The sequence below is a fragment of the Rhizobium sp. YTUHZ045 genome, from assembly GCF_051124255.1.
Lineage (GTDB): Bacteria > Pseudomonadota > Alphaproteobacteria > Rhizobiales > Rhizobiaceae > Rhizobium.
Genome location: NZ_CP101433.1, coordinates 56,315 through 507,266 on the forward strand (window position 1 = coordinate 56,315; position 450,952 = coordinate 507,266).

General features: G+C 60.6%; 440 protein-coding genes, 23 pseudogenes and 1 riboswitch (2 of these 464 cut by a window edge). Of the genes and pseudogenes, 221 read left to right on the forward strand and 242 right to left on the reverse strand.

Going from position 1 to position 450,952, the window contains the following annotated elements:
- On the forward strand, nt 1–63 hold the end of the coding sequence (scpA, locus tag NMA58_RS22320; RefSeq protein ID WP_434713962.1) for a methylmalonyl-CoA mutase. 2,076 nt of this gene lie to the left of the window's left edge; 63 of the gene's 2,139 nt are visible here — the last part of the coding sequence; the start codon falls outside the window, past its left edge; it ends in the stop codon at nt 61–63.
- A gap of 45 nt (nt 64–108) precedes the next feature.
- Here scpA and NMA58_RS22325 read toward each other — a convergent pair whose 3' ends face one another.
- The gene (locus NMA58_RS22325; RefSeq protein WP_434713963.1) at nt 109–1,269 is read right to left on the reverse strand and encodes a fumarylacetoacetate hydrolase family protein; all 1,161 of its coding nucleotides are present in this window, start codon (nt 1,267–1,269) and stop codon (nt 109–111) included.
- Nucleotides 1,270–1,637: 368 nt separating this feature from the next.
- Here NMA58_RS22325 and NMA58_RS22330 point away from each other — a divergent pair, with 368 nt between their 5' ends.
- Both NMA58_RS22330 and NMA58_RS22335 read left to right on the forward strand, forming a co-directional pair.
- Nucleotides 1,638–2,648: a Gfo/Idh/MocA family protein gene (locus NMA58_RS22330; protein WP_434713964.1), complete on the forward strand. Its 1,011-nt coding sequence runs from the start codon at nt 1,638–1,640 to the stop codon at nt 2,646–2,648.
- Nucleotides 2,649–2,658: 10 nt separating this feature from the next.
- Nucleotides 2,659–3,753 carry a Gfo/Idh/MocA family protein gene (locus NMA58_RS22335; protein ID WP_434713965.1) on the forward strand — a complete coding sequence of 365 codons (1,095 nt, stop codon included), beginning with the start codon at nt 2,659–2,661 and terminating at the stop codon, nt 3,751–3,753.
- Between the two features lie 4 nt (nt 3,754–3,757).
- Here the strand turns inward: NMA58_RS22335 and NMA58_RS22340 are convergent, their stop codons facing one another.
- A complete protein-coding gene (locus NMA58_RS22340; protein ID WP_434713966.1) occupies nt 3,758–4,267 on the reverse strand; it encodes a GNAT family N-acetyltransferase in 510 nt (169 codons plus the stop codon).
- A 142-nt stretch (nt 4,268–4,409) separates the two neighbouring features.
- Between NMA58_RS22340 and NMA58_RS22345 the strand changes: the two genes are divergently transcribed.
- Nucleotides 4,410–4,802 (forward strand): VOC family protein, encoded by a 393-nt coding sequence (locus NMA58_RS22345; RefSeq protein ID WP_434713967.1) that lies wholly within the window; start codon nt 4,410–4,412, stop codon nt 4,800–4,802.
- A 47-nt stretch (nt 4,803–4,849) separates the two neighbouring features.
- On the opposite strand, the gene NMA58_RS22350 is transcribed toward NMA58_RS22345, so the two are convergent.
- Nucleotides 4,850–5,770, reverse strand: a complete 921-nt coding sequence (locus tag NMA58_RS22350) for a helix-turn-helix domain-containing protein (protein ID WP_434713968.1) — start codon at nt 5,768–5,770, stop codon at nt 4,850–4,852.
- An 86-nt stretch (nt 5,771–5,856) separates the two neighbouring features.
- Here NMA58_RS22350 and NMA58_RS22355 point away from each other — a divergent pair, with 86 nt between their 5' ends.
- The 5 genes from NMA58_RS22355 to NMA58_RS22375 all read left to right on the forward strand — a co-directional run bounded on the left by NMA58_RS22355 (nt 5,857) and on the right by NMA58_RS22375 (nt 12,059).
- Nucleotides 5,857–7,131 (forward strand): extracellular solute-binding protein, encoded by a 1,275-nt coding sequence (locus NMA58_RS22355; protein WP_097599593.1) that lies wholly within the window; start codon nt 5,857–5,859, stop codon nt 7,129–7,131.
- An 86-nt stretch (nt 7,132–7,217) separates the two neighbouring features.
- Nucleotides 7,218–8,078, forward strand: a complete 861-nt coding sequence (locus NMA58_RS22360) for a carbohydrate ABC transporter permease (RefSeq protein ID WP_434713969.1) — start codon at nt 7,218–7,220, stop codon at nt 8,076–8,078.
- The gene (locus NMA58_RS22365) at nt 8,075–8,911 is read left to right on the forward strand and encodes a carbohydrate ABC transporter permease (protein ID WP_085781576.1); all 837 of its coding nucleotides are present in this window, start codon (nt 8,075–8,077) and stop codon (nt 8,909–8,911) included. The genes NMA58_RS22360 and NMA58_RS22365 overlap by 4 nt, the downstream gene beginning before the upstream one ends.
- Nucleotides 8,912–8,936: 25 nt before the next feature.
- Nucleotides 8,937–10,019: an ABC transporter ATP-binding protein gene (locus NMA58_RS22370; protein ID WP_434713970.1), complete on the forward strand. Its 1,083-nt coding sequence runs from the start codon at nt 8,937–8,939 to the stop codon at nt 10,017–10,019.
- A 36-nt stretch (nt 10,020–10,055) separates the two neighbouring features.
- Complete coding sequence (locus NMA58_RS22375; RefSeq protein WP_434713972.1) at nt 10,056–12,059, forward strand: aldo/keto reductase; 2,004 nt, start codon at nt 10,056–10,058, stop codon at nt 12,057–12,059.
- A gap of 45 nt (nt 12,060–12,104) precedes the next feature.
- On the opposite strand, the gene cydX is transcribed toward NMA58_RS22375, so the two are convergent.
- The 7 genes from cydX to NMA58_RS22410 form a co-directional block, all read right to left on the reverse strand.
- On the reverse strand, nt 12,105–12,227 hold the full coding sequence (cydX, locus tag NMA58_RS22380; RefSeq protein ID WP_085781573.1) for a cytochrome bd-I oxidase subunit CydX: 123 nt from the start codon (nt 12,225–12,227) through the stop codon (nt 12,105–12,107).
- 13 nt (nt 12,228–12,240) lie between these two features.
- Nucleotides 12,241–13,395 (reverse strand): cytochrome d ubiquinol oxidase subunit II, encoded by a 1,155-nt coding sequence (gene cydB, locus NMA58_RS22385; protein ID WP_434713974.1) that lies wholly within the window; start codon nt 13,393–13,395, stop codon nt 12,241–12,243.
- A gap of 6 nt (nt 13,396–13,401) precedes the next feature.
- Nucleotides 13,402–14,982 (reverse strand): cytochrome ubiquinol oxidase subunit I, encoded by a 1,581-nt coding sequence (locus tag NMA58_RS22390; RefSeq protein WP_221156734.1) that lies wholly within the window; start codon nt 14,980–14,982, stop codon nt 13,402–13,404.
- A gap of 77 nt (nt 14,983–15,059) precedes the next feature.
- Entirely contained in the window at nt 15,060–16,751 is a 1,692-nt protein-coding gene (locus NMA58_RS22395; protein ID WP_434713975.1) for an amino acid ABC transporter ATP-binding/permease protein, read from the reverse strand.
- Nucleotides 16,748–18,478 carry a thiol reductant ABC exporter subunit CydD gene (gene cydD / locus NMA58_RS22400; protein WP_434713976.1) on the reverse strand — a complete coding sequence of 577 codons (1,731 nt, stop codon included), beginning with the start codon at nt 18,476–18,478 and terminating at the stop codon, nt 16,748–16,750. Before cydD ends, NMA58_RS22395 begins: the two co-directional genes overlap by 4 nt.
- 4 nt (nt 18,479–18,482) lie before the next feature.
- A complete protein-coding gene (locus tag NMA58_RS22405; protein ID WP_434713977.1) occupies nt 18,483–19,061 on the reverse strand; it encodes a GbsR/MarR family transcriptional regulator in 579 nt (192 codons plus the stop codon).
- 274 nt (nt 19,062–19,335) lie between these two features.
- Nucleotides 19,336–19,935: a HupE/UreJ family protein gene (locus NMA58_RS22410; RefSeq protein WP_434713978.1), complete on the reverse strand. Its 600-nt coding sequence runs from the start codon at nt 19,933–19,935 to the stop codon at nt 19,336–19,338.
- 293 nt (nt 19,936–20,228) lie between these two features.
- On the opposite strand from NMA58_RS22410, the gene NMA58_RS22415 reads away from it, so the two are divergent.
- Nucleotides 20,229–21,260: a hydroxyacid dehydrogenase gene (locus NMA58_RS22415; protein WP_434713979.1), complete on the forward strand. Its 1,032-nt coding sequence runs from the start codon at nt 20,229–20,231 to the stop codon at nt 21,258–21,260.
- A gap of 56 nt (nt 21,261–21,316) precedes the next feature.
- On the opposite strand, the gene NMA58_RS22420 is transcribed toward NMA58_RS22415, so the two are convergent.
- Together NMA58_RS22420 and NMA58_RS22425 are read right to left on the reverse strand one after the other, a co-directional pair.
- Nucleotides 21,317–22,330: a Tim44 domain-containing protein gene (locus NMA58_RS22420; RefSeq protein ID WP_434713980.1), complete on the reverse strand. Its 1,014-nt coding sequence runs from the start codon at nt 22,328–22,330 to the stop codon at nt 21,317–21,319.
- A gap of 84 nt (nt 22,331–22,414) precedes the next feature.
- Complete coding sequence (locus tag NMA58_RS22425; protein ID WP_085781564.1) at nt 22,415–22,873, reverse strand: YbaK/EbsC family protein; 459 nt, start codon at nt 22,871–22,873, stop codon at nt 22,415–22,417.
- A gap of 250 nt (nt 22,874–23,123) precedes the next feature.
- On the opposite strand from NMA58_RS22425, the gene NMA58_RS22430 reads away from it, so the two are divergent.
- The 7 genes and pseudogenes from NMA58_RS22430 to NMA58_RS22460 all read left to right on the forward strand — a co-directional run bounded on the left by NMA58_RS22430 (nt 23,124) and on the right by NMA58_RS22460 (nt 30,308).
- Nucleotides 23,124–24,470, forward strand: a complete 1,347-nt coding sequence (locus NMA58_RS22430; RefSeq protein ID WP_434713981.1) for an extracellular solute-binding protein — start codon at nt 23,124–23,126, stop codon at nt 24,468–24,470.
- A gap of 64 nt (nt 24,471–24,534) precedes the next feature.
- Nucleotides 24,535–25,820: pseudogene (locus NMA58_RS22435) on the forward strand (carbohydrate ABC transporter permease).
- Nucleotides 25,821–25,822: 2 nt separating this feature from the next.
- Nucleotides 25,823–26,665 carry a carbohydrate ABC transporter permease gene (locus tag NMA58_RS22440; protein WP_430957473.1) on the forward strand — a complete coding sequence of 281 codons (843 nt, stop codon included), beginning with the start codon at nt 25,823–25,825 and terminating at the stop codon, nt 26,663–26,665.
- Nucleotides 26,665–27,720 carry an ABC transporter ATP-binding protein gene (locus tag NMA58_RS22445; RefSeq protein WP_183698284.1) on the forward strand — a complete coding sequence of 352 codons (1,056 nt, stop codon included), beginning with the start codon at nt 26,665–26,667 and terminating at the stop codon, nt 27,718–27,720. Before NMA58_RS22440 ends, NMA58_RS22445 begins: the two co-directional genes overlap by 1 nt.
- Nucleotides 27,720–28,490 carry a glycerophosphodiester phosphodiesterase gene (locus NMA58_RS22450; RefSeq protein WP_434713982.1) on the forward strand — a complete coding sequence of 257 codons (771 nt, stop codon included), beginning with the start codon at nt 27,720–27,722 and terminating at the stop codon, nt 28,488–28,490. Before NMA58_RS22445 ends, NMA58_RS22450 begins: the two co-directional genes overlap by 1 nt.
- Nucleotides 28,483–29,487 (forward strand): LacI family DNA-binding transcriptional regulator, encoded by a 1,005-nt coding sequence (locus NMA58_RS22455; RefSeq protein ID WP_430957476.1) that lies wholly within the window; start codon nt 28,483–28,485, stop codon nt 29,485–29,487. Before NMA58_RS22450 ends, NMA58_RS22455 begins: the two co-directional genes overlap by 8 nt.
- Nucleotides 29,487–30,308, forward strand: coding sequence for an inositol monophosphatase family protein (locus tag NMA58_RS22460; protein ID WP_434713983.1), 822 nt, complete (start codon nt 29,487–29,489; stop codon nt 30,306–30,308). Before NMA58_RS22455 ends, NMA58_RS22460 begins: the two co-directional genes overlap by 1 nt.
- Here NMA58_RS22460 and NMA58_RS22465 read toward each other — a convergent pair.
- Nucleotides 30,305–31,174 (reverse strand): glycerophosphodiester phosphodiesterase, encoded by an 870-nt coding sequence (locus tag NMA58_RS22465; RefSeq protein ID WP_434713984.1) that lies wholly within the window; start codon nt 31,172–31,174, stop codon nt 30,305–30,307. The genes NMA58_RS22460 and NMA58_RS22465 overlap by 4 nt on opposite strands.
- 181 nt (nt 31,175–31,355) lie before the next feature.
- A complete protein-coding gene (locus NMA58_RS22470; protein ID WP_434713985.1) occupies nt 31,356–32,399 on the reverse strand; it encodes a substrate-binding domain-containing protein in 1,044 nt (347 codons plus the stop codon).
- Between the two features lie 136 nt (nt 32,400–32,535).
- Here NMA58_RS22470 and NMA58_RS22475 point away from each other — a divergent pair, with 136 nt between their 5' ends.
- The 9 genes from NMA58_RS22475 (at nt 32,536) to NMA58_RS22515 (ending at nt 41,258) form a co-directional block, all read left to right on the forward strand.
- Nucleotides 32,536–33,570: a Gfo/Idh/MocA family protein gene (locus NMA58_RS22475; protein ID WP_434713986.1), complete on the forward strand. Its 1,035-nt coding sequence runs from the start codon at nt 32,536–32,538 to the stop codon at nt 33,568–33,570.
- An 11-nt stretch (nt 33,571–33,581) separates the two neighbouring features.
- Nucleotides 33,582–34,484, forward strand: a complete 903-nt coding sequence (locus NMA58_RS22480) for a sugar phosphate isomerase/epimerase family protein (RefSeq protein ID WP_434713988.1) — start codon at nt 33,582–33,584, stop codon at nt 34,482–34,484.
- 61 nt (nt 34,485–34,545) lie between these two features.
- Nucleotides 34,546–35,778 (forward strand): ABC transporter substrate-binding protein, encoded by a 1,233-nt coding sequence (locus tag NMA58_RS22485; protein ID WP_434713989.1) that lies wholly within the window; start codon nt 34,546–34,548, stop codon nt 35,776–35,778.
- Between the two features lie 280 nt (nt 35,779–36,058).
- On the forward strand, nt 36,059–36,961 hold the full coding sequence (locus tag NMA58_RS22490) for a carbohydrate ABC transporter permease (RefSeq protein WP_434713990.1): 903 nt from the start codon (nt 36,059–36,061) through the stop codon (nt 36,959–36,961).
- Entirely contained in the window at nt 36,958–37,788 is an 831-nt protein-coding gene (locus NMA58_RS22495) for a carbohydrate ABC transporter permease (protein ID WP_434713991.1), read from the forward strand. Before NMA58_RS22490 ends, NMA58_RS22495 begins: the two co-directional genes overlap by 4 nt.
- Entirely contained in the window at nt 37,785–38,855 is a 1,071-nt protein-coding gene (locus NMA58_RS22500; protein ID WP_434713992.1) for an ABC transporter ATP-binding protein, read from the forward strand. The genes NMA58_RS22495 and NMA58_RS22500 overlap by 4 nt, the downstream gene beginning before the upstream one ends.
- A gap of 106 nt (nt 38,856–38,961) precedes the next feature.
- Nucleotides 38,962–39,795, forward strand: a complete 834-nt coding sequence (locus tag NMA58_RS22505; RefSeq protein WP_434713993.1) for an inositol monophosphatase family protein — start codon at nt 38,962–38,964, stop codon at nt 39,793–39,795.
- An 80-nt stretch (nt 39,796–39,875) separates the two neighbouring features.
- On the forward strand, nt 39,876–40,385 hold the full coding sequence (gene msrA / locus NMA58_RS22510; protein ID WP_097599627.1) for a peptide-methionine (S)-S-oxide reductase MsrA: 510 nt from the start codon (nt 39,876–39,878) through the stop codon (nt 40,383–40,385).
- A gap of 81 nt (nt 40,386–40,466) precedes the next feature.
- Nucleotides 40,467–41,258 (forward strand): class I SAM-dependent methyltransferase, encoded by a 792-nt coding sequence (locus NMA58_RS22515; protein WP_434713994.1) that lies wholly within the window; start codon nt 40,467–40,469, stop codon nt 41,256–41,258.
- Here NMA58_RS22515 and NMA58_RS22520 read toward each other — a convergent pair.
- From NMA58_RS22520 to NMA58_RS22545, 6 genes are read right to left on the reverse strand one after another with little or no spacing between them, the layout of a single operon-like run.
- The gene (locus NMA58_RS22520) at nt 41,252–42,541 is read right to left on the reverse strand and encodes an amidohydrolase family protein (protein WP_434713995.1); all 1,290 of its coding nucleotides are present in this window, start codon (nt 42,539–42,541) and stop codon (nt 41,252–41,254) included. The genes NMA58_RS22515 and NMA58_RS22520 overlap by 7 nt on opposite strands.
- A gap of 25 nt (nt 42,542–42,566) precedes the next feature.
- Nucleotides 42,567–43,511, reverse strand: a complete 945-nt coding sequence (locus NMA58_RS22525) for an ABC transporter permease (RefSeq protein WP_085781536.1) — start codon at nt 43,509–43,511, stop codon at nt 42,567–42,569.
- A complete protein-coding gene (locus tag NMA58_RS22530; protein ID WP_085781535.1) occupies nt 43,508–44,557 on the reverse strand; it encodes an ABC transporter permease in 1,050 nt (349 codons plus the stop codon). Before NMA58_RS22530 ends, NMA58_RS22525 begins: the two co-directional genes overlap by 4 nt.
- Entirely contained in the window at nt 44,547–46,079 is a 1,533-nt protein-coding gene (locus NMA58_RS22535; protein WP_434713996.1) for an ABC transporter ATP-binding protein, read from the reverse strand. The genes NMA58_RS22530 and NMA58_RS22535 overlap by 11 nt, the downstream gene beginning before the upstream one ends.
- Nucleotides 46,076–47,488, reverse strand: a complete 1,413-nt coding sequence (locus NMA58_RS22540; RefSeq protein WP_434713997.1) for an amidase — start codon at nt 47,486–47,488, stop codon at nt 46,076–46,078. Before NMA58_RS22540 ends, NMA58_RS22535 begins: the two co-directional genes overlap by 4 nt.
- An 8-nt stretch (nt 47,489–47,496) precedes the next feature.
- A complete protein-coding gene (locus tag NMA58_RS22545; RefSeq protein WP_097599634.1) occupies nt 47,497–48,483 on the reverse strand; it encodes a BMP family protein in 987 nt (328 codons plus the stop codon).
- A gap of 236 nt (nt 48,484–48,719) precedes the next feature.
- On the opposite strand from NMA58_RS22545, the gene NMA58_RS22550 reads away from it, so the two are divergent.
- Both NMA58_RS22550 and NMA58_RS22555 read left to right on the forward strand, forming a co-directional pair.
- On the forward strand, nt 48,720–49,397 hold the full coding sequence (locus NMA58_RS22550) for a lysophospholipid acyltransferase family protein (RefSeq protein WP_246721665.1): 678 nt from the start codon (nt 48,720–48,722) through the stop codon (nt 49,395–49,397).
- On the forward strand, nt 49,394–50,323 hold the full coding sequence (locus tag NMA58_RS22555; protein ID WP_434713998.1) for a phosphatidate cytidylyltransferase: 930 nt from the start codon (nt 49,394–49,396) through the stop codon (nt 50,321–50,323). The genes NMA58_RS22550 and NMA58_RS22555 overlap by 4 nt, the downstream gene beginning before the upstream one ends.
- A gap of 18 nt (nt 50,324–50,341) precedes the next feature.
- Here NMA58_RS22555 and NMA58_RS22560 read toward each other — a convergent pair whose 3' ends face one another.
- From NMA58_RS22560 to NMA58_RS22570, 3 genes are all read right to left on the reverse strand, one after another.
- Entirely contained in the window at nt 50,342–50,665 is a 324-nt protein-coding gene (locus NMA58_RS22560; protein WP_430957491.1) for a chaperone modulator CbpM, read from the reverse strand.
- A 2-nt stretch (nt 50,666–50,667) separates the two neighbouring features.
- Nucleotides 50,668–51,582 carry a DnaJ C-terminal domain-containing protein gene (locus tag NMA58_RS22565; protein ID WP_430957492.1) on the reverse strand — a complete coding sequence of 305 codons (915 nt, stop codon included), beginning with the start codon at nt 51,580–51,582 and terminating at the stop codon, nt 50,668–50,670.
- 134 nt (nt 51,583–51,716) lie between these two features.
- A complete protein-coding gene (locus NMA58_RS22570) occupies nt 51,717–52,184 on the reverse strand; it encodes a universal stress protein (RefSeq protein WP_430957493.1) in 468 nt (155 codons plus the stop codon).
- Between the two features lie 216 nt (nt 52,185–52,400).
- Here NMA58_RS22570 and NMA58_RS22575 point away from each other — a divergent pair, with 216 nt between their 5' ends.
- Complete coding sequence (locus NMA58_RS22575) at nt 52,401–53,264, forward strand: DUF1932 domain-containing protein (RefSeq protein ID WP_434713999.1); 864 nt, start codon at nt 52,401–52,403, stop codon at nt 53,262–53,264.
- A gap of 35 nt (nt 53,265–53,299) precedes the next feature.
- Here the strand turns inward: NMA58_RS22575 and NMA58_RS22580 are convergent, their stop codons facing one another.
- Both NMA58_RS22580 and NMA58_RS22585 read right to left on the reverse strand, forming a co-directional pair.
- On the reverse strand, nt 53,300–54,124 hold the full coding sequence (locus NMA58_RS22580) for a phosphoenolpyruvate hydrolase family protein (protein ID WP_434714000.1): 825 nt from the start codon (nt 54,122–54,124) through the stop codon (nt 53,300–53,302).
- A gap of 10 nt (nt 54,125–54,134) precedes the next feature.
- Entirely contained in the window at nt 54,135–55,331 is a 1,197-nt protein-coding gene (locus NMA58_RS22585; protein ID WP_434714001.1) for a Tm-1-like ATP-binding domain-containing protein, read from the reverse strand.
- Nucleotides 55,332–55,463: 132 nt separating this feature from the next.
- On the opposite strand from NMA58_RS22585, the gene NMA58_RS22590 reads away from it, so the two are divergent.
- The 7 genes from NMA58_RS22590 (at nt 55,464) to yghU (ending at nt 61,791) form a co-directional block, all read left to right on the forward strand.
- Nucleotides 55,464–56,135: a GntR family transcriptional regulator gene (locus tag NMA58_RS22590; protein ID WP_183698255.1), complete on the forward strand. Its 672-nt coding sequence runs from the start codon at nt 55,464–55,466 to the stop codon at nt 56,133–56,135.
- 70 nt (nt 56,136–56,205) lie between these two features.
- On the forward strand, nt 56,206–57,459 hold the full coding sequence (locus tag NMA58_RS22595) for an extracellular solute-binding protein (protein ID WP_430957496.1): 1,254 nt from the start codon (nt 56,206–56,208) through the stop codon (nt 57,457–57,459).
- Between the two features lie 59 nt (nt 57,460–57,518).
- Nucleotides 57,519–58,448 (forward strand): carbohydrate ABC transporter permease, encoded by a 930-nt coding sequence (locus NMA58_RS22600; protein ID WP_430957497.1) that lies wholly within the window; start codon nt 57,519–57,521, stop codon nt 58,446–58,448.
- Nucleotides 58,445–59,272 carry a carbohydrate ABC transporter permease gene (locus tag NMA58_RS22605; RefSeq protein WP_430957498.1) on the forward strand — a complete coding sequence of 276 codons (828 nt, stop codon included), beginning with the start codon at nt 58,445–58,447 and terminating at the stop codon, nt 59,270–59,272. Before NMA58_RS22600 ends, NMA58_RS22605 begins: the two co-directional genes overlap by 4 nt.
- A 2-nt stretch (nt 59,273–59,274) precedes the next feature.
- Entirely contained in the window at nt 59,275–60,366 is a 1,092-nt protein-coding gene (locus NMA58_RS22610; protein ID WP_221156690.1) for a Gfo/Idh/MocA family protein, read from the forward strand.
- A gap of 14 nt (nt 60,367–60,380) precedes the next feature.
- Complete coding sequence (locus NMA58_RS22615; RefSeq protein WP_221112699.1) at nt 60,381–60,761, forward strand: cupin domain-containing protein; 381 nt, start codon at nt 60,381–60,383, stop codon at nt 60,759–60,761.
- A gap of 154 nt (nt 60,762–60,915) precedes the next feature.
- Nucleotides 60,916–61,791, forward strand: coding sequence for a glutathione-dependent disulfide-bond oxidoreductase (yghU, locus tag NMA58_RS22620; protein WP_097599648.1), 876 nt, complete (start codon nt 60,916–60,918; stop codon nt 61,789–61,791).
- A gap of 83 nt (nt 61,792–61,874) precedes the next feature.
- Here yghU and NMA58_RS22625 read toward each other — a convergent pair whose 3' ends face one another.
- From NMA58_RS22625 to NMA58_RS22645, 5 genes are read right to left on the reverse strand one after another with little or no spacing between them, the layout of a single operon-like run.
- A complete protein-coding gene (locus NMA58_RS22625) occupies nt 61,875–63,389 on the reverse strand; it encodes an ABC transporter substrate-binding protein (protein ID WP_221156686.1) in 1,515 nt (504 codons plus the stop codon).
- Nucleotides 63,390–63,408: 19 nt separating this feature from the next.
- Nucleotides 63,409–65,100, reverse strand: a complete 1,692-nt coding sequence (locus tag NMA58_RS22630; protein WP_434714002.1) for a dipeptide ABC transporter ATP-binding protein — start codon at nt 65,098–65,100, stop codon at nt 63,409–63,411.
- A complete protein-coding gene (locus NMA58_RS22635) occupies nt 65,097–65,948 on the reverse strand; it encodes an ABC transporter permease (protein WP_183698247.1) in 852 nt (283 codons plus the stop codon). Before NMA58_RS22635 ends, NMA58_RS22630 begins: the two co-directional genes overlap by 4 nt.
- On the reverse strand, nt 65,945–66,883 hold the full coding sequence (locus NMA58_RS22640) for an ABC transporter permease (protein WP_183698246.1): 939 nt from the start codon (nt 66,881–66,883) through the stop codon (nt 65,945–65,947). The genes NMA58_RS22635 and NMA58_RS22640 overlap by 4 nt, the downstream gene beginning before the upstream one ends.
- 51 nt (nt 66,884–66,934) lie before the next feature.
- Nucleotides 66,935–67,825 (reverse strand): proline iminopeptidase-family hydrolase, encoded by an 891-nt coding sequence (locus NMA58_RS22645; RefSeq protein ID WP_434714003.1) that lies wholly within the window; start codon nt 67,823–67,825, stop codon nt 66,935–66,937.
- A 127-nt stretch (nt 67,826–67,952) separates the two neighbouring features.
- Between NMA58_RS22645 and NMA58_RS22650 the strand changes: the two genes are divergently transcribed.
- Together NMA58_RS22650 and NMA58_RS22655 are read left to right on the forward strand one after the other, a co-directional pair.
- Entirely contained in the window at nt 67,953–68,747 is a 795-nt protein-coding gene (locus NMA58_RS22650; RefSeq protein ID WP_430957503.1) for a helix-turn-helix transcriptional regulator, read from the forward strand.
- A gap of 62 nt (nt 68,748–68,809) precedes the next feature.
- Nucleotides 68,810–69,712: a proline iminopeptidase-family hydrolase gene (locus NMA58_RS22655; protein WP_430957504.1), complete on the forward strand. Its 903-nt coding sequence runs from the start codon at nt 68,810–68,812 to the stop codon at nt 69,710–69,712.
- Between the two features lie 21 nt (nt 69,713–69,733).
- Here the strand turns inward: NMA58_RS22655 and NMA58_RS22660 are convergent.
- Nucleotides 69,734–69,874, reverse strand: a pseudogene (locus NMA58_RS22660) (acetamidase/formamidase family protein); the annotation flags it as partial.
- Between the two features lie 112 nt (nt 69,875–69,986).
- Here NMA58_RS22660 and NMA58_RS22665 point away from each other — a divergent pair.
- From NMA58_RS22665 to NMA58_RS22685, 5 genes are read left to right on the forward strand one after another with little or no spacing between them, the layout of a single operon-like run.
- Nucleotides 69,987–70,844, forward strand: coding sequence for a transketolase (locus NMA58_RS22665; RefSeq protein ID WP_430957505.1), 858 nt, complete (start codon nt 69,987–69,989; stop codon nt 70,842–70,844).
- Entirely contained in the window at nt 70,837–71,826 is a 990-nt protein-coding gene (locus tag NMA58_RS22670) for a transketolase family protein (protein ID WP_430957506.1), read from the forward strand. The genes NMA58_RS22665 and NMA58_RS22670 overlap by 8 nt, the downstream gene beginning before the upstream one ends.
- Entirely contained in the window at nt 71,823–72,476 is a 654-nt protein-coding gene (locus tag NMA58_RS22675) for an acyl-ACP--UDP-N- acetylglucosamine O-acyltransferase (protein ID WP_430957507.1), read from the forward strand. The genes NMA58_RS22670 and NMA58_RS22675 overlap by 4 nt, the downstream gene beginning before the upstream one ends.
- A gap of 9 nt (nt 72,477–72,485) precedes the next feature.
- Complete coding sequence (locus NMA58_RS22680; RefSeq protein ID WP_126910946.1) at nt 72,486–72,725, forward strand: acyl carrier protein; 240 nt, start codon at nt 72,486–72,488, stop codon at nt 72,723–72,725.
- A complete protein-coding gene (locus NMA58_RS22685) occupies nt 72,726–74,108 on the forward strand; it encodes an AMP-binding protein (protein ID WP_430957508.1) in 1,383 nt (460 codons plus the stop codon). It abuts the gene before it with no gap.
- Nucleotides 74,109–74,219: 111 nt separating this feature from the next.
- Here the strand turns inward: NMA58_RS22685 and NMA58_RS22690 are convergent, their stop codons facing one another.
- Nucleotides 74,220–75,104: a glycosyltransferase family 2 protein gene (locus tag NMA58_RS22690; RefSeq protein WP_430957509.1), complete on the reverse strand. Its 885-nt coding sequence runs from the start codon at nt 75,102–75,104 to the stop codon at nt 74,220–74,222.
- Between the two features lie 515 nt (nt 75,105–75,619).
- Between NMA58_RS22690 and NMA58_RS22695 the strand changes: the two genes are divergently transcribed.
- Together NMA58_RS22695 and NMA58_RS22700 are read left to right on the forward strand one after the other, a co-directional pair.
- Complete coding sequence (locus tag NMA58_RS22695) at nt 75,620–76,660, forward strand: long-chain fatty acid--CoA ligase (protein WP_430957510.1); 1,041 nt, start codon at nt 75,620–75,622, stop codon at nt 76,658–76,660.
- The gene (locus NMA58_RS22700) at nt 76,644–77,897 is read left to right on the forward strand and encodes an acyl-CoA reductase (RefSeq protein WP_430957511.1); all 1,254 of its coding nucleotides are present in this window, start codon (nt 76,644–76,646) and stop codon (nt 77,895–77,897) included. Before NMA58_RS22695 ends, NMA58_RS22700 begins: the two co-directional genes overlap by 17 nt.
- A gap of 10 nt (nt 77,898–77,907) precedes the next feature.
- Here the strand turns inward: NMA58_RS22700 and NMA58_RS22705 are convergent, their stop codons facing one another.
- The 6 genes and pseudogenes from NMA58_RS22705 to NMA58_RS22730 all read right to left on the reverse strand — a co-directional run bounded on the left by NMA58_RS22705 (nt 77,908) and on the right by NMA58_RS22730 (nt 82,161).
- Nucleotides 77,908–78,633 carry an SDR family NAD(P)-dependent oxidoreductase gene (locus tag NMA58_RS22705; protein WP_430957604.1) on the reverse strand — a complete coding sequence of 242 codons (726 nt, stop codon included), beginning with the start codon at nt 78,631–78,633 and terminating at the stop codon, nt 77,908–77,910.
- Nucleotides 78,617–79,024, reverse strand: a complete 408-nt coding sequence (locus NMA58_RS22710) for a hypothetical protein (protein ID WP_430957512.1) — start codon at nt 79,022–79,024, stop codon at nt 78,617–78,619. The genes NMA58_RS22705 and NMA58_RS22710 overlap by 17 nt, the downstream gene beginning before the upstream one ends.
- Complete coding sequence (locus NMA58_RS22715) at nt 78,996–80,264, reverse strand: GMC oxidoreductase (protein ID WP_430957605.1); 1,269 nt, start codon at nt 80,262–80,264, stop codon at nt 78,996–78,998. The genes NMA58_RS22710 and NMA58_RS22715 overlap by 29 nt, the downstream gene beginning before the upstream one ends.
- A 240-nt stretch (nt 80,265–80,504) precedes the next feature.
- A pseudogene (locus tag NMA58_RS22720) lies at nt 80,505–80,588 on the reverse strand (NAD(P)-binding protein); the annotation flags it as partial.
- Nucleotides 80,588–81,034: a 3-hydroxyacyl-ACP dehydratase FabZ gene (fabZ, locus tag NMA58_RS22725; protein ID WP_430957606.1), complete on the reverse strand. Its 447-nt coding sequence runs from the start codon at nt 81,032–81,034 to the stop codon at nt 80,588–80,590. The pseudogene NMA58_RS22720 and the gene fabZ, both read right to left, overlap by 1 nt.
- Nucleotides 81,035–81,483: 449 nt before the next feature.
- Nucleotides 81,484–82,161 carry a class I SAM-dependent methyltransferase gene (locus NMA58_RS22730; RefSeq protein ID WP_434714006.1) on the reverse strand — a complete coding sequence of 226 codons (678 nt, stop codon included), beginning with the start codon at nt 82,159–82,161 and terminating at the stop codon, nt 81,484–81,486.
- Nucleotides 82,162–82,285: 124 nt separating this feature from the next.
- Here NMA58_RS22730 and NMA58_RS22735 point away from each other — a divergent pair.
- A pseudogene (locus tag NMA58_RS22735) lies at nt 82,286–82,425 on the forward strand (proline iminopeptidase-family hydrolase); the annotation flags it as partial.
- Nucleotides 82,426–82,446: 21 nt separating this feature from the next.
- On the opposite strand, the gene NMA58_RS22740 reads toward NMA58_RS22735, so the two are convergent.
- A complete protein-coding gene (locus tag NMA58_RS22740) occupies nt 82,447–83,358 on the reverse strand; it encodes an acetamidase/formamidase family protein (protein ID WP_430957607.1) in 912 nt (303 codons plus the stop codon).
- A gap of 234 nt (nt 83,359–83,592) precedes the next feature.
- On the opposite strand from NMA58_RS22740, the gene NMA58_RS22745 reads away from it, so the two are divergent.
- Complete coding sequence (locus tag NMA58_RS22745; RefSeq protein WP_285192417.1) at nt 83,593–83,847, forward strand: type II toxin-antitoxin system Phd/YefM family antitoxin; 255 nt, start codon at nt 83,593–83,595, stop codon at nt 83,845–83,847.
- The gene (locus tag NMA58_RS22750) at nt 83,844–84,266 is read left to right on the forward strand and encodes a type II toxin-antitoxin system VapC family toxin (RefSeq protein WP_430957514.1); all 423 of its coding nucleotides are present in this window, start codon (nt 83,844–83,846) and stop codon (nt 84,264–84,266) included. Before NMA58_RS22745 ends, NMA58_RS22750 begins: the two co-directional genes overlap by 4 nt.
- Before the next feature lie 46 nt (nt 84,267–84,312).
- Here NMA58_RS22750 and NMA58_RS22755 read toward each other — a convergent pair whose 3' ends face one another.
- Together NMA58_RS22755 and NMA58_RS22760 are read right to left on the reverse strand one after the other, a co-directional pair.
- On the reverse strand, nt 84,313–87,786 hold the full coding sequence (locus NMA58_RS22755; RefSeq protein ID WP_430957515.1) for an AAA family ATPase: 3,474 nt from the start codon (nt 87,784–87,786) through the stop codon (nt 84,313–84,315).
- Nucleotides 87,786–89,054 (reverse strand): metallophosphoesterase family protein, encoded by a 1,269-nt coding sequence (locus NMA58_RS22760; RefSeq protein ID WP_434714008.1) that lies wholly within the window; start codon nt 89,052–89,054, stop codon nt 87,786–87,788. Before NMA58_RS22760 ends, NMA58_RS22755 begins: the two co-directional genes overlap by 1 nt.
- A gap of 265 nt (nt 89,055–89,319) precedes the next feature.
- Nucleotides 89,320–89,451, forward strand: a riboswitch (TPP riboswitch).
- A 94-nt stretch (nt 89,452–89,545) separates the two neighbouring features.
- Between NMA58_RS22760 and thiC the strand changes: the two genes are divergently transcribed.
- The 6 genes and pseudogenes from thiC to NMA58_RS22790 form a co-directional block, all read left to right on the forward strand.
- The gene (gene thiC, locus NMA58_RS22765; protein WP_434714010.1) at nt 89,546–91,378 is read left to right on the forward strand and encodes a phosphomethylpyrimidine synthase ThiC; all 1,833 of its coding nucleotides are present in this window, start codon (nt 89,546–89,548) and stop codon (nt 91,376–91,378) included.
- 2 nt (nt 91,379–91,380) lie between these two features.
- Nucleotides 91,381–92,367, forward strand: coding sequence for a glycine oxidase ThiO (gene thiO / locus NMA58_RS22770; RefSeq protein ID WP_434714011.1), 987 nt, complete (start codon nt 91,381–91,383; stop codon nt 92,365–92,367).
- Nucleotides 92,364–92,561, forward strand: coding sequence for a sulfur carrier protein ThiS (thiS, locus tag NMA58_RS22775; RefSeq protein ID WP_097599663.1), 198 nt, complete (start codon nt 92,364–92,366; stop codon nt 92,559–92,561). Before thiO ends, thiS begins: the two co-directional genes overlap by 4 nt.
- A gap of 1 nt (nt 92,562) precedes the next feature.
- The gene (locus tag NMA58_RS22780) at nt 92,563–93,336 is read left to right on the forward strand and encodes a thiazole synthase (RefSeq protein ID WP_221112691.1); all 774 of its coding nucleotides are present in this window, start codon (nt 92,563–92,565) and stop codon (nt 93,334–93,336) included.
- Nucleotides 93,333–93,959 carry a thiamine phosphate synthase gene (locus tag NMA58_RS22785; protein WP_221156670.1) on the forward strand — a complete coding sequence of 209 codons (627 nt, stop codon included), beginning with the start codon at nt 93,333–93,335 and terminating at the stop codon, nt 93,957–93,959. The genes NMA58_RS22780 and NMA58_RS22785 overlap by 4 nt, the downstream gene beginning before the upstream one ends.
- 99 nt (nt 93,960–94,058) lie before the next feature.
- Nucleotides 94,059–94,247 (forward strand): annotated as a pseudogene (locus tag NMA58_RS22790) (cold-shock protein); the annotation flags it as partial.
- A gap of 161 nt (nt 94,248–94,408) precedes the next feature.
- Here NMA58_RS22790 and NMA58_RS22795 read toward each other — a convergent pair.
- A complete protein-coding gene (locus NMA58_RS22795; RefSeq protein ID WP_221156668.1) occupies nt 94,409–94,720 on the reverse strand; it encodes a hypothetical protein in 312 nt (103 codons plus the stop codon).
- Nucleotides 94,721–95,033: 313 nt separating this feature from the next.
- Entirely contained in the window at nt 95,034–95,342 is a 309-nt protein-coding gene (locus NMA58_RS22800) for a hypothetical protein (RefSeq protein ID WP_221138208.1), read from the reverse strand.
- Between the two features lie 1,164 nt (nt 95,343–96,506).
- Here NMA58_RS22800 and NMA58_RS22805 point away from each other — a divergent pair.
- A complete protein-coding gene (locus tag NMA58_RS22805; protein ID WP_097599683.1) occupies nt 96,507–96,722 on the forward strand; it encodes a hypothetical protein in 216 nt (71 codons plus the stop codon).
- A gap of 214 nt (nt 96,723–96,936) precedes the next feature.
- Here NMA58_RS22805 and NMA58_RS22810 read toward each other — a convergent pair whose 3' ends face one another.
- The 4 genes from NMA58_RS22810 to NMA58_RS22825 all read right to left on the reverse strand — a co-directional run bounded on the left by NMA58_RS22810 (nt 96,937) and on the right by NMA58_RS22825 (nt 100,641).
- Complete coding sequence (locus NMA58_RS22810) at nt 96,937–97,095, reverse strand: DUF982 domain-containing protein (RefSeq protein ID WP_246721690.1); 159 nt, start codon at nt 97,093–97,095, stop codon at nt 96,937–96,939.
- A 1,576-nt stretch (nt 97,096–98,671) separates the two neighbouring features.
- Nucleotides 98,672–98,938, reverse strand: a complete 267-nt coding sequence (locus NMA58_RS22815; RefSeq protein WP_221156666.1) for a BON domain-containing protein — start codon at nt 98,936–98,938, stop codon at nt 98,672–98,674.
- Nucleotides 98,939–98,977: 39 nt separating this feature from the next.
- Complete coding sequence (locus NMA58_RS22820; protein WP_097599671.1) at nt 98,978–99,244, reverse strand: DUF1488 domain-containing protein; 267 nt, start codon at nt 99,242–99,244, stop codon at nt 98,978–98,980.
- 623 nt (nt 99,245–99,867) lie between these two features.
- The gene (locus tag NMA58_RS22825; RefSeq protein WP_434714014.1) at nt 99,868–100,641 is read right to left on the reverse strand and encodes a hypothetical protein; all 774 of its coding nucleotides are present in this window, start codon (nt 100,639–100,641) and stop codon (nt 99,868–99,870) included.
- Nucleotides 100,642–101,291: 650 nt separating this feature from the next.
- On the opposite strand from NMA58_RS22825, the gene NMA58_RS22830 reads away from it, so the two are divergent.
- The 19 genes and pseudogenes from NMA58_RS22830 to NMA58_RS22920 all read left to right on the forward strand — a co-directional run bounded on the left by NMA58_RS22830 (nt 101,292) and on the right by NMA58_RS22920 (nt 117,544).
- The gene (locus tag NMA58_RS22830) at nt 101,292–101,489 is read left to right on the forward strand and encodes a hypothetical protein (protein ID WP_097599674.1); all 198 of its coding nucleotides are present in this window, start codon (nt 101,292–101,294) and stop codon (nt 101,487–101,489) included.
- A 66-nt stretch (nt 101,490–101,555) separates the two neighbouring features.
- The gene (locus tag NMA58_RS22835) at nt 101,556–101,798 is read left to right on the forward strand and encodes a hypothetical protein (RefSeq protein ID WP_097599675.1); all 243 of its coding nucleotides are present in this window, start codon (nt 101,556–101,558) and stop codon (nt 101,796–101,798) included.
- A gap of 226 nt (nt 101,799–102,024) precedes the next feature.
- Nucleotides 102,025–102,234 carry a cold-shock protein gene (locus NMA58_RS22840; RefSeq protein WP_088396361.1) on the forward strand — a complete coding sequence of 70 codons (210 nt, stop codon included), beginning with the start codon at nt 102,025–102,027 and terminating at the stop codon, nt 102,232–102,234.
- 168 nt (nt 102,235–102,402) lie between these two features.
- The gene (locus NMA58_RS22845) at nt 102,403–102,774 is read left to right on the forward strand and encodes a DUF6481 family protein (protein WP_221156661.1); all 372 of its coding nucleotides are present in this window, start codon (nt 102,403–102,405) and stop codon (nt 102,772–102,774) included.
- A gap of 65 nt (nt 102,775–102,839) precedes the next feature.
- The gene (locus NMA58_RS22850) at nt 102,840–103,904 is read left to right on the forward strand and encodes a fatty acid desaturase (RefSeq protein WP_183706733.1); all 1,065 of its coding nucleotides are present in this window, start codon (nt 102,840–102,842) and stop codon (nt 103,902–103,904) included.
- A gap of 62 nt (nt 103,905–103,966) precedes the next feature.
- Nucleotides 103,967–104,255, forward strand: a pseudogene (locus NMA58_RS22855) (hypothetical protein).
- Between the two features lie 30 nt (nt 104,256–104,285).
- Nucleotides 104,286–104,537, forward strand: a pseudogene (locus NMA58_RS22860) (GSU2403 family nucleotidyltransferase fold protein); the annotation flags it as partial.
- A gap of 8 nt (nt 104,538–104,545) precedes the next feature.
- Nucleotides 104,546–104,632: pseudogene (locus NMA58_RS22865) on the forward strand (thiazole synthase); the annotation flags it as partial.
- The gene (locus NMA58_RS22870; protein ID WP_434714016.1) at nt 104,629–105,243 is read left to right on the forward strand and encodes a thiamine phosphate synthase; all 615 of its coding nucleotides are present in this window, start codon (nt 104,629–104,631) and stop codon (nt 105,241–105,243) included. The pseudogene NMA58_RS22865 and the gene NMA58_RS22870, both read left to right, overlap by 4 nt.
- A gap of 66 nt (nt 105,244–105,309) precedes the next feature.
- Entirely contained in the window at nt 105,310–108,333 is a 3,024-nt protein-coding gene (gene ydiJ / locus NMA58_RS22875; protein ID WP_434714017.1) for a D-2-hydroxyglutarate dehydrogenase YdiJ, read from the forward strand.
- A 348-nt stretch (nt 108,334–108,681) separates the two neighbouring features.
- Nucleotides 108,682–109,016: pseudogene (locus tag NMA58_RS22880) on the forward strand (transposase); the annotation flags it as partial.
- A gap of 175 nt (nt 109,017–109,191) precedes the next feature.
- Nucleotides 109,192–109,443 carry a hypothetical protein gene (locus tag NMA58_RS22885; RefSeq protein ID WP_183704250.1) on the forward strand — a complete coding sequence of 84 codons (252 nt, stop codon included), beginning with the start codon at nt 109,192–109,194 and terminating at the stop codon, nt 109,441–109,443.
- A gap of 158 nt (nt 109,444–109,601) precedes the next feature.
- Nucleotides 109,602–112,004, forward strand: a complete 2,403-nt coding sequence (locus tag NMA58_RS22890) for an FdhF/YdeP family oxidoreductase (protein ID WP_434714018.1) — start codon at nt 109,602–109,604, stop codon at nt 112,002–112,004.
- Between the two features lie 221 nt (nt 112,005–112,225).
- Complete coding sequence (locus tag NMA58_RS22895; RefSeq protein ID WP_434714343.1) at nt 112,226–112,768, forward strand: c-type cytochrome; 543 nt, start codon at nt 112,226–112,228, stop codon at nt 112,766–112,768.
- A complete protein-coding gene (gene coxB, locus NMA58_RS22900) occupies nt 112,765–113,748 on the forward strand; it encodes a cytochrome c oxidase subunit II (protein WP_434714019.1) in 984 nt (327 codons plus the stop codon). The genes NMA58_RS22895 and coxB overlap by 4 nt, the downstream gene beginning before the upstream one ends.
- Nucleotides 113,745–115,658: a cytochrome c oxidase subunit I gene (ctaD, locus tag NMA58_RS22905; RefSeq protein ID WP_434714021.1), complete on the forward strand. Its 1,914-nt coding sequence runs from the start codon at nt 113,745–113,747 to the stop codon at nt 115,656–115,658. The genes coxB and ctaD overlap by 4 nt, the downstream gene beginning before the upstream one ends.
- A complete protein-coding gene (locus NMA58_RS22910; protein WP_434714023.1) occupies nt 115,655–116,257 on the forward strand; it encodes a cytochrome c oxidase subunit 3 in 603 nt (200 codons plus the stop codon). The genes ctaD and NMA58_RS22910 overlap by 4 nt, the downstream gene beginning before the upstream one ends.
- Nucleotides 116,254–117,147, forward strand: a complete 894-nt coding sequence (locus tag NMA58_RS22915) for a cytochrome c oxidase assembly protein (protein ID WP_434714025.1) — start codon at nt 116,254–116,256, stop codon at nt 117,145–117,147. The genes NMA58_RS22910 and NMA58_RS22915 overlap by 4 nt, the downstream gene beginning before the upstream one ends.
- Entirely contained in the window at nt 117,122–117,544 is a 423-nt protein-coding gene (locus tag NMA58_RS22920; RefSeq protein ID WP_434714027.1) for a c-type cytochrome, read from the forward strand. The genes NMA58_RS22915 and NMA58_RS22920 overlap by 26 nt, the downstream gene beginning before the upstream one ends.
- 271 nt (nt 117,545–117,815) lie before the next feature.
- On the opposite strand, the gene NMA58_RS22925 is transcribed toward NMA58_RS22920, so the two are convergent.
- The 11 genes from NMA58_RS22925 to NMA58_RS22975 all read right to left on the reverse strand — a co-directional run bounded on the left by NMA58_RS22925 (nt 117,816) and on the right by NMA58_RS22975 (nt 130,721).
- Nucleotides 117,816–118,758, reverse strand: a protein-coding gene (locus tag NMA58_RS22925) for an IS630 family transposase (RefSeq protein ID WP_434710958.1) whose coding sequence is annotated in 2 segments (ribosomal slippage) — nt 117,816–118,421 and nt 118,423–118,758 — 942 coding nt in all. Because the reading frame shifts where the segments join, the coding sequence is not laid out codon by codon here.
- Between the two features lie 225 nt (nt 118,759–118,983).
- Nucleotides 118,984–120,156 carry a helix-turn-helix domain-containing protein gene (locus NMA58_RS22930; protein WP_434714028.1) on the reverse strand — a complete coding sequence of 391 codons (1,173 nt, stop codon included), beginning with the start codon at nt 120,154–120,156 and terminating at the stop codon, nt 118,984–118,986.
- Between the two features lie 148 nt (nt 120,157–120,304).
- Nucleotides 120,305–121,219 carry a c-type cytochrome gene (locus NMA58_RS22935; RefSeq protein ID WP_434714030.1) on the reverse strand — a complete coding sequence of 305 codons (915 nt, stop codon included), beginning with the start codon at nt 121,217–121,219 and terminating at the stop codon, nt 120,305–120,307.
- 121 nt (nt 121,220–121,340) lie between these two features.
- Entirely contained in the window at nt 121,341–122,075 is a 735-nt protein-coding gene (locus NMA58_RS22940; RefSeq protein ID WP_434714031.1) for a TIGR04290 family methyltransferase, read from the reverse strand.
- Between the two features lie 20 nt (nt 122,076–122,095).
- On the reverse strand, nt 122,096–123,142 hold the full coding sequence (locus tag NMA58_RS22945; protein ID WP_434714032.1) for a UDP-glucuronic acid decarboxylase family protein: 1,047 nt from the start codon (nt 123,140–123,142) through the stop codon (nt 122,096–122,098).
- Nucleotides 123,143–123,154: 12 nt separating this feature from the next.
- Entirely contained in the window at nt 123,155–124,255 is a 1,101-nt protein-coding gene (locus NMA58_RS22950; RefSeq protein ID WP_434714034.1) for a CgeB family protein, read from the reverse strand.
- On the reverse strand, nt 124,252–125,340 hold the full coding sequence (locus NMA58_RS22955) for a CgeB family protein (RefSeq protein ID WP_434714036.1): 1,089 nt from the start codon (nt 125,338–125,340) through the stop codon (nt 124,252–124,254). Before NMA58_RS22955 ends, NMA58_RS22950 begins: the two co-directional genes overlap by 4 nt.
- Nucleotides 125,337–126,467, reverse strand: a complete 1,131-nt coding sequence (locus NMA58_RS22960; protein ID WP_434714037.1) for a CgeB family protein — start codon at nt 126,465–126,467, stop codon at nt 125,337–125,339. The genes NMA58_RS22955 and NMA58_RS22960 overlap by 4 nt, the downstream gene beginning before the upstream one ends.
- A gap of 2 nt (nt 126,468–126,469) precedes the next feature.
- Nucleotides 126,470–127,582 (reverse strand): glycosyltransferase family 4 protein, encoded by a 1,113-nt coding sequence (locus tag NMA58_RS22965; RefSeq protein ID WP_434714039.1) that lies wholly within the window; start codon nt 127,580–127,582, stop codon nt 126,470–126,472.
- Nucleotides 127,579–129,621 (reverse strand): NAD-dependent epimerase/dehydratase family protein, encoded by a 2,043-nt coding sequence (locus NMA58_RS22970; RefSeq protein WP_434714041.1) that lies wholly within the window; start codon nt 129,619–129,621, stop codon nt 127,579–127,581. Before NMA58_RS22970 ends, NMA58_RS22965 begins: the two co-directional genes overlap by 4 nt.
- On the reverse strand, nt 129,618–130,721 hold the full coding sequence (locus tag NMA58_RS22975) for an NAD-dependent epimerase/dehydratase family protein (RefSeq protein WP_434714043.1): 1,104 nt from the start codon (nt 130,719–130,721) through the stop codon (nt 129,618–129,620). The genes NMA58_RS22970 and NMA58_RS22975 overlap by 4 nt, the downstream gene beginning before the upstream one ends.
- A 178-nt stretch (nt 130,722–130,899) precedes the next feature.
- Here NMA58_RS22975 and NMA58_RS22980 point away from each other — a divergent pair, with 178 nt between their 5' ends.
- Together NMA58_RS22980 and NMA58_RS22985 are read left to right on the forward strand one after the other, a co-directional pair.
- A complete protein-coding gene (locus tag NMA58_RS22980; protein WP_434714044.1) occupies nt 130,900–131,889 on the forward strand; it encodes an MDR/zinc-dependent alcohol dehydrogenase-like family protein in 990 nt (329 codons plus the stop codon).
- Nucleotides 131,886–132,911, forward strand: a complete 1,026-nt coding sequence (locus NMA58_RS22985) for a Gfo/Idh/MocA family protein (RefSeq protein ID WP_434714045.1) — start codon at nt 131,886–131,888, stop codon at nt 132,909–132,911. The genes NMA58_RS22980 and NMA58_RS22985 overlap by 4 nt, the downstream gene beginning before the upstream one ends.
- Nucleotides 132,912–132,915: 4 nt before the next feature.
- Here the strand turns inward: NMA58_RS22985 and NMA58_RS22990 are convergent, their stop codons facing one another.
- From NMA58_RS22990 to NMA58_RS23000, 3 genes are read right to left on the reverse strand one after another with little or no spacing between them, the layout of a single operon-like run.
- The gene (locus tag NMA58_RS22990) at nt 132,916–133,086 is read right to left on the reverse strand and encodes a hypothetical protein (RefSeq protein ID WP_434714047.1); all 171 of its coding nucleotides are present in this window, start codon (nt 133,084–133,086) and stop codon (nt 132,916–132,918) included.
- Nucleotides 133,083–133,280 (reverse strand): hypothetical protein, encoded by a 198-nt coding sequence (locus tag NMA58_RS22995; RefSeq protein ID WP_434714048.1) that lies wholly within the window; start codon nt 133,278–133,280, stop codon nt 133,083–133,085. The genes NMA58_RS22990 and NMA58_RS22995 overlap by 4 nt, the downstream gene beginning before the upstream one ends.
- Nucleotides 133,277–133,498: a hypothetical protein gene (locus NMA58_RS23000; RefSeq protein ID WP_085781465.1), complete on the reverse strand. Its 222-nt coding sequence runs from the start codon at nt 133,496–133,498 to the stop codon at nt 133,277–133,279. Before NMA58_RS23000 ends, NMA58_RS22995 begins: the two co-directional genes overlap by 4 nt.
- Nucleotides 133,499–133,685: 187 nt before the next feature.
- Between NMA58_RS23000 and NMA58_RS23005 the strand changes: the two genes are divergently transcribed.
- Nucleotides 133,686–134,492, forward strand: coding sequence for a nucleotidyltransferase family protein (locus tag NMA58_RS23005; RefSeq protein WP_085781464.1), 807 nt, complete (start codon nt 133,686–133,688; stop codon nt 134,490–134,492).
- A 10-nt stretch (nt 134,493–134,502) separates the two neighbouring features.
- Nucleotides 134,503–135,225, forward strand: coding sequence for a metallophosphoesterase family protein (locus tag NMA58_RS23010; RefSeq protein ID WP_085781463.1), 723 nt, complete (start codon nt 134,503–134,505; stop codon nt 135,223–135,225).
- Nucleotides 135,226–135,243: 18 nt separating this feature from the next.
- Here NMA58_RS23010 and NMA58_RS23015 read toward each other — a convergent pair whose 3' ends face one another.
- Nucleotides 135,244–135,450, reverse strand: coding sequence for a hypothetical protein (locus NMA58_RS23015; protein WP_434714050.1), 207 nt, complete (start codon nt 135,448–135,450; stop codon nt 135,244–135,246).
- Between the two features lie 270 nt (nt 135,451–135,720).
- Between NMA58_RS23015 and NMA58_RS23020 the strand changes: the two genes are divergently transcribed.
- Nucleotides 135,721–136,890: a zinc-dependent alcohol dehydrogenase gene (locus NMA58_RS23020; RefSeq protein WP_434714052.1), complete on the forward strand. Its 1,170-nt coding sequence runs from the start codon at nt 135,721–135,723 to the stop codon at nt 136,888–136,890.
- Nucleotides 136,891–136,901: 11 nt separating this feature from the next.
- Complete coding sequence (locus NMA58_RS23025) at nt 136,902–137,702, forward strand: SDR family NAD(P)-dependent oxidoreductase (protein ID WP_434714054.1); 801 nt, start codon at nt 136,902–136,904, stop codon at nt 137,700–137,702.
- A 71-nt stretch (nt 137,703–137,773) separates the two neighbouring features.
- On the opposite strand, the gene NMA58_RS23030 is transcribed toward NMA58_RS23025, so the two are convergent.
- The 3 genes from NMA58_RS23030 to NMA58_RS23040 form a co-directional block, all read right to left on the reverse strand.
- A complete protein-coding gene (locus NMA58_RS23030; RefSeq protein ID WP_064712032.1) occupies nt 137,774–138,037 on the reverse strand; it encodes a hypothetical protein in 264 nt (87 codons plus the stop codon).
- A 54-nt stretch (nt 138,038–138,091) separates the two neighbouring features.
- Entirely contained in the window at nt 138,092–138,337 is a 246-nt protein-coding gene (locus NMA58_RS23035) for a hypothetical protein (protein WP_430957552.1), read from the reverse strand.
- Between the two features lie 75 nt (nt 138,338–138,412).
- Nucleotides 138,413–140,311 carry an APC family permease gene (locus NMA58_RS23040; RefSeq protein ID WP_434714055.1) on the reverse strand — a complete coding sequence of 633 codons (1,899 nt, stop codon included), beginning with the start codon at nt 140,309–140,311 and terminating at the stop codon, nt 138,413–138,415.
- 212 nt (nt 140,312–140,523) lie between these two features.
- Between NMA58_RS23040 and NMA58_RS23045 the strand changes: the two genes are divergently transcribed.
- The 8 genes from NMA58_RS23045 to NMA58_RS23080 all read left to right on the forward strand — a co-directional run bounded on the left by NMA58_RS23045 (nt 140,524) and on the right by NMA58_RS23080 (nt 148,325).
- Nucleotides 140,524–141,930 carry a cytochrome B6 gene (locus tag NMA58_RS23045; RefSeq protein WP_434714057.1) on the forward strand — a complete coding sequence of 469 codons (1,407 nt, stop codon included), beginning with the start codon at nt 140,524–140,526 and terminating at the stop codon, nt 141,928–141,930.
- Between the two features lie 18 nt (nt 141,931–141,948).
- A complete protein-coding gene (locus NMA58_RS23050) occupies nt 141,949–142,575 on the forward strand; it encodes a DUF4142 domain-containing protein (RefSeq protein WP_434714058.1) in 627 nt (208 codons plus the stop codon).
- A 61-nt stretch (nt 142,576–142,636) separates the two neighbouring features.
- Complete coding sequence (locus NMA58_RS23055) at nt 142,637–144,619, forward strand: protein-L-isoaspartate(D-aspartate) O-methyltransferase (RefSeq protein WP_434714059.1); 1,983 nt, start codon at nt 142,637–142,639, stop codon at nt 144,617–144,619.
- Between the two features lie 101 nt (nt 144,620–144,720).
- Nucleotides 144,721–145,248: a DUF4142 domain-containing protein gene (locus NMA58_RS23060; RefSeq protein WP_434714060.1), complete on the forward strand. Its 528-nt coding sequence runs from the start codon at nt 144,721–144,723 to the stop codon at nt 145,246–145,248.
- 51 nt (nt 145,249–145,299) lie between these two features.
- Complete coding sequence (locus NMA58_RS23065; RefSeq protein ID WP_430957558.1) at nt 145,300–145,695, forward strand: DUF2934 domain-containing protein; 396 nt, start codon at nt 145,300–145,302, stop codon at nt 145,693–145,695.
- 115 nt (nt 145,696–145,810) lie between these two features.
- Nucleotides 145,811–147,595: a thiamine pyrophosphate-requiring protein gene (locus tag NMA58_RS23070; protein ID WP_434714061.1), complete on the forward strand. Its 1,785-nt coding sequence runs from the start codon at nt 145,811–145,813 to the stop codon at nt 147,593–147,595.
- Between the two features lie 114 nt (nt 147,596–147,709).
- Nucleotides 147,710–147,988, forward strand: coding sequence for a type II toxin-antitoxin system RelE/ParE family toxin (locus NMA58_RS23075; protein ID WP_434714345.1), 279 nt, complete (start codon nt 147,710–147,712; stop codon nt 147,986–147,988).
- A 28-nt stretch (nt 147,989–148,016) separates the two neighbouring features.
- Nucleotides 148,017–148,325, forward strand: coding sequence for a HigA family addiction module antitoxin (locus tag NMA58_RS23080; RefSeq protein WP_184455360.1), 309 nt, complete (start codon nt 148,017–148,019; stop codon nt 148,323–148,325).
- Nucleotides 148,326–148,352: 27 nt separating this feature from the next.
- Here NMA58_RS23080 and NMA58_RS23085 read toward each other — a convergent pair whose 3' ends face one another.
- The 7 genes from NMA58_RS23085 to NMA58_RS23115 all read right to left on the reverse strand — a co-directional run bounded on the left by NMA58_RS23085 (nt 148,353) and on the right by NMA58_RS23115 (nt 155,993).
- Nucleotides 148,353–149,117: a FadR/GntR family transcriptional regulator gene (locus tag NMA58_RS23085; protein WP_434714062.1), complete on the reverse strand. Its 765-nt coding sequence runs from the start codon at nt 149,115–149,117 to the stop codon at nt 148,353–148,355.
- Nucleotides 149,118–149,248: 131 nt separating this feature from the next.
- On the reverse strand, nt 149,249–150,313 hold the full coding sequence (locus tag NMA58_RS23090; protein WP_434714063.1) for a four-carbon acid sugar kinase family protein: 1,065 nt from the start codon (nt 150,311–150,313) through the stop codon (nt 149,249–149,251).
- Complete coding sequence (locus NMA58_RS23095) at nt 150,310–151,302, reverse strand: ABC transporter ATP-binding protein (RefSeq protein ID WP_434714064.1); 993 nt, start codon at nt 151,300–151,302, stop codon at nt 150,310–150,312. Before NMA58_RS23095 ends, NMA58_RS23090 begins: the two co-directional genes overlap by 4 nt.
- The gene (locus NMA58_RS23100) at nt 151,302–152,309 is read right to left on the reverse strand and encodes an ABC transporter ATP-binding protein (protein ID WP_434714065.1); all 1,008 of its coding nucleotides are present in this window, start codon (nt 152,307–152,309) and stop codon (nt 151,302–151,304) included. The genes NMA58_RS23095 and NMA58_RS23100 overlap by 1 nt, the downstream gene beginning before the upstream one ends.
- Complete coding sequence (locus NMA58_RS23105; protein ID WP_434714066.1) at nt 152,306–153,265, reverse strand: ABC transporter permease; 960 nt, start codon at nt 153,263–153,265, stop codon at nt 152,306–152,308. The genes NMA58_RS23100 and NMA58_RS23105 overlap by 4 nt, the downstream gene beginning before the upstream one ends.
- Nucleotides 153,266–153,267: 2 nt before the next feature.
- Entirely contained in the window at nt 153,268–154,224 is a 957-nt protein-coding gene (locus NMA58_RS23110) for an ABC transporter permease (RefSeq protein ID WP_430957564.1), read from the reverse strand.
- Nucleotides 154,225–154,355: 131 nt separating this feature from the next.
- Entirely contained in the window at nt 154,356–155,993 is a 1,638-nt protein-coding gene (locus tag NMA58_RS23115) for an ABC transporter substrate-binding protein (RefSeq protein WP_434714067.1), read from the reverse strand.
- 314 nt (nt 155,994–156,307) lie between these two features.
- On the opposite strand from NMA58_RS23115, the gene NMA58_RS23120 reads away from it, so the two are divergent.
- The 4 genes from NMA58_RS23120 to pdxA all read left to right on the forward strand — a co-directional run bounded on the left by NMA58_RS23120 (nt 156,308) and on the right by pdxA (nt 160,973).
- Nucleotides 156,308–157,213, forward strand: a complete 906-nt coding sequence (locus tag NMA58_RS23120; protein WP_434714069.1) for a dihydrodipicolinate synthase family protein — start codon at nt 156,308–156,310, stop codon at nt 157,211–157,213.
- A gap of 11 nt (nt 157,214–157,224) precedes the next feature.
- Nucleotides 157,225–158,415, forward strand: a complete 1,191-nt coding sequence (locus NMA58_RS23125) for a sialidase family protein (protein ID WP_434714071.1) — start codon at nt 157,225–157,227, stop codon at nt 158,413–158,415.
- A 354-nt stretch (nt 158,416–158,769) separates the two neighbouring features.
- Nucleotides 158,770–159,903: an iron-containing alcohol dehydrogenase gene (locus NMA58_RS23130; protein WP_434714072.1), complete on the forward strand. Its 1,134-nt coding sequence runs from the start codon at nt 158,770–158,772 to the stop codon at nt 159,901–159,903.
- 83 nt (nt 159,904–159,986) lie between these two features.
- On the forward strand, nt 159,987–160,973 hold the full coding sequence (pdxA, locus tag NMA58_RS23135) for a 4-hydroxythreonine-4-phosphate dehydrogenase PdxA (RefSeq protein WP_434714073.1): 987 nt from the start codon (nt 159,987–159,989) through the stop codon (nt 160,971–160,973).
- Nucleotides 160,974–161,033: 60 nt separating this feature from the next.
- Here pdxA and NMA58_RS23140 read toward each other — a convergent pair whose 3' ends face one another.
- Both NMA58_RS23140 and NMA58_RS23145 read right to left on the reverse strand, forming a co-directional pair.
- Nucleotides 161,034–161,516 carry an RES family NAD+ phosphorylase gene (locus tag NMA58_RS23140; RefSeq protein ID WP_434714074.1) on the reverse strand — a complete coding sequence of 161 codons (483 nt, stop codon included), beginning with the start codon at nt 161,514–161,516 and terminating at the stop codon, nt 161,034–161,036.
- Nucleotides 161,513–161,944 (reverse strand): antitoxin Xre-like helix-turn-helix domain-containing protein, encoded by a 432-nt coding sequence (locus NMA58_RS23145; RefSeq protein ID WP_064696724.1) that lies wholly within the window; start codon nt 161,942–161,944, stop codon nt 161,513–161,515. The genes NMA58_RS23140 and NMA58_RS23145 overlap by 4 nt, the downstream gene beginning before the upstream one ends.
- Before the next feature lie 87 nt (nt 161,945–162,031).
- On the opposite strand from NMA58_RS23145, the gene NMA58_RS23150 reads away from it, so the two are divergent.
- Complete coding sequence (locus NMA58_RS23150) at nt 162,032–162,949, forward strand: alanine--tRNA ligase-related protein (protein ID WP_434714075.1); 918 nt, start codon at nt 162,032–162,034, stop codon at nt 162,947–162,949.
- A 96-nt stretch (nt 162,950–163,045) separates the two neighbouring features.
- On the opposite strand, the gene glpK is transcribed toward NMA58_RS23150, so the two are convergent.
- The 10 genes from glpK to NMA58_RS23200 all read right to left on the reverse strand — a co-directional run bounded on the left by glpK (nt 163,046) and on the right by NMA58_RS23200 (nt 174,164).
- Nucleotides 163,046–164,548, reverse strand: coding sequence for a glycerol kinase GlpK (glpK, locus tag NMA58_RS23155; RefSeq protein WP_434714077.1), 1,503 nt, complete (start codon nt 164,546–164,548; stop codon nt 163,046–163,048).
- 153 nt (nt 164,549–164,701) lie between these two features.
- Nucleotides 164,702–166,426, reverse strand: coding sequence for an ABC transporter substrate-binding protein (locus tag NMA58_RS23160; RefSeq protein WP_434714078.1), 1,725 nt, complete (start codon nt 166,424–166,426; stop codon nt 164,702–164,704).
- A 77-nt stretch (nt 166,427–166,503) separates the two neighbouring features.
- Entirely contained in the window at nt 166,504–166,785 is a 282-nt protein-coding gene (locus NMA58_RS23165; protein ID WP_097599743.1) for a DUF2160 domain-containing protein, read from the reverse strand.
- Nucleotides 166,786–166,798: 13 nt separating this feature from the next.
- Entirely contained in the window at nt 166,799–167,626 is an 828-nt protein-coding gene (locus NMA58_RS23170; RefSeq protein WP_085781430.1) for a carbohydrate ABC transporter permease, read from the reverse strand.
- A gap of 14 nt (nt 167,627–167,640) precedes the next feature.
- Nucleotides 167,641–168,507 (reverse strand): carbohydrate ABC transporter permease, encoded by an 867-nt coding sequence (locus NMA58_RS23175; RefSeq protein WP_085781429.1) that lies wholly within the window; start codon nt 168,505–168,507, stop codon nt 167,641–167,643.
- Nucleotides 168,508–168,510: 3 nt separating this feature from the next.
- Nucleotides 168,511–169,581, reverse strand: a complete 1,071-nt coding sequence (locus NMA58_RS23180) for an ABC transporter ATP-binding protein (protein ID WP_434714080.1) — start codon at nt 169,579–169,581, stop codon at nt 168,511–168,513.
- A gap of 9 nt (nt 169,582–169,590) precedes the next feature.
- Nucleotides 169,591–170,688, reverse strand: a complete 1,098-nt coding sequence (locus tag NMA58_RS23185) for an ABC transporter ATP-binding protein (RefSeq protein WP_183704144.1) — start codon at nt 170,686–170,688, stop codon at nt 169,591–169,593.
- Nucleotides 170,689–170,729: 41 nt separating this feature from the next.
- Nucleotides 170,730–172,244: a glycerol-3-phosphate dehydrogenase gene (glpD, locus tag NMA58_RS23190; RefSeq protein WP_085781426.1), complete on the reverse strand. Its 1,515-nt coding sequence runs from the start codon at nt 172,242–172,244 to the stop codon at nt 170,730–170,732.
- A 121-nt stretch (nt 172,245–172,365) separates the two neighbouring features.
- On the reverse strand, nt 172,366–173,139 hold the full coding sequence (locus NMA58_RS23195) for a DeoR/GlpR family DNA-binding transcription regulator (RefSeq protein ID WP_434714081.1): 774 nt from the start codon (nt 173,137–173,139) through the stop codon (nt 172,366–172,368).
- A 107-nt stretch (nt 173,140–173,246) separates the two neighbouring features.
- Nucleotides 173,247–174,164, reverse strand: coding sequence for a DMT family transporter (locus tag NMA58_RS23200; protein ID WP_434714083.1), 918 nt, complete (start codon nt 174,162–174,164; stop codon nt 173,247–173,249).
- A gap of 73 nt (nt 174,165–174,237) precedes the next feature.
- On the opposite strand from NMA58_RS23200, the gene NMA58_RS23205 reads away from it, so the two are divergent.
- Nucleotides 174,238–175,167 carry a LysR substrate-binding domain-containing protein gene (locus NMA58_RS23205; RefSeq protein ID WP_434714346.1) on the forward strand — a complete coding sequence of 310 codons (930 nt, stop codon included), beginning with the start codon at nt 174,238–174,240 and terminating at the stop codon, nt 175,165–175,167.
- A 51-nt stretch (nt 175,168–175,218) separates the two neighbouring features.
- On the opposite strand, the gene NMA58_RS23210 is transcribed toward NMA58_RS23205, so the two are convergent.
- The 5 genes and pseudogenes from NMA58_RS23210 to NMA58_RS23230 all read right to left on the reverse strand — a co-directional run bounded on the left by NMA58_RS23210 (nt 175,219) and on the right by NMA58_RS23230 (nt 179,169).
- Nucleotides 175,219–175,686 carry a GNAT family N-acetyltransferase gene (locus NMA58_RS23210; RefSeq protein ID WP_085781422.1) on the reverse strand — a complete coding sequence of 156 codons (468 nt, stop codon included), beginning with the start codon at nt 175,684–175,686 and terminating at the stop codon, nt 175,219–175,221.
- A gap of 77 nt (nt 175,687–175,763) precedes the next feature.
- Nucleotides 175,764–176,285, reverse strand: coding sequence for a DUF992 domain-containing protein (locus NMA58_RS23215; protein ID WP_183704130.1), 522 nt, complete (start codon nt 176,283–176,285; stop codon nt 175,764–175,766).
- Between the two features lie 327 nt (nt 176,286–176,612).
- Entirely contained in the window at nt 176,613–176,777 is a 165-nt protein-coding gene (locus NMA58_RS23220) for a DUF1328 domain-containing protein (RefSeq protein ID WP_003571841.1), read from the reverse strand.
- A gap of 98 nt (nt 176,778–176,875) precedes the next feature.
- Nucleotides 176,876–177,464 (reverse strand): annotated as a pseudogene (locus tag NMA58_RS23225) (hypothetical protein).
- 82 nt (nt 177,465–177,546) lie between these two features.
- Nucleotides 177,547–179,169, reverse strand: a complete 1,623-nt coding sequence (locus NMA58_RS23230) for an ABC-F family ATP-binding cassette domain-containing protein (protein WP_434714086.1) — start codon at nt 179,167–179,169, stop codon at nt 177,547–177,549.
- 141 nt (nt 179,170–179,310) lie between these two features.
- Here NMA58_RS23230 and NMA58_RS23235 point away from each other — a divergent pair, with 141 nt between their 5' ends.
- Nucleotides 179,311–179,640 (forward strand): DUF6665 family protein, encoded by a 330-nt coding sequence (locus tag NMA58_RS23235; RefSeq protein WP_183704126.1) that lies wholly within the window; start codon nt 179,311–179,313, stop codon nt 179,638–179,640.
- A 105-nt stretch (nt 179,641–179,745) separates the two neighbouring features.
- Nucleotides 179,746–180,615, forward strand: coding sequence for an aldose 1-epimerase family protein (locus NMA58_RS23240; protein WP_434714087.1), 870 nt, complete (start codon nt 179,746–179,748; stop codon nt 180,613–180,615).
- An 82-nt stretch (nt 180,616–180,697) separates the two neighbouring features.
- Here NMA58_RS23240 and NMA58_RS23245 read toward each other — a convergent pair whose 3' ends face one another.
- Entirely contained in the window at nt 180,698–182,281 is a 1,584-nt protein-coding gene (locus NMA58_RS23245; protein WP_097599753.1) for a DHA2 family efflux MFS transporter permease subunit, read from the reverse strand.
- A 24-nt stretch (nt 182,282–182,305) separates the two neighbouring features.
- Nucleotides 182,306–183,490, reverse strand: a complete 1,185-nt coding sequence (locus tag NMA58_RS23250) for an HlyD family secretion protein (protein WP_434714088.1) — start codon at nt 183,488–183,490, stop codon at nt 182,306–182,308.
- A 136-nt stretch (nt 183,491–183,626) separates the two neighbouring features.
- Here NMA58_RS23250 and NMA58_RS23255 point away from each other — a divergent pair, with 136 nt between their 5' ends.
- Nucleotides 183,627–184,274, forward strand: a complete 648-nt coding sequence (locus tag NMA58_RS23255; RefSeq protein ID WP_097599755.1) for a TetR/AcrR family transcriptional regulator — start codon at nt 183,627–183,629, stop codon at nt 184,272–184,274.
- Nucleotides 184,275–184,331: 57 nt separating this feature from the next.
- On the opposite strand, the gene uxuA is transcribed toward NMA58_RS23255, so the two are convergent.
- Both uxuA and NMA58_RS23265 read right to left on the reverse strand, forming a co-directional pair.
- Nucleotides 184,332–185,519, reverse strand: coding sequence for a mannonate dehydratase (uxuA, locus tag NMA58_RS23260; protein ID WP_434714089.1), 1,188 nt, complete (start codon nt 185,517–185,519; stop codon nt 184,332–184,334).
- Nucleotides 185,520–185,564: 45 nt separating this feature from the next.
- Nucleotides 185,565–186,287, reverse strand: a complete 723-nt coding sequence (locus NMA58_RS23265; protein ID WP_221113956.1) for a GntR family transcriptional regulator — start codon at nt 186,285–186,287, stop codon at nt 185,565–185,567.
- A 186-nt stretch (nt 186,288–186,473) separates the two neighbouring features.
- Here NMA58_RS23265 and NMA58_RS23270 point away from each other — a divergent pair, with 186 nt between their 5' ends.
- The 3 genes from NMA58_RS23270 (at nt 186,474) to NMA58_RS23280 (ending at nt 188,778) form a co-directional block, all read left to right on the forward strand.
- The gene (locus NMA58_RS23270) at nt 186,474–186,860 is read left to right on the forward strand and encodes a DUF2934 domain-containing protein (RefSeq protein ID WP_434714090.1); all 387 of its coding nucleotides are present in this window, start codon (nt 186,474–186,476) and stop codon (nt 186,858–186,860) included.
- 34 nt (nt 186,861–186,894) lie between these two features.
- On the forward strand, nt 186,895–187,143 hold the full coding sequence (locus NMA58_RS23275; RefSeq protein WP_183704113.1) for a hypothetical protein: 249 nt from the start codon (nt 186,895–186,897) through the stop codon (nt 187,141–187,143).
- 360 nt (nt 187,144–187,503) lie between these two features.
- Nucleotides 187,504–188,778 (forward strand): O-antigen ligase family protein, encoded by a 1,275-nt coding sequence (locus tag NMA58_RS23280; RefSeq protein WP_097599760.1) that lies wholly within the window; start codon nt 187,504–187,506, stop codon nt 188,776–188,778.
- Here NMA58_RS23280 and NMA58_RS23285 read toward each other — a convergent pair.
- From NMA58_RS23285 to NMA58_RS23325, 9 genes are all read right to left on the reverse strand, one after another.
- Complete coding sequence (locus NMA58_RS23285) at nt 188,754–190,805, reverse strand: polysaccharide biosynthesis protein (protein WP_434714091.1); 2,052 nt, start codon at nt 190,803–190,805, stop codon at nt 188,754–188,756. The genes NMA58_RS23280 and NMA58_RS23285 overlap by 25 nt on opposite strands.
- 123 nt (nt 190,806–190,928) lie before the next feature.
- A complete protein-coding gene (locus NMA58_RS23290) occupies nt 190,929–191,495 on the reverse strand; it encodes a sugar transferase (RefSeq protein ID WP_434714347.1) in 567 nt (188 codons plus the stop codon).
- 919 nt (nt 191,496–192,414) lie between these two features.
- Nucleotides 192,415–193,363 (reverse strand): IS630-like element ISRel6 family transposase gene (locus tag NMA58_RS23295; protein WP_434710177.1). Its coding sequence is split into 2 segments (ribosomal slippage): nt 192,415–193,026 and nt 193,028–193,363, totalling 948 coding nucleotides; the frame shifts between segments, so codons are not numbered across the junction.
- Between the two features lie 189 nt (nt 193,364–193,552).
- Nucleotides 193,553–194,539: a sugar kinase gene (locus tag NMA58_RS23300; protein ID WP_434714092.1), complete on the reverse strand. Its 987-nt coding sequence runs from the start codon at nt 194,537–194,539 to the stop codon at nt 193,553–193,555.
- 18 nt (nt 194,540–194,557) lie between these two features.
- Complete coding sequence (locus NMA58_RS23305) at nt 194,558–195,373, reverse strand: carbohydrate ABC transporter permease (RefSeq protein ID WP_085781403.1); 816 nt, start codon at nt 195,371–195,373, stop codon at nt 194,558–194,560.
- Entirely contained in the window at nt 195,373–196,311 is a 939-nt protein-coding gene (locus NMA58_RS23310) for a carbohydrate ABC transporter permease (protein WP_085781402.1), read from the reverse strand. Before NMA58_RS23310 ends, NMA58_RS23305 begins: the two co-directional genes overlap by 1 nt.
- Nucleotides 196,311–197,639 carry an ABC transporter substrate-binding protein gene (locus NMA58_RS23315; RefSeq protein ID WP_183705614.1) on the reverse strand — a complete coding sequence of 443 codons (1,329 nt, stop codon included), beginning with the start codon at nt 197,637–197,639 and terminating at the stop codon, nt 196,311–196,313. The genes NMA58_RS23310 and NMA58_RS23315 overlap by 1 nt, the downstream gene beginning before the upstream one ends.
- 54 nt (nt 197,640–197,693) lie before the next feature.
- The gene (locus NMA58_RS23320; RefSeq protein ID WP_434714094.1) at nt 197,694–198,371 is read right to left on the reverse strand and encodes a GntR family transcriptional regulator; all 678 of its coding nucleotides are present in this window, start codon (nt 198,369–198,371) and stop codon (nt 197,694–197,696) included.
- Between the two features lie 6 nt (nt 198,372–198,377).
- The gene (locus NMA58_RS23325; RefSeq protein ID WP_097600109.1) at nt 198,378–199,262 is read right to left on the reverse strand and encodes a dihydrodipicolinate synthase family protein; all 885 of its coding nucleotides are present in this window, start codon (nt 199,260–199,262) and stop codon (nt 198,378–198,380) included.
- A gap of 306 nt (nt 199,263–199,568) precedes the next feature.
- On the opposite strand from NMA58_RS23325, the pseudogene NMA58_RS23330 reads away from it, so the two are divergent.
- The 4 genes and pseudogenes from NMA58_RS23330 to NMA58_RS23345 form a co-directional block, all read left to right on the forward strand.
- Nucleotides 199,569–199,766 (forward strand): annotated as a pseudogene (locus tag NMA58_RS23330) (type II toxin-antitoxin system ParD family antitoxin); the annotation flags it as partial.
- Nucleotides 199,747–200,084, forward strand: a pseudogene (locus NMA58_RS23335) (type II toxin-antitoxin system RelE/ParE family toxin). The pseudogenes NMA58_RS23330 and NMA58_RS23335, both read left to right, overlap by 20 nt.
- 526 nt (nt 200,085–200,610) lie before the next feature.
- The gene (locus NMA58_RS23340; RefSeq protein WP_434714095.1) at nt 200,611–201,315 is read left to right on the forward strand and encodes an SDR family NAD(P)-dependent oxidoreductase; all 705 of its coding nucleotides are present in this window, start codon (nt 200,611–200,613) and stop codon (nt 201,313–201,315) included.
- A 39-nt stretch (nt 201,316–201,354) separates the two neighbouring features.
- Complete coding sequence (locus tag NMA58_RS23345; RefSeq protein WP_434714349.1) at nt 201,355–201,819, forward strand: 2,4'-dihydroxyacetophenone dioxygenase family protein; 465 nt, start codon at nt 201,355–201,357, stop codon at nt 201,817–201,819.
- Between the two features lie 76 nt (nt 201,820–201,895).
- Here the strand turns inward: NMA58_RS23345 and NMA58_RS23350 are convergent, their stop codons facing one another.
- From NMA58_RS23350 to denD, 6 genes are all read right to left on the reverse strand, one after another.
- On the reverse strand, nt 201,896–202,795 hold the full coding sequence (locus NMA58_RS23350) for a carbohydrate ABC transporter permease (RefSeq protein WP_040112047.1): 900 nt from the start codon (nt 202,793–202,795) through the stop codon (nt 201,896–201,898).
- Nucleotides 202,796–202,805: 10 nt separating this feature from the next.
- On the reverse strand, nt 202,806–203,732 hold the full coding sequence (locus NMA58_RS23355) for a carbohydrate ABC transporter permease (RefSeq protein WP_097600112.1): 927 nt from the start codon (nt 203,730–203,732) through the stop codon (nt 202,806–202,808).
- 184 nt (nt 203,733–203,916) lie between these two features.
- Nucleotides 203,917–205,221, reverse strand: coding sequence for an ABC transporter substrate-binding protein (locus NMA58_RS23360; protein ID WP_085781386.1), 1,305 nt, complete (start codon nt 205,219–205,221; stop codon nt 203,917–203,919).
- A 191-nt stretch (nt 205,222–205,412) separates the two neighbouring features.
- Nucleotides 205,413–206,480, reverse strand: a complete 1,068-nt coding sequence (locus NMA58_RS23365) for an ABC transporter ATP-binding protein (RefSeq protein WP_085781385.1) — start codon at nt 206,478–206,480, stop codon at nt 205,413–205,415.
- Nucleotides 206,481–206,551: 71 nt separating this feature from the next.
- Nucleotides 206,552–207,325 (reverse strand): SDR family oxidoreductase, encoded by a 774-nt coding sequence (locus NMA58_RS23370; protein ID WP_434714097.1) that lies wholly within the window; start codon nt 207,323–207,325, stop codon nt 206,552–206,554.
- Nucleotides 207,322–208,308 (reverse strand): D-erythronate dehydrogenase, encoded by a 987-nt coding sequence (gene denD, locus NMA58_RS23375; protein ID WP_434714099.1) that lies wholly within the window; start codon nt 208,306–208,308, stop codon nt 207,322–207,324. Before denD ends, NMA58_RS23370 begins: the two co-directional genes overlap by 4 nt.
- A gap of 397 nt (nt 208,309–208,705) precedes the next feature.
- Here denD and NMA58_RS23380 point away from each other — a divergent pair, with 397 nt between their 5' ends.
- On the forward strand, nt 208,706–209,710 hold the full coding sequence (locus tag NMA58_RS23380; protein WP_434714100.1) for a LacI family DNA-binding transcriptional regulator: 1,005 nt from the start codon (nt 208,706–208,708) through the stop codon (nt 209,708–209,710).
- Nucleotides 209,711–209,742: 32 nt separating this feature from the next.
- Here the strand turns inward: NMA58_RS23380 and NMA58_RS23385 are convergent, their stop codons facing one another.
- Nucleotides 209,743–210,216 carry an NUDIX domain-containing protein gene (locus NMA58_RS23385; protein ID WP_434714102.1) on the reverse strand — a complete coding sequence of 158 codons (474 nt, stop codon included), beginning with the start codon at nt 210,214–210,216 and terminating at the stop codon, nt 209,743–209,745.
- Between the two features lie 97 nt (nt 210,217–210,313).
- Between NMA58_RS23385 and NMA58_RS23390 the strand changes: the two genes are divergently transcribed.
- The 4 genes from NMA58_RS23390 to NMA58_RS23405 all read left to right on the forward strand — a co-directional run bounded on the left by NMA58_RS23390 (nt 210,314) and on the right by NMA58_RS23405 (nt 212,851).
- On the forward strand, nt 210,314–211,135 hold the full coding sequence (locus tag NMA58_RS23390) for a DUF1206 domain-containing protein (protein ID WP_183705603.1): 822 nt from the start codon (nt 210,314–210,316) through the stop codon (nt 211,133–211,135).
- 47 nt (nt 211,136–211,182) lie between these two features.
- Nucleotides 211,183–211,680, forward strand: coding sequence for a metallophosphoesterase family protein (locus NMA58_RS23395; protein WP_085781379.1), 498 nt, complete (start codon nt 211,183–211,185; stop codon nt 211,678–211,680).
- Nucleotides 211,680–212,225, forward strand: coding sequence for a GXWXG domain-containing protein (locus NMA58_RS23400; protein ID WP_434714351.1), 546 nt, complete (start codon nt 211,680–211,682; stop codon nt 212,223–212,225). The genes NMA58_RS23395 and NMA58_RS23400 overlap by 1 nt, the downstream gene beginning before the upstream one ends.
- 107 nt (nt 212,226–212,332) lie before the next feature.
- The gene (locus tag NMA58_RS23405) at nt 212,333–212,851 is read left to right on the forward strand and encodes a hypothetical protein (RefSeq protein WP_434714103.1); all 519 of its coding nucleotides are present in this window, start codon (nt 212,333–212,335) and stop codon (nt 212,849–212,851) included.
- 42 nt (nt 212,852–212,893) lie between these two features.
- On the opposite strand, the gene NMA58_RS23410 is transcribed toward NMA58_RS23405, so the two are convergent.
- From NMA58_RS23410 to NMA58_RS23425, 4 genes are all read right to left on the reverse strand, one after another.
- The gene (locus NMA58_RS23410) at nt 212,894–213,079 is read right to left on the reverse strand and encodes a hypothetical protein (protein WP_221139102.1); all 186 of its coding nucleotides are present in this window, start codon (nt 213,077–213,079) and stop codon (nt 212,894–212,896) included.
- 32 nt (nt 213,080–213,111) lie between these two features.
- Nucleotides 213,112–214,060, reverse strand: a protein-coding gene (locus NMA58_RS23415) for an IS630-like element ISRel6 family transposase (RefSeq protein WP_434710177.1) whose coding sequence is annotated in 2 segments (ribosomal slippage) — nt 213,112–213,723 and nt 213,725–214,060 — 948 coding nt in all. Because the reading frame shifts where the segments join, the coding sequence is not laid out codon by codon here.
- A gap of 171 nt (nt 214,061–214,231) precedes the next feature.
- Nucleotides 214,232–214,588 carry a response regulator gene (locus NMA58_RS23420; protein ID WP_183705592.1) on the reverse strand — a complete coding sequence of 119 codons (357 nt, stop codon included), beginning with the start codon at nt 214,586–214,588 and terminating at the stop codon, nt 214,232–214,234.
- The gene (locus NMA58_RS23425) at nt 214,585–216,279 is read right to left on the reverse strand and encodes a sensor histidine kinase (RefSeq protein ID WP_434714104.1); all 1,695 of its coding nucleotides are present in this window, start codon (nt 216,277–216,279) and stop codon (nt 214,585–214,587) included. The genes NMA58_RS23420 and NMA58_RS23425 overlap by 4 nt, the downstream gene beginning before the upstream one ends.
- A gap of 152 nt (nt 216,280–216,431) precedes the next feature.
- Between NMA58_RS23425 and NMA58_RS23430 the strand changes: the two genes are divergently transcribed.
- A complete protein-coding gene (locus NMA58_RS23430) occupies nt 216,432–217,733 on the forward strand; it encodes a GGDEF domain-containing protein (protein ID WP_183705589.1) in 1,302 nt (433 codons plus the stop codon).
- 102 nt (nt 217,734–217,835) lie between these two features.
- Here the strand turns inward: NMA58_RS23430 and NMA58_RS23435 are convergent, their stop codons facing one another.
- Nucleotides 217,836–218,174: a hypothetical protein gene (locus NMA58_RS23435; protein ID WP_434714106.1), complete on the reverse strand. Its 339-nt coding sequence runs from the start codon at nt 218,172–218,174 to the stop codon at nt 217,836–217,838.
- Between the two features lie 262 nt (nt 218,175–218,436).
- Entirely contained in the window at nt 218,437–219,618 is a 1,182-nt protein-coding gene (locus tag NMA58_RS23440; protein ID WP_434714108.1) for an MFS transporter, read from the reverse strand.
- Nucleotides 219,619–219,771: 153 nt separating this feature from the next.
- Between NMA58_RS23440 and NMA58_RS23445 the strand changes: the two genes are divergently transcribed.
- Nucleotides 219,772–220,695, forward strand: coding sequence for a LysR family transcriptional regulator (locus tag NMA58_RS23445; protein WP_434714109.1), 924 nt, complete (start codon nt 219,772–219,774; stop codon nt 220,693–220,695).
- A gap of 774 nt (nt 220,696–221,469) precedes the next feature.
- Nucleotides 221,470–222,108, forward strand: a complete 639-nt coding sequence (locus NMA58_RS23450; RefSeq protein ID WP_434714353.1) for a hypothetical protein — start codon at nt 221,470–221,472, stop codon at nt 222,106–222,108.
- Nucleotides 222,109–222,206: 98 nt separating this feature from the next.
- Here NMA58_RS23450 and NMA58_RS23455 read toward each other — a convergent pair whose 3' ends face one another.
- From NMA58_RS23455 to NMA58_RS23480, 6 genes are all read right to left on the reverse strand, one after another.
- A complete protein-coding gene (locus tag NMA58_RS23455) occupies nt 222,207–223,805 on the reverse strand; it encodes an MFS transporter (RefSeq protein WP_434714111.1) in 1,599 nt (532 codons plus the stop codon).
- Nucleotides 223,802–224,245 (reverse strand): DoxX family protein, encoded by a 444-nt coding sequence (locus NMA58_RS23460; RefSeq protein ID WP_434714112.1) that lies wholly within the window; start codon nt 224,243–224,245, stop codon nt 223,802–223,804. Before NMA58_RS23460 ends, NMA58_RS23455 begins: the two co-directional genes overlap by 4 nt.
- Nucleotides 224,246–224,407: 162 nt before the next feature.
- Nucleotides 224,408–226,390, reverse strand: a complete 1,983-nt coding sequence (locus tag NMA58_RS23465) for an amidohydrolase family protein (RefSeq protein ID WP_434714114.1) — start codon at nt 226,388–226,390, stop codon at nt 224,408–224,410.
- Nucleotides 226,390–226,677, reverse strand: a complete 288-nt coding sequence (locus NMA58_RS23470) for a XapX domain-containing protein (protein WP_097600130.1) — start codon at nt 226,675–226,677, stop codon at nt 226,390–226,392. The genes NMA58_RS23465 and NMA58_RS23470 overlap by 1 nt, the downstream gene beginning before the upstream one ends.
- Before the next feature lie 65 nt (nt 226,678–226,742).
- A complete protein-coding gene (locus tag NMA58_RS23475; protein ID WP_097600131.1) occupies nt 226,743–227,432 on the reverse strand; it encodes a hydrolase in 690 nt (229 codons plus the stop codon).
- A 311-nt stretch (nt 227,433–227,743) separates the two neighbouring features.
- Entirely contained in the window at nt 227,744–228,676 is a 933-nt protein-coding gene (locus NMA58_RS23480; protein ID WP_434714116.1) for a VOC family protein, read from the reverse strand.
- Between the two features lie 113 nt (nt 228,677–228,789).
- Between NMA58_RS23480 and NMA58_RS23485 the strand changes: the two genes are divergently transcribed.
- Nucleotides 228,790–229,689, forward strand: a complete 900-nt coding sequence (locus NMA58_RS23485; protein ID WP_434714118.1) for a LysR substrate-binding domain-containing protein — start codon at nt 228,790–228,792, stop codon at nt 229,687–229,689.
- 49 nt (nt 229,690–229,738) lie between these two features.
- On the opposite strand, the gene NMA58_RS23490 is transcribed toward NMA58_RS23485, so the two are convergent.
- Nucleotides 229,739–230,467: a gamma-glutamylcyclotransferase gene (locus tag NMA58_RS23490; protein ID WP_434714119.1), complete on the reverse strand. Its 729-nt coding sequence runs from the start codon at nt 230,465–230,467 to the stop codon at nt 229,739–229,741.
- 172 nt (nt 230,468–230,639) lie between these two features.
- The gene (locus tag NMA58_RS23495) at nt 230,640–231,620 is read right to left on the reverse strand and encodes an alpha/beta fold hydrolase (RefSeq protein ID WP_434714120.1); all 981 of its coding nucleotides are present in this window, start codon (nt 231,618–231,620) and stop codon (nt 230,640–230,642) included.
- Nucleotides 231,621–231,829: 209 nt separating this feature from the next.
- Here NMA58_RS23495 and NMA58_RS23500 point away from each other — a divergent pair, with 209 nt between their 5' ends.
- Nucleotides 231,830–232,021 carry a hypothetical protein gene (locus NMA58_RS23500; RefSeq protein ID WP_221139239.1) on the forward strand — a complete coding sequence of 64 codons (192 nt, stop codon included), beginning with the start codon at nt 231,830–231,832 and terminating at the stop codon, nt 232,019–232,021.
- Nucleotides 232,022–232,383: 362 nt separating this feature from the next.
- Here NMA58_RS23500 and NMA58_RS23505 read toward each other — a convergent pair whose 3' ends face one another.
- A complete protein-coding gene (locus tag NMA58_RS23505) occupies nt 232,384–232,788 on the reverse strand; it encodes a hypothetical protein (RefSeq protein WP_434714121.1) in 405 nt (134 codons plus the stop codon).
- A gap of 295 nt (nt 232,789–233,083) precedes the next feature.
- On the opposite strand from NMA58_RS23505, the gene NMA58_RS23510 reads away from it, so the two are divergent.
- The 6 genes and pseudogenes from NMA58_RS23510 to NMA58_RS23535 all read left to right on the forward strand — a co-directional run bounded on the left by NMA58_RS23510 (nt 233,084) and on the right by NMA58_RS23535 (nt 237,008).
- Nucleotides 233,084–233,974 carry an alpha/beta fold hydrolase gene (locus NMA58_RS23510; RefSeq protein WP_434714122.1) on the forward strand — a complete coding sequence of 297 codons (891 nt, stop codon included), beginning with the start codon at nt 233,084–233,086 and terminating at the stop codon, nt 233,972–233,974.
- Nucleotides 233,975–234,157: 183 nt separating this feature from the next.
- Nucleotides 234,158–234,594, forward strand: a pseudogene (locus NMA58_RS23515) (curlin).
- Between the two features lie 51 nt (nt 234,595–234,645).
- Nucleotides 234,646–235,044 (forward strand): curli-like amyloid fiber formation chaperone CsgH, encoded by a 399-nt coding sequence (gene csgH / locus NMA58_RS23520; RefSeq protein ID WP_183705633.1) that lies wholly within the window; start codon nt 234,646–234,648, stop codon nt 235,042–235,044.
- A 168-nt stretch (nt 235,045–235,212) separates the two neighbouring features.
- Nucleotides 235,213–235,626: a curlin gene (locus tag NMA58_RS23525; protein ID WP_434714123.1), complete on the forward strand. Its 414-nt coding sequence runs from the start codon at nt 235,213–235,215 to the stop codon at nt 235,624–235,626.
- 272 nt (nt 235,627–235,898) lie between these two features.
- On the forward strand, nt 235,899–236,492 hold the full coding sequence (locus tag NMA58_RS23530; protein ID WP_221113689.1) for an ankyrin repeat domain-containing protein: 594 nt from the start codon (nt 235,899–235,901) through the stop codon (nt 236,490–236,492).
- 12 nt (nt 236,493–236,504) lie between these two features.
- Nucleotides 236,505–237,008, forward strand: coding sequence for a YHS domain-containing (seleno)protein (locus tag NMA58_RS23535; protein ID WP_434714124.1), 504 nt, complete (start codon nt 236,505–236,507; stop codon nt 237,006–237,008).
- A 15-nt stretch (nt 237,009–237,023) separates the two neighbouring features.
- Here NMA58_RS23535 and NMA58_RS23540 read toward each other — a convergent pair whose 3' ends face one another.
- Nucleotides 237,024–239,186, reverse strand: coding sequence for an adenylate/guanylate cyclase domain-containing protein (locus NMA58_RS23540; RefSeq protein ID WP_221113687.1), 2,163 nt, complete (start codon nt 239,184–239,186; stop codon nt 237,024–237,026).
- Between the two features lie 571 nt (nt 239,187–239,757).
- Here NMA58_RS23540 and NMA58_RS23545 point away from each other — a divergent pair.
- From NMA58_RS23545 to NMA58_RS23555, 3 genes are all read left to right on the forward strand, one after another.
- Nucleotides 239,758–240,831 (forward strand): hypothetical protein, encoded by a 1,074-nt coding sequence (locus NMA58_RS23545; RefSeq protein WP_434714125.1) that lies wholly within the window; start codon nt 239,758–239,760, stop codon nt 240,829–240,831.
- 336 nt (nt 240,832–241,167) lie between these two features.
- Nucleotides 241,168–241,410: a hypothetical protein gene (locus NMA58_RS23550; protein ID WP_097600190.1), complete on the forward strand. Its 243-nt coding sequence runs from the start codon at nt 241,168–241,170 to the stop codon at nt 241,408–241,410.
- A 13-nt stretch (nt 241,411–241,423) separates the two neighbouring features.
- Nucleotides 241,424–242,002: an AAA family ATPase gene (locus NMA58_RS23555; protein ID WP_434714354.1), complete on the forward strand. Its 579-nt coding sequence runs from the start codon at nt 241,424–241,426 to the stop codon at nt 242,000–242,002.
- Nucleotides 242,003–242,275: 273 nt separating this feature from the next.
- Here the strand turns inward: NMA58_RS23555 and NMA58_RS23560 are convergent.
- The 10 genes and pseudogenes from NMA58_RS23560 to NMA58_RS23605 all read right to left on the reverse strand — a co-directional run bounded on the left by NMA58_RS23560 (nt 242,276) and on the right by NMA58_RS23605 (nt 251,413).
- Nucleotides 242,276–242,721 (reverse strand): annotated as a pseudogene (locus NMA58_RS23560) (GlcG/HbpS family heme-binding protein).
- An 18-nt stretch (nt 242,722–242,739) separates the two neighbouring features.
- The gene (locus NMA58_RS23565) at nt 242,740–243,720 is read right to left on the reverse strand and encodes an ROK family protein (RefSeq protein ID WP_434714355.1); all 981 of its coding nucleotides are present in this window, start codon (nt 243,718–243,720) and stop codon (nt 242,740–242,742) included.
- A gap of 14 nt (nt 243,721–243,734) precedes the next feature.
- The gene (locus NMA58_RS23570; protein WP_434714126.1) at nt 243,735–244,436 is read right to left on the reverse strand and encodes a ribulose-phosphate 3-epimerase; all 702 of its coding nucleotides are present in this window, start codon (nt 244,434–244,436) and stop codon (nt 243,735–243,737) included.
- Nucleotides 244,423–245,250 (reverse strand): alpha/beta fold hydrolase, encoded by an 828-nt coding sequence (locus tag NMA58_RS23575; RefSeq protein WP_434714128.1) that lies wholly within the window; start codon nt 245,248–245,250, stop codon nt 244,423–244,425. Before NMA58_RS23575 ends, NMA58_RS23570 begins: the two co-directional genes overlap by 14 nt.
- Nucleotides 245,247–246,083, reverse strand: coding sequence for a sugar phosphate isomerase/epimerase family protein (locus tag NMA58_RS23580; RefSeq protein ID WP_183705629.1), 837 nt, complete (start codon nt 246,081–246,083; stop codon nt 245,247–245,249). Before NMA58_RS23580 ends, NMA58_RS23575 begins: the two co-directional genes overlap by 4 nt.
- On the reverse strand, nt 246,083–247,159 hold the full coding sequence (locus NMA58_RS23585; RefSeq protein ID WP_434714129.1) for a Gfo/Idh/MocA family protein: 1,077 nt from the start codon (nt 247,157–247,159) through the stop codon (nt 246,083–246,085). The genes NMA58_RS23580 and NMA58_RS23585 overlap by 1 nt, the downstream gene beginning before the upstream one ends.
- 25 nt (nt 247,160–247,184) lie before the next feature.
- Complete coding sequence (locus tag NMA58_RS23590) at nt 247,185–248,270, reverse strand: ABC transporter ATP-binding protein (RefSeq protein ID WP_183705536.1); 1,086 nt, start codon at nt 248,268–248,270, stop codon at nt 247,185–247,187.
- A gap of 5 nt (nt 248,271–248,275) precedes the next feature.
- Nucleotides 248,276–249,187, reverse strand: a complete 912-nt coding sequence (locus NMA58_RS23595; RefSeq protein WP_210282944.1) for a carbohydrate ABC transporter permease — start codon at nt 249,185–249,187, stop codon at nt 248,276–248,278.
- Complete coding sequence (locus NMA58_RS23600) at nt 249,171–250,052, reverse strand: carbohydrate ABC transporter permease (protein WP_434714356.1); 882 nt, start codon at nt 250,050–250,052, stop codon at nt 249,171–249,173. Before NMA58_RS23600 ends, NMA58_RS23595 begins: the two co-directional genes overlap by 17 nt.
- Nucleotides 250,053–250,159: 107 nt before the next feature.
- Nucleotides 250,160–251,413, reverse strand: a complete 1,254-nt coding sequence (locus NMA58_RS23605) for an ABC transporter substrate-binding protein (protein WP_434714357.1) — start codon at nt 251,411–251,413, stop codon at nt 250,160–250,162.
- A gap of 127 nt (nt 251,414–251,540) precedes the next feature.
- On the opposite strand from NMA58_RS23605, the gene NMA58_RS23610 reads away from it, so the two are divergent.
- The 3 genes from NMA58_RS23610 to NMA58_RS23620 are packed head-to-tail and all read left to right on the forward strand — an operon-like array spanning nt 251,541 to nt 253,836.
- On the forward strand, nt 251,541–251,912 hold the full coding sequence (locus NMA58_RS23610; RefSeq protein WP_183705532.1) for a CidA/LrgA family protein: 372 nt from the start codon (nt 251,541–251,543) through the stop codon (nt 251,910–251,912).
- Nucleotides 251,905–252,603 carry an LrgB family protein gene (locus tag NMA58_RS23615; protein WP_434714130.1) on the forward strand — a complete coding sequence of 233 codons (699 nt, stop codon included), beginning with the start codon at nt 251,905–251,907 and terminating at the stop codon, nt 252,601–252,603. Before NMA58_RS23610 ends, NMA58_RS23615 begins: the two co-directional genes overlap by 8 nt.
- 24 nt (nt 252,604–252,627) lie before the next feature.
- Nucleotides 252,628–253,836: an ROK family transcriptional regulator gene (locus NMA58_RS23620; protein ID WP_183705528.1), complete on the forward strand. Its 1,209-nt coding sequence runs from the start codon at nt 252,628–252,630 to the stop codon at nt 253,834–253,836.
- On the opposite strand, the gene NMA58_RS23625 is transcribed toward NMA58_RS23620, so the two are convergent.
- The 7 genes from NMA58_RS23625 to NMA58_RS23655 form a co-directional block, all read right to left on the reverse strand.
- Nucleotides 253,837–254,508, reverse strand: a complete 672-nt coding sequence (locus tag NMA58_RS23625; protein WP_434714131.1) for an HAD-IA family hydrolase — start codon at nt 254,506–254,508, stop codon at nt 253,837–253,839.
- Nucleotides 254,509–254,531: 23 nt separating this feature from the next.
- Nucleotides 254,532–254,966: an RbsD/FucU family protein gene (locus NMA58_RS23630; protein WP_434714133.1), complete on the reverse strand. Its 435-nt coding sequence runs from the start codon at nt 254,964–254,966 to the stop codon at nt 254,532–254,534.
- A gap of 84 nt (nt 254,967–255,050) precedes the next feature.
- A complete protein-coding gene (locus NMA58_RS23635) occupies nt 255,051–256,208 on the reverse strand; it encodes an ROK family protein (protein WP_434714134.1) in 1,158 nt (385 codons plus the stop codon).
- A 138-nt stretch (nt 256,209–256,346) separates the two neighbouring features.
- Nucleotides 256,347–257,117, reverse strand: coding sequence for an SDR family NAD(P)-dependent oxidoreductase (locus NMA58_RS23640; protein ID WP_434714135.1), 771 nt, complete (start codon nt 257,115–257,117; stop codon nt 256,347–256,349).
- 29 nt (nt 257,118–257,146) lie between these two features.
- Complete coding sequence (locus NMA58_RS23645; RefSeq protein ID WP_434714136.1) at nt 257,147–257,905, reverse strand: ATP-binding cassette domain-containing protein; 759 nt, start codon at nt 257,903–257,905, stop codon at nt 257,147–257,149.
- A complete protein-coding gene (locus NMA58_RS23650) occupies nt 257,902–259,140 on the reverse strand; it encodes a sugar ABC transporter permease (RefSeq protein WP_434714137.1) in 1,239 nt (412 codons plus the stop codon). The genes NMA58_RS23645 and NMA58_RS23650 overlap by 4 nt, the downstream gene beginning before the upstream one ends.
- A 23-nt stretch (nt 259,141–259,163) precedes the next feature.
- Nucleotides 259,164–260,201: a substrate-binding domain-containing protein gene (locus NMA58_RS23655; RefSeq protein ID WP_434714138.1), complete on the reverse strand. Its 1,038-nt coding sequence runs from the start codon at nt 260,199–260,201 to the stop codon at nt 259,164–259,166.
- A 331-nt stretch (nt 260,202–260,532) separates the two neighbouring features.
- On the opposite strand from NMA58_RS23655, the pseudogene NMA58_RS23660 reads away from it, so the two are divergent.
- Nucleotides 260,533–261,036: pseudogene (locus NMA58_RS23660) on the forward strand (GlxA family transcriptional regulator); the annotation flags it as partial.
- A gap of 14 nt (nt 261,037–261,050) precedes the next feature.
- Here NMA58_RS23660 and NMA58_RS23665 read toward each other — a convergent pair.
- Nucleotides 261,051–262,466 carry a PLP-dependent aminotransferase family protein gene (locus NMA58_RS23665; protein ID WP_434714358.1) on the reverse strand — a complete coding sequence of 472 codons (1,416 nt, stop codon included), beginning with the start codon at nt 262,464–262,466 and terminating at the stop codon, nt 261,051–261,053.
- 90 nt (nt 262,467–262,556) lie between these two features.
- Between NMA58_RS23665 and NMA58_RS23670 the strand changes: the two genes are divergently transcribed.
- The 4 genes and pseudogenes from NMA58_RS23670 (at nt 262,557) to NMA58_RS23685 (ending at nt 265,112) form a co-directional block, all read left to right on the forward strand.
- On the forward strand, nt 262,557–262,982 hold the full coding sequence (locus NMA58_RS23670) for a cupin domain-containing protein (protein WP_434714139.1): 426 nt from the start codon (nt 262,557–262,559) through the stop codon (nt 262,980–262,982).
- A gap of 11 nt (nt 262,983–262,993) precedes the next feature.
- Nucleotides 262,994–263,443: a carboxymuconolactone decarboxylase family protein gene (locus NMA58_RS23675; RefSeq protein WP_434714140.1), complete on the forward strand. Its 450-nt coding sequence runs from the start codon at nt 262,994–262,996 to the stop codon at nt 263,441–263,443.
- A gap of 43 nt (nt 263,444–263,486) precedes the next feature.
- Nucleotides 263,487–264,131, forward strand: coding sequence for an HD domain-containing protein (locus tag NMA58_RS23680; RefSeq protein ID WP_434714142.1), 645 nt, complete (start codon nt 263,487–263,489; stop codon nt 264,129–264,131).
- Between the two features lie 263 nt (nt 264,132–264,394).
- Nucleotides 264,395–265,112: pseudogene (locus NMA58_RS23685) on the forward strand (SDR family oxidoreductase).
- A gap of 363 nt (nt 265,113–265,475) precedes the next feature.
- On the opposite strand, the gene NMA58_RS23690 reads toward NMA58_RS23685, so the two are convergent.
- The 6 genes from NMA58_RS23690 to NMA58_RS23715 form a co-directional block, all read right to left on the reverse strand.
- On the reverse strand, nt 265,476–266,510 hold the full coding sequence (locus NMA58_RS23690; protein WP_434714143.1) for an L-idonate 5-dehydrogenase: 1,035 nt from the start codon (nt 266,508–266,510) through the stop codon (nt 265,476–265,478).
- Nucleotides 266,511–266,519: 9 nt separating this feature from the next.
- Complete coding sequence (locus tag NMA58_RS23695) at nt 266,520–267,926, reverse strand: TRAP transporter large permease (protein WP_183704931.1); 1,407 nt, start codon at nt 267,924–267,926, stop codon at nt 266,520–266,522.
- A 4-nt stretch (nt 267,927–267,930) separates the two neighbouring features.
- Complete coding sequence (locus NMA58_RS23700) at nt 267,931–268,503, reverse strand: TRAP transporter small permease (protein ID WP_434714145.1); 573 nt, start codon at nt 268,501–268,503, stop codon at nt 267,931–267,933.
- Between the two features lie 260 nt (nt 268,504–268,763).
- On the reverse strand, nt 268,764–269,738 hold the full coding sequence (locus tag NMA58_RS23705; RefSeq protein WP_183704932.1) for a sialic acid TRAP transporter substrate-binding protein SiaP: 975 nt from the start codon (nt 269,736–269,738) through the stop codon (nt 268,764–268,766).
- 24 nt (nt 269,739–269,762) lie between these two features.
- Complete coding sequence (locus NMA58_RS23710; RefSeq protein WP_183704933.1) at nt 269,763–270,521, reverse strand: FadR/GntR family transcriptional regulator; 759 nt, start codon at nt 270,519–270,521, stop codon at nt 269,763–269,765.
- Nucleotides 270,522–270,869: 348 nt separating this feature from the next.
- Nucleotides 270,870–271,916 carry a hypothetical protein gene (locus NMA58_RS23715; RefSeq protein WP_434714146.1) on the reverse strand — a complete coding sequence of 349 codons (1,047 nt, stop codon included), beginning with the start codon at nt 271,914–271,916 and terminating at the stop codon, nt 270,870–270,872.
- Nucleotides 271,917–271,957: 41 nt separating this feature from the next.
- On the opposite strand from NMA58_RS23715, the gene NMA58_RS23720 reads away from it, so the two are divergent.
- Nucleotides 271,958–273,331 (forward strand): sensor histidine kinase, encoded by a 1,374-nt coding sequence (locus NMA58_RS23720; RefSeq protein ID WP_434714148.1) that lies wholly within the window; start codon nt 271,958–271,960, stop codon nt 273,329–273,331.
- Between the two features lie 187 nt (nt 273,332–273,518).
- Nucleotides 273,519–274,259, forward strand: a complete 741-nt coding sequence (locus NMA58_RS23725) for a Crp/Fnr family transcriptional regulator (protein ID WP_183704936.1) — start codon at nt 273,519–273,521, stop codon at nt 274,257–274,259.
- On the opposite strand, the gene NMA58_RS23730 is transcribed toward NMA58_RS23725, so the two are convergent.
- The 3 genes from NMA58_RS23730 to NMA58_RS23740 form a co-directional block, all read right to left on the reverse strand.
- Complete coding sequence (locus NMA58_RS23730; RefSeq protein ID WP_210632040.1) at nt 274,243–274,482, reverse strand: DUF6894 family protein; 240 nt, start codon at nt 274,480–274,482, stop codon at nt 274,243–274,245. The genes NMA58_RS23725 and NMA58_RS23730 overlap by 17 nt on opposite strands.
- Nucleotides 274,483–274,597: 115 nt before the next feature.
- Nucleotides 274,598–274,894 carry a hypothetical protein gene (locus tag NMA58_RS23735; protein WP_434714149.1) on the reverse strand — a complete coding sequence of 99 codons (297 nt, stop codon included), beginning with the start codon at nt 274,892–274,894 and terminating at the stop codon, nt 274,598–274,600.
- Nucleotides 274,887–275,186: a hypothetical protein gene (locus NMA58_RS23740; protein ID WP_210632042.1), complete on the reverse strand. Its 300-nt coding sequence runs from the start codon at nt 275,184–275,186 to the stop codon at nt 274,887–274,889. Before NMA58_RS23740 ends, NMA58_RS23735 begins: the two co-directional genes overlap by 8 nt.
- A gap of 273 nt (nt 275,187–275,459) precedes the next feature.
- Here NMA58_RS23740 and NMA58_RS23745 point away from each other — a divergent pair, with 273 nt between their 5' ends.
- The 4 genes from NMA58_RS23745 to NMA58_RS23760 all read left to right on the forward strand — a co-directional run bounded on the left by NMA58_RS23745 (nt 275,460) and on the right by NMA58_RS23760 (nt 276,948).
- Nucleotides 275,460–275,831 carry a hypothetical protein gene (locus tag NMA58_RS23745; protein WP_210632043.1) on the forward strand — a complete coding sequence of 124 codons (372 nt, stop codon included), beginning with the start codon at nt 275,460–275,462 and terminating at the stop codon, nt 275,829–275,831.
- Nucleotides 275,832–275,966: 135 nt separating this feature from the next.
- Nucleotides 275,967–276,269, forward strand: coding sequence for a hypothetical protein (locus tag NMA58_RS23750; RefSeq protein ID WP_434714150.1), 303 nt, complete (start codon nt 275,967–275,969; stop codon nt 276,267–276,269).
- Nucleotides 276,266–276,448 (forward strand): hypothetical protein, encoded by a 183-nt coding sequence (locus NMA58_RS23755; RefSeq protein ID WP_085781346.1) that lies wholly within the window; start codon nt 276,266–276,268, stop codon nt 276,446–276,448. Before NMA58_RS23750 ends, NMA58_RS23755 begins: the two co-directional genes overlap by 4 nt.
- Before the next feature lie 68 nt (nt 276,449–276,516).
- Nucleotides 276,517–276,948, forward strand: coding sequence for a DUF983 domain-containing protein (locus NMA58_RS23760; protein WP_434714151.1), 432 nt, complete (start codon nt 276,517–276,519; stop codon nt 276,946–276,948).
- A 24-nt stretch (nt 276,949–276,972) separates the two neighbouring features.
- Here the strand turns inward: NMA58_RS23760 and NMA58_RS23765 are convergent, their stop codons facing one another.
- Both NMA58_RS23765 and NMA58_RS23770 read right to left on the reverse strand, forming a co-directional pair.
- Complete coding sequence (locus NMA58_RS23765) at nt 276,973–277,692, reverse strand: Crp/Fnr family transcriptional regulator (RefSeq protein WP_434714360.1); 720 nt, start codon at nt 277,690–277,692, stop codon at nt 276,973–276,975.
- A 113-nt stretch (nt 277,693–277,805) separates the two neighbouring features.
- Complete coding sequence (locus NMA58_RS23770) at nt 277,806–278,786, reverse strand: alpha/beta hydrolase (protein ID WP_434714152.1); 981 nt, start codon at nt 278,784–278,786, stop codon at nt 277,806–277,808.
- A 401-nt stretch (nt 278,787–279,187) separates the two neighbouring features.
- Here NMA58_RS23770 and NMA58_RS23775 point away from each other — a divergent pair, with 401 nt between their 5' ends.
- From NMA58_RS23775 to NMA58_RS23795, 5 genes are all read left to right on the forward strand, one after another.
- Nucleotides 279,188–279,922 (forward strand): Crp/Fnr family transcriptional regulator, encoded by a 735-nt coding sequence (locus NMA58_RS23775; protein ID WP_285192280.1) that lies wholly within the window; start codon nt 279,188–279,190, stop codon nt 279,920–279,922.
- Nucleotides 279,923–280,200: 278 nt separating this feature from the next.
- A complete protein-coding gene (locus tag NMA58_RS23780) occupies nt 280,201–280,749 on the forward strand; it encodes a sigma-70 family RNA polymerase sigma factor (RefSeq protein WP_434714362.1) in 549 nt (182 codons plus the stop codon).
- Nucleotides 280,746–281,390 (forward strand): NrsF family protein, encoded by a 645-nt coding sequence (locus NMA58_RS23785; RefSeq protein WP_085781338.1) that lies wholly within the window; start codon nt 280,746–280,748, stop codon nt 281,388–281,390. The genes NMA58_RS23780 and NMA58_RS23785 overlap by 4 nt, the downstream gene beginning before the upstream one ends.
- Before the next feature lie 66 nt (nt 281,391–281,456).
- On the forward strand, nt 281,457–281,609 hold the full coding sequence (locus NMA58_RS23790) for a hypothetical protein (RefSeq protein WP_434714154.1): 153 nt from the start codon (nt 281,457–281,459) through the stop codon (nt 281,607–281,609).
- Nucleotides 281,606–281,779 (forward strand): hypothetical protein, encoded by a 174-nt coding sequence (locus NMA58_RS23795; protein WP_434714156.1) that lies wholly within the window; start codon nt 281,606–281,608, stop codon nt 281,777–281,779. Before NMA58_RS23790 ends, NMA58_RS23795 begins: the two co-directional genes overlap by 4 nt.
- Before the next feature lie 42 nt (nt 281,780–281,821).
- Here NMA58_RS23795 and NMA58_RS23800 read toward each other — a convergent pair whose 3' ends face one another.
- Both NMA58_RS23800 and NMA58_RS23805 read right to left on the reverse strand, forming a co-directional pair.
- Nucleotides 281,822–283,144: a cytochrome P450 gene (locus tag NMA58_RS23800; protein WP_434714157.1), complete on the reverse strand. Its 1,323-nt coding sequence runs from the start codon at nt 283,142–283,144 to the stop codon at nt 281,822–281,824.
- A 124-nt stretch (nt 283,145–283,268) separates the two neighbouring features.
- Nucleotides 283,269–283,796: a sigma-70 family RNA polymerase sigma factor gene (locus NMA58_RS23805; RefSeq protein WP_183704965.1), complete on the reverse strand. Its 528-nt coding sequence runs from the start codon at nt 283,794–283,796 to the stop codon at nt 283,269–283,271.
- Between the two features lie 286 nt (nt 283,797–284,082).
- Between NMA58_RS23805 and NMA58_RS23810 the strand changes: the two genes are divergently transcribed.
- Nucleotides 284,083–284,586, forward strand: a complete 504-nt coding sequence (locus NMA58_RS23810; protein ID WP_097601680.1) for a ferritin-like domain-containing protein — start codon at nt 284,083–284,085, stop codon at nt 284,584–284,586.
- Between the two features lie 76 nt (nt 284,587–284,662).
- On the opposite strand, the gene NMA58_RS23815 is transcribed toward NMA58_RS23810, so the two are convergent.
- The 8 genes from NMA58_RS23815 to NMA58_RS23850 all read right to left on the reverse strand — a co-directional run bounded on the left by NMA58_RS23815 (nt 284,663) and on the right by NMA58_RS23850 (nt 294,018).
- Nucleotides 284,663–286,375 carry a glycoside hydrolase family 32 protein gene (locus NMA58_RS23815; protein WP_434714159.1) on the reverse strand — a complete coding sequence of 571 codons (1,713 nt, stop codon included), beginning with the start codon at nt 286,373–286,375 and terminating at the stop codon, nt 284,663–284,665.
- A 4-nt stretch (nt 286,376–286,379) separates the two neighbouring features.
- Complete coding sequence (locus tag NMA58_RS23820; RefSeq protein ID WP_097601679.1) at nt 286,380–287,273, reverse strand: carbohydrate ABC transporter permease; 894 nt, start codon at nt 287,271–287,273, stop codon at nt 286,380–286,382.
- A complete protein-coding gene (locus tag NMA58_RS23825) occupies nt 287,266–288,198 on the reverse strand; it encodes a carbohydrate ABC transporter permease (RefSeq protein ID WP_434714160.1) in 933 nt (310 codons plus the stop codon). The genes NMA58_RS23820 and NMA58_RS23825 overlap by 8 nt, the downstream gene beginning before the upstream one ends.
- 89 nt (nt 288,199–288,287) lie before the next feature.
- On the reverse strand, nt 288,288–289,580 hold the full coding sequence (locus tag NMA58_RS23830; protein ID WP_434714161.1) for an ABC transporter substrate-binding protein: 1,293 nt from the start codon (nt 289,578–289,580) through the stop codon (nt 288,288–288,290).
- 36 nt (nt 289,581–289,616) lie between these two features.
- Nucleotides 289,617–290,621, reverse strand: a complete 1,005-nt coding sequence (locus NMA58_RS23835) for a LacI family DNA-binding transcriptional regulator (protein ID WP_434714162.1) — start codon at nt 290,619–290,621, stop codon at nt 289,617–289,619.
- 80 nt (nt 290,622–290,701) lie between these two features.
- Nucleotides 290,702–292,555, reverse strand: coding sequence for an ABC transporter ATP-binding protein (locus tag NMA58_RS23840; RefSeq protein ID WP_434714163.1), 1,854 nt, complete (start codon nt 292,553–292,555; stop codon nt 290,702–290,704).
- 218 nt (nt 292,556–292,773) lie between these two features.
- The gene (locus NMA58_RS23845; RefSeq protein ID WP_434714165.1) at nt 292,774–293,094 is read right to left on the reverse strand and encodes a hypothetical protein; all 321 of its coding nucleotides are present in this window, start codon (nt 293,092–293,094) and stop codon (nt 292,774–292,776) included.
- Between the two features lie 228 nt (nt 293,095–293,322).
- Nucleotides 293,323–294,018: an NUDIX hydrolase gene (locus NMA58_RS23850; RefSeq protein WP_183704979.1), complete on the reverse strand. Its 696-nt coding sequence runs from the start codon at nt 294,016–294,018 to the stop codon at nt 293,323–293,325.
- A gap of 127 nt (nt 294,019–294,145) precedes the next feature.
- Between NMA58_RS23850 and NMA58_RS23855 the strand changes: the two genes are divergently transcribed.
- Both NMA58_RS23855 and NMA58_RS23860 read left to right on the forward strand, forming a co-directional pair.
- The gene (locus tag NMA58_RS23855) at nt 294,146–295,180 is read left to right on the forward strand and encodes an SPFH domain-containing protein (RefSeq protein WP_434714166.1); all 1,035 of its coding nucleotides are present in this window, start codon (nt 294,146–294,148) and stop codon (nt 295,178–295,180) included.
- Nucleotides 295,167–296,105, forward strand: a complete 939-nt coding sequence (locus NMA58_RS23860) for a sugar kinase (protein WP_434714168.1) — start codon at nt 295,167–295,169, stop codon at nt 296,103–296,105. Before NMA58_RS23855 ends, NMA58_RS23860 begins: the two co-directional genes overlap by 14 nt.
- Before the next feature lie 20 nt (nt 296,106–296,125).
- Here NMA58_RS23860 and NMA58_RS23865 read toward each other — a convergent pair whose 3' ends face one another.
- From NMA58_RS23865 to NMA58_RS23875, 3 genes and pseudogenes are all read right to left on the reverse strand, one after another.
- Nucleotides 296,126–296,725, reverse strand: coding sequence for a phosphotransferase-like protein (locus NMA58_RS23865; RefSeq protein WP_434714364.1), 600 nt, complete (start codon nt 296,723–296,725; stop codon nt 296,126–296,128).
- Nucleotides 296,726–297,347: 622 nt separating this feature from the next.
- A pseudogene (locus NMA58_RS23870) lies at nt 297,348–297,653 on the reverse strand (transposase); the annotation flags it as partial.
- Nucleotides 297,654–297,792: 139 nt separating this feature from the next.
- Nucleotides 297,793–298,233, reverse strand: a complete 441-nt coding sequence (locus NMA58_RS23875; RefSeq protein WP_183704983.1) for a GFA family protein — start codon at nt 298,231–298,233, stop codon at nt 297,793–297,795.
- A gap of 912 nt (nt 298,234–299,145) precedes the next feature.
- On the opposite strand from NMA58_RS23875, the gene NMA58_RS23880 reads away from it, so the two are divergent.
- The 3 genes from NMA58_RS23880 to NMA58_RS23890 all read left to right on the forward strand — a co-directional run bounded on the left by NMA58_RS23880 (nt 299,146) and on the right by NMA58_RS23890 (nt 303,643).
- A complete protein-coding gene (locus NMA58_RS23880) occupies nt 299,146–300,831 on the forward strand; it encodes an adenylate/guanylate cyclase domain-containing protein (protein ID WP_434714170.1) in 1,686 nt (561 codons plus the stop codon).
- 314 nt (nt 300,832–301,145) lie between these two features.
- Nucleotides 301,146–302,225, forward strand: a complete 1,080-nt coding sequence (locus NMA58_RS23885; RefSeq protein WP_434714171.1) for a YihY/virulence factor BrkB family protein — start codon at nt 301,146–301,148, stop codon at nt 302,223–302,225.
- 134 nt (nt 302,226–302,359) lie between these two features.
- On the forward strand, nt 302,360–303,643 hold the full coding sequence (locus tag NMA58_RS23890) for a cystathionine gamma-synthase family protein (protein ID WP_434714173.1): 1,284 nt from the start codon (nt 302,360–302,362) through the stop codon (nt 303,641–303,643).
- 50 nt (nt 303,644–303,693) lie between these two features.
- On the opposite strand, the gene NMA58_RS23895 is transcribed toward NMA58_RS23890, so the two are convergent.
- From NMA58_RS23895 to NMA58_RS23905, 3 genes and pseudogenes are all read right to left on the reverse strand, one after another.
- Nucleotides 303,694–304,107 (reverse strand): cupin domain-containing protein, encoded by a 414-nt coding sequence (locus NMA58_RS23895; RefSeq protein WP_221128163.1) that lies wholly within the window; start codon nt 304,105–304,107, stop codon nt 303,694–303,696.
- Between the two features lie 55 nt (nt 304,108–304,162).
- Nucleotides 304,163–304,921: pseudogene (locus NMA58_RS23900) on the reverse strand (SDR family oxidoreductase); the annotation flags it as partial.
- Between the two features lie 351 nt (nt 304,922–305,272).
- Nucleotides 305,273–305,734 (reverse strand): cupin domain-containing protein, encoded by a 462-nt coding sequence (locus NMA58_RS23905; protein ID WP_434714175.1) that lies wholly within the window; start codon nt 305,732–305,734, stop codon nt 305,273–305,275.
- A 110-nt stretch (nt 305,735–305,844) separates the two neighbouring features.
- On the opposite strand from NMA58_RS23905, the gene NMA58_RS23910 reads away from it, so the two are divergent.
- Entirely contained in the window at nt 305,845–306,840 is a 996-nt protein-coding gene (locus NMA58_RS23910; RefSeq protein WP_434714176.1) for a LysR family transcriptional regulator, read from the forward strand.
- Nucleotides 306,841–306,852: 12 nt separating this feature from the next.
- On the opposite strand, the gene NMA58_RS23915 is transcribed toward NMA58_RS23910, so the two are convergent.
- Genes NMA58_RS23915 through NMA58_RS23925 form a run of 3 tightly spaced genes read right to left on the reverse strand, consistent with a single transcriptional unit; the run spans nt 306,853 to nt 309,964 of the window.
- A complete protein-coding gene (locus NMA58_RS23915; protein ID WP_434714177.1) occupies nt 306,853–308,052 on the reverse strand; it encodes a thiolase family protein in 1,200 nt (399 codons plus the stop codon).
- Nucleotides 308,030–309,544 carry an AMP-binding protein gene (locus tag NMA58_RS23920; protein WP_434714178.1) on the reverse strand — a complete coding sequence of 505 codons (1,515 nt, stop codon included), beginning with the start codon at nt 309,542–309,544 and terminating at the stop codon, nt 308,030–308,032. The genes NMA58_RS23915 and NMA58_RS23920 overlap by 23 nt, the downstream gene beginning before the upstream one ends.
- Nucleotides 309,545–309,547: 3 nt before the next feature.
- Entirely contained in the window at nt 309,548–309,964 is a 417-nt protein-coding gene (locus NMA58_RS23925; protein WP_302755405.1) for an acyl-CoA thioesterase, read from the reverse strand.
- 53 nt (nt 309,965–310,017) lie between these two features.
- On the opposite strand from NMA58_RS23925, the gene NMA58_RS23930 reads away from it, so the two are divergent.
- Nucleotides 310,018–310,986, forward strand: coding sequence for a zinc-dependent alcohol dehydrogenase family protein (locus NMA58_RS23930; protein ID WP_434714179.1), 969 nt, complete (start codon nt 310,018–310,020; stop codon nt 310,984–310,986).
- A 71-nt stretch (nt 310,987–311,057) separates the two neighbouring features.
- On the opposite strand, the gene NMA58_RS23935 is transcribed toward NMA58_RS23930, so the two are convergent.
- The gene (locus tag NMA58_RS23935; protein WP_434714181.1) at nt 311,058–311,933 is read right to left on the reverse strand and encodes a LysR substrate-binding domain-containing protein; all 876 of its coding nucleotides are present in this window, start codon (nt 311,931–311,933) and stop codon (nt 311,058–311,060) included.
- A 106-nt stretch (nt 311,934–312,039) separates the two neighbouring features.
- Here NMA58_RS23935 and NMA58_RS23940 point away from each other — a divergent pair, with 106 nt between their 5' ends.
- Nucleotides 312,040–312,744, forward strand: coding sequence for an SDR family oxidoreductase (locus NMA58_RS23940; protein ID WP_434714183.1), 705 nt, complete (start codon nt 312,040–312,042; stop codon nt 312,742–312,744).
- Nucleotides 312,745–312,754: 10 nt separating this feature from the next.
- Complete coding sequence (locus tag NMA58_RS23945) at nt 312,755–313,327, forward strand: pyridoxamine 5'-phosphate oxidase family protein (protein WP_434714184.1); 573 nt, start codon at nt 312,755–312,757, stop codon at nt 313,325–313,327.
- Here the strand turns inward: NMA58_RS23945 and NMA58_RS23950 are convergent.
- Nucleotides 313,279–313,514: pseudogene (locus NMA58_RS23950) on the reverse strand (hypothetical protein); the annotation flags it as partial. The gene NMA58_RS23945 and the pseudogene NMA58_RS23950 sit on opposite strands and share 49 nt — an antisense overlap.
- 79 nt (nt 313,515–313,593) lie before the next feature.
- On the opposite strand from NMA58_RS23950, the gene NMA58_RS23955 reads away from it, so the two are divergent.
- The 3 genes from NMA58_RS23955 to NMA58_RS23965 all read left to right on the forward strand — a co-directional run bounded on the left by NMA58_RS23955 (nt 313,594) and on the right by NMA58_RS23965 (nt 314,894).
- On the forward strand, nt 313,594–314,151 hold the full coding sequence (locus NMA58_RS23955; RefSeq protein ID WP_434714185.1) for a DUF3299 domain-containing protein: 558 nt from the start codon (nt 313,594–313,596) through the stop codon (nt 314,149–314,151).
- Nucleotides 314,152–314,226: 75 nt separating this feature from the next.
- Nucleotides 314,227–314,487: an antitoxin gene (locus NMA58_RS23960; RefSeq protein WP_085781307.1), complete on the forward strand. Its 261-nt coding sequence runs from the start codon at nt 314,227–314,229 to the stop codon at nt 314,485–314,487.
- Complete coding sequence (locus NMA58_RS23965; RefSeq protein WP_221157535.1) at nt 314,484–314,894, forward strand: type II toxin-antitoxin system VapC family toxin; 411 nt, start codon at nt 314,484–314,486, stop codon at nt 314,892–314,894. The genes NMA58_RS23960 and NMA58_RS23965 overlap by 4 nt, the downstream gene beginning before the upstream one ends.
- Nucleotides 314,895–314,988: 94 nt before the next feature.
- Here NMA58_RS23965 and NMA58_RS23970 read toward each other — a convergent pair whose 3' ends face one another.
- Both NMA58_RS23970 and katG read right to left on the reverse strand, forming a co-directional pair.
- Nucleotides 314,989–315,714, reverse strand: a complete 726-nt coding sequence (locus tag NMA58_RS23970) for an SDR family oxidoreductase (RefSeq protein ID WP_434714186.1) — start codon at nt 315,712–315,714, stop codon at nt 314,989–314,991.
- Between the two features lie 551 nt (nt 315,715–316,265).
- Nucleotides 316,266–318,452, reverse strand: coding sequence for a catalase/peroxidase HPI (gene katG, locus NMA58_RS23975; RefSeq protein ID WP_434714187.1), 2,187 nt, complete (start codon nt 318,450–318,452; stop codon nt 316,266–316,268).
- Nucleotides 318,453–318,595: 143 nt separating this feature from the next.
- On the opposite strand from katG, the gene NMA58_RS23980 reads away from it, so the two are divergent.
- Nucleotides 318,596–319,510 carry a LysR substrate-binding domain-containing protein gene (locus NMA58_RS23980; RefSeq protein ID WP_434714189.1) on the forward strand — a complete coding sequence of 305 codons (915 nt, stop codon included), beginning with the start codon at nt 318,596–318,598 and terminating at the stop codon, nt 319,508–319,510.
- Between the two features lie 45 nt (nt 319,511–319,555).
- Here NMA58_RS23980 and panB read toward each other — a convergent pair whose 3' ends face one another.
- Nucleotides 319,556–320,377, reverse strand: coding sequence for a 3-methyl-2-oxobutanoate hydroxymethyltransferase (gene panB, locus NMA58_RS23985; protein ID WP_097601236.1), 822 nt, complete (start codon nt 320,375–320,377; stop codon nt 319,556–319,558).
- Nucleotides 320,374–321,297 carry a pantoate--beta-alanine ligase gene (panC, locus tag NMA58_RS23990; protein ID WP_434714191.1) on the reverse strand — a complete coding sequence of 308 codons (924 nt, stop codon included), beginning with the start codon at nt 321,295–321,297 and terminating at the stop codon, nt 320,374–320,376. The genes panB and panC overlap by 4 nt, the downstream gene beginning before the upstream one ends.
- A gap of 242 nt (nt 321,298–321,539) precedes the next feature.
- Between panC and NMA58_RS23995 the strand changes: the two genes are divergently transcribed.
- Nucleotides 321,540–322,019, forward strand: coding sequence for a ProQ/FINO family protein (locus NMA58_RS23995; RefSeq protein WP_434714192.1), 480 nt, complete (start codon nt 321,540–321,542; stop codon nt 322,017–322,019).
- On the opposite strand, the gene repC is transcribed toward NMA58_RS23995, so the two are convergent.
- The 9 genes from repC to NMA58_RS24040 all read right to left on the reverse strand — a co-directional run bounded on the left by repC (nt 322,012) and on the right by NMA58_RS24040 (nt 332,433).
- Complete coding sequence (gene repC / locus NMA58_RS24000; protein ID WP_434714194.1) at nt 322,012–323,313, reverse strand: plasmid replication protein RepC; 1,302 nt, start codon at nt 323,311–323,313, stop codon at nt 322,012–322,014. The two genes, NMA58_RS23995 and repC, sit on opposite strands and share 8 nt — an antisense overlap.
- Before the next feature lie 212 nt (nt 323,314–323,525).
- Nucleotides 323,526–324,500 carry a plasmid partitioning protein RepB gene (gene repB / locus NMA58_RS24005; protein ID WP_434714196.1) on the reverse strand — a complete coding sequence of 325 codons (975 nt, stop codon included), beginning with the start codon at nt 324,498–324,500 and terminating at the stop codon, nt 323,526–323,528.
- Between the two features lie 70 nt (nt 324,501–324,570).
- Nucleotides 324,571–325,779, reverse strand: a complete 1,209-nt coding sequence (repA, locus tag NMA58_RS24010) for a plasmid partitioning protein RepA (protein WP_221113634.1) — start codon at nt 325,777–325,779, stop codon at nt 324,571–324,573.
- 239 nt (nt 325,780–326,018) lie between these two features.
- Entirely contained in the window at nt 326,019–327,080 is a 1,062-nt protein-coding gene (locus tag NMA58_RS24015) for an ABC transporter ATP-binding protein (protein ID WP_434714197.1), read from the reverse strand.
- 22 nt (nt 327,081–327,102) lie between these two features.
- Nucleotides 327,103–327,957: a sugar phosphate isomerase/epimerase family protein gene (locus NMA58_RS24020; protein ID WP_434714366.1), complete on the reverse strand. Its 855-nt coding sequence runs from the start codon at nt 327,955–327,957 to the stop codon at nt 327,103–327,105.
- 45 nt (nt 327,958–328,002) lie between these two features.
- On the reverse strand, nt 328,003–329,241 hold the full coding sequence (locus tag NMA58_RS24025) for an ROK family transcriptional regulator (RefSeq protein WP_434714198.1): 1,239 nt from the start codon (nt 329,239–329,241) through the stop codon (nt 328,003–328,005).
- A gap of 40 nt (nt 329,242–329,281) precedes the next feature.
- Complete coding sequence (locus NMA58_RS24030; RefSeq protein ID WP_085782016.1) at nt 329,282–330,124, reverse strand: carbohydrate ABC transporter permease; 843 nt, start codon at nt 330,122–330,124, stop codon at nt 329,282–329,284.
- Nucleotides 330,121–331,050 carry a carbohydrate ABC transporter permease gene (locus NMA58_RS24035; protein WP_221113633.1) on the reverse strand — a complete coding sequence of 310 codons (930 nt, stop codon included), beginning with the start codon at nt 331,048–331,050 and terminating at the stop codon, nt 330,121–330,123. Before NMA58_RS24035 ends, NMA58_RS24030 begins: the two co-directional genes overlap by 4 nt.
- A gap of 84 nt (nt 331,051–331,134) precedes the next feature.
- On the reverse strand, nt 331,135–332,433 hold the full coding sequence (locus NMA58_RS24040; protein WP_434714199.1) for an extracellular solute-binding protein: 1,299 nt from the start codon (nt 332,431–332,433) through the stop codon (nt 331,135–331,137).
- A 340-nt stretch (nt 332,434–332,773) separates the two neighbouring features.
- Here NMA58_RS24040 and NMA58_RS24045 point away from each other — a divergent pair, with 340 nt between their 5' ends.
- Entirely contained in the window at nt 332,774–333,820 is a 1,047-nt protein-coding gene (locus tag NMA58_RS24045) for a Gfo/Idh/MocA family protein (protein ID WP_434714200.1), read from the forward strand.
- Nucleotides 333,821–333,848: 28 nt separating this feature from the next.
- Here the strand turns inward: NMA58_RS24045 and NMA58_RS24050 are convergent, their stop codons facing one another.
- Nucleotides 333,849–334,988: an ROK family transcriptional regulator gene (locus NMA58_RS24050; protein WP_434714202.1), complete on the reverse strand. Its 1,140-nt coding sequence runs from the start codon at nt 334,986–334,988 to the stop codon at nt 333,849–333,851.
- 133 nt (nt 334,989–335,121) lie between these two features.
- Nucleotides 335,122–335,310 (reverse strand): hypothetical protein, encoded by a 189-nt coding sequence (locus NMA58_RS24055; protein ID WP_097601245.1) that lies wholly within the window; start codon nt 335,308–335,310, stop codon nt 335,122–335,124.
- A 556-nt stretch (nt 335,311–335,866) separates the two neighbouring features.
- Here NMA58_RS24055 and NMA58_RS24060 point away from each other — a divergent pair.
- The gene (locus tag NMA58_RS24060; protein WP_434714203.1) at nt 335,867–336,550 is read left to right on the forward strand and encodes a peroxiredoxin-like family protein; all 684 of its coding nucleotides are present in this window, start codon (nt 335,867–335,869) and stop codon (nt 336,548–336,550) included.
- 297 nt (nt 336,551–336,847) lie between these two features.
- Here NMA58_RS24060 and NMA58_RS24065 read toward each other — a convergent pair whose 3' ends face one another.
- Nucleotides 336,848–337,327 (reverse strand): DUF302 domain-containing protein, encoded by a 480-nt coding sequence (locus tag NMA58_RS24065; RefSeq protein ID WP_183705088.1) that lies wholly within the window; start codon nt 337,325–337,327, stop codon nt 336,848–336,850.
- A gap of 98 nt (nt 337,328–337,425) precedes the next feature.
- Nucleotides 337,426–338,403: an MFS transporter gene (locus tag NMA58_RS24070; RefSeq protein WP_434714206.1), complete on the reverse strand. Its 978-nt coding sequence runs from the start codon at nt 338,401–338,403 to the stop codon at nt 337,426–337,428.
- Nucleotides 338,404–338,475: 72 nt separating this feature from the next.
- On the opposite strand from NMA58_RS24070, the gene NMA58_RS24075 reads away from it, so the two are divergent.
- The 4 genes from NMA58_RS24075 to NMA58_RS24090 are packed head-to-tail and all read left to right on the forward strand — an operon-like array spanning nt 338,476 to nt 342,520.
- Nucleotides 338,476–338,949: a DoxX family protein gene (locus NMA58_RS24075; RefSeq protein ID WP_434714207.1), complete on the forward strand. Its 474-nt coding sequence runs from the start codon at nt 338,476–338,478 to the stop codon at nt 338,947–338,949.
- A gap of 3 nt (nt 338,950–338,952) precedes the next feature.
- Nucleotides 338,953–340,272, forward strand: coding sequence for an NAD(P)/FAD-dependent oxidoreductase (locus NMA58_RS24080; RefSeq protein ID WP_434714208.1), 1,320 nt, complete (start codon nt 338,953–338,955; stop codon nt 340,270–340,272).
- Nucleotides 340,262–342,124: an adenylate/guanylate cyclase domain-containing protein gene (locus NMA58_RS24085; RefSeq protein ID WP_434714209.1), complete on the forward strand. Its 1,863-nt coding sequence runs from the start codon at nt 340,262–340,264 to the stop codon at nt 342,122–342,124. The genes NMA58_RS24080 and NMA58_RS24085 overlap by 11 nt, the downstream gene beginning before the upstream one ends.
- A 12-nt stretch (nt 342,125–342,136) precedes the next feature.
- Nucleotides 342,137–342,520: a DUF3307 domain-containing protein gene (locus NMA58_RS24090; RefSeq protein WP_245421388.1), complete on the forward strand. Its 384-nt coding sequence runs from the start codon at nt 342,137–342,139 to the stop codon at nt 342,518–342,520.
- A gap of 157 nt (nt 342,521–342,677) precedes the next feature.
- On the opposite strand, the gene soxR is transcribed toward NMA58_RS24090, so the two are convergent.
- Entirely contained in the window at nt 342,678–343,103 is a 426-nt protein-coding gene (gene soxR / locus NMA58_RS24095) for a redox-sensitive transcriptional activator SoxR (protein ID WP_434714210.1), read from the reverse strand.
- A 1-nt stretch (nt 343,104) separates the two neighbouring features.
- Between soxR and NMA58_RS24100 the strand changes: the two are divergent.
- The 3 genes and pseudogenes from NMA58_RS24100 to NMA58_RS24110 all read left to right on the forward strand — a co-directional run.
- Nucleotides 343,105–343,332, forward strand: a pseudogene (locus NMA58_RS24100) (Gfo/Idh/MocA family protein); the annotation flags it as partial.
- Nucleotides 343,333–343,737: 405 nt separating this feature from the next.
- A complete protein-coding gene (locus tag NMA58_RS24105) occupies nt 343,738–345,900 on the forward strand; it encodes a ParB/RepB/Spo0J family partition protein (protein ID WP_434714212.1) in 2,163 nt (720 codons plus the stop codon).
- A gap of 118 nt (nt 345,901–346,018) precedes the next feature.
- Nucleotides 346,019–347,206 (forward strand): DUF932 domain-containing protein, encoded by a 1,188-nt coding sequence (locus NMA58_RS24110; RefSeq protein WP_434714213.1) that lies wholly within the window; start codon nt 346,019–346,021, stop codon nt 347,204–347,206.
- Between the two features lie 409 nt (nt 347,207–347,615).
- Here the strand turns inward: NMA58_RS24110 and NMA58_RS24115 are convergent, their stop codons facing one another.
- Nucleotides 347,616–347,981, reverse strand: a complete 366-nt coding sequence (locus tag NMA58_RS24115; protein ID WP_085782007.1) for a MarR family transcriptional regulator — start codon at nt 347,979–347,981, stop codon at nt 347,616–347,618.
- A 101-nt stretch (nt 347,982–348,082) separates the two neighbouring features.
- Here NMA58_RS24115 and NMA58_RS24120 point away from each other — a divergent pair, with 101 nt between their 5' ends.
- The 13 genes from NMA58_RS24120 (at nt 348,083) to virB11 (ending at nt 358,234) form a co-directional block, all read left to right on the forward strand.
- Complete coding sequence (locus tag NMA58_RS24120; protein ID WP_434714215.1) at nt 348,083–348,622, forward strand: hypothetical protein; 540 nt, start codon at nt 348,083–348,085, stop codon at nt 348,620–348,622.
- A 1-nt stretch (nt 348,623) separates the two neighbouring features.
- Nucleotides 348,624–349,295 (forward strand): type IV secretion system protein VirB1, encoded by a 672-nt coding sequence (locus tag NMA58_RS24125; RefSeq protein ID WP_434714216.1) that lies wholly within the window; start codon nt 348,624–348,626, stop codon nt 349,293–349,295.
- Nucleotides 349,292–349,591, forward strand: a complete 300-nt coding sequence (locus NMA58_RS24130) for a TrbC/VirB2 family protein (protein ID WP_434714217.1) — start codon at nt 349,292–349,294, stop codon at nt 349,589–349,591. Before NMA58_RS24125 ends, NMA58_RS24130 begins: the two co-directional genes overlap by 4 nt.
- 65 nt (nt 349,592–349,656) lie before the next feature.
- Nucleotides 349,657–349,935, forward strand: coding sequence for a type IV secretion system protein VirB3 (locus NMA58_RS24135; protein ID WP_434714368.1), 279 nt, complete (start codon nt 349,657–349,659; stop codon nt 349,933–349,935).
- Nucleotides 349,928–352,294: a VirB4 family type IV secretion/conjugal transfer ATPase gene (locus NMA58_RS24140; RefSeq protein ID WP_434714218.1), complete on the forward strand. Its 2,367-nt coding sequence runs from the start codon at nt 349,928–349,930 to the stop codon at nt 352,292–352,294. The genes NMA58_RS24135 and NMA58_RS24140 overlap by 8 nt, the downstream gene beginning before the upstream one ends.
- A complete protein-coding gene (gene virB5, locus NMA58_RS24145; protein ID WP_434714219.1) occupies nt 352,291–352,992 on the forward strand; it encodes a P-type DNA transfer protein VirB5 in 702 nt (233 codons plus the stop codon). The genes NMA58_RS24140 and virB5 overlap by 4 nt, the downstream gene beginning before the upstream one ends.
- Entirely contained in the window at nt 352,989–353,222 is a 234-nt protein-coding gene (locus NMA58_RS24150; RefSeq protein WP_434714220.1) for an EexN family lipoprotein, read from the forward strand. The genes virB5 and NMA58_RS24150 overlap by 4 nt, the downstream gene beginning before the upstream one ends.
- Nucleotides 353,223–353,225: 3 nt before the next feature.
- Nucleotides 353,226–354,158 carry a type IV secretion system protein gene (locus NMA58_RS24155; protein WP_434714222.1) on the forward strand — a complete coding sequence of 311 codons (933 nt, stop codon included), beginning with the start codon at nt 353,226–353,228 and terminating at the stop codon, nt 354,156–354,158.
- 39 nt (nt 354,159–354,197) lie between these two features.
- On the forward strand, nt 354,198–354,491 hold the full coding sequence (locus NMA58_RS24160) for a hypothetical protein (RefSeq protein ID WP_246721931.1): 294 nt from the start codon (nt 354,198–354,200) through the stop codon (nt 354,489–354,491).
- On the forward strand, nt 354,485–355,156 hold the full coding sequence (locus NMA58_RS24165) for a virB8 family protein (RefSeq protein ID WP_434714223.1): 672 nt from the start codon (nt 354,485–354,487) through the stop codon (nt 355,154–355,156). Before NMA58_RS24160 ends, NMA58_RS24165 begins: the two co-directional genes overlap by 7 nt.
- Nucleotides 355,153–356,010 (forward strand): P-type conjugative transfer protein VirB9, encoded by an 858-nt coding sequence (virB9, locus tag NMA58_RS24170; protein WP_434714224.1) that lies wholly within the window; start codon nt 355,153–355,155, stop codon nt 356,008–356,010. The genes NMA58_RS24165 and virB9 overlap by 4 nt, the downstream gene beginning before the upstream one ends.
- A gap of 8 nt (nt 356,011–356,018) precedes the next feature.
- Nucleotides 356,019–357,197 (forward strand): type IV secretion system protein VirB10, encoded by a 1,179-nt coding sequence (virB10, locus tag NMA58_RS24175; protein WP_434714226.1) that lies wholly within the window; start codon nt 356,019–356,021, stop codon nt 357,195–357,197.
- A gap of 8 nt (nt 357,198–357,205) precedes the next feature.
- Nucleotides 357,206–358,234 (forward strand): P-type DNA transfer ATPase VirB11, encoded by a 1,029-nt coding sequence (virB11, locus tag NMA58_RS24180; RefSeq protein ID WP_434714227.1) that lies wholly within the window; start codon nt 357,206–357,208, stop codon nt 358,232–358,234.
- 586 nt (nt 358,235–358,820) lie between these two features.
- On the opposite strand, the gene NMA58_RS24185 is transcribed toward virB11, so the two are convergent.
- Together NMA58_RS24185 and NMA58_RS24190 are read right to left on the reverse strand one after the other, a co-directional pair.
- A complete protein-coding gene (locus NMA58_RS24185; protein WP_434714228.1) occupies nt 358,821–359,414 on the reverse strand; it encodes a DUF433 domain-containing protein in 594 nt (197 codons plus the stop codon).
- 235 nt (nt 359,415–359,649) lie between these two features.
- A complete protein-coding gene (locus tag NMA58_RS24190; protein ID WP_434714229.1) occupies nt 359,650–360,840 on the reverse strand; it encodes a DUF1173 domain-containing protein in 1,191 nt (396 codons plus the stop codon).
- Nucleotides 360,841–361,269: 429 nt separating this feature from the next.
- On the opposite strand from NMA58_RS24190, the gene NMA58_RS24195 reads away from it, so the two are divergent.
- Both NMA58_RS24195 and NMA58_RS24200 read left to right on the forward strand, forming a co-directional pair.
- Nucleotides 361,270–362,304, forward strand: coding sequence for a DUF7146 domain-containing protein (locus NMA58_RS24195; RefSeq protein WP_434714230.1), 1,035 nt, complete (start codon nt 361,270–361,272; stop codon nt 362,302–362,304).
- Between the two features lie 316 nt (nt 362,305–362,620).
- Nucleotides 362,621–363,562 carry a DUF2493 domain-containing protein gene (locus tag NMA58_RS24200; RefSeq protein ID WP_434714231.1) on the forward strand — a complete coding sequence of 314 codons (942 nt, stop codon included), beginning with the start codon at nt 362,621–362,623 and terminating at the stop codon, nt 363,560–363,562.
- A 78-nt stretch (nt 363,563–363,640) separates the two neighbouring features.
- Here NMA58_RS24200 and NMA58_RS24205 read toward each other — a convergent pair whose 3' ends face one another.
- From NMA58_RS24205 to NMA58_RS24215, 3 genes are all read right to left on the reverse strand, one after another.
- The gene (locus NMA58_RS24205; RefSeq protein ID WP_434714232.1) at nt 363,641–364,147 is read right to left on the reverse strand and encodes an RES family NAD+ phosphorylase; all 507 of its coding nucleotides are present in this window, start codon (nt 364,145–364,147) and stop codon (nt 363,641–363,643) included.
- Nucleotides 364,144–364,629, reverse strand: a complete 486-nt coding sequence (gene parS, locus NMA58_RS24210; RefSeq protein WP_183705080.1) for a type II RES/Xre toxin-antitoxin system antitoxin — start codon at nt 364,627–364,629, stop codon at nt 364,144–364,146. Before parS ends, NMA58_RS24205 begins: the two co-directional genes overlap by 4 nt.
- 183 nt (nt 364,630–364,812) lie before the next feature.
- A complete protein-coding gene (locus NMA58_RS24215) occupies nt 364,813–365,076 on the reverse strand; it encodes a WGR domain-containing protein (RefSeq protein ID WP_434714234.1) in 264 nt (87 codons plus the stop codon).
- Between the two features lie 624 nt (nt 365,077–365,700).
- Here NMA58_RS24215 and NMA58_RS24220 point away from each other — a divergent pair.
- The 7 genes and pseudogenes from NMA58_RS24220 to NMA58_RS24250 all read left to right on the forward strand — a co-directional run bounded on the left by NMA58_RS24220 (nt 365,701) and on the right by NMA58_RS24250 (nt 369,645).
- A complete protein-coding gene (locus NMA58_RS24220; RefSeq protein WP_221113613.1) occupies nt 365,701–366,024 on the forward strand; it encodes a DUF736 domain-containing protein in 324 nt (107 codons plus the stop codon).
- Nucleotides 366,025–366,345: 321 nt separating this feature from the next.
- Nucleotides 366,346–366,513, forward strand: coding sequence for a hypothetical protein (locus NMA58_RS24225; protein WP_176536392.1), 168 nt, complete (start codon nt 366,346–366,348; stop codon nt 366,511–366,513).
- Nucleotides 366,514–366,845: 332 nt separating this feature from the next.
- Nucleotides 366,846–367,319 (forward strand): hypothetical protein, encoded by a 474-nt coding sequence (locus tag NMA58_RS24230; protein ID WP_434714235.1) that lies wholly within the window; start codon nt 366,846–366,848, stop codon nt 367,317–367,319.
- 127 nt (nt 367,320–367,446) lie between these two features.
- On the forward strand, nt 367,447–367,716 hold the full coding sequence (locus tag NMA58_RS24235; RefSeq protein ID WP_434714370.1) for a type II toxin-antitoxin system prevent-host-death family antitoxin: 270 nt from the start codon (nt 367,447–367,449) through the stop codon (nt 367,714–367,716).
- Nucleotides 367,713–368,117 (forward strand): annotated as a pseudogene (locus NMA58_RS24240) (hypothetical protein). Before NMA58_RS24235 ends, NMA58_RS24240 begins: the two are co-directional and overlap by 4 nt.
- Before the next feature lie 438 nt (nt 368,118–368,555).
- Nucleotides 368,556–368,756: a hypothetical protein gene (locus NMA58_RS24245; protein ID WP_097601279.1), complete on the forward strand. Its 201-nt coding sequence runs from the start codon at nt 368,556–368,558 to the stop codon at nt 368,754–368,756.
- Between the two features lie 13 nt (nt 368,757–368,769).
- Nucleotides 368,770–369,645 carry a hypothetical protein gene (locus NMA58_RS24250; protein WP_430959751.1) on the forward strand — a complete coding sequence of 292 codons (876 nt, stop codon included), beginning with the start codon at nt 368,770–368,772 and terminating at the stop codon, nt 369,643–369,645.
- Between the two features lie 67 nt (nt 369,646–369,712).
- Here NMA58_RS24250 and NMA58_RS24255 read toward each other — a convergent pair whose 3' ends face one another.
- The 4 genes from NMA58_RS24255 to NMA58_RS24270 form a co-directional block, all read right to left on the reverse strand.
- Nucleotides 369,713–370,051, reverse strand: coding sequence for a hypothetical protein (locus NMA58_RS24255; RefSeq protein ID WP_221128644.1), 339 nt, complete (start codon nt 370,049–370,051; stop codon nt 369,713–369,715).
- 89 nt (nt 370,052–370,140) lie between these two features.
- Nucleotides 370,141–372,060, reverse strand: coding sequence for a Ti-type conjugative transfer system protein TraG (traG, locus tag NMA58_RS24260; RefSeq protein WP_434714237.1), 1,920 nt, complete (start codon nt 372,058–372,060; stop codon nt 370,141–370,143).
- Nucleotides 372,057–372,290 (reverse strand): conjugal transfer protein TraD, encoded by a 234-nt coding sequence (locus NMA58_RS24265; RefSeq protein ID WP_221157805.1) that lies wholly within the window; start codon nt 372,288–372,290, stop codon nt 372,057–372,059. Before NMA58_RS24265 ends, traG begins: the two co-directional genes overlap by 4 nt.
- Nucleotides 372,280–372,567 carry a TraC family protein gene (locus NMA58_RS24270; RefSeq protein ID WP_221157804.1) on the reverse strand — a complete coding sequence of 96 codons (288 nt, stop codon included), beginning with the start codon at nt 372,565–372,567 and terminating at the stop codon, nt 372,280–372,282. Before NMA58_RS24270 ends, NMA58_RS24265 begins: the two co-directional genes overlap by 11 nt.
- Before the next feature lie 223 nt (nt 372,568–372,790).
- Between NMA58_RS24270 and traA the strand changes: the two genes are divergently transcribed.
- Nucleotides 372,791–377,440, forward strand: a complete 4,650-nt coding sequence (gene traA / locus NMA58_RS24275) for a Ti-type conjugative transfer relaxase TraA (protein WP_434714239.1) — start codon at nt 372,791–372,793, stop codon at nt 377,438–377,440.
- A gap of 569 nt (nt 377,441–378,009) precedes the next feature.
- Here the strand turns inward: traA and NMA58_RS24280 are convergent.
- The gene (locus tag NMA58_RS24280; protein ID WP_434714240.1) at nt 378,010–378,276 is read right to left on the reverse strand and encodes a hypothetical protein; all 267 of its coding nucleotides are present in this window, start codon (nt 378,274–378,276) and stop codon (nt 378,010–378,012) included.
- A gap of 320 nt (nt 378,277–378,596) precedes the next feature.
- Here NMA58_RS24280 and NMA58_RS24285 point away from each other — a divergent pair, with 320 nt between their 5' ends.
- Together NMA58_RS24285 and NMA58_RS24290 are read left to right on the forward strand one after the other, a co-directional pair.
- Nucleotides 378,597–379,280 carry a winged helix-turn-helix transcriptional regulator gene (locus tag NMA58_RS24285; RefSeq protein WP_221131000.1) on the forward strand — a complete coding sequence of 228 codons (684 nt, stop codon included), beginning with the start codon at nt 378,597–378,599 and terminating at the stop codon, nt 379,278–379,280.
- A 123-nt stretch (nt 379,281–379,403) separates the two neighbouring features.
- Entirely contained in the window at nt 379,404–380,645 is a 1,242-nt protein-coding gene (locus NMA58_RS24290; RefSeq protein ID WP_434714241.1) for an aminotransferase class I/II-fold pyridoxal phosphate-dependent enzyme, read from the forward strand.
- Between the two features lie 46 nt (nt 380,646–380,691).
- Here NMA58_RS24290 and NMA58_RS24295 read toward each other — a convergent pair whose 3' ends face one another.
- The 4 genes from NMA58_RS24295 to NMA58_RS24310 all read right to left on the reverse strand — a co-directional run bounded on the left by NMA58_RS24295 (nt 380,692) and on the right by NMA58_RS24310 (nt 384,644).
- On the reverse strand, nt 380,692–381,750 hold the full coding sequence (locus NMA58_RS24295; RefSeq protein WP_434714242.1) for an extracellular solute-binding protein: 1,059 nt from the start codon (nt 381,748–381,750) through the stop codon (nt 380,692–380,694).
- A gap of 33 nt (nt 381,751–381,783) precedes the next feature.
- On the reverse strand, nt 381,784–382,554 hold the full coding sequence (locus tag NMA58_RS24300) for an ABC transporter permease (RefSeq protein WP_434714244.1): 771 nt from the start codon (nt 382,552–382,554) through the stop codon (nt 381,784–381,786).
- 70 nt (nt 382,555–382,624) lie between these two features.
- Nucleotides 382,625–383,533 carry an ABC transporter permease gene (locus tag NMA58_RS24305; RefSeq protein ID WP_434714372.1) on the reverse strand — a complete coding sequence of 303 codons (909 nt, stop codon included), beginning with the start codon at nt 383,531–383,533 and terminating at the stop codon, nt 382,625–382,627.
- 1 nt (nt 383,534) lies between these two features.
- Complete coding sequence (locus NMA58_RS24310) at nt 383,535–384,644, reverse strand: ABC transporter ATP-binding protein (RefSeq protein ID WP_434714245.1); 1,110 nt, start codon at nt 384,642–384,644, stop codon at nt 383,535–383,537.
- Nucleotides 384,645–384,885: 241 nt separating this feature from the next.
- Here NMA58_RS24310 and NMA58_RS24315 point away from each other — a divergent pair, with 241 nt between their 5' ends.
- From NMA58_RS24315 to NMA58_RS24335, 5 genes are all read left to right on the forward strand, one after another.
- A complete protein-coding gene (locus NMA58_RS24315) occupies nt 384,886–385,584 on the forward strand; it encodes a GntR family transcriptional regulator (RefSeq protein ID WP_221130997.1) in 699 nt (232 codons plus the stop codon).
- Between the two features lie 108 nt (nt 385,585–385,692).
- Nucleotides 385,693–387,054: an aspartate aminotransferase family protein gene (locus tag NMA58_RS24320; RefSeq protein ID WP_434714246.1), complete on the forward strand. Its 1,362-nt coding sequence runs from the start codon at nt 385,693–385,695 to the stop codon at nt 387,052–387,054.
- 2 nt (nt 387,055–387,056) lie between these two features.
- Nucleotides 387,057–388,766, forward strand: coding sequence for an acetolactate synthase catalytic subunit (locus tag NMA58_RS24325; RefSeq protein WP_434714247.1), 1,710 nt, complete (start codon nt 387,057–387,059; stop codon nt 388,764–388,766).
- On the forward strand, nt 388,763–389,539 hold the full coding sequence (gene fabG, locus NMA58_RS24330) for a 3-oxoacyl-ACP reductase FabG (protein ID WP_434714249.1): 777 nt from the start codon (nt 388,763–388,765) through the stop codon (nt 389,537–389,539). Before NMA58_RS24325 ends, fabG begins: the two co-directional genes overlap by 4 nt.
- A 37-nt stretch (nt 389,540–389,576) precedes the next feature.
- Complete coding sequence (locus NMA58_RS24335; RefSeq protein WP_434714250.1) at nt 389,577–390,245, forward strand: winged helix-turn-helix transcriptional regulator; 669 nt, start codon at nt 389,577–389,579, stop codon at nt 390,243–390,245.
- Between the two features lie 105 nt (nt 390,246–390,350).
- Here the strand turns inward: NMA58_RS24335 and NMA58_RS24340 are convergent, their stop codons facing one another.
- On the reverse strand, nt 390,351–391,307 hold the full coding sequence (locus NMA58_RS24340) for a nucleotidyltransferase and HEPN domain-containing protein (RefSeq protein ID WP_183706042.1): 957 nt from the start codon (nt 391,305–391,307) through the stop codon (nt 390,351–390,353).
- A gap of 573 nt (nt 391,308–391,880) precedes the next feature.
- On the opposite strand from NMA58_RS24340, the gene NMA58_RS24345 reads away from it, so the two are divergent.
- The 3 genes from NMA58_RS24345 to NMA58_RS24355 all read left to right on the forward strand — a co-directional run bounded on the left by NMA58_RS24345 (nt 391,881) and on the right by NMA58_RS24355 (nt 394,536).
- A complete protein-coding gene (locus NMA58_RS24345; protein WP_434714253.1) occupies nt 391,881–392,117 on the forward strand; it encodes a hypothetical protein in 237 nt (78 codons plus the stop codon).
- 343 nt (nt 392,118–392,460) lie between these two features.
- Complete coding sequence (locus NMA58_RS24350; RefSeq protein ID WP_221159168.1) at nt 392,461–393,006, forward strand: hypothetical protein; 546 nt, start codon at nt 392,461–392,463, stop codon at nt 393,004–393,006.
- Nucleotides 393,007–393,627: 621 nt separating this feature from the next.
- Entirely contained in the window at nt 393,628–394,536 is a 909-nt protein-coding gene (locus NMA58_RS24355) for a hypothetical protein (RefSeq protein WP_434714254.1), read from the forward strand.
- Nucleotides 394,537–394,592: 56 nt separating this feature from the next.
- Here the strand turns inward: NMA58_RS24355 and NMA58_RS24360 are convergent, their stop codons facing one another.
- On the reverse strand, nt 394,593–395,282 hold the full coding sequence (locus NMA58_RS24360) for a hypothetical protein (RefSeq protein WP_434714255.1): 690 nt from the start codon (nt 395,280–395,282) through the stop codon (nt 394,593–394,595).
- Nucleotides 395,283–395,677: 395 nt separating this feature from the next.
- Between NMA58_RS24360 and NMA58_RS24365 the strand changes: the two genes are divergently transcribed.
- Entirely contained in the window at nt 395,678–396,646 is a 969-nt protein-coding gene (locus NMA58_RS24365; protein WP_434714256.1) for a patatin-like phospholipase family protein, read from the forward strand.
- An 11-nt stretch (nt 396,647–396,657) separates the two neighbouring features.
- Nucleotides 396,658–397,542, forward strand: a complete 885-nt coding sequence (locus tag NMA58_RS24370) for a nucleotidyltransferase domain-containing protein (protein ID WP_434714257.1) — start codon at nt 396,658–396,660, stop codon at nt 397,540–397,542.
- A 188-nt stretch (nt 397,543–397,730) separates the two neighbouring features.
- Here the strand turns inward: NMA58_RS24370 and NMA58_RS24375 are convergent, their stop codons facing one another.
- From NMA58_RS24375 to NMA58_RS24385, 3 genes are all read right to left on the reverse strand, one after another.
- Nucleotides 397,731–399,275 carry an E2 ligase fold family C protein gene (locus NMA58_RS24375; protein ID WP_434714259.1) on the reverse strand — a complete coding sequence of 515 codons (1,545 nt, stop codon included), beginning with the start codon at nt 399,273–399,275 and terminating at the stop codon, nt 397,731–397,733.
- A gap of 489 nt (nt 399,276–399,764) precedes the next feature.
- A complete protein-coding gene (locus tag NMA58_RS24380; RefSeq protein WP_434714260.1) occupies nt 399,765–400,382 on the reverse strand; it encodes a putative metal-binding protein in 618 nt (205 codons plus the stop codon).
- A complete protein-coding gene (locus NMA58_RS24385; RefSeq protein ID WP_221159160.1) occupies nt 400,379–400,684 on the reverse strand; it encodes a DUF2604 domain-containing protein in 306 nt (101 codons plus the stop codon). Before NMA58_RS24385 ends, NMA58_RS24380 begins: the two co-directional genes overlap by 4 nt.
- 492 nt (nt 400,685–401,176) lie before the next feature.
- Here NMA58_RS24385 and NMA58_RS24390 point away from each other — a divergent pair, with 492 nt between their 5' ends.
- Entirely contained in the window at nt 401,177–401,653 is a 477-nt protein-coding gene (locus NMA58_RS24390; protein WP_221159159.1) for a hypothetical protein, read from the forward strand.
- Nucleotides 401,654–401,773: 120 nt separating this feature from the next.
- Nucleotides 401,774–402,457, forward strand: coding sequence for a hypothetical protein (locus NMA58_RS24395; RefSeq protein ID WP_434714262.1), 684 nt, complete (start codon nt 401,774–401,776; stop codon nt 402,455–402,457).
- A 225-nt stretch (nt 402,458–402,682) separates the two neighbouring features.
- On the opposite strand, the gene NMA58_RS24400 is transcribed toward NMA58_RS24395, so the two are convergent.
- From NMA58_RS24400 to NMA58_RS24420, 5 genes and pseudogenes are all read right to left on the reverse strand, one after another.
- Nucleotides 402,683–403,234, reverse strand: coding sequence for a hypothetical protein (locus tag NMA58_RS24400; RefSeq protein WP_221159157.1), 552 nt, complete (start codon nt 403,232–403,234; stop codon nt 402,683–402,685).
- Nucleotides 403,231–404,148 carry a restriction endonuclease gene (locus NMA58_RS24405; RefSeq protein WP_434714263.1) on the reverse strand — a complete coding sequence of 306 codons (918 nt, stop codon included), beginning with the start codon at nt 404,146–404,148 and terminating at the stop codon, nt 403,231–403,233. Before NMA58_RS24405 ends, NMA58_RS24400 begins: the two co-directional genes overlap by 4 nt.
- A 407-nt stretch (nt 404,149–404,555) precedes the next feature.
- Entirely contained in the window at nt 404,556–405,614 is a 1,059-nt protein-coding gene (locus NMA58_RS24410) for an ImmA/IrrE family metallo-endopeptidase (protein WP_434714265.1), read from the reverse strand.
- Between the two features lie 380 nt (nt 405,615–405,994).
- A pseudogene (locus NMA58_RS24415) lies at nt 405,995–406,282 on the reverse strand (hypothetical protein); the annotation flags it as partial.
- Nucleotides 406,283–406,356: 74 nt separating this feature from the next.
- Nucleotides 406,357–407,802 (reverse strand): aldehyde dehydrogenase, encoded by a 1,446-nt coding sequence (locus NMA58_RS24420; protein ID WP_434714266.1) that lies wholly within the window; start codon nt 407,800–407,802, stop codon nt 406,357–406,359.
- Between the two features lie 298 nt (nt 407,803–408,100).
- Here NMA58_RS24420 and hpaR point away from each other — a divergent pair, with 298 nt between their 5' ends.
- From hpaR to NMA58_RS24470, 10 genes are all read left to right on the forward strand, one after another.
- The gene (gene hpaR, locus NMA58_RS24425) at nt 408,101–408,604 is read left to right on the forward strand and encodes a homoprotocatechuate degradation operon regulator HpaR (RefSeq protein WP_064696334.1); all 504 of its coding nucleotides are present in this window, start codon (nt 408,101–408,103) and stop codon (nt 408,602–408,604) included.
- A gap of 99 nt (nt 408,605–408,703) precedes the next feature.
- Nucleotides 408,704–409,690, forward strand: a complete 987-nt coding sequence (locus NMA58_RS24430) for a helix-turn-helix domain-containing protein (protein ID WP_434714268.1) — start codon at nt 408,704–408,706, stop codon at nt 409,688–409,690.
- 101 nt (nt 409,691–409,791) lie between these two features.
- Nucleotides 409,792–411,198 carry an aldehyde dehydrogenase family protein gene (locus NMA58_RS24435; RefSeq protein WP_434714269.1) on the forward strand — a complete coding sequence of 469 codons (1,407 nt, stop codon included), beginning with the start codon at nt 409,792–409,794 and terminating at the stop codon, nt 411,196–411,198.
- A 3-nt stretch (nt 411,199–411,201) separates the two neighbouring features.
- Nucleotides 411,202–412,797 carry a GMC family oxidoreductase gene (locus NMA58_RS24440; protein ID WP_434714270.1) on the forward strand — a complete coding sequence of 532 codons (1,596 nt, stop codon included), beginning with the start codon at nt 411,202–411,204 and terminating at the stop codon, nt 412,795–412,797.
- A gap of 50 nt (nt 412,798–412,847) precedes the next feature.
- Nucleotides 412,848–414,101, forward strand: coding sequence for an ABC transporter substrate-binding protein (locus NMA58_RS24445; RefSeq protein WP_434714271.1), 1,254 nt, complete (start codon nt 412,848–412,850; stop codon nt 414,099–414,101).
- Between the two features lie 68 nt (nt 414,102–414,169).
- Nucleotides 414,170–415,036 carry a branched-chain amino acid ABC transporter permease gene (locus NMA58_RS24450; RefSeq protein ID WP_434714272.1) on the forward strand — a complete coding sequence of 289 codons (867 nt, stop codon included), beginning with the start codon at nt 414,170–414,172 and terminating at the stop codon, nt 415,034–415,036.
- On the forward strand, nt 415,033–416,070 hold the full coding sequence (locus NMA58_RS24455) for a branched-chain amino acid ABC transporter permease (RefSeq protein ID WP_434714274.1): 1,038 nt from the start codon (nt 415,033–415,035) through the stop codon (nt 416,068–416,070). Before NMA58_RS24450 ends, NMA58_RS24455 begins: the two co-directional genes overlap by 4 nt.
- Complete coding sequence (locus NMA58_RS24460) at nt 416,067–416,771, forward strand: ABC transporter ATP-binding protein (protein WP_434714276.1); 705 nt, start codon at nt 416,067–416,069, stop codon at nt 416,769–416,771. The genes NMA58_RS24455 and NMA58_RS24460 overlap by 4 nt, the downstream gene beginning before the upstream one ends.
- A gap of 1 nt (nt 416,772) precedes the next feature.
- The gene (locus tag NMA58_RS24465) at nt 416,773–417,489 is read left to right on the forward strand and encodes an ABC transporter ATP-binding protein (protein ID WP_434714277.1); all 717 of its coding nucleotides are present in this window, start codon (nt 416,773–416,775) and stop codon (nt 417,487–417,489) included.
- Between the two features lie 12 nt (nt 417,490–417,501).
- Nucleotides 417,502–418,458 (forward strand): helix-turn-helix domain-containing protein, encoded by a 957-nt coding sequence (locus tag NMA58_RS24470; RefSeq protein WP_434714278.1) that lies wholly within the window; start codon nt 417,502–417,504, stop codon nt 418,456–418,458.
- 33 nt (nt 418,459–418,491) lie between these two features.
- Here the strand turns inward: NMA58_RS24470 and NMA58_RS24475 are convergent, their stop codons facing one another.
- From NMA58_RS24475 to NMA58_RS24550, 16 genes are all read right to left on the reverse strand, one after another.
- Nucleotides 418,492–418,881 carry a nuclear transport factor 2 family protein gene (locus NMA58_RS24475; RefSeq protein ID WP_434714279.1) on the reverse strand — a complete coding sequence of 130 codons (390 nt, stop codon included), beginning with the start codon at nt 418,879–418,881 and terminating at the stop codon, nt 418,492–418,494.
- Between the two features lie 7 nt (nt 418,882–418,888).
- Complete coding sequence (locus NMA58_RS24480; protein ID WP_434714280.1) at nt 418,889–419,668, reverse strand: MoaF C-terminal domain-containing protein; 780 nt, start codon at nt 419,666–419,668, stop codon at nt 418,889–418,891.
- Nucleotides 419,669–419,683: 15 nt separating this feature from the next.
- The gene (locus NMA58_RS24485; protein ID WP_434714281.1) at nt 419,684–420,472 is read right to left on the reverse strand and encodes an SDR family NAD(P)-dependent oxidoreductase; all 789 of its coding nucleotides are present in this window, start codon (nt 420,470–420,472) and stop codon (nt 419,684–419,686) included.
- Nucleotides 420,473–420,646: 174 nt separating this feature from the next.
- A complete protein-coding gene (gene hpaI, locus NMA58_RS24490) occupies nt 420,647–421,453 on the reverse strand; it encodes a 4-hydroxy-2-oxoheptanedioate aldolase (protein WP_434714282.1) in 807 nt (268 codons plus the stop codon).
- Nucleotides 421,454–421,464: 11 nt separating this feature from the next.
- Nucleotides 421,465–422,268 carry a 2-oxo-hept-4-ene-1,7-dioate hydratase gene (hpaH, locus tag NMA58_RS24495; protein WP_434714283.1) on the reverse strand — a complete coding sequence of 268 codons (804 nt, stop codon included), beginning with the start codon at nt 422,266–422,268 and terminating at the stop codon, nt 421,465–421,467.
- A complete protein-coding gene (locus tag NMA58_RS24500; protein WP_434714285.1) occupies nt 422,268–423,140 on the reverse strand; it encodes a fumarylacetoacetate hydrolase family protein in 873 nt (290 codons plus the stop codon). Before NMA58_RS24500 ends, hpaH begins: the two co-directional genes overlap by 1 nt.
- Nucleotides 423,141–423,156: 16 nt before the next feature.
- On the reverse strand, nt 423,157–424,608 hold the full coding sequence (gene gabD, locus NMA58_RS24505; RefSeq protein ID WP_434714286.1) for an NADP-dependent succinate-semialdehyde dehydrogenase: 1,452 nt from the start codon (nt 424,606–424,608) through the stop codon (nt 423,157–423,159).
- A 52-nt stretch (nt 424,609–424,660) separates the two neighbouring features.
- Nucleotides 424,661–425,641 (reverse strand): 3,4-dihydroxyphenylacetate 2,3-dioxygenase, encoded by a 981-nt coding sequence (gene hpaD, locus NMA58_RS24510; RefSeq protein ID WP_434714288.1) that lies wholly within the window; start codon nt 425,639–425,641, stop codon nt 424,661–424,663.
- Nucleotides 425,642–425,773: 132 nt separating this feature from the next.
- Complete coding sequence (gene hpaE, locus NMA58_RS24515; RefSeq protein ID WP_434714289.1) at nt 425,774–427,291, reverse strand: 5-carboxymethyl-2-hydroxymuconate semialdehyde dehydrogenase; 1,518 nt, start codon at nt 427,289–427,291, stop codon at nt 425,774–425,776.
- 45 nt (nt 427,292–427,336) lie between these two features.
- Entirely contained in the window at nt 427,337–427,723 is a 387-nt protein-coding gene (locus NMA58_RS24520; RefSeq protein ID WP_434714290.1) for a 5-carboxymethyl-2-hydroxymuconate Delta-isomerase, read from the reverse strand.
- Nucleotides 427,724–427,776: 53 nt separating this feature from the next.
- A complete protein-coding gene (locus NMA58_RS24525; protein ID WP_434714291.1) occupies nt 427,777–428,796 on the reverse strand; it encodes a homoserine kinase in 1,020 nt (339 codons plus the stop codon).
- Nucleotides 428,797–428,803: 7 nt separating this feature from the next.
- Nucleotides 428,804–430,087 carry an aspartate aminotransferase family protein gene (locus NMA58_RS24530; protein ID WP_434714292.1) on the reverse strand — a complete coding sequence of 428 codons (1,284 nt, stop codon included), beginning with the start codon at nt 430,085–430,087 and terminating at the stop codon, nt 428,804–428,806.
- Nucleotides 430,088–430,089: 2 nt separating this feature from the next.
- Nucleotides 430,090–431,445, reverse strand: coding sequence for an aspartate aminotransferase family protein (locus tag NMA58_RS24535; protein WP_434714293.1), 1,356 nt, complete (start codon nt 431,443–431,445; stop codon nt 430,090–430,092).
- A 17-nt stretch (nt 431,446–431,462) separates the two neighbouring features.
- Nucleotides 431,463–432,113, reverse strand: a complete 651-nt coding sequence (locus NMA58_RS24540) for an HAD family hydrolase (RefSeq protein WP_434714294.1) — start codon at nt 432,111–432,113, stop codon at nt 431,463–431,465.
- Entirely contained in the window at nt 432,110–433,363 is a 1,254-nt protein-coding gene (locus NMA58_RS24545; protein WP_434714295.1) for a Tm-1-like ATP-binding domain-containing protein, read from the reverse strand. Before NMA58_RS24545 ends, NMA58_RS24540 begins: the two co-directional genes overlap by 4 nt.
- Nucleotides 433,314–434,147 (reverse strand): IclR family transcriptional regulator, encoded by an 834-nt coding sequence (locus NMA58_RS24550; RefSeq protein ID WP_434714296.1) that lies wholly within the window; start codon nt 434,145–434,147, stop codon nt 433,314–433,316. The genes NMA58_RS24545 and NMA58_RS24550 overlap by 50 nt, the downstream gene beginning before the upstream one ends.
- Before the next feature lie 309 nt (nt 434,148–434,456).
- Between NMA58_RS24550 and NMA58_RS24555 the strand changes: the two genes are divergently transcribed.
- Together NMA58_RS24555 and NMA58_RS24560 are read left to right on the forward strand one after the other, a co-directional pair.
- The gene (locus NMA58_RS24555) at nt 434,457–435,911 is read left to right on the forward strand and encodes an APC family permease (RefSeq protein WP_434714297.1); all 1,455 of its coding nucleotides are present in this window, start codon (nt 434,457–434,459) and stop codon (nt 435,909–435,911) included.
- A 59-nt stretch (nt 435,912–435,970) separates the two neighbouring features.
- Complete coding sequence (locus NMA58_RS24560; RefSeq protein WP_434714298.1) at nt 435,971–437,449, forward strand: aldehyde dehydrogenase; 1,479 nt, start codon at nt 435,971–435,973, stop codon at nt 437,447–437,449.
- Nucleotides 437,450–437,585: 136 nt separating this feature from the next.
- On the opposite strand, the gene NMA58_RS24565 is transcribed toward NMA58_RS24560, so the two are convergent.
- Nucleotides 437,586–438,098, reverse strand: a complete 513-nt coding sequence (locus NMA58_RS24565; protein ID WP_434714299.1) for a flavin reductase — start codon at nt 438,096–438,098, stop codon at nt 437,586–437,588.
- 10 nt (nt 438,099–438,108) lie between these two features.
- The gene (locus NMA58_RS24570; RefSeq protein WP_434714300.1) at nt 438,109–439,671 is read right to left on the reverse strand and encodes a 4-hydroxyphenylacetate 3-hydroxylase N-terminal domain-containing protein; all 1,563 of its coding nucleotides are present in this window, start codon (nt 439,669–439,671) and stop codon (nt 438,109–438,111) included.
- Between the two features lie 94 nt (nt 439,672–439,765).
- Here NMA58_RS24570 and NMA58_RS24575 point away from each other — a divergent pair, with 94 nt between their 5' ends.
- Complete coding sequence (locus NMA58_RS24575; protein ID WP_434714301.1) at nt 439,766–440,635, forward strand: helix-turn-helix domain-containing protein; 870 nt, start codon at nt 439,766–439,768, stop codon at nt 440,633–440,635.
- 268 nt (nt 440,636–440,903) lie between these two features.
- On the opposite strand, the pseudogene NMA58_RS24580 reads toward NMA58_RS24575, so the two are convergent.
- The 3 genes and pseudogenes from NMA58_RS24580 to NMA58_RS24590 form a co-directional block, all read right to left on the reverse strand.
- A pseudogene (locus tag NMA58_RS24580) lies at nt 440,904–441,170 on the reverse strand (KUP/HAK/KT family potassium transporter); the annotation flags it as partial.
- Nucleotides 441,171–441,468: 298 nt separating this feature from the next.
- Nucleotides 441,469–442,302 carry a universal stress protein gene (locus NMA58_RS24585; RefSeq protein WP_434714302.1) on the reverse strand — a complete coding sequence of 278 codons (834 nt, stop codon included), beginning with the start codon at nt 442,300–442,302 and terminating at the stop codon, nt 441,469–441,471.
- Nucleotides 442,303–442,368: 66 nt separating this feature from the next.
- Complete coding sequence (locus NMA58_RS24590) at nt 442,369–445,050, reverse strand: cation-translocating P-type ATPase (protein WP_434714304.1); 2,682 nt, start codon at nt 445,048–445,050, stop codon at nt 442,369–442,371.
- A 237-nt stretch (nt 445,051–445,287) separates the two neighbouring features.
- On the opposite strand from NMA58_RS24590, the gene NMA58_RS24595 reads away from it, so the two are divergent.
- Complete coding sequence (locus NMA58_RS24595) at nt 445,288–445,608, forward strand: TraR/DksA family transcriptional regulator (protein WP_221114453.1); 321 nt, start codon at nt 445,288–445,290, stop codon at nt 445,606–445,608.
- Between the two features lie 26 nt (nt 445,609–445,634).
- Nucleotides 445,635–447,497, forward strand: a complete 1,863-nt coding sequence (locus NMA58_RS24600) for a heavy metal translocating P-type ATPase (RefSeq protein ID WP_434714306.1) — start codon at nt 445,635–445,637, stop codon at nt 447,495–447,497.
- Here the strand turns inward: NMA58_RS24600 and NMA58_RS24605 are convergent.
- The gene (locus NMA58_RS24605; RefSeq protein WP_434714308.1) at nt 447,494–448,315 is read right to left on the reverse strand and encodes a universal stress protein; all 822 of its coding nucleotides are present in this window, start codon (nt 448,313–448,315) and stop codon (nt 447,494–447,496) included. The two genes, NMA58_RS24600 and NMA58_RS24605, sit on opposite strands and share 4 nt — an antisense overlap.
- A gap of 128 nt (nt 448,316–448,443) precedes the next feature.
- Between NMA58_RS24605 and NMA58_RS24610 the strand changes: the two genes are divergently transcribed.
- Complete coding sequence (locus tag NMA58_RS24610; RefSeq protein ID WP_434714374.1) at nt 448,444–448,902, forward strand: pyridoxamine 5'-phosphate oxidase family protein; 459 nt, start codon at nt 448,444–448,446, stop codon at nt 448,900–448,902.
- Nucleotides 448,903–448,948: 46 nt separating this feature from the next.
- The gene (locus tag NMA58_RS24615; RefSeq protein WP_221114457.1) at nt 448,949–449,320 is read left to right on the forward strand and encodes a hypothetical protein; all 372 of its coding nucleotides are present in this window, start codon (nt 448,949–448,951) and stop codon (nt 449,318–449,320) included.
- 12 nt (nt 449,321–449,332) lie between these two features.
- Here NMA58_RS24615 and NMA58_RS24620 read toward each other — a convergent pair whose 3' ends face one another.
- The gene (locus NMA58_RS24620) at nt 449,333–449,743 is read right to left on the reverse strand and encodes a universal stress protein (RefSeq protein ID WP_221114458.1); all 411 of its coding nucleotides are present in this window, start codon (nt 449,741–449,743) and stop codon (nt 449,333–449,335) included.
- 1 nt (nt 449,744) lies between these two features.
- Nucleotides 449,745–450,044, reverse strand: a complete 300-nt coding sequence (locus NMA58_RS24625; protein ID WP_434714309.1) for a hypothetical protein — start codon at nt 450,042–450,044, stop codon at nt 449,745–449,747.
- Nucleotides 450,045–450,209: 165 nt separating this feature from the next.
- Here NMA58_RS24625 and NMA58_RS24630 point away from each other — a divergent pair, with 165 nt between their 5' ends.
- Nucleotides 450,210–450,952, forward strand: partial view of a zinc-dependent alcohol dehydrogenase family protein gene (locus NMA58_RS24630; RefSeq protein WP_434714311.1) — the 5' portion only. The gene runs 241 nt beyond the window's last position; only the first 743 of its 984 coding nucleotides appear in the window; the start codon lies at nt 450,210–450,212; its stop codon lies off the right edge, out of view.

Here is a 450,952-nt window from a genome sequence, read left to right on the forward strand (position 1 = left end):
AACGTTCTGGAAGCGGCAAACTCCGTTCTCGACCTGCTAGAGGGCAAACGGCGAAACCAGTAGTTCATAAAATCTGCGCAGCCGGAGGCAACCCGCTGCGCACTTTGCTTAGAGCAACCCGCGCGTCGCAAGGTTGCGCATCAGCGCCGATATGCCGAAGATCCACGGCGGGCATTCGGTGGAGAGGCGCACGGTATTGACGAGCTTGCCGAGCCCGGCCGAGGAAATCTCGACGACATCACCGATCTTGTGCGTGAAGCCTTGCTTCGGCGCATCACGGTCCTGCGTTGGCGCAAACAGCGTTCCGAGAAAGAGCATGAAACCATCGGGGTATTGATGATGAGGGCCAAGCGTCTGTTTGACGAGATCGGTCGGGTCCCGGCTGATCTGCGACATCGAGCTTTTCCCATGCATCACGAAGCCGTCCTGCCCCGTTACTTTCAGATCGAGTTCGGCCCTGCGCACCTCATCCAGCCCATAACCGCCATCGAACAGACGGACGAAAGGTCCGATCGAGCAGGACGCATTGTTGTCCTTGGCCTTGCCGAGCAGGAGCGCCGAGCGCCCTTCGACATCGCGAAGGTTGACGTCATTACCGAGCGTCGCACCCTTGATTTCACCGCGGCTGTTGACCGCGAGCACGATTTCCGGCTCCGGATTGTTCCAGGTCGAGATCGGATGCAGGCCGACATCGGCACCCCAGCCGACCGAAGAGAGCACCGGCGCCTTGGTGAAGACCTCGGCATCGGGGCCGATGCCGACCTCAAGATATTGCGACCACATGCCCTCGTCGATCAGCGCTTGCTTGACCTTGGCGGCCTCGGGCGAACCGGCCTTGAGGTTGGTGAGACTGCCGCCGATCAGCGCGCTAACGCGCTCACGGATCGAGGCGGCACGATCGGGATTGCCGGCCGCCTTCTCCTCGATGACGCGTTCGATCATCGACTGGGCAAAGGTGACGCCGCAGGCCTTGACCGCCTGCAGGTCGGCGGGCGCTAGGAGGTAGGGCCGTCCGGCATCCGGTTTTCCGGTGCTGTTGGCGGCAATCTCCTCTAGAGGACCGATCTCCTTGCCACTTGCGGCTCGGACGAAGCCCGCGGCATTCTGGCTCTCGAACAGAGCGCTCAGCGTCGGCGCCTCGTGCGAGGTGATGTCGATGAGCACTCCGTCACGAAGCGTCACGATGCTCGGGCCGGCAACTTCGGGATTCCAGACGCGCCCGACAAAAATTCCGCCGGAAGCGGCAGCATCGAGAAGGGGATGAGACATGGTGATCCTCCGTTACAGGCAGCGGCGAGCGCTCTTGAAAATATTCCGAGATTGTCGCCGCCCTCCAGCCCGGCGGCCGCCGAAATCGATCACATTCGGCCGAACGGAGCAAGATAGGCGGGGGAAAAAGACTTTTGCCGGATTGGATTGAAAAGCGGATCTGCTGCCTGCATCAATTCGAATGAAGGTCATAAATAACTATTTAGATACATAATAAGCTTTATTTTTCAGATGGTTGAATACGAACACTGGCGATTTCACCCCCCAGCTTGCCTTGACAGGAGCCAGCTTTCGTTATCTGTTTTGGCAGATATGGAGGATGCCGGCAGCAGCCGGCCGCACGAAAATCCCGGGAGGATATTGCAGCGATGTTGAGATTTGCCGTCGTCGGAATCGACCATGGGCATACGTTCGATCACGTGAAGGGACTGCTCGCCGCAGGCGGCGAGTTCGTCGGCTATTGCCCGCAGACCTCCGTGCCGGCATTGCGGGAAGCTCTCGAGAAGACCTATCCCGATGCGCCGCAGATCGACCGGGAGAAACTGTTCGACGATCCCTCGATCGACGTCATCTGCATTTCCGCCATTCCGCGCGACCGGGCCGGGCTCGCCATCCGCGCGATGAAAGCGGGCAAGGACGTGATGACCGACAAGCCGGGTGTGACGACCTTTGCCCAGCTCGAAGAGGTCAAGCGCACCGTTGCCGAGACCGGCAAGATCTTCTCCATCTGCTTTTCCGAGCGCCATTGCGTGCGCTCCGCCGTCAAGGCAGGCAAGCTGGTTAAGGAAGGTGCGATCGGCAAGGTCATTCAGACGCTCGGCGTCGGTCCGCACCGGCTGCAGTTGCCGACCCGACCCGATTGGTTCTTCGATCCGGAATATTTCGGCGGCATCATCGTCGACATCGCCTCGCACCAGGTCGATCAGTTCCTGTTCTATACCGGCTCGACCTCGGGCGAAGTCATCGCCAGCTCGATCGGTAATTTCGGCATGCCCGATAAACCCGCCTTCCAGGATTTCGGCGAGGTGCTGCTGCGCTCCGACAAGGCGGCCGGTTATGTCAGAGTCGACTGGTTCACCCCGGAGGCGCTGCCGACCTGGGGCGACGGCCGCCTCACCATCCTCGGTACGGAGGGTTATATCGAGCTGCGCAAATATATCGATATTGCCGGTCGGCCGGGCAAGGATCACCTCTTCCTCGTCAATGGCAAAGAGATGACCCATATCGATTGCAGCAGTGAGAAGCTCGATTATTTCGACGCGTTCACCGCCGATGTCGCGAACCGCACGCAAACGGCGATGACGCAGGATCACGTTTTCGAAGTCTGCCGGCTTTCGCTCGAAGCCCAGACGAAAGCCGCGCGTATCGGCGCTCGCTGAGGAGGATATCATGGCCAGAAAATTACGCGTCGGCGTTATCGGCGCTGGTATTGCCGCGCGGCACCTGACGGGCTTCGGCTGGAACAAGGATCTCTTCGAGGTTCCCGTCCTTTGCTCGCTCGACGAGGATCGCGGCCGGGCGCTGTGCGACGAATTCGCCATTGCGGAATATACGCAGGATGCGGATTCGCTGTTTGCCCGGAAGGATCTCGACATCATCGACATTTCGACGCCACCGAGCTCGCATTTCGAACTCTGCCGCAAGGGAATCGAATCCGGCAAGCATGTGATCTGCGAGAAGCCGCTCTTCGGCTCGATTGCCGAAGTCGATGAGATGGGCCGCATCCTCGCCCGCTTCCCGGGCAGGAAGCTGATGCCGATCTTTCAGTATCGCTACGGCTCCGGCCTGCAGAAGCTGAAACTGCTGATCGAGCAGGGCCTTGCCGGCAAGCCGTTCCTGACGACGATCGAGACCCATTGGTGGCGCGGCCCGGATTATTACGCCGTGCCGTGGCGCGGCAAATGGGCGAGCGAACTCGGCGGCGGCCTTCTCGGCCACGCGATCCATGCCCATGACATGCTGAATTATGTGCACGGTCCCTGCGCCGAAGTATTTTCCTATGGGGCGACGCTGGTCAATCCGATCGAGGTCGAGGATACGGCCGCCCTCTCGGTGAGAATGCAGAATGGCTCGCTGGCGACGCTGTCGATGACGCTCGGCTCGCGCAAGGAAATCTCACGGCTGCGTTTCTGCTTCAGCGATCTCGTCGCCGAGAGCATCCTCGAACCCTATACGATGGGCCGCGATCCCTGGGTCTTTACCGCCGGAACCGAAGAGCACCAGGCGCGGGTCGATGCGGCGCTCGCCGCCTATGTGCCGGGCGAGGATGGTTATACCCGCCAGTTCGAGCTTTTCCACAGGGCGATCGTCGAGGACACGGAACCGCCGGTGACGTTGCAGGATGCCCGCAATTCGCTGGAGCTGGTGACGGCCGCTTATTTCTCACAGCGCACCGGCCGGCCGACGCCGATGCCGATTGCCGCCGATCATCCGCTCTATCGCTCCTGGCTCCCGGAAGAACAGCGTAGGTCCGACGGCCTCTGAACGATTACGCGGTGGATGCCGGGCGGCGCTTGGCATCCACCCTGAAACGCTTCTTGATCCGATCGACCGGCGTTCCGTCCAAAAGCGGGACCTGAATGAGCCGGTCATAAGGCTCAAAGCCCATCTTTGTGTAATAGGCAAGACCTCCGACATTGTCGGCACGAATGGTCGCATTGATGAATTCAAGCCCGAGTTCCTCGGCTGCTGCCAGTGTCGCCGGAAAAAGGGCGCTGCCGACGCCGGAAATTTTGGGGTTCATGCGGGCAAATGTTGCGATATCCGCATAACCTTTCGGCGGATCGCCGAAGAGACTCAACGACTGGAAGCCGGCAAGCGACCGATCATGCTCCGCGACATGACAGATAAGGGGGAACTCGCCGTCGATGAACCAATCCGCGAATTCCGCAGCCGTCAACGGCGTCTCGAGTGCGGTTGTTCCGCCGGCCAGGATGAGTTCGTTCAGGAGACTGCACAGCTCCTCCGCGTCGGCGGATGCCGCCCTTCGAATATGCATATGGTTCTGACCCCGTTTTTACTCCCACCGTACAGGTGACGTCCACAGAGCACAACCGACTGCCTCATCGACTGCCGTCAACGCCCTTCGATCCTCCTTGAAAGCCTTAGACCTTTTGCAATCCGAGCCGAGAGAAGCACCCATGCTGAAATCCTTCGAACATGTCGGCATGACGGTCAGTGACATGGACCGCTCCGTCGATTTTTACTGCAGTCTGCTCGGCCTGCGCCTGCATCTGCGCAAGAGGATGGCCGATGGCGCCGAGATCGCCTTTCTCGATGCCGGCGGCGGCATGCTGGAAATTTTCGCGCCGGCAGAAGGCGCGGCGAGGGCGGTCGACGTGCCGGACGGTGCGGCCGGCCTGCGCCACCTGACCTTCCTGTTCGAAAATGTCGAGGGGACCTTCGCTCGTCTGGAAAAGGCCGGCGTCGAGATCAAGGAGCGGCCGCGTCTGGCAATCAACACCGAGGTTCTGCACAAAGTCGCCTTCGTTCGTGATCCCGATGGCATCCAGATAGAGCTCGCCGAGAGGTAGCTCAGCGTTTGGAGCCGCCGGTGACGCTCACCGAGGCGAAACATGCGTTAGTTGCGGAAGGCGCCGGCGGGCATCGTCGTCACCAGGCGGATGTCGCGACGGAAATCGGATGGCGACATGCCGGCGATGTGGCGGAAGGATTTGTTGAAGGCGCTGATCGAGCCGAAGCCGCTGTCCATCGCCACCTGCAGAACATTAGCGCCTTCGCTCATCAGCATTGCCTGGGCGCGAGACAGCCTGAGCAGCGTCACATATTTGCTGAGCGTCATGCCTGTCGATCGCTTGAAAAGATTCATGGCATATTTCGGATGCAGATCCGCGGCGCGAGCGATATCGACCGAATCGATGTCCTGGAGGAAATTGGCGGCGATGAAATCGCACATGCGCGCGACGCTTCGCGAGGAGTTGGGATGCAGCTGATCGCCGTCCAGGCTGGCGGCCATCTTCGATGTCGTCATCGAATAGGGTTCGAATGCGATACGCTCGATGCGCAGCAGCAATTCGTCCACCGCGTGCTGGGCCTTGGCGGAATCACCGGAATTGGCATAGCGAAACCAGCGAGCGAAGTTTTCGTTATCAGCAGCGTCCGTTGCCGAGGTCAGCAACGTCTCACCTTTCATAAGACGGCTGGAAATGCTGATCGGCAGGCGCAGCCGGAAGAAATAGACAAGCGGCAGGTGAGCACCGGCATAGAGCGAATCATCTGACGATTCGTCCATCTGATGCGGCTGCCCACCCCAAAACAGGCACATGTCACCGGCGTTCAGCCGAAACGCGTGATCGTTCATGCGGTAATGCACACTTCCGCGCATGACATAGTTGATCTCGACCTGCGCGTGCCAGTGCGGCATGGCCATGACAGGCGGGTGCGCGTGAAACATCTGCAGTGCCGTCGGCGAACCCTCGATGCTGCTAGCGCCGGGCTGATAGATTGCGCGCGTGCCGACCTTACTTTCCGCCAAATCCATATTCCCTTTTTAGGAGACAGCCGCTCCCTTGCGGATAGTCTAACCGCGTTCGTGAAAGATCGGCAATTGAAAAGGGAGGATTTTCAATGCGCTTCAAACTTCTCGCTGCGACCGCAGCTGTCGCACTGCTTGCTTCCGGCTCGGCCTTCGCTGAGTCGGCCAATCTCACAATCTGGAGCTGGAATGTCGCCGCATCGGCGTTGAAATCCACGCTTCCCGGCTTCAACAAACAATTTCCCGATATCAAGGTCACCGTCGAAGATCTTGGCAACAGCCAGGTTTTCGACAAGACGCTCGCAGCCTGCGCTGCCGGCGGCGACGGCTTGCCCGACATTGTCAGCATCGAAAATTTCGAGGCTGAAATCTTCTGGAGCCGTTTTCCGGACTGCTTCGCCAATCTGAAGGAGCTCGGCTACACGGCCGATATCCAGGCGAAGTTCCCCGACTTCAAGCGCACCGAACTTGAGGTCGGCGATGTCGCCTATGCCATGCCGTGGGATTCCGGTCCCGTCGCCGTCTTCTATCGCCGCGACATGTACGAAAAGGCCGGCGTCGATCCGAGCACGATCAGCACCTGGGACGATTTCATCGCCGCCGGCAAGAAGATTTCTGCCGCCAATCCCGGCGTCGTCATGGCACAGGCCGATTTCAACGGCGACAGCGAATGGTTCCGCATGATCGCCAATGAACAGGGCTGCGGTTATTTCTCGACCGACGGCCAGAACATCACCATCAACCAGCCGGCCTGCGTCGCCGCGCTGCAGAAGGTGAAGGAGATGAAGGATGCAGGCACGCTGACCGCAGCCAACTGGGACGAGAAGATTCAGGCCAACACCGCCGGCAAGGCCGCAAGCCAGCTCTATGGCGGCTGGTATGAAGGCACGGTGCGCTCGACCTCACCCGATCTCAAGGGCAAGTGGGGCGTCTACAGAATGCCGAGCCTGACGGCCGACGGCCCGCATGCCGCCAATCTCGGCGGCTCGTCGCTCGCCATTTCAGCGACCTCCGCCAACAAGGAAGCCGCCTGGAAGTTCGTCAACTACGCCCTCGGGACGAATGAAGGCCAGGTCACCATGCTGAAGGAATTCGGTCTGGTCCCGTCGCTGCTGTCTGCCGAGAAGGATCCTTTCGTCAACGAGCCGCAGCCCTATTGGGGCGGCCAGAAGGTCTGGGCCGACATTCTCGCGACCCTGCCGAAGATCGTGCCGAGCCGCGGCACCGCCTTCCAAAGTGATGCCGAAGGCATCTTCAAGGCAACGCAGGCGAAATTCTTCGCCGGCGGCTATCCCGATGCGAAGGCGGCTCTCGACGATGCCGCCAAGCAGATCGCTTCCGCAACCGGACTTCCGATCGCGCAATGAATGACGATGCCGGGCGCTTCCGCGCCCGGCATTTCACCCGCCTGCAGCGCGGCCCGTCATTCATTCGTTCGTGAGGAGGAGGCTCGATGCCGTTCAGAACCCGGAGCGCCTATGCGTTCCTCGCCCCCTATCTGCTTGTTTTCGCCACCTTCTGGGTCTGGCCGATCATCGACTCGTTCCTGATTTCCTTTCAGAACACGCGCATCAATCCGTGGAAATACAGTTTCCAGGCCAATTGGGGCCGGCTCTTCTACGACCCTGCCTTCTATAACGCTCTCTACAACACGCTGATCATCCTGGTGATCCAGGTGCCTGTGATGATCGCGCTGGCGACCGTCATGGCCGTGCTGCTCAATTCGCCGCTTCTGAAGGCGCGCCCGCTTTTCCGTTTCGCCTTCTTTGCCCCCGTCGTCGTCGGCGAGGTCGCCTACGCAGCCGTGTTCCGGCTGATGTTCAGCCTTGATTTCGGCATCATCAATAAGATTATTTCGGCGGTCGGCTTCAGCCCGATCTCCTGGTTCGACAACGCCAATGCCGCGATGGCGGTGATCATCCTCGCCGTCACATGGCGCTGGGCCGGCTATAACGCCATCATCATCCTGGCCGGCCTGCAGGCCATCCCCGACGATGTCTATGAGGCCGCGACGCTCGACCGGGTGAGCAAGACACAGCAATTCTTCCACATCACCCTGCCGCTCTTGAAGCCGATCATCCTCTTCTGCGTCGTGCTCTCGGTGATCGGCACGATGCAGCTCTTTACCGAACCCTTCCTCATCACCAATCGCGGTGGTCCGGGCGGCGGCACCGAGACACTCGGCCTCTTCCTCTACCGCCAGGGTTTCACCTCGCTGAACTTCGGTTATGCCTCGGCGATCGCCTATACGATGGCAGCTCTCGCCGTAGTGATCTCCTTTTTCAATCTCTGGATCGTGAGGGACCCGAAATGAGATCCAAGTCGCAATCCCTTCTCGTCCGTCAGATCGCGCTGCACGCCGCACTAGCGCCGCTGGCGCTGATCTGGCTGTTTCCGCTGTGGATGATGTTCGTCTTCTCGACAATGCCCGACAACGGCATCTTCAATCCCGAGATCGTGCTGTGGCCGTCGACCAATTTCGTCGAGAATTTCAAAAATCTGCAGGCAGATACCGATTTCATCGGCGCAATGGTAATCTCTATCGGCGTGGCACTTATCTATACCGTGCTCTCGGTGATGCTGACCTCGATGGCCGGCTGGGCGCTGGCGCGTTATCGTTTCGTCGGCCGGTCCGTTGTCATCGCCATCATCCTCGGCACGATCACGCTGCCCTTCTCCGTGGTGGTCATACCGCAATTCATCATGGTGGCGCGCGAGTTCAAGCTGGCAAACACCTGGGTGGCACTGATCGTGCCGCCGCTTTTCAATTCGCTCGGCGTCTTATTCATGCGGCAGTCCTTCTCGATGATGCCGGGCGAGCTCTTCGATGCGGCCCGCGTCGAGGGCGTCAAGGAATGGCAGATCTTCCTGCGCATCGCCCTTCCGCTGGCGCGCCCGACCATGGCGGCATTGGCGATCATTCTCTTCCTGCATTCGTGGAACAATTACCTCTGGCCGCTGCTCATCAATTCCAGACCGGGGATGATGACGGCGCCGGTAGCATTGGGAACGCTGATCGGCCTCACCAAAGTGTCCTGGGGTGGCATCATGGCCGGCGCGGTGCTGCTGACCGCGCCGATCCTCGTCGTCTTCGTGGCGCTCCAGCGCCATTTCATCGCCGGCATCGCGGCCGGCGCAATCAAGTAATCGGGCAAGTAATCGGGGAAGCCGAATGGCAGAGCTTTCACTTACCAACATCGTCAAACGCTTCGGCGGCTTTGAGATCATCCATGGCGCCAATCTGGAGGTGAATGACGGCGAATTCGTCGTCTTCGTCGGCCCTTCCGGCTGCGGCAAGTCCACGCTGCTGAGGATGATCGCCGGTCTTGAGGATATTACATCGGGCGAGCTTCGGATCGGAGGCAAGGTCGTCAACGACGTCGAGCCGGCCGATCGCGGCATCGCCATGGTCTTCCAGTCCTATGCGCTCTATCCGCATCTGACGGTCGAGGAGAACTTGAGTTTCGGTTTGCGCATGAACGGCAACCCGAAGGCCGATACCGAGCGGCGCGTGAGCCATGTCGCCGATATCCTGCAGATCACCGAACTGATGAAACGGCGGCCGAAGCAGCTTTCCGGCGGCCAACGCCAGCGCGTTGCCATCGGCCGTGCCATCGTTCGAGAGCCCGAAGTCTTCCTGTTCGACGAACCGCTATCGAACCTCGATGCCGAGCTGCGCGTGCAGATGCGCGTCGAGATCTCAAGGCTGCACAAACAGCTCGGCACGACGATGATCTATGTCACTCACGACCAGACCGAAGCGATGACGCTTGCCGACCGCATCGTCGTGCTGCGCGCCGGCAATATCGAGCAGATCGGCGCACCGCTCGACCTCTATGACGACCCGGCCAACCAGTTCGTCGCTGGCTTCGTCGGCTCGCCGAAGATGAATTTCCTGAAAGCCGCGGTCGTCGAGGCGCAGCCGGGCCGGGCGGTTATCGCGCTGGAGAGCAATCCGGAGACGCGCCTGCCGCTGTGCGTCGCCGATCCCATCGAAACCGGCGCGAAAGTGACCCTCGGCATCCGGCCCGAACATTTCGTCGATGGGGGTGCTGGCGATACCGATCTTACCGTTGCCATCGATGTCGCCGAACACCTCGGCAATACCAGCTACATCTATGCCGCCGTCGGCGACGAACAACTGATCATTGAGCGGCCGGAATCGCGCACATCAGGCAATCGAGAGACGCTGACCGTCGGCCTTCCCGCCAACCGCACATTCCTTTTCGACGGCGCCGGCAAACGGCTCCGCTGAACCAATCCCAAGGCAGAAAGACGAAAGAGGATTTCCATGACTTCCGATCAACCGATCCGCTGGGGCATCATCGGCCCCGGCACCATCGCTCGCACCTTTGCCGATGGCGTTGCCCACTCGCGCACCTGCAAACTGGTCGCGATTGCCACCCGCAATCCTTCCAAGCCAGGACTTGCCGAAAACTTCCCAGGCGCCCGCATCGTCGATGGTTACGAGGCGCTGCTTTCCGACCCCGAGGTCGATGCCGTCTATATTTCCGTGCCCCATACCGGCCATGCCGAATGGGCGATCAAGGCGGCGCGCGCCGGCAAGCACATCCTTGTGGAAAAGCCGATCGCGCTTTCGGCCTATGATGCCGAAGCCGTTTACTACGAAGCCAAGAAAGCCGGCGTCTTTGCGGGCGAAGCTTTCATGTACCGGGTGCATCCGCAGACGGAAAAGCTGGTTCAGCTTATCAAGAGCGGCGTCATCGGCACAATCCGCATCATCCGCTCGAGTTTTGGCTTCAACATGGGCAGCTATAAGCCGGAGCATCGGCTTTTCGCCAATGATACTGCCGGCGGCGGCATTCTCGACGTCGGCGGTTATCCTGTTTCCATGGCACGATTGATCGCCGGCGCCGCGGAGGGCAAGGCCTTCCTCGAACCGGAAAAGGTGTCGGGCGTCGCCCATCTTGGAGAGAGCGGCGTCGACGAATGGGCGTCGGCCGTGCTCAAGTTCCCGAACGAGATCATCGCCGAAGTCTCCTGCTCGATCATGGCGCAGCAGGACAATGTGCTGCGCATCATCGGCTCCGAGGGCCGGATCGAGGTCGCTGACTTCTGGTTCGCCTCCGGCCACAAGGGCGGCGTCGGCAAGATTGAAGTCTTCAAGGGCGGCAGCCGAGAGACGATCGAAGTCCGAGAAGAGCGCTGGCTCTATTCCTTCGAGGCGGATGCCGCGGGCGATGCGATCCGGGCCGGCAGGACCGAGTTCAGCACTCCCGGCATGAGCTGGGCGGATTCGATCGCAAACCTGCGCGTGCTCGACCAGTGGCGGGCCTCGGTCGGTCTCGAATATGGCGTCGAGAAGGCCATCAAACGCACGTCCAATATATCAGGCGGCGCGGTCACGCGCGGCAACAGCATTCCGCAGCGACAGATTCCGGGCATCTCGAAGCCCGCTTCGGTTGTGACCCTCGGCTTCGAGTTCTTCCCGAACTTCGCCGCCGCCTCGCTGACGCTCGATGCTTTCTACGAGGCGGGCGGCAACGCCTTCGACACTGCCTTTGTCTATGGCGCCGGCAAAACGGAGGCAATCTTCGGCGACTGGCACACCAGCCGCAAGGTGCCGCGCGAGGAGATCGTGCTGATCGGCAAGGGCGCGCACTCGCCGCTCTGCTACCCGGACATGATCGCAAAGCAGCTCGATCAGTCGCTCGCCCGGCTGAAAACAGACTATGTCGACATCTATTTCATGCATCGCGACAACACCGATATACCCGTCGGCGAGTTCGTCGATGCCATGGATGCCGAGGTCAAACGCGGCCGTATCCGCGGCATCTTCGGCGGTTCGAACTGGACGCGGGCGCGTTTCGACGAGGCGATCGCCTACGCCGAAAAGACCGGCAAGGCGGCGCCGGCAGCGCTTTCCAACAACTTCTCGCTCGCCGAGATGCTGGATCCGATCTGGGCCGGCTGCGTTGCCGCTTCCGACGACGATTGGAAGACGTGGCTGAACGAGAAGCAGATTCCGAACTTCGCCTGGTCCAGCCAGGGCCGCGGCTTCTTTACCGACCGCGCCGGCCGCGACAAGAAGGATGATGAGGAGATCGTTCGCGTCTGGTATTCCGAGCGCAATTTTGGACGCCGCGACCGCGCCATCGAGCTTGCTGGCAAGCTCGGCCGCAGCCCGATCCATATCGCGCTCGCTTATGTCATCGCCCAGCCTTTCCCGGTCATTCCATTGATCGGTCCGCGCACGATTGCCGAATTGGAGGACAGCCTCTCGGCTCTCGACATCAAGCTGACGCCCGATCAGGTGAAGTGGCTGGAAGGCTGATGAACGAGGAGAGGGGCGCGGCTTCGGACCGCGCCCTTTCCATATCTACTTCTGCGCCTCTGACGCCTTCTTTCTGGCGGCATCGTCCATCAGCTCGTACCACATGGCGTTGAGGACGGCGAAGGCGGCTGCCAGCGGCAGGCCGAGGATCCATGCGAAATACCACATCGTTTCGTCTCCCTCAGAAAACGTGACTGTTCTTGTCGGTGACGGACTTCTCGTCGACCTTGCCCCACAAAACCTTGTAGACCCAGGCGGTGTAGGCAAAGATGATCGGCAGGAAAATTGCCGACACCACGAGCATGATGAACAGCGTCATATGGCTGGAGGATGCATCCCAGACCGTCAGGCTCGATCGCGGATCGAGCGAGGAGGGCAGGATGAACGGGAACATCGAGAGACCGACCGTCGAGATGATGCCAAAGATCGCGACTTTGCTGAAGAGCAGCGTCATCACCTCGCGCCTTGCCCGCATGGCGATGAAGGCCAATGCCGCACCGGCAAAGCCGAGGACGGGTGCCAGGATCATCCAGGAATGGGCGGTGTAGTTGGCAAGCCAGGCGCTCTTTTCGATCACCACCGTTTTCAGCAGCGGATTGGAAGGTCCGATCGGGCTTATATCGCTGGTGATACGGTAGCCACCGACACCGAACCACAGGAAGAGGCCCCCGAGGGCAAACAGCAAGATGGCGGCAAGGGCGGCGATGCTGCCATAACTCCTCGCCCGTTCCGCAACCGGCCCGCGCGCCTTCAGCACCAGCCAGGCCGCGCCATGCATGGTCAGCATGGCGACGGAGAGCAGGCCGCAGAGCAACGCATAGGGGTTGAGCAAGGCAAAGAACGAGCCTTCGTAGAAAATCCGCATATCGTCGGCGAAGCGGAAGGGCACGCCCTGCAGCACATTGCCGACGGCGACGCCGAAGATCAGCGCCGGCACGAAGCCGCCGATGAAGAGCGCCCAGTCCCAGCCGTTGCGCCAGCGCGAACTGTCCCGCTTTGACCGATATTTGAAACCCACCGGACGAAGAATGAGCGCTAGGAGGATCGCAAACATCGCGAGATAAAAGCCCGAGAAGGAGACCGCATAGAGCGGCGGCCAGGCGGCGAAGATGGCGCCGCCACCGAGGATCAGCCAGACCTGATTGCCTTCCCAGGTGGCGCCGATCGTGTTGATCGCCACGCGCCGTTCCGTATCGGTCCTGGCGACGAGAGGCAGCAGCGTGCCGACGCCGAGATCGAATCCACCGGTTGTCGCGAAGGCGATCAGCAAGACGCCGAGCAGCAGCCACCAGACGACGCGCAGGGTTTGATAATCGAGGAGTTCGTGAAGGATCATGGCAGGTCACTCCGCGGCCGGGACGAGGGTTTCGGAAATCAGGACGGCTTCCGGCTCGTCGTCCGGTTCCGGCCCCTGGCGGATCGCCTTGAGCATCAGGCTCATCTCGATGACGATCAGCACCGTGTAAAGCGCGGCAAAACCGATGATCGTCAGAAGCACGGTGCCTGCGCCGAGGCTGGAGACGGCCGCCGCCGTCGGCAGCACGCCTTCGATCACCCAGGGCTGGCGGCCAAATTCGGCGACCACCCAGCCAAGCTCGATGGCGACCCAGGGGAGGGGAATCGCTAGAACGGCAATCCTCAGAAGCAGCGGATACTTGTCGAGGTGGCGCCGCGCCGACAGCCAGAAAAAGGTTGATGTCAGCAGGATGAAGAAGATGCCGAGGCCGACCATGATGCGGAAGGACCAGAAGAGCGTCGGCACGTGCGGGATGGTATCGCGCGCCGCCTGAGCGATTTGCGCGTCGGTCGCCTGACGCGGATCGTCGACATAGCGCTTCAGAAGAAGCGCGTAACCGAGATCATGGCCGAGATCCTCGAAAGAGCTGCGCACTTCCTGGGCCACCTGATCCTGGGCGGGTGCGGCGCGGATCTGCATCAGCGCATCGTAAGCCTTGATGCCGTCGCGGATGCGGGTTTCGGCCTGCTGTTCGAGCTTGTCGATACCGGGAATCTCTGTTGTCAGCGACCGCGTGCCGATCAGGCCCATGACCCAGGGGATATGCACGGCGAAGTGTGTTTCACGCGCATCCTGGTCGGGGAAACCGAAGGCGGTGAAGGCGGCCGGTGCCGGCTCCGTCTTCCACATGCCTTCGATTGCGGCAAGCTTCATCTTCTGGTTCTCGGTCGCGAGATAACCGCTCTCGTCGCCAAGCACGACCACCGACAGCGCCGAGGCGAGGCCGAAGGATGCCGCCACCGTCATCGAGCGCTTGGCCAGTTCGATATGCCGGCCCTTGATCACATACCAGGCCGAGACGCCGAGCACGAAGATCGAAGCGCAGACGTAACCCGCCGACACCGTATGGACGAATTTCGCCTGGGCGACGGGATTGAAGACCACGTCGAAGAAGCTTGTTATCTCCATACGCATCGTCTGCGGATTGAGCGCCGATCCCACCGGGTTCTGCATCCAGCCGTTGGCGATGAGGATCCAGAGTGCGGAGAAATTCGAGCCGAGCGCCACGGCCCATGTGGCGACGAGGTGGCCGACCTTCGACAGCTTGTCCCAGCCGAAGAAGAACAGTCCGACGAAGGTCGCCTCAAGGAAGAAGGCCATCAGGCCCTCGATCGCCAGCGGCGCGCCGAAGATGTCGCCGACATAGTAACTGTAATAGCTCCAGTTCATGCCGAACTGGAATTCCATGACGATACCGGTGGCCACGCCGAGCACGAAATTGATGCCGAACAGCGTGCCCCAGAATTTCGTCATCTGCCGCCAGATCTGGCGGCCGGTCATGACATAGACGGTTTCCATGATCGCGAGCAGCACGGAAAGGCCGAGCGTCAGCGGCACGAACAGGAAGTGGTAAAGCGCCGTCAGCGCGAATTGGAAGCGCGATAGCGCGACGATATCTAATTCCATTGTCTTTCTCCCACGGTCCCACGGGGTACGGAGCGTTCCTCAGCGCCGGCTGGCGCCTGAGGGCAGGCGGGTCTGGCTCAATCCGGCCGAAGCCGGTCGAGCGCCTTTTCGAACGCCGCCTCTCCGCGGCGCGAAATCTCTGAAATGCGGCCGCCTTCGATGACGGCGACGCAGTCTGCAATCGCGGCCTCGCGGCGGATATGGGTCGCGATGACAAGCGAGCGGCCCGCTGCCATCGCCGACAGGCGCTGGAGCACATCGCGGGCGGTGGCGCCGTCCAGGCCTTCGGTCGGCTCGTCTAGCAGCCAGAGCGGCGTATCGCGCAGGAAAAGCCGGGCAAGCGCCAGCCGGCGCGATTGGCCGCCGGAAAGGCCGAGGCCGCCTTCGCCGAGCCTTGTGTCGATCCGCTGTGGCATGGCCTCGATATCGGCAAGCAGGCCGGCGGCGGCGAGCGCTTCGCGAAGGCGGGCCTCGCTCGCATCTGGGTTCGCAAGAAGAAGGTTGCCGCACAGGCTGTCCTCGAAGAGTTCAGTCTGTTGCGTCAGCAAGGTCGCCTTCATCGCGGCGACGCTTCCTGCGCTTGCCGGCAACTCGTGGGAAAGCAGAGCGAGCAAGCTCGACTTGCCGGCGCCGCTGCTGCCGATGACGGCAAGGTTTTCGCCCTGCTTGAGCACCAGGTCGATGTCCTTCAGCGCCGGCACGGCGGAATTCTCATGGAAGGCGGACACGCCGGCCAGACAAAAGGCGTGTCCCGGCAGCGGCGTCGCCGGCGGTTGGGTCTCTTCAGCGACGGCAAGCCGCGGTGCGATGCGTCTTGCGGCGAGCAGCGTCCGCCCGAGTTCCAAAGCCCCGCGGCGCAGTGCTGCGAAGGGTTCGACCGCCGCGAAGGCGACGAGCAGGCCGAGGGCTGCGACAGGCGTGCTAATCGCCTTTGTTTCCGCAAGGGCTGCGACGGCAAGCAGCGATGCCGTCAGCAGCAGCGTCGAGATAAGGCCGAAGCCGAATGTCAGACCGGTTTCGACGCGGTTCAACCGATCATCGGCTTGAGCCGCGTAGCTGTCGGCGTCCGCGATGGCGCTCGTCTGCGCCTCAAGCCGGCCGGCCATCAGCAGGTCGGTCTGGCCGGCGACGAGATCGATCGTCCGCGACCGCAGCGCCTCGATGCCATAGGCGCGCCTGCGGGCGGGTTTGCGCGCAACGCGGCCTGCGATCAATGGCAGGCAAAGGCCGGCGCCGGCGAGAAAGGCGCCGAAACATAGGCCTAACAGGGGATGCATCAGGCCCAGCAACACGCTCGCAGCCAGTGTTGCGCCGATCGCGACAGCAGCCGGCACGAGAATGCGGAGATAGAGGGAATCGAGCGCATCGATATCGGCCGTCAGCCGGAACAGCAGCCGCGCGGGGCGGTGCAAGAGCGCGCGGGCAGCACCCGGTTCGGCAAAGCCGCGAAATAGCCTCTCGCGCAGAGCGGCAAGCACGCCGAGTGTTGCATCATGGGTCGCAAGCCTCTCGCCATAGCGTGCCGCGGTTCTGACAACGGCGAGCAGGCGGATGCCGGCGGCCGGTGCGAAAACGTCGAAGGTCATGGCGGCCGCGGCCGATAACCCGGCAAGGGCAGTGGCGGTGATGAACCAGCCGGAGAGTCCGAGCAGCGCAATCCCTGCCATCACCGTTGCCGCCGAAAGTACTGCTCCAACGAACAGCGCGCGCCGGCGTTCGGCTAAAAACAGACGAAGGATCGGCCTGATGTCTGCAACAAAGAAGCTCATGCGGCCGCCTCCCTCATGGCGAAATCGGCATCGATGCGGATGGCGCGATGCATGCGGGCGGCGAGCAGCGGATCATGTGTCGCGACGATGAGGGTACGACCCCGCGCAAGCGCAAGCAGGCTCTCGGTGACATCAGCCGCCGTGTCGGCATCCAGATGCCCGGTCGGCTCGTCGGCCAGGATGATCTTCAGATCCGGATTGCAGGTCGCACGCGCGATCGCAAGCCGCAGCGCCTCGCCGCCGGAGAGCCCGATCCCGCCTTCCCCGAGAGGCTGGCTGCCATAGGCATCGGCCACCTTCCGGAGGCTGGCGGCATCGAGCGCTTCCGTCACGGCGTGGCGTGAGATGCCGGGTCTTCCGAGCGCGACATTACCGGCGATGGTCCCGGCAAAGATATGCGGCTTTTGACCGATCCAAGCCATCGCGCCCCTTAGGGTGGCGGCTGTCTCATCGCCAAGCTCGATACCGCCGATGACAATGCGGCCGCCGCTGCAAGGCGCCAGTCCCGCTATCAGCGAAAGCAGTGTCGACTTGCCGGAACCGCTGGCGCCGAGCAGCGCCAGATGTTCGCCGGCGGCGATATCGAGGTTGAACCCTTCGAGAACAAGCGGCTCGTCGGCGCCGTAACGAAAGGCGAGATTTTCCAGTCGGATGGCGGGCGCCTCGGTGCTGGCGAGAGCCGCCGGTTCAGCCGATCCCCGAATGGAGAGACCTTCGGCGGCAAGCGCGTCCAGGGCTTTCAGCGCCGCTTCGCCGGCCGCCCGGTCGTGCCAGACGGCCGAGAGTTCGCGCAACGGCTCGAAGAAGGCCGGCGCCAGCAGCAGCATGAACAGTCCCTCTGTCAGGTCGAGCCGTCCTGTCCAAGCGCCGAAACGGATCTCGCCGAGCAGGCTGAAGCCGACATAGACGGCAACCATCGCTACGCCGAGTGCTGCGAAAAGCTCGAGCACGGCCGAGGAGAGAAAGGCGATCTTCAGCACGGACATGGTGCGCGCGCGCAGCGATTCCGCCTCGCGACGCAGCCGCAGGGCCGTTGTATCGACCGCGTCGAGCGCACGGATCGTCGTCAGTCCGCGCAGGCGATCGAGCAGGAAACCGTTGAGACCGCCGGTCGCGACAAGTTGTTTTTCGCTTGCCGCCTGGGCACGCCAACCGATCAACGCCATGAAGATTGGGATCAGCGGCGCGGCAAACAGCAGGACCAGCGCGGCGATCCAGGAGACGGGGAGGATAAAGACAAGGATGACGAGCGGCACAAGGCTCGCTTTCATCCGCGCCGGCTGGAAACGGGCGAGATAGGGCACGATAAGCTCGGCCTGTTCGCCGATGACGCTCGCGGCTTTGCCGGATGCCGGCCGGCCGCCGTCGACCGGCGACGACAGGGAGAGGGAAGCCGCCGCGGCCTGCCGCTTCCGGCTGAGTTCGCTGCGCGCGGCCCGAAAAGCCAGGCGGCCGCCAGCTGCGTCGAGACAGCTTCTTACCAATCCGAGAACGAGGATGCCGAAGGCCGGCCAGAGAACGTCATGCAGCCCACCGCCGTCGGCGATACGGCCGACCGAGGCGGCCAGCAATGCGGCCTGCGGGATCCAGATGGCGGCGGCCAACGCCTGCTGCATCGCCGCATTGCGCAGCCGGACTTTGCCCGCATCGGCGGGTGGCGAGACGACCTCTCCCTCCCGCCGCCAGGCCTCTGTTTCGTTTGTCGCGTCGAAGAAAGCAGTGCCCATGCCGCTAACTCTTGTTCGCAGGATTCGGCCGGCGGCTGCGGCCGAGCGAGATGACCCGGTCCTTGGCCTCCAGAAGCTTGGTCACTTTCGCGCCGAGCGAGAGTAGCGTTGCGAGCCTTTCTGTTTCAAGTTGTTTTACGTCTTCATACCAATGCGTCAGCTGTTCGATCAGCGTATGCATCTCGCCCATCCGCTCCTGCGCATAGCGCTCGGTTTCGCTTGCCGGGCGCTGCATCAGGATTTCGCGCAGAACCGACAGCGTCGGATCGACTTCCCGCTTCTTCCGCTCCTCCGCAAGCGTCCTCAATATCTGCCAGACATCGTCTGGGGTGGTGAAGAAGTCGCGGCGATCGTCCGGCTTGTGTTTGAGAAGGACGAGGTTCCAGGCCTGCAGTTCGCGCAGGCTCATCGACACATTGGAGCGCGAGATGCTGAGGGAGTCGGCGATCTCCTCGGCGCAGAGCGGCCCGGGGGAAACGAAGAGCAGGGCATAGATCTGGCCCACCGTACGATTGATCCCCCAGCGCGATCCCATTTCGCCGAAATGGAGAACAAAGGACTGAACGAGAGGCGGAAGGTTCATGGTATTTTCCGTTACGTCTGTGATTTCAGAAATTTCTGAAATCACTATACAGAGTTTTGCGTCCCGCCGACAATCAGCAAGAGGCGCCTGCGTCAATTTGGATATTGTCAATTCGCGCGTCGGATTGACCGCCGCTGATTACGCGCCGCAAGCCCGCGGTTCGTCATCGCAATAATGCAAAACTACGCCCGACATTGCGTCGCGCATGCCGCCCATAATTGTCTGAGCGAGGTGCGTCAGCTGCGCACCGCCTTCTTGCCGAGATGCGGACAGATCAGATCAAACCGGCCAGGATGCCCAGTCCCGAGATGGCGGCAACGCCGCCGGCCGCCCGCGTGACGAAAACACCTTGGCGTTCGCCGGCGCGGCCGATCACGTAGCCAAGCGCGAGGCCGGCGCCATGCAGCAGGCCGGTTGCCATCATGAAGCCGGCAGCATAGGCGGCGCCGGCCGCGTCTTCCGGCATTTCGGCGCCGTGCGCATGGCCATGAAAGATGGCAAAGAGACCGGCCATGCCGAGCGCCGCGGCCAGCGGCGCCCTGACATTGATTGCAACCATGCCCCCCAGAACGACGACGGAAAGTGCAATGCCTGTCTCAACGAAGGGAAGATCAACGCCGGCAACGCCGAGAGCACCGCCAAACGCCATCATCAGGACGAAGGCCAGCGGCAAGAGCCAGATGGCGCGGCCGCCGAGCTGGAAAGCAACCACACCGACCATCACCATGGCGAGGACATGATCGAGGCCGGACATCGGATGAGCAAGACCATGGCTGAAACCGGCAGCGTCGCCGACAGCAGGATGGGCGGAAGCGACAGCCGGAAGCGCTGCAACAGCCAAGGCAAGCAGGCTGCTCTTAAGTACTGACTTCATCCTTCGTTTCCTTTGCGATTCTTCGATTTCCTGCGGCGGCGAGACGCCCAAGTCGATGCCTCAAGCTAATTCAGGCAATTCGGACCGTCAACAGAAAAGCCACGAATAGCCAGAGAATTCAATTGCTTATCTGATAGGCAAATGCCGCTTTCCATTGCTTCGCCACTCATGATCAGCACCGGTGAGAGGTTCGCTCTCCAATTTCTAGTCCGCCAACTGGAAACGTCCGCGGCCGGAGGTTATCAATTCTCCAGCCAAGGCAACGCAAGCCGCCCGCGACGGAGGAGACGCCGATGACAAATGCCGAACGACCGCTGGCGATCAGCGCGCCCGCGCCGCGCACGCTCGATCTGATCTTCAGCAACAAGGCACGTGCCGAACTGCATGCGAAATACGAGATCGTCGAAGCCGATCCAGAAAACATCGCCGAGCTTGGCGACGAGATTCTCGGCAGAGCGCGCTATGTCATCGGTCAGCCGCCGCTCTCGGCGCAGACACTGGCCAGAATGCCGGCCTTGCGCTCGATCCTGAATGTCGAAAGCAATCTCTTGAACAACATGCCCTATGATGTGCTCTTCCAGCGCGGGATCCATGTGGTGACGACAGGCCAGGTTTTCGCCGAGCCGGTGGCCGAAATCGGTCTCGGCTTCGCGTTGGCCCTGGCGCGCGGCATCGTCGATGCGGATGTTGCCTTCCGCGAAGGCAGCGAACTTTGGGGCGGGGAAGGCAATGCGAGCGCGCGGCTGATCGCCGGTTCCGAGATCGGCATCGTCGGCTTCGGCGATCTCGGCAAGGCGCTGCGCCGCGTGCTTTCCGGCTTCAGGGCGCGCATCCGGGTTTTCGATCCCTGGCTGCCGCGCTCGGTTCTCGAAGAAAACGGCGTCGAGCCCGCAAGCCTGGAAGATGTGCTGACGAAGAGCGATTTCATCTTTGTCGTCGCCGCCGTCACCAGTGAAAATAGGGGGTTTCTCGGCGCCGAGGCCTTTTCCAGCATGCGCAGGGGAGCGGCCTTCATCCTGCTCAGCCGTGCCGACGTCGTAGATTTCGACGCATTGATGGCGGCCGTTTCGTCAGGCCATATCGTCGTGGCAAGCGACGTCTACCCTGAGGAGCCGTTACCGCCTGATCATCCGGTACGCAGCCTGAAAGGCTTCATCCGCTCGGCGCACCGGGCCGGAGCGCTCGACAGCGCCTTCAAGAAAATGGGCGACATGGTGCTCGAGGACATGGACCTGATGGATCGCGGCCTGCCGCCGATGCGCTGCAAGCGGGCCGAACGCGAGACCGTCTCCCGCATGCGTTCCAAACCGGTAGCGGTGAATTAGAAATGCCGCCCAAGCTGATCGACAGTTTGGGCGGCATTTATAGAGGCTGGCTTTCTTTAGGCGGCGCGCTGGCCGGTCCCCTGAATCGCAGCGAGCTTCCAATCCGTGCCCGGCTTGCGTACGAAGGTCCAGATCTCCGTGCTTTCGCCCGGACGGCGGTCGTCGCCGGAAACGACGCGACCGCTGTCGCGTTCGACCATCGCGTCGATCGAGGAATACCGCATAGCAAGCGTCGCGTATTCCTGGCCGTCTTCGCGCCAGGTCTCGGCGATATCGCCCTGCAGCAGCCTGACGTCGGAGACGCGGTTGCGCACGCCATTGGTGGCGTTTTCTCCCAGTTCCTCGGCAAGGTAGGACATGGCCTCGGGCGTCGTCAGCCGGCGCAACGCAGCGTAGTCTTCGGCGCCGTAAGCGGTCTGCACGCTCGTCAGCAACTTCTCGAACTGGTCGAGATCAGCCTGGGCCAGCCCGATCTCGTCACTCGGGCGATTGCCGCGCGACTGTCCGCCGTAACCGGCGCCTGAGCCGATCGCCGGTATCTCGAACGACGAATTGTTCGTGGGCGCCATGTTGAAGGACTGGCCGTAGGACCGGCTCTGACCGCCCGTGCCGTAAGAAGGCTGACGGCGGTTGGCGAAATAACGCATGGCGAGCATGATGGCGCCGCCGATCAAAGCGATCTGTAGCAGCATGCCGAGGAAGCCGAAGCCGCCGCCGAAACCGTGGCCGAGCAGCATGCCGAGGAGACCGCCGGCGATCAGGCCGCCGATCATCGAACGGCCGAAGCCATTAAAGAGACCCGGACGCTGCTGGCCGTAGCCGGGCTGCTGCGTGCCATAGGGTGCGGTCGTTTGCGGGCGCGGCGTCATCGATCGTTCAATGGGGGCAGCCGGGGCGGGCGCTGTGCGGGTAACCGGAGGTGCGCTGAAAGTACGGGTGCCACGGCTTCCGAACCCGCCGAAGCCGCCGGCGCGGCGCGCATCGGCATCGCTGATCGTGGCAAAAACGGTAGCGCTCGTCAGTACGGCAATGGCGGCCATCTTGGCAAAACGCGAAACGGTACTCGGCATTCCTGGTCTCCTGTCATGCACAATCACGGCATGTCGGGATAGAATATAGGTCGTCTTTCTTCTGTTTGAAGTTTTTCGAGCGTTTTACTGGCAGACGTCGACCCAGCTGGCGCCGGTCAGCTCGGCCAGCCTTCCTGTGGCGATGCGCACGGCCGAATTGGTCGAGCCGGCCGCCGGCACCACTTCATCGAAGCGTTTAAGCGAAATATCGCAATAAATAGGCAGCGGTGAGGGCAGGCCGAACGGGCAGACACCGCCGACGGGATGGCTGGTGACCGCCATGACCTCTTCGGCATCGAGCATGCGCCCCTTGGCCCCGAAAGTGTCCTTGAACTTGCGATTGTCGAGCCGTGCCGTACCGCCGGCAACGACCAGCATCATCTGCTCGCCGACGCGCAGGCAGATCGTCTTGGCGATCTGGGCGGGCTCAACGCCATGGGCTTCGGCGGCAAGCGCCACCGTCGAGGAGCTCTCGGCGGTTTCGATGATTTCGATGTCGGGTGCGTGGGTGCCGAAGAAGGCGCGGACGGATTCAAGGCTCATGGGTGGGATGCTAGACCAGGAAAGGCGCAATTTGAAGCATAAAAGATGCTCGCCGAACACCGCCGCTTGCAAGTGCCGCGGACATCGTCATAATAATTTTGCACACGTGCTCAATTTTGTCATTCGGCCGTTACAACAAGCCCATAGAGACGGGACTCGTCACGTTTTCGCGGGCTTTCGAAGCGGTCGTCAACACCAGTGATGACCCGTCAAAGAGGCCTCACACTGCTCTTCTGGGGAGATGAAGAAGATGACCATTTTGCCGACGTTGAAATCCCTTACTATTGCGGCTGCCATCCTGGCCTCGACCCCCGTATTCGCACTTGCCAAGGACGTCACCATCAGCGTCTGGGCCGGCGGCACCGGCCCGAACGACGTCTATCGTCTCGATGCCATCGAGATCGCGGCTCAGCAATTGCAGCGCGAAGCCGCCCTCAAGGGCGAAGATCTGAAAATCACCGTCGAGAAGAAGCCCTATAGCGCCTGGGAAGACTTCAAACAGGCCTTGACCCTTGCCGCAGAAGCAAAGACCGCCCCGAACATCGTCGTCAGCGGCCATGAGGACATCGCGCCTTGGTCGCAATCCGGCCTGATCGTTCCGATCGAGGATTATGTCGACCTCGATTCCTGGCCGCTCAACGGCATCTACGAAAATCTTCTGAAGATCGCCTCCTACAACGGCACCGTCTACGGCATCCCGCAGGATGCCGAATCCCGACCGATGTTCTTCTGGAAGCCTTACATGAAGGCGATCGGCTACAGCGACGCCGATCTCGACGCCCTGCCTCAGAACGTGCAGGACGGCAAGTATACGATGAAGAACCTGCTCGAAGACGCCAAGAAGATGCAGGACAAAGGCCTCGTCCAGCCCGGCTACGGCTTTTATCCGCGCACCAGCAACGGTCCGGATTACTGGCAGTTCTACACCAGCTTCGGCGGCACGATGGAAGAAGGTGGCAAGCTCGTTTTCGACAAGGCCGCGATGAGCCGCACTTATCAGTTCTTTGCCGACGCCGTTAAAGCAGGCGTCACCAAGAAGAACCACATCGGCATGCCGGGCGACCAGTGGTGGAAGGAAGTCGCCACCGGCAAGGCCGGCATCTGGGACGGCGGCACCTGGCACTATGCCCGTCTCGTCAACCAGGAAGGCCTCAAGGATTTCTTCGGAAACGTGATCTTCACGCTGATACCGGCCGGCGAAGGTGGCAAGGCCAATACGCTGACGCATCCGCTCGTCTATCTCCTGACCGCAGGTCACAGCCAGGATGATACGGAGATCGCTGCCCAGCTGGTCAAGATCGCCTCTGAGCCCCGCACCAATGCGTTGCATGCGGTCAAATCAGCCCATCTCGGCATTTCCGAGGCGGAGTCCCAGGTCGATTTCTATTCCGCCGACCGCTGGACCCGCGAAGCCACCGAACGCCTGCTGCCGCATGCCAACGCGATGCCGAACAATTCCGATTTCGGCACCTATTGGAACATCATGTGGAAGAACCTCGAAGCTTCCTGGACTGGCGCCAAGGCAGTCGACGCCGCAGTCGGCGACGCCGAAACCGAGCTGAAAAGCACGCTCGGCGACAAGATCGTCATCCGCTAAGATCGAAGCGTCCCTCCGGGCGGCGGCGACCCGCCGCCCGATCGATCCCTTCGAGGAGGCTTCCATGAAATCGTCCAGAACGCTCGGCCTGGTGATGATCGCGCCTGCGGCGATTATGATCGTGCTTTTCTTCCTGATGCCGGTCGTTCTGACGGCAGTCTTTTCTATGACGAACATGACGACGGCGACCGGCATTTCAGGAGGCGTCTATCAGATCGCACCCAATTCGTTGATCACGCTGAAATCGGTGATGCCGGAGATCGCGGCCGAGTTGGCCGAGCCGCGCTACACGATCGACGAAGCCGGCCTCAAGGCCGTGGAGAGCCTCGGCCTTGCGCCTGCGATCGCGGCGGAGTTGCGTGCCAAGCACGCCGGCGAGGTCTTTGCGACGCGGCGCGAGGCCGAACGTATGATCAAGGATCTTGCCGAACGACCTTCGACGCGCGAGGTCAAACAGATCTCCGAACAGTTCAACCGCTCCGTCCTCAATACGCGCTTCGACAGCAAGGAACAGCTGTTTTCGTCGCTGGACGGACTGGGGTTCAAGCTGACGCCGGAGCAGAAGGAAACCGTCGCCAAGACCACCTATACCGGCTGGACCTGGACGACCGACAATTTCTCACGCATGACCAGATCGCCTGACATGGCGCGTGTGCTTTTCAATACCGTGCTCTATGTCGCGCTAGTATTGATGCTCTTCAACGTCGGTTATGCTCTGCTGCTTGCCATCTGGACGCATTACATGCCTGCGACGCCGGCCTCGATCTTTCGCGGCATCTGGCTCCTGCCGCGCATCACGCCCGTCGTCATCTACGTCATGTTGTGGAAGTGGCTCGCCTGGGACAGCGGCTTCATCTCGATCCTGATGGGCAAATTCGGCTACCCCCCGAAGAACTATCTGCTCGATACCGCCTATAATGCCTGGTCTTTCGTCGTGCTGATCAACGGCTTCATCGGCGCCTCGATGGGCATGCTGGTGTTCTCGTCGGCGATGAAGGCCATCCCGAAGAGCCAATTCTATGCGAGCGAGGTCGACGGCGCCTCACGCTGGCAGCAGATCCGCTACATCATCCTGCCCCAGATGCGCTGGCCGATCCTCAGACGCTGTCGCTGCTCGCCTCCTTCAATGAAATCCTGCTCGCCACCAATGGCGGGCCGGGCAACGCGACTGAGGTCTGGGCGCTCTCCGCCTATCACACCGCGCTCAGGAATTATGCCGGCAATCTCGAATACGGGCTGGGAGCCGCCATGGCGCTGGTGCTCGTCGTCATTGGCGTGATGCTGTCGCTCCTCTATCTGCGCGTCTTCAACTACCGCACGCTTGTCGCCAAGCCTCTGATCGAGGATTGACCATGGCCGAACGATCCCAACCCTCGGCAAATTACAGCAGCTGGCCCGTCATGGCGGCGCTTACCATCGTCAGCCTGCCGCTGCTATTGATGTATGTCTATCTCTTCCTCGACACCGTGACGATAAAGCAGCAGGACGCCTTGCTGCCGTCGGGCCTGACGCTCAATCACTGGCGTTTCCTGTGGCAGACGACGCCGGGCAAAGCCAACATCTGGCAGGTGACTGTGAATACGCTGCTCTTTGCAGCCAGCACCACCAGCGTCGTGCTCATCGTCTCGTCGATGGCCGGTTACGTGCTCTCGCGCCTGAACGTGCCGGCGCGTGGCTTCTTCCTTGCCGGCGTCATGGTGCTGCATGCCTTCCCGTCCGTGACGCTGATCATCGCCATCTTCATCGTGCTGCAGATGATAGGCCTCTATAACTCGCTGATCGGCGTCATCCTGGTGAAGGCGGCGATCGACCTGCCGCTCGGCATCTGGCTGATGAAAGGCTTCTACGACACCGTACCCTGGGAAATCGAAATGGCCGGCGTCGTCGACGGCGCATCGCGTTTCAGGGTTTGGCACAGCCTGGTGCTGCCGCAGGTCAAGCCCGGCATCATGGCGCTGGGCCTGTTCTCCTTCCTGTCCGGCTGGGGCGAGTTCATCCTGCCGCAGGTGCTGGCGCCGGGCAACCAGGTGCAGGTGCTGTCGGTCTATCTCGCTGGCTTCCTTGCCGACGACAACAATTACGATTTCAACATGTTCAAGGCGGTCGGCCTCTTCTACCTCATTCCGGTGCTGATCGCTTACGCGCTCTTCAACAAATACCTCATGAACATCTACGGCGGCGGGAGCAAAGGCTGATGCGCATCCTCCTCGACAATTTCTCGAAGAGCTTCGGCTCCACCAAGGTCATCGAGAACATGCAGCTCGAGGTCGCCGGCGGCGAGATGCTGGCGCTGCTTGGACCGTCCGGCTGCGGCAAGTCGACGACGCTTTTTGCAGTCTGCGGCATCCACCGGCCGACCGGCGGACGCATCCTTTTCGGCGATCGGGATGTCACGGACCTGCCGAGCCAAGCCCGCAATGTCGGTGTCGTCTTCCAGTCCTATGCGCTCTACCCGCATATGACGGTTGCCGAGAACATTGGATTTCCTCTGAAGGTCAAGGGCGCGCCTGCCGCCGAGATCCGCAAAGAGGTCGATCGTATCGCAGCCCTGGTTCACATCGGCAATCTGATGAGCCGCCGGCCGGCCGAGCTTTCCGGCGGCCAGCAGCAGCGTGTGGCGCTGGCCCGGGCACTGATCCGCAAGCCCGACGTGCTGCTGCTCGATGAACCCCTCGCCAATCTCGACGCCAAGCTGCGCCTTGAAATGCGCTCGGAGATCCGACGCCTGCAGCGCGAGACCGGCATCACCGCCATCCTCGTCACCCATGACCAGGTGGAGGCGATGAGCATGTGCGACCGTATCGCCATCATGAAGGAGGGCGAGATCGTCCAGATCGCCACCCCTGCCGAGATGTACAACGATCCGAGGACCGCCTTCGTCGCCGGCTTTCTCGGCAATCCGCCGATCACCTTCCTGCGCGGCGTCATGGAAAACGGCGCTTTCGCAATTCCGGAAAGTGAGATCCGGGTGCCGTTGCCCGACGCGATCGGCGCCGCCGAAGGCAGCAAGCTGATGCTTGGCGTCCGGCCGGAGCATTTTACGCCGGCCGGCGACATCACCGTCTCCGGCAAGATCACCTTCGCCGAAACGCAAGGGCGAGAGAATCTTTACGACGTGCGCCTTGCCGGCGGGCCGCTGCTACGCTCGATCCAGCCGGCGCGCAACGATATTCACGTCGGCGACGATGTCGCCTGGGGGATCGACAGCCGTGGCGTGTTCGTCTTCGACGAGAACGGAACGAGGCTCTGATGACCCGCGATTTTTCGACCTTCTTCGAACGTTATAGCTGGCCGACGGCCAAGGGCCGGCTTCCATTCTGCATCGGCCATCGCGGCGCCAGCGGCCATGAACGCGAAAACACGCTCGCCGCGTTCCGCCGCGCAGCCGAACTCGGCGCGGAGATGTGGGAGCTCGACACGCAGCTGACCGGCGACGGCGTGGTGGTCGTCTCGCATGACGACCATCTGGACCGGGTCTACGGCATCGACCGGCGCATCTCGGAAATGACGGCGGCGGAGCTTGCCGACCTCGATGGCGTCGACGTGCCGAGCTTTTCGCAGGTCGCCGCTCTCGCTCGAGAGACGGGGACCGGCCTCTATGTCGAGCTCAAGGCGCCGGGGACCGGCATCCGATGCTGGCAGCACCTTGTCGAAATGAACCAGCGCTTTGCCTGCCTTGGCTCCTTCGATACCGCGCAGGTGCGCGAACTCAGGGACGCTGCCTGCGATTTTCCGCTCTCGGTGCTGATCCGTGTCGGCCACGATCCGCATGCTCTCGGTGATGAAGCCGGCGCAGATATCCTCCATCTCTGCTGGGAAAGGGCGGGGGAGCGTCCGCAGGATCTGGTGACCGAGTCGCTGCTGCATCGTGCCTTCGAGGTGGGCCGCGAGATCGTGCTCTGGCACGAAGAGCGGCGGACCATTCTCGATGACCTCATGAAACTCCCGGTTCTCGGCATCTGCACCGATCTGCCCGATCTGATGCGGCCGCCAACGACGAAGGAGAAAGCACTTGGCTGACAAGGACAAGGGACCGCGCAAGGTAACCTCCTTCGACGTGGCGCGGGTGGCCGGCGTCTCGCGCGCCGCCGTGTCGCGCGCCTTCACGCCGGATGCCAGCGTTTCGCCGAAAACGCGCGAGAAGGTCTATCAGGCCGCTAAGGAACTCGGCTATCGAGTGAATTATCTTGCCCGAAGCCTCACCAACAAGCGTTCCGATCTCGTCGGTCTCGTCGCCGCGGGTTTCGACAACCCGTTCCGCACGCTGCAGATCGAGCATCTGTCCCGGGCGCTGCTCGCCCGTAACTTCCGCCCGATCCTGCTGCCAACCTCACAGGAGGCGGATACTTCAACGGTCATTGGCCAGTTGCTGCATTACGCCGTGTCAGGCGTCATCGTCACATCGGACGCACCGCCGACCGAAATCTGCGAACAATGCGCGGCCGAAGGCGTGCCGATCGTGCTGATCAACAAGGGCAACGACATTCCTTTTGTCGACCGCATCATCTCCGACGACAGCATGGCGGGTCATCTGGCGGCCAGCCATCTGATCGATAGCGGCGTGCGTAAGCCCGCCGTGATGGCCGCCCCGGCCAGATCCTATACGGCGCGACGTCGCAGCGAGGCCTTCATCGCCCGTTGCAACCAGCTTGGCGTTGAGGGGCAGTTCCTGCAGGTCAAAATCAACGACTATCGGAGCGGTTATGACGCGGCAACTAGCCTGGCCGCATCCGGCATCGATGGGCTGTTCTGCGCCAATGATTACATGGCCTGCGGGGTGATCGACCGCGTCATGCAGGGCAGGAGCCGCGACGAGACGCCGCCGCTCCGCATTATCGGCCATGACGACATCCCCCAGGCCGCGTGGACCGCCTACGACCTGACGACCATCCGCCAGCCATGCGACATCCAGGCAGAACAAACCGTCGACCTGCTGATCAGCCGGATGGCCGAACCGGAGCTGACGGCGCGTGTCGAGTCCACGCCGGTGACATTGATAAGAAGAAGGACCGCCTGATGAATGCCGCATTCGACGCCGCTGCCATCCGTGCACGGGCTGAGGCCGCCATTGCTGTTGCGCTCGAGGTTGGACGGGAGACAGCCAGGTTTCGGCGCGAGTCGGATCCCGGCACTCTCGCCGTTCAAAGCAAGGGATTGCAGGACTTCGTCACCATCGCCGACGGGAGAGCGGAGCAGGCGATCCGCCAGGGGCTCATCTCGCGCTTCCCGGACGATACCTTCATGGGAGAAGAGAGCGGCGGGCAATCGGAAGGAGCCGGCACCTGGGTCGTCGATCCGATCGACGGCACGACCAACTATATCAGGGGGTTCCGTTATTGGGGCGTTTCGATCGCCTTTGTCGTCGGCGACAAGGTCGAGATCGGCGTCGTTTACGACGCTGCTGAGGATAAAGTCTTTCACGCTGTTCGCGGCGGCGGCGCCTTCAAGGATGGGCTGCCGATCCATGCGGCGACGACTGCCGATCCCGCCAGTGCGCTCATTATTCTCGGGCATTCGCGCAAAACGAGCTTCGACGAGTATCTCGCGCTCTCCAGGCGACTACATGAGCGCGGCATGGATTATCGGCGCATGGGCGCAGCCGCCATTGACCTAGTGCGCGTCGCCGAGGGCGCCGCTGACCTCTGTTACGAACGTCACCTCAACGCCTGGGATATGCTCGCCGGTGCGCTGATCGCCGAAGAGGCCGGCGCCACGGTTGTGATGCCGCCGGTCGGCCGTCTACTTGCCGATGGCGGCCCCGTCGTCGCTCATGCGCCGGGGCTCGCAGGTGAATTTGCCTTCATCCTTGAGAGCGCGGGACTGACGCTCGCCAGTTAGCCGGGGATGCGACGGCGCCATGCGCGTTCGGTCGCCGGCGCTTCGTCGGTGGTGATCTGGTCCGGCTTCAGGGTCATCAGCGCCGAAAAGTTCCGCCATTCCGTATCGCTGAATCCAGCCTCCGGATCCTTCAAGGTGAAGGTCCATGCATCGACGCGTTTGCCTTCGTCCCGGCAGAGTCCGATCAGGTCGAAGCCCTCCTCGGCGGCATCAAGGATCAGCTGCCAGTGGAGATAGATGGTGTCAGGTTCGGTCGGACCGCGAAGATCGGCGCGCAGTTCCATTTCGGCCGCCCTCCAGCCGCTGTCCTGACGGATATCGTGAAGTTTCTCGGTCGGATCGATGCCGCGCAGCAGATGTGGAAGCTTTTCCTTGACCGCCACAATGAGGTCGAGACTGCCGCCGCTGACGATCACCGAGGCGGCGATATTGCGGAATTGCCTGGCAAGATGCTCGATGCCGCGGGTGCCGATAGCTTCGTAATCGTCCTTCATGTCGAATTGCAGCAATGCGGCCGGATGCGTTGACTGCATCATGTCGGCAAGATCCTCGCTAAGGATCAGCGGCCGGGCGCCGTCCTTCATCCTGACATCGCGGAGGTCCGCAACGTTCTTGGCAGCGATTGGTCCACGGCCCGTCGTTTCACCTTCGAGCTCCCTGTCGTGCAGCACGGCGAAGCCGCCGTCGGCACGCACGCGCAGATCGAGTTCCATCGAGGCGCCTGCCGCAAAACCCTCCGCCATCACCTCGGCGGAGAACAGGGGATCGGCAAACCGCTTGCGCAGCCGGTGCCATTTCAGACGGGTGCGATGCCCCTCATGCGAAATCTCCAGGCCCTGCAAATCCGCCAATCTCGTCATCTGCATCTAATCTCCGCGATGTCACTCTCCTGCCTTGCCAAGCCGCGATTATCAAGGGCCGAATATGACCTTCATGACGAGATGCCGGCCTGCCCCTTCACTACGGTTCGATGACGAGAGGGGAACGGCTGCCGCGAGCGCGGCGCCGGCCGATCGTGGCGCACGGCGACTGTCGCCGCAGCAGCGCTCAGGCCTGGGCCTCGACCTCAAAGGCGTCGCTTTCTCCGGGTGCCAGTTCCAGCGGCCAGATGATGTTGCGGCCGCCATCCGGATAGAGGGCGCGATAGGCCGGCATGCTGGCGAGAAGCGTCTGGCCGATCGCGATGCCAAGATCATGGAGCGACATGCGGAAGCAGCTGAGCGAGGGCTGCAGGAAGCGTGCGCGCGGGGCATCGCGGAAACCTATGACCGCGAGGTCGCGACCGGGGAGGACCCCCGACTCCATCAGCCGTCGGTAGAGGCCGATCGCCATGATCTCGTAGATCAAGATGACTGCGGTCGGCCGGTCTTCAAGCTGCAGCAGTTCATGCGCTGCGTAGTAGCCGCCTTGTTCGCTCGACTTGACGCGAATGACCAGCAAGGGATCGAAACGGATGCCGTGCCGTTCGAGCGCACGGCGATAGCTGTCGACAAAGAGGTAGCCGAGATTGGCCTCGGTCGACGGCGCCGTGATCGCGATCCGGCGATGGCCGTGCGCAACCAGCCGTTCGACAGCACGTTCGGCGACGCCCTCAAAATCGAGATCGACCCAGGGAAAGTTGCCGGGCGAAAGGCTGCGGCCGACAGCAACGAAGGGAATCTTTGCGCGCGAAAGAAGATCGATACGCCGATCGATACGCTGCGTGTTGGAGATGATCATCGCATCGACGACACGTCGCGCCACCATGCGCTTGAGATATTCGCGGGGGTCCTCATCGGCCGGGCAGGGGAGTATCAGGAGGTCGAGCTTATGGCGGGCAAAGCAATGCTGCAGCCCGCTGGTGACCCCAAGGAAAAAGTTGTCGGCATTTTCGACCACTTCCTGGCTGGCTTCAATCATCAAGCCGATGACCTTCGTCTCTCCCTGTCGAAGGCTCCGTCCCGACTGATTGGCGACATAGCCGAGCTCTTCGGCCGCCGCCAGCACGCGCCGGCGGGTTTCCTCGTTCACATCGGGCTTGCCGTTCAGCGCCCGCGAGACCGTGCCGATCGAGATATTCAGGTGTTCGGCAAGCTGGCGAATCCCCTTCATGGCTGGCGATTTTCCTCCGGTCCGCACTTTCGCATTTCGCCTCTATTGACAGCGTAAAATGTTTTCGCCTAAAGTCGTAAACGTTTACGGGATGCGTGTCACCAGGAGAGTTGGCGCCATTCCCTCGGAGGAAATCGTGAAATTCAGTGCCATTCTGTGCGGGTGCGGAGCTATGTCCAAAGGTTGGTTGCGCGCCATCGCTTCCAACCCTCACCTCGCCGAGTCCATCGCCATCGTCGGCCTTGTCGACCTGAACCGCGTGACGGCGGAAAAGCTCGCTGCCGAGTTTGGCCTGGAAGGCGCCGTCATCGGCTCTGACCTGTCCGAGGTCATCGCTGCCACGAAAGCCGATCTCGTCTTCGACATCGTCATTCCGTCCGCCCGGTACGATGTCGTTTCGACCGCGCTCAAGGCCGGCTGCCACGTGCTCAGCGAAAAGCCGATGGCGGCCTCGCTCGACGAAGGCGCTGCGCTGATCGATCTCGCCGCAGAGACCGGCCGTATCCATGCCGTCATCCAGAACCGACGCTTCATATCGGGGGTCAGGCGCCTGCGCCGTTTCGTCGACAGCGGTGCGATCGGCGAGCTCACCGCCATTCACTGCGACTTCTTCCTCGCGCCGCATTTCGGCGGCTTCCGCGAGGAGATGGACAATGTGCTGCTGCTCGACATGGCGATCCATACCTTCGACGCGGCCCGCTATGTCGCCGACAGGAAGCCGCTCGCCGTCTATTGCGTCGAGCGGAACCCGAAGGGTTCCTGGTACCGGCACGGCGCCTCGGCAAACGCCGTCTTCGAATTTTCCGACGATATCGTTTTCACCTATCGCGGCTCCTGGTGCGCCGAAGGCGAGCGCACCAGCTGGGAAAGCCAGTGGCGCCTCGTCGGCTCGAAGGGAATGCTGACCTGGGACGGCGACGAGAATTTCGAGGCCGCCGTCGCCGGCGAGGAACCGGGTCTGTTGCGCGGCTTTGTTTCCGTAAACGTTCCCGGTCCAGAACATGATGAGGAAATCCACGGGCACGCCAGCGTCATTGCCGATTTCATCGCGGCGATCCGCACGGGCGATCAGCCCGAGACCGTCAATTCCGACAATATCAGAAGCCTTGCGATGGTCTTCGGCGCGATCGAAAGCGCCAAGACAGGCCGGCGCATCGAAATTTCAGCATAGGATGAAGTGACGTGAGCAACCCTGCAAAATCCATTCGCATCGGCACCATGGTCAGCGGCAACAAGGGTGATGCCGCCGCGCGCATCGGCCAGATTGCCGACCTGGGCTTCGAAAGCTTCGAGCCCTTTTTCTGGCAGACGACGAGGGGACAGAACCTCGCCGAGCTCGGCAAGCGCTGCTGCGATGCGATCGGCGACCGCGACATCACCATTTCGACGCTCGGCATGTTCGGCAATCCGCTGGAAGAGGACGCGATCGACCTGGAGACGTTGCAGGGCTGGAAGGACTGCATCGACAACGCCCATCATTTCGGCGCCACCTGCGTCGCCGGCTTCACCGGACGCATTCGCGGCAAGCCGCTGACCGACAGTCTGCCGCGCTACAAAGAGATCTGGAGCGAACTCGCCAAGCGCGCCGCCGACAAGGGCGTCAAGATCGCCTTCGAGAATTGCGCCATGGACGGCAACTGGGCGAGCGGCGACTGGAATATCGCCCACAATCCGGATGCCTGGGAGCTGATCTTCAATGAAACGCCGGACGATCATATCGGGTTGGAATGGGAGCCGTGCCATCAGATGGTTTATCTGATCGACCCTCTGCCGCAGATCCGCAAATGGGCGCACAAGATCTTCCACGTCCACGGCAAAGACGCGACCATCCGCTGGGAAGTCATCAAGGAACACGGCATCTTCGGCAAGGAGAAGTTCGTGTTCATGCGCACGCCGGGCTTTGGCGATAGCAACTGGACCGACATTATTTCCGAACTGCGCCTTGCCGGCTGGTCGGGCTCGATTGACATCGAAGGCTGGCATGACCCGGTCTATCGCGACGAGCTCGAAATGACCGGCCAGGTTTACGCATTGAACCACCTCAAGCATGCCCGGGGCGGCGAATTCGTCGTCGATCCGATCTGACGATATCGTGGCCGGCAAGGAGGATTGCCGGAAACGGGGATAACCACAAAGGAGGAGAACCATGGCTATCCGCAAATATGCAATTCTCGGCGCTCTGGCGCTGGCAGGCGTCTCGCTCTTCGGTCTTTCGGCCAAGGCCGAGGACGTCACACTGACCCTCTGGTCGCTTGACAAGGACACCCAGCCGGCGCCGAACCTGGTCAAGGAATTCAACGCCCAGAACAATGGCATCAAGATCGAATACCGGTTGATCCAGTTCGACGACGTCGTCACCGAGGCGATGCGCGCCTATGCGACCGGCCAGGCGCCCGATATCATCGCAGTCGACAATCCGGAGCATGCGCTCTTCTCGTCGCGCGGCGCCTTCCTCGATCTCACCGACATGATCGCCAAGTCGACAGTCATCAAGCCGGACAATTATTTCCCTGGGCCGCTAAAATCCGTCGAGTGGGACGGCAAATATTACGGCGTGCCGAAAGCGACCAACACAATCGCACTCTACTACAACAAGGACATGTTCAAGGCGAAGGGCCTCGATCCGGCGAAGCCGCCGCAGACCTGGGACGAGCTGGTTGAGGATGCCCGTAGGCTGACCGATCCGGCCAAGAACATCTACGGTCTCGCCTTCTCGGCCAAGGCCAACGAGGAGGGCACGTTCCAGTTCCTTCCTTGGGCGCAGATGGGCGGCGGCAGCTACGAGCACATCAATGCCGACGGCGCGGTGAAGGCGCTCGAAATCTGGAAGACGATCATCGACGAGAAGCTTGCTTCCCCCGATAGTCTGACGCGCGGCCAGTGGGATTCGACCGGTACCTTTAATTCCGGCAATGCCGCCATGGCGATCTCCGGCCCGTGGGAGCTCGACCGCATGGTGCAGGAAGCGAAATTCGACTGGGGCGTCACCCTGCTTCCTGTTCCGAAGGAAGGAGCTGAACGCTCCTCGGCCATGGGCGATTTCAACTGGGCGATCTTCGCCACCAGCAAACATCCGGCGGAAGCCTTCAAGGCGCTCGAATATTTCGCCTCGCAGGACGACAAGATGTTCAAGAATTTCGGCCAGCTTCCGGCCCGTTCCGACATCTCGATCCCCGAGAGCGGCCAGCCGCTGAAGGATGCCGCCCTCAAGGTCTTCCTCGAACAGCTGAAATACGCCAAGCCGCGCGGGCCCCATCCGCAATGGCCGAAGATCTCCAAAGCGATCCAGGACGCCATTCAGGCGGCCCTGACCGGCCAGATGAGCCCGAAGGACGCGCTCGACCAGGCGGCGGATAAGATCAAGGCTGTGTTAGGCTAATCATCGGCTGCGACAAACCTCTCGGCTTCCCCTTCTCCCCGGCGGGGAGAAGATGCCCGAAGGGCAGATGCGGGGGGTGAGGAGTGCAAGCGACGAGCATTCTGAACGCAAGTGAAGAATAGCAAACACGGCGCCCTCTCATCCGCCTGCCGGCACCTTCTCCCCGCTGGGGAGAAGGGAATTCCCAGTGATGGCGCGACGCCATCAACATTTCCTCCCGGCATGGGCTGTCTTCCGCATCACGCGCCAGGCGGCCCCCGTTCGGGATATCGGAGGATCCATGAAGAGGATACTGACGAGCGTCAGGGACGGCCGCGGCTTCGATATCGTGCTGGTCGCTTTCCCCCTCAGCTTTCTTTTCCTGATGGCGGGACTGCCGCTCATCTACAATGTGGTGATGAGCTTCCAGGAGGTCGACATGTTCAGCCTCGGAACCTTCTCGCGCCCCTTCGTCGGCTTCAAGAATTATGCTGATCTCTTCGCGCAGCCGGAAACGCTGCCGATCCTCTACAACACTCTCATCTTCGTCACCGGATCGATCGCCGGGCAGTTCCTGATCGGCTTCGGACTGGCGTTGTTCTTCTGGGTCAATTTTCCCGGCGCCTCGTGGATGCGCGGCCTGTTCCTCGTCTCCTGGGTGATGCCCGGCCTCGTCGTCGGCGCTATCTGGAACTGGATTCTGTCAGGCGATTTCGGCGTCCTCAATTTCATCCTCAGGGAAAGTGGCATCATCTCCGGCAACATCTTCTGGCGCTCGGACCCGCATTATTCGCTTTATGCCGTGATCATCGCCAACATCTGGCTCGGCACATCGTTCAACATGATCCTGCTTTCCGTCGGTCTTGCCGGCATCCCCGCCGATCTCTACGAAGCGGCCGAACTCGACGGCGCCAATGTCTGGCAGCGTTTCTGGACGATCACACTGCCGATGATGCGTTCGACGATCGGCGCCATTATCGCACTCGGACTGATCTTCACCCTGCAGCAATTCGATCTCTTCGCCGCGATCACCTCGGGCGGACCGAACAATTCGTCGAATGTCACACAATATTGGGCCTGGGATCTTTCCTTCCGCCAATACGACTTCGCCAAGGGTGCGACGATCTCCGTCATCATGATCGTCTTCGTCATGTTCGCATCCGTCGTCTATGTCCGCTCCACCCGCCATGAGGTGCGCGGATGAGCACGACGACGAACCGCGACCGTCTGATGTTGGCAATCTCGATCGTCATGGCCGCGATCTATCTCTTCCCTCTCTATTGGATGTACATCACCGCGCTGAAGAGCGGCTCGGAGATGTTCGCGACGCCGCCGAGCTTCTGGCCTTCAGCGCCGCAATGGGGCACCTATGCCTATGTCTGGGAAAGCCGCGACATGGGCCGCTATCTCTGGAATTCGTTGCTTATCGCGCTCGGCGCCATGGCGCTCATCACGGTACTCGGCGTCGGCTGCGCTTATGTGCTCGCGAGATATCGCAACGTCTGGGTGGATGTCGGCCTGTTTCTGATCCTTATGCTGCAGGTGCTGCCAGCCTCGCTGATGATCACGCCGATCTTCGTCGGCTTCTCGCAAATCGGCCTGCTTTCCTATCCGCGCCTTGCCGTCGTCATCGCGATTGCCGCGAAGAGCATGCCCTTCTTCGTCGTCCTGGTGCGCGCCACCTTCATGAGCGTTCCCCAGGAACTGGAGGAGGCGGCCCTCGTCGACGGCAATTCGCGTGTCGGCGCCTTCTTCAACATCGTGCTGCCGCTCGCCCGCAACGGCATTCTCGTCAGCGCCATCCTAATCTTTATGCAAGCCTTCGGCGAATTCGTCTATTCCAAGTCGATGATCCAGGCGGCCGAACTTCAGCCGGCCAGCGTCGGCCTCAACTCCTTCATGGGTCCGAACACCAACGAGTGGAACAACATCATGGCCTACGCCACGATGTATGTGACGCCGATCCTCGCCATCTTCGTTCTCTTGCAGCGCCGCATCGTATCCGGCCTCACCTCTGGAGCCCTGAAATGACCACGCAGATCGAGCTCAGAGGCGTCAACAAATATTACGGCGCCTTCCATGCCCTGAAGAACATCGACCTTTCGATCGCCAAGGGCACTTTCGTCGCGCTTGTCGGCCCCTCGGGCTGCGGCAAGTCCACGCTGCTGCGTTCGCTCGCCGGCCTCGAAAGTATCTCGACCGGCGATCTCAGGATCGCCGGCGAACTGATGAACGGCGTGCCTCCGCGCAAGCGCGACGTCGCCATGGTCTTCCAGTCCTACGCGCTCTATCCGCATATGACGGTCGAGGAGAACCTGACCTACAGCCTGCGCATTCGCGGGGTCGCCAAGGCGGAAGCCAAGAAGGCGGCCGAGGACGTGGCGGCGACGACAGGTCTTTCGCATCTTCTGAAGCGCTATCCGCGCGAGCTTTCCGGCGGCCAGCGCCAGCGCGTCGCCATGAGCCGCGCCATCATCCGCCATCCCAAGGCCTTCCTGTTCGACGAGCCGCTCTCCAATCTCGACGCGGCGCTGCGCGTCCACATGCGCAAGGAAATCCGGGCGCTGCACGACAGGCTGAACGCCACCTTTGTTTACGTTACCCACGACCAGGTGGAAGCAATGACCATGGCCGATCATGTGGTTGTCATGCGTGACGGCATCATCGAACAGCAGGGCGCGCCGCTTGACCTGTACGACCGCCCGGCCAACCGCTTCGTCGCCGGCTTCATCGGCTCGCCGGCGATGAATTTCATTCCCGCCGTCGCTGCCGAAGACGGCAAGAGCCTTGTATTGGATTTCGGAGCGGTGAAGCAGAGGCTTGCGATAGCACGCGTGGTCGAACCTGGACGTAAGCTCGTCGCCGGCATCCGGCCGGAGCATATCGAGGTGGTCGCGCCCGGGCAGGGCAGCTTCGACGTGCCGATCGCCTTTGTCGAGTCGACAGGCTCCTCGACCTTCATCGTCGCAGCGACGCAGCCGGAACTGACGATTGTCGAGACGCGGCGCGACAAGGTCAGACCAGGAGAGATGATCGGACTATCGGTCGATCCGGCCCAAGTCCATCTCTTTGACGCATCGACCGAGCGCCTGATATAAGACCCGTCAGGCGCGGACAGCTTCAAAAAACCCTCACCGGTCTCTGCGAAGGGAGTGGCTCCGCACGATTCACTTCGTTCATATCTGCAGCAACCGGATTTTCTTCATGGCATCCTCCCCGACATCAGCGCGCCTTTCCCCGAACGCGTCGCCCCGCCTCATCGTGCTTGCCGAAACGGTGTTGAAGGCGGGCGAGACGGCCCGAGCCTCCCTACGGCGGCGGACATCCGGGGAAATGCTGGCCAAGGCGCCCCGCGATTACCAGACCGAGATCGATGTCGCGCTCGAGCGTATCATCGTCGAGGAGCTGACGAAGGCCTTTCCCGATTATGCCATCCAGGGCGAGGAGGCTGTCGGCAACCGCACGGCTGGGCCGGAGACGCCGATCATCTACATCGACCCGATCGACGGCACGACAAACTACGCCTGGGGCCTCCCGCATTTCGGCATCACGATTGCAATCGCCGAAGGCGGCCGGATCGTCGCCGGCGTCGTCTACGACGCCATGCAGGATGAGCTCTTCAGCGCCGAGACCGGCGGCGGCGCCTATCTCAATGGCGAGCGCATCCGCTGCGCCGATGTCGGCGACATCGAGAACGTGCTGATCGGCGCCGGCCTGCCCATCCCGGGCCAGGTCAAGGCGGTTTCGGAAGAGACCTATTTCGATGCCATCAAACGCCTGATGGCCAATACGGCAGGCGTGCGTCGCCTGGGCTCGGCGGCTCTGTCGATCGCCTATGTCGCCTGCGGCCGGCTGGACGGCTTCTTCGAGGACGGCCTCTCGATCCATGATTTCGGCGCCTCGGCGCTGATGGTCGAAGAGGCCGGCGGCATAGTCACGCGTTTTTCCGGCGCGACAGTCGACGGCGCTGGAGACATCCTAGCCGCCAGCAGGGCGCTGCATCCCTGGCTCAGGGAGGGTTTCCAGATTAGGACATAAGCCGCCGCGGCCGGCGGATTTCCATCTTATGGAAATCGGCGACGTGAGACACTATCTCATGGCAAACAAGGAGACCTCCAATGACCGAAGAACGTGCAGTGCTCGCCGGCGGTTGCTTCTGGGGCATGCAGGACCTCATCCGCCGCTACAAGGGCGTGATCTCGACCCGCGTCGGCTATACTGGCGGCGATGTGCCGAATGCCACCTACCGCAACCACGGTACCCATGCCGAGGCGATCGAGATCATCTTCGACCCCGCCCGGATCAGCTACCGCGAAATCCTCGAATTCTTCTTCCAGATCCACGATCCGACCACACGCAACCGCCAGGGCAACGACGTCGGGACGAGCTATCGCTCGGCGATTTTCTACACCAGTCCTGAGCAGGAGCGTGTCGCCCGCGATACGATCGCCGACGTCGATGCTTCGGGCCTGTGGCCCGGCAAGGTCGTCACCGAAGTTGTGCCGGCCGGCGATTTCTGGGAGGCCGAACCCGAGCACCAGGATTATCTGGAGCGGATCCCTAACGGCTATACCTGCCACTTCGTCCGGCCCGGCTGGAAACTGCCGACCCGCCAGAAGATCGCCTGATACCGCTCATGGATGCCGGGAGAAACTCCGGCATTCTCATCAAACCGATGATCGAAGCTCACGCGAAGCAGAGTCAGTGTCATGGCGTTCGATCGTGCCGATTTTTACGATGCAGAATTGGCGCGCCATAACCGGCACCTTCGGGATGCTGCCGATGTCGGCGCGGATGACCGGGTGCTCGATATCGGCTGCGGTGCGGGGCAGACGACGCGTGAAGCCGCCCGCACCGCGTCTCAAGGAGAAGCGGTCGGTGTGGATATTTCCGTAGAGATGCTCCAGATCGCAAGGCGACGGAGCGCTGCGGAGGGTTTGCGAAATGTGGTGTTCGAGCAGGCAGACGCGCAATTCCACGCCTTTCCGGCTGCCAGTTTCGACCTCTGCATCAGCCGGTTCGGCGTGATGTTTTTTGCCGATCCGGCGGCGGCCTTTGCCAATATCGGCCGGGCAATGCGTCCGGGCGCGCGTCTTGTGTGGATGGTGTGGCAAAGCCGAGAGCGTAACGAGTGGTCTGGCGCCATCCGGCAGGCCCTGGCACCGGGAACTGTGGTTTCGGCAGGTGGTCCCGACCCGTTTTCGCTTGGCGATCCTCCCATAGCCAAGGACCTTTTGAGCGCCGCAGGTTTCACGTCGATCGACTTTGCCGACCTGCGAGAGCCTGTCTTCTATGGACCGGACGTCGATGCGGCGTCTGATGCGCTCGCCGGCCTCTATCTTGTGAAGGACGCGCTTGCGCATACCGGTGAACCGCCTGGCAAACCGCTGCAGCGACTGCGCGATTTGCTGGAGGCGCATAGGACGCCGGAGGGGGTGTTCTTCGACTCCCGCGCCTGGATCATCACAGCTCGCCGAGCAGGCGTCGATACGTCTCAATAGCGCGGTGCGTAATCCAGGCCGCCGTCGATCCGGGCCGGGCGCCCATCCAGGAAAAGCTCGCCGATGCGCGGCGCCGAGCGGGCGACGACCTTGCCGCGGCGGATCACCGCCAGCCGGTTCGGCTTCAGCCGCAGCGCCTCCAGCGTGTCGCGCGCCTGGAGGATGACGAGGTCGGCGTTGCATCCCTTATCCAGACCGTAGTCTGCAAGTCCCATCGTCTTCGCCGAGTTGACGGTCAACGCGTCGAAGATCTTCTTCTTGTCGTCGATGCCGGCCATCTGCGCGACATGGATCGCCATGTGGCCAACCTCCAGCATGTCGCCCGATCCCATCGAATACCAGGGGTCCATAACGCAATCGTGCCCGAAGGAGACGTTGAGCCCGGCATCCATCAACTCACGCACGCGGGTCATGCCGCGGCGTTTCGGATAAGTATCGTGCCGGCCCTGCAGCATGATGTTGATCAGTGGATTGGGGATGACGTTGATTTCAGCCTCCGCCATCAGCGGGATGAGCTTAGAGACATAATAATTGTCCATCGAGTGCATCGAGGTCAGATGCGAGCCTGCGACACGTCCCTGCAGGCCGAAGCGGACGGTCTCAGCCGCCAGCGTTTCGATATGGCGCGACAGCGGATCGTCGGTTTCATCGCAATGCATGTCGACCGGCAGGCCGCGATCGGCAGCGATGCGGCAGAGCGCCTCGACCGAGGCCGTCCCTTCGCCCATCGTCCGTTCGAAGTGCGGTATGCCGCCGACGATGTCGACGCCCATGTCGAGGGCGCGGTTGAGTGCGTCGATTGCACCCGGCGAACGGTAATAACCGTCCTGCGGAAAGGCGACCAGTTGCAGGTCGATATAGGGCGCGACCCTTTCGCGGACCTCGATCATCGCCTCGACGGTCACCAGCCTGGGATCGCTGGTATCGACATGGCTGCGGATGAAGAGCAGGCCTTGCGTCACCGCCAGATCGCAATAGCGCAGCGCACGATCGACCAGCTCTTCCCTCGTCACGATCGGGCGCAGCTCGCCCCACAGCGCGATACCTTCGAGCAAAGTGCCGGAGACGTTCATGCGCGGCAGGCCGAGCGACAGGGTAGCGTCCATATGAAAATGAGGATCGACGAAAGGCGGGCTGACCAGCCTGCCGGTGGCGTCGATTTCTTCGCCGGCTTGAGCTTGGAGATTACCCTCGACGGCAGCGATCCTGCCGCCCTCAATGCCGATATCGATGCCGCTGCGGCCATCGGGAAGATTTGCGTTTCGGACGATCAGATCGAACATCGGAGCCTCGTTGGATGTGGTGGTTTTAGCGCTCGCCTCGGCGATAGGGCTGCATCAGCGCCTGCGGAACGCGGGCGCGGCGGGCCATCACGGCAAGCGCGGCAATGGAGAGGATATAGGGCGTCATCAGGAAGAGCTGATAAGGCACGAGCCCGCTCAGCACGGTCTGCAGCCGAAGCTGAAAGGCATCGAAGAAGGCAAAGAGCAGGGCGCCGAAAAGCGCGCGGCCCGGGCGCCAGGAGGCGAAGACAACGAGCGCGATGCAGATCCATCCGCGTCCCTGCACCATGGTCGGGAAGAAGCTGTTGAACGCCGACAAGGTCAGGAAAGCACCGCCCATTCCCATCAGCGCGCTGCCGATAATGACTGCGCCGTAACGCACCTTCATCGGGTTGACGCCCTGCGCTTCCGCCGCATGCGGGTTCTCGCCGGTCATGCGGATCGCAAGCCCGACGGGCGTGCGGAAGATGATGTAGGCCATCAAGAGGGCGATCAGCATCGCAAGATAGGTCGGCGCGGTTTGCGTGAAGAAGGCGGGGCCGATAAACGGTAGCGTCGAGAGGCCGGGAATGGCGATCGGCTGGAACGGCGCGATGGTCGGCGGAGTGTTGGCAAGCGGCACGATCAGCCGGAAGACATAATAGCTGAAACTTGACGCAAAGAGCGTGACGCCGAGGCCGGAGACATGCTGGGAGAGGCCGAGCGTCACTGTCAGCCCCGCATGCAGCAGGCCGAAGACGCCGCCGGCTATCGCGGCAATCAGCAGGCCGGTCCAGAGATCGGCGCCATGATAGACGGAAAGCCAGCCGATCATCGCCCCAAAGGTCATGATGCCTTCGATGCCGAGATTGAGCACGCCCGCCCGTTCGCACAGCAGGGCGCCGAGCGTGCCGAAGATCAGCGGCGTGGCGATCCGCAGGATCGCCGCCCAGAGGCCGGCGGAGGCGATAATGTCGAACAATTGCGTCATCGCCGGATCCTGTACTGGGTGAAGAACAACGCGATCAGCATCGTCAACAGCGACAGCGCCACCGTCACATCGGCGATATAGGTCGGAATGCCGAGGCCACGGCTCATGCCGTCGGCGCCGACGAACATGGTGGCCGTAAAAATCGCGGCGAAGACGACGCCGAGCGGATTGAGGTTGGCAAGCATGGCGACGACGATGCCGGCGTAACCGAAACCGGGCGACAGATCGGTCGTCACGTAACCCTTGACGCCCATCACCTCGATTGCGCCGGCGAGCCCCGCAAGCCCGCCGGAGAGACAGGCGACCTTCACCAGCGTTTTGCCGAGGGGCACGCCTGCGAAGACCGCACCGGCCGGATTGAGGCCCGCAGCGCGGGACTGCATGCCGAAGACGGTGCGGGACTGGACGAAATGGACGACGACGGCAAGAGCGATCGCGATCGCAAAGCCGATATGCAGGCGCGATCGGGCGAGCAGTTTCGGCAGCATGGCGTGATCGCTGACGGATTGCGATTGCGGCCATCCGAAGGCGAGCGGATCCTTGAGAACGCCGTCGATCAACATCGAGACGAAAAGCACGGCGATGAAGTTCAGGAGCAGGCTGGTGACGACCTCATCGACGGAAAAGCGCAGCCTGAGCCACAGCGGAACCAGGATCAGCACCATGCCGGCGACGGCGCCGATCAGCAGCAGCAGCGGGATGAGGATGGGCGCGGGGAGATTGCCAAGTAGCTTCGAACTCGCCGCAGCGACGGCGATGGCGCCGAGGTAGAACTGGCCCTCGGCGCCGATATTCCATAGCCGCGCCCGAAAGGCGACGGCGGCCGCAAGCCCGGTCAACATCAGCGGCGTTGCCCGCGTCAGTGTTTCGGTCGCCGAAAGCCGTGAGCCGAAGGCGCCGGTCAGGATGCGCCGGTAGGCATCGAGAACGGGCGCGCCGGCAATCGCGATCAGGATGCCCGCGAGAGCCAGCGCTGCGATGACCGCAACGACAGGCGTGAATATCAGCAGGGAAAGCGGGCGGTGCTCGCGGCGCTCAAATCGCATGGCCGGCCCCTGGAGTTTCCTGCCATTCACCGGCCATCATCAGCCCCAGCCTGCGGGCGTCGGCGTCTTCGGCATCAACGGGCGGCGACAGGCGGCCGCCGACGATCGCCTGTATGCGGTCTGCAAGTGCGATCACCTCGTCGAGATCCTCCGAGATCAGCAGCACGGCGGTTCCCTGCCGGCGGGCTTCGAGCAGGCGTGCGTGCACGGCGGCGACTGCACCTTCGTCGAGGCCGCGGGCAGGCTGCGCGGCAATCAGGATACGCGGCCGTCGATACAGGCTGCGCCCGAGAATGAGCTTTTGCATATTGCCGCCGGAAAGCAGCCGGGTGCGAATTGCCGGGCTGCCGCCGCGAACGTCGAATCCGTCAATGATCTCCCTCGCGAAAGCCATGCCCGCCTTGCGGTTGACGAGACCACGGCGCGAAAAGGCCGGTGAGGCGATCCGCTCCAGCACGGCGTTTTCCCAGATCGCCATTTCGCCGATCACACCCTCGTGGTTGCGGTCCTCGGGAATGCGGCCGATGCCGGCTTCGACGACATCGGCGACGCCGAGATTGCCGATGGTTTCCCCGAACAGCTTGAGCTCGCCGGCGCTGCGCGCCAGCGTTCCCGACAGAACATGCGCCAGCGCCGCTTGGCCATTGCCGGAAACGCCGATAATGCCGAGGACCTCTCCCTGATGCAGCCGCAAGCTGATCGATTTCAGCCGGTCGACCCCGCCCGTGCGCACCGTTACACCGGCAGCTTCGAGGACAACGGCGCCGGGTGTCGATGGTTCGCGAACGGGGCGTGTCACGCGGCGTCCGACCATCAATTCAGCCAGCTCCACCTTGCTCGTGTCCGATGCCCTGCGTTCGGCGACCATCTTGCCTCCGCGCAAGACGACGATGCGGTCGGCCGCCGCCATGACCTCATCGAGCTTGTGCGAAATGAAGATCAAGGACAGGCCCTGGCGGGCCATCTCCTTGAGCGTCGTGAACAGTCGCTCGGCCTCGATGTTGGTCAGCACCGCCGTCGGCTCGTCGAGGATCAGGATGCGGGCGTCGTTGTAGAGCGCCTTGAGGATTTCCACCCGCTGCTGCTCGCCGACCGACAGATCGCCAAGGCGGGCTTCCGGATCGACGGTGAGGCCGAAGCGTTCGGAAATCGCCAGGAGCTTCTTGCGCGCCGCCGATGTTGCCGACCGCCAGGACCACAGTTTTTCAGTACCGGTCATGACATTTTCGAGGACCGTCAGATTGGGGGCGAGCGAAAAATGCTGGTGCACCATGCCGACACCGGCGCGGATCGCCGCGCGTGGCTTTCCCTGCGGCACCTCCGCGCCCTCGATCAGAATTCGCCCGGCGTCCGGCATGTAATGGCCGAAAAGGATGCTCATCAGCGTCGTCTTGCCGGCACCATTCTCGCCGAGCAGGGCCACGATCTCGCCCCTCGCGAGCGTCATGGAAATATCGTCATTGGCGAGATTGTCGCCGAAGCGTTTGCTGACACCGATAATTTCCAGAACAGGCCCGGTCATGTCGCTAATCCTGCGACCGGAAAACGGTGCTGCCATCGCGCCTCGGCCTCCAGGCGTGCCGCCAGCGACAGGAGGCGTGGCTCCTGGCCCATCGACGCTATGAGTTGCACCGGCAGCGGCATGGCGTGCTCATCCTGTCCGAAAGGGAGCGTCAAAGCAGGGAAACCTGAGATATTGGCCAGACAGGCAAGCGGCGCAAATGCCGCCATGCGTTCGAGATGCAAATTCGTGTCGGCATGATCGGACGGAAAGGAGCCTATCGCAAGAGGCGCGGATGCAAGCATCGGCATCAGGATGCAATCGACCTTGTCGAACAGTGCCCAAAGGGCGTGGCTCACCAGAACGGCATCGTTCAGCGTGTTCCAGAGCATGGACGCCGAAAGCGCCCGGCCGCGGGCCGCGAAAGCCTGCGTGAGAGGCTCGGCCCTGCTTTCCTCAAGACCCGCTGCCTCGATGAGTGCGGAAAGGTTGACGGAAACGATATCGGCAAAGGCGCGGCCGCTGGCGGCGATGCTCCATTCGAAATCGGCCCACGCCAAAGGAACGATGACGTGTCCGTCGCTCTCCAGCATGCGCGCCGCGTCTTCGACGGCGGCAAGCCGGCTACCCTCGGTCGGATAGGTCGGCCCGGTATCGGTCAGCAGGCCGATCCGCAGACGGCCGTTGTCGATATCGGTGGGGGCGGGATCCGGAACGGGTCCGCGCGAATTGCCGCTCAACCGGTCGAAAATCAGCGCCGTATCCCGCACCGAGCGACAGACCGCCAGTTCGCTGGCAATACCGCCGAGGTGGTTGCCGAAGGATGGACCGCCGGGAATGGCGCCGCGGGTCGGCTTCAGTCCGACGAGGCCGCAACAGGCGGCAGGCACACGGATTGAGCCGCCGGCGTCGGTGGCATGGGCGATCGCGACGATTCCGGCAGCAACCGCTGCCGCCGCGCCGCCGGACGAACCGCCGGCGGTGCGGGCCGGATCGAGTGGGTTGCGACAGATAGGGCCGGTCGCTGGCTCGCTGGCGAGCGATAGACCGAATTCCGGGCTCGTCGTCAGGCCGAACAGGCAGAAGCCGGCGTCGCGGAAGCGGAAAGCAAGATCGGAATCGGCTTCGCCGCCCTTTCTTTCCAACAGGCGTGAACCCGCCGTTACCGGCAGCCCTCGAAAAGGACCGCCAAGATCCTTCGCCAAGGTCGGCACTCCGGCAAAGGGCCGGGCAGAGAAATGATCCGGCGCGCTCCGCCGCTCCCGGTCGCACGCATGCGCCGAGGCTAGACCCATGGCACGATCGAGATAGGCAATCGCGCCGAGCGGTTCCTGCCGGGCAGCCATATCGATGGCGGCATGCATCGCTTCCGCAGCGCTCAGGCTGCCGCGCCTGATCGCTGCCGCCAGCTCCGTTGCGTCGCCCTGCATGGACCGAACTACTTCGGCTCGTCCATCATCTTCGGAACTTCGAAGGTGCCGGCCTTGATCTCCGCGCGCTTGGCTTCCATCGCGGCTTCCGCCTCGGCAGGCGCCACCCCCTTGACGAAGACGATATCGCTGCCGCCTTCCTTCATCAGGCCGTAGGACGTGTAGTTCCGGCCCACCGGTTTGCCGGCGGCGACATCGGCGATCGCGGCATTCAGGATCGGACGGAAGTACCACATGGCGTTGGCGAAGACCGTATCCGGATAACGCGGCGTATAATCGATCAGCGAGCCGACCGACCTGATGCCGCGTTCCTTGGCGGCGTCGGCCGTGCCGATGCGTTCGCCGAACAGGATGTCGGCGCCGGCGTCGATCTGGGCAAGGCCAGCTTCACGGGCCTTCGGCGGATCGAAGAAAGTGCCGATGAATGCGACGAGGTGTTTTGCATCAGGGTTGACCGCCTTGACGCCGGCGGCGAAGGCGTTGATCAGCATGTTGACCTCGGGAATCGGAATGGCGCCGACCGAACCGACGATGTTCGACTTGGTCATCTTGCCCGCAAGCATGCCAGCGAGATAGGCGCCGTCGTGATTCCAGGTGCCGAAAACACCGAAATTGTCGCCGGCTTGCTCGCCGCTCGAACCAAGCACGAAAGCGGTATCGGGATAGTCGGCCGCGACCTGACGGGCCTCCTTCTCCACGGCATAGGCCTCGCCGATAATCAGCTTGTTGCCCTGTTCAGCATATTCGCGCATGGCGCGGGGATAATCGGTGCCTGAGACGCCTTCGGAGAAGACATATTCGATGACTCCGTCCTTGGCCGCGTCCTGGAGGGCCTTGTGCAGGCATGAGTTCCAGGCATTTTCAACCGGCGACGCATGGATGCCGGCAACTTTCAGGGGCGCAGCCGCCCTTGCTAGCGGGGCGAAGCCGCTGACGCCAAGCGCAATGCCCGACGCGATCACTGCCCGGCGTGAAATCAACATGTCTTTGGTCATTGATTGTTCCCCTTTTTTTACCAGCTGGTTCAAAAATCATAGTAGCGCCTAAAAACGTGTCAAGCAGTGAACCGGCTCAAAAATCAGGCTAATCGGCCGCAGCAGCCTGGCTGAATGAACGAGACGTCCTGGGTCTGCATGCCCGGTGCCGCCGTGCTTCTCGGGCCGGATCTGCAGGGCTTGGCGCGACAACTCCGGCAGGCTATGCATAGAACCGTTGGGTTGGGGAAATTGAAATGGGTGAAGAAGAAGACGCCTCGCGGCGGCCGATCGCGAGCCGGTCGTCGTCCTGGGCGATCGCCCTCGTCCGTCGCCTTCTCGTGCTGTTCGTGCGGATCATGGTCGGCGCCCGAAGCGAGTGGCGGGGCTGTACGCCCGACCTTCGCCGCCGCATCTATTTCGCCAATCACAACAGCCATGTCGATACTGTTGCCGTCATGGCTGCCCTGCCGTGGCCGGTGCGACGGCTGACCCACCCGGTCGCGGCGCGCGATTACTGGGGAACGAGCGCCTTTCGGCGTTTCATTGCCGAGAAAGGCCTGCGCGCCGTCCTGATAGACCGCAAGCCTCTGCCCGACAGCAACCCGCTGGAGCCGGTCGAGCGCCTGCTCGAGGAGGGGTGCTCGGTCCTGATCTTCCCGGAAGGAACGAGAAGCGCCAACGATGAGATCGCCCCTTTCCGCAGCGGCATCTATCGCCTTGCCTGCCGGTTCCCCGATGTCGATCTCGTGCCGATCCATCTCGACAATCTTCAGCGCATCCTGCCGAAGGGAAGCTGGCTCATCGTGCCGATCACCTGCACGGCCCGCTTCGGCAAGCCGCTGCGCGTCGAACCGGGCGAAGGAAAGGACGCATTCCTGGCCCGCGCCCGTGCAGCAGTCATCGAGTTAGCGGACGGAAAGCACATCGCATGAGCAGCTTTTTCTCCATCGTGCTTGCCGCAATCCTCGGCCTGCTGGCCGTCGCCTCCGCTATTGGTTTCATCCTTCAGCGGCGCGCGACCGAGCCCGGATCCGTCGCCACCGTGCATAACCTCAATGCCCGCATTCGCTCATGGTGGATCATGGTCGCGATATTCGGCGGTGCGATCCTGCTCGGCGACACCGCTGTGGTCGTCCTGTTCGCATTCCTGTCCTTCATGGCACTGCGCGAATTCTGGACGTTGACGCCATCGCGGCGCGGCGATCACCTGGCGCTGTTCCTGTCCTTCTTCGTCGTCCTGCCGGTGCAATATGTGCTGCTCGGGACGCTATGGTACGGCCTCTTTTCGATCTTCATCCCGGTCTATGCATTCCTAATCCTGCCGGCAGTGGCGACCCTGACGGGCGACGTGAACGAATTCCTGGCGCGCACCGCCAGGGTGCAATGGGGATTGATGCTGACGGTCTATTCGATCAGCCATGCCCCCGCGCTCCTGATGCTGGAGACCGGCACGCCGCCCGCCCTGCTGCTCGTCTATCTCGTCATCGTGGTGCAGCTCAGCGACGTCTTCCAGTATGTCTGGGGAAAGCTCCTGGGGAAACACCGCTTCTCGCCGAACATCAGCCCATCGAAGACGCTTGAAGGCCTCTTCGGTGGCGGCGCATCGGCCATCCTGGTGGGAACGCTGCTCTATCGCCTGACGCCGTTCTCGCCTCTGCAGGCCGCAGCCGTCAGCTCCGTCATCGTCGTCGCGGGCTTCTTCGGCGGCTTCGTGCTCTCGGCCATCAAGCGCGATCTCAACGCCAAGGACTGGGGTTATGTGATCGAGGGCCATGGCGGGGTGCTCGATCGTCTCGACTCCATCACCTTTGCCGCGCCGCTGTTCTTCCACATCGTCCGCTACTGGTTCACGACATAGACACGAGCTGCGGCCTCGTCAAAACTGTTCGAGATCCTCAAGACATTCTAACAACCGCCGCTGGACATCGCGTTCCTGCCTGGAGATGGCGGTCATCAGCTGACTCATTGTTCCCCTGATTCCATGAAGCTGATCGACTAGATCCATGACGACATCGACGCCGGCTTCGTTGACGCCCATATTGCCCATGAGATCCAGAATTAACCGGGCGCGGGCGACATCGGCATCGCGAAACTGTCGCTTTTCGCCTGAGGTCTCCGGGATCAGCCAACCCTGTTCGATCCAGAAATCGAGCTGGACCACATCGATTTTCAAGTAAAGACGGAACTCATGATCATCCATGATCAGGCCTCCATGTTCTTCCTCGGATCGTATGGATGCGCCGCCGCCCACTCCTTCACCAGGGACGGCAGCCGTTCGTCAGGTTGGTCGGGCAACACGATCTTCAAGGTGACGTAGATGTCGCCATGCCCGCCGCCGCGTTTCGGAACGCCCTTGCCCTTCAGGCGCAGGACTTTCCCGGTGTTCGAATGAGGCGGCAGCGTCAGATTGACTGGGCCGGAAGGCGTGGGGACGCGAAGCTTGCCGCCGAGCACCGCTTCGCTGAGCGAAATCGGCAGCTCGAGGCGGATGTCGTCGCCGTCGCGCGTGAAGAAACGGTGCGGGCGCACATGAATTTCGATGAGCGCATCGCCCGCCGGCCCGCCGCCAATGCCCGGTTCACCCTTGCCGCGCAACCGCAAAGTCTGGCCGTCGCGCGTTCCCGGCGGGATCCCGACCTCGAGCGCGGGGCCATCGGGGAGCTTGACCTCGGTTCTGGTGCCGTTGATGGCCTCGAGAAAATCGACCTCCATGGAGAAGCGCCGGTCCTGGCCCTGGCTGCGCGCCCGGCCGCCGCCGGTACGGCGCGAAAAGAAGCTCGCAAAAATGTCATCGGCATCGCCGAAGTCGGCAAAGCCGGCGCTGTTGCGATAGGGATTATCGGCGCCGCCGGCCGAGGCATAGTCGCGATAATAGTTGCGCTGCGCCCGCTCGGCGCCTGTCATATCGATCTCGCCGCGGTCGAAGCGGCCGCGCTTTTCCTCATCGCTCAAAATCTCGTAGGCGGTCGAAATTTCCTTGAACCTGTCCTCGGCGTGTTTGTCGCCGGGGTTCAGGTCGGGGTGAAGTTTCTTGGCGAGCTTGCGGAACGCGCTCTGAATATCCTTTTGCGTCGCATCCCGCTTCACGCCCAGAAGCTCATAGGGATCCTGGCTCATGTATATCTCCGGTCGGGCAGTGAATACTGCTGGTTGGGTTGGGATTGATATAGGTTGCCAGGCCGCCGCCGGGGAGGGGATGCCCGCAAGCGTCAAAAGCCGGCCGTGTCATGTTCGGCGGAAGCTCGCCAGGATCAGAGCAAAGCGACGTTTTCTGCTTGAGCCGCAGCATCCTCACCGGCATGGTCCAGGCGCCGGTCGATAAGAACAGAGCACGCGGCATGGCGCACCACCTTCTCGACGATCGAGGAGAAGACATAGTCGGTGATATCGGGCACGTGGGATGACAGAAGGATGAGATCGGCAGCTCTCTCCCTAGCGGCCGATACCAGCAGCGCGGCGGCAAGGCCGATGCGAACCTCGATCATCGCCGGGATGTCCAGATCCTTGCACAGTGACGCAAGTTTCCGCTCGGCATCGACGATGGCAGCCGTCTCGAACTCTTCGGGAATGTCGGTCAGGTGGCGGTGCGGGATATTCTCAATGACGTGCACGACGACAATGGTTCCGCCTTCGTCCACCAGCGCCGCAGCCCGGCGCAGCAGGCGGTTTGCCGTCTGTCTGGAGCCCATGCCGATGCCGCAGATGATGGTGCGATACATTGAGATCAATATCCTCGAGGCGAGTCATTTCCGTCATCATAGCGCTATCGACAGCGCCTGCGTTGACTAAAGTCAAGCCGCGCTCTCGGACGATCGAAAGAGGGCGGCAATGGATGATCGCGGTTCAGGACACGAATTCTGCCGCATTGTCGCAGTTGACGGCGACCGGATCGGCGATAGCTCTCATGCGACGCCGTCAAACCGTCGAGGTTCCACATGCCGAACTTTGCTATTATCGGAGCGGGCGCGATGGGAAGCGCTGTCGCCAAACGGTTGATCGACCACGGCGCAACGGTGCTGACCTGTCTCGAAGGGCGGAGCGAGCAGACGATCGCGCGAGCCAAGGCGGCCGGCATGGTGCCGGTAAGCCGCCTTGAGCTGGCCAAGGCCGAGCTGATCCTGTCGATCGTTCCGCCGGCCGAAGCAATCAAGGTCGCCGAACTGATCGCGGACATATCAGCTAAGACGCCGGTGCCGCCCTTCATCGACCTCAATGCCATTGCACCGAAGACGATGCAGGTGCTTGCGGCCCGTTTCGATGGCAGCGGCGTGGCGGTGCTGGACGGCGCCATCATTGGAGGACCGCCGGTGGCCGGAAAATCAGGTCCGAGTATCTATGTCAGCGGCGACAGCGCAGAGCACAGCAGACTGCTCGAAGATTACGGCTTGCAGGTCCGCCGTCTCGATGGACCGCTTGGTGCAGCTTCAGCACTGAAGATGTGTTATGCCGGCATCAACAAGGGATTTATCGGCCTCGGCGCCGCGATGCTTCTCGCCGCTTCCCGCTCGGGCGCTGCCGAAAGCCTGAAGGTCGAACTCGCCGAAAGCCTGCCCGACTTCGACCGCAAGCTGTCGAAATCCATTCCTGACATGTATCCGAAGGCCTATCGTTGGGTTGCCGAAATGCAGGAGATCGCCGATTTCCTCGGTGCGGGCGATCCGGCAGCAGCCATCTTCCAAGCCATGGCGGATGTCTTCTCCAGGCTGGCAGAGGATGTGGAAGGCAGCCGCGCCCTCATCGCGCAGCTGGACGAGATCCTTTGCTCCCACCGAGCATCCGGCGCAATGGTCATGCCATAGCTCATCGCCGCTGCCGGCAACCCGTACCGAGCCGCCTAAAGCTTTGCGAAGTCCTCGACCTGCGCGCGGATGGCGACCTCGGTCGGCAGCCGCTCCATCGAACTTGCGCCGTAGAAACCGTTGCATCCCTTGCAACGGGCCAGCACGTAGGCCGCATCCGCGGGCATGGCGATCGGGCCGCCATGGCAGAGCACGATGACGTCGTCGCGTACCGACCTCGCGGCATCAGACCATGCGTTGATTTTCTCCACGCATCCGTCGAGCGTCAGCGCCGTTTCGGCGCCGATCGCGCCTCCCGTGGTCAGGCCGAGGTGGCAGACGACGATATCGGCACCGGCCTTGGTCATGGCGGCGGCGTCATCGCTGCTGAAGACATAGGGTGTCGTCAGCATATCCTTAGCGTGCGCACGGGCGACGATGTCGATTTCCAGCTCAAAGCCCATGCCGGTCTCTTCGAGATTGGCGCGGAACGTTCCGTCGATCAGCCCGACCGTCGGAAAATTCTGGATGCCGGCAAAGCCCATAGCCTTCAATTCGTCGAGGAAGTGATCGGGCAGCATGAACGGATCGGTGCCATTGACGCCGGCAAGCACCGGCGTGTGGCGCACGACCGGCAGCACCTCGCGGCCCATTTCTTTGACGATTTCGTTGGCATTGCCGTAGGCCAAAAGGCCGGCCAGCGAGCCACGCCCGGCCATGCGATAACGGCCGGAATTATAGATCACGATCAGGTCGATGCCGCCGGCCTCCTCGCTCTTGGCCGAAAGGCCCGTGCCGGCGCCGCCGCCGATGATCGGCCGGCCCTCGGCGATCTTGCGGCGAAGCTTGTTCAGAATGTCGTTTCTATCGATACGGGACAAAACTCTCTCCTCAGGCAGGGATGTCGTGGAAGCTGGCGACGAGTGCCGCGGCAAATTCCGGACTGTTGATATGGGCATCTATCTCGACGAGGCGTCTGTTTGGCGCGTCGCGCCACCCGGTCCGGATGGCGGAAAACAGCGCGGCGTCGGCTTCCGGATCGTGGAACGGCTGACCGACGGCATCGATTGCCGAAACGCCCTGAAGCGGCAGCAGGAAGCGGACCGGGCCCTGCATGCGGTTGAGCCGTTCGACGATGAAAGCGCCGATCCTGCCGTTTTCCTCCGGCGTGGTGCGCATCAGGGTCACCTGCGCATTATGGACGTGAAGCCTGCGGTCGCGGAAACCCGCCGGCACCGTTTCCCGAGCGCCGAAATTCACCATGTCGACGGCGCCGACCGAGCCGACATAGGGCAGGCCGGTGCGGATGATTGCGCCGAAGCGATCCTCGGTCGCGGGAAAGACGCCGCCGACAAGGAGATCGGGAACCTCGGTCGTCGTCACGTCGATCACGCCCTGCAGCAGACCTGATTCGGCGAGCTTCTCCATCGATTGGCCACCGACGCCGGTCGCATGGAAGACGTAGACTTCATGGGTCTTGCCGAGCATCTCGCGGACCTGGGTCACGCAAGGCGTGGTGACGCCGAACATGGTCATGCCGATGCCCGGTCGATCATCCGTGGAGGCGGGAACGGGGTTGTGGGCCATGCCGGCCGCGGCATTGGCCGCATTCCCGATCACTCTGCGTGAAATCGCATTCAGACCGGCGATGTCGACGACCGAATACATCATGGTCAGATCATTCGGGCCGACATAGGGCGCCACATTGCCTGAGGCCACCGTCGAGACCATCAGTTTCGGCAGGCCGATCGGAAGCGCCCGCATCGCCTCGGTCACCAGCGCAGTATTGCCGGTACCGCCGAGGCCGAGCACAGCGCCGATATCGTTGCGTGATTTCAGGAAACCCGTCAGCGCCTTGGCCATGGCCGACACCGCCGTTCCCCGGTCAGTCTGCCCGAGCACGGCCGCAGCACCATCCGGATGAAATGCCGCGACGTCGCGCGCTGGAATATCGGCGCCCGCACCCTCACCAAGCGTGCCGACATCAATCAGAACGGCCTCGGTTCCGGCTGAAAGAACCACCTCCCTGGCGTAGTTCAGTTCAGCGCCCTTGGTGTCTGAGGTGCCGACGATATAGACCTTTCCCATTGGTTTTCCTCCCCTTTTTGGTCCAGCTCCCGCTGATCTTCCAACGAAATTCCCCGTTGTGTATTTTCCATATTGTATATTATTGCGTATATTGCATACTTAAATCACGAATGCCAGACGGAAGTGGAGACCATGAACGCACCGCGCCACCTGACCCTTCGAGAGCGGATCTACGAGGAAATCGTTCGGCTGATCGTTTCCGGCGAACTGCCGAGCGGCGTCTCCATCGACGAAAAGGAACTGACGGAACGCCTGCAGGTCAGCCGCACGCCATTCCGCGAAGCGATCGGCACGCTTGCCAAGGAAGGGCTGATCGAGATCAAGCCTTATCGCGGCTTCTTCGTACGCAGCTTCACGCCCAAGGAGATCGACGACCTCTACGAGCTGCGCAAGACGCTCGAGTGTTTTGCCGTCGAGCTCGCCGTTCCGCAGATGAGCGACCGGCATATCGCCGGCTTCGAACGTATTCTGGATGAGGCAGTGGCGGCGCTGCGCCGCGGCGACATGGCGACCTACGGCATCCGCGACAAGGAATTCCACGAGACGATTGCCGAGCTTTCGGGAAGCGCCCCGTTGGTCGAAACCTTGGCACGGCTCGCGCTGCAAATCCAGATCTGCCGCTCGATCGCCAATGAGAGCCGCGATCTCGCCGAGCGGGCAGCCGAGGAGCGCGATCAGATCCTGCAGGCTTTCCGGTCGCGCGACATAACCCGCGCCAAGGCGCTGATGCACGCGCATATCAGCGACGTCCAGCAGGCCGTCATGGCACGCTTTCAGAAGGAAAAACGGCGATTTGACGGATGAATGAAGGAGAGGGAGGTCTCCTCTCAACAAGCGAAAAACGTGGCCGAGGAGCGGCCCGGAGGAGGGAACAATGCTGAAATTTCTTGCCCGCGGAACGGCACTGGCAGCGATGATCGCCGCAAGTTCGCCGGCGCATTCCGAGACCCTGAAGATGTGGGGTCCGGAACAGATCACCGAACCACTGGTCGCCCAGTTGTGGAACGGCATCAAGGCCGATTTCGAAAAGGCCAATCCCGGTGTAACCGTCGAATTCATGCCGCCGACCGGCACGATCAGCAACGGCGCGGTGCAGGCGGCGATCCAGTCGGATGCCGGCCCCGATGTAATCCTCACCAATTCGGGCATCGGACGCATCAGCGTCGTCAAGAACGCCAAGCAGGTCATGCCGCTCACCGAACAATATGAAAAGCGCGGCTGGAAGGACGAGATCTATCCGTGGCTCTACACCGAACTGAAGGGCCAGTTCGGCGGCGAAATCTACGAAGTTCCCGATGGGCTCGACGCTCTCGGCATCTGGTACCACAAGGATCTTTTCGAGCAGGCGGGCTGGAAGATCCCGGCGACCTGGGCCGAGTTCGAAACGCTAATGAAGTCGATCGAGCAAAGCGGCCTGCAGCCGATCGCCATCGGTCCGCGCACGCCGGGCAGCGCCGGCCATCTCTTCGGCAATCTGCTGCAATCGGCGAGCGGCAAGGACGTGATCGGCAAGGCGCTGCGCCGCGAGATCGCCTTCGATGATCCTTTGGTCGCCGCCGGCGCCGTCCGGCTGCAGAAGCTAGTCGAGGCGGGCTACATCAAAAAGGAAATGGCGGGTCTCGACCTCGACGGCGCCTCGCGCCTCTGGTTCAACAAGCGCGCCGCCATGTTCGTTGCCGGCCCCTGGTTCACCGCCAATGCCCGTAAGGCCGGCTATGACCTCGCCAACGCCGGTTATGCGCCCATGCCTTCCGACATCAAGGGGGCGGCGATACCGACCGGCGGCGTCGGCTGGAGCTGGCTGGTGCCTGTTAACTCAAAACAGCCGGAGCTTGCGATGAAGTGGATCGACTTCATGCTGTCGGATGCGGTGATGAAGAAACGGGCGCAGGATCCGGCAAGCACGATGATCTATCCGCGCGAAATCCCCGGCGTAGAATCACCGACCCCTGTTCTCAAAGACATCTTCGCGGCTGCCGCCGGTGGTGTCGGCTACAATCCGAGCGTCTATCTGCCCGGCCCCGTACTCGACACCTACTTCCAGGTCATCCAGGGTCTCATCTCCGGCCAGATCGGCGGCGAGGACGGCATGAAGCAGATCCAGGCGAAGATGACAGAGGCGAAATAGTGGCCATTCCAGAAACGCCGGGAAGCAAGGCCGTGGCTCCTCTCAGGACTGCACCTGCCATGGCGGGGCATACGGGCGGCAACCCCGCCCGTATGTCCAAACGCCGGACGGCAGGCTCGGCTTGGCCCGATACCGGCACCGCATTCTGGCTGATGGCGCCGGCGCTCGCGCTCTATGCCGTCTTCACGCTGCTGCCGATCGCTGCCACCTTCTGGCTGAGCTTCAACAGCTCCGCCGGCTTCAACACGTCCGCGAGCTTCGTCGGTGTCGACAACTACGCCAAGGCGGCGCAGGATCCGATCGTCTGGAAGAGCCTCGGCCATACCTTCATCTGGCTGGCCTACCACGTGGTGATGGCAGGCGGGCTCGGCCTTCTGCTGGCGCTTGCGGTCAGCAGGCTCAAGGTCACGCAGGTCTTCTTCCGCACCGCTTTCTTCCTGCCGCATCTGGTTTCGCTCGCCGTCGTCGGCGTCATCTGGGCCAATATCTACGATCCGTTTTTCGGCCTGCTGAACACGGCCCTGACACGGGTCGGGCTCGGCGCCTTCACGCAGGGCTGGCTTTCCGATCCCGCGCTGGTGCTGTTCTCCGTCAATGTCGCAAGCTCGTGGCAGGGTTTTGGCCTTTACATGCTGCTCTTCATCGCCGGCCTGCAGAATATCGACCACTCGCTCTATGACGCGGCCGAAGTGGACGGCGCCAACGCGTTCCAGAAGCTGATCTATGTAACGCTGCCGGGGCTTCGCGAGGTGACGACCTTCGTCGTCTCGCTGGCAATGATCAACGGCCTGAAGGGCTTCGCCACGGTCTTCGTCATGACCAATGGCGGGCCATTCTATCAGAGCGAGCTGATCACGACCTATATCTACCGGCTTGCCTTCCAGTCCCAGGATCACGGGCTTGCGGCGGTGCTTTGCATCCTGCTCAGCCTGCTTGCGATTGCCATTACCCTCGTCTTCAACCGCTGGCGCGCGAGGCTTTCCCAATGAGTGTGCGCAATCGCGAATGGCCGGTGGCGCTGGCGCTCACCCCGGTCTTGATCCTGATCCTCGCCCCCTTCGTCTGGCTGCTGATATCGAGCTTCAAGACCGAGGCCGAGATCGGCCAGGCCGATCCCTTTGCCTGGCCCGCCGACCTGATGTGGCGCAATTATCTCGACGCCTGGCAAATTGGCGGCTTCGGCGAGCTCGTCGGCAACAGCCTTATCAACGTCGTCGGCGTCGTCCTTCTGTCGCTCGTCACCTGCGCGCCGGCCGGCTATGCGCTTGCCAAGATCCGATTCCCCGGCCGGGAATGGCTGTTCTACGCCTTCATCCTCGGGCTGACCGTGCCGGTCCAGGCGATCGTCATCCCGCTCTACCAGGTGCTCTTCGGGCTGAACCTCGTCAACACGCTTGCTGGTATCGTACTGGTGCAGGTCAGCAGCGGCATTCCCTTCGGCATTTTCCTGATGCGCAGCTTCTTCATCGGCGTGCCGGACGATCTGATCGAAGCCGCCAAGATCGATGGCGCCTCGCATTTTCAGATCCTCACCAAGGTCTTTCTGCCGATCTCGACGCCGGCGGTCCAAGCGCTCGTCATCATCAGCGCTCTCTCCACCTGGAACGATTTCTTCCTCCCGCTGATCGTGCTGATCAGCCCCGAAGTGCAGACGCTGCCGCTCGGGCTGGTGCGTTTCGCCAGCACCTATGCTTCCGACTACCGCCTGGTCTTTTCGGGAACGGTCATTTCGTTCCTGCCGATCATTCTTCTCTACATCCTGATGCAGCGCCGTTTCACCGAGGGCCTGACGCAGGGAGCAATCAAGGGCTGACTATGTCGCACCACGTCCAGCGGGAAATCCGCTACAATTTCGAATTCGATTACCGCATCAAGGCCTGCTTCATCGGCGCCGGCGGCCATGCCTACCGCAATGTCTATCCGGCGCTGCGCTATGCGCCCGTGGACCTTGCCGGCATCTGCGATCTCGATATCGGCCGCGCCGCGAAATTCGCCAAACTCTTCGGCGCCGGCAAAGCCTATACCGACCATCGCGAGATGCTCATGCGGGAAAAGCCGGACCTGGTCTTCCTCGTCACCGCCTATCATCCCGACGGCCGGGTGCAGGCGACCGACCTTGCGCTCGACGCACTTGCCTCGGGCGCCCACGTCTGGATGGAAAAGCCGACAGCCGCGAGTCTCGAGGATATCGAAAGGCTGCAGGCGGCAAGTGCGGCGGCCGGACGCATGGTGATGACCGGTCTCAAGAAGACCTTTTTCCCCACGATCGAGAAGCTCAAGGACCTGATCGGCTCGCCCGGTTTCGGCAGGCTGACCTCGATCAACGTCCGTTATCCCCAGAGCCTGCCGAGACCGGAAGACCGCGCCGATCTCGTCGAGATGCAGAGTTTCCTCGACCATATCTACCATCCGGGCGCGATCCTCAATTTCCTTGGCGGCGAGATCGAGCGCGCGGGCTATGAATGGGAGCCGCTGACGGGCGCGAGCGTCACCAGCCTGCGCTTCCGCTCCGGCGCGATCGGCACGCTGCATTTTGCCGCCGGCCAATCGGGCGGCAGCATTTTTGAACGGGTCGAGATCGTCGGGGAAGGCGCCAACGCCATTGTCGAGAACGGCAGCCGATTGACTTATTTCCGCAAGGCGGACCTGCCGTCCTATGGCCGCGCCGCAAGCTTCATCCAGCCGGACGAGAATGCGGCGCTTTTCTATGAGCCCGAACATTCGCTCGGCCAGCTCTATAACAACAACCTCTTCTATCTCGGCTATGTGCCCGAAATCCTGCACCTGACCGACGCGATCCTTGCCGGCGCGCAGATATCAAGGGGCACGCTCGAAATCGCTCGCGAGATCATGAAGCTCTTTGAATTCTACAGACGCACGGATGCCGGCGTCACTTCCTATCTTTGACCGGAGGCGCAGTCTTGAACGAGACCGACATCATTTTCAGGAAAGCCGGCGGCGAATTCATGCCGACCTCCTGGGGCGAACTCAACTGGAAGATCACCGGCGACGGCACACCCGGCGCCGAGATGACCTTCGGCACCTGCCGCATCAATCCCGGCGAGCGCAACCAGCTGCACTCGCATCCCGATTGCGAGGAGATTCTCTACGTCGTCTCCGGCAGCTGCGAACACAAGCTTGGCGATGCCCTTTATCGGCTCGAAGCCGGCGATGCGATCCGCATTCCCCGCAATGTCAGGCACTGGGCGCGCGCGCTCGGCAGCGAACCGCTCTTTGCCCTGATCATGTTTTCCTCCGGCACCAGGACGGCGGTCAACCATGAAGGCGAGGGGGCGGCCTGAACCGGCCGTTTTCCGCAACTTTGCCAAGCTCTGACGTTTGCGTGAAACCATTCCGATAGCTGTGACAAACCCTCATCACCTCTGCTATGTCAGGAAAAATGCGGCGACCCAACAGGCGTCGCGCTCTGTCCGATCAATGCCAGGAGTTTGAAAGATGAGCGGTACCTCCGACTATATCCCCCCGAAAGTCTGGACCTGGAACAAGGCGAATGGCGGCCAATTCGCCAATATCAATCGCCCGATAGCGGGACCGACACATGAGAAGGAGCTTCCGATCGGCCGCCACCCGCTGCAGCTCTATTCGCTCGGCACGCCGAACGGCCAGAAGGTCACGATCATGCTCGAGGAGCTGTTGGCGCTCGGCCATAGCGGCGCGGAGTATGACGCCTGGCTGATCAAGATCGGCGAGGGAGACCAGTTCGGCAGCGGCTTTGTCGCCGTCAATCCCAACTCCAAGATTCCGGCTTTGATGGACCGCAGTGGTCCGAAGCCGATCCGCGTCTTCGAATCCGGCGCCATCCTCACCTATCTCGCCGAGAAATTCGGCGCTTTCCTGCCGACCGAGCCGGGTGAGCGCGCCGAATGCCTGTCATGGCTGTTCTGGCAGATGGGAAGCGCGCCCTATCTCGGCGGCGGCTTCGGCCATTTCTACGCCTATGCGCCTGTCAAGATCGAATATGCGATCGATCGCTTCGCCATGGAAGTGAAGCGTCAGCTCGACGTGCTCGATCGCCGCCTTGCCGAAAGCGAATATGTGGCAGGCAGCCAATACACGATCGCCGATATTGCCATCTGGCCATGGTACGGCGGACTGGTGAAGGGCTGGAGCTACGGGGCGGCCGAATTCCTGCAGGTCGAGGACTATAAGAACGTGTTGCGCTGGGCCGACACTATCTACAGCCGGCCCGCCGTGCAGCGCGGCCGCATGGTCAACCGCCTCTCCGGCGACCCGTCGAGCCAGTTGCACGAGCGTCACGACGCCAGCGACTTCGAAACCAGAACGCAGGACAAGCTCGCGGCAGCCGAATAAGCAAGCCGATCATTCACTTGTCGCGGCAATGAACGAGGCTCCGCGGCCCTAAAGGCGGCGGAGCCTTTGCATGCTGCACGAACTCAGTTCTTGACCGTGTCTTCCAGAAAGAAGCGGCCGAGCGGGTTCTGGTGGAAGTTCTCGATATTCTTGCGCGAGACGTTGATGTAAGGGCTATAATAGAGGTCAATCCAGTTGACGTCGTCCTTGGCCATTTTCTGCAGATTTACATACATCTGTTCGCGCTTCTCGCGATCGAGCTCGAGACGCGCCTTGGCGACCAGTTCCTTCACTGCCTCGTTCTTGTAATTGGTTAAATAGTTGTTGTTGGAATCGTGGCCGAGGACGAAGGTGGTCTTCTGGTCCGGGTCGAGAATATCGTTGGTCCAGTAGTTAACTGAGATGTCATAGTCGCCGGCAACGAGCATATCCCATTCCTGGCTCGGGTCGACCTTCTGTAGATTGGCGGTGATGCCGGCCTTCTGTAGCTGCTGCTGGACCAAGACGGCCGTCTGCTCATCGACCTCGTCGCCGGCACGCACCACGTAATTCAGCGTCAGGTCGGAGGCTCCGGCAGCCGCCAGCAGCTCCTTCGCCTTTGCGGGATCATAGGGCCGCTGCAGGTTGTCGGCGTAGTAAAAAAGCGCACCCTTCGGAATGTAGGAATTGGCGACGGTGCCCTGGCCGAAGGTGACGGTGTCGACGATCGCCTTCTTGTCGATCGCAAGGTCCAAGGCCTGGCGAACTTCCTTCTTGCCGAGCGCGCCATGCGCGTGATTGATCAGCAGATGGTCCTCGCGTGTCGATGCGTCGATGGCGACATTCAGATTCGGATCCTTCTTCAGCTCTTCCACGCGGGAGAAGGGCACGAAAATCGCAGCGTCGAGCTCGCCGGCCTGAACGTTCAGCATGCGGGTATTGTCATCGGGCACCGAAATCCACTCGACGCCGTCGAGCTTGACGCGGTCGGCTTCCCAGAAATTCGGGTTTTTCTTGAGGATGACGCGGTCGCCGCGCCGCCATTCGTCGACCACGAAGGCACCGGATGCGATCGGCTTCTCGCCATAAGCATCGGGTCCCAGCGATTCCATGCCCTTCTTGGAAATGACCGAGGCATTGGGCAGCGCGAGCGTCGAGAGGAAAGGCGCGGACGGGTTCTTGAGCTTGATCGTCAGCGTATGCGCGTCGGTTGCGACCGCCGTGTCGATCACCTTGTAGGAATCGCTCCAGAGCGAGGCAGGGTCGTCACGGATGCGCAGCAGGCTGTAGGCCGCGTCTTCCGCCGTCAGAGGCGAACCGTCGGAAAATTTCGTGTCGCGGATCTTGAGCGTATAGGTCAGCCCGTCATCCGAGGCGGTCCAGCTTTCGGCAAGGCCCGGCTCCAGCTTGGTGCCTGTCTTGTCGACGCGGATCAGCACATCGTAGACATTCGAGAACACCCAGTTGTCGATGTTCTGGGCCGTCTTGATCGGATCGAATGTCGTCGAATCCTCGCGGCGTCCGATTGTGAGCACACCGGCGGCCTCGGCATAGCTCGCACTCAGCGTCAGGCCTGCGAGCATGGCGGCAAGCCCGATTGATTTCCACCTGTTTGTCATCAGTTCGTTCCCTTCTTTGTTATGACATTCGTTTGATCGACATGGATTGCGGTTCGTTCCAGCGGCCGGTGCCTTGCAGCAGCGGCTTGTCGGGATCGATGTCGGGAATGGCGGCGATCAGCGCCGCGGTATAGGCATGCTTCGGCCGCGCGAAGACCTCCTCGGTGCGGCCCTCCTCGACGATCTCGCCGCGATACATCACCACGACGCGTTCGCAGAGATTGCGCACGATCGCGAGATCGTGGGCGATGAAGATCAGCGTGAGGTTCATCGTCGCGGTGAGTTGGCGGAAAAGCTCGATGATCTGCGACTGGATGGTGACGTCGAGGGCGGCCACGCATTCGTCGGCGATGATCAGCTTCGGCTCGACGGCGAGCGCGCGGGCAATGCCGGCGCGCTGGCACTGGCCGCCGCTCATGCTGCGCGGCTTACGCTCGGCGAATTCGCGCTCGAGGCCGACAAGATCGAGCAACTCGCCGATCCGCGGCGCAATATCGGCGGCGGCGACCTTCCCCTGAACCTTCAGTACTTCGGCAAGCATCTGGCCGATTGTCAGCCGCGGGTTCAGTGCATTGTAGGGGTCCTGGAACACCATCGCCGTTTCGCGCCTGAGCTTTGCCAGGCCCGCGCTGCGCTGCTGCGCCAGGTCGATACCGTCGAAAGTGACGTGGCCGGCAGAAAGCGGCGTCAGCCCGAGGACGGCGCGAGCAAGCGTACTCTTGCCGCTGCCGGATTCACCGACGATGCCGATAGTCTCGCCTGGCATGATCCTCAGGCTGACGCCGGCAACGGCGCTGATCGTCTTGGCACTGCCGGGGAGCAAACTGCCCCCCGCTGTGAAGCGGACTTGGAGATCGTCGATTTCGAGCAATGCTCTGCTCGGCTGGCGAGCCTCGGCCTGCGGAGCGGCCGTCCCGCCTGACATGGAGGGGTGGCTGTCGATCAAGTTCATCGTGTAGGGATGCTGCGGCCGCGCAAGGATCGTCCGCTTCGGTCCCTCTTCGACAAGCTTGCCGCCGCGCATCACGGCGATGCGGTCGCAGGTCTGGGCGACGATGCCGAGATCGTGGGTGATGAGAATGATCGACAGGCCGCGCCGGTCGCGAATGTCGATCAGCAGCCGCAGGATCTGTGCCTGGATGGTGACGTCGAGCGCGGTCGTCGGCTCGTCGGCGATCAGGATCTTCGGGTTGCAGGACAGGGCGACACCGATCATCGCCCGCTGGCGCATGCCGCCGGAAAATTCATGCGGATAGCTGTCGTACTGACGGCCGGGTTCTGGAAAGCCGACCTGCGTGAGAATCTCCACCGCTTCTGCGCGAGCCTCGCGGGCGCCGAGGCCCTGATGGTAGCGGATGCCCTCGGCGATCTGGTCGCCGATCCGCATGACCGGATCGAGATGGCTGGTCGGGTTCTGGAAGATCATGCCGATCTCGCCGCCACGCACCTTCAGCATCTCGCCATCGTCGACCCGCATGAGATCGCGCCCCTCGAGCAGCACGGAACCGCTCTCAATCTTCAGCAGCGAGGAGGGCAGCAGGCGCACCAGCGAGCGGCAGAACAGGCTCTTGCCCGAGCCGCTCTCGCCGACGAGGCCGAGAATCTCACCGCGGCCGAGGTCGAGCGAGACCGCATCGATGAGCGTTCGCGGACCGGAATCGAGATGCGCCCTGACTGTGAGATCGCGGACGGACAGTACGGAGCCGCTCATTCGTGTACTCCCAGCAATTCGCCGAGCGCATCGCCGAGCATGCTGAAGCCAAAGGCGAGGCAGACGATGGAGAGGCCGGGAAACAGGGTGATCCACCAGGCCGTGGTGATGAAGCTCTGCCCTTCCGCGACCATGACACCCCATTCGGCGATCGGCGGCTGGACGCCGAGGCCGAGATAGCTGACGGCCGCGCCGCTCAGCAGCACCAGCGTCGCATCGGACATCGAAAAGACGATCGAGCCGGCAATCGCGTTCGGCAGCAAGTGCCGGAACATGATGCGCCTGCGGCTGAAGCCGAGGCTGACGGCGGCAACGGCGTAATCGCTGCCCTTCAGCACCAGCATCTGCGCCCGGATCAGTCTCGCATAGGAGACCCAGCCAACCAGCGCCATGGCGATGTAGAAGCTGCCGAGCCCGGGGCCAAGGATGGCGATGATCGAGAGCATCAGCACGAGAAAGGGAAAGGCAAGAATGATATCGACCAGACGCATGAACAGCGCATCCACGATCCCGCCGAAGAAGCCGGCGATCGTGCCGACCGTCGTGCCGATGACGAAGGGGAAGACGACGCCGATCAGCGCCATCTGCAGATCGATGCGCGCACCCCAGATGACGCGGGAAAGGATGTCACGGCCGAAATTGTCGGTGCCGAAGGGGTGAAGCAGCGAAGGCGCCTGCAGGCGCACCTCGGCATTCTGCATGATCGGGTCATAGGGCGCGATAAGAGGCGCCGTAAGCGCCAGCAGGATGAAGAACAGCAGCACACCGGCGCCGACGGCAAGCATCGGCCGCCGGCCGCGAAGGCGGCGCGAGCCAAGGGACGCGGGTGATGTCGCCTCGATGCTCATAGCTTCACCCTCGGATCGACGGCAACGGTGACGATATCGGCGACGAAGTTGATGAGCACGGTGGCGCAGGCAAAGACCATGGCGACACCCTGCACCACCATGTAATCGCGCGAGAAGATCGCCCTGACGAGGAGCTGGCCCATGCCGGGCAGCGCAAAGACGCTCTCGACCACAACCGTGCCTCCGATCAGCCAGCCGATGTTGACGGCGAGCAGATTGATCGTCGGCACCAGCGAGTTCGGCAGCACGTGCCGCCAGAAGACGATGCCTTCGGGCATGCCGCGGGCGCGCGCCGCCGTCGCGACATCCGATTTCAGCGCCTCAATCATTGCCGCCCGCAGGCTGCGCGTCAGCACGGTCGAGAGCGACAGCGCGACCGTCAGGCTCGGCAGCACAAGATGCGCAAGTTTGTCGCCGATGGCCACGCCGTAGCCCGAGACCGGCAGCAGGCCGAGCTCGACGCTGAACAGGATGATCAGCATCAGCCCCAGCCAGAAGGGTGGAAAGCCGATGCCGAAGGTCGAGACGATGCGCACCACATGGTCCGGCGCACGACCGGCATTGCGCGCGGCGATTGCCGCCATCGGTACCGCGATCAGCACCGACAGGATGACGCTGGCGGCCACGAGCGCGAGCGTCGGCTCGATGCGGGTCGCGATCAGTTTCAGCACGTCGATCTTGTAGAGGATCGATTTGCCCATCTCGCCATTGGCAAGGTTCTTGAGAAAATAGACATATTGCAGCCACATCGGCTGGTCGAGGCCGTATTGGGCACGGATATTGGCAAGTGCCTCAGGCGTCGCCCGCGTGCCGAGGATATTGCGTGCGGGATCGCCAGGGATCAGCCGAACCAGAATGAAGGTGATGACGCTGATGCCGAAAATGACCGGCAGGAACTGCAGCGGTCGGGTCAGAACGAATTTATAGCGATGCATGACGGCGCTCGCCCCTCTGTCTTCGTCCGGTTTGAGCCGCTTTCATTTGCATCAGGCTGCCTTGTGCCGGTCGAGGAAATCGAAAAGCGCCGGATAATAGTCCCCTGGGTTCTCGTAGAAGGGCATGTGACTGGCATTGGCGAACACCCGGAGCTCGGCATTTGGCAGCGCCAGCTTCATCCTCAGCGCGCAGGCCGGCGTCAGCTCATCATGCTCTCCCGTGGTGATCAGCACGGGCAACGTCAGCCGCGGCAGATCCGGGATGCGGTTCCAGTCCTTGAGGTTGCCGATGTAAAGAAACTCGTTCGGACCCTGCATCGTCGCATAAGGCGCCATGTTCCAGTCGTCGAGCGATCGGCGTATCGGCGCCGGCCATTCGGCCAGGCGGCAGACATGGCGGTAGTTGAGGATAGTGATGGCGGCGAGATATTCCGGATGATCGTACGTGCCCTGCGCCTCGTGCTTTTGCATCATCGACACCGTTTCCGGGCCAAGCGCTGCGCGCAGCCGTTCCAATTCCGAGATCAGATGCGGCATGTCGGCGACAGTATCCTCGAGAATCAGCGTCTTGAGGTTTTCGGGATAGGTCAGCGCATAGTCGATCGCCAGCCACCCGCCCCAGGAATGGCCAAGCATGTGGACCTTTCCGAGCCCGAGCGCCTTGCGCACCGTTTCGGTCTCCTCGACATAGCGGCCGATCGTCCAGAGCGACAGATCGTCCGGCCGGTCGGAGGCGCCGGTGCCGAGCTGGTCGAAGGCGACGACGCGGTAGCCCTTGTCGATCAGGCAGGAGTGGGCCTCGCGCAGGTAATCACAGGGCAGACCCGGACCGCCGTTCAGACAGAACACCGTCTCGTTGCCGGTCCCGAAGCTGTAGGCAACCACGCGATAGCCACCGACATCGATCTCAAATCGCGCGTCCGGCTGTATTTCACGCCACATTGATTGCTCCAGCAGAAATTTCCCTTGCTCAATATTTGGGCATGGTTAATTTTTTACCGGAAATCGCGTTCTATGCCAGCTATAAGAAGTGATAGGGTGGGGCGCACACCGAACCGGGGAACTGCTCATGCTTGATGATATCGGAACGATCAGACGGCAGTTTACAGCGCATGAAACGCTGGACGGGCGGATCGACCAGGCCTTCGAGGCGATGAAGCAGCTGGGCTTCGAGGCGCTGATCTACGATTATACGCCGGTGCCCTACGATCTCGACGGCGCGATCATGTTCCCGTCGCTGCTGAAGCTCCGGAACATCGCCGACGACATGCACGACTACTGGTTCGATCGCGGTTATTTCCGCATCGACCCGGTCCAGCAGGTGGCGCTGCGCAGCAGCGCGCCGTTCTTCTGGAATTACGACACGAATGCCGACACGCTGATCAACCGCTTCATGAGCGACGACACCGCACCGGTGACGCGCTATCTGCGCGAACGCGACATGTCGACCGGTGTCACCGTGCCGGTCCATATGCCGGGAGGCGATTATGCGACGGTCACCGGCATCCGTTTCCGCGGCGACCGCGATTTCGAACGGCATGCGTTGCGCGCTATCGCTGACTTCAACCTGCTTGCCCACGTCTTCCATGAGACCGCCTATTCGCTTTTCGACACCAAGGCTCGAAGCGTCGGCAGCATCCGCCTGACCGAGCGGGAGCGCGAATGCCTGCGCCATTCGGCGGAAGGCTATTCCGCCAAGGAAATCTCGCGCATCATCGGCCGTTCCGTCCCGACCGTGGTCATGCATCTCAACGCCGCGGCCAAAAAACTCGGCGCCCGCAATCGTACGCAGGCCGTCGTACGCGCCACCCATTACCGTCTGCTCGACGAGCGTGGCCGATCATTGCCACCCTATAACTTGTGATAGCTGCCTTCGCCGCTGACGCCACGTTATGGTTTCCAAACTTTCGAGGATTGGAGATGCCGGTGGCCGAAGTCGCAACAAGTGAAGCCTATCTGCCCTTTCGCGACTACCGCACCTGGTATCGCATCACCGGTTCTCTCCAGAGTGACAAGCTGCCGCTCGTCGTCGCCCACGGAGGGCCCGGCTGCACGCATGACTACGTCGATTCCTTCAAGGAAATCAGCGCCCTCGACGGCCGGCCGGTCATCCATTACGACCAGCTCGGCAACGGCAATTCCACCCGCCTTCCGGACAAAGGGCCGGATTTCTGGACGGTCGGCCTCTTCCTCGAAGAGCTCGACGCGCTGCTTGCCCATCTCGGCATCCAACATCGTTACGCCTTCCTGGGCCAGTCCTGGGGCGGCATGCTCGGCGCCGAACATGCGGTACGCCGGCCGCAGGGTCTGAAGGCGCTTGTCATCGCCAACTCGCCGGCCAACATGCACACCTGGGTTGCCGAGGCCAACCGGCTGCGGCAGGAACTGCCGGAAGAAGTCCAGGGCACGCTGCTGAAGCACGAACGGGCAGGAAGCCTTGCCGATCCGGACTATATCGCCGCCTCCCGCATCTTCTATGATCGCCATGTCTGCCGCGTGGCGCCATGGCCGCCTGAAGTGGCGCGGACCTTCGCCATCATGGACGAAGACAACACCGTCTATCGCAACATGAACGGCCCGACCGAATTCCACGTCATCGGAACGATGAAGGATTGGACGATCGAAGACAGGCTCGACCGCATCGAAGCACCGACGCTGCTGATCTCGGGCAAATATGACGAGGCGACGCCCCTCGTCGTCAGGCCCTATCTCGAACGCGTCCCCGGCTGCGAATGGGTGCTCTTCGAAAACTCCAGCCACATGCCGCATGTCGAGGAAAAGCAGCTTTGCCTGGCGACCGTTTCCCGCTTCCTGTCGCGGCATGACTGAGAACTGCACCATAACGATCGCCTATCGGCGAACCAGCCATTTCTTGGCGACCCGGCAGGCCATTGTATAGCCGGATCAAACGCACCACCTGAGCGAGCAGATGGCTGTCCGCTGCCCCAGGCCATAATCCGACGCGAGCCAGGTCAGCATTTCGCTGCTCGCAATCGAGCGACAACAGACCCGCACAAGCTTCAATTGGAAGGATCTGCAATGGGGTGGTTTGAGATGGACCATTCCGATCTAAAACCGCTTCCGAAAGATGCAAACTAGCCCGATGATCAATACAAGCTTCGAGGAGTCCTGCGCGCGGATTCGTCGTATAATCGTCGACACCGCGTTTCGGTGCGGACAGTCCGCGCATATCGGCGGCAGCCTGAGCATGGTAGAATTGCTGAATACGCTCTTCAGCGACGTGCTTACGCATCGCCCCCATCAACCTCAATGGGACGGCCGCGACATCTTCATTCTTAGCAAGGGCCATGCAGTGCTCGGCTATCTCGCGGTGCTGCATCACTTCGGATACTTCGATGCCGAAAAGCTTGCGACCTTTCAGACGAACGGCAGCGATTTGATCGCTCACCCGGTAAAGAATGTCGCGCTCGGCATCGAAAGCTCCAACGGCAGCTTGGGCCAGGGTCTTGCCTATGGCATGGGCGTCGCTCTTGGCATGCGCAAGCGCAAACAAGACCGTCGTGTTTATGTGCTTCTCGGCGACGGCGAGTGCAATGAAGGATCCGTCTGGGAGAGCGCCGCTTCCGCCTCGGAAATGGGCGTCGGCAACCTCACCGCGATCATTGATGAGAACGGGTTCCGCAACGACGGGCCGAATGTCACCTATACCAATAGAATTGCATTGACGAACATCTGGAGAGCTTTCGGCTGGAACGTCATCGATGTCGATGGCCACGATCACCCGCAGATCCTGTCGGCCCTCCAGCAGGCAAAGCAGGTCGCGGATATGCCGACCGCCATCGTCGCGCGTACCGTGAAGGGCAGGGGATTTCCATTCATGGAGAACAACAACGAGTGGCATCACAATCGCATCACGGGAACCATCTATGAAGAGTGCCTGAAGGCGCTCGGCGAGAGCACCGGGCCGGAGCTGGAAACGGAAGGAAAATTCCGTGGTTGAGTTGTTGAGCCGCAATGCACGCACATGGTCACGCCTCGGGCCGCGGGCCGTTTATGGCCAGGCGCTGGCAGCGCTTGCGACCGAAAACGAGAACATTATCGCCATGAGCGCCGATCTCGGCCGGTCTTCCGGTCTTGACCGCTTCTCCAAGGAATATCCGGACCAGTTCCTGAATACCGGCATTGCCGAGCAGAACATGGTGGGCTGCGCTGCCGGTCTCGCTCGCATGGGGTTCGATGTGTTCGCCTCGACTTTTGCGCCCTTTGCTTCAATGCGGGCAAGCGAACAGGTACGCATGAACATGGGTTATATGGGCGAGCCGGTGAAGCTCGTTGCACTTGGCAGCGGTCTGGCGATGGCTTATCTCGGCAACTCCCATTTCGGCCTGGAGGATGTCGCGGTCATGCGCACTGTGCCGGGCCTGACGATCATATCGCCTGCCGACTGCTCGGAAATTTACAAGACGTTGGAGGCTTGCGTCGGCTTCGACCAACCGGTCTATATCCGCCTGACCGGCACGCCCAATGCGCCGGTCGTCTATACGGAAGACTACACGTTCGAAATCGGCAAGGCCGTCTGGCTGACGCCACCACGGGAGGTGATGCTGATCTCGAGCGGCACCACGGTCGGGCATTGCCTTCTGGCCGCTGAAAAGCTGAAAGAAGCCGGTCTGGATGTCGGCGTCCTCAACATGCATACGATCAAGCCGCTGGATGCGGTCGCACTGGCTGACGTCGCCCGCCATGCCAGCACGGTTTTCGTCCTCGAGGAGCACACAACGGTCGGCGGTCTCGGCAGCGCAATTCTTGATCACTACAATGCCTTAGGAATGCCGTTTCCGCGCATCGTCACGCACGGCATTCCGGATCGGTTCGTCGAAGCTGGCGACTATGCCTTCATGCTGAAGGCTGCGCGCTTGGATGGCGAGGGTATCGCCGGTTTCGTGCAGGAAAAGTTACTGCAACAGGCAATCGAAGCATGAGTCTGGATCATTGGTACATCTACGGGGCAGGGGGCCTCGGCATTGAAACCATGGACATACTGCAATCGGCAATCCGTCGAGGCCTGCTGAATCCTCACCATTGTGCGTTCATCGTCGATCATCCGACGGCGACGGAAGTGCTCGGGTTTCCTGTCGTCGCCGTGGGCAATCACGTTCCCGGCGCCAAGGTGACGATCGCAGTCGGTGAACCTTTTGCCCGGAAAGCTCTCCTCGAGAAGGCGGAAGTGTTGGGCCTCGTGCTTCACTCGATCTTCTCACCCCATTCCTTCATTTCCGAGTATGCGGAGATTGCCGACGGCGTGATCGTCGCGCCGCATGTCTCCATTCAGGCGACGGCAAAGATCGGCCGAAACGTTGCCGTCAATACGGCTTCGATCCTTGGCCACGATGTTGTGGTAGAAGAAAACTGCGTCGTCTCATCCATGGTCAATCTGGGCGGCGGCACGCAAGTCGGGACGCTGAGTTATCTAGGCATGGGCGCACTCGTCAAGGAACGCGTGCAGATCGGACACTCTTCGATTGTCGGCATGGGCTCGGTTGTGCACACCGACATTCCGGATGAAGTCATTGCGCTGGGCAATCCCGCACGCGTCGTTCGCAGGAACGAAGATAAAAAAGTGTTCAAGTAGGAGCAAGACATGAGCAACAAAGAAAAATACGATGCCGCTTTCATCGAAACTTTCGGCATTGGCACCGAGGATTTGAGCGACGGCCTCCAGTATCAGAGCATCCGCGCTTGGGACTCGGTTGGCCACATGGCGCTTATCGCATCTCTTGAGGATACGTTCGACATCATGCTTGATATGGACGATGTGGTCGATTTCGGTTCCTACAAGACCGGTCTGAAGACGCTCGAGAAATACGGCGTGTCGTTCTGAATGTTCTGGCAAGGTCTCTCGGATGGCGCCGATGACAGGACGTTCCTGATCGCCGACGGACGCCGCTACAGCTACAACGACGTTTTCGGACTTGGAGATGCGCTCTTCGCAGAGGCCGACAGGGCGATCGTACTCATTCTCTGCGATCGGTCGCCCGAAACCGTTGCGGCCTATCTGGGAGCCTTGCGGAAAGGCCTCGTGCCCATGCTGGTCGACGGTGAATTGACCCGTCACTCGCTGGAACGCACCATTGGAGCCTATACCCCTCGTTACATCGTCGCCCCCGCAGAGATGACGCTGGAAGACTACGCGCCAAATGGGCGATTGGGCACAAGGGCTCTGTTCGAGCGATCGTCGGTCGTCAACACACCGCTGCATCAAGATCTTGCCTTGCTCATTCCCACCTCGGGTTCGACAGGCGACCCCAAATGCGTGCGGCTAACTTCCAACAATATCGATGCCTGCACGCGTTCGATCGTCGAATATCTCGGCATGACCGGAGAACGCATTACGGTCAGCCTTCTGCCATTTCATTACTCCTACGGGCTTTCCGTTCTCCACAACACGATATTCGCGCGCGCCTGCATGGTGTTGACTGATAAGTCCATCCTCGACAGGAGCATTTGGCAAATGATCGAAGAGGAGAGGGTTACCGATCTTGCTGGGGTGCCCTTCACGTTCGAAACATTGCGGCGCATTCGCCTGAGCGAGGCCTGTCTTGGCAATCTCGTCTGCGTGACCCAGGCCGGCGGGCGCCTGGCACCGGAACTGACCCGCCATTTCTGGCAGTATTTCGCCGACCATGACGTGCGTTATTTCACCATGTATGGCCAGACCGAGGCTGCCCCGCGCATTTCCTACGTTCCTCCTGACCAGGCGATGGAGAAGCTTGGAAGCGTCGGAATTCCACTGCCCGCCGGCCGAGCTTTGATCGCGGAAACTGGCGAGCCGATCGGCGAAGGTGAGCTTCTGTATGTTGGCCCCAACGTGTCGATGGGGTATGCGAGCTCCGCTCAAGACCTTGAAAAGGGCGACGAATTCCAGGGCAAACTTTATACCGGAGACTATGCCAAAATCGATGAGGACGGGTTCATCACGATCGTCGGCCGCAAGAAACGCTTCATCAAACTGCATGGAATTTCAGTCAATCTCGATCATGCGGAGTCAGTGCTGAAGTCCAGCGGGCTCGATTGCCTCGTCATCGGTGCCGAAAACCGGCTGATTGTCTGCACCAGAGAGCCGGACGCCGAGCGTGCGCAGACGGCGTTGAAAGACAACTTCAACTTCCACCCGTCTGTTGCAAGGGTTGTTGTCTCCGAAAACTTGCCGCTCACCTCCGCCGGAAAGCCGGACTACGTTACGCTATCCGAGCGTTTCCTGTAGAATCAAAGGCAGCAGAGCCGCCTCCGCTTTAGCTGCTTATTTTATGCATGCCGGTATCCCGGATACCGCTGCACACTTCCAGGCGAATATGTATTAGCCTGTCGGCAATGATCAGAGCCTCGCCAGCATGGCCTGCACTTCGACGATCCGAGCCCTCAACTGCGGATAAGCGTTCTGCCAGTAGCCGTAATGGTCGAGCAGCCGGCGCATTGAGATCGGCAGGTCCTCTCTCGACATATAGCCCTTTTCGAAGGCCATTTTCATCACTTCCTCATAGTAAAGAATACCGTTTATGAAGAGGGGATTTATCTCGTGATTGGAAGTCGAATTGGCATGCTGGCGGAAATAGGAAAGCGGATGCGGATGTCCGATGATCGGGCCGCGTTTGGCGAGATCGATCCATGCCGATAGATCAAGGATGCCGCGGAAGATCCCGTCCTCATCGACCCGAAACAGGCGGAATTCACCGTTCTCGTCGAAGCAATCTTCCTTTCGGAACATCACGCTGGAGAACTCGCCGATCAGGTTCATGTGATTGACAGCCGTCACACGGATGAAGGCGCCGCCGTCGATGACCTTTGTCTCGTCGGCAATGCCGAAGTGATTGACCAGCGACGTGATGCGGTTTGCCTCATTGATCAGATAACGCGGCGAGAAGGCGAGCCTCGTTCCGAGATGACGGCTCCCCTCCAGTGTCTCCAACAGGAACTGAACGCAGAATGGGTTGAGAATGTCATCGTCGAACAGAAACTTGATGTATTCGCCGTTCGCAAGATTGGCCAGCCGGATGACATTGGAAAACTCGCTCGGCTTAGGATTGCGACTATAAGAGAGATGTTGCTGGTATCGCTCGCAGATATTTGCGATTGCATCCGTTGGACAATCGTCTGAAACGATAATCTCCCTATCGCCATAGCTTTGCCCGATGGCACTCTTCAAGGCTTGCTCGAAGAAATCCGGCTTGTAGGCGGGGATGCAGATCGATACACGGGGCATTGCTACGTCCTTTTTGCAGTTGTCTTGCCCGTGAGCGTAGAAGCGGCAGGATGCCGGCGCGGCTGCAGGTTTCGGCGCTCGCAATTCCACAGCAAGAGATTCAAATCGATATTTGGCGACTGTCGATGGGCGGGAGGACCAGCAGGTTCAAATGCCCTGATTTCCTGCAATCGTCGCCGGCTTAACGCGCTTGTTGTCGAAGAGCGGCTAGCTGCGGCATTTTCCACGGGCGCCTCATTGAGGACGATACGGCGACCACTCGAAGCGCGTGAGATCATCGGCGGGCTGCATCTTTCGGAAGCGGTTTCTGTGCGGAAACGGCCCATCTCAAACCATCTCGCCGCCGATTTTTCCAACTCAACCTTGTGCGAGTCTTTTGCTCTCTTCCTCACGGCCGCGCACCCCGCGCGCAAGCCACGAGAAAGCTAAACCATCTAGTCTGCGGAGACAATCAAGGCCCGGTTTCCGCCTTGTGGCATGGCCACGGCAGCATGGGACAAAGAGGCTGAAACACGATGACCACGGACGACCAACGCGCCAATAATCCTGTTGTGTTCCTGAACGAAATCAATTTGTTGACCGAGCACCACAAGGCTTATTGCGATCTTTACAGCCAATATGTGCGCACCATGTTCGGCGACCGCACGGCGACTTCGCTCGCCGAAACGCCCTATCTGCCAGTCCGTGCTTTCAAGAATTTCATCCTGAAAAGCGTACCCGATAGTCAGGTCGTCAAAATCATGACCTCCTCCGGCACGACCGGACAGGTTTCCAGGATCTATCTCGACAAGGAAACGTCACACGCGCAATCGCGTAAGCTCGTCGAGGTTTTTTCGATCGCCTTCTCGAAAAGCCGCTTCCCGATGCTTGTCATCGATGCGGAGAACACTGTTGCCGACCGTCGGAAATTTTCCGCGCGCACGGCAGCGATCAACGGCTTCAGCATGTTCTCAAGAGGGCGCGACTTCGCGCTCGACGACGAACTTTCCGTCGACATCGATCGCGTGCAGGCCTTCGTCGAAAGCAATCGCGACAACCGCATCTTCATCTTCGGTTTCACCTCTATCGTCTGGCTGAACTTTGTTCAGATGCTGCGCCGCCAGAACGTGCGGCTCGATCTGTCAAACGGTTTCCTGCTGCATGGCGGCGGATGGAAGAAACTCGCCGATCAGAAAATCTCGGATGCGATGTTCAAAGACGAGGTCCGCGAATGGACGGGCTGTACCGACATACGGAATTATTACGGCATGGTCGAGCAAACGGGTACGATCTTCATGGAGTGCGAACACGGCAATATGCATGCCGCACCCGGCTCGGACGCTATCATTCGCGATACTTCGTCGCTCGATGCGCTCCCACACGGGCGGGAAGGCCTGATCCAGGTCTTTTCTTCCATTCAGAAGAGCTATCCGGGTCACTCGTTGCTGACCGAAGATGTCGGCTTCACGCTCGACGGCGCATCCTGTTCCTGTGGCAATCGAAACACGATTGTAAAAATCAAGGGCCGGCTGCAGAAGGCGGAAATTCGAGGATGCAGCGATGCCTATAATTCGTGACGACAGGTTCGAAGCGGGCGACTGGCTGAAGCAATTCGATCTTTCGTCACGCTACCCATTCTTCGATGAGCTGGTTGTCAATTTTCTGCATGAGCTTTCCCGCCGTCTGATGAAGGACAACGATGCCCGGCATTATCCGGACCTAGTTACCTTCGCCTATTTCTGCCGCAAGGCAAATCTGCGGACACTCTCGCAGCAATATCGAGATGCAGGATATCGCAGTGGATGGGGTACCGTGGCCCATATCGCGCCATCAAATATTCCCGTCAATTTCGCCTTCTCGTTGGTCTTCGGCATGCTGTCCGGCAATTCGAACATCGTGCGCGTGCCGAGCAAAGCGTTTCCACAGACCGATATCTTCTTGCGGGCATTCGACGGCGTTGCAGCGTCGGAAATATTCCGATCGGTCGCAGTTGGCAATGTATTCATCCAGACGGTGCGGGGAAGTGCCAGGCTCAAGGAGATCGTCGCAGCGATTGATGGCCTGACGGTTTGGGGAGGCGACGCGACCGTCGCCGAATTCCGCTCGCTGCCGAAGAAGCCCAGATCGGTCGAGCTTTATTTTCCGGACCGTACATCGTCGGCCGCGATCGACGCCAATGCCTATTGCGCGCTTCAGGCGGAAGAGAAGACGAAACTGGCGCGAGATTTCTTCAACGACACCTATCTGGTCGCCCAGAATGCCTGCTCCTCGCCAAGTCTGATCTTCTGGCTCGGCGAGCCGGCCACGATCGCAAAAGCCAAGGTCGATTTCTGGCATCATCTCGACGAAGAGCTCCATCGTCAGGATTTTCATCTGGATACCGTCGCACGACTGGACAAGTTTCTCGACCTGATGGATGCAATCCGCACGACCGGGGGAACCCTGCCTCTCAGCCGCTATTCGCCTGATATCTGGTGTATCGGCCAACCCTTGCCGAAGGAAACACGGCTGCGCTTCGGCCAGTTTGCGGAAATTGAAGTAGGGGCGCCTTCCGATATCGCCGCGTTTCTTCGTCCGCAGGAACAGACCCTGACCTATTTCGGACTGCAACCGCAGGCGCTCTTCCTCGCTCTACGGTCGGGTTCTGCCAATCACGCAATCGACCGCATCGTCCCTATCGGCAAGGCGCTCGATATCAATCCCTTCTGGGACGGCAAGGATATTCTGTCGCTTTTATCCCGGCGTGTCGAAATAGTTGAAGGGCGCGAGAACGTAGCAATATCCGCAACGGCCTCAGCGAGTTCCAAGAACTGAGCGGTTCAGCTCAATGCAGTCCTCTGTCCAGCCGCAGGATCTGTCCCGTCATCTTCGATGACGCGTCGGACACCAGATAGGCGACAAGTTCGGCGACGTCGGCCACTTCGACCACTCCCTGCAATCGCGAACGCTCGTCCAACGCTGTTCTTGCTTTTTCGTCCATTTGGACAGCCATCTCGGTCTCAACCACCGCGGGCGCAATGGCATTGACGCGAATTCCGAATGGCCCCAGCTCGGTCGCCATTACCTTTGTGGCGTGGATCAGCGCCGCTTTGCTGCCACCATAAGCGAGCGTTCCCGCGTCTGAAAGCAGTCCGGCGGTCGATGCGATATTGACAATGGAGCCCGCCTTTGCCCGCACCATTCTCTTCGCCACATATTGAGAAAACAGAATCTGGTTGAAGTAATTGACGTCGAATACCCGTTTCAAATCCTCAATCCGAGCCATCGAAAACAGTCCGCCGGCAGCGACACCGGCGCAATTCACCAGCGCATCGATGCGCTGGTATTGCCGGTGAAGTGCCTGTGCACATTCCTTCACCGAATCCGGGTCGGCAAGATCGAGGTGGAAGAAGTGGACATCGCCTTCATTCCCGGTCGGAAGCGCGGGAGACGGATGGCGACTGCAGGCGGCGACTGAAAAACCGTCGCCGACCAGCTTCCGAACAACGCCGAGACCTATACCTCTGCTGCCGCCTGTTACGACCGCAACGCGTTCAGGATCGTTCGGCATCTGCAAGCCCTCCGCAATTGGCGATCACCGGTTCCAGGAGATCATAGTCGATATCGTCCATTACGGTCCGGTTCGGGAAAAGCGGAACCGGTTTGCCGGTGAGTGCCCTCGCGACGGCCGGCGTCGAAAAATAGAGGGCCACCGCTTGCTCTGTGAAATGGTCAACCAGATCTGGTGCACCACTTCGCAGCGCCTTGAGCAAGGCATTGACGTCCTCAGGCCATGGGGCCTCCGTCTCCTTCAGAATTAAGGCATCAATCTCGTCGAGACCGGCAAGCCGCTCTCCGAGGCGCGCGTCCGCGATTGCATCGAATGCCGGGACCGATCTTTCGGGCTCACCGGGAAACATTCTTGCCAGCAGTTTATAGGATGGTCTGTCTGACACGTTCATCGATGCGATCCGAAAGGAGAAGGGCAACTGCCTGGATGGTATTGGCAGGATTAACGCAGGAACCGGTAACGAAGACGCTGGAGTCGATGACGTAGAGGTTGTCGGTATCGTGAACTTTTCCCGATGGATCGACGACGGAGTGCCGCGGATCGTCGCCCATCCGCGCGGTTCCGAGCAAATGCCAGCCGGTGTTGCGGACCGGGCCGTAGGCTGAGCTTCTCGCGGCTCCCGCCGCCGCCATGAGTTCGCGCCCGCGGGTCATGCCGCGCACCATCATCTTTTTCGTATTTTCGTGCAGCTTGTAGTGAACCTTGATGCCCGGATCTCCGAAACGATCCTGTCGTGTTTCGTCCAGCTCGATCCTATTCTCCACCTCCGGCAGATCTTCGCAGATGATCGCCACAACGAGCTGCTTGCCATAAAGCGCATCGAAATCGCCATAGATGTCGCTCCCGAAACGCAGCTTGCGTTTGCCGAGCGCTGACATCGCCGTCTCGACAGGCCCGGTGCCCCGCAATGCGTGCATCATATAACCAAGCTTGTATCCCGCTTCTTGCGAACGGTAAAACTGCAGGCTGTAAAGCATGCACCCCTGCGGGCCGGCGTCCGTGTCCATCCGCTCGGCGAAGATGCCTTCCACGTAACCAAGCGGATGGATCATCAGATTTCGGCCAACGAGACCCATCATATTGCCGATCCCTGTCGGGCGCTCGGCATTCCTCGAATTGAGGAGAATGCGCGGCGTACCGATAGCACTCGAAGCAAGGATGACGTTCTCAGCGAGAAACGCATGGCGCTCGCCGCTTGCATCAAAACCCTCGACGCCGTAAGCCACACCGTCCTTGACGAGGACGCGCGACACAGCGAATTCGGGAACAATCGTCAGTCCTTCCCTCAAGGCATCCGTCAGATAGGTATTGTCGGCACTCGCCTTGGCCCCTTGCGGGCAGCCCGTGTTGCAAGGGCCAAGATTGAGACAGGCGCCGCGCCCGCCTTTGTCCCGCGTGGCGATTGCGGCAAAGCTTGGCCACCAGTGCCAGCCTTTTTCATTAAACGCCCGGCCGAGCCGGGCGCCCGCCACGCCAAGCGGCACAGGAGGAAGCGCCTCCTCGATATCCGGATAATAGGGATCGCCGACGAGACCGGACATGCCCATCTGCCGTTCGTTCAATGTGAAATACGGCATCAGCTCGGCATAGCTCAGCGGCCAGTCCTGCCCGACGCCTTCATTGGTCTTCAACGCGAAATCGGGTGCAAGAAACCGTGGAAAATGACCGGAATACAACACCGTTGAACCACCAACCGCGTTGAAGTTGCATACCGCAATCGGGGAATCTGCGTCATCAACCGGGTAATCGAAACGGTTTTGCCGTTCTGCAATTGCTGGATTAAACTCCGCCTTCTTTCGGATCTCCCAGTCCGGGCCCGTGGATGGGTAGCTGGAGGCCTCCATTCGCGGGCCGCGATCAAGGCACAACACCCGATATCCCTTCGACGTCAACCGCCAGGCCGCTGCCGCTCCCGCTGCCCCGGCTCCGACGATGATGAAGTGGAAACGGTCCATTACTTCGGAAGAAACTGTTCTAGGATGTCCGGTATCGTAATCAACATATCGGCCTCGCAGGCGATAGTGCCGTTGGTATAACCCGTCGCGTGACCCTTACATATGCCGCGTCGCCAGCTGTCGACGTAAGCCTCGATCTGCAGGCACTCTCCCGGCAGAACTTCCTTGCGAAACCGCACTGTATGCTGAAGCGCATGTGTGATCATTCCCTTCAGCCCTTCCTGCGTGGTGATCGCGACCGTGAGCATCTGCGCCATCGCCTCGAGCTGCAGCGCGCCGGGCATGTTCGGACGACCGGGAAAGTGAATAGGAAAATACCACTCGTTGTTGGAGAGGTTCTTGTAGCCCTTTGCATGTTTACCTGGCTCGACGTCGGTGACGCAGTCGATCATCAGGAAAGGATATCGATTTGGCTGATAATCCTTCAGCGCCTCCCCGTTCAACATGAATCCCAATGTTCTTACTCCTGCTCTTTGTCGGACAGCTAAAGCAAATTCGGCAGCACGATCCTGGAAACGCAATGTCCATGGATCGCACTCGCGAAGTTGAGGCGTACTGCGACTTAACAAGCCAACCCTGCCGCAGGCTTGCGCAAAACCCCGCCCAACTTGCGCGGCGAAAGCGCCTGGCGAGCGATCCGCATTGGGGCCCAGCTATCAGCTCGATAGCTTCATGACCCGGACGGCAGCCGGCAAATGATCATGGTGGAATGATCGCACCTCCTAACACATCCGCCCGAAAATCGGAATCGATTTTCGGGCGGATGTGTAGATTCAAGGCGTTAGAAGCATCCTTCGTGCGTCCGAAAGGCTAAGGGTCCCTTGCCAAGGCAACTCACGAAAGCTGGCCGAGGGTCAAGACAGAATGCTCGCCAGCGCTCGAGAAGCGCGGAATTTCACGCGCCCTTTCGCTTTCGCAGGACATAGCTGCTCTCGTACTCCGGCAATTGACCCAAAACATCATAAGCTTCGAATAAGCCCGCTGCATTTAATCTATCTACGGCGGGTCCTACTTCCGGTGAATGGGCAAAATCTCCGTAGTCGTCGAAGACGACATACCCGCCAGGTACAACAAATCGCTCATAAAGGAGGAAATCTGCCCATACGTTCTCGCTCGTATGACCGCCATCGATATGCAAAATCTTGAACCGTTTGGAAGCCTGAAGCGTGCGCTCGATGGCATTCTGCGAGTAGCCTCTTACCAAAATGCAGGTTCTATAGAGAGCGTTGCGAAAATAATCGACTTCTTGAAGCTGTCCCGGCAATTCGAATGGATCGATTCCAACGAGTTTTGTCGACGGTGACGAAAGCCTTTGCATAAAGGCGAGAGACTTGCCTTTCCAGACGCCAATCTCGACGATGTCTCCCTCGGTCGAGGCCACGTCGATACAGAGAAATCCCAAAAGCTTGACGTAAGAATGAAAGGACAATTCTGTACGCGACATGTACTTGACCGGCATGGCGGCATAAGCTGCGGCAAAATCTGTCCCCAGCTGGTCCCATTCATTGTCGATACGTGCCCGTATTGCAGGATTCGTCATCAGCGTTATTAGACTATCCATTGCCCCGTCCATGATTGGCCTGCCAGATTTTGTTGTCTTTCCCTATCAACCGAGGGACCCAACCCACCATTCCTTCGATGTGTTATTGCTCTGATTCTGTCAATATGGATTGCCCCCATTTCGCCGGACAGGTCGGCTGTTGATAGCCGGCACACCGCTGGTAGTCAGTTCCGGCTGCGAATGGATGCCGTTCGAAAATTCCAGCCACATGCCGCATGTCGAGGAAAAGCAGCTTTGCCTGGCGACCGTTTCCAGTTCCTGTCACGGCACGACTGAGAACTGCACCATAACGATCGCCTATCGGCGAACCAGCCATTTCTTGGCGACCCGACAAGCCATCGTATAGGCCGGGTCAAAGACGTTGCCGACGTCGTAACGCACCACCTGGCCGAGCAGATGGCTGGCCGCCGTCCTGTCCAGCCCGTAATCCGACGCCAGCCAGTTCAACATCTCGCTCGTCGCATGCTGAAGCGCCTGATCGAGAGGCCGGGCATTGCCGATGGTGAAAATGTCTTCAGCGGTTTCTCCGCGTGGCCAGACCAGGCCGGCCTTCTTTTCCACCGTCAGCCGCACCGTAACCTCGAAAGTGGTCTCGACGCCGGTGCCGACGATCTCGCCATCTCCTTGCGCGGCATGGCAGTCGCCCAGAAAGAAAAGGGCACCCGGCGCCGATACCGGCAATCGAACGGTCGTGCCCGGACCCAACAGGCGATAATCCATGTTGCCGCCATATTCACCACTGGTCGCCGTCGAGATCGCCTGGCCGAGGCTGGGCGCAACGCCGAAACAGCCGATCATCGGCGCAAGAGGCAGAACGAAATTATCGAGGCCGGAGACCGGCTCGGACAATCGGACCGTCAATGCTTCGCGGTCGATCGCCCAGATCGCCATATCGCGCGGCGGCAGGTCGCGAACCGTCTCCGGATCGATGACATTGGCCGCGACGATGCTGCGGGTAAAACCAGTGTCCCTTGTCGGGATCATGCTGATGATCTCGACCTTCAGCGCATCTCCGGGCTCCGCGCCTTCCACGAAGATCGGGCCGTTCATCGGGTTGGGACCGGATGTCCGCCGGATGCCGTCCTTGTCATAGCCGATGGCGTCGAGCGTCTCAGTGACCACGGTATCGCCGTCAGCGACACGCAAGGCGGGCGGAAGAGAGCCGATGACATTGTGAAAAATCGTCGGAATGAAGCGGTGAGTGGTCATGAGAATACGGCTCTCGCTTGTTTCGAATACCATCAGCTCGCGGCTGGGCTGCCGGGCTGAGAAGCGAGACTAGATCAGAGATGATGTGGAAGCCAATATCCCGACATCGCTCGCGTAACCCCGCATCGATTCGCGATCGTGACCCGACGTCTCCTGCCGCGAAACGGTCGGCTGATCTTGCCTTTCATTCTCCGAATGCTATATGTAGGTAAGTGCCTACATCAGAGGTGGATTATGAGCGTGACACGTCTTTCCAGCCGCGAACTAAATCACGACGTGAGCAGGGCAAAGAAGGCGGCGCAAAATGGTCCGGTCATCATCACGGATCGCGGGAAGCCATCCCACGTGTTGATGACCTATGACGAATTCGAGCGGCTAACCGGCAAGCCTCGCAGTCTCGTCGATGCTCTCTCCATGCCAGGCCTCTCGAATATCGATTTCGACCTGCCTCGTGTTGAGATCGCCCCCCGAGGAATCGATCTATCTTGAAATATCTGCTGGACACCAATGTTGTTTCCGAACTTCGCAAGGTCGGAGACGGCATGGCCGATGCCAATGTGGTCGCATGGGCTGGAGCGCAAGATGCAACAGGCCTATGCATCTCCTCCATGACGATCCTGGAATTGGAACGTGGAATACTCGGCGTACAGCGCCGCGATGCGGCGCAAGGCGCTCGTCTGCGTGCGTGGCTGGAAAATCTGGTTCGACCAGCATTCGCCGACCGTATCCTATCGATCGACGATGCGGTCGCGACCCGCTGCGCGCATCTGCATGTTCCAGACCGGCGCAATGAAGCCGATGCCTTGGTTGCCGCGACCGCCCTGGTTCACGGCCTGACCGTCGTTACCCGCAATGTCCGGGGTTTCGAAGGCATGGGCATTATCGTGCTGGATCCGTGGCAAGATTGATCTCCCCGCCGAAACGCAGAAGTGGCGCCCGTTTCTTTGCGCCCTGTCACGGCAGTTGATGTATGGTCACGTTCGGAACGACGTCTCGCGCGATTTCGCAGAGATGCCAATGGTGGGTAAGGTAGATAACCTGTCCGACCTTTGCCATTTCGCCGAGCAGGCGGAAAACCTCTTCGGAGCGGGGATTGTCGAAGCTCTCCATGATGTCGTCAGCGACGAAGGGTACCGGCCGGCGAAACGCTGCGAATTCCTCGTAACCCGCCAGCCGCAGCGCGAGGTAGAGCTGAAACTGAGTGCCGGTCGACATCGCGTCCGCAAGCTTCGAACCACCGTCGCGCGACACGCCGATCAATATCTCCTTATCCCGATCGGGCTGGGTCGTCAGGCCGGAATAATTGCCGCCGGTGATCAGGCGAAAGGCCTCCGATGCGCGGTTCATCATCGAGCTGCGATGTTTTTCGCGATAGATATGCAGTGCCTGTTCGGCCGCGAGCATGCCGGCGCGCAGCGCCAGATGCCGCACGGCCAGTTCCTCGATTTCAAGGAAAATGGTTCGGCGCTTGGCCTCGATCCGGGCCACGGCGTCGTCTCCTCCGACGGCCTCGAGCTTCTGCCGCGCCAGCGACACGTCGGAATAGAGAAGCTTCGCACGCTCGGTGAGATCCTCGATCCGAGCGCCAAGCTCCATGGCGTCGCGCTCGACCGCAGCGGCGTCGACACCGTCAAGGCGCCGTTCGGCTTCGGAAAAACTCGCAGCGCGCAATGCCTCGGTGATCTGGCGGCGTAAGGTGGCGACCCGCTCTTCCAGCCGGTCCCGCTCTCGGGACTGGTTCAGCAATACTTCCACCGAAGCAAGCGAGTCTGCGGCGAAATAGCCGGTCAATTCGTCCTTGCGGGCATTGTGAACGGCCAGTTCCTCCTCCAGCGCACGCCGTTTTTCCAATTGTCTTTCGAGATCCGCCTGCCGGTCTGCCCGAAGCTGAGCCGCATGCCGTGCCGCCTCATGACGTTCCACAAGCGCGTTTGCGGAGGCGAGCGTATCTACGGCCGGCTGGCTGAGACCGCAGTCTCTGAGAAGACCGGCGATATGCTCGCGAAATTGCTGCTGGTCGCGCTCCATCGCGGCAACACGAGTTGCGAGGTCATCTCTTTCCTTCAGGATGGAGGGCAGTGCAGCGAGCGCATTCAGCATTGCTCGGACGGCCGCCATCGAACCGGCTTTGTCGGCAAACCAGGTTCGCGACAGCGCCTCCGCCCATTCCCGCTCCCAGGCCGCCATGGCGGCTTCCGCCTCCTGCTGGTCGCGCTGGCGTTCCCTGAGATCGTGGCTGAGGTCACCGACCGCCTTTTCATGCGCCTGCCGCGCCGCCCGCTCGGCTGTGCTGGCGGCGAGTATATCATTTGCAGCCTGCATCAGCTCGGCGACCCGTCGCTGGTCTGCGTCATCAAGACCGGCTTCTGCAAGGCTCTCCGCAAGCGTTGCGGCATGCCTATCCAGTTCGATGCGAAGCGCGTGCACCGTGTCTTCTGCGTGCTGCAGATCGTCCCAGGCGGCCAGCGCTGCGGCTCGCTTGGTGCTCCAAGTGTCGAGTGCGGCCACGCGCGCCGCGGCTTCGGCGTCATATTCGATGTTTTCAGGCAGCAGATCACCGATGCGCTCGGCAAGCGCATCATGTTCGGCGCGCGCTTCGCCAAGCAGTTCCCTTTGCCGCTCGATCATTGCTGCCGTTGCCGCTTCCGCTTGGCGGAGTTGGCGCAGCTCGGCCAGTTCCTGCGCCCGCGACAGCCGGCCGGCGGATACCACGTCGTCCTGCCGCATCCGCTCCTCGAAAATCCGAGCCGTGGCGGCATTCAGACTGGTGAGATGCGCCTGCCAGGCGGCATCGCGTTCATCGCGCAGCCGCGTGGCCTCGGTATCGTCGATCGAACCGCCGGCGACGAAGGCCGCGATCCGGGCTTTGGTCAGCGCCTGTTCGGTGCCGAGATCGCGCAGCCTTCCCTCGTGATCGCCAATCCGCTTGTCGATAGCAGTCGCTTGGCCACGCCAGGTTTCGATCTGTCGAGGCTCTGCCGCGGCCGTCCGCTGCAGAGCGACGGCGTTGCCGCTCCAGGGTGCGAGCTGTTCAAACTGGTTCTCCTGCGTTCGCTTCGCCTGGACAAGTGTCCGTTCTTCCATGGTAAGCCGCACGGGGAGATCAGATCCCGCCAGCCGGCTCAGGGCGATTTCGATGCGGCCGAAACGCGCAGGATCCAGGAGCCCAGATCCATCTCGCGAGCCGCCTTCCCTGTTCAGCCTTTCGAGATTCTCCCGCACTCGCAACAGTTCCCGATCAGCGGCTGCCAGTTTCGCCTCGACGCCGGAACGCCGTTCGATAAGATCGCGGATGATGCCGATCAGCGAAGCGGGCAGCAGCAGCGCCTCGGGTTTCGCATGGCCCGGCTGTTCGAGATCGGCCAGCAGTCGGGCCAACTCACCCTCCTGTTCGGCCAGCGCCAGCCGGCGCTTCGGCAGATCGCTCTCAGCCGCAAGATAGCGCGCCCGACCCTGATCCAGCAGGTCCATATGCGCGGTGACTGCCAGCGCCTTGTCGTCGATCGCGATCGCCTCGATCTCATCCGCAAGCTGGCGCAGCGTGCGGTCGGCGGTCTCGACAAGCGCCTGCAGCCGCGTCTCGTCGCGCGAAAGCTGGGGCAGGAGCGCGAACCATTCGGACGGCGGCCGCGGCAGATCGCTCATGGCGGCTGCATCTGCATCCAGCCGCCGGAGCTCTAGGGCCGGGGGTAGGGCGCCGAGAAGGCGCGTCAGCTCCTGATGCCGGGTCTTGGCCTCGGCCAGTTCCCGCGTGGTTTTTCCATAGGCAGCGTCGGCCTGCTCATAAGTCGATTTCAGGGCCGCATAGGCCGAAGCAAGCGTGTCGATGGCATTGCGCTCGGCCTTGAGCGCTTCGAGCGAACGCTTGAGTTCCGCGAGCTTGGTGCTCGACGACCGCTTCTTGTAGATCGCGTTGGCTTCGTCGGCTGCCGTCACCAGCGAACGGCTCAGGCCTGCCAGGCCTGAGCTGGCCGAGAACAGCAATTCGCCGAGTTCGCCCTTGCTTTGTATGATGGCGTTGCCGCCTTCCTTGAGCGACTGATCGTCGAGCGAGAACATGGTGCGATAGGCCTCGCGACCGACGCCGCCAAGCGCGCCGGCCAGGAGCGCCTCGTTCACAGCTTGTCCCCGATCATCGACGAGGCTGCCGGTCCGCAGCTTGAGCCGCGCCAGCTCATATTCCCAGCCACCAAATTCCAGCCGCGCACCAACCTTCATCGTATTGTAGGGATGCAGGAAATTATAGGTGCTGCGCTCACCAATGCCGTAGAGCAGATCAAGATAGGCGGCGAAGGTGGTCGATTTGCCCGCTTCGTTCAGGCCATAAACGATGTGCAAGTCCGGCGAACCTTGACGGGCCGCGCCGAAATCGATGGAGTGATCGGTGAACTTGCCATAGCGGGTGAGGTCGAGGCGGCGCAGACGCATCAGCTGTCTCCCCGATCCACCGCCTTCATCCGGGCGGCGATGTCCTCGGCGCCATCGGCGAGAAGGCTGTCGATGAAGCGTTCAAAACCCGCCTCGTTCTGGCCGGCAAATGCCCGGCTCTCGGGCGGCAGGTCGGCAAGCAGGTCCCGGACCATCTCCCTGACCTCGTCGCGAAATCCGCTGCGGGTGATGACCTCGTCCCGCATCAGCGCCCCGAGTTCGATGACGGGATCGGCGGCGGACGCGTCTGCGGGGATCGAGGGCGCTTCGAAGGCGAGTTCCAGCTTCTCGATCCAGGTGCGGCCGATCGCGTCGCTGCGCCGCTCGGCTTCCGCCTGCATGAGGTCGACATCGCGCCGCAACTGCCAGGAGAGCGGCGTGCGGCCGGAAAGCCTGAGGCGTGCGACAAGATGCGGCGAAGCCGTGCGGTCGCGCTGCGCCATCAGCGCTGTCTCGACCACCGTGGCCGCCTCACGCCAATCATCGACACGCGTGAGGTCGACATTGACGCGCTCGAACTGCGCGATGCTTGTGCGCCGCTCCTCCACCGTCACGGTCCGGTCGTCCGCCACGGTCACCAGCGACACGGTCTTGACGCCCGCTTCATTGATGTCGCGGCCCTGCGGCATGCCGGGCATGATGACTGTCGCCGTGCCGGGATAATGGCTGCGCTGGTGGAGATGCCCGAGCGCCCAGTAGTCGAAACCCGAGGCATGCAGGTCGAGCACGTTGCAGGGCGCATAGACATCATGTCCAGCCGATCCGGCCAGGCTCGTATGCATGATGCCGATATTGACGGCATCCGCTACCGGCGGCTTGAATTTCGGCAGCAGCGGGTCCGGGGCTTGCGGCTTGGCGAAGCTCAGACCGTGGATTGCGACCGACAAGCTGCCCTTGGTGGTCTCGACAGTCTCGGCATGGCCGCCGAAGATCTTCACCGTATCGGGCATCACCAGTTCCCGGGCGATCTTCGACATCGCATCATGATTGCCCCGGATCTTGAAGACTGAGATGCCCGCTCGGTGCAGCCGTTCGAGCTCGCCTGCCAGGAAGCGCGCCGTCTTCATCGACGTCTGCTCGCCGTCATAGAGATCACCGGCGATAACAAGCGCATCGACCTGCTCCTCAAGGCAAAGATCAACGATCGCGACCAGCGCCTGCCGGCTGGCGTCGCTGACGAGATCGGCCAGCTCGGCGTTGCGAAGCGCGAGAGAGCGCAGGGGAGAGTCGAGATGGAGATCGGCAGTGTGAACGAAACGATAGGGCATGAATGCAAGAATGGTGTTGCGATAGGGTGATCCAGCAGGCGCCGTCTGACAAATAAACGGACGTTATCGCCCGTCAGCAAAACATGAGACCATGCCACGAATATTCAGAGCATGGACGGCAGCGTCCTGGCGAGTGAAATGGGCCGGCGGAGCTGGCCCATCCACAATCAATGCTGCTCTATCGGACTGGCCGCCGACTCAAAAGGTCCGGATAGGAACGCGTGAGGGTCGGCTTGACATCAGGGCCGCAGCGGTCTTTGATGCAGGTATTCACCAGGGGTGTCCCGGCAAGGGGCTGAGATTCTGCTGAACAATACGGCTTTGCCTGTTGTGGCGCAGTGACCCGTTGAACCTGATCCAGTTCATACTGGCGTAGGGACGGTGCAGACGCTGCGGCTGTCGGGCGGATTTCGCTTTGTCGCATGAGGCGTCTTTCCATCATTCCAACACTGGAACTGGGTCTCCAAACGTCAAACCTTGGAGCCTCACCCATGAATATTGTCGCACCCAAGCTTACTCCGGTCGTCACCACCGGCCCGCTTCCGGCCTCGACCAAGATCGCCAAGCCCGGAACGCTCTATCCTGATCTGCGCGTGCCGATGCGCGAAATCAGCCTTCACCCGACCTCCGGTGAACCGCCGGTCACGGTCTATGATTCCTCCGGTCCCTATACCGACCCGGCACATACGGTCTCGATCGACGCCGGACTGCCGCGTTTGCGCGAGAGCTGGATCAGGGCGCGTGGCGATGTCGAGGCCTATGAAGGCCGGGTGGTGAAGCCTGAAGACAATGGTTTTGTCACCGGCGAGCGGCTGACGCCGGAATTCCCTATTCGCAACACGCCGCTGAAGGCAAAAGCGGGCCGCGCCGTAACCCAGCTCGCCTATGCGCGCGCCGGCATCGTCACGCCGGAAATGGAGTTCATCGCCATCCGCGAAAACCTCGGCCGGCAGGCCGCGAAGGAGGCGCTCGCGCGCGACGGCGAAAGCTTTGGCGCTGATATTCCCGATTTCGTAACGCCCGAATTCGTCCGCCAGGAAATCGCAGCCGGCCGGGCAATCATTCCGGCCAACATCAACCACCCGGAATCCGAACCGATGATCATCGGCCGGAATTTCCTGGTGAAGATCAACGCCAATATCGGCAACTCGGCGGTCACCTCGTCGATGGCGGAAGAGGTGGAAAAGATGGTCTGGGCGATCCGCTGGGGCGCCGACACGGTTATGGACCTTTCCACCGGCCGCAACATTCACAACATCCGCGAATGGATCATTCGCAATTCGCCGGTTCCGATCGGAACGGTGCCTCTCTACCAGGCGCTTGAAAAGGTGAACGGCATTGCAGAGGATCTCACCTGGGAAGTCTATCGCGATACGCTGATCGAACAGGCCGAGCAGGGCGTCGATTATTTCACCATCCATGCGGGCGTGCGGCTTGCCTATATCCCGCTCACCGTCAATCGTGTCACCGGGATCGTCTCACGCGGCGGCTCGATAATGGCCAAGTGGTGTCTGCATCACCACAAGGAGAGCTTCCTCTACGAGCATTTCGAGGAAATCTGCGACATCTGCCGTGCCTATGACGTCTCCTTCTCGCTTGGAGACGGCCTTCGCCCGGGCTCGATCGCCGATGCCAATGACGCTGCGCAATTTGCCGAGCTCGAAACCCTCGGCGAACTGACCAAGATTGCCTGGGCCAGGGATTGCCAGGTGATGATCGAAGGCCCTGGCCACGTGCCGATGCACAAGATCAAGGAGAATATGGACAAGCAGCTCAAGGTCTGCGGCGAGGCTCCCTTCTATACGCTCGGACCGCTGACCACCGACATTGCGCCGGGCTATGATCACATCACCTCCGGCATCGGAGCCGCGATGATCGGTTGGTTCGGCACGGCCATGCTCTGCTACGTCACGCCGAAGGAGCATCTGGGCCTACCCGACCGCAGCGACGTCAAGACCGGTGTCATCACCTACAAGATTGCCGCGCATGCCGCCGACCTCGCCAAGGGCCATCCGGCCGCCCGCATCCGTGACGATGCGCTGTCGCGGGCGCGGTTCGAATTCCGCTGGGAAGACCAGTTCAACCTCTCCCTCGACCCGGATACGGCGCGTTCCTTCCACGACGAGACCCTGCCGAAGGAGGCCCACAAGGTGGCGCATTTCTGTTCGATGTGCGGCCCGAAATTCTGTTCCATGCGCATTTCCCACGATATTCGCGCCGAAGCGCAGAAAGAAGGACTGGAAGCCATGGCCGCCAGGTATCGCGACGGCGGCGACCTCTACATGCCGGTCGCCGAGGCTGCGAAAACTCTTGCCGGAGAATGACGATGCATGTTCTCGTCAAGGGGGCCGGCGTTGCCGGCCTCACCGTTGCCTGGCAGCTCCATCGGCACGGTTTCCGGGTCAGCGTCGCTGAGCAAGCCGACGAGGTCGGCGCCGGTGCTTCCGGCTTTGCCGGCGGCATGCTGGCTCCATGGTGCGAAAGGGAAAGCGCAGACGAGCCGGTCCTGGCGCTCGGCCGTCTTGCCGCCGATTGGTGGGAGGCAGCGCTGCCCGGCCATGTCAATCGCCGGGGGACGCTTGTGGTGGCGGCCGGGCGAGATGCCGGCGAACTCGACCGCTTTTGTCGCCGGACAAGCGGATGGGAATGGCTGGACGAGCCGGCGATCGCGACGCTTGAACCGGATCTCGCTGGCCGCTTCCGCAGGGCATTGTTCTTCCGGCAGGAAGCGCATCTCGATCCGCGCCAGGCGCTCTCCGGGCTCGCCGCCGGACTTGAGGAAGCCCGCATGCGCCTCACATTCGGCGTCAGGGGCGATGCCGACCTTGCCCCTTACGATCGCGTGATCGACTGCACCGGGGCTGCCCAGATCGGCCGTCTGCCCGGATTGCGCGGCGTTCGCGGAGAGATGCTTTGCGTCGAAACGAAGGAGGTCTCTCTCTCCCGTCCCGTTCGCCTGCTGCATCCGCGCCACCCGATCTATATCGTGCCACGCCAGCGAAATCGCTTCATGATCGGGGCGACGATGATCGAAAGCAACGACATCGGCCCGATTACCGCGCGTTCGCTGATGGAGTTGCTGAATGCCGCCTATACCCTCAATCCTGCCTTCGGCGAGGCACGGGTTACGGAAACCGGGGCAGGCGTGCGGCCGGCTTATCCCGACAATCTGCCGCGGGTGACGCAGGAGGGGCGCACATTCCATGTCAATGGCCTCTACCGTCATGGCTTTTTGCTTGCGCCAGCCATGGCAGGGGAGGTGGCGCGGCTTCTTCTTGGAAAAGACAAGCACTCGGAAAGGAAGGCATCATGACCTTCATCATCAATGGCGAGGAACAGGAGGTCGCGGCCGCGACGCTCGCGGATCTTCTTCTCGCTCTCGACTACGAAGGCGAATGGCTGGCGACCGCAGTGAACGGCGAGCTGGTGCACCGTGAGGACCGCGGCGATTTCAGGCTCGGCGAAGGCGACCGCATCGAAATTCTCTCACCCATGCAAGGAGGCTGAGATGCTGAAACTTTATGATGTTGAATTCCGCTCCCGACTGCTGCTCGGCACCGCCCGCTATCCGTCTCCAGCTGTGCTTGCAGAGGCGGTCAAGCGCTCGAAGACCGAGATCGTCACCGTTTCGCTTCGCCGCGAAGCCGCCGGCGGCAAAGCAGGCGGCGCCTTCTTCGACCTGATCCGCGAGCTTGGCGTGCAAGTGCTGCCGAATACGGCCGGATGTCACAGCGTGCAGGAGGCCGTGTTGACGGCGAAGATGGCGCGCGACGTCTTCCGCACCGACTGGATCAAGCTCGAAGTCATCGGACATCACGATACGTTGCAGCCTGACGTCTTCGGCCTTGTCGAAGCGGCCCGCATCCTGACCGGCGAGGGCTTTCAGGTCTTCCCCTATACGACCGACGACCTTGTCGTCGCCGAAAGGCTGCTGGATGCCGGCTGCCGCGTCCTGATGCCCTGGTGCGCGCCGATCGGTTCCGCTCAAGGGCCGCTGAACCCGATGGCGCTGCGATCGTTCCGGGCGCACTTTCCGGATGTGCCGCTGATCATCGATGCCGGCATCGGCCGCCCGTCTCACGCCGCCACCGTCATGGAGTACGGTTATGATGCCGTTCTGCTCAACACCGCCGTTGCCGGCGCCGGAGATCCCGCCAGCATTGCCGAGGCCTTCGCGCTTGCGATCGATGCCGGCCGCCTGGCGCATGGGGCCATACCGCTGGAGCCACGCGATATCGCCGTCCCATCCACTCCCGTTATCGGAAAGGCAGTGTTCTCGTGAAGCTCGACCCCTTCTATCTGATCGTCGACAGCGCCGAATGGATCGAGCGTCTCGTGCCGCTCGGCGTCAAACTCGTCCAGCTGCGCATCAAGGATTGCCCCGACTCCGTGCTTCGCGAGCAGATCCGGCGATCGAAGGCTGCCTGCGCGGCAGCGGCTTGCCAATTGGTCGTCAACGACTACTGGAAACTTGCGATCGATGAAGGATGCGATTTCGTTCATCTCGGCCAGGAGGACCTGATGGCCGCCGACAGGAATGCCATTCGTCGCGCCGGCCTGAAGCTCGGCCTATCCACCCACGACATAGCGGAGCTGGAGACGGCGCTGGCGGCAGAGCCGGATTACGTTGCGCTCGGACCGGTCTGGCCGACGATTCTCAAACAGATGAAATGGGCGCCGCAAGGCATTGAACGTGTTGCGGACTGGCGCCGGCGCGTCGGCGCGATACCGCTCGTCGCGATTGGGGGGATCACTGCCGAACGCGCGCCGCTGGTGCTGGAAAAAGGCGCCGATGGTGCTGCCGTGGTCACCGATATCACCCGCAACGCGGATCCCGAGGCCCGCACGCGGCAATGGCTGGCCGCAACCGCGCCGTGGCGGCGCGCGAATGAGGATGAAGGTTGATACATCCCGCCGGCAACGGGGAGGCCTTCGATCCTGCCGGCGCGGGTATTATCCATATACTCAACTAAGTCACGAAATTCGACTTTTCGGTTGCTCCGTTTGCTTGCGAGGCGGACGCCGGATCTGTTCAATTCCACTAATGAGCTCGGTTTCATTCAGCCTGACAACGGCGGCCCCGACGCGTTCGTCCATATTTCTGCCGTGGAACGCGCTGGCATGCGCGAAATCGTCAAAGGCCAGAAGAACGGCTACGACTTGGAGCATGACGACAAGTCCGGCAAGATGTCGGTCTGGCAATCTTCAGTCTGCTTGAAGGGGTACAGACGAGTGGACGGAGGTCCGTCAAGGACCGCGCCAGGAATTTTTTCGACGACCCAGCTGACATCGTTTGCATATGCCGAGCCTGAGACCGCCCGTGGGGCTCCCCTTTTAGGTAAGTGAGAGCGTACTCAATCCTCAACGGGTTGCGTTTTGCGCGACCAAGGGAAAGAAGTCACCAGTTTCTGCACAACGGGCGTATGTTCACTCGGTACTTCCTGTTCAGCTGATCCAGCATCGTGCAATGCCTCGCGAAGAGCCTGACCTTGCGGATGATCGCCGAAGTGCTCCAGAAAGCTCGAAATCGGCCATCTCGTCACAGTGCCGCCGGAGGCATCGTTGGCGCGATGGATGACAGTATGCTGGTCCGCTGTTTCGTTATGTTCGAGATACCATTTGTCTCCGTTTGGACTGGCCGCAAATTCGTTTGGTGCTTCTGGCATTCTAGCCTCCTCTGACGGTGCCCATTATTGTGCCGCTTCCCGGCGGGCTGTAGCGCATTATGGTTTCGCAAGCGCAGCAGCAAGGTCTTGAGTGAACGGCTTGGACCGCCGGCGCAATCCGGCGCCGTGTGCACTTTCGCTGCAGGTAGTTCATGGCACGGAGAGTCAACGACTTCCTGCGCCTCCGACGCTTGCGCCGGGGGCGATGAGAAGGTCGTCTAGCTGTTCGAACGGCGCCGGCATGCAACCCTCCATCGCGTTGGTAAGGCCTTCGTCGAATGAGCTTTGCGAGAAGTTACCCGACACGGTCTGTTCAGGCGCCGGTAGGCGACCTAACTTTAACGGCTGAACGGATACCCTGAATCCGCTTGCGATTGTTTTCGAACTCCGCGGATGATTTCGAGGACAGTGGTGTTTTTCCGAAGTGCCGGCTGAGTTCGATAGAGAGGGCGGCGGGCGAGGTCATTCCGTCGTGATAAAGCTTGAACAGCAGTCTGACGGCAACGTTGTAATATTTCGGGTCTGCAAGGCTACTTGTGCAATCGTATCCTGCGTCGTCAAGGACGCCCTGCAATACAGCCAGGTCAGAGGTCCGCACAGACATGTTGAGATTGGAAGACATGCTGTCCTCCTTCAATTTGGGGCGAAGGCAGAAACCGACCTCCACGCAGTAGCGCCCTGAGAAACAGCTACTGAAGACCTACCATGCGCCTAATCGATACGGCTGGCAAACTGAATATTGTGGGATGAGGAGAAAGCGGTCAGACCTGTGCGTCCCAATGTGGTGATTTTTCGCAATCATCTCTTTCCAGGTTCAATCATCAGGGCCAGAAGGACGTAGAAGGACCTACGCACATGCCGTCCGAACTCCGAATGAAGTCGGTGAACCGGAAATCGCTCGATCACCTCTTTCCGAGCTGGAGCAATGCGACATCACGCCTGCGACGGCATGATCGCTGCAGGTCTTTGCAACATACCACTGGGCAGAATTTCAGCATCACCAAAGACTAAGAGGGGCTGGGCTTTCGACCACCGAGCCTGATCGCCAATCCGGCATTCCTTGCTCAATTGCCTCGCGGGTCATCAATTCTTCTTGTCCGCAGGCGCGTCCACATCTCGCGTGGCGCCCCCTTCGTTTTCCCATGATGCCAAAGCCTCAGGATCGGCATGCAGCTTCCGCCGTCTCGAAGAGGGGTAGGCGGGCGCGGGAATCGTCGCCGCCCTGATGCGCCTTATCACCATCACCTCTTCGTGATGGTCGCCATGTTCTGAAGCAACGAGATCTGTCGTCGCGTAGTCCGCGCGCTTGAGGATGGACCGGAGCCGCCAATTCTCGTCGCGTTTCGTCGGAATTCCGGTTGTGATGATTACTACCATAACCAGCCTCTCAAAATTAAACTGATGATGACGGCGAAGCTCGCCAGGATGGAAGCTCTGAATAAGAAGTCGCCATATGCCGCGATATGGGAAGAGTGCTTGAAGGTGGAAGACATCTTGTCCTCCCTTGATTGGGGCGAAGGGAGCCACCCCTTGATCGGCAGCGCCCGTTTCATTGGCTGCCGATATGCCAACATGCGCCGCTATTGCGCCTTATCCAAGGCGAAAGCGGCGAACGCAGTGCCAGGCAACCATATAATTCTCGTTGCGGAGCTACTAGGTCACGGGGCGAGAGGCGCGGGCTCTCCTCGGCTCGTTCAGTGATGACAACTCACCTGGCAGCCACGATAGTACTGAGGCGGCCCCGAATTGAATCCTACTCTCGCCCGCCTGTATGATATAGTCTCTCATGACCTATTCCCCGAAGGACCTGGAACTCGCGCGCCGGCAGGTGACTATCGACCGGCAGATGATCTGCGCTCAGCAGAGCCTGATCGACGGAATGCTGACGCGAGGCGAGCCCGCTGGACTGGCCAACGAAAGGCTGGTCAAATTGACAGAGGATCTGCGCAAGCATTGCTTCCATCAGGATCTGATTCAGGCGTCGATCCGATTGGAACGCTGAGCCTGCGCACTCGGGGCGGTTGACGGGCTTCCCGCTTGTTCACTCCGCAGCCTTCTCGTCAGGCTCCCCGGCACGCCTCTTTTCGACGACGCCCAAGCCGGGCAGTGGCCGGGCTTTGCGCCTCCCATTGCGGCCAACGTGACCTCCCTCGGATCCGCCTCCAAGTGGTTCTGACCCGAAGACGAGGAAATCGGCAGTCCTTTTAAGTCAAGAGCTAGGCGATCCGAACCACGACTCGCGCGTCAAAAGCTGCTGCAAGGAATGCGGACTGGGCTTCCCCTTCGGTTACTATGCCCTCTACCGTGCCCGCACAGGCCTCCATTGCCATAAAGAAAGCGCTACCGCTCGTCACCGGCCAATTCTTAAAAAGCATGTCAAGGGCTTCATCTGCGGACGCAATAATATGCCGCACCTGATTGCGTTCAACCACTAAGAGCAGCCACGCCGACGTCGACACACAGTCTCCGATTCCACATTTGAGAAATAGTGGATCTCACAGTTAACCGGAGTACGGCATGAGGGAGAAAAGTTCCTCACCCGTGCAATCCACACCCCCAACCCCCGCCTTGACGCATTGTTCCATGCTATCGCCCTATACATTGGGAGGGCCGGGGAGTCCTACGGTTGTCGGAGGTTTATCGGGCAGGCCGTCCCTGAATGGAGGCGCGTGTCCGCTCAAAGCTTGGCGGAGACTTCGACGATATTGGCTCGCCAAAACACCTTTCCAGCTCCCTGGAAAGGTCGTCGGCAGAGGTCATCCCATATTGGAAACGTTGGATAAGCAACTTCGCTGCCGCGCTGTATCGCTCAGGATGGGCGACGCTTCTGGCTGAATTGTATCCAGCCGCATCCAAGACGCCTCGCAGCATTGTGAGGTCACTGGAATTTAAGATATGGACGTGTTCGGAAGACATTTCCGGTCCTCCTTCAATTTGGGGCGAGGGCTGAAAGCCCTGATGCAGCAGCGCCCGTAACATTGGCTGCTGACGAGGTGACCATGCCTGAGCGCAGCTCCGGATGCAATGTGAATCACGCAATTTGAATTTTTATAAGATATCTTTAACAAAACCGATAATTGCGGTTGCGTTTCATGCAGCGAGTGCGTATATGCCTCTCATCGGCATTGCTGATGAGCGCTGGAAAGCATCTGTCGCTCGCAATTGCCGCAATCGCTTTCTGCTTTTGACCACGGATGTACTGGCATTGGTACGAGTAGCGATGTGAGGAAGGTCGGTGCGGTTTCGCCCCGGCCTTTTTTGTTGGCCGGCTCGCTGTCCCAGAACTTCGTTTAAACACAATGGCGGCTCAGGTTGCCACATCGAGTTTGCTAGTAGAGCTTCGTTTCGCGCCGATTGGCGTCAAGCAACCCTTTTCTCTCAAAATCGAACTTTTGTCTTCCGGGCGCCGTCCGGCAGCGATCACTCATGCGACGAAAAGGAATTGAAAATGAGCAAAACCAATGCAGCTGAGATCCGGCGCAGAACCGAACGCCAGGTCGCGAACACGAGCGGTGGCGGGCACCTGGGGGGAACAAACTTCGGGCAAGCTCCCGACGCCAAGACCGCAGGCGGAACAGGTGCCAAATCCCGTCCTAGTGGTGGACGCAAATAGACGTCTGATAGTAGCAACTCGGAAGGCTCGCTTTGAGAAACTGAAGCGAGCCCGCTTTTCGAAGCAGCCAACTGTAATTCCTGCGGTATCGCGTTCGCCGCGGCAAAATCATGGCAGATTTACGCTCGGCGGGCAAGAATCTCGATGAGCGAGCCTTGCGGGAACGCATGGAGGCTTTGAGCGTCGCCGCCATGCAGGACCTCGTCCGCCAACCGCCTCTGTGATCGGGAGATCCATCTGCGGTTAACGGAAACCCGGCAGCGTGCCGGGCTTGCTCCCAGTCAGGGCGGGAACACGGCGCGGATGCGCGCCGATGGAAATAGTGCCATGGGTTCGCCTCACAAATCCGGCGACAGCTCATTATGAACCTTGTGCACACCCTTCGTTCTCAGCGTAATCTCCTCCGCCAACAACACCTCCGCTTGCACATGCACCCACCCGGCGAGCGTGATATCGCTGCCGCGTGCGGTGACGAAGATATAGCTGGAGTCGAGATCGCTGGAATCGGCAAGCGCGCTGTAGACCGCCGATTCAAGATCGTCCTGGTCGGGATGGCGGGTTGCTCCGCGGCTCGCGACGCTGAGATGTTTTCTGTCGACTGACATCGTTTCGCCTCCTGCGCGGCCCTTTTCGGGTGTAATAGGCTATCGGCGGATATCCCGCGCCGTCAGGGTATGTCGGTCCTTGCAGCCGCGGCCGTAGGCATGGGTGGCCGCATCCAGAATGGCCTCGCGCGCCATATCAAAGGCTCTCAAGCACTCGTCTTCGGAGCGGGCGGCCTGGCTTGCGGTCCGCAAGGCATTGGCTTCAATCAAAAACCGCACCTCGAACATGCCGTCATATCCAGAGAAGCGAACGGCATTGCGGCTCTCGTCGAAACTGCGGCTTCTATTGGGAAAGGTCAGTGTCACACATTTCTCTCCCGGAGGGGTTGGTCATGCCAAGTCAAACTGGACTGTCGCAAATTATGCCGTTGAACTTCCGCCGGGCTCGCTGAGGCGCGGCAGGGCTGGTCAGGTTGCCGCTGTGCTACAGATGCAGGAGACCTTCCTCCTGTCCGGCTACCTGCTGGCGGGGTGCCGAATCCCGGAACGACGGCTGCTCCTTCGCAGCTCCGGTCGTAAGAAATATGGGGCGCGGCCCTCGAATTGCAATGTAGGGTCAGAGGAGAGTTCGTGGCTGGCTGGAATCTGTCTGCGCTTGAGGAGGGCTGCGACGAGAGCATCGCGTTCGGGCCGAACGGGGGCAGGTTATGAAACCTTTCTACGGCGTCCGCGTTTCGCACCATCGATCCCCATTTGGTCTGATCGAAAACTCCTGCAGACGGTTCATCGTGATACCCGCTGTTATGATGACGATATAGTGTCGGAATTGGAAGTTTTCATTTACGCGCTGACAGTAATCTCGTCGCTCTTCTGGAGTTTCCGTCTTCGGCGCCCAGCCGTTTGCTTTCCGATAGAAAAAACGAGCAGAGTGAAAAATCATCAGCTATTTAGACGGCGAGGGAGGCACCGAGGTAGACTTCAGCTGATTGTCATTCGATCATGCAGGCACCACCGCGAAGCTGGTACGGACGATTACAGTCCCATCCGTTGCCCGTCGAGTTAAGATGTGCGTTTTCGGGAAGCTTGAGCTGCAGGCATTGATTGCCCCTCGGCTCGAAGCCGCGGTCGCACTTCCATTTCAGTCCGTGGGGCGCGTCGACGAAGATGGCATTCTCCGGAACCTCGACAGCGACACACGTCTGATCCTTGTTTTCAAAGCCTCTATCACACCTCCACTCATTTCCGGCGGATGTCAGATATGAGTGGGCGGGGAGTTCGAGCTTGAGACATGCTTGTTGTAGCGCGCGATAACCTCTTTCGCATTCCCAGCCGGATCCTGTGGTATTATCGGACAGGAATGCTTTCTCCGGGACTTTGATAGGGTCGCAACCCACGTTGGTTTGACGGTATCCACGCAGGCATCTCCAGCGATCGCCGAAATATGGGTCGAGATATGCATTGTCCGGAATTTGGACGGTGAGGCACTGGTTCCCCTTCTCCAGAAAGCCGTAATGGCAATCCCAGCCCTTGCCAAAGGAGGAGTTCGTCAGAAACGCGTTGTCGTGAAGCTTCACCTTAAAGCAGGCGTCATCCTGCCTTCGAAAACCACGATTGCATTCCCAGCCGAGGCCATAGCGGCTTGCCTGGGCATTTTCAGGCACCGACCTTGAGGTCTGGCCGAGCGCCGAGGAGCTGAGTCCCGATGCAGAATGCAGGGGGATGGTCATCATCAGGGCCAGCACCCTGTAATATGATTGGCGCATAAGTTGTCTCCAAAGGCCTGCATCTGCGATCTCCTGGTCGTAATTCCAAGATATAACGCTGAAGGGCAGTAAAGAGGGAAGGACAGATACCGTGCGACGCTACCAGAGCCTTGGCTTTTTCTCGGGAGCTTTCTCAGGAAAAATGGGCGCGCCGGCCCACATCCCGCGACCGACAGGTGACGAGCCATGAAGCTGTCCTCTGTTGCGGACCATGGGAAAGGTCCTATGCACTTTCCGATTGCCTGGTTTGCGCTTGCTTTCGCCGTTGGCGTTCAGGAGCATTTTCTGGAAGTAGAGCAGGAAGCAGGCATGCGAGGATCGGGACGTCATCGCGTCCTCCTCTTGTCGGGGCTAGGGCGCGCTCTTGTCCCTCAGGCGGCAGCGCCCTGACCAGTTGCAGCCGACATCGCACCCTGGACTTCATTTCCGCCTTTGGCAAGCAAGCTTTCGCTATTCATGTGGTGCCTTGAATGAGGCTGATTAAAACCTTACATAGAGGGCACGTTTTCAGCCTTTCGGCTACCTAATCCTCCCGGCTGCGTCGGTTGCTTGGCAAACCCTGATTTTGCGAACGTTGCGAACTCCGCCATACTGGCTGGAGCGGTTTGTTCCGGATGTATTCGTCCCGCAGCCACACTGAGGATGCCATAATGACCAACACCACCCGCCATGCCGCCGAAAGCATGTTCAAGCGCTCCAAGCCAGAACAAGGATCGGATGCAGCAAAGCTGCAGGATTTCCTCAGCAGGCAAGCTCTCCGGAGGCGCGCGACGAAGCTTGCCGAGATGCAGCAGCGTCTCGAAAAACGGACTGCTGGAACGGTTGGACTGGCTTCTTTTTTCCGTTGATACCGCAAGATGGAACGGCAAAGATCGACTGTCCTCGACGATCGCTCACGCCGCAAGGATTAGGTTATGACCGTTTTCGATTATAATGCCGGCGCGGGGCTTTACCCGTGCAAGACAATCAACAGAAGAGGCAGCCTCGTCTACAAGAGGTTCGATTCCGTCGCCGAAGCTCTTCGCTTTGCGATCGAGGACATGCCGGCTTCTCTCCTTCGTGGATCCGTGCTCGAAGTCGAGGAGGCGCGCTTCGATGGTTTGCAGATGCGCAAACTCTATGAAGCCGACGCTTATCCGCTGACGCGCCGACCTTAAACGCATCACACGGGATTGCCCGCAGAAGTGGAAATTGCGAGAAGGTGAAAACAAGAGGTTGACGGGGAAGGATCTCCAGTCTATCCCTGCACACATCGATACTTTGTTTGCCGATATTTGTTTGGCTGCGCTCTGCGCCTCTTGATCAACTCTCCCTTCAAAAGTCGAAACACCGCCGCGCGCCGCTCGGCGGGCGATTAAATGTATGCCGATGAAAGGGTTTATCATGACCACTGGCACAGTAAAATGGTTCAACGCCACCAAAGGCTTTGGCTTCATACAGCCTGACGACGGGAGCGCTGACGTCTTCGTTCACATCTCTGCCGTTGAACGCGCGGGAATGAGTTCAATCGCTGAAGGCCAGAAGCTCGGCTTTCAATTGGAGCATGACCGCAAGTCCGGCAAAATGTCTGCAGGCCAGCTCCAAGCGGCCTAAAAGGCTCTTATAGCCGCTGCGACCACGGAGGTACTGGCGTGGCTGGCAAGGGCAGTTGAAGGCCAGGCAGATGTCTGGCCTTTTTCATTCAAGAAGTGAACAGCGCCCGACCGCTCGTATGTCTTGAAGCGTAGCGGCCTGGACTATCCTGTTGGGCAAGGACATCGATTGAAACACTCAGGCGACAACCCCTTTTCAGAACGTCGTAAGTCCGCCGAAAGCGCCAGACGTCAGCTGATTGCAAAATTTGAGTCGGCTCCGAAGCCGACCGACCCTGTAATGCAAGAACGGTTGGCGGCAATTGCTTCGGCCAGGACTGCTCGTCGCGCCGAGCGCGATGCGATGAAGGCGGCGGAAAATGACCGCCTCCTTCAGGAAGCTGCCGCATTAGCCGATGTTGCCGAGGCTCATCAAAGAGCAGAGGCGGAGGCTCGCCAGTTGGAAGCCAATAACCGAATCGCACGTGTCGTCGCCGATGAAGCGGCACGCAAGGCCGAGCGCGACCGGCGCTATGCCGCACGTAAGGCTCGTCGCGCTTGACGGATGAACATCCGACCGTGGCTCCTGCCAATTTGCATCGTCGTCCCAACGGAATCAGAAAACCTATGAGAAGCCAAGCCGGCCAGTTGCACGAGCCGTTTGAAGACTCCGCCGGTGCGTGGCTGAAGATCCTCGCGAAATACCGGCAACCGAGCTTTTGGCGCAGCGCGTTCGAGTTGTCTGTGACAGCTGTCCCCTTCGCGCTGCTATGGGTCGGCGCATATGCCTCTTTGCTGCAAGACTTTTGGCCCGGCTACATACTGATCCTGCCAGCCGCCGCCTTCCTGCTCCGGTTATTCATGATCCAGCACGATTGCGGGCACGGTTCATTCTTCGCCCGGCGAAAGCTGGATACGTGGACAGGACGGGCACTCGGCGTTTTGACCCTAACGCCGTACGATTATTGGCGGCAAACACATGCGGAACATCATGCATCTGCGGGCAATCTTGATAAACGTGGCATCGGCGACATCACGACCTTGACGCTCGAGGAATATCGCGCCCGTTCTCGAACCGGGCGACTCGCCTACCGACTTTACAGGCATCCGATCGTCATGTTCGGCATTGGACCCGCCTGGCTCTTTATCTTCAAGCAACGCCTGCCGATCGAGATGATGCGGGCGGGAGCCTTGCCTTGGGTTTCCACGATGGCCACGAATGTAGCGATCGCGATCGTAGTCGGCCTGTTAATGTGGACGATTGGGCCTATCCCCCTCCTGCTGGTGCATCTGCCGATCGTTTTGCTGGCAGGGGCAGCCGGCGTCTGGCTATTTTATGTCCAACATCAGTTCGAGGAAACGCACTGGTCGAAGACGGGAGAATGGAAATTTCCGCGGGCCGCTCTTCACGGCGCGTCACATTATGATCTTCCGCTCGTGCTTCGATGGCTGACCGGGAATATCGGTATCCACCACATCCACCACCTTTCAAGCCGCATTCCGTATTACCGGCTTCCGGAAGTCCTGCGCAATCACCCCGAGTTGGTGGCTATCGGCCGCGTCACCCTTCGGCAAAGCCTCGAATGTGTCCGGCTTGCTTTGTGGGATGAACAGAGCGGCAGGCTCATCTCCTTCCGAGAGGCCGAGAGCCTCGGCCCATCGATATCTGACCGCTTTATGCGGATCGTTTGAATAGCATGTTAGGATCCAAGATGAGTACGACCGCCAAAACAAGTCCCAATACGGCCGCTTTGATGGTCACTTTGACGCCTCCCCAGATCAGAGGCTTGAAACTTGCAAGGGATGGGGACCTGTACCTTCAGGAGAGCAAGAAGTGGACGCATCTCAATGCGACGATTACCTTCGCCAAAGCCGATCGCTTTCAGGAGCGGCCGATCGCAATCAAGTTCGCAACAACGGCGACGGTAGGCGAAATTGAGAATCAGCGGTCTTCTCAAGACCCTCGATCCCGACGCCGACCCAGCCATCTCGCCGCACGGCATCACGATGGCCGGAAAGATGTGGCTGCTGAAGCATAAATAAATCCGGTCAGTTGCAGCGCCCGCGACAGCAGAAACCGTCAGGACAATGCTGCTCCACCGGAGCGGTGTCCCAGTCGTCGTCCCTGATCCACTCCGGCATGCGGTCCGCAAGCTCATAGTCGCCAGCCGCCGACACACTGACGGGCAGGGTGGCGAGCGCGAGAAGGACGTTGGTCAACCTGCGCTGCTCTTTGAAGCCCTGCAGCAGACAAGGCGATCTGCCGACTTGGCGCTCGTCTACAACGACGCATCGGAGCGCGGGCTTGCGTGGCAACAAAATATTTGAGCCCGGGTAGGAATGCTGGGGCCATACCGCTGGAGCCACGCGACATCGCCGTCCCATCCACTCCCGTTATCGGAAAGGCAGTGTTCTCGTGAACTTAGACCCCTTCTATCTCATCGTCGACAGCGCCGAATGGATCGAGCGTCTCGTGCCGCTCGGCGTCAAACTCGTCCAGCTGCGCATCAAGGATTGCCCCGACTCCGTGCTTCGCGAGCAGATCCGGCGATCGAAGGCTGCCTGCGCGGCAGCGGCTTGCCAATTGGTCGTCAACGACTACTGGAAACTTGCGATCGATGAAGGATGCGATTTCATTCATCTCGGCCAGGAGGACCTGATGGCCGCCGACAGGAATGCCATTCGTCGCGCCGGCCTGAAGCTCGGCCTATCCACCCACGACATAGCGGAGCTGGAGACGGCGCTGGCGGCAGAGCCGGATTACGTTGCGCTCGGACCGGTCTGGCCGACGATTCTCAAACAGATGAAATGGGCGCCGCAAGGCATTGAACGTGTTGCGGACTGGCGCCGGCGCGTCGGCGCGATACCGCTCGTCGCGATTGGGGGGATCACTGCCGAACGCGCGCCGCTGGAAAAAGGCGCCGATGGTGCTGCCGTGGTCACCGATATCACCCGCAACGCGGATCCCGAGGCCCGCACGCGACAGTGGCTGGCCGCGACCGCGCCATGGCGGCCCGCGAAAGAGGTATGAAGGCTTGATCTTGCCGATAGCGCGGAAACCTTTAATGCTGCTCTGGCGTTTCGGCAGCGATAAAAAATGATCCCTCGTATCAAGACTAGAGAATCGTCACTTCTTCCCGGAGCCGGCGTCTTCGAGCGGCTGCTCGAGGCGGGCTTTGCGGGTGATATCGAAACCAGCGCCGCCTCGCGCACCGTTCTTTCGACGGACAACTCGATCTATCAGGTAGAGCCGGCGGGGATCCTCTTTCCCAAGGATATCGAGGACATGAAGACCGTGATGCGGGTCCTCTCCGAAGACCCGTTCCGCGGTCTGCGCGTCGTCGCGCGCGGCGGCGGCACCGGCACCAATGGCCAATCGCTGACGGACGGCCTCGTCATCGACTGCTCACGGCATATGAACCGGATCCTGGAGATCGATCCGGTGCGGCGTGTCGCCCGCGTCGAAGCCGGCGTCGTCAAGGACCAGCTCAATCGCGTCCTTGAGGATCATGGCCTGTTCTTCGCACCGGAACTTTCGACCTCCAATCGGGCGACGATCGGCGGCATGGTCTCGACCGATGCCTGCGGCCAGGGCTCCTGTCTCTACGGCAAAACGAGCAACCATGTGCTCGGCCTCAGGATCGTCCTGACCGACGCAACGGATTGGTGGTCGCGTCCTCTCGACGACGTGTGTCTCGCCGAAATCAAGTCACGCGGCGACCGCGTCGGGGAGATCCATCGGACGGTCGACGGCATTGCGCGTGGTAAGCGCGAGCGCATCGAGGAAATTTTTCCGCGCCTGAACCGCTACATGACGGGTTACGACCTCGCGCATATCCGCCGCGAGGACGGACGCTTCGATCTCAATGCGATTATGTGCGGCTCGGAAGGCACGCTGGCGATGATCGCCGAGATCGAGCTCAATCTGTTGCCGATCCCGAAATATGCGGCGCTGGTCAATATCCGCTATGACGACTTCAACACAGCCCTCGAAGACGCAAGGTCGCTGACCGCGCTGAATGTCGCCTCAGTGGAGACGATCGACGAGAAGGTGCTTGGCCTTGCCAAGGACGACATCGTGTGGAGCGGCATCGCCCGGTTTTTTCCGGACGATCCGCGCGGCGCGGCCAACGGCATCAATATCGCTGAGGTGTTGGCCGACGAACCGATGGAGTTGGAACAGAAGCTCATGGCGGTGACGTCGGCACTGGCCGGCGCCGATGTCGTCCGCAACATCGGCCTTACGATCGCCCGGGAGAAATCGGACGTCGAGGCGATATGGGCCATGCGCAAGCGCGCAGTCGGCCTTCTCGGCAGTGTCGAAGGCCCGGTGCGCCCGGTGGCTTTCGTCGAGGATACTGCCGTCCCTCCCGACAATCTCGCCGCCTATATCCGCGAATTCCGCGCGCTCCTCGATGCCGCGGGCGTCTCCTACGGCATGTTCGGGCATGTGGATGCGGGCGTGCTTCACGTGCGGCCGGCCCTCGATCTGACGCGGGACGACCATGTCCCGCTCATCCGGGAAATCACCGACGCGGTGGTGGCGCTTACCCGCAAGCATGGCGGCGTTCTCTGGGGAGAGCACGGCAAGGGTGTGCGGTCAGAATATGTGCCGGAATTCTTCGAGGATCTCTATCCTAGCCTTCAGCAGATCAAAAAGGCGTTCGATCCGGAGAACCGCCTCAATCCGGGCAAGATCGCCACACCCGGCGATGGCGCACTGATGAAGATCGACGAGGTTCCCCTGCGTGGAAGCGTCGACCGCATCATTGGCAACGAGATCCGCGCAGCCTTCGACAATGCGGCCTATTGCAACGGAAACGGCGCCTGTTTCGATTTCGACGAGACCAGCCCGATGTGCCCGTCCTACAAGGCAACCCGCAACCGGCTCTACTCGCCGAAAGGGCGCGCCGCTTTGATGCGGGAATGGCTGCGGCTGCTCGTCGAGCAGGGCATCGATCCCCGTAAAGAAGCGGTTCGGCTCCGCAATTCCAACAAGGCGATCGGGTTCATCAGACGGGCGTTCAATTCGCTGAACCCGGCCAACCGCTCCGATTTTTCGCACGAAGTGCGGGCGGCCATGGATACCTGCCTTGCCTGCAAGGCCTGCGCCGGTCAATGTCCCGTCAAGGTCAGCGTCCCGGCGTTCCGGTCGAAGTTCCTGAACCTCTATTACGGCCGCTACCTCAGGCCGCTGAAAGATCCGCTGGTGGCCGGCATCGAGACGACGTTGCCGCTGATGGCGCAGATCCGTCCTCTCTACAATCTCCTTTCCGGAACGGCTGCCGGCCGCGCGGCGATGAAGCTTGTCGGCCTGACCGCGCTGCCGAAGATGCCGCCGGCATCGCTGGCCGGCCTCGGCGTCCCCGTCGCCGACGCGGAGCAGATTGTGACGATGTCTTCCGAGGCGCGCGCCCGCACCGTCGTCTTCGTTCCCGATGCCTTCACCGCGCATTTCGACCCCAAAGTGGTCGTCGCCGCCGTCGAGGTCGCCCGCAAGCTCGGCCTTGTGCCGTTGATCGCGCCACCGCTCACCAACGGAAAGGCGCTGCATGTGCACGGTTATCTCGACCGCTTCGAAAAGGCGGCCGTCGCGACCTCGCGCTCTCTGGATCGTTTAGCGAAAACCGGCGTGCCGCTTGTCGGGCTGGACCCGTCCATGACCCTTGCTTATCGCAGCGAGTACAAGACCCTGCGGAAAGGGCCATCCCACGCATCCGTGCTGCTACCGCAGGAATGGCTCGCCGCAAACGGCAGGAACCTGGCGGAGGCGATCCGGCGGCAGGCCGGGGCGACGGTCCGGCTTCTGCCGCACTGCACCGAACGCACCAACATGCCCTCGGCGGTCGCGCAATGGAAAGCAGTCTTCCGCAGCCTCGGCATCGAGCTGCAGGTGGCCGCTGCCGGCTGCTGCGGAATGGCGGGAACGTTCGGCCACGAAGTCCGCAACAGAGAGATTTCCGAAAAGCTCTATGCGATGAGCTGGGCAGAACAGATCACCGCCGGCGAGGAAGGGACCGTGGTCATGGCGAGCGGCTATTCCTGCCGGTCGCAGGTCAAGGAAATAGACCGCAGGACGATCCCCCATCCTCTGGAAGTCATCCGGGATATGTTGGGTTGAAAACCCGGGTGCTGCAGGCAAGCAGCGAGACCGTGGAGTAGGGTCGCGGTCGGTTTCGCGGCTATCCGAAACGAAGCTGCGGCGTCTCGCAGGGAAAGAGCCCGCACGCCAGTGCCGGCCTGCTGACAAACCACTGCAAAACCCGCGCCTCATCGCAGGGGTTTGTGCCGAGGATCTGCGCAGGCCCTCAGATGCTCGACACCCAGGCCGAGCACGACGATGTTGAACAGCCCACCACATGAATCAAGTTCCATAATTCAGCTTATGCCAGATTCGCCTTGTAGGGGGGTGGGTTCAAGGATGAACTGCCACTTGCGATAGATGCTAATGGGTTATCACTCGCAAGGAATGGCTGATGAGACGCGCACCTACTCCCAGATCGACATGGATGAATGTCGCAGGATCGCTCGCGAGCGGCCGGCCTGAGCGCCACCGTCATTGCCGAGAAGCTCGGCCGGCATCGCTCGACGATTTTCCGCGAGCTCAAGCGGAATGCTTTTGAAGACCGGCAGATGCCGGATCTGAACGGCTACTATTGCGTGACTGCCCACGAGATGGCGCGTGAGCGCAGAGCCAAGCTGCGCAAGCTCGCCCGGTTCTCCCATGTGCGCCAATCGGTGATCGAACGGATCATCCATGGCTGGTCGCTACAGCAAATCGCCGGCCGCATGCGGCTGAAGCGATGACGACCTCCAGCCTGGCCGAGACCATGAGCGTTCGGAGTCGTTATATCAGGGCCAGACCGCGATGGGCCTGCTCTGACGAGGTGCGCAGGGAACGAAATCCGGGCGATCAGGTTAGTCCAAGGAAAAGCGGCCTTTCGAGCCCTGGCGACGAGATGAACCCGAGGAGCAGGTTGTGAATGTTGTAAGTTTTCCGCGCCAGCGCCGCGATGATCCCGATCGCGCTTTCGTCAGCACCGATGCAGATGAGCGACGGCTCTATAAATTTGCCCTGCAGTACGAGATGGATGGCAAGAGCTGGGCGACCGACATCTGGGCCTATTCATCCAAAGACGCCGAAGATCGCGTCGCGGCGATGCGGCGATCGCTGACGATGTGCGGTCAGCTCTATGCCGAGGTGGAGGCCAACGCTCCGACGCCGCTCTGAGCATTTGCGACGCGGCTATTGCCAATCGTCTTCCGTCATCGGCTGTCGACAGCGCCGCTCGTCACTTGGCGACTCGCCTGGAACAGTTTGTTTCTCGAAGAGTTTGGATCGCAAAATATCTGTCGGGGATTCTCCTTCGACAATATCGGGAGGCAAAAATGTCAGCGCGATCGAAACATCCGCCAACTATCGGCGAGAGCACGCATGCGGCTGGCGGATGGGCGGCGGCGCGATCTCTTGGAGAAATTCTTCTCCGCGAACACGTCCCCCGATCGGGGCCGTCACTGCTTTCCCATCACAACAAACCAGACGGCTACATGTGTGTCAGTTGTGCCTGGGCCAAGCCTGCAAAACCGCATGCGATGGAATTTTGCGAAAGCGGCGCGAAGGCGACCGCCTGGGAGGTCACTTCCCGCCGCGCCGACCGCGCCTTCTTCGCCGCCCATACATTGCATGAGCTGGAGCAATGGAGCGATCACGATCTCGAAGAACAAGGTCGCCTGACCCATCCGATGCGGTGGAACCGCTCGACCGACAAATACGAGCCGGTAGACTGGAACGATGCATTCGCAGAAATCGGCGGGGAGCTGCGGTCAATTCCTCCGCGTGAGGTTGATTTCTATACGTCCGGGCGCGCCTCCCTCGAAACCTCCTACATGTATCAGCTTTTTGCCCGCATCTTCGGCAGCAATAACCTGCCTGATTCTTCCAACATGTGTCACGAAAGCTCCTCGGTCGGTCTGCCGGAAAGCATCGGAGCCTCCGTCGGCACGGCAATCCTGTCCGATTTCCAGAACTGCGATTGCATTTTCTATATGGCACAGAACGTTGCCACCTCCTCCCCGCGAATGCTGCATGACCTTCAGGATGCCGTCGACCGAGGCGTGAAAATCGTCACCTTCAATCTGTTGCGCGAACCGGGCCTCGAACGTTTCACCAACCCGCAAATGCCGAGCCAGATGCTGACCGGCCGGTCGACGCCGATTTCGTCGGAATATTATCAGGTGAAGAACGGAGGCGACATTGCGGCCCTCTTCGGCGTCTGCAAAGCCTTGATCGAAGCCGACGATGCAATGAAGGAAATGGGGATGAGCAAGGTTTCCGGCTCCGATGCCGTGCCCCATAAACCGGATAATGCCGCGTCGGTGGCGTTCGCCGCTTCCATTGCGGCGGCCGACAAAAAGCATGTTCTCGACCACGATTTCATCAACACGCATACATCGGGTTTCGAGGAGTTTGCCGAAGCCGCCCGCCGATATGACTGGGCCGAACTGGAACGTGTTTCCGGCCTGACCCGCGAGCAGATGATTCAGGCAGCCCGCACCTATGCCCATTCGGAGGCGGTGCTGATGGTCTATGGCATGGGTCTGACGCAGCATGTGATGGGTGTCCAGAACGTTCATATGGTCGCTAATCTCGCGCTGCTGCGCGGCAATATCGGCAAGCCGGGCGCCAATATCTGCGCCGTGCGCGGCCACTCGAACGTGCAGGGCCAGCGCACGGTCGGGATAACGGAAAAGCCGGACCTCGTGCCGCTCGACAAACTGGCGCAACTCTACCAGTTCGAACCGCCACAATGGGAAGGACGCTCAACCGTCGACACCTGCAAGGCGATCCTGGAGGGCGAAGCCAAAGCCTTCGTCAGCCTCGGCGGCAATTTCCTGCGCGCCGTCCCGGAAACGGAGGCGATGGAGGAGGCGTGGCGCAAACTCCGCCTAACCGTACAGATCGCGACGAAGCTCAATCGCAGCCACGTCATCCATGGCGAAATCGCCTATCTCCTTCCCTGTCTCGGCCGTATCGAAGTCGATGAACAAGCGAGCGGTCCGCAAGCCGTCTCCATCGAAAGTTCCGTGGCGCATTTCCATGGCTCGCGCGGGAGGGCGAGGCCCGCAAGCGAGGAGCTTCTGTCGGAGCCCGCCATCATCGCCGGCATCGCCAAGGCGACGCTGGCGAAGGGCCGAGTCCCGTGGGATGAATGGGTCGGCGATTATTCGAAGATCCGCGATGCGATCGAAGCGACCTACCCCGAGACGTTCAGGGATTTCAACAAACGCATGTTTCAGCCGGGCGGCATTCCGAGACCGGTTCCGGCCCGGGAGCGCAAATGGACGACGCCCAACCAGAAAGCCAATTTCATCACGCCGCCGCGGCTCTTCCCCGAACTCGACATCGGTCCAGGCGCCACAGAGGTTCTCAACCTCGCCACGTTACGCTCCAACGACCAGTTCAACACGACCATCTACGGTTACGGCGATCGCTATCGCGGCGTGAAGGGATCGCGGAAGGTGGTCTTCATGAACGAAGAGGATATTGGCAGACTGGGCTTCAAGGAAGGCGATTTCGTCGATCTGACGACCGCCATCGATGTCGCCACAACGCGCCGCGTCACCGGCTTCAAGGTTGCTCGGCACGCAATTCCGGCCGGGTGCTGTGCGGCCTATTATCCTGAGGCGAACCCGCTCTTTCCGCTGGCGCATCACGACGCCAAGGCCAAGACCCCGTCTTACAAGATGTTGCCGGTGCGGCTCAGTCTCTCGGCCCTGTCGTCGCGGTCCTGACCCGGGTCCCGGCAATGCGCGAAAGCAAGCAGGTCCCCTGGTCGGCGGCAGTATCGCTTCTCACGATGGCAGCCGTCTGGGCCGCCATCGCCTGGGCAAGCCAACCACGCTTGCTTCGCGCCCATCCCGCCGTGACGTCCGGTCCCAATCGCTTCCCTTTGCTTGCCGGTAGCGCCGTCAAGAAGGACGCCACCTGGTTGGTCTCGATAGTGCTGCTCTGTATGTTCGTGATCGGAGCCGCGATCGGCTGGGCAAGACATCCAAGGCAATATCGTGCCGGTCCACCGGTCACATCGTCTCTCGATCAGTTCCGGCTGATGCCGGACAGGATCGGCGGCACACCACCCGACGTCTATTTCGCGCTTGGTAAGCCCTATGAGAGCACCGCCTATGATCTGAGCCAGGGCAAGCGCCTTTATTCCTGGTTCGGCTGCCCTACTTGCCATGGAGACGGACGAGGCGGGACCGGTCCTTCGTTTCTTGACGGCTGGTGGTTTTATGGCTCGGAAATGGTATCGGTCGTGGCATCCATTCGCGACGGACGGCCTCACGGCATGCCTGCCTTCGCGAACAAAATGACGAGCGACGAGATCTGGCAGCTCGCCGGCTATGTCAGGACGATCGGCTCCTATTCCGCCCTCTATACCGCGCCAAGCCGCAATGACGACAAGCATACAAGACCGGCCGAGAACCGGGCGCCGGCCGCAACTCTTTTCGAGGAAGGGCCGGTGGGCGTCCGCTCCGATCGAGGTGTCCGGCCTTGAAGACCGCCCCGGCATGCACCCTGTTTCTGTCCGGCTGCGCTGCGGGCACGCAATCGGCACTGAATGCGGACGGACCTGCCGCTTCGGAACTCAGAAGCCTGATATTGCTGTTTGTCGCCGTCTGCGGCGTCGTCTTCGTGCTTGTCATGAGCGTCATGGTATGGGCGCTGGTTCGCAGGAAAAACCAGATCCCCGGCGAACCGCCAGCCGAGCGTTCCATGGCAAGGGTCGTTGCCGGCGCGATCGTTATGACCGTCCTGGTCGTAAGCTTCCTGACGATCACCAGCTTCTACGCAACCAATGGCGTCGACCGCGGCCGGGACAATCCGCCGACCATTGCCGTTCGCGGGCAGCAGTGGTGGTGGCAGTTTACCTATCTCGATGCGGATCCCGCCAGGACATTCCAGACCGCCAACGAGCTGCATATCCCCGTAGGAACCGATGTTCGGCTGCGCCTGGACTCGACTGATGTCATTCATTCCTTCTGGGTGCCGAACCTGACGGGAAAGCAGGATCTGGTCCCCGGCCGCGACAACCGGCTGACGCTGCATGCCAGCAAAGCCGGCATCTATCGCGGCCAATGCGCCGAATTCTGCGGCCTGCAGCACAGCCACATGGCGCTGTTGGTGATCGCCGAGGAGCCCGAGGACTATGCCAGATGGCTGGAGCTGCAGAGAAAGACGGCAGCCGCGCCGGCCGATGGTGATGCCGCTACGGGAAAGCTCGTATTCATGAGCAAGCCTTGCGCCGCCTGCCACACCATCCGCGGCACCGAGGCATCGGGCACCTCCGGGCCTGACCTCACCCATGTCGGCAGCCGCAGCATGATTGCGGCGGGGCTGTCGGAGAATACGCGAGGCTCGGTTGCGGCATGGATTGCCGACCCGCAAACGCTGAAGCCGGGCAACAACATGCCGTTGGTCCCCCTCACCGGCGAAGAGCTGCGACAGGTGAGCGCCTATATGAGTGGTCTGCGATGACGGGCGGCGGCAGAACCCCTTCCCCCGCCGACCTGGCTGCCGGCTGTCCCGAGGCGGAAGCCTTCCTCAGGCGCACATGGTCGACGCCGCCTGGATTATTAGCAGCGCTCTCCACGGTCGATCACAAGATCATCGGCAGACGCTATATCGCGACAGCCTTTGTCTTTCTCATCCTCGGCGGCGTGCTTGCACTGGCGATGCGCCTCCAGCTTGCTTTCCCCGAGGCCCGCTTCATCAGCGCGGACCGGTACAATCAGATCTTCACCGTGCACGGGAGCAACATGATGTTCCTGTTTGCGGTGCCGGTCATGGAGGCGATGGCGGTCTATCTCGTTCCTCTGATGGTCGGAACCCGCAACATCGCCTTTCCCAGGCTGAACGCCTTCTCCTACTGGATCTATCTCGCTGGAGGACTGCTGCTGTGGATCTCCCTCGCCCTCGATACCGCCCCCGATGTCGGCTGGTTCTCCTACGTGCCTCTGGCCGGCCCGCAATACGGCGCCGGGAAACGGGCAGACCTCTGGGCACAGATGATCACCTTCACCGAGGTCTCCGCCCTCGCCGTTGCCGTCGAAATAGTCGTGACCGTTTTCAAGCTGCGGGCGCCAGGCATGTCGCTCTATCGGATTCCCGTTTTCGTCTGGTCGATGCTGGTCACCGCCTTTCTCGTCATCCTGGCCATGCCGGCAATCATGTTCGCCAGTTCGTCGCTCATTCTCGACCGGCTGGTTGGCACCCAGTTCTATAATCCCGCGGAAGGGGGCGATGTGCTTCTCTGGCAGCACCTGTTCTGGTTCTTCGGTCATCCCGAGGTCTACATCATCTTTCTTCCGGCAGTCGGCATCGTCTCCGCCATGATCTCCACCTTCACGCGGCGTCCTGTCTTCGGCTATATGCCGCTGGTGCTGGCAATGATCGCCACCGGAATCCTCTCCTTCGGCCTGTGGGTGCACCACATGTTCGTGGCCGGCCTGCCGCGGCTGGGGAGCAGTTTTTTCACCGCCTCGAGCATGGCAATCGCCATTCCCGCCGGAACCCAGATCTTTTGCTGGCTGGCAACGCTGTGGGATGGCCGTCCGGTGTTCAAGACACCGCTGCTTTTCATCATCGGCTTTCTCATCACCTTCGTCATCGGCGGCCTGACCGGCGTCATGGTGGCGTCGGTGCCGCTCGATACCCAGGTCCACGACACCTATTTTGTCGTCGCCCATTTCCATTATGTGCTGATCGGCGGCTCCGTCTTCCCGCTGATCGGCGCGATCTATTACTGGTTCCCGAAGATGACCGGCCGGATGATGAGCGAAAGGCTCGGCCGGTGGGCCTTCGGCCTGATCTTCACCGGCTTCCACCTGACTTTCTTCCCCATGCACATCCTGGGCCTCCAAGGCATGCCGAGGCGGGTCTACACCTATCCGCCCGAGCTGCCCTGGGCTGGCCTGAACCTGTTCGTCAGCCTCAGCGCCTTCATCCTGGCCGCCGGCTTCCTCGTCTTCTTCATCGATGCCCTGCGCAGTTTCCGCCACGGCCGGCCGGCCGGCCCCAATCCCTGGAACGCCTCGACATTGGAATGGGCCGTAGCTTCGCCCCCTCCCCCTTATAATTTTCGGCATATTCCCGTAGTCGAATCGCGCGAACCGCTCTGGACATCCGGCGAGACGTTGCCGGTGGCGACCGGACTTCGGCTCGATCGGCGGGAACTGATCGTCAGCAGCGTCACATCAGGCGAGCCGGAAGCGCGGGAGTCCTCGCCAGCCGATTCCATCTGGCCATTTCTGGCCGCCATTGCCACGAGCATTATGCTGATCGGCTCGATCTTTAGCCCGTGGGCCGTCGTCTGGGGAGCCGTGCCGGTGGCAATCACTCTGACGGGATGGTTCTGGCCCAAGCAAACGCCGGAGGACGAGTCATGAAGGAGCGCGTGGTCACCGATCTGTCGAAGCTTCCCCTGCACGGCCTGGGCAGCGCGAGCCTGACGTTCTGGGGCACCAGTGCCTTCATGCTGATCGAAGGCATGGGATTCGCCTTGGCGATTGTCGTCTACTTCTATCTCATGAGCCTGGCGCCGCGTTGGCCGATCGAAGCCCCTGCCCCGGATCTTCTTCCCGGCACAATTCTGACCCTGCTGCTTCTCGTCAGCATCGTGCCGAATATGCTCGTCGCGCGGTGGGCAAAGCACAGGGATCTCCCCAAGGTGCGCGCGGGACTGATCATCATGGGGCTTCTCGGAACAGCACCCCTGATACCCCGCGCCTACGAATTCCCTGCCCTTCACATCGGCTGGGACGATGATGCCTATGGATCGATCGTCTGGACCATGCTTGGCCTGCACGCAACCCACATCATCACCGACCTCGTCGATACCGTCGTTCTCGCCTGTCTGATGTTTTCGAAGCATGGCGACAATGCGCGCCGCTATGGCGATGTCGAAGACAACGCGCTCTACTGGAACTTTGTCGTCCTCGCCTGGCTTCCTCTCTACGGATGCATCTATTGGGTGCCGCGGCTATGAGAACAGCAACCACAATCGCTTTTTTTCTTATGGCGACACCGGGATTGGCACACGATGGCCATGCCCATTCGAGTTCCTTCCCATGGACGGCCGATCCCTGGATAATCGCGCCGCTCGCAATCTGCGCAGCCCTCTATGCAAGCGGAAGCCTTCGCTTGATTTCGCGATCGTCCAGGGGCCGGCGCGTCGTCGCGCACCGGCTTTTGGCCTATTGGGCGGGCTGGCTGGTGCTTGCCAGCGCGCTTGTCTCTCCCCTGCATTGGCTGGGAGAGCAGCTTTTCACCTTCCATATGATCGAACATGAGCTGGTCATGGCGGTTTCCGCGCCGCTCATCGTGTTGGCACGCCCGTCGGCGGTGCTGCTCTGGGGACTGCCAGGAATCGTCAGGGGTCGGGTGGGGCAGGTCCTCGCCGCGAGCATCGTCCGCAGGACCTGGACGTTGCTGAGCAACGGCACTGTCGCGACGCTGCTGCACGGGGCGGCGATCTGGGCATGGCACGCGCCCGTTCTGTTCGACGCCGCGATCGAAAGCGCGCCGCTCCACCGTCTGCAGCATCTTTCCTTTTTCCTAAGTGCCGTCCTGTTCTGGTGGCCTGTCATCTGGAAGACGAACAGGGGGCTGGCGGCCTGGCATCTCTTCCTGACCATGCTCCATATGAGCATTCTCGGGGCCCTCCTCGCCCTGTCACCGAACGTGCTCTACGCCGTGCAGACCCGATCGTCTGGGGCTTGGGGGCTGTCGCCGCTCGAAGACCAGCAGATGGCAGGCCTGGTAATGTGGGTTCCCGCCGGCGTCATCTATGCCGCGATCGCGCTGGCGCTGACGGCCTTGTGGATCAGGGATTCCGGAAAGGGAGGCGCAGATGGAACACGTATCGTCGCCCCATAATTCCCTTCGCCCCGCTTTGCTGATCGCCGCCTGCTTGGCGAGCCTGACGGCGGCATTGACCTTGACCGACATCTACCGGCAGCGATCCGAAAGGCAAGCTGTTGCCGTCGCCATGACAAAAGGCGATCCGGCGCGGGCGCCGGCGATTTTTCGCCGATATGGCTGCGCCGGATGTCACACCATTCCAGGCATCGAGGGCGCCGACGGCAAGGTCGGCGGCGATCTCTCCGGTCTGCGCGAGCGGGTCTACATTGCCGGCGTGCTCAACAATTCCGCCGACAACCTCATCGGCTGGATTGTCGCGCCGCAGGCCCATTCGCCAAGAACGGCGATGCCAGCCACCGGAATATCCGAACAGGAGGCCCGCGATGTCGCAGCCTATCTCTATGCTCGTTAGAAATTTGGGTTTCCGATCAACCCGCCTTTAAAGTTGCTCGGATCATCACGGCGCTCGACAGCGCGAGATTGTCGCTGAGCTGACCAACCGCGGCGCCGACGTGAAGGCGATACTGCTTTTGACCAATTTCGAGGAGTCGCAGGACATGCATGTGGCGCACCTTGAGAGGCTTAAGGCAGAGTTGCTAGAATGTGACGAGAAGCAACAGGCCGACGGATCCGCGCTGCGACGGGGCGAGAACTTTACGTCGATCTCTTAGAGCCTGCTGCTTTCATACGGAAGCATATCCTGAATTTGTGAGGTAGTTTGCGCATTCTGCTGGCGAGAAGCAGTCGAGCATTTCACCAGCCTTGCGCCATGTCGCTTCGATTGTGCGAGGCTGTTCTCTCCTAATTAGGTGCTTGAGCTTGGCAAAGACTTGCTCGATGGGATTGAGGTCCGGGCTGTAAGGCGGCAGGAAGAAGAGGTGCGCGCCTGCGGCCCGGATGGCACGACGGACAGCTTGGCCCTTATGGCTGCCGAGATTGTCGAGGATGACGATGTCGCCCTTGGCGAGCGTGGGCACGAGGATCCTCTGGATATAGAGGGTAAAGAGTTCGCCGTTGATCGGCCCATCGATGACCCAAGGGGCGTCGATGCGGTCGCAGCGCAAGGCGGCAATGAATGTCAGGGTTTTCCAGTGCCCATGCGGAACCGCGGCACATAGGCGTTGACCACGCGGTGCCCACCCCCTGAGGGGCGCCATGTTGGTCTTGATCCAGGTCTCATCGAGAAAGACCAGCCGCTGCGCTTCGATCCGCCGTTGATGGGTCTTCCAACGCAACCGTTTCCTGGCGATATCCATCCGCGTCTGCTCGGCCGGCAGAACCGTTTTTTTTGAAACTCAGGCCCTCGGCCCGGACGAACACCCAAACGGCGCGTCGCTCGGTCTTGATGCCGCGTTCGGCCAGTTCCGCCACAAGGCCTCGCGTCGTGAACGGGCCGGATCGACAGCGCTGGCGCAGCCAGTCGGCCCGTTCGCCGGACAAAGTCCGCTGCTTGCGACCGCCGACGCGGCCGGGCGTCAGAGCGCCGGTCTCCGCAAGGCGCTTCTTCCACTTCGAAACACAGGAGGGAGCAATCGCAAGTGCTGCTGCGATCGATCGTATCGTTTCTCCGGTGTTCAGGCGCGCCATCGCCCGTTCGCGAAGATCCTCAGAATATGGGTGCGTCATCCTTGCCGGCCGTCCTTTTCCGGTAGGACAGAGAATCATATTTCAGCTGATTTGCGAATCTGCGATTCTGAAAAATCGAAGCGTGCTCTAGCGACAGCATCCGCTGCAAAAGTCTTTGCGCGTCCCAAAAACGGGGTTGGGGTCGAAGGATTGCGGCGTGCAAAAGTTGCCCCTTCGATGGGATCATTGTCTGTGGCGAAATTCAGCAATTTTCGCCACTGAGATTTATGAGCGGCTATCTCTACCCGGTATTTGGGGGCTGTAGAAGTGAGGACGTGATTGGTTATTCGCCCTTCTAACATTCTCGCTGCCCCGCAATGAAAACCCCATCAACCGCTCGTATTCCGCCTCCGGAATGCCATAAGAGCCATTGGCCTTGAGAATGAGGCCCTCACGATCGACGACGATTACCTTTCCTCGTACCGACCGGATGAGTTTTTCGCCCTCTAGAATAGGAAGCACGCCCGTAACTCCGGAACGCCGGACGCCGAGCATGGAAGACATGTGCTCATGGGTCAGAAGCAGCACCTGGCTTTCCGATCGATCATCGAGCATAAGCAGCAAACGGGCCAGTCTCTGTTCGATGGAATATCGGCTGTTGGCGAGGGCCGTATAACCCATTTGAATTGCGAGCGTCCTTGAAAACGTTAATGAAAGCGATCGCAACTGCGGTGCCCTCTGCGTCAGACGAAGGAAGCTGTCGACGTCGGTGCGCTGCGCGGTTCCTTCGGTCTGCACCACAAGCTTGTAGGGAGTGCGCCAATCGCCCTCAAACAGCCCCGTGCCGGTTACCCCTTCACGCCCGATAAGGCCAACCTCTACCTGTGAGCCATGCAGGGACGAGGCGACGAGCGAGACCGTCCCGCTTTCAATGAAGGAAACTGTCGTGATCTCTCCAAACTGCTTTTCAAGAATCTCGCCTTGCATCAGCTGAACCTGCGTGAGAAGCGGCCGGATAAGATCATTTTCTCGCGGAGAAAGAGCGGAAAGAACGAGATTCTTGTGACCGCCTGATGACTTCGCCGTCGAACCTCGGCACTCGGAAAGGGCAGTATAAATCGCGCTCGTGTCTACCGGTTTTTCCACGAAAATCCGATCCGCAAAGCGGGGAGGCACGACATCACGGCTGTAGCCAGTTGCGAAGAAGAACGGGATATTGCGCTTAGCCAGCGCATCGGCGACAGGGAACACCATCGTTCCACCGAGATTGATGTCCAGAATGGCCACTTCAATTTGGGAATCTTCAATATATTGCAACGCTCGTTCGACGCTCGGTGCAGGCCCGACTATCTTGATTCCGGTTGCGGTCAGCTTCGATGCGAGTTCGCTGGCGAGAGCGTAATCGTCCTCGACGACCAAGACAGCCTTTTGCGCGAGTTCGTCAAAAGCCGTATTCATGACGATCTGCCTCTCACATTATACCTGTTCACTCAAAACGTTGCGGCCATTGCACTGTTCCGTCGCCCAACCTGATGACGTTGCATCAATAATAGCTTAATCACCCCCGTCCTCGCCTTCTTCAATATCACTCGATCGGCGATACGCATCAAGGATGGGGCGTCGGGCGCGGCGGCAGCGACTTCAGGTATCGGGCGATAGCCATCCGGTCGGCCTCCGGGAGCTCCGCCGTATTCTCGACCACATCCGCCATGGACCAGCCGACATAGCCATGACCCGGCGTCCTGCCGCTGTGAAGCATTTCGGCGACATCCTGCTCCGACCACGAGCCGATACCTGTCGGCGTGATGTTAGGGTTGAAGCCGACACCTTCAGAACTCACTCCGCCGGCGAACCGCGTCTTGGGCTTTACGGCGCCGAAAATGTTGCGGGACGAGTGGCACTCGGCGCAATGACCGAGGGTCTCCACGAGATAGGCACCGCGAACAAAAACGGGATCGCCGCTCGGCGTTGCTGCCGATCTGCCTTCGCGGAAGAACAGGAGTTTCCAGAAGCCGACAAACCGCCGAATGCGAAACAAGGGGGAAATATCGTGTGGCTGCGGGCGCTCCGGCACGGGCGAAAGCGAGTGCAGAAAGGCGTAGAGATCTCTGACGTCGCCGAGAGTCATCCCCGTGTAGCTGGGATAGGGGAATACCGGGTAATAATGCTGCCCTGAGGGAGAGACCCCTGAAATCAGCGCATTGGCGAGCTCGGCAACCGACCACGATCCGATACCGGCAACCGGGTCGGGCGAGATATTGGGAACTCTGAAGGTCCCATAGGGCGAGGCCAGCGCAAGATCTCCTCCTAGCCTGAAGCGGTCCGGCTGACCGGGGGAAGCATGACAGGAGGAGCAGCCGGCTGCGGCAAAGACCACTCTGCCGCGCTCGGCATCACCCGGCGTCAGCGTGGGATCGCCGGCAGCGAAGCGTGGATGCGGCCTCGTCAGCAGCCAGGTTGCCAGGCAGACAAGGAGGACCGCGGCGACAGCGGTCGAAAACAATCGGGCACCTTTCACCATTCTGGACCCGCTAGAGCAATCCCGGGAAAACCATGAAACAGTTTTCCGTCCGGAGTTGCGAACGACAACTCAGAGCGGTTTCGCGTTTTCATGGAAAGCTCAATCGCTCTGCATGAACACCTCAACCGGGCGGCGGCTCGACCATGTATGGCCGCCGACCTCGGTGGCAGAGATAAACTTCTCGCTCGGGATTGGCCTCGATGACAAAGCCCGAGCTGCGCAGCAGCGCTTCGACCGCTGCCTTGTTGGGAATGAACCAATTCGTCGGATCGGCAGCATAACGTTCTTCGACAAAGAACAGCTTCGGAAAATCCGGCCGATCAAAAACCTTCCATTCCGAAAAGTCGTAATCCTCTTCAAGAGTGGCAATATGCTCTTCGCCACGCTGCAGGCATTGGAACAGCATGAGATCTGCAACCACGTGCTCGTATAGCAGATCCAGCGCCAACAACGGATGGCGCAGATGGTAAAGCACGCCCATGAAGAGCACCAGATCGAACCTCTCCCCGAGTTTCGACACCTCATAAACCGACATCTGCCTGAACTCGACATCAAGGCCGAAATGATCGGCGGCGAAACGGGCCTGCTCGAGATAACGTGGATCGCTGTCGATGCCCAACACCCGACCGGCGTTGCGGCGCTTCATTTCGAGCGCATAAAAGCCTGCATTGCAGCCGATATCGAGAACGCTCCGCCCTTCCAGGTCTTTGGGCACGACATGTTTGAAGCCTTCCCACTTGAATGCCGGGTAGTCACCAAGAAAGTGATCCGGTGCGGTTTCGAACTCCCCGAGCCGCATATTCTGAAACCATGGGCCGAGTTCGTTGATACGCTGCTTCAAAGCCAGGTTCGTCATCGCTTGTATCCGCTTCTCGCTTAGTTGTCCAAGGGAGCAGCCTGCGGGGCCACCGCGCCCCGATGACGACGAGCCGCCGCGACGCGTTTTCGGGGGCGATCATCCAAATTGGCGGCAAACCAATCGATCGTATATCTCAGCCCCTCGGCGAGGGGCACCGTCGGCTGCCAGTCGAGAAGTTCCGTGGCGCGGGAAATGTCGGGGCGGCGGCGCTGAGGATCATCCTTCGGCAAAGGTCTGTAGGCAACAGCCGTTCGCACCGGCACCATCGAGCGGATCATCTGCGCGAGGTCGTTGATGGTGAACTCGCCCGGGTTGCCGAGATTGACAGGCACTCCGGGGTTGGGCCGCAGATCCATCAGGGCCATCAGACCGCCCACGAGATCGCTGACGTAGCAGAAGGACCGGGTCTGCATGCCGCTTCCATAAATGGTCAGCGGTTTGCCCGAGAGAGCCTGCACGATCAGGTTGGAGACGATCCGGCCGTCATTGGCCTGCATTCGCGGCCCATAGGTGTTGAAAATGCGGGCGACCCGCACGTCGACGCGGCCGCCACGCAGCATGTCGAAGCAAAGGGCCTCAGCGGCGCGCTTTCCCTCGTCATAACAGGCGCGCGGTCCCGTGCAGCTGACATTGCCGCGATAGTCTTCCTTTTGCGGATGCTCAGCGGGATCGCCATAGACTTCGCTCGTCGATGCCTGAAGAAAGGCGGCCCGGTGCCGCTCGGCAAGCGCCAGCAGATTACCCGTACCGGCGACGCACGTCATCATCGTGTGAATCGGATCCGCCTGATATTGCGGCGGGGACGCAGCGCAGGCCAGATTATAGATCTGGTCGAGCGGTTCGTCGATTTCGAGGAATTTGCAGATGTCCTGTTCAATCAGCCGGAAACCCGGGTGATTCATCAACGGTCGGACATTGTCGGGCGAGCCGGTGAGATAGCTGTCGACGCAGATCACGCTGTCGCCACGGCCGAGAAGAGCATCACAGAGATGCGAGCCGACAAAACCGGCGCCTCCTGCTACCAGAACAGTCTTGCCTTTTCCGCGACGATTGACTTGAAGCATCGATACTCTCCTTCACGCTGAGATACGGTCGAAAGCTGGATTGGCGGGCAGGTCGGAAAGAGCCCGGACGAGCTCACCGGCACGTGCGGCACCGGTATGACTGCTCATCACCAGCTTTCTCGCTGCGGCTGCGGCGGCCAGACGGTCGGTCTCGGGAAGCTCCGTCAGCAGCGCCACGACATCCTCCGGCGCGCGCGCAATGAACAAGGCCTCGCCGTCCGGCAGCAGCTCATCGAGGCCCTGCCAGAAGTCGCTGATAATGGGCGCCCCGCAGGCGGCAGCCTCGAACAACCGCACGCTGGGAGACCAGCCGGCGGCGATCATGTCGCCGCGGGTCACGTTCAGCGTGAACCGCTGCCGGCTGTAAAAGCTTGCGTGATCGGCAGGCGGCAGATGCTCGATGCGCTCGACATTGGCCGGCCATTCGATCTCGGTGGGATATTGCGGCCCGGCGACAACGAAGCGCATCCACGGCAGGCGGCAGGCCGGCTCCAGCAGAAGCCGCTCCAGTGTCGGTTGGCGGTCGGGGCTATAGGTTCCGAGATAGCCGAGATCCCAGCAAGCGGCCTCGCCGGTATCGGCATAGCGGTCTTGGTCGACCGAACAATAGAGCGCGATGGCCCTGCGCGCGCCAAATCTCTGTTCGAGCCGCGTCAACACCCTTCCCCCGGAGAAGGAGAAGTAGGTGTCAAATAAAGGAATCTGGCGCAGCGCCAGATACTCCTCATCGCCGCGATCGAGCTTGGTGAGGGTGACCGGCGTGTCAATGTCATAGAAGCAGAGCCGTTTCAGCTCCAGCGCCTTGAGCCTGTCGATGAGCGGCACACCATCGGGAACGTAGGATCCGACGATGACGGCATCGGCCTTGCCGAGCCTTTTGCCATGACGCTCGAGCATTGCTCCTATATCGGAATAATAGGCGAGCTCGCAGAAATCAGGCGAAGGCAGGTCCCGGTGGCTGGCATACCACGGCACGTCCCGCTCCAGGAACAGGACCCTATGGCCCGCCTGCCTAAGGCCTTTGATCAAGGCGCGGTAGGTCGTGGCATGGCCATTTCCCCAGGAAGAGGAAAGAGAGAGGCCGAAGAAGACAATGTCGAGCGATCCCCTCATTCGGCGGCCTCCCGCGCGCCAAGACGGGCGCGAAAAATCTCGTCCGCCGTTTCGGCGCGATTGATATAGGTATGTTCGGCCAGAACGCGCCGGCGTGCCCTTTCTCCGATTTCCCGTGCGGCTTCGCGGGACAAGCCGCCGAGCAAGGCAGCCACGTCCTGTCCGTCGCGCGCGACCAGGACCTCCTCGCCGGACTTCAGAAAGACATCGATGCCTTCCCAGTAGTCGGTAATAAGGCAAGCCCCGGCGCCAGCCGCCTCGAAGACCCGCGTCGCAGGGGAAAAACCATTCTCCGCCATACTGGCGCGCGATATGTTGAGGACCGCCATCGGCGTCACATTGAAAGCGTTGTGATCACGCGTCGGGACATGGCCGATATAGCGGACGTTTGAAGGGATCGGCTTGTCCTGCCAGCCGGATCCGCCAAGCAGGAATGTCCGGTTCGGCAGACGCGACGCCGGTTCCAGGAAGAAATGCTCGACCCTGGCCTCGCGATCCGGCAGGCGGTTGCCAAGGAAACCGAGATCGGCGGCGAAGCGGTAGTCCTGCGGCACCGGATGATGCGTTTGCGGGTCCAGCGCATTGTAGATGGGCACGCATTCGGCCGCTCCGACGGAACGATATGCGCTCACGACAGGATCGCCGCCGCCATAGGTCAGCACGAGATCAAGCCCGGCGAGCGCCCGGCGCAAAGGATGATCTGGGCCGGCCCTGAGTTCGGCAAGCGTCGCCGGCGCGTCCACGTCCCAGAAGATCTTCAATGCTTGGGGCCGGGCATTGCGCAGCACCTCTTCCAGCAATCGGTCGTCCTCGAAACCGACACCGCTCGCCTTGACGACAATATCAGCGTCGGCCGCCTCGCTTGTCACGGCCTTGAGGGCATCGATCGTCCCTTCGTAGACGACGACCCTGCACCAGTCCGGCGGATCCATGTCGCGGTTCTTCTGCCGATCATAGACATCGGGCTCATAGAAGGTGATGTCATAACCCTTTTCCGCCAGCGCCCGCAGCAGACCGCGATAATAGGTGGCGGCGCCGTTCCAATAGGCGGAGACGAGGCTCGATCCGTAAAAGGCAATCTTCATTCGGCAGCCTCCCTGGATTGCAGGTTTGCGGTGACCCTATGCGTGCCGCAGCGCGCCAGGATGGCGAAAAGCTCGTCGACGCGGTGGCGGCAGGTGTGACGGGCCTTGATCGTTTCGAGGCCGGCAGCGGCAAGGGTCGTAGCCAAATCGGCGTCGGAGAGGATATCGCGCAGGCGTTTCTTCATCTCTTCACCATTGCTAACGACAAGATAGTCGCTGCCGGTCTCGAAGAGATGTTCGACGTCGTTCCAGGGCGCCGAGAGCAGGGGTATTCCGCAGGCGAGCGCCTCGAAGACACGGATGGTCGGAATACCCGGCAGATGTTCGACATAGGGTCGGCGCGGAATGTGTACGGTGACCCTATGGCGGGCGAAGGCCGCGGGAACGTCGGCATTGGCGATCCAGCCGCCATAGGCGATGCCGGCCTTGCGCAGCTCGTCCAATGCATGGCCGGGATAGCGCACGCCGCGAACGACCGTGTTCAAGCCGAGATCTCTGGCGGGACGGATCAGGAATTCGCCGATTTCGGCGGACCGTTCGTCGTCGCCCCAGTTGCCGATCCAGATGAGGTCTCCGGTTTTCTCGATCTCCGGCAGCGGCCGAAACAGGGCGTCGTCGGCCGCCTCGTGCCAGGTAAAGACCGACTTTCCCCAGCCGGCTCTGAGATAACGGGCGCGCAGCGTCTGCCCGAAGGCCAGCACACCATCATAGTCGTCAAGCGCAAGCCCCGCGATATCGCCTTCGGCGGAGACAGCCCGGTGATGCGTATCATGAAAAAGCAGGGTGAAGGTCGCGCCATCGCGCCGGATGCGGCCGAGCCTCTCGACCAATTGCGGTTCCGTCCACTCGTGAACGATGACGACGTCGGCGTCGGCAAGCACTGCTTCGTGGTCGAACTCGACACCATAAGTCCGCGAACGGTGCTGCGGAAATGCCTGGTGAAATGCCCCGACCGCAGCCGCCCCCTGGTCTCGCACCAGATTGGCCCGGCTCCAGGCATCCTGCGGCTCCAGCGCCAGCGTCTCATGACCGCGCCGCTGGAGATCGCGCATGACGCCTCGAAGAAAATGAGCATTGCCGTGATTCCAGTCGGAGACCAGTGAATGGGTGTAAAAAACGAACTTCATGATTACTCCGCTGCTGTTGAAAAGCCACGCGCGCGCATGCCGGAATAGATCGCGCACATCGCCTCTGCCTGAGCCTCGACGCTGAAGCCGGCGGACCTGGCACGCGCTTTTCGTCCGAACGCTGCCCGCAGCTGCGGATCGTCGGCAAGCCTATTGAAAGCATCGGCGAAGGCATCGGAGCGATGCGGCTCGGCAAAAAGAGCAGCCCCGTCCCATATCTCGCGATAGGTTGGGATATCAGAAAGCACCAAGGCCGCGCCCGCCCGCGCCGCCTCGAGAGCGGCTAGACCGAAAGGCTCGTAGAGGGACGGCGAGGCGACAATGGCCGCCCGCCGCGTCAAGGCGCTCATCCGCTCATGCGAAAGCTCGCCGCGGTGATCGGCATGGCAAAATCGCATGGTCTGGCCATTGGGACCGGTGGTCGCGCCGGCCGCCGCCACCGTCCATCGCGTCATAGCTGCAGCCTTATCAAGCACCGGGCCGTTTTTGCCGTCGTCCCACCAGCGCCCGGCGGCAAGAACAAACTCCTGCTTGGGCTCGTCGGAGGCCTCAAGGGCGCTGGCGTTGTAAACGACCTGGAGATTTCCGATCGTTCCATAGGCCGCTTCCATCGCTCTAGCATGGCTGCGGCTTGGTGCGATCACCGCGTCCGCACACGCAAAGCCCTCCTGGTTCAGCCGGTACTGCCAATGCCAGTCCTTTGGCACTTCACGTCCGCGGACGACGGCAAACCAAGTGACGACACAGGAATGGCAAACCACGGCAATCGGCAGATTTGTTTCCATGCCCGCCGCCTGCGACGGCAGATTGAGATGCAGAAGATCGGCCTGTTCCCGGCGCGCGAGATCGGCGATCAGCCCCGGAACTTCGGCAACTGCCTCTTCATTCTCGACCGTCCAGTCGAGCGGCGCATCCAGCCAGACGAGCTTGCCGGCCCGGCCGGCCTCCGCAACCTTGTCGTCTGTCGGGAAAGGCCCCAGCCCCGCAAAGACAACCTCGATGTTGTTCGATTTCAGGGCTGCGGCCAAATCCATCGCGTAACGCCAGACGCCGCCGATGGCATCAACCGTCATCAGCACGCGGCGGCGCCCCTTGCTTCGTTCATGTTCGCTCATGCCGATGCCTTCCGCTTCTCCCTGCGGATCTGCCGGCCTCCGAAACGATGGGCGGTCAGCCATTCGGCGAGGTGCCGCAAACCATGACGCCATCCGATTCCGGCTTGCCAGCCGGTTTCCTGTTCAAGTCTCGTCGTGTCGGCCACGAAATAGAGTTGATCGCCGGCGCGCCATGGGCCAAAGCTGGTTTCGACAGGGTGGCCCGCAAGCACTTCGATCTCGCGCAGCACCGCGAGCACGCTGACGGCGTTACGCGGCCCTCCGCCGAGGTTGAAGGCTTTGCCGCTGACCCGCTCGATATTGGAAAACAGCGCCCGATAGGCAGCGACGGCATCATCGACATGCAGAATGTCCCGAACCTGCTTGCCGTCGCCGTAGATGGAAATGGGCTCGCCGCCGAGCGCGCGGATCAGGAAATGCGCCACCCAGCCCTGGTCCTCGGTGCCGAACTGGCGCGGTCCGTAGATGCAGCTCATCCGCAGGACGGCGGCAGGGATGCCGTAGGACTTCGCGTAGTCGAGAATATACTGATCGGCCACGCCCTTCGAACATCCATACGGCGTGCAGAAATCAAGCGGCCGATCCTCGCCGATCCCTTGCGTCCTGATGCTCTCGTCTTCGGGAAGATAACGATCGTCGAGTTCGATCATGCCGAGTTCGTCGAGAGCGCCATAGACCTTGTTGGTGCTGGCGAAGATGACGGGAGCCCGTTTGCCTGCTCTGCGCACCGATTCCAGCACATTGAGCGTGCCGCGCGCGTTCGTTTCGAAATCCTCCAGCGGGTCGACGAGGCTGGTGGTCACCGCCGTCTGGGCAGCATAATGGAAGACGGCCTTGGCATCCCTGAAGGCTGCTTCGATGCCCAGCAAATCGCGAACGTCGGCGAGGACCGGATGCACCCGCCCGCCATGCCGCTCTTTCAGCCAGGAGAGATTCTGATCGACTCCCGATCGGGCCAGATTGTCGAGAATGATGACGTCCTCGCCGTCGCTGAGCAGGCGGTCGGCGAGATTGCAGCCGACAAACCCGCTGCCGCCAGTGACGATGATCGGCGCGGCGCCGGAGGCGATGTTGGGAGCGGCAAGGGCCGCGACCTCCTCCAGCCTCTTGACGCCTCCTTCCATAAGAAGGCGGGCAAGCAGCTTCGGTTTATTGTCGTGGCTGACAGCGCCCAGATGATAATGCCTGGGATCGAACCACAGGCCTTCCTGAACTGGAACATCCGGCGGCACGTCGCGCCATGAATACCAGTACATGCGATCGGCCGGCACGTTCAGTGCCTTGATGAAGCGCCGCGCCTGTTCGACCTCATCATTGCGCCAGGTGGAGTAGCCGGTTTCGGTGATCCATATTTCTGCATCGGCATTATAACGATCGATAATCCCACGCATCTCTCCGAGATGCATGTCCCAGCCGCCCCAGCTTGCCTCCTCGCTGTCCCAGGTTCCGGGAAAGCCATGGAAGCCGACGGCATCGACGACGCCAAGTACGCCGCGCGTGCCCATCAGATTGAGCCAATGGGGATCGAAGGGGCACGGGCCGCCAAGCACCGGCTTATAGCCCCTCTGCTTCGCCCAGTAGGCGGCGCCTCCGACCATTTCGCAGAAAAGCAGAAAGTCGCTGTCGTGGCGCCAATCCCAGTCAAGCAGGTTGTTCGGCTCGTTCCAGAGCTCGATGTGACTGATATAGCGGCCATAGCGCGTCAGGATATGATCGACGAAGTCGGCATAGGATTTGAGATCGACAGGCGCGCCCGAAGACCTGCCCGTCCGGGACAGAGATGGTGGCGTATAGTGTATGCACGGCAGAAGATCGATTTCGCTGCCGATACGCGGGATCAGCCAATCGAACCATTGCCGGCCGCCGGGAGCCAGATATTCGGCCCAGGAAAGATGCGTACGGAGATAGCTGGCGCCGCTTCCCAGAATATCCGGCAGCGCGACCTCAGCCCGCTCATACTCACCAGGCCGGAACCATTCGACGAAACCGAATTGCCTCGTCTCCTGATGATCGGATGCTCGAGCACCGGCCTTGTTCATGAAACCAGCCCCCGCTCTTCCAGTTGCCGCTTCATTTCGGCGCCGCGGTCGACCGCCCCGGTTTGCCGCACCCATTCGGCGAAGGGGGCGAGCGCATTTTCGAGACGATATTTCGGTTCGAAGCCGAGCAGTTCGCGCGCCTTGGAAATGTCGGCGAAGCAATTTCGGATGTCTCCCGAACGCGCCTTGTTCATGATGTCAGGGCTGATCTCGGGCACGCCCATGGCATCGGCAAGCAGCGTCGCGACATCGGCGATCGAATAGGCCTGGCCGCTGCCGATATTGATCACGTGACCGGCTGCCGCGGGTTTTTCCAGAGCCAGGCGGAAGGCTGTCGCCACATCGCGAACATGGACGAAATCGCGCCGCTGCCTGCCATCCTCGAAGATCATCGGCGGCTGGCCGTTGGCGAGGCGCGAACCGAAATTGGCGAGTACGCCGGTATAAGGATTGGAAAGCGCCTGGCCCGCTCCGAAAACGTTGAAGAGACGCAGCGCGACTGCATCCAGCCCGTAGGCTTCGCCGAAAATCAGAACCTGCCTCTCCTGGGCATATTTCGTCAAAGCGTAGATGGACGCCAGATCGACCGGTTTCTCCTCATCGGTGGCGACCGGTGTCAGCGGCTGGTTATCCTGATCAAGCGGATCCCACCGGCCCTGCTTGACATGCTGCATGCGCCGCTTGACATAGCCGAGCCGCTTTCCATCCACCGTCCGATAGAGCCCCTCTCCATAGACACTCATCGATGAGGCGACGACGATTGTCTTGACGGGAAGCCCGATCATGGCTTCCAGGAGCACCGCGGTGCCGAGGTCGTTGCAGCCTACATAGCGGGCAATTTCGTACATCGACTGCCCAACGCCGACTTCGGCGGCGAGATGAATGACGCCGTTCACACCGGCAAGCGCCGCGCGCACAGCGTCCTTGTCTCTGACATCGCCTTGGATGATCTCGGCTCCATCAGGCACGCTGACTTCGGCATCGCCATGCACCTGATCGATCAGCGCATCGAGAATGCGCACGTCATAGCCATTTTCCAGAAGTTCTTCAGCAACGTGGCGACCAATGAAGCCGCATCCTCCAGTTATCAAAATCGTCATTATGAGATCCGTCCGGTTGAATAATTTGCTTCGGAGATACGGGCCGAACCGAACGCGGATGGAAAAGTTCCTTCTTCAATGACATCTTTATTGACTTCATCATCAATGACTTCTTTGAGCTCTACCGGAACTCTTCAGGAGGCCTATTGTTCTAGGGGTGCCACATGGAGGACATCTCATGGACATTGCGGCGACACAGAAGGCCGGGCTCATGCGGGCTGCCATCGTCACCGGCCCCGGACATATCTCGGTGGAGACCCGCCCCCTGCCCGAACCCGGTTCGGGCCAAGTCAGGGTGAAACTGGAAGGATGCGGCGTCTGCGCCTCGAACCTCACGCCCTGGGCCGGACCGGACTGGATGACGTTTCCCACCGAGGCAGGTGGGCTAGGTCACGAGGGGTGGGGTATTGTCGACGCCATTGGCCCCGATGTCACGGGGATTCGGATCGGAGAGCGGGTTGCTGCTCTTTCCTACCATGCCTACGCCACGCACGACATCGCCGATGCCTCGATGGTTGCATCATTGCCGAAGGAGTTGGATGGGAAACCCTTTCCGGGCGAACCGCTCGGATGCGCCATAAACATCTTCGGCCGCAGCAACATCGAGAGCGGCCAGACCGTCGCCATCATCGGCATCGGATTCCTGGGCGCCCTCCTCACCCGCCTTGCGGCGGCAGCCGGCGCAAGGGTGATCGCCATCTCGCGCCGGCCCTACTCCCTCGAGGTGGCGAGAGAGATGGGAGCGGCCGAGACCATTCCGATGGACGATCATTGGCAAATCATCGAGAGCGTCAAAACACTCACGGGCGGAAAATTCTGCGATTGCGTCATCGAAGCCGTCGGCAAACAATGGCCGCTCGACCTGGCGGGCGAGCTTACGAAAGAACGGGGGCGACTGATCATCGCCGGTTATCACCAGGACGGGCCCCGTCAAATCAACATGCAGCTTTGGAACTGGCGCGGGCTCGACGTCATCAACGCTCATGAGCGCGAGCCGGCCGTCTATATCAAAGGCATTCGCGACGCCATAGAAGCCGTGCGCCAGGGCCGCATCGATCCGCAGCCGCTCTACACGCATATCTATCCGCTGGAGAGGCTGGACGACGCCCTCAACACGACGCGCGACCGGCCGGACGGTTTTCTCAAGGCTCTGGTGCAATATTCATGAATGAAATGATTTCCGAAGAAAATGCGGTAACCGCCAAACGGCTGAAGCTCGGCTTTCTCGGCGTCGGCTGGATCGGCCGGCATCGGATGAAAGCGATCCTCGGGAGCGGCGTGGCCGAGGCTGTCGCCATCGCCGACCCCTCAACAAATATGGCCCGAGAGGCCCTGGCGCTTGCCCCGGATGCCAGGATTGTCGCCGATCTGGACGCGTTGCTTGACCTGGAGCTCGACGGAATCGTCATTGCGACGCCGAGCGCCGCACATGCCGAACAGTCGATCCGCGCCCTCGGGGCAGGCTTTGCCGTCTTCTGCCAGAAGCCGCTTGGCCGAACGGCATCCGAGGTCAGGGCTGTCGTCGATGCTTCCAGAACCGCCGACAGGCTGCTTGGCGTCGATCTTTCCTATCGACACACGCAAGGCATGCAGCAGATCCGGCAGCTCATCCGCTCGCATGCCCTTGGAAAGATCTTTGCGGCCGATCTGACCTTCCACAACGCCTATGGCCCGGATAAACCCTGGTTTTACGACAAGAGCCAGTCCGGCGGCGGCTGCGTCATCGATCTCGGCGTTCACCTCGTCGACCTGGCCTTGTGGTGCCTCGATTTCCCCGCCGTCACCAACGTCACGAGCGCCTTGAGAGCCGGTGGGAAAAGGCTCGAAAACAACGGTCAGGTCGAGGATTTTGCAGCCGCGACGCTGACGCTTGCCGGCGGCGAAATCGTCCGACTGACATGCTCCTGGCGTCTCAATGCCGGCTGTGACGCCGAAATCGGAGCCGATTTCTTCGGAACCGAGGGAGGGGCCTCCTTCAGGAACGTCGATGGCTCATTCTACGATTTTACGGCCGTCAGGATGTCCGGCACCTCGAGCGAAACTCTGGCCCTTCCCCCAGACGATTGGGGCGGAAGGGCTGCCGTGGATTGGGCAAGAAAGCTCGCCGGAGGCCAGCGCTACGATCCCGCGTGTGAGAATTTTATCGCGGTGGCGGAGGCGATCGACGGTATCTACGGCGCCGGCATGTAATCGATCAGGAGCCCGTGATAAGGCCGTAGAGCACTATCGTCGCATAAAGGGTGAATGCGACGACGGCGACCGTGCCGACCAGGATCAGTGCTATCCTGCCGGCATTGAGCCTCGTGCGCCTGCCCACGGAAGATGACGACGGCCGCTGAACTGGATCCTTATCTCCATCGCTCATCGTGTCTGCTCCGTAGTCGCGGCAGGTGATTTCTCGACCGGTTCGCCGGGATGCGTCATCCATGTGAATGCGAGTGCGACAATGCAGGCGATCAGGAAGATGGAGACGACGAATATCATCATGCGCCGCGGCGGCTGGGAGTTATCGTGGCTCATTCCTGAAGGGAAAGAGCCGCCTTTCCTCACCTCGCTCATGGCGCGCCCCTTTGCGGAAGCTCCGTCTCTTCATCGAGCTTCTCCTTGAGTTCGTCGAGCCGATCGCGCAGCAGCGACGCTTTCATGCGCCTTGCTTCCGCATCCGGCACCTCAACCGTCCGGCCGCTATCATCGGGAATGCCGGGGCCGCTTTCAGCAATGGTCTCGTTTCTGGGCCTGTCATTCGTGCCGGTCGATATTTTTGCTTTTCTGTCCATGACAGCCTCCGTTCAATTCTGGGGACGGTTACGCGCCCTTTGACCAAACGATGCGGCGCTGGCGAAGTTCCGGAATGACCCGGGGGTGTCATGGCACGTCCTCTCCGAGCTCATCGTCAGGATGGAGCGCGGCGGAACATAGAAGCCATCCAAGTGTTGCTTTGCGTATCAATCACTGGGATCGACGATGACCGCTCGAAGTGCCGAAAGAGACAAAAACAACAACACGCTCATGAAAGTGAAGGCGGTTCCGGAACTCATCGATCCCGACGCCGAGCCGTTCGTGACCCAGGCCGTCCGAGAGCTCGTCGGATCGCAGATTCCGTTTCTGGTCGCCGGCACCTATGCCGTCTGCGCCTATACGGGCATTTCGCGCCAGACGAAGGACTTCGACATATTTTGCAAAGCGGGCGACTACGCGCGCATCCTCGGCCATTTCAAATCCAAGGGCTACACGGTCGAAGTCGAAGACGAGCGCTGGCTCGGAAAGGTCTTCAAGGGCAACCATTTCTTTGACGTCATCTTTGCCTCCTCCAACGGAACGATGCCGGTCGGCGACGACTGGTTCGAGGATGCGCGCAGGGTCAAGATGTGCGGCCACACGGTCAGGATCGTCAGCCCGACCGAATTGGTCTGGTCGAAGTGCTTTGTCCAACTGCGCCACCGCTATGATGGCGCCGATATCGCGCACGTCATTTTGAAGGCACATGACTCCATCGATTGGCGCAAGCTGCTGGCTTATCTGGAAGTCCACTGGGAAGTCCTCCTCATCCATCTTCTCAATTTCAGGTGGATCTACCCGACCGAGCGAGACAAGATTCCGCAATGGCTGCTGGACGAACTGCTGGATCGGCTCAAGGCGCAGCAGGAGCTGCCATTGCCGCAAATGAAAATATGCCGCGGCCGGATGTATTCCCGCGTGGATTTCGAAATCGACGTGAAGGAATGGGGTTTTGCCGATGTCGGCGGCGAAGGTGAATTGCGAGGAGATTAGGAGAACCGTAATGGATGAACAGCGAAAGAGCGTGAGAATTGCGGCGGTGGCCGATCTTCATGTGACCGAAGACGGCGCCAAGTCCTACAAGGATCTGTTCGCGGAGATTTCCTCCGTGGCCGACGTTCTCGTCATCGCCGGCGACCTCACCGATCTCGGCAAGCCCAAGGAAGCCGAACTGCTTGCGAGCGATCTGCGCCATTGCACCGTGCCGACAGTCGCCGTCCTTGGCAACCATGATCACGAGAGCGGCCAGGTCGATGACGTCTGCCGGGTGCTGACGGATGCCGGCGTGAAACTGCTCAACGGCCAGGCGGCCGAAGTCGCCGGCGTCGGTTTCGTCGGCGTCAAGGGCTTTGCCGGCGGCTTCGGGCGACACATGCTCGGCTCGTTCGGTGAGGCGGCGATCAAGGCGATGGTTGCCGAAAGCGTCGAGGAGTCAATGCGCTTGGAAAACGCGATGCGCCAAGTCCGCTCCGATCGTTCCCTCGTCATCCTGCACTACGCGCCGATTGCCGAAACAGTGGCGGGCGAACCCCTGGAAATCTATCCGTTTCTCGGCTCTTCACGGCTGGCCGAAACGATCGACCGATTCCGCGTCAATGCGGTCGTACACGGTCATGCCCACCGGGGATCCTATGAGGGCCGCACACCGGGCGGCGCCCCCGTCTACAATGTCGCGGCCCATATCGAGAAACCCACCGGCAAGACTTACGCGTTGCTTGATCTCTGACTGGCCCAACTGTCACGATTATTTGTTGGTGCGTCCGCGATGGCGTGGATTCACACCGCCCTGAGGCGTCGTGTCGTTGGCCGTATCGCCTTCCACGGTGTTTTCGGCCTGCATCGCTTCGTCGTCCGGCGACGAGACGATGCCACGCGAACGGCTGATGCCCGGATCGTCTGTAAGGTCGATATCGCTTGGCTTCGTGGTCTTGGCATGTTTGGGGGAGGTCATGATTTTCTCCTTGAAACGTTGCGACCCTTCCGCAGTGAACTCACTGGATGGTCCCCGGTTCCCCTGAGGCGGCCCAGAACCCGTGGCCATGAAAGCCCTGCATCGTCGGGAACATTTCTCCGAAGCTGAGGTTGAAGCGCCATTAGAGCGCTGCGCGTCCTTTCAGACGCTCAAAAGCGCTCTAACACCTTAGATCCGCGCAGCGGCCTTTCCGAAAATCGATTCCAATTTTCGGACCGATGCGCTGGCGACCGGCGAGGAGGAACCATCGTGAGAGCTCTGACGTGGCACGGCAAGCATGACATCCGCTGTGACAGCGTCCCCGATCCTCAGATCCAGGACGGACGCGATGCCATCATCAAGGTCACGGCCTGCGCGATCTGCGGATCGGATCTGCATCTCTACGACGGCGTCATGCCGGAGATGCACAGCGGCGACATCATGGGTCATGAGACGATGGGCGAAGTGGTGGAAGTCGGCAAGGACAATACCAAGCTCAAGGTCGGCGACCGCGTCGTCGTGCCCTTTACCATCTCCTGCGGCGAATGTTTCTTCTGCAAGCGCGGCTTCTATTCCGGTTGCGAGCGCTCAAATCCCGATCGAGCCAAGGTCGCGAAACTCTGGGGCAATTCGCCGGCGGGCCTGTTCGGCTACTCGCATCTGCTCGGCGGCTATGCCGGCGGACAGGCGGAATATCTGCGCGTGCCCTATGCCGATGTCGGGCCGATCAAGGTGCCGGCAGGGCTTTCCGACGAGCAGGTGCTCTTTCTTTCGGATATTTTCCCAACCGGTTATATGGCGGCCGATTTCTGCAACATCCAGCCCGGCGATACGATCGCGATCTGGGGCTGCGGCCCGGTCGGCCAGATGGCAATACGCTCGGCCTTCCTGCTCGGAGCCGAACGGGTGATCGCCATCGATGGAGTGCCCGAGCGGATTGCGCTCGCGCAAGCGGCCGGCGCCGTCACCCTCGATTTCATGGACAAGGACGTCTACGAGCAGATCATGGAATTGACCGACGGGCGAGGTGCGGACGCCTGCATCGATGCCGTCGGAACCGAAGCCGAAGCAGCCGCCAGCTGGGATTCGCGCCTCGACCGCATCAAGGTCGCCATGTTCATGGGCACGGACCGCCCGCATGTGCTGCGTCAGGCCATCCACTGCTGCCGCAACTTCGGCACGGTCTCGATCGTCGGCGTCTATGGCGGTTTTCTCGACAAGATCCCGATGGGTTCGGCAATCAACCGGGGCCTGACCTTCAAAATGGCCCAGACGCCGGTCCAGCATTATCTGCCGATCCTAATGGAGCGTATTGAAAAGGGCGACATTGATCCGTCCTTCGTCATCACACATCGCGGCACGCTGGAAGACGGTCCGGCCCTATACAAGACGTTCCGCGACAAGCAGGACGGCTGCATCAAGGTCGTCCTAAAACCTTAAGGAGAAACATGATGGCTGATCGTCAATCAGGCAAAGGCCTGGCGGTCGTCACCGGCGCCTCCACCGGCATCGGCTACGAACTGGCCAAGTGTGCGGCCCGGGACGGTTATGATCTCATCGTTGCCGCCGACGAGGAGCGGATCAAACAGGCGGCCGCCGATCTCGAGGCGTTCGGCACCTCAGTCGATGCTGTCGAGGCCGACCTTTCAACGCTTGAAGGTGTCGACCGGCTGACCGAGCGCATCACCGCGAGCGGCCGATCGGTCGATCTGTTGATGGCCAATGCCGGGCGCGGCATCGGCGAAGGTTTCCTCGACCAGAATTTCAATGAAGCGCGCAAGGTCATCGAAACCAACATCACCGGAACGATCTACCTGATCCATCAGATCGGCAACCAGATGCGCAGCCGCGGCGCGGGCCGCATCCTGCTGACAGGCTCGATCGCCGGATTTATGCCGGGCTCCTACCAGGCCGTTTATAACGCCACCAAGGCCTTCATCAACAGCTTCTCCTTCGCCTTGCGCGAGGAGTTGAAGGATTCCGGCGTCACCGTCAGCTGCCTCATGCCGGGGGCGACGGAAACCGAGTTCTTCAAACGCGCCGGTCTTCTGGATACGGCGATCGGTCAGTCGAAAAAGGACGACGCCGGCGAAGTCGCGCGCATCGGCTATGACGCGATGATGGACGGCGAAGGCGATGTTGTGAGCGGTTGGAAGAACAAGCTCCAAGCTGCCGTTGCCAATGTCACGCCGGCAAGCGTGCTCGCCCATCAGCATTCGAAGGTGGCAAAGCCCGGTTCGGGCACAAAATAGATGGCAGCTTGCCTAAACGACTGGTCGCCGCCGTCATCACGGCGGCGACCAAAGCCAATGAGATCGAGCGCTCAGTCGCGCTCGACGAATTTGTTGAAGCGGCTCGTCTTTCCGTCCTTGGTTTTGTCCTGGTAAAGAAAGGCGAGCTTGTTTTCGTCGAAGATCTTGAAGAATTCGTCCCAGTCGATCTCGTCGAATTCCTCTTCCTTTTCGCCGAAATCGATCCGGAGAACGCCGCCTTTGCCGCGAGTCCGGATAGCCGCCGGCCTGCCGTCCCTTTCCTCCGCCCATTTGCGGATTTTCTTGTGATCCGTCGTTGTCTCAGAACTGCTCATTGAAGCCTCCATTCCTCTTGGTTTTGAGCGATGGTGCTGCCATGGCTCACGCGGTTACAGCAGCGGTTGTCTTTGCTTCCAGTCACGATAGGGCGCGAGCACTTGGCCAGGATAACGCCGCTCGATCTCGTCCTCGGTCAAAGCTATCCGGAAGAGAACCTCTGCCGTCGCATCGTTCTTGGCGGCATTGCTCGCTTTTTCCAGCGCGCTCATGGTCAAGAACAGCTCGTCGTCAGTCATCGCCTCGAGGCGGGTGGCAAGCTCTTCGACCGGTTCTGTCATAAGTGGATTCGCGGACATCGGCGCCTCTTTGCTGATGCCTGTCCAACTTCCCTCCGCACACTAAGTTCCGCCACGGGGCGGCGCAAAGGCCCCTCACGCCGCCGCCTGCTCCTCCCGATATAGCCGCCAGGGAACCGTCGCCACCGTCAGGCGGGGACCTCCAAGCTTGACCAGTTTTGCCCTTAGCCGTCCTGCCCTGTTCATGTGCAGCAGCTTCTGCCACCATTTGTCTTTCACCGTTTCAGGGATCAGAACCGCGACCCGCCTCTCCGGACTATCGGCATCGAGCTTTTCGATCAGCCGCAAAAGCGGCTCATGCAGTTGCCGATAAGGCGCTGGGATGAGCATGAGCCGCGGCGGCTTCAGCCCGTGGGCGGCGATCGGCTCTTCCACCTCGAGGCGCCATTCCTCGCGAAGCGCTTTTTCACCTTCCTCCCGATCGGGCCCACCGAGACGGATGAAATGGACGGCGACAACATCGGGCGAGATCGTCAGTGCGAACTTGATGGCGCGTTCGCTCAACCTGTTCCATGTTTCGGTTACGACGAGAACGGTTGGCGGCTCGATATCTTCGACGGTGATAGGACCAGGCGTCCTGAGTTCGCGTTGAAGCGAGCGGTAGTAGCTCTTGATCGATTTCAGAATGGCAATGGTCACCGGGACCGTGATGAGGGTGATCCACGCGCCCTCCGCAAACTTGGCGATCAGGATGATGATGAGCGCCGCACCTGTCGAAACCGCGCCGACCGCGTTCATCGTCAGCTTTGCGGTGTACCTTTTGGGCTGACGGCGCCAGTGAACGGTCATCCCTGCTTGAGAAATCGTGAACGTCAAAAATGCGCCGATTGCAAAGAGCGGGATCAGATGATCGGTTATCCCTTCGAAGACGGTCAAAAGCAGCGCGGCGAAGCCGGAAAGGAAGAGGATGCCGACAGTAAATACCAGCCGGCGTCCCGGCTGGGCGAAGGCCTTGGGAAGATAGCCGTCGGCGGCGACCATCTGACAAAGACGTGGGAAACCGACAAAGCTGGTATTGGCCGACAGGCAAAGGACACTGAGAAGGCTTGCCATCGCGATATAGTAGAAGGCGCCATGGCCGGCGACGGCAGCGATCAGCTGCGACAGCACACTCTGGTAGCCCTCCTTCGTCTGATCCATTGCGCCGATTTCGAAGACGGTAGCGATGGCGGCGATACCGCCGAGCAGCAGACCGAGGATGACAACGATGACGCTGAGCGTGATATAGGCGTTCCGCATGACGGGCTGCCTGAACGACCCCATCCCGTTGGAGACGGCTTCCACTCCGGTCATCGCCGTGCAGCCGCTGGCGAATGCATGCATAAGCAGCCATATGGTCGCGCCCTGTGCTATCGGGTTCAGCGGAGGCGGGGAGACGACGGGTGCAGGTTTCTCCACCAGGGCCATCGCGATCAGGCCGTAGCCGATGACGCCCAGGAAGCAGATGATAAAGAGATAGGTCGGCAGTGCAAATAGCCAACCGGCCTCTCCCGTTCCGCGCAAATTGGCGAGCATGACGATGATGACGACGACGAGGCAGAGAGGCAGAATGTACGGATGAAGGCCCGGTAACGCCGAGACAAGCGCTCCGATTCCTGCCGAAACGCCCACAGCGACATTCAAGACGTAATCGATCATCAACGCCGCAGCAGCAAGCAGGCTTGGATATTCCCCAAGATTTTCCTTCGCCACCACATAGGCGCCGCCATTCGTCGGGTAGGCTGCAAGCGTCTGCCGGTAGGAGAAATACAGGATCGCCAGCAGAGCGACGATGCAGCCCATCACTGGCCCGATATAGGTCAGACCGAGCGCCCCCAGCGGCATGAGAATGGTGAGCGCTGCTTCAGGGCCGTAAGATGACGATCCCAAGCCATCGAGCCCCATTGCGGGCACTGCCTCTATCCAACCGATCTTCTTGTCTTCGTGCTCGCGATTGGCGAGACGGCGACCAAACAGGAAAGTCGCGAGGTTCATTTCTATTCCTATCCGGGGGCTGACGGCGATAACCAACAATCGGCGCTCGCTCGGGTTCCCGGCGCCGCGGCATAGGCTATTCCCGGCACGAGACAGTCCGCTGCCCCCGAACCGATCCACCAGAAACTGCAGACCGCACGCGAATTGTGCGGAACAATTAGTTCCGCGTGCAGTTCGGACGCCAGCTCAACCCGCGAGCAGAGGAGAGGGACATGCGGAAATCTCATGCTGTTGGACTGCTTTACGCGGCCTCTTTTGCCGGTGTCGGCGTCCTTGCAGCCGGCGCCTTGTCAGACCCCTTACCGCCCGACACTACCTATCGGCCTTTGCCGACCATGCCGTTTTCCGAGGCAAGGAAAATCGACGAGGCGCAGAAACCCGAGGTCACTCAACGGCAGCGCACCCTTCTGGAGCGGCGTTACGATCTGGCGGACAAGCCGATGCCGGGTGTCATGATGTCGGGAGGCATGAAGCCGGTGCAAGATGGCATCCGCGTGAAGCTTCTGGCGGACACGAGCTGGGATCAGCTGGCGGACATGACACCGGCAGAGATCAAGGAGAAGAACCTGCTTCCGGAAGGCTTCCTGCCCCTGCCGCATGTGAAGCAGGCGACCGGCGGGCAAGTCTTTCCCAATCGCCAGATCGATGAGATAAATGCGAGGGAAATGCGGGATCTCCGCCGCTTCGACGTCGATTTCGACCTTCCCGACAACCTCACCCCGGAATTCCCGCCACCTGTCTTTCTGACTACCCATCCGGAGCTCGGCGACGTTTCCCGTGGCCAGTTGCTGACGATCAAGAACTTCTACGAAATCATGAACGGCATCATTACGCCGGTTCAGATGGAAGGGCTGCGGCTGCTTCTGACGCCCTTTCCGCAGGAAGAGTTCAACCAGACCGAGGACAGGAAGGTCGCGGACCAGAGCATGGGCGTCGCCTGTCTCGACTGTCATGCCAATTTCCACACCAATGCCGCCTTTCACCTGACCCCGGATGTTCGCCCTCAGGCGGACCGTTTCCGCTTAGATACGACAAGCCTGCGCGGCCTTTTCAACCAGCAGATTCACGGATCGAAGCGCTCGCTGCGGTCGGTCGAAGACTTCACCGAATTCGAACAGCGAACGGCCTACTTCAACGGCGACCACGTCAGCGCGACACGCAAAGGCGTTAATCTTCCCGACCGCCCGAACCAGGTCGCGATGATGGCGCAGATGCAAAATATCATCGATTTCCCACCCGCTCCGAAGCTCGACCCGTTCGGTCGGCTGGATCCCGCGCTCGCCACCTCCCAGGAACTGGCGGGCGAAAAAATCTTCATGGGCAAGGGACGCTGCGCCGATTGCCACGTTCCCCAGACGGAGTTCATGGACAACAACATGCATGACCTGAAGCTCGAACGATTTTACAGGATCGGCCAGGCTTACAATGATCTCGTCACGCTGCCCGACGGCCCCATCAAAACCTTCACGCTGCGGGGCATCAAGGATTCGCCGCCATATCTGCATGACGGACGGCTGATGACGCTCGCCGACACCGTCGAATTCTTCAATCTTGTCCTCGGGATCAAACTCAGCGGACAGGAGAAGGAGGATCTTGTCGCCTACCTGTTGACGCTGTGAAGCATGAAGGAGAGGCCCATGTATCGCAACCCTATCGCCGTGCTCACGACGGTCATGCTGCTCAGCAGCACCGCTTTCGCTCAGATCGGCAATCCGGCCGGAATGGGCGCCGACACAAAGATGTCGAAGCCCGGCGTTCCGGCTCCGCATCAGACCAATAACCAGGACAGGCTGTTTGCTCAGCTCGCAGCCGCCGGCGGGCTGGCGGAGGTCGAACTGGGCAGGATGGCCTCCGGCAGAGCGAAAGCGGATGCCGCCAAACAGTTCGCGGAGATGATGGTCCGCGATCACACGGAGGCTAACGCCAAGCTGAAAGAGTTGGCTGAGGCTGCCAAAATTCCGCTTCCCGAGACGCTCGATCCGGATCATCAAGTGGTTCGCGACCAGTTGGATAAGCTGAGCGGCACGCCGTTCGATACTGCCTACATCAAGGCACAGATCGTCGACCATCAGAAGACGGCGCAACTGCTGGCTTGGGAAATCTCCCTCGGTGAAGACGCCGAAATGCAACGTCTGGCGGCGTCGATGCTGCCAATCGTGCTCGATCATCTCAGACGCGCGCAGGAAATCAATGCCGAGTTGACGGGCGCGGCAATCCGGTTGCCCGCGCAAGCCATGGCGGCAAGCGGGCCGAAGGCGCAATAGCGCCATTGCCCCGGAACAACCGCCTGCTTTCAGCTGTTCTCCTTGATAGTGGAGGTGATCCATGGATATGACCCGCAGCCGAGACCACATGGTCGAACATCATGTCGTGGGTCGCGGCATTCGCGATCGAAGCGTCACCAGGGCGATGCGGATGGTGCCGCGCGAAAAATTTGTCGATCCCGGCTTCGAGGAATTCGCCTATGAGGATGCCCCGTTATCGATCGGCGAGGGGCAGACAATTTCGCAGCCTTACATCGTCGCACTGATGATCGAAAAAGCCGATCTGGACGCCGGCGACAAGGTTCTGGAGGTCGGAACCGGTTCCGGCTACGCCTCCGCCCTCATCAGCCGGATCGCAAAACACGTCTATTCCATCGAACGGCATGAAAGATTGGCGGTTCAGGCCCGGGAGCGATTCGACAAGCTCGGATACCGCAACATCGACGTCCGGGTCGGCGACGGCAGCAAGGGCTGGGCCAAAGCCGCTCCCTTCGATGCCATCATCGTGTCGGCGGGCGCACCGGAGGTTCCGGCCTCCTTGAAGGAGCAGCTGGATCTCGGAGGGCGCCTCATAATCCCGGTCGGCCGAGGTGAAGAGCAGCGGCTGAAACGCATCACGCGCACCGGTGCAACCACCTTCGAGGAGGAGGATCTCGGCGGCGTCTTCTTCGTTCCCCTGATCGGCGAGGATGCCTGGACTGCCGCACATCCGATGTACACGGCGGCAGCCCCGTCATCGCGCATGGAGGAAGCGCCTGACAAACTCATCGAGGCCGTGGCGGAAGAATTTCCCTCGGTCGACGACCGGAGCTTTGCCGCCCTTTTCGATCGGTTTGCCGAAAGCCGTATCGTTCTGCTTGGTGAATCCACCCATGGCACGGCCGAATTCTATGAGGCGCGCGCGGCCATCAGCCGTCACCTGATCGAACATCACGGCTTTAACATGGTGGCGGTCGAAGCGGATTGGCCGGACGCCGTGGCGGTCGACCGCTGGATAAACGGTCAGCCGTCGAAAGGCGATCAGCCATTCAGCCGTTTTCCCAAGTGGATGTGGCGGAACCTGGAATTTTCGCGGTTCCTCGGCTGGCTGAAGAGCGATAATGAGCGTCGCAAGGGTTTACACGCCGATCCGGTTCGGTTCTACGGCCTGGATCTCTACAACATGTCGGGATCGATCCGCTCCGTCCTCGACTATCTCGAAAATGTCAGCCCGGAAACCGCCCAAATTGCCAGGGAACGCTATGGCTGCCTCAGCCCCTGGCAGAGCGATCCGGCGACTTACGGCCGGGCCGTGCTTACCGATGCCTATAGATCATGCGAGGAGGCGGTGCTAAGGCAATGCACGGAGCTGCTGGCGCGCTCCCTGGACGACGCTGCCTCAGACGGTGATGACTTTCTGAACGCCGCCCAGTCGGCGCGGTTGCTAGCCGCAGCCGAGCGGTATTACCGGATCATGTATTACGGCGGCTCTCAGGCCTGGAATCTCCGCGACACCTACATGGCCGATACCGTCGAGCATCTCCTCGACTTCCACGGTCCGACGGCAAAGATCATCATATGGGCGCACAACTCGCATATCGGCGATGCTCGCTATACCGATATGGCAGCCGCCCGCGACGAACTGAACCTTGGCCAGCTGTGCCGGCAGCGTTTCGATGGAATGACAAGCCTCATAGGACTGGGAACGCATTCCGGTGAGGTGATCGCGGCAAACGACTGGGATGGACAGGCCGAGAAGAAGCAGGTCAATCCGTCCCTGCCGCAAAGCTACGAGCGTCTCTGTCACGATTCCGGAAAGCCGCGATTTCTCCTCGACCTCGCGGCCGATGAAGAATTGCATGCAAGCCTCGTCGAACAGCGGCTTCAGCGCTTCATCGGCGTCATCTACCGGCCGGAAACGGAACGGCTGAGCCATTACATGTCGACATCGCTGTCGCGGCAATATGATGCATTTCTCTGGTTCGATGAAACTCGAGCGCTTTCACCGCTTATGGCACCGGAGTCCGGTACATCGGATCCGGAAACGTTTCCCTTTGGGCTCTAAGCCCTGCCTCTGTCGAACGAACAGCGATCATCAACAACGCGATAAGGCGGGAACTCTGCGCCTGTCCGCAAGTTTGGCGATTACCAACCCAGGAGATCCTTATGAAACGCTTTGTTATCGCTTCGCTCGCCCTCTCGCTTGCTGTTCCGGCCTTTGCGCAATCGGCTGCCGAAAAGAGCGGGGTCAATTCCCTGATCGGCGTGCCGCCGAAAACGGAAGATTTCGTCAAGGAAGCAGCCGCAAGCGACATGTTCGAAATCGCCTCCAGCAAGCTTGCGATCGAACGTGGCGACGATGCGACGAAGGCCTTCGCGCAGCAGATGCTCACCGACCATCAGAAGACCAGCGAAGAACTCAAGGCGTTGGTTTCCGGCGGCAAGGTCAAGGCAGCGCTTCCGAGCGCCATGACGTCGGACCAGCAAAGCATGCTCGACAAGCTGAACAGCCTGCAAGGAGCCGATTTCAACAAGCAATATCACTCCGACCAGGAATCTGCCCACGAGGACGCGGTCGATCTCTTCAAGCGCTATGGCGACGAAGGGGACAATCCAGAACTGAAGGCATGGGCTGCAAGCACGCGCCCTGCTCTGGAACATCATCTGCAGATGGCCGAGGAACTCAACAAGTAAGCGGCAAGACCGCATGGTCAAAGCGATCATGAGGCCCGCTGGGAGGCAAGGATGATCGATGAGGAGACAAGAAGGATCCGCGCCTACCGGATTTGGGAACGCGAGGGACGGCCCGAAGGTCAGGACCTCGCACATTGGTATCGAGCGGGCGACGACACAGTTGACCCGGCCCCAGATGATCGGGAATACATCCGATATTCTCACGGCGCTGCGCCGCCAGGGTCGCTGATCATCAAACTCTATCGATCGAGCGACCAGATCAGGGGATATGTCCGCAAGGTCGCGGAAGGCGACCTGGATGACACGGTTTATCCCGGCGAGGAAATGGAGCCCGAGGCGGCATTCAAACTGGCCGAGTCCCATAGAGGCAACAGCAGCCAGCCCGTCTTCGTCGAACTTGTCGAGGACGTCGAATGGGATCCGTCTTGGGGCCGCCTCCGCGATTAAACCCACGGCTGAAACAGACCGGGTCGAATCGATTGGCCCGGCCCTGAAACTGCGGCTTGATCCGGAGTAGATTCGCTTCCAGCACATCCCACACGATCCCAGGAGAACAGCATCCATGGCGAAAACTGTCGGCGATTTTCTTGTGGCACGGCTTGGCGAATGGGGTGTGCGACGTATGTTCGGCTATCCCGGCGACGGCATCAACGGCGTCTTCGGGGCGCTCCATCGCGCATCCGACAAGATGGAGTTCATCCAGGCACGGCACGAGGAAATGGCGGCTTTCATGGCAGCCGCCTATGCGAAGTTCTCAGGCGAACTCGGCGTCTGCATCGCAACCTCGGGACCCGGCGCCACCCACCTGATCACCGGTCTTTACGACGCTCGCATGGACCATCAGCCGGTTCTCGCCATTGTCGGCCAACAGGCGCGCCGCGCGCTCGGCGGACATTACCAGCAGGAGCTCGACCTTGCCGCCCTCTTCAAGGATGTCGCGAGCGATTTCGTGCAGCAGGCTTCCGCCCCGGCGCAGGTGCGCCATCTGATCGACCGCGCGGTTCGCATCGCGCTCGCAAACCGGGCGGTTACAGCGATCATTCTGCCGAACGACCTGCAGGAAATGCCCTATGAGGAGCCAGCGCGAAAGCACGGAACTGTGCATTCGGGTCCGGGTTACCGCCCGCCGCGAGTCTTTCCGCACGGAGACGATCTTCAGGCCGCGGCCGATATTCTGAACGCGGGAAAGAAAGTGGCGATCCTCGTCGGCGCCGGCGCGCTCAAAGCCACGGACGAGGTCGTTGCCGTTGCCGACCGCCTCCAGGCGGGCGCTGCCAAGGCCCTGCTCGGCAAGGCCGCTCTGCCGGATGACCTGCCATGGGTGACGGGCTCGATCGGCCTTCTCGGGACGGAACCTTCATGGAACCTGATGCGCGACTGCGACACCCTGCTGATGATCGGCTCCGGTTTTCCCTATTCCGAATTCCTGCCGGAGGAAGGCCGGGCGCGCGGCGTGCAGATCGACATCAATCCCGACATGCTGTCACTGCGCTATCCGATGGAGCTCAACCTGACCGGCGATGCGGCCGAAACGCTCAGCGCGCTGCTGCCTCTGTTGCGGGAAAATCCTGATACCAGCTGGCGGCAAACGATCGAGAAAGACGTCGCCTTCTGGTGGAAGACGCTGGACGAGCGCGCTCACGTCGACGCCAATCCGGTCAATCCGCAGCGCGTCGTCACCGAACTTTCGCCGCGGCTGCCGGCAAACGCCGTTGTCACCAGTGATTCCGGCTCCTGCGCAAACTGGTATGCACGGGACCTGAAGATGCGCCGCGGCATGAAGGGCTCGCTTTCCGGCGGCCTGGCATCGATGGGAGCTGCCGTCCCCTACGCGATCGCCGCCAAATTCGCTCATTCCAATCGCCCCGTCGTCGGCCTGGTCGGCGACGGCGCTATGCAGATGAACAATCTCGCCGAGATGATCACCGTTGCCAAATATTGGAAGGACTGGGCCGATCCGACTTTCGTCATCTGCGTCTTCAACAACCAGGATCTGAACCAGGTGACATGGGAGCAGCGGGTGATGGAGGGCGATCCGAAATTCGACGCGTCGCAGTCCATTCCTGATATAGCCTATCACAAGTTCGCCGACCTCATCGGATTGCGCGGCATTTTCGTCGACCAGCCGGATAAGCTCGGCGCCGCATGGGAAGCAGCCTTGACCGCAGGTTGCCCCGTCATCCTGGAGGTGAAGACCGACCCCGAAGTGCCGCCGCTGCCGCCGCACATCACCTTCGAGCAGATGCGGAATCTCACCTCAGCTTTGATGACGGGGGATCCGCATCAGGGGGGTGTCATTGCCGGCACCTTCCGTCAGCTCTTTGCCGGCATTCTTTCGCGACGATAACCTCATTGCCGCTTCAGGCCTAAGGCATGTTCAAATGATCAACACTTGAATTCCCAGCGCCGAGATTGTCAATTAATTGTTGACATGTGTCAGCTGTCGACTTACAGATCGACCATGATCAAGTCGTTCAGAAACAAGGCCCTGGCAGATCTGTTTGCGACCGGAAAAACAGTGAAGATCGATGCCAAGCTGCAAAAGCGTATCCTGATCCGGCTCGACCGTTTGGAACAAGCCGAAAAGCCGGACGAGATGAACCTCCCCGGCTTCGACTTCCATCCCCTTAAAGGGCATAATCCCACCCGGTACACCGTTCACGTCAACGGCCCCTGGTGCATCACATTCGAATTCGACGGCAATGATGCCGCTCGCGTCGACTTCGAGCAATATCACTAAAGCGGCTCGGACTGGGGAATGACATCTGATGCCCGTATATGAAACGACGAGACCGACGACGCGCTGCCCTTCCCACCCTGGGGCATTGCTCGATGACATCATCCCGGCAACGGGAAAGACCAAGGTGGAAATCGCTAACCTGCTTGGGATCTCGCGTCAGCACCTCTATGATATCCTGAACGAGAAGAAGCCCGTATCGCCCAATGTCGCTGCCCGTCTTGGGAAGCTGTTCGGCGATGGCCCCGCCATATGGCTGCGCATGCAGGCTGCTTATGACGCCTGGCATGCCGAACGGGAAGTCGACGTCTCCGGCATCCCGACGATCCGGGCGGCATGACCAAGTTCAGCGGCTCGGCGATGGGGTTCAAAAGGACAGGTCGAGCACCCTGCCCTCGAACAGACGGTCCCGCGAACCTTCGAGATGCGCCTTCATCAGCCGTTGTGCATCATCAGCCCGGCCATCGGCGATCGCCTTGTAGATGGCGTTGTGCTCCTCATAGACCTGTTCCAGCCCCTGGCGGGGGCCGAGCAGGGAAAGACCATGAAGGTGCATGCCGACGGCGATATGGGCTTTCAGCGCATCGATCGAGGCGGTGTAATAATGGTTGTTGGCAGCCTCGGTCACCGCGCGATGGAAGATGAAATCGGCGTCGGTGCGGTGAAGCTGATGACTGGTCGCTTCGCGAAGATCCGCAAGGGCGCCGGCGATCTTCTGGATCGCCTGCTCATTGCGGCGTTTGGCGGCGAAATAGGCGGCGGCTGGCTCGATGGTTAGCCGGAATTCGTAGCAGCGCTGAATGTCGGCGATCGTCTTGACCGGCGAATAGGCAAGCTGCGTCGTCGGCGATCCATGCGCGCTGACGAAAGTGCCGGCCCCCTGCCGAGCATAGACCATGCCCTGGTCACGCAGGCGCGCCAGCGCATCGCGGACGATCGGCCGGGAAACACCCAGCATCGAGGCGAGCTCATGTTCGCCAGGAAGGCGCGAATCCGGTGGGTAGTTTCCGCCACGGATCCGCTCGAGCAGCTGGTCGAAGACACGGTCGACCAGCTTCACGGCCTTGCCGCGTTCGGGCTTGCCCGCCGGGCCGGCTTCCGCGTTCAAAGATTCGCCGTTCACTTCAACCACGTCATTCTCCCCGACGGTATCTTACTAGAGCATGATGCCGAAAAGTGTGAGCGGTTTTCGGACGACATCATGCTCTCACTACAGAATTTAGAACAGGATGATTTAGGCTGGTTGGCCTAAATCATCCTGTTCTATGCCGCCTGATTCCGAAGAACCAGTTTTAGCAGACTATCGGGCTTGCCGAAGCCCCCCGACTTGACGGCGCACCGAAAATGTCGGCCATCGGCGGCCGTGACATCGAACCAGGGAATGCCAGCCTCGATCTCGCCCTTGGGCGCCAAAACCCTCACGCCTAATGTGCGGAAAACGGCAAGAGCCGTATCGCCGCCGCCGACCATCAGCATATCCGGCCTCGTGTCGTCGATGACAGCCTTGACGCCTGCCGCAAAGCTGCGGGCGACGAGCCCGGCATCGGCAGCCATATCGCCTGTGCACCGCAACAGCATCGGCAGCGCCAGACCTTCTCCACATTCGATCTCGCCCATCGGCGCATCCACCACCATGCGCAAGGCACCCGTGCCTTCAAGCCGGTTCATCTGAGCGGCAGTGATCGGATCGCGCGAGCCGAAGGCAAACAGGGTCCGCGGGCTTGCCGCAAATTCCCTCCTAGTCGACTGACCTGCCTCGCCGAGGTGGCGGGCAAGTGCGGCGCCGAGACCCCGGGCGCCGACGGCAAGGGTCATCTGCCAGTCATGTCCCGCAGCGATCTGGTCAAGGTCGGCATCGTCCCCGGCATCGGCAACGACGACGCGGTCCACGCCAGTTTTGAACAGCTCGGCGATCGGCAGCGGCCGGTTGATGCCGCGGCCGACGACACAGCCCCGGTAGGTCAACCGCTGCTGATCGGGAATGGCGGGCGCGACGAGGATGGTCTTCAGCTCGAATGCCTTCGCCAGCGCCATGCTTTCCGCCGCGACATTGCCCTTCAGCCGGGAATCGATCTTCTTCATGACGACCGCAGGCTTCTCGCCACGAAAGACCGTCGCCGCCGACTGTACTCTTTCGGCGGCTTCGCGCTCATCCAGTGCGCGGGAGGCGGTGTTGATGACGACGACATCGCAGGCGGTAGCGACCGCCTCCCGCGCCGCCTCTATATCGATGGCGACGGCTACCGAAAGGCCGGCTTCGACGAAGGGCGTGCCGGTATCGAGCGCGCCGGTCAGATCGTCGGCAATGATCGCAACCTTTAGCGTCATGCGATTTGCTCCGTATTGACGGCGTGGCACGCAACGAGATGGCCGGGCCTGGCTTCCTTCCAGGCGGGGATGACCTTGCTGCAGACATCCATGGCGATCGGGCAGCGCGTATGGAAACGGCAGCCGGACGGCGGGCTCAGCGGGCTCGGCACGTCGCCCTGCAGGATCTGGCGCTGACGGGTGCGCTCCAGTTCCGGATCGGTCTCCGGAACGGCCGACAGCAGCGCCTTGGTATAGGGGTGCAGCGGATTGTCGAAGAGTTCCTCGCGGGTGGCCAGTTCGGCCAGCCGCCCGAGATACATGACGCCGACGCGGGTACTGATGTGGCGCACGACGGCAAGATCATGGGCGATGAAAAGATAGGTCAGCCCGTATTTCTCCTGCAGATCGAGCAGCAGGTTGATGATCTGCGCCTGGATCGACACGTCGAGCGCCGAGATTGCCTCATCGCAGACAATGAATTTCGGCTGGCAGGCAAGCGCGCGGGCAATCACGACGCGCTGGCGCTGGCCGCCGGAAAGCTCGTGTGGGTAACGTTGGGCAAAGCGTGTGGGCAAGCCCACATCGGTGAGCAGAGCCGCCACCCTCTCCTTGAGCTCGGATTTGCCGCAGAGTTTGTGAAACAGGATCGGCTCGCCGATCGCCTCGCCCACGGTCATGCGCGGGTTGAGCGTCGAATAGGGATCCTGGAAAACGATCTGCAGGTCGCGGCGAAAGGGCCGCATCTGCGTCTCGTCGAGCGCCGCGAGGTCCTGGCCCTTGTAGACAACCTTGCCGCTGGTGGCCTTGTAGAGGTTGAGGATGGTGAAGCCGGTCGTCGATTTGCCGCAGCCGGATTCGCCGACGAGGCTCAGCGTCTCGCCTTCCATGATGTCGAGATCGACATTGTCGAGCGCATAAACGGTCGCCGAGCGTTCGCCGAAAGCGCCGAGCTTGACGTGGAAATGCTTGACCAGGTTTTCGACCTTGAGCAGCGGTTGAGCAACCATTACGCGGCCTCCTGCATTCTCTGGACGACAAAACAGGCGGCGCGGTGTTTGCTGCTGCCGGCGAGCGGTTCGAGCTGCGGCACCTTCTCGTGACAGATCGTCTCGACGAGTGGGCAGCGCGGCGCAAAGGGGCAGCCCTTCGGCCGTCGGCCGGGCTCCGGCGGCGTGCCGCCAATCGAGCTCAGCCGGCTTGCCGGTGGATCGGACAGTTTCGGGATCGAGGAGAGCAGGCCGCGCGTATAAGGATGGCTCGGTCTGGCATAGAGTTCGTCGACCGGCGCATCTTCCACGACCGTGCCGGCATAGAGCACGGCGACGCGATCGACGAGACCGGCGATCAGCGCCAGATCATGGGTGATCCAGACGACCGACATGCCGAGCTTGGCGCGCAGATCCTTCACAAGATCGACGATCTGGGCCTGGATCGTGACGTCGAGCGCCGTTGTCGGCTCATCGGCAATGAGAAGCTTTGGATTGCAGGCGAGGCCGATGGCGATCATCACCCGCTGGCGCATGCCGCCTGACAGTTCGTGCGGAAACGCCTGTAGGCGCTCTTCTGGGCCGGGAATGCCGACGAGTCGTAGGAGCTCTACGGCGCGGGCGCGGGCTTGCGCCTTCTTCATCTTGCGGTGATAGATCAGCGGCTCGCAGATCTGATCGCCGACGCGCATGACGGGGTTGAGCGAGGTCATCGGGTCCTGGAAGACGAAGCCGATATCACCGCCGCGCACCTTGCGCAGCTCGCTGTTTGACATCGTCTGCAGGTCGCGGCCGTCGAAGGTGGCCGAGCCCTTAGCGACCTTGATCTTGTTCGGCAGGAGCCGCATCAGGCTCAGCATGGTGAGGCTCTTGCCGCAGCCGGATTCGCCGACGACCCCGAGGGTCTCGCCTTTATCGACATGGAGATCGATGCCGTCGACGACGACGGCCGGGCCGCTGCGGCCATCGATCTCGACGGTCAGACCCCTGACGTCGAGCAGGCGTTCTGTGCTTTTCGTGTCCATCATTTGCTGCCCCGCGGATTGAGCGCGTCGTTGAGACCATCACCAAGGAAGCTGAAGGCAACCGAGGCAAGGCCGAGCACGGCCGCCGGAGCGGCGAGAAGATGCGGATAATGCTGCCAGACGCGAAGGCCGTCCGAGATCATGTTGCCCCAGCTCGGCGTCGGCGGATTGACGCCGACACCGAGGAAGCTGAAAGCGCTTTCCAGCACCATCGCCGTGCCGAGACCGGCGCTGACCGAGACGATCAAAGGCCCGAGCGCATTCGGCACGACATAACGCTTGATGATGATCCAGTTTGAAAGGCCGAGCGCCTGGGCCGCAGTGATATATGGCCGGCTGCGGATCGACAGCACCTGGGCGCGCACGAGTCGGGCATAAGGCGGCCAGGAGATCAGCGCCATCGACCCGAAGACGAGGATGAAATCCACCCAGATGGTCTGGCGGTAGAAGGGGTTGAGGGTCTCGAGGTAGCGCGCCTCCATCCACCGGGTGATCGGCGATTTCAGCGACGCGTTGATCACGACGACGAGCAGCAGGTTCGGAACCGACATCGTCACGTCGGTCAGCCACATAATGGCGCGGTCGAAGGGATTGCCGAAGAAGCCGGCGACCGCACCGAGCGTCAAGCCGATCAGCACTGCGAAGAAGGTGACGATGACGGCCACGAGGAAAGCGGTCCGCGTGCCGAAGACGACGCGGCTGAAGACGTCGCGGCCGAGATCGTCGGTTCCAAAGAGATGGCTCATCGACGGCAGCGCGTTGCGGGCATTGAGGTCTTGGCTCAGATAATCATAGGGCGTGAGATATGGCCCGAAGATCGCGGTGAAAGCGAGAATTAGAACGACGATGAGACCGAAAACGGCAAGCTTGTTACGCCGCAGGCGATGCCAGGCGTCGCGCCACAGGCTGACCGGCGGCTCATCCACGGTTTCTGTGGTGGAAAGAGGGATTGCAGACATGGTCAGCGGCTCCTTCTTGAATCATTGGCGCGCGGGTCGAGCAGCGGATAGAGCACATCCACCAACAGGTTCGACACCATTACGAGGAAGGATCCGATCAGCGTGATCGCCAGGATGACGGGATAATCGGAGTTGATCAGCGCCTGCACCGTCAGGCGGCCGAGACCCGGCAGGCCGAAAACGAGTTCGACGAAGATCGCGCCGTTGACGATGGTGATCATGATCAGGCCGAGCTGCGTGACGACGGGCGTCAGCACCGGCCGCAGAATATGGCGCAGCGCCACGACGATCTCAGGCACGCCCTTGGCCCGGGCGGTCCGGACGAAATCCTCCGACAGCACCTCGATGACGGCGGCCCGGGTCTGGCGCACGATCAGCGCGATCGGCTGGAAGGAAAGGACGATCAGCGGCAGCAGGATTCTGATATCGAGGATGCCACCCCAGCCATAAGGCACTTTCACGCCCGGCAGCAGCACGATGAGGCCGACCATCAGCAGTGGTCCGGCGACATAGGCCGGGATCGCCCAGAGGAAAAGCGCCGAGCCCAGAATGGCATAGTCGAGGCGCGAATTCTGGTTCAGCGCGGCGATCATCCCGAGCGGGATCGCGATGACGGCGGTCAGAATGATGGAACAGAGGGCAAGCTGAAAGGAGACGGGCGCAGCGGCCGAGACCATCGCCCAGACGGCGCGGCCCGATGTCAGCGAGTTGCCGAACTGGCCGTGCAACAGGTTCCAGATGTAAAGGCCGAACTGCTCGATGAAGGGCCTGTTCAGACCCGCACTTTCGCGAATGGCTTCGATACGCTGCGGATTGTAGGCGACGTCGCCCGGTGCGCGCAGGAAGATCAGCTTGATCGGGTCGCCGGCGCCATAAAAAGCCAGCGCATAGACGGCCAGCATGACCACGAGAACGGACGGAATCCAGATGGCAAACCGGGTTAGCACGTAGCGCAGCAAGGCCACCTCCCACCTGTTATGCGATGCGTTTCCCCCATCAGCCTGACGGTTCGCATCTCTTCTTGAAACTTGCGCGAAGACCGCAAGGCCCTCGCGCGCTCATTGTCAAATTCGAAAAGGGCCTTCCGGGATCAACCGATGGAGATGTTCCAAGGTTCGACGACCTGCCAGTCCAGGTTCTTGTCGAGGCCTTTGACCTCCTTGGTGGCCCAGCGCGACATCGCCTGAGAATACCACGGAATGAAGGCCCAATCGTCGCGGAAGGCCTTCTGCGCTTGCTGGGCGAGAGCAATGCGCTGCGGATCGTCCGCAGCCTTGGTCGCCGCTTCGGCAAGGGCGCTGTCGACCTTGTCGTTCTTGTATCCGCCGAGCTTGTTCTGCGCATTCGACGAGGTCGAGGCTATGCAGCCCGTGAGATAGGAGACGGCATCGGGAACGCGGGTGCCGACGTCGTCGCGGAAGATCTGGACCGAATTCTGGTCCGGGCCGGCATAGGCGTCCTGCTGCGGCTTCATGTCAACCGCTGTAATGCCGAGGTTCTGGCGCCACTGCTCGGCAATGAACTGGGCTGCCGCTTCAATCGCCGGCGCCGAAATGCCGACGAACATGATCTTCGGCAGCCGCTCCGGACCGCCGTAGCTCGATTCCGCGAGCAGCTTTTTGGCACCTTCCGGGTCATAGGGAAAAGGTTCAAAACCAGAATTCTCAGCGCCAGGAACCGAGTTGAGGATCTGGTCGGCCTTCTTGTGCGGCCCATCGGGATAAGAAGCCTTGAACAGGCCGTCACGATCGACCGCCATGATCAGCGCCTGGCGGACCTTTGGATCGTCCATCGGAGCGCGGGAGATATTGAACCAGAAATGCTGGCTGGTCGGGATCAGCGGGCCGGCCGAGAATTCCGGGCCGAGATCCTGAATAATGGTAGAGGTGACGAGCTCGGTATGCGCGTTGAATTCGCCGGAGTTGATTAGCGAGGTCGCGGTGACGTTGTCCTCGATCGAGGTGATCTCGATGCGCGCGAGCTTCGGCTTCGGCCCGAAGAAATTCTCATTCGGTTCGAAAGTGAGCTTGCCTGCGTCGATATCGAGGCTCGTCAGCTTGAAAGGCCCGGAGAAGGCCGGTTTACTGTCGGGCTTGTACCAATCAATGATCTCCTCGCCGTCGCTGCCGCGTGACTGCGACGCCTTGGTGATCGGCGCGATGTGGTTTGCCAGCCGCATGAAGAAGATCGGATCGGCGGCGGTAAGCGTTACGACGACCGTTCCTTCGTCGGGTGTCGCCACACCGGTTAGCTCTTTGCCGGAGCCGGCGGCGATCTTGGCATAACCCTTGACCTTGCTCAGCACCTGGTCGGCGCGCTGGCTCTTGGTGTTCGGCATCGAGGCGACTTCCCACGATCCCTTGACGTCGGCCGAGGTGATCTTGCTGCCGTCGGAGAACACGGCCTTGGGATCAATCTTGAAGGTCCAAACGGTGTTGTCGGGCGATTCCCAGCTGGTGAAGACATAGGGCTTGAGATTGCCCTGGCTGTCGAAATACATCGGCGACGCCCACCAGATCGAGTTCCAGCGGAAGGTCCTGCCGCCACCGCGCAGCGGCGACCAGTCCTGGTCGAAAGCCGGATGCGCGACTTTCAGCACCTGGCCTTCGTCCGCCAGCACGATGCGGGCATTCATCCCGAAGACGGTAAGGCCGACGCCGGCGGCAAGGCCGAGTTTCAATGCATCGCGACGTGATAGATTGGTTTTCTCAGATTGATCAAAAGACATGCATTCCTCCCACGATTAATACGGCAGCACTCTCCCTGCACCCTCCCAGGCGCAGCATAATCCCTGCCATATCGTTCCCTCGTTATTGTAAATATGTCAACAAAAAAACGCGATTTTAATCCGATGAAAATTATCTAATAAAAATAACTCTGTGATTACAGTTAGATGAGATTCAGTCTCCTTAGTCATCCATTTTGTCTTCTTGACAAAAGCACCGCGATGGAAAAGTTCTTTGCACTCATCGCTACAGGCAAATGACAATTGCATGCGCTGCCGGACGGTTCGACGGCAAGGCGCGCCGAAGGGAGGGCGGGATGAGCCATCACAAGATTACAGGCGTTTTCAGCGCGGCCGCAACGCCGCTGACCCCAGACAATGCGCCGGATCTCGGCCTTTTCACCGACCATTGCCGACGGCTGCTGGCCGAGGGCTGTCATGGCATAGCCCTGCTCGGCACGACGGGTGAGGCCAATTCCTTTTCCGGAGGCGAGCGGCGCGCCATTCTGGAAGCGGCGCTGGAAGCCGGCATTCCTGCCGGTAAGCTGCTGCCGGGTACGGGCGTCGTCGCCATTCCCGAAACCGTCGAACTGACCCGGCACGCGCTGTCGCTCGGCGTCACCAAGGTCGTGATGCTGCCGCCCTTCTACTACAAGGGCGTTTCCGACGACGGCCTCTTCGCCGCCTATTCGCAGGTGCTGGAGAAAGTCGCCGACACGCGGCTGCAGGTCATCCTCTACCATATACCGCAGGTCTCGGGTGTGCCGCTCTCCATTCCGCTGATCGGGCGGCTGATTGCCGCCTTTCCGGAAACCATCGTTGGTATCAAGGAATCGGCCGGCGATTTCAATAACATGCAGGCCATTATCGCCGCCTACCCCGGCTTCTCGGTGCTGGCGGGCGCCGATCCACTGCTGCTGCCGCTCTTGAAAGCCGGCGGTGCGGGCTGCATCACGGCGACCTCCAATCTCGTGGCGGATTCGCTGCGCACCGTCTACGACCGTGTCCACGACGAGAGGCGCGCTGGCGAAGTCGAGGCGGCGCAGGCGCGCATCAACACCTACCGCACACTGTCCAACTCCTATGTCCAGATCCCGACCATCAAGGCAATGATCGGGCTGAAGACAGGCAATCCCGCCTGGAAGCGCACCCGCGCACCGCTGATGCCGCTCAGCGAAGCGGACTATGCCGCACTCACCGAGAGCTACGCCAAGCTGCCCTGAGGAGACCCGCCATGCGCTCTACCGGACTGTCCCCCGAAGCCGTTCCCGCCCTGATGACCGGGGCCATCACCTCTCACCCCACTGTCGAGGCTCGCGCGGATGCCTATCTGCCCTCGCCCTGCATTCAGAACCACGCGGCAAACCTTGCTTTTCTGCCCGACGGTACGCTGACCTGCGTCTGGTTCGGCGGCACGATGGAGGGCATGGGCGATATCTCGATTTACATGTCGCGGCTGGCGCCGGGCTCCGATCGCTGGTCCGAGCCGGAGAAGATGAGCGACGATCCGGAGAAGTCCGAGCAGAACCCATTGATTTTCAACGCTCCTGACGGAAAGACATGGCTGCTTTATACCTCGCAGACCTCGGGCAATCAGGACGGCTCCGTTGTCAAATGCCGGGTGTCCGATGATGGCGGCCGAACGTTTGGCTCGGTCCGGATCCTCTGCGACAGCCCCGGCACCTTCGTTCGCCAGCCGATCGTCGTGAACGACAGAGGCGAATGGCTGCTTCCGGTCTTCCGCTGCGTTGGCCTTGACGGCAGGCGCTGGAGCGGCGACGCCGATACGGCAGCGGTGCTGATTTCGCGCGATGGCGGCGCGACCTGGCAAATGAACGACGTTCCCGACAGCGTCGGAGCCGTGCACATGAATATCCTCCCGCTCGGCGGTGACGAGATGATCGCCTTCTACCGCAACCGTTTCGCCGAGACCGTTCTTTCCAGCCGATCGAATGACGGCGGCAGGACATGGAGCGCTCCCGAGCCCACGGCACTGCCGAACAACAATTCCTCAATCCAGGCAACGGTCCTGCATGATGGAGCGATTGCAATGGTTTACAATCATTCGAATGCAGCCATGTCGGATGCACGGCGCCAGTCTCTCTATGATGAAATCGAGGGCGACGAGGCTGGAGAAACCGCTACTATTGCTGCTCCCGATATCGGCCGCAAGGCGGTCTGGGGTGTCCCGCGTGCGCCGCTGAGCCTTGCGATATCGAGGAATGGCGGCAAGAGCTTCCCGCATCGCACGGATCTTGATACCGGCGACGGCTTCTGCCTCAGCAACAATTCCAAGGATTCGCTGAACCGCGAATTCTCCTATCCCTCTGTCGTCCAAGGCGGCGACGGCACACTCCATATCGCCTACACATACTATCGGCGCGCCATCAAATATGTGCGCCTCGCCCCGCAATCCGCGCCGTAAGCGAAGCGGCGGCTGGGCAATTGTAAATCTGCGTCTGAAAAGGGAGAAGGACGCGAGCTTCAGCGGCCTCGGCTGGCCGAACGACGTGAGCTTGATAACAAGTTCGGCTGGCTCCTCGAACATACGGCGGGCAGGCTCGGCCTGTACGGACAATCGGAATTCAGCGACGAAGATCCGATATCTCACTGATTTATCCGACATTTATGCGTATTCTTCCCGCATGAGAGCTTCAACGTTCCGATATCAGGCGACAAAATTCTCAGCTCTCGGGAATGCCGACTTGACATTGACATTACAACTTTACATTAAAGAGGGCGACACTGTTGCCGCAAGATCCGCAGGGAGGACTGGTTCATGGCCAGCTTGGGTTCGCCAATCACGATAGTTCGGCCGCATTTGATCGAGTTCGGTATAAGCACGGCGGGGAAGCTCGGCAGATGGGCTGCCGAAAAAGGCTACAGGCGCACGCTAGTAATCTCGGATGCGTTCAATGCTTCGCGAATCGACGTGCTGGAACTGAAGGGCGAGGTCACGGTGTTTTCCGAGGTGACGCCCGAGCCGGACACGGCCAATCTCGACAACGTATTGGCAGTGGCCAACGCCGTCGATGCCGAGTTGATCGTCGGCTTCGGCGGCGGCAGCGCCATGGATCTCGCGAAGCTCGCCGCCGTTCTTGCCGGCTCGGCGCAGACGCTGCACGAGGTTGTCGGTCCGAACAAGGTCAACGGCCCACGCAAAGTGGGGCTCGCCCAGGTGCCGACAACGTCCGGCACCGGCAGCGAGGCCGGTATCCGCGCGCTCGTCACCGATCCCAACACAATGGCGAAGCTTGCCGTTGAAAGTTTGCATATGCTGGCCGACATCGCCGTCGTCGATCCGGCGCTGACCTTCAGCGTGCCGGCGCGCACCACCGCCGCAACCGGCGTCGACGCCATGGCACATTGCGTCGAGGCCTTCACCAACCGCAAAGCTCATCCGATGGTCGATATCTATGCAATCGAGGGAACGCGGCTCGTCGGCAGATATCTCGCCCGTGCCGTCAAGGACGGCAGCGACGCGGAGGCGCGCGCCGGTCTCGCACTTGCCTCACTTTACGGCGGCTTCTGTCTCGGCCCGGTCAACACCGCCGGCGGCCATGCCCTCGCCTACCCTCTCGGCACGCGCTGGCACGTGGCGCATGGTGCCGCGAATGCTCTGATCTTCCCGCATGTTCTCGCCTTCAACACGCCCGCGGCCGCGGAGAAGACGAAAGCGGTGATGGCGGCGCTCGGCTATGAAACCGCGGAAAATATCGCCTCCGTCTTCGATGCGGCTTACGCTTTCTGCGCCGAACTCGGCATCGAAATGAAGCTCTCCGGTCTAGGCGTGCCGGAAAGCGATCTCGATGCGATGGCCGAGGACGCCTTTGCCATTCGCCGGCTGCTCGACAACAATCCGCGCGATCTCACCCGCGCCGACATTCGCTCGATTTACGCGGCCGCCTTTTAAAGCATGATCCCGAAAAGTCTGGGCGGTTTTCGGACGACATCATGCTTCGGACCTAAGCAACGGTTTCAGAAGGAACTCGATTGATGGACAGGAATGCGAAAGTCGCCGTGACACTCGGTGATCCCGCCGGCGTCGGCCCCGAAGTGATCGTCAAGGCCTTGGCGGCGCTTCCAAGCGAAGAGCGCCGCGATTTCGTCATCGTCGGCAATGTAGAGGCGCTGGAGCGGGCCGACCGCGTTACCGGCTCGGGCCTGAAATTCGGACCCGCCGAGGCCGCCGGCGGCGACAGGATCGCGGTCGACGAAGTGCCGTTCGGCGCCGCCCTGCCCGAAATCGGCAAGGTCAGCCCGGTCGCCGGCGATGCCTCGGTGCGCTACATCACCCGCGCCGTCGATCTCGCCATGTCCGGACAAGCCGATGTCATCGTCACCGCCCCGATCAACAAGGAAGCGATGAACCTTGCCGGCCATCACCATGACGGCCATACCGGGCTTCTCGCGCATCTCACAGGCTCGAAGAGCTCCTTCATGCTGCTCGCTTCCGAGCGGCTGAATACCATCCACGTCTCCACTCATGTCTCGTTGAAAGGCGCAATCGAACGCGCCAAGACAGAGCGTGTGCTGGCGACCATCGAAGCCGGCCACAGGCATTTCCTGCGCCTTGGCACAAAGCCGCGTATCGCCGTCGCCGGCCTCAATCCGCATTGCGGGGAAAATGGCCTGTTCGGTACCGAGGACATGGAATTCCTGGCGCCGGCCGTCGAGCAGGCGCAAGCAAAGGGCATCGACGTTGTCGGTCCGATCTCCGCCGACACGGTGTTTGCCCGCGCCTATAACGGCGCCTTTGATCTGGTCATTGCCCAGTATCACGATCAGGGCCATATCCCGATCAAGCTCATTGCCTTCGAGACGGCCGTCAACGTCTCGCTCGGTCTGCCGATCGACCGCGTCTCGGTCGATCACGGCACCGCCTTCGACATCGCTGGCACCGGCAAAGCCAATCACGTCAACATGCTGTCGGCGATTGCCTATGCCAGGCTGATGGCCCGCTCGCCGCGCCAGAAGACCTGATCGCAACATAAGGGAGGAGCAACAGCGCATTGCTCGCGGGAAACGTTTCCTGCTGCCGCGTCACACGCCGAACAGACGGCGATCCCAGAACACCGGCTCGTGGAGACTCGCCGTGATCGAGGAGAATTCCGGATGCGCCGGATTGATCAGCACGTTACGGTCAACGCGGGCGACGACGCTCGGCACCAGCAGAATGGCGCTGCGCTTCTCCTGGCACCAACCTTCACCGAAGTCCTTGCTGACGCTGGCCGGCATGCTGTCCCAGCCCGGCAGAGCGGGCTCAGAGAAAACCTCGTAGCTAACCCCGCGCGGTATGGTGATGGTGACATAATGCTGGTTGGGCGGCAGCCGCCCGCTGCCATGCACGAGCTTTTCGAGAAGCGCCGTCGAATAGTGTTCGCTCGTGTAAATGATCGGGCTGCCTGCCGTATTCCACCGCCCCGGCGCGATTGTCGAGCCGGTGGCGTCGAAGATCGGGTAGGTTCCGTCAGGATCTCCGATGCGGACAGATGTCAGCGTGCGATCCAGGCGTTGCGCGTTCACGCAGCACTGCCGTATTTCAGGCTTCCGAGGATATCGAGAACGAGTTCGCCGCCGATTTCGCTCTGGATAACGACGTCGATCGGCCGCCTATCCTCCAGCATTGCATGGGGGCGGAACAGGAAATCTCGGGCCTCGATCTCGCTCTGCCAGACATCGAGCGCCAGCCCCCAGACGCGTGCGAGGCGAGCGAGCTTTATGCCCTCGTCGGAGGAAAGCCGATGCTTGGACTTGCGCCGCTCATAGGTGGCCTTCGGCACCAATCGGTACTTGAACTGCGCATCGCTCGGGGCGAGAAGCAGCGCCATCCGGTCAAGCGCCTTGACCGGCAATCCCTCCTCGATGCTGGACAGCAGCCCGAAGGCCGAACGCGAGGCCGGCTCCCTGGCTGGCAAGCCGAGAACATCGGCAACGACTGCAAATCCGGTCATGACAATGGCTCCAATTCACCTGAGGTTATATTTAGTCTCAAATGAGCCAATGTTCAAGAGCCTGTCTTGATGGCAGCAGGTTGCTGCATGCGCGTCATACCGCTATCTTGCAGAAAGGCACGAACAGCAAAGGAGGTTGCCTATGTCATCGCGGGACGCCTGATCCAGCACTATCAAGACTTCTGCCTTTCCAAGGGCATTGATTTCACACGCATTGAATCCGTACGGCCGCATGACGATACAACGCTCTTCTGCAGCGCTGGAATGCAGCAGTACAAATCTCTCTTCTCCGATCCTTCCTACCGTGGAACCGTCGCAAACAGCCAGGCTTGCCTGCGCATGGGCGACCTCGATGAGATCGGCGACGGGACTCATCTTCTCCACTTCACCATGCTCGGCCTTTTCTCCTTCAGAGAAATGACAGTTGGCGATGCTATCGACTTCTGGCTTGCGTTTCTGGGAACGCTGGGTCTGGCGCCGGATCACGTGACGATCCATCCAGACCGTCTGACCGAATGGACGCCGCTCTATAACGGGCGGGTGCCCATCGTTCCAGATCCGGAATGCATCTGGAGCGATGGCAGCATTACCGGATACTGCACCGAGTTCTACAAGGATGGCGTCGAGATCGGAAACATCGTCAATCCCCTCGAAAGCTGCATAGACGTCGGCTTCGGCGCGGAACGTCTCGACATGATCGTCAACGGCACGCCGCAAAGCGATGCGCTTGAGACATTGCGCGAGACGGTCATGACGATCGTGGAGAGCGGTTATCGGCCGGGCAACAAGGAGCAGGGGTATGTTCTGCGCAAATTGCTCCGCCGTATCCATAAGATGGGCGGCATGCTCGACCATCCCTTTTTCAAGGACGAGGTCGAACGCCAGAAGCGGCTCCGCGCTAAATATCTGCGCCTTCGTGACCGCTATTCCGTCATGAATGCGGATTGGTGGTTTGACACCCATGGCATTGATCTTGCCGACATTCAGGAGACGACGGACGAATAACAAGGATAAGGCCGCCTGACAGATGATGACAGGCGGCCTTGCCAGGTGCCGAAGGCCTTCTGATGCCGCGTCAGACAGTCCAAACCCGATCCGGCGCTATCCCGCCGCTGTGTCCGAAATCATCCGCGACACGGCGTTCTTCCAACCGATGATCTTGGCCTGCCGCTCGCCCTCCTCCATCGAGGGATTGAAGCGGCGGTCGCAGGCCCAGGCCCGCGCGAACTCCCGCCTGTCCGGCCAGATGCCGGCTTTCGAGCCGGCGAGCCAGGCGGCGCCCAGAGCCGTCGTTTCGCGGATCGCCGAACGGTCGACGGGATTTCCCGTGATGTCGGCCAGGCACTGCATCGTCCAGTCGGACGCCGCCATGCCGCCATCGACGCGCAGCACGGTTTCCAACTGGTTGGCGCCCCAGTCCTTCTTCATCGCCACCAGCAGGTCGAGCGTCTGATAGGCGACGGATTCAAGCACCGCGCGGGCAAATTCCGCCGGGCCGCTGTTGCGCGTCAGGCCGAAGATCGCGCCGCGCGCAGCCGGATCCCAATAGGGCGCGCCGAGGCCGGTGAAAGCCGGAACGATATAGACCTGCTGTCCGGGATCTGCTTTGGTGGCCAGAACCCCAGCCTCGGAAGCCTGGCTGATGATGCCGAGGCCGTCGCGCAGCCATTGCACGGCCGCACCCGCAATGAAAATCGAGCCTTCGAGTGCATAGGTCGTCTCACCGTCGAGCCGGCAGGCAATGGTCGTCAGCATCCGGTTGGAGGAGGAAACACGGTCGCGGCCAGTGTTCAGGAGGGCGAAGCAGCCGGTGCCATAGGTCGATTTCATCATGCCGGGGTGAAAGCAGGCATTGCCCACGGCCGCCGCCTGCTGGTCGCCGGCGACGCCGAGGATCGGCAGCGCGACCCCGAACAGAGCTTCGTCGACCCGGCCGAAATCATCGGCGCATTCCCTGACCTCGGGAAGCATAGCTGAGGGAATGCCGAGAATGCCGAGAAGCTCCTCGTCCCAGGCGCCGTCATCGATATTATAGAGCAGCGTTCGCGAGGCATTGGTCGCATCGGTGGCATGCACACGGCCGCCGGTCAGCTTGTAGATCAGCCAGCTGTCGATCGTGCCGAAGCAGACCTCGCCTGCCTCCGCCTTCTCCCGCAGGCCATCGACATTGTCGAGCAGCCAGCGCAGCTTCGTTCCGGAGAAATAGGGGTCGAGCAGCAGGCCGGTCTTGGCGCTGAACAGCTTCTCATATCCGTCAGCCTTCAGGCTCTCGCACATCTCGGCGGTGCGCCTGTCCTGCCAGACGATCGCGCGGTGAAGCGGCGTACCGGACCTGCGATCCCAGACGACTGCCGTCTCGCGCTGATTGGTAATGCCGATTGCCGCGATCACGGCGGCGTCTATACCAGCATCGGCGATCGCCTTGCGCACCGTGTCGATGACGGACTGCCAGATTTCGGCGGCGTCATGCTCCACCCATCCGGGCTGCGGATAATATTGGGTGATCTCCGCCTGCGCCGAGCCGACCATTTTCATGTCGCCATCGAAGATGATGGCGCGTGAAGAGGTCGTGCCCTGGTCGATCGAAAGAATATAGCCGCTCATACATCCATCTCCAGCTCGCACGAAACCGCTCAGCCCGCCGCTCAGCGGCAGGACGCCAGGTTTGATGAGAGAAAGATTGTGAGGTGCCACCGGCTTCAAGTCGGTGGCAGGAAGTGATGGCCGGAGGCCTTGTCGCCTCCGGCCGGGTCCGCCTTACTTCTTCTGCCAGCTCTTGACGAGTTCGTCGTAGTTGACGGTAAGCGGCTTTTCCTTCTCGTTCTCGATCTTCAGCTGCGGTGCCAGGTTGCCCTTCTTCACCGCATCCGCGTTCCAATATGCGAGATCATGCTCTTCAGCGAGTTTCGGGCCGATATCGCCCTGGACCTTGGCGCGTTCCAGGCGCTGCAGCACCTTTTCCTGCTCGGAGCAAAGCGAGTCCATCGCTTCCTGCGCCGTCTTGGCGCCGGAAGAGGCGTCACCGATTGCCTGCCACCACAGCTGCGCGAGCTTCGGATAGTCAGGAACATTCGTACCGGTCGGCGACCACTGCAGGCGGGCCGGCGAACGGTAGAATTCGATCAGGCCGCCGAGCTTCGGCGCGCGATCGGTGAAGGACTTATGATCCAGCGTCGACTGGCGGATGAAGGTGAGGCCCATATGGCTCTTCTTCACGTCGACAGTCTTGGAAGTGACGAACTGCGCATAGAGCCAGGCGGCCTTGGCGCGATCGACAGGCGTGGACTTCATCAGCGTCCAGGAGCCGGCATCCTGATAGCCGAGCTTCATGCCGTCCTTCCAATAGACGCCATGCGGGCTCGGGGCAAAACGCCATTTCGGTGTGCCGTCCGCATTGACGACCGGCAGGCCTTCCTTGACGAAGTCGGCCGTGAAGGCGGTGTAGGTGAACATCTGCTGGGCAACTTCACCCTGCGAGGGGACCGGTCCGGATTCGGAGAAGGTCATGCCCTGAGCGGCGGCCGGTGCATAGGCCTTCATCCAGTCCAGATACTTCTGGATCGAATAGACCGCTGCAGGGCCATTGGTATCGCCGCCTCGCGCGACGCACGAACCGACCGGACGGGAGTTCTCGTCGACCTTGATACCCCATTCGTCGACCGGCTTGCCGTTCGGAATGCCCTTGTCGCCGTTGCCGGCCATCGACAGCCAGGCATCGGTGAAGCGCCAGCCGAGCGATGGGTCCTTCTTGCCGTAGTCCATGTGGCCGTAGACCTTCTTGCCGTCGATCTCGCGGCCGGTGAAGAACTCGGCGATATCCTCATAGGCCGACCAGTTGACCGGCACGCCGAGATCGTAGCCGTACTTCGCCTTGAAGTCCGCCTTGTTCTTCTCGTCGTTGAACCAGTCGTAACGGAACCAATAGAGGTTCGCGAACTGCTGGTCCGGCAGCTGGTAGAGCTTGCCATCAGGCGCTGTCGTGAACGACTTGCCGATGAAGTCGTCGACGTCGAGGCCGGGATTGGTGACATCCTTGCCTTCATTGGCCATCCAGTCGGTCAGCGAGCGGGCCTGCTGGTAGCGCCAATGGGTGCCGATCAGGTCCGAGTCGTTGATATAGGCGTCATAGATGTTTTCGCCCGACTGCATCTGCGTCTGCAGCTTTTCGACAACATCGCCTTCGCCGATCAGATCGTGGGTGACCTTGATGCCGGTGATCGCGGTAAAGGCCGGAGCCAGCACCTTCGATTCATAATCATGCGTGGTGATCGTTTCGGAAACGACTTTGATGTCCATGCCGGCGAAGGGCTTCGCGGCATCGACGAACCACTGCATTTCCTTTTCCTGGTCGGCGCGGGAAAGCGTCGAGAGGTCGCCGACTTCCTTGTCGAGGAACGTCTTGGCCTCGTCCATTCCGGCATAGGCCGATGCTGTCATCGCCAGCAGCAAGCCTGCTGTCGTCGTCAATAAGTGCCGTCGCATAATATCCTCCCAGGGTTTGCGATTGCAGTTACGTCTCAGGCGGCCAGTACCCCCGGCCATCTGTCTTCTCCTTGCCGTTACACGTAGCGGAACACGCCGATGGCATAGACTACGGAAATGGCAAGAGCCCACCACAGGTTGGGCCCAGCGAGCCCAAGCCATGCAAGATGAATGAACGCTGCGCCAAGCAGCGAAATGAAGAGCCGGTCGCCGCGCGTCGTCTCGAAACGCAGCACGCCCGTGCGCGGCGTGCCGCCCGGCGAAAAATATTCCCAGACGCTCATGGCGATGAGCAGCGTAAGGATCGTCAGGAAGAAGAGCGCCGTCGGCAGCGTCCAGGCCATCCAGGTAAAATTCATGACCGTCTCCTCCTCAGACGCGGCCCAGGGCAAAGCCCTTGGCGATATAGTTGCGAACGAAATAGATGACGAGCGCGCCGGGGATGATGGTGAGCACGCCGGCTGCCGCCAGTACGCCCCAGTCCATGCCGGCCGCCGAAACCGTGCGCGTCATGATCGCCGAGATCGGCTTTGCCGCGGTCGTCGTCAGCGTGCGGGCCAGCAGCAGTTCGACCCACGAGAACATGAAGCAGAAGAAAGCGGCGACACCGATCCCGCTTGCAATGAGCGGCATGAAGATCTTCACGAAGAAGCGCGGGAAGGAGTAGCCGTCAATATAGGCGGTTTCGTCGATCTCCTTCGGCACGCCAGACATGAAGCCTTCGAGGATCCAGACCGCCAGCGGCACGTTGAACAGGCAGTGGGCGAGCGCCACGGCGATATGGGTATCGATCAGGCCGAACGCGGAATAGAGTTGGAAGAAGGGCAGCGCAAAAACCGCCGGTGGCGCCATCCGGTTAGTGAGCAGCCAGAAGAACAGGTGCTTGTCGCCGAGGAAGCGGTAGCGCGAAAAAGCGTAGGCCGCCGGCAGCGCCGCAAGCACTGATATAACAGTGTTCATCACCACGTAAATGATCGAGTTGATGTAACCGTTATACCAGGACGGATCGGTGAAGATGACGGCGTAGTTCCGGAGCGTCGGGTTTTGCGGCCACAGCGAGAAGGCGCCGGTGATCTCGGCATTCTCCTTGAAGCTCATGTTGATCAGCCAGTAGATCGGCAGGAGCAGAAAGAGGATGTAGAGCGTCGTAACCACCCAGGAGAGGTTTCCGGCGGGCTTGTATTTCCTTGTCGAACCCATGGATCTCTCCTTTCTCAGGCGTTGGCGTCGCTGCTGGTCATGACAGTGTAGAAGATCCATGACAGCAACAGGATGATCAGGAAGTAGATGATCGACATCGCCGCGGCGGGGCCGAGATCGAATTGCCCGACGGCCATCTTCACGAGATCGATCGACAGGAAGGTCGTCGAGTTGCCGGGACCGCCGCCGGTGACGACGAAGGGCTCGGTATAGATCATGAAACTGTCCATGAAGCGTAGGAGAACGGCGATCAGCAGCACCCGCTTCATCTTCGGAAGCTGGATGTAACGGAATACGGACCAGCGCGAGGCGCCGTCGATCTTGGCGGCCTGATAATAGGCGTCCGGGATCGAGACGAGGCCGGCATAGCAGAGCAGCACGACGAGGCTCGTCCAGTGCCAGACATCCATGACGATGACCGTGACCCAGGCGTCGACCGGATCGCGGACGTAGTTGTAATCGAGGCCGAGCCCCTCGAGCGTATGGCCGAGCAGGCCGATATCGACGCGCCCGAAGACCTGCCAGATAGTGCCGACGACATTCCACGGGATGAGCAGTGGCAGCGCCATCAGAACGAGGCAGACCGGAACGCCGATGCCCTTCTTCGGCATGTTGAGAGCAATGAAGATGCCGAGCGGAATCTCCAGCGCGAGGATGATGAAGGAGAAGAGCAGGTTGCGCTCGAGCGCTTCCCAGAAGCGGTCGGAATGCAGCGTCTGAACGAACCAGTCGGTGCCTGCCCAGAAGAACTCGTTATTCCCGAACGTATCCTGAACCGAATAGTTGACAACAGTCATCAGCGGGATGACGGCCGAAAAGGCGACGAGCAGCAGCACCGGCAGGACCAGAAACCAAGCTTTGTTGTTCCACGTCTTCTGCATGGCTCAGGCCTCCCTGCCGACGCGCCAGCTGTCGGCGTAAATGCTGATGGCGGACGGATCGAAGGTGACGCGGGCATCTGCGGGGATATCGGCATCCTCATGCACGACGATCGCAATTGGCTGGCCGGCGAAGCGGGCGCGGACGATCTTCTGCCGGCCGATATCCTCGACCTTGGTGATGTTGACCGGCATGCCTTCCCGCCCGAGGCGGATGAATTCGGGGCGGATGCCGAGCTCGGTCTTGGAACTGCCAGCGGTCTTCGGCGCGTAATCCAGCGTCAAAACCTCGTCTCCGACCTTGACGGCGCTGCCTTCGACCCTGGCGGGCATGACGTTCATACCGGGCGAACCGATGAAATAGCCGACGAAGGTGTGGCTCGGCCGCTCGAAAAGCTCGGCCGGAGTGCCGATCTGAACGATCTGGCCGTCATACATGACGACGACCTTCTCGGCGAAAGTCAGCGCCTCGGTCTGGTCGTGGGTGACGTAGACCATGGTGAAGCCGAACTGCTTGTGAAGCCGCTTCAGTTGCGAGCGCAGCACCCATTTCATATGCGGGTCGATGACGGTCAGCGGCTCGTCGAACAGGATGGCGTTGACGTCGTTGCGCACCAGGCCGCGGCCGAGAGAGATCTTCTGCTTCTGGTCGGCCGTCAGCCCTTGCGCCTTGCGCTTGGCCCAGCCGGCAAGGTCGATCATCTCGAGAATGTCGCGGACGCGGCGGTCGACATCGGCCTCCGCCACGCCGCGGTTGCGCAGCGGAAAGGCGAGATTATCGTAAACGGTCATGGTGTCGTAGATGACCGGAAACTGGAAGACCTGGGCGATGTTGCGGCTCTGCGTCGACAGGTTCGTCACATCCTTGCCGTCGAAGAGGATGCGACCGTGCGAGGGCTGCAGCAGACCCGAGATGATGTTCAGCAGCGTGGTCTTGCCGCAACCGGAGGGGCCGAGCAGCGCATAGGCGCCGCCGTCGTTCCACTCGTGGTCGACTTCCTTCAGCGAATAATCCTTCTCCATCTGCGGATTAGCTCCGTAGGCGTGGCGGATATGGTCGAGCGTAATGCGTGCCATTGTGCTCTCCTATACCTTTCCGGCTTCAGCGGTAGCGCGGCCAATGGTGGCAATGGCGCCGCCATCGGCGCCGAAGGCCAAGAGGTGGCGCGTGTCGAGAAAGGCCTCTATCTCCATGTCCGGGTCGATGTCGTGAATCCCATGGGCGAGCATCACCCAGCGCACGCCGTCATAGTCCAGGTGAACAAAGCTCTCCGAGCCGGTGATCTCCGAAACCAGCGTGCGCGCCTGCAGGCGGGCAGCCTCACCGGTCTGCGGTTTGAAGCCGAGGTGATGCGGGTGAAATGCGACGGTCACCGGCCCGTCCGGCACGGCAGCCAGATGCGGGGGAACCGGAAGTGCCGCTCCGCCCGGACGCGTAAAGACGTTGTCCGATTTGGTCACGTCGAGGATATTCAGCGGCGGATCGGCAAAAATGCCGGCTGTGGTGAGATCGGCGGGGCGGCGGTAAACGTCGATCGTCGGCCCGAACTGGGTTACCCGGCCTTCGTTCAGTGTAGCCGTGTTGCCGCCGAGCAGGAGCGCCTCTGACGGTTCGGTCGTCGCATAGACGAAGATCGCGCCGGATTGGGCAAAGATCTTCGGCAGTTCCTCACGCAGTTCCTCGCGCAGCTTGTAATCGAGGTTGGCAAGCGGCTCGTCCATCAGAACGAGGCTGGCATTCTTAACGAGCGCACGCGCCAGCGCGGTGCGCTGCTGCTGACCGCCGGACAGGTTGAGCGGCGTGCGATCGAGATAGGGCGTCAGCTTCAAAAGTTCGGCCGCTTTGCGCACTTCGCGGTCGATGGTAGCGGCATCCTTGCCCGAGATGCGCATCGGCGAAGCAATGTTCTCGTATACCGTCAGTGCGGGATAATTGATGAACTGCTGGTAGACCATGGCGACATTGCGCTTCTGCACCGGCATGCCGGTGACATCGGCGCCGTCGAAATGGACGGAGCCGGCGGTCGGACGATCAAGCCCGGCCATCAGCCGCATCAGCGACGTCTTGCCCGACAGCGTCGGCCCGAGCAGGACATTCAACGTGCCCCGCTCAAGGACCAGATCGGTCGGATAGATATGATAGTCCGCGCCCACCATCTTGGCGGCGTTTCGCAGTTCCAGCATTCCGATTCCCCTGCCTCCACGCAGCGGGGACCACATGCCGCCTATCCGGCCATCGCCGGTATGGCAGCCATGTACTCCTCCAGTGACTGGGCCTGCTCCTTCGATAGGCGCAGACCATCCTTTGTTCTCCTCCACAGCACGTCTTCGGCGTGCCGGGCCCATTCATGCTCGACGAGATATTTGACCTCGGCCTCGTAGAGATCGCCGCCGAACAGCCGTCCGAGGTCGTCATGGCCGCGGGCAGCGCCGAGCAATGTCACAGCCCGGGTGCCGTAGCGGCGCACCAGCCGGCGGGCGTGTGCATCGGCAAGGAACGGATAGCGCCGCTTCAGACCGGCGACCTCCGCTTCGTAGCCACGGACCGGGAAGTCGCCGCCGGGCAGATGGCTTTTGGCTGTCCAAGGAGCACCCTTGACACCGATCGCGGCGCCGATCTTCTCCAGCGCATGTTCGGAAAGCCGGCGATAGGTGGTAAGCTTGCCGCCGAAGACGTTGAGCAGCGGCGCGGCCCCGGCTTCGCCCTCCAGCTTCAGCACATAATCGCGCGTCGCTTCCTGCGCCTTCGAGGCGCCGTCGTCAAAAAGCGGCCTGACTGCCGAGTAGGTCCAGACGATGTCCTCCGGCCTGACCGGTTCCTTGAAATATTCCGACGCGGCATTGCAGAGATAGACCGTCTCCTCCTCGGAGATCCGGACATCTTTGGGATCGGCGGTGTAGTCGCGGTCGGTGGTGCCGATCAGGGTGAAATCGCCCTCATAGGGGATGGCGAAGATGATGCGGTTGTCGGGATTCTGGAAGAAATAGGCACGAGGGTCGTCGAACTTCTTCCTGACGACGATATGGCTACCCTGAACGAGACGAACGTGGTGGGCCTCGTTCTGGCCGAAGGCGGAACGAATGACATGATCGACCCAGGGACCGGCGGCATTGATCAGCATGCGGGCCTGATGGCTGTCATTGCGGCCAGTGACCGTATCGGTCGTTTCAATGTGCCAGAGTCCATTCTCGCGTCGCGCCGACACTACTTTGGTGCGCGGCATGATCGTCGCCCCTTTGTCGGCAGCGTCGCGGGCGTTCAACACGACCATGCGGGCATCATCGACCCAGCCGTCGGAATATTCGAACGCCCTGGTGAACAGCGCCTTCAGCGGCTTGCCGGCCGGGTCCTTGCGCATGTCGAGCACTGAAGTCGCAGGCAGCAGCTTGCGGCCGCCGAGATGGTCGTAGAGGAAAAGGCCGAGCCGGATCAGCCAGGCCGGGCGAATGCCGCCCTTGTGATACGGCAGTACGAAGCGCAGCGGCCAGATGATGTGCGGCGCCATCGCCCAGAGGATCTCGCGCTCCATCAGCGATTCACGCACCAGGCGGAATTCATAATGCTCGAGATAACGCAGGCCGCCATGAATCAGCTTGGTGGCGCCGGACGAGGTGCCGGAGGCGAAATCGTTCATCTCCGCCAGCGCGACGGAATAGCCGCGCCCGACGGCGTCGCGCGCAATGCCACAGCCGTTGATGCCGCCGCCGATGACGAATATGTCGTGTATCTCCCGGCCCAATTGCCCCCTCCGAGCCCGCTGCCAATTTCGCATCGCACAAATTCTGCGCGATTGCGAAAGTGAGAACAGTTAAAACGAAAGGAATGCGAATGTCAAACGAATGTTTGCTCCATTCGCATAACTAACGCGATCTGGTGCTCGTTTCGATCAGCTTCACATTGTTTTCGAGGCAGAGATTGCGGATAGACGGTACCGGACAGTGGTCGGTGATGAAGGTATGGACCTGGGAAAGCTGGCCGATCCGGACCGGCGCGGTGCGTTCGAACTTCGTCGAATCGGCAACGAGGATGACATGCCGGGCATTGGCGATGATCGCCTGCGCGACCTTCACCTCGCGAAAATCATAATCGAGAAGCGCCCCGTCGACGTCGATCGCCGATGCGCCGATGACGGCATAGTCGACCTTGAACTGGCGGATGAAATCGACCGCCGCTTCGCCGACGATGCCGCCGTCCGAGCCGCGTACGACGCCGCCGGCGATCACCACCTCGATTGCCGGAAAGAGACGCAACCTGTTGGCAACGTTGATGTTATTGGTGATCACCATCAGCTCGTGATGATTGGCGAGCGCCTCGCCCACCGCTTCCGTCGTCGTTCCGATGTTGATGAAGAGCGAGGCTCCGCTCGGGATCAGCTCGACTGCCGCCATACCGATTGCCTGCTTCTCGGAAGCGGCAATCTGCCGCCGCGCCTCGTATTTGACGTTCTCCGTTCCGCTTGGAAACGTGGCGCCGCCATGGATGCGTGTCAGCACCTGGGCATCGCAGAGATCGTTCAGATCCTTGCGGATCGTTTGCGGCGTCACCGAAAAGCGGGAGGCAAGCTCCTCGACCAGAACCCTGCCGCTCGATTTCGCAATCGCCACGATTTCAGTTTGTCGGTCGGTCAAGAACATCGGTGCCCCTTTCGCTCTGCTTTCGTTTTTAAATAAAGCGAACGGCGGCGCAATGCCTATTTGTCAGAGAGACTTCGTCACCTTGATGTGGCGGCGGTCCGATGCACCTATCTTTTCCGCATCACATTGACCACGAGTACACCAAGGATCGCCATCACGCCGCCGGCAGCACCCAGCGCCGTCGGCGTCTCGCCCAGCCAGACGAACCCGATCAGCGTTGCGACCGGCGGGACGCCGTAGAGAAAATTCGAGGCGCGAGCGGCCGTCAGCCGCTTCAATGCGATGGCCCAAGTGAGATAGCCGATCGCAGTCGGGAAGATGACGAGATAGGCAACGCCCCAATTGACCTCTGCCGGCGCCGCGGCCAGCGCGCGGATCGTTGACGGGACGGCCGGAAACAGCGGCACGGAGCCGATCAACAGGATCCAGGCGGTGACGGCAAGCGCCGGCAGGCGGGCGAGCAGCGGCTTCTGCAGCACGCTGGCGATCGCCGAGCAGAGCGCTGCGCCGAGGATCAGCACGGCGTTCGGATCGAGCTTGAAGCCGCCGTCGGAGGAAAGCGCAATCAGCGCCACGCCGCCGAAGGAAACCGCGGTCCCAACCCACCCCCAGCGGCCGAAGCGCTCGCTGAGCACGAATGTGGCAATCAGGGCTGTGAAGACGGGCATGGTATTGATGATGAAGCTCGCCGGCCCCGCCGCCACAGTCTGCTCGCCGGTGTTCAGGAGAACCGCATAGGCAGTGATGAAGAGGACGGCAGCCACCGAGAGGCGGAGGAAGTCACGCTTTTCCGGCATCGGCCGGTAGGTGGCGAGATAGAAAAGGGCGAGGACGCCTGCCGCCACATAACGCGCCGTTGCCAGTTCGATCGGCGTCAGCGGCCCGAGACAGATACGGATCACCACGAAGGAAGAGGCCCAGAAGAGAATGGTGACGACAATCGCAGCAAAGGCGATCAGATCGAAGCCGCTTTGCTGTTTTGCCGAAACTGGTGCGCTTGCCGCCATGCTCATGTTCACCTCCATATGTGCTTGCGACAATGAATAAGGCTTTCGATGCATGCTTGAAAAGCACCGCAATCGATGATCAAATGTGAGCATGGTTCACAGCTCGCCAGTGCTCCCCCCGCTCGATACGCTCGAGACCTTTGCCCGCGCCGCTCGGCTCGGATCGTTTTCGGCCGCGGCCGAAGAAAGCGGAATCACCCATGGCGCCGTATCGCGGCAGGTCTCGCGGCTCGAGCGCTGGATGGGTGTGCGGCTCTTCGCGCGTGAAGCTCGCGGTGTGCGCCTCACCCCGGAGGGAATGCGCTTCTTCGTCCGTGCCGAGGAAGCCCTTTCCCTGCTCGGTAACACCGGCGAGCGCTGGCTGCCACGGCCGAACAAGGCGGTAGTGCGCCTTTCAGTTACTCCGTCCGTCGCCTCTCTATGGTTGTTTCCGCGCCTGGCAAAGCTCGAAGGAAATGAGCTGCACGTCGAATTGACGCTCGAACACCGCCTGGCGGACTTCGGCGAAGGCACGGACCTTGCCATCCGCTGCGGCAAGGGACCATGGGCCGGTGTGCGCGCCCTGCCGCTCTGGCAGGAGAAATCTTTTCCGATCGCCTCACCGGCAATGGCAGCACAACTCGGGCAACGCTCGGATGCTCTTTCGCTGCTCGATCTGCCGATCCTTCACGACTCCAATATCGAAGGCTGGCGCCGCTGGCTCGCGCGTGAAGGCGTCGACTATACGCCGCGCGGTCAGGACCGGCGCTTCGAAGATTACAATCTGGTGATTGATGCCTGCGCCCAAGGGCTCGGCATTGCGCTCGCACGGCCGCCGCTGTCGGATGCTGCGCTTGCCGAAGGGCGGGTCGTCGCTGTGTCACAGCGCACCCTCGATTCCCACGTCGCTTTTCACCTGATCCGGCCGGATGACGCACTGAGAAGCCCCGCCATCGAATTCGCCAGCCGCTTCCTGCGCGAAGCCGGCCATGACGACGCGACGATCAACGCCTTTATCGCACCTGGCAAGCCGAAGGCGTGAATAGAAAACGCGCCGTGCACATCAGCCGTCTGCAGGCGCTGGCTACGCGGCTCACTCCATAGGAAACTTCAGCCGCATTTCCTTCGCCAGTTCGAAGCCAGCATTCCGATAGACCGGCTCCCCCACATCCGAGGCATGAATGACGGCAGTCGTGCAGCCGATGGATTTCAGATAATCGACGGCCTTATTCGTCAGCGCCAAAGCGATGCCGCGCCGACGGAAGGCTTCGGCGACATAGACGGACCAGATGTAACCGTGCAACCGCTGTTCCGGCCGAATGACTTCCGGAAACGGCGATTGGTGCAGCTGGCAAGATACGGAACCAGCGATTTCATCGTCCACAATGGCCAGGAACGAGGCAAGGCGCCGCTCCTCGCGACCGCTTCTCAAGAACGACAATATCCGCGCCACCGCATCCGGCCTGTAATGTTCGGGCGGCGTGCCATAGCTGTCCCAGATTTTCAGATAGTGCCCGACCAGGATCTCATCCTCGTCGGGCGTAGCAACTCGGATATCCATCGTTTCGTCGCCAGCAAGCCCAATCCAATAATCGCGTGACGCCCCCGCTGCGTCGCGGCAGGGGGCGACAAAACCCGTCAATCCGCCGGGGTCAGTGTCATCGACGCGCTGCCGGCCGCAACATTCAGGCCCAGCTGGCCGGTCAGGCTAACCGTCTGCAGATGGATTGAACCGGAGGTGCCACCGACCAGGAGGTTGGCGCCGACGCCGGCACCAACCGTCGCCTCTGCGCTGGCACCGACATAAAGTCCGGCGAGCGACCCGCGATGATAACCAGCCGTTGGCGCAAACACCGCCCAGATCAGACGACTGCGCGTGGTGAAGCCGAGATCGACGCCAAGCTTTCGAATTTCGCCGGTGTAGTGATCGAAAAGCTCATTGCCGACAATTGACTGAAAGACACAATCGGCTTCCTTGGACGAACCGAGCACATATCCCGTGCCGCCGCCGATATCGCAAGTGAGATAACCGATCTTCACGCCATTGCGCAGGTCCGGCTCTTCATAGGTTCTGGTGACGGGGTCGGCGGCATTGGCCGCCCCCGCGCCGACAAACGTCAACGATACCGCGGCAAACGCCGTCGCAAGAGTTTTTGTCATAAGTCTCTCCTTCTCAAATCGTGACGGGAACACCCGGCTGGCGGCACCGGATATCGCAGGGGACCGCAGAGCAATCCCGGACGGCGCCGTTTTCGCATCGCGTGTCAAAGCGCGTGGGAGGGCGCAAGCGACAGCCCCACGGTTCAGCCCCATTGGGACATTTCGAAGGCATATGCGACTTGCATGCGGCCTTTCACGATCTTGTTAGGGATGGTTGCACAAAAAGCACATTCGCTCGAGGCGAGTTTCCGCCGGCCGGTGAGGGCCGTCAACAAAAGCAAAACCCGGTGATAAATATCACCGGGCTTTATACTTGATCAATCTTCACTATACTCTGCGCATGAAGCGCATGACAAGCGAGACGACGAACAACACCAGGAAAATGAAGAACAGAACCTGGGCAATGGAAGCTGAAGCCCCTGCGATGCCGCCAAATCCGAGGACACCGGCAATCAAGGCCACAACGAGAAACACCAGAGCGTAGTAAAGCATCGCAATCTCCTTTTACGTTGCTGCGGAGATAACGGCGACCGCCCGTTTTGGTTCCCTCACCCTCATGGCTGGCAGATGGAACGTCGCATCGGCGTCGTTCAGCCGAAATGAAAGACGCCGCTGTACATCCGGTCGCCTTCAGTCGGTTCGGGAGGTTCGGCCGCATCGAGATACGTCTTGAGCGGCCCGGTCAGCACGAACCAGACACTTGCCCCCAGCATGAAACAGGCGCCCACCGGATCATCGATGCGGGCGATGAAGGGAAGGCAGGCGGATGAAAACAGCACGATGATCCGCACCGACCATTCCGCCTCCCGTTTGGCGACGGCCCGCGCCCTCGAGGACTTGTATTCCCGGGCGCCATAAGCGCTTCCGCCTGCCTTGACCGCCGAAAGCAATTTTTTGGCTGAAGGCAGGGCCAGCATGATCAGCGCGGCGATGCTGAGCGCGAAAGGCTTGCCTGTCATAACCTGTCCGCTGGCAATCAGGAGAAAGGATAGCACGACAAGATTCCAGGTCGGCTCCAGCAGCTCCGGCGACTGCCGCGTACGAATGTGCCACTGCCGCAGCAAGCCTGCCGCGCCGTTCAATAACGGCTGATCGATATGACGATTGATCCAGTCCATGCTGATGTGCCCGCCCCGATTGTTTTAAGAAGGCCCGAACACCACGGAAATTGGTCATCATCGTGGCAGAGAGCCGGCAATATCGGCCGGCGCTATTCTTCGCTCACATGAACGGCCCTCACAGCCGGCGGAAAAATAGCCGTTCAGCTCCGAAGTCCGGGCGCCTCGTGGCCGGTACGCGCTACATATTCCGTATAGCCGCCGCCATATTGGTGGATGCCCTCCGGCGTCAGCTCCAGCACCCGGTTAGAGAGCGCTGCCAGGAAATGCCGGTCGTGGGATACGAACAGCATGGTGCCCTCATATTGCGACAGCGCCTTGATCAGCATTTCCTTGGTGTCGAGGTCGAGATGGTTGGTCGGTTCGTCGAGCACGAGCAGGTTCGGCGGGTCGAACAGCATCATCGCCATGACCAATCGGGCCTTCTCGCCGCCAGACAGCACCCGGCACCTTTTCTCGACATCGTCGCCGGAAAAGCCGAAACATCCGGCGAGCGCCCGCAAAGGCCCCTGCCCGGCCTGGGGAAACCGATCTTCCAGCGATTGGAAGATCGTGCGCTCGCCATCGAGAATATCCATCGCATGCTGGGCGAAATAACCCAACTTGACGCTGGCGCCGAGAGCGACGCTGCCTTCGTCGGGCGTTGCGGTGCCCGTCACCAGCTTCAGCAATGTCGATTTGCCGGCGCCGTTGATGCCCATGATGCACCAGCGTTCCCGCCGCCGCACCATGAAATCCAGCCCCTCATAGATGCTTCGGCTGCCATATTTCTTATGGACGTTCTTCAAGCTGATCACGTCCTCGCCGGAGCGCGGCGCTGGCTGGAATTCGAACGCGACCGACTGGCGGCGCTTGGGCGGCTCCACCCGGTCGATCTTCTCCAGCTTCTTCACCCGACTCTGCACCTGCGAAGCATGCGAAGCGCGCGCCTTGAACCGCTCGATGAACTTGATCTCCTTGGCGAGCATCGCCTGCTGGCGCTCGAACTGGGCCTGCTGCTGCTTTTCGTTCTGCGCCCGCTGCTGCTCGTAAAATTCATAGTCGCCGGAATAAGAGGTCAGCGAGCCGGCATCGATCTCGAGGATCTTGTTGACGATGCGGTTCATGAACTCGCGGTCGTGCGAAGTCATCAGCAGCGCACCCTCATAGCCCTTCAGGAACTCTTCGAGCCATATCAGGCTTTCGAGATCGAGATGGTTGCTCGGTTCGTCGAGCAGCATGACATCAGGGCGCATCAGCAGGATGCGGGCAAGCGCCACACGCATCTTCCAGCCGCCCGACAGCGCACCGACATCGCCGTCCATCATCTCCTGGCTGAAGCTCAGGCCCGCAAGCACTTCGCGGGCTCGGCCGTCGAGCGCATAACCGTCCAACTCCTCGTAACGCGCCTGCACCTCGCCGTAGCGCTCGATGATCTCCTCCATGTCGCCGGCTCTCTCGGGGTCGACCATGGCCGCCTCCAACTCCCGCAGTTCGGCGGCAACGACGCTGACCGGCCCGGCGCCGTTCATCACCTCGGCGACGGCACTGTGGCCCGCCATTTCCCCGACGTCCTGGTTGAAATAGCCGATCGTGACGCCCTTCTCGCAGGAGACCTGGCCCTCGTCGGGCTGCTCTTCGCCGTTGATCATCCGGAAGATCGTCGTCTTGCCGGCGCCGTTCGGGCCGACGAGGCCGATCTTCTCGCCTTTGTTGAGAGCGGCCGACGCCTCGATAAAGAGGATCCGGTGGCTGAGCTGCTTGCTGATATTCTCGATACGAATCATGGTCTGCTATGGGCCTGAAAGAAAGTTACGGCGCCCTTACCACGCGCGGAAATGGCGGGAAAGGTCCGTTCCCCTGCCCTCTCGATCTCAAAGGCCGGATTGGATAAGGTTGTCGCCTGCGCTGATAAGGAATCCGTGCCCATGAGCGTTCGGCCGCCGCAATCTTTCAGACAATCCCAGGAGGATAGGAACGGCCTCAACGTCCTCGAATACGAGCTGATGTCGGAGCGCGCCGATTCACTCGGGCGTCACGGGCTGAAGGTGGAGGCGGCCCTCGCCGCCCTGAAAGCCTGGACCGGCGAACGCCAAAGCGCGCAGGAACGCGAGAAGCTTCTCAATGACGCCTCCGATGCGGTCTGGGCATTCTTCATCCAGCGTGAAATCTGCGGAATGAGAAACAACCGCGACGCCATTCAGCGCTATGGAATTCCGAACGAAGTGATCGCAAGGTTGGGCGCGATACGGAAATAACGAATGAGCACCAGCTGGCGTGTGATTACCAACCTCACCGATTGAGTAGAAACTCACGGTGCGGAAATGAGATGACTTGGTACCAACCTACGAAAGGGAATTGCGATGCCAGCCCCAATCCGGATCGGCAATCAGGACCTTACCGTCGATGTCTCCTCCCTCGGCGCCGAGATGCAGGCACTTAAATCAAGCGACGGACGCTCCTGGCTATGGACGGGCGACGCCGCCTTCTGGACCGGGCGTTCGCCGATCCTGTTTCCGATCGTTGGCAAGGCCCCGGACGACAAGATCGCAATCGACGGCACTATCTATCCGATGGCCCAGCATGGTTTTGCCCGCCGCAGCGAGTTTTCCCTCGCGGCATCCGCGGCAACGATGTGCCGGTACGAGCTTGCCGCCTCGCAGAGTACCCGGGCGGTCTATCCGTTCGAATTCCTGCTGGCCGTGGAGCATGCGGTAGAAGGCCGGGCGCTGACCGTCAGCGCCGAGGTGACCAACCGCGACCGGAAGACGATGCCCTTCGGGCTTGGATTCCACTCCGCCTTCGCCTGGCCGCTGCCCGGCGCTACCGGACGCGCCCACATCATCACGCTCGACAATCAGGGCGAGCCTGAACTCGTGCGGCTGGCGGGCGGCCTTATCAATCCAACGCCATTGCGCTCACCCTTCGACAAAGGCCGGCTGGTGCTGGATCATGCGATGTTCGAGCAGGATGCGATGATCTTCCCCAAGGGTGCGGGCGAAGGGCTGCGCTACGGGGCCGAAGGCGGGCCAAGCCTGCGGTTCCGCTTCGAAAACCTGCCCAACCTCGCTCTCTGGACCAAGCCGGGCGCGCCCTTCCTCTGCGTCGAGCCGTGGCACGGGACGGCTGCGCAGGCCGGAGCTTCGAGCGAACTCTCGGAACGGCCCTCGACGACGCTGCTTGCACCGGGCGCTGTTGCGCGTTTCGCCTTCACGGTCGAGATCGACCAGTAGCGTTCACGTGTGAACGCCCTCCTTCGCATGGCGTGCAAAGGAGGGCTTTCCCCACGGAGGATCTTCCTGCGGTGTCCGGGTTTCAATGGGCGCCCGCACCGCCGCCGGCCTGAGGCTTTTTGGTGAGGAGCAGGGCAAATGCCGCCACTGCAAGCACCACGCCGATGACAGCGAAAGTATCGCTGAAGCCCAAGATCAATGCCTGGCGCTTGACGATCTGGCCAATCGCAACGACCGCCTTTTGCGATGCGACAGCCGGATCGGTGACGCCATGCTGGATGAAGTAGCCGGAAAGCTTGCCCAGGCGATCGCGAACTTCGTCACGGCTCAGCGTAATCGACTGACCGATGATATTGGAATGGAACTGTTCGCGCTTCGTCAGGATGGTGCCGAGAGAGGCGGTGCCGACCGCGCCGCCAAGATTGCGCAGCATGTTGGTCAGGCCAGAGGCGGCGGCGGCATCTGATGGAGCAATGCCGGCCGTCGTAATTGCTGTGATCGGGGTCAGCACCAGGGCCTGGCCAACGGCACGGACAATATTCGGGATCCAGAACTGGTCGCCGGCATTGTCGGCCGAAAGCATGATGTTCATGAAGCAGCTGATCGCGAAGATCGAGATACCGAGGAAGCCGATATAGCGGGCGTCGAAACGCTTCATGAGAACAGGCACCAGCGGAATAAGCAACAGCTGCGGCAGGCCGGTCCAGGCGAGCACGTTGCCGATCTGCTCGGCATTATAACGCTGCACCTGACCGAGATATTGCGGCAGGATATAGACTGTGCCAAAGAGCGCGACGCCGACCAGGACGTTGACCAGCACGCCGATGCCGAAATTGCGCTGAGTGAGCAGCCGCAGCTTGACCAGCGGCTTCTTGACCGTCAGCTCGATCCAGATGAAGGCGGCGAGAAAGACGAAGGCGACAAGGCTGAGCTTGACGATGAAGGGCGAGGAGAACCAGTCTTCCTTGTTGCCTTCCTCCAGCACGGTCTGCAGCGCCGAGAGGCCGACCGCCATGGTAAAGATGCCGGCCCAGTCGCCTTCCCTCAGAAGGTGGAGCTGCATCGGCTGCTTTTCCAGCGTCAGGGCGAGAGCGGCCGCCATAATGAGGCTCGGGATCGTGTTGATGAAGAAGATCGTCTGCCAGCCATAATTCTCCGTCAGGTAGCCGCCGATCGTCGGGCCGATGGCCGGGGCGAAAGTGACCGACAGCGCGAAGATCGCGAGCCCCAGCGGCTGCTGGGTCTTCGGCAGTTTGGTTAGCACCATGGTGAAGGCCATGGGGATCAGTACGCCACCGGCAAAGCCCTGCAGGCCGCGCAGCAGGATCATCGTGCCGAGATCATGCGCGAAGGCACAAGCCATCGAAAATAGCGGAAAGAGAATGGAATTGACGAGGATATAGCGGCGGAACGAGAAGACATTGCTGAAATAAGCCGTCAGCGGAATGACGACGATCTCCCCGATCAGGTAGGAGGTCGATATCCAGGCGCCGTTGTCGACGCCCGTTCCGATGCCACCCTCGATATCGAGGAGGGAGGCATTGGTGATCTGGATGTTGAGGATCGCCATGAAGGCGCCGATCATGCCGGCGAGAACGGCGATCCATTCCTTGGTGCCGGCGCCCGGCTGCGATATGGGGGCGGCTGTTGCTGCGATGGTGGACATGACACGATCTCCCAATCCCCGCGCCTAACTGCGGTCGGCATCGGCCTTGGTGTCGATGCTCGGCTGAACGGACATGCCGGGTCGCAGGTCGCCATTGGCGGCTTCGCCGTCCAGCACGATCTTGACCGGAATGCGCTGAACGACCTTGGTGAAGTTGCCGGTCGCGTTGTCGGGAGGAAGAAGCGCGAATTCCTGGCCGCTTGCCGGAGCAAGGCTATCGACATGGCCCCGATAGATGCGGCCTGGGAAAGTATCGACCTCGATATCCACCGGCTGGCCGGCGCGAACATCGGTCAGCTGCGTTTCCTTGTAGTTGGCGATCACGTAGACCGCGCTCGTGGGTACAACCGACATCAGCTGGGTGCCCGCCTGCACATACTGGCCGACCCGCAGCGTCCTGTTGCCGACGGTGCCGTCGACAGGGGCGGTAATCGTTGCATAGGAGAGGTTCAGTTCAGCCTGATGCTGGACGGCCCGGTCATGGGCGAGCGTCGCCTTCGCCTGGCCGAGTTCGGCATTGAGAAGGTCGACCTGCTTGACGGCGGCATCCAGCGCAGCATTATCGCGTACAATGGTCGCCTGGGCGGCGGCGATGGCGGAAGCGGCCTGCTGCGCCGTCTGAACCGGCGCATAACCGCTGGTGGCGAGATTGGCGTAACGCTTGTTGTTCTGTTCCGCGAAGGTTTCGTTCGCCTTGTCGACCTCGACCGTGGCGCGGGCCGCGGCAATCGTCGACTGCTGAATATCGAGCGAGGCCTGCTTGGCATTGAGCGTCGCTTCGGCAGCGGCGACATCGGCCTTGGCCTGATCGAGAGCGGCACGGAAATCGCGATCATCGATGCGTGCGAGCGGCTGACCCGCCCTGACCACCTGGTTGTCGCCGACGAGCACTTCCTCAATGTAGCCCGAAATCTTTGGCGCGACGGTCGTATTGTCGGCCTTCACATAGGCGTCGTCGGTGGAGATCTCGAAGCGGCCGACGGTCCAGTAACTATGGCCGTAATAGCTGGCGGCGGCGATCAGGGCGATGGCCGTCGCGCCCAGCAACAGTCCGCGGCCACGGCGCTTGCGGGCGGGAGGCTGCGAAACGGGGGCAGCTTCGACGATGCGTGGCGTGTTGCCGGCATCAAGGGTTGCCGGCGCGGCCTCCGCCGTGGTTTCGGTGACAGGCGCGTTGTTGGTCAGGGCCTGCAGCGTACTAATGGACATTGCCTTTCTCCTATTACTGGTCGCTGTCGCTACCGGCTGCGGCCTCTAAATTCACGTCAGTTCCACTTTTGGAAACTTGTTGTTTTCCAAAATATGCTCTATAAAATCGGTGTCAACAAGAATTTGGAAAATAGTCATGGTCCAAAATCACGAAATCGAGAAGAGACCGCGAGGACGACCGCAAGTCCGCTGCGACGACGATACGAGAAGCGTGATCATCGAGGCGGCTAACCGGCAGTTCCACGAGAATGGTTATGCCGCGGCAAGCATCGCCGCGATCGCGCAAGGGGCTGGTGTCTCGACCAAGACGCTCTACCGGCTGTTTCCGACCAAGGCGGATCTGTTTTCCGAGATGATCATCGAGCGGACGGGGCGCTTCCTCATGTCGCTCGATCCCGGAACGCTTGCGGTATTGGACCTCAGGCAAGGGTTGGAGCGCATGCTGACGGCCTATGGCATGCTGACGCTCTCGCTGGACACGATCACCGTGACCCGGCTCGTCATCAGCGAGTCCGACCGCTTTCCAGAGATCGCCACGACCTTCTATGAGAAAGCGATCGTCAGGACCAACGCGCTGATGGAAGACTGGCTGCGCAGACAGATCGATCGCGGACTGATCGCACTCGACGATCCACATGCCGCCTGCGGGATGCTCCGTGGGATGATGATCATGGAGCCGCAGCGCGCCGCGATGCTGCGCCAGCAACAGCCGCCGGGGATCGAGGAGATCGCCGCGAGGGCGAAGATGTGCACGGATCTGTTCCTGAAGGGTTGCGCGCTCTGAAGTGTCGCTTGGGCTCCAGAGCGCAATGATTTTCTGTGCCAGGCGACGCCAATCCCCTCAGGTCGGCGGGGCGTCCAGCGCATGCAGGATGCCGCGAAGCTCGGCAAGGCCGCGCATGCGGCCAATAGCGGGGTAGCCGGGCGTGACCGTTTTGTCGAGATCGTCAAGCATGCGGTGGCCATGGTCCGAGCGGAAGACGATGGTGTCTTCGGGAGCGCGGCGGCGGTCTTCTGCAACCAGTTCGCGGAGAACCGCGACCATGTCGACATCACCTTCCAGATGCGCGCTTTCGTGGAACGTCCGACCGTCGCCCTCACGCGTCGTTGCACGCAGATGCGCAAAGTGGATGCGCGAAGCGAACCGCCGGGCGATCGCCGGCAGGTCGTTGTCGGCGCGCACGCCGAGGCTGCCGGTGCAATAACACATACCGTTCGCCGCCGACGGCACTGCATCGAAGAGAGCGGCATAATCATCGGCCGTCGAGGCGATGCGCGGCAGGCCGAAGAGCGAGCGCGGCGGATCGTCGGGATGCAGCGTCAGCTTGACGCCGCGTGCTTCGGCCGCCGGCGTCACCACCTCCAGAAATTCGATCAGGTGCCGGCGCAGCTTTGCGGCGTCGATGCCGCTATAGGCGACAAGCTTTTCCCGGAAGGCCGGAATGGTAAGGGGCTCGGTCGTCGAGCCGGGAAGGGCCGACGCGATAATGCGGGTGAGGTCGGCGACCTCCTCCTCCGACATGGCCTCATAGACGACACGCGCCCGTTCGCGATCCTCATCGGAATATTGCTGGGCCGCACCCGGCCGTTCCAGAATAAAGAGGTCGAAGGCTGCAAAACGCTCATGATCGAAGCGCATGGCGGTGGCCCCTGTCGGCGTCACGAAATCGAGGTCGGTGCGAGTCCAGTCCACGACAGGCATAAAATTATAGCAGACGATCGGAATGCCGCAGGCGGCGACCGCTTCGAGGCTGGCGATCCACGCCTCGATTTCAGCCTTCGCCTCCCCGCCTCTGCGCTTGACTGCATCGGGGATCGGAATGCTTTCGACGACCGACCAGACGAGTGGCGAGCGGTCGGCCGGCGTCGTCTCGATCAGAGACTGGCGTTCGCGCACTTCCTTCTCCGTCCAGGCCCTGCCAATCGGCACCTGATGGAGCGACGAGACGATATTGGTCGCGCCCGTCTGGCGGACATCATCCAGCGTCACCGGCGCTTCCGGTCCGAACCATCTCCAACCCTGTCGCATCCTTCTTCCTTCCCTCGCCTCTTCGTTTTCGTGGTGATCCTGCCGTCAGCAGAAATAATCGGGGTAACGCGAGCGCAGCTCATCGACATCGGGAATGACTGCGCTCAAGTGATGGATCATCGCGCCGCGCGCAGCCGCAGCATCATGGACGGCGAGCGCGTCACGAATGACGATATGTTCGCGGACCACATTGTCCATGCGCCCAAGCGCCGGCAGCGCCAGCCGTCGCGCCCGGTCGATCTGCACCTTGACCGTCTTCAGAATCGCCCAGATGCCGGGATAACCTGCTATCTCAGCGATCGCCTCATGAAAGGCCTCGTCTTCCTCATGAAAGTTCGAGGCGTTGCCGGCCGCGGCATGCGACCGCTGCCGGGAGATGATCGCATCCAGATGGGCAATATCGGCAGCGCTGGCGGTTTCGGCCGCAGTCTCGACGGTCGTACCTTCGAGCGCTTTGCGCACGACCACTGCCTCGGGGATCGACGCGACAGGCACACGCGACACGACCGTGCCTGACTGCGGATAGATGTCGACCAGCCCGCCTTCGGAGAGCCTGAGCAGTGCCTCGCGCACCGGTGTGCGGCTCACCCCGAAATCCTCGGCGATCCGCTTTTCCTGCAGCAACAGGCCAGGCGGCATCCTGAGCGAGACGATGTCGGCATAGAGACGTTCGTAGATGGCACCGGCCGTGGTGACGCGGCGCAACTTCGGGCCGACTTCCTGGGAAATCGAAACTGCAAGCGCTTGGGCTTCCGAGGACTGCCGCATAGTCGAGACCAGTGATCGTGTTCTGGCATACTAGTATATCAGCTGCGACACTCTGCCAAGGCCTGCGAAGGAATGGATTACATTGGAGGTTGGGGGTCGTTTGACCATGCGTTTCGATGCTGGTCGAGACTGTTGGTTGGAACTTAGATCAGCCGAATTGGTTGAGAACCAATCAAGGAGGCGCCGATGAAGAACCCGGTACGACGCACAAAAAATGAAGACACGACCGACGACATGCGGCTGAAGAAATCTTCCCTCGCCGGTGCGCGGAAAGGGAAGATGGCGCGGAAAGCCACACACGATACCGGCCCGGCGGTGCTCCGCGAGGAGGAGATCCGGAAAAGAGCACATGCGCTGTGGGAGAAGGAAGGCAGGCCGGAGGGCAGGCATCGGGATCACTGGATTCGCGCCGAGCATGAGCTCGATGCGCAATATGGCGGGGCCGACAATCCTCCCAAGCTCGAAGCGCTGCGAGAGGCCGCACGCGAACATAGCGATGCCTTCCTGGTCAAGACGGATCTCGAAGACGCGGACCAACGCGAAGCCTCACCCGGCACACGCGAGCAGGATTAAATTGCTGTCTTCAATGCAGGAAAGGTCTCCCGATATGGTCGATAAAAAGGACTTGGACGCCGGATTTACCGGCACACCCGTCGAGCCCCCGGAAGGACTGGCCAAGGTTGCCCAATCGGCGGCCAGCGGGGTGAAACGTGAGGTCTATGCAGTCACGGCCGGGGCTAGAAACCACCCGCACACCGCAAGCGCATTGCTCACTATTGGTATTCTCGCATTCGGATTCGGCTATTTCCTCGGCCGGTCATCGTTGGAAAGCGCGCCGCGTCCATATTGGCGATAGCTCCAGGTACCAAAAGTGGCTGCGCGACTGGCGCGTCGCTGTCCTATAACCGCCGGCCAGTTCGGTTGGAATGGCGAGAGATTCAGATCCTGTACCTGCAGGCGTTCCCTGATAGCGGGAATGCGCCGCCAGATGACAAAGCTTCTCAATAGGCTCGCACCTCAAACGTGTTTTCTGTTCGGAACAGCTTTGCTGTTGCAGCCTGTTGCGACCGTCGTCGAGCAGGAGCAACGAGCATCCGAATCTGCTGTTGCCGGAATACGACAGTGAAAAAAGCGCAGGTTACTCCTGCCTTCACGGCTTGACAGCGGTGACAACGGTCCTTAGCGAGGCTGGAAAGCGACACGTCAGGGCTACCAAGTGAATTATTTCAGGCAACTCGTGATTGCGGTGCTACATCCCGGGAACGGGTCTGGAAGCGCGCTTGATCGAACCAATGGCATTGCGGTCTTTCTCTTTGCAATCCTGCCCGGACTTTCACCTAACTTCAACTCCTTCATCCTACTCGGGTCGATGCTATCCGGCCTCTATTGCCTGGCAAGAGCCCGCTTTCCTTTGAACCTGTCGAAGTCCGACCGAGTGGTTGCCATTTGCATGACGATTTACCCTGTGGTGATGATCGTCAGCATATTCGTCAATCCGCCTTTCTCGGAAGAACTGGATTGGATTTTCCGGCTCCTGCCGTTCTTTTCGATCTGGCTGATCTTGCCGCGCATGCGTCAATCTCCCGATGGCCGCCTTGTGCCGCTCTTTATCCTCGGCGCGGGTCTCGGCATGATCGTTACTTTTCTCTTCAGCCTGCTTCAGGTCCTATTCCTGATGCCCAGGGCGGAAGCGGGAACCTCAAACGCGGCGCTGCTGGGCGTTATCGGCGTGCTTTTCGGCGGCGTCGCGCTACTCAATCTTCAATCTCCCAAAAGCATGGAGCAAAAGATCGCGATATTGGGATATGCCGCGGGTCTGGGCTGCGCGCTGCTTTCCGGAACGCGCTCGGCCTGGCTGGTCATCCCCGTCCAGCTGGTCATCTTCCTCTGGTATTTTCCCAAGAACCGATTTCATGTCAGTCTGCGCAGCCTCGCCATCACCGGCTCGGTATTGTTGCTGGGACTTCTCGCCTTGGGCAGCGACCAGGTTGTCTATCGCGTCCGTGAGCTCCAGGACAATCTGTCATCGCTCGAAAGCACCAATGGCGATATCACCTCGCTGAGCGCGCGGGTTGCTCTCTACAAGGGCGCCCTGTCGGCAATCACCAAGGATCCGTTCACCGGCTATGGCCCGCAAAACCGGATGGCTGCTGTCCTGGCAGAAGTCCCTGAGGGCCTAAGGCCGCAACTGCCCTATTCACATGTCCATAACGGCTTTCTCACAGCGGGAATCGACGCCGGCCTTGTCGGCATCGCAGCGCTTTCATTGCTGCTCCTGACACCCGTGATCGGTGCGTGGAAAAAGGAACCTGGCCCTGGCCGGGATTTAGCCATAGCGCTCGCTCTCCTGCTGACCAGCAGCTACATTATAACCGGCAGCTTCGGTATCATGTTCAACCAAAAAGCGCTGGATCCGATCTTCGCCTATATGGTCGCTCTTATTTGCGCGGACCGGGGCAGCACGCGTTATGCACCTGTCGTTCGAAGCTGATTTCCTGCGCCCGAGGCTAGCGCGTTGACATCTTCATGCGCCGGATTGGTTTCGCCGCCGGTGAACGCAAGATCGGAAACTTCACCCGTTGAGGAATAGCCGGAAACAAGTTCTGCCAGGGTCGCGCGGGCCGCGATCATGTCGTTACGATCCAATGCCGCATTGAGCGAATTGAGCTTCTTCGAAAGTTCCGGCCACAACAGGAAGTCCTCGCGCGCCTTCATGATCCGCGGATGTTCGGTTGTCTCGGGGTTATCCCCGATCAACAATTCTTCATAAAGCTTCTCGCCGGGCCTCAAGCCCGTAACGGCAAGCTCGATGTCCCCTTCGGGATTATCCACGTCTCGGACGGTCAATCCGGACAGTTCGACCATCTTGCGGGCGAGATCCGCAATGCGGACGGGCTCGCCCATATCGAGCAGGAAAACATCGCCGCCCTCGGCCATGGCGCCCGCCTGGATGACAAGTTGCGAGGCTTCCGAAATGGTCATGAAGTAGCGGGTAATTTTCGGATGCGTCAGGGTAACGGGACCGCCTTCCTTGATCTGCTGCCGGAACAGTGGCACGACGGATCCGGACGAACCAAGGACGTTCCCGAAGCGGACCATCGAGAAGTTTGTCCGCAGTCTGTCGGCGGTCAGCTCTGCCGCAAGCGCCTGCAGCACCATCTCCGCCAGCCTCTTGCTTGCGCCCATCACATTCGTCGGACGCACGGCTTTGTCGGTGCTGATCAGCACGAAATTCGAGACGCCGCATCTATTTGCCGCACGTGCGGTGATCAATGTCCCCATGACATTGTTCTTGATGCCTTCGACGGCATTGTGTTCGACGAGAGGCACATGCTTGTAAGCGGCGGCGTGATAAAGCGTCTGAGGCCGCCAGCTCTGCATGATATGTTCCATGCGATCCTGGTCGCGGACGGAACAAAGGATCGGCACGATCTGCAGGCTCTCATGCTCGTAAACTTCGGCCAGCTTCAGCAATTCGGCATGGATATTATAAAGCGCAAACTCGTTCTGATCTATGAGGATAAGGCTCGAAGGCGCGTTGCGCAGAATCTGGCGACATAACTCGCCGCCGATAGAGCCGCCGGCGCCCGTGACCATGACGACCTTGTTGCGCATTGCCTTGTCGAGCAGCTCTTGCCGCGGCGCAACTGCTTCCCTGCCCAGCAGGTCTTCGATCTCCAGCTCACGAATATCGGAGACGGCGACTCGTCCCTGAGCCAGCGCGGTGAGATCCGGCAATGTCCGGACGTTCACCCTGGCTTTGCGGATATGCTCGAGAATTTCATTGCGACGCTGCCGCGACGCGGATGGGAGAGCAAGAAGCACGTTGTGCACGCCAAGTGCTTCGGCGAGCACCGGAAGATCCGACGGGTCATAGATCGGCAAACCGCCCATGATGCCGCCCTTAAGGCGCGGATCATCATCGAGGTAGCCGACGACATTGAGTTCGGCGCTGTTCGTCAGAGCGCCGGCGAGTTGCCTCCCGGCATTTCCCGCCCCATAGATCAGCACCTTATCGAGCGTATTCTGGTGAAGAATACGCTGATAGGTATCCCCGAGCCAATAGCGGATGCCCAACCGTGACAGGCCGATCGCAATCAGCAGCAGGAAGGGCTGGAGAATGCCGACGGTTCTCGGAACGCCCGGGACGCTGAGCGCCGTAAATATCGTCATGAAGGCGACGCCGTAAATCGCAATTGCTTTTAGAACGGCAATGAAAGCGGCCATGTTGGCATAACGGAAGATCGCCCGATACATGCCCATGACGATGAAGATGGGAAGCGCCATGCACAAGGAAACGAAGACCGGTAACCACTGCACGCCAGTTAGCACCGTCCATTCGTTCAGACGAAAGCAATAGGCCAGCCAGATCGTCAGGACACAAAGACCGGAATCCACCAGCAAGGCGAGAGCGCGTTTGGCAGCACGCGGCATGGCCAGCAGAGGGGCGACGAGCGCCTGCATCGGCACCAAGAACCATCTCGAGCGTGGCGTCTCAGTGGGGGTATTTTCAGGCATTGCTTCCCAGCGTCTCGCGGATCAATCAGACAACCACCTTCTTGTCATTTTCTGCAACGAGCGCAACTGAAATAATCGGAAATCAAAGCCTTCCGCACCGCTTATCTATCAGAAGTAGGTAAGTTAGTGCTTTATTCCCTTCCGGCGAACGACCTTCTCGGCCGTCAGAAACAGGATGCGCATGTCGAAACCGACGGAGCGTCGCTCAAGATATTCGACATCGAATTTCACCTTCTCCGGAATCGGCAATTCGTCACGCCCGTTGATCTGCGCCCATCCGGTCAATCCCGGCAGGAGCTTGTCGACGCCGTGGGCCGTCCGCAATGCGATCAGATCATATTGATTGTAGAGCGCCGGGCGCGGCCCGACGAAACTCATCTTGCCCGCCAGAATGCACCAGAGCTGGGGCAGTTCGTCGAGACTGGATTTGCGCAGAAACGAGCCGATTGGCGTCAGAAACCGCTCGGGATTTTCGAGCAGATGTGTCGCGACTGTCGGCGTGTCGACGCGCATGCTGCGGAATTTCGGCATCAGGAAGATCTGATTGAAACGCCCGATACGTTTTGACCAGTAGAGGATCGGTCCTGGCGACGTTAGCCGGACACTGAGAGCGACGACAAGGATCGGAACGAGCAGGATGACCGAAGCCACCAAAGCCAGGAAAAAATCCACCGCGCGTTTCAAGCCCATGCCCCGTACTTCTTCCATTGCCTCTTCAGCGGGATTTCCGCCCATACGCCACAGCGCCGTATCGTCAAAAACCCTTTCGCGTCAACTCCAACCGCAAGCTTTCTTCAGTGAACGCCGGCCGATCGTCGATCAGATCCTAGCCTTGTAGGCCTAGGCAAAGGGGCTCACTTCGAGCTTGGAACGCACGACGTAGCCGCTGCCATCAGATCGCGCCCAACCGCGCCCTATGGTCCACAGGCGCCAATCTCTGGCAGGCCTACAGAACCGGGCCTCTGGCAGGAAAGGATCTTCGCCGGCTCGCCAGCTGCCCTTCGATCGCCTTTGTCGGCATCGGCTTTGGCACCCAAGGTAGCGATGCTGCGGGTGGCCGCACCAAGCGCCAATTCCATTATAGATGATTTGCTGTTTCTGGTCGCTATGGGCTCGTTCTCATTGTTTACTGCAGTAAACTTCCTGCACGTTTCCGGCCCCACGCTTTGTGAATGAGGGCGACGATTTCCGTATTAACCGCCTTCATCGCCTCCCTCGCCGTCATAGTCGCGCGGGTAAACTGGCTTCGCTCGGCCTCATAAAGTGCGTGGTTTGTCATTGCCGCATTGGAGATCTCGATGCTGCGCAGCATTGGATTGGTGTGTTGACGTCGCCCTCGACCTCCTGGTGAAAGCCGTGTTGGAGAAAGGGACGCTGCGCATCGAGATTGACGGCAAGAAGCCGGTGAGCGCCACGGCAAGATGCTGGGCAAGACGCGCGGCACTCGTCGTCTTGCCACTGCCATCCCTGAAGAGGGCGACGACCTGCGGGATGTTCATGACCGTGGCGATGACGCATATAACGCGTTCCGGCGCGCGCATGATGCTCAAGGAAGCCACGCATCTCCCCTTTTGCTCCGCCGCATACGATCGGCGGCGCCTAGAGCCTTTCATGTTTTGACGGAAGCATAGCCCGCATTTGAGAAGTAGTTGGCGCATTCCTCTGGCTTGATGGTGTCGGCGAGTAAGCCCAGATGGCGCCAGGTTTCCTCGATGGTTCGCTTTTGGGCTTGGCGCATCCAGTGCTTGATCTTGGCGAAGGCTTGTTCGATCGGATTAAGGTCGGGGGAATATTTTGGCAGGAACCAGAGCCTGGCGCCGACGGCCCTGATGGCGTCGCGGATGGCTTTGGCTTTGTGAGAGCCGAGATTATCGAGGATGACGATGTCGCCAGGTTTGAGGGTCGGGATCAACTGCTGGCGGACATAGGCGTGAAAGCATTCGCCATTGATGGGACCGTCAAAGACGCAGGGCGCAGTGAGCTTGTCGCAGCGTAGGGCGCCGAGGAAGGTCAGGGTGCGCCAGCGGCCATGCGGGGCAAAGCCGCGCAATCTTTTGCCCCTCGGCCCCCACCCGCGTAACGGCGCCATGTTGGTGCGGATCCAGGTCTCGTCGATAAAGACGAGCCGCTTCGGATCGAAGCGGTCTTGCCAGGCTTTCCAGCGGGCTCTGCGCCGGGCAATGTCGGCGCGGCCCTGCTCAAGGGCGAACAGCGTTTTTTTTAAAGCTCAAGCCCTCGCGGCGCATGAACTGCCAGATGGCATTGTGGGAGACGCTCACGCCGCGGGCGGCCAACTCATCCTTCAGCCGATGTAGCGTCAGATGCGATGTCTGCTCGATCTGCTCGACGATGAAGGCGCGGTGCGGCTCCAGCACACGTCGGCGATGGCCGCCCATCTTGCCCGGTGACACACTGCCGGTGGCCCGATAACGCTGTGACCACTTCACCACGGATGAGACAGCTATGTCGAACCGCTCCGCCACCACCCGGCAGCTCTGACCGTCCACAACCGCTGCAACGACTCGCTCGCGAAGATCATTCGAATAGGGTCGCGTCATGGATGCTGGCCTCCATTCCAGCATCCATCATGAATCACAAATCTGCTGATTTGGGAATCCAGAACCGATTCCGATAAGCAATGATCCGCTCTAGGCGACCAAGACCGACGGCATAGCAAAATTTGGCAAGGCCCAGCCCTCGTACCGCGGAGGCGCAACTCGCGGTCGGCGAGGATACGATGTCCGGCCTCATCTGAACTTGATATCGCTCGCCTTCTGGGAAACGCGGACGTTCCAATCCCGTAGAGCATCGCACGCTTCGGCTCGCGTGGGTGCACCGATGCGGCCGCCGAACACCTGGCATTTGAGAGCCGCCGCCATGGACGACAATCGCATGGTCTCTTCGATCGGCAGGCCTTCTGCGATGGCCAGCGCGAAAGCGCCGTGGAAGATGTCGCCGGCCGCAAGCGTGTCGATGGCCCTTACTTTCGGCGCGGCGAGGTGACGGATGTCGCCGCTTGCATCGTCGAACCACAGGGAGCCGTTTTCGCCAGCCGTGACGCTGATGAAGGCATGTTCGAATTTCCGCTTCAGCAGGCCGACGGTCTCGACGAGATCCGCCGTCCCGGCAAGCCGCTCGGCAGCCGGCTGTGAGAAGACGATGTGGCTCGCCGCCGGCGCCAGCATTTCGATGACGCCCTCGCCCGCAACGTCGCCGTCGAGGATGGCCGGCTTGGCCGCCCCCCTCGCCGCCAATAGCGTCGCCAGCGCAAGCTTTGGCCATCGCACGTCAACGAGAACCGCATCGAAGGAGGAGACATCCTGCTCGGTGACCGGTTTGACCGTAACGTGCAGCCGCGCATCGTAGAAGGGCACGATCAGGCGCTCGCCTTCATCATCGATGAGGATCGTCGAGACGGCCGAGCGGGCGCCCCGCACAACCGTCATGCCGCTCGTGTCTATGCCGCTATCCGCGAGATCGGAAATAATGCGTTCGCCCGTGGCATCGTCGCCGACCGCGCCCCAGAGGCTGGCATGGCCGCCAAGCCGAGCGACGGCGAATGCCGCGCTCGACGCCATGCCTTCGGCGATCTGCAGCATTTCATAGGGCAGGATCTTGCCCTGGCCGGTGGGCAGCGAGCGCACGCGGAACAAGGTGTCGAGCACCGCCGCGCCGACGCAGAGCACGCGGCGCGCAGGACCGGGAGGCGGCTCGAAGGCGGAAGAAGCCGTCAAAATCTCTGTCTCACCTGCTCACTTGACGGCGCCCGCCGTCAGGCCCGCCACGATCTGCCGTTGCGCAAACACCGTCAAGATCAGGACCGGCAAGGTGACGATCAATGCGGCGGCCGCGAGCGGTCCCCAGCTGACCTGTTCGAAAGACAGCATGTTGTAGACGGCGACCGGCAGCGTGCGCGTCTCGCGACTGGCGAGCACGATGCCGAACACGAAATTGTTCCAGGAAAAGATCACCGACAGGATGAAGGCTACGACGATGCCGGGCCTCGCAATCGGCAGGGCGACCAGACGGAAAACCTGCCAGGGTGTCGCGCCGTCGATGCTTGCAGCCTCCTCCAGCTCCATCGGCGTCGTCTCGAAATAGCCGATCATGATCCATACCACGATCGGCACGGTGACGACGAGATGGATGATGATCTGGGGCATCAGCGTGCCGAGCAGGTTCAGCCACTGGAACAAGAGGAAGAGCGGAATGAGGAAGGACAGGCCCGGCGTCATGCGCGCGATCATGATGACCATCGCCGATTTCTCCGCCTTCAGACGCGCGATGCCATAGCCGGCCGGCACGCCGATCAAGAGCGCCAGCAGCGTGGCGCTGCCGGTCACCAGCAGCGAATTCCAGAGATAGAGGAAGAAATTATTCTCCTCGAAGACCTTCACATAGTTCGACCAGGCGAAACGCTCCGGGATGAAGATCGGCGGATAGGCGCCGTTGTCGATTTCATATTTCAGCGACAGCGAGATCATCCAGAGGAAAAACAGGACGACCGGCGAGATCATCACCAGCGCAACGAACAGCAGTCCGATGCGATCGAGCGTCTTGCGCTTCATCAGCGTGCCTCCCCGTCAGACCAGTTCACGCGCTGCCGGATCATCATGAGGACGAAGGAGAGCAGCACGATGAGGATGAAGAAGACGACCGCCATGGCCGAGCCGTAGCCGATGTCGTAATAGGCGAAGGCGGTGTTGTAGAGATAGATGTTGATCGTTTCCGAGGCGGTGCCGGGGCCGCCCTGGGTCATGGCATAGATGATGTCGAAGCTCTTCACGGCATCGATGCTGCGGATGATCACCGCAATCATCAGGAAGGGCGCGATCATCGGCAGAGTCAGATAGCGGAATTTTTGCCAGACATTGGCGCCGTCGATCTCGGCGCTCTCATAAGGTTCGCGCGGAACCGCCGCCAGGCCGCCGAGCACGATCAGCATGACGAGCGGCGTCCACTGCCAGCTTTCGACAAGGACCAGCGAGGGAATGACGCTCGCCTGATTGTAGATCCACTCCTGCGGGCCGATGCCGATGAAGGAGAGGAGATAATTGAGCACGCCGAGCTGCGGGTGGAACATCATCGTCCAGACCAGCGCGATGGCGACGGGGGTCGCCATCATCGGCATCACGAATATGCCTCGAATGAGGCCGCGCAGCGGGAACCTGGCATCGAAGATCAGTGCGGCGAGCGTCCCCAGAAAAAGGGGAAGCAGCACGGAGAGCGCCGTATAGAGCACCGTATGCCACAGCGACTCCCAGAACCGCATGTCGGTGGCGAGTCTGATATAATTGTCCAGCCCCGCAAAGACCTGCGACTGGCCGAGCGTCCAGCTGTTGACGCTCATCCACACCGTGAACACCCACGGAAAGACGATGACGCCCGAGATGACGATGAGCGCCGGGATGACGAAGGGCCAGTAGTTGGGAGCAAACCGGTCCGGTTTGCTCCCACCTTTCGACGCCTTGGCCATAGCGGCCGTTTCGATGCCTGCCGAGGCCATTATCCCTCGCTTTTCGCCAGGACCGGTTCGAACTGGGCCGTCGCCTTCTTCAGTTCGGTTTCCGGATCGGCGCCGCCGATCATGTTGGTGAGGCCGACGCCATAGATGTCACGGAACTCGGTGACCGGAATGATGACCGGCAGGGCGAGCTGGGAAATCTTGCCGGAGCCGGCAACGGCATCCAGCCATGAGCCGGGCATCTTGACGCCTTCGCGGACCTTCGCATCCGCAAGGACGGACTGGCGGAACGGAACGCCGGCGCCGGCCTGCAGCAGGCGTGCACCCATGTCGTGCGAAATCGCCCACTGGCAGAACAGATAGGCTGCTTCCTTCTTCTGGCTTGCCGCGACGACACCGAGGCCGTCGCCGAAGGTGCCCGCGGCCTGCGCCTTCGGTCCTTTCGGCATGACGCCGTAACCGACCTGGCCAACGACGCGCGACTTTTCCGGATTCTCGATCGGTGGGGCGAAACCGACGCCATCAAGCCACATGCCGATCTTGCCTTGCAAGAAGGCCGACTGCGCCTCGGCCCAGTTGAAGCCGGAAACGCCGGGAGGCGCGGTCTTGGTCATCAGTCTCTGGTAAAGCTTGGCCGCCTCGATCGCTTCCTGCGATGTCGTGCGCAGCTTGCCGTCCGGGCCGAGCGGGCTCGAACCATAGCCGAGCAGCAACGTCGTCCAGACCGGCGTATTGGCATTCTTGAGGCCGCGGGCGACGAAGCCGTAGGTGTTGGCGGAGGCATCGGTGAGCGCCTCTGCGGCACTTGCCAGTTCTTCGAAGCTCGTGGGGTAGGCAAGCCCCTTCTTCTCGAACAGCGCCTTGTTCCAGTAGATGATCCAGTAATCGACCGAGAAAGGCAGCGACCGCAGAACGCCGTTGGCGTCCTTGGCGAAGGCGAGGCCTGCTTCGGCGAAATCGCTTTCCACCAGCGAGGGATCAGTCAGCGAGGCGTCCTTGAGAAAGCCGCTGATATCGGCAAGCCAGCCGCCTTTCTCGAATTGCCGTTTCTGCACGTGATAGCTCAGGTGCACAACGTCGAAGCTCGGCTTGCCGGAGCTCAGCTCAATGGTCGTCTTCTGTCGCTGCTGCTGTTCGGGCGTTGCTTCGGCATTGACCTTGATGCCGGTGAGCTCCTCGAACTCGGACAGGTACTTGGTCAGGATTTCGCTGCGCGGGCTCTTGACCAGGTTGACTTCGAGCGTGGTGCCGGCGAAGCGCTTCCAGTCGACCGCAGCGGCTGCCGGCCGCATGCCGAACATGCTGCTGGCGCCAAGAGCGGCGGTGCCCGCCAGAAATCCGCGCCGCGTCGGGTTGAAGAATGATGGCATGTCTATCCTCCTCTTTTGCCGGTGATCTCCTCACCCCCGGCGGTTTATTCTCGATTATATCCTGAGCGCACGGTCCCTTGCATGATTGATGTGTGCGACAAGGCTGTTGACGGCGTCTTCGGCCGATCGTCGTTCGATCGCCTCGAGCACTTTCAGGTGCTCGCCCATGACGGGTCCGACATGGCCGTCGATGCGAAAGCGGTCCTGGCTGATCAGGCGCATCTTGATCGAGTTCACGCGGTAGGCGTTCGAAATGATGGTGTTGCCAAGCGCGTCGATAAAGGCATCATGCATGCCCCAATCGACGGCCTGTGCGTGCAGTTCCAACTCATGCGACACGTTGCCGTTTCGGATGGCGTCGGCGATATCCCGATGCTGCTTCAACAGCCCGGCGATCGTTTCGTCCGACGCTGTCTGTGTGAAGAGCGCCACAGCTTCCTTCTCTAGGAATACACGCAGCTGGAACGCCTCGCGGATAAGGTTGAGATCGATGTGAGCGATCTGCAAACCCCGCTGCGGCACGGTCTTGATCAGCCCCTCCGCTTCAAGCCTCGGGATGAGCTCTCGGATGGCGCCAAGCGTCAGCCCGGTCAGCTCGACCAGACGGCGCTGCGACACGAATTGGCCGGGACGCACGTCACGGGCAAGCAGGTGGCGCGTGAAACTTGCATAGGCCTTTTCCCGTAGCGTCGGCTGCTCCTCCATTTCGTCCATCGCCTCCCCCCCAAACATGGCTAACTATGCCGCCTTCGATTGGAAAAGACGGTCAAAAGCAATCGCAAGCTGTTCCTGCGCTTCGGCGGATAATGGGAGGAGCGGCGGACGAACCGCAACCCAGATGTCCTCCAACGTCGTGCACGCCACCATCGTCTTCACGGCCGGAATGACCGGATGTTTCAGCAATTCGACGACGAAATCGGCGACGCGGTTATCGTCCCTGCCCTCTTCGGCCATCGGCTTGAGTTCGCCAGGCACAAAATTCGCCATGCCCGATATGGCGCCCTGGCCGCCGAGCCGCACGGCCCTTGCGAGGTGCCGCTCGTCGCCGACCAGGATGATGAGATCACGATGCGCTTTGAGAAGCGCTTCGGTGTAGGGCCAGTCGCCGGAGGAATCCTTGACGCCCGTGACGATATGGGGAAAGGCGGTCCGCAGCCGGCCGATCAGCGACACGCTCAGCGGCACCATGGTGACCGAAGGAAGATTATAGACGATGATATCCCGCGCCGTGTCGCCCAGCAGGGAGAATACGGCGGAAAACCACTGGAAGACGCCGTCGTCACTCACGTTCTTGAAATAGGACGGCGGGGCAAGAAGGATGTTGCGGGCGCCATTGGACAGGGCCTGACCGGCCTGCATCGCCGCATCCTCTGCGGCATCGACGAGCACGCCGACGATGATGTTGCCGGGCGCAATGCCGGCATCGAGAAAGGCGGCCACTATGCGTTCCCGTTCGCCATTCCCGATGGAAGATCCCTCACCTGTCGTCCCGAACAGCGTCACGCTGGAGCACCCGGCGGCAAGGCACCGCCGCGCTTGCGCGATCATCGCCTCGATCGCAATATTGCCATCACTGTCGAACGGCGTGGCGAGAGCGACGGAGAGCCCGAATCTTGATGTCAACCTTGTTCCTCCCAGCTAATGAGTCAGGTGTAGCAGACTGACATGTTAGTTGTAAAGAGCTGATCGTATCGGTCGGTGCGGAGCCCTCTTCTTGGCCACAATGGCCATTTGCCAGTGGCCGTAAAGCAGATGAACTCGTTTCTCTGGAAAAGTGCGGCGTTGGCAGCAAACACTACCAATAGCGGGCCTGCCATGACGATAGATGAAGGCTTTCGGTAGATCGACAAATGTGCAACTGAGTAGCAAACTCGGCTCGATGGAGATAAAACCGATGAGTGTCAAATCGTCGATCTCGCTAACCGGGATTCCAGCATGAGTTCCGTTCTTCAGCAGGGCCTGGAGCTTCTCCGCCAAAGGACGGAAAGCGAGACCGCCGAAACGGCAGCCCTTCGCGAGTTGCTCCAGCGGCGTTTGAACGGCCCGATGACTTCCACGACGGATATGGAAAGCCGCATCGAGACAATGATCGACCGGAAGCGGCGGGCTGTTCGTGTGGACCGTTGAATATCCCGAGGATGTCGAACGCGATTTTGAGTTGATTTTCTCGACTCCTATGTCGAACTCGAAGACTCGCCTGACCAGGCTTTGGCGCGTACCGCTGAACGAATTCGTAAATTGCGTGTCGGAATCGACCGTCTGGTCGATACGCCTTATATCGGGACATTGCGCCCCGACATTTGGCCGGGAATCCGGTTTCTTCGGGGGGACAAGGCGGCGGTCTGGTTCTTACCCGTAGAGCATAGTCGCAGGTTCATTATTGCCGCAGTTTTCCACGGGGCGCAGGACCATATTAGACATATGCTCGCACGTATGCTGGCGTGACAAGGCCTACATGCACCTAGGCAACTCTCAGTCTGGTGGCGGTGCTATCCAATTTACGCAATACCGGAGCATCGGGGACATTGTCAGCGTATCCTGCCTCGCTCGTGATGTCGGCTTTCTGCGTCTTCTGATGTTAAGCGGGCGCGTATGGTTCGAAAAGAGCCTTCGACGGCAAGATGCGTTCCGCTCGAGCGTACTCGCGCGATCGCCCATTCGATCACTCGCTTTGTAATGTCATCTTCGCTACTCTGGAGAATGCGACCGCCTGACCGGCCCTTGACGACACGAATGCTAACGTGAATTTTTACCCGAAGCTTGGCAGACCACTCTTCGTGCTGAAGATGGGCTTGCATGGCGCATTCGTTGCGTCCGCGAGCGAACGCATCCGCATTCCAGGCGAAGGTGCAGACGGTCGATACCACAGGTCACAGCGACAGGGTCGATGGTGCGCTTCTTCGTTCGAGGCCGCAGCGCCTATAACCGTGAGAGGCGACGTTCTGGCATTCCCGAGCAAAGAGGTTGGCGTATGAAACATGCACTGGTGACAGGTGGCGGCCGCGGTATCGGGCTTTCCGCCGCCCTGGCGCTTCGTGACGCAGGTTTTCGTGTGACGGCGACGGGGATCGATGCCGCCGAAATCGACGCCATGCCGAAGAGAGAGTGTCTTGCCGGCGTCGTGCTCGATGTGCGCGACCAGGCCTCCGTGGAGAGGCTGGTCGGTTCTTTCGACAGGCTCGATGCAGTCGTCAATTGCGCCGGGCTCATTCGGCGCGGCGGCGCGGAGTTCGATTCCGCCACCTTCTCGGAGGTCATCGACGTCAATCTCTCGGGCACGATGCGGGTTTGTGTCGCAGCAAAGCCGCTGCTGGCTCGAAAAGGCGGCGCTATCGTCAATACCGCTTCCATGCTGTCATTCTTCGGCGGACCGGCCGTGCCGGCCTACACCGCCAGCAAGGGCGGCGTGGCGCAGCTCACCAAATCTTTGGCCGTTGCCTGGGCGGCGGACAATATCAGGGTCAACGCGGTGGCCCCCGGCTGGATCGCCACCGAGCTGACCCGTCCCCTCTACGAAGACCCGAGCCGAGCAGAGCCTATCCTGCAGCGCACGCCGATGCGCCGCTGGGGCAAGCCGGAAGACGTCGCCGGCCCGATCGTCTTCCTGTGCTCGGAAGCGGCCGGCTTCATGACCGGCGTTATCCTGCCGGTCGACGGCGGTTATGCCGCAGCTTGAAAGGAGAGAGGTTCCGTGGCCTATCAATCTGTCCACCCTATGTCGCCGCCCGAGATCGTCGTCGCGGCGGTTCCCGAAGATGAACGGCTCTGGGTTCCCCAAGCCCCCGATGTCTGGTTCCGCCCGCTGATGCTGAACACGCTGCAGGGCGCATGGTGCAATCTCCTGCGGGTGCGCCGCGCCGGTATCCTCAGCCGCCATCGCCATCCGGCACCCGTTCACGGCTATGTCATCAAGGGCCGCTGGCGCTACCTCGAACATGATTGGATGGCCACCGAAGGAGCCTATGTCTTCGAGCCGCCCGGCGAAACCCATACGCTGACCGTGCCCGACGACGTCGAGGAGATGATCACCTTCTTCAACATTTCTGGCTGCATGTATTATGTCGACGAAAAAGGCGATCACACCGGCTTCGAGGATGTCTTCACCAAGATCGACATGTGCGCCGCCCATTATCAGAAGGTCGGCCTCGGCGCCGATTTCGTGAGGCAGTTCGTCCGGTAGCGGTTGACGAGCCGATCGGCATCTTTTCGGCCGGCGGGGATGAAATCCTCACCACCCGCCGCCGAAACGATCGTTGCTACTCCTTCACCGCACCCGTCATCGAGGACACGTAGTAGTCGACGAAGAACGAATAGAGGATGACGACTGGCAGTGAGCCGAACAGGGCGCCCGCCATCAGCGATCCCCATTCGAAAACGTCGCCCCGCACCAGTTCGGTCAGGACGCCAACCGGAATGGTCTTGTTCTCCGAGGACTGGATGAATGTCAGTGCGTAGATGAATTCGTTCCAGGAGAGCGTGAAGGCGAAGATGCCGGCCGAGATCAGGCCGGGCACGGCAAGCGGCAGGATGATCTTGACGAGGATCTGCCAGCGGTTGGCGCCGTCCACCAGCGCGCTTTCCTCGAGTTCGAAGGGGATCGAGCGGAAATAGCCCATCAGTAGCCAGGTGCAGAAGGGAATGAGGAAAGTCGGATAGGTGAAGATCAGCGCCAGACGCGAGTCGTAGATCCCGAGCTTGAAGACGATGAAGGCGAGCGGGATGAAGAGGATCGACGGCGGAATCAGATAGGCGAGAAAGATGACGAGGCCGATCTGCCTGGAGCCGGTGAAGCGCACGCGCTCGATCGCGTAGGCGCCGAACACCGAGGCGACGAGCGACAGCGCCGTCGACCCCACAGCCACCAGCATCGTATTCCACAGCCAGCCGGGATAAGATGTCTCGAGAAATAGGTATTTGATGTGGTCAAGCGTCGGGCCGACCACCCAGAAGGGGCTGTAGTTGTTGTAATCCGTCAGCTGCTCGTTCGGCTTCACCGCGGTGATCGCCATCCAGTAGAAGGGAAAGAGCAGCACGAAGACGAAGACGGCCATCGGCAGGTAGAGCATCACCACGCGCCGCGGCAGGCGGTTCAGGTAGCTCATGCCCTCGGCATTGTCGGTCAGGACCTCATCGGCCGTTTTGAGATTGGTCGACATGGTTCGCTCCTTAATCTTGTCCGCCCTGCTGCCATTTGCGGCGTTGCAGACCGAAGAAACTGAACATGATGGCGCCGAGCAGGAAGGGTATCATGGCGACGGCGATGGCAGCACCCTCGCCGAGCTGGCCACCCGGAATGCCGCGCTGGAAAGAGAGTGTGGCCATCAGATGTGTGGCGTTGACAGGCCCGCCCTTGGTCAGCACGTAGATCAGCTGGAAATCCGTGAAGGTGAAGAGCACCGAAAAGGTCATGACGACGGCGATGATCGGCGTCAGCATCGGCAGCGTCACATAGCGGAAGCGCTGCCAGCTCGTCGCGCCATCGAGCGAGGCCGCCTCCTGCAGCGAGGCCGGAATCGTCTGCAGGCCCGCGAGCAGCGAAATAGCTACGAAGGGAATGCCGCGCCAGACATTGGCGACGATGACCGAGATGCGGGCATTCGTGGGATCGCCGAGGAAGTTGATCGGCGCGCTGATCAGCCCGAGCTTCATCAGCGACCACGATATGATCGAGAATTGGGAATCGTAGATCCACCAGAAGGCCAGCGCCGAAAGCACCGTCGGCACTACCCAGGGCAGGAGCACGATCGCCCGGAAGAAGGATTTGAACGGAAGGTGCTGGTTCAGGAGCAGCGCCAGCCAGAGGCCGAGAGCGAATTTCAGAGCCGAGGCGATGACCGTATAAAGGATGGTGTTGAAGACTGACAGCCAGAAAACCGCGTCATCGGCCAGGAATTCATAGTTCTCCAGGCCGATGAAAATGCCGTCCCGGCCGATCCGCGTGTCGGTAAAACCAAGCCAGACGCCGAGCCCCAAGGGATAAGTGAGAAAGCAGACGAGGAACACGGCGGCCGGCAGCATAAAGAGGAAGCCGAGCACGTTGTTGTTCTGCATTAGCGAGGGGCCGCGCTTATCCCCTGAGTCCAAGGTCGACATTGCTTGTCTCCAGATTGCATTCAGTCCTGATGCATGTCGCCCGGAAGTGTGCAGCGGTTCCGGGACAACGACATGCATAAAAACAAGGAACTAAAGCGCGGCGCATGGATCAAACCTGATGTGACGCGCTTCAGAGGCTCGCGGCATGCCGGACATCAGGCATGCCGCAGGTCCCGGCTCCGGATCAGACGCGGTAGTAGCGGTTTGCCCGGCGTTCGGCTTCCTTCATCGCGTCCTCGGGCGACTTCTGGCCGGTGACGGCGGCGGCATACATGTCGACCAGCACGTAGTCGGCCATGGTCGCCGCCGAGGCGTAGCCGAGCGGCCCGGCATAACCGTTCGGGCGCAGCTTTTCCGAGGCGCGCGCATAGGGCGCGTGAACCGGATCGGCAGTCCAGACCGGATTATTGGCGAAGGCCTTGAGGGGCTGGCAGCAATAAGCGCTGGAGCCCTGAATCCAGGCATTCATCTGATCGGCTTCCATCATGAACTTGATGTAGGCCTTTGCCGCTTCCGGATATTTGCTGTGCTTGAAGAGCAGCAGCGAGCTCGTCTGGAAAAGCTCGACGCTCTTGCCAACCGGCCCGATCGGAAAGTTCGTCGTGCGGATGTCCTTGGCGATCTCGGCGAGTTTCGGGTCGTTCTTGGCCGTGTAATAGACCGAGACGCCGTTGGCGATCAGCGATACCTGGCCGGCGAGGAAGGCACGGTTGTTGTTGACATCCAGCCAGCTTTCCGTGCCGGGAATGAAGGTCGCGTAGAGCTCCTTGGCGTAGTTGATAGAGGCGAGCGTTTCCGGGCTGTTGATCGTCACGGTGCCGCTTTCGTCGACCATTTTGCCGCCATGGCTCCAGAGCAGCCAATGGGCGTAGTTGTTGCCGTCGCCGACCGCCTTGCCGTGCGGGAAGCCGGCGGGCGTGCCCTTTGCCTTCATCGCCTTGCAAAGCTCGAGGAAGCCTGCGGTATCGTTCGGGAATTCGTTGAAGCCGGCCGCCTTCACATGGCTGTCGCGATAGACGACGGCATTGCCGATTGTTGTCAGCGGCATGGCGATGAACTTGTCGTCGCGGGTGGCGTAACCCTTCAGGCCGTCATACCAGCCCTCGTATTTGTTGCCGAGATAGTTGCCGAGTTCGGTGAGATCGACCAGCTTGTCGGGATATTGGTGCGCGTCGTCGAACCAGCACATAATGAGATCCGGACCGGAGCCGACATTGGCCGCGACCGCTGCCTTCGGACGGATGTCCTCCCAGCTCTCCTTGTCGATGCGCACTTCTACGCCTGTCGCCTCGGTGAACTTCTTGGTATTGGCGAGCCAGGCATCCTCATCGCCCTTCACGAAAGGCGTCCAGCGCAGCAGCCGCAGGCTGGCGCCGCTTTCCGGCGTGTAGGTCGGTTCGGCCTGCGCAAAGGACGGCTTGATGCCAAGGCCGGCGACACCGGCAACGGCTGCCGATGCAGCAAGAAATTCACGTCTCTTGATCGTCATGAGATTCCTCCTCATTGAAACAGCGGGAGCAATTCTCCGGCATTCACCTCCCGCTTGGTGAACGGCGGCCTGGCATCCCGGAGGCGTAAGCTCCCCTGGGAGGTTTGCGCTCCCGTGGGGCTCACCCCTCGAATGCTTGCGCTCCGGCGGAACGGAAGACTCCTCCTCTCCCCTTATCCCGCCGGATGGCGTCAGTCGGTCAATCTCATGCCGCCTTCGGCGTCGAAGAGATGCACATGTTTGGCGTCGATCGCCACGCGGATGGCTTCACCCGGACGGGCATCGACGCGCTCGCGGAAGACGCAGCTGACATCGCTGCCGCCGAGGCGGACGGTCAGATGCGTCTCGTAGCCGGTCGGCTCGATTACCACGATCTCGGCCGGCAGGCCGTTCGCATCGAGCGAGATATATTCTGGGCGCAGCCCGTAGACGAGGTCACGGCCGATAGCGCTTGCCGGCGGATTGGAGACCGGCAGCCGCGTGCCGTTGGCAGCGACGAACTGGCTGGGGTTCTCCGGATCGAGCCTGCCGTGGATCATGTTCATTGCTGGCGAGCCGATGAAGCCGCCGACGAAGAGATTGGCGGGACGGTCGTAAAGCTCGAGCGGGCTGCCGATCTGCTCGACGATGCCGTCATGCATGACGACGATTTTGTCGGCCATCGTCATCGCCTCGATCTGATCATGCGTGACGTAGACGGTCGTCGTTTTAAGGCGCTGGTGCAGTTCCTTGATCTCGGCGCGCATGGCGACGCGCAGTTTCGCATCGAGGTTGGACAGCGGCTCGTCGAACAGGAAGACTTCCGGATTGCGCACGATCGCCCGGCCCATGGCGACGCGCTGGCGCTGGCCGCCGGAAAGCTGGCGCGGATAACGGTCGAGCAGCTTGTCGAGGCCGAGGATCCCGGCGGCATATTTCACCCGCTTTTCCGCTTCTGCCTTCGGCGATTTGTTGAGCATGAGCGAGAAGCCCATGTTCTGCTCCACCGTCATATGCGGGTAGAGCGCATAATTCTGGAACACCATGGCAATGTCGCGGTCCTTCGGCGGCAGCGTGTTGACGACGCGCCCGCCGATCCTGATCTCGCCGCCGGAAATATTCTCGAGCCCTGCCAGCATCCGCAGAAGCGTGGACTTGCCGCAGCCGGAGGGGCCGACGAGGATGACGAATTCGCCGTCGGCGATATCGATGTCCACCCCCTTGATGACGGGATGCGCGCCGAATGATTTCCGGACATCCGCGAATTGAACGTTTGCCATACTCCCTCCTCCCAGATCATGAGCACTGCACAACTGCATATAGGTCGCTTCGGCCGCAGCTGCAGGCCTTCTCACCCTCGCCCGACAAAGGGCATTTTTGTCGCCATGACAGTCATGGTCAGCACGTTGGCGCTGAGCGGCAGGCCGGCCATGTAGACGACCGCGTCGGCAATATGGGCCGGGTCGATCGTCGCCTCCGCGGCAATGCTGCCGTTGGCCTGCAGCACGCCGGCCGCAATTCTCGTCGTCATGTCGCTGGCGGCATTGCCGATATCGATCTGGCCGCAGGCGATGTCGAATTCGCGCCCGTCAAGCGCGGTGGATTTGGTCAGGCCCGTAATGGCGTGCTTCGTCGCGGTGTAAGGCGCGGAATTCGGGCGGGGCGTTGTGGCCGAGACCGAGCCGTTGTTGATGATGCGGCCGCCGCGCGGGGTCTGGCTCTTCATCAGCCGGAAGGCCTGCTGGGTGCAGAGGAAGGCACCGGTGAGATTGGCGGCGACGATGGCGCTCCACTGCTCGAAGGAAACCTCCTCGAGCGGCACTCCCGGCACAGTGACCCCGGCATTGTTGACCAGGAGGTCGAGCCGTCCGTATCTCTGCGAGATCGCGTCGAACAGAGCCCACACCGAAGCGGGATCGCCGACATCGGCAGGAACTGCGAAAAACTCGGCCCCCGTTTCGCTGCCAAGATCGCTCGCCGCCTTCTCAAGCACATCGGCCCGTCGCCCTGAAATCACGACCCTGTAGCCGGCAGCGCCGAGTCCCCTTGATATGGCACGCCCGACACCGGTGCCGCCGCCGGTGACAAGCGCGATCTTTGCTTCTCCTCCCGCCGATATGCTCACGCAATCCTCCCGCCGAGTTCATCCTCGATATGCACCTGCAGAATTTCGTCGAAGCTCGTTTCCGCCGTAAAGCCGAGCGAAGAGGCTCTGGTCGCATCGAACTGAGTCGGCCAACCGGCGACGATGCGTTCAATCACGGGATCGGGCACGCGTTTGATGAGGGCGACCGCCTTGTCGCCGGCCACCCGGCGCAGAGCGTCGATCTCTTCGGAGACCAGCGCGGAAAGGCCCGGCATTGTGAGGTTGCGCCGCGCGCCGATCTTTTCGGTATCGATCGTCGCGGCATGAACGAAAAAGCCGACGGCCGCGCGCGGACTGGCAAACCAGTGCCGCACGCTGTCGCTGACCGGCAATATGGCTTCCTTGCCGACCAGCGGCTCGCGCAGAATGTTGGAGAAGAAACCGGAGGCCGCCTTGTTGGGTGCGCCGGGGCGCACGCAGATGGTCGGCAACCGGATGCCGATGCCGTCGAAGATGCCGCGGCGGGAATAATCGGCAAGCAGCAGTTCGGCGATCGCCTTTTGGGTGCCGTAGCTCGTCAGCGGCGTCGTGAAGAATTCGTCCGGAATGACCTCCGGGAACGGTGTGCCGAAGACGGCGATCGAGGAGGCAAAGACGACGCGCGGTACATAATCGCTCTTGAGGCCGAGCTGACGGATCGCATCAAACAGGGCGCGCGTGCCGTCAAGGTTGACGGCATAACCCTTGTCGAAATCTGCCTCGGCCTCACCCGACACGATGGCGGCCAGGTGAAAAATCAGATCCGGACGGCTTTCGATCAGCCTGTCGGCCGCACCGGCAGAGGCAAGGTCAACCGTCAGTGCCGTCGAGACGGGCCGAAGCGATGCCGGCACCGGCGGCTGAAACGCGTCCACCAGCGTCAGGCGGGTGATGGGCCGGTCAAAAACCAGCGGCTCGCGTGCGATCTTGTCGACCAGCTTGCGGCCGACCATGCCGGCCGCGCCCAAAATCATCACATGCATTTCGGCTCTTCCTCCCGTCGGCCACTGTCATCGGTCAAGATCGCGCTGCCCGTCGTATTGTCCTTGGGGTCACCCCTGCTCGGCTCGCGACGCGATCTGGAGCCGGCCCGATCGGCATATGCCCGATCGAATTCAGATAGGTTTGCAACCTGCGGGTCAAGTCACCTTCCAAAGCCCTGCTCGTCAGCCCGCCAATTCCGACTCCATGACCATAGCTGGTCCAACCTCCCGCATGGCTTCTTCTCCCGTTTCTGATCGGTGGTATCGATACCGGTATCGGTAACAACGTCTATTTTTACCGTGCATGTCAAGTAGCGAGTGTTTTCCTTTTTTGGAAAAGAGCCTATGAGTCTGACGTTGCCCGCTGGCGAGGCAGTTCGACGATGGGGTCGGTGCGATGCGAAAATCCACACTGGAAGAGGTTGCCGCTGCGGCAGGCGTCAGCAAGATGACGGCGTCGCGCGCTCTTCGCGGCGCCGCCGACGTCTCCAAGGAGACCCGCGAAAAGGTGCTTCAGCAGGCCGAGCGGCTAAATTACGTCGGCAACCGGCTGGCGCTCTCACTGTCGTCGCAGCGCACCAATCTCGTCGCCGTCGTCGTTCCCAGCATGTCCAACATCGTCTTTCCCGAAATGCTGGCGGGCATTTCCGCGGGGCTGCGGGGATCCGGCATGCAGGCGGTGTTCGGCATCTCCGACTATGACATGGCGAAGGAACGGGAGATCATCCGCGACATGCTCTCCTGGCGGCCTGCCGCCATTATCGTGACGGGCCTCGATCAGCCGGCGGAAACGGTCAAAATGCTGCAGAATGCAGCCATTCCCGTCATCCAGCTGATGGACCTCGACGGCACACCGATCGATTTCAACGTTGGCCTCTCGCACGGCAAGGCTGGGGAAGAGATGGCAAAAGCGCTTTTGGCGGCCGGTCGCCGGCGGTTCGGTTATATCGGCAGCGCGATCGACAGAGATCTGCGCGCAGGCAAGCGGAAGGCCGGCTTCGAGAAAGTGCTGCGCGAGAGCGGCCTTTCCTTCATGGATGAGCGGTTCAACGCCGCCTATTCCTCAGTGGCGCACGGCAAGCGGCTGTCGATGTCCATGCTTGCCGCGACCCGGGATCTCGATTGCATCTATTATTCCAACGATGACATGGCAACGGGCGGCGTCTTCGCATGCCTGGAACTCGGCATTTCCAGCCCTGCCGAAATCCTGATCGCCGGCTTCAACGGATTGGATGTTGCCAGTGCCCTCCCCGTCAGGATTGCGACCTCGATCTCGCCGCGGCGCCAGATGGGCGAAGCCGCCGCCGCGCTTCTGCTAGCCGCGAGCAGCGGTGACGAAAACCGGATATGCGAAAAAGTAATTGCTTTCACTCCGGAGATCACCGGAGTCGATCGAGGTTAAAGGCCTCGCGTGCTTCAGGCGATTGAGCGCGTTCACTGGTCTCGACCGAGCTGTTTTAGGAGATCGGCAAGCATTGCGGCCTGGCCCTTGAGAATCTTGATCTCAGCCTCTGCGATCGCAAACCACCCAGCGCGGTCGACCTCGGGAAAACTTTGGATCCGACCCGATCGCGGCGGCCATTCGATCTGAAACTCCGAACTCCGTAACTTCTCGACATCAAGCGTGACGTCCGCCTCCACCGACCAGACGACCACCACCTTTCCGCCAGGCTGGCGATATTCTCCGAGCGGGACGAAGCTTCCCTTCATTTCGACGCCAAGTTCCTCCTGCGCCTCCCGGATCGCTGCCGACAGTTGGTCTTCGCCGGCTTCGATCAATCCTTTCGGGATCGACCAGGCGCCCTCGTCCTTCTTTGCCCAGAAGGGACCGCCGGGATGAACGAGCAGGACCTCCAGCTTCCTCTCGCAAAGGCGGTAGATGAGAAGCCCGGCGCTACGGACCGGCATCGGCAACTCCCTCAATGATCATGGTCTTTCCTCGAGGACAACTTTCCGCGCGGTGGCGCGTTAGAGCTGACAGCCACACAGACGCGCGGAGAATATCATGCCCAAAGGATTTCGTTTCGACCTGCTTGCCAAGAGCGGCTATGTGGCGCGCGGTATCGTGTTCCTCCTCGTGGCGGGCCTCGCTCTCTTCTCCGGCGTTGCCGGGGGGAAGCCGGAAACGAAATCGGCACTTTCGACGCTTCTCGAACAGCCCTTCGGCCGCGTCTGGGTCGGGCTCATCGGCGTCGGACTTCTGGGTTTCGTCGCTTGGCGACTGGCGCAGTCGCTCGCCGACAGCGACGGCCATGGCCGCGACACTAAGGCCATCGCCATCCGCGCGGTTTTCTTCGGCAGCGCCGTCGTCTATCTCGGGCTTGCCGGATACGCGCTGGGGCACGCACTCTTCAGCGGCGGCGGAAGCGAAGGCTCGGGTGAGAAGGGATTGGCCCAGTGGATCATGTCGCAGCCGTTCGGCGCCTATCTTGCCATGGCCGTCGGTCTCGGCTTCATCATCGGCGGGGTCGTGACGGCGGTTAAGGGCATCACCAGGAAATTCGAGCGCTATCTCAGGCTCGCCGACGCCAGCGGCGTGGTGACCTCGGTCTGCGTCTACGGCCTCGTCGCCCGCGGCATCGTCTTTGTGATCACCGGAATCTTTTTCGCCTATGCAGGTTTTCGTGTTGACCCTGAGCAGGCAGGCAGCATGGCGGACGCGCTCGAATGGGTGAGACGGCTTCCTTTCGGCGCCATCCTCTATATCGCCGTGGCGATCGGACTGGCGGCCTTCGGGATCTATAACCTCGTCGAAGCGCGCTATCGCATCGTGCACAGCCCGTCCCTTGACGACGTGAAACATTCGATCCCCACACCTGGCCATTAGCAAAAACGGCGGCTTCCCAAGCAGGCGGGCTGCGCCATCTCTGTCAGATGATCTATTTTACCGGCGATACCCATTTTGCAGATCCCCGCGTCCTTCGCATCGACCGACGCCCCTTTCCCGACATGACGTCCCACGACGTGACCCTGATCCAGAACTGGAACGAAATCATTGGCCCGCAGGACGATATCTGGCATCTCGGCGACTTCATGTCGTTCCGCGGTGGGGACTGCGACCAGCTCCTTTCGATGCTGAACGGGCGGAAGCACCTCATCATCGGGAATAATGATCCCCCGGCGACGACAGAGGCGACGGGATGGGCAAGCGTTCAGCACTACAGTGAGATGACGCTGGACGATCATCTGCTGATCCTGTGCCATTACCCCTTCCGCACCTGGAAGAAGATGGGGAAGAAGTCGATCAATCTGCACGGACATTCCCACGGCCGCCTCAAGCCCCTGCCCCGCCAGTACGATGTCGGCGTCGATGCGCAGGGCCTCAGGCCGGTGTCGCTGCAAGCCCTGTTGTCAACGAAGCCGGGGTCATGATGCCGCTGAAAAGCGCTAAGCGACAGAACGAAATGACGGCCTGGTTCTCTTCGCTGGCGCCGGTCCTGCCGACCGAGATGCTCGGCCTGTGGCGAGGTGCGGGCATACCATCGGATCACCCGCTCGACGGCGTTCTCGAGAACCTCGGCTGGTTCGGCAAGCGGTTTCACGCCGACATGCGCGCGGACGCCCTCCTCTTTCAGTGGCGGTCGGATCGGCTGGTGGCGATCGAACCCGGAATTATCCCAATCAGCCTGGCGATCAAGGCGGCGCCGTTCGGCCGCACTCGGATCGCCCGGAACTGGTTCTCCTATCTGCAGAAGGCACTCCGGGCGCGGGGCACGACCGCCTCGTTGAAGCTACGGACGTTCGACAACGTCAGCACTGCTGCGATGGTCTACGACAGGCAGCCTATCGCCGATTATTTCCGCAGGATGGGAGATCACGAAGTGGCCGGTATGATGTGCGTCGATAATGATCCCCGTCGCTATTTCTTCAATCTCCGCAAGATCGAAGTCGGATCTCAGCGAGCCGTCCCAGATTGAATAAGGAGGCGACTGCCCGATGCTGCCACGATGGCGCCAGCGCCTCGGCGCCGGGAACAATCTGCCGCGTTCGCCAGTTGTAAGGGCACGCTAGCGTGGGGGATATCATGCGTGCCGTCCTGATCGCGACTTTGCTCTCGCTCTCCTGCTTGCCGTCGAACGTAAAGGCGTCCGAGGCAGGGTTTTTGCAATCCTTGGCAGGTGACTGGAGCGGGGGTGGAATCGTGCTCACCAAGATAGGCGGCACCAATTTCAATGTCTCGTGTACCCTCAGATCAGATGCCAGCGCATCCGCCGTCTCGATGAACGGAAAATGCCGCGGCTTGGCGGTTTTCACCCGAAGTTTCTCGGCGAGTGTGAAGGCAGCCGGGCAGCGTTATACCGGGAATTACATCGGTCCATCGGGGCAGCCGTCCAAGCTTGCCGGCAGCAGGAACGGTGAGGCACTGAACCTGCGCGTGACCTGGGCGCGGATCGTCAATGGCGATCGAGACGCCACGCTGATGATTGAGAAAGTCGGGCAAGACAGGTTGCGACTGCAAACGGTTGACCGAGATCCGGCCTCGGGCCAGTCGGTCGTGACGAGCCGCATCGATCTACAGCGTCCCTCGCCAGCGAAGAAGTGAGGCCTCCTCCTGACGTCAAGAGGTTTTCCCGCCGCAGCGCCTTCAGTGCTTTTTGGCGTGATGGTCGCCTCGGTCGCCTTCCCCGGGCTTGGTGTCATTCTTTGCCCGCCGCCGCTTGTCTGCCGACAGCGAGCGGCCGACGTCGTCGGATTCCTTGAAGCGACCGCGATCGTCGCGGCGGACGTAGCGCTTGTCGGTGCCCGTATCTACCAGTTCACGTTTCGACATGATCGTCTCCTTTGCTGTTGGATTAGAGCCTTTCATGTTTTGACGGAAGCATAGCCCGCATTTGAGAAGTAGTTGGCGCATTCCTCTGGCTTGATGGTGTCGGCGAGTAAGCCCAGATGGCGCCAGGTTTCCTCGATGGTTCGCTTTTGGGCTTGGCGCATCCAGTGCTTGATCTTGGCGAAGGCTTGTTCGATCGGATTAAGGTCGGGGGAATATTTTGGCAGGAACCAGAGCCTGGCGCCGACGGCCCTGATGGCGTCGCGGATGGCTTTGGCTTTGTGAGAGCCGAGATTATCGAGGATGACGATGTCGCCAGGTTTGAGGGTCGGGATCAACTGCTGGCGGACATAGGCGTGAAAGCATTCGCCATTGATGGGACCGTCAAAGACGCAGGGCGCAGTGAGCTTGTCGCAGCGTAGGGCGCCGAGGAAGGTCAGGGTGCGCCAGCGGCCATGCGGGGCAAAGCCGCGCAATCTTTTGCCCCTCGGCCCCCACCCGCGTAACGGCGCCATGTTGGTGCGGATCCAGGTCTCGTCGATAAAGACGAGCCGCTTCGGATCGAAGCGGTCTTGCCAGGCTTTCCAGCGGGCTCTGCGCCGGGCAATGTCGGCGCGGCCCTGCTCAAGGGCGAACAGCGTTTTTTTTAAAGCTCAAGCCCTCGCGGCGCATGAACTGCCAGATGGCATTGTGGGAGACGCTCACGCCACGGGCGGCCAACTCATCCTTCAGCCGATGTAGCGTCAGATGCGATGTCTGCTCGATCTGCTCGACGATGAAGGCGCGGTGCGGCTCCAGCACACGTCGGCGATGGCCGCCCATCTTGCCCGGTGACACACTGCCGGTGGCCCGATAACGCTGTGACCACTTCACCACGGATGAGACAGCTATGTCGAACCGCTCCGCCACCACCCGGCAGCTCTGACCGTCCACAACCGCTGCAACGACTCGCTCGCGAAGATCATTCGAATAGGGTCGCGTCATGGATGCTGGCCTCCATTCCAGCATCCATCATGAATCACAAATCTGCTGATTTGGGAATCCAGAACCGATTCCGATAAGCAATGATCCGCTCTAGGGAAACGCACAAGATTCCAAAAGGATGCATGGCTCAGCTTCCAAAGACGCCTCGGCGACGTTTTTGAAGACCATGCTTTAGGCAGCCATCCTGACGAGCGCATCGGTGAGCTTGCGGATGTCGTAAGGCTTGGAGAAGAAGAGGCCGCGCTCAGGCAGGTCATTCGCGTCCGGCTGCTTCATGCCGGAGGCGAGGATAATTTCCACCGGCGGCCAGCGGTCGCGGACAGCCTTTGCCAGCATCAAGCCATCCATGCTGCCCGGCATGTCGATATCCGTAAACAGGATCCGGATGCCGGGCACTCTTTCGAAAAGCATCAGCGCCTCGTCGGCATTGCGTGCCTCGAGCGCCTCAAAGCCTGCCTCCTCGACGATGGCGACCGCCATCATCAGCAGCAGAGCTTCGTCCTCGACCACGACTACCTTGGTTTTCATGTCTGGCTCGTATGCTTTTCGTCCCGGCTTGGAGGGTCAACTTCGCCTTTGGCAACCGGTTCCCCAATCGAAAATATTACTTCGAAGATGAGGCCTTCGGTCCGGTAGTCCACCCGGGATCGCGCCTGCGCCTTCGAAGGGAAGGCACGTTCTATGAGCACCGAGCCGAAGCCCTTTTTCGTCGGCGTCGAGACCGGCGGGCCGCCGGCTTCCGTCCACAGAAGCTGGACGCATCCATCCTCATGTTCCCATTCGATGGTGACTGTTCCATTTTCGCTGCCGAGGCTTCCATACTTGGTTGCATTGGTCGCCAGCTCATGAATCACGAGCGAGAGCGGCAGGGCGGTGTCTGCGGGAAGAACGACGTCCGCTCCTTCGAGATGAACGCGCTCGGCTTGCGAGGCGACATGCGCCCGCAGGGCTGCGGAGAGGATATCCCGAATGGGCGAAGCCGACCCCTCCCGCGACAGGATGAGGTCATAGGTGCCGGCGAGGGCTGCGAGCCGCTCGGCGAAGGAACTGTATCTCTCCGGATCGGACCGCGAGAAGGTTTGTCTGGCAATCGCCTGCACGAGCGTGAAGCCATTCTTGACGCGATGCGCCAGCTCGCGGACGAGCAGGCTTCGTTCCTCCTCCGCCTGCTGATTTTGGCGCCTGCGCTCTTCGAGTTCATCGAGCAGCCGATCGAAGGTTGCGCCGACCTGCCCCAGCTCGCCCGGTCCCTTCATGCCGGTCCGCGCCGTCGTCTGACCGCTGCGCCAACTTTCCATCACATCCGCGATCCTGGAGATCGGTATCAGGATGAAGCGGTTGCCGATAAAAATCGCGGCGAGGAAGGCGAAAAGCGCACCGCCGATGATGGCGAGCGTATTCATCAGCGTCGCCCGGTCGATCGGCGCGAAGGCTTCCGCCTTCGAGAAGCCGGCGCTGACATAGAGTGGGTTGGAAGGCAAGGCTATCGGGCGATAGCCGAGGATATGCGCTGTTCCGTCCTGGCCGGTCATCTCGATGACATCAGGCTGTTCGGCGTGGATCAGCCGCTGGTATTCCTCGGGCATAACCGTGCGGACGAACTGTTCGGGAGAGGGAACGTGCGCAATGATGGTCCCTTTGGCGTCGGCGAGCGTCACCGCATTGCCGGGAGCAACACCGCGCTCGGTGATGCGGTTCTGCAGCCAGTCCAGCCGAATTCCGCTGATGATCATCGCCTTGATGCTATCGCCTTCCATCAGCGGCATCGCGAGCGGCAACACCGGGCGATCGGAAAGGCGGCTCTGCGTATAGGTGCCGACGACGAAGTCTTTGGTCTCCAGAGTCTGCCGGAAGTAATCGCGGTCGGAAAACACCACGCCCGGGGGAAAAGCCATGCTTCCGCAGATCGGCCGCCCATCGAGACCGGCGACGAAGATGGTGCGGATGTTGGGGATGCTTTCGACAACCGACTTCAGTGCATCGTTGCAAGCCTGGACGTCGAGGTGCCGGACGGAAGGCATGGCGGATACGGCGACGAGAAGTGCGTGCAGACCCTCGATGATCCGTTCGACTTCCGACGAGGCTTGCCGCGCCGCCTGTGCAGCGGAGGCGCGCACTTCCTCGTTGCGCTGGTGGCGGAGCGCGACCTCGTTGTAGACGAGCATCGCAACCACCGGCGCCAGCGCCGCAACCGCAACTGCAACCAGTTTGAGCCTCATCCTGTCCCCTTTCGGAAAAGGGTTGGTAGCATGAGCGAGACGATCCGGCCCAGACCGCGCGCGCAATCTTGTTTACAAAATATCAACATACGAATCCCGATGCGGGTACGTAAGCCTTGCCGGGCTTTGCATCGCGGCTAGTTAAATCAAAGATGAGTGATGCCAAAAGCACTTCCTCTGAAACCTCTCCAGCGGGGTCTGTGCCCCCACGGCCGCTGTCTGGCGTAATGGCGGATGAGGTCGAACGTCTTTTATCGGGCCGAACCCGCGATATCCGCCTGACGGGCGAGCTGCGCCGCCGTTTTGACGAAAGGCTGTGGCGGCAGACCGCGAAGGTCATCCGCTCCTGGATGATTTGGGTCGCATTCGTCGATGTTCTGACGCTGGCGCTGAACGCACTCCTGCTTCCCGGGCAGATCGTTCTGTCGATGATTGCCCCCGCCTGCCTTTTGCCGCCGGCGGCAATCTTGACCGCGGTCGTCTGGAACAAGCCGCGGCCGGCGGCCGTTCAGCGGGCGTCGCTGCTTGTGGGAATGTTCCTTATTCTCCTCTCGGTCGGGCTCGTCGGCGTTTATGCCGGCGGCGAATTTTACGAGCGGCATTTGAGCATCATGTTGTTCGTCGCGACGAGCGCAATCACCATCTTCAGCGTACCGCTGGCCTGGACGATTGCAATTGCCTGTTATGCCCTTTGTCTCTACTTTATCCTCCAATGGTACAACCCGCTCTTGGAGGCGGGCAGTGTCGTCGCCGCGACCCTGTTCTTTTCCTGTGGGATCATCGCGACGGTGGTCGCCAGGCGAACGATGAACATCCTGGCGCAGAAGACATTTCTTCTGGACTGCAGGGATCAACGCCGTGTCGCGGAGCTGGCCGACGCGAACGCCCGATTGGAGCGGCTGGCCCGAACCGACCCGCTCACCGGGATCGCCAATCGCCGTTGGATGATGGAAACGCTCGAGGGCCTCTGGCGCAATGGCCGCGAAACTGGCGTCGCCATGCTGATGTGCGATATTGATCATTTCAAGGGGCTGAACGATAAGCTCGGCCATGGCGAAGGCGATCGCTGCCTCGTCAAGGTTGCCGGCATCATCCAGAGCTGCGTGCGCGCAGATCGCGATCTTGTCTCTCGACATGGCGGCGAGGAGTTTCTCATCGTGCTTCCTGATGTCGATGAAGAAGAGGCCGTCGCGGTCGCCCAGCGAATACGCGAAAGCGTGGAAGCGGCCGCCCTGCCGAACCCGGCCTCCAGCGTTGGCCCCTCGGTGACGCTGAGCGTCGGGGTGGCGTTCAAATCGGCACTCGATACGGATGTTTCGTTGGCCAATCTCCAGCACGAGGCCGACATGGCGCTTTACCGCGCCAAGGAGGCCGGACGCAACCAAGTCTCGATCTTTCGTCGTCCGCCTGCTGCCGCCGGGCAGACCGCCGCGCGACGTCAGGGTAGCGGATAGGCAGATCGATCAGAGCTCATCCCCCGAACGATCATCCAGCCCGCAGCCACATAATTGACGGTCGCGGGAAGGCCGGACCTATGGCCAGTCGGGTGATCGAGGTCATCGGATCACCAGGATCAATACCATCGCGATGGCGGAGATGAAGCCGGTGACGCTCAGACCGAATGTCAGATATTCGGCTGTCTTTTGCCCGTGATGGCCAAGCTCCACGTTTCCAAGCACAGCCGCGAAGCCTCCGACCAACCAGCTCGCCAACGTCAATATGCCAAGGAGAAGCGCCCAATGTGTTGCTGTGTCCATCGTCTTGCTCCCGTTACGGCTACTTTTCCTCGCAAGGGAAACGCTCCTGCGCGTCTGATCAGTAACCACATAGCTGCCGTTTTGTTTCCGTGCGGTATCTGCAATTCGTCCAAAGCCGCCAACTAGTTCATCGGCCATCAGCAGTCGTGTTTTCAGCAGATCTCTTGGATTCTCCTTCGGTAACCAGTCGGGGAAACAATCTGGCCCTCAATGAAGGCAGCGATCGTCTCAAAACCACGCCCGTTGATCGCCATCAGCCGAGAAACGAAATTTCGCCCCCCGGGCGTCAGGCGTCCTCCGAAAGCGCGGAAAACTGGCGGACTTTCAACGTAGACATGGGAATTCTCCTGGGTGAGATCCGATGGGAGCGACCCGGCGCCGAACGCGCCGGGTCGCTGTGTTAGGCTGTCTTCAGGGCCGGAACCGCGCGACGGTCGAGAGCGCCGCTCAACACGGTCAGCAACAGAGCGATGACAACCAGGATGGCACCAACCCAAGGGGTCGCACCGAGGCCAAGCGGCGATTCAACCACCAGACCGCCCAGCCATGCGCCGATCGCGATGCCTAGGTTGAAGGCGGCAATATTGAGAGCCGATGCGACGTCCACGGCACCCGGACGGTGTTCTTTGGCCAGTTTGACGACATAGAGCTGGAGGCCGGGCACGTTGCCGAACTGAAGGAACCCGAGCGCAGCAAGGGTGACGATCGCCAGAACCGGCGAGGCCGCGGTAAAGGTCAAGATGACAAGTACAATGGCCTGCAAGATGAACAGACCGATCAATGCCTTGACCGGATTAAGGTTGGCGATCCTGCCGCCGGCAATGTTGCCGATTGCGATTGCGATGCCGTAGAGAACCAGAATAAGGCTGACGCTCTCCTCGGAGAAGCCGGTGATTTCCTGCAGAATTGGCGCCAGGAAGGTGAAGGCGACGAAGGTGCCGCCGTAGCCAAGCGCTGTCATTGCGAAGACGATGAGCAGACGACCGGAGCCAAGAACGCGAAGCTGATCGAGCAGGCTTGCCGGCGGCGCCTTCTTGAGCGTGTGCGGCAACAGGGCGGCAATGGCGAGGAAGGCGATGACGCCGAGTGCGGCAACGGCCCAGAAAGTCGCGCGCCAACCGAGGATCTGGCCAATATAGGTGCCGAGTGGCACGCCCGTGACGATGGCAACTGTCAGGCCCATGAACATCATGGCAATGGCCGAAGCGCGGCGGTTCTCCGGCACGAGATCGGCGGCAATGGTCGAGCCGACCGAGAAGAACACGCCATGGGCGAAGGCGGCGATCACCCGGGCCACAAGCAGCAGATCGTAGCCCGGCGACGACGCCGCGACTGTATTGCCAACGATGAACAAGGCCATTAGGCCGAGCAGCAACGGCTTTCTTTCGATTTTGGCAGTGAGCGCCGTCAGGATCGGCGCGCCAAAGGTGACGCCGAGCGCATAGACGCTCACGATAAGCCCGGCAAGCGGCAGGGTAATGTTGAGGTCTGTGGCAACGGTCGGCAAAAGACCGACAATCACGAATTCTGTGGTACCGATCGCATAGGCCGCGATCGTCAAGGCTAAGATTGCTAAAGGCATGATAAATTCCTTCCGCTCGCCGTTGAGGTGGCGGCTGCAAAGACAGCAGCGCTGTCAGATGAAGTTGTTGACCGCAATATGATTGCACGGAACTTTTGTGATAATTGGCACTATTGAAGAAACAGATGTGAATCGAATTCACAGGAAGACACGATGGATAATCGCACTGGTGAAATGGAAGTATTTGTAAAGGCAGCGGAATTGCAGAGTTTTTCGGCGGCCGGACGGCGCCTGAAACTTTCGCCCTCGGCGGTGAGCAAGCTTGTCACCAGGATTGAGGACCGGCTCGGGACCCGACTGCTCGTCCGCTCAACCCGCACGATGACGCTCACGCCGGAAGGCGAAATTTATCTGGAGAGAGCCCGGCGAATCCTGGGCGACATTGCGGAGACTGAACGGATCATCGCGTCTGGCAGAAAAGTCGCGCCGCGAGGGATTCTCAGGGTCAATGCCTCCGTTGGCTTTGGCGAACGCTATCTCCTCCCGCTCGTCCCGAAGTTCCTCAAACTCTATTCCGAAGTGCAACTCGACATATCACTTTCGGACGGCGTCATTGGCTTGATCGAAGAGCGGACCGACATTGCGATCCGCTCCGGCCCCATGGAAGATTCGTCCCTGAAAGCCCGAAAACTCCTTGAAAGCCGGCGCGTCATTGTTGCATCTCAGGCCTATCTGGATGCCCATGGTATACCAAAGACACCGGCCGATCTGGCTGGCCACAATTGCCTGACTTTCAATTTCCGCCGAACGCTCAACGAGTGGCCCTTTCGAGCGCCGGGATCGACCGAGATGTATCGGTTGCCCGTATCCGGCAACAGCGCGGTCAACAGCGGAATGGCCATACGCAGGCTGTGCCTTGCCGGCGTTGGTTTGGCTCGCATCGGCCAATTTCATGTAGAGCCAGAGATCGACTCTGGATTACTCATCCCCGTGCTGGAAGAATACAATCCTGAAGACATCGAATTGATGCACGCAGTATTCGCCGGGCACGAGCACCTCGCAGTCCGCATTCGCGCTTTCATAGATTTCCTTGCGGAAAATGTCGGCAAAGATCGTCCGCCGGAACAGGTCATCTGAAACTCTAGAAAGGTAAGGTTCAAATACATGGTCCACCCTAAAATACGGTATCAAGCCTGACCGCTTTGCCCAGCTGCCGAGTGGCGACGTCCGCCGGTCTGTTCTCGCGCATCTCGGCCGACCCAATCTCAGGCCTGTGCCGAAGCAAGTCGATTGTGCATTCTCGATCGGCCGATATTCCCACCGCCGCCCATCCGTCGCTTGCCCTAAACCCTGACGATACGCTTGCCGGGATTTGGACCCCTTTCCGGCGTGGGCGTCTTCTGTTGATTGGCGCCGCCTCTGCTGCCCTATTTCAAGCGAGGGGAAGACAACGACCGGTAGTTGGATGTCTGTCACGGTACGGGCGATCCTCTCGAGTGTCCGACCTACCGCACGTCAGCGGCTTGACTCGCGGCTTTCTGCCGAGGTTGCGGGCATTCCTTTCACCGCAGATTTCAAGGGCGCTCGTCAACGTGGACATGGACTCGAGGGAGTTGGTCGGAACCTTGGCGATGTCCTGAATAGCCGCGTTCCTTGTGGTAAAACCCGTCAATGTAGTACGAAGTCAAGCCGATCAAATCGCTGGCCGCTGGCGGCGGAAGGACTTGAGCGGCCCTGCCGCTTTAAAGTGGGTGATCCCTCACGGCAGGGTGGGTGCCCTGCTAACAGAACGGACGCAATAGGCCGCCCTGGTGGATCAAGCAAAATCGCCCGAATGTGCGAAGCGCCAAAGGCGGGCATCGGACAGACAGCCGGTTGACGCTCGCCGCTTCCGACCCCATCTGCTCCGGTATGCCCAACACGAAGACGAAAAATAAGAGCGATGATCCCGAGCTGATCAGGGAGTGGTCACTCCCCGTGGAGGCGACGCTCGGATCGGCTGTCAGGGTGAAGGGAATCCTGCAGGAGATCCGGTCCCGCCTGCCCCCGGCAGTCAGAAAGTCGCTGGATGTGCAGTCGGGCGAGCTTACCCTCGTCATGCCGGAGACTTCGAAGACGGCGTTTCGCGCGACCTCGTCGATTGTGACCGAAGCCCTCCAGAACATTTCAGACCTTCGGATCATCCCTCGCGAGATCGAGGACATCCTAACGATCACGGCCTCTGAAAGGATGCGTTGGCTGGAGGATGGGCGTCTTCCGAGCGCTGGAACGAGAACTGTCCGGCTGCAAGGCCGAGCGCGACGGATCACCTTCCACGTATTTGATCCACGGGTTGTAGAGGATCTGCTCGACCGCGGGGCCGTGGACGAATGGCGCGAGCAAGACGCGGTGGTGAAAGCGGAAAACCGGCGACGCGCCGCCTATCGGGCGAAGCTGACGCGTTCACTGAAAAAACAAGAAAAAGTCAAACAAGCTGATGCGAACGATGACGACCCCGCGACCGGGCTGAGCGGTTGGGACGAGTTCGGGAGCGAAGGCCTGCTGCGGTAGGATTGGCGGCGTTCGCATCGCAAAATGATCGCAGGAGTTACCTAGCTCGCCAGAGGATTTGGAGGCGGCGGCCGCAGCCGCCACCCCTTATTTCCGCGTCAAGCCGCCGCCGGTCGGTTGATTGTCAGGAAGTGCCGGACGACGGGTTTCTCAGGACCGGCATGGTAAGCCAGAACCTTCCCCTGCAGATCGGCGTCGGCGTTCGAGACCCGCTTGTGCTGGCGAAGATGTTCAGCCCAGGATTCCACCATGAACCACTCGACGATCTTCTCAGGGTCCGCCGAGTCCTCAGTGACACCCCATCCGTAGGCACCGTCGCGGCGACGTTCCCTGGAAAGATGGTCGAGAGCGTGCAGGAAGGCTGTGCGGTGCTGCTTCTCGACCTTGTATTCGATCAGGATGAGAACTGGGCCACGATCATGGGCAACTGGCTCGGCAACGAGCGGCTCGGGCCAGTGGTTGGACGGCACAAGGTCGGCATCGCCTGCGGGAAGCTTCACGCGGTGCATGATGAACCCGGCGATGAGCAGGCCGGCCGCTCCAATGAGCAAGGTGGACTGGATGCCGACAGCTTCGCCGACTGCACCCCAGCCGAGACTTCCGGCAGTCATCGCACCGTTGAAGACGGTCAGATAGACGGCAAGACCACGACCACGCACCCAGTTCGGGAGAACGGCCTGCGCTGCCCCGTTGAGTGTAGTCAGGGCAGTGATCCATGCTCCCCCGAGGAAAAGAAGGACCACGATGGCAATGATCTTCGGCGGCGCAAGCGACAGGACTCCCATGACGGCTGCTGTGACAAGCGCGGCGCCGAGAAGCAGTCCGTCCGAGCTCAAGCGTTGACGCAGCTTCGGCATCACCAAGGCTCCCCCGATCGCACCAGCACCTACCGCACCAAGCAGGATGCCATAGAAGCTTGCATCACCACCGAGGAGTTGTCGGGCAACGAGCGGAAGAAGAGCCCAGACTGCGCTGGCGAAGGCAAAGAAGATCGCGGCCCGCAGAAGCACGACGTGCAGTGGCTCGCTCGAGCGGGTGTAGCGAAGTCCGGCCCGGAACGCACCGAAGAAGTTCTCCTGAAGCGCATCGTTGGAGTTCTTTGTCCGCGGCCACCAGACAAGAGCTGCGATCACGACGATATAGCTGGCCACGTCCGCGCTATAGGTGATCCCGGCTCCGAAGGCTGCGAGAAGCAGGCCACCCGCGGCAGGCCCGATGGAGCGGGCGATGTTGATGCCGAGCGAGTTGAGCGCCACCGCGCTCTTCACGTCCTCGCGCTTCACCAGTTCCGGCACAATTGCTTGCCATGTCGGTCCCATCAATGCCGCGCCAATGCCGCCGAAAAAGGTCAGGCCGATCAGCGCGCTGACCGAAAGCATGCCTGTCTGCGAGAGAACCATCAGCGCGATGCTGACAGAGGCGAGTAGCACCTGGATGGCGATCAGGAACTTGCGGCGATCGAGGATGTCGGTGAGAACGCCTGCGGGGATGCCAAGCAGGAAGATCGGCAGGGTTCCGGCAGCCTGGACCATGGCGACCGCGGCCGGCGATGCGGACAGATCCGTCATCAACCAGGAGCTTGCGACATCGCGCATGAAGGTTCCGGTATTGCCGATAACGGTGGCGATCCAGAGGACAGCGAACACGGGCTGCGCAAGCGGCGCGAAGGCTCCCGCGGATGATTTTGCGGCGCTCATTTGCCTGCTCCCTTTGTGAGGTCGAATGCTGCAACGAACACGAATGCGCCAGCAAGGCCGACGTGTTCAAAGAAGGCATTGGTGGCCATCATGCGGTCCATTCCAGATGCCATTTCCCAGAAGCGGAGGGCGACGAGGGTCGCTAAAAGCGTGAAGCCTGCCAGTGCCAGCGCGCCCGCCCAGCGCAGGAAGCCCGAGACAACCATGGCGGAGGCCGTCAGCTCGAATACGATGACCGCTACTGCGAAGAAGGAGGCTGGGTGCAGACCGAAGTGATCCATCTCGCTCAGGGCACCGTTGAAGTCGAAGACCTTGGTGAGCGGGCCTTGGATGTAGGCCGCGCAAAGAGCCATCAGCGACGCCGTCCGCACGACAGGCGATCTGACGACGCGTGCCACGCCGCTCCGGATTGGATTGGATGATTGAGTTTGGTAGGTCATATGTGCTCCTGTATGTTCGCCGCAAGCGGCTGCGTTCGATGGAGCGATATTGGCTGGTTACCGCATTGCCAACAATTGCAGCAATAGTTTCGATTTAATTGCGAAATCGGCAATTATGGAGCGGCTATCGGGTGGCAGTTGGCCACCCGAGCTAAATGTTCGTCAGACCGCCCAGCAGGAGCAGCCGAGAGCGCCGAAGAAGCCCTTGAGGTCGGCAATCGGGAGCTTGGATGTCCAGGCTCCGGCATGGTCGTGGCCGTGCACGCCGCAATTGCTCGCACATCCGCATGTAGAGATAGCGGTGCGGCGCAGCGAACGAGCGCCTGCCCCTTCCGGTTCACCCCAAGCCGCGTAACCGCCGAACTTGCGGACAGGCGACCAGTCGGGCATCGCGGGCGGGATGTCGTTCTCGTCAAGCGCCTTGAAGTCACCCGCGCCGTACACGATCTTGCCGCCGACCATTGTCAGTTCCGAAACAAGGAAGGAGATCTCGTCCTCGGCGCAGGAGAAGAAATCCTTGTCCGGCACCACGAGATCGGCGAACTGACCCTTCTCGATGCGGCCTTTCTTGCCTTCCTCGTTGGAGAACCATGTGACCTTTTCGGTCCACATCCTGAGCGCCGTCTCGCGGTCGAGGCAATTGACACGCGGATAGAGCTGCATGCCGCCGAGCGTCTTGCCAGTCACCATCCACGACAGCGAAACCCACGGATTATAGGAGGCGACGCGGGTGGCATCGGTCCCGGCCGAGACGTTCACGCCCTTGTCGAGCATCTTCCTGATCGGCGGTGTCGCTTCCGCCACGCCGTGCCCATAGCGCTCAACGAAGTATTCGCCCTGATATGCCATACGATGTTGTGTGGCGATACCACCGCCGAGCGCGGCGATACGGTCGATCGAGCGATCCGAGATGGTTTCGGCATGGTCGAAGAACCAGTTTAGTCCCTCGAGTGGAATGTCCTTGTTGACCTTCTCGAACACGTCAAGGGCACGGGAGATCGTCTCGTCATAGGTGGCGTGCAGACGCCACGGCCAGCGATTTTCGGCCAGGACGCGGACGACCTCTTCCAGCTCTCCTTCCATTTCCGGAGCCATCTCCGGACGGGGCTGGCGGAAATCCTCGAAGTCGGCGGCCGAGAACACAAGCATCTCGCCCGCACCATTGTGCCGGAAGTAGTCGTTACCCTGCTTGTATTTGACCGACTGGGTCCAGTTCAGGAAGTCCTGCTTCTCTTCCTTCGGCTTCTGGGTAAAGAGATTGTAGGCCAGCCGCACCGTCATCTGGTTCTCGTCGGACAGCTTCTGGATGACCTCATAGTCGTCAGGATAGTTCTGGAAACCACCACCCGCGTCGATCACACCTGTCACGCCAAGTCGGTTCAACTCGCGCATGAAGTGGCGGGTAGAGTTGACCTGGTAGTCCAGTGGAAGCTTGGGCCCCTTGGCAAGCGTCGAATAGAGAATGCCTGCATTCGGCTTGGCAAGCAGCATACCGGTCGGATTGCCGTTGGCATCGCGTGTGATCTCGCCTCCGGGCGGGTTCGGGGTGTCACGGGTGTAGCCGACAGCGCGGAGAGCCGCACCGTTGAGCAGCGCACGATCATAGAGGTGCAGAAGGAACACGGGTGTGTCAGGCGCGACAGCGTTGATCTCGTCGAGAGTGGGCAGCCGCTTTTCGGCGAACTGATGTTCCGTGAACCCGCCGACGACGCGAACCCACTGCGGCGCGGGCGTGATCGCCACCTGGCGCTTCAGCATGTCCATCGCGTCGGCGAGCGAGCGCACGCCGTCCCAGCGCAGTTCCATGTTGTAGTTCAGGCCACCGCGAACAACATGGGTATGGTTGTCGATAAGGCCGGGGAGAACGCGCTTGCCCTTGAGGTCGATGATCTTAGTGCTGGAACCAGCGCGCGCCATGATCTCACTATCGGATCCGACTTGGAGGAACAGCCCATCCTTAATGGCGATTGCCGTCGCATTCGGATTGGTCCGGTCAAGGGTCGTCACGCGGCCATTGTGGAGGATCAGGTCGGGATGCATGGTATCTACTCCGGTCTGTCTGGGATCGGCAGCTTTCGCTGGTGAGAAGAGGTTCGAGAAGGCCAAGCTCGATGCACCTCCGAGAAAGGATCGACGCGTGGTCATCAGCCCCGCTCCTCTACACTCGCCTTTGCCTTATGAGCAATGTTGATGCGGTCGCCGCCCCTCGGCAGGTGACCGAAGATGTGCGGCTTGATCTGATGAACCCATGAGATCGCCGCCGGCTCGTTTCTCCAAAGCGTCTTCGCGAATGGAATAATTTGTTCGCCGACAAGGATTCCGAGAAGGCCGATCAGGGCAATGACAGGCGGTGCTGGTGATCGGACGTTGAGAAGGCTATAGACGGTCCCGACGAGCAGGCCAGCGCCAAGCGACATTAGATAGATTTTCATGAGATGTTCTCCGATTGCGGAAAGGACCGCCCCGATGGGGTGATCGGAGCGGTCTGATCAGACTGTTACTTTGCGGGATTCGGACCGATGCGCTTGCCGTGCTTGACGCGTTCTTCTGCGCCATGAACCATCGTGTAGGCGTAGTCGATGCCCATTCCGTACGCGCCCGAATGCTCCTTTACGAGGGCTGTGACCGCATCGTAGGTCTCCTTGCGGGCCCAGTCGCGCTGCCACTCGAGCAGGACCTGCTGCCAGGTGACCGGAATCACGCCGGCCTGCACCATCCGGTCCATCGCGTATTTGTGCGCGTCGGCTGAAGTGCCGCCGGAAGCATCCGCAACCATGTAGATCTCGTATTCCGGGACATCATGGAGGGCCGAAAGCGCGAACGTCGTGTTGCAGACTTCGGTCCACAGACCGGAGACGACGATCTTCTTGCGGCCCTCGGCGGCATTCTTCGCCAGCGCGTCGCGGACGTTCTGGTCGTCCCAGGAGTTCATCGAGGTGCGTTCGAGAAGGTCGTTCTCCGGGAAGACAGCAAGCAGTTCCGGATACGTGTTACCCGAGAAGGATTGTGTCTCGACTGTGGTGATCGTGGTCGGGATGTTGAAGATCTTGGCGGCCTTGGCAAGCCCGACGACATTGTTCTTCAGCGTCTGACGATCGATCGACTGGACCCCGAACGCCATCTGCGGCTGCTGGTCGATGAAGATGAGCTGGCTGTTTGCCGGGGTCAGGACTTCGAGCTTGGACATGGTCACTTCCTCTTCGGTTGTTTGGACCGCCTGTTGCGGTGTTATAATGGGCAGCAGCAATTGATCGGACGCGGGTGCGACGCTCGTTCGGAGAACCTGTTCCTGGATCCGTCTCGGAGCCGCTCACTCGTTGTCTTGGCTGCTGAAAACAAACTTATCGCACGGCTGATGCCCACGGAATTGCAATAAGACTTTCCATTGAATTGCGGTATCTGCAACAATCGTTAGACCGCAAGCGCGGCCGAAATGGAAAGCGCCGCGGCCCTTTCGGACGCGGCGCTCTTATCGTGGCTTTGACGGGAGATTGCTGCTCACGACGCCAATGGCACGAGGTTGGCCTGAATCTCGGTGCGGTAGTTCTCGTATCGGCTTGGGAGCTTGAGAGCCTCCCCAAGATGCGCCGTATCCTCGTCCCGGTTGAAGCCGGGTTCGCTCGTCGCGACCTCGAACAGCACCCCGCCAGGCGTGCGGAAGTAGATCGCCCAGAAATAGTCGCGGTCGATGACGGGCGTCACCTGATAGCCGGTATCCATCAGAGCTTTGCGCACTTCGAGCTGCTTCTCGCGGTTTTCGACGGCGAACGCGATGTGGTGCACCGAACCTGCGCCTTGGCGCGCAAAAGGCGTCTTCGGCAACGCTGCCAGATCGATCGTGTCCGCTCCATTGCCGTCGGGGATCATGAATCGGGTCACGTCGCCCTCTTTGTCAGCGCGCTGGTAGCCCATGAAGCCGAGCAGCTCTTCGGTCGCAGCGGTGTCGTGCAGACTGAATCTTGCGCCGGTGAAACCGCGAATTGCCGCATCGTCGGGAATTCCGCTGGCAACCCAGGGTGCCCGCTTGTCGTCGGAGGATTCAATGAGAGCAAGGACGTCGCCGTCTGGCCCCATGAAGCGAAGCCGATTGGCGCCAAACACAGTGTCAGATTCCAACCCGTCCACACCTTGAGCGATGAAGCGATCCAGCCAGAATTTCAGCGAACCCTTCGGCACGGAGAACTGTGTCTCGCCAACTTCGCCAACACCCGGGCGGCCGAGCATCATGTTCGGAAACGGGAAGTAGGTCATCACTGTCCCGGCCGAACCCGTCTCGTCACCGTAGTAGAGGTGATAGACGCTGGGGTCATCGAAGTTGACCGTCTGCTTCACGCGGCGCAGACCAAGCGTATCGGTGAAGAAGCGATTGTTCTGCCGCGCGTCCGACGCCATCGAAGTCACGTGGTGTAATCCCTTGATGTCCTTGATCATGGAGATGCCTTTCAGTGGGCATTTAAATTGTTCATCGGAAAACTACGCCCATTGATCGCAATCGGGTATTGCAATATTCCTCTCGAGTGAATTGCAAATCCTGAAACAATGACATGAACGATTATAAAGCCCTCAGAACCTTCCTGCTCGCGGCCGAGAAGCGAAATTTCGCCCAGGTCGCCCGCGAGTTGGACATGACTCCGGCAGCCGTCACACGCGCGATTGCAGCACTCGAGGCGGAACTTGGCGTGCAGCTTTTCGTGCGCACGACAAGGCAAGTCTCGTTGACGACTGACGGCGCAATCTTCGCCGCCCAGATCCAGCCGGCGGTGAAGACGCTGGAAGAAGCGCGCCGCGAAGTTATGAATGCACACAAGGCTGACGAAGGGCGGCTGCGGATCAGCGCGCCGACGTGGTTCGGCAAGACCGTGCTGCCGCCGATCCTGTCAGGTTTCAAGGAACGCTATCCGAAGATGAGCTTTGAGATTTCCTTGTCCGACGGTTTAGTGAATATCGTCGATGACGATTACGATCTGGCGATCCGTATCTCATCACAGCCTTCGGACAAGTACACGATCTGGAGAAAAATCAGGGTAGTGCCGCGCATCCTGGTCGCGGCCCCGGGGAGCCGTTTCGCCGATATGCAACATCCCAACGAACTCAAGCCAGACGACTGCCTCGCCTATAGTGGCGAAAGCCGGCGCGAGAACTGGCTATTGTCCGACGGTGGCTCAAGCATCACGATCTCGGCAGGTCGGGCCTTCAGCGCCAACAGTGGCGAGGTACTGGCGGACATGGCCGCCGATGGTGCAGGTGTCGCACTGCTCCCAGGATTCAACATCGCCGTTCACATCAGGAGCGGTCGTCTCGTCCACGTCTTCAAGGGATGGGCGCCGCCTGACCTGTGGCTGACGCTGTTTTACCCGCCGTACCAAGCCCTTCCACCACGCATCGCTTCATTCTCGAAATTCTTCGAAGAGCAAGTCGCGGCGCAGATGGTCATGCTGGATTGACGTACACCGCCGCGCATCATCACGGATCCTCAGGAAACTTACACCTTCCTCAGATCGAGCCGTCCTGTGAAAGCGCCCTTAGTCTTGCGGCGACGATTTGCTGTAGCTGCCACAGGTTTCGATCGAAGATGTTCCGGTCTGCCAGATTCAAGACCGTCCGATGCAGGTATTCCGCGCAGGATCCCGCCGGTCCGCATGCTTGAGCGATCAACACTGCGGCGTCATCGAGCGGTATCTTCTCCGTGAGCCGTGATCGCTTCGTGCTCGCCCAAAATGTGAGCGCGCGGCGTCTACCCGCCGGTGTCTCGACCGAAACCCATCGCACCATGTCGCACACCTCGGCATATCGGATTTCGCGCGCCAGAAGCGTACGCAGATCCTGCCTTTTCGTGGCGCAGGAGAGCTTCAGGACGAGGCCAGAGCAACTCCCTCCCGGCCGAAGCGCCAGCATCAGACCCGGCGCATCGGAGGTGGCCCTTAGCCGTTCTATCCTTAACGAGAACGCACGATGCCACCCGTACGCAATGGCTTCTTCACTTGTCGCTACTTCGAAGCCCGGGTTCCACATCAAAGACCCATAAGCGAACACCCATATCTCCTCGCCACCAGCCTCCCGCTCTACTCTGCTGACGAGTTCATCGAGTCGCTGACCCGAGATTGGAGTCCAGTTAGGCTCTGGGCCCTCGTCCTCGACCGGCTTGAAGGTTTTGGCTACGAGGTCCGGGGTCAGTTGCATGGCAACAGGTACCGGTGTCTTGGCGGTGGCTGTTTTTCGCATGTGGCAATTATTTCAACGAGATAAACGCCAAAGGACCACCGCATCCGGCAGTTGGGGGTCGCCTGATCATTTAACGGGGACTGTTTCTATCTAAGAGGGTAGCGCGCCGATCGCCTGTGGATCTTTGTGAGGCGACGGGTGCGTGGGAGGCCGCACCCGTCGCCAGGACCGATCAGGCCTGGACAAAGGCCAGCAGGTCGGCATTCAGCACGTCGGCATTCACGGTCAGCATGCCATGCGAAAACCCCGGGTAGGTCTTCAGCGAACCTTTCTTCAGAAGCTTCATCGACTTCAGCGCAGAGTCCGCAATCGGAACGATTTGGTCGTCTTCCCCATGCAAGACGAGCGTCGGAACGGTGATCGCCTTCAGGTCATCCGTCTGGTCGGTTTCGGAGAAGGCCCTGATGCCATCGTAATGGGCCTTGGCGCCGCCCATCATGCCCTGACGCCACCAGTTCTGGATCACGCCTTCCTGCACCGTGGCGCCTTCGCGGTTGAAGCCGTAGAACGGCCCGGCCGGAACGTCGCGAAAGAACTGCGCGCGGTTGGCGGCAAGTGCCGAGCGGAAACCGTCGAACACTTCCATCGGCAGGCCTTCGGGATTGGCCTCTGTCTTGAGCATGAGCGGCGGCACGGCCGAAACGAGAACCGCCTTGGCGACGCGGCCGGCAGGTTCGCCGTGCTTGGCCACATAACGGGCGACCTCGCCGCCACCGGTGGAATGACCGATATGGACGACATTCTTCAGGTCGAGCGCCTCGACGACGGCAAAGGCATCGGCTGCGTAATGGTCCATATCGTGACCGTCGGCCACCTGGGCGGATCGGCCATGGCCCCGCCGGTCATGGGCGACGACGCGAAAACCTTTCGACAGGAAAAACAGCATCTGCGCATCCCAGTCGTCGGACGACAGCGGCCATCCATGATGGAACATGATCGGCTGGGCATCCTTAGGGCCCCAATCCTTGTAGAAGATTTCGACGCCGTCTTTGGTGGTTACATATGGCATGTTCTTGGATCCTTCGATTGGGTTGATGATGGGAGCCGCATTGGCTGCGAAACTGAGAGAAGGTGAAATTGCCATGGCTGCTGCAACGGCGCCTATGGACAACAGCGCGTCTCGGCGGGTCATGGAATGGCAAGGTTGGGTCATCTTTGTCCTGCGATTTCGTTATTGAAAACTTCAGCTAACTTGTGTTCGTCTGACAGGGGTAATATTGCCGTCATATCCTCACCTCCACAATTGCGGGAATAATTGCGAGTTTATTGCGTCGCGTGAAATAATGGGAAGTCTGGCCCGGGCCTGACGCGCTCCCGTCGTGAGGCCCTCTGTTTTTCCTGAAGCAGGCGGCAGACGGCAAGATGAGCCCGGTGCCAAAAGTGTCGCCGGGGCTGATTGGCGAGGACGTGAAGACGCTCGCGGCCGACAGCGTCATTCAGGCCATGCAGAAATTCATGACCCCTGTCCACGCCGCTGCAATAACCTATCTTCTTGATCTGCACCGCCGCATCGGGCCGATCTGCGCCTACTTCGATGAGCTTTACAAGGTTTGAAAAAGCACTGAGACAGCCAGGCTTGCGAGGAGCTTATCGATCCGAACGAGCTGCGCTCACTCCCGATCGAACGAATCGCAGCCTGCCGTCAGGCACGAACGCGTTCATGTCCTGGCGATCGGATTGCTGAACGGGCCTCAGTGCATTCTAGGAGATCTCCGCCCTCGCGGAGCCGATGTGACAGCGATCGGCTCAATCCAGGCCTTCGCAAACTGGCGCGATCCGCATTTGACAGTGTCGATCAACGGTTGCCAATCCAGGCCCGAAACTCCCGATAATTCTCAGTGCAAAAGCAGGAGATGCACTAAGAAAATTCGAACATGCAACTTGGCAACCGAGATCGTCGCTCTTTCCCGATTGGATCAGCTCGCCCGGGAGACGCCGGCCCGACTCGAAGCCTCGCTGCCCGAGAAGATGATGACGGCGAATATCAGCACGCCGGCGAAGGCGATGAGCGAGGAAATGGCGACAATCGGTTCCATTGCCATGTTTCCGGAAAGCAGCAGATAGAGGGACGGGATCAGCACCGCGACACCGAAGGTATAGACGATGTACTGGATCATCGCCAGGCGCTTCTCGGCCTTGTGTGGATTGAGCGCGTGGTAAACGCCGAAGAGCGCCATGGTGACCCAGCCGAGCAGATTGGCGTGGGCATGGGCCCCGGTCGGTGCATGGTTACCTGAAATCGACATGTGAAGGCCGACCGAGATACCGGCGATCAGAAAAATGATGGCGGTCTTGAAGTAAAGATTTGCGATGCGTGGCATTGGTTTTCCCCTCTGTAGCCGACGAAACTTAGCATGTTTTCAAGCTTCTGAGAAAGAGCGCATCAGAGGATCTTTGGAGCGCCAGCCCTGTCATCGATATCGGAATGGAAATATTGCCGGGAAGCCAGGCGACATTAGAACAACATTGTGGGGGCGAGCAGGTTAACCCTGATGGCAGTGTCAGTGGGAACTTGTTACAACGGCTTGCGCAGGCACGCTCCGCCTAGAACAGGTTGGTCGAACTAAGCCACAAGCGTCGCGGAACCGAGAACCAACCGCGGGCGTTTGTTGGATCATGTTGAAGCAGCAGGTATTTCGCCCCCGGATCGGAACGATTCACCAGATTGACAAGCACCAGGTGCATGTTCTGGAGAGCGGCGACTTGAACGCCAGGCCGATCGTTGTCCTCCATGGCTGTGGGAGCCTGGCTGAAGAGGTTCTGCTTCCGTTTGCTCAGAGCCCGTTCCGAATGGTAGCCCCGGATCGCCCGGGCTACGGTTTCAGCAGCCCTCTTCCTCTCGCTGAACGAGGACCGATAGGCCAATCCTTTTGGCTTGAGCGCCTGATCGATGCAATGGATCTGCATTGCGTCTCGATCGTAGCCCACTCCATCGGCAGCGCGCCGGCACTTCATTTGGCTGCGCGCCGGCCGGAGCTGGTGAACGGATTGCTTCTGATTTCGCCGTGCTGCAGGCCTGTCCCACCGAAACCGCTGCCCATCCTCCGGGCATCCGTCGCCCCGGTGGTGGGCTCATTGATCCGCCAGCACATAATCAGCCGATGGGCAGCGTTTTTTCTCGAGCGTGGTCTGCGATCGTCGTCCTTTCCAAACCCTTTGCCTCCCCAGCTGTCGGCATTGCCCGCCGCTCATATGGTTAATCCGGGCGCAATTGAAACAATGGCTAACGAGCTGCGGGCCTTCAACAAAGACATGGAACTTCAGCCGAAGCTGCCCGGCAATCTTCCATTGCACGTCCTGTTCGGTTCGGAGGACCGCATAGTTCAGCCGGCCTGGCATATCGATGGCCTTCGGCAGAAGCATCCGAGGCCGACGATCAGGGTGATCGAGGGCGTCGGCCACCTTCCACATCATGTTGTGCCAGCCGTAGCCCGACAGATGCTGAGCGACCTTGCGAGGGAGCAAGCACAGCAATCGTCTGAGCGGAATTTGGCTGGTGTCGCGTGAGCGGGCCCACCTACCCCTTGCCTGAACTCTCGAGTAGGCAGGATAGGGGTGATCTGGCCGCGGAGGGGCGCCGATCTCCGCGAATGAACCCCGACTGAATGGTGTCTTCAGCTTCCGTTCCGAAGAGAGCGTCTAGAAGAAAGACGTTCAACCGCGGTCTTATCCGCCTGAGGAGACATATTCATGATCCGCACGTCTATCATTGCAACCGCACTCGTCGCTCTCGTCGGCATTGCCGCCGCAGCCCCCGCCATGGCCAATGATGTTCGTATCGAACAATATGGCTGGTCGAACTCTGCCGGTGGGGCACAGGAAGGATACGGAAACCGGATCAGAACCTATCAGAACGGTGGCTACAACCGGATTCTCGGCCGTCAATATGGTCATTATAATCTTTCAGCTGTCGGTCAGGAAGGCAATGACAACTATGGCGCCACCTATAGCGCGGCAACCGCAACGTAGCGGGCATTGGCCAATTCGGCTCCAGCCACACGACCATTCTTACCCAGGACGGTAATGGCAACATCGCGGCCGGCGTTCAGGTCGGCCATGGCTGCAGCGCGAATGTCAGCCAGGGCGGCAACGGCAATGTCGCGGCCTTCGTCCAGGCCTGCCCTTAGGCGCCTGCACGTGACGTGATCGCAACAGCAGACCATCAGGGGAAAACGACCATGCCAAATAGCATCAAACATCCGCACCGCGTGATGACGATTCTCGCGCTGGTCCTGCTTCCCGTCGGCGCGGTTTCCGCCATGACGAAAGCCAACCAATCTGACCGCGTGCAGCTTTGCGAAATCAAAGCAACCCCGGAGGCAGGTATGGTGAGACTGGACGCGCTCGTCCACGCCGACATGCATGTCGGCGGGACTTACACCTTCCATGTCGAAAAAGTGGGAGGCGGCGGAAGCTCCACGATCAACCAGAGTGGCGATTTCGATGCAGTCGAGGGACATGCGGCAATCCTTGGTTCGGTCTCGCTCGACTCGAAAGGAGCCAAATACAAAGCCACGCTGGACGTCGTCGTCGGGGATGAGAGTTTCAGGTGCGTGAAGCAGATCGGCGGCAGCTAATCGGCCTCCACATTCTCCAGTTTTCCTAAAGGGCGCCGTTTCCGGCGTCCTTTTGCTTCTACCGGGCCGAAGCGACTGAACGACAACTGAACGGGCGATTCCGACTGGGTTCAGCTGCAAGATGTGAAAGTTGATCATCGGCTGAGGCAGCCGCAAATGGAGATCAGAATGACCCGCAACCTGTTTAAGATCCTTGCCGTTACCCTTCTTGCTGGGAACCTCGGCCAAGTAGCCTTGTCTGCGCCAGCCTATGCCGGCGGCCGGATCTCATTCAACCTCGCACCGGACAATGCGCGGGATGCCGGACTTTTTTCAACCGGGTTGCGCGTCTATTCGCTCTATCGCGGTTTGAAAGACGCTGACATCAGGCAGCTGGGTCGGGGTAACGCGGCTGGTATCGCTCAGGCTGGCCGCGGCAACCTCGGCTTTGTCAGGCAACGGGGCAATGGTCATTCCGCGACGTTGCGGCAGAACGGCAACAACAATGCCTATGGCATTTTCCAGTATGGGCGAAGTACTGAAACCGACGTGGTGCAAGATGGCGATAACGGCAGTGGCGCTACCTTCAGCTATGGCTGGTAAGGCAGTTCACAAGCCGGGCAGTGGCTCTGCGGTTGCTCGCGTCCACATTTTAAAGCGAATACCCCACTTTGACGCACCAATGTGACACCATTTGCTGAACGCACTGGCTATAGATCGGGAAACTTCCCGCCCAGTTTGTGCTGATCTGGAAGAGGCGGAAATTTCCTTCTTCATCGCCCCAACGAGAAGCGTCGTCAGGGCGGCCGCCGCAGGTGCTAGTAGCCGAAGTGCCGACGGCGTGCTATGCTGCGGGAAATCTCCAAGGTGAAGCCATGCGCCGGTTCCTTACATCGGTAGCGTTGTTTTTGTCTGCGACAGTGGCGGCCGCGGATGATCCCTTGTTCGACGCCGTTTCAGCGGGCAACACCGCCGCCGTGGAACAGCTTCTGGCTTCGGGGGCGGATGTCAACCGCCGCACTCGGGACCAGGCGACCCCGCTCATCACCGCCGCCCTTAAAAATCAGCTTGCCGTCGCCGAGTTGTTGATAGGCAGGAATGCCGACGTTATGGCGAGGAATTCAGGCGGCTTCACACCCCTTCACGCCGCGGCATTTTCCGGTAACGTACCGATTACCAAGCTGCTTCTGGAGCGCGGAGCAATTCTCGACGATGCATCCAACAAAGCGGGCGTTACGCCGCTCATGGTTGCGGGCGAAGAGAACCACGTCCTCCTCGCAGAATTTTTGCTCGCCCAGGGGGCTGACGTCACCCACGCCGAGGTTCACGGCTACGCGCCGATAACGAGGGCCATGTGGAAAGGCAATTTCGATATCGTGCGCCTCTTCAAGCGCCATGGCGTGGCATGTCCTCCGGCCAGCGTCCTGGGTGAGGGAAATTACGCTAAATGCATGGAAATCCACGAATAACAGGAGGCGAAGATGCACGTTGGATACGGGAAATACTGCATTGGTCGCTGTTTGTTAACGATCGGTCTGGCTGTCGCAGGCACTGTCGGTGGATCGCCGGCCATAGCCGACGATTCGGTAAATACGGGCTACTTCGGCGGTGTCGCCATCATGGGGTACGATACCGTAGCATACTTTACCGAAGGCAAAGCGACGAAAGGCTCGGAAAAAATCTCCTACGAATGGATGGGGACGCCCTGGCATTTCGCCAATGCCAAACATCGGGAGATGTTCATGAGCGAACCGCTTAAATACGCGCCCCAGTACGGCGGCTACTGCACGGGCGAGGTGAGTGGCGGGTCCGTCACGGTCAACATCGATCCGGAAGCCTTCAAGATTGTCGAAGGCAAGCTTTACCTGATGTATGACAAGGCTGATGCGGAGGACTTTGCCGCGCACCCGGCGGACACTGTGGCCCGGGCCGATGCCAAATGGCCGAAGGTCGCGGCCGATCTCGAACGGGATCAGTATCACTGACGGACTGGCAAGCGCCTATTGGGCAGGTGAAAAATAAAAGACCTTGGTCGAATTTACGTAAGCATAGCTGGTTTCGCCGGCAAGGTTTACGTGTCTATAGACCGGACCGCAATCGGCTCGGCCAAATGCGTTTTCACTTTGCTCGCAAAGCAGGTTCCCTTTGACAGAAATTTTCTCGGTCATCATCTGGGACGCCGAGCGGAATGCGGCCTTTCCGTCCAGTTGGACTTGCATCAGCGCAGGGCTTTCGGACGGCTCGGTCTTTCCCTGCAGAAGCTTGCCCATGACGGTGGCGGCGATCTCGGCACCCTGCAACCGATTTTGCTCGTCCCCCTGGAAGCCAAACGGCCATTCCGGCAGTCCCGCCTCGCGTAGCGCGTCCAGCATAAATGCCAAATCCTGGTCCCTGAAATGGGCATTGCCGAGCCGCCATGACGCGAGGCAGTCACGCCCCCCCATAAGACGTTGGGCCTCGGCGACAGTCGCTCGAGCCTCATCAATGCGACCGACGCGGACATAGGCCATGGCGAGAGGGGTAACGAACTCGCCGTTCCCCTGGGAGCCATAGCCAGCGCGTTTGAAACTGTCTATCGCCCTCTCGTAGTCTCGTTGCAGATAAAAAACTATACCCGCCGTATACCGGTCGACAGCGGACGGGTTCGGATCGAACCTGAGCGCCTTATCGACCGCCGCAGTAGCGTCGGCGTGGTTGCCCGTTACCGATTGAACATATGCGGCCGCCATATGGGCCTCGGCGTCGGCGGGCCCAAGTGACACGGCCTTCTGTGCCGAGGCGATCGCCTGGTCATAACGTCGGTCCACGACCTGCATGATAGCGAGGACTGCATATGGCGACGGTAGTTCAGGATCGAGGGCGAGTGCTCGACTTGCCTTATCGTAGGCTCTTTTTCGCGCCAGGGCACTCTGGAGGACGTCGTCATATGCGCTTCGCCAGACAAAGGCCGTCGCATGCGCATCGGATGCGAATGCTTCAGCAAAGCCGTTGTCGAGTTCCTCGGCCTTGTCATAAAGCGCCAATGCCTCCAGCATCCGAGAACGACGTCCGGTACGGGCCGCCTGCTCGGCACGCAGATAATAATCATAAGCTTCGAGATTGGCGGTCGGCGGACGGGCAATTCGCTCTGCCTCGGAGGGGGTGAGTTCCAGACCGAGCGCATCGGCGATCTGGCGGCTCATCGAATCCTGGACAGCAAACACGTCCGCCCCGCTGCGATCAAACCGATTGGCCCACAGATGATCGCCGCTTACAGTGTCAACCAGTTGCGCGTTGACACGCATCAGGTCGCCCATTCGCTGCACACTGCCCTCCACGACAAAGCGCACGCCGAGATCGCGGCGAATGTCTGCCAGCAAGTGGGGCTTATCCTTGTAGGCGAAGACGGAATTCTGGGAAATGACATCAAGTTTCGACAACCTGGTGAGATCGGTAATCAGGTTGTCGGTAATGCCATCGGCGAAGTAATCTTGGGTTTGGTCACTCAAGTTGGCGAAGGGTAGCACTGCGATCGATGCGCGTTGTTTATGGGGCCATTGCCAAGCGACGACAGCCGCACTGGCAACGATCAACAGTCCTGCGAGCGCCAACAGCGCCACGCCTCGTGACCTTGCCCGACTGGAAATGACGACCGTGCCAGTGTGCCCCGGGCCAAGCAGAACGCGATAGACGCGAACCGGATCCGCTATGTTTTTCAACCGATGCTCGCCGAGTGCCGAGAAGCCGACGTCAACCTTGTGCGCAACGTGGTCGAATGCGGTCCCAGATATGAAAATTCCGCCAGGTTCGGCAATTCCCTGCAGACGGGCGGCTATGTTGACGCCGTCGCCATATATGTCGTCGCCTTCAACGATAATGTCGCCGAGATTAATCCCGATGCGAAATCGAATGCGCTGCTCCTCGGAAACTCCCTGGTCTCTGCTGGGCATTTTCCGCTGGATTTCGGTCGCACATTGAACCGCATCCACAACGCTGGCAAACTCGACGAGCGCGCCATCACCCATGAGTTTGATGATCCGGCCATGGTGCTCTTCGATGGCGGAATCGACCAGCTCCCGACGGCAGGCCTTCAACCGCTCGAACGTGCCGCTCTCATCCACTCCCATGAGACGACTATAGCCTACCACGTCAGCGGAGAGTATCGCGGCGAGACGCCTATCCATTTCTCTGCCCCACCTTTTCGATACAGGGAGCTGAGCATCTTACCACGACCGAGGAGGCGCTGGCACAGGAGTCCGGTCTTTTCGCTAATTTGGCCCGCGTTCGTGATGCGCCCTGACGAATCGCGAGATAGCTTTTGCAGTTGAAGGGATCAGAACCGAAGACCCGAAAACTTGTTACCTCACTATGGCACATTATCTAGGAATCTTAGGAGCCTAGCCGGGCGGGGAATAACGGGAGTGCGGCCGATGGCAAATCGCTGGCGGCAATGACATGGATGTCCGTTCTCGCCGCCGAAGTTCAGGATCGGCGTTCGGCGGACAGTCGTCCACAGCGAGACGAAAATCCCAGACACTGATTAGAAAGATTGTGCGTCGGCCTCGTGGCGACGGTGAAGCGCCTGCGGCGATATTTAAGAGGGGTCAATGCTGCGAATGTGTCGCCGTGAGGACCTTGTCATCTCTAAGCGAACTTCGACGAGCATAAACGCGCACAAAAATTGTTCTTAGCTAATTCTTTCGCTTCCTTGCGATATCGATCTGCAACTTCAATTTCTTTTCCGCTGGTGAACCAATGCCTGAATTGACCGACGATGCCGCAGCCGCTCTCGCCGAAGCGTATCTTAGCGATCCGCAGCGCCATACTTCGCAAGACGTCGTAAGAGCTGACCGCCTTGTCCGGCAGACGGCGACTATCTTGGCAACAATCTCCCGATATGTTTCGACCTCGTCTCAAGAAGAAGCTAAGGCTGAATTTACGTTCGTCCTTGACCCGAGTGGAGAGCCAAACGGGCCGGCGGGTATGAATAAGCAGGACGGCGAGTTGTTCTACTACGCGCGAATAGCACTGGCCTCGGTAGAGCGGCTTTTCGACCTAATTGTCAGTGTGCACGAGGTTCCTGCACGTAATTATGACCCGATGGCGTTCGTGGTTGCTGCAGTGGTTACTGCTCTCGCCCATGAGTATTCTCATGGCCTTTATGGCCACAAGGAAAAAGTGGAGACCAACATTAGCGGGTCCCGCTTTCTCGAGGAACTAGATGCAGACCGTCGTGGCGGCGTGGGCTCGCTTTGCCTTTTTGTTGATCGAGAATTGCGTAGGATGATGGGTGATTTCTTCAACCTGAAAGATCCTATGGATTTTTTAGAAGCGGCGATGGTTGGACACTCGCTGCTCGCCTTTTGGCTGGCCGGCGGCCGAAAGGATCTGTACGCCGGGCCGACGATGCGTTGTTTCATGTATTACGACGGTCTGCGGTCTATTGCTCTACGGGAACGTTTTGCTGACTTGAGCCAAATCAATCTTGCCCGGACCAACGCCGATCGGATTGTCGTTAAAATAGCAAAATTCGTCGAGGGAGGTGACCGACTAATCAAGATTCGCGAGGATCACCTTGCAGCCGAGACGGAATATAAGAAGACTTTCAAAGAAAATCTGTACAAGCGCACCGACGAAACCCTTGCGGCATCGCCGTTTTGGATTGCATTTTCTGGTCGGAGTCAAGCGACGTGGGATGACGACAATGAACGTCACGGAATCGTTATTCGGCAACCCACACCACGGGAGTTACGCGCAGATGGTGTTAAAGTCCCGTTTAAGGCGTCACTCCTCGAAACAATCTGTCGCCTGGTATGCCGCTGGAGGTAAATGGCATCCGGCAACCGCAATAGAGATGACTATCAGCCAAGTGTAGCAGAACGCATCAGGCGCCGCGCCGGAATATGCCTGAAGAGAGTTCCCGCAGTGTCTGCCTTTCAGCAAAGTATCTTTGAACTCCATCACGCGCGCGGGAGCATTGTCCACACTGGGGAACTTGGCCAAGCAGAATGCGCGCAGGCAGCTTGCACGATGCTTCTGCAACCTGGTTGCTCGTATCTCGACCGGCCGGCTGCCGTCCAACAATCCCATCCGCAACCTGCTCGGATTGGTCTTTTCGGGCTCGATGATGCTTGCTATATTGGACCGTGAAGAATTGGAGTAAACATGGCAAAAGTCGTCGTCAAAAAGCTTGGTGGCCCAAACTCCGGAGTGCGTGGCAACGCGGTGACGGAGAAGCGAGTTCGCGATTCGAGCAGCGGGCAGTTCGTCACTGTGCGCACGATTGACGCGAAAAGCCAAACATTTGGACAAGACATCACCTACGTCTTCAGCAAGAATGTGGCCAAGGCTCGCCGTGATAACAAAGCTGTGACAGGCGTCGTCGACCGTGCTCCTGCAAAAGCTTGAGCAGCCGGTCTTTCTGATCGTTGCAGGACCCAACGGATCCGGTAAGAGTAGCGTCTATGCAAATGCAGATCTTGAGTTGGAAGGGCGGTCCGTATGGATTGTCAATCCTGATCTTCTAGCAGCCCGGATCAGTGAAGTAGAAAAGAAACCACTCTCCGAAGCCAATTTGATTGCAGTTCAACGCATCGAGGCCTGGATCCATTCATCCATAGCCGTCCATAAAACAATTGGCGTCGAGACCGTGTTATCTACAGATAAATATCGACGTCTTGTGGAAGCCGCTGAGGCCTTGGGATTTGCTGTATGGCTTTTCTACACCGTTTTGGACAGTCCGGAACGATCGATCGAGCGCATCAAGCTACGCGTCGCGAAGGGTGGACATGACGTTCCCGCCGATAAGGTACGTGCTCGCTACGCAAGATCTCTCGATCAACTCCCTTGGTTTCTTGAACGTGCTGACAGAGCCTGGATTTGGGACAACAGCGGTGCAAAGCCCAAACTGATCGGTGAAAAGCAGGATGGTGTAATTGGTCTTGATGAGAATGCTCTCGCCGTCGTCGCGTCCGCTGTGAAATCTATCGCGACAGAGTGACGGAAGCTATTCCGGCGCTTTAATTTTCGTCACCCTTCAAGCGCCCCACCTTTAGGCGGAGCTCTTGAAAGGATCTGAACCAGCAACCCGCAACAGGCAGGCCGGCGCTCGAACTAAATCAACGAGTTGGTACATAACGCTGTTTTATGGAACCGACCACCGAAGATGAAGCCAGCGTGCATTTCAAAGCTGAAGTTGACCTATGTCTCGGAGGGACCTTGGGCCAGTGACCCAATCCCCGGAACAGGTACGGCTAACTCCTTCGTGCTGGCATCAAGCCATCGGCAACTTTTCAGGCGCTGAGGTCGCGAAAAAAAGGTCGATTCCTGCCTGGGCGCAATCCTTGTCCTGCCCGGGCGTTCCAGAACTGACCCCAACGGCGCCGACGACCTGACCGTCGACGATGACGGGGATGCCGCCAGCCACGACCAGCAGTCGCCCGCCGATGGCCGAGTTGATGCCATAGGCCGGCTTGCCCGGTTGGCTGACTTCTCCATAGCTCTCTGTCGTTCGCTTGGCGCCGGCGGCAGTGTAGGCCTTGTCCTGTGCTATGATGGTGCTGGTAATTTTCCCCCGTCCATGCGTTCGAACGCGATCAATTGCCCCGATTCATCCGTCACAGCGATACACATCGGTACTCCGATTTCTTCCGCGCGTCCGCGAGCACCCTCGATCAAAATGCGGGCGTCGGCCAGGCTCAATCTGTTAATCGTCAGCATTTCTTCTCCTTCTTGCTTTCAATTGTGCGCAGCAAGCGCGAAGGTATCCGCCTCGGGGCGTTTCGCCAGAAAGGCAAGCGCAGCCGACCCCACAAGGCCAGAATTCTGGCCCAGGGCGGCACGCACCACCTTTACATCCTTGAAGGCAGGCATTGCCCATTGGCCGATGTAGGCCTGGATGCCGGGCTGGAGGCTTTCGAACTCGTGCGAGATCCCGCCACCCATGACGACGATGTCGGGGCTGAAGATGTGGATCAGGCCGGTAAAACCGCGCCCGAGGATCTCCGCCTCCTCGTCAATCAGTCTCTTGGCAAGGGCGTCGCCGTTCCGCGCCGACACGAAGACATCGCGCGCGTGGATCTCGCTACCGTTCTTTCCCAGCGTCGTCTCCTCGCAGCCGATGGCGCGCGTCCTGGCGCGCAGGGTGAATGCCGTGCCGGAACCATAGGCTTCGAAACAGCCGTGATTGCCACAGGGGCATAGCGCGCCGTTAGGCTCGACCGACATGTGGCCGATGTGCGCGGCCATGCCCTTGCGGCCGCGCACCACGCGGCCGTCCGCGACGACACCCCCGCCGATGCCCGTGCTCACAGTAACGTAAACAAGATTTTCGAGCCCTCGGCCCGCCCCGAATTGCCATTCTCCGATGGCTGCGGCAATGCCGTCGTTCTCGAGGCTTACGGGGAAGGCAAAGCGCTTTTGCAGTTCCGCTTTCAACGGGAAATCCGTAAAGCCTGAAAGGGTCGGAATATCCTTCGCGATGCCGCTGACTGTGTCGATCGGACCCGGCGTCGAGACGCCGATGCCAACGACCACGGAAGACTTGGTCGCGGCCAGCAATCTTTCGGTGAGGCTGTGAATTTGCGAAAGAACTCGCTCAGGACCCGCCTGGGCCTCGGTCGGCTCCTCCATGCGCGCAACGATCGTGCCGTGCTTGTCGATGAGGGCCGCGCGCACCTGAGTTCCCCCTAAGTCTATCCCGATGGCGATCTGATGCATGTTCATACCGTGCGTTAGAGTGCGCGTAGCCACGCCATCCGCTCTTCAAGCGATGGAGCATTGAAAGCCAGAGAGCCGAGAACGACCGTCTCCGCTCCTGCCCGGCGCAGCAGCGGTACCGTATGCTCCCGGATACCGCCATCGGCAGCAAGAACGATGCGATGCGTCGCGCCGCTGGCCGCTATGATCCGGCCAGCTTCCTCAAGCCGCGTGCCGGCCCGTCCGTCGAGCCCCTGCCCTTTTACGCCGATGGCCGTTCCGAGCAGCGTTACGAAATCCAGGCGTGGGACATATTTGGCGATACGGTCCACGGGGGACTCGACCCGCAGGACCATGCCGGATGCAACGCCGCGCCGGTCCAGAAGATCGATCGCTGCGTCAGCCACCGCTTCGTTCTCAACATGGATGCTGATGAGATCACTGCCGGCATCGACGAATTGTTCGATCTGCGGCAACAGCACATTGTCGGACACCATCAGGTGAACATGGATCGGCCGCGAGGAGACCTTGCGCACGCCCGCGACCAGATCAGGAAAGAAGAGCATCGCAGGCGCGAAGTGACCATCGGCGACATCGATATGCAGGACGTCGACGAATGGTTCCACACGCGCGAGATCATCGGCAAGCCGTACGAGATCAGCTGACCACACGGAGAACTCCGCGATCAATCGGTCTCTCGGCAGGCTGGCAATCCAGTTTTTGTCAGGCTTGCTCATGTCTCAGACTCTTCAGGAAATTGCCCATCGCAAGCCGGAAGTCGGCAACATACTTCTCCCGGTGTTCCACTTTGGGCGTGATTTGAACGAGGCGTGCACCGGGTATGATGCGCGCCAGGGTTTGCGCGTGGGTGAGCGGGTGAATCAGGTCCTTCTCATGACCGATCACCAGCGTTGGAACATCAAGGTTGCGAACCTCAGCTTTTGTCACTCCTGGCCCGTCGCTGGAAATCGCGCTCAGGAGTGCCGCGGTCACCTCGATCGGATCCCGTGAAAAGAAACCGGCAAGCGATAGCAGATTGTCAGGGGCGCCCGTTGCCAGGCGGCGGCCAATCGATCCGTCGAGAAAGGCGACCTTTGCCTCTTCAGGCGGCATGGCTTTCAACAGCCTGCCCACTTCGGCATTCGGCGCCATATTTTCCGGACCGGCCTCAATAACCCACGCAGGGCGAGCAACCACGAGCCCATTGACGAGATCGGGCCGCTTGACCGCAAGCCGTAACGCGATTGCCGCCCCCATCGAAATGCCACCGATCACCACGGGCGCCTGCAGATTACGCTCGATGTATAATTCAATGTCTTCCGCGAACGTCGCGATCGATAGCTTGTCAAGCCTGCCCGGCTGTGAGCGGCCGTGGCACCTCGCCTCCACCGTTATCCGGCGCAGCCCCGGCTCGGTCGGAAAGGCTTCGCGCGTCTGGCCAGCATCGCCGCAAAGGCCGTGCTGAAAGACGACGGTCTGCCCTTCGCCAGCTGCTTCGACATTCAGCAGCGTGCCGTCGGAGGTTTCGAACGGGCTGATGGCCGTGCTCATGAGGCCACTCCGTCCTGCAGATGGTTTTTCAGAAAAGTCGAGACGCCGGGCGCTTCGCCTGCCGACAGACCGTGGGTGATCAGGCTGCCTTCAAAGCCGATGCTCCTGAGGCGGCCAAGGTAATGGCCGTAGTCGAGCACGCCCTTGCCGGCCGTCGCGAAGCTGCCGTCCGGATTGCGATCCTTTGCATGGGCCATGACGATGCCATCAGCGAGAAGGTCGATGGCGCCCGATACGAGCGCGCGCTGCTCTTCAAGGCTTGCGATCTCGAAGAGGTTGGCCGGGTCGAGCACGACCTTGATGCGCGGGCTTTTTATTTCGTCAATGAGTTGCCGAGCCTTAGCCGCCGAATTCACAACATTGGCAAGCTCCGGTTCGATCCCGAGATCGACGTCGTAGCGGTCGGCGATACCGACTGCCGTTTCCATGGCTTCCAAGAGATCGCGCCATGCTTCTGGCGTATTGTTATCCGGATGCTCCTTCCACTGATCGACAGGATCGCGCGTGCCGGTGCACAGCGTGATGAACCCGGTCGACATGCCCGCACAATTGCGGGCAATGATCTCAAGCTTGGCGTGACCGGCGGCGCGAATGGCCGGGTCGGGGTGGATCATGTTGTACGTGCCCGACACCGCGACGACGTCCACGCCGGTAGCGTCTGCTGCATCGCTTACCGCTTTGGCCTGCGCCGCAGGAATCACTTCCGGCATGGATGGCAGGCCGGAACAGGCCATATTGTATTGTGCGCAGACGAACCCGGCGGCCGCGACGGCCTTGAGGACCGTTTCGGGATCGTTGCCATCAAAGGTCTTTGCAAATATCCCGAGCTTCATCACAGGCCACCCGTGACGTCGGCAAGTGCAACAGGCTTCCCGCTTTCAGCGGAGCGGGCAATCGCAACCATAGCCTGAACCGAGGCCAACCCGTCGGTGATGTCGGCACCTTCCATCGGTGCACCGTCGAGAATAGTGCGTGCAAACCCTTCGACCTGGCGTCGGTAGAAGTGGCCGTCGGCGCCGAGAACGCGGTGGGTCGCACCATCTGCCTCGCGGAAGATATCGACCTCGCTCGACTTATAATACCACGGATTGTAGGTCTTACCGAGAATGCTGCCGTTCTTGCCATAGATCTGGAAACCTTCGTGCCAGTCCATGCGTACCTGAACCGTCAGATCGAGATGACCAAGTGTGCCGGAGGCAAACTCGACATCAACGAACCAGCACCAGATGCCGGAGCGCTCGGAAAGCCGGGCGTTTACAGAGACGATATCGCCGGCGAAATAACGCGCGGTATCGATAAGATGGCAGCCATGAGCCAGCATATAGTAGCGGCGAAGATCAGCCTTCGGGTTCGTGGACGGACGCTTGGCATGTGCGCTGGTCACGATCAGTGGCTGCACCGCATCCGTCATTGGGTAGCGGTGAGTATTGTCGCAATACCAAGCCTTCAGCGCGATCAGATCGCCGATCTCGTCACGGATGAACGACTTGGCAGCCTGCAGGCCTGCGTCAAAGCGCTTCATGTGGCCGACCTGGAAGGTCTTGCCGGATTTTTCGACGGCGGCCTTGAGGTCCACGCACTCCTCGACGGTGATGCCGACCGGCTTTTCGCACAAGACATGCTTGCCCGCTTCCAGTGCTCGAATCGAGGCCGGAACGTGGAAGGCATCGGCCGTGGCGATGATGACGGCATCGAGATCCGGATCAGCCAGCATCTTGTCGTAGTCGTTATACGATTTTTGCGCACCGTGGGTGATCACCATGCGCTCGCGCAAATCGTCCGCGACATCGCAGATAGCATAGAGATCGGCGTTTGCGGCCTTCGTGCAGGCCTCGAAATGCGCTGCCTGGGCGATCTGACCGGCTCCGAGCACGCCGACGCGAAGGCGTCTTTCCTGTTTTGCTGGCATTGCTAAGTCCTTGGGAAGTTAGTGTTTAGAGAGCGACGCCGGTCTCGGCGTCGAAGAGAACTGCTTTTGAAAGGTCGAGTGCGAAGGATGATTTCTCTCCGATCCGGACCGGAGTGCCCGTGGGCAGGCGCGACATGATTTCGCGCTCACCTGTGCGCAGGGCCACGAACACATCCGGGCCAGTGGGCTCGATGACATCCACATGCAGCGTCAGTGTTGGATTGGAGGAGTTGCCGTCCGTCGCCAGTGAAATCCATTCCGGCCTGAGGCCCAGAAGCACCTCCCTGCCGGGGGCAGGCATGTCGATGACTGACATGGGGACCGGCAAAGTCGTATCCGCGCCTTTAATGGAGAGGCTCTGGGAGCCGGAAGTGACTATGGCGGGGAGCAGGTTCATCGGCGGCGAACCCATGAAGGTCGCGACGAACACGTTTGCGGGTCGATCATAGATGTCTTCGGGCGTACCGAACTGCTGCAGAATACCGTCCTTCATCACGGCAATGCGGGTCGCCATCGTCATGGCCTCGATCTGGTCATGGGTGACGTAGACGATGGTGGCTCCGAGCCGCTGGTGCAGCTTCTTGATCTCGGTGCGCATTTCCACACGCAGCTTCGCATCGAGGTTCGATAGCGGCTCATCGAAGAGAAAGATTTTCGGCTCCCGAACCAGCGCTCGTCCCATGGCAACACGCTGACGCTGCCCGCCCGAGAGCTGGCCCGGACGCCGCTTGAGCAAGTGGCGGATCTGAAGCAGATCTGCAACCTTGCCGACGCGCTCCACCCTTTCGGCTTTCGGCATCTTGCTCATCTCCAGCGAAAAGCCGATGTTCTGCTCGACCGTCATTGCCGGGTAGAGCGCATAGGATTGAAACACCATCGCGATGTCCCTTTCCTTCGGTTCAAGGCCCTGAACAGATCTACCATCGATGGTGATCGAGCCCGATGTGTGCTCGTCCAGTCCAGCGATAATGGAGAGCAGGGTCGATTTCCCGCAGCCTGAAGGACCGACAAGGACAAGGAACTCCCCGTCTTCAATGGAGATGTTGATGTCCTTCAGGACCGTCAGACTCCCGAAGCTTTTGTTGATGTGATTGATCGCCAGGTTGGCCATCGTCGTTATCCCTTCACTGCACCGGCCATCAGACCACGAAGGAAGTACCGCCCCGCCGCCACGTAGATAATTATGGTGGGCAGCGCGGCGATCATCGCGGCGGCCATGTCTTCGTTGTAAGCTTTGGTGCCTGTTGATGTATTGACCAGATTGTTCAGAGCGACCGTCACCGGTTGACTGGAGCCGGCTGCGAACGAGACCCCGAACAGAAAGTCATTCCAGACCCCCGTGAACTGCCAGATGATGGACACCATCACGATCGGCCAGGAGATCGGCAGCAGTATCCGGATGAACACGGCCCAGAACCCGGCCCCGTCGATACGTGCCGCCTTGAAGATCTCCGCCGGCACGGTCACGAAATAGTTCCTGAAGAACATCGTCGTGAAGCAAATCCCGTAAACGACGTGAACGAGAACGAGACCGGGTATCGTGCCGGCGAGTTTCAATTGGCCGAGGAGGCCGGCCATCGGGATCAGTACGATCTGTAGGGGGATGAAGCAGCCGAACAGGACGAGGCCGAAGAGGATATTGTCGCCCCTAAACCGCCAATTTGCGAAAATGTATCCGTTCAGTGCTCCGAAGCCCACCGACAGCAGTGTGGCCGGTATGACAATCAGGAAGGAATTGCCGAAGTAGCCCTTCAGCCCCCCGCAGGTAACCCCGATGCATGCTGAATCCCAAACGTGCTTCCATGCTTCGAAGGTGATCGCTTTCGGAAACGACAGAATATTGCCGGACCGAATTTCGTCCATGCTTTTCAGGGACGTGAAGATCATGGAGACAAGGGGCGCCAGGAAAACCGCGGCTGCGATAATCAGGCATCCATAGATAAAGCCCCGGCCGAGAATACGGGTCGCTTTTATGTCGGTGCCCTTCGATAGGATTGCGGCGCTCTCCGCATCAAGTCGCAGGCTCATTGCGCAGCTCCGAATAAAGATAGGGGATGATGATGCTTGCCAGAGTAACGAGCATGACGGTCGCGCTGGCCGCGCCGACCGCAAGCTCGTTGCGCGTGAATGTCATCGAATACATGAACGTCGATGGAAGTTCAGTGGACACGCCAGGGCCACCCTTCGTGAGTGCGACGACAAGGTCGTAGCTCTTGATGGCGAGATGCGCCTCGATCACGAAAACTGTGAGGAAGGCTGGCCGAAGGGCCGGAATGATGATGCGCGTGTACACTTTGTGTATGGGGGCCCCGTCTATGCGGGCAGCGCGAAGAATCTCGGTATCTATCCCGCGAAGGCCGGCCAGGAAAAGCGCCATGACGAAACCGGTTACCTGCCAGACGCCGGCGATGACGATCGTGTAGATCGCACGGTCGGGCTCGATCAGCCACTGAAACGAAAAAGACGTCCAGCCAAGCTCGCGCATCATGTGCTCCAGGCCGAGGCCGGGGTTCAACAGCCACTGCCAGATGACGCCCGTGACGACGAATGAGAGTGCCATCGGGTAAAGGAAGACAGCCCGAAACACACCTTCGAAGCGGATACGCTGATCAATCAGGATGGCGATGAGCAGGCCAAGGCAGGTCGCTCCAATGATATAGAGACAACCAAAGATCGCCATGTTTTCAATGGCTGTGATCCATCGGGGGTTCTCAAAAAGTCTCCCATACTGTCGCCACCCAACGAAAGTGAAGTTGGCGAACATCTTTGATCCGGTGAGGGACAACAGCGCCGTGTAGGCGATGAAGCCATAGACGCAGACCGTGATGACCGCCAGTGATGGCGACAGGACGATTGCTGGCATTACCTTGCCAAGGCGTTTTGAAAAGGACATCGGCTGGCTCGGAATCAACTGGTCGGCGTCCCGTGGTCGGACGGGTGCGCAACCTCGCTGCAGGATACCCCCGCCGCCTCTCGACGGCAGGGGCAGGGAGGAACTGGTTACTTCGCAGCCTGGATGGAGCTGATCAGCGCGGACACGGCATCCTTAGACGACATGTCCGAGTTGAAGTGCTGGGTCACGACGTCGAAGATCGCACGCTGGATCGACGCGGGCTCCGCGTGGCCGTGAGCAAGCGACCCCATCAGGGTGCCGGCCTTCTCGGCCGTCTTCAGGTCGGCCATGGATTTCTGAGCGCAAGCATCGAACTTGTCACCCGGCACGTCGGAACGCGCTGGGATCGATCCTTTCACGAGATTGAAGGCTTGCTGAAATTCAGGCGACATAACGCTCGATGCAAGCTTGGTCTGTGCATCGACCGTGTCGGCACCGACCGGGAACATCGCGAGAAAATCCGTGTTGAAAAGGAACGAGCCCTCGGTGCCTGGTGCGGTAACGCAGAGGATATCGACGCCGGGTTTCATGCCGGCCTTGACGATTTCGCCCTTGGCCCAGTCACCCATGAGCTGCATCGCTGCGTCGCCCTTGAGCACCATTCCCGTTGCAAGGTTCCAGTCGCGGCCGGAAAAGTTCGGATCGACATAACCGCGGATCTTGCGCATTTGATCGAAGACCTTGACCATTGTGTCCGAGCCAAGCGCGGTCTCGTCCAGCTCGATGATCGCTTTCTTGTAGAACTCCGGCCCGCCGAGCCCCAGAGCCACGTCGTCAAAAATCGTCGTGTCTTGCCAAGGCTGTCCGCCATGCGCCAGGGGCGTAATGCCCTTGGCCTTGAGCTTTTCGGCAACCGCGTTGAACTCGTCCCAGTTTTTCGGTGGCTCCAGCCCGTTGTCCTTGAACACTTTGGCGTTGATCCAGAGCCAGTTGGGCCGATGTATGTTAACCGGAACGGCCTGCCACTTCCCATCATGAACAGCGAACTGCTTGATCTGATCCGGGACGACCTTGTCCCATCCCTCCTTTTGAGCCACCGAGGTCAAGTCGCCGAGAAGACCTTGCTCGGACCACTCGTTGACCGCCATTCCGAGCAGCTGAGCAGCCGTCGGGGGATTGCCAGCGGCGACACGGGCTTTGAGAGTGGTTGTTGCAGCTTCACCGCCGCCCCCGGCGACCGGCATATCCTGCCAGCTGACGCCCTTCTTCTGCAGATCGTCCTTGAGGACGCCCACGGCTGCAGCCTCCCCGCCCGATGTCCACCAGTGCAACACCTCGACGCTTTCAGCCGCAAGCGCATGGCCGCTGACCGATGCGGTCAGTGCAGCTGTCAGGGCAAGCATTTTGAACGATAAACGCATGTAGTCCTCCTCCAACCTACCGGCACCACGCCGGATCTTCGACAAACGACGCTCCTCTCGTTTGTTTCGATTGCAAACAAACATATTGGGGTTTATGAGTCAAGCGAGTTTGTTGTGGAGCCGAACAATGATGGTTGGAATCACGCTTCTGCTGATATTTCAGCTCGTTGGCGAAATCATCGCTTACTACCTTAAGGGTCTCGTACCGGGGCCGGTCATAGGTATGGCGTTAATATTCGGGGCGCTGATTGCTTCTCGAAGAACTCTAATCGGCAGACTGATGCAACCAACCGTGCCCACATCGCATATGCTATTGGCTAATTTTGGAGTCTTGTTTGTCCCAGCCGGCGTTGGGATCATCCAGCATTTGGACCTCCTTGCTGAAAGAGGCGTGGCGCTTTTCGTCACGATAGCCACCTCGACGGTTGCGACGCTGATCGTCACCGTGTGGTGTTATTTGGCGATCAAGCGGCTCATCGGAGGGGCAAGCCATGGATGAAGGCTTGTGGGTTTACCTCGCAGCGTCCCCGCTCTCATGGCTTTCCGTGACGCTCTTTGTCTGGATAGTCGCGCTCAGGTTCGCACGCGCGCTTCCCGCCAATCCTCTTGTCAATCCGGTGCTGCTGTCGGTCGCGACAATCGCATGTCTGCTTTCCATCTTCCACATTCGATACCAGACCTATTTCGCCGGTGCGCAGTTCATTCATTTTCTGCTGGGGCCAGCGACTGTGGCGCTCGGTATACCGCTATATGAGAAGCTCCATCTGGTCAGGGCCAATCTTATTCCGATGGTCGCGGCGCTTTTCGTCGGAAGCCTGACGGCGGTGACCTCCACGATTTATCTGGGCCGCTTCTTCGGCTTCGATCCAACGGTCGTCGCTTCTCTCGCTCCAAAATCTGTCACGGCGGCGGTCGCCATGGCTATCTCGTCTGGTTTGCACGGCGATCCGGCCTTGACCGCGGCCGTCGTCATCATGGCCGGCATTACTGGCGCCGTCGTCGTGACCCCGCTGATGAACGCGATGAAGATACGCGACTATAGTGCGAGAGGGTTCGCCGTAGGGCTTGCATCACACGGAATTGGCACCGCTCGTGCCTATTCGGTCGACCCGGTGGCGGGTCTTTTCTCAGGACTGGCCATGGGCTTGAATGCGCTCGTCACTTCCTTGATTGTACATCTCTTTTTGTGAGTCTGACTTTATTGGAGAACGCCAATGTCCATGCCGCGCGCCGTAAGGCACATTAATGAAGTCAGGGCGCTGGATGTTGTTTTTCGCCATGGCCGGATTAGCCGCGCGAATATCGCCAAAGAGCTGGGCATGGTTCGCTCGACGGCAAGCAGCATCGTTGCCAGCCTGGCTGACGAAGGATTGCTGGTGGAAGACGAGTCACAGGATGACAAAAGCGCCGGCACGGGCAGGCCCGGGACGTTTGTTCGTATCAACCCAAACTATGGGATGTTCATAGGCGCAGATATCGGCGTCGGTCGCATGAACGTCGTCGCTCTCGACATGGAGGCGTCGGTCATCGCACAGTCGACGGCGGACTTCAGCCTCTTTGAGGCAGGCCCCGACCTCGTGGTGCAAAAGTTAGTGGATGTCGTTGAGAATATCAGGCAAAGGCTCGGCAATGATTATCGTATCCGCGGCCTATGCCTGACCGCCCCTGGTGTCATCGATCGCAATGGCACCGTTTTGCGAGCGCCCATTTTGGGATGGCGGCAAGAACCGATCCTGGAGCGATTACAGCAGCGCTTGCCGGAAATTCCCCTGCTGATTGCCGAGAACGATGCAAACGCCTTCGCCATTGCCGAGATCTACCAGTCCAAGGATGAGCGCGGCGAGACGGAGATCTACATCTATCTGGACGCCGGCGTCGGTGGGGCGATCGTAAATTCCGGTCAGCTTCTCCGGGGCCAGGACGGCTATGCCGGTGAGCTTGGCCACATCATACTGGGGGACGAGGGTTTCGTTGAACTGGCAACCGTTTCGGGATCGTTCGAGAGCTTCATCGGGCGCGAAGCTGTGCTTGCGCGCTACCGCTTTCACGGTGGCTCGGCAGATGACATTCCTGCTTTCATGGAAGCGGCCAGGCGACAGGAAAAAAGCGCTCTATCGACTCTCAAGGATTGGTCGTTTTATCTCGGAAGAGGAATTGCGACCTTGACAAGCATTTTCAATCCCACGCGGATCGTGCTCGGCGGACCGGTCGCAGCACTTTTCGACCTTTGCCGTGAAGAGACGCTCGAGAAAGTTGCGAGCAATCTCCTCAACGGGCATCCCATCCCGGAAATAAAACTCTCGTCGCTCGGCCGCGAAGGCCCTGCGATCGGCGGCGCATCAATGCTGCACAAGCAGATGTTGTCCGTGGACGAAAACCTTGTCTTCGGTCGCCCGAAAATAGACGCCGGACGCGCTCAATGATCAGAATGACAGTAGCCCCAAGGCCCCGTTAACGAGCCTCGGCTTGAGGCGTTCGTAATTCTCAAACTGGTGGTGGTTCACCTTCATCCGCCGCTTATGCGTCTCGGTAATGACGCAGACCTGACAACCTGCCGCGGTTGCGGCGGCAATCCCCACTTCGGCGTCTTCGAAGACGAGACAACGTGCGGGTTCGACCGAAAGGCGCTCGGCGGCCAGAATGAAGCAATCAGGCGCCGGCTTTCCCTGCCGTACGTCCTCGGCTGTTACGAACACCGATGGTGTCGGCAATCCCGCCGCCTCGATCCGTCTTTTGGCCAGTGCAGAAGGCGCAGAGGTCACGACGGCCCACCGATGAGATGGGAGGCTGCTCAAAAAATGCTGCGCACCCCCGATTGCAATTATACCGTTGATTTCATCGATTTCCGCCTGTGTTATGGCGGCGGCCTCGGCCTGCGGATCGATATCGGGGAGGCCGAGGGAAGAGATCGTTTCGAAGGCCCTGCGCCCGTGGATCTTGGGTAGGAACACTTCTGGATCAAGCCCGAACTTCCAAGCCCAAGCTCCCCAAACCCGTTCAGCGGCGGCAATTGAGTTGAGGATCGTTCCGTCCATATCAAAAAGGAAGGCGTCGAAAGAAGAGGAGAAGAGATCGGGCAAGGTGTCACCTGACATTGGATTACCGCTTGGATTCCGATTTACTCGGGTGCAATGACACCTTTGCGCAGAATGACACTGCCATAGAAGCGTCGCTCTCCCGTGACCACGACCGTATGGGCGGCCCGGACGCGGTCCTTGAATTCATCCGGCTCGACCGCAGTGAGTTCGATCGCCCTGCCCTGCGTTTTCTCAAGGCCGGCACTGTAATCGTCGAAAACTGGCAGGATCTTGGCGGCATCGCCTTCAGCGATCATGCGCCATGCTACATGCGGTTCCTGTTCTTCCAGCGGAAAGATCTTTAGGATTGCTTCCAGCGCCCGTGGCCCGGAAACGCCGTCGAGACGGATGAGGCGATCATCGCCGGCATCGCAGGGGAAGTTCGCGTCGACGATAGCAATATCGTGCCGATGCCCCATCGCTCGGAGAGCGTAAAGCAGTTCCGGAGAGAGAATGGGGTCGATTAGCTTCAGCATCTGTTTCCTCCACTGGCCGGCTATTTGCGTTTGTATTATACAAATACAAATAAGGTGTCAAACCGTTTGGCATTCCGCATCGAATTAAACGGCGGGCAGTTCGGGAAGGTCGAAGAGGCTCTCGCGAAGAAGAGCGGCAGCGCCGATGGCAGCTCCATCCCCACCGAACCGGGCAACGGAAATAGGAGGGACATTGAAGCCGTGGACGAGGTTCTCAGAGAGGAGGCTCTCGACGCGCCCCGCCACCTTTGGGTAAAGGACGGCAAGCGGGCCGCCCAACACGATCGTTTTCGGGTCGAGAATATGAATGAGGTTAAGGACGCCCGTTGCCAGTCCCAAGGCCCATTCATCAAGGGCGCCGTCGAGAGCTGGAGATCCTTCCAAGGTCACGAGTTTGGCGAGGCCTTCTGGAATCGGGACACCATTCTCGATGAAGGGAAGAAATCTTTGGTAGCCAGCGAGGATTTCGAACGTGTGCGTGGCCGCCATTTCAGGCCGCCCACCCATCACCATGTGCCCGACTTCCCCTCCAAGTCCGTGTGCTCCCTCGACGACCCGCCCCTGCCGCAAATGCGCGCTGCCAATACCCTGTGCGAGCAATAACAGCAGTACGTCGCTCAGATCGCTTTCCGACGAGTCGGCGGCGACCGCGCTTGCAAGAGCCACTGCGTCATTGCAAATTTGAAGCGGCAGCGAGGGCTTCATCGCTTCCGACATGGCTGAAACGACGTCGACGTCTCGCCAGCTCAACCACGGGGCGGAAATGATTTTCCCGTCGCGCACGATACCCGGCGCGGAAATACAGACCCCGCGCACCCTCGATGCCCGGACCTTCGATACGTCAACCAGTTCCTTCGGCAAGGCGGCGAGCAGTTCGATCACCCGCTTCGGGTCGTGATACCGGTCGGCGATCGATACGATCCGCTTGGCAACCACCCGCATCGAGAAGTCGATCAGAACCGCGTTGATCTCGGCCGAGGAAATATCGAGACCGATAAAATAGGCGCCTGCCGGATTGAGCGATACGAGAGCTCCGGGGCGCCCTGCACCATTGGCCTCGGCGCTTTCGTTGAGATCGATAACAAGATTTTCCGCAAGTAGCTGCTTTATCGAATTTCCGACGGTTGCGCGCGTCACGTTCAGTTCGCGCGCGATATCTGCGCGCGACAAAGGAACGTCTCGGCGCAGGACGCGCAGACAACGCACGGCATTCATGTGTCTCAAGACACTGTTCGTCGTCAAGATTCCTCCCAGTGACAGCTTTTGTCGATCAGGAGCTGTTGTCAGGTATCGGCAATGCACTCGAATCATCGCTTAAAATACATTTCCACGCACTAGCAGATGCCGGCGCGCAAGCAAAGTTTCGGGCAAATGACCTCGTCATGCAACTGACCATCCGCCGTCCACCAACAGGTTGGCGCCAGTCACAAGGGATGCGGCCGGGGATGCGAGGTAGACTACGGCTCCGACAACGTCATCGGTATCACCGATCCGCCCGAGCGGAATATGGCCCACGGTACGCGCATAGAAATCCGGATCGGCAAGGACAGGTCGGGTCGAGTCCGTCCATATGAAGGTGGGCGAGACCGTATTGACCGTGATGCCATATTGCGCCCATTCGGCCGCCAGGCACCTGCTCAAGTGATTGATAGCAGCCTTGCTCATGCAATACAGGGCTTCGCCGCGAAGCGTGACCGTCCCGGCCTGTGAACTGATGTTGATGATGCGACCGCTCTTGCGCTCGATCATATGGCGGGCGACCGTTTGTGTGACGAGGAAGGTGCCCTTGATGTTGACATCGAGGATCTGGTCAAGCGCCTTTTCGTCGACGAGTTCCGCGAGGTTTCCCGGCGCCACGCCGACGTTATTGACCAACACGTCGATGTTTCCGAATGCCGCGACAGCTTCGGCAACCGCTTCGGCGATTTGACCGCTGTTTGAGATGTCCATCGTGACGGCGAGAGCGCGTCGGCCAGTGGTCTTCAGTTCCGCAACGAGATCGGCAACCGCCTCCACGCTTCGCACGCCGATGACCACATCGGCTCCGGCGGCGGCGCAGGCGAGTGCGATCGCGCGACCTATGCCACGCGCCGCGCCCGTTACGAGGGCAACCTTCCCATCGAGACTGAAGTTTGGTGCCTTGACTGTCATATTTCTTTCCATTCTCGGGTTGGTATGCCTCATGCCGTCGCGGCAAGGCGAGCCGGCTTGCGGCCAAGGATGATCATTTCGAGCGCGTCGTCCTGTGTCAGGTCTCGCGTCGGATAGGAACCGACAACGCGTCCGGATTTCATCACGGTGATCCGGTCCGACAGCGCGAAGACATCGTGCATGTCATGGCTGATGAGGAAAATACCCAGACCCTGCTTTTTCAGTTCCTCAATCAGGACGCCGACGTTTTTCGTCTCCTCGGGTCCAAGGGCGGCGGTGGGTTCATCCATGATGAGAATACGCGCGTTGAAGTGCAGTGCGCGTGCGATCGCCACCGCTTGCCGCTGACCACCTGACATGGATCGAACGGACGCGTTGAGAGAAGGTATCCTCAACCGCATGCGCTCTATCGTCTTTCGTGCCCCATGCTCCATCGCTTCTGTGTCGAGGAAACCGAAGCGGTCGGTCTGCTCCCGACCGAGGAAGAGGTTAGAGACCGCATCAAGATTATCGGCGAGCGCCAACGTCTGATGGATCGTCTCGATCCCCAGTTCCTGTGCATCATGGGGGGACCGGATATCAACGGTTTTGCCGTCGATCAGGATCTCCCCGCTGTCTGCGGGAAAGACTCCCGACAGCATCTTGATGAAGGTGGATTTGCCGGCACCATTATGACCGAGTAGCGCGACGACTTCGCCCGGCATGAGCGATACGCTTACATTCTCGACTGCGTGAACGCCGCCAAATGCCTTGTTGACATTGCGGGCTTCCAGCAAAGGGGTGGTCATGATGGCCTCCTTTCGCGCCACATTGTATCAATCCAGACGGCGAGTACGAGGACGCCCGCAAGCACCATGCTCTGCAGCGGGCTCGCAATCCCCATCAGAACCATTGCGCTCTGAAGACTTTGCATGATCAAGGCGCCGATGCAGCCGCCGAGAATTGTACCGGCTCCTCCGGCAAGCGACGTCCCACCGATCACTGCCGCCGCGATCACATAGAGCTCCATCATCGTGCCCGCTCCGCTGGCTGCGGCGTTCAGTCGGGCCGTGAGAACGATCGAGGCCAATCCAGACAAGAACCCCATCAGCACGAAGACTTTCAGGACGACGCGTTGGGTATTGATACCCGTCAACCGCGCGCTGAGTGGATCGCCGCCGACGGCGAACACGTGGCGTCCAAACCTGTGCTTTTTGGCGATTACCGTCATAAGCATCGTCACCGCGATCAGGATGAGAACGGGAACGGCCAATCCCATCGACTCTGTCGTTCCAGGCCGATAGTAGCTGTTCATGACTGCCACTAGACCGAACGAACAAACGCACCAGAGTGCCGCCGGAACAATGTCGGATGCCGTTAAAGCATTCTGTATGCCAAGGGACTTTTTGCGCTGGTACCTGCGAACAAGGTTGAAGACGATATAGGCGGTGACCGCGCCGGCCGCCGCCCAACTCAGGGTGGCTCCGAGAACCCCGTTCTGTCCCCCGCCGAGATTCTGGAACGTCGGGCTCAGAGGGGCGATCGTGGTGCCATCATTCAGTTCATAAGCAGCATTGCGCAGAAAGAGCAGTCCCCCCAGCGTAACGACGAATGAGGGTATGCGCGCGTAGGCGACAAGTGCACCCTGGATCAAACCGATCACCATACCGCCCGCCAGCATGACAAGGCAGGAGATCCACCAGGCGTGCGGGCTGTCGGGGAGCCAGTTGCTTTGCACGAGACCACCGAGTACCCCAAGAAAACCGACCTGAGATCCGACCGAGAGGTCGATGTGTCGCGTCACGATGACCAGGATCATGCCCGACGCCATGATGGCCACGACCGAGACCTGCAGCGAGAGATTGAACAGGTTTCGCGGTGACAGGAATACGCCGTTGGTAAGGATGTTTGCGCAAAGCCATATCAAAGCAAGGACGCACACCATCGCCACAAGGCGAGTGTCGCGGCCCCCTCCCCCGACCGCTTGTAGCAGTCGGGGGAAAAGCTTCGTCGAGCTGGACGCAGGTTGAAGAATAGATGTCATGACAGAACTCCAGCTGGAACTGTTTATTCGCAGGCTTTTGGCGGGTTCTTCGTCACGCCTTTGCAAAGCACGTCCTTCGATATCCAGCCGGCTTTGACCACGAGGTCGAGGTTGTCACGCGTAATAGCGATGGGATCGAGAATTATTGCGGGCTGCGAGGCGCCGGTTGATGTCTTGCCAGGCTCTACGCCCGTCACCGCATCGTTTTTTGTGCCCTTGATGATTTCGACAGCAGCTTTCGCCGCTACCGTTCCAAGTGCGTTCGCGTCCTTCCAGACGGTCATCGTCTGCTCGCCCTTGGCGATACGGTTGAGGACGTTCTTGTCGCCGTCCTGCCCGGAGATTGCAACTTTGCCCAGGAGATCCTGGCTCGCGAGTGCCGCTGACACGCCGTTGGCGATGCTGTCGTTCATCGCGAGCACTGCATCGACCTTGTTGTTCGTCGCTGTCAAGACTTGTTCCATGAGCGACTGCGCAACGTCCGGCTTCCACTGTTCAACGTTCTGCTGGGCAACGATCTTGATATCGCCTCTGTCGATTGCAGGCTGGATCGCCTGCATCTGACCGCTCTTGAAAACCTGCTGGATCGTCTGGGCAGGGTCTCCGTCCATCGCAACGTAGTTGCCCTTTGGCACAGCTTTCAGGAGAGCCTCGCCCATGACACGGCCGACAGCCACGTTGTCGAAGCTTGTATAAAGGACATCGCCGGTGTCGATTGGGGCATCGTAGGCAATGACGGCGATGTTGCTGCGCTTGGCCTCGTCGATAACAGGAATGATGGCCTTGGCATCCTGGGCTACGACGACAAGCACCTTAACGCCACGAGCAATCAGGCTTTCAATGTCTGCCGCTTGTTTCTGCGGGTCGCCCTGCGCATCGATGCCGACATAGGAAACCCCGGCCTTTTCGAGCACGGACTTCATTGCGGCTTCGTCGATCTTCCAGCGTTCGTCCTGGAAATAGCGCCAGCTGACACCGACAGTGTCCTGAGCAGCGGCAACCCCCGACATCAGCGCAACGGCTGCGACGGCGCTAGCGAGCATCTTCGAAATCTTTGACATTCATTCCTCCCTAATGGAAACCTGCTGGCCAAGCCCATGCTCAAGCCGCGATAGCGCTCCTCCAGTGCTATTTGTATTTGTTTAAAGCAGATACATATTAGAGTCAATCACCATTCGGGCCGGAGCCGCAACTGTCCATGTGAGCCATCACAGAAAACTTCAACTAAGAGGGCTTGAAGTATGGGAAGTGCCGGACTGCCCGACTTGAGCGATAGGTGACGTTTCGTACCGGAGACATGGGTAACACTTTTCGCTTTTTGGCGGGAGGTGTTGATGCCGTGGAAAGAGACTTCGGTGATGGAGGAACGTCTACGATTTGTCGCCCGGCTATCGGGACGGCCGCCTCGTGACCTCTGCGGGCGTGACGGCGGGTATCGATCTCGCGCTGGCTCTGGTGAGGGAGACGCACGGAAACGACGTAGCGCTCGCTGTCGCGAAGCGGCTGGTCGTAGTCGCACAGGGCGGCCAGTCTCAGTTCAGCCCGTACCTTATCGCGCCTGCCGATCCGACGTCGCCGATCGCCAAGATCCAGCAGCATGTGATGGACCATCTGCGCGAACGCCACACGCTTGAGTCTCTGGGAAACCTTGTCGGAATGAGCACACGCAGCCTTGCTCGACACTTCGTGCAGGCCACAGGCTGCACCCCGCATGAGTTCGTGGAGCGGGCAAGAGTAGATGCCGCGAGGAACCTGCTCGAGGGTAGCGATCTTCAGCTGAAGACGGTGGCCTACGACTGCGGATTTGGCACGGCCGACAGGCTGCGGGCCGTCTTCACGCAACGGCTCGCGGTCACTCCAGCTCAGTATCGCGCAAGCTTTCGGAACACGCGGTGATTGGGTGGCCACACCTAAAGCCGCGACCGTTCGGCCAGCTCCAGAAGCCGGCGGCAGGCCTCGCGGAGATTTCTCTGGGGAGCACTCGCGACGCCCAGAAGCAGCCCCGGCTGAGCGCTTGCTGACGACGCGAACCACGTCGAAAGCGGTGCTGGAAACAGACCGAATGGGAGAGCCTCGCTGACCACGGCGACGTCCGAAATGTCGTCCCGCAGCTTGAGCAGGACCGCGAGACCCGGTGTCGAAACATCAACGACGCAATCGGAGCTTGGAAGGGCAGCAAGCACGGCCTGCTGTCGCGAGGCATAGAGACGCTTCATGCGGCGTATGTGCCTCAGATAGTGGCCCTCCCTGATGAACTCTGCGACAGCCATCTGCACTGCGGGACCAGGCGCCGGCATGAGACAGGCGGCCGTCTCCGCGAACAACGCCACCAGTGCATGGGGTACGATGACGAAGCCGAGCCTGAGCGCCGGGCTAATGGTCTTGCTGAAAGAGCCGATGTGGATGACACGCCCGGCTCGATCCAGCGAGGCAAGAGCGGGGGCTGCCCTGCCTGTCAGCTGCAGTTCGCTCAGGTAGTCGTCTTCCACAATCCATGCACCATTCGCCGCTGCCCAGTCGAGCAGAAGCAGACGGCGTCCCAGGGACAAGGTATGGCCCAGAGGTGCCTGCTGTCCCGGCGTGACAACCGCGAGCTTCGCGCCGGGGCATGAGCGCATACCGTGTTCCACGTCGATGCCCTGCGCATCGACCGGGATCGGTGCGACTGAGAGACCGGCCAGTTCGACGCCTCTTCTCGACCAGGGAAAGCTAGGCTCCTCCAGCCAAGCGGGATGTCCGGCCAGCTTTAGGGCGCCGAGTGCAAGCCCCAGACCTGCAGCATATCCATTGGTCACCATCACCTGGTCCGGCGAACAGTTCATGCCACGGGCTATGGCCAGAAAGGAGGCGATCTCGCGTCTCAGCTCTAGCTCCCCACGCGGATCCGGGTAGAGCAGCGGCGCGCTCGCACCGGCTCGCACGGCCTGGCCATACAGACGGGCAAACAATGTTGCGGGAAAGACGTCGGTCGCAGGGACACCCATTTGGAAGAACGCGGGTCCCTGCGTCATTTCCAGATACATTTGCATGAACGCACCTGGATCTACCCGCGTCTGCATATCCGCAACGGCACCTGGCCGCTGCGCCACGCGGGTGCCCGCCGCCCTTGAAGCCTCGATCAGCTGCGCTGCAGCAAGCCTGTCATAGGCGACCCGGACGGTTCCGCGCGCAACCCCAAGCTCGGCCGAAAGATCCTGCCAGGAAGGCAAGCGCGCTCCCTGTTCCAGGACGCCGTCCTCGATCGCCTTCCTGATTCCGGAGTGAATCTGTTCCGAGAGCGATGTCGATGCGGAGCGGTCGATGGAAAGGCTAAGCTTGGTCCCCATAGGTTCATGGTACACTGTTTCTGTATTTTCTTGGTTCTTTTTTTTATGCCACGGCAGCGGCATCTTCAGGCTATCGAAAGGAGCAAGTCCATGAAGATGAACAACCTGTTGCCCGCCGCCTTCGCGGCACTGTCTTGCATCATGGCGTCGCAAGCATTGGCGCATGATCCACGGTCCGGCACGGTCACTCCAAAATTCCGGGAGGCTATCCCGAACATACCGGGCAAATCGCTTGTCACCGTCGAAGTCGACTACGCACCTGGTGCGGCCTCCCAGCCGCATACCCATGCCAAATCAGCCTTCATCCATGCCAACGTCGTTTCCGGCCGGGTCGAGTCGAAGGTCAACGACGGCCCGGCTCATATCTACAAGGCCGGAGAAGGCTGGTCGGAGCCACCTGGCGCGGTCCATTCCATCAGCCGCAACGCGAGCCAGACGGAGCCAGCCAGGCTGCTTGCTATCTTCGTCACCGATACCTCCGAAACGAAACTCACTTTCCCCGTGAAGCAGAACTAAGGAAAACCGACATGACACAGAGGCTTGATTACAACCAGATCGCACCGAATGGCGCGAAGGCACTTGGCGGGGTGTATGGCTACGTCAGCCAGAGCGGCCTGCCGGGAGAACTCGTCGACCTCGCCTATCTCCGCGTATCGCAGATCAACAACTGCGCCTACTGCCTCGACATGCACACCCGCGAACTTATCAAGCGGGGCGTCAAAACTGAAAAGCTGGCCCTCCTGCAGGCCTGGCAAGAAGGCGGCAACCTCTTCTCCGAGACCGAGCGTGCGGCTCTGGCATGGGCGGAGAGCGTGACCCTGGTTGCCCAGACCGGCGTGCCCGACAGCGCCTATCAGGCGGCGCGGAAGGTCTTCGACGAGAAGCAGCTTGTCGACCTCACTATCGCGATCAGCCTGATGAACAGCTATAATCGCATGGCCATCAGCTTCCGCAACACGCCCCAGGCAGTGCGCTAAATCGGCTTAAGGCCGACCCCAACCAACACCAATGGAGCATGCCATGATCCCGCTGGAGATAGCCGGCATACGCATTCCCGACAGCAAGCTCGCAAGGGATGTGACCCAGCTCATACGCGACACAGAAAGCGAGCTGCTCTTTCGCCACTCGTGTCGTGTCTACTTCTGGGGAGCCATCGGCGGGACAAACAAGGGGCTCGTCTACGATCCCGAACTGCTCTACGTCGCCTCCATGTTCCATGACCTCGGATTGACGGCGCAGTTCGCAGACAGCCGCCTTCGCTTTGAAGTGGATGGGGCAAATGCCGCGCGCGACTTCCTGCGCGCGCGCGGCATCTCGGAAGGCGACATCGAAACAGTGTGGAACGCGGTTGCCTTGCACACAACGCCTGGCATACCGGAGTTCATGCGTGCGGAAATTGCGCTGCTCCAGGCTGGAGCCGGGATGGACGTCGCCGGCCGAGGATTCGAGCATTACGATGAGGCAGACCGGAACGCGGTCGTCGCTGCGTTCCCTCGTGAAGCCAATTTCAAGGACGGCATCATCGACGCCTTCTACCAAGGCATGAAGCATAGACCGGAAACCACCTTCGGAACCTTCAACAATGATTTCCTGGCCGCAAGGGATCCGCAGTTCCAGCGGGTGAACATGTGCTCGGTCATCTGCCACTCGCACTGGGAACACTGAAATCTTCCCGGAGTGTCAGGCAAGAGCGTCAGCGCGTACCAGCGACGTCCCGCGCCCGCGGAACATCTGCGGGATCCCGATGGGAGGCAGACGTCTAGGCGGCTCGCATTAGGCGCTCGCCTGGCCTTCGAAGAACGGCCAGACAGGAACCTCCTCACTTACCGCATGAACCATCTGCGGCGACGATACAACAGGCGCACCGTCAGTCGTGTCCCTCGAGCGGTTCGCCCACGACATGATATTCTATAATGACAGGTACGGACATGACTGAACGAACTTTCCTGGTGACTGGTGCAAGCAAGGGCATCGGTCGCGCACTATCACATCGCCTCGTCGCCGCAGGCCATCAGGTGGTCGGCATCGCCGTGGAAAGGATCCTGACTTACCTGGCGCCTTGGTCTCGCTCGATCTCAACGATACGCAGGCTTCGGAGGAAGCTCTCAGGAATTGGCGCAACTCTATTCCTTCGACGGCGTGGTCAACAATGTCGGATTGGAACGGCTCCACGCAGTCGGAGAAATCGATCTTCATGATCTGGAGGACATGCTTCGTGTCAACCTTCACCCCATGATCCAGACCGTCCAGGCTCTCTTACCAGTGATGAAGGCAAAAGGCTGGGGCCGGATCGTGAACGTCGGTAGCATGGTGACGACCGGCACACCGCTCAGGAGCGGATATGCAGCACCGAAGGCTGCGGTAAACAGCCTCACACGGACATGGGCGATGGAGCTCGCCAGCAGCGGCATAACCGTTAATGCCGTTGCGCCGGGTCCGGCCGAAACCCAAATGTTCCGCCGCAACACGCCGGCCGGGAGCACGGCCGAGACACGGTTCCTTTCGATGATTCCAATGGGCCGCCTTGGCAAACCGGAAGAAATCGCAGCCGCCATCGCCTTCCTTCTGTCCGAGGATGCTGGCTTCATCACCGGCCAAATCCTGTTCGTTGATGGTGGTGGGTCGGTCGATAGAAGTGCGGCATAGATATCCAACAGAAAAGTCTGGTTTCATGTGGTGGAGCTGGGCACGGAGGAAATCATCGAGGCGCCGTCCCTTGTTTTGCCTTGCGGTGAGAAGTCCAAGAAAAAAACGGACCGGCTGCAGGTATCTGACCTCAGTGACCGAATGGCGGAAATGTTGACGCAAAGCTCTCACAGCCTTTTTTGCAGTTGAGCCGATTCGAACCGACGCCTCACCATTTCGGTTGATTAAAACATCATCTGTTATGGGACATGTTTGCGACAGGACAGGATTTGTATCTTCTTTTGATTGGGATATGACCGCGCAAGCGACTGCCGAGAAGGAATGGTTGAATCACGGTGACAATCTACGGCGAGTATCACGCGGCTAAAACGTAAGCTGTACCTTACAAGCGGCCGTACGGTCGCCGGCAAGGGTGAAGGCGGCGGCGGCTTCTTCCAAGGGTAGACTGTGGCTGATGATCGGTCCGACATCGATCTTGCGGCTTGCGATCAGCCTCGCGGCTGTGGCGAATTCCTCGTGGAACCTCTGCGTGCCGTGGATATGCAGCTCCTTGCTGACAATGGCGTTGAGCGGGACCGGGATCTCGCCCGTGACGCCGACCTGCACGAGGGTGCCGCGCGGTCGGATGGCGGCGATTGCGCTTCGGAACGCGGGTGCGGCGGCCGAGCATTCGAAGACGAGATCGAAATAGCCCTTGCCCGCCTCAAATTTGCCAAGCGCTGCCGCATCCCCGGAAACATTGATCGTGCGGTTGGCGCCCATCGCTTTCGCCCGCTCCAGCGCCGCATCGGCGAGATCGGTCACGACGATCTCGGCCGCACCGTGATGCCGCGCGGCGGCAACCATCAGACAGCCGATCGGGCCGGCGCCGGTGACGAGGGCGCGTTTGCCCGATATCTCGCCGGCGCGCGATGCCGCATGCAGGCAGACGGCAAGCGGCTCGGTGCAGGCCGCTTCCGCGGCCGTCGTCTCGGCTCCCATTTCGAAGCATTTCCGGGCCGGCACCACCAGCCACTCCCGGAACATGCCCTGCTCATGCGGCAGGCGCATCGCGCTGCCCATGAAGCGCATGTCGAGGCAATGGATCGGCAGCCCCGTCACGCAGTATTTGCAATGGCCGCAAGGCTGGCTTGGATTGACTGCGACCAGCGTGCCGGCTTTGAGATCGACCCCCTCGCCCGCTTGGTTCACCCTCCCCGAGGCCTCGTGGCCGGGGATGATCGGCTCGCGCACCCTGACCGGCCCGAAGCCGCCGTCCTGATAATAATGCAGGTCGGAGCCGCAGATGCCCGCGGCCGCCATTTTGAGAAGCACCTCGCCTGGACCGGGAGCTGGAACCGTGTCCATTTCGACCCTGAGATCGCCCTTCTGGTAAAGCCGCGCCAGACGCGTCTGCATCCTATCCTCCTATCTCAACAGTCCGAGCTGCTGCGGCAGCCAGAGCGATACGGCAGGAATGAAGGTGATCAGGATCAGCGCCAGGAACAGCGGCACCAGCCACGGCACGATCGCCATCGTCGTGCGTTCGACTGAAAGCTTCGCGACCCGCGACAGCACGAACAACACCATGCCGAGCGGCGGGTGAAGCAAGCCGATCATCAGGTTCAGCGTCATGATCAGGCCGAACTGAACGGGATCGATGCCGAACTTCGCGACAATCGGCAGAAGGATCGGCACGAGGATGGTGATTGCGGCGATCGTATCGAGGAAGCAGCCGACGAAGAGCATCAGCAGGTTCACCAGGATCAGGAACACCCATTTATTGTCGGTGATCGACAGGATCGCATCGGAAAGCAGCTGCGCGGCCTGGCTGACCGTCAAGAGCCACGCGAAAACCGAAGCCGCCGTGACGATGAAGAGCACCGACGCCGTCGTTTCGATCGTATCGAAGCTGGCTTTGGCAAGCGTCGAGAGCGTCATCGTGCGGTAGCGTACGAGGCCGAGGAACAGCGACCAGAGCACGGCCGCGACAGCGGCCTCCGTCGGCGTGAACCAGCCCATCGTCATGCCGCCGATCAGGATGACCGGCGTCATCAGCGCCATGACGGCGGAGAAGCCGAAATACCAGTCGAGCGTCAGGAGCACCAGAAGGGCTATACCCGCCGCGGCATTCATCGAGAGACCGGCGCGCATCATCAGATAGATCGCCACAGGCACCATCAGCACCACCAGGATTTCCATGCCGGCCGACAGGAGCTGGCGCACATCGAACGGCGCGTCCGAACCCCAGCGCTTGCGGTAGGCGAAGGCGGCGACCGTGATCATCATCAGTAGCGTCATGACGACGCCGGGCAGGATGCCGGCCATGAAGAGGGCGCCGATCGAGACGTTCGCCATCATGCCGTAGATGACGAAGGGCAGCGACGGTGGGAAGATCGGCCCGAGTGTCGCCGAGGCCGCCGTGACACCGACAGCGGCCTCGACGGGATAGCCATGGTCCTTCATCGCCTTAATTTCGATCGTGCCGATGCCGGCCGCATCGGCAAGCGCGGTGCCGGACATGCCGGAGAAGATGACGGAGCCGATGATGTTGACTTGCGCCAGCCCGCCCTTCATCCAGCCGACGAGAGCGACCGCGAAGGAATAGATACGGCCGGTAACGCCTGCGGAATTCATCAGATTGCCGGCCAGGATGAAGAAGGGCACGGCGAGCAGCGGAAAACTCTCGACGCCGGCGATCATGCGCTGGGCGACGATGATGTCGGGCGCCACTCCGTAAAGGACGATGTAAAGCACGGAGGCAACGGCCATCGAGATGGCGACGGGTACGCCGACCAGCATCAGCAGCAGAAACGAGCCAAGAAGCAGCAGCATCGGGTCATCCTTCGACGGATTGGAATTCTTCCGGGCGCTCCAGGACGGAGTAGCCGCGGCGCATATTGGCGATGAAGACGATGACCGCGCGGATCAGCATCAGCACGAAGGCGACAAGCACCGAGTAGAAGACGATGTTGCGCGGCAGGTCGATGGTGACCATCTGCTCGTCGGCGACGATGTCGACGTAACGCCACATCAGATAGCAGCCATAGGCGAAGAAACCGATGCGGACGATATCGACGAAGGTCGCGAGCACGCGCGCCAGCCCTGCCGGCATATAGTGATAGAACACATCCACCTGAATATGCCGCGAGGTGCGCACGCACATGACCGCGCCGAGAAAGACGACGCCGATCAGGCAGTTGATGGCGATTTCCTCGGTCCAGGCATAGCTGTCATTCAGCACATAACGCGTGAAGAACTGCAGGAAGACGCAGCCCGCCATCAGCCAGAAGACGATCAACGTGATCCAGTCCTCGACAGCATAGTCTGCGACATGTGCGGTCGGCGCGTGCCCTTCGAATTCGTGGCCGATTTCCTCGGCCGTGATTGGCGGATGAATTTCTTGCGACATGATCGGCCTTGTTCCGGTTGGAGAAGATGGGCGCGGCGTGTGGCGGCGCGACCTTCATATTGTTGGCAAGCCTTGTGCCGCTGCTGCCCTGTTCGTGCCGAAGGCTGCCCCTCACCCAACCCTCTTCCCGCCGGCGGGGAGAGGGGACTTGCCCTGCGAGGCGTAAGGGGGAAGCGGAAGGGTGCGGCTTGTCCCTTCTCCCCGCGCGCGGGGAGAAGGTGGCGGCAGCCGGATGAGGGGCTGGCCGCGCTCTCAGGCTCCTACTGAATCGCCCGGATCGCTTCCCAATCGGCCTTCTCGTAGCCGAAGTCTTCGAACTTCACCTTTTCCATCACATTCTTCTCGAAATCGCTCTTGTCGACCTCGGCGACGTTGAGCCCCTTCTCCTTGAAGGTCGCAACCAGGCTGTTTTCCTTGCCGGCGATCGTCTTGCTCGTGCGCTCGGCTGCCTGCTGCATCACTTCACCGAATATCTTCTTGTCCTCGTCGGAGAGCTTCGCCCACAGCTGCTTCGAGATCACGGTGTTCAGGTGATCGACGATATGGCCGGTGAGGATGATGTTTTTCTGGACCTCGTAGAACTTCTTCGCCTCGATCGTCGTCAGCGGGTTTTCCTGCGCCTCGACCGTCCCGTTCTGTAGAGCGAGATAGACCTCGGCAAAGGCAATCGGCGTGGTGTTGGCGCCGCATGCTCGCGGCATGGCGAGATAGGCCGGAACGTCGGGCACGCGGATCTTCAGGCCCTGCATGTCGGCGCATTTGGCAATCGGTTTATTGGAGGTGGTGTGGCGCGTGCCGTAATAGCTGACGGCGGCGATATGGTTGCCGGTCTTGTCCTCATAACCCTTGGCAAGACGCTTGAAGACGTCGCTCTTGGTATAGGCGATCAGATGATCGGGGTTGCGGAAGATATAGGGGAAGTAGGTGACGCCGATCGGCTTGTAGTCGCGTGCGGCAAAGCTCGATCCAGAAATGATGATGTCAACCGTACCGAGCTTGAGCCCTTGGTTGATGTCGGCTTCCTTGCCGAGCTGCGAAGCCGGATAGACCTCGATCTTGTAGCGCCCGTCGGTACGCTTGGCGATCTCTTCCGCGGCCCAGACGGAATCAGTGTGGAAGGGCTCCGAGGTTTCATAGACATGTGCCCATTTCAGTACGGTCTGGGCATGCGCGACCGCCGTCGTCGCCATGATCGCGGCTGCGGTGCACAGTATCGTTGCTAGTCTGCTCTTCATTGCGCTCTCCTCCCGTGCTCGGGTTTAAGTCTTGGTGCTTCCTTTCGCGGGCGCCTTGTCGCGGCCGCGCTCCTCCTCTCCCGAGAACTCCTCCCCGAAGCTCTCGGAAAATCTCTTCTGCGATAGGGTGAGATGGCTGCGCATTGCAGCCTTCGCGCCGGCGGCATCGCCGGCGGCGATTGCATCGCGGATGGCCCGGTGCTCATCGACGGCGCTGCGCCATGTCGTCGGCCCCTCGAAATGGCTGGCGAGCTTGGCGAAATAGGGAGTCATGCGCATGTCGAACATCTCGCCCGTCACGCGGATCAGGGTGGCGTTGCCGATGATGGCGGCAATGCCGGTGTGAAAGGCGCGGTCGGCGGCGAGCACCGTCGCCGCATCGTTGACGCCGCCGCTCATGCGCATCAGCGCCTCGTCGAGCACGGCGATGTCTTCAGACCTGGCCCGGGTTGCCGCCTCTTCGGCTATGGCGCATTCGATCACGGCGCGCGCCTGCAGCAATTCGAAAGGCCCCTCCACCGGCTCGCTTTCGCTTGTCGCCATGCTGACGCCCTGCCGGCGGACCACATAGATGCCTGAGCCCATGCGGATGTTGACGAGGCCCTCGACCTCCAGGACGATCAGGGCTTCGCGCACGGTCGGGCGTGAGACCGACAGCTGCTCCGCGAGATCGCGCTCGGCCGGCAGCTTCTGACCGACGGCAAGCTCGCCACCGGCAATCATCGAGCGAATCTGATCCGCTACCTGCCTGTAGAGGCGGCGCGATTCAACGGGCGAAAACATTCTGGCCTCCCCGGCGGCTTCTCCTCAAGCGCGCAGCTGGTCAACTGGCCTGACCAATTTCAGAGTTAGCACCGTGGGAGTTGTGCGTCAATGCGCCGCATGAAATTCCAACTGGCATCGTTCCCGCGTCAACGACCGTGGGAACCTTCAACCCCGTCACGGGTTCGGGCCCGACATAGGGAGCATGATGATGAATTTTCTCTGGCTTTTTGCGGTATCGGGAGGGGCTGCCCTTCTCGGAATTGCTCTTGCTTTCGGAATGATCAAGCAGGATGGGCGACGATCGGTTGCAGCCATCGCTGGCGCTTTTGTGGTGGCCATCGGCGCACTCGGACTCGGCATCTATGTTCAGAAGGCGCCCACGGCTCCTTTGCGCGCGTCCGATAGAGAGGGGTCGCAGAACAACCTTCCGGCGGCTGCGACGACCGAAAAGGATCTGCCGGGAAAGTGACGCTTGAGAGATCGTCGATTCCGGTGCGAGACGCGCTTCAGCGCCTCAGCCGGGCCCGGCCAGCTGCGTCCTGTGATGCCAGGGGCATCGTAGGCGTCTGCAGCGAAGGCTTCGAGGGATGCGCGGTTGCGGATGATTACCAGGCCGCGGGTGGAATAAATGAGATGCTCGCCCTCCAGGATGTGTAAAGCATCAGTGACGCTGGAGCGGCGGATTCCCAGCATCGTGGCCCATATATTCATGCGTGATTTCAATCTCTTCGCAATCGAGGCGGTCATGGCACAGCAGAAGCCATCTCCCCAGACGAACGTCGATCTTGTGAACGGCGTTGGACAGTGCGGTGTTGGCGACCTGCGCGAAAAAACTATGGAGAAAACGCAAAAGCAGCCGGCGGACGGTGGGCCGGTCGGCGAGGAAGCATGCCAGGGCGCCGGCTTCCACACGGCGCCGTGACCGCCAACTTGCATCATGACGTCGAATGAAAACTGCTCCGCGTCCACCGTCAGGGGCGGCGGCGACATCCCGTCCCTGCCGAGCACGCCGATCTCGGCCTTCCTGCCCTCGGGGCTCGTCGCCACCATGGAAGCAATGCCGGTTTCCAGGAAATAATAATGGCTGACCGGCATGCCCAAATGCACGAGCTCGAAGTCGCGCGGAAGAAGAAGCGGTTCCAGCATGCGCTCCAGAGCCACAAGCTCCGGATCCGCCAACTGCGACAGAATGAGATTTTCGCTTTCGAACGCTCTCATCACTCTGCCATTTGTTTGGCAAGAGGACACTGTCTCTCGGCCGTCAGCACCACAGATGCGCTCAGCCCCACGCAAAATTATGAACCCCGAATGGCCGATTTCAAGGCGCTGAGGCTTATCTCTCATGATCGGCAGAAGGCTTCGTGGAGGAGTTTTGTACGCAACCGCACGCGCCCGAGAAATTTCCTGTAGCAAGTGCTAATGTAGTCGACGGCAATAGCGGGGCGCGCGCTGGCATGGATCAATATCCCCTCCCGAGCAACGAGACTGAAATCTATCGGCACATCGTTGAGAGCGCCCGGGATTATGCAATTTTTGCAATGGATCGCAATGGCACTGTCATGACGTGGAGCGCGGGTGCCGAAAAAATCTTCGGCTATTCGGGATCCGAAATCATCGGACAGAGCGGTGTCGTGATCTTTACGTTCGAAGATCAGCTTGCCGGGGCAATGCTTAAGGAGATCAGGCTTGCCTTGACCACCGGCCGCGCCGACGACAATCGCTGGCATGTGAGAAAGGACGGCAGTTCGTTCTGGGCTTCGGGACTGATGATGCCGCTTCGCAACGATGCCGGCGAGACCTATGGCCTTCTGAAAATCGTCCGCGACCGAACGCAGATGCTGCATGAGGACGAAGCTCGGCGCGCCAGCGAAGAGCGCCTCCAGCTTATTCTCAAAAGCGCGATCGACTATGCGATCTTCGCCTTCGGCCGCGATGGGCGGATCATCAGCTGGAACACCGGCGCCTGCCGCATCTTCGGCTACGAGGAGAGCGAGATCCTCGGTCGCGACGCCCGCATCCTGTTCGTTCCCGAGGACCGCGAAGAGGGCGCGCTGGAGCGCGAGATGGAGGCGGCGGCCGAGCGCGGCCGCGCCGAGAACGAGCGGTTTCACTTGCGTAAGGACGGCTCGACATTCTGGGGCAGCGGCTTGACCATGCCGCTGCGCGCCCAGCGCGCCGGTTTTCTCAAGGTGCTCCGGGACGATACCGAGCGGCATTTCGCCGACGAGCATCAGCAGATCATGCTGCGGGAGATGAGCCATCGCGTCAAGAACAGCCTGGCTCTGGTTGCGGCCATGCTCGCCATGCAGGCCCGTTCGACCAAACAGGAGGAGGTCGGACAGGCGCTTCGGGATGCTGAAGCGCGAGTCGGAACCATTGCCCAGGTGCACGACCAATTGTGGCGCCAGCCTGATATCGAAACGGTGGATCTGGCCGATTTCCTGTCCAGCCTTTGCCAACGCCTGCAGCAATCGACCTCCGGCCACACGGTGTCGGTCGTCGCCGATCCATGCATGATCGATGCCGACCGTGCGATTCAGATCGCCCTCCTCGTCAACGAACTGGTAACCAATGCTTTCAAACACGCTTATGCCGAGGTAGCAGGCGCCGTCACGGTCAGCGCCCGGAGCATTGCCGACGAGATCTGCCTCGAGATCGCCGACGACGGACGAGGACTGCCGCCGGAAGTGCTGTCCGGCGAGAACGGCGGAAAAAGCCTCGGAATGAAGATCGTGCGGGCGTTGGTGCAGCAACTGAGGGCCGAGCTTCACATCGAAAACCGGGAGCCCGGCACGGGGTTCGTGATCAGGCTGCCGAGGGAGGTTTGAGAGCGTTCCGTGTCGGGCAGGAAATTATCCCAGAAGCGGTGCGCCTGGGACTATGGCTCGGCTTTTGTCAGAACCGTACAAAACTTATCTGAAGATGGTCATCATTGCGCGCGTGACCCATATACCTCTCATTACCGCCAAAGAGGCGTCGGTATGAGCACGGGCTGTCTCCCGCCAGGAGAAGCGCATGCGCGTACCGGACCAAAGCGATATTCGGAATCTGCTGTTGAAGGCCCTGCCGGCCGAGGCATTCCAAAAGCTCACCGGCGATGGCAGTCTGATCGAACTTCCGGCCAGACATGTTCTGGTCGAAGCCGATCAGCCGAACGAGTATGTCTGTTTCATCGAAGGCGGTCTTGCCTCAATGGTGGCCGCCAATGGCGATGACGAAGCCGTTGAGGTCGGTCACATCGGACATGACGGCATGTCCGGCCTCCATGTCCTGCTGAGAACGGATACCACACCCAACCGCACCTTCGTTCAGGTCGCCGGCTCCGGCGTGCAGGTGTCGGTGAAAAGCTTCAAGCAGGTGCTGGCGGAATTTCCGGTCGCCAACGAATTGTTCCTCAAATACGTGCATTACTGCGACATTCAGCTGGCCCAGTCAGCCCTTGCCAACGGGCGCTACAACATGCACGAGCGGCTCGCCCGCTGGCTGCTGATGTGCCACGACCGGCTGAATGGCAGTGACCTGCCGCTGACGCATGAACTGCTGGCCATCATGCTCGGCGTGCGCCGCGCAGGCGTCACCAACGAATTGCACGTCATCGAAGGTCTTCGAGCGATCAGGTCGACGCGCGCCAATGTCAGGATCCTCGACAGGGACCGGCTGGAAGAAATCGCAGCCGGCTGCTACGGCGTTCCGGAGCGCGAATATCAACGTTTGATCGGTCTGCCGATCCGGCGCCCCACTAATCGGCACTCCTGATCGTATCGGCGAAAGGCACGATCAGAAGCAGGGTCCCCTGTTCGTCGCAGATGTAGATCTTTCTCGCTGAGATGTCTTTTCCCGAAAGAATTGCCTGACTCATGAGGGCTCTTGCATCCTGAACGGCTTCGCGCCTGGCGTCTTCAATGGTTGCCAGTTCCGAACCATCGGGATCAACGACCGTGCCGGTGTCTGAAACGACATTAAAATAAAATCTTGGCATCAGCCGCCCCATCGTTGCAGAATCAATGCCATAGCCTGTCTTAAGGTTCCTTGGAAAAGAACCAGGGCGCCCTTCAACGGCGACAATATCCTCGTTTCAAATCCTGCTGTCGAAATCAGTGGGACGTTTCGGCGCCGCCAGTGGCAAGACGCGTCATCGTCGCGCGAAGATCGAGGAGCTCCATAAGAATGAACTCCCATTCCTCGTCATCCGCTTTGGCAATCGATATGACCGAAGCGTCGATCATGCGAAGCAGACGATCGAGAGCCGGAGCTCGACCGAAGTTGTCCGGCACTCCATCGCGCAGGGTTCTAAGATCGGCAACGATCTGTCGCAGAGCGATCTGCCGATCGACAAAACCGAGTTCGGAATGACCTGCCGGGGCGGGAGCACTTTGCCGGGTTCTATCCATCGTGCCCATCCGCCCGCCCGGCATTCTCGCGCACATGTGCGCAGGCCGGTGCATCCGGGGTGACGAGCAGGTCCTCTGGATCCAGATACACATGCCGCATCAGGCCTGCGAGCCTATGCTTGTCTCGAATGCCGCATTCGAACCAGGATACGAGTTCTCTGGCAATATGTTCGGCTGCCGGGCTGGCGATCCCGCATGATTTTTCCTGGCACCAGTCTTCAAGGACCGAGGTCAGCATTGCCACGTCGTCGGGCTGTAACGGCGGCTTCGTGATTCCCGCGTGCTGCATCATCCGCGTTCCTCCCCTTGTATGCGACGATCCTAAACTTAGGGTCATCGATTTCAACAGCTGGTGCGGAAACGTACGGATCGCACGGCCGGCGCCCGGATCCCAACCGCCGGGGAACAAGGCGGCCCGGCAAGGGTTCGGCGGTCAGGGAAAAATGAACGTCGCATGACAGGCTCGAATATGGTAGGCACGATACAGGCGCGGACCCGCCTATGTTTCTAACCGCCATTGAACAGCATGATCACCCTAAAACCTGGATTACAGTAGGCGTCCGCCATGAAGTCGCTCAGTCCGGTCGCCGGCAAGACGATCCTTATCATTGGTGAAGCCGGCTTCCTTTCGGACGGTGCAAGAAAGGCGTTGATCGCGCGCCAGGCGGTGCTCGCCGGCCCCGTTGTCATCTCCAGCGCCATGGAATGCTTGAGCGAGGGCCTCCTGTTCGATGCGGTGATCATCGATGTGACGATTTCCGACGAGGCCATGCTCTGGATAAATGATTGGTTGGAGACACGGCGGATTCCTTTCATCTTTGCCTATGACGAGCGATCCGAAACACCGCCGGGCGGCTTTGTTGTCAGTGGGCGTCCTTCCGACGTGGACGCGATGATCGCCGCTCTGTTCGGAGGGGACTCGTCCTATTATCACTGAAGCGCCTCGCGTCCCTTCGGGCGCGCGATGCGGTGGATGTCCGCTTCCGTACAATGGAGGACGAGGAGTTGTTTCGGCTGCAATAGAGTCCCATTATTCAAAAAACGCACGGTGAAAAGCTTAGGGACCAGGGTCATGCTCGATTCTCAGTCCATCCATTTGAAAGCGCTCGATTCAGCCGATCTTAAGCGTCTGCAAATCGTCTTGGATGTGATCTGCCGCGAGGCCGGCAAAGCCGTGCGTTCGCCTGAAATGCAGGAGGTCGCCGCTCTGCTCATTCGCCTTTATCGCCACGGTTTGACTGACGAGGTCAAGCTGCTGTCGGTCGGCCGTCTGGCGTCGGCAAAAAGGGGGCTCTCCCGAACTGCTGCGATCACGGCGGGGAGGAGATCGAAACGGCCGGTCGGTCATCACAATCTGACGAGGAGCAGCTCATGAATGACGGTGAAAAAGCGCGAGCCGACATCGAAGGAACCGAAAAGGAAACCGCCGATGCGAGGAAAAACCCGCCCGCCGGCCCTCACGCCAAGGATCATCTCATAGACGAAAGCAAAACGCCCGGCGCCGGCGCGCTGTCCGAGAAGGACGACCAGAGCATCACGCCAGGATCAGGCTGATCCACCGCCGGTCCGCCAAAAACACCGTCGGCTGCGGAACCTGCCCGTTCGGGCGCGGTTCGAGGGGAATGGAACCCGAAAATGAAGTTCCCACCAATTATCAGGTAACGACGAACCCTGCCCTCACGGGACTTTTGGGACGCTGCCCGCGGTGCCAGCGGGGTCATCTGTTTTCCGGATATCTTACGCTCGCCAGAGGCTGCGAAGTCTGCGGCCTGGATTATTCATTTGCCGATCCGGCGGATGGGCCGGCCTTCTTCGCGATGTCGATCGTCGCCGTTCCGGCGCTCGCCTTTGCCCTCTGGTTCCAATTCACGTTCGAGCCGGCGATCTGGGTGCATCTCATCGTCAGCCTGCCCCTCAGCGTCATCGCCAGCATTCTCATTCTGAGGCCGCTGAAAGGCTGGCTCGTCTGCTCGCAATTCTTTCACAAGGCGGAGGAAGGCAGTATCGACAGAGCCTGGCATGCCTCCGAGAAGGAGCGGAGGGAGCGGTCCTGAGGCGCTCACGCGGCGGCATGCTTTTCAGCGGGCGAGATCCTTGCCAATCAGCCGCCGATATTCTTCTTCGGCAGCGCCGTAAGATCCGTGCGCCTCTTCGATCAATCCCCGCCGGTTGAGGATGACGATCTGGCGGCGCGTGGACCGGATCAGGCCTTTGCCTTCCAGCAGGTGCAGCGCGACCGTAACGCCGGCGCGGCGCACGCCCAGCATCACCGCCAGAAACTCATGCGTCAGCCAGATGGTCGCGCCGTCAGTCCGGTCATGGACCATCAGCAGCCATCGCGCCAGCCGCTCCTCGAGCTTGGCATGGCCGTTGGCGAGCACCGTCGACGTCGTCTGCGCGAGCAGCGCCTGGACATAGGCGAGAAGCAGGCTGCGTAAGGGGCGGCTTTGCTCCATCGCCGCAGAAAGGACCGAGGCCGGCAATTTGAAGCCATGGCCGGTGACTTGCATGAACGTCCGGTTAGCGGATTGATTGCCGCCCAGGATGACGGCCGCACCCGTCATGCCCTCGCGGCCGACGATGCCCACTTCGATATCGCGCCCGCCTGGAAATCTCGCCACGATCGAAGCGAGCCCTGATTCGAGAATATAGACGTCGCTGACCGGGCTATTCTCCATTTCGAGGATCTTGGGCACCTCGAGATCGACGGGCTCCAGATGCGGCAGCAGGAGTTCCTGCTCCTGCGGGCCCATGGCGCGCAAAAGTTCATTCCGAAAATTCAATTGTTGGTCATCCATGTCCATCCGCGCATCGGTGATAAATGCGGCCTTGCTGCGGGCGAACCTAACCATCTAGAATCGTTGAGCAATACATTGTGCAATAGCGTACAGACTCGAAGGCCCGGACTAGGTCAGCCGCCATCCGCGCCGGGGCGGTCGAGCCTCTGCGATATCCAGGCCCTAACAAGACTGTTCGACCTGGCCGCCAGCTTGGTCGGTAGTCGGTTGAAGCCGTGCGGGGCCTCCGGGAAGATGACGCAGTCGGCATTGCCGCTTTGGCTCTGCCATCGCTCATACATCGAGGTGCTGTCGTCGAGGATCGGATCGAGCGCTCCGGCGACCAGCAGGGCGGGGGGCAGGCCAGAGAGATCGGCAAACAACGGACCCTTCGCCTCACGCCCGGAAAGGCTTGGCGTCAGTCGCTGCAGATTGCGCAGCGCCGATGGCCCGTCGATCACCAGGCTTCTGCCGGTGGAGCGGCGCAGGCTTTGCGACCCGCCGAGATCGAATGCGCCGCACATGGAAACGAAGCCGGCAACGGCCTCCGCCTTACCGCGCGCTCGAAGATGAAGAAGTGATTCCGCGGCGAGATGTGCACCCGAGGACTCGCCGCCGAGGATCATCCTCTCGACCGCAAACTCGGCAAGATGGTCGGCCAGCCATTCGATCGACGCTTTGCTGTCCAGAAGAGCGAGGTCCAGCCGGTCGTCGGCGGCATTGTGAAAATCGACGCCGGCCGCTACCATCCGACAGTCTCTTGCGATCGGGCAGGTGATGCCGTCGTCAAAGCGGGCGTTGCCCATCACCCAGGCGCCGCCGTGGAAATGGACGTAAAGGCCGCGCGGGGCTCCGTTCGGAAGCATCAACCTCAAGCCGATCCGTCTGCCGTCGGCTGTGACAATGCGGGTGACAACGTGCCTGCGGCGCAGCAGCCTGTCTGGAGCCAGCAGTTGCGCGACGCGAATTGAGGTCTGCACGATTTTGGCGTTCCAGCGCCGATCGGTATGATAGCTGGGAAGGAAGCGCAGCAGGGCATTGAGCCTGCGGGCGGCGCCGATCTCGCGGGACGTGAACGGCGCCGGCCGCAGGCCCGATGCTGTTCGAGGGGTCATGTCCTTCACTTCGCTGTCAGGCTTCATCGGCAGCAAAGGCAGGCTTCGCGGCCAGGAAGAGAAGGGAAAGGTTGAGCATCAGCCGCATCATCATTCTCCGTGTTTATTCGATTGAAGCAGGCGATTGCGCCCGAACGACCGGACCGAGAGTCGGTTCCCGAAACCCGAGGACAGATTTGAGCTGCTTACGCGCGGGAACCAGGGGAAGTTGAAGCGAATTGACAACTATCCGGAGATCGAGGCCCGCCGGCAAGTCCGGCGACATTCCTTTCGTTAATTCCGCGCAAATCGGGAACCAAGGGCTGCCTGGTGAGTTGCGTGCAAGAGCCGCCTAGCGAGTCCGTATTTCGCACCTGAAACGATCAGACTGCGCCCAACCCCACACTTCCGGAGGGCGAGCATTGGCAGCAACGACACCGACCAGGGAAAACCGGCTATTCGCCCTCTTGCCTCAGGAGGAGCTTGCAGCTGTTGTTGCGGATCTCGAACCTTGCGATACTCCTCGCGGCTTCGTCATGGCCGAAGCCGGCGCCACGATCGACTACGCATATTTCCCGTGCTCGGGAGTAGGTTCGATCATCAATGTTTCGCCCGAAGGCAATCGCGTCGAAGCCGGATTGTTCGGCCGTGACGGGTTTGCCCCCACGGCGGCAGCGATAGACGGCGGAATCAGCGTCACCGAGGTCGCCGTCCAGGTGCCGGGCTTTGCCTATCGGATGCGGCAGGACAAGCTTGTGGATCTGATGAAAACACAGCCGGTGTTTTCCGACCTGCTGCACAAGAGCACGCACGTTCTTGCGACCCAGGCCGGATTCACTGCGCTCTCCAATGCGATTCACGGGATCGATGAGCGGCTGGCTCGCTGGATCTTGATGTGCCACGACCGCATTGATGGCGACAAGCTCGCCCTGACGCATGAGTTTATCGCTCTGATGCTGGCGGTCAGGCGGCCGAGCGTCACCACGGCTCTCCATCTGCTCGAGGGCAACCATTTTATCCGCTCGGTCCGCGGCCTGGTGATCGTCAGAGATCGCGCCGGCCTCGAGGAATTCGCCGCCGACGCCTATGGCAGGGCGGAGGAGGAATACGAGCGGTTGATCGGGCCTCTGAGAAAATCGAAGCGACAGACTTTGTAGGGCTCTGGCTGAAACAGCGGCAGCCGTATCCGGTACACCGGTCTTCGCCACAACTCCCAGAGTTCGTCATTGCCGCCTGCCGGGAGATCCACGACCGCCCATTGGGGGTCAGCTCGACGCAATCGTTTCGGTCGATCTGCATGCGCCACCACGATGCTTTCAGCTGCGAGTCGCAATTCGTTACAGCTTCACGTTCATATGCTATAGAGCTGTATTGCAAAAATCTTTGGTTTCCCTGTAACCGATTGCCCGCTTTTACGAATGAGCTCTTTGACAGCATGACCACCGCCCATTCGGAAGAAGCCCTGAAAGCATTGATGCTTCTGTCCCTTGACGGGGACGAGGCTGCCTATCGGCGTTTGCTGACGGCTTTGCGTGTGCTGCTTGTCGGCTATTACAGCCGCAGAATGGCTGCGGCGACGAGAGCGGACATGGAAGATCTGGTGCAGGAGACGTTGCTGGCACTGCATTCCCGACGGTCTACCTATGACCGGAACAGACCTTTTACCGCCTGGTTTTTCTCCATCGCCCGCTACAAGTTGATAGACCATCACCGCGGCCGTGGCGGACGCAGGCTCGCTGAGACAGAGCTTGATGAAGAGATCGAAAGCGACTTCAGGGAGGACAGACTGACTGCCCGCCTGGACGTCGAGCGGTTGCTTGACGGCTTGCCGCCGAGACAGCAGGAACTGATACGGCAGGTGAAGCTCGAGGGCGGCTCGGTCGCCGACGCCGCAAACCGCACCGGCCAATCCGAATCGGCGGTGAAAGTCAGCATCCATCGGGCGCTCAAGGCGCTCGGAGAGAGATTGCGAGGCACATCGTGACAAAGACGGACGATATCATCGAACGATTGACAAGCGACCTGAAGCCGGTGCCGCGCAACGCGCTATGGCGCCGCTTTGCGCTCGGCATAGCGCCCGCCCTCGCATTTTCCCTGCTGCTGATGCTGATCATTCTCGGCCCGCGGGTCGATATCTCAGACGTGCTGATGCTGCCGGTCTTCTGGATCAAGTCGGCCTATAATGCCCTGATCGCGGCGGCCGCCTTTGCCGCCGTTTTTCGGCTTTCCCGCCCCGATGGCTCGGAGGGACGCTTTTTCGGTCTGCTCGCCTTGATCTTCGCCGCCATGACGGCCGTCGCGGCCATTCAGCTTCTGATGGCACCGAGCGAGAGCTATCGATTGCTGATCCTCGGCTCCTCGGCGCTGCATTGCCCGCCGCTCATCGCAGGCTTTGCAATCCCGGTCTATGCCGGTACGGTCTGGGCACTGCGCCGTGCAGCGCCGGTGGATCTGCGGCTGACCGGCTTCGTCGCCGGCATTGCCGCGGGAGCAGCCGGCGCCTGGGTCTATTCCTGGTTCTGCACCGAAAACGGCATGCCTTTCGTGTTGATCTGGTATACGCTCGGCATCCTGCTCATCGGCGCTGTCGGCGCCGTCACCGGACCCCGCCTGCTACGCTGGTGACCCTTCTCGATTTCTTGATCTGGAACATTCCGGGTTTCCCTTGGTTCGAGGACCGAAGGAGAGAAGATGAGCCAGGAATCGGACCGTCGCGCTTTCATGATCTATTTGGGAGCCATTCTCTTGGTCGGGCTCGTGATCGTGTTCGGCGCTACGCTCTCTCGGGACTCGATCAGCATAAGCGGTCAGCCCACGCAATCTTCAACGGAAGCCAATCCTTGACGAAGTGGCCGAAAGACGACCCGATCCGCTTGGACCGGCCGAGCGAAGAAGGGCAGCGGGATGCGCTGAAAAGCCTGTGGCTGGTCATCGCTGTGATCGCGACCGTGGTCGCTATCGCCTTTCTGCTCTACGTCTTGATCCTCGTTTACGGGGTCATGCAAAGGCTGTGAGCCGGCGCGACCCGAAGTGTGCCGAGGCCATTGAGGCAGCATCTATTTCTCCCTGCGCCGCGCAGTCAGCTTCAGCCGGATGCCATAGTGATTGAGAGTGCCGGGAAGATTGGCGACGTCTAAAGAGGGATGCAGCAGCACAATCTCGGCGGCCGACAAGAATGTGCCCACGGCAAGGCTTGCAATCGTCGGCACGAGATTATGTGCCGGGCATATGACAGGACCGGCGCTGAAAGGCACGAGCCCTGCGGCCGGCAACGCATCGTTCTGTCCCCAGATGCTCGGTTCCATCCGATTGGCATAGAGGAGCGCGGGGTCTCGATGGAAGAAGGGGACGAAGATGATGACGCCAGTGCCGCGAGCGATGACCTTGTCGCCTGACTGGATGTCCCTGGTCAGCTGCCTGAGGATGGCGGGCGTCGTCGGCCAGAGACGCAAAATCTCCAGCAGACAACTGCGTGTGAAGGGCCGATCGAGATCCCCGCCGATGGCCTCTTCCACGGCTTTGCCCCAGTAGCTCACATGGCAGGCCAGCAAGGCGAGCGTCCTCATAACGGCTATTCCGGCTGCATCAAAGGCGAACAGCCATTGGGCCACCTGGTTTTCCGGAGCAAGCTCATCGCCCCTGGGAAACCGGTTGACCAGACTGTGCTTTTCCGGGTTCCCCAGATAGCGGCCGACCTGCTCATGAAAGCGGGCAAGCTTGTGCTGGTCGACCGGGGCGGCAAATGCCCAGTTCGCCCGGCCTCGAAGTTCGTTCAAGGTCTCGGTCAATGTGACGTCGTTGCGCGCTCGTTCGCCGAGGACAATTCGCCGGATGATCCGAAACCAGGCCTGAGAAAAGGCCGGCCAATCGAGCTCACGGGGTAAGTTCAGGACCTGCAGGAATTCTTCGTCGACGATATTCTTGAAATGCATCGCATTTGGATGCAGCCGGTCTGCCGCTGCCAAAGCGTGCTCATGGCCGGGCCGAAGCTTGGCGCGCCGCGAGTCCGATGAGATAAGCACGTTCTTCGGCTCGAAGTGAGCAAGGGCGGCATGCTTTTCCGCCGTCGCCGCGGCAAACGGTTCGGGCGAAGATTGAAGCACCGTGGCGACATCGGCCGTATCGAGGATCAGCAGCTGTGGTCGCAATGGGATCGGCAGCAGAAGAGGGGCCGGCCCGTATTTGTGTTTCAGCCGCTGCATCTGTTCCACGGCGGTTGTGTCGAAGCCCTGCCGCTCCGCCAGACGCTCCATTGTCGGGCGGCGAATGATGATGCCCTTGGCAACCGTTGGGGCCACGACCGCCGTCAACACGCGAAGCGTATCGAACCATCCGGCGCGATTGACTCTGGGAAAGATGGCGTGGCTTCGCGCGTTCATGACTCTTCAGCCTGGCCCGGCGGTTGGCCCATATCGATTCGATCTGCCGATCCTATCGATTAGGTTTGGAACCAGGACCACGACCGTTTGTTCCGCTCGAGGCGAAGCGGCCGGCGCAAGCCGCTCAATCGACGAGATGGTTTCCGAGCATTGCAATCAGGCACTCGCGGGCGCGGCTCACCCGGCTTTTCAATGTGCCGATCCGGCACCCGCACATTTTGGCGGCGTCTTCATAGCTCGTTCCGGCAGCCACCAATGTCAGAGCCCGGCGCCTGTCGTCGGAAAGACGCGTCAACGCCCGCTGCAATTCATGTTCCCGCAGTACCCACTCCTGGGTCGGGGCGATCGCCACCTGTTCCATCGCCGCGTCCATTCCGGCCGGCTCGCGCTTCTTCCGGCGATAATTGGTGCAAAAGGTGTTTCGCAGAATGGTGAAAAGCCAGGATTTGAGCGAGGTGCCGGGCTGGTAGAGGTGAAGCGAGTTCAGCGCCTTCAGCAGGGTTTCCTGAACAAGGTCGTCGATGTCATCATCGCTGCGCAGGAACCTTCGGGCAAAGGCGCGCAATGCTGGTGTCAGCTCGACGATCTCCCGCTCGATCGCGGATTTTTCTTTGCAATGCGATGCGGGGCGTACTGAAGACGAGGAAGCCATTTTTCTCTCCTGGGATGAGAAGGAAAGTCGCTGGCTCCCTATTCGTTGCCGTACGATACCGGACAAAAGTCCTGGCTTGGCCGGCGACTGCTCGCCGGCTCGCGGACGGGAACAACGGCCTGCCGCAATCGTTCGGTGATCGCCGTCCCGGTACTCTCGATTGGGCGGTCTCTTCCTTGGCCGGACAGATATGACGCCCCCGCTCAAGGGGGCGTCATATTTCCGATCGGAACATCCGACCGATGCGAGAGTTGATTGTCGTCACGACACGCCACAGGAGGATTAAATGGCAACCGAGAAGACTCTGAACGATCTGTTTCTCGATACTCTCAAGGACATCTATTACGCCGAAAAGCAGATCCTGAAGGCCCTGCCGAAGATGGCCCGCGCCGCGCAATCGGAAGAGGGCAAGGCCGGTTTTCTGCAGCATCGCGACGAGACCCAGGCTCAGGTCGAGCGCCTCGAACAGGTTTTCGAGATGGTCGGCAAACCGGCACGCGGCAAGACCTGCGAGGCCATTCAGGGCATCATCGCCGAAGCCGAGGAGATCATGGACGAATTTAAGGGCACGGTCGCCCTCGATGCTGGTCTGATTTCGTCCGCACAGGCCGTCGAGCATTATGAAATCGCCCGCTACGGCACGCTGATCGCCTGGGCAAAACAGCTCGGCCTCAAGGATGCAGTGCCACTGCTGCAGGCTACGCTTGCCGAGGAAGAGGCGACTGACAAGAAGCTCACGCAGCTCGCCGAGTCCTCGGCCAACGTCAAGGGCAAAGGCAAGGCAGCCTGAGCCGCTCGACCGCGGTGTCCATTCGCAACGGCCGCCGCCTCGGCGGCCGTGCTTTTGCCCGGTGCTGCCTCGCAGATCAAAGACTGAGTTGCCAGATTTCGATAGCGAGCACATTCCCCTCGGGCGCGTTGAGACGCACCGAGCTTACCCCGCTTAAGCCGGGCAGCCGCTTGGTTCCGGTCCAGCGGCCATGGTCGGCGAAGACCTCGATCGAACCTGCATCGAGGAATATCCGGATGGTCGACGGGCGCGCGCCGGCGGCGATGTAGCGTGGCGACACCTTGGCATTCGCCACCGAAAAGGGAATGCTCAGCCCATCGTCGTTCAACAGGACCTCGAGCGCCGCCTGCGGATGTTCGAACGTCAGGCGGAACGCCTTGCCCGGCTCCTTGAGGGTGAGCAGGATTTCGACGGCGCCGTTGGCGAGGTCGACCGCCTGGCCGTCCAGAAGGCCATAGGCATCCAGCCGCCGCTGCCGCAGGCTTTCGACACCGGCGACCGGTGGCGTGATCAGAGCCCCCTCGTGCAATGCCAGCCGACGCGGCAGCGTCATCGCCGTTGCCATGTCGATATCCTTGGAGACGTCAGTCCAGTTCGCCAGCCATGCGATGCCGACCGGGCCGCCGCCATCGACGAAGGCCTGGAACGCGTAGGCGTCGGTGCCGAAATCCAGTTCCTGTTCGAATTCCACGGAGAAGCTGCCCCCATCGAAGCGGCCGACCGTCGCAATCGTCATGTTGCGCCGGCCGGTTGCCGGATCGCGGCTTGTGAGAAGACCGAAGATCAGGGCCCAGCGCGTCGATGGGTCGTTTGCGGGACCGTCGAGGGGCAACAGGCAGGGGCATTCCGCGGCCGTCATTCCGAAGCGGTTCTCGCGATGAAGCACCCCGAGGAAAGTCCATCCCGTCGCCGCGGCCGGATCATCGGTTTCATAGAGCAGGATGACGCCGCCCTCGCGGTCTCGCGTCCCGAGCAGCATCTTCCATTTGCCGTCCGGGCCCATAAACACGTAGGGATCGCGGAAGTCGGTCGTCAGACCGAGCCCGGCCGGTCGGGCGGGCAGGATGAGGCTCGCCGGCTCGACGTTGACAAGATCGTGGCTGATGGCTGTGAACTGAACCTGCTCCTCCGGCTCCCGGCCCTTCATATGCTCAGTGAAGAAGATACGGATTCCCGCGCCATCGAGCGCGATGGCGGAGCCGGAAAATGCGCCACCGCGTCCATCGGCCCGTGCGGCGAGTTCGTCCGAAGGGAGAAGAAAGACCGGAAGATGCTTCCAGTGAAGATAATCGTCCGAGACCGCGTGACCCCAATGCATGTTGTTCCACCGCAGACTGTGGGGATAGTGCTGGTAGAACAGGTGCACCCTGCCGCCGAATCTACCAAAACCGTTGGGATCGTTCATCCAACCGAAGGGTGGGCGGAAGTGATAACCGCCGGAGATTTCGGGTGCGACGTTGGAAGACCCGACATGCAGCATCCGGATGCCTTTTTCGAGAACGCCGGGCTGAAGGAAGGCGTAGAGAACCGAGACCTGCGTCGTCACGGGATCGTAGGAGAAGTCGGTTTCCCCTCCGCTTTCCAGCGTCAGCACCCGAAACTCGAATTCATGGCGATTTGACGTTTCCACAGTGATGGCCGGATCGCCATCGACATGGGCGGTCAATCTTCCCACGGCGCCGCCATGCCGGGCCTTGATCCACGCGTGGATCGTCGCTCCCGCGGGCAGGACGGCGCTGATCGTCTCCGGCCCGCGTTCATGGGACGGAGTCATCGCTTGGCTTGTCATCAATTCAACCTTTCACGGCGGAGCCGATGAAGGAACTCACGAACCAGCGCTGGAAAACGAGGTAGAGCCCCAGGATCGGGATCATCATCAAAACGGAGGCGGCCATCGCCCGATCCCAATAGATGCTGTCCTGACCGAAGAAGGTCGCGATGGCGACGGCGATCGGCCGGGCATAATCCGTCTGCGTCACGAGGATCGGCCAGAGATACTGGTTCCAGGTCTCGATGCCCATCAGGATCGAGACGGTGGCCAGTGCGGGCAGGCTGAGGGGCAGGAAAATCGAGCGATAGGCCCGGAAGAAGGACGCGCCGTCGATCTCGGCGGCTTCCAGCAGTTCCTTCGGCAATTGCGTGAAGAACTGATAGAACAAGAAGATGTAGAGAGGGCTCGCGACCCAGGGTACGATCTGCACTGCGAAGGTATCGGCCATTCCGGCGCGCGAAACCATGATCACGAGGGGCATGATGATGCTTTCCTGCGGAATCACATAAAGCGCAATCACGATCGACAGGATGACGGCGCGGCCCTTGAGCGATCCCCAGGCCAGAACGAAGCCGGCCATCGAATTGACGATCAGGCCGGAACAGACCGTTGTGATCAGGATGATCAGCGAGTTGATGAGGTAACGGCCGAAGGCGAGTTCGCCTGAGAGGTGGCCGACCTCCGCATAGTTGGAGAGCGTCGGTTTCGAAACCCAGAAGGCGCGGAAACTGCCCATATCGGCCAGGATCTGGAACCGGTCATCCTTCAGGCTCGCCACGACGAGGAGCAGCAACGGGGAGACGATCACCAGGGCGATGATGAAGATAGAGACCGTCTGGATGGTGCGCAGAACCCTTGCGGCGGAGCGCGGCCGCGCCGCGCGGGCCTGAGGGATCGAGAGAGCGATATCAGACATCGAAGCGCCTCAGGAGCTGGCGCTGGATCAGCGCGATGATGAGAACGATGACGAACAGAATGACCGAAACGGCCGAGGCATAGCCCATCTTCTGCTCTTCGAAGCCGGCGCGGACCATGTAATGCACTACCGTCTCGGTGCTGCTCTTCGGCCCGCCCTGCGTGAGGATGGCGACCTGGGTGTAGAGCTTGAATGCCTGGATAGTTGTGATCACGAGGACGAAGACATGGGTCGGCCGCAGGCCTGGCATCGTGACATGCCAGAATCGCCGGAAGCCGTTGGCGCCGTCGATCTTGGCGGCATCGTAGAGCTCGTCGGGAATGCCCTGGAGGCCGGCGAGATAGACGATCATCTGAAAGCCGTAGGCTTGCCAGGCCGAGAGCAGGACGATCGAGAACATCGTCCATTCGGGATCGCCGAGCCAATCGATCGGCTGGATCGCTCCGCCGGAGAGAAAGCCGAGGATCTGGTTGAACGGTCCCGTCGGATATTGGAACAGGGTGCCCCAGATGACGCAGACCACCACCATAGAGGTGATCGCCGGAAGGAAGAACATGCCGCGCAGCAGATTGCGCAACGGCAGCTTCTGATGCAGCAGCAGCGCCGTCGCAAAGGCGAGGCCGCATTGCACCGGAATGATCCAGAAGGTGAAGCGCGAGACGTTCCAGAGAGCCGTCCAGAAGAGATCGTCCTGGAAGATGCGGATGAAATTGTTGAACCAGACGAAGCGGACGGGCGTCGGCCGGGGCACGAGAGGCTGGTTGGTCATCGCCGTCCAGAAAGACAGGAGGAACGGCACGATCAGAAAGACGGTCAACAGAATCACGGCCGGCGCGAGCATGGCCGCTTCCTGCATCAGCCGTCCCTTGTCACGCCGGAGCGTTATTCGGGCGGATCGCGACGATGTCGATTGTTGCATGGCCATACAGCTCCTCCTCTCCAGGCTTGATGTCGGTTCCGCCTTGCGATGTCACACGAACACATCGCAAGGCTCCGATTGGTCGGCGAGGGCAATTATTGCTCGTCACCGAACGGCGGGTATCCGTCATTGTCCTCGATGTCCTGGTCGATCTTCTTGGCGGCTGTTGCGAGCGCCTCCTTGGGATCGCCGCCATTGAACACCTCGTCGACGGCTTGCATGAAGGCCGACGTGATTGTGGGATAGGCTGGATGCGGCGGACGTGCGACGGCGGTCTTCGATGCCTGTTCGAAGGCGATCGCCATCGGACCGCCATCGGCATAGAGCGGAGACTCGGCAGCGAAGCTCTTCAATCCGGGGTAGCCGGATTGGCTTGCGACATAGGCCCGGTATTCCTTGTCCTTCAGCAGGAAGCTGATGAACTTAGCCGCGATATCGGGATGTTTCGATGTCTTGGTGATCGCCCAGATCCAGGTGCCATTGGGGCTTACGCTCTTTGCGCCGAACTTCGGAAGCGGCAGGACGACGAGGTTGTCCTTCATGGCGGCTACCGCCTCCGCATAGACCCAATGTCCGCCGAGCGCCAGGGCCGCCGGATTGCCTTCGGCGTAGAACTGGTTGGTGCCGGCCGACTGTGGCACGACCCAGCCGTTCTTAACCCATTTCTGCATCATTGCGAGTGCATCGACGCAGGCGTCGCTGTCGAGCGTGCCCTCGGATTTCCAGACTTTGCGGTCGATCAGATCGCAGCCGGCCGATTGCAGGATGGGGCCGTAGGCATAGGTTATCCATTCGGTCTTGATGCCGTAGCCGCGGAAGGTGTCAATCGGCCATTTCACGCCATCGAGCTTCGAGAGCTTCTCGAGATAGGTTTCGAACTCCTCCCGCGTCCAGGCATCGTCGACGGATTTCGGGATGCGGGCGCCGATCGCTTCGAGATATTTCTTGTTGCCGTAAAGAACGACGGAAGAGTCCGTCAGGCCGATCGCATAGAGATCCTTGTCGATCGGATATGTGCCCTGAGCGATGTTGGACTCCGTCATGTCGTCGAGGACGTCCTTGTCGATCAGCGGCTTGATCGGCTGAAGATATCCCGACCAGACGTAATTGGCGAGGAACGGCGCATCGAGTTCCATGACGTCGGGCAATTGCTTGGCCATGACGGCCGCGCTGAACTTCTCGTTATAGGCGTCGTGCGGCGCATAGATGAACTGGACATCGACATCGGGATTGGCGGCTTCGAAGCGCTCGGCGACCTTGCCATAGGCGGCGACGAAGCCTGGATCGCCCTGATGCATGACCTGGATCGCGGTCTTTTCGGCTGCGTCAGCCCAAGTGGCGACCAGTGCCGAAGACAGGACGAGAGACCAAAGTAAACGTTTACCCATTAGAATTCCTCCTCAATTGAATGGGCCTTCCTCAATTTACACGGATGCCCGTTCCACCAACTGGAACGGTAGTTTCTGCACCCCGACCGGAGGTCGGTCTTCGGCAAGCAGGATGTGCGCGGCCTGGCGGCCCATGGCGCGGTGCGGCAGCGCCATGGTGGTGAGCGGCGGATCGAGACGCGAGGCGATCTCGACCTGGTTGTCGAAGCTCGCGACCGCGACGTCATCGGGGATGGTCGCGCCCGAGCGGCGCAGTGCGGCATAGACCTCCATCGCCACGCGGTCATTGCCGCACAGGATGGCATCGGATGGCCGGGGACCTTTCATCAACTCATGCACATGCGTTGCCACGAGGCTAGGCGCCCGGTCGCTGTAAACAGCCTTGCCGACGGCCGGCAAGACCACGGCGCCGGCTCCGTTGATGCCGGCATGATCGAGCGCCTGGCGAAAACCGAGTTCGCGCAGTTCGCCAGCGAGAATGCCGGGCAGGTTGATGAAGGCGATATTGCGACGGCCTGCCTCGATCAGGTACTGCGTGATTTCGATCGCCGCTCCCGTCTCGTCCGGCACCAGGGACGTCACACGATCATTGGCGTCCCGGCAGTTGATCATCACCCCGACGGTATCGGCAAATTCACGCGGCAGGTCGACGCTTTTGTGATACATGGCCGCATAGGCAATCGCGCGCGGGCGAAAGCGCCGCATCTCATCGAGGATCGATCCGACGCTGCGATGTCCGCCGAGCGTCATGGCGAAGACGGCCATGTCGGAAGCACGCACGGCGCCGTCGAGCCCCCTGATGATCTCGGTCGCGAAAGGCGAGGTAATCAGGTCATCGGCGACGAGGCCGACAAGCGGCATCCAGCCCTGCCGCATGCTGCGAGCGGCGAAGTTGGTGACGTAACCGAGTTCCTCGGCGATCCCTTTGATCCGCTGGCGCGTTTCCTCCGACATGCGCGCCGAACCGCCATGCAGAGCGCCTGACACGGTCTTGACGGAAACGCCTGCGCGGGCGGCTATGTCGTTGAGTGAAGCAGTCACGGGTTCGCTTTGGGTTATCGATTACCCATTGGTACCAATCCCTTTTCGATGAGTCAAGCGATGACAGCCCCCTGCCCCGCTCAATCGATGTCCTCAGGGATGAAGCCACCGGTCTGGCGCCTCCACAGCCGTGCAAACAGCCCCTCGCGTTCGACCAGTTCTTCCAGCCGGCCTTCTTCCACAATCCGTCCGCGATCGAGCACGACGATGCGGTCCATTCTGGCGATCGTCGAGAGGCGGTGGGCGATGGCGATCACCGTCTTTCCCTCCATGACGAGGTTCAGCCTTTCCTGGATGATGGCTTCGGATTCGCTGTCGAGAGCGGAGGTCGCCTCGTCGAGAACCAGGATCGGCGCATTCTTCAGGAGCACGCGGGCGATTGCGACGCGCTGGCGCTGGCCGCCCGACAGTTTGATGCCGCGATCGCCGACGAAGGCATCGTAGCCCTTGCGGCCTTCGCTGTCGGCAAGATCGGCGATGAAGGCATCGGCGCTCGCCATCTTCGCCACCCGCTCGATCTCTTCCCGCGTCGCCTCCGGCCGGCCGTAACGGATATTGTCGCCGACCGAGCGATGCAGCAGCGCGACATCCTGGGCGATGACGCCGATCGCGCGGCGAAGGCTCATTTGGGTGACCGCGCGAATATCCTGCCCGTCGATCAGGACTGCGCCCTCGTTGATGTCGTAGAAGCGCAGGAGCAGGTTTGCGAGCGTCGTCTTGCCGGCGCCTGACAGACCGACGAGACCGACCTTCTCGCCTGGCCGGATCGTCAGCGACAGATTGTTGATGACGGGTTTGCCGGACTTGTAGGCGAAGCGGACGCTTTCGAAGCGGATTTCGCCTTGTTGCACCGTGAGATTGGTCGCATCCGGCCGGTCGATGATTGTGGGTGGCGTCGTCATGACAGGCATGGCGTCCTTGATCGTGCCGATCGCCTGGAAGATCTGCTGGCCCATCTGCAGGAAGACGAAGATCTGCGACGACAGCCGGTGGAGGATATAGATCGCCCCGACGAACTCGCCGACCGTGAGGAAGCCTTTGACGAGGCCAGAAAATCCGATCGCCAGCATGCTCAGCCACAAGAGCGTATTGAAAATGACGACGGTCACTTCCGACGAGCGGTAGATGCGCTGTTCGCTGTGCTGCGTCTGCACTGCCTTGCCGATGATGCGGCGGATGGCGCCCGCCTCGCTGTCTTCGGCCGCAAACTGCTTGATCATCTGCATGTTGGTATAGAGATCGGTGATGGCGCCGGCGACCAGGCTGCGCTGCTTGGCGGTGCGGCGCGAGCGCTCGACGAAGACGGGCACGATCTTGGCGGTGAAGGCGACGTTGAGCACGATCCAGACGACGACCGGCAGCGCAAGCTGCCAGGCAAGCGCGCTCAGCAGGATCACCGAGCCCACCAGCTGCATCAGGAAGCGCGGAATGGACTGGAAAGCGGCGAGGATCTGCTGCTGGACGGCAGACGAGACCTGCTGCAGCCGCGAGGAAACCTGGCCGGCATAGACATCGTGGAAGAAGGCGAGATCCTGCCGCTCCACCGCCTTGTGCCCCTGCCACTGGATGGCGGCCGGCATTGCTATGCCCAATGTGTGCGAGTTCAGCGTGTTGAGCATGAAGGACACGATCGGCATTACGGGAAAGATCAGGAGGCCGAGAACGGTCAGCAGCCGCCATTCACTCTGCAGGAAGGCGGCAGCACCTAGCTCAGTCACACCGTCAACGATGACCGAAAGCCCCCAGACGATCGTCAGGTTGATCACCTCGAACACCATGGAGCAAAGCGCCAGCGCAATCAGCACGCCACGAAACATGCCGATGAAATGCAGGAGCACCGTCACCGGCCCTTTCGACGGCAGCGGCCGGTAGGGTATGTCCAGCGGCCGGATCAGGGTTTCGAAAGGACGATAGATCGCATCTGAAATCGACATGGGCCGCTCGGGTTCAAATATCGGAAGGAGAGCGCGGACTCACGGCTTCGCAGGTACGATAGGACCATCTCGCGCCTGCAATCTCAACTAGAATTTTGCTGAATGTCTGGAAACGGGAGGCTGTGGAAATGGATAAAGTGAGCGGTGGAAGGGTGGCAGATATGCCTTCCCTCGGAATGAACCCCGCCGAAGCGGGGTTCATTGAGCAGGCAAGTCGCTCAGTTGTTATGCGCTGCGCAGGCTTCGTCCATCGGCGTGGCGTTGCTCGTGCCGCCCTGCGTCTGGAGATTGGCGGAGTTGTTGACCGGGTTCGGGCACTTGGTCTTGTCCATTTTCATCGTGCCGCTGGTCGTTGAGCCGGTCGTGGTGGTATCGGTGGCCATCGGCTTCTTGGCCTTCGTGTCGGTCGTGGCGCCGCCGCCCTGATCGGCCTGGTTCTTGTCGATCGTGGCGCCGGCCGGTGCAGGGTTGGACTGGGCGAAAGCCGACGTGGCCATGCCGAGAGCGAAAAGTGAAGCTGCTGCGAGTTTCATACGCATTCTAATGTCCTCCTTGGGGATCTTTGCATGCTAGGCCTATTCACAACCTCGCCGGCAGATCATTGTTCCGCTTCCGTGGAAGACAAATGCATCGATAGGCCTGCGACCCGGATTGCAGGCGGCAAGCGGGAGGATGAGCGGCAGACCGCTCCACGGGTTGATTTCTTCGACCAGCAGAAGCAGCAGCGTCTGAATGCCTAATCTGGCGCCCCGCTGGGCGCGGACGGCTCAGATCCTTCGGTCGAACAGCACCAGCGACTGGGCGTCCTTCAAGCGGAACATCTGGGCGGGCCGGTTGCTCGCCCGGCGCATCTCGCCTTCGACCGGCTCCAGGAAATCGGCCTCCGCCATGCGCTTTCGAAAAGCCGATTTGTCCAGCTTGCGGCCGAGAAGGGTTTCGTAGACCGATTGCAGCTCGCTTAATGTGAAACGGACAGGCAGCAGATGGCCGGGCAGGCTCGAATATTCGACCTTGCTGCGGATGCGGCCGAGCGCCTCCTTGAGGAGCGACGCATGGTCGAAGGCAAGGGACAAGCCGACGCCGTCGCCTTCTATCGGCCGCCATTCGGCCTCCTCGGCCAGCGCATCCTGCCGTTCGGCGACGTCGTCGGCCGAAAGCAGCGCGATATAGACGATGCTGATGCTCCAGCCCCTCGGGTCTCGATCGCGGTTCCCCGTCGTTTGCAGCTGTTCGAGATAGGGTGTTTCGACGCCGGTCTTTTCCTTCAGAACCCGCCGCGCCGCGCCCTCCAGATCCGCATCCTCGTCGATATGGATCCAGCCGCCAGGGAGGGCCCAGTCGCCGGTGAAGGGCGCGTTCGCGCGTCGCACCAGAAGCACGGAGAGGCCCGCCGGCGACAGCGAGAAGATGGCGAGATCGACGGTGGCGATTGGTTTGAAGGCGTCATTATCGTGTGTCGTCATGATGGGAACATAGCAGGTGTGAGCCTTAGTGTAAATCGTAAACTAAGTTAGTTGACATTTGTCACTAAGTCATGTTTCTCTTTTTCAACACGAGCGAGGGGCTCGCGCCAAGAACTGGAAAACGGATATGTTCGGACTGCGCTTCATCAAGACGGAACCCACGCAATACGTCATCCAATATCAGAACGGCAAGGCCGTCCGCGAGGGCGCCGGCCTTGCCTTCTGGCATTTCTCGCCTTCGAGCTCTCTCGTGCTTGTGCCGACGGCCAGCGTCAACGATCCTTTCATCTTTCCTCTGGTGACATCAGACTTCCAGGAAGTGACGGTGCAGGGGCAGATCACCTACCGCATCGCCGAGCCGCGCCGCACGGCGGCACTTTTGAATTTCACCCTCGACCGCAGGGGCCACTATGTCTCGGAGGATCCGCAGAAGCTTTCGACCCGCGTGATCGACCGCGTTCAGGTGGCGATGCGCGCCGAGGTGCAGACGCTGTCGCTGAAGGCGGTTCTTGCTTCGGGCGAGGCGCTCGTCGCCCGCGTGGCCGAGGCGCTCAAGGTGCATCCGACGATCGATGCGCTCGGCTTGGAGATTCTCGGCCTGTCGCTGCTTGCCGTGATGCCGAAGGCTGAGACATCAAAGGCGCTGGAAGCACATGCCCGTGAAGCCCTGCTGCGGCAGGCCGACGAGGCCATCTATAGCAGGCGCAACGCGGCGATCGAGCAGGAGCGGATGATCAAGGAAAACGAGATCGCCACCGAGATTACCCTGGAGAACAAGAGGCGGCAGGTGCGCGAAGCCCAGATGGAGGCCGAACGCGCCGTGCAGGAACGGCAGCTGCAAATCCGCCGGGAAGAAATGGCCGGCAAGATCGCGCTCGAAGAGCAGAACCGCGAGCTGGTGACGCTGGCGGCGACCAATGCTCGGGCCGAGGCCGACGCGCAGGCCTATGCGCTGACGGCGATGATGAAATCCTTCGAAGAGGCCGATCCGAAAGTGCTGCAGGCACTCGCCTCGGTCGGTATGCAGCCGGGCCAACTGATGGCGCTCGCCTTCCGCGACCTTGCCGACAATGCGACGAAGATCGGCCAGCTGAACGTCTCGCCCGATCTTCTCAGGGAGATCTTGCAGCCGCAGGAGGGCAAGGACCGTGCCGGTCTCTGACGAGCGCAAGATCATCCTTGTCGTCAGGCCGACCCGGCTCGACGAACTCATCGCCCGGTTCAACACGGTGCAGCAAGCGCAGTTCTATGTCGAACATCTCGGCGCCGACTTCAGCGACTACCTCGCGGAGAAGAAGCGATACGAAACGGCTATATCAGAGGTGGAAGCAAGCCTGCGCGCCGTCGCCCGCGTCCAGCGCCTCGACCGCCGCTACCTCGCGAGCTTCGTCTTCGCTCCCGACGATGTTGTCGTGGTGCTCGGCCAGGATGGCCTGGTCGCCAATACGCTGAAATATCTCGACGGGCAGCCGGTGCTCGGGGTCAACCCCGATCCCAGGCGCTGGGACGGCCTGCTGCTGCCTTTCAACCCGAAGAGCCTTCCGAGAGTGATCGGCGAGGCGCTGAAGGACAAGCGGCCGATCAAACACGTCAGCATGGCCAAGGCGACGCTCAACACCGGCGCCGTCATCCACGCCGTCAACGACCTCTTCATCGGGCCGCAAAGCCACGTCTCGGCGCGCTATATCCTTCACGCAGAGGAGCGCGAGGAACGCCAGTCCTCCAGCGGCATCATCGTCTCGACAGGCATGGGCTCGACCGGCTGGCTGAAGAGCCTCTACTCCGGCTGGCTCGGAGCCGCAAGCGCGCTCGGCCTCGAACCCGCCAACCGGACGATCGACATGTCCTTCGCCTGGGATGCGGATTACCTGCGTTACTTCGTACGCGAACCCTTCCCCAGCCGCACCACGGGCACCACCATCGTCGCCGGCATCGTCTCTCAGGACCAGCCGCTCACCATCGTCTCCGAAATGCCGGAACACGGCGTCATCTTCAGCGACGGCATTGAGGCGGATTTTCTGGAGTTCAACGCCGGCACGCGGGCGGAGGTGACGCTGGCTGAGCGGCAGGGGATGCTGGTGGTGTGAGGAAGCTAAGGTTCGGATGGTTATGGTAGGGTAATGACACCGGTGTCCTGGAGCGAACCGAGATCGCCGGCTGTTACCTTTAAGATATAATCGTAAATCTCTGCTGCGCTTGCTTCCGCCGTCTTCGAAGTGACATCCAAATTCAGCGTAAACGGGTGTTGGGGGTGGAGGACCTGGGCTCGTCTGCTTTTCTCCCTGGCAGCCTGCACGTCAACGGACTTTAACCGCTCGCGACGCGCCGGTGTGGTCACGCGACGCGCCAACTCTTCCTCGTCGCAGAGCAATCTCACGGGCACCAGCACCGCCCCGCGTTGTTGGGCCGCGCCAGCAATCTGCTGAAAGGTGCGATTGCTACGTTCATCACCTTCTATGCCGGCATGCGTGAAAATGAAATTCGCCGAAGGAGGGCCATAAGCGACAATCGCATCTAGGACGGCTTGTCGGACTCTGGCGGTATATGCCCATACTCCATTCGGGAGAGGCGTCATTCCGTCGTCGTCGAGCAGACGCAGTATCGGGTTGTTGAACCAATGATTGTCAATGACCTTTGCAGTCAGGAGCGGGCTTAGTTCTCTCGCGATCGCCAGCTTTCCGACGCCGGGAAAGCCCAAGAGAAGAATAAATAGTTCATGGGCTGTCTTCCTTATTCACAGCTGACTTCTCGAACCTCTCAGTCACTGCAATCGACGATTAAGAGGCGGTGACCGATTTGGTCGGGCTCATAAGATCATAAATCGTAGCGCGGCTTCGAAAAGCCGCCGCTTCCTTTGGTCGTCTCAAAGGCTCATCAAATGCCTACCATGGTGGTAACCGCCTTGCCGTGGGCAGCGTCTCCCGGGAATCAGCCGCTCGCGATTGTTTTCCGAGATGCCTGAACGCGGCGTCATCTTCAGAGATGGAATCGAAGCGAATTTTCTCAAGTTTAATGCCGGCACACCAGGGTGGTGACGCCGGCTAAGCGGCTGGAGTTTGCAACGGTATAGGGGGCTAGTGCCCTGATTTGTTTCGTATTGATCCAGAAATGGAAGTAATATTGAAGTTTAGTTCCTTTACTTTCTGCTGTCTTCTCACGACATGTAGTTGCTGTCACTTTTGAGCGGAGACGAGGAGCTTTCGCAGGGATGAAGCTGAGCGGCGGCTGCTGATCAAAAATGCGTCGGGATATCGACTGTTGCCCCGGAGAGGAGCGGGCGCGCCACGTTGATTGATGCAAGGAGCGGCGCTGCGGCGTGTCCTTCGAGGCTACGGTCCTTCGGCCTGCGCGTACAAGCAACCGTGTTGTTGCGGTTCGCTCCATGGGGTTCGTCTTTTGATGATAGTGTTGATCATGACGATGAATTTCCGCATGGCGGCGACGAGCGCGACCTTGGGTGGTTTGCCGGCAGCGCGCAGTCGTTTGTGGAAGGCCTTGATGGCCGGACTGCAGCGAATGGCCGAGAGCGTTGCCATGTAGAGGGCGCAGCGGACGGTGGCGCGGCCGCCGGCGATGTGGCGCTGGCCACGCCAAGTGCCGCTGTCGTGGGCGACCGGCGCGACGCCCAAGAGAGCCTCACCCTGAGGTGCCCTTAAGGGCCTCGAAGGTCGGCGCGGGTGCGCAGGTGTCAAATGACAAGGAGCGGTGTTGCCGCACGCTCCGCACGGGCTGCCGAAGAGGAGCCGCCCTCATGGCGTACGGCCATCAAGGCCGCTAGCCGCTGCCCTGCTCCTTGTCCGCAGCCGCTGCCGAAACCAGGCCGCGTTGCGCGCGCTTCACCCCATCGGGAAGCTGAAACCAATCGTGCCTGGACTCCTCGTAGACGGAAACCAGGGGCGGTGGAAATGCCGGGTCGGCGAACGCGCCAACGGCGACGATGTAGAGGTCGGGATTGAAATCGCCTTCCCAGTATAGGGACGTGCCGCAGTTCGGGCAGAAATGGAATCGCACCTTGCGCCCCTGCGCGGCGTCCCGCTCGAAGATCCTGCGATCCCCCTCGATCATCACTTCCGCCTTCGCGAAGATCGCGCCGCTGCCGGCCACGGCGCCGGTTCTGCGCTGGCAATCGCGGCAGTGGCAGATGCTCACCATGAGCGGATCGCCTGATGTCTTTGCGCGGAGTGATCCGCAATGGCATTGCGCAAGCTTGTTCATCCGTCACCTCGGTTGTTTTTTGCTGATCTTGTTCGTGGCCGGTTTAGAGCGCTGCGTCCCATGAGAAGTGTAGGAGGTTACCGCGCCGGCGCTCAAGAGCACTTCAAGGGGCGTGGGTGCGAGTCGCGTCGAAAGGAGCGGCGTTGCTGCGAGTGCTTCGAGGCTCCGCCCTGCCGGCTGCGCACCTCAGCATGAGGGTTGGCGGAGGATGCCGTGGCTGACGTCCGTTGGTGAGTGCCGCGGTCGACGAGAGGCGTTGGAGGTGTCGGCGCCACGAGGGCGTGACCCTGCGGTGCCCCATGAGGACTTCGAACGGCGTGGGGGTGTGATATCGATCTGACAGAAGCCCGGCGCGGGAGAGTGCGCCGGGCTTCGATAGTGACCGACAGCATGGGAGGAGGAGTGCTGTCTATCGGGCCAAAGCAGCTAGGAGGGCAGCGCTTCGGCTCGTCACGAGGTAGTGCCGCAATGCGGCGAATTCAAGCCGATGTCTACCAGCGATATCGCGCAGATGATCTCCTGCGTCGTTGTCCGCGGACAACCGGGGGCGGCGATCTATGATCAGCCGCGAACGATGGCCGCCTAGTTGTCGCCACATGAGGCCAGTTGGCGTCGTGGCTGCCGTTGCCGCCGGTTTGCTCTTTTGCAGCGGCGGGTCAACGGCTTTCTGTCCGCGCAGGTTCTGTAAGATCTTCTTTCGGCATGGTCGGCAGGCATCTCCTGGATCGGTTGTCCGCGGACAACGGATGTGGTGATGCTTCATCTTGCCGGCATTTGCTACTGCCGCCGGGAAGGCTCCTAGGTGGCTTTCCGCTTCTATGTTAATGTTCGGCATGGCTTCATGTGAGGGGGTAGATGGACAGGAAGCTCGCGGCTATCTTAGCGGCCGACGTCGTCGGGTACTCGGCGCTGATGGAGCGGGACGAGACGGGCACGTTCGAGCGTCTCACCGCGATGCGCAAAGCGCTGATCGAACCAGAAATCACCAAGCGACGCGGCTGCATCTTCAAGCTCATGGGCGACGGCTTGCTCGCCGAATTCGGCAGCGCCGTGGATGCTGTGGAATGCGCGGTGTCGGTGCAGCGCGCGCTGAACGAGCGCAATGCGAAGGTGCCGCAAAACGAGCGGCTGGAGCTGAGGATTGGGCTCAATCTCGGTGAAGTCATAGTCGACGGCGATGACCGCTATGGAGAAGGCGTCAATGTGTCGGCGCGTCTGCAGCAACTCGCTGATCCCGGTGGCATCTGCATCTCCGGCAAAGTCGTGCGGGAGGTCGAAAAGACACTTGCCTTCGGATTTGAATCGATGGGGGAGCAGCAGGTCAAGAATATCACCGAGCCGCTCACGGTGCATCGCCTCGTGCAGGAAGGGACTTCCCCGGAGACGCGATTGGCAAGGCCACCTTCCCTGCCGAATAGGCCGTCGATAGCCGTGTTGGCCTTTGAAAACATGAGCGGCGATCCAGAACAGGAGTATTTTGCGGATGGACTGGTAGAGGATGTCATCACCAATCTTTCCAAAATTCCGAGCCTGTTTGTCATCGCGCGAAACTCCACCTTCGCATACAAACATAAGGCCATCGACGTCAGGCAGATCGCCAGAGAACTAGGTGTTCGCTATGTGCTGGAAGGCAGTATCCGGCGATCAGCGAACCGGTTGCGCATCACTGCGCAACTGATCGAAGGGCGGGACGCAACCCATATCTGGGCCGACAGGTTTGAGGGCGCAGCCGAGGACATTTTCGATCTGCAGGATCAGTTGACCGAGCGGATCGTTGGTACACTTGAGCCGACGATCCGGCGGGCGGAGATCGAGCGCGCGCGCCGCAAACGGCCAGGCAGCCTGGATGCCTATGATTTTTTTCTCCGCGCGTTGCCGCACAGTTATGCCAACACGCCGGCGGAGTCCGATGAAGCCCTGCGGTTGCTGAGAGAGGCCTTGCGTCTTGATCCCGACTACGCCTGCGCACATGGCTATGCCGCTTGGGGATACGAGCAGCGTTTCCTGCGCGGCGGCTTCCATCCCGAGGATAGAGCCGCTGCGCTTAGACACGCGCACGCGGCACTCGCGACCGGCCGGGACGATCCGCAGGCGCTTTGCCTCGGAGCTTTCGTCCATGCCACGATAACCCACGGTTACGAGCGCTCGATCAACGCGCTTGACAGGGCACTGATGCTGGACGGCAATTCGTCGCTCGCTTACGGATTAAGCGCGATGGTCCACATGTTCAACGAAACTTACGACCAGTCACGCGACCATGCATTCAAGGCGCTTCGGCTAAGCCCACTCGATCCAATGAACTACCATTCCTATCTCGCATTGGGTTGGGTCAGCCTGTTTACCTCGCAGTTCGAGGACGCGGTAAAGTATTCAGCTCTCGGCATCCAGGTGAACCCCGGTTTTAGCATCCTTCATGCCAGCCTAGTGGCAAGTTATGCCAATCTCGATCGGCTGGAGGCCGCTCGAGCCGCTGCCGGGCGCCTCCTGCAGGTCGCGCCTGGCTGGACGATAGGCGAGTTTGTCCGGATGGACGTGGTGCGGCCTCAGCTAATGAATGGGCTGGCGTTGGCGTTGCGCAAGGCTGGCCTGCCGGAATAGAATTGCCTTCCATCTAGTGGTTTACGGGCGCGAATTTGCTCTTCTGGCGCCGCAGGATGCCACGCCCGCGAAAGTGCATGAACCATGGCTTTACCGAAGTAACGAAAGCAATGGTCGATTTGGCTTCCGTACGAGAAATTATCAACGTAGAATCATAGACTTAAGATTTTCTAAGCCGAGGCAGTTCCTGCCTTGCGGCGCTTGGAGCGGCAGCGGGCGCCCTCCCCTCTTTCGAAATCTCCGGAGGAAAGCAACGGCTTGCATCCTTTAGCCGCACCCGGCGTTATCCACGAAGCAATTCGGAGGATAGGGTAATGGCTGATGCGCTCCACCTCAAGAGATATCCCCTCGCTACGGCGATGGTCGCCGCCGCCGTCGGGGCGATCGTGTTTATGCAGGCAAGGCAGCGCAGCTCGCTGGCGCCGCCGGCGGCAGTCGCCTGGTCTGGTGGCGATCACGGGCGCAGCGCGGCGACACCCGAGGCCATTCCGATGAGCGGCCTTCGCGATGTGTTCTGGCGCGTCTTCCATGAGGTCCTCGACGACCGGGTCACCCTCATTGCGGCGGGCGTGACCTTCTATCTGCTCCTGGCACTGTTTCCGGCCTTGGCAGCCTTGGTCTCGCTTTATGGCCTGGTGGCGGATCCCATCACCATCTCCGAACATCTTCGCGAGCTTGCCGTGCTTCTGCCGCCCGGGGCCTTCGATCTTCTTGCCGATCAGATCAAGGCGCTGGTCGAAAACCGCGAGAGCACGCTCGGCATTACCTTTTTCGTCGGTCTTGGCATTGCACTGTGGAGCACGCATAGCGGCACGCTGGCGATCTTCGACGCAATGAACGTCGCCTATGAGGAGAGGGAGAAGCGCAGCCTGGTGCGGCTCAATCTGATCGGGCTCTGCTTTACCCTCTGCGCGATGGTTTTTGCGGTCGTCATGGTGGCGCTCGTGGGCGTGATGCCTGTCGTGCTCTCCTATCTCTGGCTCAACCAGTTTCAGGAGCAGATGGCGCTTCTCTTGAGATGGCCGCTGCTTCTCTTCGTGGCCGCGGTGGCCGTGACCTTGGTCTACCGTTTCGGCCCAAGCCGCGAGCCCGCCAGGATCCGGTGGATGACATGGGGCGCGGGGCTGACTGCGCTCGCCTGGGCCGCCATGTCGCTTGGCTTCTCCTTCTATCTCGAGCATTTCGCCAATTACAACGCGACCTATGGCACGCTTGGCGCGTTGATCGGCTTTCTCATCTGGATCTGGCTTTCCGTTGTCATTCTCATCGTCGGCGCGGAGCTCAATGCCGAGCTGGAGCATCAGACGGCGCGGGACACGACGACGGGCCATCCGCTGCCGATGGGTGCGCGCGGCGCCTATGTCGCCGATACTCTGGGCGAGATCGCGAGCTGAGCGTCTCGGCACGAGGCCGAAAGGGTGAGCGGTTTTCGGAGGGCATCATCGCCACTCTTAATCGAGCAGTCTCGATGACTGCTCCCCGATTTGATGTATCTTGTCCTTCGGCAGGTTCGACAGAGGAGACGATCATGACCGCCCCGCATCCTTCCAAAACTCATATCGGCAATCATGCCCTGCATCCCGAAACGCAGATGCTGAACTACGGCTACGATCCCGAACTTTCGGAAGGGGCGGTCAAGCCGCCGGTATTCCTGACCTCCACCTTCGTCTTCAATTCCGCCGAGGATGGCCGCGATTTCTTCGATTATGTCTCCGGCCGCCGCGAGCCGCCGGCCGGCAAGGGCGCCGGCCTCGTCTATTCGCGCTTCAATCATCCGAACAGCGAGATCGTGGAGGACAGGCTCGCCGTTTACGAGCGGACGGAAAGCGGTGCGCTCTTCTCTTCCGGCATGGCGGCGATTGCCACCACTCTATTCGCCTTCGTCCGGCCGGGGGATGCGATCCTGCATTCGCAGCCGCTCTATGGCGGCACGGAAACCTTACTGGCGAAAACCTTCCTCAATTTCGGCGTCGCCGCGGTCGGCTTTGCCGATGGCGTCAGCGAGGCATCGGTGCAGAAGGCGGCGGATCAGGCGGTCGGCAAGGGTCGCGTGTCCGTGATCCTGATCGAGACGCCCGCCAACCCGACCAACAGCCTGGTGGACGTCGCGCTGATCCGGCGCGTGGCCGATGCAATCGGCGCAAGGCAGGGGCATGTACCGGTCGTCGTCTGCGACAATACCCTGCTCGGGCCGGTCTTCCAGCGGCCGATCGAGCATGGCGCCGATATCTCGCTCTATTCGCTGACCAAATATGTCGGCGGCCATTCGGATCTGATCGCCGGCGCCGTCCTCGGACGCAAGGCTGTCATCAAGCAGGTCAAGGCGCTGCGTGGCGCGATCGGCACGCAGCTCGATCCGCATTCCTGCTGGATGCTCGGCCGGTCGCTGGAAACGCTGCAGCTGCGCATGGAGCGGGCGAACAGCAATGCGCGAGCGGTGGCCGATTTTCTGCGGGATCATCCGAAGGTCGAGACGGTTCATTATCTTCCCTACCACGATCCGGATTCGCCGTCGGGCCGCACCTTCGCCGCCCAATGCACCGGCGCCGGCTCGACCTTCTCCTTCGATATCCGCGGCGGCCAGCCGGCCTCCTTCAAATTCCTGAACGCGCTGCAGGTCTTTAAGCTCGCCGTCAGCCTCGGTGGCACGGAGTCGCTCGCAAGCCACCCCGCCGCCATGACGCATTCCGGCGTGCCGGCCGATGTCAGGGAGCGCATTGGCGTCTTGGAATCGACAATCCGGCTGTCGATCGGCATCGAGCATCCGGATGATCTGATCGCCGATCTGGAGCTGGCGCTGCAGGCTGTTTGAACGCGGCGCACGGAATCGATGCCCGGCAGCGCCGGGCATCGAGGTTGAGGTTACTTGTCGTCTGTCGTCAGGTCCGTCTCGTCGGTATTGAGCACGAACACCGCAAGCAGGCGCGCCGGTTTTGTCTTGCTGGCATTCTTGCTGACGGCGTGATGATCGCCGGGAAATTCGGGAAAGCTCTCGCCGGCCTTGTAGGTCTTCTCCGGCCCGTCATTCACCTTGCTAGTGATCGCCCCTTCGAGAACGGTGGCGTAGATGAAGGCCGACTTCGGGTGCGTATGGCCGGGCGACTGGCCGCCCGGTTCATATTCCACCAGCACGGCCTTCATGCTCTTGCCGGGAACATTGGGCAGCTTCTGGTCAAAGACGAGGGTCACCTTGGCTTTGCCGCCAGCGGCGTCAGCCTGAGTGCCGGCGGCAAGGACAAGCGCAAAGGCCGCCGCCGAGATTATTTTCCTAAGCATGTCTGGTCTCCTCCGATGATGGGAATGGGTCGACAGGCGACGCTTCGCCGTCACGCGCTTTTTTTTCTGGGGGCTGCTGGCGCAGCCAGTCGTCGAAGCGAATCTTGCCGAGCCGCGCATTAGCGCCGGCGACGAGCGAAGTGTCATCGAGCTCGACGCCGAAATAGCGGGCGTGCGGATCGGCCGTCACTTGGCGCGGATCGTGCGTCGCCTTGAAGAGCCGTGTCACGATATCGGTCAGGCGGATCTTTTCCGGGCCACCGATTTCAATCGTGCCGTTCACGGGTGCTGCGAGCGCCACTTCGGCCATGACGTCGGCGACATCGTCCGAGGCGATCGGCTGCAGATAGGCCGGCGACAGGTGCACGGTCTGGCCGACCGTGTTCGCCTGGGCGATGCCGGCCATAAATTCATGGAACTGGGTGGAGTGCACGATGGTATAGGGAATGCCGGAGCTCTTGATCAGCTCTTCCTGCGCCATCTTGGCCCGCATGTAACCGCTGCCCTGCAGCCGCTCCATGCCGACGATCGACAGCGCGATGTGATGTCTCACGCCGGCCGCAGCCCCGGCCTTGAGCAGGTTGCGGCCCGAGGTCTGGAAGAATTCCAGCACGGCCTGGTCTTCGAAGGAAGGCGAGTTGGCGAGGTCGAGTACCACCTGCGCCCCGGCAAGCGCTTCGGCGACGCCTTTGCCGGTGATCGTGTCGACGCCCGAATTCGGCGAGGCCGCCAAAACGTCGTGTCCCTTCTTGCGCAACCTTTCCACCGTCTTCGAGCCGATGAGGCCGGTCCCGCCGATAACGATGATCTTCATGGTAATCTCCCTGGTCCTTTACGAGGTGTCCTCTGTTGATTTCAAGATGAGCTGCAAACCGCCCCTTCAGTGGGGCAGCAGACTTGATCGGCATGAGACAATCGCCACGTGGATTCCCGGCGCGGCCGACCACCGCCGACGGGAGCAGAATGCGCCGGATCGTGCGCTCGAACCATTCTCTCTCGGTCGCTGTCGTCCTATGCCAAGGCAGTAGCGCACCTCACCTGCGGTCGAGGTGTCCCGCCGCGCCGCCTTGGATGCCGTCGCGACCGAGACGGAGGCGCTGAGGCGTTGGGTGCGGGGTGGGAGCCGATCGGCGCACTTTGCAGTCGTTGATGCGGGGTGCCGTTGTCAGGACGCCCGGGCGGCGTCCCAATCCGGCGGCCCGCGAAATTCGATGCCATAGCGTTCCGCAAGCTTGAGCAACCGATCCATATGCTCCGGCAGACGAGGAGCCTGCGCAGCTGCCTCGATGAAGAATTCTTCCATGCCCCCCGGCGTCAGAATGGTGAGGTTGCGCCCGCGAGAAGCGCTTGTCACTCGAAATGTGTGCGGCACGCCACGCGGCAGGAAGATCGATCTCCCCGCGGCGACCGGGACGATCGCGCCGTTCAGCCAGAACTCATAGTCGCCTTCGATCACATGGATCACTTCGTCCTCGTTGTGATGAATGTGGACGGGCGGCCCGCCGCCGGCAGGCACGGTGCCTTCAAAAACTCCGACAATTCCGCCGCTCTCAAATCGCCCCACCTGTATGGTGTAGGAAGTGTCCATCCAGCTTACGGTCCGCCCGATGCCCCCAGCGACATTCATCGCAATTTCCTTCCAAGGTTGAATGGAATAGAGTCTTATACTGCTGTCCAAATTTATTGCTGGAAGCGGCTGCACGGAAATTGAATGATCATATAGAGGATATTGAGTTCGTGAAATTCTCAGCCCTCGATCTCAATCTGTTGCGTGTATTCGACGCCATGATGGCGGAGCTCTCGACCGTGCGAGCCGGCGAGCGTGTCGGCTTGTCCCAGCCGGCCGTGAGTTCGGCGTTGGGGAGACTGCGCGCGCTCCTGGACGACGAATTGTTCGTCCGGGAAGGCAATCAGATGATGCCGACCGCCCGGGCGCTCGAGCTGCGTGAACCGATAAGGCAAGCCCTGGCCGGCATGGAAGAGGCATTGGCGACGAACACTTCCTTCGACCCCGCCACCTCGACCCGATCCTTCATGCTGATCGGATCGGACTACTTCTCCTCGCTGTTGATGCCGCCGCTTGCTGCACGCCTGGCCAAAGCGGCGCCCTCTATCATCCTGCAGATGATCGATCATGCATCATCGCAAGTCTTCGGGATGCTGCGTGACGGCCGGGCTGATATCGTTATCGATCGGTCGTTCGAACCGCCTGAATGGGTTGTAAGCCGTAGGCTTTTCCAATCATGGCTGGTATGCATTGCCAGGCGAGGACATCCTCTCCTTGCCAGCCATGGCATTTGTCCAGGAGACGCCATACCGGCGGACGTCTTCTGCGCTGTTCCCCACGTCCTGCGCTCGGCCGATGGCAGCAGGACGGGGACGATCGATCCCGCCCTTGCACGCCTGGGTCTCGTCAGGCGCGTCATGGTCACGGTGCCGCATTTCCACGCGGTCGCTCTTGCCGTTGAAGCGAGCGAAATGCTGGGGAGCATTCCGGTTCATTTCGCGCGCATGTTGACCGGCCGGCTGATGCTCGACGTGTTCATGCCCCCGATGGATTCGCCGAAAATGGACGTGACCATGTATTGGCTTCGTCGTTTCGATCGCGATCCGGGAAGTGTCTGGCTTCGGGATCAGATTGCGGGCGCCCTCGCCGCATCGGAGCCGCCTTGGTTTCCAATATCGATCGAGCCAGATCACAAGAGGATTGAAACCGGCAGCGCACGTGCCTGAATGGCGGTCTTCTCAGAAGAGGCGGACAGCCTCGAACAGCGCCGTGAGCCCGATGCCGCCGCCGATGCCGATCATGGCGAGGCCGGTTGTGCCTGGTGCCCAGCCGTCCCTGCGGATCAGCTGGCCGTAGAGCCGGGTGACCAGGATCGCGCCGGATGCGCCGAAGGGATGGCCAAGAGCGATGGCGCCGCCCTCTTTGTTGACCGTGTCGGCTGATAGATCCAGCTGATCGAGCGACGCCAGAACCTGGGCCGCGAAAGCCTCGTTGAATTCGATGGCGTCGATCGCGGAAAGCGACAGGTGAGGCTGGCGCTGCAGAAGCTTGTCCGTCGAGGCGACCGGGCCGATGCCGAGCAGGTTGGGGTCGACGCCGGCGGCGGCGCTGTCGATGAAGGCGAGGCCCTTTTCGATGCCGAGGCTCTTCGCCATGCCGCGGCTCATGACGAGCACCAGGCAGGCGCCGTCGTTCACAGGGCAAGCATTGCCTGCCGTCACCGAGCCATCCGCCAGGAAAACGGGTTTCAGCTTTGCGAGCGCCTCGAGCGAGGTCGTCGGGCGCGGACATTCGTCTCGCGTTACGGGGCCGCTGGCGGTGGCGATCTCGACGATCTCCGGCAGGAAGCGGCCTGCTTCGGCCGCTGCGACGGCGAGCCGGTGACTGCGTAGGGCGAACTCATCCTGAAGCCGGCGCGAGATGTCAAATTTGCGCGCAACATTTTCGGCGGCGATGCCCATCTCGGGATCGCCGATCGCCTCAGGTGAAAACCGCGCCCGCCCGTAAAAGCGCGGCACGGCGCCATTCGTCTTCGGTCGTTCCACGCGCCACGGCGCAGTGCTGACGCTTTCGACGCCGCCGGCAAGGAAAACCGAACCGGCCTTCGCCTGGATCAGCCGGGCGGCCATGATGATCGCTTCGAGGCCGGAACCGCATTGCCGGTCGATCGCAACACCGGGAACGGCCATGGGCAGGCCGGCATGGAGGGCGGCCAGCCGGCCGATATTGCCGCCGCCGCCGGCGGCATTGCCGACCAGCACGTCGTCGATGGCATCGGGCGCAACGCCTGTTTCTGCGACGATCCGGCGGATGATGGGGGTAAGCAGGTCTTCGGCTGCAACCGTCGACAGCGAGCCGAAGGCCCGGCCGATCGGCGTGCGGTAGGCGGCGACCACGACCGGCTGCCAATCCTCGTCAGGCTGATAGGCGTAGGACAAGACCGTCTCCCGAAATCACCGATGCCTCTACCTGCCCGCGCGCGATCTTGCCGCTGCTCGTCATCGGCCAGGCGCCGATATGGTAGAACTGCCTGGGGATCTTGAACCTTGCAAGCCTGCCGGCGCAATGCTCGGCAAGCATTTTCGCATCCATCGCCTCCCCCGAGACGACGGCAACGATGCTTTGGCCGTAATAGGGGTCCGGCCGCCCGAAGACGACGGCATCTTCGACGCCGCGGCAGGTTTTGAGCGCGCTCTCGACTTCGGCGGGATAAACGTTGTTGCCGCCCGATATCATCATGCCGCCCGCCCGGCCGATCACCCGCAGCATGCCGTTTGCATCGATTTCGCCGAGATCGCCGACAGTCGCGCCCGCCGGGGTGACCCGGAATGCCTGGCCGTCGTCGCCCCAGAGATAGCCGTCGGCAATCAGGTCGCTGTTGACGAAGATGGTGCCCGGCACATCGGTGCCGACATCGTTTTCCTCCGGGTCGCGAATGGAGATTTCGACGCCGGGATAGGCTCGCCCGACCCGGTCGATCGGAAAATCGGTCGCGCCGCCAACGAGCGTCGAAATGGTCATGAAACCAATCTCGGAGGCGCCGCAATATTCCCGGATGCGCGCCTTCGGAAAAAGTCGGCGCATGGATTGGACTTCGTTGAGGTTCAGCTTGGCGCCGGCGGTCAGCACGTCGCGTAAGGATTCCATCGGCTCGCTCCATGCCCGGGCGATGCCCGCTATATGGGTGGGCACGGCAACCAGCCGCTCTATCTTTTCTGAGGAGAGAATGCGCGCGACCGCGCCGGCATCCCATTTCCCGATCGAATGGAAGGTTGCTCCGGCATCGAGCGCTTCGACGAGTGCGTAAAGCGCGAGCCCATGCGCCAGCGCTCCCGGGCACAGGGTCGAGGGCGCGTCCTGGAGTTCGAACACGAGACGCCCCCGATCGAGGCTTCGGCGCCACTGTTCGCGCGAGCGGTAATAGGCCTTCGGTTCGGCTGTCGTGCCCGAGGTGAAGCCGATCAGGAAGATCCCCTCGGCATCGACGGGCATGTCGTCTCCCGTCGCGGCGAGGTCAAAGGGCTCCGCGCCGGCGACGATCACGGGAACACCGAGCCGGCGGCCGATCTCGGCGCTTGCGTTGGCAGCATCATCGACGACAAGCGCGTCAGGCGCCAGGCGCTCGACGATGCGCTCGATCGTTGCCTCCGGCATCATCGGATCGATGACAGCGCAGGCATTCGCCAGTGCGGTGGCGGCGATAAAATACTGTGCAAAACCGATGTGATTGCCGAGGCTGACCGCTACAAGCTTCTCGACGCCGGGAAGATCGAATGAACGGCCGTTCGAGCGCGGAAGCGCCTGGATGAACCGGTAGATCGCGCCGGCACGGCTATAGAGTTCGCCATAGCTCAGGCCACCGTCGATCACGACTGCCGGCTTGTCCGGTCTCTCCGTGGCGTGTCGAAGAAGCTCCGCGTGGATCGGCATGGGTCAGCCCTGCGACAAGGCGGCCCTGGTCGCCTCGGGGATCGGCGTCGGGCGGCTGTCGGAAAGGCCGACGCAGACCCAGACGAGTCCGGCCGAGGCGCAATGGGCGCCGTCGCGCTGGCGATAGAGCTCGATCGTAAAGGATAGGCTTGACCGCCCGATCTTCTCGACCTTGACCTTCGCCTCGACGATATCGTCGACGTCGATCGGGTTGTGAAAGGTGATCTCCGCCTTCTTCACATGATAGGCAACACCTGAGGTGGTGTGGCGGAAGTGGCTGAGGATCTCCCGGTGGCGCAGGAACTCGACGACCGCATCCTCGCAATAATCGAGGTAAACCGAATTGTGGACATGGCCATAAATGTCGATGTCTCGCATCGAGACCCGGAACGATGCTAAAGGCCTGTCGTCAACGCTCATTCGATCACCGAAATTTCGAAGGCGTGTTCTAACCGACTGTGTGGGGGATGCAAATGCAATATCAGGCGGTCGTGCGAAAATACGGGCCGGCCGAGGAGGTCGTCGGCATCGAACGCGCCGATCTGGCGCCGCTTTCGCGAGACCAGGTTCGCGTTCGCCTGCTGGCGCGCTCGATTAATCCCTCCGATATCATCACCATCTCTGGCGCCTATGCCGGCCGCACGACCCTGCCCTTCATCCCAGGCTTCGAAGCCTTCGGGGTGGTCGAAGAATGCGGCGAAGAGGTTCATGGGCTTGCGCCGGGGGCACGCGTGCTGCCGGTGCGCAGCGCCGGCGGATGGCAGGAGTTCAAGGATACCGATCCGAACTGGTGCCTTCGCGTGCCCGACGCGCTTTCGGATTTCGAGGCCGCGACCAGCTATGTCAACCCGATGACCGCCTGGTTGATGCTGCATAAGAAGATCGGGCTGAGACCCGGCATGCGTATTGCCATCAATGCCGCCGCCTCTTCGATCGGGTCGATCCTGATCGGCATGGCAAACGCCGTTGGCGTCGAGCCGATCGCGATCGTCCGCAGCGAAGAATCCCTCGCGCGCCTGCGGGGCCGGCTGGAGGCTGTCATCGTCGACAGGGCGGGCAGCGATCTCGCCGCCGGCCTCGCCGGCAGGTCCGGGCTCGATGCAGTGCTCGACTGCGTCGGTGGCGCGCGCGCCTCGGTACTTGCCGATGCGCTGAAGCCTGGCGGTTACTTCCTGCATTATGGTCTGCTTTCGGGTGAGAGCATCCCGCCGTCATTCTGGTCGTCCCATCCCGACATCGCCTTTTCCTATTGTCACCTTAGGGAATGGGTTCACTCCGAGGCGATGGTCGAGGTCCAGCGCGCCTATTCCGAAGTTGCTACGCAGATCGCGGGCAAGGTCATCGCGACCGAGGTGCGGGAGGTCTTTCCGCTGGATAAGATCGGCAATGCGCTCCGCTCTGCCCTGCCTTTCCGGACGGGTGGCAAGGTGCTGCTGGCGTGAGGGGCGCCTGGGGGAGTGGAGAGAGGTTGCGACCCGCATTATTGTCTGTCGATGTTTTCATGCGGCGCGCGTCAGGAACGCGAGAGCTGCGTCGCACACCAGTCCCAGACGGCGTCGACCGCCTTTCGCGGCGACGATGATCGTTTGCGCACGAGGAAGTAATCGGATCCGATGGTCGCCGTCGCATCAGTCACCTGCACCAGCCGTCCGGCCTCGAGATCGGCCATGACGAAAGCCCGGCAGGCGAGCACGACACCCTGGCCGGCGAGTGCGGCGTCAAGCGCCAGGGTCGTATGGTTGAAGGCCGCGCCGGGCAGCTTCTCGCGCGTGCGCAGGAATACCGGCCAGTGATCGTGCGAGTCATGCAGAAGCGGCAGTTTGCGAAGCTGTTCGCCGCTTAAGGGCAAGGTCAGGCCCTTGACCAGATGCGGGCTTGCGACCGCCACAAGTTCCTGGCGAAACAGCAGTTGCGCCTGCAGGTTTGCCGGAAAAGGCGGGCGGGTGAGGCGCACCGCGATGTCTACCTGGTCGCGGTCGAAATCGGCGAGCGCCTCGGTGGCGACCGTCCTCAGATCGATGTCGGGAAGGGCCGCGTAGAGCTCGGCGAGCCGCGGGATCAACAGCCTGGTGGCGACCGTGGGGGTGGCGGTGATCGTTACCATTTCCGGCCGGTCGAGAAGCCGCGCGGTCGCTTCGGCAAGCGTATCGAAGGCGCGGGTCACGTCCACCAGATAGGCCGTGCCATAGGCAGTGAGCGCAAGGCCGCGGGCAAGGCGTTGGAACAGCCTGAGGCCGAGCTGATCCTCCAGCGCGCGAACCTGCTGCGCGACCGCGCCCTGCGTGACGCCCAGTTCTTCGGCGGCGGCGCGGAAATTCAGCCTGCGGCCGGAAACCTCGAAGGCGCGCAGGGCATTGAGGGATGGCAGCGTGCGGCGGGATTGGCTCATCGGCATATCCAGTAGATTTTCTACAGTCTGGCAGCTTTCTTTCTCGCGCGAAAGTCCCTTCAGCTTCTGCCATAATGCTGCGCAAAATCAGCTATCGGAGGTTTAAATGTCTGAAGGAAAAGTCGCTCTCATCACCGCCGGCGGGTCCGGCATGGGGGCGGCGGCCGCCAGGAGGCTCGCCGCGGACGGCTATCGCGTCGCTGTTCTCTCTTCCTCCGGCAAGGGAGAGGCGCTGGCAAATGAGCTCGGCGGCGTCGGCGTCACCGGCTCGAACCAGTCGAACGACGACCTGAAGCGGCTCGTCGATCTGGCGATGGAGCGATGGGGGCGGATCGACGCGCTGGTCAATTCCGCCGGTCACGGCCCGCGTGCGCCGATCCTCGAAATTTCAGACGAGGACTGGCATAAGGGCATGGAGGTCTATTTCCTCAGCGCCGTGCGGCCGACCCGCCTGGTGACGCCGATCATGGAAGCCCAGGGCGGCGGTGCGATCGTTAACATTTCGACGGCATGGGCCTTCGAGCCTTCGCCGATGTTCCCGACCTCGGCGGTGGCCCGGGCGGGACTGGCAAGTTTCACCAAAATCTTCGCCGACACCTATGCGGCCAAGAACATCCGCATGAACAACGTCCTGCCCGGCTGGATCGACAGCCTGCCCGCGACCGACGAGCGGCGGGACAGCGTTCCGCTGGGCCGCTACGGCACGAGCGATGAAATCGCCGCCACCATCGCCTTCCTCCTGTCGGAAGGTGCGGGCTACATCACCGGCCAGAACATCCGCGTCGACGGCGGCATCGCCCGTTCCGTCTGAGCGACTGCCGGTGGATCTGACTGACATCGATGCCTCGGCATGGGCGGAGCTGGAAACGGCTGCGGCGGATCCGCAGTCGGGTTTCCGCTATGTGAGCCTTTGCTCCGTCGATACCGAGGCGAAGCCGCAGGCGCGCATGGTCGTGCTGCGTGCGGCCGATAGGTCGGCTCGGTGTCTCGAATTTCATACGGATACTCGCAGCTCCAAATGGCTGGAACTTTCAGTCAATCCCCGCGTCACGATCCTCGGCTTTAGCGCCGAGAGCCGGCTGCAGCTTCGGCTTCAAGGGGCGGTCGAGCTTCATGGGCCGGGAAGCGCAGGTGCTAATGCCGCGTGGGGCAGGCTGCCCGCGCGGACGCGGATGACCTATGCGGGCGGCCCGCCCGGGGACGAGCGCGCCTTCGAAACGATCGACGCGGCAGAGCCTGCGGATGAGGCCGAGGGAAAGACGCGCTTTGGCGTCTTGATCTTCCGGGCCTGGATGCTGGATTGGTTCCAGCTGCGGCAGCAGGACAACCGTCGCGCGCTGTTCTGTTATGACGAAGCCGGCGCCCTCTCTTCTTGCCGCTGGGTCAATCCCTGACCTGAAATCGGCCCGCTTTCGGACGTTGAGCGGAGGCGATCAATCGTCCCCGGGCGGTCCGATTTCGGCGTCGCCAGCCCGTGAGTTCCAGCGTCAGGATGCGAGTTTCGAGCAGGTTGAAGATGCGCAGCACCGCATCGATCGCCTCGAAGGGCTTGGTCAGGAAATCCTTTCCGCCGAGGGAAAGCGGATGGACGGCCGAGCGAAATCAGGAGTACCCTCCGCGGCAGCGGCAGGTCGCCGAAACGGCGGCCACGGGAGACGCGATGATGAAGCACAGACTGTTTCGCCTGATGTTCGGGGTGCTGGCATTTGCTTCCGCACCGCCGGTTTCCGATGCCTTTGCCGCAGCCCAGCCCATCTTCTGGAGCGCTTTGCGCCCGGCCGAACAGGCCAAGGCGACAATGCCGCTGTCGGGCAAGACGGTCAGCGGCCCGCAGGGCGAAACGCTTGTCTGGCATGACGAAGGCCAGCCCGTCGCATTGACGGGCTTCGTGCTGCCGGTCGACCAGGATGGTGATCTCGTCTACGAATTCATGCTGGTCCCCTGGGCCGGAGCCTGCAGCCACATGCCCTCCCCTCCGCCCAATCAGCTGGTCCGCGTCGTTCCGCAGGAGCCTCTGCACCTCGAAAGAATGTACGAGACCGTCACCGTAACGGGGAGCCTGCGGCCCGGCTTGGACCAGGCGCAGTTCTTCATGATCGACGGCGTCCGCGTCCTTTCCTACGGCTACAGCATGAGCCATGCCCAAGTGGCGAAAGCGACGGCGAGCGATGATCCCGATCTGCTGACGCTCTCGCCTTTCGGCATTCTGCCTCGCTAGCGGAACGGCTTCTTGTATGAGTGCCGCCAGCCGCGTATATACATAACTATATATACGATCTGTGGAGCGTTCTCTATGCCGCAATATGCGCGCGTCTTTCAATCCGGCAATTCGCAGGCCGTCCGGCTGCCGAAGGAGTTTCGCTTCGACGTCGATCAGGTGGAAGTGACACGGGAAGGCGATGCGATCATTCTGCGGCCGCGGACCGATCACGGCGGGCGCTGGGCCTCGTTGCGCAGCGCCCTGGAGCGCGGCCTCAGCGACGATTTCATGGCGGAGGGACGTGAGCAGCCGGAAGATCAGGAGAGAACTGGCCTTCAGGACTTGTTCAAGTGATCACTCATCTCATCGATACCAATGCGGTGATCGCTCTGATCGGCCGGAAGTCCGACACGCTGCTCGCCCACATCATGGACAGCGACGAGGGATCGATCGGGCTGTCGAGCATCGTCATGCACGAGCTCTATTACGGCGCCTACAAGAGCGCGAAAATTTCCTACAATCTCGAAACCCTGCGCCTGTTCATGGCGGATTTCCCGACCGTCGGTTTCGAGCGCGAGGATGCGCTGGCCGCTGGAGAGATCCGCGCGGCGTTGGCGGCAAAGGGAACACCGATCGGTCCTTATGATGTGCTGATAGCCGCGCAGGCGAAGACGCGGGATCTTGTTCTAATTACGAACAACGTCGGGGAGTTCCGGCGCGTGGATGGTCTGCGCGTCGAGGATTGGACGACCGGGCGGTAGCCCCGGAGAGCTTCAGCCGGCGTTTCGGCACGCACTATCCCCTCTTCACGCAGCCGGTTTATACGGAGAGGAATCCACCCTGCCTTCACTCACATCAGATGTCGAAGGCGCTCGGCAGGATCACCACGTCGCGGATCGTCACGTTGCGCGGGCGGGTCAGCATGAAGAGCACGGCTTCCGCGACGTCGCGGGGTTCGATCAGCGCGCCCGCCTCTTTTGCCTTGCGCAGGTTTTCCGCAGGCCAGTCTTTCAGCAAGGCGCTGCTGACAGGGCCGGGCGAGACGGATCCGACGCGGATGCCGTTCTTGAGGAGCTGCCGCCGCATGGTCTGGACGAAGCAATGCATCGCCCATTTCGAAGGCGAATAGACCGGCTCCCACGGGACCGGGGCATGGCCCGCGACCGAACTGGTGACGATGATGTCTCCCGTCCCTCTCTCGATCATGTGCGGCACGACCGTCCGGACGTTCTTGATGACCACGTTGACGTTCAGATTGAGCATGCGGTCGATCGCATCGAGGTCGGCATCCGCCAGATCCCCGCCGATATAGGTGCCGGCATTGGCATGGAAGATGTCGAGCTGGCCGGCCTTCGAGAGAATGCCGTCCAGCAGGCCGGCGCACTCCTCGGGTCTCAGAAGGTCGAGCGGCAGCGCGATCGCCCTCTCGCCGAGCCTGCCGCAGGCCGCACTCAGCGCCGCCTCGTCCCGATCGATCATCACGACCGTGCCGCCCGCCGCGATGATCGCCTCGGTCGTCGCCAATCCAATGCCTGAGGCAGCTCCGGTAATGGCCGCGATTTTACCTTGCAAACCGTTCATATCCACTCCTCCAAATGTGTCGATCATCTATCGCATGCGGGCTCGGTCATGGCTAGAAGTTCGCGGCGTGGCGGGGATGATCTGGGCGATTGGGCGGTGGTGCCTCTGAACTCTCTTCCGTCATGCTCGGGCTTGTCCCGAGCATCGGCTTCCGGTCGATAGGGCAGCAGATCCTCCTCGGCACAAGGCCGAGGACGACGCCGAGTAAAAATGAAACGGCTGCGGAAAAGTGGCCGGAGGCCAACCCCACACTCCTCATTCCTGTGCCTGTCACAGGAATCCAGCCACCGCGCGTCCGCGCGGTGAATGACTATTTTGAAAACAAGGGAGTTTCCTGCGCCCAAGGACTTGGGCGCGCTGGATCCCTGTGACATCCCTCGGGCTAAGCCTGAGGTCACAGGGATGAGGGAAGGATAGGTGGTGCCCGCGCCCCACCAACCATCACGTGCGGCGAGGATCGGAAGCTTGGACGGTTGTAGCCGCCCCAGGACATTCACAAAAAAAACCGGGCGCGGCCGAAAGCCGCGCCCGGGCAAAACTCGCTGAACCGATCAGACGAGGTCGAAGCGGTCGGCGTTCATGACCTTGTTCCAGGCGGCGACGAAGTCCTTGACGAACTTCTGCTTGGCGTCGGCCTGGCCGTAGACTTCGGCGAAGGCGCGCAGCTGCGAGTGCGAGCCGAAGATCAGGTCGACGCGGGTACCGGTCCACTTAGGCGCACCCGTCTTGCGGTCGCGGCCTTCATAGACGCCGTCCTTGCCGGCGGCCGGAACCCACTGCGTGGCCATGTCGAGCAGGTTGACGAAGAAGTCGTTCGTCAGTGTCTCGGGGCGCGAGGTGAAGACGCCGTGCTCGGGATTGCCTGCCTTCAACACGCGCAGGCCGCCGACGAGAACGGTCATCTCAGGCCCGGTCAGCGTCAAAAGCTGGGCGCGGTCGACGAGCGCTTCTTCCGGCTTCATGAACTGATGGCGCTTGTCGTTCACATAGTTGCGGAAGCCGTCGATGCGGGGCTCGAGCGGCGCGAAGGAATGCGCGTCGGTCTGGGCTTCGGACGCGTCCATGCGGCCCGGCGTGAAGGGCACGCTGATGGCGTTGCCGCCCGCTGCCGCGGCCTTTTCGACGCCGGCAGCACCGGCAAGCACGATCAGATCGGCGAGCGAGATCTTCTTAGCCCCCGTCTGGGCTGCGTTGAAGTCCTTCTGGATGCCTTCTAGAACACCGAGCACTTTGGCGAGCTGCGCCGGCTGGTTGGCTTCCCAGTCCTTCTGCGGAGCCAGGCGGATGCGCGCGCCATTGGCGCCGCCCCGCTTGTCGGAGCCGCGGAAGGTCGAGGCCGACGCCCAGGCGGTTGAGACGAGTTCCTGTACGGAAAGGCCGGTTGCGAGAACCTTTGCCTTCAGTTCGGCAATGTCCTGATCGTCGACAAGCGGATGGTCGACCGCCGGGATCACGTCCTGCCAGATCAGGTCTTCGGCCGGAACTTCAGGGCCGAGGTAGCGCACCTTCGGTCCCATGTCGCGGTGGGTCAGCTTGAACCACGCGCGGGCGAAAGCGTCGGCGAACTCACCGGGATTTTCGAGAAACCGCCGCGAGATCTTCTCGTAGATCGGATCGAAGCGCAGCGACAAATCGGTGGTCAGCATGGTCGGCACATGCTTCTTGCCCGCCTCATAGGCGTCCGGGATGGAGGCTTCGGCGTTCTTGGCCCGCCACTGGTGCGCGCCGGCCGGGCTCTTCGTCAGCTCCCACTCGTAAGCGAAGAGGTTTTCGAAGAAGTAGTTGCTCCACCTGGTCGGCGTCTGCGACCAGGTGACTTCGAGACCGGCGGTGATCGCGTCCTTGCCGACGCCGGTGCCGAACGTGCTCTTCCAACCAAGGCCCTGGTCTTCGATCGCGCCGCCTTCCGGCTCGGCGCCGATAAAGGACGGGTCGCCTGCGCCATGGGTCTTGCCGAAGGTGTGGCCGCCGGCGATCAATGCCACGGTTTCCTCGTCGTTCATTGCCATGCGAGCGAAGGTTTCACGGATGTCTCGGGCCGCAGCGACCGGGTCGGGATTGCCGTTCGGGCCTTCCGGGTTGACGTAGATGAGGCCCATCTGAACGGCGCCGAGCGGTTCTGCAAGCTGGCGTTCGCCGCTGTAGCGCTCGTCGCCGAGCCAGGTGCCTTCCGGACCCCAGTAGAGCTCTTCCGGCTCCCAGACGTCGGCGCGGCCGCCGGCGAAGCCGAAGGTCTTGAACCCCATCGATTCGAGCGCGACGTTGCCGGTGAGAATCAGGAGGTCGGCCCAGGAGATGCGGTTGCCGTATTTCTGCTTGATCGGCCAGAGCAGCCGGCGGGCCTTGTCGAGGTTGGCGTTGTCAGGCCAACTGTTGAGCGGCGCGAAACGCTGCTGGCCCTGACCGGCGCCGCCGCGGCCGTCGGTGATGCGATAGGTGCCGGCGCTATGCCAGGCCATGCGGATGAACAGGCCGCCGTAATGGCCGAAGTCGGCCGGCCACCAGTCCTGAGAATCCGTCATCAGCGCATGAAGATCCTTCTTCAGCGCGTCCAGATCGAGCTTCTTGAACTCCTCGGCATAGTCGAACTCCTTGCCCATCGGGTCGGCACGGCCGGAATTGTGATGAAGAATCTGCACGTTCAGCTGGTTCGGCCACCAGTCGCGGTTGGCTCTGCCGCGCGGCGTATTGCCATGGGCTACAGGACATTTTCCTGTGCTGTCAGTGGGGTTGTCCATGATCGTCTCCTTCATTGCTTGATCGGTCGGCGGTTCAAAAAGATGAGCCGAGCTGACGCCCCACTCTCTCCCTGCAGTCTTCATATCGGAAGCGTTCAATAATTTTAAGTTGGATTTACTGATTGTCGCGATAAGCTGAGGTTATGAAGAATCTTACCCTGAAACAGCTACGCTATTTTGAAGCCCTGGCGCGGGATGGCCGCTTCCGCCGTGCCGCCGACGCCTGCGCCATCTCCCAGCCGGCGCTCTCCATGCAGATCAAAGAACTCGAGCAAGAATTGGGCGGCGAGCTCTTCGAGCGCAGCGCGCGCGAGGTGAAGCTTACCCCGTTCGGACAGAGCTTCGCGCTGCGCGTCCGCGACATCCTGCGCGCCGTCGACGAATTGGGGGAGTTTGCCCGCGCCTCGCGCGAATCCTTCCTCAAGCGCCTGCGCATCGGCATCATTCCGACGATCGCGCCCTACCTTCTGCCGGCAATTATAAACGATCTCAACGAAACCTTCGCCGGAATTCAGATCGAGGTGCGCGAGACGCAGACAGGCAAGCTGGTTCATGAACTGGCGCAGGGCCAGCTCGACATGGCGATCGTCGCGCTGCCGGTGTCGGAACCCTCGCTCACCGAACTCGAGCTTTTCAAGGAAGAATTCGTGCTGGTCCGGCGGCAGGAGGAGGGAGACAAGCCGGTGCCAGAGCGCGAAGCCTTGCGCGAAATGCGGCTGCTGCTGCTCGAAGAGGGCCACTGCTTCCGCGACCAGGCGCTGTCCTTCTGCAAGATCGGCCCAGCCCGCCCGCGGGAGATCATGGAAGGCAGCTCGCTCTCCACCCTCGTCCAGATGGTCGGTGCCGGCATCGGCGTGACACTGATTCCGGAGATGGCCGTTCCGGTCGAAACGCGCTCGGCCCAAGTCTCAATCTCCCGCTTCCCCTCGCCACAGCCGTCGCGGACGATCGGCATGGTCTGGCGCAATTCGACGCCGATGGCCAAGCAGCTGCAGGAAGTCGCCGAGGCGGTGCGCCGCTCGGCCGAGACGATGCGCGCGCAGGATCCGCTCACGTGACGGACCTTGGCCGTCATCTCAGCGTCTAAGACCCCGCCCCTCACCTCAACTGCGGCGCTTGAACGTATGCTCGGCTGCCGGAAATTTGCGCGCCCGCACCTCTTCGGCATAGGAGGCGGCGGCGTCCGCGACCCTCTTGCCGAGTTCGTCGTAGCGCTTGACGAAACGCGGCTTGAAATCATTGAAGAGGCCGAGAATGTCGTCGGAAACCAGGATCTGGCCGTCGCAGGCGGAAGAGGCGCCGATGCCGATAGTCGGGATGTGCACGGCTGCCGTCACTTCGCGGGCCAGTGGCTCCACCGTGCCCTCGACGACGACGGCGAAGGCGCCTGAGCCGCCAATCGCATGCGCGTCGCGGCGGATCTTCGAGGTCTCGTGTTCGGAATGGCCGACGGAGCGATAGCCGCCGGCGGTGTGGACGAGCTGCGGCATCAGGCCGATGTGGCCGAGCACGGGAATGCCCCGCTTCGTCAGGAAGGCGATGGTTTCGGCCATCTCCTCGCCGCCTTCGAGCTTGACGGCGTCGCAGCCGGTTTCCTGCATGATGCGCACGGCGTTGCGGAAGGCAATCTCCTTCGATTCCTGATAGCTTCCGAAGGGCATGTCGACGACGACGCAGGCATTGGCGGCGCCGCGCATCACGGCCTTGCCATGAGCGATCATCATGTCCAGCGTCACGCCGATCGTGGTCTCCATGCCGTAGAGCACCATGCCGAGCGAATCCCCGACCAGCAGCAGGTCGCAATGCTCGTCGAGGAGGCGCGCCATCGGCGTCGTATAGGCGGTGAGGCAGACGATCGGCTTACCGCCCTTCATGGCTGCGATCCGCGTCGGCGTCAGGCGCTTCTGAGATCCGGTGGCGCTCATTTCGTCACTCCCTTTCCCGGCTGACCGCTCATTCGGTTGTCTCGGATCATTCTGTTCCCGCTCGCCGGGCTGCTGTTGTTTCCGACAACTCTGTTGTCGAGAAGCCGCGTCGTGCCGATCTGCACGAAGAGCGCCACCACGATGGGGCCTTCGAGCGAAGCGACCGGCGCCAGCGTTTCTGCATCCCTGACTGCGACGACTTCGGGTTTTGCCAGAGGCTCGCGGCCGATGAAGGCGGTGAGTTTCGCCTCAAGTTCTTGCGCATCGGTGATGCCTTCGGCGATGAGCCGCTCGGCCTCATCCAGCGCCTGCGGAACGATCACCGCCGCGCGGCGCTCATCGGGGCTGAGATAGACATTGCGCGACGACAAGGCGAGGCCGTCGCTGTCGCGCACGGTCGGCACAGAGATCACCCGCACCGGCACGGCGAGATCTTCCACCATGCGCTTGATGATGACGACCTGCTGGTAGTCCTTCTCCCCGAAATAAGCAGTCTGAGGCTGGACGATGTTGAAAAGCTTGGTGACGACGGTGGCGACTCCGGCAAAATGGCCGGGCCTGACTGCGCCTTCGAGTTCGCGGCCGAGATCGGGAACGTCGACCACCGTCTTCATCGGGCGGGGATACATATCCTCGACGCCGGGCGCGAAGAGGAAATTCACGCCGGCCTGCTTGAGCATGTCGCCGTCGCGTTCGAGATCGCGCGGATATTTGCCGAGGTCTTCGGCCGGGCCGAATTGCAGCGGATTGACGAAGATCGAGACGACGACGATGTCGTTCTCGGCCCTGGCGCGCGTGACGAGCTTGAGATGTCCGGCGTGCAGATAGCCCATGGTCGGAACGAGGCCGATGGTGCGCCCCTGCCGCTTCAGCGCATCGAGCGTGTGGCGCAGCTCTTCAATATTCGAGAAAACCCGCATACATCCTCCCCGCGGCCGGTCACTCATCTTGGGCGCGGATAAGAAATGTAATCGAAGCCCGAGGTCAATGCACTTCCGGACAAAAAACGACTAGATGCATGGTGGGCCGATAAACCGACCCATATCCGCTCAGAAATCTTTGTCTCGCATCCGGCTTGCCGCAGGGCTAGCAATGTGCGACCTGCGCCTCTATCTACCCTCTCCGTCAAGATACCATCACAGTCGGCCGTTATGGAGTTTACATGGACAAACCCTGGAAGATCAGCCGCGGGCCGATAGCGGCGACCGAGCTTGATGTTGAGAAGGCAAACGCGATCAACTCGCTGCTGATCCGGCCTGTCGGCGTGCTTCCGGCCAAGCCCGGTGATCCCGTCCTCCCCTTCGTCGTCGGTCTGTTCAACGAGCTGCGCCCGCTCCTGAAGCCCGATGCCGGCGTGACGACGCTTCGGCGCGCGACCGCTGCCTATGTCCATTGCCGGCGCTATTATTTCGCCAGCGCTCAGCCCGATTCCATGCGCCATAACATCGACGGCGAACCGGTCGAGCCGCTGTCGGAGGAAGACCGATTGGTTGCGCAGAAGCGTTTCCTGAGCCTCAAGCAGAGCGCCGCGAAGGCCGAGGAACCCGAGCCGGCACCTGTCGTGGTTGCCGCTCCTGTGCTGAGCAAGAACGAACAGATCCGCGCCGCACTTCTGCGCGGCAGGAAGAACGCCGTCAGCTGAGCTTGGCGACAGGTGGATCTTTTGCGCGCAGGAGCGCCATCAGCATCGGCCCCAACGCAAACTCACCTCGCTCGGCGCGCCGCGTGAGGTCCCGGAGATAGCCGCCGGCGGAATGGATGCACCCTCCCCTCTGCAAAATGCAGGCGATGACGGTGGCGGCGTTTTCCGGTCCCATCACCGCGCACGCCTGCTCATAGGCAGATGGGCTGACGTGAAGCATCGTGCGCACCACGATAACAGCCGTCATCAGATCCCGCCAACTGCCGATCGCGCCGCCCGGACCGTAATCGGAAATGTCGGGGCAGGCCTGGAGAATCATGGTGAGCGGGAAGGATTTGAGTTCGGTTGCCCTCTTCCTGACAGCGAAGCGCCATCGCTCCCCGCCACTCGCCTGCGCTTCCGGACTGTCATCGTCCGGTTTCGTCTCCGGCTGATCATTCCGCTCGGCCCGCCTCTCCGCCGTCACCCCCTGTCCGCTTTCGAGACCCGCTTCAAATTCAATTATGGATTCGGGGTGAGAATTCTGTATGTGGCGCTCAATTTGGGATTCACTGGCGCTCGGCATCTGCATTTTCTCATGCAGTTCCAATAGGTTGACGATATTTTCGCGGGCTATCTCGAGTTCTTTGAGGATCGGCGGGAGGTTTTCCAGATTTGCAGCCTTCGGAATGCGCTGCAGGATCGCCTGGAACATCGAAGAGATGCGCTGCCAGTCGCCGGGAACAGCTTCCTCGACGGCTGCGGAAATCAGTTTGGCGATGTCGCGCCGGCAGATCGTCAGCTGCTCCTTCATGCCTCGCAGCATCTGGCGGTCGGCCACGATGCGCGCCGCCATCGTCTCGATTTCGCCTGCGCGGGCGAGAAGCGGTGCGAGGCTGAAGCCGTAGGCCTCGTCGATCCCGCCTTCCCTGCCACGGCGCACATAGCGCTTGCCGTTCGGGCTGTCCTTGCGGGAGATAAGGCCGGCTTCCACCAGCAGGGCAAGATGCCGGCGCAAGGTGGCGGCGGCCATGCCGCGGGCTCTGAGCGAAAGCTGCGCGTTGGAGGGAAAGACCACCAGCGGTTTGTCGCTGGAGAGTTCGTCCTCGGGATAAAAACTCAGCAGCGCATCAAGCACCGTCAGCGCCCGGTCGGTCACGTCGAGCCCTGCCCGCGCCTCGCAGACCGATCGGAACAGGTTCCATTTGTTGCGCGTCGTTCCGGCCGCGATCGCCTCGCCACGCCGCTGTTTCAGCAGCAAGGCAAGTGTCATCGGCCGCCGCCCGAAGGGCGTCGTCACATAGTCACTCTCCATTTCCTTCACCTCTCATCAGGCAAAAGAAATCCGCTCACCGAAACGATGCGAGGAGGAAAAGTGCCGCAGCGTCATTTGCGCGTCTGAAAAGACGCCGAGGCGCTGCAGGACTCTTGACTGGGATTCGTGAAAATGCGATTCTCTGTCTTGCTTAAGGATGTGAGAAGGGCTTCCACGACTCGTTCGTTTGGGGGCCTTTTTCTTTTGCGGTTTCAGTCTCCTTGTTTGCCCTCCTCGGCGAGGAATTGCTCATAGAGCGCATCCAGCCTGCCGGAGAGAAATTCTCCGAAGCGGCCGGCATTTCTGGCCTTCATCGAGAGCGAGAACGCCTTGCCGTCATTCTTCATTTCCGCCTGGACCGCCTTATCCCGCGGCTGCCATTTCACCTTCCTCGCGGCGACGGTTTTCTTGACCGGTCGCGCGCTTTTGTTCAGCGCCGCATAGAGCGCTTCAAAACGTTTGTCGGAAGGTAGCTGATGAAAGTTGTCGTCTTGCAGGACCTTGGCGACACTTGCCGCATTGGCCGATTTTCCGGCGAGCAGCGACAGTTCCACCCAGCGCTCGCGGCCGACGCCGGGCGCCGGCCCGATTGCCTGGACGACCTCCGGCGAGATGCGGTCCATTACCGACAGCATCTTCGAGACCAAAGCCGCATTGGCGGCAAGTGCGGTCGAGACGACCTCCCTGTCGTAACCGAGCTCCTCCAGCCGTCTGGCAAAGAGTGCGCGCTCGATGAAGGTGAGGTCGGCGCGGGCCGAATTCTCCTGACCCTGGGCGATCACGTGGGTCCGGTCGTCGATCACCTTGACGACGGCACGGACATTGCGGCCGAGTTCGCGGGCGGCGCGCAGCCGCCGGTGACCAAAGACCACCTGATAACGTCCGTCGATCCTGGCGTGGGGACGCACCAGGATGGGCGTGTCCTGTCCGCGCGCGCGGATCGCTTCGACGAGCGCTTGGAAGTCCTCGTCATCCTCGGACAGGCGGTCCTTGATGAAGGAGGCTTCGACGAGATCGGGGTCGAGATCGACCACCGCCTCGCCCTCCAGGAATTTTTCCGCCTGCTTGGCAAGCTCATCCAGCGAGCGGACGAGCGACCGGCCTGCCCCGCGCATCGGATAGTTCGGCGCGCCTGCGTTTTCATCAGGCATATCGGCCAGCCCTTCCAGCAGGTTCTTTCGTGCCATCAGCTTCCTCCGATTGCGGTCATTGCATTGATTTGGCTCACGGAAACGGCGAATTTGTCAGCCGACAAATTTACCGCCCCCATGCCTGGTGAATGAGGCCGGCGATCTCCGCGTTGACGGCGTCCATCGCCTCCAGCGCGCGATCATAGGTACCCCGGTTCATCGAGGCGCGCTCGACCTCGTAAAGCGTTTGCTTGGTGATCCCGGCATCCGAGATCGCGGTGGATTTGACCATCTGGTTCTTCAGCATGAATTCGTGGAACATCGTCGACATGAAGCCGACCATCTGCGCCTGCGGCACGTCGGTCGGCTCAAAGCGGGTGATGAGATAGCGATACCAGGAGAGGTTCACTTCGGCGCCGGCGGCGCGGATCGGCTTCAGGATGCCGCCGAGCATCAGAAGGAACTGGCCCATCGACATGACGTCGAGCATTTGTGGATGGATGGTGATCAAAACGCTGGTCGCGGCTGTCAGCGCCGTCAGCGTGAGGTAGCCGAGCTGCGGCGGGCAATCGATGACGACGACGTCGTAACGATCGTCGACCTCGGCAAGCGCGCGAGAGATGCGGGTGAAGAAGGTCTTGCCGTCATTGGTCGATTTGTCGGCCATGGCAAGCGGCGTATCGTATTCGTATTCCTGCAGGTCGAGATTGGCTGGCACGATGTCGAGACCGGGAAAATTCGTCTTGTGGATGATCTCGGAGAGTGGCTTCTTCTCGCCGTCATAGCGGATCGCTTCATAGAGCGAGGCGGCCTGGTCGAACTCCGGCTGGAAGCCGTGCAGGGATGAGAGCGATGCCTGCGGATCGAGATCGACGGCGAGCACGCGGTGGCCGGTCAACGCCAGATGCTGGGCAAGATGGGCAGCCGTCGTCGTCTTGCCCGAGCCGCCCTTGAAATTGACGACGGCGACGACCTGTAGCTTCTCATGAGCGCGGCGATGGGGCACATACATGCGGCTTTCGGAGCGGCCATGCGCATCGAGATAGCGCCTCAGCTCGAGCATCTGCTCGGCGCTGTAGGAGCGCCGCCCAGAAGGCGACGTTTGCGGGCAGGGGCCTTTGCCCTCGAGATGCAGTTTCTTCAGCGTGCTCTGCGACGCGCCGACATAACTGGCGACCTCGGCAAGAGAAAAGCTGCGCAGCGTCTTCTTCGCGTTCGGCGGAAAGCGCTGCACGCTCAGGAGATGCAGCTTCTTCGAAATCACGTCGCCGTGCTCGAGAATCTGATCCTCGAAATAGAGCGGCGCGGCCTTCACGGCGTTCGAATTAGCGTTCATCGGCAGCAATCTTTCGGATAACGGTTTTCGGGATCAAAAGCCCCTGTAACCGTTATTATCCGCGATTCTCCGATACCGGCCAAGAAATTTAAGGTTAACGCATATTAACCTTTTCGATGCTCGTCCAAGCACTTGCCGGATCTCTGCGTGATGTCCGGCCGACCGGGGATTTGGGCCGGGGGCGCTGATAACGCGCCCCCGGCGGCGCCCGGCCGAAGGGGAGGGGGCATTCGGCGGGCTTAACTCAATGGCGCTTCGCCTGTGGTAATGCGCTGCTCGTCGGCGCCGAAGAGGTGAACGGTGTCGTGGCCGGGGGCGATCCTCAACACGTCGCCTGGGGCGGCCCGGATCCGGTCGCGGAAGACGCAGGTCAGCGTCTGACCTCCGAGCCGCACGAGCACGAGTGTTTCCGAGCCTGTGGGCTCGACGACGACGGTCGTCACTTCGATGCCGTTGGGGTCGAGCATGATATGTTCGGGACGAATGCCGTAGGTCACGGCATCCTTCGGCCGGCGTTCGCTCGGCAGCAGCAGCCCGTCCACGGTCCTGAACCCGTCTTCGCTCATGCTGCCCTTGATGAAATTCATCGCCGGCGAGCCGATGAAACCGGCGACGAACAGATTGTTCGGGCGGTCATAGAGTTCGAGCGGCGAGCCCGATTGCTCGATCAGCCCGTCCTTCATGACAACGATCTTGTCGGCCATGGTCATGGCTTCGATCTGGTCGTGGGTCACGTAGATTGTCGTCGTCTGCAGCCGCTGATGCAGTTCCTTGATCTCCGAGCGCATCTGCACCCGAAGCTTGGCATCGAGGTTCGACAAAGGCTCGTCGAACAGGAAGACGGCTGGATCGCGCACGATCGCCCGGCCCATGGCGACGCGCTGACGCTGGCCACCCGAAAGCTGCTTCGGATAACGCTCCAGCAGGTTTTCCAGCCCGAGGATCTTCGCCGCATTGCCGACGCGCTGATCGATCTCCGATCTCGGCATGCGCTTCATCCGCAGCGAGAAGCCCATGTTCTTCGCCACCGTCATATGCGGATAGAGCGCGTAGTTCTGGAACACCATGGCGATGTCGCGGTCTTTGGGCGCAAGCTCGTTGACGATGTGCTTGCCGATCTGGATCTTGCCCGAGGTGATGCCCTCCAGGCCGGCGATCATTCTGAGCAGCGTCGATTTTCCGCAGCCGGAGGGGCCGACCAGGACGACGAATTCGCCGTCGCCGATATCGACGGACACGCCTTTGATGGCTTTGAAGGCGCCGTAGTCCTTGCGCGCATTGCTGACCGAAACATGGGCCATGAAACTCCTCCCGAATTCGCCGTCAAAGTCCGTTCAAGACACTTTTGAGATAATCGAGGCCGAGGCGCTCACCCTCCTTGCGCGCGGCCAAGTCCTTGCCCGGCCAGCCGTAAGCGGCATCCTCGTGCTCGATCGACAGCGTGCCGTCAAAACCGTAGCCGCGGGCCTGCCTGAGGAAACGCGGCCAGTCGAGCAGACCGAGCCCCGGCAACTTGTATTGCCACCAGCCCTTGCCGTGATAGCCGAGTGCCTGCAGGGCCTCGGCGTCGATCGCCGTATCCTTGGCGTGCAGAATGGCGATGCGGTCCTTGACCGCCTCCAGCGCCCGATAGGGATCGACGCCGATGCGGATGAGGTGCGAGGGGTCGAATTCGAGGCCGAAGCGGCGGTCCTCGATGCGGCGGAAAAGTTCCTGCCATCCCCTAGGCGTCGTTCCGATGAAATTGTCTCTAGGTCCGGGCCAGTTCTCGATCGCGAAGGTGAGGCCGCTTGCCTGCGTTTGCGCGATCAGCCCAATCGCGAAGTCGGCGAAGTCGTCATAATTGGCCTCGTCGCTTGCCGTATCGTTGCGACCGGGAAAGATCACGAAGATCGGAACGCCGGCGCCGCCGATCGCTTCGGCAAATTCTGAGGTCCTTGCCCGGAGTTCCCGGCGCTTGTCGCGATCGGCATCAAGCTGATTGCCGAAAAAAGTGATCGAGGAGACGAAGAGGCCGCGGCTTCGTGCCAGCGAGATGGCGTCCTCCACCCGGTCGGGCGTCTTGATGTGGCCGCCGACATCAATCTCGATCGCTTCGAACCCCGCCGACGCGGCGAAATCTACCACTTCCTCCAGCGGGCGGTCATTGAATGTCGAGGTATAGAAGCCGATCTTCACCATATCCTCCGATCCTCATCAAAATCCGGGGGCCTTGCGGCCGTTTCAACTGTTCAGCCGATCCATATTCTTGAGCGGCGAGCGCGTGCGTTGGGCCACGTCAGCCGAGGCGAGCATCAGGGCCGCCGCCATCGGCATGGCCGCCGCGCCCATCGCCGAGGCGTCCTCGCCGATCGAGGCGCGATGGAGCGAGGGCAGGTTCGTGTCCTCGGCGTCGAGATGCTCGTGCACGTAACGCAGCAATTCATCGACGATGCGGATCGGCAGCCGGCCGCCGACGAGCACGGCATCGGGATCGACGATCATGGCGATATGTTTGACCGCGACGGCGAGATGCGCGCTCATTACCTTCAGCCATTGTGAAACGAGGCGCTTGCCGCGCGCGTCGAGGGTCAGCAGATCCTGCGGCACGCTCACCTTGATCCCATGCCGGGCGAGGAAATCATAGAGGAAGAACAGCGAGAAGATCTCCCCGAGAAGCTGGACCTTCTGTGCCTCGCCGTCGCGGCCGTCGGCAATCGGAAGCCAGCCGATCTCGCCGCTGAGGCCCATGGCGCCGCGATGGCCGTTGCCGTCGAGGACGAGGCCGCCGCCCGGGCAGGCATTGACGGCGATATAGAAGAAGCTGCTACTTTCCGCGCCGAGGCCGTAGTTGAGCTCGGCAAGGGCAGCGGCATTAGCCTCATTTTCGGTGAAGACGGGATGCGGCGTCAGGCTCTCCAGTGCGGCGCGCACGTCGAAATCAGTCCATTCCTGATAGGCGTCGGGCTTGCCGAGCAGCGAGATTTCGCCGAGCCAATCCGGCATGGCAAGGCCGATGCCGGCAAGGCGCGCATCGTCGATCAGCCGGCTGCGCTGGAAATGCGAGATCGCATCTGATGTCAGTTGCATGAATTCCGCCGGCAGGATGAAGCGTTTCTCGTGGTGTACGCGGGCGCGCACATTGCCGACGGCGTCGACCGCCAGGATCGTCAGATGGTCGCGGTCGATGTTGATGCCGATGGCGTAATAGGCGTCGGGATTGATTTCGAGTTCGATTGCCGGCTGGCCTCTGAGCCCATGCCGGCGGCGGGCCTCCATGATCAGGCCCTCGTCCAGCAGGCGGTCGACGATGCGGGCGATTGCCGGTTTGGTGAAGCCGGTCTGCCTGGCGATTTCGGCGCGCGAAATCGGCGCCTGGCGGTGGATGCAGCGGAGCACGACGGCCCTGTTGTGCTCGCCCGCGTCTTCGACATTGGCGCCCGTCAGATCGGGGGAAAGCCTAGCGCCGAGTGTCTGGTTCATGCGTTCAATCCTTCCGCGCGCGTGGAGAGTGAAGACCCTCTCATCCCTTCACCGCGCCGCTGGTCATCGCGCCGAGGATCAGCCTCTGGAGCGACAGGAAGGCCACGATCGCCGGAACGACCGCAATCAGGCAGGCGGCTGCAAGCAGCTGGATGGACGAGTCGGTCTGCATGCCGCGGAAGTTAAAGATTCCGACGCCGATCGGCATCAGGTCATTTTTGGTGAGCAGCAGGAAAGGCACCAGGAATTGCGACCAGCCGGCAATCACAGTGATGATGAAAACCGAGGCGATGCCCGGCGCCGACAGGGGCACGATGATGCGCCAGAAGACCGAGAAGCGGTTGCAGCCGTCGATCATCGCCGCTTCGTCGAGGCTGCGCGGGATGCCGTCGACCGTGCTTTTCAACAGCCAGGTCGCCAGGGGAACGCCGAGCGCGATATAGACCATGACGACGGCGAAATGCGTGTCTAGCAGGCCGAGGCGGTTCATGTAGCGATAGAGCGGCACCATGATGACGAGCGGCGAGATCATCTGGAAGAGCAGCAGCCCCATCATCGAGAGGCCCTTGCCACGGAACTGGAAGCGGGAGAAAGCGTAAGCGGCGGGCAAGGCAACGATCAGCACGCCGAGCCCGCTGAGAGCCGCAAGCTTCAGGCCGTTCCAGAGATAGATCGGGAAATAGCTGTTGTTGAGAACGGTGATGAAGTTCTGAATGGTAGGGTTGTCGGGAATGTAGCGCGCCGCGCCGCGATAGACCTCGCGCTTGTCGCGTAGCGCCATCGACAGCAAATAGGTGAGGGGGCCGGCGAAGAAGACGAACATCACCAGCATGAAGAGATAGCTCATGGCATCGCCTAACCGGCTTCCGGTGCGTCCGCTCATTGCTCTTCCTCCTTCGGCAGGAACGACGCATAGACGAAGGCGAGCCCGAGGCTGATGATCAGCATCAGCACGGAGAGCACGCTGCCGCCGGAGAGGTCATAGTTTCGGAAGACGATATTGAAGACGTAGAGCGAGATCACTTCGGTCGCGCGCCCGGGTCCGCCGCCTGTCAGTGTGATGATCGCATCGAAGGTGTTCACCGTCTGGATGGTGATCAGGATCATGTTGACGAGGATGGCAGCGCGCAGCTGCGGCAGCGTGACGAAGAAGAACTGCTGCGAGGCGCTGGCGCCGTCGACCTCCGCCGCCTCGTAGAGCGAGGGATCGATCGATTTCAGCGCCGCATACATGACGACCATCGAAAAGGCGGTGCCGCGCCAGATGTTCGAGATCAGCGTCGACCACGGCGCCATGGCCGGGTCCGAGAGCCAGGCGACGGTCGGCATGTGCATCAGCCTCAAAATGCTGTTCAGCGCACCGTAGGGCGCTTCGGAAAACAGCATCTGCCAGATGATGCCGCCGGCAATGCCCGGCACGACCCAGGCGACGAGCGCCGTGGTCCTCAGGATCGTGGTGCCGAACAGGCCGCGCTTTTCGCCGCGGATGACGGTGACGGCGACCGCAAGGCCGAGGATCTGCTGGCCGATGACGCTGCCGCCCACGAAGATCAGCGTCGCCCAGAGAATGTCGGGCAGTTGCGGCGAGCTCAGCGCATTGGTGATCGACCCCAGCGTATAGTCCTGGGTGTCGCCGATCAGCGTTGCATTGGTGAAGGAAAGCCGGAAAACGTCGATGACGGGATAAAGGTAGAATATGCCGATGACGATGATCACCGGCATGATCCAGGGCAGGGGCGCACCGGCGAACCGGCGCATGAACGTTCTGCTTTGAGGCGGGCTGTCAGCCTCGATGGCAATAGGGCTCATTGGCTTCTCTGTCCGGGTTTGGCACTGTCGACGGCGCCTCAAGTCCAGGCGCCGTCGCGGTCGGAAGCGTGGAAACGCCCGGGATCAGAGACGCTTGTAAGCCTCCATCGCCGCGCTGAATGCGGCATCCAGGGCCTCTTCCGGTTTCTTAGTCCCCGACAGCACGTCTCCCATCATGATCTGGATCTGGTTGGAGATCTCGGGATAGATCGGCACGCCGGGCCGGGCTTGGCCATCGACCAGCGCATTGGCGAAGGTCTTGTTGGCTTCCGTCGAGAAGACCTCATACTTGTCGAAGAGCGACTTGCGCGTCGGCAGCTGCTGCTGCAGCGCGTTTGCAGGACCCATATAGACGTCGCGCGCCAGGTTGGCGCACATTTCGATCTTCTCCTTGTCCTTGCTGAAGGAGGCGACCGTCCAGCCGCCGGTGCCCGTCGACTTCTGGTCGGCCGTGGGGCCCGGGATCGGCGAGAAGGTCCAGTTCTTGAATTCCTCTTCGTCGAGCGTCGTCTTCAGCTGTGCATATTGCCAGTTGCCGCCGATGAAGAGCGCTGTCGTCGCGGCAGCCGCCGCAGCGTTCATATCGTCGTAATTGGCGATCGTCGTAACGCGCTTCGGCGCCGCACCGGAATCGACGAGATCCTTGAAGTAGTTCAGCGCCTTCAGGAATTTCTCCTTGTTCTCGCCTTCGCCGAAGATTGGCTTGCCCGAGTCGTCGACGAGTTTGCCGCCGAGCGCCCAGTAATTGGCGAGCCAGTCGAAGGTCGTGCCTTCCCAGCGCCCGCCGTTGAAGAGCACGCCTTCCATTCCCTCCTTGGTGGAGGCAAGGGCGGCCTTCTTCAATTCGTCCCAGGTCTTCGGCGCATCTGCGACCACAGACTTGTTGCGGTAGAGAACGCGCAGGTCCGTATCCCACCACCAGGCACGGATGGTCTTGTCCTTGTCGGTGATGCCGTCGCGGATAAAGGGGAAGAGATCGTCGATTTCTTCCTTGGAGAAATAGGGTGTGAAATCGGCCAGCACGTGATTGACCATGAATTGCGAGAGCACGAAGGAGTCGACGGCCGCGCAATCCGGCGCGTTGCCGGCCTTGGCCTGCTCCAGCATCTTGGCCTGTTCAGTGCCGATGTCGGAGGACATGAATTGCATCTGCAATTTCCAGTCCGGATGCTTCTTGATGAAATCGACGAAGAGCTTCTGATAGCCCTCGGCAATCGCGGGATCGGAATTGTTCGGGCTGTCGTTCGTCAGGCGGACGACGAGCGTTTTCGGCGCATCGGCAAGGCCGATCCGGTCTTTGGTGGCAAGTTCCTGGGCAACAATTGCGGATGCTGAAAATAAGACAGTGCTCAGCGCCAATGCGCTGACGGTCGCGCTCTTCATGATGGGTCTCCTCCCCATTTGAACGAATACAGCCTGGCGGTCGGTTGACCTCTCCTCATTTCCGTGCTGCATTAATTAGATTAAGTTACTTTGATTTGATGTCAAGCCAGAGCTTGGGAGGATGAGATGCTGGCGACATTCAACAGCAGCTAGCGCACGCTGCGGTTTTCGGAAGGGATGCGCGCCAAAATAAGTTGTCGACAGCACCTTAGGGAAATCAGGCGCATCCAACCCGCAATTTTCCTGACGAAAAGGCCGATCGATCGCGGATGGCCGCGATGGTGTCAGTTCGTGCTCCGGCCGCAGCGGCAGCCGGCAACTGAAGTCCATGGAGGAGAAGATGCGTTTACTCATTCTCGGAACCGGCTGCATGGCCAACCAGCACGCCGCGCGTTTCAAGGCGATCGAAGGCGTCAGCGTCGTTGGCGGCGTCGACGTCGTCCCGGAGCGGCTCGCCGCCTTTTGCACCGAACACGGCATCGCCAATCATTTCATCTCGCTGGAGGATGCGCTCGCCTGGGGCGAGTTCGACGCGGTGGCGAACGTCACGCCCGACCGTATCCACCACCCGACGACGCTTCAGGCGATCGCCGCCGGCAAACACGTCTTCTGCGAAAAGCCGCTCGCCACCGATGCCGTCAAGGCGATGGAAATGACCGAGGCGATTGAGCGGGCCGGCAAGGTCGGCATGGTCAACCTCACCTATCGCAATTCGCCGGCGCTGCAGAAGGGCCGGCAGATGGTGCTGGCCGGCGAGATCGGCGCCGTGCGCCATGTCGAGGCGTCGCATCTGCAAAGCTGGCTGGTCGGCCGCCACTGGGGCGATTGGAAGAGCGAAAGCAAATGGCTCTGGCGGCTGAGCAAGAAACACGGCTCGAACGGCGCGCTTGGCGATATCGGCATTCACATCGTCGATTTCGCCTCTTATGGCTCCGGCCTCGACGTCGCCCACGTCTTTGCGCGGCTGAAGACTTTCGACAAGGCGCCGGGTCACAGGATCGGCGAATATGATCTCGACGCGAATGACAGCTTCACGATGAATGTCGACTTCACCAATGGCGCCATCGGTACGATCCAGGCGACGCGTACGGCCGCCGGCCAGATGGATCAACTGCGCCTCAGGGTCTATGGTGAAACCGGCTCGGTCGAGATGATCTACGACACCGGTAAATCGAGCTTGCGCGCCTGCCTCGGCGAAGACGTGCACACAGCGACCTGGCGCGATGTGCCTTTCGATCCTGTGGAGACGAACTACCAACGTTTCGTCCAGGCCGTGCGGGCGGGCAAGACCCAGGAACCCTCCTTCCGGCGCGCCGCCAGCATCCAGAAGGTGCTCGACAAGGCGCTCGCCTCCGATCTCAGCCATACCGATGAGGCGCTCGGCTGAGCCCGCCGAATTATGCTGCACGGTCGGCTTAGGCCGAAGCTGGCGGCAGCAGAAGCGTGTTGAGGAAGGGCAGGAGGGCTGCACCGAGTGCCACCCCGCCGCCGCTGAAGCTTGCCGGCCGCATCGGCGAAATCCATGGCGTCAGCAGCGGCCTGGTCGAGGTGTCGCGCCGCTCGACGGAAAGCTGATGGATCAGCGCCTCGATCACGCCCTGCGGCAGGTCGCCGCCGATCATCACGACGCTCGGGGCGATGAAGCCGGCCATGGCGATGATCGGGTCGAGCAGATGGCCGGCGGCCTCGCGTATCCATTGTGACAGCGACGACGAGGAGAACTCCTCGCCCCTGAGCAGGCGCGCGAAGTCCTCGTCGCCGATGCGCGAGCGCAGTGAATCGAAACCGACGACGGTATTGAGCTGGACATTGTCGGGCCCGGTCTGCATTTCGCCGATGCTGCCCGCCCGCCCATGCACGCCGGAATAGGGTATGCCTCGGATGAGGAAACCCGCCTGAACATCGTCGTCGATGATGATCATCGCGAGCCCGCCCTCCGGCATGGCGCTGCCGATCGTGCGTTCGGCAAGCAGGCCCGCCGTGCATTCGTTCTCGACATAGGTGCGTGCGATCGTCGACATCGCGGCAAGCTGCTCGCTGCGGGCATCGTTCCAATCGTTGGCGGCGATCCCGAGCCCGACGATCGGCAATGTCGCATGCCGATCGGCCATGTCCCGGACCGCCGCATGTACCGCGCCAACCCCGTCTTCCGGCTCCACGTCGAAATAGACCCGGTCATGCACTTGGCCGCTCAAATCGATCAGCACGATCTCGCCGCGCGTCCGTCGAAGCTTGACGCCGATCGAAAACGCGCCCTCCGGCCGCAGCGCGAATTCCGTGGCCGTCGCCCCGCCGCCGAGCCCGGTGCGCCGGTTCGATGTCACGAGCTTCTCGTCGGCAAGCCGCCGCAATATATTGGTGATGCCAGGCCCGGTCAGCCCGCTATGCCGCCCAAGCTCGGTGCGCGTCAGCGGCCCGTGCCGGCGGATTGCTTCTAGGATGACGCGGATATTCCGGTCGGCGATCTCACCCGATCTCAAGCCCACCGTTTTGGCACGGGGAGCGCCCAACTCTTGAGTGTGAAGCCGACGCGGCCCCGACCGAAGATACCGCATGACCGTCTTTCTTGAGAGCACTTCGACGGTGTGTATCACGCTTATCGGTGTTCGTAACGATTTTCAAACGAAGTGCTCCGGCTTTCCAGAACCGCAACGGCGTGCCGATCATCCTCGCTGCGTCTTCTATACGCTAATAGCTGCAGGGACGATCGTTGCCGAAACCGTCGCGACAAGCCGGCCTGAGTGCGAAGTCAGCGCTGGAGTATCCAACCGATCCGGTCTGCGCCGGGTCGGTAGAGGTCGTCGTGCAGGACGACGCCGACATGGCAACGGCGATGAGCGCTGCCATCGCTGCCGGCAATTTCCACATCCGGAGCATCCCTCAACCCTCCCTTCGCCGCCAACAGGCAGCGTCTTCAGTGTGGTTGCCAAAGCAGATAGGTCGATGCTGCGATCAGGAAACTGTCATCATCGATCAAGATTGCGTTATCCTTGCGGCTGATGGTCGCCTACTTAGAAAGGGAGGGAAGGGGTTTTTTCGAAAGGCTCGGAGGCTCGAGAGAGCTCCGGCCGGCTCGTCAAGGAGAAACGACATGGCACGGGCGTTGAGAAGATCACGCTCAGTGTTGGATGTGATATCGCTTTCGATAAACTTGTCTTGGACGATCAGAACGTGCGTCGGATGAAGGCAGGCGGCTCGATCCAAAATCTCTCGGAGGACATAGCACGCCGCGGATTGCTGACCAGCCTGAATGTTCGCCCGCGGGTGTCATTTCCATGCTATGATGGGCCTGCAAAGCTCAAGTTCGACGTCTGCAATATGGCAGAGCCCGAACGCTACTTTGCCCCGGCGAAGGGGGTTTGCGCCCAGCAGGGGCTCGCCCCCCGAAGCGCTGGGTGTGCTGCCTTTTTGATCGATCGGGAGGAGGTTGTTCATGTCCACGGATAGTGTCGACCGCCCGCTGCAGCCGGGCGACCGGGCACCGAATGTTGTACTCGATGCGATCTCGCGCGAAGGCAAGATCGCGCTCGATGACTTTCGAGGCCGTAGCCCGCTACTGATCGGTCTATTTCGAGGCCTACACTGTCCATTCTGTCGGCGTCATGTCTCGGCGATGGCGCAGCTCAACCCTGCCCTGAAGGAGAAAGGCATCGAGTGTCTCGCTGTCGTCAAGACGCCCGTCGAACGGGCGCGGCTCTACTTTCGTTACCATCCACTACCCAACCTTATCAGCGCATCCGACCCGGAGGGGGCTTCGCATCGCGCCTTCGGTTTACCCATCCTCGAGCTCACGGAGAATGAAACCGAATGGCCGCACAAGCTCGGAATGGACGCGGTCATGACAATGCGGATCGATTTACCGCGGGAGTTGCCCGTGCCGATGAACCCGGCTGCGGCGGGCGACTTTCTGGAGAAAAAGGACCCGTATGAAATGACGGCGGCCGACCAGCAGATTATCATCGCCGGTCACATGCCGCTTATCGGCGAGTTCCTGCTCGATCGGGAAGGCACTGTGCGCTGGAGTTTCACAGAAGCCGAAGAGGGGGGCCAAAATCTATGCCGGGCGCCGAGTCCCGAAGAATTGATGTCAGCAGCGTCCCAAATCGCACTTCAGTAGCTGCTGAACAACTCGTCCCACGAGATGGTTGGCAGCCTTATACCAATCGGCGAACGCGCAGAGCTTCCCGTTGTATACGATCAGCAGGTCTGAGGCCACCAGCGGACCGTGGGCATTGCGAAGTCCGTGGCGAGCAACGGTCATCAGAACCAGTAGAATCTGGACCAAAGTCAGCATCGCGCCTGGAAGGTTCTCAACCAACCATCAAGGTCAGGGCCTCGGATGGTAACCTCTTTGCAACATCCGCAATGAGGAGGAAGTCGCTCCCTCCCCATTTATCACTGCATCGCCGTGACCTCATTGATGGACCGGATCCGTCACCGCTTTGATGACCTCGGACGCCATCTTGAACTCCTTCTCGCGGCTGGTGATGCCATGGCGTCGCGCGATCCAGTTAAAATCCGTATAGGCAACACGGACCGTTCCATCCTTCGCTTCGTAAACGAGAACTCTGACGGGCCAATCGAGCCCGGCCACTGGATTGGCGGTGATGAACGTCGTTCCGAGCGCCGGATTGCCGAACAGGATCAGCCGCGATGGACGGACCTTGTTGCCAGCCGCGTTGCCGAGCCTTGCTTGATCGATATCATCGAACAGCATTATGCCCTTCTCTGCGACGCTGCCTTTGATCTTTGTGACAGTCTCGTCGACCGAATAGCGACTCTTCAGAACAACGACACCGTCCCGGGCACCTGCCTGGACGATAGTGGCTGATGCCGACAGAATTCCTGCCAATGAAAGCGCGGCCATGAACAACAGTCTGATCATTCTTTGCATGTCATTTACTCCTTTCGGTTGTGTCTGCATTCAAACTCATCGCCGGCTTCCGCATGGAAGGGGCGACCCCTCTTCCGGCTACCACGGAAAGTTGGGATCTATCGGTGCGGGGCGCTTAGCGAACCCGCGAGCAGCATTGCTACCGCCAGAGCTGCGATAAGCACGTAGACGGATGCGTTCCAGCCGACGTGATCGTAGACCTGACCGAGAACCACACTGCCGGCCATGCCTCCGGTATAGTAGGATGCGAGGTAGATGCCGCTCGCTCCAGCCTTGTCGCTCCTGGCATGTTGACCGACGACGCCGGTTGCCATTGCCTGTGCGAGGAAGGTGCCGACCGCCACCAGTGTCAATCCGATCAGGATGACCGGCAAATACGCGCTGAGAAGCGCGACGAGTCCGACGATGGCAATCGCAAGCGTCAGCACGATTCCGATTGCCGGTCCCACAGCGCTTGCGAGCCTGCCGGCGAAAGGCGTGGTGAAGATCGACGGAAGGAAGACGAGATAGACAAGGCCGAGCGCCATCGGGCGTACCCCGAGCGTGACAATCCGAAAGTTGACATAGGTGTAGGTGCCGATGAACACGAAGAGGATGAGGAAGCCGATAGCGAAGACGCGTCGCAGCTTTGGATCGGCAAGATGTCCGCCCCAGATGCGCATGGTGAGGTTCCCGCGATCATCGCTCCGCATCATGCTGGTCGTCCTTTTGAGCGTGAGCCAAACCAGGGCGGCGCCGAGGAGGTTGAGGGCGGCAAACACCAGAAAATTTATCGAGAGGCCGCCAATGCCTGCGACGGCAGCGGACAGCATGCGGCCGAAGAGGTTGCTGGCAACATTGCCGGTGACATAGGCGGCTAGGGCCGTGGAGGCCTTTCCGGCGGAGAAATGCTCCGACAGATAGGCGGCCGTCAGCGCGAAGGCCGTCGACATGCAAAGCCCCTGAAGTACTCGCAGCGCGGCAAAGACGATGATGTTGTCGGTAAATGCCAGAAGCGTCGTTGGCACGGACAGGATCGCGAGGCTGATCCAGATGCCGTTGCGCCGGTCCAGGCCGCTGCCTGGTGCCTTTGGCAATCTTTTCGCCTTTGGCCTCGTCGCTCGCATTCGCCACATCAAGCCCGCAACTAAGTAAACAGGATGGAAATCATGACTATGATGTCCCCTTCTTCGACGCGACACAGAGGCGGTATTATTGGACTTTATGTCGCCGCTCTCGAGAGCTTCAACAGCCTGCCCCTGTCGCTCGCCCAACTTGTTTCCCGTCTGGCGGTGGCCCACGTCTTCTGGCAGTCGTCGCAGAGCAAGCTTGCCTCCTGGCCGGTGACAATTCAGCTGTTCACCCTTGAATACCAGCTGCCCGTCATCGATCCCGGCGTGGCCGCCGTACTTGCGACGACGGCCGAAGTGACTGGCTCGATCTTGATTTTTCTAGGCCTGTTCTCTCGCCCCGCCGCCATTATGCTGCTTTGCGTCATCTCGACGATCCAGCTCCTCGTCTACCCGCAGAACTGGCCGGACCATTTGCTCTGGACGGCGCCGTTGCTGTTGATCCTGACGCACGGGGCCGGCGCCGTTTCGCTCGATTATCTGGCAGCGCGCCTGTTTCCGAGGGGGCGCTGAGCGATGCGCGCCGTTGTCGAAGAGACAAGTGGCGGCTCGCCGCTCATGAGCCCAAGGGCACGTCAGGCGGCGAGTCACCGCCCGAGGGTCGTCATCCTCGGAGCCGGTTTCGGCGGCCTTGCCGCCGCCAAGGGGCTTCGGCACGCGGACGTGGATGTGACGGTCGTCGATCGGCGCAACTATCATCTTTTTCAGCCGCTGCTTTATCAGGTCGCGACGGCCGCGCTTTCGCCAGCCCAGATCGCCATGCCGATCCGCCGCATTCTCTCTCGGCAATCCAACGTCACTGTGCTGATGGAGCGTGTCGAGGGGATCGACAAGAAGAACCGGTTCGTTCAGACCACAAATAGTCGCATCGCCTACGACTATCTGGTCGTCGCCACCGGTGCAAGGCACGCATATTTCGGAAAGGATGAATGGGCGGAGACCGCGCCCGGGTTGAAAACAATCGCCGATGCGACTGAAATCCGTGCCCGGATCCTGTCGGCCTTCGAACGTGCCGAGGCAGCCGAGGACGAAGCCGAGCGGCGGCGGTTTCTCACCTTCGTCGTTGTTGGCGGCGGCCCGACAGGCGTTGAACTGGCTGGAGCAATCGCCGAGCTGGCAAGAAAGGTCATCGTCCGTGACTTCAGGCGCATTGATCCGTCCTCGGCTCGCGTGGTGCTGGTCGAGGCCGGCAATATCGTTCTGCCGACCATGCCGGCGAAATTGTCGGGAGAAGCCCGGCGACACCTGGAGATGCTCGGCGTCGAGGTGTCCCTCGGGGAAGCGGTAACGCGCTGCGACTCTGAAGGAGTAGCGCTTGCCGGCGGCCGGCAAATCCGATCGTCCTGCGTGCTGTGGGCGGCCGGTGTCATGGCCTCCAGAGCGGCCAAATGGCTTGGCGTGCCCGCTGATCGCGCAGGCCGCGTTCATGTCGACCGGAACCTCAACCCGCCGGGCAATGACGAGATCTTCGTGATCGGCGACACCGCGGCGGTCACGGACAGGAACGGCAGAACGGTTCCCGGAGTGGCGCCGGCCGCCAAGCAGATGGGCGAACACGCGGCCCGCGCCATTCTCGCCGGTCTCGATGGTCGGACCGCTGGCCTGTTCGGCTATCGCGATTTCGGAAATCTGGCAACCATCGGACGCAATGCGGCGGTCGCCGACTTTCGCCGCATCCGTCTTTCAGGATTTTCCGCCTGGCTGGTTTGGAACATCGCCCATCTCTGGTTTCTCGTGGGCTTCCGCAATCGCTTCGTGGTGTTTGCGGACTGGGCGCTGGCTTATGTCCGCTATGACCGCGCCGCCCGTCTGATTACCGACCGCCATGAGCGCTAGAACATTCCCACGCATAAAAATGGGGCGTGCGGTCACTGCACTGCTGCTGCTTGCGGTGTTGTCGACGGCGGCGCTCGTCCACCTGGTCTGGTATCGTACCGCAAGCCGGAATATTGAGGCGGTCGTCGCGAGCCTCGATGCTCAGAGCACCGCTGCGGTCCGCAACGAGCTTTCTTCTAATCTGGCGCTGGTTTCGAGCAGCGCGGAGATCGTCAGATCGGTCTTTTTCCAGGGAGCGATCAGGCCGGACGACGAGGTGAAGCGTGAATTCCTTTTCCTGTCGTTGCTGCGTGAACAGCCGGCGATTGCCTGGATCGGTTTCGGCTTCCCGGACGGGCGCTTCTTTGGGGCGCACGCGCTGCCGGATGGCGAGATCGAAATGGTGGAGATCGGTTGGGCACCCCTGAGCAAGCCGCGTCCGCTACGCCGCGATCTCTACAAGCCAATCCCTGGCGATATTTTTTTCGAAAATCGGCTGAAGGCCGAGAGTGTCTACGTTCCGGAGGGCTCGCCATGGTACAGACTTGGCCGGACCAGTGCAGAACCGGCCTGGAGTCTCGTCAATATCCTTCCGAACGGCTTCGAACCGGCGATTGTCGTCTCGAAGAAAGTCGAGGTGTTCGGCCATTTCGAAGGTGTGGTGATGGTGGCGGTCAGCCTGCATCGGTTGTCGGCGATCCTTGGAGGGCTCAAGATGCCGGAAGGCAGCAAGGCCTTTGTGCTAGCGCGGGACAACGCGGTACTGGCGACATCCGAGCCGTCAGACGGTATGGTCGCTGCTCATCTCAAGGATTTTGCCGCCTCCGACGCTCTGGCCGCGGCAGTCGCCATGGCTGCCAGTCCCGAAAAGCCAGACGGTTCCCGGACGCTGGTGGCAAGCAAGGCGCTCGGCCCAATCTTCGTGTCATCTGGCAAGTTGCCGTTCGAAGACTGGCGTCTGGTCACCGCCATACCGCGGGCCACTTTTGCCCGTGACATCGACGCCAATACCGAGCGACTGATCTTCATCATCGGGGGCATTGCTGTGCTGGCCGCTGTGACGGCGATCCTGTTTGCCAGAATTCTCTTCGCTCGGCCACTGTCGCGCCTTGCCGAGCAGCTGCATATGATCGAGAGGTTCGAACTCGACGCCGTGGAACATCGCCCGGCGCTGTTGACTGAACTCGATCATTTCTCCTCCGCCCTGAAGCGCATGTCGAGCGGCCTTGCCGCGTTCGCGCGCTTCATGCCGGTCGAGGTCGTTCGTCCCCTTGTCGATGGCGGTCTTAAGCCTCGTCCCGGCGGCGAACTCAGGGACATAACGGTGTTGTTTGCGGATTTGCCAGGCTTTACGGAACTCACGGAAGAGTTCGGCGCTGGCGTTGAACCGAGCCTGACGCGGTTTCTGACCCTGTCGATCGCCGCTATTCATGCCGAAGGCGGCACAGTCGACAAATTCATCGGCGATGCGGTGATGGCGATCTGGAATGCCCCCGGCAATGTGCCGGATCACGCATTGCGCGCGTGCCGCGCCGCAGCGGCAATTCGCGATGCGATGCATGCCATGGCGCCGATTGCGCCCAAGCATGATGAGATTCGGGTGCGTATCGGCATCAACACCGGCGTGGCCCTTGTCGGCAATATCGGCTCGACTGAACGCCTCAGCTATACGGCGATCGGCGACGTCGTCAATCTCGCGAGCCGGCTCGTTGGCGTGGCCAAGGACAAAGGCGTGGAAATTGCGCTAAGCGACGAAACGCTTCGAAAGACCCGAGACCTTATTCAGACAAGGCCGCTTGGCTGCGTCGGCATACGGGGAAGGATCGCGCCGGTCCGAGTGCACACGATCGATCCGGCGGTTATGGCGGACTGAAGGAGCATGACGATGCTGCTGCTCACAACGCTGATTTGGTTGCAAACCAAGCACTTCATGGCTGACTATGTCCTGCAGCCCGAATGGATGATTGCCGGCAAAGGGAACTTCAAGAAGCCGGGCGCTTATGTCCACGCTGGCATCCACGCCCTCGCCACCGCGCCAATCCTCTTGGTTGCAATCACGGATCCGACGTGGATTTTCGCCATTGCCTCGGGCGAGTTTCTGATCCATTTCCTCATCGACCACTTGAAGGCCATCCACGGTCAACGTCAGCCGCACCCGGTCAACACTCGTTCATTCTGGATACTTCACGGTGCCGACCAGCTCGCTCATCACCTGACCTATTCGGCAATCCTGGCGATCGTGGCCTGGGATACTGTGTTCATTTCTTGAAGCAGACATTCGAATCGTCGTCTCGGCTGTTGAGATCAGGTTATGCGGGTAGCGTTCCGCCATAAGCCAATCTTCAGTGTGGAGGTGAAGTCGGGACATGACACATTAAATAACCGGCAAGATCGTAAGATCGTTCGGCATACCATTGGAGGCTCATTCAACCCAGCCAATACCTCGCCCCCGGCCCTTTGCGCCCTGCCACGTCGGCAGGGTTCGCCAAGCGACATCGGTCGATCGACAGGCAGCCGCAACCGATGCATTCGCCAAGACCGGACCGTAGGCGCTGTAACTCGGCTATGCGCTGGTCGATACGCTTTGCCCACGCGCTCGACAGCCGCGACCAATCCCGACGTGACGGTACGCGATCGGCCGGCAGCTTAGCGAGCTCGGCGCCGATCTCCTCCAGCGTCAGCCCGATCCGCTGTGCAAAGACGATGAAAGCGATCCGCCGCAATGCAGACCGGTGGTAGCGTCGGTGTCCCGAGCCGGCGCGCTCCGATGCGATCAACCCACGCTCCTCATAGAAGCGCAGAGCTGATGAGGCAACGCCGCTGCGTCGCGACGCCTCGGTGATGGTCAGCATCGGAACCGGCAAATCGACGCTGCGCGCCTGCCTTGGCGAAGACGTGCATACTGCGACCTGGCGTGACCTGCCCTTCGATCCGGTGGAAACGAACTACCAGCGTTTTGTCCAGGCAGTGCGTGCGGGCAAGACCCAGGAGCCTTCCTTCCGGCGTGCCGCCAACATCCAGAAGGTGCTCGACAAGGCAATCGCCTCCGATCTCAGCCACGCCGACGAGGCGATCGATTGAGGCAGCCGAATCGCGCTGTACTTCGGCTTAGGCCGAAGCCGGCGGCAGCAGGAGCGTGTTGAGGAAAGGCAGGAGGGCGGCACCGAGCGCCACGCCGCCGCCGCTGAAGCTTGCCGGCCGCATCGGCGAAATCCATTGCAAAGCCGGAAGTCAGAACTGGCGCAACATCGTCGATCAATTCAGACTGGATGTACCGAAACTTGCCAACACTTCGGCCGCGCCAGACGTAGGTCTCGCCAACAAATCCACCAGAAGAACTTGCGACTTCGAAAAACGCCGAGGCAATCGGGGTCTCCTGCGATCATTCCAGGCGAGTATACGCAAGAGGGAGAGGAGGGAGGGGGATTCTGAGACGGGTTTGGAAGGCAGGAGAGAGCTCCGGCCGGCTCGTCACGGAGAAGCGAAATGGCACAGGCCATTGAGAAAATCACATTGAACGTTGGACGCGACATCCCTTTCAATAAACTGATCCTGAGCGAGCAGAACGTCCGTCGGATCAAGGCAGGAGTCTCGATCGAAGATCTCGCGGAGGACATAGCACGTCGCGGACTGCTGACCAGCCTGAATGTGCGTGCTGAAGTCGACGGCGACGGCAAGGAGACCGGCTTTTATCGCATCCCCGCCGGTGGCCGGCGTTATCGTGCGCTTGAGCTGCTGGTCTCCCGCAAACGGCTGGCAAAGACAGCCGGTATTCCCTGCATCGTCAGCAGCGGCGATACCCTCGAAACCGAGGATTCTCTCGCGGAAAATGTCCAGCGCGTCGAACTTCATCCCCTCGACCAATACCGCGCGTTCCAGGCCTTGTGCGGGCAGGGGGTTGGCGAAGAGGAAATCGCAGCGCGCTTCTTTGTCTCGGCCGCCATCGTCCGGCAGCGCCTGCGCCTGGCTTCGGTCTCGTCGCGACTGCTCGAACTCTACGCCAATGAGGAGATGAAACTTGAACAGATCATGGCTTTTTCCATCAGCAACGACCACGTCCGCCAGGAGCAGGTCTGGGACACGGTCTCGCGCCAGCAGGTTCGTGAACCCTATTACATCCGCAGGCTCCTGACCGAAACGACGATCCGCGCGAGCGATCGCAGGACCGTCTATGTTGGCATCGATGCTTATGAAGCCGCCGGCGGTGTCGTGATGCGTGACCTGTTCGAGCAGGACAACGGCGGGTGGCTTCAGGATCCGGCGCTGCTCGAGCAATTGGCGCTCGAGAAACTGGCGGCAGACGCAGAAGCAATAAAGGCTACGGAAGGCTGGAAGTGGGTCGAAGCGGCCTTCGACTTTCCCTACGGGCATACAGCCGGGCTGCGTCGCTTCTATGGGCACCAGGCCGAAATGACCGACGAAGAGACTGCTCGATACGGCACGCTGAAGGCCGAATACGACGATCTGGATGCAGCCTATGCGGAGGCCGAGGAAACGTGCGAGCAGACCGAACATCGCTTGGAGGAACTCGGGAACGAGCTCGACAGGATCAACGACCGGCCATATGTCTTCGATCCTCAGGATGTCGCCCGTGGGGGCGTGTTCATCTCTCTTGGCGCCGGCGGCGAACTGAAGATCGAGCGCGGCTTTGTCCGGCCGGAAGACGAACCGCAGCCGGAGACGGTGGAGACCGAGGCAGTGATGTCCGGGAGCGATGACGGCTACGAGGTGAGTGGATCATCGTCCACCGGTGGGGCAACGCTCGACGGTCGGGCCGCTGCCGGTGATGAGGCAGACGAGGAGGACGGTGCCATCCGCCCGATATCCGATCGTCTGCTTGTTGATCTGACGGCGACGCGCACGGTGGCGCTGCGCAATGCGCTCGCCAACAATCCGGCTGTCGCGTTCATCGCCGTGCTGCACGCCTTCGTCCTGAAGAGCTTCTACCATTATGGGTCGGGCACGTGCCTGGAACTGACGCTGCAAAGCGCCACCTTCGGCCAGACGGAAGGGCTCTCTGGCACCGTCTGGGCCAGGGAGATCGACCAGCGGCAGGAAGCATGGGGCCAGGACCTTCCGAAGCTACCCGAGGATCTCTGGGACTTTCTGATCGGGCTCGATGAGGTCAGCCGGCTGGCATTGTTTGCCCATTGCGCATCCCTCTCGCTGAATGCCGTAATCGAACCATGGAACAAACGCACCCGCGCGATCGCTCATGCCGACCAGCTCGCCCGTGCAATCGGCTTCGACATGGCCGATGCCGGCTGGACCCCGACGGTCGACGCCTATCTTGGAAGGGTCACCAAGGCGCGGATCCTGCAGGCCGTGCGGGAGGCGAAGGGTGAACAATCGGCTCACCTGATCGATCATCTGAAAAAAGCCGATATGGCGCGCGAAGCCGAGCGCCTGCTCGACGGCAGCGGCTGGTTACCCGAGCCGCTGAAAATGGCGATTGAAGACGCATCGGCAGACAGCTCCGGAACAGCAGTCGGTGAGATCGCCCACCGCGCTGCCGATGATGTTCTGATCGAAGCCGCGGCTTCAGATCTTCCGGCTTTTCTCAGTGACGAGGTGAACGCCGAGCAAGCGACGGCAGAGCCGAATGACGCCTTTCGGCAGGAGCTGAAGCATCTAGATGCTGCCGAGTAGGCTTTAACCATCCGACCGATATGGTCCGGCGGGTATGCCGGGCCTTCGATTCCGATCCACGCGCATGGTCCGGCTCCAACAGGAGGCCGGACCACTTTCGTTTCAAGGAGCAAATGTCATGGACTCCATCACCTCCGCCTCGCAACCGGCATCTGGCTTCAGGGTCGACATCTCGCGCGGTGAGCGCAATGGCCGCGTCTCGTCCGAATGGTTCTCTCGACCTGATGATGAGCGCTATCTTTCTCTTGGCGAACTCTACGGTGCGGTCAGGTCCCGTGCTGAGCGCGCTCACGCCCGAACGGTGGAAAGTTCGTCGATCCGCCTCAAGGCCAGTCGCGACAACTCCGAGCGGCTCGAGCTGATCTTACCCGGCAACCGACGGCCGGTGGCACCGACGCATTGGAGCTATGGCCAGCTTTGCACACTGGTCGGGGCGCCGGCCACCTATATGCGCCAGCTCCCCGCGCCGCTTGCCGCGATTAATCTGCAACATGGCCTGCTTAACAATCGTGCCGAGCTCGTCAAAACGCTGGAGATGGACGACGGCCGCGTCGAGCTTCGGGCGGTGACCGGCCCCGACTACGGCAGGATCTGGGACCACGAGCTCGTGTCCGCCGTGATGAAAATCGCCGGCAACGGGACCGGCGACACGATCTGGAAAGTGCCGGGCCTGCTTGATTGGGCGAGCATGACATATAACCCCTTCGTCGATATCTCCAAGGATACGACTACGCTCTACGCATCCGACCGTGATGTCTTCCTGTTCCTGGTCGATGATACTCATCCGATCGAGGCAGGGCGCCTGCCCAATGGTGAACCTGATCTCTTCTTTCGCGGCTTCTATGCCTGGAACTCCGAGGTGGGGTCGAAAACGCTCGGCATCGCCTCCTTCTACCTGCGTGCCGTCTGCGCCAACCGCAACATCTGGGGCACGGAAAACTTCCAGGAGATCAGCATTCGCCACAGCAAATTCGCTGCTGAGCGTTTCGCCCATGAAGCGGGACCGGCGCTGACAAGCTTTGCCAATTCCTCACCTGCAGTTTTCGTCGCAGGCATCCAGGCCGCGCGCGATCGGATCGTCGCCCGCGACGATGATGACAGACAATCATTCCTGCGCCGGCGAGGTTTCTCGAAAAGTGAAACGGGCAAGATCATCGAGACTGTTCTGTCCGAAGAAGGCCGCCCGCCGGAATCGGTCTTCGACTTCGTTCAGGGAATCACCGCCCTGGCACGTGACAAGAGCCATCAGGACGTCCGTCTGGAGCTGGAAGGCAAGGCGAGGAGGCTACTCGAAAGCGCGGTCTGAGCGCGCCTCATAAGGTAATGACGTCGATCGGTCCGAGCCCGCTCGCCGGCATTGTTTTTTCCGCCAACTGCATCACCCTTTCCAGGCTCCCGCGCGATAATGATGACAAGGTGCGGCGAATATTCTCGGGAAAACGGAACGCACGGGCGGGGGCAGTCGGTTCCGCCTCCCTGCCGGCCGCTATGCTGAGGCTCCTGCGGCTGCCCTTGTTCCGCCCTTGGCGTGGCGAGAATTCCCGAAATCCCGCCTTCGGCGGCGCTATGCTGATTTCTCCGATACTCTTCAATTGTCTGTCTGGAACCCGCCCCGGGGGCGGGTTGGCCTACCATCATTTCTCTCCGTGTCAGCAGCACGATCAGGCGACGAATGATTCGCCGTTGCGTCCCGTTACTTGCGAAAGAAAGTCAGTTTAATCCGATTTCTGGCCGACGCGGAACGAGCTCAGCTTGTTCAAAAGGTCCTCCGAAATCTCGAATTGCCGGGCCGTTCCCCTGCCCATGGAATTCTTCACCATCGTCTCGCTCAGCATTCCACGCTTGACCAGAAGGTCGACGGTTTCCTTGACGCCAGTTCGCGTCAGCTCGGTAATCTCGATGATATTCGAAAGGGTTAGCTTCTGGTGCGCCTGGCTCATCGTGTAGAGGATCGTCATCATGCCGACCTGTTTCAGTCGCGCCTGCGGCGTCTCGTCTTCCAGCGGATGATCGAGGATCTCATGGAGAATGAGTCCCGAGAAGGCAAGGTTCTGCCATTGCTTTTTAAGTGCGCTTGTCATGTCATTTAACTGTGTTATATAAGTCAGTAAGAACTCGGGAAGGCAGCTGTGCAAGCTCTCCCGAATGCGATGGAACATCGTCGTGTCGAAGGGGTCTGCCCATGAAAAGCCTTCTGCTGAAATCATTGCTTGCGATCTGCTGCATGACGCCATCCTATCTTATTTCCGGCAGTAAAGCGCAAGCTGAAGTTTGGGGATGCCAGGTTATCCTGTGCCTTTCGAATCCCGGAGGGCCGACGCAATTTGGTGAATGCCGACCGCCGATCCAAAAATTGTGGCGGGAGCTTGCCAGAGGTCATTCCTTCCCGACCTGCAGCGGCGTCGGTTTTCACAGCTCGCGGCCTGGTTATGAACCCTATTATTGCGATGCCGGATACAGGCTGAGGGGAGGAGACGGTTCCGGCGGGGGGCAAGTGACCTGCGTGGCGACGTCACCGCAACCGGTGAGCAATGCCCTCTGCTCGCAAGATGCTGACAACTTTGGCACCCACGACAATTCGGTACTGTCACCACATTGGCAGCGTCAGGATGGGCGCTACCGGTGCACGGGTTACCCGATCATGCGCCCGAATGTGAGGTCGCAGCCTCACTATATCGACGTCACCATCGACGGCGCGACGACGCAGCGGGTGTGGTACTGACATGGCCGCTGCCTTCATCGATATCGCGCAAGCCTGCGCGCCGATGGTCGAGGTCGAAACGCTGGCAGCCGTCGTTAGCGTTGAGAGCGGTTTTCAGCCTCTTGCCATTCGCATAAACAGCGGCCCGCCACTTGTCGACCGGCCGGCTTCGAAAGCCGAGGCGATCGAGGTAGCCACGTCCCTGATGGCCGATCGCCAGGATATCCAGGTCGGTCTTGGCGGCCTCGGGATCGAGGCGCTTCAGAAACTCGATCTGTCCCTTGCGGACGCCTTCGATCCTTGCCTGAGCCTCAAGGCCACGGCGACGTTTCTCGACGGATACTACCGTGAGGCTCTCCGCGTGGGCGACGATCCGGCGCGAGCCGAGACAGTCATGCTCCGCTCCTATTACGGTCGCGACGATCCATCCGTCGGCGCAATAGTCCGGTATGACGAGCAGGTGCGCCAGGAAAGAAAGCGGCTATCGCCTCTGCTGGCCTCGCTCTCCATTGCGGGAACGGACGACCAGCTCCCGTCAGCCCCATCGCCGCAGGATCAGCCGAGGCAAGCGCCTCTCAAACAAGCCTCACACCCCGCCGAGGCCGCTGAAGCCGAGCCATGGGATGTTTATAACTCCCGGCGGCGGTCGTCGGCTCTCGTTTTCCAGAACGATAGATTGGAGCAAAGCGAATGATCTCGAAACCCCGTCTTCGCACCCTTGCAAAATCCACCCTCATGGCGGCCGCGATCGTCGCCTTCATGGTCGAGCCGGCCTTCGCCCAGGCCGCCGGTATCGAAACCGTGCTGCAGAACATCGTCGACATGCTGACCGGCAATATCGCCCGCCTGCTGGCGGTCATTGCCGTCATCATCATCTGCATTTCGTGGATGTTTGGATACATGGATCTGAGGCGCGCAGGTTTCTGGATCATCGGCATCGGCGGAATTTTCGGGGCGACCGAACTGGTCAACACCATCGTCGGGAGCTGATCGCCGTGACGAACGCCCCGCACCTCGAAGATGATACGTTGTTTCTCGCATGCACCCGCCCGGCAATGATCGCCGGCGTGACCATGGAGGCCATGGGCGTCAACATCATGCTGACGACCATTCTTTACATCACCGCAGGATCGATCGCCTATGCGCTCGCCGGCGTCGCCTTTCACGTCCTGTTTCGCGCACTCGTCAAGCACGATCACAATAGGTTCCGGATCCTGATCGCGTGGATCGAGACCCGGGGGCGATCGCGCAATAGCGCCTATTGGGGCGGCGCGAGCCTCTCGCCCTTGCCGCTCGCCCGCCGTTACGACGAGAGGGATTTCAGCCTTGCCTAGTATTGCGACGCTCCGGTCTCGAGAACTCGGCGCGGAGACCTTCATCCCCTATGTCAGGCATGTCGACGAGGCGACGATCGCGCTTGATTCCAGAGCGCTGATGACCATGATCGCGCTAGAAGGAGTTTCCTTCGAGACCGCCGATATCCGCGACCTTAACGGCCTGCACCGCAGCCTGAATACGCTTTACCGCAATATCGCCGACGAACGGCTGGCGCTCTGGACGCATGTCATTCGCCGTCGCGACAACACCTATCCCGAGGGACGTTTCGCCAACCCCTTCTGCGAAGGCCTCAATGCCAAATATCGCGATCGGATGATCGGTGAAGACCTTTTCCGAAACGACCTTTATCTTGCCCTCGTCTGCCATCCAGGCCGGGACGCTGCCGAAAGGGCAGCCAATCTTCTCTCCCGGCTGCGCAAGGCGCGCCGCTCCCGTATCGAACTCGATGAAGATGCCCTGAAGCATCTGCGCGACCGGGTGGCGGATGTGCTGGCCGGATTGCAGCGCTTCGAGCCACGTCTCCTCACCCTGCAAGAGCAGGGCGGCATCCTGTTCTCTGAACCGAGCGAAGTTCTCCATCAGATCGTCGGAGGGCGGCGTGAACCAGTTCCGCTGACGGAAGGAAGGATTTCTTCGGCGATTTATTCCGATCGGGTCATCTTCGGGCGCGAGACAGTCGAGATCCGTCACGAGGCCGAAAGCCGCTATGCCGGCATCTTCGGCTTCAAGGAATATCCGGCGACCACGCGTAGCGGCATGCTCGACGGCATCCTGACGGCCCCCTTCGAACTCATTCTGACGCAATCCTTCGCGTTCACCTCGAAAGCTGACGCCCGCACGATCATGGGCCGCAAGCAGAACCAGATGGTCAGTACCGGCGACAAGGCAGCATCGCAGATCGAAGAGCTAGGGGAGGCGCTGGACGAGCTCGAATCCAACCGCTTCGTTCTGGGAGAACATCACCTTGCGTTGACGGTCTTCGCCCCCTCGGTCAAGGAGCTGACCGACCACATGGCGAAAGCTCGCGCTTGTCTTACCGGCGGCGGCGCCGTCGTCGCTCGAGAGGACCTGGGGCTCGAGGCTGCCTGGTGGGCGCAACTGCCCGGGAACTTCCGCTATCGGGCGCGCTCGGGGGCGATCACCTCGCGAAACTTCGCCGCTCTTGCTCCCTATCATTCCTACCCCGCCGGTCGGAGGGACGACAACGAATGGGGACCGGCGGTCGCCATGCTCAAGACAGCATCGGGCTCACCCTTCTATTTCAACTTCCACCACAGCGATCTCGGCAACACCTTTGTCTGCGGCCCATCTGGCGCCGGCAAGACCGTGCTCCTGAACTTCATGCTGTCGCAGCTCGAAAAGCATGATCCCCATATGGTTCTCTTCGACAAGGACCGAGGCGCCGACCTTTTCGTGCGCGCAGCAGGCGGCAATTATATGCCGCTGAGAAATGGCATCATCACCGGTTGCGCTCCGTTGAAGGCGCTGGACCTCACTCCGGAATACAAGCTATTCCTCAACGGCTGGATCGCCAAGTTGGTCGGATCAGCATCTGGCGACCTATCAATAACCGACTTGCGCGACATCGCTTCGGCGGTCGACGGGGTGGCGGACCTGCCGATGGAGCGCCGCTCCATCGGTGCCCTGCGCACGTTTCTCAACAACACCGATCCCGAAGGAATTGCCTCTCGACTGAGGAGATGGGAGAGGGGAGGACCGCTCGGCTGGGTCTTCGACAACGAGGCCGACGATATCGGCATCGGCGCCAAGTTCATCGGCTACGACATGACCGATTTCCTGGACAACGAGGAAATCCGCACGCCGTTGATGGCCTACCTGTTCTATCGCATCGAGCAGCTGATCGATGGGCGCCGCATCATCATCGTCATCGACGAATTCTGGAAGGCGCTTCAGGACGAGGGCTTTCGGGATCTCGCGCAAAACAAGCTCAAGACCATCCGCAAACAGAACGGGCTGATGCTGTTTGCGACCCAGAGCCCGCGCGACGCCATCGCCTCGCCGATTGCCCATACGATCATCGAACAGTGCCCGACGCAGATTTTCCTGGCCAACCCGCGCGGCGACCGCATCGACTATGTCGATGGTTTCAAGCTGACCGAACGCGAATTCGAACTCGTCTCACGCGAGCTTTCGGTCGAGAGCCGCCGGTTCATCATCAAGCAAGGGCATAATAGCGTCGTCGCCGAGCTGAACCTCAATGGCTTCGACGACGAGCTCGCCATTCTCTCGGGCCGGACGGCCAACGTGGAACTTGCCGACGCCGTTCGATCGCAACTTGGCGACGGGCGGGAGGATTGGCTTTCCGTGTTTCACCACAGGAGGAGGACAGCATGATCCGCACCGGAATTATGGGGCCCTTGTTTGCATCTGCCGTCTTTTTTGCGTCGGCAATGCTGGCGTCTGCACAGGGCATACCCGTCATCGACCAGACTTCGATCGCCAAGCAGATCGAGAGCATCTCGCAGCTCAAGTCCCAGCTCGACACCCTGAACCAGCAGCTCCAGCAGGCCCAACAGCTATACGGATCGCTGAACAAGATTACCAACATGGCTGACATCGCGAGCCTTCTGAACGAACCTTCGATCCGCAAGGCCCTCCCACAAGATTTTAATGCGATCGAGACCCTGTTCAAAGGAACCGGCAGCGGCGTCTTCGGCAGCTCCGCCTCGAAATTCCTCCAGGACAATTCCACCTATCGCACTGATGCCAACGATTTCTATGCGCAGGAGTTGTCGCGCATACAAAACCAGAATGCGGGGCAGATGAGCCTCGGTCAGCAGATCTATGATGCCGCCACCAAACGCATCGAAGGCATCGACGAGCTGCGCCAGAAGATCTCCGGTGCAGCTGACGCCAAGGATGTCGCCGACCTGCAGGCCCGCCTCCAGGCCGAAACAGCCTTCCTGCAGAGCGACGTCCTTCGCATGCAGGCACTGCAGATGATCCAGCAGGCGCAGGTACAGGTCGATGAACAGCGAAAAGCCGAAGACTGGCGCAAACGCATGGACACTATGGGAGCGGCGCTCAAATGAAATGGTTTCTTCCCACCATGGCCGTCCTTTTCCTGTCGGCCTGCTCTGCACAGACGGAAGCGGTTTATACCGTTGATGAACTGGTTGCCGACGATGCTCTGCTCGCAAGGATCATCGTTCAATGCCGCAACAATCCGAGCGAGCTCAGCGATACCCCCAATTGCCGCAACGCCGAGGCGGCCGATGGCAAGCTGCGGCTCGAGCGGATGCGCCAGTCGCTCGGAGGCTAAGCGGTGTATCAGGTCTTCAGCTTCGTCGACGGACAGTTCAAGACACCGCTGGAAAACTTCATTTCCTCGGGCACCTCGAATATTGCGAGTTGGGTGAGCGGACCACTGACCGCGGCGCTGACACTCTATGTGGTGCTCTACGGCTACCTTGTTCTCCGCGGATCCATCCAGGAACCCATCCTCGAATTTGCCTTCCGGGCAATGAAGCTTGCCATCATCGTCATGCTGGTCAGAAATGCGAGCGACTATCAGGCCTACGTCACCAACATCTTCTTCAACACACTGGCGCGCGAGATCTCGCAAGCGCTGAACTCTGGCACCGCACCGAGCGCGTCGACTTTCGACAGCCTGCTCGATAAGGGCCAAAAATGTGCCCACGAGATATGGTCCCGGGCCTCCTGGCCGGTCGACTTCGTCACCGGGATCGGCGGCATGATGGTCATCGGCGCGAGCTTCGTCGTGGCGGCTATCGGGTACATCGTTTCGCTCTACGCCCGGCTCGCGCTCGCTATCGTACTGGCGATCGGCCCCATCTTCATTGCGCTCGCCATGTTCCAATCGACCCGCCGGTTTACTGAATCCTGGATCGGGCTGCTCGCAAACCTGGTCATCCTGCAGGTCCTGGTCGTCGCGATCGGCTCGCTGCTGATTACCTGCATCGACACGACATTTACGGCGATAGAAGGCTATAGCGATGTCATGATGCGTCCGATTGCGCTCTGCGCCATCTGCCTTGCCGCTCTCTATGTTTTCTACCAGTTGCCGGGCATCGCTTCGGCACTTGCTGCCGGAGGAGCGTCGCTGACCTACGGATATGGCGCCGCGCGCGATGCCCATGAGAGCACGCTCGCCTGGGCCACTTCCCGTTCAGCTACGGCGATCGGCCGCGGGGCTCGTTCGGTCGGCCGCCGCCTGGCGCCAAGCCGGATCGAGTGAACGCTTCAACCTTAAGACAATTGGACAGGCTACTTTCCCATGATCCGTGTCGCATTATCGCTCTTCCTGATCCCGAGCCTGGCCGCTTGCGGCTCGATGTCCCACCCTCTTCCCAAATGTGATGGCTATGCCCGCCGGCCGATGAACCGCTCGATGTGGCAATGGCAGGATAATAGAAGTGCAGAACAGCCCGTGACGGGGGCTGTTCCCGTACAGCCGGCGAGCCAGCCTTTTGCCTATTGGGAGGGGGCGCTCCCCTCAGCCGCACCGGCTGCCTTCGCGCTTTTCGATATTGAAGGTTCTTATCGTCCATGCGGGGCCACCAAATGGTAACCACGGACAGTTTGAAGAGTTACTTCGAAAGGGCCCGACGCTTCGACCAGGACCGGATGATGCAGGTCGAGCGATCCGCGCGGATTGCGTGGTTCGTGGCAGTCTGCGCCGGCATCCTTGCAGGCGCTTCCGTTTTTGCCATAGCCGGCCTCACCCCGTTGAAAACCGTAGAGCCTTTCGTGGTGCGGGTCGACAACTCGACGGGAATCGTCGACGTGGTCTCGGCATTGACGTCGACGGCCGGCACCTACGACGAGGCCGTCACTAAATATTTTGCGGCCAAATATGTCCGCGCCCGCGAAGCTTATGTCTGGAGTGAAGCTGGGGAGAATTTTCGCACCGTCGCCTTGTTGTCGACGCAGCCGGAACAGACGCGATTTGCCGCTCTTTATCGCGGCAGCAATCCCCAATCCCCTCAGAACATCTATGGCCGCAGCGCCACCTCGCGCATCAACATCGTTTCCATCTCGCTGATCAATGCCAATGTGGCATCGGTGCGTTACATGAGAACCGTTACCCGCGGGGAGGAGGTGGCCACCACGCACTGGGTCGCAACCCTCACCTTCTCCTATGCCAACGCTCCGATGTCCTCGACCGATCGGCTGATCAATCCCCTCGGCTTCGTCGTCAGCGAATATCGCGCCGATCCGGAGGCTATCAATTGAGAGCCTGTTTCCTCCTTCCGCTGATCCTGGCCGGCAGCCTTCCTTCTGTGGCGGTCGCCCTCGAAACCCCACGTGGGGCGGCGCAGGACAGCCGCATCCGCTTCGTCGATTATCAACCCTATAACATCACCAAGGTTGTCGGCACGCTGCGGTCATCGGTGCAGATCGAATTCGCGGCCGACGAGGAAATCGCCCATGTGGCGCTTGGCAATAGTGTCGCGTGGGAGGTGGCGCCGGCCGGCAACATCCTGTTCCTGAAACCCCGCGAAAGCCAGCCGGTGACAAATATCTCGGTCGTGACGACACGGCGCGACGGATCGACCCGCAGCTACCAGATGGAACTGACCGTCCGTGACGGCAGCGTCGAAGCCGGGCAGAACACCTATTTCTATCTGAAGTATCGCTATCCAGGCGATGAAGCGGAGCGGCGCCGACAGGCGGCAGCTGTCCGCGCGCAGGCGGCACAGGCCGGTGAGGCCGATCACGTGCTTTCCCTTCACGAAGCCTATGGACCGCGCAATTGGCGCTACTCGGCGCAAGGGGCACAGGCGCTCGAGCCGCAGGCTGTCTACGACAACGGCAAGGTCACCACCTTCGCCTTTGCCGGCAACCAGGAAATGCCGGCGATATACTTGGAGAATTCCGATGGCACCGAGAGCCTCGTCCCCAAATCCGTCGACGGAAATCTCGTCCTCGTTCACGCGATCAGCCGCAAGTTCATCTTGCGCAGGGGCGGCGATGTCCTCTGCGTCTTCAACGAAGCCTACGATCGTATCGGCATCAATCCCGAGACCAACACGACGTCGCCATCCGTCGAGCGCGTCGTCAGGGTGCCGCCTGCGGCAATGCAATAGGAGGTGTCATGGCAGCCGAGGAAGAGACTACCCAGATTGCGGGTGAGCGGGCCGAGACATCGACCGCGCGTCGGATCGACAGCAATCCGATCGTCAAGCGAGGCGCCGTCGCTCTGGCAATCGTCGTCTTTGTCGCATTCGCCCTCTGGTCGATGCGAGAGCAGGACAAGCAATCCGGCAGCGGGCAGCCGGAACGGGTCGTCATCCGTCAGACATCGGACTTCGAGCCGGCGAAGGAGCCCGAAGAGCCGCTGACGCCGCCAGCGGCGGCCCAGCTCCCCACGCCGGGGATAATCGACAACGCGTCGACCGATGACGACAAGCTGCTCGATGCTGCGCGCCGCGCCCCCGTTATAGCCTATGGCGGCGAGAAATCGCCGCCAGCGCAGCGGCGCGATCAGGCTGGAGGATCCGAAGGGGCCTCCCCCTACATGCAGCTCGGCAACAATCTAGGCAGCTTCCCGCCGGCAGGCCAAAGCGATGACGAGCGCTTCAACCGTCTGCTGACGCCGACGCAATTGCAGGGTTCCCGTGCCGGTACACTGGGCAACCGCGATTTTATCGTCGCGATGGGAACATCCGTCCCCTGCGTCCTGGAAGCGGCGCTCTCCTCCGATCAGCCGGGATTTACGAGTTGCGTCATCAACCGAGATGTCCTGTCGGACAACGGTCGTGTCGTCCTGATGGAAAAGGGCACTCAGGTGGTCGGCGAATACCGCGGCGGCCTTCGTCGTGGGCAAAAACGCCTCTTCGTCCTCTGGAGCCGGGCCAAGACCCCAAAAGGTGTGATCATCACCTTGGCATCGCCTGCAACCGATGCTCTTGGCCGGGCCGGCGTCGACGGTTCCGTCGACACGCATTGGTGGGAGCGTTTCGGGAGCGCGATCCTGCTGTCGATTGTTGGCGATGCGACCTCCTATGCCAGCAGCCGGCTGCAGGACGGCGATATCGACGCTCAAAACACCACCGGCGCCGGTCAGCAGGCCGCCGCGATTGCCGTCGAACAGTCCATCAACATTCCACCGACCCTCCTGAAACATCAGGGCGAACTGGTTTCGATCTTCGTCGCGCGTGATCTCGATTTCTCGAGCGTCTATCGGCTTCGCGTGAAGGAGTCCCGTAACCGCATCTACGACCGCGCCGTGCTCGGGGATTTCGCGTCAGGCTCCAGGCTCGCAACAAAATAGGCCCGAGGATGATTGAAGCTGCTGACGCCGGCGTTGTGCGCGAACTGCTTTCGCCGCTCTCACGCTTTCTGCGCGACGACACGCTCTATGAGGTCATCGTCAATCAGCCTGGACAGGTCGTCACGGAAGGAAGAAATGGATGGCAGACACATGCTATGGCGGAGCTGTCTTACGATCGCCTGATGCGTCTTTCCCGGGCAGTCGCAAGCTTCTCCAACCAGTCGATCGACGAAACTCGGCCGATCCTGTCGGCGAGCTTACCGAATGATGAGCGGATCCAGATCGTCATCCCGCCTGCAACGACGAAGGGCACCGTCAGCATCACCATCCGCAAGCCGTCCTCGGTGTCGTTAACGCTTGAGGATCTCGATCATGGAGGATTGTTTGCAGATGTCGCGCCCGTTGACGGCTCCGAAACGCGACCCGATCAGAGGTTGGGTGAATACTTTCGGATCGGCGCCTACAAGGCGTTTTTACGGGAGGCCGTGCTCGCAAGAAAGAACATCATCATATCCGGCGCTACGGGGTCGGGGAAAACGACGCTATCGAAAGCTCTGATCCGCCATATCCCCCAAAACGAGCGGATCATTTCGATCGAGGATACCGCCGAACTGGTCGTTCCGCAGCCGAACCACGTTCGGCTCTTCTACTCGAAGGGCGGCCAAGGGCTTGCCAAAGTCGGCGCCAAGGATCTGCTCGAATCCTGCCTGCGCATGCGGCCGGATCGCATCCTGCTGCAGGAGTTACGGGACGGAACGGCATTCTACTATATTCGCAATGTTAACTCGGGCCATCCCGGTTCAATCACGACCGTGCACGCCGATTCCGCACGCCTTGCCTTCGAGCAGTTGACGTTGCTGGTCAAGGAATCGGAAGGTGGCGGGAATCTCGAACGCAGCGACATTCGCGAAATGCTGACAGTTGCGATAGACATCATCGTCCAGTGCAAGCGCATCGGCGGACGGTTTCGGGTGAGCGAGGTCTATTATCGAGATGCAGTTGGGGGAGGCAATCGTACTGGCGTGGGGGCATTTTGAAACAGCGCTATGCGCAGTAGCAGGCGTCGCAGCGACGCGGGTGTTTAAGTGGCCAACCAACCGAGGTCGCCAGCTTTCCGATCCCAGAGGTGCCGTCGCCGACCGAATGGTCTTCATCTCATCATTGCTCTTCGTCCGCTGGTCGCCATATTCCACCAGAAGCGGTGGGTCTCGGAATGGGTCGAGACAGGGTACGCGGAAGTCAGCAAAGTCTTCCAGGTTGCGGGTGACAATGATAAGCCCGTGCGTTTTCGCGACGGCGGCGATGCCGGCATCCATGACATGCTTTTCCCTAGCGCCGACAAAAGAAGCCCATTCTTTCGTTGCCGCTGCGTCGAGACTGAGAACGCGATCGGGCCCGAAGCTGATTTCGAACGCGGCTATCGCGTCTAACTTGGCCTGAGGCTTCTTCGGATCCTTTTTCAACTGCGCCTCAGCGCCCTTTCGTTTCTCGAAGAGCGTAAAACGCAAATTGCGAGTTCGCTGTCGTCGATGGATCTCTTCCACTTAACGACATTGTTGTGCGTATCCATTGAACGGGTGACGGACTCGTCGAGCAAATATTTAAGCACTCCGAGGCCTTGTCTCAGTCATCATCAAAGACACCGCTTTTGATGAGAGTGGAAATTCCGCGTTTCAGGGACGTCGACGGATAAGGGCGTCCCTTTTTAGGATATGCCCTCGCGAAGTCGATCGCATGTTCAACTTGGACATGATTGAGCGAGGGGAAGTCCTCTAGGATCTCCTCGATAGAAGCCGAAGGATATAAGGCAGCTACCTGATAAACAGGAATATCGGTTCCCTTGATAACAGGCTCTCCCCCTTTCATTTCAATTGACGCCTTGATCGTTTCGAGCAGCCTCAATCTCCTCTTGAGTTTGGCGTCGCTTTTTCGAAGATCCACGACGAGCGCGCCAAATCGCGCCGTCGTGGCCTTTTCTGGAAGCCTCGACAGTTCCTCATAAAGACGGCGTTTGCCTACGCCGGACAGGGCTTCGCCGATTTCGCGATCCATCGTTAGAAACCGCAGCTCAGCCCTTCCTAGAAGGCGTTGAGCTCGTTGCCCGACTTTAACCACGGTGGATTTGACGACCTTCTTGTCGACTGCGTTTTGAACGTCCGTAGGAGAGCGATCTGCCAAGAAGCTCGCTTCCGTAACCGTAAATTCCATATTGCTCATGTCGATGGTCCTAATTCAACTCCATCTGGAGATGAATTAATATAGGTGTCGACAATCGATCAGGTCAAGCGACTGCCCTAAACGTCGAGGAACTAACGTCCGATCGCACCAGCCAGGCTACGGACGCGCTCAAAGCAGCAGGATTGAACCAATTGCCATCTCGCACAATTGAGCACCGGGTGCGCCAAGCTGCTCTTGGCAAGAAATCGGCTGCTGCGTATTAGAGCTCAATAGTTTAAGGCAAGCGCGGCATTTCACCCTCGGCCACACGCCAGATCCATGACGCCATTTCTGGTCTGGCGGCAATCATTTCGCTCAGAGCAACCTCATAATCTTCGTCCGCATTCGTCGGAACGATGAACAGCGCCACGGGCGCCGGCCTTGGATCTGGTAATGTCACGGAGGCGATCGGCTGACCACGTGAAAGATCGAACCGCAATGCCTTTTTGCTTTTGCGCCTTAACCTCGAGAGCCGTTCCAGGAGCCGCTGTTCGTGGATGTTTTCGACCGGGATCCAGTTCTCGTTCACCACCATACACGCCATTTCCTCCACAGATGCGATCCCCGCACTCGAAATGCCGAACGTGGCGATCACGATAAGATGGAACTCTTCGTTTGATCGCCAAAGTTCCAGCTCGGTGTCATATCGTCCATTCAACCGCTTCCATGCACCCTCATCGATCATGAGAGGAAAGGGAAGGTGGCGAACCAGGATTTTCTGGCTGTCGCGGGCTGGCGAAAACTCTTTCACTTCTGCGACCATCACCATCAGTTTGTGCGGTCCGGAAGTATCTGCTTGGGCGCCAGCCAGCGTCGCAGCGCGCCGGGCAGAAATACCCTCCTTGTCTTCCTGGTGAAATACTTCCGGAATAAACAGGATATCGCTTAACGGGCCGCCGCGAACGATCATCTGTCTTGCCGCATTCATCAGACTGCTGCGAACGCGGGCCCAGCCTCGCCTGCCAGCCCATAACGATGTCCATTCTGTAAGCTCTGCCGTATCCCACAGATAATGGAGCATCGCTCGGAGCGAGAGTTTTTTTGGCTGGCTTCGCACAGTTTCCGTCGGCTCCGATGACGCGCTCGAGTTGGATCGGTTGCCTCGTTTCGACAGGGAGAAGTCGAGCTTCAGCATGGCCGCACCGGTTGCCGCATCGATCTGGATCGCGCTGCCGATCAACGGCCCGAGGCCGGATAGTTCATAGGGCGGGTCATAGGACGGACAAACCGGATCATGCTGCCGGCCTGAGAGCGGCATGCGCTTGACCAGGAACTGGCCGTCTATCCGGGCGATGTACATCGGCACCGGCGGTTCCCGACACCGGCAAAGTGGCCTGAGCTTCTGCTCGTAGGCGCGTGCGAGCTCTGACTGAAACTCTGGTGAGCTTTCTTCGAGCGCCTGATTGCCTATTACAAACTGTTTCACTTGCTCCTCGGGGTCCCTGCAGGGCTCAACAAGCCTCATAAGGAATTAGCACAATGATGGCGCTTTATACTAGCGCAAAATAGTTAGTATAGTGAATTCGAACTTTGCCGCTGGGGTTTTGATTCTCGCCATCGCCCGGCAGGTGCGCAAGGCGGCCGTTGGCAGGGTGAGAGAGGCAGGGAGGGGCCGGAAGAGGGGGCCGGGCAGGGCAAAAGAGTTTCAGCGCAACGTCACTCCTCGCTCTTAGAGGACCTGCCATGAATACAAACTCATTCCTGGCGGCAAACACGCAAACACGGCTGTGTCCTCGCAATCTTCCTCGCGCCGCGTACCTTCTACAGTCCAGATAACGCGACCGACAATCATGTGCCGACACTGCGCGAGGCTGCCATTCGATCTTTATCAGTCGTCCATGAGGGAGGCAGCATCATGTTATCCATCTCGGAACTGGCAGATCGTCTAGCGCTAAATGCAGTCGCGTTCTGCCGTCATTATCTGTCTGCAGGAAGGCGTGCCGGCAATTACTGGATCGTCGGAGATGCCAGAAACAAAGAGGGCCGATCACTCTATGTCCATCTGACGGGCCCGCGCGCCGGCCGGTGGACGGACGCGGCGACCGGCGAGTATGGAGACCTTCTCGATCTCATACGGGAGACGTGCGGGCTCCTCGATTTCCGGGATGTCGCGGAGGAAGCAAGGCGCTTCCTGAGCTTGTCCCAACCGAAAATGGCCTCGTCCGAGAATATCGATGTTAGCGAGCGCCGATTGGCCAACCGCCCGGCTGCGGAACGGGCTCGGCGCCTGTTTGCCATGACACAGCCGCTCGCCGGCACACTTGCCGAGGGCTATTTGCGCGATCGTGGCCTCTTGCAGGCTACAGCTCATTCGGCGCTCGGATTTCATCCATCCTGCTACTATCGTGACCTTGCCACGGGCAGCACGGAGGCCTATCCCGCACTCATTGCCGCTGTGACCGATCCTTCCGGCACAGTCACCGGCATTCATCGCACATGGCTCGATCCGAGCGGCGGCAAGGCCAAGGTGGCCGATCCGCGCCGGGCGCTCGGTGGTCTTCTCGGCAACGCCGTCCGCTTCCGGTTTCCCCCCGGTGAGCCTGTGCCGGTCCTGGCCGCGGCTGAAGGTCTCGAAACGGTGCTGTCGCTATTGGAGGTGATGCCAGGCATGCCAGCGGTCGCTGCACTCACAGCCAATCACCTCGCAGCCTTTTGCCCTCCTGCCGGATGTCTGCGCCTCTACATTGCTGGCGATGCCGATGCGGCGGGGCGGCAGGCAATCAAGCGACTGAGCCGTCGCGCTCAGGCACTTGGTATCCTGCCGCTTGTCCTCGCCCCTGAACTCGGCGACTTCAACGAGGATCTGCGCTGGCTCGGGGCGGACCGGTTGAAGACCAACCTGCGGGCACAGCTTGTTCCAGGAGATGCAATGAACTTCCTGACCCCGTGAGGCAGACCGAACGGCAGGCGGTGGCGGTGCTGGCAGCTGGTGAAGGCCGCTCAAAAGCACTTCCTCCAGCCGGGTTCGCCTGCGGGCCTGTCGGGAGGCGACCTTTACCACGCGGCGGCGGGCCTTCAGCGGATCAGTCAGGTTTCTTCCCCGCGCCGGCTTTGCCGGCGCTCCTCGCGGGCCAAGAAACCTTCCTTCTGCCGCCCGGCGCTGCGCTGGGCCGCAGCGCTTTGCGCCGCGGTTCCGGCCCGTCTCCGCGTGAGCAGGATCGCCGTCAGGCCGCGCGAGGCGCGGTCGCAACCGGATGGAGATCCTCATGACCTTGCCCCTTCCCATCGACGATGCCATCGAGCCCCACCACGCGTCCTCCCCAACGGACCACTTCATCTACGAGATGCAGCTTCACGGCTATCGTCCTTTTCAGGACGAGCCGGACCCGCGGCCGCTGCCCGAAGAATCGCTCGTCCAGTCCGGGTTGACCGCAATCTTCGACGCCTTGTTCGAGATGCTCGGCGGCACACGGCTTGAGCCTGATCTCGAAGATTTGTTCTGGTCGATCCCCAATCTGTTTCATCGCGCAGGCGAACGCATTCAGCGCGAGCTCGACCGCAATGAGGTGGCGCAGCGTACTGGCCAGCGCGAGCAGGACGGCTCGGAGGTGAAGAGCGTCGAGCTCGAACGTCTCGTCGCGGAAGGCATCACGTTGCTGGAGCGCCGTAATGCCTTCGAGTTCATGCGGGACTATGCGGCCGATCTTTTCGAGGCGCAGACCGGTTCGGCCTGGCGGCCGCGCACCGGCTCCAAGGTCAACCACGCCCACGTCACCGCGGCGATGATCGACTCCCGGGACTTCCTGTCTGCACGCCGGCGCGCCGAAACCGAAGTGTTGATCCCCGCCGGCACCAAGATCGCCTTCTCAGGCGGCATGGGCTACAACGATCATGAACTGATCTGGGCCAGGCTCGACCAGGCCCACGCCAAACATCCCGACATGGTCCTGCTGCACGGCGGCTCGCCGAAGGGCGCCGAGCGCATCGCCGCCTGCTGGGCCGAGGCCCGCAAGGTGACGCAGATCTCCTTCAAGCCGAACTGGACGAAGCACGCCAAGGCTGCTCCCTTTCGCCGCAACGACGAGATGCTCTCCGTCATGCCGGCCGGCGTCATCATAGTCCCGGGTTCCGGAATCACTGGCAATCTCGCTGACAAGGCACGCCGTCTCGGCATCCCGGTCTGGGAGATAGCGGAGGATGGCGCGTGAGCGCCATTTCCTCCGGCGGCGGCCCCGATTGCAATTGAGATCGCGTTACAGATTGCACGGGTGCGACCAAGGGCCCGTTCAGGTCGTTGGCGGGTGGAGCCGCGTATCGAGGCCAAAGGCCTCTTGAAACTTCAGCGTATAGGCGTCCGCCGCTTTGTCGGCCAGAAAAATCAGGTTCCAGCTGTATGGAGAGACGGCGCTCGGGATCGCCACGAATCGGTGGCTTTGAAGCAGATCGTCGCCGAAGGTTTGCTGGCCGGCACCGGGAATGCCCGGACGAAGCCAGTTTGGATTGGGCACGCTCGCCGGATCGACGACATGGATATCGCCAGCATCGGCAATGACGGCGGCGGTCATCATATGGGCCACGGTGTCGAGCGCCCGGAAACCCTTGTGGACAGCGACCTCGAGGATTGCTGTCGCGGGATCGAGCGAGCAGTAGACCGCGCGAATCCCCTTGCTGTTCCAGCGACCGCCGACCCTGTATGCGCCTTCCCCGCTATCCCACGTCGGCGCATGGACGGCCTGATCGAGCCGCCACGCGACCAGCTCGGTCCCGCCGAGCGCGACTGGCAGAAGGGTCATGCATAGACGCCATATTCGAGACGATCGAGATGATCCTCGACAAGTTCGACGCCGGCAGGTGTCCCCAGAAGATCGATCGGCCGGCGCTGGTCAAGACCGACCGCTGGACGTTCCAGCCATTGTTCGGCTTCTGCTTGGGATCCGAAGATATCCGTTGCTTTTGCCAGGATCTCGGCAAATTTCCATGTACGGCCACTCTGTTCCTGGCTGAGGGGTTTGGAAGGCGTGTCCTTCCGCCGCTGCCATGTGCGAAGGCTCATGCCCACTGCCTTTTCCAGAGACTCGTTCTTGCCAATGACAACGAGCGTGCCGACAAGATGATCGAGCGCTGATGCGGGCAGGCCATGCAGAAGTAATTCATGAGCGTCGAGTGCGTTGGTCAGGCGACGCGACAGAATGCGCGAGCCGCCGAGCAAGGCTTCGATTTTTTGCAGTTCACCACCGACTGCTGCTGAAGACGATGCTTTTGCTGCCACAGTCATGATCTTTCTCGTGTGTCACCTGTCGCGAATTATATGTCATGTGTCGCGGTCAGTTTCAAGGGTGGAGGATGCGGCGTGTCCGCCGTACCCGGGTTCTATTTCGCCGGCGAGCCGGCTCCAGGAACCGCGCCGGAACGGGTGACGATCCCTGCGCGATGATTGCCGCGGTCTTTTGAAGCCAGATCAGGTCATGACCGGCGCCGTCGCAGTCGGTATGTAGCCTTTGCGGTATTTCCGACGTGCGAGGCCTAGAAAATGTGCCACGGCTTCCTGTTCGGTCGCGAACACGTCGGTCCTCTCGCTGCCACGCCTGCCGATCCGCCCCCAGCTTCGAACGACCGCAGTTTCGCCGAACAAGGTCGGTCGGATGGCGAGCACGTAATAGCGCGCCATGTTGCGGCTGGCATCGATGCGGCGACAATGGAGGTGGAAAGATACCCGGCTCATGTCGAGAATTTTCCCCACTGGGACCGGCCCCGTCCAACGAGAGTTTTGAATCCTTCCCAGCCGATCGATTCCAGTTTGTGATGTATTGACGCGTCAGGACCTGCAAGCAACATCGGCAAAGCCGGCCCCGGAGATTGGGCGGCTCCCCGGGCACGATGGTTTGGTGTTCGGCGGAGAACGCCGGATCCGCAGCCGGCACTGCTGGGCGTGCCCGTCAAGATCCGGCATTCGGCCTCAGAGCGGCAGCTCCAAACGGCATTGCACATGGCCCGAGCGTCGATGCGAGGGCTGCGTCGATTACGTCCGGCCGATCGATGATTGCGCAGCTGGCACGCGCTTCACGCCTTGTCGTGGCCAGGACCGGCGGGGACTTAAGTGGCGGCGGGGATTTCAAAACCCCTGGCTCTCTCGCAACGCGCGATAGGGTGCCATGATGGTCTGTCCCGCCCTTCGGTCGTGTCCTGGCCATTCCCGTTCTTTTCTGTCGCCTTTCTAAGGGACCGGCCGCGACCAGCGTCAACCCGCAAGGGGTTCCCCTGCGCTGGCGCTCCGGTGACGCCTGCAGCTCGGCCCCTTCTTCGGGCGCCATCGGGAATGGTCCCGAGCAACCGAAGGAGACATACAATGGCAACCACCATCGCAACCCTGACGCAGAAGACCGACGGAACCTTTGAAGGCATCTTTGCCACCATCCGGGTCAATGCCCCGATCGCAATTGTCCCTAACGCCGGCAAGGCAAGCGAGGAAGCGCCTGACTACCGCATCATCCATCGCAAGACCGGCTTCGAGATCGGCGCCGCCTGGAACCGCATCGCCCGCCAGACGGGTGAGGAATATCTCTCCGTCAAGCTGGAGGCACCTGAGATCGGCGTGATCTTCGGCAACGTCGCCCAGGCTCCTGGCGGTGACCCCGGCAAGAAGGTTATCCTCTGGAACAGCCCGGCGTGAGCCGGGCGGCCGGCCCCGTCACCGGGGCTGGCCGCTCTTGCGGACCAGAGATCGGATGCGGGCACCCAAGCCCGCGTCTGATCAAAAAAATTGTGCGATACGGAGAGGAAAGGTCTGCTCAGTCGGTCCGAGGATGCCATGGCGGCATGAAGGCCTCAAGGACGAGCGGTGCCCCCAATTTTGTCTCCGCTCCGGTCCCCTGCGCTCCGATAAAATCGGCACCCCCACTCGCCGGCTCCGCCGGTCGCGTTCCGCGATCCTTGACCCCTCCATCCCGCCATGACCGCGGGCGTCGTCTTTCACAACGTCAAGGAGACGACAATGACCACTTGCATCGACGAAGTCATCGAGCTGCTGCGCGCCGAACTGCTAAACGCCGAACCGGGCGAGTATCGGCAGATCGAGAGCGAGCTGGAACTGGCGCTGGCCGAGCGCGAGGTGATCTGGGCCGAGCAGGACGGCCGCATCAGCGCCGAGCCTCCGTTCTGACGGAGGCTTATCGCCATGTCCGCAAGCCCGCCGGCCGGATCGACCCGCCGCCGGGCTGTCGGGGACTTTATCCCTCGACACTCCCGCCGGCTCGCGCCGGAAGTGGTCGCGTCCCTTTCGGGGCCGCGGGTCTCTTCTCTCTCTGACGTCCCATTTTACTCCAGCAAATCCGGCGTGAAGGACGGCGCGGTCTCCCCCAATTTTTCCGCCGCTACGCTGCGACTTCGCTCTGGAAAAATCGGTTCCCCCGCTTGCAAGCCGCGTCCCGCGGTCCTTGACCCCTCTTTGCTCAGGAGTGGCCGATCTCCGTCATCAACGAAGGAGATCACATCATGACAACCGTTCAGGACCTCACGCTTTACACCAGGCTTGTCGGCTTCCGGCTCGTCGTCCTGGCAAACCGCCTCGGCTGCGACAGCGATTTCTCAAGAGAACTTCATGATCGCCTTATCGATGGTCTCGACGCGGCAATTGCCCGGATCCAGGCCATTGCGGCATTGGAGCGCATGCTTCTTGCCGGGGAAGACGAATTTGCCGCCTATCGGCTGGAGGGCGAGATCGCGATATTCGCACGCTTCACCATCAATCTGGTGGACGATCTCGAAATCGATCGCGACACGCAGGAATTCCGCGTCAACGGCGGCGACTGGACAAATGCGCTGGCCGCCGATGCCGGTGGCGTCGAGGTCAACTATCCGGAGCTCGTGGCGCTGACCCCAGACGAGCTCGGCTCGCTTGCACCAATGATCGAGGACATCATGAGGGAAACCGGTATTCGCATTAACGCCGTGCGGGCCACGCGATGAGCTGTAGCTCGGCCCCACATGTCGAGGCGTCGCACTCCTCTCCGGAGGCGTCTCGATGTTAGTTTCCAAGTTACAGCAATCTTGTAAATGCCGTACATCTAAGCAGTGCTGCAACAAGGAGGCCCACATGGCTAAATCAAGCGGGTCCTATTCGACCAGCGATCTCTCGCGTAAGTCCGGCGACATTATCGCCGAGGCGCTGCGCCGTCCGGTGACCATCACAAAGCGGAATAAGCCCCGCCTCGTTCTCCCCAATATCGAAGATTATCAGCGGCTGATAAGGCAATTGGACCGGCGCACCGTGGGCACCATTGAAATAATGTCCGATGAACTGTTCGCCGAGTTCGAAAGCGCCGCCGAAGCCTTTGCCGATGAGGACGAGGCAGGCCGTTTGTGAGCTACGAACCGGTCCAGACCGCCAGCTCATTTGCTATCCGCATCTACGGCGCGGGAGGCTGGGCGTGGTGAAACGGAAGGGCGCAAGGAGCGGCCGGTTGCCATCGGCGTGAGAATGCCGCGGCCGGACGGTGATCTGGTTCTCTTCTTTCCGATCACAACCAAGCAGCCGGAGGCGTCACAGTTCTCTGTGGAACTGCCGGTGATCGGAACGCGGCGTGCCGGCCTCGATGTCGACCGCAGGCTCTTTGGATCATCTTTGATTAGTTCAATACCGACATCGTCGGAAACTCATTCTATCTTGAACCCGAGCTGCCAACCGGCCGCTTCAGCAAGGCATTCTTCCTGCCGCTGCTGCGTGAAGTCATCAGTCGTCGCAATTCTGCAAATGAGTCGTCCTGACCTTCGATGGCGATAGTTGTACGGAAATCAGGTAGCAACTGACACCAGCTCCGAATTCTCGGCTTCGAAGCGCATGTTAGGCCGCTTGAAATACTGAGCAGCCGATCGAAGCCGTTCCATCGATCCTGATTTCTCGGTGCGTTATTTGGGGCATGCTCTACAAGGCCTTGCCGAGGCGACGTCAAGGAACCTATGCGGATATTGGCAGGGCAACTGTCCGCCGGATCTTGTCTGAGAAGAGGGCTAAGCCCGGCTGAGTAGCCTTCAGAGTGGCGTAGAAGCTCTTGTTCGATTGGCCGGCGAATTGAAATGTGTTTCCTCCTGTCTTATCTTGATGCCCGATGGGATGAGCGCTGTCTAATGGACTAGGTGCTTTCATCTGGACCATTGAAATGGCTGTTCAATTAATGTAAAGGAAATCTGGCTAGGATAAGCGGTATGAGCTACAGGGTTGCCCATCTTGATTCGCGCAAACGCGCTCTCGAAAAGCAAGAGAGCCGCGATCGTGACCAAGTGCGCCTCGATAATGGTTCGGTAAGCCCCGCTCAGTTGCGCCGCGAGAACTCAGCGTTCGCTGAACTTCCCCTTCACCGTTACAAGATGGTTGCTATCGGCGGCAAAGCATTGGCTCGCTCCTAAGAGAGAGCCGGAGATGATTGTCGACGGTGACGAAGATGCAGAGCCGCATCTTACAGCAGAAGAAGTTCAAACACTTCTCGGATTTGTTCAGCGATTTAATCCGGTCATAGTTGGCGGGCAAGCTGTTAATATTTGGGCCGAACTTTATCATGGCATGGACGAAGAGCTCGATGGCCTCGGCGAGTTGACGAGCAAGGATCTTGATTTCTATCATAACCGGGAAGCCGAGCGCGCGCTTGCAAACAGCCTAGAAGACGGCCTTCTGGAAATACCCTCCGGTGACAACCACACCCCGAATGCGGCAGTCGTAAAGGGCAAGCTTGGAAATCGTGACATAGTGGTGGACTTTCTTGCCCAGATCAAAGGGGTCGAGGGCAAGTCCCTCCTCGAAAATTCAATCACGTTTGCTGATGCTGAAAATCCAGAAGGCATTTCCGTCACATTGATGCACCCCCTGGACTGCGTTAGGAGCCGGCTGAGCAACATCAATATGTTAGGTCGGCGAAGCGATCACTCGTTGCGGCAGGCTGTTGCGAGCTTGTTGATCCTAGAATGCTACATCGAAGATCAACTGTCAGATTTGGAAAATAAGCCGGCGGTCAAACGAGCTCTCACTGCCCTTCGGGAGCTTGAGTTCATTGTCCGTGACTTGCATATCGGCAAGACAACAGAACGCGAGTTCGGCGATCAACTTAGGCCCGTCTCGATCCTCCAGAAATACCGTGAAGACGAACGTCTTGATGTGCGAGTGCGCGAGCATCAACTCCAGGGCATTCTGGAAAGGTTGGAAGCCAAGCAAAACGTTGCCGGTCGGCGTCGAAAGCGCATAATGAACGTGTCTGACGATTCTGATACTGAACCAGAGCAACCGGCACCGAGGTGGAGCTAAATCAATTGATGGTTCAGCCGGCCTTCAAAGTGTCGGCGCCCGGAGCCATGTGGACCGTCTTAAACAGCTACCTCCCAGAGATGCCGATGACGATCGGCCATCCAGGCGCGCCGAATTCTATTTGCCAACGCTGAGCCGCACTCTGCCGTGGTGATCGGCCGCTCAGCCTGATGGAGCGTGCGAACGGCGCAGCGTCGACGGTCAAAGTCTTTGAAAAGCCAGAGCTGCCCGTCGGCACCATCGCCGTTCCGGCGCCGCCGCACCACGCCGAGACATGCGGTAACCGCATGACGACATTGAGCGCCGACTGCTGCTGTTCGAGCGCCGAGATCCGCCTCCGTATATCATCGATGTCAGCGCCGATCTCGGCGCTCTTCCGTTTCAATTCATCCGTAACAAGAACCATACGCAACATCTCTTAGGATCGTACTGATCCTAAGAGATCAGCAGCTGGGAGTCTGGTGGCAGTTGCTACCCGACTCCGTAGTTTTGTCCTTACCGCATCGGTTTGACGAAACGGTTCGCCTTCGCCGCCCCATCCATCTCCTTGCGCCGGAAATAGATCGCCCGACCGCAGCGGATCGGATTGTGGCCCTGTACTATGATGATCTGTTCATCCTTGCGCATCCCCTGGGTGATCTCATGGGGCAATATTAGCGGTCGGCGCTGGAAATTGATGCTCTCGGATTTGCGCGGGCCACCGCCTTTTACATCCCAGCCAAGGTTGCGGGAGCGCCCCTGCACTTCGACGGTCATCTCCCCGCATTGGGCCGAGACATTGCGCGCCGTATCGAGGGCCTTGATTGCCGCATAGGAGGCGAAGGCGCAGCCGTCGATCCACGAGGTGGCGCCGTCTTTTCCGAAGTGCCGCTCCAACTGTCCGACAGACTGGTAAAGCAGCATCATGCTGATGCCGTATTTGCGACCGCGATCGCGCGCCTCTTCCAGCACCCTCATATAGCCGAGCAGGTCGACTTCATCCAGAATGAAGAGCGCTCGGCGGCTGAAGTTGCCATCGGCCTGGACCATGGCGTTGACCAGAGAGCCGATGATGACGCGCGCGATGCCGGGATAAGAGCGCAGGATAGACGCCGGTATGTTGAGGAACACGTCTTTCTTGCCACTAACGACATCGCTCGGCCTGAAGGCATTGCCGCAGACGAGAGCGGCATAACTGTCCAGTGAGAGCCATTGCGTATCCTTCGAGGCCGTCGAATAGACGCCGGAAAAGGTCTGTTCGGTCATGTTGGTGAAGACGCCGAGCGTTTCCCGGATAAAGGTAGATTTGGAATGTGCCTGGATGTCGCGCAGCATCGCAAGCACCGACGGCTCCGGCTCGGAAACGATCTGGCGCAGACTGCGCAAGTTTCGTCGGCCGGCATATTCCGGCGACAGCATGACATGGGCGAGCAGACCAGTCAGAAGGTTGTGCGCCTGGTTCTGAAAGTAGGAGCCCGTCGAAGATTCGAAGCGCTGGCTTTCGGAGAGAAGCATATGAGCAACGCCGACGATATCTTCCTCTTTGCGCCGAGAGTGCTCAATGCCATCGAGGACATTGAATCCGTTGATCGGGTTGTTTGGGTCGAGCACCATCACCTCACGCCCAAGTACTTGCGTGCGGTGTTCGGTCACCATCGGCGCGACTTCGGTGGAGGGATCAAGGCAGATGAGAGGACCTGTATACCGCAGCGCGGTCGGCAGGACATTGCTCGTCGTTTTATAGCCTCCCGATCCCGCGAAAAACAGCATGTGGGTGGAATCGAAGTCCTGGCCGTAGGTGAGAAGCGGCGCCTTGCCGCCTTGTCCCCAGGTGCGGTGATCGTTCGGGTCGAAAGGCAACTGATGGACGATATCCTTGTCAACGCGGTAGCGCTCACCGACGATGATCTCGCCGTTCGGCGGAAAGAGCTTTGCCGCTGCCGACATCGAAAGCCAATCCGCATCGCCGAAGGCTCCGCCTCTCACTCTTTTAAGGGCCTCGGCCACGACGACGGAGATCCGGGCGGCGACTGCCACCGCCATGAACCCCATGACCGCGCCGATGACAGCAACGAAATCCAGATACGAGAGCGCCCGGTTCCATGAAACGGCGCCGGCTTGTACTGCGGGGGCGAGGCGACTGTATTCACGCATCGCGTAGAAGCCGACCACGAGCAGAAAGCAGGCAAGGCTTGCCATTGCCACCGGCCTTCGCCGGTGCAAGGGCAGCGCCCAAACCGTCAATAACCCGGCCAGCGGCCCGAACAAAAGTGCGGGCGCAGGCGCTGCACGCAGGAACCAGTATTCGGTCCTGCCCGACAGGCCATGCGCCAGGATCGGCCATCGCCAGTTGACGACGTAGGCACTGATCGCAGTGACCGCGACCGGCACCAGGACGCAGAGCAGGCTTGGATGCAATCTTCTTTTGGACGTCATTCCCGTGGCTCCGCAATGGGCGAAGACAACCGATTGGGCGACGGAGCCCTGAACGCCTGTTCGCCGATATCGCGCAGCCGCCGATGTTCGGGCGAGCCCGGCACCACGCCCGCCAATTCGATCAGTCCACCAAGCAGGAACGCTCGATCGGTCTCCGAAAGGCCGGCTTTGACGACCAGGCCGCCAAGCAGAAATTTCTCGCGTGTTTCCCTCTTACGGTCAGCCGTCATGTGGAACCTCCGCCTGCGCTCCAGCGCCACGATCTGGCGGGCGATGCTTTTGAGGAGCCTGGGTCGCACGTTCCTTCTTCTCATCCTTGCGAAATCGAGCGGCGATCTCTTCGAAGATCCGGTCGATCTCCTCGTCGCCGAGCTCCAGTTCCGCCAGACCAGACTTCATTGCGGCTCGAGCGAAGCGTTCGGCCGATCTGGCTATCAAAGTTCTCCTGCGTTCTCGTAGCCTTTCGATCTGGGCATCGAGGTCCAATATCGTTGATCTGGTGGCCATGGGGTCCGTCCTTCCTAAAAATCGTTGCGTTGTTTCTCATCATTATACTAACTAGAATAAAATAGTTAAATAGGCTATTTTGCATCACCCCGAAATCGTCGCAGCTGGAGTTCCCGCCAGGCTCCGTGTTCCGCAAAGCGGCATCGGCCCTGCGGTCCGATCGGTTTGAGGGCGCAATATACGTCGCTCGCGCGACGTGCTTGGAAGGTGTGCGGAGCCGCTTGTGGCAATCATGTTCGTCAGAGCGCAGGTGATCAGCAGGGGAGCCGGACGCAGCGTCGTCTCGGCCGCCGCCTATCGTCATCGCGCCCGGATGATGGACGAACAGGCTGGCACGTCCTTCAGCTATCGTGGTGGGGGACCCGAGCTGATGCATGAGGAATTGGCGCTGCCGCAGCAGATACCGGCATGGCTGCACAAGGCGATCGATGGCCATTCGGTCGGCGCCGCCAGCGAGGCGCTCTGGAACGCCGTCGATGCTTTCGAGAGCAGGGCCGATGGGCAGCTCGCCCGCGAACTGATCATCGCGCTGCCGGAGGAACTGACGCGGGCGGAGAACATCGCGCTGGTGCGCGAGTTCGTCCGCGACAATCTCACCTCGAAGGGAATGATTGCCGATTGGGTCTATCACGATAAGGACGGCAACCCGCATATCCACCTGATGACGACGCTGAGGCCTCTGACGGAGGAGGGGTTCGGAGCAAAGAAGGTTCCGGTGACGGGCGAGGATGGCAAGCCACTGCGTGTCGTCACGCCCGATCGACCGAATGGCAAGATCGTCTACAGGGTATGGGCGGGCGACAAGGAAACCTTGAAGGCCTGGAAGATCGCCTGGGCGGAAACGGCGAACCGGCACCTGGCGCTCGCCGGCCATGAGATCCGGCTCGACGGTCGTTCCTATGCCGAACAGGGTTTCGACGGCATTGCGCAAAGACATCTCGGGCCGGAGAAGGCGGCATTGGCGCGAAAGAGGAGGGAGCTCTATTTCGCACCGGCCGATCTCGCGCGCCGCCAGGAGATGGCCGACCGGCTGCTGGCGGAGCCGGAGCTTTTGCTGAAGCAGCTCGGCAATGAGCGCTCGACTTTCGACGAGAAGGATATTGCCAAGGCGCTGCATCGATATGTCGACGATCCGGCAGACTTCACCAATATCCGCGCCCGGCTGATGGCGTCGGATGAACTTGTGATGCTGAAGCCGCAAGAGTTCGACGGAGAAACGCTTAAGGTCGCAGCCCCGGCGGTGTTCACGACACGGGCGATGCTGCGCATCGAATACGACATGGCGCAGTCGGCGCGGGTTCTGTCGGAGCAAGCAGGCTTCGGCGTTTCGGCTCGGCAGGTCGATGCGGCGATCGAGCGCGTCGAGAGCGGCGATCCACAAAAGCCGTTCAAGCTCGACGCGGAACAGATCGATGCCATCCGTCACGTCACCGGCGACAGCCGCATTGCCGCTGTCGTCGGCCTTGCCGGCGCCGGCAAGTCCACGCTGCTGGCGGCAGCCCGCCTTGCCTGGGAAGGCGAGGGGCGCCGAGTGATCGGTGCAGCACTTGCAGGCAAGGCGGCTGAAGGCCTGGAAGACAGTTCGGGCATCACGTCACGCACCCTCGCCGCCCTTGAGATCGCCTGGGCGAATGCACGTGACACGCTTCATCGCGGTGATGTGCTCGTCATCGATGAAGCCGGCATGGTGGCCTCGCAGCAGATGGCCCGTGTGCTTGACATCGTCGAGGAGGCGGGCGCGAAAGTCGTTCTCGTCGGCGACGCCATGCAGCTGCAGCCGATCCAGGCGGGTGCAGCCTTTCGGACGATCAGCGAACGCATCGGTTTTGCCGAGCTTGCCGGCGTGCGCCGCCAGCATGAAGAATGGGCGCGTGAGGCCTCGCGGCTCTTTGCCCGCGGCGAGATCGAGAAAGGTCTCGACGTTTATGCCCGGCATGGTCACCTTGCCGAGGCAGAGACACGCCAGGAGATCATCGATCGCATCGTTGCCGACTGGAGCCAGGCGCGCAGAGAGGCAATCGGTCGATCCGTTTCCGAGGGCAGGGATGGTCGGCTGCGCGGGGACGAACTGCTCGTGCTTGCCCACACCAATGACGATGTCGGCAAGCTGAACGAGGCGCTGCGTGCGGTGATGGCCGGCGAGGGTGCGCTTTCCGACAGCCGCACCTTCCAGACGGCACGCGGGGCGCGGGAGTTCGCCGTCGGCGATCGCATCATCTTTTTGGAGAACGCCCGCTTTCTCGAGCCGCGGGCCAGGAGTTATGGTCCGCAATACGTCAAGAACGGCATGCTCGGCACGGTCATCTCCACCGGTGACAAACGCGGCGAGGTTCTGATGTCGGTTCGTCTCGACACCGGCCATAAAGTCGTCTTCAGCGAAGACAGCTATCGCAATGTCGATCACGGCTATGCCGCAACGATCCACAAAGCCCAGGGCACCACCGTCGAGCGCACCTTGGTGCTTGCGACCGGCATGATGGACCAACACCTGACCTATGTGGCGATGACGAGGCATCGCGATCGCGTCGATCTTTATGCGGCAAGCGAGGATTTTGAGCCAAGACCGGAATGGGGACGCAAACCGCGTGTCGATCATGCCGCCGGCGTGACCGGCGAGCTTGTCGAAACCGGAGAGGCCAAGTTCCGGCCTGATGATGAGGATGCCGACGACAGCCCCTATGCCGACATCAGGACCGACGATGGAACCGTCCATCGGCTGTGGGGCGTGAGCCTGCCGAAGGCGCTCGAGGAGGGTGGCCTCTCTGAAGGCGACACCGTCACGCTGCGCAAGGACGGCGTGGAACGGGTCAAGGTCCAGATTGCCGTCGTCGACGAGGCGACCGGTCAGAAACGTTACGAGGAGCGGGAGGTCGACCGCAATGTCTGGACGGCCAGGCAGATCGAAACCGCCGAAGCGCGCCAGGACCGCATCGAGCGGGAAAGTCATCGGCCGGATCTGTTCAAGCCGCTCGTCGAGCGGTTGTCGCGCTCCGGCGCCAAGACGACGACGCTCGATTTTGAAAGCGAGGCCGGCTACCAGGCCCAGGCGCAAGACTTCGCCCGCCGCCGCGGGTTCGAGTATCTCTCGCTGGCTGCGGCCGAGATCGAGGGGGACATCCCGCGGCGCTTTGCGTGGATTGCCGCAAAGCGGGAGCAGGTGGAAAAGCTCTGGGAGCGGGCAAGTATGGCGCTCGGCTTTGCGATCGAGCGGGAACGGCGCGTCTCCTATAGCGACGAGCGAACTGAATCCCACCCCATGCCAGGCGCAAACGCCGGCAAAGCCCATTATCTGATTCCGCCGACCAGCGACTTCGCCAGAAGCCTCAACGAGGATGCACGGCTGGCGCAATTGTCATCCCCGGCGTGGAAGGATCGGGAAACCCTCCTGCAGCCGCTGCTTGCGAAGATCTATCATGATCCGGGTGCGGCACTTGTCGCCCTGAATGCGCTTGCTTCAGATGCCGGCACCGAACCCCGCAGGCTCGCCGACGATCTTGCCGTGAGCCCCGATCGGCTTGGCCGCCTGCGTGGCTCTGAGCTCATCGTCGACGGACGCGCGGCGCGTGAGGAGCGTATTGTCGCCTTGGCGGCTGTGACGGAATTGCTTCCCATGGCCCGCGCCCATGCGAGCGAGTTCCGCAGGAACGCCGAACGGTTCGAAAGCCGCGAGCAACAACGTCGCGCACATATGTCATTGTCGGTTCCGGCACTCTCCGAAGGCGCCATGGCGCGTCTCATGGAGATCGAGGCGGTGCGCAACAGGGGCGGGGACGATGCTTATAAGACCGCCTTTGCGCTTGCCGCGAAGGACCGCACGGTCGTGCAGGAGATCAAGGCGGTCAGCGAAGCATTGTCTGCCCGCTTCGGCTGGAGCGCCTTCACCGCAAAGGCGGATGCGGTCGCCGAGCGCAACATGGCCGAGCGCATGCCTAACGATCTGCAGGCCAGCGAGCGCGAGAAGCTGATCCACCTGTTCGAAGCCGTCAAACGTTTTGCCGAGGCGCAGCATCTGGCCGAACGTCAGGACCGCTCGAAGATCGTTGCGGCAGTCAGTGCCGTTCCGGACCCGGAGCAAGACAAGGGGGGAGGAAAGGAGAATGTGAGCGTGCTGCCCATGCTTGCCGCTGTCACCGAGTTCAAGATACCGATCGACGACGAGGCGCGATCGCGAACTCTCTCCGCTCCTCTTTACCGTCAGCAGCGTACGGCACTGGCCAACACGGCAAGGACGATCTGGCGCGATCCGGCAGGAGCTGTCGGCAAGATCGAGGAGCTGCTTGCAAAAGGCTTTGCTGCCGATCGCATCGCTGCTGCTGTGACCAATGATCCGGCCGCTTATGGCGCGTTGCGCGGTTCAGATCGTCTGATGGACAAGATGCTGGCTTCCGGGCGGGAGCGCAAAGATGCGGTGCAGGCCGTGCCCGAGGCAGCCGCGCGCCTGCGTTCTCTCGGGAGCGCCTATGCCAATATCTTCGATGCAGAACGACAGGCCATCAAGGCAGAGCGGGAGCGTATGGCGGTTGCTATTCCGGGCCTGTCGAAGGTGGCGGAAGAGGCGCTCATGCGTCTCACCGCGGTGGCGAGGAACAGAAGCCGTCAGCAAAACGCATCGCCTGCCTCTCTCGATCCGGACACCCGCCGGGAGTTCGCCGCCGTCAGCAAGGCGCTCGACCAGCGCTTCGGGCGCAATGCCATCATCCGCGGCGACAAGGATCTCATCAATCGCGTGCCAGAGGCGCAGCGCCAGGCCTTCGTCGCGATGCAGGAGAGGCTGAAGGTCCTGCAGCAGGCAGTCCGCGCGCAAAGCAGTCAGCAGATCCTGGCGGAACGGCGTCAGCGAGGCGTCAATCGCGGACGGGGGATTGATATCTAAAACATACCCGCGAAGCGAAAGGGGCCGTGAACGCCAGTGCCGAGGATCCGATCTCGGCGGTGGCTTGCTCGCAGGATCGAAAGACATCTCGTTAATTCTCGATCTATTTTCGTTTGCAGACTGGATGCCGATCAATCTCGCAAACAGGACGGAGCGCAAAGCGTGCAAGCTCAGCCAATCGCAATTTGAGGATATCGCCTCCACGATGATCCATGGCAGCCGTGGGAGCGCTCTTGCGTGGAACGATAGGCTTGGGCGCCACTTAAAGACTTGTCTCAAGGGGCGCTCGCAAGCGGTCAAAACAGGCGGCTTTGACGGGTGGTCCCCATCGGACGTGGCGCCGCCTGTAACCGCGAACCGCCAGCTACTGCCATTCCATTGTCCCGACGATCTGCTCACGCGTATACTCGCCGGCGGTAGAAAGTCGCCGGCCAGACATGTGTTGCCGACCAAAGAGTTTGAAGGTCGCGCAGCGCAAGGCGGACTGGGCTGTCAAAAACCGGTATGGCAAGTCTCGCAAGCCGGGTACTCCAATGGAGCTCGAGCGAGCGAGACGGTCTCAGGGGCGATCAAGGTTTGCTTACGGTCGTCCCGTAGCTTTGGGCTGCCCCAATCTTCTCGAGATCGAGACGCCGGAACACCCGCACCCAAAACATGAAATCACCTGCGCGGCCGTCGAAGCGCGCGCAAATTGCGCACCAGGCCGCAGCGGTTTTCGCGTGTCCTCCATATAATGAGCGGGCGGCACTGCTTGCATCCTCTACATCGGTGTCACTCCAGAAGTCGGGTGCGGCTGCGATGCAGCCGTACGGATTCTCTTCGGAAAAGTCATACATGCGGAAAGCCCCGTTACCGTCCGGGAACAGGTCGCTAAGAATATGCCGGACGTTGATCCCATCGGATGGGCCACGATCACGTGCCGTCCCTGGCAAATAGACCCTTTAGCGTGAAACTCTCTGCGCATACTCAACATTATGTTGCAACAAAAGGAAAAGGCAAGCTATAAAAATACGCGTAAAACGGGCGGGTCCTGGCGATGAGGTGCCAGTTGCAGGGCAATAATGGGAGCGGCGAGGCTAGTTATGGGGCATTGCAGGGGTTTGGGTGTTGTATCAAAAATATCGGGAAAAGTGATATCCGCTGATGGGGGCAGCCAATGAGCGAGCGTTTGGTGATCGTCTCCCAAGATGCCGACTACTATTTGATGCTCGCTTACATCTTGAAGGAAGCCGGGTATAGGCCAACACTCGTCGATATTCCGAGCGAAGCCGTGGCGATCGCCGAGGAAGGTGAGGCTGCAGCCATCATCGTCGACTGCCAGCCCGGTTCACAAAGTCTGGCTGATATCGCGACGGGATTGAAGGAACGAGACCTTGCCAGCGGCGTCACACTCGTCGCGCTGGTTGCCGAAAAAGCTGCATACCTCGACATTTTGAAGGCAAATGTCGATGAGAGCTTTACACGGCCGATGCCGCCGGAGCGGCTGCTTTCATACCTTTACGGTGCGATTGGCAATCCCGGTGATAAAGCAACGAAACGCTTCGTGCCAATGTCTCACGAATTGTCGTTGGACGCGGGCGCCCGGCGTGTCCTCGTCCGGGGTGCACCGGTCAGTCTCAGCCCGATCGAGTTCCGTTTGTTGAGCGCCCTTATGACTGATGCGGGACGGGTGTTCAGCCGCGCCGAACTGATCGGCATTGCCTGGCCGCAGCGAGCATTCGTTGAGCCACGAACTGTCGATGTTCATATCGGACGCCTGCGGCGGGCGTTGAAGCGTGTCCTTGGCCGAGATGTGATCCGCACGGTGCCAAAGGTGGGATATGCGATTGACATCCTCTGAAGCATCTGAATTCCGTCACCTTCACATCTTCACGGAAAATTCCCCAAAACTTGCCGCCTCTTTCGTTGTATGAACAAAAGATTCTCGGTTAGCGTGTAGTGCGTCCAAACTTGGGAGTACACCATGCAAGAGGCCGTTTCCGGCGCCGGGTCGCCGACCTTATCCTACAGAAACACCGCCAGCCTGGTCCGGCATGCCGGTCCTCACTTTGCCGCAGCCCACCTCGACGGCTTGATGGCACTTTATGTCCAACCAATGGATGGCAGAACGGTAGCGCTGCCCCTATCGGAGGGACGATCGGAGCGCATCGTCGACTTTGTTCGCTGCTCGTATCTCGGGCTGGACAATCACCCTTCCATCGTCGAGGGAGCATTCGAAACAGTTCGCCGTTACGGGACGCTACACTGGTCTTGCGCACGCACACGGCTCAACTTTGCTATTCTCGGAGACCTCGAGGACGCCCTCTCTGACCTGTTCGAGGCGAGGGTAATCACATACACAACGGTGCTCGCCGCCAATCTGAGCGCGCTTCCGCTGATTGCGTCCGGAGTTCTGACCGGCGGCAAAAAGCCGGTCATGGTCTTCGACCGCCTCGCCCATGCAACGCTCGCCTTCAACAAGCCAGTCGTCGCCGAAGAGTGCGAGGTCCGCACTATCGGTCATAATGATATTCAGGCGCTCGAAGACATTTGCCGTCAGAATGATACCGTCGCTTTCGTTTGTGACGGTGTCTATTCCATGGGCGGATGTGCGCCGATAACAGAATTGCGTGAGCTTCAGGAGCGATATGGGCTCTTCCTTTATATCGATGATGCTCACGGAATTTCGATCTTCGGAGAAAGAGGTGAAGGTTTTGCCCGATCGCAAATGCCGGAGGGCCTTGGCGAGTGCACGATAATTGCAGCGTCGCTCGGCAAGGGCTTCGGGGCTTCAGGCGGCATGCTCATGCTGGGAACGGCGTTCCAGGAAGAAATCTTTCGCCGCTTCGCTTTGGCGCATGCCTTTTCCGCCTCGATCAATGTCGCAGCAATTGGTGCCGCGCTCGCATCCCAGGCGATCCATCGCACACCGGAACTCGGCGTGCGGCAACGGGTGCTCGCTGATTACATTTCCCTTTTCGACGAACTCGTGCCGACCGCACAGGCGGGATCACGACTGCCCATCCGCACGGTTGTCGTCGGTGATGAGCTTGCGGCAATCGGTGCCGCGAGAGTGGTGTTGGACGCCGGCTACTATACATCGGCCATTTTCTTCCCGACTGTCGCCAAGGGAAGGGCAGGACTGCGTATATGCCCGACCGCCAGTCACACGGCAACCGAAGTGCGCGACGTCGCTGCAGCCATCAACCATGCCCTCAGGGCCTAAGGATTGGCATTTGTGCCCCGGGCGCCTCTCGCCCGGGGGCGCCTGGTTATCGAATCCAAGCGTTCCAACGCTCAAGCATCATCGCAGCATTTTCATTGATCCATTTGGCATCGGGGACGACGATGTAATCCCTGATGTCCTCGTCGCTTGGCAGTGCCGAACGTGCGGCCGGCGACATCAGCCCGATCGCATCGCGGCTGGGTGGGGTGCAGAGGAGCTCCTCGCAGACCCTCGCCTGCGTCTCCGGATGATCAAGCCAGTAGCCGATCAGCTTCTCCGCGTTTGCCCGGTCCGGGGCGCCCTTGATGATCGTCAGGCGATCACCGACGAGAAAAGATGCCTGCTTGGACCAGGCGATCTGACGCCCTTCCGCCTTGAGCGTGTTTGCGCGCGTCAACCAGATTTGCCCGATGCTGTAGTCGCCGTTGCGAAAGCCCTGAACGCTCTGATCACCGGTCTTCCACCAGAGCGATATTGCGGGGCGGATCTCATCGAGCTTCCTGAGTGCGCGGTCGACGTCGAGCGGGAAAAGCGTGTCGCGCGGGACGCCATCGGCCAGTAGCGCGGCAGCCATCACGCGCCAGGGGTCGTCGAAATTCGGGAACGAGCGGCCGCCTGGAAATCTAGTCTGGTCCCACATATCGGCCCAGCTCGATGGATTTCCCGCCTTGAACGCTGTCGGATCGTAGGCCATGAGCGTTGCGGTCGAAAAAAGCCTGGCGCCCGAACTGATGCAGGCATCCTCGACAAGGTCTGGCCGAGCGCGAAAGGGCTTGCAAAAGTCGCTCAGGTCTTCAGACGTCAGCCGATGCGTTTCGGCACTCGCCTGGATCTCGCCGTCAGGGTACAGGTCCCACGTTACATTGCCAGTCTTGACCATGGCTGCAGCCTTCGCCCGCATCTCGGCATTTGTCGCTGCGACCGAAACGACCTTGATGCCGGTCGCTTGCGTGAATGGTTCGAACCAGAATTTTCGGAGTGCCGCATCGTAAGCGCCACCGGTCGTCGCAATGACCACCTGCTCCTCCGCTTGCGCCACGCCCAAACTGCCAAGCATAAGGCAAGCAGCAAGCAGGAAAGGCTTCATCTCGGTTCTTCTTTTCATCGCGTGTTCCTCTGTCCGGATGAGATGGCCACGTCAGTCCTCCCCGCGGCCGACAAGGAGATGGATTGAGCCCATGAGGACGAGCGATATGGCGACGAGCAGCGTCGAAACCGATGCGATGACCGGGGTAAGGTTGAAATCGATGTCCTCGAACATTTTGCGGCTGATCGTTTTGCCGCCCGTATCGGAAATAAAGAATGCGACCGTTGCCTCGTCAAATGAGGCCAGAAAGGCAAAGACAGCGGCCGCTGACACCGACGGCGCGATGTTTGGAAGCACAACGTTGAAGAAGGCGCGGGTCCGGCTTGCGCCGCAACTTAATGCGGCAAGTTCAAGTGAAGGGTCGAAACGTTCAAGCGCCGCGGACACGGTGATGATGACGTAGGGAACCGAGAGGACGGTGTGCGCGACCAGGAAGCCAGCAAAATTGCCAGTCAGGCCGAGCGGCGAGAAGATCAGATAAAGAGCAACGCCGAAGACCACATGGGGGACAATCATTGGCCCCAGAGACAAGGCCTGCAGAAGTGGCTTTCCCGGCAGATTGCCGCGAACGAGGCCGATTGCGGCCATTGTTCCGATTGCCGTCGAAGCGATTGTTGTCGACAGCGCAATTTTCAAACTGAAGATCGTGGCCGCCTGCCAGTCCGGATCGGAAAGGAATTCGTGATACCAGCGAAGTGTCAGACCCTTCGGCGGAAACTCGATATAGCTGCCATCATTCAGCGAAATCGGGATAACCAACAGCGTCGGCAGAAACAGAAAGAACAGGATCGCGCCGATCAGGAGGCCCCCGAGAAGCTGCAAGAGCGCCTTGCCATAAGGTCGATGGCTACCCTTTGCTCGAGGGGCGGTGAACGAAGTGGTAGCTGCGGACTCAGTTAACACTGTTCATTCCTTTGCTGATGGAAAGGGCCTTGCGAAACGCAAGGACAAAGACGAGCGTCGTCGTAAGAAGCACCGTGGCGAGCGCTGCGGCGAATGGCCAGTCAAGCAGGACGAGGGTTTGCTGGCCGATGAGCGTTGCCATCATCAATGCTCCCGGTCCGCCAACGAGTGCCGGCGTGATATAAAAACCAATCGCCAGAATGAAGCACATGACGCACCCGGCGAAAATTCCAGGAAGACTGAGCGGGAAAGTCACACGCAGGAAGGCGTGGATGTGGCCGGCGCCGAGATTGCGGGCGGCCCGCTGGTATTCGGCAGGGATCGTGCGCAAAGCATTGCAGATCGGCAGGATCATGAAGGGCATCAGCACATGTGTCATCGCGACTATGACAGCCCCTTCAGTATAGAGGAGCTTCAGAGGGCTCGTAACGATGCCGGTTTCAATGAAGAGATTATTGACGATGCCGTTTCGCTGCAGAAGCACGATCCAGGCATAGGAACGCACCAGCACTGAGGTCCAGAGCGGCACGAACACTGCCGCCGCAACGATCATTGCAGTGCTGCCCTTGGCCCGCGCCATAAGATAGGCAACCGGGTAGCCAAACAGCAGACTCGCAACAGTGACAATCACGCCCGTCTGCAGCGTGCGAAGCAGAACGTCGAGATAGAGCGGCTCGCTTATTATTCGTTCGTAATATTCGAGCGTGAATTCAGGCGCCATGATGCTCAGAAAGATCAATCGACCGATCGGATAAACGAAGCCCGCGGCGAGCAGGAGGGTCAGCGGCGCAATGAGAACGAGCGTCAGCGCATGCGAATAGCGGCGGGACGAGTGGGAGAAAAGCCAGCTTGCTGGAGCGATTGGTGCAAGAGCCAGATTGTCGGTGGTCATGGTGATCTTACGCCTCCACATCGGCAAAGAGCCGCAGGCCATCCTGTTCGGCAACGACATCCACCGGCGTGCCCTTTACAAAGGGTGCTTGCATGCCATCGGCAGGTATCTGCACCTGGAGGATCTCGCGACTTCCAAAGTCAGCGCGAACGAGATGAAGGTCGAAGGAGCCTGCAAAGACGGAAGTTTCGATCCGCCCGGGCAGTGCGTTCTTTCCGCCCGCGCCGCGCGCTGCAAGGCCAAGGCGCTCAGGCCTGAGCGCCAGGCGAACACGGCCACCGATCCTTGCCGCACCGTCGTGACCGGACACTGCGTTCGGTGTATGAAAGACCACGTCTTCCCCCAGCTTGATTGCCTGGCTGCCGGCGGTCTCGCCTAGGAACTCTCCGCTCAGGAAGTTCATTTTGCCGACGAAATCAGCGACGAATGCAGTTTCGGGATTGCGGTAAATGTCTGCCGGGCTTCCGAGTTGTGCGATTTTCCCCTTGGCCATAACCGCGATCCGGTCCGACATGGTCAACGCCTCCTCCTGATCGTGAGTCACATAGATGACCGTCGCCCCGAGGCGCTGCTGCAATTGCTTGATCTCGATCTGCATGGATTCGCGCAGCTTCTTGTCCAGAGCCCCGAGCGGCTCATCCATCAGGAGAACAGGCGGCTCGAAAACTATTGCGCGCGCGACCGCCACTCTTTGTTGCTGCCCCCCGGACAATTCGTGCGGGTATCGTCTGGCGTAGTCGGGGAGCTGGACGAGGTCGAGCGCCCGGTTTACGCGTTCGGCTCGAAGATCCTTGCCAATGCCACGCATCTTCAGGGGAAACGCAATGTTTTCGGCGACGGTCAGATGCGGAAACAAGGCGTAACGCTGAAAGACCATCCCGATATTTCGGCGATCGGGCGATACCGCCGTCACATCGCGCCCGCCAATGACCAGTCGTCCTGCAGACGGGCTCTCAAAACCGGCAATCATCGTCAGCAGCGTCGTCTTGCCCGATCCCGATGGTCCGAGAATCGACAGGAATTCGCCTGCCGGAATGTCCAAGGTGACGTCACTTACGGCAGTCTGGCTGCCGTAGGCTTTCCATATGCGATCGATGAATACAGGCGCACCAATCAAAACGATGTCTCCTCCAGTTTGCGCGCTAGGACGCGCGTTGAAAACCTCCGGCCAGTGCGTGCGGCCGGGGCTGTGGGTACGACGCCGAAAAGATCGGCGGCTTTTGCGGGGGCGCTTTGCGCAGCCGCAACTTTGCGGATGTTCACGATGCCGTTATGCTGTGACATTACGGTAGCGCTTCTTGGGTAATTTATTTTTGTTGCAACAAAATTGCGACGATGTCAACGCATGGGGGTCGAAAATGAACAACAATGCAACCATAGGGGATCCGCCGACCTCGGACGAGCAGTCCGGACGCCTAAGCGACTTCGCCTATTCATCGATTAAGGAGCAACTCACGCGCGGCGCGTACAAGCCTGGTCACAAGCTGCCGATCCGCTCGGTTGCTGAAATGCTGAAAATCGGCTCGACGCCAGCTCGGGAGGCGCTCAACAGGCTGGTCTTCGAGGGCGCGCTCGTCATGGCGGGACCCAAGACTGTTATCGTGCCGCATCTCGATCCCGCCGCACTCTACGAGGTTACGCAGATGAGGCTGGCGCTTGAGGGATTGGCGACCGAAAAAGGCGCGCTCCGTGCAACCGATGCCGTGGTCGACAAGCTGTTGGCACTGCAGGGAAAAATTACCCTGTCTCTGGATGAGCGGCGCTATTCCGATGCCCTGCACGATAACAAGGAATTCCACTTCACGATCTATCGCCTTTGCGAGATGCCGCACCTTCTTTCGACCATTGAAGCCCTGTGGTTGAGGGTGGGTGCCTCGTTCCACGATCTTTATCCCGAATTTGCCGAAGCAAAGTACGGCGTCCGCAACCACATGGCTGCGATAGAGGGTTTGATGGACAAGGATCCGTCTGCAGTCCGTGCGGCGATGGAAAGCGACATTCGGGATGGCTACCGCCGCTTGAAGAAAGCGGCGCAGGAGCGCCTGAAGCGGCAATAGCATTGGTCGCAGCATTTTTTTGTTGCAACTTCTTCTGGCTCATGATTTTTGTTACAACAAAATTGTGAAGGGTCGCGTGGCGACCTACGTTGACCGGAGAGGATCCAGATGTTTCATCCAGACTTATCGCGCAGCGGCCGGGTTTTATCCCGGTCGCGGTCAGAACATTTCTTCAGAAGGGGGCGCCAGGTTTTTCCAACTGGAATAACGCGGGTCACGGTGGATCACGAGCCTAGCCCGCTTTACATCGCGCGCGGTGAGGGAGCATATCTCATCGATGTCGATGGCAACCGGCTCCTCGATCTCAACAATAATTTCACGACGCTGATCCATGGCCACGGTTTCCTTCCCGTTGCCGACGCGGTCGCGGATCTTCTTCATCGTGGAACCTGCTTCTCAAACCCTACCGAGCACGAGATCACCCTTGCCGAGCTGCTGATCGACCGCATTCCCGCGGTCGATCATATTCGCTTCGTCAACAGCGGGACGGAGGCTGTGATGTTTGCGATCAAGGCGGCCCGCGCATTCACCTGCCGGCCGGGCGTCGCGCGCATTGAAGGCGCCTATCACGGCGCTTACGACTGGGCAGAGACAGGACAGGCGGTATCGCCGGCCATCTGGAACGACCCGCAGCGATCGCCAGCTGTACCCGCCTATCGTGGCATGCCGCCCGCCGTTGGCGAAGAGGTGACCGTCATCCGTTTCAACGACGTCGAAGACCTCGAGCGTCGCATTGCTTCGGCAGCGCCGTCGCTTGCTTGTATCCTTATCGATCCGATGCCGAGCCGCGCCGGACTGATTGCACCTGAACCGATTTTCCTCGCAGCCGTTGGTGCGATCGCCAGGCAGCATGGCATTATCGTTGTTGCCGATGAGGTGCTCAATCTTCGACAGTCCTATAGGGGCGCTTCGGCCCGCTACGGTCTGCAGCCCGATCTGATCGCGGCAGGGAAGATCATCGGCGGAGGTTTTCCGATCGGTGCAATTGGTGGGCGCAGGGAGGTCATGCGGGTCTTTGCGAGTGACAGCGGCACGCCGCCGCTTCCGCAAGGCGGCACGTTCTCGGCAAATCCGGTATCGATGGTCGCGGGGCGGGTCGCCATGGAGGCAATGACCGAGGCGGCATTCGCCTCGCTCGAGAGCCTTGGTGACAGCATTCGCGCCGGTCTTCGCAGGGAGATCGCGCGTCGACGCGCAGCCTTCAGCGTAACAGGTGCCGCATCATTGTTTCGCATTCATCCGAAAAGAAAGGAGCCCACAGATTTCCGTGAAGCTTATCTGGAGCCCACGGAGGCAGAATTGATGGCACGGCTGTCGCGACACTTTCTCGAGTGCGGCATCTTACTGCCCAATGGAGCCGCAGCGTGCCTATCGACGGCAATGACCAGGGCTGATGGCGATGCGGTCGTCTCCGCCTTCGCAGATTTCCTTTCCGCACTTGATGCAAATCCAACCGAAGCAGGCATGTGATCATGGCCAATGATGTTTTCACCGTCGCCGAACGTATTGCGCATTCTCTCAAGAGACACAACGTCACCCATATCTTTGCTCAGAGCCTGCCTTCTGCGGTGATCCTCGCTGCCGAAGCAATTGGCATCCGTCAGGTCGCCTACCGTCAAGAAAACATGGGAGGGACCATGGCTGACGGCTATGCGCGTCTCTCCGGTAAGGTCGGCGTCGTCGCAGCGCAAAACGGACCCGCCGCAACACTTCTCGTTCCCCCGCTGGCCGAGGCACTTAAGGCCAGCGTACCGATTGTCGCCCTTGTCCAGGACGTTGAACGAGACCAGGCGGATCGCAATGCATTCCAGGAACTCGACCATCTCGCCCTGTTCCAATCCTGCACGAAATGGGTGCGTAAGGTGATCGTTGCGGAACGCATCGACGATTACGTCGACGCTGCCTTTACGGCAGCCGTGTCGGGCAGACCAGGACCGGTCGCGCTACTGCTTCCCGCGGACCTGTTGCGGGAGAAGATTGCGCCGTCAGCATTTCGGCGTGAGGCGGCCCTGGGTCATTGGCCGGTTGATCGTTTGCGTCCGCGCGATAGCGACATCGAGCGCGCAGCTTCGATGATTGCGGCAGCTCAAGCGCCCATCATTATCGCCGGAGGCGGCATTCATGCAAGCCGCGCCGCCGGCGAACTCTCGGCACTACAGGACGAGGCCTCGCTTCCCGTCGTTACGACAAATATGGGCAAAGGTGCGGTCGACGAATTCCACCCTCTGTCGGCGGGGGTCCTCGGTGCGCTTGTTGGCCCGAAGTCGCTCGGGCGGCACAGTGTTGCGCTGGTCGAAGAAGCCGATGTGGTCATTCTCATAGGCACACGAACCAATCAGAATGGCACCGACAGCTGGCGCCAAATTCCCCCATCAGCGTCGGTTATCCATATCGATGTCGATCCGGTGGAAATAGGCCGAACCTACGAGGCGGTCAGGCTGGCTGGGGATGCTGCGGAAACAATCGGCGCGCTCCGCAGAGTGCTCGCTGAATGCGACCTTTCCTACCGCGCATCGAAGCGCGAGGAATTGGAGTCGCGTATTGCTGGGTTCTGGCGCGCATTTGAAGCAGAACGGCAATCAGTTGCGCGGTCGGACGCAAGTCCAATCCGTCCCGAACGGATCATGTTCGAACTGCAACGGATGCTAACGGCCGATACGACCGTCGTCGCTGATGCTAGCTATTCCTCCATGTGGGTTGCCGGCCAGCTTCGGGCACTTTCGCCTGGCATGCGATTTCTCTCGCCGCGAGGCCTTGCTGGACTTGGGTGGGGCTTGCCGCTTGCGCTCGGCGCCAGAGCCGCAAGACCAGAGACGCCGGTGGTGGCGATCGTGGGAGATGGGGGCTTCGCCCATAGCTGGGCAGAGCTTGAGACCATGGTGCGGAGCAAATTGCCCGTCCTCATCATCGTCTTGAACAATGGCGTGCTCGGCTTCCAGCGTGACGCGGAAACGGTCAAGTTCGGCAGCTTCACCACAGCCTGCAACTTTGCAGACGTCGACCATCAGAAAATTGCCGAAGCCTGTGGCTGCCCGGCGGTTCGCATCTTCGATCCCGCTGATCTTCCTAGATACCTGGAGCGGGGCCTGGCTGGGCCGGGTCCGCTCCTGATCGAGGTGATGACCGAGCCTGGCGCTCATCCGCCTCTGTCGCTGTTTGCTGCAATGGATGAAGCCGCATGAGCGCCGCACTCCGCACACCTGTTGCGGTCATCAGCGGGGGCACAACGGGGATCGGTCTTGCCACAGCGTTTCGTCTGCTCAAGGCCGGTCATAGAGTGGCTGTCTTCAGTCATGGCGAGGCAAGCGTCGAGGCCGCCGGCGCAGCGCTTGCCGAAGCTTCCGGGTCGGGGCAGTCGCTCGCAAGACAGGTAGATCTCCGCGACCCGGCTGCCATCACGGATTTCTTCACCGAAGTCGCCTATGTCTTTGGGGCCCCCGAAGTTCTCGTCTGCAACGCCGGGATATCGCCCAAGGGCCCCGACGGACCTCCTGACGTCGCCGATCTTGCCCTTGAGGAGTGGAACGACGTGCTCTCGGTCAACCTAACCGGCACGATGTTGTGTTGCCGGGCCGTTCTGCCTGCCATGAAGGAAAAGGGTTATGGGCGCGTCATCTTCGTCGGCTCCCTTGCAGGCCGGACGAGACCACGGATCGCCGGAGCGAGTTATGTCGCATCGAAGGCGGCGCTTTCAGGGTTATCCCGCGTGCTGGTCTCCCAATATGCTTCCTACGGCGTAACATCGAATGTCGTGGCGCCCGGTCGCATCCTGACGCCATTGACCGGATCCGCGGAAACAAAGACTAACATCGACGCCCTCACTCGCATTCCGACCGGCCGGCTTGGCGTTCCGGACGATGTTGCTGCCGTAATTGCGTTCCTTGCGTCAGAAGATGCCGGTTTCGTCAATGGAGCCATTATCGATGTGAACGGCGGCGAGTTCGCGCCGAGCTAAGGCCGGCCGCTTATTATAGGACGCAGAGGCGATCGATATGACTGCTGTCATTCTGGTTTGCTCGCAGGATGCCGAACTTTATCTGCTGCTTGCGCATATTCTGCACGGCGAAGGTTTCGAGGCTCGGCTAGCAGCCACTGAAGACGATGCCGCGGAGGCCTGCACTTCGGCAGCAATTTCCGCAGTCCTCCTGGATTGTGGAAGCTGGCCCAGCGATATTGCGGCGATATGTGCGCTGTCAAAGGAGGCCAGACTTCCCCTCGGCGCCCTCGCCGGAGGAGAGCATGCACAGCACCTTCGATTGATCAAGGCCGGCCTTGAAGATGTCATCGCGCGGCCTTTGTCGCCAGCGAAGCTCATTGCCTTTTTGAATGGCGTAAGGCCGCGGCCGGAGCCCACGATATCTTCAAGTTTTGTCATTCCTGCCGATTTGGTCGTCGAAGATCACGCGGTCGTCGTCGCAGGGAAGAGAATCAACCTTGCGCCCATGGAGGCGCGCATCCTCAAGTTTCTGGTGGAAAGGCAAGGAGAGATCAGCACCCGTGAGCAACTCATTGAGGCCGTATGGCCTAACCCACGGTATGTGGGCCGTCGGGCCGTCGACGTGCATATTGGCCGGCTGCGAAGAGCGCTCGCAGAACTTCGGAATGTGCGGGTCCGCACAGCCTACGGCGCAGGCTACGCCGTTGAGTTTCACGAAGCGTGAATGATTGTATGGCCATCATCATGTGAGCATATAGATTGCGATGGTCCTGGACGGACGGGATCTGAATGCGTCAAAATGGACTGCCAAAGACGCCGCTTTACAGGTCTAAGTGAGGTCTGACCGGGCATCGGTCGACGAGGCGCCATATTGCCTGAGCTTATCCAAATGCTCGGAGCAGACGATCTTCACAAGCTCGAGCAACAAAGCCGTTTGCTCTGCCAGCCAGTCAAGTGCCTCCTCGTTGATTTCGAAATACTTGGAATAACGCGCCTTCACATATGCCTCGTTCAGCGTGTTAAACCAGGCGCGCTCGCGATGCTGATCTCGAGGAAAGGCTTCGGCAAGGCGCCGGTCCTGTTCTTCGGCAAGCGACCGGAGGAATTTGATGTTGTGGGAAGGCTGGCTGTAGTTAGTTAGCGTCAGCAGCACGCAGGAGTAGGCCTGCTCGAGCGATTGGTGAAGACTAAATGCAGCCCAATTTCCCCACGCATCACCAGTCTTCGCTGATTTGCCAAGTTGGAATTTCGCTGTTTCGAGAATAGCCGTTGCTTCGTTGAACCGTTGGTCAAAGTGCTCCTTCGCGACCCGATATCGTTCGGTCGCCGGGAGCGGCTTCGGTTCAGCAAGCGGCTCATCATCAAGTTCATAGAGAACGATACCTTCCTTGCGAATGTCGGAGAAGAAGTACTGTCCCTCCTTGAGATAGTTGTTCACCTCTCGCCTGGAGTGGACGATGAAGCTTACCGGCGTATCGATCGACTTGTCGTGGATCAGGCGGTCGGCAGCCTTGTACCAATATTCAGCGAACTCGCAGAGCTTCCGGTTGTTGACGATGATTAGCAGATCGAAGTCCGAGCGATAACCCTTCATCGTGAAGGGCTCATCAACCCAGCCGCCCCTGGCGTAGGAGCCGAACAAGATGATCTTCAAAATGCGCCCGCGCTTCTTGAACTCCGCTGTGCCGTCCTTCAGGGCGTCGTCGAATTCCTCGTGGAGGATTTCCAGCACGCGGCCAATCTCGCGTTGTTTACGAAGCGGAATATGATCGAGGGACAATTTCATGCACCATCGATAGGTGAAAGATCTCGCACCGTCCACCCGCAGTTTTAACGGTTGCGATAGCGTCGATGATAATCTTCGGTCACGATTACTTAGACGTCAACGCCAAGATAGACTGCTGGCGGTCGACCGCCCCAGTCGCCTTCTGTGTCAGCAGACGCCGGCGGCATTGTGAGCGCGCGATCGTGTCTCAGGCCTCCTCCTAGTGATCGAAAATACCGTCATCTGATCCAGGGTTCGTCATCTCGTTTTCGAGACAGCATCAGGTACCGTAACGCCTTCCAGTATTGGCTTTGACTTTCCACTATTTGTACGGTAATCGCGGACAAATATTGCTCAGCGTAAAGCACAGGGCCGTCCCTGTCGGTTTTGGCGTTAGTTTTCCCGCGTCCGTAGAAAGCTTTGTACAACTATGCCACGCGTCAGAAAACGGTCAGTTGCAAGCGTGTTTTAGGCATCGAATGTGCCCCTTAGACTCGAAATGCCACCGCGGCCGAGCAGCGGAGCGTCCGCGGCGGCAAACGCGCGCCAGCGGGCTTCTGTGGCGGAAATGCCAGAAAAGCAGGGGTTTTGGAGATGGCTGCAGAAGGCAAGAGGTTGCCGGCAGTGCGCGAACTCAATTCCGGAGAAGAGCAGGGCCATCTTTACCGCCGGCGGCCGTCGAATGCTCGTTCGGGGAGTCCGTCATCCTACGCGAAAATCGGCTGTAAAGCCCGGAAAACTGGGCATTTCCGATCATCAAGGATGATCGACATCGCCGATTTTCTGCACCAGATCAACCAACCATCGATAAGCGATACTTATCGGAAGTGACAGGCCGTTGTGACAACGATAGCGGATGGCGGAAATTAAAGGCGATTTCACTTCAGGTAAAGAAAAAAAACGTAGTTACCCCACGTGGTTACCAAGTGTGAATGTTGGAAGGGCAAGTGAGCGGTAACTCGGCTTTACAATTGCGGATGCCGAATGAGTAGGGCAGAGGACCAAGAGGCCGGAGAGAATCTAGGCACACGTCCCCTACTCATAATGTGCTACGACCATGTCGGGTGCAGTGGCTACATATACCGCATATGGGTTGTTGATCGATTAAGTTGTAACAAGTACAATCGAAGGGTGAGCAAGATTATCCAACCGTCTTTCCTCCATGGAGCAGAACATGCGAAACTTACTCGTCCTATTGCTGCCCGCCACTTTGCTAACTATTTCAAATTCCCTGGCGCAGGAGAGCGTCCTGAGCGGATCAGTAATCATAGAACCGCGCGTAGACCCGAATGAAATGAGGGCGCTCAGCAACGCGTACCCCACTCCAAACAAACCTGATCGGGCAACGTTCGAAGCGCTGAGGACTCAGCGCGGAACGACAACCAAAATTCCAGAAGAGGTCGTCGTGAAGTTATGCAGCGGCAAAGACGGCTGCACGGTAAGAATTGGAATGCACAACTGGGATGACACTGGGCGCGTTGCCTCGCGCCATTTCTTATTCTTCTACAACAAGGAAAACGGCGCATGGCGTGCCGAGGCGGGCGATGTCGCCGGCACAAACAAGAACAATGGAACTCAACACGTCAACAATTCTTGGGCCTGTTATTTTACTGATGGTCTGTATGAGAATTGGCAGGATAAGGGCGATACTGACGGCAATTTTGGTTTGCTATCCTGGAATCAGTATAACGCGGACTGCTATCTCACACTGGTCAACTAACCTTTTCAGTTTAGAGCTAGATTTATACCTCGCTGGATGTCGAAGTTACCGCAATTGGAGCAGTGCTACGTGGCGACGCTCCGGAACAAAATCGCTGGCCGCTGGCCTCGAATGCGGCAGAGACGAACGGCCGGACGAATGGTGCGGCGTGCTGCGGCCGGCGTAAGGGCTGCCGGCAGTGCTACAGGCTATCGTGACCCTCGATAGCCAGGTTGATGGCAGCCCTGCAGCATGCGACCTAACTTAGCCGCCTGCTGGCCGCCGCTCCAGGCTGGCATCGCCATCGCGGGAGCTCGCTCGGCCTCAAATCAATGCGCCTCAATCGGCGCCGTCACGCGTCACCCGGCCTTTTGAAATTCAACCTTGACCGCCACTCTCGAAAAATTGCGAGAGATCTCCCCGGCCGGAGTGTTTTTGCGAGCGAGTGCCGCCGCTCGCTCGACACGCAACGTGGACTTAAAACCAGAACAGCATCGGCGGTGGTGCATCAGCCTTGGCTTCGTACCCTTAGGAAGCAATCCCTGGTAGGCTACGGTCGCCGCGGGGAGGATGTAGAGCGGCGGCGGCTTGTAACTCCCCGAATGGTTGCTAGAAATAGGTATATCAGAGGTGGGGAAAGCAATGTCAGGTAAGCCAGCGCGTAGGAAGAGCTGCTTTGTTGTCGGCCCGATTGGCGACGACGACAGCGATGATCGGATTCATGCTGACTGGCTACTGGAAGATATCATCGAGCCCGTTTTCCAAGAATCTTTTCAGGACTACGACGTGCGCCGTGCCGATAAGATTTCAAATCCCGGCCAAATCACTTCACAGGTAATTACAGCCCTTCTCGAAGCCGAGCTTGTAATCGCCGATTTGACGACGCTCAATCCGAATGCCTTTTACGAAATCGGTATTCGCCATACGATTCAGAAGCCTATCATCCACATGCACCTCGAGGGCCAGCGCATACCTTTTGATATCGCACCTTTCCGCTCCATAAAGTTCTCCCGCCGAAGGCCGTTAGACATCCGAGCCGCACGAGGACTGCTGCACGCGGCGATAACGGAAGCGATAAAACCTGACCATCAAATCGACAATCCCGTCACATTCTCACGTGGCAAGGTCGATTTTGAGCAGACGGCCACCCCGAAAGAGAGAATTCTCGAAGAACAGCTCTACTCGATGGCAAGGAGGTTGGGCATGCTAGAGGAGGAAGGCCTGCTCGCAACAAGTATGCTCCGGCGAGCGCGGCACCATTATTTCAGCAAGCCCACGCGGGGTGGCGATAAAATCACGATGACCGTCACCTCCCGGAGCAGTGTGAACAACCGCGATTTGGTAGACGAGGTTGCGAGATGGGTCGGCCGGTTCTTCGATAGCTTCGGTATTGAAACATCAGAAGACCTTCTTCACGAGGTGTACGTTACCGTTGACGACACCGATGAAAGTCGGGCCAAGGCTGTACAGTTCGTGCAGGACTATCGAGGCGAGGGATACGAAGTCCGACTGCATAATTCCGGCACAAACTCTATAGATATTTTCTCATAGAAGGTGCTGCCTATGTAGAGCGTTTAAACCCCAATCGCGCGAAGGAGCGGGGCGGATCACGGCGGTGCGAAGCGATGGATTTGGTCCCACGGCTGTTTGCGGGCCTCGCGAATGTAGTCATCATTAAGCACGCTGCCGTCGCGAGTATTGAACACCAGCCTGATATTTTTGAAGTCCACGTCAGGGGTCGGACCATAACCTTGCTTGAACCACGTCATGAACCACGATTTCCAGAGACGGCAATACCCCGCTTGGCGGAACATCGCGCTGTAATGTTTGGCTTCGCTCCGCGCAGCATTGGTCCTTGAAAGGATGATAAGGTTCGTTAGCACTTGCTCGAAGCTCATGGACCTGAGGGTTTCGGCGGGAAGCCACATTGCGAGCTTGTCGTGAGCTTCAACCACCTCGTCCATAGCCTTTCTGGCTCTCAGCATCTGGGCGGTGTGGTCAATCGGCTCAAAGGGATACCCCATGTCCGTGGCTTCCACGACGACCATCTGGTGGTTGAGCGCGGCCGATTTGACTTCGAATACAACATAGCCTCCCGTGACATCGATTGCGGTGCAGAGCTTCGTCCACTGATCGTAAAAGTCTGAGAAGCCTTTGTTCAGGTCGGCGGCAGTCAGTGCCTGCTGAGCGTATTTCGCCTGCGCGGCGGTTTGCCAAGTTGCAACTGCCGAAGCCATTGCGGAGATCGCAGATAAGGTGATGCCAGCAACGATGGAATATCTCTCGAATTTGTTCACGCCACGTCTCCCGAGCCCGCTGCAATATAGATGCGCTTCGGGCTGGGGATAACTTTTAGTTGCCGAAATCCACAACCTGATTCAGCGTGCTATGGGGCGGCGCAGGTTCTGACAACAGCAGTGACGTGTATGCCACGAAATTCGTGAAATTAAATACTTAAATTATTCGAGCATAACGCCGCCGTGTTGCAAAGAATGCCTGCATGGCAACGGAGAAATTGCGACGTCCGAATACTAGAGGCAAAGGCCGCCGTAGCGCGGAGGCTAATCTTCGAGCAGGCGGAGCGCGCGGCAACATGATAGGGGTGGCTAAGCTTCGGCAGCCGTCCCGTCTCTGTCATTAATACAGTGGACAACACCGGCAACCACAGGACGAACCCTCGGAATTTGCGCTAATGCTGCCGCTGCAGCGAGGTTGTACCGTGACCGAAGATTCCAAAACCGGGAAGCCATATCGGATCCTTAGTCTTGATGGCGGAGGGGCCAAGGGGTTCTATACTCTTGGCGTTCTGGCCGAGATCGAGGGACTTGTCGGCTGCCGCCTGCACGAGAAGTTCGACCTCGTGTTTGGCACCAGCACCGGCTCAATCATCGGCTCCATGATCGCGCTGGGAATGTCGGTGGACGAAATCCACGACCTCTACAAGCAATATGTTCCGGAGATCATGCGGCTCAAGAAACCCGAGCACAAGTCGGCCAAGCTTGCCAAGCTGGCGGCGGACATCTTCGAGGATGCGATGTTCGATGACGTGAAGACCGCGGTCGGCGTCGTCGCCACAAAGTGGGTGATCGAGCGCCCGATGATCTTCAAGGGGAGTATCGCCCAGGCGCACGGTCGCAAGGGAACTTTTAAGCCGGGATTTGGTGTCAAGATCGGTGACGCGGTCCAAGCATCATGCTCGGCATTCCCGTTCTTTGCCGCGAAAACAGTCACCACCGGTTCCGGCGACGAGATAAAGCTCGTTGACGGCGGGTACTGCGCCAACAACCCCACCCTCTACGCCATTGCTGACGCGACACGGGCGCTGAACATCGCGCATAAGGATTTGCGCGTAGTGAGTGTCGGTGTCGGGGTCTACCCGAGTCCCAAGCCATCCATGTTCAGCAAAATGTATTGGGCGCGATATCTCCTTAGCGTCCAGCTCCTGCAGAAGACGCTGGAGATCAACACGCAGTCCATGGACCAGCTCCGTACGATTCTATTCAAGGATGTGCCTACCATCAGGATCAGCGACACTTTCGAACAACCGGAAATGGCTACAGACCTGTTCGAGCATGACCTCAAGAAGCTGAATATCCTCCGCCAGCGCGGGCGGGACTCCTTTGCCATGAATGAAGCCACTCTGAAAGAATTCCTCTTTTAGCAGGTGCAGATATGTCCTTTAGCGAAAACCAGCTCGATACGTGGTCGTCCCAGGGAAGCGTCACGCAGTCGGCCGCGACATATCAGACGGTCAGCAACGTCCTGAACGACAAGGACTCGCCCTTCTGGCTCAAGTCGTTCGATACCTTCCTGCAGGGCTCCTACGGGAACGACACCAACATCTATGCCGACAGTGACGTGGACATCGTGATCCGCCTTACCTCTATCTATTATTCGGACATCAGCGATCTGCCCCCGCTAGACAAGGCCAACTACGAGCTGAGCAGAAGCAGTGCCGAATACACGCTTCCGAAGTTTAAGGACGAGGTCACGAGCTGGCTGACCCAGAAATTCGGCCCGGGCGTAAAGGCCGGCAGCAAGGCCATCTTCATTCCCGGGAACGGCTCCCGGCGTGATGCCGATGTGCTGCCATGCGCCGAACATCGCCATTTCCTGACATTTCCAGCCAATGGCGGCGTAAAGTACTATGAGGGCATCGTGTTTTGGGCCAAGGATGGGACCAAGATCGTCAACTATCCCAAGCAGCATTCCGCCAACTGCACGCTCAAGCACCAGAACACGAACACCTACTTCAAGCGAACGGTCCGCATATTCAAGAACATGCGGAACCGCATGATTGACGAGGGCAGGTTGGCTGGCGGTGTTGCGCCCTCCTATTTCATCGAGGGCCTGCTTTTCAATGTGCCGAACCAGCTGTTCGGCTCAACATATTGGAAAACCGTCAACAATTGCATCGAGTACGTAAGCCGCGCGGATACTTCGCAGTTTCGTTGTGCTAACGGTATCCACTGGTTGCTCCGCGACGGGCACCCTGTTTGCTGGTCACTGCAGAATTTCCAGACGTTCATGTCGGCACTCAAGAAGTTCTGGGCGTGACGGTCAGGCCATCAGATAAGTTGTCACGGCGTGCAACCCTTCAGCCCGAAAAACCGCAAGCAAGGGGTAGCGTCTTCCACGCCGTCTCGGCACCCAGCCTGCTGTCCTTGCGCGTAGCCGAGATCGTATACATCTCTATCGACGTAGTGCGGGAGTGGCGGTGAGGACCAATTCGTAGGCAACAAGGATCATGTTTTGCCGAAGCCACCTCCCTCCAGCGCATTGTACTTTGCTCGGTAAACGTCTAAGTAATCCTCATCCTGACAAATGCAGCGGCCCAGCCGATCCTTCTTGCGACGCTCTGTGACCACGTCACTAGGGATATTGCGTAGCAGATTAAGCTTGGCAGTGGTCCAATCTGGCGCATTGCCTGTCGCCCGCTTGATGATTTCTCCGGCCAGCATGATGCCGGCCATCGCCGACTGGAAAGCCATCGGAACCTCGACACGCACCGGCTTACTCCCAGCTGTAAGCTCGAACACAACGCCGCCGCAGATGGCGCCTTGATAAAGGTTCCGCAAGGGTTGGTCGACGAATTGAAGGAGTGACTCAACGGGGACTGTCAGCCGGCTTGCGATATCTCGCATCAATTCACCGCTAACGGGGGCACCATTGTGAAGCATCGGCCGCACGATATCCACTTTCCGGTCCTCGAGGCCGAGGGCCTCGGCAATGACCTGGTCCTCGTCGGGAACGGCTCCGTGCGGCATATACAGGCATGCAAGGCATGCCATCTCCCCTTCAAAGCCGTGATGCGACACTCCGAGGTCTCCGCGCTGCGTCCAAGAATTGATGGTCCACCGAGGTAGCGTACCTTGTACGGCAATTCGATCCGCCGCCGTATCTAGCGCGATTGCCACATGCTGCATGGAGCGGACGATTGGCAACGTTTGCCACCTCGCGCTATGGCCGTCAACTGTAAGGTCGCGTTGAGTTTTCAGGTATCGCCAAGCAAGCTTCACCTTACTCTGGCCAATATCCCGCTCGAGCGCCAGCACGTAACGCTGAAGATTTCCTTGATCTACCTGCTCGCCATCAACCACCTGCAAGTGCCCTTGCAAGTGGGGAACGCGGGAAAGCGCCCACACCGCGCCGTTGCCGATCGCGCCCAACCCGAGAAGGAACAAATCATTGAGCACCGTGTCGGAAAGGGGCGGGTTAACGCGCGAGCCAGGAGCGTAGTCAAACAAGGAAAACGTTACCGCCTTGTCCACTGATGCACCGGTGATCTGATCTCTGAATATATGCCGAAACAAGTTCGACGCAGCAATGCATGCGGCGGCACCTGCGCCGAACGCATTGTTACTGCTGCCCGTTCCGACCGGCCTCTCCGCGGAGAATTTTGCAATCCACCCGTCAGAGCCGAGGAAGAATTTTGGGCAGGGCACCTCGGGGCTGGTCGAGCCTATAACCAGACAATGCGAAAGGGCCGATGACCCTCGACGAGCGATCGTGATGCTCTCGTTGATCGACCGAGCCAGTGAGCTTAGGCCCTTCGTCAGTTTTCTCGGCTCATTTCCCAGGGGTACGAGGCAGATGGTCGGATAGAATCGCGCCACCAACCTGATCAGGAGATCGAGCGCAGCCTTGCCCTCCGTTGAGCATGCCTCCTGATCAAACGCAATTCCAATCACAAGGTTATTGAGCAGCCCCTCAAAATCTTTGGCGTCGAAGCCCTGGAGGACTTGCGATGCCGCGGTGGCCGCACGACCGAAGTACTTTGCCAGTGCCATTGTTTCAATCCACGATTTCTATGAGACGGCTCATAGCCGTTTGCGGTACCGCTATCCATTTCCCTGCTCTGTCGAGCCGATAAAGAGCCGCCTGCGACAGATCGGCGGGACCTCTGGCAAAGTCCGGCACGACTAGCGAAAGCGAGCCGGCCGTTGTCGCCAACGCGTTCTCGTCATCGGTATCGGAGTGGTACGCATCCGTGGGGTGGCTGTGAATCTGCGCGAGGATGCGTAGGTGGTTGTCGAAAAGCCACACGTTTAGGCGGTGCAACTCAGCCCCATCGACATAGACGCCTACACCCGACGCAGTTCGAATTAGGCGTTGTTGAGGGATGAGCGCTCGCTTCACGGTCGCGGTTCCGGCTGTGATGGTTCCGACCCAGAGGCCTAGCCCCTCATATCCAGACCGGCCTACGTCCGCTAGATGCGCATGCACCTCGTTTACCACTGCACGGGGAACAATGAAGCGCTCCACAGCCGCGAGACTACTTATCTTGGCAGGGCCGCTAGGTTCGGCAGAAAGCCCGAGAAGGTCATCTGAATTTGATAGTTGATCATCTGAATGGGATTGATCGCGCTGGCCCAGATCTGTTCGAGAATAAAATGCAAGGAGCCTTCGCCAGAGCGACGATGCAAAAGCCATGAGTCACCTGTATGGGCTGGGTGATCGTGATATTCCCTAACTCCCGGCAGACAAAGGAAAGGGATATCGTCTGGGCCGTGAGCCTGAAGTAGGTGTTGAACAGATAGCCGCTGTTGTTGCGCCAGCGCGGTTACAGTCTCGGGCGACGCATCTACGACGCCATTCAGACGCAACATCTGAAAGCCAAGGTTTTTCATCGGTAGTGCGTTCCCGGTTCCGGGATCAACGAACGTTACTGACGGTGGGACCAAGTCGTAGTTCGTGAAGTCCAAACGCACAGCGCACACCAGCGGTCGGGCCGGGATCTTCAACGCGCTAAACAGCACCACGACCGTGGGAAACGTAGCCTCCAGCAGGAACCAACCTCGCCGACGGTACGTGTCTTCAAGCTGACGGTACTGCGCAACTTCGCGTTCGAACTTTCGTCGAGAAACCGCCTCGTCGACGAACTGACTTTCGGTCAACCTGCGGCTCCAGCTTTAAGGCTCAGGAACAGCTTCTGTCCGGCTGTAATTCCAAGGTCCTCAATCTTTTTGCTCGCGTCGAACACTGTCCCATTCTCATCCTTAAGTTCCCAATTCTCAGGAGGCTGTCCTACATTGCCTGATTCTTCCAGCGCCTTGGCGATTATCGTATGAAGAGGTGCATTAACATTGGCTTCGACAGAAACCGGTTCGCCATTCACAACAATGGTCAAGGTTATCTTGTTCTTCGATCCGGTTGCTTTGCCCGCAGCCTCAGGAACAGTATTCGGAGACTTTGCCATGCTTACTCCATCAATTGAGCGATTCGTATCTAAAGTTTAACTGAATAAAATTGCGAGTAAACCTGTAGTAGTCTGGCCGTCGGGGCTGTTGCGGTGTTACGTGAGATTATCTTTCGCTTGGGCCGTTCAAGACCTTTGCCGCTTGGTCGACTGGCTGCTACAACGTGAGTAGCAGCCCGCACACGCTTCCGAATCGGTCGCGCTAGTTCAGACCGAGCCGATGTCCTCGAGGAGGGGATGCGAGACGGAAGCGTAGTAACAACAGGGTGGTTGGTTCCGCCCCCTTTAAGGCGGGAGAACCGCGACAAAGACTTCGATTTCCGAACATGTGATTTCCGCACACAATTTCCGGACGGTCGCCGCCCTGGGAAGAGCGGCATGCGAACCGAATATTTTCGGTACGGCGCGGCGTCCAGGACTCGGTCGTTTCCAGACATAATGGTATACGCAACCGCCTTGCTATCCTGTTATTCAGACAAGGGGAGGGAACCGGTGGAAGAAGAAATCTCGCATTACATGCTTCGGGTAGCGAAGTTCGAGTTTTTCCTGGTCAGTACGGATATCAATCTCGCTCACGTGAGTGGCGCGAACCAAGCCATTTTGGGCGTAAACTGGACACGGCTCGCCCAGCTTGTCGAACACCATTACCCGTTCGAACAATTCGATTTTGATCATCCTCCCATCCGGATGTTCAAAGAAACGGTACCTCAGTTTCTTGTAAAGTCCGACCATGGCGGGGTGAAATGGGACAGTGACGACGAGGTCATCGACTCGTGGGATAGGCTATTTACGAGAAGCTTTGCTCGGCTGCGGAACAATATTGCGCACGGCAACAAGGCCTTGATGCCCACTGCATTTACCTATGAAAGGACCGGCCAATTCATAGCTGCGGGCCACGCGCTTATGGATTTCGTAGGGCAGGCCATCTTCAATCGCGGCGATTGGGACGGCCCGATTGCGTTCAACTGATCCGACAAGGCTATGCGCAGCGAGCGCTGACATGTTTGGTCGCGCGGCAATCGCGAAAACTACCCATCAATAGTGACATGCTATGGAGCATAGCGAAACGGAGAAGCGGGAGAGATATCGTTGAAAGAGCAGATCCAAAGCAACTATGAAAACCGTCTTCGAAGTTACGTCGCGCTTATTCACGGAAATGAGCCACCGGGCCTCGTTGCTAAGCTTGCTATATATTCATCGCTCCTAGCGCAGCAACACAAACGTGGTGGCCGATTTTTGCGGATTGAACCACTTCTTTATCCGCTATCTCAGGCGGTGGAAGTCGATCTTCATTTGGCAACCGCGAAACTGCTTGAACCCAACGGTAATCGAAGCGAGCGCAGCCTGTTTGCTTTTCTCGACTTTTGCGAAAAAAACCGGACAAACATCACATGGAAGTCCGGTGCTATACCCGCTGATGTCATTCAAAAGCAGAGCGCCGACCTCGAAGCTCACCGAGCCACCATTCAAACTATTTTGGCGCGGCGCGACAAGTTTTTCGCTCATCTCGATAAGCAGTACTTTAATGATCCGACTGCGATCTATCGCGACTACCCGCTAGATGGGCAAGCCGTTATTGCGCTAGTGAATTGCATCATCGCTATCATTTCGGGTCATCAGATGGCGCTAGAAGACAAAGCCAATTTTCACATAGCAGAATTCTACGAAATAGCGGTCGACAATATGCTGCGTAATCTGGAGGAAGGCCGGACAAGGAATTTTCCTGGTCAGCTTGAACAGCAGGTACCGACTAGCCAAAGTCTCGAACCGTGATCTGACGATTTGGCACCACGGGTTATATCCATGATAAAGGACATTATCACAGATAATCAGTGCATTGGCACCAATTGCCACTGAGTCTTCGGTTCGAGAAGGCGAAGGATAGGGACGAGCGTCTTAATTGGGGCCGGGAGCTGCCAGAGAGCTCGTAACCGCATATTGGCAAAAGCGGACATGTACCGAACGGCGGTTCAATGTGGCGGATGTCCATCGCCAACGCTACTCCGCGGCCGTCGCAGCCTCGAGGACTTGCGTTTTGACCAGGGAAAGCAGCCGTCGTTTGAGCAAAGCCACCAGATCGGCGCCTGAGGTCAAGGCGAGCAGGTCGGCTCGAGTGACGAGCAGCACATTGGTACCTTGGCCGAGCGCTGCGGTCATGTGGTAATAACCCGCTGAGGCGTCCTCCTCATTGCCTGCAAGGCCGGCGAGCGCAACCAGCACCCCGCTGGTCCGCCCTTTGTCTTGCAACGTCGTCGCGAAATAGCGGAGGTCGCGGCCGGCCAGCGGCGTCGCCGAACTCTTGCATTCCACGATCAACGGGCAGTCCAGGAAGTGAACGCCATCGCGTTCTCGGTCGTTCCAAAAGAGCAGGTCGATCTCCTCGGTCTTGTAGAAATTCTTGAGGTTGGTGCCTTCATATTGAAGGCCCGAGACCCGCGAAAAGATCGTTGAGATCAGCGTTTCGAGCCGCTTTCCCTTCTCCTGTGGTTTGCTTCCGAGCGCATCGATTGCACTGAGCTCGGCCGCGATCCATGCTGGATCGAGCGTCACTGGTTGTGCCCCGCGAACAGGGCGCGCTCGCGACGCTTCAGGATCACTTTTTCCAATTCCAGGTGCTCGACTGCGTGGATTAGATCCTCGATTGCGAAGGAAAGCACTCGCGGGGTCTCGAACAGGCTTGGCGGCACGGTCGCCCGGTCATGGTCGTAGACGAGCAGCGCGAGCTTTGCATCGCTCCTGTTCATGACCGCCTCGATCTTACGGACCGTCGCTTCGGAGTTCTTGATGACGCTGCCGACACCGCCGCCATAGAATTTGCACTCGACGAGCGTCGGGCCGCCTAGCTCGAACGCGATGTCATTGAGCCAGACGACCAGATCCGCGCCGACGGTCCGGTCATCACCGACCTCGGCCACTTCCGCGCCGGCAGCGCGAAAGATCTTGGCGCAAATCGTTTCGAAGCGCTTGAACCGATCGCCGCTCTCGGACGCGCGCAATGCTTGGAGTTCCTCGCGTGCCCAATCGAGGGAGTCGAGCCTGCCGGGTTCGACGCTGCCTCGACGACGATCTGAACGGCCGGCATGGCGCACAAACCGATCGAAATCCTCTGCAACGTCGTCGACCTTTGTCGCATCTTCGATGGCAACAATATAGGCAGTATTCAGGTCTAGCGTCGGCTTGCCCACGAAGACGACAAACGCGGGCTTCCCCATGCCCTGAGCGAGACCTAGCTCGAAGGCAGGCGCTGCCTGTGGGCCCTCCGAGATCGCGACTACCACGAAATCGGCATCGGAGATCAGCCGCACGACTTCATTGGTGATCGTCTGTCCAGCCCGCAACTCGGCTGCACTCGCAGCTTCGAGGCCACGCGACCGTACCAGCTCGACGAGACGTCGCACCACGGCGAGGTCATTTCCGCTGACGAAGCAGCGAAGATCAGGTTGGAAATCACGAGGTGCATTCATGCCGTACTCATAGCCTATATAGCGGTTTTTTCCACCATGAATGTGCCCGCTTCCGCGCGCCCTCCCAGCGTTCGCGCCGGCCCTCGCTGTTAGGATACAATTGGCAGCTCTTCAAAATCTTCATCACCGCACAGGATGGCCGAAATAGGGGCTCTAAACGGGTACAATGGTTCAAGACGCAGCAGCTAGGCCGATATGAGCGAATATCTCTCCGACCGAATTTACGCTCGATGTATTTCCATACCTACGTTGATCATTTACGAGCCCGAGCTTCTTCAATCTTATTGCTGTTGCCTGCTTCGAGACCAGAAAATATCGCGAGAGGTCAGAAATCAACTGATTGTAAGGTTGGTAGGTCCAAGGGTTATCGTCGACGTATATACGACCAAAACCAATATCGCGCATATTCAGTCTGGCGCAGCCCACCTCAACAGCGATTCGAAAGATTTATCGGGGAGAACTATCTCCGACGCAAATAAATTCGCCTGCAACTCTAAGCGCGTGAAATTGAAGTTTTCAGCGCCTTCAACATCCAACAAGAGGTCTCGCTCTACAACCGTTTCTGAGCGAAGATAACGTCCATGCCCAAGGCAGAAATGACCGATCTCATGGCCAATGGTGAACCGTTCTCGGAACTCGTTATCGTGAGAGTTTATTTCGATCACGTTCCTATCAAAATTTGCCGAACCCAAGATCAACGTAGCATCTTCATCGAAGACATTTGTTCGGGTGAATTTGAGCTCTAGCGACATCGCGGCGCAGATTTCAGTGAGATCAATGGGCCCGGCTTTGTAGCCAATCGCTTCTACGATCTCAGTGGCAAACGCCCGAATTTCGTCCAACGACGTGTACGGGACAGAAATGGAAGCCGGCCCTGTCGTTCTTCCCACCGAGTCCTGATCGAAGCATTCCAACAACTGACCAATGCTGCTGAAAAACCTCCCGTCAAAGTATGCTGAGAATTTCAAGGACTTGACGCGATGTTCACCCTCAAAAATCTGCGACTTCAAAAAAGCACTTTCGACACGATCACGGCGATCCACCACCACATCAGCACCGGATTCGATAAACTTTACTATACCCATTGAGCGGCTTCTTGCGATCATCTCAGCTCCTGACTGCAAGCGCGACGACAGGACGAGAATACCTTTAACTGAATGTCCGAAGACGCTCCCAATCTGGTCGGAGAATACCCTCACTCGATCTTCTGGAATGCCCGACTTGTAGTTCTTACACTCAAACACCGCATAAAGATGTGGTGTCTTTCCGCCCTCACGGTAGACCTCAATGACAACATCGAATTCGACCGGCTTCCCTCTGTCTGGGCAAGGGTACTTCGCTTTCTTGCGGATTTTGCAAAGGTCTGGCGGATAAGCGCCGTAGACTAGATCTCCGCGCTCCTGCTGATCGATAAGGTATTTGACAAGTGCGTCTTCGAGACTATTGCCCGTAGCAGTGGAATTCACGCATGGTCCTCGCTTGCGGCGTTAGGGACACGATCATCTGCCAATTTTTGGTTCTGCGCTACTTCTAACTGGCATCGGCTACCCGTTTGAAATCGAGCGAAGGCGCGGGCCGATCTCACCTTGCGAGCTTTGCCTCACTTAGCGCGCATTCCACACCGCCAGTTTTTCACCCGGCCTCCAGTAGCAATCGTGGCCGTCGGGTCGATGACCAGATTGAGGGCGCAAAGCGGCCACCACGACCTCGCTCTGAGTCTGCTTCGGTGCAGGGTTTCGGATGCCGGCCATCCACGTGGTGGCTGGCGTCGAGGCCGGCGTCCGAAGCGAGCCGTTGTTCACGGAGCCTCGTGGACGCCGTGTTGCAAGGATGTTCACGTTCTGGACTAAAATGATCGCATAATGGATCGACTGGAAGTGGCGGGCATCAATTCGGACCTTCCCGGTCGCATCACCGTCCGGTCAGTCAGAACGTGTACGACAGCGCGACAGGGCATCTGACGACTGGCGCCGCGATTGGCATTGGCAGCAGTGCGCTTCGGCTTCGTCTCCTTCGCTGACATCCCGGCGCTTTCGCGCAGCGCCTGCAGGAGATCGCTGGGCTTGGATGCGACAGGTGCCTTCTTCTTCGGCAGTGCCCGGCCCTCGATCTTGGCCTTCATCAGCTCGGCGACGGGTGGCCTTTCCGCGCCAGTTGGCGCGATCTTCCCATTGAAATCATACCAACGCCGCGAAGCTGCCCGTTTCCTCAAAACGGGTAGTGCTGCGCGGAATCCTCGACCGTGATCCAGCGCAGATCGGTGAATTCGGCGATCGCCGCCGTTCCACCGAAGCGGCCGTAGCCACTGCCTTTGACGCCGCCGAAGGGCATTTGCGCCTCGTCGTGCAGTGTCGGTCCGTTGATGTGACAGATGCCGGATTCGATCCGAGCCGCGACGGCCATTGCCCGCTGAATATCGCGGCTGAAGACGGCCGCTGACACCCCGTATTCAGTATCGTTGGCAGTGCGGATCGCTTCCTCCTCGCCGGAGACGCGAATGATCGGCTTGACCGGGCCGAACGATTCTTCCGTATAGACGCGCATTTTGGGAGTGACGTGATCGAGCAGCGTCGCCTCGACCACTGTGCCGAAGCGATTGCCGCCTGCCACGAGCTTTGCGCCCTTCGTTGTGGCGTCGGCGATCAGCTCCTCCATTTTCCTGGCGGCGTCGAGGCTGATCAGAGAGCCGATAACGACGTGCCCACGCGGGTCGCCGGCGGGCAACTGGCTGGCGCGGGCCGCGAGTTTGGTGACGAACTGATCGGCGATTGCGGTGTCGACAATGATCCGTTCCGTCGACATGCAGATCTGGCCCTGATGCATGAAGGCGCCGAAAATCGCGGCATTGACGGCACCGTGGATATCGGCGTCGTCGAGAATGACGAGCGGCGCCTTGCCGCCGAGTTCGAGCAGGGCGGGTTTGAGAAATTTTCCGCAGGTCTCGGCAATAATACGCCCGACCTTGGTCGATCCGGTGAAGTTTACGCGCCTGACGGCGGGATGGGCGATCAGCGCGGTGATGATCTGAGGTGCGTCCTCCGGCGCATTGGTGATGACGTTGATGACGCCGGCCGGCAGGCCCGCTTCGGTCAGAGCGGTGGCGATTAGCCGGTGCGTGCCCGGGCATTGTTCGGACGCCTTGAGGATGACCGTATTGCCGCAGGCAATCGGCATTGCGATGGCGCGGGTGGCGAGGATGACAGGCGCATTCCACGGCGCAATTGCCAGGCAGACGCCAGCAGCTTGGCGAACGCCCATGGAAAGCGTCCCGGGTTTGTCGGAAGGGATGATTTCGCCTGAAATCTGCGTCGTCATGGCGCCCGCCTCGCGCAATATGTTGGCGGCGAGCATCACATTGAATCCGGCCCAGGGTGCGGTGGCGCCGGTCTCCTCCATCATCAGCCTGGTAAACTCGGCCGCTTTCGAATCCATGATATCGGCGGCCTTCATCAGGATTGCGCGGCGCTGCCCGGGGCCAGTCTTCGACCAGGCCCCGAAGGCAGACGAGGCCGCATCGACGGCGGCGGCGACGTCGTCCAGGCTTGCAGCGGCAGCGCGGCTGGCGAGCTTTTCGGTGAAGGGATCGAAGCGGTCATAGGTCCGCCCGTCAGAGGCCGCGCGGTCTGCGCCGCTTATAAGCAGGGAAATATTCATGGTGGGATCTCCTGGAAAGAAATAGAAGCCGCGGACGTCGGCGTTGATCATGCTTCATGACCGCTATCGGGGGCAAGATTGGCGGCGAATTTCTCGGTTCTGTGGCATTCGGCGTGTTAGATGTCGAAGCGCGGCGGCGGGGACGTCCGCTTTTCGGGTCAACAATTTTCCCCAATTCGCCCGACTGATGGGCTTGTTGCCGATCGTTGCTATGTTAACAAGCGTGCATCGGATTTCTCGTCAGCTGCTCCAAGTTGGTGGAAATCTTGTCTTCAACGATTTGGCGATCGGGAACAGCATGAAGAATCGACAGCAGAATGAAGTCGCCAGCCTCTCGTCGCCAGGCGGCAGTTCGGCCCAGGAACGCCGCAGATCGTTGGCAATCGGACTTTTGCGTGCTCGTGAGGCAGTGATGAGCCACTTCCGGCCAATTCTGGCGGCCCATGATGTCACGGAGCAGCAATGGCGGGTGATCCGTGTGCTGTCCGAGGTTGGAACGCTTGATGCAAGCGAAGTAGCAGACAAGGCGTCGATCCTGGCGCCGAGCCTCACGCGCATGATCCGCTCGCTTGAGGAGCGTGGCTTCATCACAAAGCACAAGGATAAGGCCGACGGGCGGCGGGTCCTGCTACGAATAACGCCGGCAGGACAGGCGACCGTTAATGAGGTCATGCCAGAGAGCCTCAAGGTTTACGCCGATATCGACGCGCGCTTCGGTACAGAACGGGTCAAGCAATTGCTTGATATGCTCGACGAGTTGGCTGCGTTGAAGCTGGAAGGAGCGCCCTGCAACGAAGAGTGAAAGTCTCCGCAGAGATTAATTAATGTGTTAAATAAATAGTTGACGGCTGATCCGACCTGTAGCAGTCTCGGGAGACACTGACACTGTTGGGAGGCAGAGTTGGACCTGTTGCAAAACCGCAGTCTCGTCGATCGGATATGGGCACCGACGCCTTACGATCAATGGGTCGACGATCTTCAAAACATCTGCGGAAATTTCAATCCGCATGCCATGGAACGCGGCAACAAGGTGATAGGCACGGCTAGCCGCATCGACGTGTGCGGTATGCAGTTCGCCCATGTCTCCAACGATCTTGACTATGTGCATCGTGACTGGGACGACATCCGTCGGGATGCCAACGAGCATCTGTTCCTGATCCTACAGCTCGAGGGAGCCTGCGGGGTGGAGCATTCCGGACGGCAGAACGTTCTCGATGTGGGGGAATGCATTCTCGTCGATTCAACGCGCCCGACCACTTTCCATTTCCGCGGCCACTTTTCCAATCACCTCTCCCTGCATCTGCCGCGACAGTTGATGTATTCGCAGAGGCAGGTGGATTTCGATGTCGCCCGCAAACTTGCGGCGAGCGATCCGATGGCAATGATGCTTCGCGCATTGATCGCCAAGATGATGGTGACGCCGGAAAGCGAGGCGGCATCTCCGCATCTTCGCCAGTTGATGTTCGACACGACGCGCCAGGCATTTCTGTCGACCGACATCCAGGCAGTGAGCCTGAATTCACTCCATGAGAGCGCTGGCAGGCGCATGCAGATGGTTGATATACTGATCGACAAACACCTGACCGAAAGCGATCTCAGCGCAAAATGGCTGGCGACGAGGCTGGGCGTATCGATTCGTACCCTGCAGCAGGATTTCCAAGGAATGGGCATGACCTGCACCACCGTCATCCGCGACAAGCGCCTGCGGCTGGCGCGTGAAAAGATCGAGCAATTGAAAGAGCAGCGCAGCACCACGACCATCGCCGAGGTCGCCTATTCCGCCGGCTTCAACGACATTTCCTATTTCAATCGCAGCTTCAAGGAACTGTTCGATTGCGCGCCCAGCGAGCTGCTTCGCTCCGTCGATACGGCAGGCAAACTGGAATGATGCGCAATTGCGCTTCCGTCCAAGACGAGCCGCGTTTCTCCCCAAGACGCCTTTTCATGTGAAAGTCATAGTCCTCCCTGATGTCACGGGAGGAGAAAATCGTGAAGCAGTCTACTCTGCTCATCGGCGGCGCAGCAGTCGCAACGCCCCATCATGCGCCAATTGCCAACCCATCGAATGGTGAAATCGTCGGCTATATGCCCCTTGCTGGGGAAGCGGATCTCGACCGGGCCGTAGCCGCCGCCACCGAGGCGTTCAAGAGCTGGTCTCAGACCTCGAACGAGCAACGCGCCGAGGCCTGCCGGGCGATTGCTGAGAAGATCAATGAGCATGCCGAAGAACTGGCGCAGACCCTGACGCGGGAACAGGGCAAGCCGCTCAACGGTCTCGGCTCGCGGTTCGAAATTGGCGGCGCGCTCGCATGGACGCGCCACACCGCCGAACTCGATTTGCCGGTCGAGATTTTGCAGGACGACGATGAAGGGCGCGTCGAGCTCCATCGCAAACCGATCGGGGTGGTCGGCTCTATCACGCCGTGGAACTGGCCTGTCATGATCGCCTGCTGGCACATCGTGCCGGCCATACGAGCCGGCAACACCGTCGTCATCAAACCGTCGCCCCTAACGCCGCTCTCGACCATTCGTCTCGTTGAGATCATGAACGAGGTCCTGCCCGCAGGCGTTGTCAACGTGATCACCGGCGAGAACAGCATCGGTGCCGCACTTTCCGTCCATCCCGGCATCGCCAAGATGACCTTCACCGGCTCGACCGAAACCGGCAAGAAGATCATGGCCTCGGCCGTCGCCACCCTGAAAAGACTAACGTTGGAACTCGGCGGTAACGATGCGGGCATTGTGCTACCCGACGCCGACCCGAAAGCCATCGTCGAGGGTCTGTTCTGGGGCGCCTTCATCAACAACGGCCAGACCTGCGCGGCGCTGAAACGCCTCTATGTGCACGACAGCATTTATGAGGAGGTCTGCCGGGGCCTTGCCGACTACACGGCAAAGATCGTCGTTGGCGATGGCCTGGATGAGGCAAGCATTCTCGGCCCGATCCAGAACGAGATGCAGTTCAACAAGGTGCGCGAGCTCGTCGACGACGCACGCGCTCAGGGCGGCCGTATCCTGACCGGCGGCGCGCCGTTGGAGCGGCCCGGCTTTTTCTACCCGATCACCCTTGTCGCCGATGTTGACCACGGCGTGCGACTGGTCGACGAGGAGCAGTTCGGTCCAGCTTTGCCGATCATCCGTTATAGCGACGTCGACGAGGTGATCGCCCGCGCCAATCGAAATCCGGCAGGTCTGGGCGGGTCCGTCTGGTCGTCCGATGCGGAGAAGGCCAAGCGCTATGCGATCCAGCTCGAATGCGGTTCGGTCTGGATCAACAAGCACGGCACGATCCAGCCCAATGCGCCCTTCGGCGGCGTCAAGCAGTCCGGCATCGGCGTCGAGTTCGGTGCCGAAGGACTGAAGGAATTCACCACCATCCAGACCGTGCTGAGCTGAGCCATGACGAGCTACGACTATATCGTCGTCGGCGGTGGGTCCTCCGGCTGCGTGCTGGCAAACCGGCTTTCGGAAAATCCGGCGCACAAGGTGCTGCTGATCGAATCCGGACGCCGGGATGCCGATCCCTGGATTCGTATCCCGGCGACCTTCTTCAAGGTATTGGGCAAGGGAATCGACATCCACCCCTATGCTTCCAACCCCGACAAGGGTCTGAACGGCCGGCCGAGCATCGTACCGCAAGGCAATGTCCTGGGCGGTGGCAGCTCGGTGAACGCGATGATTTATATTCGCGGCCATCGCAACGATTACGACACATGGTCGCAAATGGGCTGCCATGGCTGGTCCTATAACGATGTGCTTCCTGCCTTCCGCTCGCTCGAGAATAATGAGCGGCTGGACGACCAGTTCCACGGCAGCAAGGGCGGCTTGCGCGTCTCCGATCCTCGCCACCGCCATCCCTTGAGCGAAGCCTTCGTCAAGGCCGCGACCGAAATCGGCATCCCCCAGAATGATGATTTTAACGGTACGGAGCAGGCAGGCGTCGGCTTCTACCAGAGCACCACCCATGGCGGCCGGCGCTGGAGTTCAGCCCAGGCTTTCCTGCGGGAGGCGGAGAAGCGGTCGAACCTGACGGTGCTCACCGAGCGCAAGGTTTCCCGCATCCTGTTCGAAGGACAGCGGGCTGTCGGCGTCGAACTGCTCGACGGCACGACCTTCAGGGCGTCGCGCGAAATCGCGCTCACATCGGGCGCGATCGCGACGCCGAAGATCCTGCAGCTGTCCGGTATCGGCGACGGGGCGCATCTTTCCTCGCTCGGCATCAAGGTCGTCGCCGATCTGCCCGGCGTCGGCGCCAACTACCAGGACCATCTGGAAGTGCCGGTGCAGGGTGAGACGCGCGAGCCGATTTCGATCCTCGGTCATGACAGGGGATTGCGGGCCGTCGGCCATATGCTGCGCTATCTCATGTCCCGCCACGGATTGCTGTCATCCAACGTCGTCGAATGCGGCGGCTTCGTCGATACGGCTGGCACAGGGCAGCCGGACGTTCAATTCCATGTCCTGCCGGTGCTGATCGGCTTCGTCGATCGTGACCCGGAGCCCGGCCATGGCCTCAGCATCGGGCCGTGTTATCTCAGGCCGCGGTCGCGCGGCTGGATCAGGCTGAAGAGCGCCGATCCCAACGACCAGACGGATTTCAACGCCAATTTGCTCTCCGATCCCGCCGATATCGAGACCTTGATGCGCGGCGTCGAAACGGCGATCCGCATCCTCGATGCGCCGGCTCTTGCCAAGCTGGTCAAGCGCCGCGTGCTGCCGAAGCCGGGCGTCGAAAAGGATCCAGAGGCACTGCGTCATTACATCCGCCAATCGGCAAAGACCGTGTTCCATCCGGCCGGGACGGCGCGCATGGGCCGCACCGACGATCGTTTGGCGGTCGTCGGGCCGGACTTGAAGGTTCGCGGCGTAGAAGGACTGCGCGTCTGCGACGCCTCGGTCATGCCGACCCTGGTATCCGGCAACACCAATGCTCCGACGATGATGATTGCGGCCAAGGCTGCCGCCTTCATGACGGGCAAGGCGATTTCCGGCTGATCGGAGAACTCAGACCCCGTTGGGAGCGGGACAACAAAATGGAGGATACAATGGCTATCAATCTACGAGGGCTGGCAATCAGCCTGTTTCTGACGCTCGTTTCGACGTTCAGCGCGCATGCCGCAGCATCCTGCGGCGACAATAGCGGCAAGCCGGCAACCGGCGAGCCGATCGTGATCGGTGCCATCACCGGCAAGACGGGACCGGACGACTTTTCCAACTCGACCAAGGCAGCGAAAGCCTATTTCGATTGCCTGAACGCCAATGGCGGCATCAAGGGGCGGCCGGTCAAATATCTGGTCGAGGACGACCAGTGGAACCCGGAAATCGCCGCGCAGCTTGCAGCCAAACTCGTCAATGACGAGAAGGCCGTGCTGATGGTCGGCAATTCGAGCTTCGTCGAATGCGGCGCCAATGCCGACTTCTACAAGAAGTCCGGTATCCTCGTCGTCGCCGGCGTCGGCGTTCCCCGCGAATGCTTCTTCGCGGAAAATTACGCGCCCACCAATGCCGGTCCGCGCGTCTCGATGCTGGGCGCCATGGGATATGCGCTGGATAAGCTGAGCGCAAAGTCGGTCGTCTGCATCGGCCCGAACATTCCGAACGTCGGAACGTGGTCCTGCGACGGCATCATCCAGCTCGCCAAGGAGAAAGGCCTGAAGGCCGAGACGATCCTGATGGATCCCGGCACCGCCGATTCCACATCGACCATCCTGCAGGCTGCGGCGTCCAAGCCCGATGTGATTATCCTCGGCCTTCCCAAGGGCGTGACAGTCCCGCTTCTGACGGCCGCCGAAGAACAGGGCCTCAACCAGAGCATCAAGTTCCTGAGCGCAGCTTCGGCTTATGACCTGTCGGTGCCGGGTACGATCGGCGCCGGCTGGGATGGTAATTTCATCGTCAACATGGAGTTCAACGATCTCGAAGCGACGACGCCCGATAACCAGAACTGGCTCGCTGTCATGGATCAGTATGGCCAGAAATCCGACCCGCGCGATACTTTCGCCCAGGCCGGCTATCTCTCGGCCCGCATCGCCGAGAAGGCGCTGATGACGCTCGATCCCGGCGACATCACCCGTGAGACCGCATCGGCGGCCGTACGTCAGGTCAAGAACTTCAAGAGCGATATCTTCTGCGCTCCCTGGTACTTCGGCGACGGCCAGTCGCGCCACAATGCCAATTCGACGACACGCATGGCGGTCAGCGACGGCGGCAAGTGGAAGGTCGTCTCCGATTGCGCACCGTCGCCCGATCCGGAGCTGAAGGACGTCCGCAATTTCGAAAAGTCCGCCGGTCTCAACTAAGCCCTGACGTCTACCAATGTGTTCCGCGGTCGTAAGCCGCGGAACCGGACGACGCGAGAGGATCGACTATGAACATCCTGCCTTTCATCATATCCGGGCTCGGGATTGGCGCTGTCTATGCGCTCTCCGGCGTCGGGCTCGTCGTTCTGTTTCGGGCGACCGGCGTTCTCAATTTCGCGTTCGGCGCATTCGGCGCGATCGGTGCGCATTGCGCATGGCAATTGCTCGAGTGGAAGATGCCTCTCGCCGTCGCCATCCTTGTCGCCGTCACCGTCTCGACGGCGATCAGCTTTCTCTATGGCCGGCTCTTCGCGCCCATGCTGTCGCATCGCGATGTCGTGGTGCGGGCCGTGGGAACTCTGGCGCCCGCTCTCATCCTGATCGCAATCATGGGCGTCATCTGGGGCGAGCTGCCGCGCCGCCTGCAGTTCCCGACCGATCAGATGTTCGTTTCCCTCTTTGCGGTCCGCCTGACTTTCACCCGCGTCATCGCCATTTTCCTCGCCGTCGCCATGGTCGTCGCGATCACGCTGCTGCTGAACCGCACGCGCCTCGGCCTCGACATGCGCGCTCTTGCCAACGATCGCGATCTCAGCGCCGTACTCGGCGTCCGCATCCTCTATACGGAAACCGCCGCCTGGATCATCACCGGCATCTTCTCCGGCCTTGCCGGCCTGTTGCTAGCCGATCTCGTGCGGCTGCAGGGAACCTTTCTGACGCTGCTCGTCATCCCCGCAATCGCCGCTGCCATCCTCGGCCAGTTGCGCTCGTTGTGGGAGACGGCCGTTGCCGGCCTCCTGATCGGCATCGCCGAGGCCGTGCTGACGCCGATCGCATGGATATCGCCTTATCGCGCGGCCGCACCTTTCATCATCGCGCTCGCCGCGGTCACCGTCCTGGGAGGCGCGGCGAAGGCCGCGTTGAAAGACCGATGAGCATTCACGAGCAGACAATCGCCCTCAAGGCCGGAGGCATATCGATGCTGCGCCTGCCAAAGCAGCTTCTCCAGGTGCCGGTGACGATGCTGATCTTTTCGATTGCCGTCGCCTGCCTTGCCAATTCCTTCTGGCTTTCGGCCGCAACCTCGGCCGTCGCGCTGTCGCTATCGGTTGCCGGACTCGCCATCCTTTACGGCCAGCTTGGCCTGGTTTCTCTCTGCCAGTTCGCCCTTGTCGGCGTCGGCGGCTGGATTACGCTTCGAATCGGCCACGCTTTCCATCCGCCTTTCGAGGTCAGCCTGCTCGCCGGCGCTATCGTTGCTTCGGTGGTGGGGTTGGCATTCGGTGTGCCGGCGCTGCGCCTGCGTGGTCTTTATCTTGCGCTCGTGACGTTGATGCTCGCTGGCGCCTTCCAGATCGTCATCAGCGCCTGGGGCTTTCCCGATGGCGGCCGAGGTTTCCTCGGGCGGGCTGACGGTTCCGGCCGGGCGATGCTGGCAAGGCCCGCCATGGCCGATGGTGAGGTCACCTATTTTCTCTATGTCTGCGCCTTTGCGACAATCGGCCTGTTGATTGCCCAGTGGCACAAGCTTGCCCGTCCCGGCCGGGCATGGGCGCTGATCCGCAAGGGTGAGACCGTCGCGGTGGCAAGCGGCGTCAATGTGTTGATCTACAAGGCCTGGGCCTTCGCCTTGAGCGGCTTTCTCGCCGGTCTTGCCGGCGGCCTGCTTGCCGGCAATGTCGGTCAGCTTGATGGGCGCGCTTTCGGCGCTTTCGAAAGCCTGAATCTGTTTGCGCTCGCCATCGTCGGTGGGGTCTTCAACTGGTACGGCGCGGTGATCGCCGGCATGCTGCTGCGTGCCCTGCCCGCCCTGCTGACCGATCTCGGCATCGACGGCTATGTGATGATCGGGATATTCGGCGTCGCGCTGTTCCAGGCGTTGGCAACGGCACCATCCGGCATTGCCGGCCAAATATCGGCCCTGATCGGCCGGTTCGGCAGCCGGATTTCCCGGAGGAGCCCACGATGATCAAGATCGACAATCTCGTCGTCCAGTTCGGCGGCGTCAAGCCGATCAATGAGCTCAGCGCCGTGCTGACGGCGCCGGTTGGCGGCCTCATCGGCCCGAACGGCGCGGGCAAGACCACGCTGCTCAACGTGCTCTCCGGCTTCGTCAAGCCGGTCCAGGGATCAGTCCTGCTCGGCGAGCAGGCCCTGCTGGCGATGACGCCGCTGCAGCGGGTCCAGGCCGGCTTGCGCCGTTCGTTCCAGACCGAACAGGTGGTAGAGGACCTGACGGTCGCCGGCAACATCGCCGCGATCGCCGATCATGTCGTCGGAACCGGGCAGCGCGCGGGCGCGGTCGATCAGGCCCTTGCCTTCGTCCGGCTGAGCGCGGTTGCCGACCGGCTTGGCCAGTCGCTCAACCTCTTCCAACGCCGCCTGGTCGAGCTTGCCAAATGCGTGGTCGGCCAGCCGAAGCTTATCCTGCTCGACGAACCTGCCGCAGGCTTGACTGAAGAGGAAGGGAAAGCCTTCCGTGAACTGATTCTGCGCATTCCGGCGGAGTTTCGGGCGCAGGTGCTGGTCATCGACCACGATGTCGATCTCATCCGCTCCATGTGCAGCCAAACCATGGTGCTCGATTACGGAAAGCTTCTTGCGCTCGGTCCGACGGCTTCCGTACTTTCCGATCCCAATGTGCGGCGCGCCTATCTGGGGGAGTTCTGAGATGAGCGGCATATCCGAAATCAGCGTCGAGAACCTTGTCGTCGAGCGCGGCGGCAAGCGCGTCATTCATGACGTCTCGTTTTCCGTCGCGGCCGGCAAGGTGACGACATTGTTAGGCGCCAACGGAGCCGGTAAGTCGACCACTGTCATGGCCATGGCTGGGGTCTTGCCTCGTGACGGGTTCGTGCGTCTCGGCAGCAGCCCTCTCGAAGGCTTTTCGGCCGATCGCATTCGCCGTACCGGCCTCGCGCTCGTGCTCGAAGGCCACCGCGTGCTCGGGCAGCTTTCCGTGGAAGACAATATCCTGGTCGCCGCGCTCGAACCCTCGGCAGCGGCGCGCCGGCAGGGGCTGGAACGCGCCTACGAGATCTTCCCGGAACTCGCCGAGCGGCGGCGTCAATCGGCCTCGGATCTTTCTGGCGGCCAGAAGCAGATGGTGGCGATGGCGCAGGCCTTCGTCGCGAAGCCGCGTTTCATGATCGTCGACGAGCTGTCGCTCGGCCTTGCGCCAGCCGTCGTCAAGCGTCTGGCCGAAGCGTTGAAGATTGCCGCCGCCGACGGCATCGGCGTGCTGCTCATCGAGCAGTTCGCTAATCTCGCGCTCGAACTCGCCGATGAGGCTCTTGTGCTCGAACGCGGGCGCCTCGTCTTTGCCGGCGCCTCGGCTACCCTTAAGGCACAGCCGGACATTCTCCACGGCGCCTATCTTGCAACCTGAAACGAGTTTTCTATGACGGCTGCAGTACTTCATAAGTCCATCGAGGACGCCCGCGGGCGGGAGTTCGCCGGGCTCGCCCGGAACATGTCCGGAGATGTCCGCCTTCACTTCGGTGCAGCCGACGAGCAAAAAAGCCGGATGGTATCGGCCATGCTGGGCGGTTGCCGGCTGACGCAGCTGGAGGTGGATCGGCACGTCGTTTTCGGCGAGCATGCAGCGGTCGGGTCCGATGATCCGGATGCGATCAAACTGGTCGTGCAGCCGGAAGGCGATGCCTCACTCGATCGGCGCGGGCTGCATTCACCGGTTTCGGCCGATTCGCTCGTCATCTACGATCCCGGCCGTCCCTACATGCTGACGAACAACAAGCCGGTTCGCCGGTTGCTGCTGCAGTTGCCGCGTCATGCGCTCCCTGCCGCGGCCGTCGAACGATTGGCACAGCCCTTCACGGCACGTGCCGAGCAGGCCGGAATGTGCCGGATCCTTCTATCCCTAATGGACTCGACCATCCGTGAGATCGATCATCTGGACGAAGCCCGGCGCTTTAGCGTCGGCCAGACCATGATCGAGCTTGTGCGCACGATGGTCGGCGCTGACCTGCAGCAAACAAGACCAGTCGCCAATCCGCTACATGTGCTTCTTCAGCGGATCAGGGATTACATCGACAACAACCTCGAAAGGCCGGACCTGAGTGTCACGATGATTGCGCGACAAATGGGCTGCTCGGTGCGTTATGTCTATCGTGCGTTCGAGGTCGAGGGCGTGACGCCTTCGGATTACATCTGGGATCTGCGCGTACAGAAAGCTGCGGCGCAACTGCGCAATGCCGGTGGTTATGCCGGAGAAATCTCCGGGATTGCCTTTGCACTCGGCTTTTCCTCAAGCGCTCATTTCTCACGCGCTTTCCGCCGTCGCTATGGTGTTTCGCCGTCGCAATGGCGCAAGGCCAGGATCTCCCAGACGAGATAAGACGGCCCGGCCAAAGCCCGGCCGCCCGGTTTCTCAGCGCATGGATTCGGCTACTCTCAACGTATCTGTGAACTGCTCGAAACGTCGTATCTTGCCTCCCGCCACGCTCCACACATGCACAACGCGGGCATTAAAGGTCTTGCCCGTTTCCCTGTGCGTGCCGCTGTAATCTCCAACAGCCACGATCTCGTCGCCGGCATCGAGAAGGCGTTCGAGTTTGAAGGTATATCCGTCGAAGGCCTTACCGAGCGCCTGGAAGACGTTCTTGAAGACCTCCTGCGGGCCGACATAGGTGCCAGCACAGGGAAAGCCATCCATTTCCGTCCAGCGGCAATCGGGTGCGATGTCTGCAAGCATGCCATCAATGTCGTGGCGGTCATTGGCGTCGTAATGCGCCTTTACGATCTCGATTGCTTTGCGCATGGCGTCCTCACACAGGTTCCTGGCCGGGCAGGTAGTAGGTCATCGAGGCCTTGCGAATGAAGGCGCCGGCTGGGCTATTCTGGACGCGGCCATCCCCTGTGATGCCGAGGAACTTGCCCGTCGACCGCATCTCGTTGAAATTGTAGAAGAATGTCGATGCGACCGCGATCTTGAACTCGCGGAAGGTGAAGATGTAGAGATTGTCGTCGAATTTATAGGTCGTCGTTAGATCAACATCGCCATGACCGCGCTGCACACCAACGAGGCATTGCCAGGCATAGCGCTGCGACGAGAGATAGGTGTGCTCGTAGACGTGGTTCGGACTATAGGTGAAGTGCGCCCTGAGCCCGATCAGATCGCGGCTCTCATGCGGTACCAGTCCGCTCGCCGTACCACCGTCGATGACGCCGGGGCGGAAGATCTGCGCGACCCGCGGCTCACCGGTAGAAGCCTCGACTTCGCGAATGACCGAGTAGATGGACAGCACGCGGCGCGTTTCGGTATTGAGGATCAGCGTCTCGGCTTCCTTGGGCCGGCCGGCGAAGATGATCTCGACGAAATAGGTCTTCGGCGCGACTTCGATCACTTCGGACACGTCGCTGCCGCTGTCCTTGCCATCAGACCATTTGACCGCGCCCTTGGAAAAGGCAAGCTCAAGAGTGCGGCCGTCGCCGAATGAGATCTTGTGTGACGAGCCGGTGAGAGCTTCTGTTGCTGGCAGCCGATTCGTATCGATGCCATAGGCGAATTCGTCGTAGGTCTTCCAGTCTTTGGGATTCTGGTTCATCGCTATTTCCTCCTGTTATTCTACAAAAGCAAGGGTCGGCAAATCGACGGCGCCGCCGCCGCCGTCGACGGTCAGGACCGCGCCGTTGATCATCGAAGCTTCGCGCGAGGCGAGGAAGCATACGGCATTGGCGACATCCTCGGCACTTGCAGGTCGGCCGAGTGGCACGTCCTTGGTGACAAGCGCGTAGGCTTCTTCGACGCTCTTCAGTTTGAACTTTTCGACTATGACCTGCATCTGCTCATCGGCCATCGGTGTCGTCACCCAGCCGGGGCAAACGGAATTGGTGCGTACGCCCTTGCGGCCGTAGTCGCGCGCCAGCGATTTCGCGAGCCCGATGCAGCCATGCTTCATGGTGACGTAGCCTGCGGCATCCGGCCCGGCGAAGAGCCCGGCGATGGAGGCGAGAACGACGATATTGCCTTTGCTCTTGATGAGATGGGGCAGGGACTCGCGGGCGCTGACGAAGGCGGTGTTTAGGTTCAGGCGAACGGCGAGATCCCAGGTCTCATCCGACATGCTGACGGTTGGTCCGACACCATGGCCCCCGGCATTGGCGATCAGGATGTCGAGCGAACCGAAGGCCTCGACGACTTTCTCCACTGTGGCCCTCATCGCAGCGCCATCGGCTGCATCGGCAGCAATTATGGTGGCGTCGATTTCATCTGCTACGGCGCGAAGCGGCTCAGGGCGGCGGCCCACGAGCGCGACATTGCCGCCCTCCTGCCGGATGCGGCGGGCGACTGCGGCGCCGATGCCTGTGCCGCCGCCGGTGATCAGCGCCGTCTTGTTGTTGAAACGCATGTGCCCTCCTTGTGGCTTTCGAGGGCAATCATGATCGATACGGGCAGAGGCGTCGCGTCCAGCTGTGCAGTCCGTTTTGACTGAGCGTGCATAATATTGTCAGCTAATTGTGGAAATCCGCAGGATCGGAGACAGCCGAAGACGGCTGCGTCCGAGGGGATCGGATTCAGGAAATCAGTAGACTTTCGCGTCCGCCGGCGACTTGGCGGCATCCGCCTTCTTGAAGTCGTGAAGCAGCCTTGTCGTCGCATTGGCAAGCAGCGTGACGTCGTTGCCGATCGCGACGAAACGGGCGCCGAGCTCGAGATAACGCTTGGCGAGCGAGAGGTCACCGATCAGGATACCTGCGGCTTTGCCGTGAAACTGGATCCTGGCGAGAGCCTTTTCGACTTCCACCTGCACCTCCGGCGCGCCCGGATTGCCGAGATAGCCCATGTCGGCGGCGAGATCGGCAGGACCGATGAAGACGCCGTCGACACCCTCGGTCGCGGCGATGGCGTCGAGCGCCGCAAGCCCCGCGCGGCTTTCGACCTGCAGGAGCAGGCAGATCTCGTCATTGGCCGTCTGGAGATAATCGGGAACACGATTGAAGGCGGAGGCACGTGCAAGGGCGGCGCCGACGCCGCGCACGCCATGTGGGGGATAGAGCACGGCCTTGACCATGGTCTCAGCCATTTCCTGGCTCTCGACCATCGGAATAAGTAGCGTCTGCGCGCCAATGTCGAGCATCTGCTTGATGATCCAGGTTTCGCCGATCGGCGGACGGATCACCGCATGGCTTGCCGACCCCTTCATCGCCTGCAGTTGGGAGACGAGAAGCGGCACGTCGTTCGGTGCATGCTCCGCATCGAGCAGCAGCCAATCATAACCGGCACCGGCTGAGATTTCGACCGTGTAAGGGCTGGCGAGCGCCTGCCAGAGACCGATCTGCGCCCGGCCCTCCTTCAGGGCCTGCTTGAAGAGATTTTTAGGCGCCGGCATACTTCACTCCTTCATGCGAAGAACAAGCTGACCGACCCGTAGGGACCGAAATCGGCGTTGATTGTGTTGCCATGCCAGGCTTCGATCGGGCGGATGAAGGAGCCTGCCAGAACGATCTGGCCGGCTTCGATGCCGTCGCCATACTGCGCCAGCCGGTTGGCGAGCCAGGCCACACCGCGCGCTGGCTGGTTCAGCACACCGGCGCCGAGGCCCGTCTCCTCGACCTCACCATTGCGGCTGACGATCGCGCCCATCCAGCGCATGTCGATCTCACCGGGCCGCACGGCGCGGCCGCCAGTGACGATGCCGGCATTGGCGGCATTGTCGGAAATGGTGTCGACGATGGTGCGCGCCTTCTTCGTCTCCGGATCGACGCGGAGGATGCGAGTATCGAGGATTTCGAGCGCCGGGGTCACATAGTCGGTGGCGTTCAGCACATCGAAGACCGAGATGCCGGGACCTTTCAGCGGCGCCTTCATCACGAAGGCGATTTCGGCTTCGATGCGCGGCTGGATGAAACGATCGGCCGGTACGGTGGCGCCGTCCTCGAACACCATGTCGTCAAAGAGCACGCCGGAATCGGGAATGTCGATGTTGAGCGCATATTGCATCGCCTTCGACGTCAGCCCGATCTTCCAGCCAATCGGCTTGCGGCCACGCGCGATCTTCTTCTTCACCCAGGCGCTCTGGACGGCATAGGCATCATCCATGTCCATCGCAGGATGTTGCAGCGACAGGAGCCCGGTCTGGGTGCGGGTGCGCTCGGCCTGGTCGAGGCCTTCGGCGGCCGTCTGGATTTCGTCTTGCGACAGCATCAGAGCACCTCGTCGGCGATCGTATTTCTCAGGATGCCGAGGCCATCTGCCTCGACCTCGACGATATCACCGGGTTTCAGCCAGATCGGCGGATCGAAGCGGGCGCCGGCGCCTGTCGGCGTGCCAGTGACGATGACGTCGCCGGGAACCAGCGTGGTGAAGGTGGAGATGTAATTGACGATCTTGCGGAAGGAGAAGATCATCCGGCTGGTCCGGTCGCTCTGGCGCACCTCGCCGTTGACGCGGGTTTCGAGCCTGATATCGGCAAGCTGGCTTTCATCCCGATAGGGCACGAGCCACGGACCGATCGCGCCGGTGCGGTCGAAGTTCTTGCCCTGGGTGACGTTGAACTTGGCATGTCGCACCCAGTCGCGGATCGTACCTTCGTTGCACAGCGACAGAGCCGCTATGTGGGGAAGGACGTCCGCCTCGGCGATCCGCCGGCCGCCCTTGCCGATGACGATGACGATCTCGCCCTCATAGTCGAGCTGCGGGCTTTCCGGCGGCCGGATCAGCGGCTGGTCATGGCCTGTAAAGGAGCGCGGGAAACGGATGAATAGCGAGGGGTTGGAAGGCGCGGCCTGACCGTCCTTGTATTCCTCATTGCGGTCGGGGAAGTTGACCCCGACGCAGATGATCTTTTCGGGTGCGGGAACAGGGATCTGAAAGGTGATCTGGTCGAATAAGAAGTCGGGGGCAAAACCGCCGGCCTTGTCGAGCAATCGGTCGAAAGCGGCGTCGGCGACGACCTCACGCAGTGTCGGCCAGAGCGAGCCATAGCGTTCCGACAGGTCGACGACCCCCTGGTTGCCCACCAGACCGTAACGGCTCCGTCCGTCCGCAAAAAAGGTGGCAAAGCGCGGATGTGTCATAGGGTGCTCCTAAGCCTCAGGCGATGCCGCCGAGGCAGACATATTTGATTTCGGTGAATTCCTCGATGCCGTATTTCGAGCCTTCGCGGCCGAGGCCGGAGAGCTTGACGCCGCCGAAGGGCGCTTCGGCCGTCGAGATCAGCCCGGTATTGACGCCGACCATGCCGTATTCCAGCGCTTCGGCGACCCTGAAGACGCGCGCGAGATCCTTGGCATAGAAATAGGAGGCTAGACCGAATTCGGTATCGTTGGCCTGCGCGATGACATCGGCCTCATCCTTGAAGCGGAAGAGGGGAGCCACGGGGCCGAAGGTTTCTTCCCTGGCGACGGCCATGGCAGGGGTGACGTCGGCAAGCACCGTCGCCTCGTAGAAGCGCCCGCCGAGCGAGTGGCGCTTGCCGCCGGCCACGACACGGCCACCCTGCGACAGCGCATCGGCGACATGCTCCTCGACCTTCGCAAGGGCTGCCTCGTCGATCAGCGGGCCGAGATTGATGCCTTCGTCGAAACCGTTGCCGGTTTTCAGCCCGCCGACTGCCTTCGACAGCTTCTCGGCAAAGGCATCATAGACGCCTTCCTGGACATAGAGCCGGTTGGCGCAGACGCAGGTCTGGCCGTTGTTGCGGAACTTGGCAATCAATGCGCCTTCGACGGCGGCATCGAGATCGGCATCGTCGAAGACGATGAAAGGGGCATTGCCGCCGAGTTCCAGCCCGAGCTTCTTGATGGTCGGCGCGCTCTGTTTGTAAAGCTCGGCGCCGACTTCGGTCGAGCCGGTAAAGGTCAGCTTGCGCACGACGGGGCTTGCGGTCATTTCGCCGCCGATGGCGCGGGCCGAGCCGGTGAGCACGCTGAACAGGCCCTTTGGGAAACCGGCGCGTTCAGCGAGGATGGCGATGGCGATTGCCGAAAACGGGGTCTGGCTGGCCGGCTTCAGCACCATGGCGCAGCCGGCGGCGAAGGCTGGTCCCGCCTTGCGGGTGATCATCGCATTCGGGAAGTTCCACGGCGTGATGGCGGCGACGACGCCGATCGGCTGCTTCATCACAAGGATGCGCTTGTCCTTCTGATGGCCGGGAACGATGTCGCCATAGAGACGCCGCGCCTCCTCGGCAAACCATTCTATGAAACTCGCGCCATAGACGATCTCGCCCTTGGCTTCTGCCAGCGGTTTGCCCTGTTCCGCCGTCAGGATGCGGCCGAGATCGTCCTGATTTTCCATCATCAGCTCGAACCAGCGCCTGAGGATCACCGAGCGCTCCTTGGCGGTGCGCCCGGCCCATTCCTTCTGCGCGGTCTCGGCTGCAGCGATCGCCGCTTTCGTCTCGACAGCCCCCAGATTCGGAACGCGGCCGAGGATCTCGCCGGTCGCGGGATTGTCGACGGCGATGCCATCCTCCCCGGCCTCGATCCACTCGCTGCCGACCAAGGCGGCCTGGCGGAACAATGTTGCGTTTTTCAATTGCATGACTGTCTCCTGCCAACACTGAGCGCGAGCCTTCGCCCGCTCCAGGACAACTTCAGGGCGCGATAATCGGCTGCGCCTTCAGATCAGGTTCGACCACATTGGCGCCGGCAAACAGGCTGCCATGCTCGAACCAGGATTTCGGCGCCGGCGCGCCCCAGAGCGTCTGGCGCTGCGGATCCTTGAGATCCCACTTGATCGGCTCCAGATCTGGATCGACCGTTTGGTAATCCGAGCAGTAGATCTCGATGCGGTGGCCGTCGGGATCGAGGATATAGAGGAAGAAGGCGTTGGAGATGCCATGACGTCCCGGGCCGCGCTCGATATTGGCGACCCAGCCGGTCGTCGCCATCAGGTCGAGCAGGTCGATGATGTTGAGCGGCGTCGGTACCCAGAAGGCGGTGTGGTGTAGGCGCGGACCGCGACCGTTGGTGAAGGCGATATCATGGACGCCGCCCTTGCGATGCGTCCAAGCAGCCCATAGGCGACCGGTTTCCGCGTCTTCAGTATATTCGGTCACGCGGAAGCCGAGTTCATTATAGAAGGCGACACTTTCGTCGACATTGGTCGAGAAGCAGTTGAAATGGTCGATGCGCAGCGGCTTCACGCCCTTGTAGAGCACGTATTTCTGATGAATCGGCGGCAGGCGGTCCATCTTCGAATAGAATTCAAGCGGGATACCGTGCGGGTCGCGAGTGCGAAAGGTTCGCGCCTGATAGGGGCGCTCGACCCATTCGACCGGCAGGTCCTTGCCCGTGAAGAAATGCGCCGCTTTGTCGAGATCCTCGTCGCTGAAGACCCTGAAGCCGAGATCGCGGGCTTCGGCCTTGTCTGATTTCTTGAGCACGATGCAATGGTGGCCGCGTTCCTCCAATGCCCGGAGGTAAATCGTATCAGCCGTCTCATCCGTCACCTGCAGGCCGAGCGTGTCGACATAGAAGGCGCGGGACTTGGAGAGATCGGTGACGCCGAGTTCGACATGGCTGAGACGCACGATGTTAAAGGGCGGATAGAGATTGGGTTTCGGCAGGGGCATTTGTTCCTCCTCTTGGAGCAATTTCCAGGAAAAGTGCGAAGCGAGTTTTCCGTCCGGAATTGCGTTAAACGAAAAGTTCGAGCGGTTCCGCGCTTCCTCGAAAACCTGAACCGCTCTAATGCGTATTACGGCTCAGCCGCCGAGCTTCTGGATGGCGTGCGGCTTGGTGGCGAAGGCGACATTCTTAGTTTCCATGTAGAAATCGAAGGACCAGTCCCCACCGTCGCGGCCGATGCCGGAGTTCTTGACCCCGCCGAAGGGCGTGGGCAGGTGACGGACGTTTTCCGAATTGACCCAGATCATTCCGGCTTCCAGATGGTCGGTGAAACGGAAGGAGCGGGTGATGTCCGATGTCCAGAGATAGCCGGTCAGGCCGTACTGGACGTCATTGGCGAGCGCCAACGCATCAGCCTCGTCCTTGAAAGGAATGGCCGTCAGCACCGGCCCGAAGATTTCTTCCTGGGCGATGCGCATCTGGTTGTTGGCACCAGTGAACAGGGTAGGCGAGACATAACAGCCACCGCCAGGGCCATCGAACTTCTCGCCGCCGGCGGCCAGCGTTGCGCCTTCCGAACGGCCGATCGCGATATATTCCAGCACCTTCTTCTCATGCACGGGATGGATGAGCGGGCCGATGACGGTCTCGGGATCGAGGGGATGGCCGACCTTGATGCGTCTCGCCTTTTCGGCGACGAGCGCGGTGAACCTGTCATAGACGCTGTGTTCGACCAGCAGGCGCGAGGACGAGGTGCAGCGCTCGCCGTTCAGCGAATAGATCATGAAGACGGCGGCATCAGCGGCACGTTCGAGATCGGCATCGGCGAAGACGATGACGGGGTTCTTGCCGCCGAGTTCGAAATGCACCCGCTTCAGCGTGTCTGCGCCCTGCCTCATGATCATCGAGCCGGTGCGGCTCTCGCCGACGAAGCCGATCGCCTTGATCAGCGGATGTTCGGTCAGCGCCTTGCCGGCATCCTCGCCGAAGCCGTTGACGAGGTTCCATACGCCTTTAGGCAGGCCCGCCTCTTCGGCGATTTCGACGAGCAGGCGGGCCGTCAGCGGCGAGAACTCGGCGGGCTTGTGGACGATGGTGCAACCGGCGGCCAAGGCCGGCGCGATCTTCCAGGTCGACAGCATGAAAGGCGTGTTCCACGGTGTGATGATGCCGACCGGGCCGATCGGCACGCGCGTCGTCAGGTTCACCTGGCCGTCGGTGCGCAGCGCCTTGCCGTCCCGGGCCTCTGGCGCGCGGTCGGCGAAGAAGCGAAAATTCTCCGCACCGCGCAAGGCGGCCTTGGCCATGAACTTCAGCGACTGGCCGGTATCCATGCATTCGACGAAGGCGATCTCCTCGGCGCGCGCGACGATCGCGTCGGCGATTTTGTGCAACAGCTTCTTGCGCGCATCGCCGGACATGGCGGCCCATTCGGCAAAGGCTGATTTGGCGGCTCTGGCGGCGCGGTCGATATCGGCGGCATTGCCGCGGGCGATGGTGGCGAGCGGCTTCAGATCGACCGGCGAGAGGGTCTCGAAGCTCGCGCCGTCACCACCTGCCATATCCTCGCCGCCGATGCGGTTGAGGACGCCGCGCTCCTTGAAGCGGGCAAGGTAGGTTTCGGCCTTCGCGATATTTTCCTGCAATGTCGGCATCGTCGATTTTCCTGATGTTGTCTCGACCCGCGAGGCGGGGTTCTGTCAATTGCCGCGAAGCCGCGGATGGATGACGTTCTTCTTCCAGCTCAGCTCCGCGTCGATCTCGCGGATCTCCAGCGACAGCGCGAAATGCGGCGTCTCGAAGAGCGGACCGAGGATCTCCGTTGCCGCCGCAAAGATCGCTTCGCCCGTGCGCTTCTTCTCCTCGGCCGTGCGGCCCTTGCCGATGCGGAAGTTCAAATCGACGAAGGCGTTTTCGGCAAGCTCATCGGCGATCGCATAGTGATTGGCGCGAAGGGCACGCACGCGCACCGCGCCGATCTCGAAAAGGCCCGTCTCCAGCACGGTCTTAAGCAGCGCCTGGCAGAGGGCGGCGATATCGGCGCGGCCGTCGAGATTTGCCGAATATTCCATTGTGAGATGCGGCATCGATCCCCTCCGATCCCTATTTATTTAACACGTTAAACAATTTTCCGATGATGTCAAGCGGCGGTAGCGAGCTTTCTTGCGAGCTCCAGACTTTCTGCGACATAACGCGACAGCCGCTCGGCGGCACCCGGGATTTCAGGCCGCTCGGCAAGCCAGCCGATATAGGTGAGGCTCCGGAGCACCATGAACAGCGGTAGGCTCCGCAAGGCCGTATCGGAAAGGGCGCGCCGGCTGCGATAGCCTGCGATCAAGGCATTCTCGATGGCAGGGTAGGCGGGTTCCTGACGGTTCTTCAGCAGCGTTGTGGCAAGATCGAAGAGGCGGAAGCCATAGCCTGCGTCGTCGAAGTCGATGAAGGCAACGCCGCCTTCGCTTTCAGTGAGGAAAACGTTCTCGCGCACGAGGTCGGCGTGGATCAGGCCGTAGTCCATGCCGCTTCGTTGCGCATTGGTGAGACGGCAGCGCAGGTCGTCGCGCAATGCCGAAAGTGCAGCGGCCTCGTCGCGTGAAAGTCCGCGGCAATCCCAGAAGCGGCCCCAGAGGGGCTTTTCCCCGAGCAGAGCTTCGCCGTCCCATGCCGGGCGGTTGAAATCCTCTGGTGGAGCCCAGGCGTCGGCAAGATCATGCATCCTAGCCATGGTATGGCCGATGCGAAAGAAGATCTCTGCCTGCGTCTCGGACGACTGTGACAGCGGCGTTCCGGTTTGTCCGAGGGCCATTCCGTCGATCCAGCTGACGACATCGGCATATTGTTTGGGAAACTGCCGATTGGCGGCAAGGCAAACGAGGCTGGCTCCCGCGCTTGCCGGAACGGGGGAGGGCACGTCGAGGCCGCCATGGCGTAGCGCTGCCATGAAGTCCAGTTCCGAGCGCAGGCTCGTCTCGTCATGATAGCCCGGCCGATGCAGCCGCAACGCGGCAGGCCGCCCATCGGAAAGCGTGACCCGGAAAACGGCATTCTCCCTATATTTCATAAGGACAGGTTCATGAGCCCGCACAGGCCAATGGGCGAGTGCTTCCAGCGCACGTTTCTGGAGCGCGTCGCGGATGTTCTGCGGCAACTGATCAGCCATATCAGCCTCACAGTGCGGACAGGACGTCGTCGAAGATCGACAACATGAAGTCAGCATTGGCCCTGGTGAATGGCATGGGCGGGCGGATCTTGGTGGCGCATTGGTGAATGCCGATCTTGCCCATCAGCACACCTCGCTCGCGCATGCCATTGATGATCCGGGTTGCCTCAGCGACAGCCGGCTCCTTCGTCGTCCGATCCAGTACGAATTCAGTCCCCATGAAGAGGCCACTTCCGCGCACGTCCCCGATGATCGAGTGCTTCTCGGCAAGCCGTTTGAAGACATCGCGCGTATATTCGCCGACGTCTCTGGCATTCTCGGCGAGGTTCTCTTCCTTGATGACATCGAGCACGGCCATGGCAGCGGCGCAGGAGACTGGATTGCCCCCGAACGTGTTGAAATAGCGGAACGCTTTGCGAAAAGTGTTTATCGTATCGACATTGGCAACGACGCCGCCAACAGGATGGCCGTTGGCCATGGGTTTGCCGAGGGTGACGATATCGGGAATAATTCCAGCGTGCTGATGGCCCCACATATGCGTGCCGGTACGGCCGAAGCCTGGCTGCACCTCGTCGGTGATGACGAGGCCGCCGGCTTTGTGCACGGCGGCAACCGTCTTGTCGAGAAAGCGCGGCGGCAGATCCGGAAAGCCTTCGTTCGCGAAGAACGGATCGATGATGATGGCCGAGAAACCGTGAGGACTTTCCTGAAGTGAGGCGATCGCCTTTTCGACTTCGGCCGAGAAAGCCCTGGCAAAGGCCTCTCCGCCCTCTCCGCCGAGCGGACGATAGCTGTCCGGCGCCGGAACGTGTCGCACGTGGCCGCCGTAGCCGCCTACCGGTGGCATGCGTGTCGATAGCTGCGATACGGCCGCCGTATTGCCGTGATAGGTGTGGTTGGTGGCAATGACGCCGGTCTTGCCGGTCATGGCTTGCGCCATGCGGAGCGCCACGTCGTTCGCCTCGCTCCCCGTGCAGGTCAGGATCGCGGCATTCAGGCTTTTGTCGAAGGTTGCCGTCAGCCGCTCGACGTAGTCAACGATGCCTTCGTGCAGGTAACGCGTATGCGTGTTCAGCGTGGAAGCCTGCCGCATGATCGCTTCTACCACGCGCGGATGGCAATGGCCGACATGTGGCACATTGTTGTAGCAATCGAGATATTTGCGGCCATCGGCGTCCCATAGCCAGACGCCTTCCCCGCGCACGAGGTGCACGGGATCGTTATAGAAGAGCGACATGTTCCGCCCGAGAAGTCGTTCGCGGCGCGCGATGAGGGTTGCATTGTCGGACATGATCAGGACCTCGCAGCAGTGAGACCAGCGTCGAGCGCGGTCAGTATGGTGTGGACATTCTCGGCGGTCACGATCAGCGGCGGCGACATGATGACAGTGGTGCCAGAGGTGCGGACGAGAACGCCGGCGTCATAGGTTGCGTCCTGCACCCTCTGCACGACATCCTTGGCGGCACCGCTCTTCTTGGCATGGTCGCTGACGAGTTCGAGGGCACACATCAGCCCCTTGCCGCGCACGTCGCCCACCAGCTCATGCTTGTCCTGCAGCTTCTTCAGGCCGGCGAGCAACTCCTCGCCGCGAGCTGCGGCATTGTTGGCGACGCTGAGCCGCTTGGTTTCCTTCAAAGTGGCAAGGGCTGCGGCGGCACCGACCGGATGACCGGAATAGGTATATCCGTGACCAATGCTGCCGAGCGGGCCCTTGTTGCTTTCGAAGACCTGCGCCACCTTGTCGGAGATCATCACCGCGCCGAAGGGGAAATAACCGTTGGTGATCGCCTTGGCCGTCGACATCATGTCTGGCTGCACGCCCCAGAGGCGCGATCCGGTCCAGGCGCCGGTGCGGCCGAAGGCGGTGATCACCTCGTCGGCGATCAGCAGGATGCCATGTCGGTCGCAGATTTCGCGCATCAGCGGCAGGAAGGTTTCGTGCGGGACGATGACGCCGCCGGCCCCGAGTACCGGCTCGACGATCAGGGCGGCGATTGTATCGGCGCCCTGGAAGGCGATTTCATCCTCGAAAAGCCTGCCGATCGCAGCCGCGATTTCCGCACCGTCGGTGGTGTTGAACGGATTGCGATAGGTGAACGGGGCGGGCAGGTGGATGACGCCTGGAAGCAGCGGTTCGTAGTTGCGGCGGAAGTTCTGGTTGCCGTTGACCGAGGCGGCGCCAAAATGTGTGCCGTGATAGCCCTTCTTCAGCGCAACGAATTTGCTGCGCTCGGGCTGTCCGTTGATCTTGTGGTACTGGCGGGCGAGCCGCAGGCAGGTCTCGACCGAATCCGAACCACCCGAGGTGAAGAAGGAGCGGCTGAGGCCATCCGGCTTGAACCAATCGGCAAGCTCGTAGGAGAGTTCGATCAGCGGCGAGTTCGTTGTGCCGCGGAAGGTCGAATAATAGGGCAGCTCGTCGAGTTGCTCGCGGATCGCCTTCTTCACCGGCTCGCAGGAGTAGCCGAGATTGACGTTCCAGAGACCGCCCACCGCGTCCAGCACCTTCCGGCCGTGAATATCGATAATTTCGACGCCTTCGCCTGAATTGATGATGCGTGGCGGGTTGGCCTGCATCTCAGTGGGATGGGCCATCGGATGCCACAGGTGGCGAGCATTGTTTTCCATGATGAAATTGCTCTCACGCATGTCAAATTCCTCTTGTTTCAAAGCCCCAGCATGGCAAGGGCGCGGGCATAGCTTTCAGCAGGGCGGGTCACGTCGAAATGCACATGAGGCAGGCTCACGGCTTCGGCGCCCTCGATGTTCTTCTTCTGGTCATCAACGAAGACGCAGGCCTCACGCGGCACGTCGAGCTCGGCAAGAACAAGCTCGTAGGCGCGCGGATCCGGTTTCAGGATCTTCGTGTAGGTGGCGTCGACGATGACGTCGAAGAGGTCGATGAGCGGAAAGCGTTGACGGAACTCGACGCCGTAGAAGAGGTCGAGTTCGTTCGACAGGATCGCCAGCTTGAGGCCTGCCTCTTTGGCCCGCAGGATGGCGTCGCGAGCTTCCGGGCGCAGAACCAGTTCCGGTTCGGCGCCACGTGCCCGGCGCACGAAGGTCTGCATGTCGGTCCAGTTTTCGCCAATGAGCTTGCCGACCTCGTTCGTGCGCATCAGCCAGTAATCCCGTTCTGTTATCTCTCGGTTTTGCATCGACATCCAAAGCGGGTCCGTCGTCGTGTCGAATGGACCGAGCCAGGTCAGCGATCCCTTGGCAAGGCCAAGCGCGCGTTCGGTAATGTCGTGCGTCTCAAACAGCGTGCGTGTGACGACGCCGCCAAAGTCGAGGATAAGCGCGCTGTTTTGCGTCATGGCCGTCCCTCCGGAATGACGCCTTCGGCCACCCATTGATCGAAGATGGCGAGTGCTGCCGCTGAAAAGGCCGGCGCGTTGATATGGGCATAGACTTCCTGCAGAATGACGGAAGGCGGAACGGCGCGGCGCATTTCGTCGATGAACGCATCGAGGCCCTCGGGATCATGCAGCGGCTCGTCCGGCTTGTCCCATTCCTGCAATCCTTCGGTCGGCAGCAGGAAGGCGACCTTCGCCTCGGCGCGCCCCAGTTTTTCCCCGATCAAACGGGCGACCTCACGCCGCCCTTCCGGCAATGTCGTTACCGACCCGATCAGCCGGTTGTGGGCGTGATACGGGCGCTCAGCAAAGACCTCTGGCACGGGCTGCCATGCCTGAAGATCGACCATGTCGACGGCACCTGGTGCGACGATCTGCGGAATGCCGGCGCGTCCTGCGTTTTCCAAACGATCGGGTCCAGAGGTGACGACGCTGCTATAATGATGATTGCTCACTTCCTGAATGCAGAAGTCGAAAACAGCGGCAAAGTCACCCCTCGAAGCGATCGCTTCATAGGCGCGTCCGCCCATGCCGGTGGAATGAAATACGGCGACGTCGTAGCCGCGCTTCTCCAGCTCGGGCCGCAGATACTTCATATATTTCAGGCAGGAGGAGCCAAGTGACGTCATGCCGACAAGCGGCCGCTCGCGATTGGGCTTGATACCGTGTTTTGCAGCGCCGACGACCGCGCCGCAAGCTTGCGAGAGCACGGAGCGGCAGATGCTGTTGAGCCCATAGAGACCACCGGCCCACAGGATCATCATCAGGTCCGGCGCAATGCGTTCGGGCGGGATGAGGTGAGAATAGGCAATGGTCGAAACCACGAACTTCGGGACGCCAAGCGGCAGGATGGCGGCGACATCGAGCGCCAGATCCGTGCCCATCGAGCCGCCAAGCACGATGACGCCGTCGACCAGCCCGTCGTCGTAAAGGCGAAGGGTCAGAGCCGCGGCACCTTTCGCCATGGCCGCCATGGCGCTATTTTCGTCGCCGCTGTCGGTAATCGCGGCGATCGTGGTTCCCGCAGCTTCGGCGATGTCATGTTTGGAATAATCCGGATTATAGGGCGGATCACTTAGAACACTGACATCCATCATGACCGGCTGTCCGCCGGCTTCGGAAATGACAGATGCCATGAATTGCAGTTCGTCGCATTTGGTGTCACCGGTGCCGATGACGAGTATCTTTGGCGAGGGAGCCATAGGGCTCATCAATCTGTCCTCCTGGTTTTGGACTGGTTCCCGTGGATCTTTCCGACCCGTAATATTTTTCTGAGATCGCGTTGGCTGCAGCAGCGGCCTGCGCGCCGAATTCATCGATGGCGGATTTGGTCGTGCGCGAGAGCGGCGCGGCGACGGCAACGCAGCCAATCGGATGACCGTTTGGCGTGCGGATGGGGGCGGCGGTGCTGATGACGCCCGCTTCAAGACCTTGGTCGCAGACCGAAAAGCCGCGTGCTGCGGTCTCTTCGAGCAGGTCGCGCATCAGCCGGGGGTCGACCACGGTGTACTCGGTAAACTTTTCGAGCGGCTTTGCAAGAAATGCGTCGATCTCCGAGCGGGGAGAAAAGGCAAGAAAAGCGAGGCCGGACGCTGTGGCATGAAGTGGCAGGAGGCTGCCGACATCGATGATGATGCGGTGGGCACGCGCTGCGTCCTCGACATGAATGGTTGAAAGCCGCCCGCCCGAAAATTCAGAAAGATGCACGGTCTCGGTCGATGCTTCGGCGAGCGATTTGATGAAGGGAATCGCGACCGGCAACAGCGGAAAGCGTGCTTCGCGGATGCGTGCGAGGCGAACCGGCGCCGAGCCGACGCGATAGCGGCGCGTGTCCGGGTCCTGCTCGACGAAACCGTGCTTTTCCAGCTCCACCAGAAAACGGCGTGCCGTTGCCTTGTCGAGAGCACAGAGGCGGGCGATGTCGGTCAGGCCCGCCTCCTTATCCAGCCGTGACAGGGTATCCAGCAATGAAAGCGCCTTTCCGATCGTGCTCATCGTTTCTCCTTGGGTTGGTCGAGTCTGACTCTGTCCGTCCAGCCGTGACTTCCGTCAGATCAGATCGCCGACCTGCGCCGCCACATGATGGTGGCCACCCAAGATACTTAACATGCGAAATAACTTGACAGAGCCTGGCTATGTTTGCAAGTCTATATTTGAAGCTACGGTTCAATTAATGAACCTTAGCGCTGACGGCGGCAAAATCAACAAAAGCACAAGCGCCGCTGTTGGTCCGGTTTTGATGGAGGTTGCTTGCGCGAAAACGCAGCAACGATCGGATGCTCTCAACAAGGGGAACGAACGCAGATGAATACGCAAAATTCGCAAGGCGCGGCTGACAACCAGCTGCGCAAGAACAGCCTCGGCGTCGGTGCCGTGACCTTCCTCGTGGTTTCGGCTGCCGCGCCGCTGACGGCGGTTGCTGGCGGCGTGCCGCTCTCGATGATGCTCGGCAACGGGCCGGGCATCCCGCTGACCTTTCTATTGGTGACCGGCATCCTTCTGCTGTTTTCAGTCGGCTATGTTGCCATGGCGCGTCATATCCGAAATGCCGGTGCCTTCTATGCCTATACGGCTCAAGGTCTCGGCGGCCTGATGGGTGGCGCCGCCGCGCTGATCGCCATCCTCGCCTACAATGCTATGCAGGTAGGAGTTCTCGGGCTTTTTGGAGCCGCGACCAAAGGCTTCTTTGCGGAGCAGCTCGGTGTCGATCTTCCGTGGTGGGCCTGGAGTTTCGTCGGTATCGCCTTCGTTGCCGTTTTCGGCTATCGACGCGTCGACCTGTCGGCCAAAGTGCTGACGGTGCTGGTCGTTCTCGAATATCTCGTCGTGCTTGTCGTCGACGCGGCAATCTTCGTCGAGGGGGGCGATTCCGGCCTTTCCGCAGCACCATTCACGCCCACCGCTTTTCTGACCGGTTCGCCGGCCATCGGCATCCTCTTCTGCTTTGCTGCCTTCATCGGCTTCGAAGCGACTACGATCTACAGTGAAGAAGCTCGCGAACCGGAAAAGACGGTGCCGCGCGCGACCTTTATCTCCGTTCTCATCATCGGCCTTTTCTATATGCTGACCTCGTGGCTGATGGTGAACGGTGCGGGCATCGACAAGCTTGTTCCGGCCCTGCAGGGCCTCCCTGATCCCACGACTTTCCTCTTTGGTCTTGCCGAGCGCTATGTCGGTCACTGGATTACCGTCGTAATGAGCGTGCTCTTCATCACCAGCCTGTTTGCCGGGATCCTCGCCTTCCACAACGGTGTCGCGCGCTACATGTATGTTGCCGGTCGTGAAGGTCTGCTGCCGAAATCGGTCGGCGTCACGCATCCGGTCTTCCAGAGCCCGCACGTCGGTTCGATCATCCAGACCGTCATTGCGGTGCTCGTCGTCGCGCTCTTTGCGGTGACGGGTCAGGACCCGGTACTGGCGCTCTTCTCCTGGCTCACCAATGTCGCTACCTTGGCAATCATTCTGCTGATGGCATTCACGGCATTCTCGATCGTGATGTTTTTTACCCGCAATCCAGGGCTGGAACGCAACGCATTGGCGGTCAAGGTCTTGCCTGTTGTTACGGGTCTGATCCTGCTGGCGCTCGTCTATTATATTTCGGCGAATTTCGGCGCGATTGCCGGTGCCAATGGCGTGCTCGCCGTGCTGTTGCCGGGGCTCGTGCTGATCGCCGGGATTGTCGGATTGCTTGCAGCGGCCCGGCTGAAATCGGCGGATGCCATCGGTTTTGCCCGGCTCGGCGCCGGGCAGGAAGCCTGAACAGATCCCATCCAACGGTGGCGGATGATATCCGCCACCCTTTTTCGTGAGAGCATACGATGCAGGACAAGATCGATCAGTTGCGGGCGCTGCCCGTTCCCTCCCAATCGCTGTTCATAGACGGATCCTGGCGCCCGGCGGTCGGCGGCGGTGCGATGGATGTCATCTCGCCGATCGACGGGACGAGGCTTACGACGATCGCGGATGCCGGCGCCGAAGATGTCGATCACGCGGTCGCCGCGGCGCGTCGCGCCTTCGAAAAGGGCAGCTGGTCGCGAGCGGCACCCGCCGAGCGCAAGAAGGTGCTGCTGAAGACTGCCGAGCTGATCGAGAAGCATGCGCTTGAACTCGCCGTGCTCGGCGTGCGCGACAACGGCACGGAAATCTCCATGGCGCTGAAGGCCGAGCCGGGCAGTGCCGCTGGCACCTTCCGTTATTATGGCGAGGCGATCGACAAGGTCTATGGCGAGATCGCCCCGACGGCCGACAACATTCTCGGCCTCGTTCACCGTGAACCAGTAGGCGTCGTCGCTGCCATCGTGCCGTGGAATTTTCCGATGATGATCGGCGCCTGGAAGATCGCGCCGGCACTTGCGGCCGGGAATTCCGTTGTACTGAAGCCCGCCGAAGGCGCCTCGCTGACGCTGCTGCGGCTTGCCGAACTTTGCGCCGAAGCGGGATTGCCGGATGGCGTTCTCAACATCGTCACCGGGCGCGGTGCCGTTAGCGGCGAGGCACTTGGGTTACACATGGATATCGATGTGCTCGCTTTTACCGGTTCAGGTCCGGTCGGACGCCGGCTGCTTGAGTATTCGGCACGCTCCAACCTGAAGCGCGTCTACCTGGAGCTCGGCGGCAAATCTCCGAACATCGTCTTTGCCGATGCGCCGGATCTCGATCAGGCCGCGAGGATCTCGGCCTACGGCATCTTCCGCAATTCCGGCCAGGTCTGCGTCGCGGGCTCCCGCCTACTGGTCGAGAAATCGATCCATGAGGCGTTCTCAGAAATGGTCGCAGGCATTGCCGCAGCCATGGAGGTCGGAGATCCCCTGCTGCTTTCCACCGAAGCCGGCGCAGTTTCAAGCGAGATCCAGTTGCAGAAGGACCTCGGCCACGTCGCCCAGGCCTTGTCGGAAGGCGCGCAATTGCGCACCGGCGGCTCGCGCATTCTGGAAGAAACGGGCGGCTATTACATGCGTCCGGCGGTGTTTGAAGTGATGCCATCCATGACCCTTGCGCGGGAGGAAGTCTTCGGGCCGATCCTGTCGATCATTCCGTTCGAGACGGAGGCTGAAGCGCTGGAGATTGCCAACGCCACGGAATACGGCCTCGCCTCGGCGGTTTGGACCTCGAACCTGTCGCGCGCCCACCGGATGGTGCGCGGCATCCGGGCCGGGGTCGTCCATGTCAACACCTATGGCGGGTCCGACAACACCGTGCCGCTCGGCGGCGTCAAGCAGTCGGGCAACGGCCATGACAAATCGCTGCATGCGCTCGACAAATATGTCGACCTGAAGACGGCGTGGATTCAGCTCTGAAACAAAGAATTTCGGGCAGCAAAAGCCGCCGCCCGTGACTTCCCCGCGACAATCCCGCTCCGATTGATAATACACCGCCGCGCGTCTCTTCCGACGCGCGGCGGTGTAGCACTTAAATCGATGTGTCGGTTTTTCGCTACCCGCCGAAACTGCCCACCTGTGTCGGTACGTTGATGTAGTTGCGGTCGAAATAGAGCAGTGCGTTCCCGTCCGTCCTTGAGCGAATGCCGATGACCTCGCCGATGAAGATGTGGTGGGTGCCAACCAGGCGCGCCTCGGCTAGCCGGCAGTCGAAGGACACCATGGCGTCGGCAAGTGCCTGACTTCCGGAAGGCATGTCGACCCACTGCGCCGCCGCGTAGCGAGCCGCCATATCCGCCTGGCGGCCGGCGAAATAGCCGGCCAGTTCCTGGTGATCGTCCGCAAGCACGTTGACGCAGAAGCGGTGGTTTTCGAGGAAGAGGCGGCATTGCGCTGATCGGCCGTTCATGCACACCAGAAGCGTCGGCGGCTCATCCGTCACACTGCACATGGCGGTGGCGGTGAACCCGCCGCGCCCGGCGGGTCCGTTGGTGGTGATGACATTGACGGGTGTACAGACACGGGCCATCGCATCGCGGAACTCGGTTTTCGAGATTTGCTCCTCCATGGCCATGCCCTCACTCGGCCGCGTTGTGGCTGGGAGATGTCGCGTCGATCGGCGGCAGCCAGGTATCGCCGGTCCAGCCGGTTTCGTCGTAGTCACTCATGCAACGATCGACAAGCGCTTCCATCTCCCTCAAGCGTCCGCCGCGCTCGGCACCCTTCAGCACCTGCAGCCGGACCTCTTCCGGCGCGCCTGCATAGTTGAGTTCGTAAAGCGCGTGACGGCCGCCGAATTCGGTGCCGGTCGCATCCCAAAGCAACTTCATGATCTTGATGCGCTCGACATGGCCCATATCATTGGAGCCGCGCACATATTGTGCGAGATAGCGATCGATCTCGGGATTGCCGAAATCCTTCGCCGAGGAGGGAAGATAGATCAGCCCCGAGGCGACGACCTTGCGCACGGTCTCGATGACGCGGGGATAGGCTTCCGACATGAAGGTGCGGTAAGAGAGTGCTGCTTCCATGTTCGGCAGCACCGCGCCGTTCGCCCAAGGCTGCGGATTATAGGCCATGGCAGTGGAGAAGGACCAGAACATATGGCGCAGCGCAATAACTTCGCCGAGTGCCGCCTGATTTCCGCGGAAGGCGTCGCCGCCGGTGGCGCGCAGCGCCTTGGCCAGCAGCCCGGCGAGGAAATCGAGCTTTACGGCAAAGCGCGTACAGCCCTGGAAGCAGTAGCCGTGCATGAAACCGGAAGCCGGATGGAACGAGAGGATCTTTGCGGCGTCACGCAGGACGAGCACGTCCTCCCAGGGCACGAACACATTGTCGAGCACCAGGATCGCATCGTTTTCGTCGAAGCGTGACGACAGCGGATAGTCGAAGGGATGGCCGACGGTGTTGACGGTCTGCTCGTAAGAGACGCGGCAGAACATCTTGATGCCCGGCGCATTCATCGGCACGATGAACATGACAGACAGCGAAGGGTCTTCCGTTACGGTCGCCGAGCTTTGGGCGAGGAAATTATAGTGGGTGAGCGCCGAGGAGGTGGCGACCACCTTGGCGCCGGAGACGTAAATACCCGCATCGGTTTCCTTGGTGATGTGGACGAAGACGTCCTTGACGGCATCGGCCGGCTTGTGCCGGTCGATCGGCGGGTTGACGATCGCGTGGTTCATGAAGAGCACGGATTCCTGAGACCGCTTGTGCCAGGCAAGCGCATTGTCCTTGAACGGCCCGTACCAGTCGGCGTTCGCACCGAGCGTGTTCATCAGCGCCGCCTTGTAATCGGCGGTGCGGCCCATCCAGCCATAGGACATGCGCGCCCAGTCGGCGATCGCGCCCTGCTGGGCGACGAGGTCGGCGGAGGATTTCGCGACCCGGAAATATTTGTGGGTATAGCCGCCATTGCCGGTGTCGGTCGGCGAGGTCAGGCAGTTTCTCGTCTTTTCGTCGTGCAGCGCATCGTACATCCGCGCGATCGAGCGGGCGGAATTGCGCATCGAGGGATGGGTGGTCACATCGGCAATCCGTTCGCCGTTGATATAGACTTCGCGCCCGTCGCGCAGGCTTTCTAGATATTCGGCGCCGGTGAACGGCCTTGTCTTGTCGCTGCGGTGATCTTCTGAACGCATGTCATGCTCCTCCTTCTGATATTGACAAAGGCTAATTCGGGAGAAGACTTCAGGCCATGGACAAAGGCCGCAATTCGCTGGTACTTTTTCCAGCATGACGATGCGAAGCGAGGTTCCGAATTTCTTCGTTTATGGCGAGCCAAGCCGTTCGCTTGATGTCGGTTTTCTGCATGTTGAAACGGTAATGGAGCGGAAAGGCATCCATTTCGGCCATGTTTCACCGCACAAACATCCGCTGATGGGCCAAATCACCTATTGGTTTCAAGGCGGCGGAACCTACCGGATCGAAGACGAGACTTGGAATTTTTCTGCTCCTGCGATCAGCTTCGTCCCTAGCAACGTTGTGCATGGGTTTGATGTCGAAGACACATCAGATGCCATCGTGGTCTCGGTATCCGACGACATGTTGAAGGCGCTCGCATCACAGACGGATCTCGGTCTCGACGTTCCGACTTTCCTGACCGGCGAGCCGTCGGATCCGGAATGGTCGAAGCTTGGCACGCTTCTCCACATGATTGCCGGAGATTATCGAGAGCGGGGAGCAGAAGGCGAGAAGGTTCTTGGCGGCCTGATTGGTGTCACATTGTCTCTAATGAGCCGTATTGGTGGTCGCATGTCGTTGCCGTCCACCTCGGCAACCGTTGCCCTCGGTCTTTCGTTGCGCCGTCAGGTCGATCTCCATTATAAGAAGAATTGGCGGGTCGATGCATATGCTGAGCTGCTTGCGGCCACGCCGCATCGCCTTGACAAGGCAACGCGCGAAGTCTTCGGGCGGTCCGTAAAGGAACTGCTGTTGGAGCGCCGGCTGCTGGAGGCGAAGCGTCTCTTGATGTTTACCGTCCGCCCCGTGGAGGATATCGGACGCGAGATCGGATTCGAGGACCCCGCCTATTTTTCCAGGTTTTTTCGTAAGCGCGCAGGCGAAGCACCGGCTGCTTGGCGCCGGCGCCATCTCCTGCCGTGAAGCACGCCTGCAAGAATCATCAGAACCGCATAGTCCCGATGTCCCATTGCCATTGTCCGATCACAGGCATCAAGAACCTTCTGGACCTTCTCTGGTGAGGAATGTTGGAAGACCGGCAAGTCGCCAGCGGCGGATGGATGGCACGCAATCGGCCAACGCCGCTGAAATGAAGCCCTTCAGATGCAAGTAGCGGAGAAAGGCACGCACGACTCCGCACATTGCCTTGCCGCTGTCCGCGGAGCCATCGAGCGCATGTCGTTCGACATACCCGAAGGCTATGGAGCAGTGCGGTTGGCGCGCCTTCGATGTCGCTTGTCAGGAACATTGCCGTTCCGGGCACCGTTAGCGGCTTCTTCCGGGCCAGGTTATCGATGATCGCCGCGAGTGGGATTTCGTCGGCCTTGGTGCGGGCAGCAAGCAGCCGGCGACCGGCCGTCCATGTTTGCATGATGAGCGCCATCGTCGAAGCCACAGCAATGGGGACCCATCCGCCCTCTGCGAATTCGGCGATGTTGGCGGCTAGAAATCCGGCATTGTCATCGGCGAAACGCCGCCGGCTTTTAGCGACTGGCTTTCTCGATGCTTGTGTTTACGCTCGGTGAGATCCTCACCGGCCGTATATGCTGGTCGACGGTATCTCCAACAGAGGCAGCTATTACGATCGATGGGAGGTCTGGGGCCAAATTCTCGCCACTCGAACTGCTTACTGTATCGCAACTGTGGACGGTGGTGCCGGGCTAAGGCAACCAGTGAAGGGCTCTCGTCGGTCCTAAAGCGACATGCCGCGACTCCAGCACGGCCGCGCGGAGAGCGCGGCCGTGTTCTTCCAGCCGTCAGTGAGCCATGAAAATCGGCATGCTGCTTTGCTCGATCATGTTGCGCGTCACACCTCCGAACAGCGTCTGCTGCCAGCGAGGGTGATTGTATGCGCCCATGACGATCAAATCGGCGTTCACATCCATCGCATGTTGCCTCAGGATCTCATCGGCCCTGTTTCCGCCGCTCGCCACGCGATCCACCTGAACCTTGACTCCGTGACGGGAGAGGAAGCTCGCGATGTCGGCGCCTGGTTCTTCTCCATTCACCCGCTCTCGCGAGACCGGATCTACCATCGTCACATAGACACAGTCCGCCGTCTTCAACAGGTCGAGGGCCTGCCTTGCGGCACGCGACGCCTCGTCGCTCGAATCCCATGCCAGTACGATCGATTTGGAAGTGGAAGAGAGCGGCCGCCGGCCGCGATTGATGATGACCGGCGTCGGCGTCTCGAACAAAGCGCCATCCATGACCCTTTTCTGCAGTTCCTCGTCCTTGCACGCTTGGCGGCCGACGAGAACGACGTCGGCATAGAGCGCCCGTTCTGCAATGTCCTCCCGCGCAAAAGCGTATTCCGTGTAGACGTCCTGCACGTCGTAGGACAGACCGGTGCGCGAGAGATACGCCTTGATCTCTTCGGCCTTCTTGACGAGTTCCTCGATTTCACGCTGGCGTTCTTCCAGCCAGATGGTCGACAGGGAGTTGTATTCTCCCAGCATCGGCGACGCGCCCATGCAGATCACGACCGCGCTGAGATGCGCTCCGGAGGCTCCGCAAAACTCCACGGCGGCCTTCAGGTCTTCGTCGAAATATTTGGAAGTCAGGATGCTCAATACCGTGCGAATGGACATTTCGATCACCTCTCTTGCTCAATATCGGAATGATACCCGCACTTGCGACGACGTCTTTGATCTTCGTCAAGCGCCGCGGGATGAATGAGCGCGCCATCGCCGGCATACGAACTTGTCGACCTCGGTCACGAGTACGAGTGAGCTCGCCACCAGCATGCTCAGACCCCACTCAAGAGGCGTGATGGGCGAAAGGCCAAGCGTTGTGCTGAGCCATGGTACGTACATCGCCGAGATATGGATAGTCTGGGCGGTCACCACGCTGAGGAGCAGGAACCGGTTCCGAAGAATGTCGGCCGAAAATATCGATCGTCTTTCGGAGGAGCTTGCCAGGGTCTGGACGTTCTCGAACATCACGAAGATGAGAAGCGTCATGTTGCGGGCTTCGGGAACCCCATACCCGTGCGAAAGCATCCACTGGAAAGCCAGGAACGCTGCTCCGCCGATGACGACCGTCGATTGGACGACGCGCCGGATCATCACGCGGTCGAGGACAGGCTCGAGCGGAGAACGCGGCGGGCCCGCCAGTTCATCTCCTTCCGGCCTTCCGCCCGCAAGGGCGACGTCCTGTATGCCGTTTGTCACGAGATTGAGCCATAGGAGCTGAACAGCGAGGAGTGGCATGGGCAGTCCGAATGGCAGCGCGAGCATGAAGAGCAGAACCTCCGCGGCGCCCGTTGCGACTGACATCAACACCACCTTGCGGATGTTGCGATAGGCCGCCCGGCCTTCTCCGATCCCGGCGACGATGGATGCGAAGTTGTCGTCGGTGATGACGAGATCGGCGCTCTCCTTTGCGACCTCGGTTCCCCTGAGCCCCATTGCGACGCCGACATGCGCCCTCTTCAACGCCGGACCGTCGTTCACACCGTCTCCTGTCACGGCGACGATATGGCCGTTCCGGATCAGGGAGCCGACGATCGCCGATTTCTGCGCCGGTTGCACGCGGGCGTAGATGCGAGCCTCTCTGGTAATTTCGTCCAGCCGCCCGTCGCCCGCTCGTGCAGCTTCGTCGATGTCGTGGCCCGAAACGATCTGGCGGGCGTCAAAGCTCAAGCCAGCATCTCTGGCAATCGCGGCAGCGGTCCGCGGATCGTCCCCGGTCACCATCACGACCTCCACGCCCGCCGCGCGGCAGTCTTTCATGGCGTTCGGCACCTCGGGTCGAACTGGGTCCTGTAGTCCGGCCAGCCCCAGGAACACGAGATCGACAAGGTGACCGTGCCCGAGGCTCCCGGCGAGCTGTACGCCGACTTCCCCTTCGGCGAACGCAAGCACCCTGAGGCCGCGAGCGGCCATCTCTTCCTTCTGCGCCAAAAGTGAAGGGCGGTCGATTTCGACGAGGTCTCCTGCTGAGTCCATCCGATCAGCCATTTCTATGAGCACCTCCGACGCCCCCTTGACGAAGACATGGATTCGATCCCCGCCGTGGTGGAAGGACGCGGCGTATTTGTGCTCGGGCTCGTAGGCGATCCTTGCGGCCAGTGGGTATCGGTCGTTCAGCTCTCCCTGTGCCAGCCCCGCCTTTCGCCCCGCTGCGAGGAGCGCCACGTCGACCGTGTCGCCGGCAGCGACCCACAGATCGTCCCGGCGAATCAGGCTTCCTTCGTTTGCGAGCAGTGCAGCGCGCAGCAGCTTGCGCGCCCTCTCGCGGACAAGATTGCCGTCCAGGCCGCTCGCCCTGATCTCACACCTGTCAAGATCGGCATGGGCGTCCAGGACGATGTCCGTTCCGTCCGGCAGGCGAATTTCAGTCACCGTCTGGACGTTGCTGGTCAAGGTCCCGGTCTTGTCCGTGGCGATCATCGTGGTCGAACCCAGGGCTTCGACGGCCGGCATGCTTCGGACGATGACGTTGCGGGCGGCCATCCGCCGCATGCTGACGGCAAGCGCGACGGAGATCGCAATCGGAAGCCCTTCAGGGACAGCGCTCACCGCCAGACCTACGGACATCATGACAAGATCGTGCAGAGGAAGGCCCCGCATGAAGCCCGCGAGGACCAGCACCAATGCTGCCAGTCCTACGAAAACCGCGAGCGCGTTCGTGAACTTCGCCAGGCGCGCAACGAGCGGGGGCTGCGACGAACTGGCTCTTCCCAGCTCAACGGCGATGCTGCCAAGCATTGTCGCGGTACCCGTAGCGGTCACGAGGCCTTTGGCTCGCCCGCGCGTCACCAGAGCGCCCGCGAGCAGCAGCAGGGAACTGCCTGTTTCATCCTTCGAGCCTTCGACTGCTTGCCCTTTGGAGACCGGCATCGACTCTCCGGTCAGGAGCGACTCGTCACATCGGAGGTCGCTCGCATCGACAAGCGTCAGATCGGCAGGGATTCTGTCACCGGATTCCAGAAGAACGAGATCGCCCACGACAAGGCGCTCGGCCTCGATCCGGCAAGCCACGCCGTCCCGGATGACCTTAGCCAACGGCTGCTCAAGCTTCCGAAGGGCGGCGGCCGCCCGATCCGCGGAATATTCCTGGTAGGTGCCTATGGAGGCATTGATCAGAAGTACGACGAGAATGAACAGGGCGTCTTCGATCCTGCCGGTCGCAAAGGAGAGCGCCGATGCCAGCAAAAGGATATAGATGATCGGGTTGCGAAATTGGACGAGGAAGACCTTCAGCGGGGATGGGGGGGCAGGCTCGGGCAGCGTGTTTGGCCCGAACTCGGCAAGGCGTTGCTGGGCCTCGATGCTCGTTAGTCCGTTCGCCTTGAGCGTTTTAGGGGCGGGTGTCTGCGCCGTGAGATTCATCATGGACTCCGGGCTTGTCGCAGCGATTTCATTGATAGCTCGCGAGACAGCCTATGTGCGCCAGCGCACGGGGCATTGACCGGGATCAAGGAGCTTCAATCGGACTGAGATATGCTGAAGACGATTTGTGGGCCGCGGCATATGCGGCCACATCGTTTCAAAGGCGCGGTGCTTGGATCGGTGTTCCGGCGGCGGCGCGTGCGAACCTGCGCTGATCCGGCAAGATTGAAAGGCAATGAAATGAATAAGAGCTCGGTACAGACCGTGTTGCAGACGATGAAGGACGACCTCGTCCGCCGCCTCGAAGCGATCGATGCGGATCTCTGTGTGGCGCTCGAGAAGGACAGCGAGGAGCGCGCGACCCAGGTTGAGAACGATGAGGTTCTCCGCGAGATGCAAGCCGAGGGGCGCGACCAGATCGCGGCCATCGACGCGGCTATCGGAAGGCTGAACGACGGCAAATATGGGCAATGCGCCAAATGCCATCAGCCGATCGGCAAGGAACGGCTGACTGCGGTTCCCTATACGCCGTTCTGCATCGACTGCGCAAAATCGTTCTGATTTTTGAATTTGTGGGAGGGTGATTGATGGCTACGGCGGCGGCTTGGTGGGCTGGCGGGTGGACGTTGCCTCAGGGCAGGATGTCGCGACTGAGGAAGGCGGGCTCCCGCTCGGGCCTTCTGGTAATGTTGTCGCTCGTTGCGCTTGCGGCCGCACTCGCCTTCTATCTCGCGGGTCACGGCCTTGGATATCGGTTAATCCTGTTAGGCTGCACCAGCCTAATCCTGCTGTCTCTTTGTCTTGAGATTGCCAAGAAGCTGCGGAAGGACGAATACGGTCTGGACCTGATCGCTGCCCTAGCCATGGCGTCCGCTTTATGGTTCGGCGAATATCTTGCCGGAGCGATCGTCGGCCTCATGTATTCCGGCGGTCAATTTCTGGAAGCATACGCACATCGTCGCGCCGACGAGGGCATGTCGGCATTGCTGGCGCAGGTTCCGCGCACGGCCATGCGGCTTGCCGCAACCGGTTTCGAAGAAATTCCGATCGAGAGGATCGCGGTCGGCGATGTGGTTCTGATACGCAAGGGCGACCTTGTACCGGCCGACGGGACGCTCGTCGGCGAATCCGCGACGATCGACCAGGCGGTGCTGACCGGAGAACCTTTCCCGGTGCGCATCGCCAGGGGAGGCAACATTTCAAGCGGCGCCACGAACGAGGGTGACGCTATCGAAATCCGCGTTCTAAATCGCGCCGAGGATAGCACCTATGCCGGGATAGTCAGGCTCGTGGAAGCATCGAGGCGCTCCAAGGCGAAGCTGATGCGCCTGGCCGACCGGTTCTCGGTCTGGTTCCTGTTCGCAACGATCGCGGTGGCCGGAGTCTCAGCATTCATGTCCGGAGACATGTCACGGATCGTGGCCGTGCTGGTCGTCGCCACACCCTGTCCGCTGATCCTTGCCGTACCCGTCGCACTTGCAGCCGGCACTTCAAAAGCCGCCACGGAGGGTGTTCTGGTAAAGGGAGCGGGGCCTCTCGAGGCTCTCGCCCAAGCCACCGTAGCGGTGTTCGACAAGACGGGGACACTCACTGCGGGAGAGCCGGCAGTCGGTCACATCGATGGTCCGGAGCATCCCGACAGGATCCTGCGGCTCGCCGCCTCGCTGGACCAGGCGTCGAGCCATGTGGTCGGACGTGCGCTGGTGGACGAGGCGCGCAGACGCGGCTTGGTCCTGAGCCGACCATCGGAGGTGACTGAGACCGCCGGATCCGGAATTTGCGGAATTGTCGATGGCGTGCGTGTCGGAGTCGGAGGAGACACGTATTTCGGAGAGGCTACGCCGTCAGGGCCTAACGGTCCAAGCACCGCGATGCGTGTAAGGGTTCTCTTTGACGACTCGCCGGCTGGCACGATAACGCTCGAAGACCGGCTTCGCAAGGACGCTGTCCAACTCGTCACCGAGCTTAGGGCATCAGGGATCTCTCGGGTAGTCCTGGCTTCCGGTGACGAATTGCCAATCGCGACAGCCATAGCTCGCTCGCTGGGCTTGGACGACGTCGCGGCGAGGCTCGATCCCTCCGACAAAGTCGAAGTCATCGAGAAGGAGCGCGTCAACGGGAGGGTCCTGATGGTCGGCGACGGAGTGAACGACGCGCCAGCGCTGGCGGCGGCCGACGTCGGAATTGCTGTCGGCGTCGAGAACCTTGCTGCCGCCGCTGAGGCTGCGGATATCGTTCTCGTCCGGGACGACCTCACCAGGATAACGAAGGCGATCGGCATCGCGCGTCGTTCACGCAAGATCGCGCTCCAGAGCATCTATGCGGGCATAGGTCTCTCGCTCCTCGCAATGGGGTTTGCGGGAGCGGGCTACCTTCCGCCGGTCAGCGGCGCATTGCTGCAGGAGGCCATCGACGTGGCAGTCATCCTCAACGCTCTTCGCGCTCTCTAATGGGCGAGAAGCACCGGCAGCTCGGCCTTGGCCAGCAGTTCCCGAGTAACGCCGCCGAGGATGAATTCACGAAGCCGGGAATGGCCGAATCCGCCCGCGACCAGAAGATCAGCCTTACGTTCAAGCGCGGCCGATTGGATGGCGGCGGTGGCGGTCTCTCCGGCTGCCTGGATGGACACGTCTTCCACGTCGAAACCCGAGTGCTTCAAGGACGAAATCAGCAGCGCGCGGTTCGCCTCGTCGATCTCCTTGTCGTCGGTGATCGAGATGACCTGCACCTTGGTCGCGCGCTCGATGAAAATGCGGGCGCAGGATAGGGCACGTGCAGCGGTGGCGCTGCCGTCCCAGGCAACGGCGATCGTATCTACACGAGAGTAGACGCTCGTCGGGGGAAATAGGACGAGTGGACGGCCGCTTCCGAACAGCAGCGTCTCGGAAAGCTGGCGGGAGAGCTCCGAGGCCTCGACGATGGACACGTCGTGGCACCTGGTGATTTCGGAAAAGCGTTCAAACACGAACGGCTCCGTGGCCTCGAATCCATGGATTCGCACTTGGACGTCAGTCTCGGCAACAGCGTGGGTGATATGTTCCCGCAGCGAAATCCCGCTGTCCCGGCTATATCGCTCTGCTTGCCCCCGCCACGTGTCGACATCGATAACTGTGGGAAAGGGTTGATGGACCTGGGGAATCCGGACTTGCGGGATGCTGGCGACGAGATGCGCGTCATTCTGCCGAGCCAGATCGAAGGCGTTGTCGATAATGGTGAAGGAACTCGCGTCGGGATAGGTCGACAATGGGAGATGGAACTGCGGCTTCATGGTGGCCTCCTGAGGTTAAACACCCGTCATGATGCGTGCCGCGGAGAGAGTCTGCATTGCGCTTCGTCAAGGCGCCGGCGCAACGAAGCTCTTATCATCGTGCTTCACTAAAGCTGGAGAACACGGTCATAACGATCGAGCTGACGGAGATCCACCCAGGTGAGTGTTATCGGATCCTTGAGAACGAGCGCTTCGGACATCTCGCATGCTGCAAGGATGGCCAGCCTTACGTGGCGGCAATCTACTTCGCCTTTTCCAGCGGCGTCGCCTATAGCTTCACCATGCCAGGCAAGAAGCTCGACTGGATGCGGGGGAACGACAAGGTCTGCCTTCACGTCGAGCACCGTTCGAGCGCCGGCGGGTGGACGAGCGTCGTCGTCGAAGGCAGGTTCGAGGAGTTTCCGGACAGCGACTCGCGTGGAAGCGAAAGGCTCCATGCATGGTCGCTTCTCCAAAAGAATTCGGACTGGTGGGAGATCGGCGCGATGAAGCCCCACGAGTCCCCCATACTCGAAGGCTCACCGCATGTCTTCTACGGCATTGTCGTGACGGCCGTGTCGGGGCGGAGAGCGGTCAAGGCGGAATGACCGTCGATGCTCGAGCTTAAACCAAATCCCCCAAACGGAGCACCACATGCCATATTTCTCCAGCCTTTCTCCGAGCGCCATATTCACCTCCAACCTCGCACCCATCGTTCGCACGGGGTTCCTGATTCAAGACGAGATCTTCGCCGCGTCGGCCAGGGTAACCACGGATTTGACGGCGTCGGCTGCTCGACGAGGGCTCCGATGCTCTGAATTCCTGGCGCGGCTCGCCTGCAGTGTCGACCACGGGGATGTAGTCGAGGTTCTTTCGGATTTCGTCGAGAGCGAACTCGAGGAATATCCTATGGAGGTGGCGCAACTCTTTGAGACAGGGTCACGACTATTGTCGCACTCGGCCGAACTTTATCGTGACGTCGCCGCCGGCCAGGTCAGGGAGACTGAGGCGAAGACGGTCTTGTGAAGCGTGCGGCGCTCACCTGGTCGTTCGCAGGACGAGCACGGAACATGGTGCGCGCTGCACGACATGGTCCACGACCGAGCCGAAGACCCGGTCGAGCACGTCGTCCCGGTGAGAGGCGATCACGACGAGATCCGCGGCGATCTCCTTCGCTGTGGCGACGATGACCTGAGACGGGTTGCCAGCGCGGACGTGTATAGAAGCAGGAGTGCCGATCGACCGCAGGGCTTCCGCAAGTCTGGTCTCGGCGGCGGCTATCACCTCGACAGCCCAATCGTCCGGCGAGGCCGACGAGGGCAGGCCCTCTACCGCGTGAACGAGGTGGAGGCTTCCGTTGGGGGCGAGCTGCGCGCGCGCCGTTTCGACGAGCTGGAGCATGCGTTGCCGGGAACCTCGGCCGATGGCGCAGACGACTGTGGCGAACATGTCAGTATATGTCCTTTCCAGACAGGCTGACGAACTCGGTGGTCAGTCCATCGCCATGCGCTTCCTTGAGAAGCCGGTCGGCGCTCATGATGTCGAGACACATGGAGCCAGTGAAGGATTGCCGGAGCGCGCAACAGAAATGGTCTCTTGCCCATGCCTGGCCTCGCGGCGTCACCGCCGTCACCTCCCAGCGATCCTCGTCCCGACGTTCGAGAACAAGGTCTGCGGACGTCCGTTCGACGTGCCCAATCGTTGTTGCGGCACCCGTTGGTGTCTTACAGGTTGCTTCTTGTTCGCGCATGTCCATCTCCTTTCGATGAGGTCGTGGCGCTCTTTCCGGAGCCTATTGGGCCCTCGGCATTCCGTCTTTGACGAGCATCAATCCGGATGCTTGACCGGGATCAAGTCGAAGTCGGGAGGGTGGCGATACGACTAGCGCCGGTGGTACATGCCGATGGAGGGAAACGTGAGGGCGATGGTACTCGAAAAGGTGGGGCGGCCGCTCCGTCTCATGGAGCTGCCGGATCCGCCAGCGCCGCACGGCCAGATGGTCGTCAAGGTCGAAGCCTGCGGCGTCTGCCGCACGGACCTTCATGTCTGCGACGGAGACCTCTCCAAGCCAAAGCTTCCTCTCGTTCCAGGCCATGAGATTGTTGGGACCGTGATCGCAACAGGGGAGGGCGTTGCTGGCCGACTCGTCGGTCGAAAAGTCGGGGTACCATGGCTGGGCCACACCTGTGGTCACTGCGCATACTGCTGCGAGGGTCGCGAGAATCTTTGCGACGAACCCGGCTTCACCGGCTACACGATCGACGGCGGCTTCGCGACGCATGCGATCGTCGAGGCGGGCTACACGTTCGAGCTGCCTGACGATGCGGACCCGGTGGCAACCGCGCCTCTCCTCTGCGCGGGCCTCATCGGGTGGCGATCACTGAAAATGGCGGGCGAGGGGAGGACGATCGGCATCTACGGGTTCGGCGCGGCCGCCCACATCCTGGTGCAGGTGTGCAAACATCGAGGTCAGAGCGTCTATGCATTCGTGCGTCCCGGAGACGAGGCCGGACGCAAGTTTGCGCTAGATCTTGGCGCCGTCTGGGCCGGATATTCGGGCGATACTCCTCCGGTCCAACTCGACGCGGCTATCATCTTCGCGCCGGCCGGCGAGCTCGTGCCGATGGCGCTCGAGGTGGTGCGGAAGGGCGGAACGGT

Bases quoted from the DNA above. Each gene is read 5' to 3' on its own strand.
- NMA58_RS23285 (WP_434714091.1), bottom strand. From the start codon at position 190,805: ATGCCTGAAAATACCCCCACTGAGACGCCACGCTCGAGATGGTTCTTG.
- uxuA (WP_434714089.1), bottom strand. From the start codon at position 185,519: ATGCGACAGGGTTGGAGATGGTTCGGACCGGAAGCGCCGGTGACGCTG.
- NMA58_RS22330 (WP_434713964.1), top strand. From the start codon at position 1,638: ATGTTGAGATTTGCCGTCGTCGGAATCGACCATGGGCATACGTTCGAT.
- NMA58_RS24220 (WP_221113613.1), top strand. From the start codon at position 365,701: ATGGCAACCACCATCGCAACCCTGACGCAGAAGACCGACGGAACCTTT.
- NMA58_RS22695 (WP_430957510.1), top strand. From the start codon at position 75,620: ATGACCACGGACGACCAACGCGCCAATAATCCTGTTGTGTTCCTGAAC.
- NMA58_RS22470 (WP_434713985.1), bottom strand. From the start codon at position 32,399: ATGAAGGGGATTCGCCAGCTTGCCGAACACCTGAATATCTCGATCGGC.
- NMA58_RS22460 (WP_434713983.1), top strand. From the start codon at position 29,487: ATGAATGCCGCATTCGACGCCGCTGCCATCCGTGCACGGGCTGAGGCC.
- NMA58_RS22590 (WP_183698255.1), top strand. From the start codon at position 55,464: ATGAACGCACCGCGCCACCTGACCCTTCGAGAGCGGATCTACGAGGAA.
- NMA58_RS24230 (WP_434714235.1), top strand. From the start codon at position 366,846: ATGACAACCGTTCAGGACCTCACGCTTTACACCAGGCTTGTCGGCTTC.
- NMA58_RS23195 (WP_434714081.1), bottom strand. From the start codon at position 173,139: ATGTTCTTGACCGACCGACAAACTGAAATCGTGGCGATTGCGAAATCG.
- NMA58_RS22635 (WP_183698247.1), bottom strand. From the start codon at position 65,948: ATGAGCATCGAGGCGACATCACCCGCGTCCCTTGGCTCGCGCCGCCTT.
- NMA58_RS24530 (WP_434714292.1), bottom strand. From the start codon at position 430,087: ATGTCCGACAATGCAACCCTCATCGCGCGCCGCGAACGACTTCTCGGG.
- NMA58_RS22595 (WP_430957496.1), top strand. From the start codon at position 56,206: ATGCTGAAATTTCTTGCCCGCGGAACGGCACTGGCAGCGATGATCGCC.
- NMA58_RS24355 (WP_434714254.1), top strand. From the start codon at position 393,628: ATGTCAGGTAAGCCAGCGCGTAGGAAGAGCTGCTTTGTTGTCGGCCCG.
- NMA58_RS24475 (WP_434714279.1), bottom strand. From the start codon at position 418,881: ATGCGCAAAGCAATCGAGATCGTAAAGGCGCATTACGACGCCAATGAC.
- NMA58_RS22535 (WP_434713996.1), bottom strand. From the start codon at position 46,079: ATGACCGGGCCTGTTCTGGAAATTATCGGTGTCAGCAAACGCTTCGGC.
- NMA58_RS22405 (WP_434713977.1), bottom strand. From the start codon at position 19,061: ATGAACCTTCCGCCTCTCGTTCAGTCCTTTGTTCTCCATTTCGGCGAA.
- NMA58_RS23890 (WP_434714173.1), top strand. From the start codon at position 302,360: ATGACCGCCCCGCATCCTTCCAAAACTCATATCGGCAATCATGCCCTG.
- NMA58_RS22520 (WP_434713995.1), bottom strand. From the start codon at position 42,541: ATGTTCGATCTGATCGTCCGAAACGCAAATCTTCCCGATGGCCGCAGC.
- NMA58_RS23145 (WP_064696724.1), bottom strand. From the start codon at position 161,944: ATGACCGGATTTGCAGTCGTTGCCGATGTTCTCGGCTTGCCAGCCAGG.
- panB (WP_097601236.1), bottom strand. From the start codon at position 320,377: ATGAGCGCCACCGGATCTCAGAAGCGCCTGACGCCGACGCGGATCGCA.
- NMA58_RS23185 (WP_183704144.1), bottom strand. From the start codon at position 170,688: ATGCTGGAACTGCGAAACGCCGCCAAGATGGTGGGCGCGGACTATCAT.
- NMA58_RS23695 (WP_183704931.1), bottom strand. From the start codon at position 267,926: ATGCTGCTGCTTCTTGGCTCGTTTCTGCTGCTGATGCTGGTCGGCGTA.
- NMA58_RS22630 (WP_434714002.1), bottom strand. From the start codon at position 65,100: ATGAGCGGCTCCGTACTGTCCGTCCGCGATCTCACAGTCAGGGCGCAT.
- NMA58_RS24270 (WP_221157804.1), bottom strand. From the start codon at position 372,567: ATGGCCACCAGATCAACGATATTGGACCTCGATGCCCAGATCGAAAGG.
- NMA58_RS24035 (WP_221113633.1), bottom strand. From the start codon at position 331,050: ATGAGCCCTATTGCCATCGAGGCTGACAGCCCGCCTCAAAGCAGAACG.
- NMA58_RS24370 (WP_434714257.1), top strand. From the start codon at position 396,658: ATGTCCTTTAGCGAAAACCAGCTCGATACGTGGTCGTCCCAGGGAAGC.
- NMA58_RS22465 (WP_434713984.1), bottom strand. From the start codon at position 31,174: ATGCAGATGACGAGATTGGCGGATTTGCAGGGCCTGGAGATTTCGCAT.
- NMA58_RS24185 (WP_434714228.1), bottom strand. From the start codon at position 359,414: ATGAGCAATATGGAATTTACGGTTACGGAAGCGAGCTTCTTGGCAGAT.
- NMA58_RS23450 (WP_434714353.1), top strand. From the start codon at position 221,470: ATGCCCAACACGAAGACGAAAAATAAGAGCGATGATCCCGAGCTGATC.
- NMA58_RS23585 (WP_434714129.1), bottom strand. From the start codon at position 247,159: ATGCCAGCAAAACAGGAAAGACGCCTTCGCGTCGGCGTGCTCGGAGCC.
- NMA58_RS24115 (WP_085782007.1), bottom strand. From the start codon at position 347,981: ATGACAAGCGCACTTAAAAAGCAATGGCAGAACCTTGCCTTCTCGGGA.
- NMA58_RS22605 (WP_430957498.1), top strand. From the start codon at position 58,445: ATGAGTGTGCGCAATCGCGAATGGCCGGTGGCGCTGGCGCTCACCCCG.
- panC (WP_434714191.1), bottom strand. From the start codon at position 321,297: ATGCGGGTTTTCTCGAATATTGAAGAGCTGCGCCACACGCTCGATGCG.
- NMA58_RS23120 (WP_434714069.1), top strand. From the start codon at position 156,308: ATGAGCCATCACAAGATTACAGGCGTTTTCAGCGCGGCCGCAACGCCG.
- NMA58_RS23460 (WP_434714112.1), bottom strand. From the start codon at position 224,245: ATGACCTACCAAACTCAATCATCCAATCCAATCCGGAGCGGCGTGGCA.
- NMA58_RS23655 (WP_434714138.1), bottom strand. From the start codon at position 260,201: ATGTCAAAGATTTCGAAGATGCTCGCTAGCGCCGTCGCAGCCGTTGCG.
- NMA58_RS22830 (WP_097599674.1), top strand. From the start codon at position 101,292: ATGACCAACACCACCCGCCATGCCGCCGAAAGCATGTTCAAGCGCTCC.
- NMA58_RS22345 (WP_434713967.1), top strand. From the start codon at position 4,410: ATGCTGAAATCCTTCGAACATGTCGGCATGACGGTCAGTGACATGGAC.
- NMA58_RS24205 (WP_434714232.1), bottom strand. From the start codon at position 364,147: ATGACCCTTCTGCCAGTCGCGCTCGGCGGGACCGAGCTGGTCGCGTGG.
- NMA58_RS24615 (WP_221114457.1), top strand. From the start codon at position 448,949: ATGCCATATTTCTCCAGCCTTTCTCCGAGCGCCATATTCACCTCCAAC.
- NMA58_RS24455 (WP_434714274.1), top strand. From the start codon at position 415,033: ATGAGCATTCACGAGCAGACAATCGCCCTCAAGGCCGGAGGCATATCG.
- NMA58_RS23705 (WP_183704932.1), bottom strand. From the start codon at position 269,738: ATGAAGAGCAGACTAGCAACGATACTGTGCACCGCAGCCGCGATCATG.
- NMA58_RS23810 (WP_097601680.1), top strand. From the start codon at position 284,083: ATGGCAACCGAGAAGACTCTGAACGATCTGTTTCTCGATACTCTCAAG.
- NMA58_RS23790 (WP_434714154.1), top strand. From the start codon at position 281,457: ATGAGCCAGGAATCGGACCGTCGCGCTTTCATGATCTATTTGGGAGCC.
- NMA58_RS22810 (WP_246721690.1), bottom strand. From the start codon at position 97,095: ATGCTTTTTAAGAATTGGCCGGTGACGAGCGGTAGCGCTTTCTTTATG.
- NMA58_RS23170 (WP_085781430.1), bottom strand. From the start codon at position 167,626: ATGGGTTCGACAAGGAAATACAAGCCCGCCGGAAACCTCTCCTGGGTG.
- NMA58_RS22665 (WP_430957505.1), top strand. From the start codon at position 69,987: ATGATCAATACAAGCTTCGAGGAGTCCTGCGCGCGGATTCGTCGTATA.
- NMA58_RS23130 (WP_434714072.1), top strand. From the start codon at position 158,770: ATGGCCAGCTTGGGTTCGCCAATCACGATAGTTCGGCCGCATTTGATC.
- NMA58_RS23115 (WP_434714067.1), bottom strand. From the start codon at position 155,993: ATGTCTTTTGATCAATCTGAGAAAACCAATCTATCACGTCGCGATGCA.
- NMA58_RS22365 (WP_085781576.1), top strand. From the start codon at position 8,075: ATGAGATCCAAGTCGCAATCCCTTCTCGTCCGTCAGATCGCGCTGCAC.
- NMA58_RS22410 (WP_434713978.1), bottom strand. From the start codon at position 19,935: ATGAAGTCAGTACTTAAGAGCAGCCTGCTTGCCTTGGCTGTTGCAGCG.
- NMA58_RS23710 (WP_183704933.1), bottom strand. From the start codon at position 270,521: ATGTTTTCGCCCGTTGAATCGCGCCGCCTCTACAGGCAGGTAGCGGAT.
- NMA58_RS22565 (WP_430957492.1), bottom strand. From the start codon at position 51,582: ATGAGCCAGGATCCCTATGAGCTTCTGGGCGTGAAGCGGGATGCGACG.
- NMA58_RS22640 (WP_183698246.1), bottom strand. From the start codon at position 66,883: ATGCATCGCTATAAATTCGTTCTGACCCGACCGCTGCAGTTCCTGCCG.
- NMA58_RS22540 (WP_434713997.1), bottom strand. From the start codon at position 47,488: ATGCAGGGCGACGCAACGGAGCTGGCGGCAGCGATCAGGCGCGGCAGC.
- NMA58_RS24465 (WP_434714277.1), top strand. From the start codon at position 416,773: ATGAGCGGCATATCCGAAATCAGCGTCGAGAACCTTGTCGTCGAGCGC.
- parS (WP_183705080.1), bottom strand. From the start codon at position 364,629: ATGACTGTGGCAGCAAAAGCATCGTCTTCAGCAGCAGTCGGTGGTGAA.
- NMA58_RS22710 (WP_430957512.1), bottom strand. From the start codon at position 79,024: ATGAACGTGTCAGACAGACCATCCTATAAACTGCTGGCAAGAATGTTT.
- NMA58_RS22690 (WP_430957509.1), bottom strand. From the start codon at position 75,104: ATGCCCCGTGTATCGATCTGCATCCCCGCCTACAAGCCGGATTTCTTC.
- NMA58_RS23725 (WP_183704936.1), top strand. From the start codon at position 273,519: ATGCGCGTACCGGACCAAAGCGATATTCGGAATCTGCTGTTGAAGGCC.
- NMA58_RS24520 (WP_434714290.1), bottom strand. From the start codon at position 427,723: ATGCCGCATCTCACAATGGAATATTCGGCAAATCTCGACGGCCGCGCC.
- NMA58_RS22800 (WP_221138208.1), bottom strand. From the start codon at position 95,342: ATGTCTTCCAATCTCAACATGTCTGTGCGGACCTCTGACCTGGCTGTA.
- NMA58_RS23455 (WP_434714111.1), bottom strand. From the start codon at position 223,805: ATGAGCGCCGCAAAATCATCCGCGGGAGCCTTCGCGCCGCTTGCGCAG.
- NMA58_RS22350 (WP_434713968.1), bottom strand. From the start codon at position 5,770: ATGGATTTGGCGGAAAGTAAGGTCGGCACGCGCGCAATCTATCAGCCC.
- NMA58_RS23735 (WP_434714149.1), bottom strand. From the start codon at position 274,894: ATGGATAGAACCCGGCAAAGTGCTCCCGCCCCGGCAGGTCATTCCGAA.
- NMA58_RS23575 (WP_434714128.1), bottom strand. From the start codon at position 245,250: ATGAGCACGGCCATCAGCCCGTTCGAAACCTCCGACGGCACGCTGCTG.
- NMA58_RS23390 (WP_183705603.1), top strand. From the start codon at position 210,314: ATGCCCAAAGGATTTCGTTTCGACCTGCTTGCCAAGAGCGGCTATGTG.
- NMA58_RS23425 (WP_434714104.1), bottom strand. From the start codon at position 216,279: ATGAGGCTCAAACTGGTTGCAGTTGCGGTTGCGGCGCTGGCGCCGGTG.
- NMA58_RS22955 (WP_434714036.1), bottom strand. From the start codon at position 125,340: ATGAAGATTGCCTTTTACGGATCGAGCCTCGTCTCCGCCTATTGGAAC.
- NMA58_RS23745 (WP_210632043.1), top strand. From the start codon at position 275,460: ATGAAGTCGCTCAGTCCGGTCGCCGGCAAGACGATCCTTATCATTGGT.
- NMA58_RS23625 (WP_434714131.1), bottom strand. From the start codon at position 254,508: ATGTCAGGTGACACCTTGCCCGATCTCTTCTCCTCTTCTTTCGACGCC.
- NMA58_RS24325 (WP_434714247.1), top strand. From the start codon at position 387,057: ATGGCCAATGATGTTTTCACCGTCGCCGAACGTATTGCGCATTCTCTC.
- fabG (WP_434714249.1), top strand. From the start codon at position 388,763: ATGAGCGCCGCACTCCGCACACCTGTTGCGGTCATCAGCGGGGGCACA.
- NMA58_RS23720 (WP_434714148.1), top strand. From the start codon at position 271,958: ATGGATCAATATCCCCTCCCGAGCAACGAGACTGAAATCTATCGGCAC.
- traG (WP_434714237.1), bottom strand. From the start codon at position 372,060: ATGACGTCCAAAAGAAGATTGCATCCAAGCCTGCTCTGCGTCCTGGTG.
- NMA58_RS23880 (WP_434714170.1), top strand. From the start codon at position 299,146: ATGGAGCGGGACGAGACGGGCACGTTCGAGCGTCTCACCGCGATGCGC.
- NMA58_RS24135 (WP_434714368.1), top strand. From the start codon at position 349,657: ATGATCGCCGGCGTGACCATGGAGGCCATGGGCGTCAACATCATGCTG.
- NMA58_RS23205 (WP_434714346.1), top strand. From the start codon at position 174,238: ATGGTTCACAGCTCGCCAGTGCTCCCCCCGCTCGATACGCTCGAGACC.
- NMA58_RS22970 (WP_434714041.1), bottom strand. From the start codon at position 129,621: ATGAACAAGGCCGGTGCTCGAGCATCCGATCATCAGGAGACGAGGCAA.
- NMA58_RS22995 (WP_434714048.1), bottom strand. From the start codon at position 133,280: ATGAGCGAGGTGAGGAAAGGCGGCTCTTTCCCTTCAGGAATGAGCCAC.
- NMA58_RS23485 (WP_434714118.1), top strand. From the start codon at position 228,790: ATGAACGATTATAAAGCCCTCAGAACCTTCCTGCTCGCGGCCGAGAAG.
- NMA58_RS23540 (WP_221113687.1), bottom strand. From the start codon at position 239,186: ATGGATAGGCGTCTCGCCGCGATACTCTCCGCTGACGTGGTAGGCTAT.
- NMA58_RS23935 (WP_434714181.1), bottom strand. From the start codon at position 311,933: ATGAGCCAATCCCGCCGCACGCTGCCATCCCTCAATGCCCTGCGCGCC.
- hpaR (WP_064696334.1), top strand. From the start codon at position 408,101: ATGAAGAATCGACAGCAGAATGAAGTCGCCAGCCTCTCGTCGCCAGGC.
- NMA58_RS24340 (WP_183706042.1), bottom strand. From the start codon at position 391,307: ATGAAATTGTCCCTCGATCATATTCCGCTTCGTAAACAACGCGAGATT.
- NMA58_RS23490 (WP_434714119.1), bottom strand. From the start codon at position 230,467: ATGCGAAAAACAGCCACCGCCAAGACACCGGTACCTGTTGCCATGCAA.
- NMA58_RS23025 (WP_434714054.1), top strand. From the start codon at position 136,902: ATGGCTGATCGTCAATCAGGCAAAGGCCTGGCGGTCGTCACCGGCGCC.
- NMA58_RS23495 (WP_434714120.1), bottom strand. From the start codon at position 231,620: ATGACCCAACCTTGCCATTCCATGACCCGCCGAGACGCGCTGTTGTCC.
- NMA58_RS23100 (WP_434714065.1), bottom strand. From the start codon at position 152,309: ATGATGGACACGAAAAGCACAGAACGCCTGCTCGACGTCAGGGGTCTG.
- NMA58_RS23780 (WP_434714362.1), top strand. From the start codon at position 280,201: ATGACCACCGCCCATTCGGAAGAAGCCCTGAAAGCATTGATGCTTCTG.
- NMA58_RS22980 (WP_434714044.1), top strand. From the start codon at position 130,900: ATGGACATTGCGGCGACACAGAAGGCCGGGCTCATGCGGGCTGCCATC.
- NMA58_RS22415 (WP_434713979.1), top strand. From the start codon at position 20,229: ATGACAAATGCCGAACGACCGCTGGCGATCAGCGCGCCCGCGCCGCGC.
- NMA58_RS23395 (WP_085781379.1), top strand. From the start codon at position 211,183: ATGATCTATTTTACCGGCGATACCCATTTTGCAGATCCCCGCGTCCTT.
- NMA58_RS22740 (WP_430957607.1), bottom strand. From the start codon at position 83,358: ATGACCACTCACCGCTTCATTCCGACGATTTTTCACAATGTCATCGGC.
- NMA58_RS23505 (WP_434714121.1), bottom strand. From the start codon at position 232,788: ATGCCACGCATCGCAAATCTTTACTTCAAGACCGCCATCATTTTTCTG.
- hpaD (WP_434714288.1), bottom strand. From the start codon at position 425,641: ATGCCCCTGCCGAAACCCAATCTCTATCCGCCCTTTAACATCGTGCGT.
- NMA58_RS22990 (WP_434714047.1), bottom strand. From the start codon at position 133,086: ATGAGCGATGGAGATAAGGATCCAGTTCAGCGGCCGTCGTCATCTTCC.
- NMA58_RS23925 (WP_302755405.1), bottom strand. From the start codon at position 309,964: ATGAGCGTTGACGACAGGCCTTTAGCATCGTTCCGGGTCTCGATGCGA.
- NMA58_RS23055 (WP_434714059.1), top strand. From the start codon at position 142,637: ATGGATATGACCCGCAGCCGAGACCACATGGTCGAACATCATGTCGTG.
- NMA58_RS23000 (WP_085781465.1), bottom strand. From the start codon at position 133,498: ATGGACAGAAAAGCAAAAATATCGACCGGCACGAATGACAGGCCCAGA.
- NMA58_RS23535 (WP_434714124.1), top strand. From the start codon at position 236,505: ATGCACGTTGGATACGGGAAATACTGCATTGGTCGCTGTTTGTTAACG.
- NMA58_RS23270 (WP_434714090.1), top strand. From the start codon at position 186,474: ATGAAGAACCCGGTACGACGCACAAAAAATGAAGACACGACCGACGAC.
- NMA58_RS23345 (WP_434714349.1), top strand. From the start codon at position 201,355: ATGTCGCCGCCCGAGATCGTCGTCGCGGCGGTTCCCGAAGATGAACGG.
- NMA58_RS22730 (WP_434714006.1), bottom strand. From the start codon at position 82,161: ATGGACGGGGCAATGGATAGTCTAATAACGCTGATGACGAATCCTGCA.
- NMA58_RS23065 (WP_430957558.1), top strand. From the start codon at position 145,300: ATGATCGATGAGGAGACAAGAAGGATCCGCGCCTACCGGATTTGGGAA.
- NMA58_RS23595 (WP_210282944.1), bottom strand. From the start codon at position 249,187: ATGAGCCTGCGACTTGATGCGGAGAGCGCCGCAATCCTATCGAAGGGC.
- NMA58_RS23930 (WP_434714179.1), top strand. From the start codon at position 310,018: ATGCAATATCAGGCGGTCGTGCGAAAATACGGGCCGGCCGAGGAGGTC.
- NMA58_RS22490 (WP_434713990.1), top strand. From the start codon at position 36,059: ATGAAGAGGATACTGACGAGCGTCAGGGACGGCCGCGGCTTCGATATC.
- NMA58_RS23165 (WP_097599743.1), bottom strand. From the start codon at position 166,785: ATGAATTTTACCTGGATGGCCTGGACGCTGCCGACGGCGCTCTTCTTC.
- thiC (WP_434714010.1), top strand. From the start codon at position 89,546: ATGAATATTGTCGCACCCAAGCTTACTCCGGTCGTCACCACCGGCCCG.
- NMA58_RS22940 (WP_434714031.1), bottom strand. From the start codon at position 122,075: ATGACGAACCTGGCTTTGAAGCAGCGTATCAACGAACTCGGCCCATGG.
- NMA58_RS22445 (WP_183698284.1), top strand. From the start codon at position 26,665: ATGCGCATCCTCCTCGACAATTTCTCGAAGAGCTTCGGCTCCACCAAG.
- NMA58_RS23060 (WP_434714060.1), top strand. From the start codon at position 144,721: ATGAAACGCTTTGTTATCGCTTCGCTCGCCCTCTCGCTTGCTGTTCCG.
- NMA58_RS24065 (WP_183705088.1), bottom strand. From the start codon at position 337,327: ATGCAAAGAATGATCAGACTGTTGTTCATGGCCGCGCTTTCATTGGCA.
- NMA58_RS24130 (WP_434714217.1), top strand. From the start codon at position 349,292: ATGATCTCGAAACCCCGTCTTCGCACCCTTGCAAAATCCACCCTCATG.
- NMA58_RS23800 (WP_434714157.1), bottom strand. From the start codon at position 283,144: ATGAACGCGCGAAGCCACGCCATCTTTCCCAGAGTCAATCGCGCCGGA.
- NMA58_RS24405 (WP_434714263.1), bottom strand. From the start codon at position 404,148: ATGAATGCACCTCGTGATTTCCAACCTGATCTTCGCTGCTTCGTCAGC.
- virB11 (WP_434714227.1), top strand. From the start codon at position 357,206: ATGATTGAAGCTGCTGACGCCGGCGTTGTGCGCGAACTGCTTTCGCCG.
- NMA58_RS23630 (WP_434714133.1), bottom strand. From the start codon at position 254,966: ATGCTGAAGCTAATCGACCCCATTCTCTCTCCGGAACTGCTTTACGCT.
- NMA58_RS23040 (WP_434714055.1), bottom strand. From the start codon at position 140,311: ATGAACCTCGCGACTTTCCTGTTTGGTCGCCGTCTCGCCAATCGCGAG.
- NMA58_RS23550 (WP_097600190.1), top strand. From the start codon at position 241,168: ATGGCAAAAGTCGTCGTCAAAAAGCTTGGTGGCCCAAACTCCGGAGTG.
- NMA58_RS24280 (WP_434714240.1), bottom strand. From the start codon at position 378,276: ATGTATGACTTTTCCGAAGAGAATCCGTACGGCTGCATCGCAGCCGCA.
- NMA58_RS22680 (WP_126910946.1), top strand. From the start codon at position 72,486: ATGAGCAACAAAGAAAAATACGATGCCGCTTTCATCGAAACTTTCGGC.
- NMA58_RS22705 (WP_430957604.1), bottom strand. From the start codon at position 78,633: ATGCCGAACGATCCTGAACGCGTTGCGGTCGTAACAGGCGGCAGCAGA.
- NMA58_RS24090 (WP_245421388.1), top strand. From the start codon at position 342,137: ATGCTGCTGCTCACAACGCTGATTTGGTTGCAAACCAAGCACTTCATG.
- NMA58_RS24030 (WP_085782016.1), bottom strand. From the start codon at position 330,124: ATGAGCGGACGCACCGGAAGCCGGTTAGGCGATGCCATGAGCTATCTC.
- NMA58_RS24575 (WP_434714301.1), top strand. From the start codon at position 439,766: ATGACGATGCGAAGCGAGGTTCCGAATTTCTTCGTTTATGGCGAGCCA.
- NMA58_RS23320 (WP_434714094.1), bottom strand. From the start codon at position 198,371: ATGTTTGGGGGGGAGGCGATGGACGAAATGGAGGAGCAGCCGACGCTA.
- NMA58_RS23680 (WP_434714142.1), top strand. From the start codon at position 263,487: ATGATCCCGCTGGAGATAGCCGGCATACGCATTCCCGACAGCAAGCTC.
- NMA58_RS23875 (WP_183704983.1), bottom strand. From the start codon at position 298,233: ATGAACAAGCTTGCGCAATGCCATTGCGGATCACTCCGCGCAAAGACA.
- NMA58_RS22355 (WP_097599593.1), top strand. From the start codon at position 5,857: ATGCGCTTCAAACTTCTCGCTGCGACCGCAGCTGTCGCACTGCTTGCT.
- NMA58_RS23255 (WP_097599755.1), top strand. From the start codon at position 183,627: ATGGTCCAAAATCACGAAATCGAGAAGAGACCGCGAGGACGACCGCAA.
- NMA58_RS23005 (WP_085781464.1), top strand. From the start codon at position 133,686: ATGACCGCTCGAAGTGCCGAAAGAGACAAAAACAACAACACGCTCATG.
- NMA58_RS22945 (WP_434714032.1), bottom strand. From the start codon at position 123,142: ATGCTTCAAGTCAATCGTCGCGGAAAAGGCAAGACTGTTCTGGTAGCA.
- NMA58_RS23095 (WP_434714064.1), bottom strand. From the start codon at position 151,302: ATGGTTGCTCAACCGCTGCTCAAGGTCGAAAACCTGGTCAAGCATTTC.
- NMA58_RS24215 (WP_434714234.1), bottom strand. From the start codon at position 365,076: ATGAGCCGGGTATCTTTCCACCTCCATTGTCGCCGCATCGATGCCAGC.
- NMA58_RS24500 (WP_434714285.1), bottom strand. From the start codon at position 423,140: ATGACACATCCGCGCTTTGCCACCTTTTTTGCGGACGGACGGAGCCGT.
- NMA58_RS22675 (WP_430957507.1), top strand. From the start codon at position 71,823: ATGAGTCTGGATCATTGGTACATCTACGGGGCAGGGGGCCTCGGCATT.
- NMA58_RS23315 (WP_183705614.1), bottom strand. From the start codon at position 197,639: ATGCCATCATTCTTCAACCCGACGCGGCGCGGATTTCTGGCGGGCACC.
- NMA58_RS24480 (WP_434714280.1), bottom strand. From the start codon at position 419,668: ATGAACCAGAATCCCAAAGACTGGAAGACCTACGACGAATTCGCCTAT.
- NMA58_RS24570 (WP_434714300.1), bottom strand. From the start codon at position 439,671: ATGCGTTCAGAAGATCACCGCAGCGACAAGACAAGGCCGTTCACCGGC.
- ctaD (WP_434714021.1), top strand. From the start codon at position 113,745: ATGACGGGCGGCGGCAGAACCCCTTCCCCCGCCGACCTGGCTGCCGGC.
- NMA58_RS22340 (WP_434713966.1), bottom strand. From the start codon at position 4,267: ATGCATATTCGAAGGGCGGCATCCGCCGACGCGGAGGAGCTGTGCAGT.
- NMA58_RS24195 (WP_434714230.1), top strand. From the start codon at position 361,270: ATGTTATCCATCTCGGAACTGGCAGATCGTCTAGCGCTAAATGCAGTC.
- NMA58_RS22755 (WP_430957515.1), bottom strand. From the start codon at position 87,786: ATGCGTCTGCGCCGCCTCGACCTCACCCGCTATGGCAAGTTCACCGAT.
- NMA58_RS24335 (WP_434714250.1), top strand. From the start codon at position 389,577: ATGACTGCTGTCATTCTGGTTTGCTCGCAGGATGCCGAACTTTATCTG.
- NMA58_RS23410 (WP_221139102.1), bottom strand. From the start codon at position 213,079: ATGTCGAAACGTGAACTGGTAGATACGGGCACCGACAAGCGCTACGTC.
- NMA58_RS23885 (WP_434714171.1), top strand. From the start codon at position 301,146: ATGGCTGATGCGCTCCACCTCAAGAGATATCCCCTCGCTACGGCGATG.
- ydiJ (WP_434714017.1), top strand. From the start codon at position 105,310: ATGATCCCTCGTATCAAGACTAGAGAATCGTCACTTCTTCCCGGAGCC.
- NMA58_RS24620 (WP_221114458.1), bottom strand. From the start codon at position 449,743: ATGTTCGCCACAGTCGTCTGCGCCATCGGCCGAGGTTCCCGGCAACGC.
- NMA58_RS23675 (WP_434714140.1), top strand. From the start codon at position 262,994: ATGACACAGAGGCTTGATTACAACCAGATCGCACCGAATGGCGCGAAG.
- NMA58_RS23215 (WP_183704130.1), bottom strand. From the start codon at position 176,285: ATGACAAAAACTCTTGCGACGGCGTTTGCCGCGGTATCGTTGACGTTT.
- NMA58_RS23845 (WP_434714165.1), bottom strand. From the start codon at position 293,094: ATGCGTATGAAACTCGCAGCAGCTTCACTTTTCGCTCTCGGCATGGCC.
- NMA58_RS24245 (WP_097601279.1), top strand. From the start codon at position 368,556: ATGAGCTACAGGGTTGCCCATCTTGATTCGCGCAAACGCGCTCTCGAA.
- NMA58_RS23820 (WP_097601679.1), bottom strand. From the start codon at position 287,273: ATGTCTGATATCGCTCTCTCGATCCCTCAGGCCCGCGCGGCGCGGCCG.
- NMA58_RS24120 (WP_434714215.1), top strand. From the start codon at position 348,083: ATGAAAAGCCTTCTGCTGAAATCATTGCTTGCGATCTGCTGCATGACG.
- NMA58_RS23545 (WP_434714125.1), top strand. From the start codon at position 239,758: ATGCCTGAATTGACCGACGATGCCGCAGCCGCTCTCGCCGAAGCGTAT.
- NMA58_RS22335 (WP_434713965.1), top strand. From the start codon at position 2,659: ATGGCCAGAAAATTACGCGTCGGCGTTATCGGCGCTGGTATTGCCGCG.
- NMA58_RS23445 (WP_434714109.1), top strand. From the start codon at position 219,772: ATGGATAATCGCACTGGTGAAATGGAAGTATTTGTAAAGGCAGCGGAA.
- NMA58_RS23740 (WP_210632042.1), bottom strand. From the start codon at position 275,186: ATGATGCAGCACGCGGGAATCACGAAGCCGCCGTTACAGCCCGACGAC.
- NMA58_RS22390 (WP_221156734.1), bottom strand. From the start codon at position 14,982: ATGGAATTAGATATCGTCGCGCTATCGCGCTTCCAATTCGCGCTGACG.
- NMA58_RS23590 (WP_183705536.1), bottom strand. From the start codon at position 248,270: ATGGCCAACCTGGCGATCAATCACATCAACAAAAGCTTCGGGAGTCTG.
- NMA58_RS23730 (WP_210632040.1), bottom strand. From the start codon at position 274,482: ATGCCAAGATTTTATTTTAATGTCGTTTCAGACACCGGCACGGTCGTT.
- NMA58_RS23580 (WP_183705629.1), bottom strand. From the start codon at position 246,083: ATGAAGCTCGGGATATTTGCAAAGACCTTTGATGGCAACGATCCCGAA.
- NMA58_RS23940 (WP_434714183.1), top strand. From the start codon at position 312,040: ATGTCTGAAGGAAAAGTCGCTCTCATCACCGCCGGCGGGTCCGGCATG.
- NMA58_RS23010 (WP_085781463.1), top strand. From the start codon at position 134,503: ATGGATGAACAGCGAAAGAGCGTGAGAATTGCGGCGGTGGCCGATCTT.
- NMA58_RS24555 (WP_434714297.1), top strand. From the start codon at position 434,457: ATGAATACGCAAAATTCGCAAGGCGCGGCTGACAACCAGCTGCGCAAG.
- NMA58_RS22685 (WP_430957508.1), top strand. From the start codon at position 72,726: ATGTTCTGGCAAGGTCTCTCGGATGGCGCCGATGACAGGACGTTCCTG.
- NMA58_RS22915 (WP_434714025.1), top strand. From the start codon at position 116,254: ATGAGAACAGCAACCACAATCGCTTTTTTTCTTATGGCGACACCGGGA.
- NMA58_RS23840 (WP_434714163.1), bottom strand. From the start codon at position 292,555: ATGTCGATTTCAGATGCGATCTATCGTCCTTTCGAAACCCTGATCCGG.
- NMA58_RS24470 (WP_434714278.1), top strand. From the start codon at position 417,502: ATGACGGCTGCAGTACTTCATAAGTCCATCGAGGACGCCCGCGGGCGG.
- NMA58_RS24055 (WP_097601245.1), bottom strand. From the start codon at position 335,310: ATGCTCCGGATGTGGAAATTGCCGGCAGCGATGGCAGCGCTCATCGCC.
- NMA58_RS22825 (WP_434714014.1), bottom strand. From the start codon at position 100,641: ATGCGCCAATCATATTACAGGGTGCTGGCCCTGATGATGACCATCCCC.
- NMA58_RS22505 (WP_434713993.1), top strand. From the start codon at position 38,962: ATGGCATCCTCCCCGACATCAGCGCGCCTTTCCCCGAACGCGTCGCCC.
- NMA58_RS23620 (WP_183705528.1), top strand. From the start codon at position 252,628: ATGTCCATGCCGCGCGCCGTAAGGCACATTAATGAAGTCAGGGCGCTG.
- virB5 (WP_434714219.1), top strand. From the start codon at position 352,291: ATGATCCGCACCGGAATTATGGGGCCCTTGTTTGCATCTGCCGTCTTT.
- NMA58_RS23670 (WP_434714139.1), top strand. From the start codon at position 262,557: ATGAAGATGAACAACCTGTTGCCCGCCGCCTTCGCGGCACTGTCTTGC.
- NMA58_RS23995 (WP_434714192.1), top strand. From the start codon at position 321,540: ATGGACAAACCCTGGAAGATCAGCCGCGGGCCGATAGCGGCGACCGAG.
- NMA58_RS24365 (WP_434714256.1), top strand. From the start codon at position 395,678: ATGCTGCCGCTGCAGCGAGGTTGTACCGTGACCGAAGATTCCAAAACC.
- NMA58_RS23855 (WP_434714166.1), top strand. From the start codon at position 294,146: ATGTTCGGACTGCGCTTCATCAAGACGGAACCCACGCAATACGTCATC.
- NMA58_RS24040 (WP_434714199.1), bottom strand. From the start codon at position 332,433: ATGAAGAGCGCGACCGTCAGCGCATTGGCGCTGAGCACTGTCTTATTT.
- NMA58_RS22440 (WP_430957473.1), top strand. From the start codon at position 25,823: ATGGCCGAACGATCCCAACCCTCGGCAAATTACAGCAGCTGGCCCGTC.
- NMA58_RS24590 (WP_434714304.1), bottom strand. From the start codon at position 445,050: ATGATGAATCTCACGGCGCAGACACCCGCCCCTAAAACGCTCAAGGCG.
- NMA58_RS24315 (WP_221130997.1), top strand. From the start codon at position 384,886: ATGAACAACAATGCAACCATAGGGGATCCGCCGACCTCGGACGAGCAG.
- NMA58_RS22850 (WP_183706733.1), top strand. From the start codon at position 102,840: ATGAGAAGCCAAGCCGGCCAGTTGCACGAGCCGTTTGAAGACTCCGCC.
- cydB (WP_434713974.1), bottom strand. From the start codon at position 13,395: ATGATCCTTCACGAACTCCTCGATTATCAAACCCTGCGCGTCGTCTGG.
- NMA58_RS23760 (WP_434714151.1), top strand. From the start codon at position 276,517: ATGGAACCCGAAAATGAAGTTCCCACCAATTATCAGGTAACGACGAAC.
- NMA58_RS23605 (WP_434714357.1), bottom strand. From the start codon at position 251,413: ATGCGTTTATCGTTCAAAATGCTTGCCCTGACAGCTGCACTGACCGCA.
- NMA58_RS22570 (WP_430957493.1), bottom strand. From the start codon at position 52,184: ATGTATCGCACCATCATCTGCGGCATCGGCATGGGCTCCAGACAGACG.
- NMA58_RS23075 (WP_434714345.1), top strand. From the start codon at position 147,710: ATGATCAAGTCGTTCAGAAACAAGGCCCTGGCAGATCTGTTTGCGACC.
- NMA58_RS24485 (WP_434714281.1), bottom strand. From the start codon at position 420,472: ATGCGTTTCAACAACAAGACGGCGCTGATCACCGGCGGCGGCACAGGC.
- NMA58_RS23310 (WP_085781402.1), bottom strand. From the start codon at position 196,311: ATGGCCTCGGCAGGCATCGAAACGGCCGCTATGGCCAAGGCGTCGAAA.
- NMA58_RS24445 (WP_434714271.1), top strand. From the start codon at position 412,848: ATGGCTATCAATCTACGAGGGCTGGCAATCAGCCTGTTTCTGACGCTC.
- NMA58_RS23180 (WP_434714080.1), bottom strand. From the start codon at position 169,581: ATGGCACGCATTACGCTCGACCATATCCGCCACGCCTACGGAGCTAAT.
- repA (WP_221113634.1), bottom strand. From the start codon at position 325,779: ATGAACGCTAATTCGAACGCCGTGAAGGCCGCGCCGCTCTATTTCGAG.
- NMA58_RS23045 (WP_434714057.1), top strand. From the start codon at position 140,524: ATGCGGAAATCTCATGCTGTTGGACTGCTTTACGCGGCCTCTTTTGCC.
- NMA58_RS22530 (WP_085781535.1), bottom strand. From the start codon at position 44,557: ATGCGATTTGAGCGCCGCGAGCACCGCCCGCTTTCCCTGCTGATATTC.
- denD (WP_434714099.1), bottom strand. From the start codon at position 208,308: ATGCATGTGATGATTTTGGGCGCGGCCGGCATGGTCGGCCGCAAGCTG.
- NMA58_RS23955 (WP_434714185.1), top strand. From the start codon at position 313,594: ATGATGAAGCACAGACTGTTTCGCCTGATGTTCGGGGTGCTGGCATTT.
- NMA58_RS23350 (WP_040112047.1), bottom strand. From the start codon at position 202,795: ATGTCGACCAATCTCAAAACGGCCGATGAGGTCCTGACCGACAATGCC.
- NMA58_RS24125 (WP_434714216.1), top strand. From the start codon at position 348,624: ATGGCCGCTGCCTTCATCGATATCGCGCAAGCCTGCGCGCCGATGGTC.
- NMA58_RS24085 (WP_434714209.1), top strand. From the start codon at position 340,262: ATGAGCGCTAGAACATTCCCACGCATAAAAATGGGGCGTGCGGTCACT.
- NMA58_RS23245 (WP_097599753.1), bottom strand. From the start codon at position 182,281: ATGTCCACCATCGCAGCAACAGCCGCCCCCATATCGCAGCCGGGCGCC.
- NMA58_RS23050 (WP_434714058.1), top strand. From the start codon at position 141,949: ATGTATCGCAACCCTATCGCCGTGCTCACGACGGTCATGCTGCTCAGC.
- NMA58_RS24345 (WP_434714253.1), top strand. From the start codon at position 391,881: ATGGCTGCAGAAGGCAAGAGGTTGCCGGCAGTGCGCGAACTCAATTCC.
- NMA58_RS24350 (WP_221159168.1), top strand. From the start codon at position 392,461: ATGCGAAACTTACTCGTCCTATTGCTGCCCGCCACTTTGCTAACTATT.
- NMA58_RS23755 (WP_085781346.1), top strand. From the start codon at position 276,266: ATGAATGACGGTGAAAAAGCGCGAGCCGACATCGAAGGAACCGAAAAG.
- NMA58_RS23035 (WP_430957552.1), bottom strand. From the start codon at position 138,337: ATGTCCGCGAATCCACTTATGACAGAACCGGTCGAAGAGCTTGCCACC.
- NMA58_RS23090 (WP_434714063.1), bottom strand. From the start codon at position 150,313: ATGACGCTAAAGGTTGCGATCATTGCCGACGATCTGACCGGCGCGCTC.
- NMA58_RS23465 (WP_434714114.1), bottom strand. From the start codon at position 226,390: ATGACCACGCGTCGATCCTTTCTCGGAGGTGCATCGAGCTTGGCCTTC.
- NMA58_RS22395 (WP_434713975.1), bottom strand. From the start codon at position 16,751: ATGAGCTTCTTTGTTGCAGACATCAGGCCGATCCTTCGTCTGTTTTTA.
- NMA58_RS22950 (WP_434714034.1), bottom strand. From the start codon at position 124,255: ATGAGGGGATCGCTCGACATTGTCTTCTTCGGCCTCTCTCTTTCCTCT.
- hpaE (WP_434714289.1), bottom strand. From the start codon at position 427,291: ATGCCGACATTGCAGGAAAATATCGCGAAGGCCGAAACCTACCTTGCC.
- NMA58_RS23570 (WP_434714126.1), bottom strand. From the start codon at position 244,436: ATGAGCAAGCCTGACAAAAACTGGATTGCCAGCCTGCCGAGAGACCGA.
- NMA58_RS23355 (WP_097600112.1), bottom strand. From the start codon at position 203,732: ATGTCGACCTTGGACTCAGGGGATAAGCGCGGCCCCTCGCTAATGCAG.
- NMA58_RS22805 (WP_097599683.1), top strand. From the start codon at position 96,507: ATGACCTATTCCCCGAAGGACCTGGAACTCGCGCGCCGGCAGGTGACT.
- NMA58_RS24225 (WP_176536392.1), top strand. From the start codon at position 366,346: ATGACCACTTGCATCGACGAAGTCATCGAGCTGCTGCGCGCCGAACTG.
- NMA58_RS23825 (WP_434714160.1), bottom strand. From the start codon at position 288,198: ATGGCCATGCAACAATCGACATCGTCGCGATCCGCCCGAATAACGCTC.
- NMA58_RS23470 (WP_097600130.1), bottom strand. From the start codon at position 226,677: ATGAAAATCTATCTAATGTCGCTTGGCGCTGGCCTGCTCGTCGGGACC.
- NMA58_RS23405 (WP_434714103.1), top strand. From the start codon at position 212,333: ATGCGTGCCGTCCTGATCGCGACTTTGCTCTCGCTCTCCTGCTTGCCG.
- NMA58_RS23525 (WP_434714123.1), top strand. From the start codon at position 235,213: ATGACCCGCAACCTGTTTAAGATCCTTGCCGTTACCCTTCTTGCTGGG.
- NMA58_RS23400 (WP_434714351.1), top strand. From the start codon at position 211,680: ATGCCGCTGAAAAGCGCTAAGCGACAGAACGAAATGACGGCCTGGTTC.
- NMA58_RS23150 (WP_434714075.1), top strand. From the start codon at position 162,032: ATGCGCGTCATACCGCTATCTTGCAGAAAGGCACGAACAGCAAAGGAG.
- NMA58_RS23015 (WP_434714050.1), bottom strand. From the start codon at position 135,450: ATGACCTCCCCCAAACATGCCAAGACCACGAAGCCAAGCGATATCGAC.
- NMA58_RS22360 (WP_434713969.1), top strand. From the start codon at position 7,218: ATGCCGTTCAGAACCCGGAGCGCCTATGCGTTCCTCGCCCCCTATCTG.
- NMA58_RS22645 (WP_434714003.1), bottom strand. From the start codon at position 67,825: ATGTGGCGTGAAATACAGCCGGACGCGCGATTTGAGATCGATGTCGGT.
- NMA58_RS24440 (WP_434714270.1), top strand. From the start codon at position 411,202: ATGACGAGCTACGACTATATCGTCGTCGGCGGTGGGTCCTCCGGCTGC.
- repC (WP_434714194.1), bottom strand. From the start codon at position 323,313: ATGGAGAGTGACTATGTGACGACGCCCTTCGGGCGGCGGCCGATGACA.
- NMA58_RS24045 (WP_434714200.1), top strand. From the start codon at position 332,774: ATGCGTTTACTCATTCTCGGAACCGGCTGCATGGCCAACCAGCACGCC.
- NMA58_RS23980 (WP_434714189.1), top strand. From the start codon at position 318,596: ATGAAGAATCTTACCCTGAAACAGCTACGCTATTTTGAAGCCCTGGCG.
- NMA58_RS24295 (WP_434714242.1), bottom strand. From the start codon at position 381,750: ATGAAAAGAAGAACCGAGATGAAGCCTTTCCTGCTTGCTGCTTGCCTT.
- NMA58_RS24110 (WP_434714213.1), top strand. From the start codon at position 346,019: ATGGACTCCATCACCTCCGCCTCGCAACCGGCATCTGGCTTCAGGGTC.
- NMA58_RS23615 (WP_434714130.1), top strand. From the start codon at position 251,905: ATGGATGAAGGCTTGTGGGTTTACCTCGCAGCGTCCCCGCTCTCATGG.
- msrA (WP_097599627.1), top strand. From the start codon at position 39,876: ATGACCGAAGAACGTGCAGTGCTCGCCGGCGGTTGCTTCTGGGGCATG.
- NMA58_RS23125 (WP_434714071.1), top strand. From the start codon at position 157,225: ATGCGCTCTACCGGACTGTCCCCCGAAGCCGTTCCCGCCCTGATGACC.
- soxR (WP_434714210.1), bottom strand. From the start codon at position 343,103: ATGCTGACCATCACCGAGGCGTCGCGACGCAGCGGCGTTGCCTCATCA.
- NMA58_RS24165 (WP_434714223.1), top strand. From the start codon at position 354,485: ATGGTAACCACGGACAGTTTGAAGAGTTACTTCGAAAGGGCCCGACGC.
- NMA58_RS24255 (WP_221128644.1), bottom strand. From the start codon at position 370,051: ATGGTTCTTGTTACGGATGAATTGAAACGGAAGAGCGCCGAGATCGGC.
- NMA58_RS24540 (WP_434714294.1), bottom strand. From the start codon at position 432,113: ATGACGCAAAACAGCGCGCTTATCCTCGACTTTGGCGGCGTCGTCACA.
- NMA58_RS23480 (WP_434714116.1), bottom strand. From the start codon at position 228,676: ATGATCAAGGACATCAAGGGATTACACCACGTGACTTCGATGGCGTCG.
- NMA58_RS24545 (WP_434714295.1), bottom strand. From the start codon at position 433,363: ATGAGCCCTATGGCTCCCTCGCCAAAGATACTCGTCATCGGCACCGGT.
- NMA58_RS22895 (WP_434714343.1), top strand. From the start codon at position 112,226: ATGTTCGTGATCGGAGCCGCGATCGGCTGGGCAAGACATCCAAGGCAA.
- hpaI (WP_434714282.1), bottom strand. From the start codon at position 421,453: ATGCCGGCGCCTAAAAATCTCTTCAAGCAGGCCCTGAAGGAGGGCCGG.
- NMA58_RS22975 (WP_434714043.1), bottom strand. From the start codon at position 130,721: ATGACGATTTTGATAACTGGAGGATGCGGCTTCATTGGTCGCCACGTT.
- fabZ (WP_430957606.1), bottom strand. From the start codon at position 81,034: ATGTTGAACGGGGAGGCGCTGAAGGATTATCAGCCAAATCGATATCCT.
- NMA58_RS23360 (WP_085781386.1), bottom strand. From the start codon at position 205,221: ATGACGATCAAGAGACGTGAATTTCTTGCTGCATCGGCAGCCGTTGCC.
- NMA58_RS22325 (WP_434713963.1), bottom strand. From the start codon at position 1,269: ATGTCTCATCCCCTTCTCGATGCTGCCGCTTCCGGCGGAATTTTTGTC.
- NMA58_RS22920 (WP_434714027.1), top strand. From the start codon at position 117,122: ATGGAACACGTATCGTCGCCCCATAATTCCCTTCGCCCCGCTTTGCTG.
- NMA58_RS24285 (WP_221131000.1), top strand. From the start codon at position 378,597: ATGAGCGAGCGTTTGGTGATCGTCTCCCAAGATGCCGACTACTATTTG.
- NMA58_RS23650 (WP_434714137.1), bottom strand. From the start codon at position 259,140: ATGACATCTATTCTTCAACCTGCGTCCAGCTCGACGAAGCTTTTCCCC.
- NMA58_RS24535 (WP_434714293.1), bottom strand. From the start codon at position 431,445: ATGCGTGAGAGCAATTTCATCATGGAAAACAATGCTCGCCACCTGTGG.
- NMA58_RS23665 (WP_434714358.1), bottom strand. From the start codon at position 262,466: ATGGGGACCAAGCTTAGCCTTTCCATCGACCGCTCCGCATCGACATCG.
- NMA58_RS22960 (WP_434714037.1), bottom strand. From the start codon at position 126,467: ATGAAGTTCGTTTTTTACACCCATTCACTGGTCTCCGACTGGAATCAC.
- NMA58_RS23435 (WP_434714106.1), bottom strand. From the start codon at position 218,174: ATGGCCGATGAACTAGTTGGCGGCTTTGGACGAATTGCAGATACCGCA.
- NMA58_RS23610 (WP_183705532.1), top strand. From the start codon at position 251,541: ATGATGGTTGGAATCACGCTTCTGCTGATATTTCAGCTCGTTGGCGAA.
- NMA58_RS23275 (WP_183704113.1), top strand. From the start codon at position 186,895: ATGGTCGATAAAAAGGACTTGGACGCCGGATTTACCGGCACACCCGTC.
- NMA58_RS22930 (WP_434714028.1), bottom strand. From the start codon at position 120,156: ATGAATACGGCTTTTGACGAACTCGCGCAAAAGGCTGTCTTGGTCGTC.
- csgH (WP_183705633.1), top strand. From the start codon at position 234,646: ATGCCAAATAGCATCAAACATCCGCACCGCGTGATGACGATTCTCGCG.
- NMA58_RS23770 (WP_434714152.1), bottom strand. From the start codon at position 278,786: ATGACCCCTCGAACAGCATCGGGCCTGCGGCCGGCGCCGTTCACGTCC.
- NMA58_RS24550 (WP_434714296.1), bottom strand. From the start codon at position 434,147: ATGAGCACGATCGGAAAGGCGCTTTCATTGCTGGATACCCTGTCACGG.
- NMA58_RS23160 (WP_434714078.1), bottom strand. From the start codon at position 166,426: ATGCGACGGCACTTATTGACGACGACAGCAGGCTTGCTGCTGGCGATG.
- NMA58_RS24025 (WP_434714198.1), bottom strand. From the start codon at position 329,241: ATGAACCAGACACTCGGCGCTAGGCTTTCCCCCGATCTGACGGGCGCC.
- NMA58_RS23530 (WP_221113689.1), top strand. From the start codon at position 235,899: ATGCGCCGGTTCCTTACATCGGTAGCGTTGTTTTTGTCTGCGACAGTG.
- NMA58_RS23500 (WP_221139239.1), top strand. From the start codon at position 231,830: ATGAGCCCGGTGCCAAAAGTGTCGCCGGGGCTGATTGGCGAGGACGTG.
- NMA58_RS22420 (WP_434713980.1), bottom strand. From the start codon at position 22,330: ATGCCGAGTACCGTTTCGCGTTTTGCCAAGATGGCCGCCATTGCCGTA.
- NMA58_RS22760 (WP_434714008.1), bottom strand. From the start codon at position 89,054: ATGCCCTATCGTTTCGTTCACACTGCCGATCTCCATCTCGACTCTCCC.
- NMA58_RS24080 (WP_434714208.1), top strand. From the start codon at position 338,953: ATGCGCGCCGTTGTCGAAGAGACAAGTGGCGGCTCGCCGCTCATGAGC.
- NMA58_RS23380 (WP_434714100.1), top strand. From the start codon at position 208,706: ATGCGAAAATCCACACTGGAAGAGGTTGCCGCTGCGGCAGGCGTCAGC.
- gabD (WP_434714286.1), bottom strand. From the start codon at position 424,608: ATGCAATTGAAAAACGCAACATTGTTCCGCCAGGCCGCCTTGGTCGGC.
- NMA58_RS23475 (WP_097600131.1), bottom strand. From the start codon at position 227,432: ATGTCCAAGCTCGAAGTCCTGACCCCGGCAAACAGCCAGCTCATCTTC.
- NMA58_RS22375 (WP_434713972.1), top strand. From the start codon at position 10,056: ATGACTTCCGATCAACCGATCCGCTGGGGCATCATCGGCCCCGGCACC.
- NMA58_RS23070 (WP_434714061.1), top strand. From the start codon at position 145,811: ATGGCGAAAACTGTCGGCGATTTTCTTGTGGCACGGCTTGGCGAATGG.
- NMA58_RS24600 (WP_434714306.1), top strand. From the start codon at position 445,635: ATGGCTACGGCGGCGGCTTGGTGGGCTGGCGGGTGGACGTTGCCTCAG.
- thiO (WP_434714011.1), top strand. From the start codon at position 91,381: ATGCATGTTCTCGTCAAGGGGGCCGGCGTTGCCGGCCTCACCGTTGCC.
- NMA58_RS22890 (WP_434714018.1), top strand. From the start codon at position 109,602: ATGTCAGCGCGATCGAAACATCCGCCAACTATCGGCGAGAGCACGCAT.
- NMA58_RS23430 (WP_183705589.1), top strand. From the start codon at position 216,432: ATGAGTGATGCCAAAAGCACTTCCTCTGAAACCTCTCCAGCGGGGTCT.
- katG (WP_434714187.1), bottom strand. From the start codon at position 318,452: ATGGACAACCCCACTGACAGCACAGGAAAATGTCCTGTAGCCCATGGC.
- NMA58_RS24595 (WP_221114453.1), top strand. From the start codon at position 445,288: ATGAATAAGAGCTCGGTACAGACCGTGTTGCAGACGATGAAGGACGAC.
- NMA58_RS23365 (WP_085781385.1), bottom strand. From the start codon at position 206,480: ATGGCAAACGTTCAATTCGCGGATGTCCGGAAATCATTCGGCGCGCAT.
- NMA58_RS24015 (WP_434714197.1), bottom strand. From the start codon at position 327,080: ATGGCCCATGTTTCGGTCAGCAATGCGCGCAAGGACTACGGCGCCTTC.
- NMA58_RS22835 (WP_097599675.1), top strand. From the start codon at position 101,556: ATGACCGTTTTCGATTATAATGCCGGCGCGGGGCTTTACCCGTGCAAG.
- NMA58_RS22450 (WP_434713982.1), top strand. From the start codon at position 27,720: ATGACCCGCGATTTTTCGACCTTCTTCGAACGTTATAGCTGGCCGACG.
- cydX (WP_085781573.1), bottom strand. From the start codon at position 12,227: ATGTGGTATTTCGCATGGATCCTCGGCCTGCCGCTGGCAGCCGCCTTC.
- NMA58_RS22610 (WP_221156690.1), top strand. From the start codon at position 59,275: ATGTCGCACCACGTCCAGCGGGAAATCCGCTACAATTTCGAATTCGAT.
- NMA58_RS24050 (WP_434714202.1), bottom strand. From the start codon at position 334,988: ATGCGGTATCTTCGGTCGGGGCCGCGTCGGCTTCACACTCAAGAGTTG.
- NMA58_RS24235 (WP_434714370.1), top strand. From the start codon at position 367,447: ATGGCTAAATCAAGCGGGTCCTATTCGACCAGCGATCTCTCGCGTAAG.
- NMA58_RS22935 (WP_434714030.1), bottom strand. From the start codon at position 121,219: ATGGTGAAAGGTGCCCGATTGTTTTCGACCGCTGTCGCCGCGGTCCTC.
- NMA58_RS23895 (WP_221128163.1), bottom strand. From the start codon at position 304,107: ATGCTTAGGAAAATAATCTCGGCGGCGGCCTTTGCGCTTGTCCTTGCC.
- NMA58_RS24290 (WP_434714241.1), top strand. From the start codon at position 379,404: ATGCAAGAGGCCGTTTCCGGCGCCGGGTCGCCGACCTTATCCTACAGA.
- NMA58_RS23290 (WP_434714347.1), bottom strand. From the start codon at position 191,495: ATGGGCTTGAAACGCGCGGTGGATTTTTTCCTGGCTTTGGTGGCTTCG.
- pdxA (WP_434714073.1), top strand. From the start codon at position 159,987: ATGGACAGGAATGCGAAAGTCGCCGTGACACTCGGTGATCCCGCCGGC.
- NMA58_RS22525 (WP_085781536.1), bottom strand. From the start codon at position 43,511: ATGACGCAATTGTTCGACATTATCGCCTCCGCCGGCCTCTGGGCGGCG.
- NMA58_RS22965 (WP_434714039.1), bottom strand. From the start codon at position 127,582: ATGAGCGAACATGAACGAAGCAAGGGGCGCCGCCGCGTGCTGATGACG.
- NMA58_RS24420 (WP_434714266.1), bottom strand. From the start codon at position 407,802: ATGAATATTTCCCTGCTTATAAGCGGCGCAGACCGCGCGGCCTCTGAC.
- NMA58_RS22795 (WP_221156668.1), bottom strand. From the start codon at position 94,720: ATGCCAGAAGCACCAAACGAATTTGCGGCCAGTCCAAACGGAGACAAA.
- NMA58_RS22985 (WP_434714045.1), top strand. From the start codon at position 131,886: ATGAATGAAATGATTTCCGAAGAAAATGCGGTAACCGCCAAACGGCTG.
- NMA58_RS22575 (WP_434713999.1), top strand. From the start codon at position 52,401: ATGCCGAACTTTGCTATTATCGGAGCGGGCGCGATGGGAAGCGCTGTC.
- NMA58_RS22425 (WP_085781564.1), bottom strand. From the start codon at position 22,873: ATGAGCCTTGAATCCGTCCGCGCCTTCTTCGGCACCCACGCACCCGAC.
- NMA58_RS22515 (WP_434713994.1), top strand. From the start codon at position 40,467: ATGGCGTTCGATCGTGCCGATTTTTACGATGCAGAATTGGCGCGCCAT.
- NMA58_RS24385 (WP_221159160.1), bottom strand. From the start codon at position 400,684: ATGGCAAAGTCTCCGAATACTGTTCCTGAGGCTGCGGGCAAAGCAACC.
- NMA58_RS23175 (WP_085781429.1), bottom strand. From the start codon at position 168,507: ATGCAGAAGACGTGGAACAACAAAGCTTGGTTTCTGGTCCTGCCGGTG.
- NMA58_RS22840 (WP_088396361.1), top strand. From the start codon at position 102,025: ATGACCACTGGCACAGTAAAATGGTTCAACGCCACCAAAGGCTTTGGC.
- NMA58_RS22650 (WP_430957503.1), top strand. From the start codon at position 67,953: ATGCTTGATGATATCGGAACGATCAGACGGCAGTTTACAGCGCATGAA.
- NMA58_RS23080 (WP_184455360.1), top strand. From the start codon at position 148,017: ATGCCCGTATATGAAACGACGAGACCGACGACGCGCTGCCCTTCCCAC.
- NMA58_RS24105 (WP_434714212.1), top strand. From the start codon at position 343,738: ATGGCACAGGCCATTGAGAAAATCACATTGAACGTTGGACGCGACATC.
- NMA58_RS24450 (WP_434714272.1), top strand. From the start codon at position 414,170: ATGAACATCCTGCCTTTCATCATATCCGGGCTCGGGATTGGCGCTGTC.
- NMA58_RS24265 (WP_221157805.1), bottom strand. From the start codon at position 372,290: ATGACGGCTGACCGTAAGAGGGAAACACGCGAGAAATTTCTGCTTGGC.
- NMA58_RS24075 (WP_434714207.1), top strand. From the start codon at position 338,476: ATGACTATGATGTCCCCTTCTTCGACGCGACACAGAGGCGGTATTATT.
- NMA58_RS24160 (WP_246721931.1), top strand. From the start codon at position 354,198: ATGATCCGTGTCGCATTATCGCTCTTCCTGATCCCGAGCCTGGCCGCT.
- NMA58_RS22625 (WP_221156686.1), bottom strand. From the start codon at position 63,389: ATGACAAACAGGTGGAAATCAATCGGGCTTGCCGCCATGCTCGCAGGC.
- NMA58_RS22500 (WP_434713992.1), top strand. From the start codon at position 37,785: ATGACCACGCAGATCGAGCTCAGAGGCGTCAACAAATATTACGGCGCC.
- NMA58_RS23305 (WP_085781403.1), bottom strand. From the start codon at position 195,373: ATGAAGCGCAAGACGCTCGATCGCATCGGACTGCTGTTCGTTGCGCTG.
- NMA58_RS23700 (WP_434714145.1), bottom strand. From the start codon at position 268,503: ATGTCGCAAGAAATTCATCCGCCAATCACGGCCGAGGAAATCGGCCAC.
- NMA58_RS23385 (WP_434714102.1), bottom strand. From the start codon at position 210,216: ATGCCGGTCCGTAGCGCCGGGCTTCTCATCTACCGCCTTTGCGAGAGG.
- NMA58_RS24150 (WP_434714220.1), top strand. From the start codon at position 352,989: ATGAAATGGTTTCTTCCCACCATGGCCGTCCTTTTCCTGTCGGCCTGC.
- NMA58_RS24585 (WP_434714302.1), bottom strand. From the start codon at position 442,302: ATGTCCATTCGCACGGTATTGAGCATCCTGACTTCCAAATATTTCGAC.
- NMA58_RS23960 (WP_085781307.1), top strand. From the start codon at position 314,227: ATGCCGCAATATGCGCGCGTCTTTCAATCCGGCAATTCGCAGGCCGTC.
- NMA58_RS24250 (WP_430959751.1), top strand. From the start codon at position 368,770: ATGATTGTCGACGGTGACGAAGATGCAGAGCCGCATCTTACAGCAGAA.
- NMA58_RS24460 (WP_434714276.1), top strand. From the start codon at position 416,067: ATGATCAAGATCGACAATCTCGTCGTCCAGTTCGGCGGCGTCAAGCCG.
- NMA58_RS23565 (WP_434714355.1), bottom strand. From the start codon at position 243,720: ATGCATCAGATCGCCATCGGGATAGACTTAGGGGGAACTCAGGTGCGC.
- glpK (WP_434714077.1), bottom strand. From the start codon at position 164,548: ATGAGCGGCTATATTCTTTCGATCGACCAGGGCACGACCTCTTCACGC.
- NMA58_RS23920 (WP_434714178.1), bottom strand. From the start codon at position 309,544: ATGCCGATCCACGCGGAGCTTCTTCGACACGCCACGGAGAGACCGGAC.
- yghU (WP_097599648.1), top strand. From the start codon at position 60,916: ATGAGCGGTACCTCCGACTATATCCCCCCGAAAGTCTGGACCTGGAAC.
- NMA58_RS22910 (WP_434714023.1), top strand. From the start codon at position 115,655: ATGAAGGAGCGCGTGGTCACCGATCTGTCGAAGCTTCCCCTGCACGGC.
- hpaH (WP_434714283.1), bottom strand. From the start codon at position 422,268: ATGCTGTCGCAAGACGAAATCCAGACGGCCGCCGAAGGCCTCGACCAG.
- NMA58_RS24375 (WP_434714259.1), bottom strand. From the start codon at position 399,275: ATGGCACTGGCAAAGTACTTCGGTCGTGCGGCCACCGCGGCATCGCAA.
- NMA58_RS24565 (WP_434714299.1), bottom strand. From the start codon at position 438,098: ATGGAGGAGCAAATCTCGAAAACCGAGTTCCGCGATGCGATGGCCCGT.
- NMA58_RS22815 (WP_221156666.1), bottom strand. From the start codon at position 98,938: ATGTCAGTCGACAGAAAACATCTCAGCGTCGCGAGCCGCGGAGCAACC.
- cydD (WP_434713976.1), bottom strand. From the start codon at position 18,478: ATGGGCACTGCTTTCTTCGACGCGACAAACGAAACAGAGGCCTGGCGG.
- NMA58_RS22545 (WP_097599634.1), bottom strand. From the start codon at position 48,483: ATGACCAAAGACATGTTGATTTCACGCCGGGCAGTGATCGCGTCGGGC.
- NMA58_RS23830 (WP_434714161.1), bottom strand. From the start codon at position 289,580: ATGGGTAAACGTTTACTTTGGTCTCTCGTCCTGTCTTCGGCACTGGTC.
- NMA58_RS23240 (WP_434714087.1), top strand. From the start codon at position 179,746: ATGCCAGCCCCAATCCGGATCGGCAATCAGGACCTTACCGTCGATGTC.
- virB10 (WP_434714226.1), top strand. From the start codon at position 356,019: ATGGCAGCCGAGGAAGAGACTACCCAGATTGCGGGTGAGCGGGCCGAG.
- NMA58_RS23440 (WP_434714108.1), bottom strand. From the start codon at position 219,618: ATGCCTTTAGCAATCTTAGCCTTGACGATCGCGGCCTATGCGATCGGT.
- NMA58_RS23420 (WP_183705592.1), bottom strand. From the start codon at position 214,588: ATGAAAACCAAGGTAGTCGTGGTCGAGGACGAAGCTCTGCTGCTGATG.
- NMA58_RS23645 (WP_434714136.1), bottom strand. From the start codon at position 257,905: ATGACCACCCCTTTGCTGGAAGCCCGCAATGTCAACAAGGCATTTGGC.
- NMA58_RS24625 (WP_434714309.1), bottom strand. From the start codon at position 450,044: ATGCGCGAACAAGAAGCAACCTGTAAGACACCAACGGGTGCCGCAACA.
- NMA58_RS22780 (WP_221112691.1), top strand. From the start codon at position 92,563: ATGCTGAAACTTTATGATGTTGAATTCCGCTCCCGACTGCTGCTCGGC.
- NMA58_RS22560 (WP_430957491.1), bottom strand. From the start codon at position 50,665: ATGGATGATCATGAGTTCCGTCTTTACTTGAAAATCGATGTGGTCCAG.
- NMA58_RS22550 (WP_246721665.1), top strand. From the start codon at position 48,720: ATGGGTGAAGAAGAAGACGCCTCGCGGCGGCCGATCGCGAGCCGGTCG.
- NMA58_RS23640 (WP_434714135.1), bottom strand. From the start codon at position 257,117: ATGACAGTCAAGGCACCAAACTTCAGTCTCGATGGGAAGGTTGCCCTC.
- NMA58_RS23690 (WP_434714143.1), bottom strand. From the start codon at position 266,510: ATGCAGACGCGTCTGGCGCGGCTTTACCAGAAGGGCGATCTCAGGGTC.
- NMA58_RS23030 (WP_064712032.1), bottom strand. From the start codon at position 138,037: ATGAGCAGTTCTGAGACAACGACGGATCACAAGAAAATCCGCAAATGG.
- NMA58_RS23210 (WP_085781422.1), bottom strand. From the start codon at position 175,686: ATGGATATCCGAGTTGCTACGCCCGACGAGGATGAGATCCTGGTCGGG.
- NMA58_RS23815 (WP_434714159.1), bottom strand. From the start codon at position 286,375: ATGACAAGCCAAGCGATGACTCCGTCCCATGAACGCGGGCCGGAGACG.
- thiS (WP_097599663.1), top strand. From the start codon at position 92,364: ATGACCTTCATCATCAATGGCGAGGAACAGGAGGTCGCGGCCGCGACG.
- NMA58_RS23510 (WP_434714122.1), top strand. From the start codon at position 233,084: ATGTTGAAGCAGCAGGTATTTCGCCCCCGGATCGGAACGATTCACCAG.
- NMA58_RS24200 (WP_434714231.1), top strand. From the start codon at position 362,621: ATGACCTTGCCCCTTCCCATCGACGATGCCATCGAGCCCCACCACGCG.
- NMA58_RS22745 (WP_285192417.1), top strand. From the start codon at position 83,593: ATGAGCGTGACACGTCTTTCCAGCCGCGAACTAAATCACGACGTGAGC.
- NMA58_RS23805 (WP_183704965.1), bottom strand. From the start codon at position 283,796: ATGGCTTCCTCGTCTTCAGTACGCCCCGCATCGCATTGCAAAGAAAAA.
- NMA58_RS23235 (WP_183704126.1), top strand. From the start codon at position 179,311: ATGAGCGTTCGGCCGCCGCAATCTTTCAGACAATCCCAGGAGGATAGG.
- NMA58_RS23600 (WP_434714356.1), bottom strand. From the start codon at position 250,052: ATGTCCTTTTCAAAACGCCTTGGCAAGGTAATGCCAGCAATCGTCCTG.
- NMA58_RS23200 (WP_434714083.1), bottom strand. From the start codon at position 174,164: ATGGAGGTGAACATGAGCATGGCGGCAAGCGCACCAGTTTCGGCAAAA.
- NMA58_RS23220 (WP_003571841.1), bottom strand. From the start codon at position 176,777: ATGCTTTACTACGCTCTGGTGTTTCTCGTTGTGGCCTTGATTGCCGGT.
- NMA58_RS23765 (WP_434714360.1), bottom strand. From the start codon at position 277,692: ATGGATGACCAACAATTGAATTTTCGGAATGAACTTTTGCGCGCCATG.
- NMA58_RS24060 (WP_434714203.1), top strand. From the start codon at position 335,867: ATGTCCACGGATAGTGTCGACCGCCCGCTGCAGCCGGGCGACCGGGCA.
- NMA58_RS22585 (WP_434714001.1), bottom strand. From the start codon at position 55,331: ATGGGAAAGGTCTATATCGTCGGCACCTCAGACACCAAGGGCGCTGAA.
- NMA58_RS22370 (WP_434713970.1), top strand. From the start codon at position 8,937: ATGGCAGAGCTTTCACTTACCAACATCGTCAAACGCTTCGGCGGCTTT.
- NMA58_RS23340 (WP_434714095.1), top strand. From the start codon at position 200,611: ATGAAACATGCACTGGTGACAGGTGGCGGCCGCGGTATCGGGCTTTCC.
- NMA58_RS23105 (WP_434714066.1), bottom strand. From the start codon at position 153,265: ATGTCTGCAATCCCTCTTTCCACCACAGAAACCGTGGATGAGCCGCCG.
- NMA58_RS23905 (WP_434714175.1), bottom strand. From the start codon at position 305,734: ATGAATGTCGCTGGGGGCATCGGGCGGACCGTAAGCTGGATGGACACT.
- NMA58_RS22555 (WP_434713998.1), top strand. From the start codon at position 49,394: ATGAGCAGCTTTTTCTCCATCGTGCTTGCCGCAATCCTCGGCCTGCTG.
- repB (WP_434714196.1), bottom strand. From the start codon at position 324,500: ATGGCACGAAAGAACCTGCTGGAAGGGCTGGCCGATATGCCTGATGAA.
- NMA58_RS22485 (WP_434713989.1), top strand. From the start codon at position 34,546: ATGGCTATCCGCAAATATGCAATTCTCGGCGCTCTGGCGCTGGCAGGC.
- NMA58_RS23230 (WP_434714086.1), bottom strand. From the start codon at position 179,169: ATGATTCGTATCGAGAATATCAGCAAGCAGCTCAGCCACCGGATCCTC.
- NMA58_RS23750 (WP_434714150.1), top strand. From the start codon at position 275,967: ATGCTCGATTCTCAGTCCATCCATTTGAAAGCGCTCGATTCAGCCGAT.
- NMA58_RS24605 (WP_434714308.1), bottom strand. From the start codon at position 448,315: ATGAAGCCGCAGTTCCATCTCCCATTGTCGACCTATCCCGACGCGAGT.
- NMA58_RS23250 (WP_434714088.1), bottom strand. From the start codon at position 183,490: ATGTCCATTAGTACGCTGCAGGCCCTGACCAACAACGCGCCTGTCACC.
- NMA58_RS22600 (WP_430957497.1), top strand. From the start codon at position 57,519: ATGGCGGGGCATACGGGCGGCAACCCCGCCCGTATGTCCAAACGCCGG.
- NMA58_RS24525 (WP_434714291.1), bottom strand. From the start codon at position 428,796: ATGGCTGATCAGTTGCCGCAGAACATCCGCGACGCGCTCCAGAAACGT.
- NMA58_RS24560 (WP_434714298.1), top strand. From the start codon at position 435,971: ATGCAGGACAAGATCGATCAGTTGCGGGCGCTGCCCGTTCCCTCCCAA.
- NMA58_RS22700 (WP_430957511.1), top strand. From the start codon at position 76,644: ATGCCTATAATTCGTGACGACAGGTTCGAAGCGGGCGACTGGCTGAAG.
- NMA58_RS23970 (WP_434714186.1), bottom strand. From the start codon at position 315,714: ATGAACGGTTTGCAAGGTAAAATCGCGGCCATTACCGGAGCTGCCTCA.
- NMA58_RS23850 (WP_183704979.1), bottom strand. From the start codon at position 294,018: ATGACGACACACGATAATGACGCCTTCAAACCAATCGCCACCGTCGAT.
- NMA58_RS24320 (WP_434714246.1), top strand. From the start codon at position 385,693: ATGTTTCATCCAGACTTATCGCGCAGCGGCCGGGTTTTATCCCGGTCG.
- NMA58_RS22495 (WP_434713991.1), top strand. From the start codon at position 36,958: ATGAGCACGACGACGAACCGCGACCGTCTGATGTTGGCAATCTCGATC.
- NMA58_RS23265 (WP_221113956.1), bottom strand. From the start codon at position 186,287: ATGCGGCAGTCCTCGGAAGCCCAAGCGCTTGCAGTTTCGATTTCCCAG.
- NMA58_RS22430 (WP_434713981.1), top strand. From the start codon at position 23,124: ATGACCATTTTGCCGACGTTGAAATCCCTTACTATTGCGGCTGCCATC.